435 protein-coding genes, 5 tRNA genes, 1 rRNA gene and 2 pseudogenes (2 of these 443 running past the window's edge) are annotated in these 461,373 nt (G+C 35.1%); 234 read left to right on the top strand and 209 right to left on the bottom strand.

Annotated elements, in window-relative coordinates:
• Both SIB89_RS05750 and aceB read right to left on the bottom strand, forming a co-directional pair.
• On the bottom strand, positions 1-260 hold the beginning of the coding sequence (locus SIB89_RS05750; protein WP_273289479.1) for an isocitrate lyase. It extends 1,372 nt beyond the left edge of the window; 260 of the gene's 1,632 nt are visible here — the first part of the coding sequence; it begins with the start codon at positions 258-260; its stop codon lies beyond the left edge, outside the window.
• Positions 261-328: 68 nt separating this feature from the next.
• Entirely contained in the window at positions 329-1,927 is a 1,599-nt protein-coding gene (gene aceB / locus SIB89_RS05745) for a malate synthase A (protein WP_273289477.1), read from the bottom strand.
• A gap of 123 nt (positions 1,928-2,050) precedes the next feature.
• Between aceB and SIB89_RS05740 the strand changes: the two genes are divergently transcribed.
• The gene (locus SIB89_RS05740; protein ID WP_155090043.1) at positions 2,051-3,529 is read left to right on the top strand and encodes a helix-turn-helix domain-containing protein; all 1,479 of its coding nucleotides are present in this window, start codon (positions 2,051-2,053) and stop codon (positions 3,527-3,529) included.
• Positions 3,530-3,584: 55 nt separating this feature from the next.
• Here the strand turns inward: SIB89_RS05740 and SIB89_RS05735 are convergent, their stop codons facing one another.
• Complete coding sequence (locus SIB89_RS05735; protein WP_273289475.1) at positions 3,585-5,336, bottom strand: M14 family metallopeptidase; 1,752 nt, start codon at positions 5,334-5,336, stop codon at positions 3,585-3,587.
• A gap of 112 nt (positions 5,337-5,448) precedes the next feature.
• Between SIB89_RS05735 and ctlX the strand changes: the two genes are divergently transcribed.
• On the top strand, positions 5,449-6,381 hold the full coding sequence (gene ctlX, locus SIB89_RS05730; protein WP_273289473.1) for a citrulline utilization hydrolase CtlX: 933 nt from the start codon (positions 5,449-5,451) through the stop codon (positions 6,379-6,381).
• Positions 6,382-6,434: 53 nt separating this feature from the next.
• On the opposite strand, the gene SIB89_RS05725 is transcribed toward ctlX, so the two are convergent.
• Positions 6,435-8,489 carry a tetratricopeptide repeat-containing sensor histidine kinase gene (locus SIB89_RS05725; protein WP_273289471.1) on the bottom strand — a complete coding sequence of 685 codons (2,055 nt, stop codon included), beginning with the start codon at positions 8,487-8,489 and terminating at the stop codon, positions 6,435-6,437.
• A gap of 416 nt (positions 8,490-8,905) precedes the next feature.
• Positions 8,906-9,271: a bleomycin resistance protein gene (locus tag SIB89_RS05720; protein ID WP_273289469.1), complete on the bottom strand. Its 366-nt coding sequence runs from the start codon at positions 9,269-9,271 to the stop codon at positions 8,906-8,908.
• Between the two features lie 121 nt (positions 9,272-9,392).
• Between SIB89_RS05720 and argS the strand changes: the two genes are divergently transcribed.
• The 3 genes from argS to SIB89_RS05705 all read left to right on the top strand — a co-directional run bounded on the left by argS (position 9,393) and on the right by SIB89_RS05705 (position 13,678).
• Entirely contained in the window at positions 9,393-11,174 is a 1,782-nt protein-coding gene (gene argS / locus SIB89_RS05715; protein ID WP_273289467.1) for an arginine--tRNA ligase, read from the top strand.
• A 54-nt stretch (positions 11,175-11,228) separates the two neighbouring features.
• Positions 11,229-12,284 (top strand): helix-turn-helix domain-containing protein, encoded by a 1,056-nt coding sequence (locus SIB89_RS05710; RefSeq protein ID WP_273289465.1) that lies wholly within the window; start codon positions 11,229-11,231, stop codon positions 12,282-12,284.
• Between the two features lie 95 nt (positions 12,285-12,379).
• The gene (locus SIB89_RS05705; protein WP_273289463.1) at positions 12,380-13,678 is read left to right on the top strand and encodes a carboxypeptidase-like regulatory domain-containing protein; all 1,299 of its coding nucleotides are present in this window, start codon (positions 12,380-12,382) and stop codon (positions 13,676-13,678) included.
• Between the two features lie 74 nt (positions 13,679-13,752).
• Here the strand turns inward: SIB89_RS05705 and SIB89_RS05700 are convergent, their stop codons facing one another.
• The 4 genes from SIB89_RS05700 to SIB89_RS05685 all read right to left on the bottom strand — a co-directional run bounded on the left by SIB89_RS05700 (position 13,753) and on the right by SIB89_RS05685 (position 18,149).
• A complete protein-coding gene (locus tag SIB89_RS05700) occupies positions 13,753-14,298 on the bottom strand; it encodes a YfiT family bacillithiol transferase (RefSeq protein WP_273289462.1) in 546 nt (181 codons plus the stop codon).
• A 43-nt stretch (positions 14,299-14,341) separates the two neighbouring features.
• Positions 14,342-16,639, bottom strand: a complete 2,298-nt coding sequence (locus SIB89_RS05695) for a TonB-dependent receptor domain-containing protein (RefSeq protein WP_412561516.1) — start codon at positions 16,637-16,639, stop codon at positions 14,342-14,344.
• A 7-nt stretch (positions 16,640-16,646) separates the two neighbouring features.
• Positions 16,647-17,531, bottom strand: coding sequence for a FecR family protein (locus SIB89_RS05690; RefSeq protein ID WP_273292354.1), 885 nt, complete (start codon positions 17,529-17,531; stop codon positions 16,647-16,649).
• Positions 17,532-17,633: 102 nt separating this feature from the next.
• Positions 17,634-18,149, bottom strand: coding sequence for an RNA polymerase sigma factor (locus tag SIB89_RS05685; protein WP_155089921.1), 516 nt, complete (start codon positions 18,147-18,149; stop codon positions 17,634-17,636).
• 97 nt (positions 18,150-18,246) lie between these two features.
• On the opposite strand from SIB89_RS05685, the gene SIB89_RS05680 reads away from it, so the two are divergent.
• The 4 genes from SIB89_RS05680 (at position 18,247) to SIB89_RS05665 (ending at position 23,730) form a co-directional block, all read left to right on the top strand.
• Complete coding sequence (locus SIB89_RS05680) at positions 18,247-20,508, top strand: hypothetical protein (protein WP_273292356.1); 2,262 nt, start codon at positions 18,247-18,249, stop codon at positions 20,506-20,508.
• Between the two features lie 186 nt (positions 20,509-20,694).
• On the top strand, positions 20,695-22,026 hold the full coding sequence (gene ffh / locus SIB89_RS05675) for a signal recognition particle protein (RefSeq protein WP_273292358.1): 1,332 nt from the start codon (positions 20,695-20,697) through the stop codon (positions 22,024-22,026).
• Positions 22,027-22,117: 91 nt separating this feature from the next.
• Complete coding sequence (locus tag SIB89_RS05670; RefSeq protein WP_273292359.1) at positions 22,118-23,002, top strand: bifunctional 5,10-methylenetetrahydrofolate dehydrogenase/5,10-methenyltetrahydrofolate cyclohydrolase; 885 nt, start codon at positions 22,118-22,120, stop codon at positions 23,000-23,002.
• 8 nt (positions 23,003-23,010) lie between these two features.
• Positions 23,011-23,730 (top strand): TIGR02206 family membrane protein, encoded by a 720-nt coding sequence (locus SIB89_RS05665; RefSeq protein ID WP_273292361.1) that lies wholly within the window; start codon positions 23,011-23,013, stop codon positions 23,728-23,730.
• Here the strand turns inward: SIB89_RS05665 and SIB89_RS05660 are convergent.
• The 9 genes from SIB89_RS05660 to SIB89_RS05620 form a co-directional block, all read right to left on the bottom strand.
• Positions 23,723-24,145 (bottom strand): VOC family protein, encoded by a 423-nt coding sequence (locus tag SIB89_RS05660; RefSeq protein WP_273292363.1) that lies wholly within the window; start codon positions 24,143-24,145, stop codon positions 23,723-23,725. The genes SIB89_RS05665 and SIB89_RS05660 overlap by 8 nt on opposite strands.
• A gap of 25 nt (positions 24,146-24,170) precedes the next feature.
• A complete protein-coding gene (locus SIB89_RS05655; RefSeq protein WP_412561515.1) occupies positions 24,171-25,121 on the bottom strand; it encodes a YybH family protein in 951 nt (316 codons plus the stop codon).
• A 62-nt stretch (positions 25,122-25,183) separates the two neighbouring features.
• Positions 25,184-25,951: a 23S rRNA pseudouridine(2604) synthase RluF gene (gene rluF / locus SIB89_RS05650; protein ID WP_412561514.1), complete on the bottom strand. Its 768-nt coding sequence runs from the start codon at positions 25,949-25,951 to the stop codon at positions 25,184-25,186.
• Positions 25,952-25,987: 36 nt separating this feature from the next.
• Positions 25,988-26,713 (bottom strand): acetolactate decarboxylase, encoded by a 726-nt coding sequence (locus tag SIB89_RS05645; RefSeq protein WP_412561513.1) that lies wholly within the window; start codon positions 26,711-26,713, stop codon positions 25,988-25,990.
• 7 nt (positions 26,714-26,720) lie between these two features.
• Complete coding sequence (locus SIB89_RS05640) at positions 26,721-27,548, bottom strand: alpha/beta fold hydrolase (protein WP_412561512.1); 828 nt, start codon at positions 27,546-27,548, stop codon at positions 26,721-26,723.
• A gap of 1 nt (position 27,549) precedes the next feature.
• Positions 27,550-27,915, bottom strand: coding sequence for a cupin domain-containing protein (locus tag SIB89_RS05635; RefSeq protein WP_412561511.1), 366 nt, complete (start codon positions 27,913-27,915; stop codon positions 27,550-27,552).
• A 5-nt stretch (positions 27,916-27,920) separates the two neighbouring features.
• The gene (locus SIB89_RS05630) at positions 27,921-28,892 is read right to left on the bottom strand and encodes a YitT family protein (RefSeq protein WP_273292373.1); all 972 of its coding nucleotides are present in this window, start codon (positions 28,890-28,892) and stop codon (positions 27,921-27,923) included.
• A 21-nt stretch (positions 28,893-28,913) separates the two neighbouring features.
• A complete protein-coding gene (locus tag SIB89_RS05625; RefSeq protein ID WP_412561510.1) occupies positions 28,914-29,471 on the bottom strand; it encodes a hypothetical protein in 558 nt (185 codons plus the stop codon).
• Positions 29,472-29,587: 116 nt separating this feature from the next.
• Positions 29,588-31,126, bottom strand: a complete 1,539-nt coding sequence (locus SIB89_RS05620; protein ID WP_412561509.1) for a helicase HerA-like domain-containing protein — start codon at positions 31,124-31,126, stop codon at positions 29,588-29,590.
• Between the two features lie 59 nt (positions 31,127-31,185).
• Here SIB89_RS05620 and SIB89_RS05615 point away from each other — a divergent pair, with 59 nt between their 5' ends.
• Together SIB89_RS05615 and SIB89_RS05610 are read left to right on the top strand one after the other, a co-directional pair.
• Positions 31,186-31,632: a RidA family protein gene (locus SIB89_RS05615; protein WP_412561508.1), complete on the top strand. Its 447-nt coding sequence runs from the start codon at positions 31,186-31,188 to the stop codon at positions 31,630-31,632.
• Between the two features lie 95 nt (positions 31,633-31,727).
• A complete protein-coding gene (locus SIB89_RS05610) occupies positions 31,728-32,360 on the top strand; it encodes a 7-carboxy-7-deazaguanine synthase QueE (protein WP_412561507.1) in 633 nt (210 codons plus the stop codon).
• Positions 32,361-32,454: 94 nt separating this feature from the next.
• On the opposite strand, the gene SIB89_RS05605 is transcribed toward SIB89_RS05610, so the two are convergent.
• Positions 32,455-33,003, bottom strand: a complete 549-nt coding sequence (locus SIB89_RS05605) for a DUF2911 domain-containing protein (RefSeq protein ID WP_412561506.1) — start codon at positions 33,001-33,003, stop codon at positions 32,455-32,457.
• Between the two features lie 235 nt (positions 33,004-33,238).
• Here SIB89_RS05605 and asnB point away from each other — a divergent pair, with 235 nt between their 5' ends.
• Together asnB and SIB89_RS05595 are read left to right on the top strand one after the other, a co-directional pair.
• Positions 33,239-34,900 (top strand): asparagine synthase B, encoded by a 1,662-nt coding sequence (asnB, locus tag SIB89_RS05600; protein WP_412561505.1) that lies wholly within the window; start codon positions 33,239-33,241, stop codon positions 34,898-34,900.
• 61 nt (positions 34,901-34,961) lie between these two features.
• On the top strand, positions 34,962-35,594 hold the full coding sequence (locus tag SIB89_RS05595; protein ID WP_412561504.1) for a hypothetical protein: 633 nt from the start codon (positions 34,962-34,964) through the stop codon (positions 35,592-35,594).
• A gap of 8 nt (positions 35,595-35,602) precedes the next feature.
• Here SIB89_RS05595 and SIB89_RS05590 read toward each other — a convergent pair whose 3' ends face one another.
• The 3 genes from SIB89_RS05590 to SIB89_RS05580 all read right to left on the bottom strand — a co-directional run bounded on the left by SIB89_RS05590 (position 35,603) and on the right by SIB89_RS05580 (position 39,390).
• Positions 35,603-36,229, bottom strand: a complete 627-nt coding sequence (locus tag SIB89_RS05590; protein ID WP_412561503.1) for a response regulator — start codon at positions 36,227-36,229, stop codon at positions 35,603-35,605.
• 121 nt (positions 36,230-36,350) lie between these two features.
• Positions 36,351-37,997: a two-component regulator propeller domain-containing protein gene (locus tag SIB89_RS05585; RefSeq protein ID WP_412561502.1), complete on the bottom strand. Its 1,647-nt coding sequence runs from the start codon at positions 37,995-37,997 to the stop codon at positions 36,351-36,353.
• A gap of 94 nt (positions 37,998-38,091) precedes the next feature.
• A complete protein-coding gene (locus SIB89_RS05580; protein WP_412561501.1) occupies positions 38,092-39,390 on the bottom strand; it encodes a two-component regulator propeller domain-containing protein in 1,299 nt (432 codons plus the stop codon).
• Positions 39,391-39,528: 138 nt separating this feature from the next.
• On the opposite strand from SIB89_RS05580, the gene SIB89_RS05575 reads away from it, so the two are divergent.
• From SIB89_RS05575 to gyrB, 39 genes are all read left to right on the top strand, one after another.
• Positions 39,529-40,335, top strand: a complete 807-nt coding sequence (locus tag SIB89_RS05575; protein WP_412561500.1) for an alpha/beta hydrolase — start codon at positions 39,529-39,531, stop codon at positions 40,333-40,335.
• Between the two features lie 44 nt (positions 40,336-40,379).
• A complete protein-coding gene (locus tag SIB89_RS05570) occupies positions 40,380-41,216 on the top strand; it encodes a nuclear transport factor 2 family protein (protein WP_412561499.1) in 837 nt (278 codons plus the stop codon).
• 122 nt (positions 41,217-41,338) lie between these two features.
• Complete coding sequence (locus SIB89_RS05565; protein ID WP_412561498.1) at positions 41,339-42,376, top strand: hypothetical protein; 1,038 nt, start codon at positions 41,339-41,341, stop codon at positions 42,374-42,376.
• A 2-nt stretch (positions 42,377-42,378) separates the two neighbouring features.
• Positions 42,379-43,791, top strand: coding sequence for an MBOAT family O-acyltransferase (locus tag SIB89_RS05560; RefSeq protein WP_412561497.1), 1,413 nt, complete (start codon positions 42,379-42,381; stop codon positions 43,789-43,791).
• 24 nt (positions 43,792-43,815) lie between these two features.
• On the top strand, positions 43,816-44,607 hold the full coding sequence (locus SIB89_RS05555) for a DUF6090 family protein (protein WP_412561496.1): 792 nt from the start codon (positions 43,816-43,818) through the stop codon (positions 44,605-44,607).
• Positions 44,600-45,391: a DUF6090 family protein gene (locus tag SIB89_RS05550; RefSeq protein ID WP_412561495.1), complete on the top strand. Its 792-nt coding sequence runs from the start codon at positions 44,600-44,602 to the stop codon at positions 45,389-45,391. The genes SIB89_RS05555 and SIB89_RS05550 overlap by 8 nt, the downstream gene beginning before the upstream one ends.
• Positions 45,384-46,112 (top strand): DUF6090 family protein, encoded by a 729-nt coding sequence (locus tag SIB89_RS05545; RefSeq protein WP_412561494.1) that lies wholly within the window; start codon positions 45,384-45,386, stop codon positions 46,110-46,112. Before SIB89_RS05550 ends, SIB89_RS05545 begins: the two co-directional genes overlap by 8 nt.
• A 12-nt stretch (positions 46,113-46,124) precedes the next feature.
• Positions 46,125-46,880 (top strand): DUF6090 family protein, encoded by a 756-nt coding sequence (locus tag SIB89_RS05540; protein WP_412561493.1) that lies wholly within the window; start codon positions 46,125-46,127, stop codon positions 46,878-46,880.
• 3 nt (positions 46,881-46,883) lie between these two features.
• Positions 46,884-47,018, top strand: coding sequence for a hypothetical protein (locus SIB89_RS05535; RefSeq protein WP_412561492.1), 135 nt, complete (start codon positions 46,884-46,886; stop codon positions 47,016-47,018).
• Between the two features lie 208 nt (positions 47,019-47,226).
• Complete coding sequence (locus SIB89_RS05530) at positions 47,227-47,745, top strand: RidA family protein (protein ID WP_155089892.1); 519 nt, start codon at positions 47,227-47,229, stop codon at positions 47,743-47,745.
• 38 nt (positions 47,746-47,783) lie between these two features.
• Positions 47,784-47,960 (top strand): hypothetical protein, encoded by a 177-nt coding sequence (locus SIB89_RS05525; protein ID WP_412561491.1) that lies wholly within the window; start codon positions 47,784-47,786, stop codon positions 47,958-47,960.
• Positions 47,961-48,112: 152 nt separating this feature from the next.
• Positions 48,113-48,859 carry a DUF6090 family protein gene (locus SIB89_RS05520; protein ID WP_412561490.1) on the top strand — a complete coding sequence of 249 codons (747 nt, stop codon included), beginning with the start codon at positions 48,113-48,115 and terminating at the stop codon, positions 48,857-48,859.
• Between the two features lie 163 nt (positions 48,860-49,022).
• Positions 49,023-50,420: a short-chain fatty acid transporter gene (locus tag SIB89_RS05515; RefSeq protein WP_412561489.1), complete on the top strand. Its 1,398-nt coding sequence runs from the start codon at positions 49,023-49,025 to the stop codon at positions 50,418-50,420.
• A gap of 88 nt (positions 50,421-50,508) precedes the next feature.
• A complete protein-coding gene (locus tag SIB89_RS05510; protein ID WP_412561488.1) occupies positions 50,509-51,234 on the top strand; it encodes a DUF6090 family protein in 726 nt (241 codons plus the stop codon).
• Between the two features lie 50 nt (positions 51,235-51,284).
• Positions 51,285-52,055, top strand: a complete 771-nt coding sequence (locus SIB89_RS05505) for a DUF6090 family protein (protein ID WP_412561487.1) — start codon at positions 51,285-51,287, stop codon at positions 52,053-52,055.
• Positions 52,048-52,824, top strand: coding sequence for a DUF6090 family protein (locus SIB89_RS05500; RefSeq protein WP_412561486.1), 777 nt, complete (start codon positions 52,048-52,050; stop codon positions 52,822-52,824). Before SIB89_RS05505 ends, SIB89_RS05500 begins: the two co-directional genes overlap by 8 nt.
• Positions 52,825-53,619 (top strand): DUF6090 family protein, encoded by a 795-nt coding sequence (locus tag SIB89_RS05495; protein WP_155089885.1) that lies wholly within the window; start codon positions 52,825-52,827, stop codon positions 53,617-53,619. It abuts the gene before it with no gap.
• Complete coding sequence (locus SIB89_RS05490; protein ID WP_412561485.1) at positions 53,612-54,361, top strand: DUF6090 family protein; 750 nt, start codon at positions 53,612-53,614, stop codon at positions 54,359-54,361. Before SIB89_RS05495 ends, SIB89_RS05490 begins: the two co-directional genes overlap by 8 nt.
• Positions 54,358-55,110 carry a DUF6090 family protein gene (locus tag SIB89_RS05485; RefSeq protein ID WP_412561484.1) on the top strand — a complete coding sequence of 251 codons (753 nt, stop codon included), beginning with the start codon at positions 54,358-54,360 and terminating at the stop codon, positions 55,108-55,110. Before SIB89_RS05490 ends, SIB89_RS05485 begins: the two co-directional genes overlap by 4 nt.
• A gap of 28 nt (positions 55,111-55,138) precedes the next feature.
• Positions 55,139-55,831, top strand: coding sequence for a DUF6090 family protein (locus SIB89_RS05480; RefSeq protein WP_412561888.1), 693 nt, complete (start codon positions 55,139-55,141; stop codon positions 55,829-55,831).
• A gap of 63 nt (positions 55,832-55,894) precedes the next feature.
• Positions 55,895-56,086: a hypothetical protein gene (locus SIB89_RS05475; RefSeq protein WP_412561483.1), complete on the top strand. Its 192-nt coding sequence runs from the start codon at positions 55,895-55,897 to the stop codon at positions 56,084-56,086.
• Between the two features lie 135 nt (positions 56,087-56,221).
• Positions 56,222-56,986 (top strand): hypothetical protein, encoded by a 765-nt coding sequence (locus tag SIB89_RS05470; RefSeq protein WP_412561482.1) that lies wholly within the window; start codon positions 56,222-56,224, stop codon positions 56,984-56,986.
• A gap of 43 nt (positions 56,987-57,029) precedes the next feature.
• Positions 57,030-57,767, top strand: coding sequence for a DUF6090 family protein (locus tag SIB89_RS05465; RefSeq protein ID WP_412561481.1), 738 nt, complete (start codon positions 57,030-57,032; stop codon positions 57,765-57,767).
• Entirely contained in the window at positions 57,764-58,498 is a 735-nt protein-coding gene (locus SIB89_RS05460) for a hypothetical protein (RefSeq protein WP_412561480.1), read from the top strand. Before SIB89_RS05465 ends, SIB89_RS05460 begins: the two co-directional genes overlap by 4 nt.
• Positions 58,499-58,527: 29 nt before the next feature.
• The gene (locus SIB89_RS05455; RefSeq protein WP_412561479.1) at positions 58,528-59,292 is read left to right on the top strand and encodes a hypothetical protein; all 765 of its coding nucleotides are present in this window, start codon (positions 58,528-58,530) and stop codon (positions 59,290-59,292) included.
• Entirely contained in the window at positions 59,285-60,025 is a 741-nt protein-coding gene (locus tag SIB89_RS05450; RefSeq protein ID WP_412561478.1) for a DUF6090 family protein, read from the top strand. Before SIB89_RS05455 ends, SIB89_RS05450 begins: the two co-directional genes overlap by 8 nt.
• Entirely contained in the window at positions 60,022-60,762 is a 741-nt protein-coding gene (locus SIB89_RS05445; RefSeq protein ID WP_412561477.1) for a DUF6090 family protein, read from the top strand. The genes SIB89_RS05450 and SIB89_RS05445 overlap by 4 nt, the downstream gene beginning before the upstream one ends.
• Positions 60,755-61,522 carry a DUF6090 family protein gene (locus SIB89_RS05440; protein ID WP_412561476.1) on the top strand — a complete coding sequence of 256 codons (768 nt, stop codon included), beginning with the start codon at positions 60,755-60,757 and terminating at the stop codon, positions 61,520-61,522. Before SIB89_RS05445 ends, SIB89_RS05440 begins: the two co-directional genes overlap by 8 nt.
• 1 nt (position 61,523) lies before the next feature.
• Complete coding sequence (locus tag SIB89_RS05435; RefSeq protein WP_412561475.1) at positions 61,524-62,255, top strand: DUF6090 family protein; 732 nt, start codon at positions 61,524-61,526, stop codon at positions 62,253-62,255.
• Positions 62,248-63,057, top strand: coding sequence for a DUF6090 family protein (locus tag SIB89_RS05430; protein WP_412561474.1), 810 nt, complete (start codon positions 62,248-62,250; stop codon positions 63,055-63,057). Before SIB89_RS05435 ends, SIB89_RS05430 begins: the two co-directional genes overlap by 8 nt.
• 37 nt (positions 63,058-63,094) lie before the next feature.
• Positions 63,095-63,808, top strand: a complete 714-nt coding sequence (locus SIB89_RS05425) for a DUF6090 family protein (RefSeq protein ID WP_412561473.1) — start codon at positions 63,095-63,097, stop codon at positions 63,806-63,808.
• 5 nt (positions 63,809-63,813) lie between these two features.
• Positions 63,814-64,581 carry a DUF6090 family protein gene (locus tag SIB89_RS05420; protein ID WP_412561472.1) on the top strand — a complete coding sequence of 256 codons (768 nt, stop codon included), beginning with the start codon at positions 63,814-63,816 and terminating at the stop codon, positions 64,579-64,581.
• A 107-nt stretch (positions 64,582-64,688) separates the two neighbouring features.
• The gene (locus SIB89_RS05415) at positions 64,689-65,024 is read left to right on the top strand and encodes a hypothetical protein (RefSeq protein ID WP_273292305.1); all 336 of its coding nucleotides are present in this window, start codon (positions 64,689-64,691) and stop codon (positions 65,022-65,024) included.
• Positions 65,025-65,135: 111 nt separating this feature from the next.
• Positions 65,136-65,888, top strand: coding sequence for a DUF6090 family protein (locus SIB89_RS05410; protein ID WP_412561471.1), 753 nt, complete (start codon positions 65,136-65,138; stop codon positions 65,886-65,888).
• On the top strand, positions 65,881-66,633 hold the full coding sequence (locus SIB89_RS05405) for a hypothetical protein (protein WP_412561470.1): 753 nt from the start codon (positions 65,881-65,883) through the stop codon (positions 66,631-66,633). Before SIB89_RS05410 ends, SIB89_RS05405 begins: the two co-directional genes overlap by 8 nt.
• Entirely contained in the window at positions 66,626-67,381 is a 756-nt protein-coding gene (locus SIB89_RS05400; protein ID WP_412561469.1) for a DUF6090 family protein, read from the top strand. Before SIB89_RS05405 ends, SIB89_RS05400 begins: the two co-directional genes overlap by 8 nt.
• A gap of 2 nt (positions 67,382-67,383) precedes the next feature.
• The gene (locus SIB89_RS05395) at positions 67,384-68,094 is read left to right on the top strand and encodes a DUF6090 family protein (protein WP_412561468.1); all 711 of its coding nucleotides are present in this window, start codon (positions 67,384-67,386) and stop codon (positions 68,092-68,094) included.
• A gap of 156 nt (positions 68,095-68,250) precedes the next feature.
• On the top strand, positions 68,251-69,039 hold the full coding sequence (locus tag SIB89_RS05390) for a DUF6090 family protein (protein WP_412561467.1): 789 nt from the start codon (positions 68,251-68,253) through the stop codon (positions 69,037-69,039).
• Positions 69,040-69,346: 307 nt separating this feature from the next.
• A complete protein-coding gene (gene gyrB / locus SIB89_RS05385; RefSeq protein ID WP_155089866.1) occupies positions 69,347-71,296 on the top strand; it encodes a DNA topoisomerase (ATP-hydrolyzing) subunit B in 1,950 nt (649 codons plus the stop codon).
• Between the two features lie 109 nt (positions 71,297-71,405).
• Here the strand turns inward: gyrB and SIB89_RS05380 are convergent, their stop codons facing one another.
• The 3 genes from SIB89_RS05380 to SIB89_RS05370 form a co-directional block, all read right to left on the bottom strand.
• Positions 71,406-71,999 carry a porin family protein gene (locus SIB89_RS05380; protein ID WP_412561466.1) on the bottom strand — a complete coding sequence of 198 codons (594 nt, stop codon included), beginning with the start codon at positions 71,997-71,999 and terminating at the stop codon, positions 71,406-71,408.
• A gap of 28 nt (positions 72,000-72,027) precedes the next feature.
• Complete coding sequence (locus tag SIB89_RS05375) at positions 72,028-72,810, bottom strand: membrane metalloprotease (RefSeq protein WP_412561465.1); 783 nt, start codon at positions 72,808-72,810, stop codon at positions 72,028-72,030.
• Positions 72,811-73,002: 192 nt separating this feature from the next.
• Entirely contained in the window at positions 73,003-74,055 is a 1,053-nt protein-coding gene (locus SIB89_RS05370) for a hypothetical protein (protein ID WP_412561464.1), read from the bottom strand.
• Between the two features lie 201 nt (positions 74,056-74,256).
• On the opposite strand from SIB89_RS05370, the gene SIB89_RS05365 reads away from it, so the two are divergent.
• From SIB89_RS05365 to SIB89_RS05325, 9 genes are all read left to right on the top strand, one after another.
• A complete protein-coding gene (locus SIB89_RS05365) occupies positions 74,257-74,778 on the top strand; it encodes an RNA polymerase sigma factor (protein ID WP_412561463.1) in 522 nt (173 codons plus the stop codon).
• A gap of 55 nt (positions 74,779-74,833) precedes the next feature.
• Positions 74,834-75,751 carry a FecR family protein gene (locus tag SIB89_RS05360; protein WP_412561462.1) on the top strand — a complete coding sequence of 306 codons (918 nt, stop codon included), beginning with the start codon at positions 74,834-74,836 and terminating at the stop codon, positions 75,749-75,751.
• Positions 75,738-78,272 carry a TonB-dependent receptor domain-containing protein gene (locus SIB89_RS05355; RefSeq protein WP_412561461.1) on the top strand — a complete coding sequence of 845 codons (2,535 nt, stop codon included), beginning with the start codon at positions 75,738-75,740 and terminating at the stop codon, positions 78,270-78,272. The genes SIB89_RS05360 and SIB89_RS05355 overlap by 14 nt, the downstream gene beginning before the upstream one ends.
• 86 nt (positions 78,273-78,358) lie before the next feature.
• Positions 78,359-79,375 carry a DUF6588 family protein gene (locus tag SIB89_RS05350; protein WP_412561460.1) on the top strand — a complete coding sequence of 339 codons (1,017 nt, stop codon included), beginning with the start codon at positions 78,359-78,361 and terminating at the stop codon, positions 79,373-79,375.
• Positions 79,376-79,504: 129 nt separating this feature from the next.
• Complete coding sequence (gene mdh / locus SIB89_RS05345) at positions 79,505-80,431, top strand: malate dehydrogenase (protein ID WP_155089858.1); 927 nt, start codon at positions 79,505-79,507, stop codon at positions 80,429-80,431.
• Between the two features lie 66 nt (positions 80,432-80,497).
• Positions 80,498-81,112: a hypothetical protein gene (locus SIB89_RS05340; protein ID WP_412561459.1), complete on the top strand. Its 615-nt coding sequence runs from the start codon at positions 80,498-80,500 to the stop codon at positions 81,110-81,112.
• Positions 81,113-81,260: 148 nt separating this feature from the next.
• Positions 81,261-84,305 carry a protein translocase subunit SecDF gene (gene secDF, locus SIB89_RS05335; protein ID WP_412561458.1) on the top strand — a complete coding sequence of 1,015 codons (3,045 nt, stop codon included), beginning with the start codon at positions 81,261-81,263 and terminating at the stop codon, positions 84,303-84,305.
• 264 nt (positions 84,306-84,569) lie between these two features.
• Positions 84,570-84,875, top strand: coding sequence for a hypothetical protein (locus tag SIB89_RS05330; RefSeq protein ID WP_412561457.1), 306 nt, complete (start codon positions 84,570-84,572; stop codon positions 84,873-84,875).
• A complete protein-coding gene (locus SIB89_RS05325; RefSeq protein WP_412561456.1) occupies positions 84,872-85,729 on the top strand; it encodes a hypothetical protein in 858 nt (285 codons plus the stop codon). The genes SIB89_RS05330 and SIB89_RS05325 overlap by 4 nt, the downstream gene beginning before the upstream one ends.
• Before the next feature lie 20 nt (positions 85,730-85,749).
• Here SIB89_RS05325 and SIB89_RS05320 read toward each other — a convergent pair whose 3' ends face one another.
• From SIB89_RS05320 to folE, 6 genes are all read right to left on the bottom strand, one after another.
• Entirely contained in the window at positions 85,750-86,241 is a 492-nt protein-coding gene (locus SIB89_RS05320) for a DUF192 domain-containing protein (RefSeq protein WP_412561455.1), read from the bottom strand.
• Complete coding sequence (gene lgt, locus SIB89_RS05315; RefSeq protein WP_412561454.1) at positions 86,241-87,077, bottom strand: prolipoprotein diacylglyceryl transferase; 837 nt, start codon at positions 87,075-87,077, stop codon at positions 86,241-86,243. Before lgt ends, SIB89_RS05320 begins: the two co-directional genes overlap by 1 nt.
• Before the next feature lie 66 nt (positions 87,078-87,143).
• Complete coding sequence (gene yidD / locus SIB89_RS05310) at positions 87,144-87,377, bottom strand: membrane protein insertion efficiency factor YidD (protein WP_412561887.1); 234 nt, start codon at positions 87,375-87,377, stop codon at positions 87,144-87,146.
• A 17-nt stretch (positions 87,378-87,394) separates the two neighbouring features.
• A complete protein-coding gene (locus SIB89_RS05305; protein WP_412561453.1) occupies positions 87,395-87,757 on the bottom strand; it encodes a four helix bundle protein in 363 nt (120 codons plus the stop codon).
• 111 nt (positions 87,758-87,868) lie between these two features.
• Positions 87,869-89,353 (bottom strand): cysteine--tRNA ligase, encoded by a 1,485-nt coding sequence (gene cysS, locus SIB89_RS05300; protein WP_412561452.1) that lies wholly within the window; start codon positions 89,351-89,353, stop codon positions 87,869-87,871.
• A 60-nt stretch (positions 89,354-89,413) separates the two neighbouring features.
• Positions 89,414-90,091: a GTP cyclohydrolase I FolE gene (gene folE, locus SIB89_RS05295; protein ID WP_273292343.1), complete on the bottom strand. Its 678-nt coding sequence runs from the start codon at positions 90,089-90,091 to the stop codon at positions 89,414-89,416.
• 197 nt (positions 90,092-90,288) lie between these two features.
• Between folE and SIB89_RS05290 the strand changes: the two genes are divergently transcribed.
• Positions 90,289-90,750: a hypothetical protein gene (locus SIB89_RS05290; RefSeq protein WP_273292345.1), complete on the top strand. Its 462-nt coding sequence runs from the start codon at positions 90,289-90,291 to the stop codon at positions 90,748-90,750.
• Positions 90,751-90,760: 10 nt separating this feature from the next.
• The gene (locus SIB89_RS05285) at positions 90,761-98,065 is read left to right on the top strand and encodes a T9SS type B sorting domain-containing protein (RefSeq protein ID WP_412561451.1); all 7,305 of its coding nucleotides are present in this window, start codon (positions 90,761-90,763) and stop codon (positions 98,063-98,065) included.
• A gap of 78 nt (positions 98,066-98,143) precedes the next feature.
• Here SIB89_RS05285 and SIB89_RS05280 read toward each other — a convergent pair whose 3' ends face one another.
• Entirely contained in the window at positions 98,144-99,664 is a 1,521-nt protein-coding gene (locus SIB89_RS05280; RefSeq protein ID WP_412561450.1) for an OmpP1/FadL family transporter, read from the bottom strand.
• Between the two features lie 38 nt (positions 99,665-99,702).
• On the bottom strand, positions 99,703-100,779 hold the full coding sequence (locus SIB89_RS05275; RefSeq protein WP_412561449.1) for a hypothetical protein: 1,077 nt from the start codon (positions 100,777-100,779) through the stop codon (positions 99,703-99,705).
• Positions 100,780-100,879: 100 nt separating this feature from the next.
• On the opposite strand from SIB89_RS05275, the gene proS reads away from it, so the two are divergent.
• The 3 genes from proS (at position 100,880) to rpsT (ending at position 102,815) form a co-directional block, all read left to right on the top strand.
• The gene (proS, locus tag SIB89_RS05270) at positions 100,880-102,358 is read left to right on the top strand and encodes a proline--tRNA ligase (RefSeq protein ID WP_412561448.1); all 1,479 of its coding nucleotides are present in this window, start codon (positions 100,880-100,882) and stop codon (positions 102,356-102,358) included.
• Positions 102,359-102,467: 109 nt separating this feature from the next.
• Positions 102,468-102,539: transfer RNA gene (locus SIB89_RS05265), tRNA-Glu, on the top strand.
• A gap of 24 nt (positions 102,540-102,563) precedes the next feature.
• Positions 102,564-102,815 (top strand): 30S ribosomal protein S20, encoded by a 252-nt coding sequence (gene rpsT, locus SIB89_RS05260; RefSeq protein WP_273290991.1) that lies wholly within the window; start codon positions 102,564-102,566, stop codon positions 102,813-102,815.
• A 140-nt stretch (positions 102,816-102,955) separates the two neighbouring features.
• Here the strand turns inward: rpsT and rho are convergent, their stop codons facing one another.
• The gene (rho, locus tag SIB89_RS05255; protein WP_155090232.1) at positions 102,956-104,569 is read right to left on the bottom strand and encodes a transcription termination factor Rho; all 1,614 of its coding nucleotides are present in this window, start codon (positions 104,567-104,569) and stop codon (positions 102,956-102,958) included.
• 206 nt (positions 104,570-104,775) lie between these two features.
• Between rho and SIB89_RS05250 the strand changes: the two genes are divergently transcribed.
• Positions 104,776-105,186 carry a DUF4293 domain-containing protein gene (locus tag SIB89_RS05250; RefSeq protein WP_412561447.1) on the top strand — a complete coding sequence of 137 codons (411 nt, stop codon included), beginning with the start codon at positions 104,776-104,778 and terminating at the stop codon, positions 105,184-105,186.
• Positions 105,187-105,247: 61 nt separating this feature from the next.
• Here the strand turns inward: SIB89_RS05250 and SIB89_RS05245 are convergent, their stop codons facing one another.
• Positions 105,248-105,742, bottom strand: a complete 495-nt coding sequence (locus SIB89_RS05245) for a metallophosphoesterase family protein (RefSeq protein ID WP_412561446.1) — start codon at positions 105,740-105,742, stop codon at positions 105,248-105,250.
• 117 nt (positions 105,743-105,859) lie between these two features.
• On the opposite strand from SIB89_RS05245, the gene truA reads away from it, so the two are divergent.
• Positions 105,860-106,606 (top strand): tRNA pseudouridine(38-40) synthase TruA, encoded by a 747-nt coding sequence (gene truA / locus SIB89_RS05240; protein WP_273290989.1) that lies wholly within the window; start codon positions 105,860-105,862, stop codon positions 106,604-106,606.
• 29 nt (positions 106,607-106,635) lie between these two features.
• Positions 106,636-108,405 carry an ABC transporter ATP-binding protein gene (locus tag SIB89_RS05235; RefSeq protein WP_412561445.1) on the top strand — a complete coding sequence of 590 codons (1,770 nt, stop codon included), beginning with the start codon at positions 106,636-106,638 and terminating at the stop codon, positions 108,403-108,405.
• Between the two features lie 7 nt (positions 108,406-108,412).
• Here SIB89_RS05235 and SIB89_RS05230 read toward each other — a convergent pair whose 3' ends face one another.
• The 4 genes from SIB89_RS05230 to folP are packed head-to-tail and all read right to left on the bottom strand — an operon-like array spanning position 108,413 to position 111,612.
• The gene (locus SIB89_RS05230) at positions 108,413-109,198 is read right to left on the bottom strand and encodes a DUF3667 domain-containing protein (protein ID WP_412561444.1); all 786 of its coding nucleotides are present in this window, start codon (positions 109,196-109,198) and stop codon (positions 108,413-108,415) included.
• Complete coding sequence (locus SIB89_RS05225; RefSeq protein ID WP_412561443.1) at positions 109,195-109,983, bottom strand: DUF3667 domain-containing protein; 789 nt, start codon at positions 109,981-109,983, stop codon at positions 109,195-109,197. Before SIB89_RS05225 ends, SIB89_RS05230 begins: the two co-directional genes overlap by 4 nt.
• Positions 109,983-110,765 carry a diadenylate cyclase CdaA gene (cdaA, locus tag SIB89_RS05220; RefSeq protein WP_155090238.1) on the bottom strand — a complete coding sequence of 261 codons (783 nt, stop codon included), beginning with the start codon at positions 110,763-110,765 and terminating at the stop codon, positions 109,983-109,985. The genes SIB89_RS05225 and cdaA overlap by 1 nt, the downstream gene beginning before the upstream one ends.
• A 16-nt stretch (positions 110,766-110,781) precedes the next feature.
• Entirely contained in the window at positions 110,782-111,612 is an 831-nt protein-coding gene (gene folP, locus SIB89_RS05215) for a dihydropteroate synthase (RefSeq protein WP_412561886.1), read from the bottom strand.
• 144 nt (positions 111,613-111,756) lie between these two features.
• Between folP and SIB89_RS05210 the strand changes: the two genes are divergently transcribed.
• From SIB89_RS05210 to SIB89_RS05175, 8 genes are all read left to right on the top strand, one after another.
• Positions 111,757-112,299 carry a DUF1599 domain-containing protein gene (locus tag SIB89_RS05210; protein ID WP_412561442.1) on the top strand — a complete coding sequence of 181 codons (543 nt, stop codon included), beginning with the start codon at positions 111,757-111,759 and terminating at the stop codon, positions 112,297-112,299.
• Positions 112,300-112,383: 84 nt separating this feature from the next.
• Positions 112,384-113,478, top strand: coding sequence for a BT_3928 family protein (locus tag SIB89_RS05205; RefSeq protein ID WP_412561441.1), 1,095 nt, complete (start codon positions 112,384-112,386; stop codon positions 113,476-113,478).
• 1 nt (position 113,479) lies between these two features.
• A complete protein-coding gene (locus SIB89_RS05200) occupies positions 113,480-114,556 on the top strand; it encodes an ABC transporter permease (protein WP_412561440.1) in 1,077 nt (358 codons plus the stop codon).
• A gap of 31 nt (positions 114,557-114,587) precedes the next feature.
• Entirely contained in the window at positions 114,588-115,082 is a 495-nt protein-coding gene (locus tag SIB89_RS05195) for a TlpA family protein disulfide reductase (protein WP_412561439.1), read from the top strand.
• Between the two features lie 62 nt (positions 115,083-115,144).
• Positions 115,145-115,894, top strand: a complete 750-nt coding sequence (tpiA, locus tag SIB89_RS05190) for a triose-phosphate isomerase (RefSeq protein ID WP_412561438.1) — start codon at positions 115,145-115,147, stop codon at positions 115,892-115,894.
• Positions 115,895-116,734: a 50S ribosomal protein L11 methyltransferase gene (gene prmA, locus SIB89_RS05185; protein WP_412561437.1), complete on the top strand. Its 840-nt coding sequence runs from the start codon at positions 115,895-115,897 to the stop codon at positions 116,732-116,734.
• A gap of 247 nt (positions 116,735-116,981) precedes the next feature.
• Positions 116,982-118,010: a M57 family metalloprotease gene (locus SIB89_RS05180; RefSeq protein WP_412561436.1), complete on the top strand. Its 1,029-nt coding sequence runs from the start codon at positions 116,982-116,984 to the stop codon at positions 118,008-118,010.
• A 225-nt stretch (positions 118,011-118,235) separates the two neighbouring features.
• A complete protein-coding gene (locus SIB89_RS05175) occupies positions 118,236-118,511 on the top strand; it encodes an ATP-dependent Clp protease adaptor ClpS (protein WP_412561435.1) in 276 nt (91 codons plus the stop codon).
• A 46-nt stretch (positions 118,512-118,557) separates the two neighbouring features.
• Here the strand turns inward: SIB89_RS05175 and SIB89_RS05170 are convergent, their stop codons facing one another.
• The 5 genes from SIB89_RS05170 to SIB89_RS05150 all read right to left on the bottom strand — a co-directional run bounded on the left by SIB89_RS05170 (position 118,558) and on the right by SIB89_RS05150 (position 122,510).
• Complete coding sequence (locus tag SIB89_RS05170; protein ID WP_412561434.1) at positions 118,558-119,964, bottom strand: MBL fold metallo-hydrolase; 1,407 nt, start codon at positions 119,962-119,964, stop codon at positions 118,558-118,560.
• Positions 119,965-120,036: 72 nt separating this feature from the next.
• The gene (locus SIB89_RS05165) at positions 120,037-120,840 is read right to left on the bottom strand and encodes a sulfite exporter TauE/SafE family protein (protein WP_412561433.1); all 804 of its coding nucleotides are present in this window, start codon (positions 120,838-120,840) and stop codon (positions 120,037-120,039) included.
• A complete protein-coding gene (locus SIB89_RS05160; protein WP_412561885.1) occupies positions 120,841-121,224 on the bottom strand; it encodes a DUF6691 family protein in 384 nt (127 codons plus the stop codon). It lies immediately after the preceding gene.
• A gap of 35 nt (positions 121,225-121,259) precedes the next feature.
• Positions 121,260-121,817, bottom strand: coding sequence for a YeeE/YedE family protein (locus tag SIB89_RS05155; RefSeq protein WP_412561432.1), 558 nt, complete (start codon positions 121,815-121,817; stop codon positions 121,260-121,262).
• A 57-nt stretch (positions 121,818-121,874) separates the two neighbouring features.
• The gene (locus SIB89_RS05150; RefSeq protein WP_412561431.1) at positions 121,875-122,510 is read right to left on the bottom strand and encodes a Crp/Fnr family transcriptional regulator; all 636 of its coding nucleotides are present in this window, start codon (positions 122,508-122,510) and stop codon (positions 121,875-121,877) included.
• Positions 122,511-122,595: 85 nt separating this feature from the next.
• On the opposite strand from SIB89_RS05150, the gene SIB89_RS05145 reads away from it, so the two are divergent.
• Both SIB89_RS05145 and SIB89_RS05140 read left to right on the top strand, forming a co-directional pair.
• Positions 122,596-122,669 (top strand) — tRNA-Arg (locus SIB89_RS05145).
• Between the two features lie 225 nt (positions 122,670-122,894).
• On the top strand, positions 122,895-124,133 hold the full coding sequence (locus tag SIB89_RS05140; protein ID WP_412561430.1) for a site-specific integrase: 1,239 nt from the start codon (positions 122,895-122,897) through the stop codon (positions 124,131-124,133).
• 48 nt (positions 124,134-124,181) lie between these two features.
• Here the strand turns inward: SIB89_RS05140 and SIB89_RS05135 are convergent, their stop codons facing one another.
• Complete coding sequence (locus SIB89_RS05135) at positions 124,182-126,830, bottom strand: substrate-binding domain-containing protein (RefSeq protein ID WP_412561429.1); 2,649 nt, start codon at positions 126,828-126,830, stop codon at positions 124,182-124,184.
• Positions 126,831-127,022: 192 nt separating this feature from the next.
• On the opposite strand from SIB89_RS05135, the gene SIB89_RS05130 reads away from it, so the two are divergent.
• The 19 genes from SIB89_RS05130 to SIB89_RS05040 all read left to right on the top strand — a co-directional run bounded on the left by SIB89_RS05130 (position 127,023) and on the right by SIB89_RS05040 (position 153,476).
• Entirely contained in the window at positions 127,023-128,579 is a 1,557-nt protein-coding gene (locus SIB89_RS05130; RefSeq protein WP_412561428.1) for a glycoside hydrolase family 32 protein, read from the top strand.
• Between the two features lies 1 nt (position 128,580).
• Positions 128,581-130,776 (top strand): GH32 C-terminal domain-containing protein, encoded by a 2,196-nt coding sequence (locus SIB89_RS05125; RefSeq protein WP_412561427.1) that lies wholly within the window; start codon positions 128,581-128,583, stop codon positions 130,774-130,776.
• Between the two features lie 4 nt (positions 130,777-130,780).
• Positions 130,781-132,148, top strand: coding sequence for a sugar porter family MFS transporter (locus SIB89_RS05120; RefSeq protein WP_412561426.1), 1,368 nt, complete (start codon positions 130,781-130,783; stop codon positions 132,146-132,148).
• A gap of 25 nt (positions 132,149-132,173) precedes the next feature.
• Entirely contained in the window at positions 132,174-135,221 is a 3,048-nt protein-coding gene (locus SIB89_RS05115) for a SusC/RagA family TonB-linked outer membrane protein (RefSeq protein WP_412561425.1), read from the top strand.
• A gap of 11 nt (positions 135,222-135,232) precedes the next feature.
• Positions 135,233-136,939 carry a RagB/SusD family nutrient uptake outer membrane protein gene (locus SIB89_RS05110; RefSeq protein WP_412561424.1) on the top strand — a complete coding sequence of 569 codons (1,707 nt, stop codon included), beginning with the start codon at positions 135,233-135,235 and terminating at the stop codon, positions 136,937-136,939.
• A 32-nt stretch (positions 136,940-136,971) separates the two neighbouring features.
• The gene (locus tag SIB89_RS05105) at positions 136,972-138,798 is read left to right on the top strand and encodes a DUF5018 domain-containing protein (RefSeq protein WP_412561423.1); all 1,827 of its coding nucleotides are present in this window, start codon (positions 136,972-136,974) and stop codon (positions 138,796-138,798) included.
• A 10-nt stretch (positions 138,799-138,808) separates the two neighbouring features.
• Positions 138,809-139,960, top strand: a complete 1,152-nt coding sequence (locus tag SIB89_RS05100; protein ID WP_412561422.1) for a DUF4960 domain-containing protein — start codon at positions 138,809-138,811, stop codon at positions 139,958-139,960.
• A 116-nt stretch (positions 139,961-140,076) separates the two neighbouring features.
• Complete coding sequence (locus SIB89_RS05095) at positions 140,077-140,967, top strand: carbohydrate kinase family protein (RefSeq protein ID WP_412561421.1); 891 nt, start codon at positions 140,077-140,079, stop codon at positions 140,965-140,967.
• Positions 140,968-140,969: 2 nt separating this feature from the next.
• On the top strand, positions 140,970-141,992 hold the full coding sequence (locus tag SIB89_RS05090) for a LacI family DNA-binding transcriptional regulator (RefSeq protein WP_412561420.1): 1,023 nt from the start codon (positions 140,970-140,972) through the stop codon (positions 141,990-141,992).
• Between the two features lie 258 nt (positions 141,993-142,250).
• Positions 142,251-143,105 (top strand): RteC domain-containing protein, encoded by an 855-nt coding sequence (locus tag SIB89_RS05085; protein WP_412561419.1) that lies wholly within the window; start codon positions 142,251-142,253, stop codon positions 143,103-143,105.
• 258 nt (positions 143,106-143,363) lie between these two features.
• Positions 143,364-143,642, top strand: a complete 279-nt coding sequence (locus SIB89_RS05080; RefSeq protein WP_412561418.1) for a helix-turn-helix domain-containing protein — start codon at positions 143,364-143,366, stop codon at positions 143,640-143,642.
• Entirely contained in the window at positions 143,642-144,343 is a 702-nt protein-coding gene (locus SIB89_RS05075) for a hypothetical protein (RefSeq protein WP_412561417.1), read from the top strand. The genes SIB89_RS05080 and SIB89_RS05075 overlap by 1 nt, the downstream gene beginning before the upstream one ends.
• Positions 144,344-144,390: 47 nt before the next feature.
• Entirely contained in the window at positions 144,391-145,053 is a 663-nt protein-coding gene (locus SIB89_RS05070; RefSeq protein ID WP_412561416.1) for an ATPase, read from the top strand.
• A 253-nt stretch (positions 145,054-145,306) separates the two neighbouring features.
• Entirely contained in the window at positions 145,307-145,948 is a 642-nt protein-coding gene (locus SIB89_RS05065; protein ID WP_412561415.1) for a DUF6577 family protein, read from the top strand.
• A gap of 25 nt (positions 145,949-145,973) precedes the next feature.
• The gene (locus SIB89_RS05060; RefSeq protein WP_412561414.1) at positions 145,974-147,335 is read left to right on the top strand and encodes a nucleotidyl transferase AbiEii/AbiGii toxin family protein; all 1,362 of its coding nucleotides are present in this window, start codon (positions 145,974-145,976) and stop codon (positions 147,333-147,335) included.
• A gap of 31 nt (positions 147,336-147,366) precedes the next feature.
• Entirely contained in the window at positions 147,367-149,676 is a 2,310-nt protein-coding gene (locus tag SIB89_RS05055; RefSeq protein WP_412561413.1) for a sensor histidine kinase, read from the top strand.
• A 2-nt stretch (positions 149,677-149,678) separates the two neighbouring features.
• The gene (locus SIB89_RS05050; protein WP_412561412.1) at positions 149,679-150,797 is read left to right on the top strand and encodes a hypothetical protein; all 1,119 of its coding nucleotides are present in this window, start codon (positions 149,679-149,681) and stop codon (positions 150,795-150,797) included.
• Positions 150,790-151,569 (top strand): hypothetical protein, encoded by a 780-nt coding sequence (locus SIB89_RS05045; protein WP_412561411.1) that lies wholly within the window; start codon positions 150,790-150,792, stop codon positions 151,567-151,569. Before SIB89_RS05050 ends, SIB89_RS05045 begins: the two co-directional genes overlap by 8 nt.
• Positions 151,569-153,476: a class I SAM-dependent DNA methyltransferase gene (locus SIB89_RS05040; RefSeq protein ID WP_412561410.1), complete on the top strand. Its 1,908-nt coding sequence runs from the start codon at positions 151,569-151,571 to the stop codon at positions 153,474-153,476. Before SIB89_RS05045 ends, SIB89_RS05040 begins: the two co-directional genes overlap by 1 nt.
• A 914-nt stretch (positions 153,477-154,390) precedes the next feature.
• Here SIB89_RS05040 and SIB89_RS05035 read toward each other — a convergent pair.
• From SIB89_RS05035 to SIB89_RS05015, 5 genes are all read right to left on the bottom strand, one after another.
• Entirely contained in the window at positions 154,391-154,717 is a 327-nt protein-coding gene (locus tag SIB89_RS05035) for a YegP family protein (protein ID WP_412561409.1), read from the bottom strand.
• A gap of 311 nt (positions 154,718-155,028) precedes the next feature.
• A complete protein-coding gene (locus tag SIB89_RS05030; protein ID WP_412561408.1) occupies positions 155,029-155,217 on the bottom strand; it encodes a hypothetical protein in 189 nt (62 codons plus the stop codon).
• Positions 155,207-155,452: a hypothetical protein gene (locus tag SIB89_RS05025; protein ID WP_412561407.1), complete on the bottom strand. Its 246-nt coding sequence runs from the start codon at positions 155,450-155,452 to the stop codon at positions 155,207-155,209. The genes SIB89_RS05030 and SIB89_RS05025 overlap by 11 nt, the downstream gene beginning before the upstream one ends.
• A 4-nt stretch (positions 155,453-155,456) precedes the next feature.
• Positions 155,457-155,852 carry a DUF5675 family protein gene (locus SIB89_RS05020; protein WP_412561406.1) on the bottom strand — a complete coding sequence of 132 codons (396 nt, stop codon included), beginning with the start codon at positions 155,850-155,852 and terminating at the stop codon, positions 155,457-155,459.
• Positions 155,852-156,607, bottom strand: coding sequence for a hypothetical protein (locus SIB89_RS05015; protein ID WP_412561405.1), 756 nt, complete (start codon positions 156,605-156,607; stop codon positions 155,852-155,854). The genes SIB89_RS05020 and SIB89_RS05015 overlap by 1 nt, the downstream gene beginning before the upstream one ends.
• A 158-nt stretch (positions 156,608-156,765) precedes the next feature.
• On the opposite strand from SIB89_RS05015, the gene SIB89_RS05010 reads away from it, so the two are divergent.
• Positions 156,766-156,969 carry a hypothetical protein gene (locus SIB89_RS05010; protein WP_412561404.1) on the top strand — a complete coding sequence of 68 codons (204 nt, stop codon included), beginning with the start codon at positions 156,766-156,768 and terminating at the stop codon, positions 156,967-156,969.
• 407 nt (positions 156,970-157,376) lie between these two features.
• Here SIB89_RS05010 and SIB89_RS05005 read toward each other — a convergent pair whose 3' ends face one another.
• A complete protein-coding gene (locus SIB89_RS05005) occupies positions 157,377-157,550 on the bottom strand; it encodes an SsrA-binding protein (RefSeq protein ID WP_412561403.1) in 174 nt (57 codons plus the stop codon).
• A 600-nt stretch (positions 157,551-158,150) separates the two neighbouring features.
• Here SIB89_RS05005 and SIB89_RS05000 point away from each other — a divergent pair.
• Positions 158,151-160,109, top strand: a complete 1,959-nt coding sequence (locus SIB89_RS05000; RefSeq protein ID WP_412561402.1) for an endonuclease — start codon at positions 158,151-158,153, stop codon at positions 160,107-160,109.
• 84 nt (positions 160,110-160,193) lie between these two features.
• Here the strand turns inward: SIB89_RS05000 and SIB89_RS04995 are convergent, their stop codons facing one another.
• Both SIB89_RS04995 and SIB89_RS04990 read right to left on the bottom strand, forming a co-directional pair.
• Positions 160,194-162,143, bottom strand: a complete 1,950-nt coding sequence (locus SIB89_RS04995) for a M56 family metallopeptidase (RefSeq protein ID WP_412561401.1) — start codon at positions 162,141-162,143, stop codon at positions 160,194-160,196.
• A 5-nt stretch (positions 162,144-162,148) separates the two neighbouring features.
• Positions 162,149-162,508 (bottom strand): BlaI/MecI/CopY family transcriptional regulator, encoded by a 360-nt coding sequence (locus SIB89_RS04990; protein WP_155090271.1) that lies wholly within the window; start codon positions 162,506-162,508, stop codon positions 162,149-162,151.
• A gap of 165 nt (positions 162,509-162,673) precedes the next feature.
• On the opposite strand from SIB89_RS04990, the gene SIB89_RS04985 reads away from it, so the two are divergent.
• Complete coding sequence (locus SIB89_RS04985) at positions 162,674-163,624, top strand: calcium/sodium antiporter (protein ID WP_412561400.1); 951 nt, start codon at positions 162,674-162,676, stop codon at positions 163,622-163,624.
• A 53-nt stretch (positions 163,625-163,677) separates the two neighbouring features.
• Here SIB89_RS04985 and SIB89_RS04980 read toward each other — a convergent pair whose 3' ends face one another.
• On the bottom strand, positions 163,678-164,694 hold the full coding sequence (locus SIB89_RS04980) for a glutamine synthetase beta-grasp domain-containing protein (RefSeq protein WP_412561399.1): 1,017 nt from the start codon (positions 164,692-164,694) through the stop codon (positions 163,678-163,680).
• Between the two features lie 175 nt (positions 164,695-164,869).
• On the opposite strand from SIB89_RS04980, the gene SIB89_RS04975 reads away from it, so the two are divergent.
• From SIB89_RS04975 to SIB89_RS04935, 9 genes are all read left to right on the top strand, one after another.
• Complete coding sequence (locus tag SIB89_RS04975) at positions 164,870-167,056, top strand: glutamine synthetase III (RefSeq protein ID WP_412561398.1); 2,187 nt, start codon at positions 164,870-164,872, stop codon at positions 167,054-167,056.
• Positions 167,057-167,281: 225 nt separating this feature from the next.
• A complete protein-coding gene (locus SIB89_RS04970) occupies positions 167,282-167,419 on the top strand; it encodes a hypothetical protein (RefSeq protein WP_155090275.1) in 138 nt (45 codons plus the stop codon).
• Positions 167,420-167,605: 186 nt separating this feature from the next.
• Positions 167,606-168,280: a Curli production assembly/transport component CsgG gene (locus tag SIB89_RS04965; RefSeq protein WP_412561397.1), complete on the top strand. Its 675-nt coding sequence runs from the start codon at positions 167,606-167,608 to the stop codon at positions 168,278-168,280.
• A 46-nt stretch (positions 168,281-168,326) separates the two neighbouring features.
• The gene (locus tag SIB89_RS04960; RefSeq protein ID WP_273290947.1) at positions 168,327-169,505 is read left to right on the top strand and encodes an AIR synthase related protein; all 1,179 of its coding nucleotides are present in this window, start codon (positions 168,327-168,329) and stop codon (positions 169,503-169,505) included.
• Between the two features lie 14 nt (positions 169,506-169,519).
• On the top strand, positions 169,520-170,527 hold the full coding sequence (locus SIB89_RS04955) for a DUF3078 domain-containing protein (RefSeq protein WP_412561396.1): 1,008 nt from the start codon (positions 169,520-169,522) through the stop codon (positions 170,525-170,527).
• A gap of 399 nt (positions 170,528-170,926) precedes the next feature.
• Positions 170,927-172,003, top strand: coding sequence for a peptide chain release factor 1 (prfA, locus tag SIB89_RS04950; protein WP_155090279.1), 1,077 nt, complete (start codon positions 170,927-170,929; stop codon positions 172,001-172,003).
• A gap of 32 nt (positions 172,004-172,035) precedes the next feature.
• On the top strand, positions 172,036-172,860 hold the full coding sequence (gene pyrF / locus SIB89_RS04945; protein ID WP_412561395.1) for an orotidine-5'-phosphate decarboxylase: 825 nt from the start codon (positions 172,036-172,038) through the stop codon (positions 172,858-172,860).
• Positions 172,861-172,967: 107 nt separating this feature from the next.
• Positions 172,968-173,756 (top strand): ABC transporter substrate-binding protein, encoded by a 789-nt coding sequence (locus tag SIB89_RS04940; protein WP_412561394.1) that lies wholly within the window; start codon positions 172,968-172,970, stop codon positions 173,754-173,756.
• Positions 173,757-173,929: 173 nt separating this feature from the next.
• Positions 173,930-174,436 carry a hypothetical protein gene (locus SIB89_RS04935; RefSeq protein WP_412561393.1) on the top strand — a complete coding sequence of 169 codons (507 nt, stop codon included), beginning with the start codon at positions 173,930-173,932 and terminating at the stop codon, positions 174,434-174,436.
• On the opposite strand, the gene SIB89_RS04930 is transcribed toward SIB89_RS04935, so the two are convergent.
• Complete coding sequence (locus SIB89_RS04930; RefSeq protein WP_162306997.1) at positions 174,433-174,630, bottom strand: Lacal_2735 family protein; 198 nt, start codon at positions 174,628-174,630, stop codon at positions 174,433-174,435. The genes SIB89_RS04935 and SIB89_RS04930 overlap by 4 nt on opposite strands.
• Positions 174,631-174,711: 81 nt before the next feature.
• Positions 174,712-175,416, bottom strand: coding sequence for a DUF4197 domain-containing protein (locus tag SIB89_RS04925; protein ID WP_412561392.1), 705 nt, complete (start codon positions 175,414-175,416; stop codon positions 174,712-174,714).
• A 39-nt stretch (positions 175,417-175,455) separates the two neighbouring features.
• Between SIB89_RS04925 and SIB89_RS04920 the strand changes: the two genes are divergently transcribed.
• Positions 175,456-176,424 carry an MBL fold metallo-hydrolase gene (locus SIB89_RS04920; protein ID WP_412561391.1) on the top strand — a complete coding sequence of 323 codons (969 nt, stop codon included), beginning with the start codon at positions 175,456-175,458 and terminating at the stop codon, positions 176,422-176,424.
• A gap of 2 nt (positions 176,425-176,426) precedes the next feature.
• On the opposite strand, the gene purU is transcribed toward SIB89_RS04920, so the two are convergent.
• Entirely contained in the window at positions 176,427-177,281 is an 855-nt protein-coding gene (gene purU / locus SIB89_RS04915) for a formyltetrahydrofolate deformylase (protein WP_273290931.1), read from the bottom strand.
• A gap of 144 nt (positions 177,282-177,425) precedes the next feature.
• On the opposite strand from purU, the gene SIB89_RS04910 reads away from it, so the two are divergent.
• Both SIB89_RS04910 and SIB89_RS04905 read left to right on the top strand, forming a co-directional pair.
• Positions 177,426-180,887, top strand: a complete 3,462-nt coding sequence (locus SIB89_RS04910; RefSeq protein WP_412561390.1) for a methylmalonyl-CoA mutase family protein — start codon at positions 177,426-177,428, stop codon at positions 180,885-180,887.
• Between the two features lie 168 nt (positions 180,888-181,055).
• On the top strand, positions 181,056-181,667 hold the full coding sequence (locus SIB89_RS04905; protein ID WP_412561389.1) for a DEAD/DEAH box helicase: 612 nt from the start codon (positions 181,056-181,058) through the stop codon (positions 181,665-181,667).
• 2 nt (positions 181,668-181,669) lie between these two features.
• On the opposite strand, the gene SIB89_RS04900 is transcribed toward SIB89_RS04905, so the two are convergent.
• A complete protein-coding gene (locus tag SIB89_RS04900) occupies positions 181,670-182,065 on the bottom strand; it encodes a hypothetical protein (RefSeq protein WP_155090289.1) in 396 nt (131 codons plus the stop codon).
• A gap of 116 nt (positions 182,066-182,181) precedes the next feature.
• Here SIB89_RS04900 and SIB89_RS04895 point away from each other — a divergent pair, with 116 nt between their 5' ends.
• Entirely contained in the window at positions 182,182-182,625 is a 444-nt protein-coding gene (locus SIB89_RS04895) for an Lrp/AsnC family transcriptional regulator (protein WP_155090290.1), read from the top strand.
• A gap of 17 nt (positions 182,626-182,642) precedes the next feature.
• Here the strand turns inward: SIB89_RS04895 and SIB89_RS04890 are convergent, their stop codons facing one another.
• The 4 genes from SIB89_RS04890 to SIB89_RS04875 are packed head-to-tail and all read right to left on the bottom strand — an operon-like array spanning position 182,643 to position 185,608.
• Entirely contained in the window at positions 182,643-183,392 is a 750-nt protein-coding gene (locus SIB89_RS04890; protein ID WP_412561388.1) for a DJ-1/PfpI family protein, read from the bottom strand.
• Positions 183,389-184,366 (bottom strand): YpdA family putative bacillithiol disulfide reductase, encoded by a 978-nt coding sequence (locus SIB89_RS04885; RefSeq protein WP_412561387.1) that lies wholly within the window; start codon positions 184,364-184,366, stop codon positions 183,389-183,391. The genes SIB89_RS04890 and SIB89_RS04885 overlap by 4 nt, the downstream gene beginning before the upstream one ends.
• Positions 184,367-184,397: 31 nt before the next feature.
• On the bottom strand, positions 184,398-184,664 hold the full coding sequence (locus SIB89_RS04880; RefSeq protein ID WP_412561386.1) for a hypothetical protein: 267 nt from the start codon (positions 184,662-184,664) through the stop codon (positions 184,398-184,400).
• Positions 184,665-184,714: 50 nt separating this feature from the next.
• Complete coding sequence (locus tag SIB89_RS04875; protein ID WP_412561385.1) at positions 184,715-185,608, bottom strand: MFS transporter; 894 nt, start codon at positions 185,606-185,608, stop codon at positions 184,715-184,717.
• 234 nt (positions 185,609-185,842) lie between these two features.
• On the opposite strand from SIB89_RS04875, the gene SIB89_RS04870 reads away from it, so the two are divergent.
• A complete protein-coding gene (locus tag SIB89_RS04870; RefSeq protein WP_412561384.1) occupies positions 185,843-186,445 on the top strand; it encodes a DUF1684 domain-containing protein in 603 nt (200 codons plus the stop codon).
• Here SIB89_RS04870 and crcB read toward each other — a convergent pair.
• Together crcB and SIB89_RS04860 are read right to left on the bottom strand one after the other, a co-directional pair.
• Positions 186,442-186,810 carry a fluoride efflux transporter CrcB gene (gene crcB, locus SIB89_RS04865; RefSeq protein WP_155090296.1) on the bottom strand — a complete coding sequence of 123 codons (369 nt, stop codon included), beginning with the start codon at positions 186,808-186,810 and terminating at the stop codon, positions 186,442-186,444. The two genes, SIB89_RS04870 and crcB, sit on opposite strands and share 4 nt — an antisense overlap.
• A gap of 3 nt (positions 186,811-186,813) precedes the next feature.
• Positions 186,814-187,833 (bottom strand): SRPBCC family protein, encoded by a 1,020-nt coding sequence (locus tag SIB89_RS04860; protein ID WP_412561383.1) that lies wholly within the window; start codon positions 187,831-187,833, stop codon positions 186,814-186,816.
• Positions 187,834-187,919: 86 nt separating this feature from the next.
• Between SIB89_RS04860 and SIB89_RS04855 the strand changes: the two genes are divergently transcribed.
• Positions 187,920-189,959: a dipeptidyl-peptidase 3 family protein gene (locus SIB89_RS04855; RefSeq protein WP_412561382.1), complete on the top strand. Its 2,040-nt coding sequence runs from the start codon at positions 187,920-187,922 to the stop codon at positions 189,957-189,959.
• A 74-nt stretch (positions 189,960-190,033) separates the two neighbouring features.
• Here the strand turns inward: SIB89_RS04855 and SIB89_RS04850 are convergent, their stop codons facing one another.
• The 8 genes from SIB89_RS04850 to SIB89_RS04815 form a co-directional block, all read right to left on the bottom strand.
• Positions 190,034-190,828 (bottom strand): hypothetical protein, encoded by a 795-nt coding sequence (locus SIB89_RS04850; RefSeq protein WP_412561381.1) that lies wholly within the window; start codon positions 190,826-190,828, stop codon positions 190,034-190,036.
• Positions 190,829-190,888: 60 nt separating this feature from the next.
• Positions 190,889-191,677, bottom strand: coding sequence for a prolipoprotein diacylglyceryl transferase (locus SIB89_RS04845; protein ID WP_412561380.1), 789 nt, complete (start codon positions 191,675-191,677; stop codon positions 190,889-190,891).
• Between the two features lie 2 nt (positions 191,678-191,679).
• Positions 191,680-192,558 carry a hypothetical protein gene (locus tag SIB89_RS04840; RefSeq protein WP_412561379.1) on the bottom strand — a complete coding sequence of 293 codons (879 nt, stop codon included), beginning with the start codon at positions 192,556-192,558 and terminating at the stop codon, positions 191,680-191,682.
• Between the two features lie 4 nt (positions 192,559-192,562).
• The gene (locus SIB89_RS04835) at positions 192,563-194,215 is read right to left on the bottom strand and encodes a C1 family peptidase (protein ID WP_412561378.1); all 1,653 of its coding nucleotides are present in this window, start codon (positions 194,213-194,215) and stop codon (positions 192,563-192,565) included.
• Positions 194,216-194,320: 105 nt separating this feature from the next.
• Positions 194,321-194,941, bottom strand: coding sequence for a response regulator (locus SIB89_RS04830; protein ID WP_273291868.1), 621 nt, complete (start codon positions 194,939-194,941; stop codon positions 194,321-194,323).
• Positions 194,938-196,773, bottom strand: a complete 1,836-nt coding sequence (locus SIB89_RS04825; RefSeq protein WP_412561377.1) for a sensor histidine kinase — start codon at positions 196,771-196,773, stop codon at positions 194,938-194,940. The genes SIB89_RS04830 and SIB89_RS04825 overlap by 4 nt, the downstream gene beginning before the upstream one ends.
• A gap of 8 nt (positions 196,774-196,781) precedes the next feature.
• The gene (locus SIB89_RS04820; RefSeq protein WP_412561376.1) at positions 196,782-197,399 is read right to left on the bottom strand and encodes a hypothetical protein; all 618 of its coding nucleotides are present in this window, start codon (positions 197,397-197,399) and stop codon (positions 196,782-196,784) included.
• Between the two features lie 440 nt (positions 197,400-197,839).
• Positions 197,840-198,025, bottom strand: coding sequence for a hypothetical protein (locus SIB89_RS04815; RefSeq protein WP_155090299.1), 186 nt, complete (start codon positions 198,023-198,025; stop codon positions 197,840-197,842).
• 109 nt (positions 198,026-198,134) lie between these two features.
• On the opposite strand from SIB89_RS04815, the gene SIB89_RS04810 reads away from it, so the two are divergent.
• The gene (locus tag SIB89_RS04810; RefSeq protein WP_273291872.1) at positions 198,135-198,521 is read left to right on the top strand and encodes a nucleoside triphosphate pyrophosphohydrolase family protein; all 387 of its coding nucleotides are present in this window, start codon (positions 198,135-198,137) and stop codon (positions 198,519-198,521) included.
• A gap of 34 nt (positions 198,522-198,555) precedes the next feature.
• Here the strand turns inward: SIB89_RS04810 and SIB89_RS04805 are convergent, their stop codons facing one another.
• Positions 198,556-199,626: a branched-chain amino acid aminotransferase gene (locus tag SIB89_RS04805; protein ID WP_155090301.1), complete on the bottom strand. Its 1,071-nt coding sequence runs from the start codon at positions 199,624-199,626 to the stop codon at positions 198,556-198,558.
• A gap of 118 nt (positions 199,627-199,744) precedes the next feature.
• Here SIB89_RS04805 and SIB89_RS04800 point away from each other — a divergent pair, with 118 nt between their 5' ends.
• The 3 genes from SIB89_RS04800 (at position 199,745) to SIB89_RS04790 (ending at position 201,982) form a co-directional block, all read left to right on the top strand.
• On the top strand, positions 199,745-200,251 hold the full coding sequence (locus tag SIB89_RS04800; RefSeq protein WP_412561375.1) for a DUF4920 domain-containing protein: 507 nt from the start codon (positions 199,745-199,747) through the stop codon (positions 200,249-200,251).
• Positions 200,252-200,953, top strand: a complete 702-nt coding sequence (gene mnmD, locus SIB89_RS04795; protein ID WP_412561374.1) for a tRNA (5-methylaminomethyl-2-thiouridine)(34)-methyltransferase MnmD — start codon at positions 200,252-200,254, stop codon at positions 200,951-200,953.
• A 123-nt stretch (positions 200,954-201,076) separates the two neighbouring features.
• Positions 201,077-201,982 carry a TIGR01777 family oxidoreductase gene (locus SIB89_RS04790; RefSeq protein WP_412561373.1) on the top strand — a complete coding sequence of 302 codons (906 nt, stop codon included), beginning with the start codon at positions 201,077-201,079 and terminating at the stop codon, positions 201,980-201,982.
• A gap of 1 nt (position 201,983) precedes the next feature.
• Here the strand turns inward: SIB89_RS04790 and SIB89_RS04785 are convergent, their stop codons facing one another.
• Complete coding sequence (locus tag SIB89_RS04785; protein ID WP_412561372.1) at positions 201,984-202,769, bottom strand: anti-sigma factor domain-containing protein; 786 nt, start codon at positions 202,767-202,769, stop codon at positions 201,984-201,986.
• A complete protein-coding gene (locus tag SIB89_RS04780; RefSeq protein ID WP_412561371.1) occupies positions 202,769-203,323 on the bottom strand; it encodes an RNA polymerase sigma factor in 555 nt (184 codons plus the stop codon). Before SIB89_RS04780 ends, SIB89_RS04785 begins: the two co-directional genes overlap by 1 nt.
• A gap of 129 nt (positions 203,324-203,452) precedes the next feature.
• On the opposite strand from SIB89_RS04780, the gene SIB89_RS04775 reads away from it, so the two are divergent.
• On the top strand, positions 203,453-203,965 hold the full coding sequence (locus tag SIB89_RS04775; RefSeq protein WP_412561370.1) for a fasciclin domain-containing protein: 513 nt from the start codon (positions 203,453-203,455) through the stop codon (positions 203,963-203,965).
• 171 nt (positions 203,966-204,136) lie between these two features.
• Here the strand turns inward: SIB89_RS04775 and SIB89_RS04770 are convergent, their stop codons facing one another.
• Entirely contained in the window at positions 204,137-204,790 is a 654-nt protein-coding gene (locus SIB89_RS04770; protein WP_412561369.1) for a YceI family protein, read from the bottom strand.
• Between the two features lie 160 nt (positions 204,791-204,950).
• Between SIB89_RS04770 and SIB89_RS04765 the strand changes: the two genes are divergently transcribed.
• The 11 genes from SIB89_RS04765 to SIB89_RS04715 all read left to right on the top strand — a co-directional run bounded on the left by SIB89_RS04765 (position 204,951) and on the right by SIB89_RS04715 (position 215,552).
• The gene (locus SIB89_RS04765) at positions 204,951-205,502 is read left to right on the top strand and encodes a nucleotide exchange factor GrpE (protein ID WP_412561368.1); all 552 of its coding nucleotides are present in this window, start codon (positions 204,951-204,953) and stop codon (positions 205,500-205,502) included.
• 33 nt (positions 205,503-205,535) lie between these two features.
• Positions 205,536-206,651: a molecular chaperone DnaJ gene (gene dnaJ / locus SIB89_RS04760; protein ID WP_273291927.1), complete on the top strand. Its 1,116-nt coding sequence runs from the start codon at positions 205,536-205,538 to the stop codon at positions 206,649-206,651.
• A 271-nt stretch (positions 206,652-206,922) separates the two neighbouring features.
• Positions 206,923-207,849: an ABC transporter ATP-binding protein gene (locus tag SIB89_RS04755; RefSeq protein ID WP_155090310.1), complete on the top strand. Its 927-nt coding sequence runs from the start codon at positions 206,923-206,925 to the stop codon at positions 207,847-207,849.
• Positions 207,850-207,852: 3 nt separating this feature from the next.
• A complete protein-coding gene (locus tag SIB89_RS04750) occupies positions 207,853-209,166 on the top strand; it encodes an ABC transporter permease (RefSeq protein ID WP_412561367.1) in 1,314 nt (437 codons plus the stop codon).
• Between the two features lie 3 nt (positions 209,167-209,169).
• Complete coding sequence (locus tag SIB89_RS04745; RefSeq protein ID WP_412561366.1) at positions 209,170-210,045, top strand: mechanosensitive ion channel family protein; 876 nt, start codon at positions 209,170-209,172, stop codon at positions 210,043-210,045.
• A gap of 6 nt (positions 210,046-210,051) precedes the next feature.
• A complete protein-coding gene (locus SIB89_RS04740) occupies positions 210,052-210,939 on the top strand; it encodes a DUF6268 family outer membrane beta-barrel protein (protein ID WP_235898398.1) in 888 nt (295 codons plus the stop codon).
• A 2-nt stretch (positions 210,940-210,941) separates the two neighbouring features.
• Complete coding sequence (locus tag SIB89_RS04735; RefSeq protein WP_412561365.1) at positions 210,942-212,105, top strand: sigma-54-dependent transcriptional regulator; 1,164 nt, start codon at positions 210,942-210,944, stop codon at positions 212,103-212,105.
• 1 nt (position 212,106) lies between these two features.
• On the top strand, positions 212,107-212,661 hold the full coding sequence (locus SIB89_RS04730; RefSeq protein WP_155090314.1) for a hypothetical protein: 555 nt from the start codon (positions 212,107-212,109) through the stop codon (positions 212,659-212,661).
• 14 nt (positions 212,662-212,675) lie between these two features.
• Positions 212,676-213,554: a PPK2 family polyphosphate kinase gene (locus tag SIB89_RS04725; protein WP_412561364.1), complete on the top strand. Its 879-nt coding sequence runs from the start codon at positions 212,676-212,678 to the stop codon at positions 213,552-213,554.
• The gene (locus tag SIB89_RS04720; RefSeq protein ID WP_412561363.1) at positions 213,547-214,968 is read left to right on the top strand and encodes a M20/M25/M40 family metallo-hydrolase; all 1,422 of its coding nucleotides are present in this window, start codon (positions 213,547-213,549) and stop codon (positions 214,966-214,968) included. Before SIB89_RS04725 ends, SIB89_RS04720 begins: the two co-directional genes overlap by 8 nt.
• Positions 214,969-214,979: 11 nt before the next feature.
• Positions 214,980-215,552: a hypothetical protein gene (locus tag SIB89_RS04715; RefSeq protein ID WP_412561362.1), complete on the top strand. Its 573-nt coding sequence runs from the start codon at positions 214,980-214,982 to the stop codon at positions 215,550-215,552.
• A gap of 1 nt (position 215,553) precedes the next feature.
• Here the strand turns inward: SIB89_RS04715 and SIB89_RS04710 are convergent, their stop codons facing one another.
• Positions 215,554-216,363 carry a M23 family metallopeptidase gene (locus SIB89_RS04710; protein WP_412561361.1) on the bottom strand — a complete coding sequence of 270 codons (810 nt, stop codon included), beginning with the start codon at positions 216,361-216,363 and terminating at the stop codon, positions 215,554-215,556.
• A gap of 59 nt (positions 216,364-216,422) precedes the next feature.
• Here SIB89_RS04710 and SIB89_RS04705 point away from each other — a divergent pair, with 59 nt between their 5' ends.
• Both SIB89_RS04705 and SIB89_RS04700 read left to right on the top strand, forming a co-directional pair.
• Positions 216,423-216,800 carry a glyoxalase superfamily protein gene (locus tag SIB89_RS04705; RefSeq protein WP_273291906.1) on the top strand — a complete coding sequence of 126 codons (378 nt, stop codon included), beginning with the start codon at positions 216,423-216,425 and terminating at the stop codon, positions 216,798-216,800.
• A 29-nt stretch (positions 216,801-216,829) separates the two neighbouring features.
• Positions 216,830-218,440, top strand: coding sequence for a carboxypeptidase-like regulatory domain-containing protein (locus SIB89_RS04700; protein WP_412561360.1), 1,611 nt, complete (start codon positions 216,830-216,832; stop codon positions 218,438-218,440).
• Here SIB89_RS04700 and SIB89_RS04695 read toward each other — a convergent pair.
• The 5 genes from SIB89_RS04695 to lysA form a co-directional block, all read right to left on the bottom strand.
• The gene (locus tag SIB89_RS04695) at positions 218,437-219,162 is read right to left on the bottom strand and encodes a hypothetical protein (protein ID WP_412561359.1); all 726 of its coding nucleotides are present in this window, start codon (positions 219,160-219,162) and stop codon (positions 218,437-218,439) included. The two genes, SIB89_RS04700 and SIB89_RS04695, sit on opposite strands and share 4 nt — an antisense overlap.
• On the bottom strand, positions 219,159-219,284 hold the full coding sequence (locus SIB89_RS04690; RefSeq protein WP_412561358.1) for a hypothetical protein: 126 nt from the start codon (positions 219,282-219,284) through the stop codon (positions 219,159-219,161). Before SIB89_RS04690 ends, SIB89_RS04695 begins: the two co-directional genes overlap by 4 nt.
• 40 nt (positions 219,285-219,324) lie before the next feature.
• On the bottom strand, positions 219,325-220,515 hold the full coding sequence (locus SIB89_RS04685) for a DUF1624 domain-containing protein (RefSeq protein ID WP_412561357.1): 1,191 nt from the start codon (positions 220,513-220,515) through the stop codon (positions 219,325-219,327).
• A gap of 98 nt (positions 220,516-220,613) precedes the next feature.
• Positions 220,614-221,651 carry an AI-2E family transporter gene (locus SIB89_RS04680; RefSeq protein WP_155090323.1) on the bottom strand — a complete coding sequence of 346 codons (1,038 nt, stop codon included), beginning with the start codon at positions 221,649-221,651 and terminating at the stop codon, positions 220,614-220,616.
• Positions 221,652-221,751: 100 nt separating this feature from the next.
• On the bottom strand, positions 221,752-222,957 hold the full coding sequence (gene lysA / locus SIB89_RS04675; protein ID WP_412561356.1) for a diaminopimelate decarboxylase: 1,206 nt from the start codon (positions 222,955-222,957) through the stop codon (positions 221,752-221,754).
• A gap of 114 nt (positions 222,958-223,071) precedes the next feature.
• Here lysA and SIB89_RS04670 point away from each other — a divergent pair, with 114 nt between their 5' ends.
• Together SIB89_RS04670 and sucC are read left to right on the top strand one after the other, a co-directional pair.
• Complete coding sequence (locus SIB89_RS04670) at positions 223,072-223,734, top strand: hypothetical protein (RefSeq protein ID WP_155090325.1); 663 nt, start codon at positions 223,072-223,074, stop codon at positions 223,732-223,734.
• Between the two features lie 85 nt (positions 223,735-223,819).
• A complete protein-coding gene (sucC, locus tag SIB89_RS04665) occupies positions 223,820-225,010 on the top strand; it encodes an ADP-forming succinate--CoA ligase subunit beta (RefSeq protein ID WP_273291918.1) in 1,191 nt (396 codons plus the stop codon).
• Between the two features lie 87 nt (positions 225,011-225,097).
• Here sucC and SIB89_RS04660 read toward each other — a convergent pair whose 3' ends face one another.
• From SIB89_RS04660 to SIB89_RS04650, 3 genes are all read right to left on the bottom strand, one after another.
• Positions 225,098-225,685 (bottom strand): hypothetical protein, encoded by a 588-nt coding sequence (locus SIB89_RS04660; RefSeq protein WP_412561355.1) that lies wholly within the window; start codon positions 225,683-225,685, stop codon positions 225,098-225,100.
• Between the two features lie 109 nt (positions 225,686-225,794).
• Complete coding sequence (locus SIB89_RS04655) at positions 225,795-226,061, bottom strand: DUF1456 family protein (RefSeq protein ID WP_155090327.1); 267 nt, start codon at positions 226,059-226,061, stop codon at positions 225,795-225,797.
• 24 nt (positions 226,062-226,085) lie between these two features.
• A complete protein-coding gene (locus tag SIB89_RS04650; RefSeq protein WP_412561884.1) occupies positions 226,086-226,706 on the bottom strand; it encodes an alpha/beta hydrolase in 621 nt (206 codons plus the stop codon).
• A gap of 330 nt (positions 226,707-227,036) precedes the next feature.
• On the opposite strand from SIB89_RS04650, the gene SIB89_RS04645 reads away from it, so the two are divergent.
• Entirely contained in the window at positions 227,037-227,438 is a 402-nt protein-coding gene (locus SIB89_RS04645) for a TerB family tellurite resistance protein (protein WP_155090335.1), read from the top strand.
• A gap of 177 nt (positions 227,439-227,615) precedes the next feature.
• Here the strand turns inward: SIB89_RS04645 and uvrB are convergent, their stop codons facing one another.
• The 17 genes from uvrB to SIB89_RS04560 form a co-directional block, all read right to left on the bottom strand.
• Positions 227,616-229,622: an excinuclease ABC subunit UvrB gene (uvrB, locus tag SIB89_RS04640; protein ID WP_412561354.1), complete on the bottom strand. Its 2,007-nt coding sequence runs from the start codon at positions 229,620-229,622 to the stop codon at positions 227,616-227,618.
• A gap of 43 nt (positions 229,623-229,665) precedes the next feature.
• Positions 229,666-232,014, bottom strand: a complete 2,349-nt coding sequence (locus tag SIB89_RS04635; protein ID WP_412561353.1) for a choice-of-anchor L domain-containing protein — start codon at positions 232,012-232,014, stop codon at positions 229,666-229,668.
• An 86-nt stretch (positions 232,015-232,100) separates the two neighbouring features.
• Positions 232,101-236,933, bottom strand: coding sequence for a choice-of-anchor L domain-containing protein (locus SIB89_RS04630; RefSeq protein WP_412561352.1), 4,833 nt, complete (start codon positions 236,931-236,933; stop codon positions 232,101-232,103).
• Between the two features lie 124 nt (positions 236,934-237,057).
• The gene (locus SIB89_RS04625; protein ID WP_412561351.1) at positions 237,058-241,908 is read right to left on the bottom strand and encodes a choice-of-anchor L domain-containing protein; all 4,851 of its coding nucleotides are present in this window, start codon (positions 241,906-241,908) and stop codon (positions 237,058-237,060) included.
• Positions 241,909-242,029: 121 nt separating this feature from the next.
• The gene (locus SIB89_RS04620; RefSeq protein ID WP_412561350.1) at positions 242,030-246,856 is read right to left on the bottom strand and encodes a choice-of-anchor L domain-containing protein; all 4,827 of its coding nucleotides are present in this window, start codon (positions 246,854-246,856) and stop codon (positions 242,030-242,032) included.
• 434 nt (positions 246,857-247,290) lie between these two features.
• The gene (locus tag SIB89_RS04615; protein ID WP_412561349.1) at positions 247,291-249,072 is read right to left on the bottom strand and encodes a gliding motility-associated C-terminal domain-containing protein; all 1,782 of its coding nucleotides are present in this window, start codon (positions 249,070-249,072) and stop codon (positions 247,291-247,293) included.
• A 39-nt stretch (positions 249,073-249,111) separates the two neighbouring features.
• On the bottom strand, positions 249,112-251,574 hold the full coding sequence (locus tag SIB89_RS04610) for a T9SS type B sorting domain-containing protein (protein ID WP_412561348.1): 2,463 nt from the start codon (positions 251,572-251,574) through the stop codon (positions 249,112-249,114).
• A complete protein-coding gene (locus tag SIB89_RS04605; RefSeq protein ID WP_412561347.1) occupies positions 251,571-255,011 on the bottom strand; it encodes a T9SS type B sorting domain-containing protein in 3,441 nt (1,146 codons plus the stop codon). Before SIB89_RS04605 ends, SIB89_RS04610 begins: the two co-directional genes overlap by 4 nt.
• A 109-nt stretch (positions 255,012-255,120) precedes the next feature.
• Positions 255,121-255,948, bottom strand: coding sequence for an ABC transporter permease (locus tag SIB89_RS04600; protein WP_412561346.1), 828 nt, complete (start codon positions 255,946-255,948; stop codon positions 255,121-255,123).
• A gap of 84 nt (positions 255,949-256,032) precedes the next feature.
• Positions 256,033-256,932 carry an ABC transporter ATP-binding protein gene (locus SIB89_RS04595; RefSeq protein WP_412561883.1) on the bottom strand — a complete coding sequence of 300 codons (900 nt, stop codon included), beginning with the start codon at positions 256,930-256,932 and terminating at the stop codon, positions 256,033-256,035.
• A gap of 241 nt (positions 256,933-257,173) precedes the next feature.
• Entirely contained in the window at positions 257,174-257,692 is a 519-nt protein-coding gene (locus SIB89_RS04590) for an IS1096 element passenger TnpR family protein (RefSeq protein WP_412561345.1), read from the bottom strand.
• Positions 257,693-257,788: 96 nt separating this feature from the next.
• The gene (locus SIB89_RS04585) at positions 257,789-258,805 is read right to left on the bottom strand and encodes a COX15/CtaA family protein (protein ID WP_412561344.1); all 1,017 of its coding nucleotides are present in this window, start codon (positions 258,803-258,805) and stop codon (positions 257,789-257,791) included.
• The gene (locus SIB89_RS04580; RefSeq protein ID WP_412561343.1) at positions 258,792-259,256 is read right to left on the bottom strand and encodes a GNAT family N-acetyltransferase; all 465 of its coding nucleotides are present in this window, start codon (positions 259,254-259,256) and stop codon (positions 258,792-258,794) included. The genes SIB89_RS04585 and SIB89_RS04580 overlap by 14 nt, the downstream gene beginning before the upstream one ends.
• A 2-nt stretch (positions 259,257-259,258) precedes the next feature.
• Positions 259,259-260,671, bottom strand: a complete 1,413-nt coding sequence (locus SIB89_RS04575; protein ID WP_412561342.1) for a CCA tRNA nucleotidyltransferase — start codon at positions 260,669-260,671, stop codon at positions 259,259-259,261.
• A 60-nt stretch (positions 260,672-260,731) separates the two neighbouring features.
• Positions 260,732-261,922, bottom strand: a complete 1,191-nt coding sequence (locus SIB89_RS04570; RefSeq protein ID WP_412561341.1) for a glycosyltransferase family 4 protein — start codon at positions 261,920-261,922, stop codon at positions 260,732-260,734.
• Complete coding sequence (locus SIB89_RS04565) at positions 261,922-263,031, bottom strand: glycosyltransferase family 4 protein (RefSeq protein ID WP_412561340.1); 1,110 nt, start codon at positions 263,029-263,031, stop codon at positions 261,922-261,924. Before SIB89_RS04565 ends, SIB89_RS04570 begins: the two co-directional genes overlap by 1 nt.
• A 39-nt stretch (positions 263,032-263,070) precedes the next feature.
• Positions 263,071-263,922 (bottom strand): glycosyltransferase, encoded by an 852-nt coding sequence (locus SIB89_RS04560; RefSeq protein ID WP_412561339.1) that lies wholly within the window; start codon positions 263,920-263,922, stop codon positions 263,071-263,073.
• A 70-nt stretch (positions 263,923-263,992) separates the two neighbouring features.
• Here SIB89_RS04560 and SIB89_RS04555 point away from each other — a divergent pair, with 70 nt between their 5' ends.
• The gene (locus tag SIB89_RS04555; RefSeq protein WP_412561338.1) at positions 263,993-264,766 is read left to right on the top strand and encodes a Kdo domain containing protein; all 774 of its coding nucleotides are present in this window, start codon (positions 263,993-263,995) and stop codon (positions 264,764-264,766) included.
• Here the strand turns inward: SIB89_RS04555 and SIB89_RS04550 are convergent.
• On the bottom strand, positions 264,763-265,524 hold the full coding sequence (locus SIB89_RS04550; protein WP_412561337.1) for a glycosyltransferase family 2 protein: 762 nt from the start codon (positions 265,522-265,524) through the stop codon (positions 264,763-264,765). The genes SIB89_RS04555 and SIB89_RS04550 overlap by 4 nt on opposite strands.
• 41 nt (positions 265,525-265,565) lie before the next feature.
• Here SIB89_RS04550 and SIB89_RS04545 point away from each other — a divergent pair, with 41 nt between their 5' ends.
• Complete coding sequence (locus SIB89_RS04545; protein WP_412561336.1) at positions 265,566-266,387, top strand: glycosyltransferase family 2 protein; 822 nt, start codon at positions 265,566-265,568, stop codon at positions 266,385-266,387.
• Between the two features lie 6 nt (positions 266,388-266,393).
• Positions 266,394-267,215 carry a glycosyltransferase family 2 protein gene (locus tag SIB89_RS04540; protein WP_412561335.1) on the top strand — a complete coding sequence of 274 codons (822 nt, stop codon included), beginning with the start codon at positions 266,394-266,396 and terminating at the stop codon, positions 267,213-267,215.
• On the opposite strand, the gene SIB89_RS04535 is transcribed toward SIB89_RS04540, so the two are convergent.
• Entirely contained in the window at positions 267,212-268,279 is a 1,068-nt protein-coding gene (locus SIB89_RS04535) for a glycosyltransferase family 9 protein (protein ID WP_412561334.1), read from the bottom strand. The two genes, SIB89_RS04540 and SIB89_RS04535, sit on opposite strands and share 4 nt — an antisense overlap.
• A 95-nt stretch (positions 268,280-268,374) precedes the next feature.
• A complete protein-coding gene (locus tag SIB89_RS04530; RefSeq protein ID WP_412561333.1) occupies positions 268,375-269,190 on the bottom strand; it encodes a 2,3,4,5-tetrahydropyridine-2,6-dicarboxylate N-succinyltransferase in 816 nt (271 codons plus the stop codon).
• A gap of 484 nt (positions 269,191-269,674) precedes the next feature.
• Between SIB89_RS04530 and ruvX the strand changes: the two genes are divergently transcribed.
• The 4 genes from ruvX to mazG are packed head-to-tail and all read left to right on the top strand — an operon-like array spanning position 269,675 to position 271,934.
• Positions 269,675-270,088, top strand: a complete 414-nt coding sequence (gene ruvX, locus SIB89_RS04525; RefSeq protein ID WP_412561332.1) for a Holliday junction resolvase RuvX — start codon at positions 269,675-269,677, stop codon at positions 270,086-270,088.
• Between the two features lie 38 nt (positions 270,089-270,126).
• Positions 270,127-270,717 carry a peptide deformylase gene (gene def, locus SIB89_RS04520; RefSeq protein ID WP_412561331.1) on the top strand — a complete coding sequence of 197 codons (591 nt, stop codon included), beginning with the start codon at positions 270,127-270,129 and terminating at the stop codon, positions 270,715-270,717.
• 12 nt (positions 270,718-270,729) lie between these two features.
• Positions 270,730-271,158 (top strand): DUF5606 domain-containing protein, encoded by a 429-nt coding sequence (locus SIB89_RS04515; RefSeq protein WP_412561330.1) that lies wholly within the window; start codon positions 270,730-270,732, stop codon positions 271,156-271,158.
• 2 nt (positions 271,159-271,160) lie between these two features.
• On the top strand, positions 271,161-271,934 hold the full coding sequence (gene mazG / locus SIB89_RS04510) for a nucleoside triphosphate pyrophosphohydrolase (RefSeq protein WP_412561329.1): 774 nt from the start codon (positions 271,161-271,163) through the stop codon (positions 271,932-271,934).
• 283 nt (positions 271,935-272,217) lie between these two features.
• On the opposite strand, the gene SIB89_RS04505 is transcribed toward mazG, so the two are convergent.
• The 10 genes from SIB89_RS04505 to SIB89_RS04460 all read right to left on the bottom strand — a co-directional run bounded on the left by SIB89_RS04505 (position 272,218) and on the right by SIB89_RS04460 (position 285,969).
• The gene (locus SIB89_RS04505; protein WP_412561328.1) at positions 272,218-274,269 is read right to left on the bottom strand and encodes a DUF349 domain-containing protein; all 2,052 of its coding nucleotides are present in this window, start codon (positions 274,267-274,269) and stop codon (positions 272,218-272,220) included.
• Positions 274,270-274,459: 190 nt separating this feature from the next.
• A complete protein-coding gene (locus SIB89_RS04500; protein WP_412561327.1) occupies positions 274,460-275,218 on the bottom strand; it encodes a shikimate dehydrogenase family protein in 759 nt (252 codons plus the stop codon).
• Positions 275,187-276,206: a DUF368 domain-containing protein gene (locus SIB89_RS04495; protein ID WP_412561326.1), complete on the bottom strand. Its 1,020-nt coding sequence runs from the start codon at positions 276,204-276,206 to the stop codon at positions 275,187-275,189. The genes SIB89_RS04500 and SIB89_RS04495 overlap by 32 nt, the downstream gene beginning before the upstream one ends.
• Positions 276,207-277,130, bottom strand: coding sequence for a DUF368 domain-containing protein (locus tag SIB89_RS04490; RefSeq protein WP_412561325.1), 924 nt, complete (start codon positions 277,128-277,130; stop codon positions 276,207-276,209).
• Positions 277,131-277,204: 74 nt separating this feature from the next.
• Positions 277,205-278,611 carry a tetratricopeptide repeat protein gene (locus SIB89_RS04485; RefSeq protein WP_412561324.1) on the bottom strand — a complete coding sequence of 469 codons (1,407 nt, stop codon included), beginning with the start codon at positions 278,609-278,611 and terminating at the stop codon, positions 277,205-277,207.
• Positions 278,612-278,773: 162 nt separating this feature from the next.
• On the bottom strand, positions 278,774-279,949 hold the full coding sequence (locus tag SIB89_RS04480; RefSeq protein ID WP_412561323.1) for an aspartate aminotransferase family protein: 1,176 nt from the start codon (positions 279,947-279,949) through the stop codon (positions 278,774-278,776).
• Positions 279,950-281,752 carry an OstA-like protein gene (locus tag SIB89_RS04475; RefSeq protein ID WP_412561322.1) on the bottom strand — a complete coding sequence of 601 codons (1,803 nt, stop codon included), beginning with the start codon at positions 281,750-281,752 and terminating at the stop codon, positions 279,950-279,952.
• 82 nt (positions 281,753-281,834) lie between these two features.
• The gene (locus SIB89_RS04470; protein WP_412561321.1) at positions 281,835-283,115 is read right to left on the bottom strand and encodes an adenylosuccinate synthase; all 1,281 of its coding nucleotides are present in this window, start codon (positions 283,113-283,115) and stop codon (positions 281,835-281,837) included.
• A gap of 13 nt (positions 283,116-283,128) precedes the next feature.
• Positions 283,129-283,581 carry a Fur family transcriptional regulator gene (locus SIB89_RS04465; RefSeq protein ID WP_155089666.1) on the bottom strand — a complete coding sequence of 151 codons (453 nt, stop codon included), beginning with the start codon at positions 283,579-283,581 and terminating at the stop codon, positions 283,129-283,131.
• 180 nt (positions 283,582-283,761) lie between these two features.
• Positions 283,762-285,969 carry a RelA/SpoT family protein gene (locus SIB89_RS04460; protein WP_412561320.1) on the bottom strand — a complete coding sequence of 736 codons (2,208 nt, stop codon included), beginning with the start codon at positions 285,967-285,969 and terminating at the stop codon, positions 283,762-283,764.
• A gap of 103 nt (positions 285,970-286,072) precedes the next feature.
• Here SIB89_RS04460 and SIB89_RS04455 point away from each other — a divergent pair, with 103 nt between their 5' ends.
• Entirely contained in the window at positions 286,073-287,011 is a 939-nt protein-coding gene (locus SIB89_RS04455) for a hypothetical protein (protein ID WP_412561319.1), read from the top strand.
• 133 nt (positions 287,012-287,144) lie between these two features.
• On the opposite strand, the gene SIB89_RS04450 is transcribed toward SIB89_RS04455, so the two are convergent.
• The 3 genes from SIB89_RS04450 to SIB89_RS04440 form a co-directional block, all read right to left on the bottom strand.
• Positions 287,145-288,359 (bottom strand): cation:proton antiporter, encoded by a 1,215-nt coding sequence (locus tag SIB89_RS04450; protein WP_412561318.1) that lies wholly within the window; start codon positions 288,357-288,359, stop codon positions 287,145-287,147.
• Position 288,360: 1 nt separating this feature from the next.
• Entirely contained in the window at positions 288,361-289,596 is a 1,236-nt protein-coding gene (locus tag SIB89_RS04445; RefSeq protein ID WP_273290671.1) for a M48 family metallopeptidase, read from the bottom strand.
• A gap of 139 nt (positions 289,597-289,735) precedes the next feature.
• On the bottom strand, positions 289,736-290,533 hold the full coding sequence (locus SIB89_RS04440; RefSeq protein WP_412561317.1) for a TrmH family RNA methyltransferase: 798 nt from the start codon (positions 290,531-290,533) through the stop codon (positions 289,736-289,738).
• A gap of 67 nt (positions 290,534-290,600) precedes the next feature.
• On the opposite strand from SIB89_RS04440, the gene SIB89_RS04435 reads away from it, so the two are divergent.
• A complete protein-coding gene (locus tag SIB89_RS04435; RefSeq protein ID WP_412561316.1) occupies positions 290,601-291,398 on the top strand; it encodes a hypothetical protein in 798 nt (265 codons plus the stop codon).
• Positions 291,399-291,526: 128 nt separating this feature from the next.
• On the opposite strand, the gene SIB89_RS04430 is transcribed toward SIB89_RS04435, so the two are convergent.
• The 4 genes and pseudogenes from SIB89_RS04430 to SIB89_RS04415 form a co-directional block, all read right to left on the bottom strand.
• Positions 291,527-292,831: an amidohydrolase family protein gene (locus tag SIB89_RS04430; protein WP_412561315.1), complete on the bottom strand. Its 1,305-nt coding sequence runs from the start codon at positions 292,829-292,831 to the stop codon at positions 291,527-291,529.
• Between the two features lie 11 nt (positions 292,832-292,842).
• Positions 292,843-295,833 (bottom strand): amidohydrolase family protein, encoded by a 2,991-nt coding sequence (locus tag SIB89_RS04425; RefSeq protein ID WP_412561314.1) that lies wholly within the window; start codon positions 295,831-295,833, stop codon positions 292,843-292,845.
• Positions 295,834-295,911: 78 nt separating this feature from the next.
• Positions 295,912-296,025 (bottom strand): annotated as a pseudogene (locus SIB89_RS04420) (DUF3810 family protein); the annotation flags it as partial.
• Positions 296,026-296,065: 40 nt separating this feature from the next.
• Positions 296,066-296,980 carry a DUF3810 domain-containing protein gene (locus tag SIB89_RS04415; RefSeq protein WP_412561313.1) on the bottom strand — a complete coding sequence of 305 codons (915 nt, stop codon included), beginning with the start codon at positions 296,978-296,980 and terminating at the stop codon, positions 296,066-296,068.
• 140 nt (positions 296,981-297,120) lie between these two features.
• Here SIB89_RS04415 and SIB89_RS04410 point away from each other — a divergent pair, with 140 nt between their 5' ends.
• Entirely contained in the window at positions 297,121-298,584 is a 1,464-nt protein-coding gene (locus tag SIB89_RS04410; protein WP_412561312.1) for an aminoacyl-histidine dipeptidase, read from the top strand.
• A 145-nt stretch (positions 298,585-298,729) separates the two neighbouring features.
• Here SIB89_RS04410 and SIB89_RS04405 read toward each other — a convergent pair whose 3' ends face one another.
• Genes SIB89_RS04405 through SIB89_RS04395 form a run of 3 tightly spaced genes read right to left on the bottom strand, consistent with a single transcriptional unit; the run spans position 298,730 to position 301,506 of the window.
• A complete protein-coding gene (locus SIB89_RS04405; RefSeq protein ID WP_412561311.1) occupies positions 298,730-299,938 on the bottom strand; it encodes a peptidylprolyl isomerase in 1,209 nt (402 codons plus the stop codon).
• Positions 299,931-300,464 (bottom strand): gliding motility-associated peptidyl-prolyl isomerase GldI, encoded by a 534-nt coding sequence (gldI, locus tag SIB89_RS04400; RefSeq protein ID WP_412561310.1) that lies wholly within the window; start codon positions 300,462-300,464, stop codon positions 299,931-299,933. The genes SIB89_RS04405 and gldI overlap by 8 nt, the downstream gene beginning before the upstream one ends.
• A 10-nt stretch (positions 300,465-300,474) precedes the next feature.
• On the bottom strand, positions 300,475-301,506 hold the full coding sequence (locus tag SIB89_RS04395; protein ID WP_412561309.1) for a DHH family phosphoesterase: 1,032 nt from the start codon (positions 301,504-301,506) through the stop codon (positions 300,475-300,477).
• 275 nt (positions 301,507-301,781) lie between these two features.
• On the opposite strand from SIB89_RS04395, the gene SIB89_RS04390 reads away from it, so the two are divergent.
• Entirely contained in the window at positions 301,782-302,201 is a 420-nt protein-coding gene (locus tag SIB89_RS04390) for a nucleoside-diphosphate kinase (RefSeq protein ID WP_273290689.1), read from the top strand.
• Positions 302,202-302,348: 147 nt separating this feature from the next.
• On the opposite strand, the gene SIB89_RS04385 is transcribed toward SIB89_RS04390, so the two are convergent.
• The 4 genes from SIB89_RS04385 to SIB89_RS04370 form a co-directional block, all read right to left on the bottom strand.
• The gene (locus SIB89_RS04385; protein WP_412561308.1) at positions 302,349-302,645 is read right to left on the bottom strand and encodes a CPCC family cysteine-rich protein; all 297 of its coding nucleotides are present in this window, start codon (positions 302,643-302,645) and stop codon (positions 302,349-302,351) included.
• A 4-nt stretch (positions 302,646-302,649) separates the two neighbouring features.
• Positions 302,650-303,093 (bottom strand): DUF4262 domain-containing protein, encoded by a 444-nt coding sequence (locus tag SIB89_RS04380; protein WP_412561307.1) that lies wholly within the window; start codon positions 303,091-303,093, stop codon positions 302,650-302,652.
• A gap of 162 nt (positions 303,094-303,255) precedes the next feature.
• Positions 303,256-303,753: a hypothetical protein gene (locus SIB89_RS04375; protein ID WP_412561306.1), complete on the bottom strand. Its 498-nt coding sequence runs from the start codon at positions 303,751-303,753 to the stop codon at positions 303,256-303,258.
• Positions 303,754-303,933: 180 nt separating this feature from the next.
• A complete protein-coding gene (locus SIB89_RS04370; protein ID WP_412561305.1) occupies positions 303,934-305,742 on the bottom strand; it encodes a serine hydrolase in 1,809 nt (602 codons plus the stop codon).
• Between the two features lie 184 nt (positions 305,743-305,926).
• Between SIB89_RS04370 and SIB89_RS04365 the strand changes: the two genes are divergently transcribed.
• From SIB89_RS04365 to SIB89_RS04330, 8 genes are all read left to right on the top strand, one after another.
• Positions 305,927-306,232, top strand: coding sequence for a hypothetical protein (locus tag SIB89_RS04365; RefSeq protein WP_412561304.1), 306 nt, complete (start codon positions 305,927-305,929; stop codon positions 306,230-306,232).
• Positions 306,213-306,563, top strand: coding sequence for a hypothetical protein (locus SIB89_RS04360; protein ID WP_412561303.1), 351 nt, complete (start codon positions 306,213-306,215; stop codon positions 306,561-306,563). Before SIB89_RS04365 ends, SIB89_RS04360 begins: the two co-directional genes overlap by 20 nt.
• 9 nt (positions 306,564-306,572) lie before the next feature.
• Positions 306,573-307,925 carry a histidine kinase gene (locus tag SIB89_RS04355; RefSeq protein ID WP_273293039.1) on the top strand — a complete coding sequence of 451 codons (1,353 nt, stop codon included), beginning with the start codon at positions 306,573-306,575 and terminating at the stop codon, positions 307,923-307,925.
• A 60-nt stretch (positions 307,926-307,985) separates the two neighbouring features.
• Positions 307,986-308,312: a 2TM domain-containing protein gene (locus SIB89_RS04350; protein ID WP_412561302.1), complete on the top strand. Its 327-nt coding sequence runs from the start codon at positions 307,986-307,988 to the stop codon at positions 308,310-308,312.
• A 12-nt stretch (positions 308,313-308,324) separates the two neighbouring features.
• Positions 308,325-308,669 carry a 2TM domain-containing protein gene (locus SIB89_RS04345; protein WP_273293035.1) on the top strand — a complete coding sequence of 115 codons (345 nt, stop codon included), beginning with the start codon at positions 308,325-308,327 and terminating at the stop codon, positions 308,667-308,669.
• Between the two features lie 81 nt (positions 308,670-308,750).
• Entirely contained in the window at positions 308,751-309,887 is a 1,137-nt protein-coding gene (locus SIB89_RS04340) for an amidohydrolase family protein (protein WP_412561301.1), read from the top strand.
• A gap of 4 nt (positions 309,888-309,891) precedes the next feature.
• Positions 309,892-310,215 (top strand): 2TM domain-containing protein, encoded by a 324-nt coding sequence (locus SIB89_RS04335; protein ID WP_412561300.1) that lies wholly within the window; start codon positions 309,892-309,894, stop codon positions 310,213-310,215.
• Between the two features lie 18 nt (positions 310,216-310,233).
• Positions 310,234-310,989, top strand: a complete 756-nt coding sequence (locus SIB89_RS04330; protein ID WP_412561299.1) for a LytR/AlgR family response regulator transcription factor — start codon at positions 310,234-310,236, stop codon at positions 310,987-310,989.
• 7 nt (positions 310,990-310,996) lie between these two features.
• Here the strand turns inward: SIB89_RS04330 and SIB89_RS04325 are convergent, their stop codons facing one another.
• Complete coding sequence (locus tag SIB89_RS04325) at positions 310,997-312,187, bottom strand: LETM1-related biofilm-associated protein (protein ID WP_412561298.1); 1,191 nt, start codon at positions 312,185-312,187, stop codon at positions 310,997-310,999.
• A 170-nt stretch (positions 312,188-312,357) separates the two neighbouring features.
• Between SIB89_RS04325 and SIB89_RS04320 the strand changes: the two genes are divergently transcribed.
• The 4 genes from SIB89_RS04320 (at position 312,358) to SIB89_RS04305 (ending at position 317,191) form a co-directional block, all read left to right on the top strand.
• Positions 312,358-313,011, top strand: a complete 654-nt coding sequence (locus SIB89_RS04320) for a DUF4331 family protein (protein WP_155089689.1) — start codon at positions 312,358-312,360, stop codon at positions 313,009-313,011.
• Positions 313,012-313,037: 26 nt separating this feature from the next.
• Positions 313,038-313,601, top strand: coding sequence for a DUF4331 family protein (locus SIB89_RS04315; RefSeq protein ID WP_155089690.1), 564 nt, complete (start codon positions 313,038-313,040; stop codon positions 313,599-313,601).
• A gap of 87 nt (positions 313,602-313,688) precedes the next feature.
• Positions 313,689-314,966 (top strand): tetratricopeptide repeat protein, encoded by a 1,278-nt coding sequence (locus tag SIB89_RS04310; protein ID WP_412561297.1) that lies wholly within the window; start codon positions 313,689-313,691, stop codon positions 314,964-314,966.
• A gap of 2 nt (positions 314,967-314,968) precedes the next feature.
• Positions 314,969-317,191 (top strand): TonB-dependent receptor domain-containing protein, encoded by a 2,223-nt coding sequence (locus SIB89_RS04305; RefSeq protein ID WP_412561296.1) that lies wholly within the window; start codon positions 314,969-314,971, stop codon positions 317,189-317,191.
• A gap of 289 nt (positions 317,192-317,480) precedes the next feature.
• Here SIB89_RS04305 and SIB89_RS04300 read toward each other — a convergent pair whose 3' ends face one another.
• The 8 genes from SIB89_RS04300 to recF form a co-directional block, all read right to left on the bottom strand.
• Positions 317,481-318,578: a hypothetical protein gene (locus SIB89_RS04300; protein WP_412561295.1), complete on the bottom strand. Its 1,098-nt coding sequence runs from the start codon at positions 318,576-318,578 to the stop codon at positions 317,481-317,483.
• 252 nt (positions 318,579-318,830) lie between these two features.
• Positions 318,831-319,166 carry a hypothetical protein gene (locus tag SIB89_RS04295; RefSeq protein ID WP_412561294.1) on the bottom strand — a complete coding sequence of 112 codons (336 nt, stop codon included), beginning with the start codon at positions 319,164-319,166 and terminating at the stop codon, positions 318,831-318,833.
• 331 nt (positions 319,167-319,497) lie between these two features.
• Positions 319,498-319,854 (bottom strand): hypothetical protein, encoded by a 357-nt coding sequence (locus SIB89_RS04290; RefSeq protein WP_412561293.1) that lies wholly within the window; start codon positions 319,852-319,854, stop codon positions 319,498-319,500.
• Positions 319,847-322,267, bottom strand: a complete 2,421-nt coding sequence (locus tag SIB89_RS04285) for a penicillin acylase family protein (RefSeq protein WP_412561292.1) — start codon at positions 322,265-322,267, stop codon at positions 319,847-319,849. The genes SIB89_RS04290 and SIB89_RS04285 overlap by 8 nt, the downstream gene beginning before the upstream one ends.
• A gap of 39 nt (positions 322,268-322,306) precedes the next feature.
• Positions 322,307-322,834 (bottom strand): CIA30 family protein, encoded by a 528-nt coding sequence (locus tag SIB89_RS04280; RefSeq protein WP_412561291.1) that lies wholly within the window; start codon positions 322,832-322,834, stop codon positions 322,307-322,309.
• A 74-nt stretch (positions 322,835-322,908) separates the two neighbouring features.
• Positions 322,909-323,205, bottom strand: coding sequence for a DUF721 domain-containing protein (locus tag SIB89_RS04275; protein WP_155089702.1), 297 nt, complete (start codon positions 323,203-323,205; stop codon positions 322,909-322,911).
• A 34-nt stretch (positions 323,206-323,239) separates the two neighbouring features.
• Positions 323,240-323,659, bottom strand: a complete 420-nt coding sequence (locus SIB89_RS04270) for a lipocalin family protein (protein WP_412561290.1) — start codon at positions 323,657-323,659, stop codon at positions 323,240-323,242.
• Positions 323,656-324,735, bottom strand: coding sequence for a DNA replication/repair protein RecF (gene recF, locus SIB89_RS04265; RefSeq protein WP_412561289.1), 1,080 nt, complete (start codon positions 324,733-324,735; stop codon positions 323,656-323,658). Before recF ends, SIB89_RS04270 begins: the two co-directional genes overlap by 4 nt.
• A gap of 141 nt (positions 324,736-324,876) precedes the next feature.
• On the opposite strand from recF, the gene SIB89_RS04260 reads away from it, so the two are divergent.
• The 7 genes from SIB89_RS04260 (at position 324,877) to SIB89_RS04230 (ending at position 331,406) form a co-directional block, all read left to right on the top strand.
• A complete protein-coding gene (locus SIB89_RS04260) occupies positions 324,877-325,641 on the top strand; it encodes a tetratricopeptide repeat protein (RefSeq protein WP_412561288.1) in 765 nt (254 codons plus the stop codon).
• A 2-nt stretch (positions 325,642-325,643) separates the two neighbouring features.
• Entirely contained in the window at positions 325,644-326,150 is a 507-nt protein-coding gene (ribH, locus tag SIB89_RS04255; RefSeq protein ID WP_155089706.1) for a 6,7-dimethyl-8-ribityllumazine synthase, read from the top strand.
• A 397-nt stretch (positions 326,151-326,547) separates the two neighbouring features.
• A complete protein-coding gene (locus SIB89_RS04250; RefSeq protein WP_273290801.1) occupies positions 326,548-326,853 on the top strand; it encodes a hypothetical protein in 306 nt (101 codons plus the stop codon).
• Complete coding sequence (gene mutL / locus SIB89_RS04245; RefSeq protein ID WP_412561287.1) at positions 326,853-328,706, top strand: DNA mismatch repair endonuclease MutL; 1,854 nt, start codon at positions 326,853-326,855, stop codon at positions 328,704-328,706. The genes SIB89_RS04250 and mutL overlap by 1 nt, the downstream gene beginning before the upstream one ends.
• A gap of 100 nt (positions 328,707-328,806) precedes the next feature.
• Complete coding sequence (locus SIB89_RS04240; protein ID WP_412561286.1) at positions 328,807-329,463, top strand: rhomboid family intramembrane serine protease; 657 nt, start codon at positions 328,807-328,809, stop codon at positions 329,461-329,463.
• 2 nt (positions 329,464-329,465) lie between these two features.
• Positions 329,466-330,335 carry a rhomboid family intramembrane serine protease gene (locus SIB89_RS04235; RefSeq protein ID WP_412561285.1) on the top strand — a complete coding sequence of 290 codons (870 nt, stop codon included), beginning with the start codon at positions 329,466-329,468 and terminating at the stop codon, positions 330,333-330,335.
• Between the two features lie 48 nt (positions 330,336-330,383).
• Positions 330,384-331,406 (top strand): endonuclease/exonuclease/phosphatase family protein, encoded by a 1,023-nt coding sequence (locus SIB89_RS04230; RefSeq protein WP_412561284.1) that lies wholly within the window; start codon positions 330,384-330,386, stop codon positions 331,404-331,406.
• Here SIB89_RS04230 and SIB89_RS04225 read toward each other — a convergent pair.
• The 15 genes and pseudogenes from SIB89_RS04225 to SIB89_RS04155 all read right to left on the bottom strand — a co-directional run bounded on the left by SIB89_RS04225 (position 331,398) and on the right by SIB89_RS04155 (position 345,851).
• The gene (locus SIB89_RS04225) at positions 331,398-331,706 is read right to left on the bottom strand and encodes a DUF6122 family protein (RefSeq protein ID WP_412561283.1); all 309 of its coding nucleotides are present in this window, start codon (positions 331,704-331,706) and stop codon (positions 331,398-331,400) included. The genes SIB89_RS04230 and SIB89_RS04225 overlap by 9 nt on opposite strands.
• Before the next feature lie 3 nt (positions 331,707-331,709).
• Complete coding sequence (locus SIB89_RS04220) at positions 331,710-332,321, bottom strand: WbqC family protein (protein WP_412561282.1); 612 nt, start codon at positions 332,319-332,321, stop codon at positions 331,710-331,712.
• 18 nt (positions 332,322-332,339) lie between these two features.
• Positions 332,340-333,956: a signal peptidase I gene (lepB, locus tag SIB89_RS04215; RefSeq protein ID WP_412561281.1), complete on the bottom strand. Its 1,617-nt coding sequence runs from the start codon at positions 333,954-333,956 to the stop codon at positions 332,340-332,342.
• Positions 333,957-333,991: 35 nt separating this feature from the next.
• A complete protein-coding gene (locus tag SIB89_RS04210) occupies positions 333,992-334,348 on the bottom strand; it encodes a four helix bundle protein (RefSeq protein ID WP_412561280.1) in 357 nt (118 codons plus the stop codon).
• Positions 334,349-334,361: 13 nt separating this feature from the next.
• Complete coding sequence (gene dapB, locus SIB89_RS04205; RefSeq protein WP_412561279.1) at positions 334,362-335,066, bottom strand: 4-hydroxy-tetrahydrodipicolinate reductase; 705 nt, start codon at positions 335,064-335,066, stop codon at positions 334,362-334,364.
• Between the two features lie 4 nt (positions 335,067-335,070).
• Positions 335,071-335,680: pseudogene (locus tag SIB89_RS04200) on the bottom strand (DUF5683 domain-containing protein).
• Entirely contained in the window at positions 335,670-336,572 is a 903-nt protein-coding gene (locus SIB89_RS04195) for a ParB/RepB/Spo0J family partition protein (RefSeq protein WP_412561278.1), read from the bottom strand. The pseudogene SIB89_RS04200 and the gene SIB89_RS04195 overlap by 11 nt, the downstream one beginning before the upstream one ends.
• Positions 336,572-337,339, bottom strand: coding sequence for a ParA family protein (locus SIB89_RS04190; protein WP_155089718.1), 768 nt, complete (start codon positions 337,337-337,339; stop codon positions 336,572-336,574). Before SIB89_RS04190 ends, SIB89_RS04195 begins: the two co-directional genes overlap by 1 nt.
• Positions 337,340-337,435: 96 nt before the next feature.
• Positions 337,436-339,562 carry a methylmalonyl-CoA mutase gene (scpA, locus tag SIB89_RS04185; protein ID WP_412561277.1) on the bottom strand — a complete coding sequence of 709 codons (2,127 nt, stop codon included), beginning with the start codon at positions 339,560-339,562 and terminating at the stop codon, positions 337,436-337,438.
• Positions 339,563-339,614: 52 nt separating this feature from the next.
• A complete protein-coding gene (locus SIB89_RS04180) occupies positions 339,615-341,003 on the bottom strand; it encodes a methylmalonyl-CoA mutase subunit beta (protein WP_412561276.1) in 1,389 nt (462 codons plus the stop codon).
• A complete protein-coding gene (locus SIB89_RS04175) occupies positions 340,996-341,322 on the bottom strand; it encodes an FtsB family cell division protein (RefSeq protein WP_155089721.1) in 327 nt (108 codons plus the stop codon). Before SIB89_RS04175 ends, SIB89_RS04180 begins: the two co-directional genes overlap by 8 nt.
• Positions 341,322-341,927 carry a uridine kinase gene (gene udk, locus SIB89_RS04170; protein ID WP_155089722.1) on the bottom strand — a complete coding sequence of 202 codons (606 nt, stop codon included), beginning with the start codon at positions 341,925-341,927 and terminating at the stop codon, positions 341,322-341,324. Before udk ends, SIB89_RS04175 begins: the two co-directional genes overlap by 1 nt.
• Before the next feature lie 46 nt (positions 341,928-341,973).
• Positions 341,974-342,429: a c-type cytochrome gene (locus SIB89_RS04165; RefSeq protein WP_412561275.1), complete on the bottom strand. Its 456-nt coding sequence runs from the start codon at positions 342,427-342,429 to the stop codon at positions 341,974-341,976.
• Complete coding sequence (locus tag SIB89_RS04160; protein ID WP_412561274.1) at positions 342,426-343,535, bottom strand: PQQ-dependent sugar dehydrogenase; 1,110 nt, start codon at positions 343,533-343,535, stop codon at positions 342,426-342,428. The genes SIB89_RS04165 and SIB89_RS04160 overlap by 4 nt, the downstream gene beginning before the upstream one ends.
• A 24-nt stretch (positions 343,536-343,559) precedes the next feature.
• The gene (locus SIB89_RS04155; RefSeq protein WP_412561273.1) at positions 343,560-345,851 is read right to left on the bottom strand and encodes a TonB-dependent receptor domain-containing protein; all 2,292 of its coding nucleotides are present in this window, start codon (positions 345,849-345,851) and stop codon (positions 343,560-343,562) included.
• Positions 345,852-346,051: 200 nt separating this feature from the next.
• Between SIB89_RS04155 and SIB89_RS04150 the strand changes: the two genes are divergently transcribed.
• Positions 346,052-346,126, top strand: a tRNA-Pro gene (locus tag SIB89_RS04150).
• Positions 346,127-346,167: 41 nt separating this feature from the next.
• On the opposite strand, the gene SIB89_RS04145 is transcribed toward SIB89_RS04150, so the two are convergent.
• Together SIB89_RS04145 and SIB89_RS04140 are read right to left on the bottom strand one after the other, a co-directional pair.
• Positions 346,168-346,320, bottom strand: a complete 153-nt coding sequence (locus SIB89_RS04145; protein WP_202913894.1) for a hypothetical protein — start codon at positions 346,318-346,320, stop codon at positions 346,168-346,170.
• Positions 346,321-346,331: 11 nt separating this feature from the next.
• Positions 346,332-347,696, bottom strand: coding sequence for an NAD-dependent succinate-semialdehyde dehydrogenase (locus tag SIB89_RS04140; protein ID WP_412561272.1), 1,365 nt, complete (start codon positions 347,694-347,696; stop codon positions 346,332-346,334).
• A gap of 188 nt (positions 347,697-347,884) precedes the next feature.
• Here SIB89_RS04140 and SIB89_RS04135 point away from each other — a divergent pair, with 188 nt between their 5' ends.
• The 3 genes from SIB89_RS04135 to SIB89_RS04125 are packed head-to-tail and all read left to right on the top strand — an operon-like array spanning position 347,885 to position 348,800.
• A complete protein-coding gene (locus tag SIB89_RS04135) occupies positions 347,885-348,244 on the top strand; it encodes a YtxH domain-containing protein (protein WP_412561271.1) in 360 nt (119 codons plus the stop codon).
• Positions 348,245-348,247: 3 nt separating this feature from the next.
• Positions 348,248-348,595: a hypothetical protein gene (locus tag SIB89_RS04130; RefSeq protein ID WP_412561270.1), complete on the top strand. Its 348-nt coding sequence runs from the start codon at positions 348,248-348,250 to the stop codon at positions 348,593-348,595.
• 1 nt (position 348,596) lies between these two features.
• The gene (locus tag SIB89_RS04125) at positions 348,597-348,800 is read left to right on the top strand and encodes a DUF6327 family protein (RefSeq protein ID WP_155089728.1); all 204 of its coding nucleotides are present in this window, start codon (positions 348,597-348,599) and stop codon (positions 348,798-348,800) included.
• A 2-nt stretch (positions 348,801-348,802) separates the two neighbouring features.
• Here the strand turns inward: SIB89_RS04125 and SIB89_RS04120 are convergent, their stop codons facing one another.
• Complete coding sequence (locus SIB89_RS04120; protein ID WP_412561269.1) at positions 348,803-349,840, bottom strand: helix-turn-helix domain-containing protein; 1,038 nt, start codon at positions 349,838-349,840, stop codon at positions 348,803-348,805.
• A 13-nt stretch (positions 349,841-349,853) separates the two neighbouring features.
• Positions 349,854-350,396, bottom strand: a complete 543-nt coding sequence (locus SIB89_RS04115) for a DUF2652 domain-containing protein (protein ID WP_412561268.1) — start codon at positions 350,394-350,396, stop codon at positions 349,854-349,856.
• Positions 350,397-350,593: 197 nt separating this feature from the next.
• Here SIB89_RS04115 and SIB89_RS04110 point away from each other — a divergent pair, with 197 nt between their 5' ends.
• The 6 genes from SIB89_RS04110 to SIB89_RS04085 all read left to right on the top strand — a co-directional run bounded on the left by SIB89_RS04110 (position 350,594) and on the right by SIB89_RS04085 (position 353,069).
• A complete protein-coding gene (locus SIB89_RS04110) occupies positions 350,594-351,028 on the top strand; it encodes a hemerythrin domain-containing protein (RefSeq protein WP_412561267.1) in 435 nt (144 codons plus the stop codon).
• 126 nt (positions 351,029-351,154) lie between these two features.
• Positions 351,155-351,304: a hypothetical protein gene (locus SIB89_RS04105; protein ID WP_412561266.1), complete on the top strand. Its 150-nt coding sequence runs from the start codon at positions 351,155-351,157 to the stop codon at positions 351,302-351,304.
• Between the two features lie 87 nt (positions 351,305-351,391).
• Positions 351,392-351,694 (top strand): hypothetical protein, encoded by a 303-nt coding sequence (locus SIB89_RS04100; RefSeq protein ID WP_412561265.1) that lies wholly within the window; start codon positions 351,392-351,394, stop codon positions 351,692-351,694.
• Between the two features lie 76 nt (positions 351,695-351,770).
• Positions 351,771-352,040: a hypothetical protein gene (locus SIB89_RS04095; RefSeq protein ID WP_412561882.1), complete on the top strand. Its 270-nt coding sequence runs from the start codon at positions 351,771-351,773 to the stop codon at positions 352,038-352,040.
• A 237-nt stretch (positions 352,041-352,277) separates the two neighbouring features.
• On the top strand, positions 352,278-352,727 hold the full coding sequence (locus SIB89_RS04090) for a ferritin-like domain-containing protein (protein WP_412561264.1): 450 nt from the start codon (positions 352,278-352,280) through the stop codon (positions 352,725-352,727).
• A 180-nt stretch (positions 352,728-352,907) separates the two neighbouring features.
• Positions 352,908-353,069 carry a DUF1328 domain-containing protein gene (locus SIB89_RS04085; protein WP_155089733.1) on the top strand — a complete coding sequence of 54 codons (162 nt, stop codon included), beginning with the start codon at positions 352,908-352,910 and terminating at the stop codon, positions 353,067-353,069.
• A 259-nt stretch (positions 353,070-353,328) separates the two neighbouring features.
• On the opposite strand, the gene SIB89_RS04080 is transcribed toward SIB89_RS04085, so the two are convergent.
• Positions 353,329-353,805: a hypothetical protein gene (locus SIB89_RS04080; protein ID WP_155089734.1), complete on the bottom strand. Its 477-nt coding sequence runs from the start codon at positions 353,803-353,805 to the stop codon at positions 353,329-353,331.
• A 159-nt stretch (positions 353,806-353,964) separates the two neighbouring features.
• Here SIB89_RS04080 and trxB point away from each other — a divergent pair, with 159 nt between their 5' ends.
• Complete coding sequence (gene trxB / locus SIB89_RS04075) at positions 353,965-354,948, top strand: thioredoxin-disulfide reductase (protein WP_412561263.1); 984 nt, start codon at positions 353,965-353,967, stop codon at positions 354,946-354,948.
• A gap of 71 nt (positions 354,949-355,019) precedes the next feature.
• Here trxB and SIB89_RS04070 read toward each other — a convergent pair whose 3' ends face one another.
• The 5 genes from SIB89_RS04070 to SIB89_RS04050 form a co-directional block, all read right to left on the bottom strand.
• On the bottom strand, positions 355,020-355,850 hold the full coding sequence (locus SIB89_RS04070) for a GIN domain-containing protein (RefSeq protein ID WP_412561262.1): 831 nt from the start codon (positions 355,848-355,850) through the stop codon (positions 355,020-355,022).
• A gap of 185 nt (positions 355,851-356,035) precedes the next feature.
• Positions 356,036-356,764, bottom strand: coding sequence for a head GIN domain-containing protein (locus tag SIB89_RS04065; protein ID WP_412561261.1), 729 nt, complete (start codon positions 356,762-356,764; stop codon positions 356,036-356,038).
• Positions 356,765-356,963: 199 nt separating this feature from the next.
• Positions 356,964-358,757 (bottom strand): PspC domain-containing protein, encoded by a 1,794-nt coding sequence (locus SIB89_RS04060; RefSeq protein ID WP_412561260.1) that lies wholly within the window; start codon positions 358,755-358,757, stop codon positions 356,964-356,966.
• On the bottom strand, positions 358,754-359,095 hold the full coding sequence (locus SIB89_RS04055; protein ID WP_155089741.1) for a PadR family transcriptional regulator: 342 nt from the start codon (positions 359,093-359,095) through the stop codon (positions 358,754-358,756). Before SIB89_RS04055 ends, SIB89_RS04060 begins: the two co-directional genes overlap by 4 nt.
• A 195-nt stretch (positions 359,096-359,290) precedes the next feature.
• The gene (locus SIB89_RS04050) at positions 359,291-359,737 is read right to left on the bottom strand and encodes a DUF4870 domain-containing protein (protein ID WP_155089742.1); all 447 of its coding nucleotides are present in this window, start codon (positions 359,735-359,737) and stop codon (positions 359,291-359,293) included.
• Positions 359,738-359,884: 147 nt separating this feature from the next.
• Here SIB89_RS04050 and SIB89_RS04045 point away from each other — a divergent pair, with 147 nt between their 5' ends.
• The 3 genes from SIB89_RS04045 to SIB89_RS04035 all read left to right on the top strand — a co-directional run bounded on the left by SIB89_RS04045 (position 359,885) and on the right by SIB89_RS04035 (position 361,705).
• Positions 359,885-360,340, top strand: coding sequence for a DUF4442 domain-containing protein (locus SIB89_RS04045; protein ID WP_412561259.1), 456 nt, complete (start codon positions 359,885-359,887; stop codon positions 360,338-360,340).
• 133 nt (positions 360,341-360,473) lie between these two features.
• The gene (locus SIB89_RS04040) at positions 360,474-361,301 is read left to right on the top strand and encodes a TIGR00266 family protein (protein ID WP_412561258.1); all 828 of its coding nucleotides are present in this window, start codon (positions 360,474-360,476) and stop codon (positions 361,299-361,301) included.
• 206 nt (positions 361,302-361,507) lie between these two features.
• Positions 361,508-361,705 carry a hypothetical protein gene (locus tag SIB89_RS04035; protein ID WP_412561257.1) on the top strand — a complete coding sequence of 66 codons (198 nt, stop codon included), beginning with the start codon at positions 361,508-361,510 and terminating at the stop codon, positions 361,703-361,705.
• Positions 361,706-361,754: 49 nt separating this feature from the next.
• On the opposite strand, the gene SIB89_RS04030 is transcribed toward SIB89_RS04035, so the two are convergent.
• Positions 361,755-362,693, bottom strand: a complete 939-nt coding sequence (locus tag SIB89_RS04030; protein WP_412561256.1) for a LysR substrate-binding domain-containing protein — start codon at positions 362,691-362,693, stop codon at positions 361,755-361,757.
• 106 nt (positions 362,694-362,799) lie between these two features.
• Between SIB89_RS04030 and SIB89_RS04025 the strand changes: the two genes are divergently transcribed.
• Entirely contained in the window at positions 362,800-363,279 is a 480-nt protein-coding gene (locus SIB89_RS04025) for a Dps family protein (protein ID WP_155089747.1), read from the top strand.
• Between the two features lie 286 nt (positions 363,280-363,565).
• Here SIB89_RS04025 and SIB89_RS04020 read toward each other — a convergent pair whose 3' ends face one another.
• From SIB89_RS04020 to SIB89_RS03990, 7 genes are all read right to left on the bottom strand, one after another.
• Positions 363,566-363,988 (bottom strand): DUF2141 domain-containing protein, encoded by a 423-nt coding sequence (locus SIB89_RS04020; RefSeq protein ID WP_412561255.1) that lies wholly within the window; start codon positions 363,986-363,988, stop codon positions 363,566-363,568.
• A 133-nt stretch (positions 363,989-364,121) separates the two neighbouring features.
• Complete coding sequence (locus SIB89_RS04015; protein ID WP_412561881.1) at positions 364,122-365,399, bottom strand: DUF58 domain-containing protein; 1,278 nt, start codon at positions 365,397-365,399, stop codon at positions 364,122-364,124.
• A gap of 53 nt (positions 365,400-365,452) precedes the next feature.
• Positions 365,453-366,514, bottom strand: a complete 1,062-nt coding sequence (locus SIB89_RS04010) for an AAA family ATPase (protein WP_155089749.1) — start codon at positions 366,512-366,514, stop codon at positions 365,453-365,455.
• Positions 366,514-367,719 (bottom strand): DUF4350 domain-containing protein, encoded by a 1,206-nt coding sequence (locus tag SIB89_RS04005; protein ID WP_412561254.1) that lies wholly within the window; start codon positions 367,717-367,719, stop codon positions 366,514-366,516. Before SIB89_RS04005 ends, SIB89_RS04010 begins: the two co-directional genes overlap by 1 nt.
• The gene (locus SIB89_RS04000) at positions 367,712-368,440 is read right to left on the bottom strand and encodes a hypothetical protein (RefSeq protein ID WP_412561253.1); all 729 of its coding nucleotides are present in this window, start codon (positions 368,438-368,440) and stop codon (positions 367,712-367,714) included. Before SIB89_RS04000 ends, SIB89_RS04005 begins: the two co-directional genes overlap by 8 nt.
• Positions 368,433-369,353: a hypothetical protein gene (locus SIB89_RS03995; RefSeq protein WP_412561252.1), complete on the bottom strand. Its 921-nt coding sequence runs from the start codon at positions 369,351-369,353 to the stop codon at positions 368,433-368,435. Before SIB89_RS03995 ends, SIB89_RS04000 begins: the two co-directional genes overlap by 8 nt.
• Entirely contained in the window at positions 369,350-370,357 is a 1,008-nt protein-coding gene (locus SIB89_RS03990) for a stage II sporulation protein M (protein ID WP_412561251.1), read from the bottom strand. Before SIB89_RS03990 ends, SIB89_RS03995 begins: the two co-directional genes overlap by 4 nt.
• 198 nt (positions 370,358-370,555) lie before the next feature.
• Between SIB89_RS03990 and SIB89_RS03985 the strand changes: the two genes are divergently transcribed.
• On the top strand, positions 370,556-371,281 hold the full coding sequence (locus SIB89_RS03985; RefSeq protein WP_412561250.1) for an RDD family protein: 726 nt from the start codon (positions 370,556-370,558) through the stop codon (positions 371,279-371,281).
• Positions 371,282-371,471: 190 nt separating this feature from the next.
• Complete coding sequence (locus SIB89_RS03980; protein ID WP_412561249.1) at positions 371,472-372,083, top strand: trimeric intracellular cation channel family protein; 612 nt, start codon at positions 371,472-371,474, stop codon at positions 372,081-372,083.
• Here SIB89_RS03980 and SIB89_RS03975 read toward each other — a convergent pair.
• From SIB89_RS03975 to SIB89_RS03945, 7 genes are all read right to left on the bottom strand, one after another.
• Positions 372,080-372,457 carry a hypothetical protein gene (locus SIB89_RS03975; protein WP_412561248.1) on the bottom strand — a complete coding sequence of 126 codons (378 nt, stop codon included), beginning with the start codon at positions 372,455-372,457 and terminating at the stop codon, positions 372,080-372,082. The genes SIB89_RS03980 and SIB89_RS03975 overlap by 4 nt on opposite strands.
• 1 nt (position 372,458) lies before the next feature.
• Entirely contained in the window at positions 372,459-373,379 is a 921-nt protein-coding gene (locus SIB89_RS03970) for a M28 family metallopeptidase (protein ID WP_412561247.1), read from the bottom strand.
• A gap of 26 nt (positions 373,380-373,405) precedes the next feature.
• On the bottom strand, positions 373,406-374,032 hold the full coding sequence (locus tag SIB89_RS03965) for an intradiol ring-cleavage dioxygenase (protein WP_412561246.1): 627 nt from the start codon (positions 374,030-374,032) through the stop codon (positions 373,406-373,408).
• A complete protein-coding gene (locus SIB89_RS03960) occupies positions 374,016-374,603 on the bottom strand; it encodes an SRPBCC family protein (RefSeq protein WP_412561245.1) in 588 nt (195 codons plus the stop codon). Before SIB89_RS03960 ends, SIB89_RS03965 begins: the two co-directional genes overlap by 17 nt.
• 38 nt (positions 374,604-374,641) lie before the next feature.
• Positions 374,642-376,786, bottom strand: a complete 2,145-nt coding sequence (locus tag SIB89_RS03955) for a M3 family metallopeptidase (protein WP_412561244.1) — start codon at positions 376,784-376,786, stop codon at positions 374,642-374,644.
• 212 nt (positions 376,787-376,998) lie between these two features.
• A complete protein-coding gene (locus SIB89_RS03950; protein ID WP_412561243.1) occupies positions 376,999-377,658 on the bottom strand; it encodes a hypothetical protein in 660 nt (219 codons plus the stop codon).
• Entirely contained in the window at positions 377,658-378,320 is a 663-nt protein-coding gene (locus SIB89_RS03945) for a peptidylprolyl isomerase (protein ID WP_412561242.1), read from the bottom strand. The genes SIB89_RS03950 and SIB89_RS03945 overlap by 1 nt, the downstream gene beginning before the upstream one ends.
• Before the next feature lie 41 nt (positions 378,321-378,361).
• Between SIB89_RS03945 and SIB89_RS03940 the strand changes: the two genes are divergently transcribed.
• Together SIB89_RS03940 and SIB89_RS03935 are read left to right on the top strand one after the other, a co-directional pair.
• On the top strand, positions 378,362-379,003 hold the full coding sequence (locus SIB89_RS03940; RefSeq protein ID WP_412561241.1) for an NUDIX hydrolase: 642 nt from the start codon (positions 378,362-378,364) through the stop codon (positions 379,001-379,003).
• Positions 379,004-379,051: 48 nt separating this feature from the next.
• Positions 379,052-379,852 carry a lysophospholipid acyltransferase family protein gene (locus tag SIB89_RS03935; RefSeq protein WP_155089762.1) on the top strand — a complete coding sequence of 267 codons (801 nt, stop codon included), beginning with the start codon at positions 379,052-379,054 and terminating at the stop codon, positions 379,850-379,852.
• 83 nt (positions 379,853-379,935) lie between these two features.
• Here the strand turns inward: SIB89_RS03935 and SIB89_RS03930 are convergent, their stop codons facing one another.
• Positions 379,936-380,568, bottom strand: coding sequence for a hypothetical protein (locus tag SIB89_RS03930; RefSeq protein ID WP_412561240.1), 633 nt, complete (start codon positions 380,566-380,568; stop codon positions 379,936-379,938).
• Positions 380,569-380,572: 4 nt separating this feature from the next.
• The gene (locus tag SIB89_RS03925) at positions 380,573-381,067 is read right to left on the bottom strand and encodes an RNA polymerase sigma factor (protein ID WP_155089764.1); all 495 of its coding nucleotides are present in this window, start codon (positions 381,065-381,067) and stop codon (positions 380,573-380,575) included.
• 121 nt (positions 381,068-381,188) lie between these two features.
• On the opposite strand from SIB89_RS03925, the gene SIB89_RS03920 reads away from it, so the two are divergent.
• The gene (locus SIB89_RS03920; protein ID WP_412561239.1) at positions 381,189-382,460 is read left to right on the top strand and encodes an NAD(P)/FAD-dependent oxidoreductase; all 1,272 of its coding nucleotides are present in this window, start codon (positions 381,189-381,191) and stop codon (positions 382,458-382,460) included.
• Positions 382,461-382,463: 3 nt separating this feature from the next.
• On the opposite strand, the gene SIB89_RS03915 is transcribed toward SIB89_RS03920, so the two are convergent.
• Positions 382,464-383,168 (bottom strand): lysoplasmalogenase, encoded by a 705-nt coding sequence (locus SIB89_RS03915; protein ID WP_412561238.1) that lies wholly within the window; start codon positions 383,166-383,168, stop codon positions 382,464-382,466.
• A 156-nt stretch (positions 383,169-383,324) separates the two neighbouring features.
• On the opposite strand from SIB89_RS03915, the gene SIB89_RS03910 reads away from it, so the two are divergent.
• Complete coding sequence (locus SIB89_RS03910; protein WP_412561237.1) at positions 383,325-385,475, top strand: TonB-dependent receptor; 2,151 nt, start codon at positions 383,325-383,327, stop codon at positions 385,473-385,475.
• A gap of 22 nt (positions 385,476-385,497) precedes the next feature.
• Here SIB89_RS03910 and SIB89_RS03905 read toward each other — a convergent pair whose 3' ends face one another.
• From SIB89_RS03905 to SIB89_RS03895, 3 genes are read right to left on the bottom strand one after another with little or no spacing between them, the layout of a single operon-like run.
• A complete protein-coding gene (locus tag SIB89_RS03905) occupies positions 385,498-386,037 on the bottom strand; it encodes a GNAT family N-acetyltransferase (protein WP_412561236.1) in 540 nt (179 codons plus the stop codon).
• A gap of 28 nt (positions 386,038-386,065) precedes the next feature.
• Complete coding sequence (locus SIB89_RS03900) at positions 386,066-386,983, bottom strand: PhzF family phenazine biosynthesis protein (RefSeq protein WP_412561235.1); 918 nt, start codon at positions 386,981-386,983, stop codon at positions 386,066-386,068.
• A 6-nt stretch (positions 386,984-386,989) separates the two neighbouring features.
• The gene (locus SIB89_RS03895; protein ID WP_155089771.1) at positions 386,990-387,544 is read right to left on the bottom strand and encodes a thioredoxin family protein; all 555 of its coding nucleotides are present in this window, start codon (positions 387,542-387,544) and stop codon (positions 386,990-386,992) included.
• Between the two features lie 54 nt (positions 387,545-387,598).
• Between SIB89_RS03895 and SIB89_RS03890 the strand changes: the two genes are divergently transcribed.
• Positions 387,599-387,946 (top strand): tRNA-binding protein, encoded by a 348-nt coding sequence (locus SIB89_RS03890; protein ID WP_412561234.1) that lies wholly within the window; start codon positions 387,599-387,601, stop codon positions 387,944-387,946.
• Between the two features lie 104 nt (positions 387,947-388,050).
• Here the strand turns inward: SIB89_RS03890 and SIB89_RS03885 are convergent, their stop codons facing one another.
• From SIB89_RS03885 to SIB89_RS03875, 3 genes are all read right to left on the bottom strand, one after another.
• A complete protein-coding gene (locus SIB89_RS03885) occupies positions 388,051-390,561 on the bottom strand; it encodes a M14 family zinc carboxypeptidase (RefSeq protein ID WP_412561233.1) in 2,511 nt (836 codons plus the stop codon).
• Between the two features lie 82 nt (positions 390,562-390,643).
• The gene (locus tag SIB89_RS03880; RefSeq protein WP_273292829.1) at positions 390,644-391,033 is read right to left on the bottom strand and encodes a PUR family DNA/RNA-binding protein; all 390 of its coding nucleotides are present in this window, start codon (positions 391,031-391,033) and stop codon (positions 390,644-390,646) included.
• 64 nt (positions 391,034-391,097) lie between these two features.
• On the bottom strand, positions 391,098-392,855 hold the full coding sequence (locus SIB89_RS03875) for an ABC transporter ATP-binding protein (protein WP_412561232.1): 1,758 nt from the start codon (positions 392,853-392,855) through the stop codon (positions 391,098-391,100).
• Between the two features lie 132 nt (positions 392,856-392,987).
• On the opposite strand from SIB89_RS03875, the gene SIB89_RS03870 reads away from it, so the two are divergent.
• The 5 genes from SIB89_RS03870 to SIB89_RS03850 all read left to right on the top strand — a co-directional run bounded on the left by SIB89_RS03870 (position 392,988) and on the right by SIB89_RS03850 (position 396,718).
• Positions 392,988-394,091 carry a Glu/Leu/Phe/Val family dehydrogenase gene (locus tag SIB89_RS03870; protein ID WP_155089776.1) on the top strand — a complete coding sequence of 368 codons (1,104 nt, stop codon included), beginning with the start codon at positions 392,988-392,990 and terminating at the stop codon, positions 394,089-394,091.
• A gap of 92 nt (positions 394,092-394,183) precedes the next feature.
• On the top strand, positions 394,184-395,128 hold the full coding sequence (gene nusB / locus SIB89_RS03865) for a transcription antitermination factor NusB (RefSeq protein ID WP_273292825.1): 945 nt from the start codon (positions 394,184-394,186) through the stop codon (positions 395,126-395,128).
• A gap of 123 nt (positions 395,129-395,251) precedes the next feature.
• A complete protein-coding gene (locus SIB89_RS03860) occupies positions 395,252-395,800 on the top strand; it encodes a DUF1573 domain-containing protein (RefSeq protein ID WP_155089777.1) in 549 nt (182 codons plus the stop codon).
• A 10-nt stretch (positions 395,801-395,810) separates the two neighbouring features.
• Entirely contained in the window at positions 395,811-396,101 is a 291-nt protein-coding gene (gene yajC / locus SIB89_RS03855) for a preprotein translocase subunit YajC (RefSeq protein ID WP_155089778.1), read from the top strand.
• Between the two features lie 143 nt (positions 396,102-396,244).
• A complete protein-coding gene (locus SIB89_RS03850) occupies positions 396,245-396,718 on the top strand; it encodes a hypothetical protein (RefSeq protein WP_412561231.1) in 474 nt (157 codons plus the stop codon).
• An 84-nt stretch (positions 396,719-396,802) separates the two neighbouring features.
• Here SIB89_RS03850 and SIB89_RS03845 read toward each other — a convergent pair whose 3' ends face one another.
• Positions 396,803-397,402 carry a YdeI/OmpD-associated family protein gene (locus SIB89_RS03845; RefSeq protein ID WP_412561230.1) on the bottom strand — a complete coding sequence of 200 codons (600 nt, stop codon included), beginning with the start codon at positions 397,400-397,402 and terminating at the stop codon, positions 396,803-396,805.
• A gap of 336 nt (positions 397,403-397,738) precedes the next feature.
• Here SIB89_RS03845 and SIB89_RS03840 point away from each other — a divergent pair, with 336 nt between their 5' ends.
• Genes SIB89_RS03840 through SIB89_RS03825 form a run of 4 tightly spaced genes read left to right on the top strand, consistent with a single transcriptional unit; the run spans position 397,739 to position 404,870 of the window.
• Positions 397,739-403,657, top strand: a complete 5,919-nt coding sequence (locus SIB89_RS03840) for a T9SS type A sorting domain-containing protein (protein WP_412561229.1) — start codon at positions 397,739-397,741, stop codon at positions 403,655-403,657.
• A 13-nt stretch (positions 403,658-403,670) separates the two neighbouring features.
• Positions 403,671-403,880: a PID-CTERM protein-sorting domain-containing protein gene (locus tag SIB89_RS03835; protein WP_155089781.1), complete on the top strand. Its 210-nt coding sequence runs from the start codon at positions 403,671-403,673 to the stop codon at positions 403,878-403,880.
• Positions 403,877-404,473 (top strand): archaeosortase/exosortase family protein, encoded by a 597-nt coding sequence (locus SIB89_RS03830; protein WP_155089782.1) that lies wholly within the window; start codon positions 403,877-403,879, stop codon positions 404,471-404,473. Before SIB89_RS03835 ends, SIB89_RS03830 begins: the two co-directional genes overlap by 4 nt.
• Positions 404,451-404,870 carry a hypothetical protein gene (locus SIB89_RS03825; protein ID WP_412561228.1) on the top strand — a complete coding sequence of 140 codons (420 nt, stop codon included), beginning with the start codon at positions 404,451-404,453 and terminating at the stop codon, positions 404,868-404,870. The genes SIB89_RS03830 and SIB89_RS03825 overlap by 23 nt, the downstream gene beginning before the upstream one ends.
• Positions 404,871-404,956: 86 nt before the next feature.
• On the opposite strand, the gene pepT is transcribed toward SIB89_RS03825, so the two are convergent.
• Positions 404,957-406,198, bottom strand: a complete 1,242-nt coding sequence (gene pepT / locus SIB89_RS03820; RefSeq protein ID WP_412561227.1) for a peptidase T — start codon at positions 406,196-406,198, stop codon at positions 404,957-404,959.
• A 112-nt stretch (positions 406,199-406,310) separates the two neighbouring features.
• Here pepT and SIB89_RS03815 point away from each other — a divergent pair, with 112 nt between their 5' ends.
• Positions 406,311-407,333: a quinone-dependent dihydroorotate dehydrogenase gene (locus SIB89_RS03815; protein ID WP_412561226.1), complete on the top strand. Its 1,023-nt coding sequence runs from the start codon at positions 406,311-406,313 to the stop codon at positions 407,331-407,333.
• Positions 407,334-407,368: 35 nt separating this feature from the next.
• On the opposite strand, the gene SIB89_RS03810 is transcribed toward SIB89_RS03815, so the two are convergent.
• Positions 407,369-409,102, bottom strand: a complete 1,734-nt coding sequence (locus tag SIB89_RS03810; protein ID WP_412561225.1) for a T9SS type A sorting domain-containing protein — start codon at positions 409,100-409,102, stop codon at positions 407,369-407,371.
• A gap of 253 nt (positions 409,103-409,355) precedes the next feature.
• Here SIB89_RS03810 and SIB89_RS03805 point away from each other — a divergent pair, with 253 nt between their 5' ends.
• The 11 genes from SIB89_RS03805 to guaB all read left to right on the top strand — a co-directional run bounded on the left by SIB89_RS03805 (position 409,356) and on the right by guaB (position 423,370).
• Positions 409,356-409,973: a LysE family translocator gene (locus tag SIB89_RS03805; protein WP_412561224.1), complete on the top strand. Its 618-nt coding sequence runs from the start codon at positions 409,356-409,358 to the stop codon at positions 409,971-409,973.
• Positions 409,974-410,010: 37 nt separating this feature from the next.
• A complete protein-coding gene (locus SIB89_RS03800) occupies positions 410,011-410,874 on the top strand; it encodes a hydroxymethylglutaryl-CoA lyase (RefSeq protein ID WP_412561223.1) in 864 nt (287 codons plus the stop codon).
• Between the two features lie 193 nt (positions 410,875-411,067).
• Positions 411,068-411,409: a hypothetical protein gene (locus SIB89_RS03795; protein WP_155089789.1), complete on the top strand. Its 342-nt coding sequence runs from the start codon at positions 411,068-411,070 to the stop codon at positions 411,407-411,409.
• A gap of 257 nt (positions 411,410-411,666) precedes the next feature.
• A complete protein-coding gene (locus SIB89_RS03790) occupies positions 411,667-412,509 on the top strand; it encodes an HTTM domain-containing protein (RefSeq protein ID WP_412561222.1) in 843 nt (280 codons plus the stop codon).
• Positions 412,499-413,650 (top strand): ATP-grasp domain-containing protein, encoded by a 1,152-nt coding sequence (locus SIB89_RS03785; RefSeq protein ID WP_412561221.1) that lies wholly within the window; start codon positions 412,499-412,501, stop codon positions 413,648-413,650. Before SIB89_RS03790 ends, SIB89_RS03785 begins: the two co-directional genes overlap by 11 nt.
• A gap of 281 nt (positions 413,651-413,931) precedes the next feature.
• Complete coding sequence (locus SIB89_RS03780) at positions 413,932-415,122, top strand: DUF4856 domain-containing protein (protein WP_412561220.1); 1,191 nt, start codon at positions 413,932-413,934, stop codon at positions 415,120-415,122.
• A 342-nt stretch (positions 415,123-415,464) separates the two neighbouring features.
• On the top strand, positions 415,465-416,652 hold the full coding sequence (locus SIB89_RS03775; protein WP_412561219.1) for a DUF4856 domain-containing protein: 1,188 nt from the start codon (positions 415,465-415,467) through the stop codon (positions 416,650-416,652).
• Between the two features lie 153 nt (positions 416,653-416,805).
• A complete protein-coding gene (locus SIB89_RS03770; RefSeq protein WP_412561218.1) occupies positions 416,806-417,930 on the top strand; it encodes an imelysin family protein in 1,125 nt (374 codons plus the stop codon).
• A 54-nt stretch (positions 417,931-417,984) separates the two neighbouring features.
• Positions 417,985-419,349, top strand: coding sequence for an HTTM domain-containing protein (locus tag SIB89_RS03765; protein ID WP_412561217.1), 1,365 nt, complete (start codon positions 417,985-417,987; stop codon positions 419,347-419,349).
• Positions 419,330-421,753 (top strand): TonB-dependent receptor domain-containing protein, encoded by a 2,424-nt coding sequence (locus tag SIB89_RS03760; protein WP_412561216.1) that lies wholly within the window; start codon positions 419,330-419,332, stop codon positions 421,751-421,753. The genes SIB89_RS03765 and SIB89_RS03760 overlap by 20 nt, the downstream gene beginning before the upstream one ends.
• A gap of 147 nt (positions 421,754-421,900) precedes the next feature.
• Positions 421,901-423,370, top strand: a complete 1,470-nt coding sequence (guaB, locus tag SIB89_RS03755; protein WP_412561215.1) for an IMP dehydrogenase — start codon at positions 421,901-421,903, stop codon at positions 423,368-423,370.
• A 15-nt stretch (positions 423,371-423,385) separates the two neighbouring features.
• Here guaB and SIB89_RS03750 read toward each other — a convergent pair whose 3' ends face one another.
• The gene (locus SIB89_RS03750; RefSeq protein WP_412561214.1) at positions 423,386-423,841 is read right to left on the bottom strand and encodes a protease complex subunit PrcB family protein; all 456 of its coding nucleotides are present in this window, start codon (positions 423,839-423,841) and stop codon (positions 423,386-423,388) included.
• A gap of 156 nt (positions 423,842-423,997) precedes the next feature.
• Here SIB89_RS03750 and SIB89_RS03745 point away from each other — a divergent pair, with 156 nt between their 5' ends.
• Positions 423,998-425,137, top strand: coding sequence for a lycopene cyclase family protein (locus SIB89_RS03745; protein ID WP_412561213.1), 1,140 nt, complete (start codon positions 423,998-424,000; stop codon positions 425,135-425,137).
• Here SIB89_RS03745 and SIB89_RS03740 read toward each other — a convergent pair.
• Together SIB89_RS03740 and SIB89_RS03735 are read right to left on the bottom strand one after the other, a co-directional pair.
• Positions 425,134-425,373, bottom strand: coding sequence for a hypothetical protein (locus tag SIB89_RS03740; protein WP_155089800.1), 240 nt, complete (start codon positions 425,371-425,373; stop codon positions 425,134-425,136). The genes SIB89_RS03745 and SIB89_RS03740 overlap by 4 nt on opposite strands.
• Positions 425,366-425,821: an SRPBCC family protein gene (locus tag SIB89_RS03735; RefSeq protein ID WP_155089801.1), complete on the bottom strand. Its 456-nt coding sequence runs from the start codon at positions 425,819-425,821 to the stop codon at positions 425,366-425,368. The genes SIB89_RS03740 and SIB89_RS03735 overlap by 8 nt, the downstream gene beginning before the upstream one ends.
• Positions 425,822-426,049: 228 nt before the next feature.
• On the opposite strand from SIB89_RS03735, the gene SIB89_RS03730 reads away from it, so the two are divergent.
• From SIB89_RS03730 to SIB89_RS03690, 9 genes are all read left to right on the top strand, one after another.
• Entirely contained in the window at positions 426,050-427,996 is a 1,947-nt protein-coding gene (locus SIB89_RS03730) for a peptidylprolyl isomerase (RefSeq protein WP_412561212.1), read from the top strand.
• 5 nt (positions 427,997-428,001) lie between these two features.
• Positions 428,002-428,853 (top strand): peptidyl-prolyl cis-trans isomerase, encoded by an 852-nt coding sequence (locus SIB89_RS03725; protein ID WP_412561211.1) that lies wholly within the window; start codon positions 428,002-428,004, stop codon positions 428,851-428,853.
• Positions 428,801-430,261 (top strand): peptidylprolyl isomerase, encoded by a 1,461-nt coding sequence (locus SIB89_RS03720; RefSeq protein ID WP_412561210.1) that lies wholly within the window; start codon positions 428,801-428,803, stop codon positions 430,259-430,261. The genes SIB89_RS03725 and SIB89_RS03720 overlap by 53 nt, the downstream gene beginning before the upstream one ends.
• A 3-nt stretch (positions 430,262-430,264) precedes the next feature.
• The gene (locus SIB89_RS03715) at positions 430,265-431,218 is read left to right on the top strand and encodes an AAA family ATPase (protein WP_412561209.1); all 954 of its coding nucleotides are present in this window, start codon (positions 430,265-430,267) and stop codon (positions 431,216-431,218) included.
• A gap of 5 nt (positions 431,219-431,223) precedes the next feature.
• Positions 431,224-431,424 (top strand): GldL-related protein, encoded by a 201-nt coding sequence (locus SIB89_RS03710; RefSeq protein ID WP_412561208.1) that lies wholly within the window; start codon positions 431,224-431,226, stop codon positions 431,422-431,424.
• A gap of 211 nt (positions 431,425-431,635) precedes the next feature.
• Positions 431,636-433,903, top strand: coding sequence for an aconitate hydratase (locus SIB89_RS03705; protein ID WP_412561207.1), 2,268 nt, complete (start codon positions 431,636-431,638; stop codon positions 433,901-433,903).
• 116 nt (positions 433,904-434,019) lie between these two features.
• On the top strand, positions 434,020-434,691 hold the full coding sequence (locus SIB89_RS03700; RefSeq protein ID WP_412561206.1) for a Crp/Fnr family transcriptional regulator: 672 nt from the start codon (positions 434,020-434,022) through the stop codon (positions 434,689-434,691).
• Positions 434,692-434,764: 73 nt separating this feature from the next.
• Positions 434,765-435,631, top strand: a complete 867-nt coding sequence (locus tag SIB89_RS03695) for an anti-sigma factor (RefSeq protein ID WP_412561205.1) — start codon at positions 434,765-434,767, stop codon at positions 435,629-435,631.
• A gap of 77 nt (positions 435,632-435,708) precedes the next feature.
• Positions 435,709-436,278: a TlpA family protein disulfide reductase gene (locus tag SIB89_RS03690; protein ID WP_412561204.1), complete on the top strand. Its 570-nt coding sequence runs from the start codon at positions 435,709-435,711 to the stop codon at positions 436,276-436,278.
• A gap of 1 nt (position 436,279) precedes the next feature.
• Here the strand turns inward: SIB89_RS03690 and SIB89_RS03685 are convergent, their stop codons facing one another.
• The 6 genes from SIB89_RS03685 to SIB89_RS03660 all read right to left on the bottom strand — a co-directional run bounded on the left by SIB89_RS03685 (position 436,280) and on the right by SIB89_RS03660 (position 440,274).
• Complete coding sequence (locus tag SIB89_RS03685) at positions 436,280-436,726, bottom strand: sterol desaturase family protein (protein WP_155089810.1); 447 nt, start codon at positions 436,724-436,726, stop codon at positions 436,280-436,282.
• 20 nt (positions 436,727-436,746) lie between these two features.
• Complete coding sequence (locus tag SIB89_RS03680) at positions 436,747-437,586, bottom strand: phytoene/squalene synthase family protein (protein WP_412561203.1); 840 nt, start codon at positions 437,584-437,586, stop codon at positions 436,747-436,749.
• A 20-nt stretch (positions 437,587-437,606) separates the two neighbouring features.
• Entirely contained in the window at positions 437,607-439,067 is a 1,461-nt protein-coding gene (locus SIB89_RS03675; protein ID WP_412561202.1) for a phytoene desaturase family protein, read from the bottom strand.
• Between the two features lie 7 nt (positions 439,068-439,074).
• Complete coding sequence (locus SIB89_RS03670) at positions 439,075-439,974, bottom strand: MerR family transcriptional regulator (protein ID WP_162306976.1); 900 nt, start codon at positions 439,972-439,974, stop codon at positions 439,075-439,077.
• 88 nt (positions 439,975-440,062) lie between these two features.
• A tRNA-Leu gene (locus tag SIB89_RS03665) sits at positions 440,063-440,146 on the bottom strand.
• 55 nt (positions 440,147-440,201) lie between these two features.
• Positions 440,202-440,274 (bottom strand) — tRNA-Lys (locus SIB89_RS03660).
• A 130-nt stretch (positions 440,275-440,404) separates the two neighbouring features.
• Here SIB89_RS03660 and SIB89_RS03655 point away from each other — a divergent pair.
• Positions 440,405-440,926, top strand: a complete 522-nt coding sequence (locus SIB89_RS03655) for a shikimate kinase (protein WP_412561201.1) — start codon at positions 440,405-440,407, stop codon at positions 440,924-440,926.
• Here SIB89_RS03655 and SIB89_RS03650 read toward each other — a convergent pair.
• Positions 440,918-441,421 carry a phosphoribosyltransferase family protein gene (locus SIB89_RS03650; protein ID WP_412561200.1) on the bottom strand — a complete coding sequence of 168 codons (504 nt, stop codon included), beginning with the start codon at positions 441,419-441,421 and terminating at the stop codon, positions 440,918-440,920. The two genes, SIB89_RS03655 and SIB89_RS03650, sit on opposite strands and share 9 nt — an antisense overlap.
• Before the next feature lie 36 nt (positions 441,422-441,457).
• On the bottom strand, positions 441,458-441,826 hold the full coding sequence (locus SIB89_RS03645; protein ID WP_155089815.1) for an RNA-binding S4 domain-containing protein: 369 nt from the start codon (positions 441,824-441,826) through the stop codon (positions 441,458-441,460).
• 134 nt (positions 441,827-441,960) lie between these two features.
• Between SIB89_RS03645 and SIB89_RS03640 the strand changes: the two genes are divergently transcribed.
• Positions 441,961-442,902, top strand: a complete 942-nt coding sequence (locus SIB89_RS03640) for an FKBP-type peptidyl-prolyl cis-trans isomerase (protein WP_155089816.1) — start codon at positions 441,961-441,963, stop codon at positions 442,900-442,902.
• A gap of 68 nt (positions 442,903-442,970) precedes the next feature.
• Here the strand turns inward: SIB89_RS03640 and SIB89_RS03635 are convergent, their stop codons facing one another.
• Genes SIB89_RS03635 through SIB89_RS03620 form a run of 4 tightly spaced genes read right to left on the bottom strand, consistent with a single transcriptional unit; the run spans position 442,971 to position 446,117 of the window.
• Entirely contained in the window at positions 442,971-443,570 is a 600-nt protein-coding gene (locus SIB89_RS03635; protein ID WP_412561199.1) for an outer membrane beta-barrel protein, read from the bottom strand.
• 54 nt (positions 443,571-443,624) lie between these two features.
• Complete coding sequence (locus SIB89_RS03630; protein ID WP_412561198.1) at positions 443,625-444,578, bottom strand: transketolase family protein; 954 nt, start codon at positions 444,576-444,578, stop codon at positions 443,625-443,627.
• Entirely contained in the window at positions 444,575-445,270 is a 696-nt protein-coding gene (locus SIB89_RS03625) for a hypothetical protein (protein WP_412561197.1), read from the bottom strand. Before SIB89_RS03625 ends, SIB89_RS03630 begins: the two co-directional genes overlap by 4 nt.
• Position 445,271: 1 nt before the next feature.
• Positions 445,272-446,117: a transketolase gene (locus tag SIB89_RS03620; protein WP_412561196.1), complete on the bottom strand. Its 846-nt coding sequence runs from the start codon at positions 446,115-446,117 to the stop codon at positions 445,272-445,274.
• A gap of 166 nt (positions 446,118-446,283) precedes the next feature.
• Here SIB89_RS03620 and tgt point away from each other — a divergent pair, with 166 nt between their 5' ends.
• The 11 genes from tgt (at position 446,284) to SIB89_RS03565 (ending at position 456,989) form a co-directional block, all read left to right on the top strand.
• Positions 446,284-447,414 carry a tRNA guanosine(34) transglycosylase Tgt gene (gene tgt / locus SIB89_RS03615; protein WP_412561195.1) on the top strand — a complete coding sequence of 377 codons (1,131 nt, stop codon included), beginning with the start codon at positions 446,284-446,286 and terminating at the stop codon, positions 447,412-447,414.
• 57 nt (positions 447,415-447,471) lie between these two features.
• On the top strand, positions 447,472-448,494 hold the full coding sequence (locus tag SIB89_RS03610) for an LptF/LptG family permease (RefSeq protein ID WP_412561880.1): 1,023 nt from the start codon (positions 447,472-447,474) through the stop codon (positions 448,492-448,494).
• On the top strand, positions 448,481-449,389 hold the full coding sequence (locus SIB89_RS03605; protein ID WP_412561194.1) for a DMT family transporter: 909 nt from the start codon (positions 448,481-448,483) through the stop codon (positions 449,387-449,389). Before SIB89_RS03610 ends, SIB89_RS03605 begins: the two co-directional genes overlap by 14 nt.
• Positions 449,390-449,437: 48 nt before the next feature.
• Entirely contained in the window at positions 449,438-450,391 is a 954-nt protein-coding gene (locus SIB89_RS03600) for an acetyl-CoA carboxylase carboxyltransferase subunit alpha (protein WP_155089823.1), read from the top strand.
• 169 nt (positions 450,392-450,560) lie between these two features.
• On the top strand, positions 450,561-452,093 hold the full coding sequence (dnaB, locus tag SIB89_RS03595) for a replicative DNA helicase (RefSeq protein ID WP_155089824.1): 1,533 nt from the start codon (positions 450,561-450,563) through the stop codon (positions 452,091-452,093).
• A 71-nt stretch (positions 452,094-452,164) separates the two neighbouring features.
• The gene (locus SIB89_RS03590) at positions 452,165-453,199 is read left to right on the top strand and encodes an AI-2E family transporter (RefSeq protein WP_273291193.1); all 1,035 of its coding nucleotides are present in this window, start codon (positions 452,165-452,167) and stop codon (positions 453,197-453,199) included.
• A 64-nt stretch (positions 453,200-453,263) separates the two neighbouring features.
• The gene (locus SIB89_RS03585) at positions 453,264-454,181 is read left to right on the top strand and encodes an aminotransferase class IV (RefSeq protein ID WP_412561193.1); all 918 of its coding nucleotides are present in this window, start codon (positions 453,264-453,266) and stop codon (positions 454,179-454,181) included.
• On the top strand, positions 454,174-454,899 hold the full coding sequence (locus SIB89_RS03580) for a sulfotransferase family protein (RefSeq protein ID WP_412561192.1): 726 nt from the start codon (positions 454,174-454,176) through the stop codon (positions 454,897-454,899). The genes SIB89_RS03585 and SIB89_RS03580 overlap by 8 nt, the downstream gene beginning before the upstream one ends.
• A 146-nt stretch (positions 454,900-455,045) precedes the next feature.
• A complete protein-coding gene (locus SIB89_RS03575) occupies positions 455,046-456,230 on the top strand; it encodes an asparagine synthetase B (protein WP_412561879.1) in 1,185 nt (394 codons plus the stop codon).
• Positions 456,231-456,280: 50 nt separating this feature from the next.
• Complete coding sequence (locus tag SIB89_RS03570) at positions 456,281-456,559, top strand: EF-hand domain-containing protein (protein ID WP_412561191.1); 279 nt, start codon at positions 456,281-456,283, stop codon at positions 456,557-456,559.
• Positions 456,560-456,566: 7 nt separating this feature from the next.
• Positions 456,567-456,989: a secondary thiamine-phosphate synthase enzyme YjbQ gene (locus SIB89_RS03565; RefSeq protein WP_412561190.1), complete on the top strand. Its 423-nt coding sequence runs from the start codon at positions 456,567-456,569 to the stop codon at positions 456,987-456,989.
• Between the two features lie 79 nt (positions 456,990-457,068).
• On the opposite strand, the gene rplT is transcribed toward SIB89_RS03565, so the two are convergent.
• From rplT to thrS, 4 genes are all read right to left on the bottom strand, one after another.
• The gene (gene rplT / locus SIB89_RS03560) at positions 457,069-457,413 is read right to left on the bottom strand and encodes a 50S ribosomal protein L20 (protein ID WP_412561189.1); all 345 of its coding nucleotides are present in this window, start codon (positions 457,411-457,413) and stop codon (positions 457,069-457,071) included.
• A 102-nt stretch (positions 457,414-457,515) separates the two neighbouring features.
• Entirely contained in the window at positions 457,516-457,713 is a 198-nt protein-coding gene (gene rpmI, locus SIB89_RS03555; RefSeq protein WP_155089831.1) for a 50S ribosomal protein L35, read from the bottom strand.
• A gap of 64 nt (positions 457,714-457,777) precedes the next feature.
• Positions 457,778-458,329, bottom strand: a complete 552-nt coding sequence (gene infC, locus SIB89_RS03550) for a translation initiation factor IF-3 (RefSeq protein WP_162306979.1) — start codon at positions 458,327-458,329, stop codon at positions 457,778-457,780.
• 33 nt (positions 458,330-458,362) lie between these two features.
• On the bottom strand, positions 458,363-460,303 hold the full coding sequence (gene thrS, locus SIB89_RS03545; protein WP_412561188.1) for a threonine--tRNA ligase: 1,941 nt from the start codon (positions 460,301-460,303) through the stop codon (positions 458,363-458,365).
• Between the two features lie 663 nt (positions 460,304-460,966).
• Between thrS and SIB89_RS03540 the strand changes: the two genes are divergently transcribed.
• Positions 460,967-461,373, top strand: a 16S ribosomal RNA gene (locus tag SIB89_RS03540) (it continues 1,119 nt past the right edge of the window).

Raw genomic sequence — 461,373 nt, 5'->3', positions numbered from 1 at the left:
TTTTGTTGCGCTACAAACCCATGCCAGCAACCTAATGATTGTGTGTAGTTGGAAGAATCTGCATCGTAAGCTGCCATGTCTTCTCGCATAATTGCAGCTGTATATCTCGCAATGTCCAAACCGGTTTTAAAACGGTTTTGTGCAACCATTCTGGCAGCATTTTCAGATTTGATAGCGTTCCAAGTTTCGCCATATTTTGCTTTAAGATTTTGGATTGTTTCCAGAGCAGAGCTGTAATTGGATTGTGATAAATTTTTCATAATTTTGAAATGATTATTTAATTAATAATTAGATCCTGTTGATTGTGTCCGCAATCGCAGGATCGCTTTTATATATGTTTGTACGCAGGAAGCGTTAAAAATTCTACAAATTCTTCTGAAACTACCAGTTTATTAAAAATCTCAAATGCCAGTTTAAATTGTGTTTTGAGGCAATTGTCCTCGCCAACTTCCGTGATGATTTTTTCAATTTCATCATCAAACAATGTTTTGTAAAGCCCCATATTAAATGTTCTGCCATCTTCAAGCTTGGCTTCGTTTTTAAGCCATTGCCACACTTGCGTTCTGGAAATTTCTGCAGTTGCAGCATCTTCCATTAAATTGTAGAGTGCCACAGCTCCGTGGCCACGTAACCAAGCTTCTGTATAAAGAATTCCAACGTTTATGTTTTTTCTTATGCCAGCTTCGGTAATGGTCCCTTTTGGCAGTTCCACCAAATCTTTCTCGGTAACGGAAATATCATCACGAGTAACGTGCAGTTGGTTTGCAGTTGGCATGTGTTTGTTAAATTCATTCATAGCAACCTCTACCAAAGCAGGATGCGCCACCCAAGTGCCATCATGTCCGTTTTTTACCTCACGTTCTTTATCCTTTCTTACTTTTTCCAAAGCTTCAGCGTTTGCTGTTGGATTGTTTTTTATCGGGATTTGTGCTGCCATGCCACCAATTGCTAGAATTCCTCGTTTGTGGCAACGTTGAATCACAAGTTTAGAATAGGCATCCATAAAAGGTGTGGTCATCGTTACTTGGTCGCGATTTGGCACTAAAAAGCCATCGTGGTTTCTGAATTTTTTAATGTATGAAAAAATATAGTCCCAACGTCCGCAATTAAGACCAACGATATGGTCTTTCAATTCATAAATGATTTCGTCCAACTGAAAACTCGCTGTTATGGTTTCAACCAAAACGGTTGTTTTAAATGTACCGATTGGAACATTCAAATACTCTTGGGCAAAATTGAAAACGTCGTTCCACCAGCGCGCCTCTAAATAATGCTCTAATTTTGGGAGGTAGAAATACGGAGCTGTTCCGTTTTTCATTAGGGTTTTGGTATTATGAAACACATAAAGTCCAAAATCCACTAAACTACCAGAAGTAACTTCGTCATTTATTAAGATATGTTTTTCATCAAGGTGCAAACCTCTTGGCCTAACCAATAACACAGCCGGATTTTCGTTGAGCTCATAATGCTTGCTACGTTTAGAATCCGTTAATGAGATGGTTCTGTTATTGGCATCTTTTAGATTTTGCTGACCTTCAATAGTGTTTTTCCATGTTGGAGCGTTGCTGTCTTCCAAATCTGCCATAAAAGTTTTGGCGCCTGAATTTAAGGCGTTAATCACCATTTTTCTATCCACAGGTCCTGTGATTTCCACACGTCTATCTTGTAAATCTGCAGGAATTTTACCTGCTGTCCAGTCGTTTTCTCTTATGTTTTTTGTTTCGGCTGGAAATTTCGGAAATTCACCATTGTCAAAAACCTTCTGTTGCTCAATTCGGGATTTTAGAAGTCCCGATCTTTTTGAATTGAATTTCTCATGTAGTGCAATAAGAAAGTCTAAAGCTTCGTCGGTTAATATTTCAGGAAAATAATTGTTTACCTCATTTGAAAAAATGATTTTGGTTTGTTTGAGCAGCGTTTGTTCCATATCTAAATTATTTTGATACAATATTAGAATAAAGTTTTTTAAAAAACAAGCGAACGTTCGCTAAAATGATGAAATTCACAAAAATTAGTTTATTCGCAAATTATATTATCTTTGAAAACATATATGGAAGAAGATTATATAAAGCTCATTTTTGGGTTAAAATTAAAACAGATAAGAACTGAAAAGAATTTATCGTTGTTCGGCTTGTCTAAGATTTCTGGATTATCAAAATCATATCTCAACGAGATTGAAAATGGTAAAAAATACCCTAAACCAGATAAAATTGTTACGCTCTCAGAAAAACTTAATGTGCCTTACGATCAGATGGTGTCATTAAAATTGGACAAAAATTTGGCTCCTATTGGAGAATTATTGCGATCTAAAATTTTTAAGGAAATTCCTTTAGAGCTTTTTGGTATTAAAGAAAGCAATTTAATAGATATTGTTGCTAATGCTCCAGCAAAAGTAAATGCATTTATTAGTACGATTATAAAAATTGCACAGCATTATAATTTTACTCGCGAGAATTTCTTTTTGGCTTCTGTAAGATCTTTTCAAGAAGCGAATAACAATTATTTTGATGATTTAGAATCACAAGTTTCAAAATTTATTGAAGCTTATCAAATAGATGTAAATCATCGTATTTCTTCTAAGGATTTAGAAGATATTTTGGTAGAAGAATATGATTATAAAATCATACACGATGAATTGAGTAAGTACAAAGCTTTGGTTAATTTGCGTTCTGTATATGTGCCTAAAACAAAAACCTTATTACTCACTAACGAGATTGACGAGGGACAACGAGCTTTTATCTATGCAAAAGAATTAGCGTATAACTTTTTAGGAATTAAGGAGCGATTATTTACATTTCCATGGATAAAATTTGACACTTTTGATCAAGTGCTCAATAATTTCTACGCCTCCTATTTTGCAGGTGCTCTAACTATTCCTAAAGTAATGATTGTTGATCATTTAAAGAACATATTTGAAAAAGATGTATTTGATAGGGTGTCGTTCTTAATGGCTATAAAGGCGTTTAATGCTTCGCCTGAATCATTTTATCAAAGACTGACCAATATTTTACCAGAAGCCTTTAATATTCAGGATTTGTTTTTTTTACGATTCACACATAAAGTGAATAGTGGTAGATTTCATCTTAAGAAAGAATTGCATTTGTCACACCAACATTCTCCGCGAGCTAACGAGCGTAACGAGCATTACTGTAGGCGATGGGTGTCTTTGCAGGTATTGAACCAAATAAGCACAAATGATAATGATCATCAATTCGATATTCAGATTTCAAATTATACTAATGAAGGTAGAAAGTATTTGGTATTATCTTCAGCCACTAAAGATCCATTTAGTGAAGATTATTATCGTAGTATTAGTGTCGGCTTGCTAATTAACAAACAACTTCAGCGGAAAATCAACTTCCTCTCAGACTCAAATATTGTTAAGCAAGAAGTGGGTGTTACTTGTGAACGATGTACTATTGAGAATTGTGAAGTTAGGCAGGCACCTCCGTTGGTTCTAGAAGAGGACGAAAAGAATTTAGAAATAGAAATGATTGTTGAAGAGTTGAAGACAAAGTTCAATACTTAAAATAAAAGACCAATACGAAATAGGAAAATAGCTGTCCTGATATTAGGGTTTTGATTTAGTTTATCCTATAAACAGGATACTGCAAATGCGCCTTTTCATAATTACCACTCTGCTTATGTATCCAATCTAATTGCGCAAACCAGTTGTTGGCAAAATCCTCATTGTAGCTCACTTTAATATTGTATTCAATCTGAAGTTTTGGATTTGCTCTTAAAAGTTGCTTAGCCTTGTCTTCCCAAACATAAGGGGAAAAGCCTTCTTTTTGTTGTAAAATGGTATCGAAGAAATTCCAGTTAAAAAATGAATCTGGAGCCGTTGGTTCTAAAGTTTCGAGTAAGTAACGTATGGCCTTTTGGTCTGTACTTACCATATAATCCCCTTTTCTAAACCTTATTTTCTCTTCAGAGGATTTTACTTTGGTGTTGTAATGCGGATAATGGCCTTCGTAGGCATTACGTCGGGTATCGTACAGGTCTATTTTGTAGGATTCTACGGTTAATGTGGTGTCGGCTTCAATCTGTGTAAACGCTACGTTGTTCAATTCTAATAAATCCATTACATTATGCCAACCTTGCGGAATGATATAAGCTTTTGGAATGCTAACTTCTGTGGTTGGCACAAAATAGTTTTGATAAGGCACCTCTTTGGTAAAAGGTTTTGATCGGTCATATTTTAGACGTTGAGCACCTGTTAAATCACTAGGTATCATTTCACCTTCATAACCTTTAAAATTTAAGGTTGATGTTCGAGTGGTATCAACAGTCCAATCCAAAGGATAAATGTCACCAGCAGACCACGTGTTGAATTGCTCATCACGTAGTTGGGTGATTCTGTCACCTTGCTCTTCAGTGATTTCCAACATGCTTTTCATTAATTCATAAGTGCCTTCCACACGTTGCTTGTAAGGTTTTAGCATGTGGGTTTCTACCATCATGCCCAAGGTGTTGAACAATGTGGTGTAGCCTGTTGAGTAGCGTGGAGAATCCATAAACTGTGAGAAGCCAGATTCTGGTGTGCGGTTAAATACATTAACGTAAGGTGTGATGTCCCAATCCTTGGCTTCCAATTTTTGTTCTAATTGTGGCATCATTTCGGTGTGTAGGTAGTCTCCTAATTTCCCACCTAGTTTGTTATGCTGTGTAAACAAATGTGTTAAGATATATTGGTAATCTGCACCATTGCTCACATGATTGTCTATAAAAACATCGGGTTGTACCAAATGGAAAATCTGCGCAAAAGTACGTGCGTTTTTAGTGTCGGACTTTATAAAATCCCGATTGAGGTCATAGTTACGCGCGTTACCTCTAAAGCCATATTCTTGTGGTCCGTTTTGGTTGGTGCGTGTACCTGAATTTCGGTTGAGACTTCCACCGACATTATAGATTGGAATGGTCACTAAAATCGTACGTTTTGGTGCTTCAATTTTGCCTTGCACAATGTCTCTGTAGAGCATCATGGTAGCATCGATACCATCAGATTCGCCAGGATGAATACCATTATTAATAAGCAGAATTCGGTTGTCCTTTCTCAGGCTTTCAAAATCATCACCAGTGCCGTTCATATTTAAAGTAACAATATGAAGCGGCTTTCCGGAATCGGTTTCACCAATTTCCTGGATTGAAATTTCAGAATAACTATCCGCTAAATCCAAATAATATTGAATCGTTTCGTCATAGGTTGCCGTTTCCAAACCTTTGCTTTTTTCAAAAACAGTGGTAAAGTCAATATCCGTATGGTTATCCACTTTATTTTCCTTATTTTCTGAACAAGAAGTGATTAACAATAGTAGAATTAAAAGTTTTTTCATGATGAATAGGATTGTACTTCAAACTTACAGATTTTAAGTATAAAAATTGCCAACATCATAAAATTCAGATTAGAAAAATCACTAATTTTGCAAAACTTTCAAAATTTAATACATGCAACAAACCACAGATACCATATTAATGATTCGTCCTGTTAATTTTAGAATGAACGAGCAAACTGCCGTCAACAACTATTTTCAGGAAGATTTAGATATTAAAAATGCTGAAATCAATACGAAAACACAGGAGGAATTTGATGCTTTTGTTGAAAAATTGAGAGCTGTTGGTATTAATGTGATTGTTGAGGAAGATGACAAGTTAAGAGATACTCCAGACTCTATATTTCCGAATAACTGGGTGAGTTTCCATGGAAATGGTGATGTAGCTGTATATCCAATGTTTGCTGAGAATAGGAGACGTGAACGCAGAGATGAAGTCTTTATGAGACTCGAAAAAGAAGGGTTTAAAATTGAAAATATTATTGATTACACGTCTGCAGAAGATGAAGGTGTTTTTTTAGAAGGCACGGGAAGTATCTTAATGGATCGTGTGAACAGAAAAGCCTATTGTGCGTTGTCACCACGAGCAGATGAGGATTTGTTTATAGAATTCTGTGAAGATTTCGAATATACTCCAGTCATTTTTACCGCCAACCAAACTGTAGATGGTGATCGTTTGCCAATTTACCATACCAATGTAATGATGTGTTTGGCTGAGAATTTCGCTGTGATTTGTTTGGACAGTATTGATGATAAAAAAGAACGTAAAAATGTAGTGAAGCATTTAAAGCAAGATGGTAAAGAGATAATCTCAATTACAGAAGCACAGATGCATCAATTTGCTGGCAATATGTTACAACTACGTGGAAATGAAAGCCGCTATTTGGTAATGAGTGAAGCTGCTCACAAGAGTTTAACAAAAGACCAAATCAATCGTATAGAAAAACATTGTCCGATTTTGTCGAGTTCATTAGAGACTATTGAAACTTGTGGAGGTGGTAGTGCGCGTTGTATGATGGCTGAGGTGTTTCTTCCTAAGAAGGTCTAAACGTTTATGCGTAGGGATTTGCTTCTGGTTATTTAGAACTGTAGATAAATAAACTAAGCTATTGGAGCCGCCTTTGGAAGTTCTATAAAGAACTTACTACCGACATTTTCAGTACTTTCTACCCAGATTCTTCCATTGTTTAACTCTACTAAATCCTTGGCAATTGTAAGTCCGAGTCCAGTACCTTTTTCGTTTTTAGTACCAACAGTCGTAAAGTTTTTATTGGCATTAAAAAGCTTATCGATATTTTCTCTAGAAATACCTACACCTGTATCTTCAACACAAATAAGTGCTTTGCCATTAACATCTTGATTTGAAATTGTAATAACATCACCAGTTCTACTAAACTTAACGGCATTAGTGATTAAATTCTGAATCACGATTTCTACCATGCTTCTATCTGCATAAATAAAGTCACGTTGAGATTCATCAATAAGCACAATGCGTTTGTCTTCAACCTTTTGTTCTACCAATGCCATTTTGGTGTGGAAGACTTCCTGAATATTAAACAATTCTGGTTTTGGCTCTAAACTTTGCATTTGTGATTTAGACCAGTTTAATAAATTGAATAAGAGTGAAGACGCATTATTGGCATTTTCGCTCAACTCAGGTATTAGCTCTCTAAACTCTTCTTTAGATATACTGTCTTCTTTAAGTAAATCGAGAAAAGCCTTTATGGATGATATAGAATCCTTTAAATCATGGGACACTATTGAGAAGAGTTTGTCCTTCACTTGGTTGACTTCCTCAAGATGATGGGTTTGTTCTAAGATTGCTTCATTTCTAACTTTCTCTTGTTCTAATTTTTCTTTTTGTTCTGCTATGGTTGCTTTTTGTTTTCTGTTTTTAATAAAAATGAATAACAATAATACAAGTAATAGTGCCGTGGCAGCAAGAGCTCCATATAAAATCAAAGGGTTGTCTAGCCAAGTCTTTTTGCCATCAGTACTGTTTTCTTCAAAATTGTTGATGTCATCTTCAATTGGGTTAGAGTCATCTAAATCTAAAGGTTCAACATCTGTCGGGAAAAAAGGTTGGTCGGTTTCTGCTAACTCTTCTTTTAGGTCATAATACTTATTTTGCCAGAAGAAGGCATTCTGAAAATAACCACGAGTAGAGTCTAAAGCAATATGTAGCTTATAGTTTTCTAATAGCTCAGTTTTGTTATCAATTTTTTGAGCGATAGTGTAAGCCTCGTTAAGTTGAATTTCAGCAAGTCTTACTTTTTTCTTTTGAAGATTTAAATTACCAATGGCATTAAGTGCACGAAGAATGCCCTCTTGGTTGCCTTCCCTTCTGTTATACTTTAAACCTTCAACCAAATAGTCTGAAGCCTTATCGTATTCTTTAAATAGTAAGTACTCGCTACCAAGCTTCGGAAGTATTTCGCCACGAACGTCTTTATCATTTGTTGGGTTAAGCATATCCAAAACCTTTTCGTAATACTCAATGGCTTTGCGATGCTCTTTTCGCATAGAATAGAGATCTGCAATATTTTTAGTGGATGCTATAATGCCTTTTCGGTCATTGATTTGCTCCCTTACCTCAAGCGCTTTAATATTGAATTCAATTGCCTTATCAATTTGATTGGTCTTAAAATAAGCTTCAGCCAAATTGTTGTAGGCAGAGCTGAGTTCATCTTTTAGGTCTTGCTTTTCAAAAATGTCAATTGCAGAAAGCGAGTTTTTAAGTCCAACAGCATAGTTGCCGCGCCTTATTTCAATAAGTCCAATGCTGTTACTTACTTTAGCGATACCTAGAGTATCACTGATTTGCAGATAATATTTTCTTGATTTATCGTAATTATCAATGGCATTGTAGTAATCGTTACGCTGCGTATAGATTAAGGCTCTGTAGTATGTGCTTTCTGCTAAGCCTTTAGTGTAATTTAAGCTTTCAGAAAGTTTAGCAGTCTGATTAATGTAGAGTAACGCTTTTTTGTAGTCTTCAACGGAGTAGAGTTCATCAATGAGCATTAGCGATAGGTCAACCTTTGTAGAATCAGCTTTTTGATAAGCTAATTGTACGGTAAGGTCGTCTATTCTATCATTTTGTGAAAAAATGAAGAATGAAACAAGACACGCAGCTAATGTCAATAACTGCTTCATACTTGCCTGATTGAAAGACGAAGTGCAATGTTTTGGTGTATATAACTTTTATAGAGGGATGCTAAAAGTAAGTCAACACTAAACAATAACGACGTGGTTAATGTTCGATAATTAAGCCTCATTAATGTTTGGGACATTTGTTAATAGCCTACCAAAAATGCCATAATGTGCTCAAATACACTAATAATTGGGATTTAATACCAATAAATTAGATAAACTGACCGATGAAAATATTGAAAAAAATGTTGTATCGATTAACGGCAGAAATCATGGAAAAACGACCATTTTATCGATGAAATGCACGATTTTTGTAATATGCTGCTAATTAATTAGTTAAGATTAAATAAGTCGAAAGCTGGAAGCGCTTTATGCTCAAAATCAAAAAGACATTGATTCTCCCAAAACAGGTGATTTTATCACTCAAGCTCTTGCCCAAATTTAATTAAATTCCCATCTTCATCTAAAATGGCAAATTCGCGCATGCCATAAGGTTTATCTTCTAATGGTCCATTAGGATGAATTACACCAAAAGGTTTTAATTCCTCATAAAGCGTGTCAATGTCCTTAACATCCACGTAGCAGCTTGTGTTTTCAGGATGGATTTTGTCATTGCATTTCCAAAAGTGAACTACAAATTTATCTCTGGCTATAATGGCATAATTCTCATCCAAATAACCCACGCGATTGAAGCCAAGTTTGGTTTTATAGAATTCAACGGTTTTCTTAATATTTAAAGACGCTAAAACAGGAATACCCTTCAGTAAATGTTCTTTTCTTTCCATTTTTTGATTGATGTATTTTTTCTTCCTTAAAAATAGGGAATTAAGATGATTCAAAATCTTAATAAAACAATAAAACTCCTATCTTTGCAAGCGTTTTAAACACCAAAAGGCAAAGTAGAAAATGAACCTTCAAGACACTTTAGACGTATACGTAAAAGCCGCTGTAAAAGCACTTTTTCAATCGGAATTGGAATCTGTGGAATTTCAGGCAACTCGCAAGGAGTTTGCAGGTGATATTACGGTTGTTGTATTCCCAATGTTGCGTGTGGTGAAAGGTAATCCTGCATTCATTGGAGAGCAAGTTGGGCAATATTTGCAAGACCATGTGGACTTGATTAAAGGTTTTAATGTTGTAAAAGGCTTTTTGAATATAGAAATTGACGATGCTTATTATTTCAATTTCTTCAACGAGATTAAGGATAAGACCAACTTTGGTTTTGATGAGCTAAAGGATGATAAGGCTATAATGGTAGAGTATTCTTCGCCAAACACCAACAAGCCATTACACTTAGGCCATATTAGAAATGTACTTTTAGGATATTCGGTTGCCGAAATTTTAAAAGCGTCTGGTAAAAAAGTTTACAAAACCCAAATCATTAATGATAGAGGCATTCATATTTGTAAAAGTATGCTGGCTTGGCAACGTTTCGGGAATGGTGAAACACCACAATCTACGGGATTGAAAGGTGATAAGTTGGTTGGGAATTATTATGTAGAATTTGATAAGGCTTATAAAAAAGAAATTTCAGAATTAGTATCCCAAGGACAGTCTGAAGAAGATGCCAAAAAGAATGCACCAATTTTATTGGAAGCCCAAGATATGCTGCGCAAATGGGAAGCTGGTGATAAAGATGTTGTTGCCCTTTGGGAAAAAATGAACAACTGGGTTTATGATGGTTTTGAAGAGACCTACAAAGCTATTGGTGTTGATTTTGATAAATATTATTACGAAAGTCAGACGTATCTTTTAGGAAAAGAATTTGTTTCCGAAGGACTGAAAACAGGTGTGTTTTTTAAGAAAGACGATGGTTCCGTTTGGTGCGATTTAACCGATGAAGGGCTAGATGAAAAAATAGTGTTGCGTAGTGATGGTACTGCGGTTTATATGACCCAAGATATTGGTACGGCAATTCAACGTATTAAGGATTATCCAGATGTTGGTGGTATGGTCTATACCGTAGGTAACGAACAGGATTATCATTTCAAAGTCTTATTCTTAATCTTAAAGAAACTTGGTTTTGACTGGGCAAAAAATCTATACCATTTAAGTTACGGTATGGTAGATTTACCAAGTGGCAAAATGAAGAGTAGAGAAGGAACTGTTGTTGATGCCGATGATTTAATAGAGGAGATGGCAAATACGGCTGAAGAAATTTCCAAGGAACTTGGTAAACTCGATGAATACTCAGAAGAGGAAAAGAAAACACTTTATAAAACCATTGGCTTAGGAGCACTTAAATACTACATCCTAAAAGTAGATCCTAAAAAAAGAATATTGTTCGACCCGAAAGAATCTATAGATTTTCAAGGTAACACAGGACCTTTTATTCAATATACTTATGCTAGGATTCAGTCGATATTAAGAAAAGCTGACTCTGATGTCACTTCGACTTCGCTCAGAGACCAGGTTGTTTTACACGAAAAGGAAAAGCAGTTGTTAAAACAGCTAGAGCAATTCCCAGAGGTGATTCAAAATGCGGCTGAACAACACAGTCCTGCTCTAATCGCTAACTACACTTACGATTTAGTGAAGGATTTTAATTCGTTTTATCAAAATGTGTCCATTCTTGGAGCAGACACAGATGAAGAAAAAGGGTTTAGAGTAGCCTTGTCTAGATCGGTTGGGCAAACTATTAAAAATGCATTTCGTGTTTTAGGTATTGAAGTACCTGAGCGTATGTAGGGTTTCTTTAAGCAAAAAATAAATATTACATTGTATCCAATAAAATAATTGCCCTTGGATATCATTCGTTATATACTATTCGCTCAAGTTTTTATAGCCTTTTTTGTAGCTGGTGGTGTTTTTTTTAAGGAACGCAATCTCCGTAATACAACATTGTCTTTGCTTATAGCGCTGGTTGGTTTTCATATTTTATTGTTTTTATACGGTTCGAGTGAGATAGGCATGCTCTATCCACAATTTAGAAGTTGGTTTTATTATGAAATCGCCATGCTTTTTGGTCCTCTGCTCTTCGTCCATTTGCAGTGTGTTTTTCAAGACAAAAAGAAACTTCGTTTAGTAGATACATTGCATTTATTACCCATTGTTGTTTTTTGGATAGGCTATGGTGATGTGTTGTTAATGGAAAGCCAATTGCGCAATGAATATATCTTAGAGAACTTTGTAAATAGGACCATGCGGTGGAATTACTTTTTAGCCATCCAAATGGGTGTTTACGCTATTGGGTGTTCTGTATTTCTGTTTACTAAAAGATTGGTACTGTCAACAGAGCGGATTCAATATGCTTTATTTTTGGTTGTAGCTTATGTGTGTTCTACAATTCTTATTTCTTATCTAACACATTATGCAGATGGTTGGAGGGATTTTGCATCGTACTACCTTATTCTTACATTAATGATTTTTGGGATTGGCTATCTGTTATTCAAAAATCCAGATTTTCTCAAAAAGATTCGAAAAAAATACTTTAGCTCTAACCTTTCGCAAAAAGATATGGTTCGTATAAAATCTAAGATAGAAGACGCGTTTATAAATGATCAATTATTTTTAGATAATAATTTAAGCATTCTAACCCTGGGAAAAGCCTTAAACGAGAAGTCGCACCATGTATCACAAACATTTTCTGTATTGATAGATGAGAACTTTAACGACTATGTTAATAAACACAGAATAGAAACTGCCAAACAACACTTACACAATCCAAAATACGATCACTATAAAATTGAGGCGATTGCTTTAGAGAGTGGTTTTAATAATAAAGTGACTTTCTATAAGGCGTTTACAAAGTTTACCGACAAAACACCTTCAGCTTTTAGAAAGCAAAAAAGAAGTTAAGAATTATCATTATTTACTTTTTAACATTTTGGTTTATAGGCAACTCCATGCATTTTTCGTATCTTAGTAAGGGTTAATTGCTAAATAATTATGCTATGAAAACAATATATTTTTACAAAACTTGTATCAGTACATGCATTGCCATGTTTCTAATGACTTTTTCCATAAATGCGCAGACAGATTTTACTGAGTATAACGGAGTGGTTGTTGATGGAAAATCCAATAGAACTTTAGAGGCTGTTAGTCTTAATGTGAATGAAACCAACATTAGTACAATAACTAATTCTGAAGGTGAGTTTACACTAAAAGTTCCTACTAAGTATTTAGATTCTAAAGTGATTGTTAGCCTTTTAGGTTATAACACACGTGTACTCCCGCTTTCGGAGTTATCTAAAGACGGAAACAAAATTAAACTTTATGAAGCTGTAACAGAGTTAACGGCTGTTAGTATTTCTGCTTTTAAGGATGCTGAGAAACTGGTACGTAGAGTTTTTAAGGAAAAGAACAACAACGTTATGAACGAGTCGGTATACATGACTGCTTTTTACAGGGAAACCATAAAACGCCGTAATAGAAATGTATCCTTAACAGAAGCTGTTGTTAATATTCTAAAGCAACCTCACACATCTTCTCAGCGTGATGCTATAAAACTTGGTAAGGCAAGAAAAAGCACAGACTATAAGCGTTTGGATACAGTTTCCGTAAAATTGCAAGGTGGTCCATTCTCCACAATATATTTGGATATTATGAAATACCCTGAATATATTTTTACCGATGAGACCATTAGTAGTTATAGATTTTCTTTTGATGCGCCTTCAACAGTAAATAATAGAAATGTTTATGTGGTTAATTTTAGACCAAGAAATAATGGTTTAAATCTTAACTACAACGGTAAACTATACATAGATACACAGTCACTGGCATTGGTTAGTGCGAACTACTCTTTGGATGTGAGCAATAAAAGCAAGACCAAAAACCTTTTGGTTAAAAAGAAGCCTAGAGATGTTGTAGTGTACCCATTAGAGGCTAACTATAGAGTTGATTATAAAGCTAAAAATGGTAAATGGTACTACAGCTACTCTAACTTGAGTTTAAAATTTAAGGTGAATAAAAAACGAGAGATTTTCAATAAAGTCTATACGTTATCTAGCGAAATGGCTGTTACCGATTGGGAAATAAACACTTCAGATATTAAGATTAGAAATAAAGATAGGTTAAGACCAACGGTAATAATTACTGATGCTATTTCGGGCTTTTCAGATCCAAATTTTTGGGGACAGTACAATTTAATAGAGCCAGATAAATCTATAGAATCTGCCATAGAAAAAATTAGAAAGAGCATCGAGAAAGAAAAAGAGAGAGAAAGAGAACAGTCTGCCAATGGAACACCTTAAATTTTCATAGTTTGATTATAATTAATAGCAAAAAAGCCCAGGAATAATTCCTGGGCTTTTTTGCTAAAAACGCTTTAATTAAATTCACCTTTATAGCGAAGTGCTTGCTCTATATGTGCAAAATGATGATTACTGTGCCAAGCATACATACCAATGGTTTCTTCTATAGAGAAACGCTTCCTATGTTCTGGGTGAACGAACTCTCTTTTTAAATCATCTTTAGAAAAGCTTCTAAGTAATATACCAAGTTTATTGTGTACTCCCTTAAGAATAGATATGGCATCATCTAGCGGTTCGTTATAGTCAATGAGTTTGGCAAATCGATCTTCAAAATAGGGTTTTATGGTTGGCGAATCTTCCGTTAACGCTAATTTAAATCTTATAATACTATTTATATGGCTATCTGCACAATGATGAACAACTTGCCTAATTGTCCAACCGTCAGGTCTGTATTTGTAACTAAGTTCTTTGCCACTGAGATTATTGGTGACTGATATAATTCGCTGAGGTAAGGTCTCAATGGCATCAATCCATTCTTGTAAATGCTCTTCCGTAATAACAGGAGGCTTTTCAAACTCTCCTATAGGGAATCTCAATTCGTACAATTCTTGTTCGGTCATATAAAAAAGTTTTGAGCTTAAAATTAAGCATAAAACACAAAGGTTAGAAGTTAACTCTAAAACTTAGATTAGGAGTAAATTTTAATGAACGATTATCTATTTCAATGATAGCATCATCTGCATCAAAAGTGTAATAACGGTTAATGATATTGGTTTGGTTAAACATATTCCAAACAGAGGCACCAATCTCAGTTTTCACCCCTTTCATTAATTCAAATTTATATATGGCTGAAATATCAGCTCTAAAGTAATCCGGTAATCTCGAACCATTAGGATTACTATATTCAATAACGGAATTAGCATTATTCTGAACATCAGAAGGTTTAGAATATGCACGACCAGAATGCCAATTAAAACCAATACCAATTTTAAAATTATCTAAATTATAGGTTAATGAAGCATTGGCAACATGAGTTAAATCTACTGTGTTCGGAAAAGCATTGCCGTCATTGATATTATCGAACTTATAATCATTATTACTTAAAGTGTAGCTCAACCATGTACTAAAATTATTAAAACGTTTATTGACAAGAAAATCGAGACCAGTGATAGTGTAAGAACCAATATCATTGGCAAATTGAAACTGATTTTGAAACCCTTGACTTTGTGCCGTAATATCATCAACATTCTTATAATAGCCTTCTAAAGAAACCAAAAGATTGTTCTGGTTATAACTGACACCAAGTGATATTTGTTGGCTACGTATCAAAGGCACGTCGTCTAAGTTAGAAAGCTGCCAACGACGTTTTTCTATACCGAAAAAATCTTGCTGTAGATCAATAACTTGAGTTATCGACTGACTTTTCAGTTCACCTAATATTTCAACCCTAATATCATCAGAAATTTTTTGATTGAACGCAAAGCGAGGTTCAATAACCAGCTCTTTTAGCTTTTCAAAATAACTAATTCTGGCTCCTAATCTTATATAGGTGTTTCGAGATTTTGAGTAGCGTTCCGTTTCACCAAAAAAAGCATGTGTTCTTATAATTTCTTTTACTAAGCTTGTGAAATCAGGATTGGAAACATCTTCAAAATTTGTGACCGCGACCTCATTAAACTGATAACCTCCTCTAATTTCCGTGTTGTTGTCTACGTTTTGTGATATGTCTATACGCAAGCCGTAATCTTCAACCTTATTTTCTTGTGTCAAAAGCTGGTCATTGGTAATATCATTATTTTGAGCATCTAAATCGTAGTTGGAATAATATAACTGAGCCGAAGCGGAAATATCGTCGTTAAATTCTTTTGAATAACTCGTGCTAAAACCATAACTCACCTGGTTTAAGGTGCTTCTTACTTCTTGAAATTCATTATTGGAATTTGTGAATATTTGATTGTAGTCAAGGTTATTATAAATATTAAGCAGGTTAATACGAAGTTTAGAGGTCTCATCAATATCATATAAAAACTTAGTGTTGAGGTCATAAAATAAAAAACGCTCATCTAAAGCAAGTACGGTGTTTATGTTGTTGGAGGCATTAAGTTCAGAATCCCTGAAAATTCTATCGAAATAGGCATCGTAGGTGGTAGAGGCTAGAACATCTGTAAAAGAACGTCTCGCAGACACTTGTAATTCCATTTTTTTATTCAGCGGAATTTTTGCAAATCCATCAACGCTCAAAAGATTTGCGCCCAATCCACCATTAAATTTATTATCAACTATATTGCTGTTTTTAATGGAAATAGTACTTGAGACACCGTTGCCAAATAGTGCACTTGTACCATTTTTCGCAACCCGTATTTCATCAGATAAATAAGGATTGAACGCAGAAATCAATCCAAAAAAATGACCAGATTGGTACATTCTCATGCCTTCGTAGAGAATTAGGTTTTGGTCATTTGTTCCACCTCTTACATTAATGTTAGAAATACGCTCATCGACACTAATAATTCCCGGAAGATTTTGAACAATTTGAAGAACATCAGGCTCAATAAGACCTGGAAGTATATCAAAGGCTTTGGCATCTACGGCAATCGCACCATTATTGGTTTTAGAAATACCCTTGGTTAAATAATTAGTCACAACAACTTCCTCTAGATACTGTATGGTTTTATGCTTTGCACTAATGGCAATAAATCGACTGCTAAGTACTTTAAAATTGAGCTGTGTAATGGATTTTAGTTTGTCCAATGCTTCATCCAATGATAATTCTGCAGACAATGGAGAAACCGCAACACCTTCAATAGTTTTGGTTTCATAAGAGAACTTAACGTCGTATCGTTTTTCTAATTGTTCAAGAATGTAGGCAAGAGGTTGTTCTTCTTTATTTTGGCTTTGAGCCAGGTGACAAGAAGTGATGAAAAATAGATATAAAACTACACGCCGTAATAGTTTATTCACATTGAACTCATTTAAACACAATAGAATTTCCAGACTTACTGTAGCTTAAATTTAATGGTATTGTTACGGATTGCAAGGCTAAATCTAAATTATTGTGCGCAAAACTTCCGGTAAATGAGCGATAAGTATCTACCTTTTCAACAGTTACCTTTATATTGTACTGGTTTTCAAGTTCTGAAATAACGTGTTGTAAAGATGCATTTTTAAAACTGCTTTCACCACGCAACCAAGTTGGTTGCGTAGCGATTTCTTTTTCATTAAAAAGTAGTTTCCCATCTATTATTCTTAAACTAAATCCAGGCTTTAATTTCACAAATTCTTCGTTGTTTTTCACGGCTACCAATCCTTCATAACATGTCACTTCAAAGTAGTTTTTACGTTGTTTAACATTAAACTGAGTACCCAAAACACTCACAGTACCATCATTGGTTATAACATCAAACTGTTGTCCTTTGGCCACTTTAAAAAACGCTTCTCCATCTAATGTTACTTCACGGTTTTTACTCCAATGACTTTCATTAAAACTTAAGTAAGAATTCGCATTAAGCGCAACTGTTGAAGCATCTGGTAAAACAATTTGGGTTTTCTCTGCAATATCAGTATTGACCTTTGTATCTAAAGTCGTTGTGTAATAATAAACACTAAAACAGATGGCCAGTACTGTAGCAATTTTAAGAAGAGGTTTATACCAATCTATAGACTTATTACTGTCTATTTTTGTTTTTAAATCTTTGTAATTATTCTCCATAGAGAACTCTGGAGCCTTAAAATTATTTAAAGCACTATTCATACGGATTAAATCTTTATAATCCTCTAGTTGCTCAAAAGCCTTTTGCTCTTCAGTAGTAAGGTTGTTGTCCAACCATTTTTTTATGAGTTCTTCTCTTTTCATAATGGTAATTCATCTATATAACAGCTAAGCACTAAAAATTCCTACCTTCTAATATTTCCAAATTCCAAAAACTGAATACTGCGACTAAGACTGGTAACTAAGCTAAAGTCCATCAATATCCTTACGCAGCTTTTTCAACGCTCCATAAATTCGTTTTTCTACAGCCTTAGTGGAAATATCTAATAGTTCTGCTATCTCTTTAAATCGCTTACCTTCAACTCTGTTCATTAAAAAAGCCACGCGTTGTGCTTCAGTTAAATTAGCGAGTGCATTCTGTAATTTTTGATGATACTCTTTTTCTTGCATTACAAACTCGGGTGATTCGTTTGTAGAGTGCTTTTGAGGTAGCTTTTGATATTTTAAAACCACTTTTTTGTGCGCAACTGCATTAAGCATTAGGTTATTGGCTGTTGTAAACAAAAAGCTCTTTGCTTTGTCTGGTGAAACTTTACTGCAATTCTGCCACAATTTTATAAATGCTTCTTGTACTTTATCTTGTGGATTTAGATTTTCACCAAACTTGTAATACAAGAAGTCATGAAGGTTTTTTGAATGTTTTTTGTACAAACGTTCAAACAGTTGTTCTTCGCAAATATGATTTTGTATGGGTTGGCTCATAACTTTCGCTTCACAAATTATAAATAAATTTTCTAAAGCAAGGGTAGGAAAATCAAAACTAAGATTGTTTTATAATAAATTGATAAAGCTCCCAAAAATGAAAACAACGATCAATCACGCAATCCTACTAGCCTTTTTTGCCCTTTTAACTTTTTCTTCTTGCCAAGATGAGGCAACAGAAGTAAATAGTCCTGATGAACAAGAAGTAATCACACCAAGTTCTCCATTGGCATCATTCATGAGTAATGTTACAGCCAATTACGGAGCGTATGACGATATATTAGATGATGCCAGCTGTTTTTCAATTGAGTTGCCAGTAACCATTATAGTTAGTGATATCACTATAACTATTGAAACTGAAGCTGATTTAGAACAACTCGAAGATTTATTTGAAGAGTTAGTAGATGATGAGGATTTTCTTGATTTCGTATTCCCGATTACCATAATTTTTAATGACTATACTGAAATTGTAATTGAAAATGAAGACCAACTAGAAAACTTTATTAATGAATGTGATGACGATGATGATGTTATAGAATGTATTGATTTTGTATATCCAATTTCATTTTCTGTGTTCAATTCAGATTTCAACATTGTTGATACCGTTACAATAGAAAATGATGAAGCCTTGTATAACTTTCTTGAAGCGTTAGAGGAAGATGACAATGCTCTAATTGTAAGCTTAAACTATCCAGTGACGTTAGAATATGCCAATGGCGAAACCATAGAAGTTAATTCTAACCAAGAACTTTCTGATGCCATAGAAGCAGCAGAGGACGATTGTGATGATGATGACTATGATTGTAATGAGGAAGATATTACGGAACTGTTGATAGAGTGCCCTTGGGATATCAACGATGCCAATAATGATTTTGAAATCCATCAAATGATATTCTATGAAGACGGCACTTTGCAAATAACTGAAGGAGATGCCACAGTTTTCATTGGAGGAAATTGGGAGGTTTATTCAACCGATAATGGTTTAATCTTAAATATAACAGAGCTAACGGCTTATCAAGATGATTTAGGTGGTGAATGGCTAATAGTAGAATGTGATGATGATGAACTAGATATAGTACGTGGAGATTATTCTATTGAATTAGAGCAAGACTGTGAAGGAGATTTAGGATGCTCCATAGCCGAAATAAATGCAAACCTTGGAGAATGTGCCTGGTTGCTAGAAACAAACCTCATCAATACCATAGCAGCGGTTTATGTGTACTTTACACCAAACGGACAGATTTTATTAGATGATGGAGATGGAACAGAATCTCAAATAGGCACTTGGGAACTGTTAGTAGTGGCTAGTAATGTATATATGGACCTTACATTTGAGGATGATTTTGAACTATTAAATGGAGAATGGCAAATCGTTGAATGTGAGGATGACTATTTCTACCTAGTAAATGGTGATGATTATATAGAACTGCAACAAGAATGTGATATCAATCAAGGTAATGAAGTTTTTGACTGTTTCTCTGATTTTGAATTAGTAGAATGCTTGGGTCCAAATAATGAGGCAGAGTTTAACCTCAGTGCTGATACCATTGGATTAATACTTTGTGAATTTAGCTTTATACCTTCATTCCATGAAAGCATAGCTGATACTGAGAATAATGTTAACGCCATTGTAGAAACAGAGTCCTATTGGTCAGAAACCGGACAGGTTTATCTCAGAATAGAAGCTGAAAATGGCAATTTTGAAGTATTTACAGTGTATTTAATTACTGAAGAATGTAACCTGTTTGAATGTTATCAAAGTTTTGATGCTGTATTAGAACAATGTGATAATGGAACAGATGGACCATACACGTTTGATCTTACAACCGCCTTTCACAATTGTAACCCAAGTGCAGATATAGTCACCTATCATGAAAGCCAAGCTGATGCTGAAGCAAACGTAAACGCTATTTCCAATCCAGAGAATTACGCTATGATTGGTGTAGAAGCCGTGGTTTACACCAGAGTTGTAATTGACGACCAGTTTGAAATATTCCCTATAATATTAGTCGTAGAGGATTGTAATGAAGGTAACTGCACAGAGCAGGAGGTAGATGCCTTTTTAATTAGCTGTATGTGGAATGCAGTGAACTACAATGGCAGTGATAATTTAATGGAATGGAATTTTGATTTTGAAGCTTCAAACAATATCGTTGTCATATATACAGATAACCAAACCATTGATGCATTTTGGTCAACATCACAATCAAATGACGGTGTTATTGTCACATTCTCTAATGTTTCAGGACCAAATATTCAGGCTATAACTGGTGATTGGTTAGTTGTGGAATGTGAAGAAAACCGATTAGAAATGCATAGAGGAGACGATGTCTTGGTATTAGAAAGAACTTGTGAATAAGAAGAAGAACCGCTAAATAAGTTAGTAATTTTAGTAAGTTTAAGTTGATTGAAGAGAGTTGCCAACCGCTGGGCAGCTCTTTTCTTTTGTAGAATTCTCAAATATAGCATAGTAGAATTATAGATATCCCATTCGTTTATCTCTTGTAAATTCTTAAATTTGCAACTTCAAAAAGAGATAAAGATTATGTTTAATAATTTAAGTGATAAGTTAGATAAAGCGTTACACGTTTTAAAGGGTCATGGTAGCATTACAGAAGTTAATGTTGCTGAAACTTTAAAAGAAGTAAGACGTGCGCTTTTAGATGCCGATGTTAACTTTAAAATTGCTAAAGATTTTACTAATAGAGTAAAGGAAAAAGCACTTGGTCAAAATGTATTGACTACACTTCAGCCAGGTCAGTTAATGGTTAAAATCGTTAAGGACGAATTAACTGAACTTATGGGAGGCGATGCAGAAGGAATCGATCTTTCAGGTAACCCAAGCGTTATTTTAATGTCTGGTCTGCAAGGATCTGGTAAAACGACATTCTCTGGTAAACTTGCCAATTATCTTAAGAACAAAAAGACAAAGAAACCATTATTAGTAGCTTGTGATGTTTATCGTCCTGCGGCAATTGATCAGTTGCACGTGGTTGGCGATCAAATCAATGTTGAGGTTTATAGCGATAAGGGAAATAGCGATCCGGTTGCTATCGCCCAAGCTGGTATTGCACATGCAAAAGCAAACGGTTATAATGTGGTGATTATAGATACTGCTGGTCGTTTGGCTGTAGATGAAGCTATGATGACCGAAATTTCGAACATTCATAAAGCTATTGAACCACAAGAAACTTTGTTTGTGGTGGATTCCATGACAGGTCAGGATGCTGTAAACACAGCAAAAGCCTTCAATGATATTTTAAATTTTGATGGTGTTATCCTTACCAAATTAGATGGTGATACCAGAGGTGGTGCCGCGATTTCGATTAAATCGGTAGTTAACAAACCAATTAAGTTTATTGGTACAGGTGAGAAAATGGAGGCGATTGATGTCTTCTATCCGTCACGTATGGCAGATCGTATCTTGGGAATGGGTGATGTGGTTTCTCTTGTTGAGCGTGCTCAAGAACAATTTGATGAAGAAGAAGCACGAAAACTTCAAAAGAAGATTGCCAAAAACCAATTTGGATTTGATGATTTCTTAAAGCAGATTCAGCAAATCAAGAAAATGGGTAACATGAAGGATCTTATCGGAATGATACCAGGTGCTGGAAAAATGATGAAAGATATCGACATTGATGATGATGCCTTTAAAGGAATTGAAGCCATTATACATTCTATGACTCCTGAAGAACGTGCAAATCCTTCAGTAATCAACTCGAGTCGTAAAAAGCGTATTGGTAAAGGTTCTGGTACATCTGTACAAGAAGTAAATCAATTACTGAAACAGTTTACACAGATGAGCAAGATGATGAAGATGATGCAAGGCGGAGGCGGAAAGCGTATGATGCAGATGATGAAGAATATGCCGCGTTAATAGTTGGCAGTTTGGCAGTCCTCAGTTGGCAGCCAAATAAATATAAAACATAACTACTGCAGACTGAATACTGCAGACTGAATACTGAGAAATGACCATACTAGACGGAAGAAAAACAAGCAAGGACATTAAGGAGGAAATCAAGGCCGAAGTTGACAAGATGAAAGCCAATGGCGAAAAGGTGCCACACCTTGCAGCTGTCATAGTCGGTAATGATGGAGCAAGTTTAACTTACGTCGGTAGCAAGGTAAGAGCATGTGAGCGTGTAGGTTTTGAATCTACAATGGTGCGTATGCCAAATACAACCAGTGAGATAGAGTTATTGGATAAAATCGAAGATCTAAATAATGATGACGACATCGATGGGTTTATTATTCAATTACCGTTACCACCTCAAATCAATACGCAGAAAGTTTTAATGGCTGTGCATCCTGATAAGGATGTAGATGGTTTTCACCCAATGAACTTTGGAAAAATGGCATTGGATATGTCCACGTTTATTCCGGCAACGCCATTCGGAATTTTAGAACTTCTAGACCGCTATGGAGTTGAGACCAAAGGCAAGCATACGGTTGTTATTGGTCGCTCGCACATTGTAGGCCGTCCTATGAGTATTTTAATGGGACGTAAAGGTTTTCCTGGAAATTCTACAGTAACATTAACACACAGTCACACCAAGAACATTACTCAAATTACCTCACAAGCTGATATCATAATTTCGGCATTGGGAATTCCAAAATTCTTAAAAGCTGAAATGGTAAAAGATGATGTTGTTATTATCGATGTTGGTATTACACGAGTACCAGACGATTCTGAAAAAGGGTACTATATTACAGGTGATGTAGATTTTGAAAACTGCAGTAAAAAAGCAAGTTATATTACACCAGTTCCTGGTGGAGTAGGGCCAATGACTATCGCAATGCTTCTAAAGAATACACTATTAGCTAGAGAGCAGCATAGAAAGCATAAACTATAAGCTATCCTATGTTTATAAAGTTACTTTCTATCGCTTCGACTTCTGTAACGATAGGAAGTTTGCAACATATACTACCCATATTGGTGGCTATTGGTTTTACAATTTTCCTTATTAAATATTCTAATCGAAAGCTCAATGATAATCAGAAATTCAGAGTAATTCATTTTGTTGCTTGTTTTGTATCCTTGTTTATTATCAGTTTTCATTTATACCGAATCGGTTTTGATAATTACAATTTTAGAACTGATTTGCCGCTGTATTTATGTAGTTTAATGGCATTGATTATTCCTGTATTTACTTACTATCGTAAATATTGGATGTTCGAAATTCTAGTATTTTGGATTATAGGTGGAACCATACAGGGAGTGATTACACCAGATATTGCAGTTGGTTTCCCAAGTTTCGATTATTTTAGATATTGGGTAGTACACTTAGGTTTGCTGTCCGTAATTTTCTATTTTATTTTCGTTTTTAAGATGAAACCGACGTTGAAAAGTGTATTTAAATCATTTTTGGCACTTCAGATCTATGTAGTTTTAATGATTATTTTAAACTATCTCTTAGACGCCAATTATTTTTATTTAAATAAAAAACCGAAGTCAGCTTCACTATTGGATTATTTTGGAGAGTGGCCTTATTATATTGTGGTTGGGCAGTTAATAATAATTCCGCTGTTTTTGTTGATTTATTTGCCGTTTTCTGTTTCAGAAAGAAGGAAAATCACTTAGCAAAGAGCTGGCTCATATCTTTAAAAGCCTTAAACTCCAAAGCATTTCCGGATGGGTCTTTAAAGAACATAGTGGCTTGTTCGCCAACTTCACCTTCAAAACGTATATAAGGTTCAATGATGAATTCTATATTTTTTAACCTGAGATTATCTGCAAAAGAATGAAAGTCACTCCAGTTTAAAACTACACCAAAATGCGGAATAGGAACGTTTTTACCATCAACGGCATTGGTGTGCAAATTTTTACTGGAATTTGGTTTGTAGTGGATAACCAATTGATGGCCGAAAAAGTTATAATCTACCCAATGGTCGCTACTCCTGCCTTCTTCAAGATTTAAAGTATGGGTGTAGAAATCTCTACATTTTTCTAAATTATGAACGGGAATCGCGAGATGAAAAGGAGATAGTTTAGTCATGTTTTTTATATAATGAAAATATTAATCACTCCGTTACGTTGTTCCAAATGTCTAAAAATATTTTCCAATTACTATCAATTTTTTTCCAAACAATGAGGTACTTTCCTTTCCAGGGAACTTCTTTTTTATCTTTGGTCAACGTTTTGCCTTCATAATAGCCATAATCGTAAGCGGTATCGTTTACAATAGTAATTTCAGTTGGAGTCACTTTATGATGAAGAATGGTTACGCCCTCAGGGATTTCCCAATAAGATTTTAAATCCGTTTTCCCAGACATAATCTTTCTGTTGTTTGGGAATATCTTGCCATCTTCAGTGTACATATTTACCAAAGCATCAATATCACCATCCATATAAGCTTTAGAAAAAGCAATCGTGTTTTTCTTTATCATATCAACACCTGAAACGGTATTGCGTTCTCTTTTGCAATCAATTTTCCAAGTAGGAAACGTCACTTTTTCAGTTTTGTCTGTCCATTCGCCAACCCATTTATAACCAGTGTCATCAATATCGTAAAAAGTTAATCGAAACCAACCTTCTGCTCCATTAGGTGCTTTTTGGTCGCGATAGAGCACAATGTTTCCATTCTCTTTTTTGCCTCCTTCCCAAGTTGGTAGAGTGGTAGAAGGTGCGCCAGAAGAATAGTAATGTACATACCATTTACTGCTATCTGCTATAAACTGACGAATGCTTCCAGAATGTTTACCATCGGCTTTTATAGTTTCATCTTGTACGGCCATACCATTCATTATATATTTCCATTCCCAGGTCATATCCACAGGGTCTGCCCAGGTTTGATCTTGATTTCTCGACACGGACTTACAGTTGCATTTGCCAATTAAGCCTTCAAAATCCTTGATTTGTTCTGGTGCTTCTGGGTTGGGTAAACCATAGGGATTGGTGTCTGAAACAGTATATTGGCTTTGTGAAAAACTTAAAAATGAGACTAATAGTAGAAGAGATAGTATTGGTTTCATGGTTGCTAGTTTCCTTAAATTTAAGAAGGAAGCAACCATAGTGTTTATTAATTAAGATTTAATTAACGTCTGTTTTTTCTTCTGGAATGTTGTTTTGGGTCGAAGGTTTTTTTGGAATCACTGATGAGTTCACTTAGTTCCTTAAACTCGTCTGCAGTTAATTCACGATACTTGCCAACAGGCATATCGAGCTTTATGTTCATTATTCTAATACGCTTCAATGTCTGAACTTCATAATTCAGATACTCACACATGCGTCGGATTTGTCGGTTTAAGCCTTGGGTTAAAATAATGCTGAACGTGTACTTGTCAATTTTCTTGACTTCACATTTTTTGGTGCGTTTGCCCAGTTCTTCAATATATATGCCACCAGCCATTCGTTGTATAAATGTCTGGGAAATGGGTTTATCAACTGTAACCACGTATTCTTTTTCGTGATTGTTGCTGGCACGCAGAATTTTGTTAACGATATCTCCATCATCCGTTAAGAGAATTAAACCTTCACTGGGTTTGTCTAAACGACCAATTGGAAAAATACGTTTAGGGTAATTGATGTAGTCGATGATGTTATCTTTTTCAACACGTGTGTCTGTAGTACAAACGATACCCACGGGTTTATTAAATGCCAAATAGACAAAGTCTTGCTTACGTTCGCCAATAATTTCGCCATCCACCTTTACGACATCTCCTGAGGCGACTTTGGTTCCCATTTCTGGTACAACATCGTTTATGGTTACACGACCAGCATCAATCAAGCGGTCGGCTTCACGACGCGAGCAGTAACCGGCTTCACTTAGGTATTTGTTGAGTCTTGTAAGGTTGTCTGACATAAAGCAAAAATACGACAAAGTTATTAAGTCCTCTAGTTAAGATTTTGGCAAAAACAGGGTCATCTTGCTGAAAGACACTTTGTCTAAATGTCCCATTTTATCTAGACTTTTAGTAATCAAGTGCATATGTAAAAATGAATCATGATGAGTAAATATACCCTGATGCTCTGTTGAAAAGAAACCAACAATCTCCACCTCTTCATTTTCTAAACTGTAGTTGACCTGCCCTTGATGTGCCTCTTTTGGAGATGATACTTTTACACCTTTTGGTAAATTTTGAATATGAATGATTCCATTTTCTATTTTGCCAACTAACTTAAAAGCAAAAGGTCGTTTCTTATCTTTGGTTTTAGAATCTAAATACTTCTCAAGACTTTTTATGCTCTTAACACTATCTGGTAGTTGAATTTGTTCCCATTCGTTAACATTGGCATAAACAAAAAATGGCGCTTCAACCGAGTTTATTTGTTCTACAGCCATTGTCGAATCAGTTTTTACCTTAGATAAGTACGTTTTTCCATTATTTATAAGAATTTCTCCATCTAAAAATGCTTTTGGGCCAAGACCATAAAGGCCTTTTCTGTTTTTAATTGTGTCTATATTAATTTTCCCATATAATTCACCTTGCCACATAACATCTTTCATTGCGGCTATATTGCGGACGTTAGAATATGTTTTAGATGTATTTGGTTCAGTAACTGCAAAATTGCAACTCTGAAGCAGTATTAACATTAGCAATAAGACAGTTTTATTATCAGTCATTTTTAAATTAATCATTTATAAACCCAATAATCTTCGGAGTCAACGAGGTATCCTTTAAACTATGCCCAAATCCTGTAGTTTCAATAAGTTCTGCATTTTTATAACGGTTGGCAAACAAAAGAGCGTCTTCAAACGGAATGATTCTATCCATTTTATCATGAATGATAAGACCTTTTGCTTCAATGGATTCTGTAAAATTGGCAGCAGAAAAATAATCCACCGGTTTACCAAATCGCTCTAATACTACATTGTCCAAACCTTTTGAAATACGCCTATTATAACCCATCATGGATTTATATCTAGCGAAGACTCCAGTAAAATGTGCAGGAGCACCAAGTAGAACCAATTTTTTAACTGAAGTCTCGGGATGTTTATGCATAAAAAACACACTTGCCATACCACCTACGGAATGCCCTATAATGACTTCGGGTTTAAACTTTTTGGCAACTGTATTAATACATTCTGAATATAGTACAGCGTTGAATTGCTTTCCTCCAGACCGTCCATGTGCTGGTGCATCTAATGCAATGATGTTATAATCTTGGCGCTTTAAATCTTCGAGAAGATAATCCCAGCGCGAAACGTTACTTTCCCAACCATGTGCCAATAAAATCGTTTTTCCTTTGCCATGCCAACGATAGGTAGCAATATCTAGACCATCATAAGAAAGCTCTTCAAATAAAGCTGAACTTACAACTTTTCGTTGATCTTCGGTATAACGTCCTTTTCTAGGTGAAGCAAATAAACGCAATGCTTTTTTTGTGGCGTACTTGGATGAAATTAGGCTCGTTGCATTTAAGGCGTTGCCTATGGATTTTATAACAAAACTACTCATGTTATTGGTCTTCTCTATTTACGGAGTCTATTGAAAATGCTGGTAAGCAGATAGCTAAATATTCACAAGGTTCTGTAAATGGGTTAGAGTATTGCAGCCTTGTGTTTTTATTGACCTTAATGGATTGTCCTGCTTCAAGGACTATGGTTTCGTCTTCTATGATAAATTGTTTTTTTCCTTTTATGATAAAGGTGTATTCATCAAATTCAGGAGTTTGAAACGGTTCAGACCAACCAGGAGGCGCAACCATATGCGCAATGCTTATTTGTGAATTTCCATCAGTTGCCAAACCAAAATGTTCTTTTATGGTTTTACCATCATCTGTTGGTACTACGAAAGGCGAATCTTGAATTGTATAATTTTTCATTACTGCTATTTTAGAGGCTTCCTTTTAATCATACCTCCTTTTAAATCTTTAACTAAGCCCATAATAATGAACGCTTTCTTATCTATTTTGTCTATTTCAGTGTGAAGTTTTGCAAGCTCTAATCGTGTCACTACGGTATAGATAATGTCCTTATCGTAACTATCGCCACTAGACCCATAACCACCTTTACCTGCATAAATTGTGCAGGCTCTCCTCAGTTTTTCAACAATCATTACTCGCAACTCTTCATGTTTTTCGGAGATAATGGTAACACCAACATATTCTTCTACACCGTCCACTACAAAGTCTACTGTTTTTGCTGCTGCCAAATAGGTTAGAATAGCGTAAAGTGCAATTTCCACAGAAAGTATATAAGCGCCAAAAGAAAAAATAACAATGTTTATAAGCAACAATACGTCACCAATAGTGATGGACAATTTTCTACTTAAAAAAACTGCTAAAACTTCGGTACCATCTATAACGCTACCGCCTCTCATCGCCATACCTATTCCTAAGCCCAAAAAGAAACCTCCAAAAACTGCAATTAACAATTTGTCGTCCGTTATCGTTGGATAGTCTACAAAATGAACTACAAAAGCTAATAATGTTATTGCTACGATACTTTTTATGGCGAATTTGACACCTATTGTACGAGCACCTAATATTAAAAACGGAATATTAACAAGAACCAAGAGAATACCTAAAGAAATATCTGAAACATTGTTTAACAACAGTGAAATACCAGTTGCGCCACCATCAATAAATTTATTCGGTAATAAAAATCCTTTTAAGCCAAATCCTGCTGAAAAAACGCCAGCAATAGTAAAAATTGCTTCTTTTATAGCGTGACTCAATTCCACTTGTAAGCTCCTTACAATTGGTACGATTTGTCTTTTAGTTATTGGCTTTTTTGAATGCTTACGTTTAAGGCGTTTGCGAGCAATATCAACCAGTATTTTTGAAAGAAAGGGATTCATAAATTTATTGTATCATGATTACTACCAATGAATAAAAAAATATTTGATCTTTGCTTTTTCTGGTACTTGTATCGGATCAATATTAGCATCCATATCAAACCTTAAACTACTTGTTAATTCTTTTTTATCAATGGTAAACGATGCATTGATTTCATTTACGGATACCACGATAGAATTAATTAGATTATCAATTTTTGAAATTTTATATTTTTCTTTTATGTCTTTAAATGTGCTAAGTGCAGAGATGTTCTTTTCAGTTTTATAGCGCTCATCTATAATACGAACACTTGAAATTACAGAGGTAGAATCTAGTGCCTCTTCTGGAGAAAGGTCTAAAAGTTTATTGCCATTTTTTTCAAAAATCTCAATAGTGTTAACAGCTCCTGCAAACTCATCTCCGGCAATATATCTTACTACCGAATCATTCTTGAATATAGAATCCAACTCCTTTACCTGAGTTGAGTCAGTTAGCAAACCAATGTTGTGCTTTTGGATTAAAAATGGATCTGGTGGTGTGTCTTTGGCACAACTAACTATTAGTAATGTGCAAATAAGAAAAGTGAAAATTATTTTTTTCATGTTTTGAGTTGTAGGTGTTATTCTGTCATTTTTTGCATAGCCGATAAATTAGCAGTTACGTAGCTGAGCATTTCGACTGCGCTCTATGTGACAGTTTAGGTTAATTTATGGATTTGTTATTTCAGCATTTTGGTTAAAATTCCTAAAACACTTCTAATAACTGTTGGGCTCGATAATACTTTTACAATAGGATTTTGTCGAGTTCTACGACTGCTTCGAGATGAGGTTCTTCGTTTAGATTCCGCTCTTTTAAGCTTCTCTTTTTCCTCTTCAGCTTTACGTTTGGCTTCTTCGGCTTCGGCAACTTCTATCTTTTTGTTCAACATTTCGTAGGCACTTTCCCTGTCAATTTCTTCGTTGTACTTTTTAGCGAGTTTAGACTGTGATAAGAGATTTGCTAATTCAGATTCCGTTAGTATATCCATGCGGCTCATTGGTGCGCGCATCATGGTTGCAGCAAGTGGCGTAGGTTTTCCTTTTTCGTTTAGAGCCGATACGAGAGCCTCTCCAATTCCCAAGGATGTTAAAACATCTGCCGTATCGTAATAATCTGTATCTGGATAATTCTGTGCTGTCAATTTAATGGCTTTTCTATCTTTTGCCGTAAACGCTCGTAAGGCATGTTGAACTTTTAAACCGAGTTGTCCCAAAACTGCTTCAGGAACATCCGTTGGGTTTTGGGTTACAAAATATAGTCCAACACCTTTACTACGAATGAGTTTTACAATGCTTTCTATTTGATTTAATAAAGCATCAGAAGCTTCATTAAAAATTAAATGCGCTTCATCTATAAACATAATGAGTTCTGGTCGTCCGCTATCTCCTTGCTCTGGAAAAGTCGAATAAATCTCTGCCAGTAAACTCAACATAAATGTTGAAAATAATTTTGGTCTATCTTGAATATCCGTAAGACGAATGATATTAATGTAGCCTCTTCCGTTTTCGTCAACTCTTAATAAATCGTCTGTCTCAAAAGAAGTTTCTCCAAAGAATAAATCACCACCTTGCTGTTCTATTTCTATAATTTTTCTGAGGATTGCTCCCGTGGAAGCGGTTGAGATTCTACCGTAAGCATCCTGAAATTCTTTTTTGCCTTCATTAGTGGCATATTGTAGAATTTTTTTGAAATCCTTTAAATCCAACAACGGTAATTTGTTGTCATCACAATATTTAAAAATAACCGAAATGATTCCGGCTTGTGTTTCCGTTACATCTAAAATTCGAGAAATTAAAACAGGTCCGAACTCGCTAACTGTAGCTCTAAGTCTAACTCCATCTTGTTCAGAAAGCGTTAAAACCTCTACAGGAAAGGCTTTAGGTTCAAACGGTAACCCTATTTTCTCATGACGTTCATCAATTTTTGGATGACCAGGACTTGGTTTTGCCAATCCACTTAAATCCCCTTTTATATCCATTAATAAAACAGGAACACCCTTTTCTGAAAGATTTTCAGCCAGAACTTGCAATGTTTTTGTTTTTCCTGTTCCTGTGGCACCAGCGATTAAGCCATGACGATTCATAGTTTTTAGTGGTACGTTAACGTAGGAGTTGGTCATCGTTTCACCTTCTAGCATCGCTGCTCCGAGCGTAATGTAGTCGCCTTTAAATGTGTTGCCATCGGCAATATCTTTTATGAATTTGTCGGAATTCGTCATCAGTCAAAATAATTTGCATAAAAATAATGTAATTTTAATCAAGATTAAAACGCATTCCCATGAAGTGTACACTTTCAATTTTTTGCCTTTCAGTTTTGTTGAGTTTTCAGTCTTGTGAGAATTCGAAATCAGAAATTATATTTCATAAATCGCATGAACCAAGCAGAGCCAACGTGCCTTTTAGTGATGCCGTAGAAACCGAGGATTTATTATTTCTAACAGGCCAAATTGGCAAGGACCATAAAAAAGGAGAACTCGTTTCTGGAGGCATTAAAGCCGAAACCAAACAAGTCATTGAAAATATCGAAACCGTTTTAAAGCATCATGACTTATCATTGGACAACGTGGTAAAGTGTACTGTGATTTTGAAAGACATTGATGATTTTTCAGATTTTAACTCGGTTTATACCACTTACTTTACCAAAAAACCAGCAAGAACGACTTTTGCCGCCTCAGGTTTGGCAGGTGGAGCTAGTATTGAGATTGATGTTATTGTGGCTAAATAGTATGCGGTCTCAGTGGCAGTTTACAGTTGAATTGAAACAATAATTTACTGAAAACTGCCACTGAGACTGTGAACTAATCAATATATTTGCAAACTATGACAAGAAGAGAAAAACAAGCATTAATAGACCAAGGTCACTTACTACCATTGATGGAGGAGTTTTACACCATTCAAGGTGAAGGCTACCACAAAGGTACTGCAGCTTATTTTGTAAGAATTGGTGGTTGTGATGTAGGTTGCCATTGGTGCGATGTTAAAGAGAGTTGGTTACCAGAATTACACCCAGCAACCGAAACCACTAAAATAGTAGATAATGCTGTAAAATACAGTGATATCATTGTGGTCACTGGAGGTGAACCTCTAACTTGGGATATGGGACCTTTAACAGAACAGTTGAAAGCAAAAGGAGTACAAACTCACATTGAAACTTCTGGTGCTTATAAATTAACTGGTGAATGGGACTGGATTTGCTTATCTCCAAAAAAGATAAAACTACCGACTGAAGAAATTTACGACAAAGCACACGAGCTGAAGTGTATCATTTATAATAAAGACGACTTTAAATTTGCCGAAGAGCAAGCTGCTAAAGTCAACGATGACTGTATTCTATATCTTCAACCCGAATGGAGCAAACGCGATAAAATGATGCCGCAAATAGTGGATTACGTCATGGCTAACCCTAAATGGAAAGTGTCCTTGCAAACGCATAAGTATTTGAACATACCGTAATCAGTCTTAAGTAGACGGTTTAATGTAATTCAACAAAAAAGTTCCAATAGAGTTTACTCCATCGGAACTTTTTAATTTTCTATTATTTTTTTACTTAATCCTTAGTAAAAGGTACAGCAACTCTAGTGTTTCCCCAGCCCATATGCATGTGTACTCCATCATCAGATGCTTCAAAAGCAATTGAAAATGCTTCCAATGATTCGTCTCCTTTTGTTACGGGAACCGTGATTCTTGCCACATCGTTTTCTTCATTATAAAAATAACTTCCCCAAACATTTAGGTCATTACTTATAATAATAGTCCATTCTTTCTCTCCAGGAATGGCATATATGGTATATGTGCCTTCATCAACATCAGTTCCGTTAAGTTGCATGTCTGTATAAACATGTAACTCTGCTGCCTCATTGGCACCCAGTCTCCAAACCTTTCCAGGCTTAGCTAATTCATTTATATCTCTTCCTTTTAATTGTGGTCTACTGTAAACGACCTTGATAAGTTTATTGGCATCTTTGTAGTCGCTTGGAAAAGATGCTGCGTCCATAGGACTTTTGTCAAGTCCAGAAAATTTTTGTGCTTCTGCATCAAATGACAATAACATTGTAAATGCAAAGGCGATGGTGGTAATTAGTCGTGTTGTTTTCATAATTTTTTAAAATTTGTTTGGATAAAGTTAAAGGTTATAATATCGTGTTTGTCGTAATGAAATATTAAAATTTACAGATTGATAGGAGAATGCTCAATTTTATATTTTACAAGTATCAAATTTAACTAAATTAACTACTATAAATTATAATATGTAATCATATTATTATTTAATGTTTAATAAATGAAAGTTTAGTATCATATTTGCTTCATAATTAATAATAAAACAGAAAGTTATGTGCGGAATAGTATGTGCGTTTGATATAAAACAAAAAAGTGAAACCTTAAGACCTCAGGTTTTGGAGATGGCAAAAACCATTCGTCATCGTGGACCAGACTGGAGTGGAATTTATAATGATGATAAGGCAATTTTAGCTCATGAGCGTTTGGCGATTGTTGATCCAGCGTCTGGTAAACAACCATTGTTCAGTGAAGATAAAAAGTTAATCCTAGCAGCAAATGGTGAAATCTATAACCATAGAGAACTGAGACAACAATTCCCTGATTACAAGTTTCAAACTGAAAGTGATTGCGAGGTTATTTTGGCACTTTATAAAGAAAAGGGCCATGACTTTGTAGATGAAATGAACGGCATTTTCGGATTCGCGATTTATGATGTTGAGAAAGATGAATATTTTATCGCCAGAGACCATATGGGAATTATTCCATTATACATGGGTTGGGATAAAAATGGTACCTTTTATGTAGCCTCAGAATTAAAAGCACTTGAAGGAGTTTGCACCAAAATTGAATTATTTCCTCCTGGACATTATATGAGCAGTAAGGATGGTGAATTGGTACGATGGTACAAACGCGATTGGACAGATTATGATGCAGTGAAGGAAAATGAAACGAGTATTGAAGAAGTTAAACAAGCTTTAGAGGATGCTGTGCACAGACAATTAATGAGTGATGTGCCTTATGGTGTTTTATTATCAGGTGGTTTGGATTCCTCGGTAACTTCTGCTATTGCAAAAAAATATTCCGAAAGACGTATTGAAGCCGATGACAAAGAAAAAGCGTGGTGGCCACAATTGCACAGTTTTTCTGTTGGATTGGAAGGTTCACCAGATTTAGCGGCTGCACAAAAAGTAGCAGATCATATTGGTACGGTTCATCACGAAATAAAATTCACCATTCAAGAAGGTTTGGATGCTATTAAGGATGTGATTTATAATATTGAAACGTATGATATCACTACCATTCGTTCCTCAACACCAATGTATTTAATGGCGAGGGTTATTAAATCCATGGGAATAAAAATGGTGTTGTCTGGTGAAGGAGCAGATGAGATCTTTGGAGGCTATCTCTATTTTCATAAGGCGCCAAACGCAAGAGAGTTTCATGAAGAAACGGTTCGTAAACTAGATAAGTTACACATGTACGATTGCCTAAGAGCAAACAAAAGTTTAGCAGCTTGGGGAATTGAAGGGCGAGTACCATTTTTGGATAAGGAGTTTATGGATGTGGCCATGCGCATCAACCCAAAAGACAAAATGATAAACGGAGAACGTATGGAAAAATGGGTCATTCGTAAAGCGTTTGAAGATTATATTCCAGAAAGCGTAGCTTGGAGACAGAAAGAACAGTTTAGTGATGGAGTTGGTTATAGTTGGATTGATACGTTAAAAGAACTTGTAGAACAAGAAGTGACTGACGAGCAATTAGCTAATGCGAAGTTTAGATTCCCAATTAACACACCATTAAACAAAGAAGAGTATTATTATAGAACTATTTTTGAAGGGCATTTTCCAAGTGATGCGGCTGCACAGAGTGTGCCTCAAGAAGCAAGTGTAGCATGTAGTACAGCAACGGCTTTAGAATGGGATGAAGCCTTTAAAAACATGAACGATCCATCTGGTAGAGCTGTGGCTAAAGTGCATGATAAGGCTTATTAATTAATAGTTAAAACTAATATAGAAAACCATTCTTAACGAATGGTTTTCTTATTTTCATGGCATGAAGATATTCACCACTTTTCTTGCCTTTTTTTACTGCTTTATAAATTATTCTCAAAGTACAAGTGAGTGGAACAGACTTCTTGAGTCTTCACATGAGATAGGATACTGCTTGTATAACATCAATCAAAAATTCTGTAGCAAACATATTGAGGCGTATAATCATTTAGTCAAAGAAACAGAAGATGTTGAACCAGAAGTCCATCATTTTGTTATGAGAGAGGAATGGGCAAAAAATAGAGTAACTACTTGGGCTGAAAGAGTGACTGGATGGGAAGACAGAACTAAGTTGGATGTCAAAAACCTAGTCCTGTTTTTTAGCATCCCTCAAGATCTTGTTGGTGATATTCCAATAGCAACTGTTGAAACAGTATCTTCGTTTTTCGTGGTCAACTTAGAAGATGATCTTAAATTTTCAGTAGAAAAAAGCTATAAAAAGATTGCGATGAATTGTTCCATTTCACATAAAGGAAAGCCCAACATGCTTTACAATATCTTTTGGCGCGAATTTATGTCTGGTAGGCTAGGACTTGTAAAGAATGAAGTTGAATTTACTGTATCCTCAGGTTCTAAAGTAAAAAAGAAATTCAGGGTTTTTAGAAGACGGTTTAAGCGTTTAATGAGAGTGGTGTAAAAACTAAATTATATCTCATTGTCATAAGCCTTTTTTATCAATTCAGCTTTACTGTTAATCTTAAGGGCTTTATAGGTGTTTTTGATATGACTTCTTACTGTGTCTAGTGAAACAAACAAATCATCAGCTATCATTTTGTAACTTTTTCCTGCAACGATACCATCAACGATTTCTTTTTGACGTGGCGTTAAAACCTCAATTTTGTTTCGTTTTGGTGCAAACCGGTTAACTATTTTTCGGGCAATGGAAGGAGACATATAAGAACCACCAGTATGCACAACTTCAATGGCTTCCTTTATTTTTTTTAATGGTGTTTTTTTAGATAAATATGAACAGGCGCCAGCACATAATGCTTTAAAAATACTGTCATTGTCTTCAAAAGTCGTTAGCATAATAATATCGGTGTCTGGCAATTTTTCCAATAGTAACGGAATACCTTCAATACCAGATATGCCCAATAGATTTATATCCAAAAGGATAATTTCCGGTTGATGTTCTAATTCTGAAATGGATTCTAAAAAGTACTCAACGGAAGCAGAGGTCTGTATGCAATTGATATTATCTTGGGCATTAAAAAAGTCGTTCAAGCTATCTTGAATCAGTAAATCATCTTCTATAAGTGCCAATCTTATCATATTTATTCTCTACGGAATGGAAATCTTATCGGGTTCTAGCTTTCGGCATGTAAGCATTGAGCTTGTAAAGGCATAAAGTTAGTACATTATACGATACTTAAAATCACATTAAGATGTGATATTACATATTAAAAGGTAAATCCAAGCAGACTTCAAAACCATTACCGTTTTTTAAATTAAGTGTTCCTTTTAATTTTTCAGCACGCATGGCCATATTAGATAAGCCTAATCCAGAGGATTTATAAGTCGTTTTTTCGCTACCATTATCCTTAATAATAAGTTGACAGCCTTTTGAGCGATTGGTTAAGTAAATTTCAACAAAATCAGCATCAGAATGTCTAACGATGTTATTGATGGCTTCTTTAAAAATTAAAAAAATATGCTGTTTGGTTTGTGCTGGTAGTTTCTTGTCTAAATTTTTGATGCTAGATGCGTCTATCTCAAAGGCAATGTCTTTGGGCAACAATAATTCCTCGGCCAATTCTCTCATACGCTCAATTAAATCAGCAATAGTTTCGCGTCTGCTGTCAATACTCCAGACCAGATCGCGCATTTGTGACACGGCATTTCGGCTTATCGTAGCTATTTTATGGAGTCTGGTTCTATCAGCCTCGCTTGCTGTAGCTTCCATAAGTTCAGTTTGCATCGCTAGACCTGAAAGTAACGAACCGACATCATCATGTAAATCGCTAGAGATTTTTGTGCGTAGACGTTCCATAGCCAATGCTTGCTGTAAACGGTATCTAAATATGGCATAAACAAATGCGGAGACAACCAGCAGCACTAAAACAATGAACCACCAACGTTTATAAAAAATTTGTTTTACGGTTATAGGAATGGACAAAATATTTGCACTTTCACTTCCTCTAGAATCTGCGCCTTTCACTTTTAATACATAATCACCAGCGGGTAACTTATTATATCTGACTGAGGTTGCATTGCCTTGATAAAACCAACGATCTTCAAAGCCTTCTAATTTGGTACTAAAGGTGTTTTTATTATTCTGAAAATAACTTGGTAAAGACCAACTAACCTCAAAATATTGATCGTATGGTGATGCTGTAAACTCTTGTAATTCCGTTTGGGCATAATCCTTTTCATAACTTTCTTTGGTTCTGCTGTTATAACCTGAAATGCCCAAGAATTGAATCGCTGGTGGTCTTACCGATTCTTCCAATGTTTTAGGGTTAAAAACGTTGATGCCATTCATCCCACCAAAATAGTAGAGGCCTTCACTATCTTTAAAAAAGGACGAATAGTTGAACTCATTATGCGATAACCCATCTTCGGTATAAAAATTCTTAAATTCTTTGGCGGTTTTATCAAATAAGGCTAATCCGTTGTACGTGCTAATCCACAATTTATTATTTCCATCTGGAATGATACCAACAACGTTGTCATCTGGCAAACCATTAATTTTGGTGAAGTTGGTTAACGTTTTTCCATCGGCAGAAATATGACTAAGTCCACCACCATAAGTCCCAACCCAAATACTACCATCGTTATCTTCTTTTAGGCAAAGTACATGATGTTTGCCGAGTTTTGGAGTCGTATTGGAATTGTAGGATTTTAAGATGGTTCCGTTGAGGTTTATTTTTAAAATACCGTCGTTCTTGGTGCCAATCCAGATGCAATTCTCGTCCCTACTTTCTTCAAAAAATTGAAGATCTGCGATATTGTTTTGTTCATTGAGATTCTTAAAAACGGAGTAACTTTCTTCAGTTTTTGGATTAAATACTGTGAGAAATTCTAAAGTATATCCAAACAACAAACGTCCATCATTCAGTTTTATTAAAGCATTGGGTCCGTAGACTTTATTATGGTTGCTAAATTGACTGTATACTTTAGTTTGACCTGTTTTTTTAATTTATCTTATAAATACCTCTGCCAGCTGCATAAGCATAGGTTTTTGTATTATCCGTAAATAAAAAACTGGAGTCGTACATTAGTGACAACGGCTTCCCGTTTTCAGTTTTTAAGGGTAAGGAATCTATTTCACCATTTTTTGTTTGATACCAAAGTTGGTGCTTGCTTTCACAAAGGCTAAAAATACGTCCATCTGCACCCTCAAAAATACCTCGCATGGAATTTCCCCAGCCTTCCTTTTCTGATTTAAAAAGATTGGAAAACAACTGTTTTTCGGTTTTTACCTTAAACAAACCATTGTCGGTTGCCACCCATAACAATCCGTTTTTGTCTATAAACAGATTGTTAATTGTTGAATAGTCTAGTTTTGATTTGAGCAATTCGGTATAATCGCCAAAATGTCCTTTGGTATCCATACGATACAAGGTCTTGTTGCCAGCAAACCAGATATTATGGTCTTGATCCTCAATAGCACGCCTAATGATATCGTCCGTATTGAAAATAAATTTTGAGGTTTTTAAAGTCGAATCAAAAATAGCGATACCACCTCGTGAGGATGGAAAATAATAATGGGTATTATTACTACTAACAAACTGTGGAACGTAATGTATGAGGTCACCATTCCAGTTGTAGGTGTCCAGTACATGACTTTCAAGCAATTCGCCTTCTAGTGTATATTTATTGGTGCCTCTTGTGGTTGTCCACCAGATAGAACCTTCAGCATCAGAAATTAATTGATTAAAGCCACGCTTATATCTATCCACTGAAACCACAATTTTAAATTTGCCATCTTCAAACTTTTGAAGATATTGCTTAGCCTTTCCTTTTTCAACATTCCAGTAATCATCGGTAATCGCCCAAATGGAATCATCTGGAGCTTTAAAAATATCCAATACCTGCCCTTTTAGGTTATGATTCCCATTGTAGGAATGTATGGAATCTGTGGCTATATCAAGTTGAAATAATTTGTCGTTGGCCAAAAACCATACAGAATTGTCCAATTCGTTGTAGAGCATATTGGACTTTATAAAATCTTCTTCAATAAAAAACGGATTCTGTATATCGCTGGTGTAGGCTTTAAAATATTGACCGTCATAGCGATTCAGGCCTTGTGCTGTGCCAATCCAGAGCAGTCCCTTATTGTCTTGTACTACATCAGAAACGTCTCTAAATAACAACCCATCTTCTGTTGTGAGCACATCGATTTGGGATGGATTTTGAGCATCAATCTGCAAATGTATTAAGCACAGAAAAAGACTCAAGAGTCCAAATAAAGAATTTAAAAATGACCTCAAGGTATTAATGTTGGTTAATAGCTAATACCCAAATATACAAAATGATAGCGTTGGATTTCACATTAAGATGTGATTGACTACTATGATGATAGACGATATCTTGCTGATGCTAAAAAAATAATAAGAATCAAATTGGTTATGAAAATCATTGGTGTATTGCTTGTAAGTCTTCTCATGCTGGTTTCTAACGTTGGGTATTCGCAAGATGTAACCGTAAAGATTGGTCACAAAGACAGTTTGTATTCAAACATCTTAGATGAGACTAGAAATCTTGTTGTTACACTTCCAGATGACTATGAAGCAACAGGCAAAAGTTATCCTGTTCTATACCTTTTGGATGGCAGTGAGAATAATCTTATCGATGCACGACTGGTAACGTATAATTTAAAGCTAGAATTGATTATTGTGGCCGTCTCTAATACCAATCGGGATAGAGATATGATGCCATTGAGCAGACCATCCTATAAAGTTGAAAACCCACAAGCACATAACTTTTTGTCGTTTTTGGGTGAAGAATTGATTCCATATATCGAAACTAATTATAGAACTTCCGAAGAACGCACCATACGTGGTAGATCCCTTAGTGGCCTATTTGTGATGTACGCTTTTTTGACAAAGCCAGAATTGTTCAACAGTTACATTGGTACATGTGCTGGTTGGTTTGCAGATATGGATGATTATTTTACCGAACTGAGAGAAAGTGCATTCAACAACAAAGAAACCTATAATGGCAAAACGTTGTTTGTCGCTAATTCTTTGTCCGATCCATTGGACCCGAAACAAGAAATCCATCAGTCTATGGTAGATTTTTCAAAAAAAATAAAATCTGCTTTGGGAGATCAGGTGAAATTTAAATATAAAACTTATGAGAATGCAGGACATGTACCATATGCAGCTTTTTATGATGGCATGAAATTTATTTCTGAATCTGAAAAAGATGAGTAAAACAATAATCTGAAAATTCTATTAACCAATTAAATATAAATATTATGAAACCATTAAAAACCATTATTGTAATGCTATTACTGTTGAGTATATCAACATATAATTGCAATGCCCAAGATGTAAAAGCTGATGTAGAAAAGATGCATCAACTGTACATAGAAATGATTAACAATTCTAATCTTGAAAACATAGATAAATTGTACACGGAGAATGCTTCTATTAGAAATTCTGATGCGACTATGATTAATGGATTGGAGAATATTAAGAATCAATATAAAGCGACTTTTGATTCCGGAACCTTCACTATTTCGTTAGAAACAACTGATGTATCACAGTTAGATGATGATCATATGTTTGTCAGCGGAACATTTGTTTACAGTAAAACAAATGAGCCTAAAGGCGTGTTAAAAGGGGAATTTGTAAATACACTAAAAAATGTAAATGGGAATTGGAAAATCTTAAAAAGCTATCGCTACCTCGAAACAACAGATAATGCTAGTATTATTAATTCTGTTTATGAGCTGTTTTCAAAAGGAGATATTCCGGCAGTTCTGGCCTTAATGGATGATGAGATTGTGTGGAACGAAGCTGAAAGTAATTCACTGGCAGATGGTAACCCTTACATTGGCCCTGATGCTGTATTGAACGGTGTTTTTGCTCGAATTGGGGAACGCTACAAATCCTTCACTTTAAAAGATGTGAAACTTCACGAAATGAGTAACAATCAAGTGTTGGCAACTTTACACTATGTACTTGAAATGAAAAATGGTAAGACTTATACCATACAGGCAGCCCACCATTGGACGCTTAAAGATGGAAAGATTGTTGGATTTCAACAATATGCTGATACAAAGAAATTGGCAGATTCTGAGAAAATGTAAATGAACTAATTATTACTGTGCGTCATTCAATTATTTGGCTATCAGTAAAATATAATGACTATATTTATAACAGTTAGTAGTTTGAAAACCTACTAACAAGCTATAACCAATAACCAACCATTATGCAATTAAAAACTTCATTCCTGGTTGCACTTGTTCTAAGTGCAATTGGGTTAGTTTCTTGGGAACTCTACTGGCGTTCCCAAGGCTATGAACCAACATTAGATGACAATAAACATCTATGGGCAGTAGAACGTGACAAGGTCAATTCACTGACAGAAAACGACGTCGTTTTAACCGGATCTTCACGTGTGCTTTTTGATATTCAATTAGATGAATTTGAAAAAGTTACAGGTATTAGACCAATTCAATTGGCTTCGGCAGGAAGTTCGCCATTACCAATTTTTCATGACATTGTGGAGAATACGGATTTTAATGGAACAGTCATCGTAGGTGTGACTCCACCTTTGTTTTTTTCAACTACGTTTCCTCAGGCAGGCCCATGGAGACGACCACAACTTCGAGTGGACCACTACCATAAGCGAACTTATGCCAATCGCGTTAATCATTGGTTGTCCATTCCGCTTCAAGAAAATTTAGTCATGATGTCTGGTCATGAAGAAGAAGCGGATGAAAACATTGACCTCAAAGGTCTATTAAGACGCGTGAAACTTGCAGAACGCACTGGGAAACCACAGTACCCACCTTTTTTTGAGTTCGGCACGATTGATATTGATAGAAACACGAGAATGACTGAGCGTACAGCAACAGATACGGCATTTGCCAATGTGATTACAAACGCATGGAAATTCATAATAACCAGCGAAGGGCCTCCACCAGATGTAGAAGGAACCACCAAATTCTTTGCTGCAGATGCCAAAAAGTTTATGGAACGTGGTGGCAATCTTATTTTGGTGAGACCACCATCTAGTGGCATGTTTAAAGGTGGCGAAAGTAAATTTTTTCCCAGAGACAAACTCTACGATGAACTTGTGAAAATCACGGGAGCAAAAAGCTATCATTACGAGGACTACGATGAGCTTAAGGATATGGTATGTCCGGAATGGTCACATTTAAGTGCGGAAGATGCGGATATATACACGCGTGTTTTGGCACGAGAGATGGTAAAAGATAATGCACTAACTAAACCAACCAACTAATTATGTTATTCAATTCTTTAAGTTTTATCGTCTTTTTAGCGATAGTACTCGTGTTGTACTATACTAAATTATTCAATTGGACCAATAAAAAACGAATGCTGCTTTTAGCGAGTTATTTGTTTTATGCCATGTGGAATCCACCTTTGGTCATTCTACTTTGGATTTCAACAATTGTAGATTACACAGCAGGTAAAAAATTAGCGGTTTTAGAGAATCAACGACAGCGTAAAATGTGGTTGCTGTTGAGTATGTTTGTCAACTTAGGCTTTCTTGCCTTTTTTAAGTATGGTGATTTTCTTTTGGAAAACTTTGTAACGGCGTTAAATGCCGTTGGATTGGATTTTCAGGCACAACCCATGGATATTATTTTACCAATGGGTATTTCATTCTACACCTTTCAAACCATGTCTTATACTATAGACATGTACAAAAGGAAAATAGAACCAGCACGCACATTTTTGGATTTCGCCTTATATGTAACGTTCTTTCCACAATTGGTTGCTGGTCCTATTGTAAGAGCAAAAGAACTTATCACTCAGTTTTACGAGGAAAAAAAGGCAACGACACAGCAGTTTCTTTGGGGAACCTTTTTATTGACCATAGGGTTGTTCCAAAAAATTGTATTGGCAGACACGCTATTGGCTGGCACATCTGATGACGTTTTCGGGTCACGAACCATTTTACATGGTTTGGATGCCTGGACGGGAACCTTGGCATTTTCAGGACAAATTTTCTTTGATTTTGCTGGGTACTCTACCTGTGCTATCGGTATCGCTTTAATGTTAGGCATCATTCTGCCAGATAACTTTAGGTATCCATATGCAGCCATAGGTTTTTCAGATTTATGGAGGCGTTGGCACATTTCGCTTTCTACTTGGCTTAGGGACTACCTCTATATTCCATTAGGTGGAAACAGACATGGCATCACCAGAATGTATGCCGCATTAATGATAACGATGTTGTTGGGTGGACTTTGGCACGGAGCCGCTTGGACCTTTGTGATTTGGGGAGCACTTCATGGTATTTATCTGGTTATAGAACGCTTGCTGCGTAACAAAATTCATATAAAAATAAATACCTGGAATGGTGTTCTACTCGCATTACTCACTTACACCTGTGTTAACATTACTTGGGTGTTTTTTAGGGCACGAGAATTCGAAACCGCGAAGAATATGTTGGCGTCGATGTTTGGGTTGAATGATGGTGCAAAAATTCTGCAGTCTTTTGATATTATTAAAGTGTTCACGGTGATTACCATTTTATTTATCTGTCATTGGGTAATGCGAAACACCTCTATGAAAGCGGTATCCCTAAAAACACCACCAGTTGTATTGGGTATTGTTTGGGCCATATTGTTTGTACTGATATGTATAGCACAAGGCAGTGGAGAGCAGTTTATTTATTTCCAGTTTTAAATAGAACAAATTATATAGAGTAATGTGATAAAGTTTTTTAGACATATTCGTCAGCGTTTAATAAGGGAAAACAGTTTCAGCAAATATCTGCTCTACGCCATTGGAGAAATATTTCTCGTAGTGATTGGTATCTTGATTGCATTGCAAATCAACAATTGGAATGACAATCGCAAAACTGAACGCGATGAAAAAAACTTTCACAGTAATGTTTTAGTGGATTTACAAAAGGATGAAGAAAAGTTAAAGTATTATGAACATTTTCACTTAAAACGGATTGAATATTTAGATACACTGCTTACTTACGTCCGTAACCCACAAAAGACCATGGGTATAGAGAAATTCGGGAAATATGTAGAACCTATTTTTTATACTTCTAATCCAACATCGTATTCCACCACGTTTGATTCGGCTAAATCCTCAGGTGCTTTTAATGAATTTAACGAGAAAGACCTTTTGAAGGAACTTGCACAGTATTATGCCGATTTTGTTTTGATTGAAAACACATTTGAGTCTTTAACCCGATTTGTAGAAAACCAGTATGAACCTTTTATGTACCAATTACCAGAAAATTATATGACAGCAGAAACTGGCGCTTTAGTGATAAACGAAGAAGATGTCGATGGTTTTTATCAGAAAATCGCATCAGTTGAAGATACACGGAACATTTCTGCCGATTACAATTCGTTGCTCAGAGCACCTAAAATGGAAAATTATATCATAGGAGATTTAGGTCGGAGCTATAATATTTTAGGGAAAATTAAATCGAGACAACAGGTTGCTAAAAAACTCATGCATAAAATTAAAAACAATGATTAAGTTTTTTAGGCATATTCGCCAACGCTTCATTTCCGAAGGGAAAACTAAAAAGTATCTTCTCTATGCCATTGGCGAAATCATCCTTGTGGTCATTGGGATTCTCATAGCGCTTCAGATTAATAATTGGAATGAAAGCAGAAAAGAGCGTTTAGCCGAACAAAAAATACTAAAGCAGCTACATAAAGAATACACACAAAATCTAAAACAACTAGATGAGAAGATTTCGATGCGCCATAAAATGACTCACGCCAGTAATGTATTGCTGAACTATATAGATAATCCCACAGAAATAGAAGATGATTCTCTGTTATACTGTCTTTTCAGATTGTCCCAAGATCCTACCTTCGATCCACTTGAGAACGATATCATAGTTAACGGGAAGCTAAGGCTAATTACCAACGACAGTATTTCTGAAATGCTTTCCAACTGGACGTCCGATGTTTACCAAGTTCAAGAAATTGAAGACAATTGGCAATTGTTCCGTAATCAAAATTACTACCCAGTATTAATTAAAGAGAGATTAATCCGAAATGTAGGCGCTTATATATTAAATAGCGGTTATTCGCCTGAGCATGCATTAGATAAAAATGATACTATATCTTTTGCTATTCATAAAAACAACATTGATTTACCTTCGATTATTATAGAAAATGCAACTGAAATCGAAGGAGTTGCAAGCACATGTATTATTTACAACAGTGTAATTAATGTACAGGCGTATGCGCTGAGGAAACGTATTGTAAGATTACTTAAGTTAATAAATAAAGACTTAAATCATGATTAAATTCTTCCGTCATATACGTCAATCTATGATAAATCAAAACAGAACCAAAAAATATCTGCTCTACGCCATTGGCGAAATCATCCTCGTGGTCATTGGTATTCTCATTGCGCTTCAGATTAACAATTGGAATGAAGACCAAAAATCCCGGAAAGATGAACGCTATGTATTAACTGAAGTATTAAAAAATCTTGAAGAAGATGCAATTCTAGTCAAGGAAATTATCGAACAGCGGCAAAAGGCAAAAACAGCCATAATCGAACTACAAAAATTTGTTAGCTCTGAATCTAGAGATACTGATTCCTTGAAATTTTATTTGGTAGACATACTCACCTTTGAAAGGTATTTTCCAATTAACAATGCATATGAAATACTTAAATCTAAAGGATTACAGCTCTCCAATAATGAGCTGACTACCGAAATCTCGAGATATTACGATTATGAACAGCCAAAAATGAGCAATAGTATTCTGGACATTGAAGTAACAATCCTCAAAGTTTTTAATGACAGAAACGGTTTAGTTCGATTTTTATCGCTTATAGAAAAAGATGAGCAAATGGTTGTAAAGAACCCTAATGATCCAAACTTCATAGAAGAATTATCTTTTTTCTTAATAGCCTTTCAAGATAATAATGGTGGCACTTTAAATAAATTATTAGTCTTTGAGGATATTAATAATAAGCTACGCGAGCAAATAATGAATGGATTAAAAAAGCTAAGCTAAATAGTGCATAATATGATAAAATTCTACCGCCAAATAAGACAATCTATGATTAACCAAAATAGAACCAAAAAATATCTGCTCTACGCCATTGGTGAAATCATCCTTGTGGTCATTGGGATTCTCATTGCACTTCAAATCAACAATTGGAATGAAAATCGAAAATCAGCAAAACAAGAGAACCTTTACCTAAAAAGACTTCTATCAGAAAACAAAGAAGATGTCAACACCTTTAAAAGCAATATTGCTGACTTAGAAAAAGGAATTGAAACGATAGAGAACCTTTCTTTAGCTTTAAACTCTGTAAATTCTAGTGATGAAAAGCTTGTATTAGCAGCTAACGATTTTTTTGGTTACGGAAGCATATATCCCATTTTTACGTCTTCAACCTCAACGTTTGATGATCTATCCAGTACTGGTAATTTAAAGGATATACGTAATTCTAACTTGCGTGATGAATTGGTAAAACATTATGCCAAGCACAAGCAAGTTGCAGAATGGATAAGAATCGGCACGGAATGGGCACTCCCTAACGATGCGCCTTTTACTTACAACAATAGTATTATGCGGTTTGAGCCTGCATCAGCTTTTTTATTTGGAGATCAAAACCAATCAGAACTCGCTGATCATTTGAAGGAAAAAAAAGAAGAATATATAAACAACGCAGCAGTTCATTATTGGATTAATAAAGATGCTATTGGCAAACTAGAAAATTTGATAGCAGATACAAATAGAATTATAGACTTAATACAACAAGAATTGAAAAACTAACACATGATTAAATTCTTTAGATTATCGAAACATCATTTTGCTGTCACATTGAGCGCAGTCGAAATGAAGCAAAATCAAAGGTCTGGTAGACCTTTGGTTGAGATAGCCGCTTGCGGAAAAATCAGAAACTATGATTAAGTTTTTTAGAAAAATTAGATTCAAACTTATGAGTGAAAACAAAACAGGTAAGTACCATAAATACGCTATTGGCGAAATAATCCTTGTAGTGACAAGGTAGATTCGACTATTGTGTTAATTGAACGAGAGATTAAAAATTAACGAAAGTAAAACCATAAAAAAAAGGAAAGCCAAAAACCGAACAACCCAGGCACTAAAAACAATTATTATGAAAACACTTAGCAAACAAATCAGTTTAATTACACTGTTTATCGCTTTAGCTTTTACAACTCAAAGTTGTGAGCAAAAAGAAAAAGAAACAACCAAAGAAGTTGAAAAGGAGGTCATTATCGAAGCAGAAAACCCTGAGTATTTTTTACTGCGCCCAGAGGTAGAAAAAGCCTATGGTTATTCGCACGCTGTTAAAATAGGCAATAGCATTAAAGTTTCTGGAGCTGTAAGTATGGACGATGAAGGCAACCCAACTGCCATTGGTGATTTAGAACAACAGATGAAAAATTGCTATGCAGATTTAGAAAAAATCCTAAAGCATTACGGTTGCACATTTAACGATGTGGTAAAAGAAGACATTTTTACAACCAATATGCCAAAGATGTTAGAGGTTGCAGGCTACAGAGCAGAAATTTACAAAAATCATTTTCCAACGGGTTCTTGGCTTGGTGTAAAAGAATTAGCGCTTCCGGAATTTATGATTGAAATAGAGTTAGAAGTGCATAAATCTAACTAAATGCATTTTTAAACAATTATTATAAAAAACATATAACCATGGGAATCTTCTGGGATTTATTACAACAAGACGAATTAGAGAAACAACAAGAACAAGCCGATAGTGTTGAAGAAGGCGTAGATCAGTTAGAAACAGAATTAGCCAACACAAAGGCCTTACTTAAAAAAAACACTAATTGCCTTAGAAACGCATTTATCACAAGATATAGATGGTGATGGTAAGGCAGGATAAATATAAAATTCAATTATAACAAAGCATATGGAAACTAATACAATAATCTATTTGGTGGCTTTCGCGCTCATATTAAGAATCATTGTGCGCTTGTTTGTTAAGTACAAACGAGAGCAAAAAAGTGATATAGATACCAATGATTAAATTCTTCCGCCAAATACGTCAATCCATGATCAACCAGAACAGAACAAAAAAGTATCTGCTCTATGCCATAGGCGAAATTATACTTGTGGTTATTGGTATTCTCATTGCGCTTCAGATTAATAATTGGAATACGAATAAAAAAGATATAGATAAGGAATATCGTTATCTAATAGAAATAAGGGAAAATCTAAATGAGGACCTGCAGAAGATACAAGATGTATTGGATAAAAATAGATCTAAATTACGGAGTATCGATTCATCATTTTATTATTTATCTCAAATGGATAAATACCCCAAATTAGGTAAGGAATTTTCTCAATTTCTTCCCATCGTTACCAATTATTCATTATTTGAGCCTACAAACGTGGCTTTCAGCAATATCACATCAACAGGAAATATCGATATTATCAGATCTGATAATTTGAGAAAAGAAATTTCTCGATATTACTCAGATAATATGCTAGATGGTGTTCAAAATCAGCTAATAATAACTTCTCAAAGTTTTCTCGATAACGTCGCTCCAAAAATGATAAATAAGTCTATGCTTAGGTATGTAACAAAAAAAGAATTTGATGTTATCGCATTGGAAGAAATGGAGGTACATAAAGATCCCAAAGTATTATCTGGACTTTTTGTGATGTTAAATAAAACAAAGGAGCACAATCAGTTGGTAAATAAAATGAAAACTAAAATTGAGTTGTTAATTGAAATCATTGATAAATATATCGACGAATCATGATTAAATTCTTCTGCCATATACGTCAATCTATGATCAATCAGAACAGAACAAAAAAATGTAAAGATATTATAAACACGAATGACAAAGAGTTAGCATCAGATGATTAAATTCTTTATACATACCGTTTAAAACATATTAATGTAATAATAAAAACCAACCTATTATGCTCACAAAATTCGGAGAAGTATCAACAAAACTATTTGAGAAATATATGCCAAATGCATTTGTATTCGCTATGTTACTTACCATTTTTACAGGATTTATTGCTTTTATCTGGCTAGATGCTTCACCCATGGAAATCATTAAAGGTTGGTACGATGGTTTTTATTCGTTGTTAGAGTTTGGGATGCAAATTGTATTGATTATAATCACAGGGTTTGCCATAGCACTTTCTCCATTTATAAATAAAGGCATAGACAAATTGACCATTCGCCTCAAAACACCAAGGCAAGTTTACCTCATGGTGGTATTAGTAGGGACACTGTTGTCACTTATAAGTTTTGGGTGGATTGTTATTACATGTGTGTTAGCGAGAGAATTAGCAATCCGAGTTAAAGGTGTAAACTACCCTTTTTTAGTAGCCTGTGTTTACTTTAGTGGTGGAAGCTGGGTAACAGGTCTTTCTAGCTCTATTCCATTACTGTTGGGAACAGAAAATAATTATCTAATTGAAGCAGGAATCTTAACAGATATGATTCCAACCACTTTTACACTGGGCTCTGCTTTAAACTTTGCTATGATGGCATTATATGTAATATTTGCGCCTTTAATGATTATTCTTCTTATTCCGAAAACGAAAAACATCAAACAACTCGAGGATATGTTAGAGGATAAAACGGCCCAAAAAGAACTTTCCATAAAGGATGAAGCAATTGGTTTAAACTTATCATATAAATCCGTTTCCGATAAATTAAATAATGGTGTTTTGCTCCTGTCTTGTATTGTTTTAATGGGATTAAGCTATATCATATATCACTTTTACACCAATGGTTTTCAATTGAATTTTAATATCATGATTTTCATTTTCTTGATGATTGGCCTGGCATTGCATAAAACACCGATGCGATATGTCATTGCTATGAAACGATCTAGTAGTAATGTATCAGGTATTTTATATCAATATCCTTTTTATGCAGGTATTATGGGTATTATGCTATACACGGGTTTAGGGGAGAAGTTGGCAGAAATTATGGCCTCTGTTGCAACCATTGATACCTATCCCTTTTTCGCTTACCTCACTGGTGGAGTAATCAACTTTGCTATACCATCTGCAGGTGGCGAATTCGCTGTAGTTGGTCCAAGTATTATTGAAGCCGTTAAAGTAATTGGTGAAGGTTTGCCAACTAACGAAGTTACAGCAATGGTATCTAGAGCGTCTTTGTCCATCGCCTATGGAGAGAGTCTATCTAATGTGTTGCAACCCTTTTATTTATTGCTTGTATTTCCCATCATGGGAAAAGGCATTAAAATTCAAGCACGCGATGTCATGGGCTATTTGGTCCTTCCATTTATAGTTTTTTTTATCATCCAATCTATTTTAGTTATTTGGATGCCATTATAAAATTTACCAACAAAACAGATATAACTGAAGCTAAAATCAATCGCAAGGGAATTGTTTTTGGTAACTCAAAAAAAATAAAGACCTATTAATGATAAAATTCTTCCGCCATATACGTCAATCCATGATTAAACAGAACAAAACCAAAAAGTATTTACTCTACGCTATAGGCGAAATTATCCTTGTAGTTATTGGGATTTTGATTGCGTTACAGATTAATAACTGGAATGAGGATAGAAAATTAGCCAGTTTAGAGAAAGCTATTCTCATAGATTTAAAGCAGGATCTTGTGATTACTAGAAATATAATGGATGATGATTTAAATCAAAACAAATTAAAAGTAGAACAATTGGAATCTATGATCTACAACATTGACAATAAGATAGCATACACTAAGGATATGGACACGCTTTTTAGAGCTCTTAACGCCTGGGCTAGTCCTTACATGGTTATGACAACTTATGAAATCTTTAAGGCCAAAGGAGTGGAGACCATACAAAATAAAGAGATCAAAGAAAAAACAATTACACTCTATGAGTCTACCTTCCCTTTGCTTAAAGACGATTATGATCGTGCCGAATGGGCTTTGATGGAAAGTGTCACCAATCCTTTTATAGTCAAGTATTTTGCATACAACACATCCTCTGATAAATCTGTGTTAACACCTAATAGCTACGACGAGTTATTAGAAAATAAAGAATTTAGAAATTTAACGACTTTCGTTAAGCACCTTAGAATGGTAGGTTTAAAGACGTACTCTAATACAATTGATGATATAGAAGAGCTTATAAACTTAATTAATTCTGAAATAAAATGATGACACTTGTAAAAACAAATTATGTAAACTTTAGATATTAAAAATAAAAGATGATTAAATTCTTTAGACATATTCGTCAACGATTAATTAAAGAAAACCGCTTCAGCAAATATCTGCTCTACGCCATTGGTGAAATTATCCTTGTGGTTATAGGAATCCTCATTGCGCTTCAGATTAATAATTGGAACGAAATACAAAAAGATAGAAACAGAGAACAAGCCATTTTAAAAAGCCTTAAAATTGACTTCAATACTAATATTAATAATGTTAATGATGCTTCTTCTAGTTTTATGGAAGCCTATGAAGCTTCAGTAAATTTACTCGAAATTATTAGGAATGATGATAGTATTGACGGTTCAGAAATTGAACAATTAGTAGATGATATTATTAATAAAACAAAATCACTTGATATCATAACCGGATCAATTGATGAAATGCTAAATACTGGATCCATTAACTTGATAAGAGATAAGAATTTAAAGAATAAATTATCTAATTGGTCTTATTTTCAGACTGATACAGAGGATGATATTGTAATTTATAGAGACTATTTATTTGACTTCTTTATTCCATCATTAACTAATAAAGCCCTTTTGAGAAATATGGCAGTTCCAGATTTTTTTGAAGACGATTTGAACTTAAAAAAAATTGCCAAATCAAATTTCAAAATTGATTATAATAAAACTATTCGGAGCGTTGAATTTGAAAATGAAGTTTACAACAATGCCTTAAATTATATGTATGCAATTAATTCTTACAAGGTGTTTAATGATTATTTAACCGATACTTTAAAACTAATTGAATCAAACATTAATGATTAAATTCTTCCGCCATATTAGACAACGACTCGTAAAGGAAAACAGGACTTCAAAATATCTGCTCTACGCCATTGGCGAAATCGTTCTTGTGGTTATTGGAATTCTCATTGCCCTTCAGATTAATAATTGGAATGAACAATCTAAAACAGAACAATCTGCGAAAGAACAATTAAAATTGTTGACACAAAATGTATCTGATGATATTCAAAAACTAAAAGAGCTTAATCAATCCATTACAGCTAAAATATCGGCAGGCGAACTATTATCTCATCAATTTCAGGAAATAAAACCTTACGATAGACTCACCACTAATTATTTGGTCGAAATATTATTTGAACAAAATTTTTATAATGATAGAACAGCCTATGATAAGTTAATTTTAAGTGGAGAATATTCGGTTTTTCCCACTGAACTTCAAAATCAAATTTCTGAATATTATAGCTTATTAGACCGAGTAAAAGAGCGTGAAGAAATATCGAATACCTTTATAAAAAATGAAATAGAACCACACTATTTTAATACTTACAGTAAATATATTAGAAAAGGAAGCAATTTACATCCTTTAGTGGTTGACTATTATAAGAATGATAAGAGACAGCCCATCTTATTAGATGTTGAGCAGATTAAAAATGATAGTAAAATGGAGGGATTGAATTTTGGTAGTCTATACCAATCGCGAACCCAGCAGGAGTTTTATGAAAAAGCAATTGAAAAAGGAAATCTCATCAAGAAATTAATAGATAATTATTTAAAAACTAATGTGAAAATATAGATGATAAAATTCTTCCGCCATATCCGTCAATCTATGATCAACCAGAATAGAACCAAAAAATACCTGCTCTACGCCATTGGTGAAATTATCCTTTTGGTGATTGGGATCTTGATTGCCCTTTCTTTAAATGGGTGGAAAGAAAAAAACGAGCTAAAGACCCAGGAATTAAATACATTAAAGCAACTTAAGGAAGAATTTAAAGCAAATCTAGAACAGCTGGATGAAAAAATATCGATGCGTACAGCAATGATCCACTCAGGAACAACCCTCTTAAAATACCACGACAACCCCAATCTTAGCAACCTCGATTCTGTGGCTATATATTTAGCACGTTCCTCGGTATCACCAACGTTCGATCCAATTACAAATGATCTTATAAGCGGGGGAAGATTATACCTTATCCAAAATTTAGAATTAAGAAGTAAACTTTCAAAATGGCCTAGTGATCTTGTACAGGTTACTGAAGAAGAGGTGGCATGGATTTTCATATTACGAAACACTTACATGCCCTTTTTATATGAGAATTATCCCGTTAGGGATTTAAATGCCGCAAAATGGAACAAACTTGATGTGGTACAAACACTGTTATTGGACAAAAATAATACCACTACCAAAGATTTTGGCCAATCGAAACATCCTTTTGATGTAAAGGCATTTCTTGCCAATCCTAAACTCGCAGATCAATTATCGACAGTTATTTCCAGTTCCATGTTTGCAAAAATACAGAGTGAAGCACTTCGTAAAGATATCGTTTCCATCATTAAACTTATTGATAAAGAATTGCAGGATGATTAAACTCTTTAGAAATATACGAAAACGCTTAGTTGCTGAAAGTAAGTTCAGCAAGTATCTACTCTACGCCATTGGCGAAATTATCCTCGTGGTTATTGGGATTCTGATTGCGTTACAGTTTAACAACTGGAATACCGACATGCAAACCAAGGAGGTACAAATAAAGTATCTCCATGAAATTGCCAATAATTTAAAAGCAGATTTAGAAGATGTAAGATTTAATATAGGTTTTAATGAAACAAGGCTTAATGCAAGTCGAATTGTTTTAAATAGTCTTAATCACAATGTTACATATTCAGATTCATTAGATGTCTATTATGGGAGCTTACTTTATACAACAAGATCTGTGGTTAACTATAGTGCCTATGAAACGTTAAAATCTAAGGGGTTAGAAATAGTTACTAATGACAGTTTAAGAAAAGCAATTACAAAACTTTATTCTTTCTATTATCAAAATGTAATTGACTTTGAAATCCAAGATGACCATGCTATGCAATATCAGATTGTAATGCCAACTGTTTTAAGCAGAATTGAGGTCAGAAAAAAAGATAATAATGCCAAAGCTGGCGAACAGTTAGGAAAACCAATCAATTTTGAGACACTTAAAAATGATGTGGAATTCAAAAATGCCATTGTAATGAATGAAGACCTGAGAGTGTATATGCTTAATAACTATAGACAATTAGAGCAAAATATACTAGAATGTACTGCGCTAATCAATGATGAATTAGAAAATTTAAAATGATTAAATTCTTCAGACATATCCGTCAATCTATGATTAAAGAAAATAGGACTTCAAAATATTTGCTCTATGCCATAGGCGAAATCATCCTCGTAGTTATTGGTATTCTTATTGCACTTCAGATTAATAACTGGAACGAAGAAAGAAAAACAACTGCTAATTTAAGTAAAGCACTGAAAGCTTTAAAAACCGATTTGGTTCAAGATTCACTTTTAATTGCCAATCATCTACCAGATGTAAATTATCAATATCAGCTCAACGAATCGTTAAGAGCGCGCATGGCAATGCCAAAAGCAACGGTTGATACACTATTGAAAATTACTCGAAACGAATTCAACCCAAACTGGAACAATCCTATCTTTTACAATACCAACGCCTATAAAAGTTTAAATGATACAGGACTCATTGATGTAATGAATGATTCCCTTAAAGCCCATATAAAAGATTATTACAATGGTAAATTTTACCGAGAAGGTATGGTTGAGAGTATTACTAAAGATTACAGGGAAAAGTTGGCGCAGTATGTAGATACATACACTTTTGGCTCTACCGACTTGCACGACCAAGGTAAGCTTATTGATTCCTTAGTCTGGAAAACTATAGATCTCGCACACTTGGCAGCCTCATTTCAAGGGATAAGTAATTTTAAACGTATTCTTTTTAGACTAACCAAAGAAGAAATGGAGTATTCCTTAAGTCATTCAAAAGGGCTAATTCAACATATTGATCAAAATTTAGATGCTAATGATTAAATTCTTCCGCCAAATAAGATATAACCTCATGGAACAAAACAAAGCAGGCAAGTACCTTAAATACGCCATTGGCGAAATTATCCTTGTAGTCATTGGGATTCTCATTGCATTACAGATCAATAACTGGAATGAGAATAGAAAGGACAATAATATGAGTATTCAGTTTCTCATGGGAATTAGAGCGGATTTGAAAAATGATATAGAGCTCGCTGATAGCGTATTACGGTTAAACAAAAAATCGTTCAGTATTATTAGTAGTATTGATTCTGTTTTTCATAAAAAGTCTGTGTATATGGCAAAAAATCACGATGACTTTTTTGGCCAACTAGACACGCTAGATTTTGAACAATTATTTTTTAGACCACAATCATTTAGACCAATAAATGGTACTTATAATTCACTTATTGCAGACGGTAAAACCTCATTAATAAAAAATAAAATGTTGCTAGATAAAATTCAATTGATACATAGTGAAAATCATAAACGTGTTGCAAGTAATTATGAGGTTATAAAAGATTTAGAAGTAAAATTAGGATTTGCATATTCCAAGGAAAAACAAACATGGTCCTATACTGATTTAAATGCAGCTAAAAGTGAAAAGATATTTTATGACTTGGTAAATTTTACTAGTGAAAAATACTGGTATTCCCTTAATCTACTGAGAATAAAAGAAAATAGCATAGAAGTAATCAGATTAATCGATAAAGAATTAAGTGATTAATAATGAAGACTATACTTACTTAACTTTATAAATAAATAAACGTTAATTAAAAAACATATAACAATGGGAATCTTCTGGGATTTATTACAACAAGACGAATTAGAAAAACAACAAAAGCAAGCTGATAGCGTAGAAGACCGCGTTGAGCATTTAGAAACAGAATTAGCCAACACCAAGGCACTACTCAAAAAAACCCTAATTGCCCTAGAAACGCATTTATCACAAGATATTGATGGTGACGGAAAAGCAGGATAAATAAAATATTTAATGGAAAAACACATATGGAAACTAATACTATAATCTATCTGGTAGCTTTTGCGCTCGTATTAAGAATAATTGTAAGGTTGGTTGTTAAGTATAGAAGAGAGCAAAAATCTAATAGCGACACTAATGATTAAGTTTTTTAGAAATGTTAGATACAAACTCATGAATCAGAACAAAACAGGCAAATACTTTAAATATGCCATTGGTGAAATACTTCTAGTGGTGATTGGGATTTTAATTGCACTTTGGATTAATAATTTAAATCAAGAACATCAGCAATCTAAAGAACGGTCTATTTTAATTGACAATATAAAACAAGAACTCAACGAAAATTTAAATTTATTTACGGAAAGAACTGAACGTTTAAATGAGATGAATAAGAATATCATTGAAGTCATGAATTTTTCCGCTACTTCAAAAACGAATAAATCCACAGATAGCTTAAGACAGTATATTTCGGAAATACTTACTGTTGAAGTAGCGGTACTAAATAACTCAATACTGAGTAGCGCTAAGTCTTCTGGTAAATTTAGTTTACTATCACAAGAGATTACAACTGCACTTGCCGATTATGAGACCACTACTACAAATTATCTTAAATTCTTAGATAAAACTACTTTAGAGTTTAAGGAGGACTGGACTAACTCAATAATTAAATTTAATTCTTTAACTGACTTCCATAATCGTTTTTATGCAGATACACCTTTGATAAATCATCCGGAATTAGCTTTAGATAAAGAGACATTTATTGCGTATATAAAAGATCCGAAAACCTATAAGTTACTTCATAGGTACTACACAAAATATATGGTAGAAACAGGATGGCTTAGAGGATTACAAAACAGTATTGAATCTACAATTGAAATAATAGATGCAGAAATCAATGATTAAATTCTTCCGTCATATTCGTCGATCACTAATCCAAAAAAATCAAATGGGTAAATACTTTAAATATGCTGTTGGTGAAATACTACTTGTAGTCATTGGGATCCTTATCGCTTTGCAGATCAATAATTGGAATCAACAACGTTTAGAGCGTATTGAAGAGAAATTGATATTGACTAATCTCAAAGAGGATTTTGAGGAAGCTATCACAGAGTTCGAATTTTTAAACGATATCCGAAATAATATAATTTCGGCTGCTACAATTATATATAACAAACAGCCAGAAGAGGTTACAAACTACAGTTCAAAATATTTAGACAGTTTATTCTTCAGAACAATGAGTGCGCCAACTTATAATAACCAAGCTGGTTCATTAAATCTGCTTTTAACCTCTGGTAAAATTAATCTAATTGCTAAAGAAAATCTTAAAAAGAAATTAATTCAATGGCCAGGAGATGTGGCTGATATGATAGAAGATGAAGTTGCTCATTTTGATTTGCATCTGCAATATGCAGCAATTTTAGATAACTACATTTGTTGGGACGACGTATTTAAGACGAAATTAGCTAATGATGTCGGACTTCGTTTTGGGGCAGAAACAATTAAAAGCTTAAGCGAGGGAGATAGACTCACAAGCGATTATAAGGCTATACTAGAATACAAAGTTTTTTTAAACATGTTAAACAGAAGAGCTGTTTTTTGCCAATTAACTAAAAATGAAACTATAGAACTTATAAAAAAGGCTCAAGACATAATTTCTATAATAGACAAAGAACTTTCTAAATGATTAAATTATTCCGTCATATTCGTCGCTCACTAATTAACCAAAACAAAATGGGTAAATACTTTAAATATGCTATTGGCGAAATTATCCTTGTAGTAATAGGAATTCTCATTGCTTTGCAGGTTAATAATTGGAATGAGGAAAGAAAAGCAAATAACGAATTGCGGAATATTAAAGAAAACCTTTTACAAGAATTTGAAGCTAACCGTAATGAGTTGCAGAACGTATTAAAGTCTGTAGATTATACAAAAAATGGTGGATTAGACATATTGGCTGTCATAGGTGAAGAAAAAATTAATGTTTCGGAAGAAGAATTTAATAAGATGATTGAGAAGTCTCTTTTTTTTCCTACTTGGAAGCCAAAAAATTTCACGCTTAATGAACTAAAAAACACAGGTAAATTAATATTGATTAAAAATGATACACTTAAAAGACTACTATTTAATTGGGAAAAGCATATAAGTATCATAGAAGAATGGAATCGAAGGGTAGAAAAAAGTTCTCAAGACATTATAGATTATATAAAAGCGCATGGCTCTATACGTAACATAAACCACAAGCGTATAGAAACCGAAGCATCCTCATTGAATGTGAGTAATATGGCACTGTTTGATGACGTGAGGTTTGAGAATCAAATAGACGAAAAAGTTTTATATGCACAATTTATGAAACAATATTTAGAGGAAGCTGACGACATTATTTCAGAAATTTTAGAAAAAGTGACACAACAATGATAAAGTTTTTTAGACATATCCGGCATTCTATGATAAACCAAAACAGAACCAAAAAATATCTGCTCTACGCCATAGGCGAAATCGTCCTCGTGGTCATTGGGATTTTGATAGCATTGCAAATCAACAATCAAAATGACGAAAGAAAAGCAGAAGATGCTATCAAAAAATTTTACAAAGCCACAATTCTCGATTTAAATGAAGCTTCCAATGCCACAACCGCTCAGTTAGATTGGTTTAAGAATTATCAAGATTTAAACTTCAGTATTTATAAACAGGCTAAAGGAGAAATACCGAAAGACAGGTTAAAAAATTACAATCCATTAATTTGGAGTCATTCGTTTAGACCATTGATTACTGAAAACTACAAGTCAAAATTTGAGCAAATTAATAATGAAAAAATCCAAGAGCTTTTTCGAGATATCCTATGGAGAGAGCAATTGACTGTTGAAGCGGTCAATGAGTGGAACGACATGAAATTTCAAACTTTAAGACCCTATTTTTTTAAAAACCACATATACAATGCTGAGACGTCATTTAATCAACCACCCTATGAGTTTATTACATCGAGTTCAGTAGATTTATTGAAAGTTGACAAACTTATTGAACAATATGACACCTCAGAATTTGAACAGATTTTATTTGAACTAAGACATAAAACGTCTTGGGTTATTATATCCTTAGAAAGCCTCGAAGAGGCTAACAAAAACTTAAAATCTGCACTTGGGTTTTACCTCGAGGACGATTTAGAGAGTCTAAAGGCTATAGAACCCTTAAAGTATTATATGAATGATTAAATTCTTCCGCCAAATAAGATATAACCTCATGGAACAAAACAAAACAGGAAAGTACCTTAAATACGCCATTGGTGAAATCATCCTTGTGGTTATTGGGATTCTGATTGCATTGCAGATTAATAATTGGAATGAAAATAGGAAAAATCAAATTATAGAAACAAGCTATCTACAGAACTTATTAAAAGATCTAAAAAGAGATAGTGTTAGTTATGTTAACGGATGGGTATTGCGGTATGATTCTAAGCTCAATGGACTCCGTTTGGCAAAAGACTATTTTTATGGCGATTATAAGCCTAAGGACACTATTGAATTTGTTGGTTCGATAGGTAAGGGCGGTATTGGTAGCATAGGCGGAATACCCATGAATGACAACACATTCAGGGATCTTATAAGTACTGGTAATCTAAGCCTCATCAAAAATGAGGCTATTCGCAATAGCATTTCTGGTTATTATAGTTACATCGAATTTTCAAGATCATATCTTGATAATCTCAAAACAGATTATGCAGGCAGAATAAATTCTTTAATTCCATACGTTCCCTCTGATCCTAAAAACATGGATCCAAGAGATTTGAAATTAGTTTTTAAATCATTAAAACAACCAGACTTTATTGGACTTATAAATCAAGAAATTACCTATGGCCATGCACTAAACAGAAGATACGTCGTTCAATACAAAGAATCATTATCAATAAGAGACTCAATTGTAAACTATTTAAATAAAAATCGATGATTAAATTCTTCCGAAACATACGTCAAAGTCTCCTGTCTGAAAATAAATTCAACAAGTATTTAATTTACGCCATCGGCGAAATTATTCTGGTGGTTATTGGGATTTTAATTGCATTGCAGATTAATAATTGGAAAGAACAGCGTAATAATAGTGAGTTAGAAAATGAGATGCGAGCAAATTTTAACTCAGAGTTTAGCAATAACTTAATAAAAATTAAGAAAAGCATTCGCCAATATGAGGAGACAGAAGAGGCTATTCGGTATCTAATGTCAAAAATGAAGGCAGATGAAAAGGAACTTCAAAAAGAAAATATAGACAGCTTACTGGCAGCTGCAGTAGACGTTTTTGAATATCACCCAACACAGAATACCTTGACAGAAATCTTATCCACAGGCAACCTAAACCTTATTACAAATGATTCCCTTAGATACGAGCTTCTTAATTGGTCTGCTGAGTTTGACGAATTAGATGAGGCCTGGAAAACTTTAGATGACTTTAACCAGCATATGGTAATACCATATCTAACGGAAAATGCATCCATGAAAAATATTGACAAGTATTCTCTAATGGCTTGGGAAGAATCATCCAAATTTAATGTGGATTACCAAAAACTATTTAATGACATTGAATTTGAAAACCAATTAGATAACTTAGGATGGGCCGTAGTAAATTATAGATTGGTGTTGAGCCGATTAGAGAAGTTGATAAATAAAATAATTCTATTAACTAATGATTAAATTCTTCCGCCAAATAAGATATAACCTCATGAAGGACAACAAAAAAGGAAAATACCTTAAATACGCCATTGGCGAAATTATACTAGTGGTCATTGGTATTCTTCTAGCACTCCAAATCAATAATTGGAATACCAACAGGCTAGAAAGAAATGAAGAACTGCAAATCCTTAAATCTCTTAAAGATGATTTTGAAAAGACCAGTGCCAATTTAGATGAAACCATAAAGAAACAAACAAGAGTGGTTGAATATTGCCGACAACTTATTAGTGAGATGCGAAAGGGTAATACAGAAATTGACTTAAATACACTGGGTGAGTATATCTATAGAGGTGCTTTTTCCTATTGGCGGATAGAACCCGTTAACGGCACTTATGATGCTATGATAGGTTCTGGTAAAACGGGAATCATACAAAATCAAAACCTCGTACAATTGTTGGCAAAATTTTCTGCAGAAGTAAAATTTGGGTTTGAGGACGAAACCATGGCTGTAGCTCTTGCCACCGCATTGGTAGATAAATCCAGTCATTATGCAACAAAACTGTTTCCAGAAGTTTTGCATGGTTATCTTAAGTGGGAAGAACAATCAATTAGTGAAAGTGAAAAGCTAATGGTAATTGAGCAGCATATGAACAACGAAACATTTTTGGGTAATTTAATAATGAAGTTTGGTTTAGAGCAAAACAGGCTAGATTACCAAAATGCTATAAAGGAATTAACTAACAATATTCTCGCGGAATTGAATGAAGAATTAGCAAAATAACATGATTAAGTTTTTTAGACACATAAGGTATAAGCTATTGAGTGAAAATAAACCATCAAAATATATCAAATATGCCATAGGCGAAATCATCCTTGTGGTTATAGGGATATTAATAGCGCTTCAAATTAATAATTGGAATAATAATCGCTTAAACAAAAACCTTGAAAAAAGAACCTTAATTAGTTTAAAAAGCGACCTTAATCTTCAAGAGAAAATAATTCAAAGACAAATAGATAAGGAAAACTTTTTTATGGCCTATGCAGACTCTTGTCTTAATATGCTTAATTCTAATATTGAGGTTAAGAGACTTGCAGTTTTACTAGACACCCTTTCTGTGCGTTTAACGTTTGTAGCCAATAAGGCCACTTTTAATAATATGGGTACTGGAGGAAAGACAGCCGTAATAAGCAATCCGCAGTTACATAAAGATATAGTGGAGTACTATCAGTTTTTGGATTATACCGAGTCGGTTGTAAATCATAACAACCTATATAGAGTGAATAGTCAGTTTGGGACCTATGTGCTAAATAATAAATTGGGAATTAATCTTAGGGATAACGGTACGCTTTATCTTAAAAACGATTTAATGCCAGATCAAAAATATGAATTGTTTAAACAGTTAGAGGGTAGGAGCTATAGTGCTGAAAATAGTAGAAATAAATGCGAACTTTTATTAGAGCGCACCAAATATTTAATTGATTTAATAGATAAAGAATTAGAAAACCGTGATTAAATTTTTTAGACATATCCGTCAATCCATGATAAATCAGAACAGAACCAAAAAATATCTGCTCTATGCCATTGGCGAAATCATTCTCGTGGTCATTGGTATTCTCATTGCGCTTCAAATTAATAATTGGAATGAAAATCAAAAATTACGCAATCAGGAAATTACATATCTACACAATTTAAAGGGCGATTTAAAAACTCAGATAAGTATGTTAGATGTCTATATTGATTATGAAACTATTATAATCGACCATTCAAATGATATTATAGAACATTACGAATTGAATGGAGGTTTTGATAATATGGATAGTATTTTTCCAAAATTGAATGACCTAACAACACGATGGACATTTTCTAATGCCAATACAACGCTTTTACAGATGTTGAATTCCAATCAAATTAATATCATTCAAAATACAGAGTTAAAAGAGGAGCTCATAGCCTTTAATCAACAAATAGACTTATTTGCCAAAAACACAAATATCAACAACACCAATCTCGTAGATAACTTAACAACTGACACTTTTGTTAAAGTCGGTGGGTTTGCTTCTTATGGGAATTCTGAGAGAATGGTTAAAAAATTCAATGACTTTTATCCTTTCAAAAATAAAATAGTCAATGATAATGAGCTTAAAGCGCTAGCAATTCAAATCATAAACCAACCCAAAAACAAACTAGAGATTATGAACAAAGTGTCGTATAGGAACACGATATCTAGTTTGCAAAAATCAGGCAACGAAGCTTTAAGAGTGAGAACAGAACAAATCTTAAAAATGATTAATAATGAAATTGATATGAGTAACTAAGATGATAAAATTTTTTAGACATATTAGATATAAACTTATGGAAGAAAACAGAACCAAAAAATATCTGCTCTATGCCATTGGCGAAATTATACTCGTCGTAATAGGTATTCTCATTGCGCTACAAATCAATAATTGGAATGAAAATAGAAAAATTAATTTAGAAGAAGATAAAATTCTTTTAAATCTCACAACAGATTTAAAGCAGGCCTTACAGGAATCTAACAGTCAAATTATCAGAGAGCAAACCATATCAAAAAGCCTTCAAATTATTTTAACCGATTCACCAGAAAGAGAACGATATTTTGACCATTCTAAGGCAGATTCTCTTTTTTATGAGTCTTTTTTAAGTTTACAAACTACTTCACCAATTATTCAAACCTATAGTGATATTAAATCTTCGGGCAAGGTATCGCTAATAACAAATCAACAAATTAAGGATAGACTAACTAAACTGGAAAACTCAATGACTGATCTTCGTTTTCAAGTCGATGATAACATGACCGTCCAACAACTTAATGTCGATAAGGTTACTATAAAATACCTTGATATCGTAAAAATGCTAAATGAAAGAAACCCCAAATTTAAGCTTACTGAAATTGGCCAAAATGATTATCGGACATTATTGCAAAACAAAGAAATAACGAGTACGCTTGCACTGAAACTATTAGTTGTTGACAATTTGATTGGTGAACGTATAGTATTGCATAATGATATTAAAAGCTTAATAAGCTTAATTGAGAATGAACTTTAAAACCAATGATTAAATTTTTCCGTCACATACGAAAATCTATGATAAACCAAAACAGAACCAAAAAGTACTTGTTGTATGCTATAGGCGAAATCGTCCTTGTGGTTATTGGAATTTTAATTGCGTTACAAATCAATAATTGGAATGAATCAAGGAAAAACAGTATAACAGAAGATGAATATTACTGTAGATTGCTCGAGGATTTTGAATTGGACCGCCAGAATATAAAGCGATTGTCTGAAGAATCAGACTATAAAATCAGAACCAGCAAAGCACTTCTTTTAGAATTGCCAAAAAAGGAAAAATCCAAAGAATACCTTATCGATAATTATATACAAGGCTTAAGAACCAACGCTTTTGTGCCTAGTAAGGTAACGATATTGGATATTACCTCTTCGGGTAAATTAAATCTCATAAAAAACGAATCGTTAAAAAAGACACTAATTAGGTATTATGCAGAACTAGACAATCTCATATACCAATTAGATTTAAATAGAAACCATAGTATAGAACGCGCTTTTGCTTATGAAGATGATAACCAGGTAGGGTTTCAATATGCAGATTATGCCAAAGCATCCTTAGGAGATGAAATTATGGCTACTTTACCGATAGATAATTGGCACTTAGATGAAAATTCTAAGGTTTATAAACAATTTCAGAACGATCTTGTGTTTTTTGTGCTGATGAGCAATAGGGAAAAACAACATTTTCAAAAAATCCTTAACGAAATGCAACCAGTATATGAACAATTACAGAAGCTGTGTCATCATAATTGATTAAATTTAGTATTCATATAATCAATCCAATAGAATAGTGTATCTAATAATGTACTATTAGAAGTAATGAGTAACATCAAATAAAAACCAATTAAAAATTTATAGTCATGAGCGAAGAACAAAATAAGTGGAGCAAAGAAGAATTGCAGACCTATATCCTTTTACTCTGCGCCAATGCAGATAATAATGAGTCTGAAGAAGAAATTAATATGATACAATCTAAAGTACCGACCAAAACATTTTTAAAAATATATGCTGAGTTTAAAAATGATTCAGAAGAAGAGCAATTGGAGAAAATAGAAAATGCAGTAAATAAAAACACCTACACTGAGATGGAGTTGGCAGCTTTTAGAAGAGAAATCTATCATGTGTTCTTTTCAGATTGTAATTTCACTATGATGGAGAAAAGACTAGATTGGACTTTAGATAATATTTTGTATTAACATGTTGATTTTTATAGAGGTTATGGATACTCAATTTAGCAATGCGAAATAAAAAAAACGTAAGGTTTTTGATAACGGCAGCCAACATTAGACTAAAAAATAGTTCAATATATGATTAAGTTCTTTCGTCATATCCGCCACTCATTGATAAATGAGAATAGAACCAAAAAATACCTTCTTTATGCCGTTGGAGAAATCATCCTAGTCGTTATCGGTATTCTTATTGCACTTCAAATAAATAATTGGAATGAGTTGAATAAAAACCAAAAGGAAGAACTAAAGTTATTAGAGGAAATGCATAGAAATCTCACTACCGATTTTGAAGACTGTTTATGGAATATTAATCAACAGAAACAGCTAAAAGCTTCAAACCAGGAAGTGCTTTTTCATTTAGAACAAAAAACATCGCTTACAGATTCATTAAAACATCATTACGGCAACTTAATTTATTCAACCACCCAAAGAAGAAACATGGCAACGTATGATCATTTAAAATCTAGGGGAATAAATCTGATTAGCGATGATAGTCTGCGAACACACATAACCCAGGTATATTCTGAACGCTATTATTTTATTGAGAAAATGGAATTAGAGTACGACAATCCATACCAGTTACAAACACTTATTCCGCTTATAAATAAAAATATTGTTATAAACACAAACACATCTACGGCAGAGCCCTTTGATGTGCAAAGGCTGTATGTAGATCACGAATTTAAAGGAGCTTTACGCATGAACATTAAGATAAGGGAGAAAATGATGCGACACTATATCAGTCTAAAAAATGATTTGGAAGATCTGATTATACATATCCATTCAGAAATTGAGCAACCAAATCAATCAAATCAATCAAAAGATGATTAAGTTCTTCCGCCACATACGTCAATCCATGATCAACCAAAATAGAACCAAAAAATACCTTCTTTATGCCGTTGGAGAAATCATCCTTGTCGTTATCGGTATTCTTATTGCACTTCAAATAAATAATTGGAATCAAAACAGAATAAATAGAAATGCCGAAAAAGATATTATAAGAAAGTTAAACAAGGATTTTAAGATTAACAAAAAAGCTATAGAAGAAAATTTATTACGTCTCGAAAATCAAATGGATGCCAATAAGATATTGATGACTTTAATTGGCGCTTCTGATGAAGAACTTTCGGTTCATAATTTAGATAGTCTATTTAGCGTCAGCATGGGAGATAGTGATATTGCATTTGCTGATAATACTTTAAACAACTTAATACAAACTGACCGACTTACTTTAATACAGAATGAAGCATTATCCGATTTATTGTATCAATGGGGAGTTATAAAGGAGATAAGAGCCAAAAGGGTAGATAGAATAGATAATTGGGTCAATGAACAGTATTTACCCTATTTGCTTTCTAAAATTTCGTTTAAGGAAATGGATGCATACAGTGGTTTTGAATGGGCCGGAAAGTCTAAGGTAAAGCCTAGTTACTACTCGTTATTTCAAGAAATAAAGTTTGAGAATTTTTTAGATAATGTTCTGTGGTATAACCAAAAATTATTAGAGAGAAACTTGGAGACTAAAACTTTGATTAATGAAATTATAGTGCAAACAAAATCGTCTATTAATGATTAAATTCTTCCGCCAAATAAGGCATTCAATGATCAACCAGAACAGAACCAAAAAATATTTGCTCTACGCCATTGGCGAAATCATCCTCGTAGTCATCGGTATTTTAATTGCGTTACAGATTAACAATTGGAATGAGCAAAGAAAAATATTAAAATCAGAGAAGGAAATTTTAACCAATCTAAAAAGTGAATTGATTATCAACAGAGATCAATTAAGCACCATTCTCAATATTCATAAAAATGAATATCGGATAGGCCTAAAATTAATAAGTATGTTTAATACCGATATTTCTAATAGTACCGAATTGGAATTAGACTCACTTATCGGCAAAATAGAATCTGTTTATACTTTTGAAGCCAATGATGGCTATATCAAATCCCTTATCGCTTCAGGTAAAATAGACCATATTCAAAACAAAAAAATAAAAGGTTTTATAACGGCATTCGATGGCTTGGTCATTGATGCCACGCAAGAAACAGGAATGCTAGAAAGGTTGCTTAATGAACGTTTTTGGCCTGCCGTTGACGGAAAAATAAATTCTTCCAACAGAATTAGACGTTACGAAGACTACACTGATTTCCCTAAAGGCTCTTACACATCGGATTATAATTGGTTTTTTAGTAATCGCGAATTAGAGGATATAGTCAGTAATATGACAGGTTGGAAGAACGCAATTATATTAGATGAACAAATCTTAAAAGAAAGCATAAACCATATGATACGGTTAATTACTAACGAATTGAACAATTAACGATGATTAAATTCTTTCGTCATATCCGACAATCTATGATCAACCAGAACAGAACTAAAAAATATTTGCTTTACGCCATTGGCGAAATCATCCTAGTGGTTATAGGTATTCTAATTGCGCTTCAGATTAATAATTGGAATGAAAACAGAAAGACTGATAACGACTTTAGAGATAAATTAGTTTTAATCAAATCAGAATTAAACCAAGATATAGCCTTTTATCAGGAGTTAAAATTATTGTCAGAGGAGCGGATTATTTTTTTTACTTCCTTATACAATAAAGAATACCCAGATTTGGACCTAACAACAACTGCAACCAAAATAAGTAAGAATTTCAACCCCAGAAAATTTGGAACAGGCTACAGTTCCATCAAGAGTGAGAGTCATCTAAAAAAAATTAATAATCAGGAACTTAAAAATAGCCTGATTAAATATTATGAAGAAACCGCTTTAAATTACAATGACCTAAGTGAGTGGCACAAAGAGTTTGTTAAAGATAATATTGACATTTACATACTTAAAAATCTGCAGATGGATATTCAGGGAAAAGTTAAACCAGAATTGATAATTTATGAAATGGAAGATAAAATACTACCCAGTATTCTTAGTTTTCAAGTCCTTATTATGAAACGGTTCAAAGAAATGGCCACTGTGAATATTACAAATGCCAAAAAATTAAATGACCTCATAGATCAAGAGCTCAAAGAATCATAAACTCAGAAAAGAAGAGAATAAAATCTTGCAAACAGATGATGAAATTTTTCCGCCATATCCGCCATTATCGCAACAAAATTTTGCTTTTGCAAAATCAAAGGTCTGGTAGACCTTTGGTGAAGATAGCCGCTAGCGGTAAAAATTGAAACTAAAAATATGATCAAATTCTTCCGTAAAATACGATACAATCTCATGGAAACTGGAAAAACAGGTAAATACCTCAAATATGCCATTGGCGAAATCATACTAGTGGTCATAGGGATACTAATTGCGTTACAGATAAATAACGCCAATGAAGCCAGAAAGGAACGCGCGACAGAAGTGAATTATCTCAAAAATTTAAAGTCAGATTTAATTAGTGAAATAGATAACAATTCAGCGTTTGCAACGTATAGGTATGAAAAAGCCAAAGCCTGCACAGTATTGCTCAGCGCAAAAGAACCCACTACCATAGAGGATGTAGAGAAATATACAGATAGGTACGAACAAGTTTTCATTTGGAGCGTCTTTGTGCCCAACAACAATACCTTTAAAGAACTCCTAAGTTCTGGTAACCTCAGTCTCATAAAAAATGATTCCATAAAAAATGCTTTGTTAGAATTGGATAAGCACTATGCGGCCATAGCCACAGGAGAAGAACATATGAGACGAGAACACCAAGACTATCTTTACGATCAAAACATAGAAAATATTGAGGCTTTGGGATTCTTTGATATGACGACACCTGCTTACGGTTTTCCTGAGCGATTAACTGCAGCAGAAATCCCTGAATCCAAACACCAAAAACTGATTGAAGATGCCCAGTGGCAACATAATGACGAAATGTTTAAAAACGGTCTTCGACTCGCAATGATGAACAATAGTTTTTTAGCAGGAATTCATAAAGATATGGTAGATAATATTAATCAGTTAATCCAGATGATTAATAACGACATTTCTAATTAATTGTGTATGAGAATACGCTGAAAAGAACGCTACATTTACCGAATCCATAATTGAAAATTTGGCTTCTTAGACATTTTATTATTTTTACATTTCTTGGTGGTTTAGAAAAATCCCAAAATCCATTTTAAAGTACTTTTTAGCCGTTTTAAGACACTTTTGGGTTTTTAACAATTGTTAATAATTAATGCTTTCAATCGATAAAAAGCTTTTAAAAAGGCTCATTATTTTGTATCTTTGATAGTACTCAAAAGAGACGCGCAGGCGTCTTTTTTTGTGACGTTATTTAGAACTAAATTTATTAAAAATAATGAGCGAAAAGAAAGAAGAATTTAACAAGCACAATTATTCTGCAGATAGTATTCAGGCACTAGAAGGTATGGAGCACGTGCGTATGCGTCCTTCCATGTATATTGGAGACGTTGGTACAAGAGGTTTACACCACTTAGTATATGAGGTTGTAGATAATTCTATTGATGAAGCTTTAGCTGGTCATTGCGATAATATTACGGTAACCATAAACGAAGATAATTCTATTACAACAGAAGATGATGGTCGTGGTATTCCGGTTGATTTACACAAAAAAGAGGGCGTTTCTGCACTAGAAGTTGTAATGACTAAAATTGGTGCAGGTGGTAAGTTTGATAAAGATTCTTATAAGGTTTCTGGTGGTCTTCACGGTGTTGGTGTAAGTTGTGTAAACGCTTTATCAGAACACTTAAAGGCAACTGTACACAGAAATGGTAAAATATGGGAGCAAGAGTATGAAAGAGGAAAAACCATGTACCCTGTAAAGCAAGTTGGTGAAACGGACAAAAGAGGAACTATAGTTACTTTTAAGCCAGACCCAACAATATTTACACAAACCTTAGAGTATAGCTACGATACGTTAGCGAGTCGTTTACGTGAATTGGCGTATTTAAATAAGGGTATCACTATTCATTTAATAGACAAACGTCACAAAAAAGAAGATGGAACATTTGAAGGCGAAACATTTCATTCTGAAGAAGGTCTCAAAGAATTTATCAAATTTTTGGATGGCAACCGTGAGCCATTGATGAAAGATGTCATTTCATTTGAGGGTGAAAAGAATGGTGTGCCAGTTGAGGTGGCTATGGTGTATAATACGAGCTATGCTGAGAATTTACACTCGTACGTAAACAATATTAACACACATGAAGGTGGAACGCATTTAACAGGTTTCAGACGTGGATTGACCCATACATTGAAAAAGTATGCGGACGAATCTGGAATGTTGGATAAATTGAAGTTTGATATTGCAGGTGATGATTTTCGTGAAGGTCTAACAGCCATTGTATCTGTAAAAGTACAGGAGCCTCAATTTGAAGGGCAGACCAAAACCAAATTAGGAAACCGTGAGGTATCGGCTTCTGTAAGTCAGGCCGTTTCGGAGATGTTATCTGATTATTTAGAGGAGCATCCAGACGATGCAAAAATCATTGTTCAGAAAGTAATCTTGGCTGCACAGGCAAGACACGCTGCACAGAAAGCGCGCGAGATGGTACAGCGTAAAACTGTAATGAGCATTGGTGGTTTGCCAGGGAAATTATCTGACTGTTCTGAGCAAGACCCAGCAAAATGCGAAGTATTCTTGGTCGAGGGAGATTCTGCAGGTGGAACGGCAAAACAAGGTCGTGATCGAAAATTTCAAGCCATTTTACCGTTAAGAGGTAAAATTCTTAATGTTGAAAAAGCCATGACGCATAAGGTGTTTGAAAACGAAGAAATTAAAAATATCTTTACAGCACTTGGTGTTACTATTGGTACGGAAGAAGATAGTAAAGCGCTAAACCTTTCAAAATTAAGATACCATAAAGTAGTGATTATGTGTGATGCCGATATTGATGGTAGCCACATTGCAACATTAATTTTAACCTTCTTCTTTAGATATATGAAAGAGTTGGTTGAAAACGGTCATATTTACATTGCAACACCACCTTTATATTTAATAAAGAAAGGTGCAAAAAAACAATACGCTTGGAGTGATAAAGAACGCGATGCTATTATGAAGGAATTCGGCGATAATGCAAAAATTCAGCGTTATAAAGGTCTTGGTGAGATGAATGCTGAGCAACTTTGGGACACAACAATGAACCCAGAGTTTAGAACTATGCGTTTAGTACAAATAGACAATGGAGTAGAGGCAGATAGAATTTTTTCTATGCTTATGGGTGATGAAGTACCTCCACGTAGAGAGTTTATTGAGAAGAATGCTATTTATGCAAATATTGATGCCTAATAGTCTTTAATATTAAAAAGTAAAAACCGCACATTTCTGTGCGGTTTTTTGGTTAATAGCACATTCCTCTTTCACTAAAAAGGAATATTTTAAATAGGGTTTATATTATTTAGAAATCAAAACCAATTGAGAATTGCCACATTCTATTTTTAGGGCTTCCCTCATCATAAATATCTCCTAAGCCTAAATGGTATCTTACACCTAAACTTACACCAGAGTCGGTTTTGAAGCCTCCACCAAAGTTTACTCCCCAATCAAAACTGCTTGGGTCAAATTCTTGTGAGGTATCAAATAGATTAAAGTTACTGTCAAATTCTTCCTCATGGGAAATTGCCAAGCCAACTTGTGGACCAACTTCTAAGAAAAAGTTGTCGTCTGGATACATTTTAAACATCAATGGCATGTTAATATAGTCTAGCTTTTGCGTAAAAGTGCCACCATTATCCTCTATTTCGTAACCTTGTTGAGAATACATTAGTTCTACTTGTAGCGCAATGCTTTCCGTTAGAAATGATTCGCCATAAAAACCAATATGGAAACCATGACGTTGTCCTGTTTCACTGTCCTCATCAAAACCTACAGCTGCCAGGTTATAACCACCTTTAATACCAAAGTTTGATGCGTTAGTGTTTGTATCGTCTTGTGCATTAATACTTAAAAATGCACAAAAAATCATTGAGATTGTTAAAATTCTTGTTTTCATCGTTTTTATATGTTTGGGTTAATTTTAGTTATTTTCCTCCATTAGCTCTCAAATCTGCAATGCATTGGCTGTCGAGTTCTGGAGCAGAGGTCATGTTTAGCATGTCATCTAAGCCAGCTGATGATTCTGTTGCCCAGAACATTAAACAGTCTTCTACATCGCAATGTTTTGGGTGCTCGTCATCTTCATGATCTTCAACCATATCAGAACCTAAATTTGTTAAGCCGAAAATATGACCAAATTCATGATGGATAACTGTAGTTTCCAATAGCGTTCTGTTAGGTTCAAAAGTACTATTACTAAAGTTTTGTACGGTTTCTTCAAATATCACAAAAGATGTATTCCAATAGGCAGATCCTAAGGTTACATTATTGTTGGTATTGTTTTCTGATTCACCATCAATAAACAGTGCCCAAACAGCAATGGTATCTTCAGTATTATAGTTTTGTCTTTCCGCAATTTCTATATTAGCAATATCTTGTATAGAATATATCGTCTCACCAGGTGATGGAATCGATCGTTTTTCAACTGTAATTCCATTTGGTTTATGAACTCTATTTTGAAGAAAGTTCACAAAATTACTTACCGTAGTTTCGTTGGGTTCAAATCCTTCAACATAGACAAGTTCAACTATCATTTTACTATACGTGTTGCCAGATAGTAAATCATTGGCAGAACTACCAACGGCTTGTCTATTAAGGTTGACATCAATAGGATTATTTCCTTCGTCGTTGCCTGAAACGGAATCGTCTTTAGAACAACCAACAATAACTAATAGCAATAAAACTGTATATAAGATTCTGAACTTCATTTTTAAATTTTTGCAATAATATTAATGTTCTACGATTTAATTATATTGGTTGGTAATATTTTTTCAAACCAAATGCCCATACACTTGTCTATTGACAGATTATGGGCTTTTAGTAAGTGTAATTTTTTAAAAAACAGCCGCTGTTAACAACGGCTGTTTACCCTAACATACGTAACTAATGGCTATTTGGATTTAGATTTGGTCTAAAACCAAAGTCACGGCAGCATTAGTTGTACTTTGTAGTGCAATTGAGCTTTCAGAATAGCTTGTTACTTCCCACGTACCATTAAGCAATTCGAAAGTTGCATTTCCAGAAAATGTAAGGGAGAAAAATACATCCATCTCTGATGTGACTTCGTATGTTCCTTGAACATCTTCTACAGTTGCATCAACTGTGTTTTCTGCAGTACAGGTTAAGTCATTTGCAAAGTCAATAGTGAATTCAGCATAGTCACTGGCAGTATCTACACCAGCAGTTACAAAAGCTTCTACTGTAAATAAGCCATCTACTAAAATATCTGTTAAGTTATCAGCTTCTTCTTCGGCTTCGTCCATCTCATCTTCAGTTGCTAAGCACTCATTAATTTGAGATTGCAAATCAGCATCACTAGAGATTTCTACTGTACCACTACCATTTAATGTAGCAGTAATAGGATAATTTACAGAGAAGAAAGCATCGTCTCCAAAATTATTTATATAACCGTATAACTGTTGTTCAGATTCAATAACAACACTACCTGTTTGCTCTAAATTAGCATCATAGGTTAAAATTGTTATCGGAAAATCAATATCTAAACAATTGATAGCATCTTCTGCTTGTTGCTCAGCATCTTCACATGCGTCCATTAACTGATCAAACTCGGTTTGATTTGCAATAACCACTTCCGTGTAGTTGCTAAGTCTTACTGTTAATGGAAATTGAAATTGTACAGAATCGTCATCGTTAGTAAACTCACCTAAAATGTCTAATACCAATTGATAATCAGATTGACTCACAATAGTTACTTGTTGGTCATTTACAGTTGCTGTTACAGGTAACAATACTGAAGAACAAGATATACCATCTAAAAAGTCGTCAAAGCTACCATCGTACATAGACGTACGTTCTAAATTTTGAGCTGTTGGCGAATCGGCCGAATTAGTATTTGGGTTATCACCATTTTCGTTATCTATTTCGTCTTGACAAGATGTAAATGCTAAAACTGAAACAAATAAAAGTGCGGTTAAGAATTTTAAATTTTTCATAATATTAAATTTTTGGGTTAAGATTTTTTCTTTATTCATGATTGCGATTATTCGCTTTCTATACTTAAGACGTTCATAACGCAATTTACCCTACCGAAATTTTAATTTTTTTTTAGAATTTCTCTAATGTATTGAATTACAAATGGATAAATTTGAATTTTTTTATTTCTATTTTTGCAGTGAATATTTGATGAATAGCAAATGGCAAGCCCAAAATCTAAACTTTGCAAGGAAGAACATTTTAACGCGTTTTATTTAGAGCATATACAAGCAGTAAATAATTTCGCTTATTATAAATGTGGTGATAAGGCGACTTCATTGGACCTGGTTCAGGATGCGTTTTCGAAAATTTGGGAGAATTGCTCAAAAATAGATTTTAGTAAAGCAAAAACCTATCTATTTACCACAGTAAATAATTTGTTCCTAAATATAGTAAGGCATCAAAAAGTAGTTTTAACATATGCTAAAAAGTCTCCTTATTTAGATAGAACAAATCAGAACCCTGAATATTTATTGGAAGAAGAAGAGTTTAAGAATAAGCTTCAGGCTGTTATTTCAGATTTAAGCGAAGAACAACGCGAAGTTTTTTTATTAAATAGAATTGAGGATAAAAAATACAGAGAAATTGCGGAAATGTTAGACATATCACAAAAAACGGTAGAAAAACGTATGTCTGGTGCACTTAAAATATTAAGAGAAAAATTAGATAATCAAAATATTTAAGAAAACCGTAGGGTAAAAACAAAACCGAGTGTCTTAAAGTTGAATAGCATAAAAAATGAACAAGGACAATGACATATTAAAATGGTTTAATGGTGAGATTTCTACTGAAGAGATCAAAGCCATGTACCCAAATGAGGACTTTTCTACATTAGATAAGGCGGCATTTTATGCCAAACAGTTTGAAGTGCCTCAAATTGATGCAGAAAAGGCTTTGGCTGACTTTAAAACGAGATCGTTTAAGAAGGACGAGCCAAAAGTTATTCCATTAAACTATAAGACATTGTTAAGAGTAGCTGCTGTTTTAGTGTTGATGCTAACGTCTTCTTATTTTTTGTTTTTTAACGCTACAAAATCTTATTCCACAGACATTGCTGAGACAACCACATTTAATTTGCCTGACGAATCGGAAGTGATATTAAATGCAAAATCTCAATTATCCTACAATAAAAAAGACTGGAAAGCAGAGCGTACGCTTACATTAGATGGTGAAGCCTTTTTTAAAGTTACTAAGGGGGAAAAATTCACTGTAAATACTGATGTTGGTTCAATACAAGTATTAGGTACACAATTTAACGTAAAAGAAAGAGCCAATTATTTTGAAGTAAAATGCTACGAAGGATCGGTAAGTGTGAGTTATAATGGTACATCTTCAGTTTTAAAACCTGGTAAAAGTGTAAGGGTAGTAAATGGTGAAATCAGTTCGGTTGAAGACTTTACAGCACAAAATCCGGCTTGGCTGAATAAAGAATCCAGCTTTGCTAATGTGCCTCTTTGGCAAGTTATTGATGAGCTACAACTGCAATACGATATGAAAATTACAGTTGCAAAAGGTGTTAATACATCAGAATTATTCTCAGGAAGTTTTACGCACAATGATAAAAACGTAGCTTTACAGGCGGTAACAATCCCATTAAAACTCAGTTACAAAATAAATGGTAGTGAAGTAGAGTTTTATAACTATGAAGCTAACTAGAATTCTTCATTTAATCATAATTCTGTTTTTCCCTCTGTTCATTTCAGCTCAGGAGAAAGCATCGCTTTTAGACCTAATCCCAGAAATAGAAACGAAGTTTGATGTTAAATTCTCATACTCTACAAATGAGGTGAAACCTGTTTTTGTAGAACGACCATCTGACAGTGAAACGCTTTCTGCTATTATCGATAGGTTTAATACAACGACCCTATTAAACTTTAAATTCTTAACTGAACGTTACATCACTATTTCGTCAATAGATAAAACGATTTCTGTTTGTGGAACCATAGTAACAGAGGTAAATGAACCGCTATTTGGAGCATCGGTTGTGGTTTTTAATACTACCAATGGCGCAGTTTCAAGTGAAAATGGTCAATTTTCGTTAAATGAGGTTCCTGTTAATGCTAAAATTGTGATTTCGTTTATAGGTTTTGAAGCTAAAGAGTTCAATGCAGTTGACCTATGGAGCCATAAAGAATGTAAAACTGTACAACTAAAGGAGCAATCCGAGTTACTCAATCAAGTGCTAATCACTAAATTTTTAACTACAGGCTTACAAAAAAGCATTGATGGGAGTACAGTCCTAAATACAGAGAAATTTGGTACGTTACCAGGTTTAATAGAGCCAGATATTTTACAGACCATTCAAGTTTTGCCAGGTGTTGAAAGCGTTAACGAAAGTATCGCCAATATAAATGTTAGAGGTGGTACAAACGATCAAAACCTTATGCTCTGGGATGGTATTAAGATGTACCACTCAGGCCATTTTTTTGGTTTAATATCTGCGTATAATCCATATTTGACCGAAAAAGTTGTAGTTTCTAAAAACGGAACGTCCAGTGAGTTTAGCGATGGAGTATCTAGTACTGTTGATATGAAAACCAAAAACGAAGTCAATGATAGTTTTTCTGGTGGATTTGGTGCCAATTTACTACATGCTGATGCATTTTTAGAAGTGCCTATAGGAGATAAGTTGGCATTTCATTTTTCAGGAAGACGTTCTTTTACAGATGTATTTACATCACCTACTTACGAGAACTATTTTGAGCGTAGCTTTCAGGATAGTGAAATTGAAACCAATAGTGAAAACATTAGCGAAAGCAACCGATCTTCCGATTTTTCGTTTTATGATTTTACAGCAAAACTATTGTTCGATCTTAATGATAATCATCAATTCAGGGCCAATCTAATAGGTATAAACAATGATCTTGATTATTCCGAAGTCAATACGAATAATTCCAATGAAACTGAATCGAAAACCAGTAACCTAAAACAAGAGAACCTTGGTTTTGGTGGTAGTTGGAAAGCCTCTTGGAGTGATAGATTTACAACACAATTAAGTGGCTATTACTCTAAATATAATGTGGATGCCACAGATTTAAGGGTAGAAACCAATCAGCTACTAACACAATCTAACGAAGTCCTTGAGACGGGTTTAAAATTTAAATCTGATTTTAGAATAAGCAAAACCTTTAATCTGCTAAGTGGTTATCAGTTTACAGAGGTTGGTATTCTTAACGAGACAACGGTGGAAAATCCGGATTACGAACGTACTAAAAAGGATGTATTACTTAATCATGCTGGATTTTTAGAAGTAGAATTCAACAATGGTAAAACCTATGTAAGGGCAGGTGTGAGAGGTAACTATTTTCAAAAATTCGGTAAACTAATAGTAGAGCCACGATTAAATGTCAGACAGAAACTCTCTAATAGCTTTGCCGTAAAGCTTCAAGGTGAGTTTAAGAATCAATCCGCAACCCAGATTATAGATTTTCAAGATGATTTTTTAGGAGTTGAAAACCGTCGTTGGATTTTGGCAAATGAAGAAAATATCCCGATTTCAGAAAGCAAACAAGGTTCATTCGGTATAGAATATAATAGAAACAATTTCCTTTTTGATGCAGAAGGATTTTACAAACACGTTGACGGAATTACGGTTTCTAATCAAGGGTTTTATAATAATTTTCAATTCATAAATGGCATAGGAAGCTATGATGTTAAGGGGGTTGAAGCTATGATTAGCAAAACTGCACAACAATTTAGTACTTGGTTGAGTTATACTTATAGTATTAACGATTACGAATTTAAAACACTGACACCTTCGGTTTTTCCTAACAATGTAGATATAAGGCACTCATTGACTTTGGGCTTTAATTATAATGTGTTGCAAAATCTTGAACTGTCTGTTGGTGGTATTTGGAGGTCTGGACAACCCTTTACTAAACCCGTTGAAGGCAATGAAACAGTGCAGAATGGTAATAATACGTTTGTGAATTACGATACACCAAATAGTAATAACCTAGATGACTTTATGCGATTGGATGCTTCGTTGAATTATAGTTTTAAGCTCACAAACAAAGTTAATACATCAATAAGAGTTGGTGTTATCAACCTGTTAGATAGAAAAAACAGTATTAACACCTATTACGAAGTAGATCCAGAAGATTCTAATAGAGCCGTTAAAATAGAAAATAAGTCTCTAGGACTAACTCCTAATGTAAGCCTAAGGTGTTCTTTTTAATCCGATTAAAAGCATAAAATAACGATAAAATACATTTTTTAATGTTATTTTAATATATTTGTTCCACGATAATAAACTTAACCACAATGAAAAAAATAGTATTATTTATAGCCTTTTGTATTTCGGTATCAGCCGCTAAGGCACAAAACGATATTGATGTATTACTTGCAGCAGGTGTTGAAGATGCAGAACGATTTGCAAACGATTATTTAGCACCTGGAACCAATGGTATGCTGTACAGTCTCAATGCCAATTGGTTTAATTCAGCAAAAGTAAAACCCTTAGGAGGTTTTGAAATTTCTGTTATTGCCAATGCTTCTTTGGTCAAGGATGAGGATAAAATGTTTAGTATGGATACTGCAGATTATAATAATGTGCAGTTTGTAGAAGGGCCAAGTGTGCAAAATGTTGCATCTGTTCTAGGAGAAAATAATCCAGATATATATGTTGAGGTAGAATATGAAGATCCAATTTTTGGTTCACAAACCGTAGAATTGGAGTTGCCACAAGGAATAGGTGATCAAAGTAAAAATTTATTGCCAACGGCTTTTGTCCAAGGTGCTATTGGTTTGGGAAGTGGTATAGAGGTGAAAGCACGTTACTTTCCAAAGGTTGATACCGACGAAGTAACATTTAACCTATATGGAGCAGGTTTGCAATTAGAATTCACGGAATGGCTTCCTGCTGATAAACTTTGGCCAGTGGCATTATCTGCTTTAGTCGCTTATAACCATTTGGATGGTTCTTATGATATTACTGACTCTTCAGGTATTGAAGGTGAAAACCAAAGATTGGAAAACGATACCAATACGTGGTTATTTCAATTAGCGGTTTCTACAAAGCTTCCGGTATTTAATCTTTATGGAGGTTTAGGTTATATCACAGGTAAATCAGATTCTGATTTATTGGGGAATTACAGAGTTACCAACGGCCCTTTGACATCAGAAACCATAACAGATCCATTTTCAGTTTCAAGCGAAGTGTCTTCTGTAAGAGGAACATTAGGAGCAAAACTTAAACTAGGGTTTTTCAGAATAAACGCAGAATATCATCTCTCTGAGTTTGATGCCTTTTCTGTAGGTGTTAACTTTGGGTTTAGGTAAATAAGATATCACATCTTTAAAATATTGGAAAGCACAAGAGTAAATCTTGTGCTTTCTTCGTTTACCATTATTTTATTCGTAATTTTGCAATCGTTTTTAACACTAAGTTTCACATAAAAAATTATAAAAATGAAAGTTACAGTAGTTGGTGCAGGTGCAGTAGGTGCAAGTTGTGCAGAGTATATTGCTATTAAAAATTTTGCTTCAGAAGTGGTATTGTTAGACATTAAGGAAGGTTATGCAGAAGGTAAGGCAATGGACTTAATGCAAACCGCATCTTTAAATGGGTTTGATACCAAAATTACAGGAAGCACTAGCGATTATTCTAAAACTGCAAATAGTGATATTTGTGTTATTACTTCAGGTATTCCTCGTAAACCAGGTATGACGCGTGAAGAGCTGATTGGTATCAATGCTGGTATTGTAAAATCTGTATCTTCTAGCTTAGTGGAACACTCACCTAATACAATTTTAATTGTGGTGAGTAATCCAATGGATACAATGACCTATTTAGTACATAAAACTACAGACTTGCCAAAGCATAGAATTATTGGTATGGGTGGAGCCTTGGATTCAGCACGATTTAAATATAGATTGGCAGAAGCACTTGAAGCTCCAATTAGTGATGTAGATGGTATGGTAATTGGTGGACATAGTGACAAAGGTATGGTGCCATTAACATCCCATGCCACTAGAAACAGTATTAAAGTTTCTGAGTTTTTATCAGAAGAACGTCTTAACCAAGTAAAAGAAGATACTAAGGTTGGTGGTGCTACACTAACGAAGTTGTTAGGAACATCTGCTTGGTATGCACCAGGTGCTGCAGTAAGCGGATTGGTACAAGCCATTGCTTGCGACCAAAAGAAAATGTTCCCATGTTCTACATTATTAGATGGTGAATACGGATTAAACGACCTATGTATCGGTGTGCCAGTTATTTTAGGTAGAAACGGTATTGAAAAAATAGTTGACGTACCTTTAAGTGATGCCGAAAAACAACACATGGCAGAAAGTGCAGAAGGTGTTAAAAAGACAAATGGACTATTAGAGTTATAAACTCTAACATTTTATAAATGAATAAAGACTGTAGAAATGCGGTCTTTTATTTTTTATATTTGCGGCATGAGATCCAAGTTGCATTTTGGTATTCTAATTATTTTATTGGCCTTTTTAGGAAGGTACATAGAAACTTCCGTTGCTCCTAATCAGCAGATTGTTGTTCAGTTTTCCGATGCTGAGATTACCGAAAATGATGCTCATAAAACTATTGAGGCCATTCAGCTAAAGCTTCAGGCTATTGGAGTAGAGCGGATACAAATTGGACAAGATCAAAATGGACAACTCAAGATTACGTATTACAGTAATGCAGATGTTGAACAAATTCAAAGTATTCTCTCTGATGATACAAGCTTTAATATTGCACATAACAGCAATAAAGATCATTCCAACAATCTTCCTAAGCACAATAATCTAAAAGATTACCAACTCAATATTTCAGAAATTCAAGAAAGTGGTCAACCTACTCATTGGGACTTTGAAGGTGTTGAGGTTGTAGAGCTTAATCAAAAAAGCGATCGCTTTAATAACCTTAAAGTTGATACCTCTTTTCCAAATATAGAAATGGAATTGACCAATTTATGGGTTAAGGTTGCACTTAGAACAAACATTACTACCACATTATTAGTAGATAACCACTCTTACAAAATTCCTGAAGTAAGGGCAGGACCTATAGCTTAAGGGAATAAAATCTGAAACATTCCCACTCTGTTCAAAATCGCTTTTATCAATTGAAAAGCAAAAAACTATTTATATAAAAATCAATTGTCTGATTAGGGTGTAAATTCTATATTTGCGCGTTAAAAATTAGACATAAAACAATAATAAAATGCAAAACAAAGGAATAATTAAATTGTTTGCACTCTTGTTTGGTTTGGTAAGTATTTACCAATTGTCCTTCACGTTTAAGGCCAACCAAATAGAAGATGAAGCCCAAATGGCTGCTGTAGCAAAATATGATGAATCGGTAGAGAATTATCAAGACTTAAGAGCACAAGCTGAGATTGATTACTTAGATTCATTAAAGACATCAAAAATTCAAGTAGGTGAAGAGTTTGAGCCTATTGAAGTATATAACTTAGGCTTGTCGCAATACACGTATAGCGAAGTTGAAAACAATGCCATGAAATTGGGTCTAGACCTTAAAGGTGGTATTAATGCCATTATCCAAATTTCTGTTAAGGATATTTTAAAAGGATTAGCTAATAACAGTAAAGATCCTGTTTTTAATAAAGCTTTAGCTGATGCTGAAGAACTACAGAAAGATGCACAAGAGTCGTATTTAGAATCATTTTTTAGAGCATTTGAAGCCATAAAAGGAGATACCAAATTAGCATCGCCAGATATATTTGCGAACCGAGATTTAAGTGAGGACATAAAATTTGATATGTCTGATGATGAGGTGAAAACTGTATTAGAGCGTAAAATAGATGAGTCTATCGTTTCTGCTTTTGAAGTATTGCGTAATCGTATTGATGGTTTTGGTGTATCGTCTCCAAACATTCAACGTTTAGGTAACTCTGGTCGTATTTTAATTGAATTACCAGGTGCTAGAGATAAAAAGCGTGTTGTAGATATCATCACCAAAACAGCACAATTACAGTTTTGGGAAACGTATAAGGCAGAAGAAATGTTCCCATACGTTTTACAGGTTAACCAAGCCTTAGTAGAGGCTGCTCAAGAAGATTCAAAGGAAACTACTGAAACCGCTGAGGTTGAGCAAGATTCTGTAACTAATACTATTGATGAATTAACGGGTCAAATAGAAACAGATTCAACTGACGTTGCCGATGTTAACCCACTAGGTATTCAATCTCCAGGTAATGGACCTGTGATTGCAAGATTCTTGGCAAAAGACAAAGAGGAAGTTATCGCAGCTCTTAACGCGCCACAGAATAGAGCTCAGTTACCTGCAGAAATGCGTTATGCTAAGTTTGTATGGGGAATACAAGAAAAGGATTCTGAGTTTGCAGAGTTATATGCCATTAAAGGTAATAGAGATGGTGTGCCTCAATTGAGTGGTGCGGTGATTACGGATGCAAGACAAGATTACGACCAAATCAGTAGACCAGCTGTAAGTATGCAAATGAATGCTAAAGGTGCTAAGATTTGGGAAGAGATGACCAAAAAAGCAAACGAAGAAGATGGTAATATCGCTATTGTTTTAGATGATATTGTGTATTCTGCACCTGGTGTGTCTCAAGTTGGAGGTATTGCTGGTGGAAACTCTCAAATTTCTGGAGCGTTTTCACTAACAGAAGCAGTGGATTTAGCCAATGTATTAAGAGCTGGTAAATTACCTGCGTCTGCTGAGATCATTCAGGCAGATGAGGTAGGGCCTTCGCTTGGACAAGAAGCTATTGATAGTGGGATGAAATCATTCCTTATCGCCTTGGCTTTCGTATTACTATGGATGATATTCTATTATGGTAAGGCTGGTATATTTGCCGACGTTGCTTTATTGCTTAATATCCTATTGATTTTTGGTGTACTAGCAAGTTTAGGAGCCGTGTTAACATTACCTGGTATTGCTGGTATTGTTTTAACCATTGGTATCTCGGTAGATGCGAACGTACTTATATTTGAGCGAATACGTGAAGAGATTGCTAAAGGTAAATCGCAAAAAGAGTCTATTAAAGACGGTTTTGCTAATGCTTTATCTTCAATATTAGATGCAAACATTACTACAGGTTTAACCGCCTTAATTTTATTTGTATTTGGTACAGGACCAATTAAAGGTTTCGCAACAACCTTAATCATTGGTATTTTAACATCGTTGTTCACTGCAATATTTATTACACGTCTATTAATTGACTGGTGGGTAAACAGAGGAGGGAAATTAGATTTCTCTACGGCAATGACCAAGAACCTTTTCAAAAATGTAAACATCAACTTCTTAAAGAAGCGTAAGATTGCTTATGTTATTTCTGGTGTTTTAATTTTAGCAAGTTTAGGTTCACTATTCACAACAGGATTAGACCAAGGTATTGATTTTGTTGGTGGTAGAACGTATCAAGTGCGCTTTGAGCAGCCAGTAAGTACTGAAGAAATTTCATCGGTATTGAATGATCCAGCGGTATTCGGAAGTGCAGAGATAAAGACTATTGGTACAGCGAATCAGTTAAAGATTTCTACAAAATATAAGGTTGAAGATAATTCTGTAGAAGCCGATGAGGAAGTACAGACTAAATTGTTTGAAGCTTTAAAACCTTATTTACCAGATGGTATGAGCTATGCTGAATTCCAAGATGGTTCTGGTGATGAAAAAATCGGTAAAATGCTTTCGAGTAAAGTAAGTCCAACAATTGCAGATGATATTAAGAAGTCATCACTATGGGCAGTTTTAGGATCGTTGGTAGTTGTATTCCTTTATATCTTATTCAGGTTTAAGAAATGGCAATTCTCATTAGGTGCGGTAGCTGCTGTTTTCCATGATGTATTAATCGTATTGGGAATCTTCTCATTAACATGGAAGTTTATGCCATTCAGTATGGAAATTGACCAAGCCTTTATTGCGGCAATCTTAACTGTAATTGGTTACTCGCTGAATGATACGGTTGTTGTGTTCGATAGAATTAGAGAATTCTTAAATGAGCACACATCTTGGGAATTTGGTAAAACCATTAATGCCTCATTAAACAGTACATTAAGTAGAACATTAAACACGTCTGTAACGACCTTAGTGGTATTATTGGCAATGTTTATGTTTGGCGCAGACTCATTAAGAGGTTTATTATTTGCATTAATCATTGGTGTGTTGGTAGGTACATATTCATCTATGTTTATCGCTACACCATTAATGTACGATACGGCTAAAAAAGGTGATGCTGCAGAATCTTTAAAGAAGAAAGTAAAAGAAGAAGACGAGGAATAAGTCTGATAGATAAAGTTAACGTTACACCAAGCGCTGTCGAAGTGTAATTATAAAATAAAAATGCCTTTCAGAAATGAGAGGCATTTTTTTGTTTACGTACCGTTTTGTAGCTCATTTTATAAAAAGGAATACTATTTCCTTATTTTAGTGATTCAATTAAGTTAAATGGCAAGTACTTCAAAAACACTCTTATTGAAATATGGTATTCCCTGCCTTGCAGTTGTTGTTATAATGGTTCAGCTTTATAATGTTCACATAAATAATTTGAGTAGATGGAAAGGTGGCGGTTATGGCATGTACACAGAAATACATTATCAGGGTAATCAAATCTATATAACAGGTATGTCTGTAGATTCTTTAATTTCTAACAACAGCATAAATGAATCATTTCGGTATCTGAAACTAATGCCCAATGAGAAAAACTTAGAGGAAGCTGCTAAGCAGGTCTTAAATTCAACTAATAAAGATAGTATACACATTCAAGTTTGGAAACCAACTATTAATTCAAAAGATGGTAAGTACACCAGAGTTTTATTAGAAGAACTTTATTATAAAAAATCAGAGCATTGAAAAAGTATTGGTCATATATAGGAGATAAATTGAGCAACCACATTACGTTGGCTATTCAGCTATTACTTTTAGTGCTTGGTATTTATGTTTTTATTATGGCTCAGAGACATGTTTTATGGAAGGTGCCATTGCTTTTTGTAGGACTATTGAGTTGGTTTTTGTTCCGTGATAAAATAAAATTTCCAATTGTTTGGATAGTGCCATTGATGTTTCTCTTGATTGACCTTATATTTTCATATATATGGATGGCTAACCACCATTTTATGTTAGTTTTTATGGTGCTAGCGGTCATATTTTACACGTATCACAAGAGTCCTGATATTCTTCAAAAAAACATTCAGATTCTTTTAGTTGTTGTAATATTAGCTTCTGTTGTTCAAAAACTAATGTCTAGCCAGTTTATGAGTGGCGAATTTTATTACTATATGATAAATAGAGGCACTCTATTTACCTTTTTTATTAATTTATTTCCAGAAAGTTTAGAGGTAACAAAAAGCAATTATGAACTCTTAAAGACGCTACACAATACAGACTCAAATATGGGCAAAAGTGTCGTTGTGAAAGATGTAATTCCAAACTTAGGTAAGATTAGTATAGTCTATGCATGGCTTACTGTTATCATGGAGTTTTCTGTAGCAATATTGTTATTACTTAAACCCAAAAGTGCATTTACGCATATCCTTTTTTCTATAATGATTCTAGGTATTTTGTGTGCTAGATTTGAGACAGCGTTTATGGCTTTACTTGCTATATGTGGAATAATATTATGTAAAAATCAGAAGTTAAGGTTATTATTCACCATGATTGTTATAGGATGTGTAACCTTAATAGTTACTAAAATAGGATATCATTAAGGTGATAAATTTTAAAATCGTTACAACGCTTTAAAATCTATCACATCACCAACATTAAGCATCCACTTATCTGAAAGTCCGCCATTGATTTCCAAGACATATTTAGCAGTTGCATTAGAAGGAAGAGAAGTTTCATCAAATGGCTTTGCGTTTTTTTGAAAACTTACAATGGTCTTATCTTCGTTTATATAAATAATGTCAAGTGGAATCTTGGTGTTCTTCATATAAAAACTTCGCAATTGAGAATCCGGAAATATAAATAACATCCCTTGATTGGTACCAAGTTCAGTTCTATACATTAAACCGGTTTGGGTTTCGTAGTCGTTATCTGCAATTTCAATATCCAAGGTTTTTACAATGGAATCAGAATTTGCTTTTATGATGTCTAAAGTGCCTTCCTTTTTAAAATTAAGAACAACCTTGTCTTTGGTCTTGGTTGTTTTCTCTTCTTTACAGCCAAACACCATTATAAATGAGATAATCAAGAACGTATATATGATTCTCTTATTCATTATTTCAATTCTCTTTTCGGTTTATAAGCAAACATAAAATACAAACCAATCAGTATGAATGGAATACTTAATAGTTGACCATTGTTAAGGATATCGCCAAAAAACGCGGCTAAATCTTCATCACCTTGCGGTTCCTTTAAAAATTCAACGAAGAATCTAACTGTCCAAAGTAGAACTAAGAATAAACCAAAAAGGAATCCTTGTTGTTTGGATTTGTTAGTTTTCCAATAGAAATATAAAAGGATTAAAAACACAAAAATGTAACAGAATGCTTCGTACAATTGTGCAGGATGACGTGCAAAATTTTCACTGTTTTGTAGAAATATAACTCCAAAAGCACTATCCGTTTTTATACCTACAATTTCAGAATTAATAAAGTTTCCTAGTCGCACAAATACCGCGCCTAATGCTACGGGAATAACCACGCGATCTAAAATCCACATCACAGACTTCTTCAATACCTTTTTGTTGTAGAGATACATGGAAATAATCATACCTATAGCTGCTCCATGACTCGCTAATCCCTGAAATCCTGTAAACCGTATACCATCCTTAAAACTAAAAGGCAAAAAGATGCTAAAGAAATCTTCAGAAATTAATTCAGATTGATAAAAGATAACATGGCCCAATCTGGCACCAATCATAATACCCAATACGGAATAAATGAACAGAGAATCGAGTGAGTCACTAGATTCGTTTTCGTTTTTCCAAATACGCTTGGTAACGTAAAACCCTAAAACAAAGGCAATAATCCACATTACACTATAAAAATGCAGTTCAAAAAAGCCTAAATCAATAGATTTTATAGGGTCCCAAGGAGTTTGTAGTGAGTACATATGAGTTTGTCTTTATGCTGTAAATATACTATTTTGAATACGATTGAAAATGAGATTAACGTAATATTAATCCTCTTTTGGTGGTACTGGGTCGTAACCTTTTCCTCCCCATGGATGACAACTAAAAATACGTTTCAGTGCTAACTTCCCACCTTTAAAAAAACCATGAACCTCTAGTGCTTCTTTTGCATAATGAGAGCATGTTGGTTGATACCTGCATGTAGCAGGAGTAATTGGTGAGATTAGAGTTTGATAAACTTTGATGAGAAAAAGGAATGGATATGTGAGAATCTTCTTGATGTTTAGTTGTTTAGATGTTAAGTTGTTAAGAAGCTATTGCGAAGTGCATTAATTTTATTAGTGACAGATTCTATATCTTTTCTGATCTCTAAAAAGGAGGTTTCAGAAATAAAACTCAGTTCTTTGGAAATTATAGCTTGATTCAATAATTCTATCGCGGAACTATAGGCAATTGTCATAAAATGCGCTTTATCTTTTTTCGTCAGTCTTGAAGTTCCTTCTGCTAAATTCGATGAAACTGAAACCGAGCACCTTCGCATTTGTGAGGTTAAACCAAATCTTTCTTCATTAGGAAACAAATCAGTGGTTTTGTAAGTCTTAATGGCAAGTTGAATGGACTCTTGCCATACCGTCAATTTTTCAAATGAGTAAACATGCATGATTAATGGTTTTTGTGATAATTATGCCAATTTACAATTAAAAAAAGTACTTATATAAATCGGAACAAACAACTCAACAACAAACAAATCAACAGCTTAACATCTAAACAATTAGCTTCCAACTGTAAACGTAGTGCCTTCCCGACTATCATTGAGCTGAATACCAACTTCAGCAAGTTCATCCCTGATTTTATCAGATAATGCAAAATCTTTATTTAATCGAGCCTCTTTTCTAAGCTTTATCAAAATCTCAACAGCCGCAGAAAGCTTGTCTGAACTAGAACTGTCTTTATTAGCCGTCGTTAAACCTAAAATATCAAAGGTGAATGTATTGAGGGTGTTTTTTAGTAACTCCAAGTCATCCGAAGTAACAGTAGCGTTTCCACCTTTTATCTGATTTATAAACTTAGCGGCGTCAAACAAATGGGCTATTAAAATAGGAGTATTAAAATCGTCATTCATAGCATCATAACATTTCTGTTGCCATGAAGACACATCAAATGAAGATGAGCTACTAGTTGTTAATTTATCAATGAGGTTAATGGCATCCATCAATCTATGGAATCCTTTTTCGGCAGCTTTTAGGCCAGCATCAGTCAAGTCCAACACACTTTTATATGACGCCTGCATCATAAAGAAACGAACAACCATAGGGCTGTAGCCTTTAGACATTATATCATTGTCGCCAGATAATAGCTCAGCCGGATTTATATAGTTACCTGTCGATTTGCTCATTCGAGATCCATTAAGCTCTAACATATTGGCATGCATCCAATATTTAACAGGATCTTGCCCTTTGGCAGCTTGATTTTGTGCAATTTCACATTCGTGATGCGGAAATTTTAGATCCATTCCTCCACCATGAATATCAAATCGTTCTCCAAGATATTTGGTGCTCATAACAGTACATTCTAAATGCCAACCAGGAAATCCGTCGCTCCAAGGGGATGGCCAACGCATAATATGAGCTGGTTCGGCTTTCTTCCAAAGTGCGAAATCTTGAGGGTTCTTTTTATCACTCTGCCCATCAAGCGTTCTTGTATTATGAATTAAATCTTCTAATTTGCGCTTGCTTAAAATGCCGTACGTATTAGATTCATTGTATTTGTGAACATCAAAATAAACTGAGCCATTAACAACGTAAGCAAAACCATTATCGATAATGGTCTCTATTAATTCTATTTGTTCAATGATATGGCCAGTTGCCGTGGGCTCTATACTTGGTGGTAAAAAATTAAACGTATTAAGTACATTATGAAAATCTACAGTATAGCGCTGTACAATTTCCATAGGTTCAATAGCTTCTAACCTGGCTTTTTTTGTAATCTTATCTTCACCAACGTCATCATCATTCTCTAAGTGCCCAGCATCAGTAATATTTCGTACATAGCGCACTTTGTAGCCTAAATGCTTAAAGTAACGAAAAATCATGTCAAAAGACATAAAGGTTCTTACATTACCTAAATGTACATTGCTATAAACCGTTGGTCCACATACGTACATGCCTACATGACCAGCTGTTATTGGAACAAAAAGTTCTTTTTCACCAGAAAGAGAATTGTAAATTTTTATGTGTTGATTTTCGTATAGAGGCATGTTGTGCAAATTCAAAAAAGTGAATAAACAAATCTAAAGAACTACCCTAGATAAAACAAACTAAAATTGGGTATCTAAGTTTATATAGTCTAAAAATTCGCGCCGTGTTTCTTTCTCTTTAAATTGACCACCAAACTCTGAAGTTACAGTACTACAGTCAACATCTCTAATGCCACGAGAGTTAACACAAAGATGCTTGGCGTCTATAACACAGGCTACATCCTCAGTGTTTAAAACCCTTTGAAGTTCTCTAACGATTTGAATCGTTAAACGCTCTTGTACTTGAGGTCTCTTGGCAAAATAATCGACTATTCTATTCATCTTAGATAGTCCAACAACGCTACCATTAGAAATGTATGCGACATGTGCCTTACCTACAATAGGCAATAAATGATGCTCGCAAGTAGAATACACCGTAATGTTTTTTTCTACAAGCATTTCACCATATTTATACTTGTTGCTGAACGTTGAAGCACTTGGCTTTTTTTTAGGATTTAAGCCACCAAAAATTTCATTTACAAACATTTTTGCAACTCTTGAAGGTGTGCCTTTAAGACTATCATCATTTAGATCCAATCCTAAGGTTTCCATAATGTGTCTTACGTCATCTTTAATGATATCAACCTTTTCTTCATTAGAAAGCTTAAAAGCATCTGATCGCATAGGTGTATCACTAGACGAACCAACGTGGTTGTCTCCCAAAGCGTCTATATCATTAAAATCGTTATCGATTTTCATAGTTAAATAATTATTAATCAATCTCTAAAATGAAGTTGCAAAGATACGTAATAAATATAGTACTAAAAGGGTAGGAGTTTTATAATTACACTTGTTATATAAGTAAAACCGTTAAAATGCCAATAACATTGACGAATTAACAACGGTTTTCCTAAAATTTTCTTAATTTTCGAAACTCTAAAAATTACGGTTAAGCTATGAAGAAATTACTAACTATTCTTGTTGTAATACTTTTGCCTATGTCCATACTTGGGCAGCAAACAAAACAAAAAAATCCTCTACCTCTAGCAAAGTTTGAAGACAATGTTAAACTACCACTAACAGCTAAAGAACGCGCTCAAATAATTGAGGTGTATGGCGAGTATGCCGACAAATATATTTTTAGTAAGCCTCATAGACTAAAAAGTATGAAGCAGCTTCTTAGGAATAGAATTGTCATTAAGCTTATTACTGATGAAGGCAGTATAAAACAATGCACAAAACTTTCTGAAGTCTCATTGTGTGATGGTTTTGTTTCGGATTTAAAAAGAGACGAAACATTTAACCCTAGCACCTTTAATCCATTGAAATATAATTTCGAATTTTATTCTCGGGCATCGGCAATGTATCACGTAGATAATACCAACTATTACATTATTATAAAGTCCCAATATCAATAAAAAAATAAATATGAAGTATATAATTACTATAATCTCCTTAATGTTTTCATCGCTAGTGATAGCTCAAGATGTAAATATGCAGACGGGAACAGTTAATCAATGTAGTGGCGTTTTTTATGATTCGGGTGGTGAATTCGGCAATTATGGAAATGATGAGGATTTTACCTTAACCATTTGTCCAGAAAACCCAGGTCAAAAGGTTCAACTAGATTTTACGGAATTCAATACGCAGTTAAATCAGGATGAAATGACCATCTTTAATGGTGATTCAACTGCGGAACCACAGTTCGGGATTTTTTCAGGCGGTACAGGACCAGGAATGGTTGAAGCAACCCAAGATAACACTTCTGGGTGTATAACCATTCAATATACCTCTAACGGAAGTGGTAATGCAAGTGGGTGGGCAGCTACTATTTCTTGTTTAACCCCTTGCCAAACTATTAATTCTCAAATAGATACCGCGTCACCAGCACCAAATGGTGATGGTTATATTAGAGTATGCCCAAATGAGGATATTACATTAACAGGTAGCGGTACGTTTTCTGTCGATGGTACAGGTGCAACATACGAGTGGGATTTAGGTGATGGTAATACAATTGCAGGTCAGACAGCTACATTTTCTTACCCAACACCAGGAGTTTATATTGTAAATTTAAATATTAATGATGCTAATACTTCACAAGATCCAGAAGGATGTTCTAATAATAATTTAATTAATCAGGTGATTCAAGTGGCAACTGAACCTGACTTTACAGGTACAGCTGCAGCGCAATCGACGTTATGTTTTGGCGAAACTGCAACAATTGATGGTGTGGTTACTCCTACAGAATTTATAAACGATTGTACACCTCCCGTAAGTGGTGTAACCTTTCTACCTGATGGCAACGGAGTGACTTATGAAACTTCTGTCACTGTCGATTGTTATGATTCTGCTCAAACACTAACTGATGTAAATCAATTAGTAAGTATATGTCTAAATATGGAACATTCATATTTAGGAGATTTAGATATTGAAATAATTTCACCGAATGGTCAAACCGTTAGAATGCATGATCAAGGTGGAGGTAGTGCAAACTTGGGAGAACCTTGGGCTACTGGAGGTGTTGATGGGAATAGTGCCAATACCACACCTGGTATAGGGTATGACTATTGTTTTGTGCCTAATGGTGGTTTTCCAACCTTAGTAGGTGGAGTGCAAACAGGTGGGACTTTTACTAATGGGGATGGACCAGGTACGTATACAGATTCTTTTGTGCCTGCTGGTAGTTACAGTTCAGTTAATCCGTTAAATGGCTTACTTGGATCACCACTAAATGGCGATTGGACTATTCGCGTTGTGGATAATATTGGGTTGGATAATGGTCACATATTTTCGTGGAGTATTGAATTTGATCCAAATTTACAGCCGCCAGAATTATCCTTTACACCAGTAATTACATCTGAAGCTTGGGATCCCGATCCAACAATTACTAATACTACCGGAAATGTTATTACCGTTGAGCCTCTAACAGCCGGTCAATTTTGCTATACGTATCGAGTTACTGATGACTTTGGATGTGAATACACAGAACAAGTATGTATCGATGTGTTACCAGAAATAGTAACCGAAGCACCAAATAATTTGTTTGTTTGTGATACAGGTTCACCACCTTATATTTTTGATTTAGAAACCAATACTGCTGTTGTAACAGCTAGTGCAACCAATGCAACCGATTTAGTTGTAACATATCATAATTCTCAACCAGATGCTGATGCTGATACAGGTGCAATAACAGGATTAAATAATTACTCCGGAACTGATGGAGAAATCATTTACATCAGAGTAGAGTATTTAAATTCAGGATGTTATGAGGTTTTACCTTTTACGTTAAATGTAGCAGGTCAACCAGATATTAATCCGGTTCCAGATTTAGTGCTTTGTGATGATGCTTCTAATGATGGTTTTGAAGAGTTTGATTTAAGTACACAAACAGCAGGAATCTTAGGTCCACAAGCAGCTTCAGATTTTAACGTGACCTATCATTTAAGCTTTGCAGATGCGGACGCTAACACTGGATCCTTAGCATTAAATTATACTAATACAGTTAACCCTCAACCAATTTATGTGAGGGTCGAAAGTGTAGGAGATTCTAATTGCTATAATGCCTCAGCTAATCCCGTTTTTAATTTAATTGTTGACCCAAGGGATGATGCGTCTTTTAACGTTACTCCAACATGTGATGGCGCAACCGCAACTATAACAGGAGCAACAGGTGGAACATTTACATTTAATCCTGCGCCAACAGATTCAGCCGTGATTGATCCTAACACGGGACTTGTAACTGGCGGAACTTCTGGTGCAACCTATACAATAGAATATACTACTAACGGAACATGCCCAGCTACAAGTGCTCAAACTTTCAGTGTTGTTACTGAAGATGATCCTTCATTTACGGTAACACCAAATTGTGATGGTGGTACAGTGACGATTACTGGTGATATGGGAGGAACATTTAGTTTTAATCCTCCTCCAACAGATGCTGCAATTATTGACCCAAATACGGGTGAGGTCACTAATGCAACTCCTGGTGATAGCTACACTATAGAGTACGTAACCTCAGGAATATGTCCTTCATCTAGTACTCAAGTACTAAATGTATTAACATTAGACGATCCGAGTTTTAATTTAACGGCAACATGCGATGGTGCAACAGCTAATATTACTGGCGATGTTGGTGGTACTTTTGCTTTTAATCCTATACCTGCGGATACTGCTATAATAGATGCTAACACAGGTACAGTAACAAATGGAGTTTCTGGCAGTACCTATACAGTTGAATATACCACAGCTGGTAACTGTCCACAATCTTCAACTCAAAATGTAACGGTAATTACTGCAGATGATGCCTCTTTTACGGTAACTCCAACTTGTGATGGTGGTACTGTGACAATAACTGGAACAACTGGTGGAACATTTAGTTTTGATGTAGTACCTACAGATGCAGCTGTAATTGATCCAAATACTGGTGATGTAACCAATGGTACTCCTGGTGCTCAATATTCTATTTCATACACAACTGGTGGAACTTGTTCTGATACAGAAGTAGTTTTTTTTAACGCTTTACCAATTGATGATGCAAGTTTTACGGTAGATCCTACCTGTGATGGAGGTATCGTGACGATTACGGGCACAACAGGAGGAACTTTTAATTTTAATCCTGCACCTACAGATGCAGCAGTTATAGATACCAATACAGGAAACGTAACTAATGGTACACCAGGTGAGACATATTCAATAGAGTATGTCACTTCTGGAGCATGTCCTAATAGTAACATTGTACAATTTACAGCTCATCCCCTCCCAACCTTGGTGTCACCAAGCGCCTTGGAGGTCTGCGACGACGGTGTCCCAGACGGTTTGACGGAGATAGACCTGGGCATCAAGAACGCAGAGATCAGCGGCGGCAACCCGGGCTATACGGTGAGCTATTACCTAGACCAGGCTGATGCCGACACGGCAACGGACCCACTGCCGATCCCCTACACCAATATCAGCAACCCACAGACGGTCTTCGTAAGGGTAGAGGACAACGGCACGGGCTGCTACGACACTGTGACCTTGGACCTTGTTGTGGAACAGGCACCGATAGCCAACACGCCGGAGCCTTTAAGGTATTGCGATCCCGACAACGACGGTTTCGGGACCTTCACCCTCACCGATGCGGACGACGGGATCACAGGGGGAGCGCCGGGCCTTACGGTAAGCTACCACGAGACGCTTGCCAATGCGCAGAACGACGCCGACGCGATAGACACGGGAGTTGACTACAACAACATCGTGGTGAACATGCAGACGCTCTACGCGAGGGTGGAGAGCGGAACGATAGCGACGGACTGTGCCACGATAGTGGAGCTGCTCTTGGTCGTCGAGCCGAGCCCACAGATAGAGGACCCAACGCCACTTGAGGAATGCGACGATATCTCGGCCGACGGCTATGCGACGTTCGACCTCACGTCGAAGGACGCTGAGATACTGGACGGCCTTGACGCGATGCAGTACACGGTCACGTACTACGAGACCGAGGCGGATGCCAACGCACCGAACAATGCGATAGCCAACCCGAACGCCTACACCAACACCTTAGAGGACAACCAGTTCATCTGGGTGCGCGTAGAGGACACCAATACGGTAGAGGGCTGCTATAAGGTAACGACCCTAGAGCTGATCGTCAACCCGCTGCCCGAGCTGTTGCCGCCATTGCCGTTGGAGCTGTGCGACGTGGACAACCCAGGTGACGAGCAGGAGCCGTTCACCCTAGAGGACGCCAATGCAGGGATTCTCAATGGGCAAAACGGCATTACCCTGAGCTATTACGAGACCTTGGTTGATGCCGAGGCAGGCACAAGCCCGATAACGAGCCCTTACATAAACACGAGCAACGCACAGACGGTTTACGTAAGGGGAGAGAACGACATCACGGGCTGCTACAGTACCGTAACGCTGACCCTTAGGGTGGATCCCGTACCATCACCAGAACCGGACCCGGACCCGATAGAGGTCTGTGACGACGACAATGACGGCTTTGCGGAGTTCGATCTGGAGATCCGTACCATAGAGATCACCAACGGTGAGCCCGACGTGGTGATCACCTACCACGAGACCGAGGAAGAGGCCAACCAGGGGGATAATGCCATAACGGGCCTGTACACGAACATAGTGGCGAACAGCCAGATGATCTATGTACGTTCGGAGAACACGATAACGGGTTGCTATAGCCTTACACTGAATACCCTAGAGCTGATCGTGGTACCGTCACCGGAAGTACCGACGGACATAGCGCCATTGGTGGTATGTGACGACGACGACGATGGGACGGCACAGTTCGACCTCACGGAGAGGGATGCCGATATCCTTGGGGCGCAGAACCCAGCCGATGTTGTCCTGACCTACCACGTTACGGCCGCGGATGCACAGGTGGGCAACAACCCGATCATCAATGTGGGCAACTATACCAATACGGCGAACCCACAGACGATCTACGTGCGCCTTTTCAACCCGACAACGGGCTGCCAGGACACGGGCGAGTTTGAGCTTCAGGTGCAACTGCCACCAGAGCCGGTACAGCCGACACCATTGGAGGAATGCGATGACCTTGGGGAATCGCCAGGGGACGAGATGACGGAATTTGACCTTACGGTCAAGGACGCAGAGATCACGGACGGCAACGGGAGCTGGTCGGTAACCTATTATGAGACCAATGCAGATGCCCAGGCAGAGATGAATGCCATACCAGACCCGACGCAGTACACCAATACCTCGGTAAACGGATTGCCGGCCAATCCGCAGACCCTTTACGTAGTGGTGACCGATACCGATACGGGATGTGTGGCCTATACGACGATGACGATAAGAGTACTACCCAACCCAACACCGACACCGAGCGACCAGTTGCCGGATCTGGAGCTGTGCGATGACATCAACACGGGAGATGGAGTAGAGGAGTTCGATTTGACAGCGAATGAAATATTGATACTCAATGGAGAGGCAGGGGTGACACCGACCTACCATGAGACGGCAGAAGATGCCGATACAGGGGGCAACCCAATAGTAGATCCAACAGCATATACCAACATAGAAACGCCAGAGCAGGAGATCTATGTAAGGGTGACCAATGACGCCACGGGCTGTTACACGGTTGTGGACTTTACCATAAGGGTCAACCCATTACCGGAAGTGGTGGCGGTAACGGACTTTATCCAGTGCGAGCTCAACACGGACGGATTTGACAGCTTTGACCTGACGACCAAGGATACGGAAGTGTTAAATGGTCAGAACCCAACACAGTATACAGTGACCTACCATGATAACGTGGCGGATGCGGAAGCAGGGATGAACGCCCTTGTGAGCCCATATACCAATACGAGCAACCCACAGCAGATATTCGTGGCGATAACGGACACGACAACGGGCTGTTCGATAAGCACGCAGAGCTTTAACCTTCAGGTGGACGAGGCGGCCCAGGCCAACCCTGACATGGGCAATATCGTTTATGAAGAGTGCGACGACAACATGGAAACGGACAGTGACCCGAGCAACGACAGCGTACAGTTCGATCTATCGACACAGGACGCACAGGTGCTCGACGGTCAGGATCCAGCTGACTATATTGTGAGCTACTATGCGACGGAAGCGGACGCGAACCTTAACGTGAACCCGTTGCCGAACCTTTACGAAAACATTACCAACCCACAGGTGGTCTATGCCAGGGTGGACAACAATACCTTAACGGTCGTTCCCATCGCCTTGGATTTGACGGCCCTGACCACGGGACTGGACCTGGATGCGGACGGTACGGTGGATACTTACGACACGGACGCGGACGGCACCTTTGACCTTATCGATGTGGACGGTGACGGACTGTCGGACGGGATAGACAACAATGCGGACGGACTGTTCGAGTTCGTGGACGTTGACGGAGACGGAGTGGGAGACCCGGTGGATTTGAACAACGACGGCACGTTCGACAACCAGCAGGACGGCTCGATCTGTTTTGCGGTGGCACCGTTGACCCTTCAGGTGAACCCTTTGCCAGAGTTCGATCTAGATGACAGTTATGTACTATGTATCAATACCAATGGTACGGAGATACTGGATATACCAGTACTGGACACAGGCCTATCGGACATGGACTATAGCTTTGAGTGGAGCTACAACGGCACGGTATTGCCAGGGGAGACAGGATCGACGCTGACGCCGACCCAGGGAGGGACCTATAGCGTAACGGTGACCGATACGAGCACATCAACGGCAACGAGCTGTACCAATACCGATAGCGCAGAGGTAATAGAGAGCGAGCCACCGATGCTGACCGCCGAAGTGGTAACACAAGCTTTTGGGAATAATAACGTTATAGAGGCAGTGGCAACCGGAATCGGCGACTATGAGTACAGCCTTGACGGAGGCCCATGGCAGGACAGCGGCATCTTTGACAACGTCTCCCAGGGAGACCATGTGATAACGGCAAGGGACAGGATAGGTTGTGGATTGACCACGGTAACGGTATTTGTACTGGACTATCCGAAGTACTTTACGCCGAACGGAGACGGCAACAACGACACATGGAACATCGAGGGCATTGGAAATGGTGCCAAAATTTATATATTTGACCGCTATGGGAAACTGCTGAAGCAGTTGAGCCCGAGTGGGTCCGGATGGGACGGGACGTTCAACGGCAACATGATGCCGACCAGCGACTACTGGTTCACCATTGAGTACGACGAACCGACCAACGGACAGAGAAAGGAGTTCAGAGCCCATTTTACCTTGAAACGATAATTATTAATAATACATAACAAGTAAAAGCCTGAACATATTTGTTCAGGCTTTTTATTTCTTCTTAATCTGTAAAGTATTTTAAATTCTAAACCCTAAGGTTAAAATTACGTCTGTAAACTTTGATTGTATTAGTGCAGAATCTGTTAAGCCTACATTGTATAACTGATAATTTGTATCGCGTTCAGATTGACTGAAGGCAACATCTAAATTAAAGTCTCCAAAGCTATATCCTAGACCAAGAGAATATCCTGTTAAATCACCAAATAAAGTATCATCCTTATAAGGACTTTCTTCAAAACGATATCCACCTCTAAAACTTAATTGTTTGTACCTGTATTCACCGCCTAACCTATAGGATACAGAAGTGTCTAATACATCACTAATAGCATTATTCAAACCGGAGAAATAAATGTCAGAGGTAGGTCTAAACTTAGTAGAGCTATAATCTTTTACTGAATAGTCAAAACTTAATAAACCCTGTTTACCAAAGACGTAAGCTAAACTACCTGTAAGTTTTCCTGGAGTTTGTAATCTATATTCTGGAAAAATGTTTATCACATTTGGGTTAATGATTTGATTTATACTAGAGCCATCTTCAATTCTCGTTGTGGCAAGATATTGAGAAGTTTCTTCAGATATTCTATACCATGTAGGGGAATTATAAGATAAACCAACTCTAAATTCTTCTGTTAGTTTTGCAATACCACCAAGTTGAAACGAAAATCCACTACCAGTTGTAAGAAGGTTGTTTTCAAAATCTACATTGGTAACTGAAGATGATGCATTATTGTTAGATTCACTAAAAAACGTAGTACGCTCATAATTGATAAAATGTGAATTAAGATTTAAACCAAAATAGAATTTATCATCATAATTTGTTGCAAAATTAAAAGCTAATTTTCCATTGTAACCTCTACTGGCATAGGCATATTGTTGATTAAAATCTGTACCGTTTATGTTTCTTATGTAATCAGTGTTTTCATCTGTGTCTTCAACAGGATCAATTAAAAAGCCTTCAAATCCTAAAAAAGCCTGCTGATGATCAAATCCGTAGAATGAACCAATTTCAGAGTAGGCTTCGGATAAAGTTTCGCCTAGAAAAGCAGAAATTTCGTCTAACCTCTTTCCTGTCGCATTTTGATAAAAATACTCAACAATACTTGTGTTTGGGTTGACTCCACTAGCCACCCAATCATCGTCAAAGTCTGCAGACCTGTCATAGGCTGCACTAAGAGTAAAATTTTTCCAAGGGGAGCTTATATTGGTATTGTTAAATACTAAAGTTGCACCAAGTTGATTAATGTCGAAATTAGAATTTGAAGATGAATTTGTTCCGTTAAAATAAGTTATATCATCTTCCTTATTGAATAAACCAAAAGAAAGCGAAGCGTGGCTATTGTTAAATATAGCAGATCCAGCGGGATTGATATTGACGCTGGACATATCTCCACCTAGTGCCCCAAAAGCACCGCTCATAGCTCTAAAGCGAGCAGTTCCTTGAATTTCATCCATTGAATAGCGCACAGCATCAGTAATGTCCTGAGCTAAAATATAAGATGTGCTCGCCAAGCCTATGCAAAGCATAAGTAATTTTTTCATAAGTAATTTTTTTAAATTTTTGGAATTAAAACTATGATTTACCCTCTACCACGTCTTCCTCCTCCAGACGACCTAGACCCGCTTGATGATCTAGAACTGCTAGAAGAACGTACACTACCGGAAGATCTAGAAGAAGAACTTCTTGTTGACCTAACAGAACCTGAAGACCTAGTACTCCTACTTGATCTAACAGAACCAGATGATCTGGTACTCCTAGACGGTCTAGTAATTCTCGTATTGCTTCTTGTGTTAGAAGAACTTCTGACACTCCTAGAAGGTCTAGTAACTCTTGTACCTACGCTTCTAGTTGAAGAATTGCCTCTCCTTACAGTATTACCTCTATTCGTTCTTGTAGTATTTGCTGCCCTAGACAGTCTTCGTGTAGAATAATCTCTACTCGAGATTGCAGCATTACTTCTGTTTCTACGAGTTAAATTATTGTTGTTTAACAATGAACCTCTTCTGCCACCATTATAAGCTAGACTATTATTCCCATAGTATCCATTCCAAGCCCAATTGTTGTATCCTGGTGGACACCAAGCATTCCAGCCCCAATTGTTCCAACCCCAGCCCCAACCAGCGTTCCAACCCCAGTTATTCCAGCCGTAAGCCCAACCAGCATTCCAGCCCCAGTTGTTCCAGCCCCATCGATTCCAACCCCAAGGTCGTCCCCAACCCCAGTTATAGCCATAGCCGTAGAACCATGGGTCATTGATACCAAATCCGTACCAACCATTGTCTATAATATTTATTGTAACTGAACTGTTTTGTCCCCAACCACCATAAACAGGTCGTTGCTCTAAAGTATCTTGAGCTCTTTCTACATAATTGCCTTCGTAGGAATCTATATCGGTAAAAATTTCACTTTCTTCTGTAGCTGCATCGAGTTGTGCAGAATTTTCAGCAAAGTAATTTTTATAATAATTTGAGTCCTCAGTAGAAGTCGTAGCTACTATTGGTCGTTCAACATAGGTGTCATCATAATCATCAGTAGCATAGATACCATCATTATCGTACCCTGCATATTGAAATGAACCACATGAAGTTAACACGGCCATTAAGCCGAGTGCAACAAAAAATGGCAATTTTTGTTTAGTAAATGTCTTAAATTGCATATCTCTTATATTTTATTGTTGAACATAGCAAAAATAGTTAGTTTTGCTGAACTATTTCTTTATTTAACATAGTCACAATATTTGTGCCAAAACACTAAAAATGAGCAAAAATCTTACGAGTAGAGCTGAAGATTATTCAAAATGGTATAATGAATTGGTTGTAAAAGCCGATTTAGCTGAAAATTCAGCCGTTAGAGGTTGCATGGTAATAAAGCCTTATGGTTATGCAATTTGGGAAAAAATGCAAGCGGAATTGGATAGAATGTTCAAGGAAACTGGCCATCAAAATGCTTATTTTCCATTGTTTGTACCTAAAAGTTTGTTTGAGGCTGAAGAGAAAAATGCAGAAGGTTTTGCCAAGGAATGTGCTGTGGTAACACATTATAGATTACAGAATGATCCAGATAATGAGGGAAAACTTAGAGTTGATCCAGAAGCCAAATTAGAGGAAGAGCTTGTGGTAAGACCAACAAGTGAAGCCATTATTTGGAGTACCTATAAAGGTTGGATACAGAGTTATAGAGATTTGCCAATCTTAGTGAATCAATGGGCAAACGTAGTTCGTTGGGAAATGAGAACTAGATTATTTCTTCGAACTGCTGAGTTTTTATGGCAAGAAGGTCATACGGCACACGCTACAAAAGATGAAGCTTGGGAGGAGACTAGGTTAATTAATGGTATATACGCAAAATTTGCTGAGAATTTTATGGCTATTCCTGTAATACAAGGTTTAAAAACTGAAAGTGAACGTTTTGCGGGTGCAGAAGAAACCATGTGTATAGAAGCATTGATGCAAGATGGTAAGGCGCTTCAGGCTGGGACATCACACTTCTTAGGGCAAAATTTTGCTAAAGCCTTTGATGTTAAGTTTACAAATAAAGAGGGTAAGCAGGATTATGTTTGGGCTACATCTTGGGGAGTTTCAACAAGGTTGATGGGAGCTTTAATAATGACACATAGTGATGATAAAGGTTTAGTTTTACCACCAAACTTAGCACCATATCAAGTTGTTATTGTACCTATATATAAGAATGAGGAACAATTTAATGCGATCAGCGAAGTGGCAGATGAAATTATAAGTGATTTAAAAGAACGTAACATCAGTGTCAAGTTTGATAAAAGAGATACACTAAGACCGGGTGCCAAATTTGCACAACATGAATTGCAAGGAGTACCATTAAGAATTGCTATAGGACCAAAAGATCTTGAAGATGAAACGGTAGAAGTTGCAAGGCGTGATACATTTACAAAGGAAACGGTAATCTTAGATAGAATAAATGTAGTTGTAGAAGATTTACTTGAGGAAATTCAGGAAAGCTTATTTACTAAAGCATTAAACTATAGAGATACTCATATAACAGAGGTCGATGATTTTGAAGAATTTAAAAAAGTTTTGAAAAACAAATCAGGATTCATTTCAGCACATTGGGATGGTACAGCTGAAACTGAACAAAAAATAAAAGAATTGACCAAGGCAACTATAAGATGCATTCCAATAGACAATAAAAAAGAGTCTGGTGAATGTGTGCTTACGGGAAACCCGTCTAGTCAACGTGTACTTTTTGCTAAGGCATATTAATTTTTTTTCAAAAAATATATACTAGTAGTTGCAACATTTAAAAATAGTTGTATTTTTGCATCCGCAATGGAAACATTGTTGGTTCATTTAAATAAGTAAATAACCAAATGGCCCGTTCGTCTATCGGCTAGGACGCCAGGTTTTCATCCTGGTAAGAGGGGTTCGATTCCCCTACGGGCTACAATTTTTAATAAGAAAAAATAAAATGGCAAATCATAAGTCAGCTTTAAAAAGAATTAGAAGTAACGAAAGAAGAAGAGTGCTTAACAGATATCAGCACAAAACTACTCGTAGTGCTATAAAAAAATTACGAGAAGTAACTGATGCTAAAGAAGCACAAAAAATGTTACCTTCTGTACATAGTATGATTGATAAGTTAGCAAAGAAGAATGTTATTCATTCTAATAAAGCTGCTAATTTAAAGTCTCAATTAACTAAACATGTTGCTGCATTATAATTGCAGAAACCACTAAGATATTTAAAGCCTTCTCATTTTGAGGAGGCTTTTTTGTTACCTTGTTTGTATAATAAATCCAATAAAAAAACCTTAAACAATTAAGTTTAAGGTTTTTCTATTACATATAATAAAGAAAAGTTCTATCCATTCATAGAAATAAGGAACTCTTCATTGTTTCTTGTCTGTTTAAATCTATCATTAATAAATTCCATAGCTTCTACAGGATTCATATCAGCAAGATACTTACGCATTACCCACATTCTTTGAATCGTATTTTCGTCTAGTAATAAATCATCTCGTCTAGTACTCGATGATGTTAGATCAATAGCAGGGAAAATTCTTCTGTTAGATATCTTGCGATCTAGTTGAAGTTCCATATTACCAGTTCCTTTAAATTCTTCAAAGATAACTTCATCCATTTTAGAACCTGTTTCCGTCAATGCTGTAGCAATGATAGTTAATGATCCACCATTTTCAATATTACGTGCCGCACCAAAGAATCGTTTTGGTCTGTGAAGTGCATTAGCATCAACACCACCTGATAAGATTTTTCCAGAAGCCGGCTGTACTGTGTTGTAAGCTCTTGCTAAACGAGTAATAGAATCTAAAAGAATCACTACATCGTGACCACATTCTACCAAGCGTTTTGCTTTTTCAAGAACGATATCTGCAATCTTCACATGTTCGTGCGCTTCTTTATCAAAAGTTGAGGCGATTACCTCACCACGTACATTACGTTGCATGTCGGTAACCTCTTCAGGACGCTCATCTATTAGCAATATCATTTGATATACTTCAGGATGATTGGCTGCTATTGCATTTGCAACATCCTTAAGCAACATGGTTTTACCAGTTTTTGGCTGTGATACAATCATACCACGCTGTCCTTTACCTATTGGTGCAAACAAGTCCATAATTCTGGTAGAAATAGTACTTTGTCTATCGGCCAGATTAAATTTTTCCTTAGGAAATAAAGGTGTTAAATGCTCAAAAGCCACGCGATCTCTGACCACATTAGGGTCTTGACCATTTATTTTACTCACTTTTATTAAGGGGAAATATTTCTCACCTTCTTTTGGTGGTCTTACATGACCAAGAACTGTATCCCCTTTTTTAAGTCCAAATAATCTAATTTGAGACTGAGACACATAGATGTCATCAGGAGATGTTAAATAGTTATAATCAGATGATCTTAAAAAACCATAACCATCTTGCATAATGTCTAAGACACCTTCACTTTCAATAATAGCATCAAATTCAAAATCTGGCTCACGATAACGGTTTCTGTTATCCTTGTTACCATTGTTCTTTGAATTATTATTTCTGTTGTCCTTATTACGATTTTGTCTGTTATCGTTTTTTTGGTTGCTGTTAGAACGTCTATTGTCGTCATTACGATCGTTAGACTTGTTGTCCTGCCTCTTATTGTTAGACCTATCGTTACTAGGTTTATTGTCCTTAGGTTTGGTTTCCTCTTTTTTATCAGAAGAATCTGAAGGTTTTTGATCTTTAGTGTCTTGAGGCTTATCCTGAACTCTTGCTCGCTTTTGCTGAGGCTTGGTTTGTTTTTTAGGTTGTGAGTTGTCAGGTTCTGCCTTAGCTTTTACTGCTTCAGGATTTGCTGCTTGGTAATCAAGAATTTGATAAACCAGGTCTAATTTTTTTAAACTGCGGTATTTTGGTACGCTTAGTTGTTTAGCTATATCCTGTAACTCAGGAAGCTTCTTAGCTTTTAACTGTGAAATTTCAAACATTCGTATGTATTATAATTTTGATATTATTAATTCAAGATTTTCTAAATGAAATAAAAAGAAAAAAAGTGAAATTAATTTGGAAGATTAGATAGATGCAACCCAGAGTGTTACTTCTTTCTATTGCAATTATACAACTTTATTTTCAATAATATTTATCTTTTTAAAAAATAAACTGCTAATTTTGCGTTGCTTTTTTAATAAAGATAATGATACAACGCATACAGACACTCTATTTATTTTTAGCTGCTGGCATCTCTGCTGGACTCATCTATGTGTTTCATTTATGGACAAATATGGAAGGTGATAAGGTGTTTGCCGATGACATAAACTATGTATTTGGATTGTTTTTAGCATCAGCTTTCTTTTCAATAGTGTCTATTTTTAGATTTAAAAACAGAAAATCTCAATTTATGTTGGGACGACTTAATATAATATTAAACTTTATTTTACTAGGAATCTTTGTTTATCAATCTCTAAATTTATCTGGAGAAACTAACGTTTCTGAGAAAGGTATTGGGATTCTTCTTCCTATTTTTTCTATTGTGTGTTTAGTCTTGGCTAACAAGGCTATAAAAAAGGACGAAGATCTCGTAAAATCTGTAGATCGATTACGATGAACCTAAAATCTTAGTATATTAGTGTGAAGAACCCAGACGCTGCCGTCTGGGTTTTTTAATTTTATCGCCTATCAAACTCAATAACTTCCAAGTCCCTTATATCCTTTCCGTCAATCTTAAACCGTAACATGGTTCTGGCTTTGTGAAACCCATGTTTACCAACTGCTCCGGGATTGATGTGCAGAAGGTTTAGTTTTTTATCTGGCATAACCTTTAGAATATGTGAGTGTCCGCAAATAAATAAGTCTGGTGGATTATTTTTGAGTTCCTCTCTAACGTTATTGTTGTATTTTGGAGGATAACCACCAATATGAGTTACCCAAACATCTACCTCCTCGCATTTAAACCTGTTATGTAATGGGAACTCTCTTCTTGCTTTAGCATCATCAATATTACCATAAACGGCACGAAGCGGTTTCAGTTTTTTAATATTATCGGTTACTGATAAATCACCGATGTCGCCAGCGTGCCATACTTCATCAGCTTGTTTTACATGATTAAGAATTGCGTCATCTATGTAGCTATGTGTGTCTGATAAAAGGAGTATTTTTTTCACCTGGCTGAATTTATTTCAGTATTTATTATTCCCACGACTTTGGGAATCTCTTTTAATTTAAGATTTCTTTAGCAACTAAAACTTTATCTTTGTCTTTTCACAAAAGTAAGATTTCTATTGCGATTTTTCATCGAACTTTCATACAACGGCAAAGCTTATCATGGGTGGCAAAATCAGCCCAACGCAATTAGTGTGCAAGAGGTTTTGGAAAAAGCATTGAGTACTATTTTAAAAAACAACATCAGTATCACAGGAGCAGGCAGAACCGATACGGGTGTGCATGCTTCACAGATGTTTGCTCATTTTGATTTTGATGGCAATTTTGAACCTAATGATTTAGTTTATAAATTGAATTCGTTTTTACCAAAGGATGTGGCAATTCATTCTGTTTTTAAGGTAGCGCAAGAGGCTCATGCGCGTTTTGATGCTATAAGTAGAACTTATAATTATAAGGTTTCTACATCAAAAAACGTATTTGATTATGATTTTACTTATCAAATGCATTTGCCATTAAATGTTGATGCTATGAATGAAGCTTGCAAAATCTTATTTGAGTATAAAGATTTTCAATGCTTTTCTAAGAGTAATACAGATGTAAAAACGTATAATTGTGATATAAAGGAAGCCTATTGGACTAAAAATTCTGATCAGCTTGTATTTACGATTTCAGCAAATCGTTTTTTGCGCAATATGGTTAGGGCAATTGTTGGCACAATGGTAAATATTGGTTTAGGAAAATTACAACCAGACGATTTACATAAAATTATAGCTTCTAAAGATAGAGGCAAAGCGGGTTTTTCGGTTCCTGCTCATGGATTATATTTGGTTGAGATTGTTTATCCGGATAGTATAAAAATTAATTAAAGGGATTTCCGCCTTTGCGGAAACTAAAGATGGCAGAAGCAAGTAAGAAAAAAATATTTGATGTATCGCTCTTCAAGCGATTGCTACAGTACATAAAACCATACAGAAATGTTTTTATTATTTCATTGGTTTGTGTCATCGGGCTTGCAGCTTTTGGTGCTTTAAGGCCTTATGTGCTGCAACAAGCCATAGATACTCAAATAGCGGAAAGAAAATACGATGGTTTTGTGCTCTATGTGGCTGCAATGCTGGTGCTTCTGATTCTTGAAGTCATTTCGCAATTGCTGTTTATCTATTATGCGAGTTGGTTAGGGCAATCTGTTGTTAAGGATATTCGTGTAAAATTATTTAAGCATATCCTAAAATTTAAAATGACCTATTTTGATAAATCCTCTGTTGGAGTTCTCATTACAAGAGCGGTAACTGATATGGAGCGTATTGCTGATATTTTTGGACAAGGTCTCTTCATGATATTTAGTGATATTCTAAAGATGGTTGTTGTTGCTGGTGTGATGTTTTATATGAATTGGAAATTGGCACTCATAGTATTTACCACACTTCCAATTATTGTCATTGCTACAAAAATATTTCAGAAGTATATGAAACGCGCTTTTGAAGATGTACGCACTGAAGTTTCTAATTTGAACTCCTTCGTTCAAGAGCGTGTTACCGGAATGAAAATTTTGCAATTGTTTACGCGTGAAACTACTGAATATAGAAAGTTTAAACAGATCAACGAGCGACATAAAAAAGGATGGTTAAAAACGGTTTGGTACAATTCTATTTTTTTTCCTATAGCTGAATTTGTATCATCATTAACTATGGGAGCCGTGATTTGGATCGGTGGATTAAATACGGTAGTTGGGCAAACGGCTTCAATGGGTGATTTAATCGCTTTTACCATGTTTATTCCATTATTGTTTAGACCATTGAACCAAATCGCGAATAAATTCAATACGTTACAAATGGGTATGGTTGCAGCGGATCGCGTCTTTAGAGTGTTGGATACCAAATCCAATATCGATGATGCTGGTACGTTAGAGGCCAATCATTTTAAAGGAGATATAGAATTTGATAATGTTATATTCTCGTATATAAAAGACGAAGAGGTTCTAAAAGGTGTGTCATTTAATGTTGAAGCAGGTGAAACGGTCGCCATTGTTGGAGCAACAGGTGCAGGTAAATCTACGATTATTAATTTGTTGAATCGTTTTTATGAAATTAATTCTGGTACCATAAAGATTGATAATACAGATATTAAGGAGATGACCCTAAGCTCATTGCGAAACCAAATTGCTGTGGTGCTTCAAGATGTGTTTTTATTTGCAGACACGATTCTAAACAATATCACCTTAAACAATGAGTACATAACTGAAGAAGATGTTGTAACGGCAGCAAAAGCTATAGGTATTCATGAATTTATTACATCACTTCCAGGTGGTTATCATTATAATGTTAAGGAACGTGGTGTGATGCTGTCGTCTGGTCAACGTCAATTGATTTCATTCTTAAGAGCTTACGTTACCAATCCAAGTATTTTAATCTTGGATGAAGCGACATCTTCTGTCGATTCCTATTCTGAGCAATTGATACAAGATGCAACAGACACCATAACTAAAGGAAGGACTTCTATTGTAATTGCACATCGTTTGGCAACCATTCAACAAGCCGATAAAATTATTGTTATGGATGCTGGGCAAATTGTTGAAATAGGTACGCACAAATCATTACTTAAAAAGAAAGATGGCTACTATAAAAACCTTTATGAAGTACAATTTTTAAAGGCAGAGGCCGTTTAATCTTTTGTTATTTAGGTCTAAAATCTTCTAGATTTATTGCTCCAGTCCCTAACATAATAAAGAATACTGCGAATGAAATAATGATGTAGGCGACAAAGAACAAGGCAAAGAAAATTATAGACCTTAAAATTAAGTCCCAGAAAGAAAGTTTAAAAATACGCGTTAATATATAGCAATTATATATAAACATTAATGGCCATGACAGAAAGCTAAAGGACATATAGCTCTCTGGTGCGACAATCAATACCACTTGTGCTATTAATACAAAAAGTATGCTCAAAAAGGAAATGGAGTAGAGATAGATTATAATATGTTCGGTGAAATTATATTTCTTATTGAGAAAAACTACCCAAGAAATTAATGCGAAGAGCGGAATAAGAAAAGCATAAAACAGTGAATTGTACTCTAAAACACCTTCAAAAGTGTTATTTGCCATTATATCTTGATTCACTGTTATTTCTTCAAACATTTTTGAAAAATCAAAGTGTTCTAAGTAGAATTTTTTAATTATAAAAATAGATAGCCCAGATAATGTTAGCGATAGCCCAAAAAAGCTTATTGGGTTAATATATTTCTTTCTAACACCATTGATGTAACCGACGATAACATCTTCAGGATTTTTAATGAGCTGAACAAATGTTCTAAGTAGCTTGTTATCATAATTGAAAAATGTTTCGCTTAAATGCTCAAACAGATTCTTAAAGGATAATCGTTTTCTAATGACTTTTCCGCCACAATTTTTGCAGTAATCATCATTTTCCTGTAAGTCGGTATGGCAGTTTTTGCAATTCACTTATTTAATGCGATTACGATTCCTATTATTAATCCAATTATAAGCATAAGGAGTATAAATGCAAGTAAATAGACTAACATTACCAATATGAATTTTGCTGTAGTTTCCCAAAAACTTTCTTTAAATACTCGTTTTAGAACGAACCCAAAATATATAAACGTTGGTAGAGTTATAAGTGCAGAAACGATCAAATAGTTTAATCCAAAAACTAGGAATAAAATACTGAAAACAGCAGTAATAATGATTATTTGAGCAGAATAATACAAATTAATGACCATGTGCTCGGTAAAATTATAGCGCTTATCTTCAAAAAAATAATAAACAGTCCAAGACCCTAAAGCTGAAAAAGGAACCATTATTATATATATGAGACCTTGGTAATTAGTCATGCTATCAAAACCTGAATTTAAAAAAGGATTATGTTCATTACCAGGTGCGTTGGCAATGGTGTTTAGAAATTCGGAATCGAACTCTAAGGCCTCCCTAAAAAAAGTGGTCATTAAAAAAACCTGAATACCAGCAAGAGTCAAGGAAATTGCAAAATACTGAAGTACATCAATATATTTCTTCCGTGTACCATTAATGTATCCCTCAATAACTGTTTCAGGTTTCTTGAATAAATCAATAAACGTTCTAAAAAACTTGTTGTCAATTGAGATAAACTGTTCATTAACCTGAGCTGCAAGCACCTTTGGAGTCAAACGATTCTGAATCACTTTAGCACCACACTCATCGCAGAATTTTTGAGTTTCACGTAGGTATTTATTGCAATTTTTACAATTCACTAAACTAGATCTTGTTTAATTTTTTTAATAAGGTCATCAGTGTCCTTAAACATGACGAACTCTCCATTCTTTATATATGAGATTTGCCCGGTTTCTTCGCTAACTGCAATAGCCAGAGCATCAGTTTTTTCGGTGATACCAACTGCAGCTCTGTGTCGCAATCCAAAACGTTCTGGAATATTCTTTTCATTATTTACAGGCAGAATAACTCGAGTTGCTTTTACAACATTATTGTCAATGATAATTGCACCATCGTGTAATGGGCTGTTTTTAAAAAAGATGCTTTCTATAATGGGTTGTGAAACCAGAATATTCATGGAATCACCAGTGTTGGTCAAAAAATCGAGATTATTATTACGTTCTATCACTATGAGCGCTCCAGTATTTGTAGTTCCCATTCTATTGCATGCATTAATAATAGCATCTACATCCGTTGTTGTTTGGTCATCGTTTTTCAGGAATTTAAAGTTTTTAAAAATTCCCTTTTTACCACCAATATTGGTAGAACCTACGAGTAGCAAAAACTTTCTGATTTCTGGCTGAAAGACCACAATAAGTGCAATAATACCCACTTTCATAAAGCCATCAAAAATGCTGTACAGCATTTGCATTTGCAGATAATCAGTTAAGCGCCAGGCAAAATAGATGATAAGAATACCAATAAAAATATTGATGGCAACCGTACCTTTAACTAGTTTATAGATGTAATAGAGTAGTATGGCAACAAGGAAGACATCTACAAAATCTATAAATCTAAAATCCCAAAGTTGTAAGTTTTCCAAAGGTTAACGGTTTTTGCTAATTTATAAAATTAAGTTGATTAAAAAGTGTTACACATTCCACAGCTTCTTTAACATCATGTACACGAAGAATTTTCGTCCCTTTTTCTAAAGCTATCATATGTAAAGCAGTTGTACCGTTAAGTGCATTGTCTGCAGTTGTGCCTAGTGTTTTATAAATCATGGATTTTCTTGAGACACCAGCTAAGATCGGTTGGTCCGTAATTTGAAGCAATTCCATATGGTTGAGCAGCTCGTAGTTTTGTTCTAAGGTTTTAGCGAATCCAAATCCAGGATCTATGATGATGTCGTTGATTTTTGCTTTATGTGCCGCGGTAATCCGTTCAGCAAAATAGAAGTTGATGTCCTTTAGCAAGTCATCATAATCCGTTTGCTGTTGCATGGTTTGTGGATTCCCTTTCATGTGCATCATAATGTAGGGTACACCCAATTTACCAATGGTTGACATCATGTTGTCATCAAGTTTTCCCGCTGAAATATCATTCACCATGGCAGCACCTGCTTCAATGCTTTGCTTGGCGACTTCACTTCTAAAAGTGTCCACAGAGATTAAGGTATCCGGAAAATATTTCAATATTAATTCCACAACAGGCACCACACGCTTTAGTTCTTCCTGTTCACTGACTTCATCTGCGCCAGGTCGAGAACTGTAACCACCAACATCAATAAAAGTCGCACCTTCACTGAGCATAGTCTCTACTTGTTTCAGAATCTCAGATTCATCTTTGTACGTGCCGCCATCGTAGAACGAATCTGGCGTTACATTGAGAATACCCATCACTTTTGGTGTGGATAGGTCAATTAATTTTCCTTTGCAGTTTATGGTTATTGGATGGTTCAAGATTTTAAAATTTAAGACTCAAAGTTATTAACATATTTCCAAATTCGTAAATGCTTATAAAAACATTGAACGCGTAACTTTGAACTTTGGACTAAATAAGCGAAATTTACGCAAAATAATAATAGTTTTTAGATGCAAGATACATCAAAGCAGTACGATGCTGTTATCGCCAAATGCAGAGCGCTTTTTGTAAATAAAATGAGTGATTATGGTAGTGCCTGGAGAATTTTGAGATTACCATCACTTACGGATCAAATTTTTATAAAGGCACAACGTATTCGTAGTTTGCAACAAAATGCAGTTAGAAAGGTTGATGAAGGTGAAGTAAGCGAGTTTATTGGCATTATTAATTATTGTATAATGGCTTTAATTCAATTGGAAAAAGGTGTTGTAGAACAACCTGATATGAACACTGATGAAGCCGCTCAACTTTATGATGAGAAAATTGCGTTGACCAAAAAATTGATGATGAACAAAAACCATGATTATGGTGAAGCTTGGCGAGACATGCGTGTAAGTTCCCTAACGGATTTAATCCTTCAAAAATTATTGCGCGTAAAGCAGATTGAAGATAACGCGGGCAAAACTATTGTAAGCGAAGGTATTGATGCTAATTATCAAGACATGATTAATTATGCGGTTTTCGCCATGATTCATTTGGGGGAAGGTGAATAATTGTCATTCCTGCGAAGACAGGAATCCACTATAAATATTAAAAAAACAATTAGATTCCTGCCTACGCAGGAATGACAAAAAAATATGAAGTATTTAGTTCAAATAAGCAGAATATTAGTCGGAGCCCTATTTATCATTTCAGGATTTATAAAACTGAATGACCCTCTTGGCTTTTCATACAAACTTCAAGAATACTTTGGCGAAGATGTTTTAAACATGGAATTCTTAATTCCGTATGCATTATTGATTTCTGTATTTGTTGTAGTCTTTGAAGTGGTTTTGGGAGTGTTTCTTCTAATTGGTTACAAGCCAAAATTCACAGTCTATAGTTTATTGGCAATGATTGTGTTTTTTACATTTCTAACGTTTTATTCGGCATATTTTGATAAAGTAAAAGATTGTGGTTGCTTTGGTGACGCTTTAAAACTGACACCTTGGGAGAGTTTTACTAAAGACGTCATTCTTTTGGTGTTGATTTTAATATTGGTGTACGGATTAAAACACATTAAACCTATATTCACTAAACTGCCAACTACAGTAATAGCTTTACTCAGTTTTATAGCATCACTTTGGTTTGGGTACCATGTATTGATGCACTTACCTGCAATAGATTTTAGGGCATATGCTATTGGGAAGAATATTAAAGAACAAATGACCATTCCAGAGGATGCACAGAAACCTATATTAGAATACACCTGGACATTTAAAGTGAACGGTGAAGAGCAAGAGTTTGTTACAAATGGTAGTTATCCCCAAGTTGATGGAGAGTATATTGGTGTAGAAACCGAAACCATTGACGAAGGCTATATTCCACCAATACAGGATTTTTCAATTGAGTCTGTAAATGAAGATTTAACGTCGCATTTTTTGGACATGGAAAACCTTTTAATTGTAGCGATGTATAACATTTCAAAAGCCGAAGAGGACGGAGTAGTTAAGCTAAAAGCATTTACGGACAAAGGTATGGCCAAAGGTTATACCGTTATCGGTTTAACATCATCTGGTGAAACTGAAAAACAACAAGTAAAGCAAGACCATAATCTTAATTTTGATTTTTACTTGTGCGACGAAAAAGTGATTAAGACGATAGTACGATCTAACCCTGGAATTGTAATTCTTAACAAAGGTACTGTGGTTGACAAGGCACATTGGAATGATATAGAAGACATAGAACTTTAATTTGATAAAATATCTCGTAAATAAATTATTCTACGCATTCATCACCTTAATTGGTGTGGTTACGGTTATTTTCTTTTTGTTTACCATATTACCTGGCGATCCTGCCAAAATGATGCTAGGACAAAACCAAACTGCTGAGCAGGTTGAAGCTGTAAAGAAAAAGTATGGTTTTGATAAACCATTGGGAACACAGTTTTTATATTACCTTAATGATTTATCGCCAATATCTTTTCATTCTAATAGCTCGAACGATTATACGCATTTAAGTCCAAATAAATACAATGCTTCAAAACTTTTCAGTTTAGGGAATACCACTACGGTTATTAAAACGCCATATCTAAGGGAGTCTTTTACCAAACAAGGTAAAAAAGTAACCGAAGTCATTGGAGAAACCATTCCCAACACTTTTGTTTTAGCTGTTTCAGCAATCATAATTGCTATTATTATAGGAATTATGTTCGGAATCATTTCAGCATTATATAAAGATACTTGGATAGATAAATCCATTCAGGTTTTAAGTACGTTTGGTATGAGTGTACCGTCTTTTTTTAGTGCCATTTTATTTGCGTGGTTCTTTGGGTTTGTGCTGCATAAATACACCAATCTTGAAATGACAGGGAGTTTATATGAGCTCGATGACTTTGGTGAAAAAATGACCATTCAATGGAAAAACTTAATACTTCCGGCCTTAGTTTTAGGTATTCGTCCATTGGCAGTTGTAATTCAGCTGATGCGAAATTCATTATTAGAAGTTATGGGTCAGGAATATATTAGGACAGCAAGAGCCAAGGGTTTAAGTGAATATCAAGTCATAAAAAAACATGCTGTAAAAAATGCATTGAATCCTGTTGTAACGGCAATTTCTGGTTGGTTTGCTTCGATGTTGGCTGGTGCGGTTTTTGTGGAGTACATCTTCGGTTGGAACGGTTTAGGAAAAGAAATCGTAAATGCACTGAATACTCTAGATTTGCCTGTAATTATGGGTGCTGTTTTGGTTATCGCTATAGTATTTATCACCATCAATATTTTAGTTGATGTTATGTATGCATGGCTCGACCCAAGGGTTAAGTTGTCTTAAATCTATCAATTAGAATTAGAATTTGAACTCAATGAAACACATACATGTGAATATTATCTTAATCGTTTTGGTTATGCTATTGGGCTGCCATACAGAAACGCCAACAACATTTTCGGAAGCTGCGATGAATGACACCTTTATTTCTCTAGAAGGTGAATCTGTTCAGTTTAAAGACATAATTAAGCAGTATGAAGGCAAACAAATAGTCATTGATGTTTGGGCAACATGGTGTCGCGATTGTATAGAAGGGATGCCTAAAGTCAAAAAATTACAGAAAAAATTCCCAGATGCAACCTTTCTGTTTCTATCATTGGATAGAAAACAAGAACTATGGAAAAAAGGAATCGATAGGTTTAAAGTTGAAGGAGAACATTACTATATGCAATCGGGTTGGGATGGTCCATTTGGTGATTTTTTAGACCTCGATTGGATTCCGAGATATATGGTTGTGGATGCTGAAGGAAAAATCAAACTATTCAAAGCCATAGAAGCAGACGACAAAAACATCATAGAAGCATTAAAATAATTACTTTTGTTTATTCCAAGGAGTAGCTTAGAACCGCATTTAAATTAACAACTTTCATTATTATGAGAAAACATATTGTAGCCGGAAACTGGAAAATGAATAATCAACTATCAGAAACCAAAGCTCTGATCACCGATTTAAAGCAACAAACTCAGACCTCTGATGCCGAGGTGATGATAGCGCCAACATTTACAAACTTATGGCACGCTTTTGAAGCTTTGAGACAAGAGGATATAGAGGTGATTGCTCAGAATATGCATTTTGCGGAAAATGGTGCCTATACAGGTGAAGTGAGTGCAAGTATGCTGAAAAGTGTAGGCATTCAAACCGTTATTTTAGGACATAGTGAACGTCGAGCTTACTTTAATGAAACGGATGAGTCTTTGGCAAAGAAAGTTGATGCCGCACTAAATAATGAAATGCGAGTGATTTTTTGTTTCGGTGAAGAATTAGCAGATCGTAAAGCAGGAAAAGAGGAGGCAGTCGTTGAGAGCCAAATAAAAAATGTATTGTTTCATTTGGGAGCCGATGCTTTTAAGAACATTGTTCTAGCTTATGAACCTGTTTGGGCTATTGGAACAGGAGAAACTGCAACTCCAGAGCAAGCACAAGACATGCATGCCTTTATTAGAAAAACGTTATCAAATAAATATGGTAATGATGTCGCTAACTCAGTATCTATTCTTTATGGAGGTAGTGTTAAACCAAACAATGCAAAGGAGATTTTTTCTAAGCCAGATGTAGATGGTGGTTTAATCGGAGGAGCTTCACTCAAAGCGGAGGATTTTTACGCAATTGTAAATGCGTTTTAAATGTCTAACACCATTTACATAGGCTACGATTTTAAAGTCGAACCACTACAACCAGCAACAGAAATCCTGATTGCAGAATTAGGTTATGCAGGTTTTGAAAGTTTTGTTGAAAACAATTCTGGTGTAACGGCCTACATTCAAAAAGAGGATTGGAATAAGAATATTCTCGATGATATCCATATTTTAAATTCTAATGAGTTTAAGATCACATACGAGTTCAATGAAATAGAACAAACCAACTGGAACGCAGAATGGGAAAAGAATTTTAAACCCATCGTTGTTGATGATTTGGTAACGGTAAGAGCGCCTTTTCATGACAAGCCAAACACCAAATATGATTTAATAATCGAACCAAAAATGAGTTTTGGCACTGGACATCATGAAACCACGCACATGATGATTCAGCATATCTTGAAAAATGATTTTAAAGACAAATCGGTTTTAGATATGGGTTGCGGAACTGGTGTTTTGGCAATTTTGGCTGAAAAAGTTGGAGCCACCAAATTAGATGCTGTTGATATTGATAATTGGTGTTATGTTAATAGCTTAGAAAATGTAGAGCGCAACCAATGTGAAAATATTTCAGTACATGAAGGAGATGTTTCCTTTCTACAGAACCAAAAATATGACTGTATTATTGCAAACATCAATAGAAATATCTTACTCCAAGATATACCTGCTTATGCAAAAAGTTTGAATAAAAGCGGGAAACTTTTCTTAAGTGGTTTTTACGAGGATGATTTAGCATTTATTACCCAAAAATGCCTTGAAAATAATTTAATTTTCGAAGATAAAACTCTTAAAAACAGATGGATAGCTGCTCAGTTTGAAATTGAATAATTCTTAATTTATTACATTATTTTTTAAGTAATCCTCAATATTTTGTGTTAATTTAACATAAAAATATAAAAAAGTGTGGTTTTTCCGTAATCTAAGTTTCTCTTTTCTACGTATATTTATGCAAATAATATTATTTTAATTGTAGCAGATTTTCTGTTGATACATCAATACGTATCGACCCAGATTTACCTATGCAATTGTTTACGTAAACGTATAAAACAATTCAACTAATTTAAACATTTTAAAAATGAAAAAACCATTAAAATATTTAGCAATTGCCTTTTCAGTTTTTACACTGGTATTTACAGCTTGTGAAAAGGACGAAAATATCGATGACACTTCTAATTTTCAAGAAGATATGATTATTAACATGAATAATTTAGATAACAGAACCTTAGTTACAGATGCCGACCTGCTCGAAGCCATATCGGCTTTGGATATTGATGCTGGTATTGTGTCTAGAGGCGATTTTCATTTGCCTGATGGTACAATAGAAGAACGCATTTATATAGGCAGTGATATCACTTTTACATTTGAAGACCTTAATGATTTAATTGGTGGTGGTGCTGAAGGGCGCCAATATAGTACCTATAATCTTGTAGAGGGAGCTTATCTTACCATTGATATTTTAGGATATACAGGTGGTAGTCAAGCTTTAAGTAGTAAGGCTCGCACAGCTTTGCAGTATGCGGTAGACAACTACAACAATCTTAATACAACTCTGCAATTTAACCTAACCTTTGGTACCAATCATCAAGCAGCGGATATGGTAGTTTATGACAACACGGTTAATAATCCTAACGGTACTGGAGGTGTAGCAGGGTTTCCTAATTCAAGTGGGCAGCCACATAAGTATATTCAGATTTATGGTATAGAGCAGTTTTCAACTAACGTGAACGAGCATGTGATTACACATGAAATTGGTCACTCGGTTGGTTTCCGTCATTCAGATTGGTTTGACCGTGCAAGTTGTGGTTCTTATAATAACGAAGGACAAGGTTCTAATGGGGCAGTGCACATACCAGGTACTCCAACAGGTACGGATATTACATCGATTATGCAGGCATGTTTTTCCACTAGTGCAGATGGTGAATTTAATGGAAATGATATCACAGCATTAGAATATCTATATTCACAATCAACCTCTGGTCCATGTGATGGAGTGCCAGCGTGGAATAGTGGTACAAGTTACAGTCCTGGTGATCGTGTAACTTATAATGGAAGTTTGTACGAACGAACTTCTAGTGGATGGAATTATCTCGGTCCTTGTAACTAAATAGTTAGAACAATACTTTTTTGTCACCAAATTATTAATGGGTTGCTTACTAGTAAGTAGCCCATTTTTTATTGGTAGAATTTCAAATTAAAACAAAGTCCTGTCATGGAGTTCTTACAAGTTATGTTTAAAATTGAAGTTTTAACATTTCAATTATGTCTATATAGTATTCTTTTTCGTTTTTAAATTGAATTTTTTTTAAATTAGCTTAAATACCTAATCCCAATGGGCATAAAAGAAAAACAATCCGAAGAACTACTTCTCGAAGAAGGCGTATTAAAACAAAATGAAATCGTTTTATTCAATGATGATGTCAATACCTTTGATCATGTCATTGATACCCTAATTTATGCTTGCGACCATGTGCCAGAACAAGCAGAGCAATGTGCCATTATTGTACATTATAAAGGAAAGTGTACGGTAAAAACAGGCTCTTATGATGATTTAAAACCACGTTGTTCTAAACTTCTTCAAGCTGGATTAAGTGCTGAAATTGTATAAAAAAAGGTTGCAAATGCAACCTTTTTATTTTTGTGTTGTTATCAAATTACAAAGTAGAAGGGCAAACAAAATCTGTTGTTGGTAAATCCGTTTTCTTGATGGCGCCAAAACCACCAGCGATATCAACAAGTTTATCAAATCCTCTTGCTTTTAAAATCGATGCTGCAATTACAGAACGATATCCGCCAGCACAGTGAATATAATACGTTTTGTCCTTAGAGACTTCATTCATTTTTTCATTGATAAAATCTAGAGAAAGATGTTGTGCATTTTCTAAATGCATGGATTGGTATTCCCCATCTTTTCGTACATCTAGGATGTTGATGTCATTTTCTTTTGCTCTATCTGCAAATTCGTCGGCTGTTATAGACTCTAGAGTTTCAATGTCTTTTCCGGCAGCTTTCCATGCTTCAATACCACCTTCTAGATAACCTAAAGTATTGTCATAACCCACACGAGATAATCGTGTTACGGCTTCTGCTGATTTGCCCTCTGGTACAACCAACACTATTGGTTGTTTTATGTCTGTAATCAGTGCACCAACCCAAGGAGCAAAAGAACCGTTGAGGCCAATAAAAATTGAATTTGGGATATGGCCTTTTACAAATTCGCCCTGTGGTCTTACGTCTAAAACCAAAGCAGATTCATGATTTGCCATAGCTTCAAATTCTTCTGGGTTTAAAGGAATATCACCTGTTTTTAAAACAGTGTCAAAAGCATCATAGCCTACCTTGTTCATCATGGCATTTTTTGCAAAATACTGAGGTGGAGGTGCAATACCATCAAGCACTTCTTTTATGAATTCTTCCTTGCTCATGTCCTCTCTTAAAGCGTAGTTGGTTTTCTTTTGCTCTCCTAAAACACCAACTGTTTCTTTGCTTAGGTTTTTACCACACGCAGAACCAGCTCCATGCGCTGGGTAAACAATGACGTCATCAGCCAAAGGCATAATTTTATGTCGCAGCGAATCATAAAGCATTCCTGCCAAATCTTCTTTTGTAACATCAGATTTTATGGCTAAATCTGGTCTCCCTACATCTCCTAAAAACAAAGTATCACCAGAAAATATAGCGTGGTCTTTACCGTTTTCGTCTTTCAATAAATAGGTGGTTGACTCTAAAGTGTGTCCGGGCGTGTGTAATACTTTTATGGTAAGTTTCCCTATTTTTAATTCTTCACCATCTTTAGCCGAGTGAATATCGTACTCAGTAGAGGCTCCTGGTCCAAAAACTATGGTTGCACCAGTCTTATTAGCTAAATCGACGTGGCCAGACACAAAATCAGCGTGGAAATGGGTTTCTAGTATGTATTTTATTTTTGCATTATTCGCTTTTGCTTTGTCTATATATTGTTGCGTTTCTCGTAATGGATCAATTATAGCAACTTCACCATCAGATTCAATATAGTATGCACCTTGTGCAAGACACCCTGTATATAATTGTTCTATTTTCATATCTGTTATTTTTTTGAATAGTACAAAGTTACAAAACTTCACACCTCTGTTTGTCACATTTATTACACAGCTTTAAAATAACTCTTTGTATATAATATAGATAGCCATTATAAGTGTGAAATAACCAAATCCTTTTTTGAGTTTTTTACCACTAATAAATTTTGAAAGGTAAACTCCTAAAACTATTCCTATAATAGATATCGCGGTAAAGAGTAGAAGGAAATTCCAATCGATGTCTATGTTTGGAATATCGCCAAGGAATCCAATTAAGGATTTTACAGCAATAATTAAAAGTGAAGTGCCCACTGCTTTTTTCATGGGCAACTTAGCTAAAAGTACTAATGCAGGAATTATTAAAAAACCACCACCAGCACCAACCAAGCCTGTAAGTATACCTACTACAAGTCCTTCTGCGGCAATGAGTGGATAATTAAATGATTGTATATCGTTATCAGTATTGGTTAATTCTTTACGCTTGTTTCTTATCATGGAGTAGCTTGCAAGTAACATTATCACTGCAAACAAAACCATAATAAATATAGAATTGGTAACAACAAAATCTCCGATACTAAGTACTTCCTCTGGAATCATTTGTACTAAATAGCGTCTGGTAAGATATACAGCTATAAAAGCTGGTACGGCAAAAATGACCGCCGTTTTTACATCCACCAATCCCTTTTTAAAATTTTGAAATGCCCCAATTATAGACGTTACTCCTACCACAAAAAGGGAATAAGCTGTAGCTACAATAGGGTTCAGCCCAATAAGGTATACTAAAATAGGTACAGTCAAAATAGATCCTCCACCACCAATTAAGCCCAATACAAGCCCAACCACCAATGCACCAAAATATCCTAATATTTCAATAAGTTCCATTTAGTGCGGTAGTTTGTCTTTTAGTAAGCCGTAAACATAGGTACCTAATATTGCAGCGGCTATGACGATTAATATTGAAAATACACCTGTGCCAATTAGGATATACATTGGTCCTGGGCATGCACCAGCTAAAGCCCATCCTAACCCAAAAATGGTGCCTCCTATAATATATCTTGAAAACCCTTTCTGTTTTAAGGGGACTTTTAAAGTTGAACCTTCTATTGTTTTTATCCTTTTATATTTTGAAACCAATAGTAATATAACACCAGTTGCAACCGCAGTGCCAATGATGCCGTACATATGAAATGACTGAAACTTAAACATTTCAAAAATGCGGTACCATGAAACGGCTTCAGACTTTACCAATACAATTCCGAATAGAATGCCGACTAAAAAAAAACTTTATATACTTTCCCATTTTAAAATAATATTGGATAGATCAAATGAATCATAATTAAACCTCCTATGAAAAAGCCAACCACAGCAATAAGCGAGGGTAACTGTAAACTGCTAAGACCTGTAATGGCATGGCCAGAGGTGCAGCCACCAGCATAACGCGTGCCAAACCCAACTAGAAAACCGCCAATGACAAGAATCAAAAAGCCTTTAATGGTAAAGACCGCATCCCAACTGAATAATTCTGGCGGTAGCAGACTTTTTCCTGCATTTTCAAAACCAAGTGTTTTCAAATCTTGAATTGTATTTTGGCTCAAATCAATGTTGGTGGGGTTAGACAATAAAAAATGCGCAATAAAACCACCAAGAATAGCTCCAAGGACCACGACTAAATTCCAACGTTGGCTTTTCCAATCAAACTTAAAAAACTCAACTTTTTTACCAGCTCCACCAATGGCACAGAGCGTTCTGAGGTTAGATGACATGCCGAATGTTCTTCCGAAGTAGAGGAGAAGAAACATTACAATGGCTATTAATGGCCCAGATACGTACCAAGGCCAAGGTTGTAATATATATTCCATAGTATTATTTTGAAGCAAAAATAGAGTTCTGTAGCTTAGTCAATGTTACAAAAGTTACTAAAAGTCTAAAACCGTAATCCTGTTTCTGCCGAGTTCAATTTTATTTTCGTTTTCCAATTGTTTCAAAAGCCTAGAAATTACTACTCTAGAAGTATGCAAATCTTCAGCAATTTCTTGATGTGTTACTTTTAAAGTTTTGGAAGCCGTCAACTTAACTTGATCTTTGAGGTATTTATGAACGCGTTTATCCATTTTCATGAAAGCTAAAGTATCAATGGTCTCAAGCATTTCATCAAATCGAATCTGATAGCTCATCAAAATAAAGTTACGCCAGCTTTCATTGGTGTTAAACCACAATTTCATATTATCAATAGGTATCATTAATACCGAGACATCTTCATCTGCAACGGCTCTAATCTTACTTTTGGCTTTAGCCATGCAGCAAGTCAATGACATAGCGCATGTGTCACCGCTTTCGAGAACGTAGAGTAGCAATTCGTTTCCATCTCTATCTTCGCGTAGTACCTTTATGTTGCCATCTATTAAAAGTGGTATATAGTTGAGGTCTTGGCCAATATCTATAATGATATCATGTTTCTTAAAAGTTTTGAGCACTGCAACACTTGTAATTTGCTCGAGAATATGTGCATCGAATAAGTAATGAAAGGGTTGGAGTAATTCTTTGGTAACCATGATTCAAAAATAAGGATTACAATTTTGAAATAAATAGTTTGGTTGTTTTTTAATAAATGTCTTATATTTGCACCCACTTAAAAACGGCCTCGTGGCGCAACTGAATAGCGCATCTGATTACGGCTCAGAAGGTTACAGGTTTGAATCCTGTCGAGGTCACTAAAAAACTCGTAATGAGTATAAAAAGCTTGTAAAATCTATGATTTTGCAAGCTTTTGTAGTTTTTAGGTAATCATAGAAAATCAATCAATTTGATATAATATGACACCTATTCGGTTAACACATTTATACTGCGGTCAACATTGTTGACCGCGACCGAAAGCATAAAGCATAGTTGATTTGACTTTCGTCTAAAGCAAGTTTAATCTTTAAAGACGTCCAACTATGAAGACATCAAAAACATTCTCTATCCTATTCTGGATAAATGCTTCACGTGCAAAAAACAATGAAGCTGAAATCTATGCCAGAGTAACCGTTGACCGAAAGCGTGTCAATATTAGCTTAAAATGTAAGGTTAATGTTAACCTTTGGGATGTGAAAAAAAAGCGTGTAAAAGGTCATACTACCTCAGCAAAGCAGATTAATAACTATTTAGATCAAACCTATACTAAGCTTTTTCAAGTATATCAGGATTTAAAATATAAAGGGGAGCTCATTACTGCTCAATTGATTAAAGCCAATTATAATGGAGAAGATGAAAACACCAAATCACTACAAGATCTCATTAAGTACCATAGTAAGAAAATAGAAAACACACTCGCATCTGGTTCAATAAGAAATTTTGGAATTACCGAGAACTATATAAATCGATTCTTAAAACAAAAAAGAAAGACAACCGATATATATTTAAAACAGCTAGATTATAAATTCCTATGCGATTTTGAAAGTTTCCTAGGCAATTATTGGCCAGCTGGCCATCCGAGAGGAATGAGTAATAATACCATAATGAAACACATTCAGCGATTAAGAAAAATTGTTACTCTTGGGTATCATTTGGAATGGGTAGATAAAGATCCGTTCGTAAGATGGAAACCAGTTTATGAGAAAAAAGAAAGAGAATTTCTATCTGAAAACGAACTATCAAATATGGAGTTGCAAGAGTTTCAACAAAAGCGATTAGAGCGCGTTAGAGATTTATTCGTTTTTAGTTGTTACACTGGAATCAGTTATATAGATATTATGAATTTAACTGAGGACAATATTCTATTGGGAATTGATGGGGTTAATTGGATATTTACTCACAGACAGAAAACCAAAAGCAAGGTTAAAATCCCTTTGTTAGGTAAGGCGCAAGAGATAATCAATAAATACAAAGATCATCCTATGACGATAGTTTCTGGAACCCTATTTCCTAAAATAACAAATGAGAAGCTGAATGCTTATTTAAAAGATGTTGCTTTTGTATGTGGTATTAAAAAGAACCTTACATTCCATATGGCGCGTCATACTTTCGCAACTACAATTACTTTGAGTAATGGAGTTCCAATTGAGACAGTCTCAAAACTATTAGGGCATAGTAAAATAGCAACTACCCAAATTTATGCAAGAGTGCTAGAGAAAAAAATTAGTGATGACATGCATATTTTGAGAAAAAGATTGACTAAAAAAGCTAAAAGTTCTTAACGGAGGCAAATGAACTATTTATTGGCAGTAAATTAAAAAATAGTATTATCAATTTGTATACTTCTCTCTATATTCTGTAGGTGTAACACCAAACTCTTTTTTAAATATTTTAGAGAAGTATTTAACATCAGAAAACCCAACCTTATAAGCTACCTCAGCAACAGAGAAGTCTGCTTTAATTATTATTTGCGAAGCATAATCTAATCGTAACTTTCTAATGTAATCGTTAGGCGATAATTTTGTCAAACCTTTTAGCTTTCTATAAAATTTCGATCGAGACATACCTATCTCTTTAAGTAAATCTTCAATTTTAAAATTATAATCCGAAATGTGAGTGTATAAGTAATCAGATATGTCAGTTAAAAACTTTTGATCTTCTTCTGATTTTGAAGTAACGGAAACAGCAAATTTTGAACTTGTTTTCGTTTTGGCAGACTTTTTAATTAAATTCTCAACTCTTGCCAATAATGTATCAGATGAAAATGGCTTGCTTAAAAAGGAATCTGCGCCTGTTTGATATCCTTGTGTGCGAATGTCATCCCCCTGAACGGCACTTAGTAAGAGCACTGGAATGTTAATGGTAGCAGGGTTTTCGAATAATTTCTGACATAACTGAATGCCATCCATTCCTGGCATTAAAATATCACTTATCACCATATCAGGATGATGGTAATTAATCAGTTTATAGGCATCAGTCCCATTGTTAGCGTAAATAACGTTATAATCCGCTTCTAATATTTGTACCACCCTTGCCAAAATATGTGGGTTGTCTTCGGCAATGAAAACTGTAGATTTGTCTTCATCTATTTCAGTAAATGTAGTTTTTTGAGGGATTTCATTTTTATTCTTCTTTGGTAATGAAATCGTAAACTTTGAGCCTTTATTAAGCTCACTCTCTACTGTTATTTTGCCATTCATTAAATTAATTAAACTTTTACAAAAATGAAGACCAATACCGAAAGAATCCTTGTCTTCACCTGACAAACTTGAGCGTTTATGACGATCAAATATTTTGCTTTGCTCATTTTTTGGTATTCCAATTCCAGTGTCAGAAATAGTTATAAAGATTGATTCATTTTCTTCGAATAATTTAATAGTAACGTTTCCTTTAACAGTGTATTTTATTGCATTCGAGATTAGGTTTGAAAGTACTTTTTGAATAGCATCAGCATCATAATCCGTAAAAATAGATGACGTTTCAACTTTAAACTTAAGTTTTTTGGCTTCAACCGATAGTTTAAAATTTTCGGCCACTTCATTGACAGTCTCACTTATATTACCATATTTTAACTCAACAGGATAAGCATCGCTATCTAAATTCTTATATGTTAATAGTCTATTTAAATTAGAATTAATCATAGATAAGTAGCGAGATAGTCTTGATTTTGTACTGCTATCTGCAATAACTTTATCAATATCCAAAGACATTAAAGCCAATAAGTTTTTAAACTCGTGAGAAATATTAGAGAAAAATTGAGTTTTCATCTCGCTCATTTCTTCCATTTGTTTTAACGCACTTACCAATTGATCTCTATTCTGACTTATTTCAGTATTTTGATGGTTGATGACCTCTTGCTTTGTCCGTAATAGTTTGTTTGCTCTATTCTTTTGATAAATAAAATAGACGCTCAACCAAGCACTAATGAAAAGCAGACCAGATAAAATCGAAATCCATAATATGACTTCATTTTTTTCTTCAATATCTATACTTAACGTGTCATAGTTTCCAATAAGGGATTTTAGTTTTTCTTGTTGATCTCTCACCCTTAAAGCTTCATTGTATAAAGTATTTGCATTACGATTATCAACCCTAAAAGTATTTTCATAATTATACTTATTGACTGATTTTCCTAACGCTAAATCAAAAGCCAATCGTAATGCTTTTGCACCTGATGGAGGATAGGAAATAGTTCCGTTAATTTTGTTGTTGATTACCATTTCCAAACCACCGCCTTTAGTTGATAAACCATCTACACCAATAATTATTGGCTTTTTAGTGCTACTATAAAAAACATCACTTGCAGAGCTAGCCATTTCATCATTATGCGCAAAAATTAAGTCGTAAAAACCGTAATTGGTTCTGCTTATACTATCTAATAATTTTCGAGCTGTACCTTTTTTCCAATCCGATTTTACAACTTGAGTGGTTAGATTGTTTTCTTTTAAGGCATCTTCAAAACCTCTTTGTCTTTCTTGTGCTGGTGAAGAACCTTCGAGTCCAGTAATTGATAATATATTAGGTGACTCAATGTTTCTATCGTATAATAAATCTGCGCTCATTTCGCCAGCTAACCTGCCAACAGATAAGTTGTTTCCGCCAACAAAAGCGTCAAACTTATCACTTGATATTCTTCTATCAATTACAACGACTGGAATACCCTTAGCTTTTACACTTTCTACTATTGATGTTAATGGTTCAGATTCATTTGGAGATATCATCAACACATCTATACCTTCACTTACTAATTCCTCTACTTGTGTTATTTGAAGTGAATTATCTGCTTTAGCATCTTTATACAAAATATTGACATCATGAGATACAATTAAATCTGCTTCGGTAAATATTTCATTATTCATTTCTTTTCGCCACTCATCATCAGAAACACATTGTGAAAAACCAATCTTTATTTCAGGTTTTTTGTTTTTAGAACTACAGCCTAAAATGAGAAAAAACAATATGAATAATCTTAATTGCATTGATTTGGTAATTAATTAAGGTAAAAATTAGATTTTTATTAATAATAAGCAATCAAAACTGCCTATTTTACAATAAATGAACAAAATACCCACTAAGGTAGAACAAAATACCAACCTTATTATGCCAACCTAATTTATAGATTTGTTAACATAAAATTAATATACCATATAAATAGGTTAAAAATGTTCACATTGAATCCATCGTTAAAAAAACAAATTACAAGTTATGTTCTGGTCTTGATTTGTGGTTTATTACTATTTGGTTGTAAAGATGTAAATCAAACTTCAGAAAAAATAGTATTAGAGGAGTCAATTAAAATAGAAAAGTACAGACCGCAATTCCACTTTACACCAAAAGAAAAATGGATGAACGACCCAAATGGGCTAGTATACAATAATGGGACTTATCATTTGTTCTATCAATATTATCCAGATAGCACAGTTTGGGGCCCAATGCATTGGGGCCATGCTAAAAGCAAAGACTTACTAACATGGAAACACAGACCAATAGCATTATACCCTGATAGTTTAGGATACATTTTTTCTGGTAGTGCTGTCATAGATAATGAGAATACCGCTGGTTTTGGTAAAGATGCTATGGTAGCTATTTACACCTACCATGACCCAGTAAAGGAAAAGGCTGGTCAAATTGATTATCAAACCCAAGGTATAGCTTATAGTTTAGACGATGGCGAGACTTGGACAAAGTATAAGGGCAATCCCGTAATTTCTAATCCTGGCATTAGAGATTTTAGAGACCCTAAAGTATCATGGTACGAGGAGAAAGAAGCTTGGCAGATGGTATTAGTTGCTAAGGACGAAGTGCAATTTTACGAATCTAAAGATTTAAAGGCTTGGGAAAAGATAAGCACATTTAGATTTGATGATAAGCCACCATTAGGAGTTTGGGAATGTCCAGATTTATTTCAACTTAAAGTAGAAGGAACAGAAGAAGAAAAATGGGTTTTAATAGTAAGCCATGGTGGCAATAGCTTGCCGAATGGTGGTTCTGGTACACGTTATTTTGTTGGTGATTACGATGGTACAACATTTACAACAGACCAAAAAGAAAGCCAATGGATTGATTATGGAACGGATAACTATGCAGGAGTAACATATAATAATGAACCAAATGGCAAGCGCATTTTTATAGGTTGGATGAGTAACTGGAACTACGCTACAACAACACCTACCGAAAAATGGCGAAGCGCCATGACTCTACCGCGAGAACTTCAACTCATTAAAATAGACAATAAATACTTGGTAAAAAGCAAGCTCGTTGATGGTTTTGAAGCTATTACAGAAGACATCTCTAAAGAAGATTTAGAAGGCAATTTCCCAACCCAGTTCCAGTACACAGATTTACAGCAAAGCATTATTGCTTTTAACGCTAAAATAAATAACAAGCTACAAATTCAATTCTCTAATTCAGAAGGAGATACCTATAGTCTTGGGTACGAAAAAGCCATTGGCAAATTCTATACAAACAGAACAAATTCGGGCAACGTAAACTTCAATGAAAATTTTGCAAAAAGTTCTTATCAAACAATGCCCATTGGAATTTATAATAACATGAAAGTTACAATTATTCTTGATGCGTCATCTATCGAAATTTTTATTAATGATGGTGAGTATGTAATGACCAATCAAATATTTCCAAATAGCAATTTCACAAAGTTTGAAGTTTTAAAAGAGAATGATTCTAAAATTGATAACCTGAATATTAGAAAAGTAGCAACAATATTATAGGATGAAAAAAATAATTATGTTTTTCAAAATATTGACTTTGGTTTTTTTACAACTTTCCTGCAGTGATGATGATGTTCGAGTTGTTAATCCACCAGATGAAGATACTTCCTTGACAAAAGTATTGGAATTTAAATTAGACGAATCTTCTGGAAATACCACTAGTGAAACATTCACAGGTACAAACTTTGAAATAGTTGGGAATGGTATTAATAGAATGACTGGTGTTTCTAACAATGCCTTGTTTTTTGATGGGTTGTCAAATGAAATAGATGGTAGCTTACCTTCAAATCTATTGCCAAATGAACGTTTTGTTTTATCATTATGGGCGTCACCAAAATCCTATCCTATAGGTACAGGTTCCATGTTGGCATTAACCTCTCAAGGTTCTAGCACAGGTCTTATGGTTGGGTTAAATGAGCAAGGACAAATCGTAGTACAATATTTTATAAATGGAGCTTTTGCACAACAAGTCACTAATCAAAGTCTGGAACGAGATCAGTGGAATCATGTTGTTGTAGGTTTAAATCCCGCAAACCAAAGCATTGTGATTTATGTAAATCAACAACAAATTAGAAACGCAAATATTCCCTCTGGTTCAATATCATTTCCTGCTTCCAATACACCATTTAGCATAGGAAAAAATACAATGGGAGAGATGATGGGTATTTATGACATTGATTATTTCTCTGGTGCTCTAGACGAGATTAAAATATACTCTGGAGAAGCAACGCAAGAAAATGTAGATGCTTTAAATGCAGAATATAATCCACCAAGCACAGTAAATTATCAATGGGATATTGATTATTCTGATGATACTAATAGACCAACATATCACCCCATTCCAGATTTTGGTTGGGCAAATGAAGCTAACGGATTAGTGGAGTTAGATGGAACATATCATATGTTCTACCAGAAAAACGAAGTGTTTTTAGGTATTGCTCAACAAAATTGGGGACACTTTACAAGTACGGATTTAGTAAATTGGGATGAACAAAATGCAGTCCTATGGCCAACAGAAAGTTGGGACAGCTTTGGCTGTTGGGCTGGAGATTCGCAAATACTTCAAGACGGAACCCCTGCTGTTATTTACACTGGTGTAGATGGAATCGATGCCGTTATTGCTACTGCTACTTCAAGCGACGGTTATCAAACCTTAGACAAAAATCCTAACCCTATAATTAATGGTGCGCCAAGTGATACCAATTTAGATTTTAGAGATCCTTATGTCTGGGAAAGTGGTGGTCAATACCATATGATTATTGGTGCTGGTGTTTCAGGGACAGGAGGTAATGTACTGTATTATAGTAGTACAGATTTTGAAAATTGGACTTACGGTGGTGTGGCTTATCAGGGTCAAGCCGGACAAGGACAAGGTCAGTTTTGGGAAGTTCCTATTTTATTTGAATTTCCAAATGGTAAGGAAATGTTATTGGTACAGAAAACACCGGACGCGACACCTGCAAGAACATTCTACTGGATAGGTCAGTTTGAAAATGGAACATTCACACCAGACTTTACTGAGCCTAAAAATTTAGAAGTTGTTAATGGCTTCTTATCACCTACAGTAACTACAGATACTTCTGGCTTAATAACGGCAATTGGTATTATTCCAGATGAAGTTCAAGCCGAATTTCAGATGCAGCAAGGCTGGGCAAATTTATTTAGTGTTCCTCAAGTATGGTCTTTAGATGCTAATGATGATATTTTGATAACACCTCATCCTAACTTAAATGATTTAAGAGGCACCACTACATCCTTTACAGGTATAGCTGTTACTGATGGTGGGTCTAACTATTTGAATGATTATAACAATCGTCATTTTGAAATGGAAGCTACTATAAATACAGGTACTGCAGACCAAGTTGGTTTCATTCTTGGAAAAACACCAGGTAATGAAGAGTATTATAGGGTTTATTACGATATGTCTGCTCAAGAATGGGTTGTAGATGCTTCAAACTCATCATTAAGTACCCAAGTTAGAAATGATATTAGAACAGGAAGCTATGCTATAACACCTGGTAGCACTATAGATGTAAGAGTCTTTGTTGACGGATCAGTTTTAGAAGTCTTTGTTGATAACAAATCCCATTTCACAGGGCGTTTTTTCCCAACATTTGCTAATGCAACTGGAGTTGATGTATTCGCCAATGGAGGAAATGCAACAATAGACGCCACTATTTACGAAATAAATAATTAAGAAAATGAATAAAACAAAACTATATTATTGGAGCATAACAGTAGCACTCGCTGGATTTCTTTTTGGATTTGATACAGTAGTAATTTCTGGTGCAGATAAAGCATTAGCCGAAATGTGGTCTGGCAATACATTATTCGGTGATTCAGACGCTTTTCATGGTATAGTTGTTATGTCATCTGCACTCTGGGGCACAGTTCTAGGAGCTATTTTTGGAGCTTATCCAACAAATAAATGGGGACGAAAAAATACCTTAATCTTAATAGGAGTTTTATATAGTGTATCTGCCATTGGCTCTGCTATGGTAAGCGATCCTTATTTATTTGCCTTTTTCAGGTTTATAGGAGGTATTGGTGTTGGTGCATCAACTATTGCTGCACCTGCTTATGTTTCAGAAATTGCACCTGCTAAAAATCGAGGGCAATTAGTTGCATTATATCAATTCAATATTGTTTTTGGAATTTTAGTAGCCTTTGCTTCCAATTATTTAATAAATCAAAATGTAACAGAAAATGCTTGGAGATGGATGATAGGAGTAGAAGCTATTCCTGCCATAATATACACACTTATGGTATTTGGTATTCCAAAAAGTCCGCGTTGGCAAATTTTTAAGGGAAAAGTTGAAGAAGCTAAAAAAACTTTAACATTATTAAACCCTAATGAGAATGCCCAAGCTCAAGTAGATCACATTTTAAGTGTTGAAAATACTTCTGTTAAGAAAGAATCTGTCTTCTCTAAAAAATATAAAACACCTATGCTATTAGTATTAGTGTTAGCAGTATTTAATCAATTCTCAGGTATTAATGCTTTTCTCTATTACTCACCTAGAATATTTGAATTAGCTGGCCTAGAAGAGAGTTCTGCTTTGATGAGCAGTATTGGTGTTGGCATTGTTAATCTATTGTTTACCCTTTTAGGAATGGCGCTTATTGATAGACTTGGTAGAAAGCAATTAATGTATCTAGGGTCTTTAGGATATATAATTTCTCTAGGTTTAGTTGCTTACGCCTTTGCTACCGACTGGTTGGGTATGCATGTTCCAGTATTTTTCTTTTTGTTTATAGCCTCTCATGCCATTGGGCAAGGTGCAGTAATATGGGTATTTATTTCAGAAATATTTCCTAATCATTTAAGAGCACAAGGACAATCTGTTGGTAGTTCTACACATTGGGTATTAGCAGCTATTATTCCTGCATTAGTACCTCTATTGTTCTCTAAAATTGGACCAGCTACCGTATTTGGCATTTTTGCTTTTATGATGGTGCTACAATTAATATGGGTGCACTTTGTAATGCCAGAAACCAAAGGAGTGCCATTGGAAGAATTAAGTAAACAATTAGCAAATGAAAAAGATAAAAATCTCGAAATCGTATAAATAATAATTAACTAAATAATCAAATATGAAAAACTTTTGTTTTACAATAATGTTCTTCTGCTTTATATCAGGAAGCTATTCTCAACAAAAGACCATTAGTGGGACAATAACCACAGAAGATGGGTCACCCTTGCCTGGAGCAAGTGTCATTGTTAAGAATACGGCTAAAGGAGCACAAACCGATTTTGACGGCAAGTACAGCTTGGAAGTCAACGTTGGTGATGTTTTAGAAGCATCTTATATTGGGTTTAGGACATCCAAAATTACTGTCGATGAGAAAGATACTTATGATTTCATTCTTATAGAAGATGCCGCCCAATTAGACGAAGTAGTTATAACAGGATATTCTAAGGAGAAGAAATCTGATATAGCTGGAGCAATTACTGTCGTTAAAGTTAGTGAGTTTGCTCAAGAATCTAGTCCTAATGTGATAACAACCTTACAAGGTCGTGTTCCAGGTATTCAGGTTAATTCCGGTGGAACACCTGGTGGTAATGATTCACAGATTGTTATTAGAGGACTAACTAGTGTAAATGCAGGTTCAAATCCGCTATGGGTTATTGATGGCGTACAAACATTTAACCCATCATCTTTAAATCCAGACGAAATTGAAAGCATGCAAGTGCTAAAAGATGGAGCTTCTGCGGCACTGTATGGTACATCGGCTGCCAATGGTGTCATAGTTGTAACCACAAAAAAAGGAAAAAACGGTATCTCAGAGTTTAACTTTAAGAGTGAGCTTATTTTATCATCTATGCGTGATAATGTTAGCTTATTAAATGCTCAACAATGGACAGACGTATATTACCAGGCAAGACTTAACGATGGTGTTTCAGGAGACTTTGGTCCACTGGTAGATAATGGAGCTGGATTTACAATCCCAGAATTTTTAGATCCAGCACAATTGATGAGATCTTCAGACACAAACTGGGTAGATGTTATTACAGAGAATGCCGTACCCTATAATACAGATTTAAACTATCGTTACGGTAATGAAAAACTTCAGGTTTTTGCTGGTGTTAACTACGCAAAAGATAATGGTGTGCAAAAGCATACATTTTACGAACGTTTTAATGCACGTTTAAACGCTTCATATAAATTATGGGATAATAGAATTACCATAGGTGAGAACTTTTTATATTCCAATTTCAATGAAGTAAAGGCAAATGAATTTGAAAATGCAATACTTCAAAATCCTTTATTACCAGTATTTACGGAAACAGGTACATATTCCGCGCCTGTTATACAAGATAAACCAAACTCATTGGCTAATCTATGGTCCAATAGAAAAAATGAACAGCGTAACAGCAGGTTTTTGGGTAATGTTTACGCTGACGTAAAAATCATAGAGGGCTTAACCTTTAACACAAAACTTAATTTTGATTACTTAGAATATAAGTTTGATACACGCACGCAACCATTCGTACAGTTAGATGCTATACCTAGTGTATTTCAAAATATAGATGTAGACGATGTGAATAATGAATCGTTAACTACAGTTTTTACTAATCTGTTGTCTTATGATAAGGAAATTGAAAAACACAGATTTAATGTTTTATTAGGTATTGAGTTTACAAGAAAAGATGATGATTTTCTTACCAACAGAACTAGAGGGGTTGATATTACAAATTACCCAGAATATGATGTGAGACCAGATGCCGAGTTTCAAACTATTGAAAATAAAATAGATTATAGAAAACAATCACAATTCGGTTCTGTAAAGTACATTTACGATGATAGGTACATCTTATCAGGAAGTATAAGACGTGATGGGTCATCTCGTTTTGGACCTAATAATAAATTTGCAATTTTCCCAGCTGCTTCTTTTGCTTGGAATGTTAGTAATGAGTCTTTTTTAGAAAATATAAACTCAGTATCTAACCTTAAGCTTAGAGCATCTTGGGGTATTAATGGTAATGACCTTATAGGTGATTATTTGTATCTAAGTTCATTCATCAACAATTCTGTTGGGAACGCTATAGAATTTACAGACTATGATATAGATGGTGACGGTCAAGGCGCATTAGAAGGTATCTTACAGCAAAGACAAGCAAATCCAGATATTCAATGGGAAGAAACAGAACAAGTAAATTTTGGATTTGATATCGGGTTTTTAAACAATAGACTATCCCTAACAGGGGATGTATTTGATAAAAGAACCAAAAACTTACTATTGCAACCTATAGCATTAGCTATTAATGGAGAATCTACAGCACCATTAATTAATGCAGGTGAAGTTTCTAACAAAGGGTTTGAGTTTGTTTTAAGCTACAGAAGTAAAACACGAGAAGATTTTAATTTTGGTGTAGATTTTAACTTCTCTCAATACGAGAATAATGTTGAATCTTTAGATACCGACAATAATTTTCTTTTAAATAATTCTATTTCAATAACTAGAGCTGGTGATCCAATAGCGTCATTCTTTGGCTTAGTGGCAGATGGCATATTTAGAACACCAGAAGAAGTTGCGGTTCATGCAGATCAACCAGGAAAAGATTTAGGTAGAATTCGTTACAGAGATTTAAATAGTGATGGAGTTATAGATGCAGATGATAGGACCATTATCGGAAATCCGCATCCAGATTTTATTTATGGTATTAACTTAACTGCTTCTTATAAAGGATTTGATTTCAATGCCTATTTTGATGGTAAACATGGTCATGATTTATACAATACACAACGAAGTTTAGGGGATTTTGCATATTTCAGTTTCAATTTCACCGAAAATACTTTGGACGCTTGGTCACCTAGTAATGCTAACTCTAATGTGCCAGCATTGAGTACAATAAATTCAAATAACGAATTACAACCATCTAGTTATTTCGTTGAGGATGGTTCTTATTTTAGACTAAAAACTGTAACACTTGGTTATACATTTCCAAACGAGATGACTAAAAAATTCAAACTCAATAATTTGAGACTTTATGTGGTTGGTCAAAATCTATTTGACATCACTTCTTTTACTGGATTAGATTATGAGGTTTCTGGTTTAAATGCTAATGGAATAGGTATAGCAGGTTATGGAATACCACATACAAGATCAGTAACATTTGGTTTATCAGCAAATTTTTAAAATTAATTACTATGAAAAAAACTTTCAAATATTCATTTTTATCATTGATAGCATTATTGTTATGTAATTACAGTTGTGTTACCGAAAGTGATTTAGATGTTTCAGAATTTAATGTTATCTCAGAAGATAATTTAGACCCAGAAGCCTTGGTAATTGCAGCATACAGTGCGTTAGATTATCGGTTCAACACAGGAGATTTTAGAGATTTATGGCCTTTTGACCATGCACCATCCAATTGGGCAACATCAGATATAAGATCTGGCGATGCTTACAAAGGAGGCGGTGGTACAGGTGATAATCCTGGTGGAGGTATGCACCAGTTAGAAACACATGATGTGTTTCCGTCAAGTGAAAATGCCTATAACCTATGGCGTTCCATTCATTTTGGGTTAAAGCGTGTAGATGCTGCCATTAGATTGGTTAAGAGCTTAGATAGTGGCTCATTCTCAAATAGAGATGTACGATTAGGTGAATTATATACACTACGTGCTCATTTCTATTTTGAAGCCATGAAAAACTTTGGATCCATTGTATGGTATGATGAAGATACGCCGCTAGCAGATTTAGCTACAATATCAAATACATTCGACACTGAATTTATATGGGATAAAATAGAAACAGATTTAAGAACAGCCATTGATTTATTGCCAGATACACAAACTGACCTAGGGCGAGTAAATGGTATAGTGGCTAAGTCATTTTTAGCAAAAGCACATTTATTTCAAGAAGAGTGGAGTGATGTAATTACCTATACCAATGATGTTATATCAAGCCAATATGGATTGGTAGATGACATAGAACGCCTCTACTCAGAACCTGGTTATGGCAATATGGAAAACATTTTTGCTATACAGTTTTCTATTAATGATGGTTCTCAATTTGGGAATCTCAATTTTGGAGACTTATTAAACTCACCTGATAGTCCTGGTGATGATGTTAATCATCCTTATTTAAACGGAGATGATTTTCATAAACCCTCTCAGAACTTGGCAAACGCTTATAAAGTAGATGCTAATGGTTTACCATTGTTTACGTCTTTTAATAGTGCGAATCTAACGGATTCAGATTTAGTAGATCCAAGGTTAGATCACGTAATTGGACGTCCCGGAATTACTTGGAAAGATTGGACACCACAGCCCCAACAAGAAAACTGGAGTAGAGATATAGGAACTTATGGGTTGTTTGTAAGAAAGAAAAACATGATTTATCCAACTTCAGACGGATTGGCTTCTAATCCCAATGGGTTTCCTTGGGCACAGGGCAATTTAGACTTCCCAATTATAAAATATAGCGACGCTTTATTATGGAGGGCAGAAGCTCTTATAGAACTTGGTCAAGTTGGTGAAGGAGTTGGTTTAATAAATCAAATAAGAACAAGAGCAAAAAACTCATCTTATGTTCAAGATTTTAATACACCAAGCCAAGATGCTGCAAACTATTTAATAAATCCATATCCATTAACCCTATCTCAAGACCTAGCAAGAGAGGCTTTACGTTTTGAAAGACGTCTTGAGTTAGCTAACGAAGGGCATCGTTTCTTCGACTTAGTACGTTGGGGAATCGCCATGCAATATACCAGCGAGTATATATCCGCAGAGCAAAATCTAAGAAGCTACTTAGGAGGAGCATCTCTTCAGGAGCACGAACAATATCTGCCAATACCACAAATAGAAATTGATGCTAGTGGTGGCGTGTATACCCAAAGACAAGGCTATTAATAAACTAAAAAATAAATTAAAAATTATAAAAAATGAAACAGTATAAAAAATTATTATTTTTTGTGATGCTAATATCTGCGAGTATATTATCATTCACAATTGTATCGTGTAATAGCGATGACGACAACTTTACTGATGTAGTGCCAGACATTGCAGAGGCTATTATCAGGTCTTTTGAAACGAGTGATCAATTTGCTACTATAAATCATACTTCCGCAACTATTACAGCTACATTACCTTCTGGAACAAATCTTAACAGTCTTACAGTTAATATGACATTACCTGAAGGTACAACCGTAGACCCAGCTTCAGGAAGTACATTAGATTTTTCAAGCGGACCAATAATTTTCACAACAAATGCTGCAAATGGTGCAAGTAGACAATATACAGCAACATTAGCCGCTTTTGGTGATCCTAAAATTTTAAGCTTTTCTGTTGGTGATAATGCTGGAGTCATAGATGACGCTGCAGGAACTATAACTGTAGATATTGGTAGCCAAGATGGAGATATTACAAGTTTAGCACCTAATTTTGTCATAGCAGACGGTACTACAGTTGATGTAGCATCGGGTGTGTCAAGAAATTTTAGTAATCCTGTTGTTTATACTGTACAGTCCAATGATGGCTTTACAGCTAAAGAATATACTGTTACGGTTAATCAAGTACCTGCGCCACAGATTACTTCATTTGTTATAGACGGTACTACCGGTGTTGTAAACGATACAGACGAAACTATTTACGTATTAATGCCACCTGGAACAGACGTTACAAACCTTTCACCAGTGGTGGAAGTACCAACAGGGCAAACAGTAAATCCAGCCTCTGGAACTGCTCAAGATTTTACAAATACTGTAGATTATACAGTAACGAATACAGAAAACCTAAACAAAACTTATACAGTTACAGTAGAGGTACAAACAGTAATACCAACGTTCTATGCATTTTTAGGTGAGCAAGCCGATATTGCGTCTTTAATAGATGATGACGCTAAAGCAGCAGCGTTATGGATGCAAAGTACTTATGGTGCAGATTTTAAATATATTCAATTTAGTAATATAACAGGCGCAGAAATGGCAGATGTTAAAGTAGCAATGGCTTATTATTTAACACCACTTGAAAATGTAGGGTACTCAGCAACATCTACAGATGTTTCTACACTCTTACCAGCAGAACTTCAAACTGGTGCACCTCAAGCAGAGGCGTTAAAAACTTGGGTAAAACTTGGTGGAGATATGTTGATTGCAGGTGAGGCCACACCATTGATCTTTTCTTTAGGACGAGTTCCAGCAGATTTTTCTGCACCAAGAGCACCAGGTAATTATGTGTATTCAGAATTTGGATGCGCAGGGACTGGAGGATGTGTTGATATGAACAAACCACCAGATGATAGATGGGGACTTGGAATGAGACCTGAAAACAACTCAGAGGATAGAAGAAACCATCCAATTTTTAATGGTTTAACCTTTTTTAACGATGAATTTTTGGCCTTACAAAATTCTGCAACAAGAGAAGTAAGACTCATATGGTGGCAACATTTCGACAACATTTTAAGCCCAAGTTGTTGTGGACAGGATGCAGCGTTGCTTTTTGAACAAAATTTCTCAGCAACTAAATTTGGTACATTAAGTTTTATTGGTGACGCCTTTGGATATGGCGCAGTTATGTGGAACAGAACAGACCAAGCTAATGACCCTAATTTTGATTCTCAAATTCCAACAGATTTTCAAGGTACTATTATGAGTATAGAAAATACAATTGTTGGTTACGAATGGGATTCAAATGGAACAGTAAATGACTTTCAATCTAACATTGAAACATTTACAGGAAATATTTTAGATTACCTATATAATTTAAATTAAAACAATTAAAATGAAACAGATAAATATAGCATTATTGATGGCGATTATTTTATGTTTTTCTAGTTGTGAGGAAAGAGATAATTTTGATGACAGCCTTGATTCTAGTTTAAATATAATAACAGAGCTTAAAGGTAATGAAACGCAAGCAACAATAGATGATCTTCAGGGTATCATAAATTTAGTATTACCACCAAATTCTGATGCATCTAATGTCATGTTAGAAATAGAAGCGCCGCAAGGAATTGATATAAGCCCTGCTTCTGGGTCAGTTTTGGATCTTACACAAAGTGTTGAGGTCATTGCAAGTTCAGCAAATGGAAATAGAGTATATCAGTTATTTACTAAAGTATTGCCTAACGAGATTGCTTTTTTAGGCGAAGCAGCAACATTTAATGACTTAATTGCAACAGCTGATGATGATGTTGTAGCAGCAGCTGAATGGTTACAAATGACGTATCCAGATGATTTTGTATATCTAAATGCCGCTGCTGTGACTATTGATGATCTAGAATCAGTTAATGTGGTTATGTTCTTTTACGATCAAGTCGGAACATCTGATCTTCCTACGCTATTTACAGAAGGTACGGCAAAATCTACTTTTATTGAATATTTAGTTGGTGGAGGTAAACTACTGCTTGGAGGTATGGCGACAAGTTATGCCGAGACAATTGGACGTGATCAAAGTGGGCTGCTTCTTATTAAAGGTAGTGGTGCTGGTTTTGATAGTCCTGATACTTGGACAGTAGATGGTGGAGTTAACTTTGTAACCTCACAACTTAACCATCCTATATATACGTTTAATGAAGGTCAAATTTCATTTGATGGAAATGGTTTCATGCCAATTATCAATGCAGGTTTTAGAGAAGACCATAACAATCTATGGGATATCGCTCCATTATTAAACCCAGGTCATGAATTAGGGCAATTCAATGAGTTTGAGAGATTATATGGAGGTAAAGTCCTTGGTGTTTGGGGTGGTGTTGGTGATGAATGTTGCCCAGGAATTATTGAATTTATGCCGCAATCACCTTATAATGGTACAATCATAGCTATTGGTATTGGTGGAATGGAATGGAATATGAATGATGGCAGAGACAATCCTTTTTTAGAAAATGTAAAAGCAGTATATAAAAACTCGATAGATTATTTGTCTACATTATAGATGAGATTAGGTTAAATAAAATGATTAAAATTTGAGATTAGTTTAATTTTTAAATGAAACCCGTCATTAAAACATTAATTGTTCTTAATGACGGTTTTTCGATTAACTGATAAGATATGGGTTCAAAAATTGTTTGTTATGGTGAAGTATTGTGGGATGTGTTTCCTACACATGAAAAGATTGGTGGAGCTCCTTTAAATGTAGCTATCCGTTTAAAGTCTTTAAAAAATGAGATCAATATTATTAGCAAAATAGGTAATGACTCTAAAGGTGAAAATTTAGTTGCTTTCATTGAAGAAAAAGGTGTTGGGATTGAAGGAATACAGGTAGATAAACACCACAAGACAGGTAAAGTAACAGTAAAGTTGAATCAAAAGGGCTCAGCATCTTATGACATTAATTTTCCAAGAGCATGGGATAATATTGAGCCAACAGAAGAAGCTATAAAAATGGTTGAATCTTCAGATGCTTTTGTTTATGGGAGTTTGGTTGCCAGAAATAATACTTCAAAAGAAACTCTAATAGAGCTTTTAAATTATGCAAGCTATAAGATATTTGACGTTAATTTAAGACCACCATATTACACCCAAGAACTTTTAATTGAACTCATGAATAAAGCTGACTTCATAAAGTTTAATGACGATGAACTCTTTGAAATAAGTAAATATATTGGTTCAAAATACAACTCTATTGAGCAGAATATAAAATATGTTGCAGAGCAAACCAATACAAAGCACATCTGTGTTACCAAAGGAAGGCATGGTGCAGTTTTACTATATGATGATCAACTATATTATAATAGCGGTTACCTTATAAAAGTAGTTGATACTGTTGGCGCAGGCGACTCTTTTTTAGCCACTTTGATTAATTATCTTCTAAAAAAAGAAAATCCTCAAAAAGCAATAGATACAGCTTGTGCAGTTGGAGCATTAGTAGCCCAAAGTGAAGGAGCTAACCCAATTATTTCTCAAAGTGATATTGATAACTTTGTCAATCCTTATTTATAGTTATGCCAAGGAATATAACACTTAAAAATCTTGCAGAATTATTAAGTGTATCTATATCTACAGTATCTAAGGCATTAAATGATAGCCCGGAAATAAGTGAAAGGACTAAACAAAAAGTTTTAGAAGCTGCTAAAAGGTACAACTACAAACCTAACTATATTGCTCAAAGTCTAAAGAATAATACCACTAAGACAATAGGTGTTGTAATCCCTGATATACTTAATTATTTTTTTGTAAAAGCTTTGGTTGGTATAGAACAAGAAGCGCGTAAACATGGTTATAAGGTAGTGACATGCATATCTAATGAGTCATATAATACAGAGGTGGAAAACGTTAATACGCTCGCAAATGGTTCAGTTGATGGATTTTTAATTTCATTAAGTAATGAAACCCAACAAAAAAAAGATTATAGCCATATTAATGACATTATAATAAACAATAAAATTCCTCTAGTTTTATTTGACCGAGTAACAGATAAAGTTCAATGCGACCAAATTGTTTCTGATAATTATGATAGTGCTTTTTCAGCAACTGAATGTCTTATAAGATTAGGTTGTAAGAATATAGCACTATTTATTACAAAACTAAATTTGAGTGTAATTAACGAACGTATGGGAGGGTGTTTGGCTGCCCTAAAAAAGCATAATTTGTACAGAAAGGATTTAGTTGTTAATATTTGTAATACAGCAGAAAGTGAATTAGAAATAAAAGAATTTCTGAAAGAAAAAAAAGTAGATGCTATCTTCTCTCTTGATGAAGTGCTTGCTGTAAAGGTTACTAAGGTTGCAAAGCAAATGTGTATTAATATTCCTAAATCACTTAAAATTATAGGTTTTGCAGATGGTGAATTGTCAAAAGAATATTACCCATCCATTTCTGCGATTGATTTGCATGCTAAGGAAATCGGAAGTGCAGCAGTAAAACAATTAATAAGCAGACTAACTAAACCCTATGTGCCTAGTAATATAACAATTACTATTCCTTCAAAATTAGTCCATAGAAATTCGACAACTTCTGTAAAATAAAATATAAAGGAACTCAGGATTTAATTAATATCTGTTTTTAACTAGTTTATGCATATAAAAAATCTACGACAACAATACAGTTAATTTGAGTTTGTTGAAAATTAAACTGAAGACATTTTACTAATCAAGAATATTAATATTAAAAAATAAAAATGTCAAAATCAGTTAGTTATAATTTTATAACATCGCTTTACTCATTTGTATTTTGAAATAAATACCGTGTTATATAGTTTGATTGCTAAGTTCAAAAACCATCCTATGAAACACATAACCATAATCATAGATAAGTACAAAAAACAAGTAGAGCAAATAGAGCAGTCTAACCTAAGAAATCTCACAGTTTTAAATGATGGTCTAATCCTTTCGATTGACACATTAAACCAATTGCGAAAACAACTCAGATCAACGGACTGCTTTAAAAACCAGGAAGAAGAAATTCATTTCTTTAAGGTTGGTAAACCATTTATAAATAGTCGGATTAAATTCTTTTCAAAGGTGAGAAGATTTATTTCTGAGAAACCTACTGCTGGTATTTCAAAACAAATTGATTATGTAAGTGATATGATAGACAAACTCGAGAAGCATAAAATGCGAAATTTAGAATTCTTCCAATATACAAGGCATTGCAATACATCTTTAGATCATATTTATTTTGTTCGCGGAAACGATAAATTAGATTTTCCGGTAGATACATCACATTATTTTACTGATCCCGAATTTTCAACCAGTCATGATAATTTAGCTGCTCAAGTAATTAGCTATGATCTATTATCCAATTATTACCAATTAGAATTAAAGTCGTTAAGGAAACAAAACGAGAATATTATTATCGAAGAAATTAGCCCTGCAATTCTAAATGGATTATCCTGGACAGCATCAAAAACTGACTTAGTAGAATTAATTTATGCATTGCATAGTTCTCGAGCCATAAGAAACGGACAAGCTGAAATTAGTAAAATAGCAGAGGTATGTGCTACGTTGTTTGATATTAATCTCAACAATTTCTATAAAACCTATGCTGAAATCAAGAATAGAGAGAAGGACACTACAAAATTTTTAGACCTATTAAAAATTAGCCTTGAGAAACGTATAGACCTTGATAATGCTAAATAAAGGTATTAACTATGCTCATAAAATTACATTGTATAACTGTTAAATTATTTCGGTACTACCGAACCCATACCGAAGAAAACTAAGTAAATAATATCAGCTTTGTAGAACGAAAGTCAAATCAAGATTTAGCGCAGCAAATCGCAGATTCACGAACAACAATTTAATAAAATATAAAAGTTTGTGAGCTAAATCATATTAATAGCTGCCATTGATAACGAAAGTTTGATGTGGTAGCTATTTAACAAAACTCGTTTTACTATGGCAACAGAAATTATTACCACAGATGACCTTTACGAATTCAAAACACAATTATTTGGTGAGCTCAAAAAACTATTTACAGAAAACTCACAAGCAACACCTAAAAAATACCTCAAATCTGCTGAGGTTATGGAGATGCTTCAAGTAAGCCCAGGTACATTACAAAACTTAAGGATTAACGGAACGCTTCCTTATACTAAAATTGGAGGTATCATACTCTACGAGTATGAAGAAATCTTGCGAGTTCTTAAAGAAAATCGTGTAGAAAATAGTTGCTAATGAAAACTAATGTCACCTCGAGCGCAGTCGAGAGGTCTCAAGAGAAGCAAAAGGTAAACTACATATACCATCTCAATGCAGTATTTGCCTTGTTTTCTAAAGACAATAGACTCAATCCAACACACATCAGTTTATATCTAGCATTTTTTCAAATATGGAATTATAACCGCTTTCGAGATAGCTTCCACGTAAACCGTGAGGATGTAATGAAGCTATCTAAAATAGGCTCAAAGTCCACCTATCATAGATGCACGAAGGAGTTGCATAATTACAGTTATCTTATTTACAAACCATCTCATAATCCATTTAAAGGGTCTACGATAAAGATGCTCATATTCGAGACAACCTCTGGACAAGCTTTAGACTTAGCTATCCCAAATCAAGGACAAGCACTGGTACCTTCTAATAAACATATACAAACATTAGAAAACAGTTATAAACTACCAAAGCCTAAAAGTGAAAGGCAAGTTTTAGATTTTTTCAAAAAAGAAAACTGGCCAGAAATAGAAGCACAAAAATTCTACAACCATTATCAATCCATTGGATGGAAAATAGGCGGTAAAATAAAAATTGAAAATTGGCAAGCCTCCGCGAAAAATTGGATTCTAAAATCTGAAGAATTAAAAACAGAAAAGCAAGTGTCCCAGAATCAAGACAACCTTAAGACAAGTAAAAACAAAAACTATAATCAACCATTATAACTGTCATTGCGCAAAGTTCATGACATGGCAATCTTTTAAATAAATTTATGAACAACCCAAAACCGCATATTATAATCGAAAAAGGAGTCAAGTACAAACTAGGTGAACTAAAAGACAACAACATTTCATACGATTTCAAGAAGATATTAATTTATCTAGATGCAAAAGGGAAGCTATTATTTGGTAAAAATTTCAAGATTTATGAAGAAGATGAGGTAATCCTCTATAAGCTGTGCGTTTATTTTATAAGGGATTTTGAAGCTTGCGCAAAATTAAAAATAGATCCAAATAAGGGCATTTTATTGTCTGGTCCAGTTGGATGTGGTAAAACCAGCTTGATGAAATTATTAAGGCATATTGTACCTCATTATAAACCTTATGATGTGATTCCTGCCAGGAACATTACATTTTCATTCAATAACATAGGATACAAAACCATAGAAGAATATGGTAATATCGGGTTTTATTGTTTTGATGATTTGGGAGTAGAAACTACAGGTCGTCATTTCGGAAAAGATTGTAATGTAATGGGCGAAATTCTATTGTCTCGACATGATTTATTCTTAAAACGACAAATTAAAACTCATGCTACTACAAACTTAAACGCTCAAGAACTAGAAGAAAGATATGGCAATCGTGTGCGTTCACGTATGAGGGAAATGTTTAACCTTATAAGTTTTGATGCTAGTAGTAAAGATAAAAGAGGTTAAACATTCACGAGTTCCTTATTTTGTAGTATAAACAAGACGAGTAACTATTTAATTTGATTGCTTTTGGGGAAAATTCACGAGATAAGAGAAAATAATAACTGCAATTTCAATTAAACTTCGGCAAAAAATATGTAATTTGCCAAAGTTTAATTAATGCAAAAATACTCTGGATAGTTTATTCATAAATAAAATACAGTCTTATTTTAAAGATAAGCCAACAATTGCAAAAGACAAGCTAGTTAAGCGGATTCTTATGGATTTTCCTGATTTTAAAATCAGTACTATTAATGTGTACTTGTCACGTTTAAAAAAGTATGGAATAATTAGTAACCCGTCAAGAGGAATTTATGCTATAAAAGACAAAAAGTCTCACAAGCCAATTATCGACATTAAACTAAAACGCCTGTTCAATAAAATAAAAAAGGATTATCCATTTGCTGAGTTTTGTATTTGGGATACAAAATGGCTTAATGAGTTTATGAGACATCAACCGTTTAAATTCTATATAATTATAGAAATTGATAAAGATGTTACTGAATCTGTTTTCTACACACTCAAAGAGAGTGGAAAACAAGTTTTTATTGAGCCAGATTCAGAGACTTTCGACTTATACATAAGCAATAGCAATGATGTAATCATATTAAAGCATTTAGTCTCAGAAGCGCCACTTCATCAAATGGACAAAATTACTATCCCAACGTTAGAGAAGCTATTGGTAGATATGACAATTGATACAAAAGTATATGCCGCACAACAGGGAGAAATAGAATTGATTTATGCTAATGCATTTAAAAAATATGAGATAAATAAAAATAAAATGAAGCGTTATGCATATAGACGTAATAGAGAAAATGAAGTGAAGAATTTAACCGATTTAACTTTGGCAAAAAATTAAATAATTTGCCAATACTTAATTAATAATGATAGAATCAATAACATATCATCCAGATTGGATTCATGAAGTCAGAGGAACTTTAGGTAAAAAGAAATTTGACCCTAAATTAATTGAGAAGGTTGTATATGCATTAATATTTCTGGAACAATTAAAGTTAAATGACTTAGAATTTATCTTTAAAGGTGGTACGGCATTATTATTAGCAACTAAAGTTCCTAAACGGTTTTCAATTGATATAGACATTATAACAGAGCAATCCCAAAAGGAAATTGAAACCATTTTAGAAAAAATAAAAGAAGAAAGCGTATTTACACATTGGGAAGATGACAATGACAGAAAGCATACGCCTGATGCGCCAATAGGCCATTTTAAAATGTATTACACAAGTAGTATAGATGATAGTGTAGAACCTATTCTATTAGACTTGCTTTATACACCAAATCCGTATCCAGAACTAATGGAAATTCCAATTGCTCACGATTGGATTAAAACATCGGGTAAAGTAGTAACGGTGCAAATGCCAACATTTGATGCTGTATTGGGAGATAAACTTACTGCCTTTGCGCCTAAAACTACAGGAATACTTTATAGTAAGAACAGGCCAGTTGAGATAATTAAACAGTTATTTGATGTAGCATTTTTGTCGGATAATATCACAGATCTGAATGTGGTAAAGAACAGCTTCAATAAAGTAGTTAATGAAGAAATTAAGTTCAGAAAATTAGAGGAATCACCTATTCATGTTTTACAAGACACACAAGAAGCTTGTTATATATTATCTTCCAGGGATGTGAAATCTGAAGAGTTTCAGCATTTGCAATTGGGTATTAGCAATTTTGTAAACTTTACAATTTCAAGATTTAATATTGAAGAAGCAATTACTGCAGCGTCAAAAGTCGCCTATCTAGCTGAAGTTTTAAAGTATGACAGTATATCAATCTTAGAAAAATTTGAAGACCCATTACAGGTTAAAGATTGGGTAATTGAAAACCAAAAGTTCAATAAATTAAATAAACTCAAGAAAAGTAATCCAGAGGCATTTTTCTACTGGTTCAAAGCGATTTCAATATTTTTAAAAAATAATGTTGTGTTTACAGACGCTGAGGCCAAAGCATATTTAACAGCAATCGATTTTTACAGGAGCAGAGAAGGAAGTTATTCTGGCGAAGATCCATTGCTAGTTGTAAAGGACAAGCTAAAAAGTAGTGACAATTTTATAAACTACGATGCTGAAGAAACAGCATTAATGTTGGAGGTAGTTAATGAGAATATAACTTATCTGGACGATTATATATATGAAGGGCTACCGCAAGAGCAGGCTATAAGTAATAAGCAAGCTATACTGGAGCCTTTATTTACTATTAGGAAAAAGATAAAAAGTCTATAGAATCATGGATGAAAAAAGCATAAGAAATCAGTTGGCACTCGTATTGGCTAATGAACCTAGTAACTATGATAAGATACTAGAGCTTTCATCAAAGTTAGCGAGTTTCGATAAGGATTATGTTCGCTTTAGTGTTGACGCCGGTGTTATCAATAGATTGGGTACGGAGTTAGTCGGAAAAAAAGAAACCGCGGTATCGGAGCTAGTTAAAAATGCATACGATGCCGATGCTGTAACAGTTAAATTAATTTTTGAAAACTCAGATAACGAAGGTGGTACTCTTAGGATAGAAGATGATGGTACTGGTATGTCAAGAGATGAACTCGTTAATGGGTTTATGAAAATATCCTCAACAGATAAAGTACATAATCCTATTTCGCCAAAATATAAAAGAAACAGGGCAGGTAGAAAAGGTATAGGTCGTTTTGCTGTTCAACGATTAGGAAAAAGACTTACCATAATTACAAAAAAAGAAAATTCTAATCAAACAATTCAATTGTCCATTGATTGGGATAAGTACCAAGGCGATAAAGATCTTCAAACAATTTCTAATAAGGTCGAGTTAATTGATAAAAAAGATTTTCATGGTACTACTTTGATCATTGATGAATTAAAAGATAGTTGGACTAAAGCAAGTATAGAAAGAATTTATAGATATGTTTCAGCATTGATCCAACCATTTCCACTATCCAAAGAACGCATTAAACAAGAGGAGGAAAGAAATGAGACAACATTAGACCCTGGTTTTAAAGCAGAGTTATTTAAAAAAGAAGGTGACGAGATAACAACTATTGCAGACGAACAATCTATGATTTTTAGGTATGCGGCTGCAGTAATTGAAGGATATGTAGATAATGAAGGTAATAGCGTTATATCAGTTGAAAGCAAAAAATTGAATATTTCTGAAGTTATACAGTTAGGGGCAATAAAAGATAAACCTGAATTAAAATATAAAAAGTTACGTAATGTAAATTTTAAAGCATATTACTTCTTGTATTTGAAGGAGTATATACCATCACAACAGATAAAGAAAATTAGTGATTTAGCACAACACTCAGGAGGAATTAGATTGTATCGCAATGGATTTAGGGTATTACCTTATGGTGAGTTTGGTGATGATTGGTTGGAATTAGATGAGTCTGTAAAAAAGAGAGGACTTCTACCGGTACATAGTAATACCAATTTTTTTGGATTCGTAGAGGTATATGATAGAGCTGGAATTGAATTTGAAGAGACGTCTAGTAGAGAAGGATTACTTGAGACACAGAGCTTTGAGGAATTACGAGATTTTGTTTATAGAGGAATTACTACGGGAGTTGTAAAAGTTTCTCAAAAACGAAATGTAAAGATTACTACTAATCAAAAAAATTGGGAACGAAAGTATGAGAGACCTGTAGAGAGGTTAAAAGATTTAAAAGATGATTTAGAAAAAGAATCTGAAAGAACTCAAATAGAAAATTATAGTGGTAAAACAAAAGATGATATAAAAGCAGAGTTAGACGAAAAATCAAATAAAATTAAAGATGCTGTTAAATCCATTGATGAAGTAATTACACTTCAAGAAGAAAAAGACGAGAGCCAGCTTAAAGAGATAAGTGTATTGAGGATTTTAGGTAGTTTGGGTCTCAGTATAGGTATATATACACATGAGATTAGGCAGTATATAGCAACCATATTGGCAACAGTAAAAATCCTAGCTAAAAAGTTTCCAGATGATAAGACTTATCAAGATAGAATAACAAGACTAAAAGACAATGTCAAAACATTACATACATATACGTCTTATTTTGATAAAACAGTTTCAGAAAATGTCACAAGAGAGCTTGCGCCCCAAGAACTTCCTGTAGTAGTTGGTCAGTTTTTCAACGTAATATCATTAGACAATACTAAAAAGAAAACAAAAATATTGCCAATAGTAACCAAAGGGGATGATTTATACACAATTCCGATGCATTCATCTGAATGGGCTACTATCCTTTATAATTTATATACAAACGCCCTGAAAGCAATAAAAAGAGCAGAACCTGAACAAGGTCAAATATTAATGGAAATAGGAAGAGATGACGGTTTGATATATTTAGAATTCAATGATAATGGAGATGGGATTCCTGAAGATAAGCGTGAAGAAATTTTTGATGCTTTCTATACAACATCAACATCGTCGGGTCATTTTGCGGATGAAGATGATGAATTGTTGGGTACAGGTTTAGGATTAAAAATAGTCAAGGATATGATTGACGCATATAATGGTAATATTGAAGTTGTAGACCCAGAAAAAGGTTTTAAAACTTGCATTAGAATAGAAATACCAGAAGCAACAGAAGAAGATTTAGAAAATATATAATTATGAAGTATTTATATCTTGATGATGAGGATGTACAACAAACGAAGGATATCATAGAACTTTTGATGTCAGAATGTGAAGATTTGGAAGTGAAGTGGGCAGAACCAAAATCTTTTGGTGATGAAATAAAAAGACTTAAATCTGAAGAATATGATGGTTTAATATTCGATTTGCGTCTAGATCAAAAATCTGATGCAGAATACAGAGCATTTACTTTAGCTCAAGAAATAAGAACACGAGCTACTGAAGGTAGTATGAAAGATATTCCAATAGTAGTTTGTTCTACTGATAGAAAACTTAAGGAATCTTATAATAAGGATAGTTCTGGACAGGATTTATTTGATAGAAAGTATTTAAAAACGGATGATTTAGTTGAAAACTCAGAAGTCGTAGCTAAAGAGCTTTTTTCATTAGCCAAAGGATATATTGCAATTAGAAATACAAGGTCTGGATTTAAAGGTAATAGTGCTCAGAAATTAGACGAATTTTTATCTCTAAAAGCTTCAGAGGTTGAATTTTTGGATAGTAGGTTTTTAGATTATTTCGGCAATCAAAGAGGGCATTTACCAATCCATGAGTATGCTCGATTCTTTCTCAAGGAATTGATTTTGAAACCTGGAATTTTAATCGATGAGAAAATTTTATGTGCTCGCTTAGGAGTATCAGAGGACTCTGAAGATTATGCGTCATTAATCGACAAATTTAAAACATATAAATACAAAGGACCTTTTTCCGATTGTTGGGAAAGATGGTGGTGGCCTTTATTGAATAATTGGTTCAAGGAGAAAACAAAAGAAAATTTGTCTTTTTTAAATGCTGCTGAGAGAGTAGAATTCATAAAGAAAATGACAAAATTAGATAAGTTAATTCCAGCAAAACCTTTAGAAAGAAGTTATAGTACCAAGTATTGGACAATATGTCAATTATACAAAAAACCACTAGACCCTTATTTAGACGGTGTCATTCTTGAAGACAATGATGATCCTTTGCCGTGGCAGGAAAAAAAATATATGTCACTCAAAGCTTCAATTGATCTTAATAGTAAAGTTTTAGGATTAAATCCTGACCCTGTTGAAAAGGAAAGAATTAAGACTTATAAAAAACTAAAGTCGAATGGGTAAAATAGCAGTTAGACAAACTAGGTCAAAAATCTCAAAAAAATTAAAAGAGTTTGGTAGAGTCCTATTAGAATCCCAAATAATTACTAGCGCTAATAAAATCAACGAGGCAGCCAATAATTGTTTAGATTTTGTTCCCGAAATTAAAGGCATTAAATATGACAGAAAAAATTCATGGGGATATGAGGTTTCGGATTTACAAATTCGGTTTTCTTCCTCTGATATTGAAGCTGATATTTTTCCTGTAGAATCTACAATCAGTTCAATTACTGTATCTTCAAAAGTAATAGGAAGAATTTGTAGAGATGATTATGCAGAAGATCCGCTATATCATATAGAGTTTAATTTGGTGGTGAAAGGATTAACAAAGAAAGGTGAACCATTAGTAGCTAGTTGGCATTTAGATAGACATCCTGATGATAGCCCTACTGAAGCTGTACACCCAGTTTATCATTTTCAATATGGTGGTAGAAAACTGACAATACCTAATGATAATTATGGTAATCATTTAGTATTGGATATGCCCAGAATTATGCACCCACCACTTGATTTAATTCTTGGTGTTGATTTTGTACTTTCAAACTTTTTAGGTAGTACTAGAATTTCTTTGTGTGCTGAAAGACCTTATGTTAATTCTGTTGCAGAGCTTCAATACCTCATATGGAGACCTTATGTGTGTTCGCTTGCTAGATACTGGCCAACATATGGTACCGATAGTTCACGGTATGAGTGGAAAAGTGATTCAATTTATCCCCAATTATTGAAATCAATCTAATGCTAAAGAATAAGATCTTAAATTTTTTAAAGGATTTTTCAACTGAGCCTTTTGATATAAATAGTTTATTGGTTTCTAGTTATATCGTTGTGAACAATATTGATGTCACAAAAAATATATTAATAAAAAAATATTTGATTTCTAGTAGCAACCCTAACTACCCAAAGCTTTTTGAATTTATAGAACTAGTTAAATTAGAAAATCAAAATTTATCACTTGAAGATTTAATTCTATTATTTGAATTTGTAATCTCACCAAGTGATAAAATGGTAAATGGTGCAGTCTATACACCCAAGTATATTAGAGAATTTATCATATTAAACTCAATTAATGATAGAGCTAATATTGATGATGCAACAGCCTGTGATGTTGCATGTGGCTGCGGAGGTTTCTTGTATGAGTTTGCTTTGAAACTGAATGATAAATCGAATAAACCCTTTATTCAGATTATAGAAGAAAATTTATACGGTATAGATATTCAGGCTTATAGTATAGAAAGAACAAAAATTCTATTATCGCTTCTTGCACTATCAAATGGAGAAGATGTAAAAAAAATAAATTTCAATCTGTTTATTGGGGATTCTCTTGAGTTTGATTGGTTTGAAAAATCACTTAAAATAAGTGAGTGTAACGGATTTGATTATGTATTTAGTAACCCACCATATGTAAGCTCTTCCAATTTAGATGAAAACACAAAAAGTTTAATGAAAAATTGGTCTGTTGCATCAACAGGAAAATTAGATTTATATATTCCTTTTTTTGAAATTGGTCTAAAGTGGTTAAATGAAGGTGGTATTTTGGGTTATATTACAGTAAACAATTTTTATAGAAGTTTAAATGGGAGAGCTTTGAGAAAGTATTTTTCTGAAAGCAGTTTCAAATTCTCATTAATAGATTTTGGTAATGAGCAAGTTTTTAAATCCAGACTAACTTACACTTGTATCTGTCAGATAGAAAAGTCAGAAGGACTATTGTCATATACTTACTCATCGCCAAATAAAATTAATTCTTTAAAAGAATCAGATTTTGTTGATTTCAAGTATTCTGATTTAAATGATTTTGATGGGTGGCATCTTGATAATATTAAAGTCCAGCTTAATTTAAAAAGATTAGAAGGTTCTGGTAAAAGCCTTGGTGAATTATTTGATATCAGAAATGGTTTTGCTACTCTAAGAAATAAAATTTATGTTTTTAAACCGATAGATGAAGATGATGAATATTACTACTTCGAAAAAGATTCTAAATCTTACAGAGTTGAGAGGACTATCTGTAGAGATACGATAAAAGCTAACATCCTGAAAACAGAAACTGATCTAGTTGAATTTAATGAAAAACTCATTTTTCCTTATACCTTAACAGATGAGCAGAGCAATGATTTATTTATCGAGCAATTAAATCGTTCAGTCAATATTATTCCAGAGAAAATCTTTGAAGAAGATTACCCAATGGCTTGTAATTATCTTAATGATTACAGGGAAGAATTAGGTAAGCGAGATAAAGGTCAAAGAAATTACGAAACTTGGTATGCGTTCGGTAGAAGTCAAGCATTAAATGTCATTGGTTTAAAATTGCTTTTTCCATATATGTCTGATAACCCTTATTTTGTGTACACAGAGAACAGGGATTTATTGTTTTACAATGGATATGCTTTGGTTTCTAATTCAGAAGAGGCTTTAAAATTTGTTCAAAAAATATTAATGTCTGATGTGTTCTGGTATTATATTAAGCACACAAGTAAGCCTTATTCTAGTAACTATTATGCGTTAGCAAAAAATTACATTAAGAACTTTAGTATTCCGGCATTTACCGTTTCAGAGAAGAATTATTTTATGAGGTTAAAAAGAAAAAGTTCTATTAATAAATATTTACTTAACAAGTATAACATTACTGATATTGATTTAAAGTAATAGCCCTCACTTCCAGCACATACTCATTCTTTCGTTATGCGAAAAGCTACACTCACTCAATCGTAAGAGCTTTCAGTTCCGCACAATACTCATTATGTCCATTTCGCACCTGCCTATCAGTCAGACGCTACATTACCATAACCAGTATGTCGCCGCCAACGCGCAATTTATCTTTTGTTTAATCTGTAGTACTAACTTCAAAATTTAGGAAGGCAGGTAATAAGGTGTTCGGCAGTCATTCCATTTAGTTCCATAGTGCATAATCAAAAACGCTTCTATCGGCGCGTTTGTGCTTACCATAAATAGCGCTACTGCGGCGTAACGTCCTCGTAGGTTCTATTTATTTGCACTATTGCACACATTACATTCCTTTCTCACCCATAGCTACTCTTGTACCTTAAAATCCAATTTTGTGTGTGCTATGCACACGCGTAGTTTATTAAGGTACAACCGCTATTTAATGTTTTGCGAGCCTGCGGGTCGCTTCGGGCTACGACCTAAAACCTATGGCAGAATTACGTTATGAGAAAACAAAACACTAAGAAATTGATTTTTAAATGACAAAAGCATAGCAGAGCTACGGTTGCAGTCATTTAAGAAAGCGCAGCGGTCAAAGTCGACGTGTTTTGTTTTAGGAATAGGAAGACAGCCATAGGCTTTAGGTCTACCGGTGTCACATTTTTTGAGATTTTCAAATGACATTTTTAAAGGTATAAAGTTCTACAATACCCTAAGTTAATTATTGTTTTCAAATAATGAAGTATCAAAAAACTGCGCCACCTAGTGTTAAACATTACCGTGAGAGTGCTCGTACCTCACACTATCACTCACAGTACCCTTGCTCATCTCGCAGGCGGCTCGCGCCTTTTGGATTACCTGCTTAAAAAAAGCAACAAAAACATATGGGCATTAAGTTATACTTCCTCAACGGGTGCTTTAGGAGCATTAGTTTTAACGGAATCAATACCATTTTCCATTCCAGATGAGCTTTCATACATTTCACTTGTTCCAATGACTTGGCCATTTGATGCTTTTAAGTTGAAATAATGTTTACCATTACTTGATTTTTTTCTATCAAATTTGCTATCATCTTGTGAATTAGTCCTAACGGATTCAATACCATTCATACAACCCGCTTTAGCAGTATAGCCTTCACTAGCTAATATTTTCTGTCCATTGCTTGCTTTCAAACGAAATCTATATTCCTTCTTAGAATCTTGATATACTTCAAATTTTGCCATAATATTTGTTATTGTTTATATCTAAATATAATAAAAAAAGGTCACAAATATAGTTGGCTTCCATCACCCACCGCCATAATGCTATAAAGCTCAAGCCACAGGTTTTGAAAAAAATAATACGCCAAAAAAGCGTACCATTTTTTTAAACCTTATTCCAAGCGCATTATTTTCCCCAAAAAGCTTGACAGCATTGCCACGCCATCAATGATATAGTTGTCTTTTTTGTTTTCAAAAAAAATATTGGAAGGGTTTGTACTAAGCTTGAAAAGTATCGCAAAAAGAAAAGAGCCTCTTTTGAAGCTCTCTCATTTCTATTTCTTTCGCATCATAAACTTTTGGTGGATTCGCTTTATTAGTATTGAAACAATATAACTTACAACAGCACCTATAATGGCCATTAAAATAGTTTTTATAATATCTTCAGAAGTGATATGAATCCAGGTTGAAGATATTGTGCCACCAATAATTGAAAATTTAAGATGCGATAAGTTATTGCTCATCCTTTTGATTAGCTTTAGGGATTTTAGCCTCGTCATCTGCAGTCACAGCTTGACTTACTGCGGTTGCAACTGTTCCGGCAACAGTCATATATGTGGCAACTGTTACGACTAAGGCAGGCAATGACACAGGAGCTGCAATTATAGCACCACCAGCGGTAGCCAATGCGATGCCAATATTTCTTAAAGTTCTGAAGAACTTTGGGGTTGGTTTTTTATAACGATCTACAATATTCATAATTTTAAGATTTAATAGTTATTAATACGTTTTCATTTCTATCGAATGCTTGGTAGCATAGCGATACCACTTTTTGAAGTAATGCTTTTGAATTATTGCCTTTTCCTATACCAGTTAACTGCGTAACAGGTGCAATACAACCACGAAGTTCCCGCTTCGCGTTATTTGCTGGGTGCAGAAGAATAAGACTTCGGTGTTTTACATTTATGATATGTAAATGATGACCGAATTTTGGCGAATACCTTGCTTTCAGCTCGTATTCGCCTTCAGGAATACAAGACACATTTCGTTGGTTGTTTAACCAGGGTAATTCAATAGCAAAACCTAAAAATTGACTATTAATGAAGAGAGCACTATTCGTGCCCTCTTCAAAATAGGTCCTATGGAGCAATACATTCATTATACAGTATCCACTCTTGCAATGGATAAGGCGTTAAATGCACCGTTTTTCAATGGGTACATTTGTCCGTTAACCTCTTGGTAGAACTCAACGCCAACAACTTGTAGTACTGGAAGTACTGAGTTGGCAGTTAGAGCTACTGAAAGATCAATAGCGGCAGTATCTGCACCATCATAAGGGAGAATGCCAGTTTCTGCACTTTCAAAAACAGAAGCTTCATTTGCGAAATCAAGTTCTGCTGCACCCATAACAATTTTAAAATGTGTTGTGCCACTTGGTGCAGCTATTCGTACCGTTGGTGCAAATGGCGCAATGTCCAAATCTACATTTCCAGCTGCACGATCATATGCAGTCACAAATGGAGCAAAAAGTGTAGCACCTAACTTACCATTGATATTGAATTCAAAGCCCAATAAAGTGTTCATATCACCATCTTCGATGGTTCTAAGTCCACGCTCGTTAACCGTATCTGTTTTAGTAACAGCAACTAGAATTTTTGTTAAACGACTTACTACTCGTTTATCTTTTGCATTCTGCAAAAGCACACGAATAGCATTTCTAATCACTTTGCCACCTTTTCCAGCACGTCCAAATTCAGAACCGTTTTCACGAGTTCTCTGAAACGCAGGATCATTTGCAATACGATTCTTATCGACACCACCTTTGTAACGTGCTAGGTGTCCGTCAGCACTTTTGTAGAAGGAAATATCACCGATAGTTCCTTTCAATTTAATAATACCAGTTTGTTTAGCCATAATGCTCTAAAATTTTGATTATGAAGCAAAAGACAGTAGTTTTATAAAAGAATTCAAAAACACCTACACATCCATTCCGATTGATTCGTTTTATGCCATTAGAATCCATATAGACGATGCTATGATGAGGTATGGACTAAGTATGGATAAAGTATCAAATGAGAATAGTAAGAGCTTGCATATACCCAAAAGATATCCAACGCATCACAGGAAGAAGTGAGCGCTACGGACGCAAGCTTTTAAATGAGATTAAAGCCCACTTTGGCAAAGAGTCATATCAATTTATTACTACGGACGAGTTCGCTGAATACAGCGGTATTAAAGAGGAAATTATTAATCAATATTTGGAGAAAGTTTCATAGTATTTAGTGTGATTTATATAGGTTTGAATCCTTGTATTTTGTATCTTTACTTTAAGATTGAAATGCAAATTAAACCATTGCAAATCAACCGATATTATAACAAATCGGTCAACACGATTTTACATAGCTTAATATAAACCGTATAAAACCTCGGTTGTTACAGTTATACTGTAATCCTGCCGTGGTCACAAAATGACAGGTTTGAATCCTGTCGAGGTCACGAATAAATACTACAAACAAAAAAACGCCAAGCTTGCTTGAGCGTTTTTTTGTTTGTTCAAGGTTTTCAATTCGGAAGTATCGGTAGATACTATTGCTGGATACAAGGTAGTCAGTTGAGAGATTATCAATTCAATAAATCAACGATTTGAATTAACTAAAGAAGTTGTCAAAAATATATTTTAAGGCTACCAATTGGTAGTCTTTTTTTCATCTAGCGCATTCATAGTAACATAAGCGCGCCAGCCTATAATAGCAAGTTGTAGTTTAGTTGCTTTGCTAAGGTCTAATTGCTTTTTGGTGTAACTTGGAAGAATCGCCTTATTGGCTTTTGCGATAAGCTTAAAGAAAGATTTTCTCATGTTGTCGATTGGATTGTAAAAGCCGCTTGATGCTTTTGCGAGTTGTCAATTACTGACAAAAATAGTAAAACTTATTCTAGAACTAAGTTCTACTTTTTAATTGGTTGTTGGTTTTAATTTAGAATACTGAAAAAATAATGTCAATAATCAATTTTGCTAATGTCATCATAATTTTTGGGTTTAGAGGTTAATAATTGTTTTCATTTTTTTGATTGAGTTTTCAATATATATAGGCAACAAATAATTCTCCAAATGTTTTCATAAAAATCGATGAAATTGCATTTATATTTATAAGTTAAATGATTGTATTTATTATAATTAATTGTGACTTACCTTCAATTAAGTTATAATTTATAATTAAAAAATGTTATTTGTATTATAAAATATAATATTTGAAGGGTGTTTTTTGAATGAATTTTTAAAACGTAGAGGCATTTCATCTTAAAAACACTCTTTTTTTAACTTTTCATGTTTTGTTGGTTTAATTGAACTGACAGATGTCATAGTATTTCTGAGCATAATTTTGTATTTACTTTTTACTATTTTGGGTTTTAACATTTAGGCAACATATAACTGCTATCTTTGTCAAAAATTTGAAATATGAAAAGGTTTTTTCTTTTGTCTTTATTGTTGTTGTCTCTTATGGGTTGGTCTCAAGTTTTAGTCATTAATGAACTTGATCCAGATTCACCGAGCACAGATGATAAAGAGTTTATTGAGTTAAAGTCGCAAACACCAAATTTTTCTACTGATGGTTATATTCTAGTATTTTTTAACGGATCAAGTAGTGGAGGTGATTCTAGTTATATGGTCATAGATTTAAATGGTTATACAACAGACAATAATGGGTTGTTGGTCATAGGAAGTGAAGGTGTGTCACCTTTTCCACAAGTTCTGATTGCTGAAAACGTAATTCAAAATGGCGCGGATGCTGTAGGTATTTACCAGGCTTCTGTTAATGATTTTCCTGAAGGTACATTGGCGACACAAACAAACCTAATTGATGCTTTGGTTTATGATACTAACGATGCTGATGATAATGACTTAATGATGCTTTTGGGTGAAACTATGCAGTATAATGACAATGGTACAAATGCTAACCCAAGATCTATTCAGCGTTTTGTTGATGGTATGGGAATGGAAACCTATTCTACGGCGACACCAACACCAAGGCGCGAAAATGATGGTTCAGGGATTCCTATTAATCCAGTTGCAATCTCTGTGGAACAGACCCAGTATGATGAAGGTGCAAGTTTTGATATCACGTTCACTTCAGAGACCAATGTCACTTCAGATTTAGATTTTACCATAAGCTTAAACAATTTTGGTTTTAATACTTCTGATTATACAGGAAATATAAATCTTACCATTCCTAATGGAGGAAATTCGACAAGCACCACAATTAATTTAATCGATGATGCAGATGATGAAGGTGACGAAGTTATCCAAATTCAATTTGTGGATTTGGTAGAGCCGATTGTGGCGTCGAATAATTTTGTTGAGGTTAGGGTAGTGGATAACGATTTTACCATGGCTGCTTGGGGAACTCCTGTGAACCCTACAACAGGAATTGTACAAAGTACACAACCAGAAGGTTATTACGATAGTTTGGACGGATTGGCTGATGCAGCTCTAAGACAAGCCTTGCAAGATATTATTGCAGACCCTACTACAGTAAGGGCGCAGACCTATGCAGATGTTATAGATATATTATTGGAGGCTGATCAGAATCCAGAAAACAGTAATCAGGTTTGGTTGCTTTATACGGAAGAAGGCAGAGCCAAATTGGATTTGCAAACCAGTAGTAGCAACGCAGGTAAATGGAATAGGGAACATACTTTTCCAAGATCGAGAGGCGGTTTTTTTGATATTGAAGAAGATGAAATAGCTGATGGTATTGATGTTTTTTGGACAACTGAAGCCGACTCGCTTCGTCATGGTAATTCGGATGCTCATGCATTGAGAGCGGCAGATGCTGCGGAGAATAGTGCACGTGGTAATCAGCACTATGGAGAATATGTTGGGCCATCGGGAACTTTGGGTAGTTTTAGAGGAGATGTGGCAAGAAGTGTATTGTATATGGAAATTCGATATAATGGATTGGAAGTGGTGAATGGCTTCCCAAATACGACAGGGCAATTGGGTGACTTGGCAACACTATTGGACTGGCACAGAAATGATCCTCCAGACGATTTTGAAATGAACAGAAATAACATTGTTTTTAATTGGCAAAAAAATAGAAATCCGTTTATAGATCAACCGCTTTTGGTGGAATATATTTGGGGAACTAATGTCGGTGATACGTGGGATCAGTCATTAAGTATTGATGATAACGAACGCTCTAAAATATCTTTATACCCTAACCCTACAAATGGAAGGCTTTATATATCGGGATTGCATAATGTTGATAGAGTAGAAGTATTTTCTGTTGAAGGAAAACGTTTAATGTATTTCAACACAGTAACTAATTATATAGACATAGACATAGCATCTGGTTTATATCTAGTAAAACTGATTAGCAATAACCACTCTGTAATTAAGAAAGTAATTAAAGAATAAAACGAAACATTGTTTTAATAGAAAAAGCCAAACTGTATATAACAGTTTGGCTTTTTCAGTTTTGATTGATTGATGAAATTATGTTTAGTTCTTTTTGGTTTTTACTATTATCACGCCGTCTTTTCCTTTATCGCCATATTTTTCTATAGCATTTTTATCCTTTAAGACTGTAACCGATTCAATTTCCTTAGCATTTAAGTCTTTAAACTTTTCTCTTGAAACCTCTTTGCCATCGACAATAAATAAAGGGCTCTTGCCGTTATCGCCAGAAATAAAAACATTGTCATCGCTGTCATCTAATTCGATAACAAAAGTATCTTCTGTGCCATCGGTCTTGGTAACCCAAACATTTTTCTTTTTTCCATTGGCAGTACTTATTTTTTCACCATTAACAATAATAGTTTCCTTTTTATCGTCTCCATCTTCATCTACAATAATTTCAATGATTTCGCCATCTTCGTCACCAGATATTACTCGTACATCTTTAGACTGCTTTATTTTCTTTAGCTTACCTTTTTTACCACGTTTTTTAACAATGACTTTTGCTTCGTGCTCATGATCTTCATCATGTTCATGGTCTTCGTGTACGTGCTCTTCGTGTTCGTCGTCAGATATTACAAAAACATTGTTTCCACTTCCGGTTTTGTGGATTTTATGCTTCCAACCGGCTTTTGTTTCATAAACATAAGTGTTGTGACCATGTTTAGCGTGGCCATTACCTATTGAAATGCTATTATTCTCTTCGTCAAATACAATCTTAATAGGTTCAATAGCTTCATCATCTGAGCTAATCTGATAATTAGTACTTGATTTTTTAGACTTGGCATCAATCTTTATGGCTGTAATCTCTCCATTATTATTGCGCTTTACACCTTTGAATTTAATAGTTAAGCCTTCTTTTTTTAGAGTCTCTTTTATTTTATCTAATTCAGAATCCGTTGTGTTTTTGTCAATAATAGTAATAGATACATCACCTAGCGTTTTCGATTTGTTTTTAACAGCTTTCGTTGTAGTTGGTGCTGTTAATCTATTTTGATTCTTCTTTGGTACATTAGCTTTATTGGAAGCAATAGCTTTGTTGCTATTGTCAAAGTTGATGTTGTTGTAGAAATCATTTAACTGAGAAGAGGCTTCATTCTGTGCAGTATTGCTCAGATTTGCTGGGTCTTCAACTTCTATTAAAATTTCCTTAGTATTAAAACTCATTAGGAAAAGTGCTAATGCTGGAAGTATCAATGCATATTTCCAGGCATTTAATCTGTTTGATTTTGATTTGTGTAACATAATTATTCTTTTTTTGATTTGTGAATTATAAAAAGTATTGGTAATCAAGAGTTTGTTTTTTGGAACACTTGATTTTAATAATACGAGTTGATAGCTTTTTTCACATTCCGAAAAATTTTGTGCTTTGTCATCTGCGATAAATTCTAAGTTTTGCTCTATTTCTTTTTTGTAAAGCCAAATAAATGGGTTGAACCAAAACACTACACAAGCCAATTGCGTTATCATAATATCAATAGAGTGCAGTTCTTTGGCGTGGGCTTTTTCATGATTTAATATGTGCTCTAACTCTTCATTAGAGTATTTGTTTGGGTTATAAACTATCCAATTAAAAAATGAAAAAGGCGGAATGTCGTTATCAGTTTCTATCAATATATATGAGCCATTTTTAAAATAGCTATGCCTGTTAAACAGTAATTTAAGCGAGGCCAGTTCTATCAAAAGTTTGCTGAAAAAGAATGCAACGCCTATACCATAGATCATAAATGAAAATTGTAACCAATCAAATTTCGTTGCGTTTTTGGATATGCCTTGTCCTTCAGTCCCAATATCAAAAGTTGCTGAAGCTTCGACAAGCACAGGAGTATATTCTATATAAATAGGTATGATAACGAGCGGAAGGGCAATAGCAGTAACTAAACCTGTTATAAGATAGAGACGATTGGTTTGAAAGAAGGTCTCTCGCTGTAGCATTAATTTATAAAAAAGGTAAAATATGAAAACTACGGCCGATGCTTTTAATAAATATTCCATAGTCATTATTTTTTATTTTCAATTAATTCAATAATTTCCTTAAGCTCGTCAACACTTATTTTCTCTTCTTTAGCAAAGAAAGAAACCACATTTTTATATGAGCTATTAAAATAATGGTCAATCGCAGTGTTCATAAATCTTTTTTTGTAATCTTCCTTAGATACAATTGGGTAGTACTGATGTGTTTTTCCAAATGCATTGTAGCTCACATATCCTTTGTCCTCTAGATTTCTAATAATCGTGGATAGGGTGTTGTAGTGAGGTTTATCGTCTTTAATTTCTGAAAGTACATCCTTTACAAAGGCTTTTTCTAACCTCCACAGAATGTGCATAATCTCCTCTTCCTTATTTGTTAGTTTTTGCATTGACTAATTAAATTTCATTGTGATGAATTCAAATATAACTATTTTTGTAGTTATATAACTAAAATAGTAGTTATTTAACGAAATTTTTAGTTTTTTCTTGCTTTAATAATGAAATGTTATCTTCGCGACTCTAATAAAAGAGGTGATTAAATAATTAATTGATACATGAGCGTATTCCTTGTTATAGCTGGTTTAGCATTGTTGGTAATTGGTGGTGATTTTTTGGTAAGGGCTTCGGTTGGCTTGTCTTTTAAGCTAAAGATTTCAAAACTCGTTATTGGTATGACAGTTGTGTCTTTTGCCACGTCTGCACCAGAACTTTTGGTGAGTTTACAAGCGGCCTTTGATGGTATTTCTGATATTGCCTTAGGTAATGTTATCGGTTCTAATATTGCTAATATTGGTTTGGTTTTAGGGATTACAGCAATCATTTCACCGTTGACAGTGGATAGGGATTTTTACAAGTACAATTGGCCTATGATGATGCTGGCTTCCTTTGTGCTGTATTACTTTTTGAAGAATGACCAAGTTTTAACGGCAATTGAAGGTGCTATAATGTTTGCTTCGTTGATTATGTTTCTTTTTCTTTTAATTAGAAGCTCGAGAAAATTAACTAAAGCCAAATTAGATGAAATCGATGATGGGCTTGCCGTTGTATCAAATTTTAAAATCGTAATGTGGCTTATAATTGGTGCAGCTGGCTTGTACTATGGCTCTGAATGGCTGGTAGAAGGCGCTAAGCGATTAGCGGCAGCTGTAGGAATTAGTGATTATGCTATATCTGTTACGGTAATAGCAATTGGTACAAGCGTACCGGAATTAGCAGCATCTGTTATTGCGGCTTTAAAGAAAGAAAAAGCTATTTCGTTAGGGAATTTAATCGGATCTAATATTTTCAATATCGCTTCGGTCTTAGGTTTAACGGCTATTGTAAAACCTATCGTTGTTAATCCTCAAACACCAGAAATATTATCAACAAACATATTTTGGATGATTGCTTTTGCGGCTGTCCTAGTGCCTTTGATGCTGATTCCAAAGCAATTTATAATTAGCCGATATAAAGGGATGTTGTTGTTTGGGGCTTATCTTGTTTTTATATATATAACACTACAATAAAAAAAAGCCTGCTAAAAAGCAGGCTTCTTAATTATATATTGAATTGACAAGACTTAAACATCAGCACTTTTTACAGTTTTGATAATTCTACCTGCAATTTTATACGGATCGCCATTAGAAGCAGGCCTTCTGTCTTCTAACCAACCTTTCCAGCCTTTTTCAACTGTAATAATTGGAATACGGATAGAAGCTCCTCTGTCTGAGATGCCATAACTAAAATCGTGAATAGATGCCGTTTCATGTAAACCGGTTAAACGTTGGTCGTTAAACTCACCGTAAACTTCAATATGCTCTTTTACGACAGGTCTAAAAGCTTCACAGATTTTTTCATATATCTCTTGACTTCCGCAAGTTCTTAGCGTTGTATTAGAGAAATTAGCGTGCATACCTGAGCCATTCCAGTCCATATCCTTACCTAAAGGTTTAGGGTGGTATTCTATATAGTAGCCATATTGTTCAGTTAGTCTGTCTAACAAATATCTGGCAACCCAGATTTCGTCACCTGCTTTTTTGGCACCTTTTGCAAATAATTGAAATTCCCATTGACCAGAAGCAACCTCTTGATTGATACCTTCAAAGTTTAGTCCTGCAGCAATACAAAGATCTGCATGCTCCTCAACTAAATCTCTTCCGTGAGTGTTTTTCCCACCAACAGAGCAATAGTACATTCCTTGAGGTGCAGGATAGCCTCCAATAGGAAATCCTAAAGGTAATTGTGTCTGTGTGTCCATAATAAAGTACTCTTGCTCAAAACCAAACCAGAAATCATTATCATTATCATCAATGGTTGCTCTACCATTAGACTCATGCGGTGTTCCGTCTGCATTTAAAACTTCAGTCATTACTAGGTAACCATTTTTTCTAGCAGGATCAGGATAAATAGCAACAGGCTTTAATAAGCAATCTGAAGATCCACCTTCAGCTTGTCTCGTTGAACTCCCATCAAAAGACCAGATTTCGCAATCTTCTAGTTTTCCACTAAAGTCTTCTACTACTTTAGTTTTACTTCTCATGTTTTGAGTAGGCTTATAACCATCAAGCCAGATATACTCTAATTTAGATTTACTCATCGTAATAATATTTAACAAATTGACACTGCAAATATTGTGTTTTTTTTCAATAGGTCAAAAAAAATAGGGGTTTTTAGATGAAATGTTATTAATAATTGTTGACAACCCTATTTTTAGTAGGGTATATTTCTTAAATATTTAATAATTCTTATTTTTGCATCAAATAAATAAGAATATGTCAACACTAAGATTTAATGCAGTAAAAGAATCCTTAAAAAGAAAACCTCTTAAGGTAAAGGAATACAAACGTCGTTCAGAGGTCTTCGGCTCTAATGTTTTTAATGAGACAGCAATGCGTCAATATTTGACCAAAGATGCTTTATCTGGAATTCTAGAGGCTGTTGAGAAAGGTAAAAAGATAGATCGTGTAGTAGCTGATCATATTTCCACAGGAATGAAAGAATGGGCAATCTCAAAAGGTGCAACACACTACACACATTGGTTTCAACCTTTAACGGGAGCAACGGCAGAAAAACACGATGCTTTCTTTGAAACTATCGGAGATGGTATGGCGATTGAAAAATTTGGAGGAGGGCAATTGGTACAACAAGAACCTGACGCATCCAGTTTTCCACATGGTGGCATAAGAAATACGTTTGAAGCTAGAGGATATACAGCTTGGGACCCAACATCACCTGCTTTTATATATGGTACAACATTATGTATCCCAACAGTTTTTGTGGCCTATACAGGTGAAGCCTTGGATTATAAAACACCATTGTTACGAGCACTTCAGGCCGTGGATAATGCAGCGGTTGATGTTTGTAAGTACTTTGATAAGAATGTAAAAAAGGTAAATGCGTCTCTAGGTTGGGAACAAGAATACTTCTTAATAGATAATGCACTTGCAGCATCACGACCAGATATTGTACTGACAGGTAGAACGCTTTTGGGCCATTCACCAGCGAAAGGTCAACAGCTCGATGACCATTATTTTGGTACCATACCAAATAGAGCCATGTCGTATATGCGCGATTTGGAAAACGAATGTATGCTTTTGGGTATTCCTGTTAAGACAAGACATAATGAAGTGGCTCCAAATCAATTTGAACTCGCTCCTATATATGAGGAAGCGAATTTAGCGGTAGACCATAACTCGTTGTTAATGGATGTAATGCACAAAGTTGCCGAACGTCATAGTCTAAAAGTATTGATGCACGAAAAACCTTTTGCAGGTGTCAACGGGTCTGGCAAACATAATAACTGGAGTCTGAGTACAGATACTGGAGTAAACCTGTTATCACCAGGGAAAACACCAATGAGTAATCTTCAGTTTTTAACTTTTTTCATTAATACCATTAAGGCAGTTCAAACTCATGAAGAATTGTTGAGGGCAGCAATTGCGTCTGCAAGTAATGACCATAGGTTGGGTGCAAATGAAGCTCCACCTGCTATTATATCTGTATTCATAGGCGCACAATTGACAAAAGTTCTCGAGGAACTGAAAACCGTTACCAAAGGAAAATTATCTCCACAGGAGAAAACGGATTTAAAACTGAACGTGGTTGGTAAAATACCTGAGATATTGTTAGATAATACTGATAGAAATAGAACCTCGCCTTTTGCCTTTACTGGTAATAAATTCGAATTTAGAGCTGTTGGCTCAACGGCTAACTGTGCTAATCCTATGACAGTTTTAAATACAATTGTTGCAAAACAATTGATAGATTTTAAAGCTGAAGTAGATGCCTTGATTGATAAAAAGACCATGAAAAAGGATGACGCTATTTTTAACGTGCTGAGAGAGTATATTAAAACATCAAAGAGCATTCTTTTTGAAGGTAATGGGTATAGCGAAGAATGGGAAAAGGAAGCTAAAAAGCGTGGATTGAGTAATAATAAAACCACTCCTGAAGCTCTAAAAGTAAAGGTGGCTAAACCATCTCTTGAACTTTTTGAGAGCATGGGAGTTATGAATAAGGTTGAGGCGCAGGCACGTTACGAGATTGAAATGGAAGAATATATTCTTCACATTCAAATTGAAAGTAGGGTTCTTGGTGATATTGCCAGAAATCATGTGGTACCGACTGCCGTGAGATATCAAAACATATTGATTGAAAACGTCACAGGGCTTAAGACCATTTATGGCTCTAAATTTAAGGACTTTGCAAAGGAGCAACTCGCATTGATTGAACAAATTTCGCAACACATTGAAGCTATAAATTCATTAGTAACCAAAATGACAGATGAAAGAAGGTCATTGAATAAGCAAACCAATATTGAAAAGAAAGCCAATGGCTATAGTTTAAAGGTGAAATCCTTATTTGATGAAATTAGATATCATAGTGATAAATTAGAACTTATGATTGATGATGAGCTGTGGCCATTGACAAAATATAGAGAGCTGTTGTTTACCAAATAGCATATTATTGCTATAAAGTGTTAATGAAGTCATAATTATATCTTAACATATACGTAATAATACGTAGTTGACTAAGTTTTAAATTATAGGTTTTGTGCAGTTCGTCGATTGCATCTGCCTAATTGTCGAAAAGCCTATGTATTGTTGTTAAAAAACAGTGATTCTGCATCTTTACAATGAGTAAATTTAGTATGTTTGTAGTGCTATTAATCAATATTTGTAAAAATGAAGAAGTTACTACTCAGTGTAGCTATTCTTGTGGGCGCGACATTAATTCTTTCTCAGGATAATTCTGAAAATATAAAAGATGTTGTCAAAGATGAGGTTGTAAATGTTCAGCCAGAGCTACAGACGGAATCTTAAAACCTAAGATAATACTAAAAGGCAAAATTGTCAATTTAGAATAAAATAGGATAAAACCAGCTTGTTTGGTTTTATCCTATTTTATTAGCTAAATATTAGATTTTTTTACGTTTTGAATAATATTTTTCTATATTGCGCAGCTCCATAATCTTAAATGACGTAGGCTTATTTACTAACTAAGGTTATATGATTACAAAATATAAATACGTTTTTCTGATAGCAGTTTTGGCTGTTTTTGGACTTGATTTTGCGAACGCCCAAGAACAAAAGGAGGAAGGTAAGAAAGACAATGAGAAATTATATAGGCAACTAGAGTTTTTTAACTTAAGGGGCACTAATGCGGTTGATATGGCTATTGGCGCATCCCTTATCACTGGTGATTTCCCTCAACCAGAAGCTGATATTTACTTCAAAATAGGCTACAAACGCTTCATCACTGAGCAAATAGGAATTAGCTTTACTTACAATAAATACAATCTGGCATTTAACGATGCTTTCCATCAAGGGTTTATGTCTTTTGATTTAAATCTCGAATATTTAATAAGCCCATATACTAGTATCAGTCCTTTTATTTATGGTGGCTATGGCTACAATGCCGACAACGATTTTGAGACTACTGGTGCTAAAGTACAAGGTGGTTTGGGTATTGAGTTTGTACCATTAGATAAAGTTGGCATAAAATTATTTGGGGAATACAACTACGTAACGTCCAATGAGGCCAATCCTATTATAATGGAAGAAAGTAACATTAGTTTTTTTAGAGTTGGAATAGGAGTAAACCTCTATTTTGGTGGTGGAAAGAAGAAAGAAAAGCTGCTCGAAGAAGTGGATACAGTTATTAAATCAAATTATATCAAATAATAAATATCAATTCTTACTTTTGCAGTACCAAGTATAAAATTCTTCAATGGGTAATTCGGTAAGCAAAAGATATGCACAGAGAGGCGTTTCAGCCTCTAAAGAAGATGTGCACAATGCCATAAAAAATATAGACAAGGGCTTATTTCCTAAAGCCTTTTGTAAAATAGTTCCTGATTATTTAACCAATGACGACGAGTATTGTCTTATAATGCATGCTGATGGTGCTGGTACAAAATCATCGTTGGCGTATATGTATTGGAAAGAAACCGGAGATATTACCGTATGGAAAGGTATTGCCCAAGACGCCTTGATTATGAATATTGATGATTTACTTTGTGTTGGTGCAGTTGATAATATTATGTTGTCATCGACTATAGGAAGAAATAAAAATTTAATTCCAGGAGAGATTATTTCTGCGATTATAAACGGTACTGAGGAATTAATTGAAGATTTAAAAAACTTCGGAGTTACAATTCATTCTACTGGTGGTGAAACTGCAGATGTTGGTGACTTGGTAAGAACAATAATTGTAGATTCTACTGTAACTGCGCGTATGAAGCGTAGTGATGTTATTGATAATGCTAATATTTCTGAAGATGATGTTATCGTAGGATTAGAATCTTTCGGACAAGCCACATACGAAACCGAATATAACGGAGGTATGGGGAGCAATGGCTTAACGTCTGCAAGACATGATGTGTTTTCAAAATACTTGGCCAAAAAATATCCTGAAAGCTTTGATGCAGCCGTACCAGAAGACTTAGTGTATTCAGGAAATACAAAACTTACAGACTCAGTTGAGGATTCCCCAATTGATGCAGGCAAATTGGTATTATCACCAACAAGGACTTATGCGCCTATCATAAAGGCTATATTAAATAAATACAAGAGTGATTCCATTCACGGAATGATTCACTGTAGTGGTGGTGCTCAGACAAAGATTCTTCACTTCATAGACAATCTTCATATTGTAAAAGATAATATGTTTAGTATTCCTCCGTTGTTCAAACTTATACAAGAACAATCAAAAACCGACTGGAAAGAAATGTATCAAGTATTTAATTGTGGTCATCGTATGGAGCTCTATGTAAAACCAGATGTAGCTGAGGACATCATCGCTATTTCAAAATCCTTTAATGTCAATGCAAAGGTCATTGGTAGAGTAGAGGCTTCAAAAACAAAACAACTTACTATTAAAAGCGAATACGGTACGTTTTCCTATTAAAATAAATTTTTGGCATGCATAGTTATTTTAGATACCTACTGACGGTATGCATCATCTTTGTTTCAACTATAGTATCGGCACAACCAGATTCCTTATTCTTTAAAAAGAAAACGAATGCTGATATACAATTGGGTTGGCGTACTAAAAAAGAAGCCGGACTTTACCTTAACCAAGTTTCTTTTACCAACTGGAATGCTGGAGGTACCAATTCCATTTCCGGAATCATAAGCGGAAAGGCATCAGCAAAATACAAACAAGAGAAATATTTTTGGAATTCGTCCATAAATATGCGCTACGGTTTAAACAAGCAAGAAGGCGAATCCGTTTTTAAAACTGAGGATGTCATAGAGGTCATTTCCAACTTCGGACTCGAAAAAGACCCTCAAAGCAATTGGTTTTATTCAGCTAGGTTTAGTTTTAATACACAATTCTCAAATGGATTTAACTACCCGAATAGAGATGAGCCAATTTCAAGATTTATGGCACCAGGCTATATGTTTCTTGGTTTAGGTATGGAATATGGAAGGCATATTGAGCGTATGTCCTTTTACGCCTCGCCATTTACTTTAAAAACGACATTTGTGTTAGATGAAGATTTGGCTAATAGAGGAGCATTTGGTGTAGATCCTGCAATCTATGATATGGAGGGTAATATTCTTCAAAATGGACAAAAGATAAGAAGGGAGTTGGGCATATTACTGACCAATCAGTTTGAGGAAGAATTGTTCGAAAATATAAAAGTGAATAGCTTATTACGTCTCTATACGGATTACCTCAATAGTTTTGGTAATATTGATATTGATTGGGAACTGAACATAGATATGAAAGTAAATCAATATGTTAAAGCTACATTTGGGTCCCATTTACGATATGACAATGACATTAAAAATAAAGTTGAAATCAACGAAATGACCAATGAGGAAATTTTAATTGAAGGGCCAAGGCTACAATGGAAACAAATTCTAGGTGTAGGTGTTGTTGTGGATTTAGATAACATTATTGGAGTAGTCAGTAAGTCTTAGATAAATCCTTTTATAAGAAGTAAAAAAGTACAGGTGATGACACTATCCAAAATAAAAATAGTGCCAAAAAACTTCAGATTAGAAACGCCTCTTATTCTATAGAATTTTAAACGTTGCCTTAGCTTTCTGTCACTGATCATTATCCACAATAAAAAAACCAAAAACAATTTAGTGCAGAGCGCTAATATTAATTCAGGATTAATAATAGTAATAGCCAAGGTCACTAAAAATGACCATAAAGCAAGCGGCTTGTAATAGTTTAGTATGGACCTTAACTGCCTAAGCATATAATATACAACGCTAAAACAATTAAAAATATTTTCTTAATTCTGTACAAAATACAGTTCCAATAAAATCCATAAAAAATCGTACTTTTGAAATTCAATTTTTTGAAGATAGATGTTAGAGAAAATACAGATTGTAAAACAGCGATTCGATGAGGTTAATGACCTTATTATTCAACCCGATATTATATCAGATCAACAGCGTTATACTAAGCTGATGAAAGAATATAAAGATCTTAAGCTCATTGTAGATAAAGGAGAAGCTTATAAAGAAGCTTTGGAAAATCTTTCAGAAGCTGAAGAAATTATTGCTGATGGTTCTGATGATGAAATGGTAGAAATGGCAAAAATGCAACTCGAAGAAGCCAAGGAGTCTATAGAGAAATTAGAAGAAGAGATTCGTTTTATGCTAATACCAAAAGACCCAGATGATGCTAAAAATGTGGTGGTAGAAGTACGTGCCGGAACAGGTGGAGACGAAGCCAGTATTTTTGCAGGTGATTTGTTTAGAATGTATTCAAAATACTGTAGTGATAAAGGCTGGAAGGTCGATGTAGTATCTCAAAGTGATGGTACCTCTGGCGGATTTAAAGAAATTATATTTGAAGTTTCTGGTGAAGATGTGTATGGAACTTTAAAGTTTGAAGCAGGTGTTCATCGCGTACAACGTGTACCGCAAACAGAAACTCAAGGTCGTGTGCATACCAGTGCAGCAACCGTTATGGTATTACCAGAAGCAGAAGAAATTGATTTTGAACTCGATATGACAGAAGTACGTATAGAGCGTACAACATCAACAGGTCCAGGAGGTCAGTCGGTAAATACTACATATTCAGCAATTAAGTTGCACCATGAGCCAACAGGTATGATTGTGAGCTGCCAAGATCAAAAATCATCACATAAAAATTTAGAGAAAGCTTTAAAGGTTTTACGATCGCGTTTGTACGAAAGAGAGCTCGAAAAGCAACGAGAAGAAGATTCTGCTAAACGAAAAAGTATGGTGAGTTCTGGAGATAGAAGTGCTAAAATTAGAACTTATAATTATGCTCAAGGACGTGTTACGGACCATAGAATCGGATTAACCCTTTATGATTTATCAAATATCATTGATGGCGATATTCAGAAAATAATAGACGAATTAATGCTGGCTGAAAACACAGAGTTGTTAAAAGCTAGTGATGATGTAATTTAAATACAAGCCTCTTTATGAGGCTTTTTTTATAAATGACCACACAACAACTAACAAACCAAATCCAAAAAAAGCAATCCTTCCTCTGTATAGGATTGGATGTCGACTTAAATAAAATCCCTAAATACTTACTAAAAGAAGAAGATCCAATCTTTGCTTTTAATAAAGCCATTATTGATGCAACACATCACCTCTGTGTGGCTTACAAACCCAACACAGCGTTTTATGAGGCTTATGGACTTAAAGGCTGGAAAGCTTTAGAAAAGACGATTAACTATCTTAATGAGAATCATCCAGAAATACACACCATTGCAGATGCAAAACGAGGAGATATTGGTAATACTAGCACTATGTACGCCAAAGCCTTTTTTGAGGATTTAGGATTTGATAGCGTAACCGTAGCACCATATATGGGTAAAGATTCAGTAGAACCTTTTTTAGCTTTTGAAGATAAACATACTATACTTTTAGCATTGACTTCTAATCAAGGAGCTTTTGATTTTCAGACCAAGGAAGTTGAAGGAGTAGAGTTATACAAACAAGTTTTGGAAACCTCAAAATCTTGGAAGAACTCAGAAAATTTAATGTATGTTGTTGGTGCGACCAAGGCAGAGTATTTGGCTGATATTCGTAAAATTGTTCCAGATAGTTTTTTATTGGTGCCAGGTGTTGGGGCACAAGGAGGAAATCTTCAAGACGTCTGTAAATATGGAATGAACGATTCCATTGGGTTATTGATAAACTCTTCACGCGGTATTATTTACGCCTCCCATGAAGAAGACTTTGCATTAGCGGCTGCGAAAAAAGCTAAAGAATTACAATTACAGATGGAAGCCGAATTGAAACACCATTCCAAATGATAATTAGACTGTTATTGCGAGAAGCGAAGCGACGTGGTAATCTCGTAAAATACAATTATAATTAAAAGGTCTGTCTACTAATAGACAGATTGCTTCATTTTTTTGAAATGCCATATATCGACCAACTCAATAGAAAACTTCAAATAACTGAAACACCAAAACGAATCATCTCGTTAGTGCCTTCCCAAACAGAATTGTTGGTCGATTTAGGTTTAGAAGCTTCAATCGTCGGTATTACCAAGTTTTGTGTTCACCCAGAACACCTCAAAAAAACCAAAACAGTTGTAGGTGGTACAAAGCAAATCAATATCGAAAAAATAAAAGCGCTCAAGCCAGATATTATTCTTTGTAATAAAGAAGAGAATACTAAAAAAATAATTGATGAGTTTGCGTCTACAGCTCCAGTTCATATTAGTGATATTTATAATCTTGAGGACTGTTTTGAGCTTATTGAAATGTATGGTAGTATATTTAAAGTAGAGGCTAAAACATCTGAAATTATTACCAAGATTAAAAACCACCGTAAGCAATTTCAAGAAAAAATAACGGGTAAACAGCGACCCAAAGTCGCATACTTTATCTGGAAGAACCCATGGATGGTTTCCGCTTCAAATACCTTTATTGACAATATGCTTTATGAAGCGGGTTTTAAGAATGTTTTTGAAAATGATCAGCGCTATCCAGAAATAGAACTGAGCAGCTCAAAATTAAAAGAAGCCGATATTATTTTTCTTTCGAGTGAGCCTTTTCCTTTTAAGGATAAGCATATTCTAGAGTTACAATCTCGTTTTCCTCAACAGACAATAAAAATTGTGGATGGTGAGATGTTTTCCTGGTACGGAAGTCGGCTGCAACAAGCTTTTAAATATTTTGAATCCCTACATAGTATAAAATAAAAAGTCGGTACCTAACTAAAATACCGACCTTTACCTAACTAACTTTTGTAATCTCTTTTAAGACTTACTCTCTTTTGCGTTACAAAGATGCTGACATTCTTTGTAATCAATGTTATGTTAATATTAGCTTATAATTAAATGTAGTTTAATAACTTAGTTGAAATAATATTAACATGAAAAAACTTATAACCCTAATTGCTGCACTAGTATTTTCACTAGTAATGGTTGCTCAAAATACGCCTTGTGTTTGTTGTACTGACAAACATTCAGAATTCGATTTTTGGATTGGCACTTGGGAGGTAACAAATCCAGATGGAACTAAAGCTGGTGAAAATGTAATTGAGAAAGTTCAAGATAAATGTGTGTTACAAGAAAACTGGACGAGTGCATCACCTGGTTATACAGGCACAAGTAACAACTTCTATAATTACAAAGCTAAGCAGTGGGAACAAATTTGGGTGGACAATAAAGGGCAAAGTTTACACCTTAAAGGCAATAAGGTCGGAAATCAAATGATAATGAGGACTGATGATGAGACCAATTCTGAAGGAAAAACTTTTTTTCACCGTGTGACTTGGACAGATAATAAAGATGGAACCGTAAGGCAACTATGGGAAACCATTACCGAAGGATCTGAAACCGTAATTGCATTTGACGGCTTGTATAAAAGAAAAGACTAATTGGCTTTTAGTTTAGAATCTCTAAGCATAAATTTAAGCTTATTGATTTTGTTGAGGACTTTAGTGGCTTGGTATTCAGAAAAATCACTTAAAGCGTGGTCGGTTTGCCTAAGATTATAGGCATCTTCAATTAGCTGCTTGTATTGCTGCTTTAGTTTTGTCTTTTTTTGGAGCAATCGATCTAAATTGGCCACTTCGATTGATTTATTAATTAAGTATTTAAATTAATAAATAAAATAACACGAAACCATATTTTTAATCAAAAGAGCAACAAATTAATCTTGTAGAGCAAAAACTTTCTTCAACAAATCCGTCGTTCTCGAAGACACTTTGTTTCTAATTTCTTTCTCTTCAACCGCAATCATAGTATATACACCTTCTAGGGCTTCTGACGTTACGTAATCGGTAAGATCTGGATTAACATCATTGGTTAACGGAAGGTTATTGTACTTAGTAATGAGATTTGTCCAGATTTGATCAGCACCAACTTTGCTGAACGAATTATTGATTACTGGTTTAAATTTGTTGTAAAGTTGAGTTTGTGTTTTTAATGTTAAGTATTCTGTTGCGGCATCATCTTCTCCTAAAAGAATATTTTTTGCATCATTGAATGTAATGTCCTTTACTGCATTTACAAATATAGGAGTTGCTTCCATAACGGCATCTTCAGCAGCTCTGTTAAGTGCTTTTATACCGCTATCTGCTAAACTGCTCAGCCCAACTGCGCGTAATGCATCATCAACTTTCTGCAATTCTTCAGGCAATAAAATCTTAACGAGTTCATTTTTGTAGAAACCATCTTTTTGAGTCAATTTTGTAACTTGTTTATCGATTCCAAAATCCAGTGCTTGTCGTAATCCTGCAGCCATATCGGCATTGCTAATTTCATCACTTTCTGGTAGTTTATTTATAACATCCTGTAGTTCTGCACAAGCAGTCAAGCTAAAAATTATAAGAAGAGCAAAAATCCTTTTTATCATGGCTTTAAGTTTTATCTTTAACAAAGATATATGTTACACATGAAAACGTTTCAATATTCAAGCCTAATATTATTTCTTTTGGTATTTGCGTGCCACCAAAAACCAGAAGAAAGCATTGAGGTTGCGAGTAAAGCTATAAAGATAAAATCACAACAGTATATTACTGTTTTGGGTGTAGCCCAAGATGCAGGTTTTCCTCAGATTAATTGTGAAAAAAAATGCTGTATGGCCTTTTATAGTGGTAAAGAATCAAAGAAACTTGTATCGTGTTTGGGTCTAGTGGATATAGAGTTCAATAAAAAATGGCTATTTGATGCAACTCCAGATATTACAGAACAAACCCAGATTTTAAAAGAAAAGCATTTAGATAATGGCAAAGTAATTGACGGCATTTTTCTAACCCATGCACATATTGGCCATTATACAGGGCTAATGCAGTTGGGCCGTGAAGCTATGGGAGCTAAAAATATCCCTGTCTATACCATGACTAAAATGAAAACCTATTTAGAAACCAATGGACCTTGGAACCAGTTGGTAGAACTAAATAATATTGAGTTGAAGTCCTTAAAAGCTGACTCGACTGTAAACCTGAACAGCAAATTAAAAGTTTTGCCTATACAAGTGCCGCATCGAGATGAATACTCCGAAACGGTAGGTTATAAAATAGAGGGTAAAAACAAATCCGCATTGTTCATTCCAGATATTGACAAATGGCATAAGTGGAATAGAAACATTGTAGAAGAAGTTAAGAAAGTGGATTACGCTTTTTTAGACGCTTCATTTTTTAACAGTGGTGAATTAGAAAGAGATATGAGCGAAATTCCCCATCCATTTATCACCGAAACAACGACATTGTTTGAGGACGAGACAATGGAAACTAAGCAGAAAGTACATTTCATCCACTTTAATCATACTAATCCAGCATTAAAAGACCAAAATAGATTAAAAGATAGTATTCGCAATTTGGGCTTTAGATTCGCAAAACGCGGAGATAATTTTGATTTATAGACTCAAGAAAAAATAACAGTTTTGTTATTAAACACCATTACTTTTCTGTTGGCATGAAGCTTTATCGCATTAGAAAGCACAATCTTTTCCAAATCACGCCCTTTTGCAATTAAATCTTTTATGGAGTACGAATGAGATACGTGAGCAACATCTTGTTCTATAATTGGGCCAGCGTCTAATTCTTCAGTGATGTAATGACTTGTAGCTCCGATAATTTTCACACCTCTTTTATATGCAGAATGATAGGGTTTGGCACCCACAAAAGCGGGTAAAAACGAATGATGAATATTGATTATCTTATTTGGAAATTTATCAATTAAAAGATTTGAAACTATTTGCATATATCGGGCCAAAACGATAAAATCCACCTTATGGGATTCTAGCAATTCTAGTTGCTTAAATTCAGCCTTTTGTTTGGTGGCTTTTGTAACTGGGACATGGAAAAAAGGAATTTTGAAACTTTTAGCAATAGGCTCTAAGTCATTATGATTACTTAAAATAAAGGGAATCTCCAGATTAAGCTCACCAGAATTGTATCTGCCTAAGATATCATACAAGCAATGGTCATACTTGGATACAAACAATGCCATTCTTGGCTTTCTGTCGGCTAAATACATGCGCCATTTTAAGTTGAATTTATCTACGAGGGCATTCTTAAATAATTCTTTAAAACTTTCAATAGAAAAAGAACTGGAATTAAACTCACATTCAAGACGCATAAAAAATATATTCTGCTCCCTATCTACGTGTTGATCTATATATACAATGTTGCCATTGTTCAATGCCATGAAATTAGTGACAGAAGCAATGATGCCTGGTTGATCCTTACAGTGAATTAATAAAGTGATTTTATGCATATCCTATAACTTAATATGTTTGTAAATTAGGGTAAAATACTAAGTTTTGTTGATGCTTTTTATGATTTAGATAATTACCAATTAATGCTTAGATTTTTTGAATATTCCGTAAATTTGCTGCTCAATTAAGCGATATTTTTACGAATGGAACAAGTCACACCATATAAACCAAAACATAAAGTTAGAATTGTAACAGCAGCATCACTTTTTGATGGACATGACGCAGCTATAAACATAATGCGTCGAATTATACAATCTACAGGAGTTGAGGTGATTCATTTAGGACATGATAGAAGTGTTGAGGAAGTAGTAAATACAGCCATACAGGAAGATGCAAATGCGATTGCTATGACATCCTACCAAGGAGGACATAATGAGTATTTTAAATACATGTATGATTTGCTTCAGGAAAAAGGAGCAGGCCATATAAAAATCTTCGGTGGTGGAGGTGGAGTTATTCTTCCTGAAGAAATCAAAGAGTTAATGGATTATGGAATCACCAGAATCTATTCTCCAGATGATGGAAGAGAAATGGGCTTACAAGGCATGATTAATGATTTGGTAAAACAATCTGATTTCGCCATAGGTGATCAGCTCAATGGAGAAGTGAAAGTTTTGCATAAGAAAAATTCAAAAGACATTGCACGTGTTATTTCTTCTGCTGAAAATTTCCCTGATGTTGCAAAAGACGCTCTTGAAACTATTCATGCTAAAAACAAGAATTCCAAAACACCGGTTCTAGGAATCACGGGAACAGGAGGAGCAGGGAAGTCGTCATTAGTTGACGAATTAGTAAGACGTTTTCTTATAGATTTTCCAGAGAAAACTGTTGGATTGGTGTCTGTGGATCCTTCAAAACGAAAAACAGGTGGAGCATTATTGGGAGATAGAATCCGTATGAATGCGATTAATTCTCCTCGTGTTTATATGCGTAGTTTGGCAACACGTCAATCTAATTTAGCATTATCTAAGTATGTCAACGAAGCTGTTGAAGTACTGAAGGCTGCAGAATACGATTTAATAATTCTAGAAACTTCTGGTATTGGGCAATCCGATACCGAAATATTAGAACACAGTGACGTATCGCTTTATGTCATGACTCCAGAATTTGGTGCGGCTACGCAACTTGAAAAAATTGACATGCTCGATTTTGCTGATTTGGTAGCCATTAACAAATTCGACAAACGTGGTGCTTTGGATGCGCTTCGTGATGTGAAGAAACAATATATGCGTAACCATAATATGTGGCACGCTGACCCAGATACCATGCCAGTTTTTGGAACCATTGCTTCTCAGTTTAATGATCCAGGAATGAACACGCTTTATAAAGCGATAATGGATAAGCTGGTAGAAAAAACTGAAGCCGATCTAAAATCGACTTTCGAGATTTCTAAGGAAATGAGCGAAAAGATTTTTGTAATTCCACCAGCACGTACACGTTACTTATCTGAAATAGCTGAGAATAATCGTGCTTACGATAAAACTGCAGACGCTCAGGTTGAGGTTGCACAAAAATTGTATGGTATTTATAAGACTATAGAGTCTGTATTAGACGTCATTGCGAGTGAAGCGAAGCAATCTCATATGGATAAGCACGGACTAAATTCGGACGAAATCCTGAAACATACTTCGACTACGCTCAGCACAGGAGTTCAGGATGACAAAAAAGATTTTATTAAAATGTTGATTGCCGAATTCGACCGTGTAAAACTAAATCTAGACCCATACAATTGGGAAATTATAACAGGCTGGGACGAAAAAGTCAATCGTTACAAAGACCCTGTCTATACCTTTAAAGTAAGAGATAAAGAAATAAAAATTGAAACACATACCAAATCACTTTCGCATTCCGATATTCCTAAAGTGGCATTACCAAAGTATGAAGCTTGGGGAGATGTTTTAAGATGGTGTTTACAGGAAAATGTTCCTGGTGAATTCCCTTATACAGCAGGATTATATCCATTTAAAAGAACAGGTGAAGATCCAACCAGAATGTTTGCAGGTGAAGGTGGGCCAGAACGTACCAATCGACGTTTTCATTACGTGAGTATGGGATTGCCAGCAAAACGATTATCTACGGCGTTTGATAGTGTAACACTTTACGGAAACGATCCAGATTACAGACCAGACATCTATGGAAAGATTGGTAATGCAGGTGTAAGTATTTGCTGTTTAGATGATGCTAAGAAACTATATTCCGGTTTTAATTTAGCAGATGCTATGACTTCTGTGAGTATGACGATTAATGGACCTGCACCTATGTTATTAGGTTTCTTTATGAATGCCGCTATTGACCAGCAATGCGAGATTTATATCAAGGATAATGGTCTGGAAAATGAGGTAGAACAAAAGATTGAAAAACTCTATAAAGGTAAAACAAGACCAAGTTATAATGGTGAAATTCCTGAAGGTAACGATGGATTAGGGTTAATGCTTCTAGGTGTTACAGGTGACCAAGTGTTACCAAAGGATGTCTATGAAGATATTAAAGCGAAAACCATTGCTCAAGTAAGAGGAACGGTTCAAGCAGATATTTTAAAAGAAGATCAGGCACAAAATACCTGTATTTTCTCTACGGAATTTGCATTAAGATTGATGGGTGACGTTCAGGAGTATTTTATTGAGAATGGGGTCCGTAACTTTTATTCGGTATCCATTTCTGGTTATCATATTGCCGAAGCTGGCGCCAATCCGATTTCGCAATTGGCATTTACACTCGCGAATGGCTTTACTTATGTGGAATATTACTTAAGTCGAGGGATGGACATTAATAAGTTTGGCCCAAACTTATCCTTCTTCTTCTCAAATGGTATCGATCCAGAATATGCAGTGATTGGTCGTGTAGCACGAAAGATTTGGGCAAAAGCCTTAAAACATAAATACGGTGCAAATCCTAGAGCGCAGATGTTGAAATATCACATTCAGACTTCCGGACGTAGTTTACATGCCCAAGAAATTGATTTTAATGATATAAGAACTACGCTTCAGGCACTATATGCGATATACGATAACTGTAATTCACTGCATACTAATGCTTACGACGAAGCCATTACTACACCAACTGAGGAATCGGTTCGCAGAGCAATGGCCATTCAGTTAATCATTAATAAAGAATTAGGCTTAGCTAAGAACGAAAATCCAATACAAGGCTCGTTTATTATTGAAGAATTAACGGATTTGGTTGAAGAAGCCGTATTAACAGAGTTTGACAGAATTACAGAACGTGGTGGTGTATTAGGAGCCATGGAAACCATGTATCAACGTTCTAAAATACAAGAAGAGAGTTTGTATTACGAAACCTTGAAGCATAATGGTGAATTTCCGATTATTGGCGTAAATACTTTCTTGAGTAGTAAAGGTTCACCAACAGTTCAACCAGCTGAAGTGATTAGAGCAACTGAGGAAGAAAAAGAATTTCAGATTAAGACTTTAGAGCATTTGCACAAGGCTCATGACACAGATGAGTTACTAAAAGAATTACAGCATAAAGCCATCAATAACAAAAATATTTTTGAAGCCTTAATGGAAGTTTGTAAAGTCTGTTCTCTTGGACAAATTACATCAGCCTTATTTGAAGTTGGTGGACAATATAGGAGAAATATGTAAGCAGAGAACCACTTTTTCTTTTTCAGAAAAAGTGAGTGAATCGCTTATGCTGAGCGCAGTCGAAGTATCTCAAATCGCCTAATTTTTAAGGGTAGAGAAAAAAATGTGTGAATATCGCTTATCCCAAATTTATTTCGGGATCTAGTAATTTTAATTCAAATTAATTTAATGTCTTTCAAGAAACTCCACCCATTATTAAAAGAGGCATTGCAAAATGCTGGTTTAGAAACTTCAAATCCGTTTCAGAAGAAAGTGTTGCCTACACTAAAAGGTGGTACTGACGCATACATCATTGCGCCAAAAGGAAGTGGAAAGACTACAGCACTTATAATTGCTACAATCCATAAATTGAAAGCAGCAGCTTTTGAAGATTCACCACGTGCCATAATCGTTGTAAAAGATAAAGCTGATGCAATAATTTTAAAAGAGGACTACGAAAAATTCACCAATAATACAGATCTTAGAGTCTATGCACTTTACGATGAATACGATATTGAAAAGCAAAAAGAAGAAGTCTATTACGGACAAGATATCGTTATTGCTACACCTTCACGCTTAAGTAAATTGTATTTTTTAAATGGTATTCATCTTGGCGAAATTCAGTTATTTGCTATTGAAGATGCAGATTATTTGGGCGCTAATAATGCTTACAATCATATTTTGCGACTATCTGAAAGTCTTAGAAAATGTCAGTACGTAATTATTGCAGATGAAATGAATTCTCGTATTAAGAATTACCAGAATGCGTTTATGCATAACGCACAACTAATTAAGCAATAGTCTTAGAGTGTCAACATCCAACTGCGCTGTAGTTTTCTAAACGTTTTAAGTTCTCCTTTAAGAATAGGTAAATAATCTTTCCCGTTACTTTTAGAACGTTCTAATCGTCTGCAATTACTGTATAATTTTGAAGTCAATCGATCTAAGCTTTCTAAATGTTTGTGTTTTTTATCAGAATAGCGTTCGCGCTCCGCATTGATAATTTCCGGAGCGAGATTAGTCGATTGTTGAACAATATCACCAGAGAAATAAATATCATTATCCTCAGTACCATCTTCATTTAAATAGCATAAATCCTGATTTAAATAGGTAGAAATACTTCGAGACAACATAATAATGTCCATTGCCTTTTTATATATAGGCAAATCCGAAAGATGTGATGGTAGGTTATAATTCATTTTTCAATAGCAATTGTTACGAATTTACGGAGTAGAATTGATATTTTAATTTAGTATTTAAAGTAAAATAGTATATTTACTTTAAAATTTAGTTAATTATTGGTTAATTTCTTTAAATGAGTATAGATAGCTTAAATTGGAAGATATTAAAGTGTCTTCAGCAGAATGCGCGTATGTCTAATGCAGAGATTGGAAGACGTGTTGGGATAAGCTCACCAGCTGTAAGTGAGCGTATTAAAAAGATGGAGGATGCCGAAATTATACAAGGATACACCACCTTTGTTTCGCCTTTTGAAGCTGGTTATCAATTAAAGGCGCTTATTACTCTTCGTGCGTTTATGGGAATGCTAAAACCGTTTCTGGAAAAAGTAAAAACCTATGATGAAGTCGTCAATTGCTATCGGATTACAGGTAATGAAAACATAGTCATGGAAGTGGTCCTAAAAAACCAAAAGCATCTCGAGTCTTTCATTGACCAATTGATTTCTTATGGTGAAACCAAAACACAAATCGTGCTATCACACGTTGTTAAACACAGTGAAGTGAAACCGTTAAAATAGAAAATTAGACTGTTAGATCACTCGATTTTTAGATGTGGTACGTTCTTTAAATCCCAATCAATAACCAATCCTTTTGCTAATGACTCAGCAATATCCTTTCCGTAAAGGTGTTCGCTTAAATACAATGCAGCTTCAAACGATTTTGCTCCTCCTGCTGAGGTGATATACTTACCGTCATGAACAAATAGTACATCCTTTCTAATATCCAATTTAGGAAACATGTCTCGCATTTGGTCAATATCACTAGGGAATGTCGTAGAAACAACATCATCCAACAATCCAGCTTTGGCGAGTACAAAAGCTCCGTCACAATGCGAAGTTATATATTGTGCTTCTTTGTCAACTTTCCTAACAAAATCTAGCATCACTTCATCTTCCAAATCGGTATCTAAATGATGCTGAGCACTTGGTACAACCAGAATATCGATTTTTGGAAGTGAATCTTTTACATAATTAAAATCTGGAAGTATTCTCATACCTTCAAATGATGTAATTGGCTCCTCTGTATTGGCAACGGTAAAGACATTCATGGCTTTAATGCTGTCTCTAAATACAGTATGTTGAAAGATGTCAAAAGGTGCCGTGAGTTCTGTGTTATAAACGCCATCCATTATAAGGAATGCAACATTGTAACGGTTGGGTTCTAACTTTGGAAATTCCTTGGTTTTACTATCATCTCTACCGTTGTCGAGAGGCTTTTCTTTAGTGGAATCATTACAGCCCAAAAGCAAAAACAAGATAGTTAAAGGTAATATTGCATGTTTCATATGTTCAGGTTGTTTTTTATATGGTTAGCAATAATTTTTGCATGGATTCTCGAATTTTCAATAAACCATTTGTGCGTCTCCATGCCTCCGCAAATGACTCCAGCGAGGTATAGCCCTTCAACGTTAGATTCCATTGTTTCAGAATTATAGTTTGGAATATGTTTTTCGTCCTTTGAAAATTCAATTCCAGCGTCTGCCAAAAACTTAAAATTTGGTCGGTAACCTGTTAAAGCGATGACATAGTCATTAGGAAGAATCTTTTCACCTTCGGGAGTTTCAATTATAATTTCATTGAGCTTAATTTCTTTGATTTCGGAATTAAAATAAGCCGTTATGCTCCCTTCTTCTATACGGTTAAGAATATCTGGTCGCACCCAATATTTTACACGTTCACCAATAGCTTCTTTTCTCACGATCATTGTGACGTTTCCACCTTTTCTGTAAATTTCCAATGCGGCATCGACGGCAGAATTACTCGCACCTACCACTGTAATATTTTGCAAAGTGAAAGGATGCGCCTCTTTATAATAATGAAAGACTTTTGGTAAATCCTCGCCAGGTACATTTAAATAATTTGGGATGTCGTAAAATCCGGTTGCGATAATCACTTTATTGGCGCTGTATTGCTGTTGGTCTGAAACTACTTGAAAATCATCGTTGTGCTTTTCTATAGAAACCACCTTTTCGTACAGGTTTATGTTGAGCTGATTAGAGGTGGTAACCCTTCGGTAATACTCTAAAGCTTCATTTCTATTGGGCTTAGGATTATTGCTTATAAACGGAATATTATCAATTTCCAACTTCTCGGAAGTTGAAAAAAACGTCATATTCAATGGGTAATTAAAAAGCGAATTGGTTAGTGCTCCTTTTTCAATGACCAGATAGTTCAAGTTTTGTTTTTTACATTCTAAGGCGCAGGCAATTCCGATGGGTCCTGCGCCTATTATGATGATGTCTAAATCTGTTGATTTCATAGATTTTATAAATTTAGAGCAATTAATAGTTTTAGGATAATTTGTGCTCTGATATTAACAGTCTATTTAAATAATAGAGTAGTATAACACCGAAAACTCCTAAGATGCACATAACATACCATGTGTTGTCATATCCAATTTTATCAATAAGCTGTATACCTCCGTTATGTCCAAAAACACTTGCTAACGAAAACGCCATGACGTACATGGCTAAGTATTGCCCTTTTTTACCTTTCTTGGATCGATCCATAGCAAATGCATTAGAGAAAGGAAAACCTATCATTTCTCCAACAGTCATCAATAACATACCTATGACCAATATACCAATCCAATTAGAAAGGTTTAATACTAAAAACTAAAAACAGTAAGCACAAGCCCTAGCAGTGTAAGTTTTATTTTATTGAATTTGCACTTTTCGAGCCAGTGTATAAAAGGCATTTCTAATGCAAATATTAAGAATCCATTCATTCCTAAAAGTACACCAATTTCAATTTCAGAAAGCTTATGAATATTCCTGTAATACAAAGGCATAGTAGAGAAATACTGCATAAAAATAACAGCAAATAGAAGCATAGCTAGAAAAAATACCCAGTAAGGCCTATCTTTATAAGCCGATTCAGGATTAAGAGTTAGTTCATTGTCTAATGGCTTTGCAACTCTAGGATTTAAAACTTGAATTAAAACTATTGTAGCCAAAATGCACGTAATGCCATCCACCCAAAATAAACCACTATAGCCTAGTGTTGCAATGATTATTCCACCAATTGCAGGTCCAGCAGAAAAGCCTAAATTGATAGCTAGTCTTATAAGCGTTACTGATCTTGTTTTGTTTTCAGGTTTACTGTAAACGCTCATTGCAACATACATTGCTGGTCTAAATGTGTCGGCAACAACCATTACCAAAAATATACCAACACAAACTTGAGTGAATGTTGTTAAAAACTGAAGCGCAATAAATACGATACCAGTGCTCAACAAACTTCTCACCATCACTTTATAATAACCAATTGTGTCTGTTAACTTTCCTCCAATCCATGTACCAACCACAGATCCTAAACCAAAACAACTCATTATCCACGCGACTTGAGGAAATGAGAAAGACAAGTCTTCTGTGAGGTATAAGGTTAAAAACGGAATAACCATGGTACCAGCTCTATTTATAAACGTTATGAGAGCAAGCCACCAAACTTCATTAGAGAGTCCTCTAAATGTGTTGAAGTAATTTCTAAATAATGTTTTCATGTTGGTTGTTGTTATAAATGTAAAAAGTCCGACGGTATCGTCGGACTTTTAAATATTGTTTAATAGTATATAAGTATAGCTACAATAGATAATGCATCCGAATGTTTTCTGAAGAAATCATGATTCTCTGCTTGGTATATCTATTGACGCGTAACATTGTTTTACTTTGATTAGTTACTCAAAGCTACAATAAAATTCTATAAGTTGTATTTTTGAATTTTAAAATAATTAGAGATGAAGAGTTTTCTTTTACTTTTTTTAATGGTGTTTACTCTTGGTTGTGCACAAGACAAACAGATGCTGAGTGGCGAAACTGAATGGCAAAGGGAAATGAATGCTGATTTTAAGGATGCTTCAAAATCACCTTTAAAGGATAAAGACAGAAAGAATTTCACTGGTCTGGATTTTTATAAATATGACTCTACTTATGTAGTAAAAGCGAGTTTAAAACGTACACCGGATACCCAATGGTTTAAAATGAAAACTACTACAGACCGCGAATCTGAAGAACGCGTTTTTGGTATTCTGTCGTTTGAATTAAAAGGTAAAATGTATCAACTCAATGTGTATCAAGGAAAAGAATCAATGACCACCGAAGGATATGAGGATTATTTGTTTTTGCCATTTTTAGATGATACTAACGGCAGTGGTAGTTATGCAGGTGGAAGATATATCGATTTACGGATCCCAGATGGAGATATACTTTTCATTGATTTCAATACCGCTTATAATCCTTACTGTGCTTACGATGAGAAATACTCTTGCCCAATTGTGCCGAGAGAAAATTATTTAGCCACAGAAGTTAAAGCTGGTGTAAAAGCATTTAAAAAGCATTAAGCTTTAACAAAGTATAACCCTAAAAATACTGCTAAGAATCCAACAACAAAACTAGCAATAGTATAAATCGCAAAACTTGTAAAGTCTCCAGATTTTAAAAACGCTTGATTTTCGTAAGCAAAAGTTGAGAATGTCGTGAAACCACCACAAAAACCTGTGGCTAACAATAAGGTTTGGCTTTCGGTAAGGCTATTGTTTTTAGCCGCTAGGCCTAAAATAATTCCAATTAATAGACTACCTACAATGTTTGCTGTGAAAGTGCCATAAGGGAAGCCACCATCAGAAGTATTCAGCCATTTGCCAATAACATACCGAAGCACGCTACCAAAGCCACCTCCTACAAAAACTAAAAGAAGTTGTTTCAAAATCTATTTTACTTCAATGTATATTTCGGTTTTCCAATCCGCAGGATTAGGAACTGACGAAGGGTCTGTTGGGTAAATTTCTAACATAGATCCACCATCAACCGTTTCTAAATTGTTGTCTTCGATGTATGTCATTGTTTTTTCCCATGCTTCCTCTAGGTTATCGTAATTACCCATAAGCACAGTTTTTACTGCTTTAAAGGATTCTAACTGACCAGTTAATATTTCTGGGTCATTGGATATAATTCTTGAGTTGGTAGGAATACATACTGAGAAAATAACCGCATTATTCTCTTCATCCCACTTTTCATAAAGTACAAATGGTGCACCAGCAAAAGTAATATTGTTGGCTATAGCATAAGCACCAACTTTCGGGAATTCTTTCTGCATTTCAGACTGAAAATCACTCATTTTGCAAGACGTGGTTTTATATAGATAATAGCCTCCGCTATGTTGGGTGACTCCTTCTACATCAATACTGTAAACGTTCATTTTATCCTGTAGAACACTGTCTAACATTGTTAAACTACGCTCATATTTTGGACCTATTTGGCTTTCCATACCTCCCATCAGTGTGGAGAACATTTTAAACACAAATGGTAGATCTTCACCAGAGATATTCCATGTTACATCCGTGGTGCCTTTATCATTAGATTCAAACTGCCAAACGACTTTAGATTTAGGAAAGTCCTCAAATTGCATCTCTTGGGTTATAGAGCTAAATGGGTCAGCATCTACGGTCTTCATTCTACCGATACCATCCTCATCTTCCCACATATAATTTCCACCAACACCATCAGTTTGTTCACCTAAAGTAATTTTGGTTTCTGGTCTTTCTTCTACCCAAGCAGACCAGGCCTCCCAATTTTCAAAATCAATAACTTCATTATAAACCACCGGTTGAGGAGCATTAATGGTTTTTGTCCTTGTAACCTCAAAAGAATTTGGTTGTACTGCGATGTAAATGGCGAATCCAATTATTGCTATGAGTAAGAATAATAAGATGAATTTTAGAGCTTTCATGCTGTGGTTAATTATAGTTAGTATTCAAAGATACTAATTTGTGATATAAATATTACATTTGTGTAAAATCAAAAAAAACTAACAACATGAAACTAAAATCGATATTTATAATCTGCCTTTTTATGGCTTTTGCATGGTCATGTAAAGACGATTCAAAAGAGCCTGTGGATAAGAATTCCATGGAAAAAACCGAAAAGGATTTTGACTATAATGTAGAGCAATTTGCTGATATTAAAATTTTACGTTATCAAATTCCAGGATGGGAAAACCTAAGCTTAAACGAACAAAAATTAGTGTACTACCTCGTTGAAGCTGGTTTGGCTGGTCGTGATATTATGTGGGACCAAAACTACAGACACAATCTTAAGATTAGAAAAGCTTTAGAGAATGTTTATACAAACTACAAAGGGGATAAAACTACTAATGATTGGAAGGCTTTTGAAACTTACCTAAAACGTGTGTGGTTTAGCAACGGTATCCATCATCACTATTCTAACGATAAGCTAAAGCCAGACTTTGATAAGGATTATCTTAATGAGTTGTTTTTAGCGACCAACACAAAATTAGATGGTGAAGCTTTTGATGTTATCTTTAATGATAAGGACATGAAAAAAGTAAATCAAGCTAAAGATGTGGACAATGTAGCACTATCTGCAGTCAATTTTTACGGACCAAACGTTACCAATGCTGATGTAGAAAAATTTTATAAGAATAAGAAGTCTCCAGACCCAGATAGACCTTTGGCTTATGGTATCAATACCAAATTGGTTAAGGAAAACGGAGAAGTAAAAGAACTGGTTTATAAATCAGGAGGCTTATACGGCTCCGCGATTGATGAAATTGTAAAATGGTTAGAGAAAGCACAAGGTGTTGCCGAAAACAAAGCGCAAGGTGATGCTATTGGTCTGTTGATACAATATTACAAAACAGGTGATTTACAGACTTGGGACGATTATAATGTAGCTTGGACTAAAGCTACTGCAGGAAATGTAGATTACATCAATAGTTTTATTGAGGTTTACAATGACCCATTGGGTTATACAGGTTCTTACGAAACCATCGTTCAGATCAATGATTTTGATATGTCTCAAAAAATGAAGGTGTTATCAGACAATGCACAATGGTTTGAAGACAATTCACCGCTTATGGATGAGCATAAAAAGGATAGTGTTGTAGGTGTAACTTATAAAGTTGTGACTGTAGCTGGTGAAGCTGGTGATGCGTCCCCAAGCACTCCAATTGGTGTTAACTTACCAAACTCTAACTGGATTAGAAAAGAAGTAGGAAGTAAGTCTGTTTCGCTTGGAAATATTATTAATGCTTATAATAATGCTGGTAGCGGAGGACGATTAAAAGAATTCGTTCACGACGATGAAGAGTTAAAACTAGAAGAAGAACATGGTCAACTTGCTGATAAGTTGCATACGGCTTTACATGAGGTTATTGGTCATGCATCTGGGCAATTAAATCCAGGAGTTGGTGAAACCAAGGAAACCTTAAAGAATTATGCTTCTACTTTAGAAGAAGGTAGAGCTGATTTAGTTGGATTATACTATTTATACAGTCCAAAATTACAGGAACTTGGTTTAGTTGAAGATTGGAAAGCTGTCGGAAAAGCTGCTTTTGATGGTTACATTAGAAATGGTTTGATGACACAATTGATTCGTTTAAATCTTGGTGACGATGTTGAAGAAGCACACATGAGAAACCGTCAGTGGGTAAGTGCTTGGGCTTACGAAAGAGGAAAAGCCGATAATGTGATTGAAAAAGTAACCAGAGATGGCAAGACCTATTTCAACATCAACGATTACGAAAAGTTAAGAGAAATTTTTGGTGAGTTGTTGAGAGAAACGCAGCGTATTAAGTCTGAAGGAGACTATGCTGCCGTTGAAGCTTTGGTAGAAGGTTATGGTGTAAAGGTAGATCAGGCAATACATGCTGAGGTTTTAGAGCGTAATAAGCAATTTACATCTGCTCCTTATAGCGGATTTGTAAATCCGGTGATTATGCCAGCTAAGGATGCTGATGGTAACATTACAGCATTTAAAATTGAACAACCTACTGGTTTTCCTGAGCAAATGTTAGAGTACAGTAAAAAGTACAGTCATTTGCCTGAAGTGAATTAATAAGAAGAAAGCAATTAAAAAAAGAGCAGTTAATTAACTGCTCTTTTTTTTTGTCTATTAAATTTCGAAATATTCTAACGCTTATATTTATTGAGAATCCATTCTGTATAAGCTTCAGAATGCACAAACTTATAAATGTCCATAGCTTTTACGTCTTCAATAGTTTGTGGAGCCAAACTTTCAACTTTAAATCCGCTAAATGTGCTACTGTTTCTGTTTTCAGTATTTTCTTCAACAAAAAATATAAATGAACCTCTACTATAATTGCCTTGATCTCCAGCATAAAAGTTATTGTTATAGCTATGCTCTGGGATTGTTCTTCCTTTGTTAGCATTCATATTAACTGAATAATAACCTGGAGTAGCAAGCTGAAAGATTGTAGCTGTAAAACCATTAGAGTTCATAGGTATAGTTGGTGTGGGCATACTATTGAGTTGAAATGTCCCATTAAGTTCAGGATATGGAGAACCAGAAACATTTAATTTTGCATCAGTAGCAGTTGGTGGCGCACTCGCGCCAAGATCGCATTCGGTTTCAGCAAATTGATTGTAAACCTTGGTAGCCATCTGTATAACATCACCTACTAAGAGTCCTTGACTCGGAGGATTTTCATAATTAAAATATTCTCCGGTGCGTTGATTGAAAAATAATTCGTTTACAGCTTGTATGGCTTGTCCTGTACTTGCATCAATAATCGGGCTTCCGTTTTGGTCAAATGCCTCAGCTATGCGTGGTATGGTTAGATCTGCAAGTTCTAATAAATGACAAGGATCCGGATGACAAGAAAGACTTGTTGTTGTGCCAAAAACTGATAAGATTGAGATAATGATAATTAGGGCGGTCTTCTTTAAAGTTGCTAGAGTTTTCATAATATATTTATTTACATTTAATGCTAAACTATTGGAAATCTCAAGGTGATACTATACCCATTAACGGGTAAATTTTAGACGTTTTGAATTAATCAAAAGTAAAGTAGCTGACAGAAAAATTAGTGACAACGCTATGAGTTGAGAATGAGAAAGAAAACCATTGAAAACATAACCACGCTGATCTCCCCTAAGATATTCTAGTAAAAAGCGCCAGACAGCATAGGACAATACGTAAAATGTAAAGACTGTTCCATCATTTTTACTTTTTAACAGCTTTAAGAGTAAAACAAGTAATAAGACGATAAAAATGGATTCATAGAGTTGTGTTGGATGAACCGTTGCGATAGAATTTTCAGGAAATTGAACCCCAAAGATAGAATCCGTAGGTTTTCCATAACAACAGCCTGCCAAAAAACAGCCAAGTCTTCCGGCCGAATGCACAATTGCTGTTACAATAGCTATTAAATCTAAATACTTCAATACTGGTAGTTTTTTCTTCTTAAGCACCAATACTACTGTGAACAGGCAGAATAAAAACGATCCATAGAATACAAAACCACTAGAACTATAGAACTCTATAGATAAAACCTTATCCAAGTAACTAGAAGCATCATCTAAAACTAAAAATGTTTTCCCTCCCAAATATGCCATTACGATGATAAGCAATACAAAATTCAGCTTTAAATTAATAGAACCAATATATTTGCTTTGAGCATAAATAAAATAGTGATACGCTACTATACTTCCAATTAATATGCAGAACGGATAACTATAAATTGTTATAGTATTAATAGAAAATAAACTATTAATAAACTCTGGTAAATTTAGCTGAAACAATTCTGGGTACATATCTAATTTTCTTGAGCTATACTATTAGTTTTAGGTCTTTTTAATAGAAAAAAACTACCGTCAAAGTTTAAATCTTTACTGAAGTCCAATTCAATAAAACTTGTTTTTCCCATAAACTTTGTATTGTTAAACAAGATGTTTTTATGCTTGTTATTGTTGATGGAAAAAGAATTGCTGAAAAATGAATGACTGAGGTCTAGAGTGCCGAAAAATTCTGAGAAATCATAAAATGAATTTCCACGATGTTGAGTCAAGGAAAAATCAGCATACTTATAAAATTTACTGGAGCTAAACTGGGCATCAGAGTTAAAAATACTACTTTGAAAACTTACATTTTCAGAGAACGTAGTATCCATAAAATTGGCTTTCTGATTGAAGAAGCTATTTTGAAAGCGCACTTGTTTTTCAAAAGAACACCAATTAAAAAATGCGTTTAAATTAAATGATGATTCTTCAAAATTAACTGTACTGAAGAATTCGGATTTAGTAAAATTACATTGCCCTAAAAATTTACTTGCCCTAAAGCTTACGGTATCCATAAACTTACATTCAATAAAGCTGACATGACCCCAAAAACTTGTAATGTTATGTGCATTATCAACAGAGTTTTTATATGCTAATACAGGTTTTTTGAAAACACAGTTGATAAAGGTGATATCATATTTTATACTTGTGTTGTAAAGTGCTTTGCCAATTAGTATTTTATCTGCGAAGCTTGTAAAATCCAGCTCATTGTCAAAGGTTTTACCTTCAATAAATATCGAGGTTTTGTTTTCTGATAAGGTTTCAAAATTGCCAGTCTTGTTAGAACTTGAGGGATTGGATTTACAAGATGCAGTCATGGCAATAAGTAGTATTAAAGAATATTTACTGAGTTTCATAGCACTAATTTTTATTACCAAATAGCTTCGTGTTATTTTCAGACAAGTAGCTGTTTAATTTATTCTGAAATGCTCCACTATTAAACTCTACTTTCAATAAATTTGAAATTTCATCTTGTGTATAAGCATTGTTAAAATCTTTGGTAGCAATCCTACTTCTATAGCCTTCTTTTAGTTTAGATTCTGACACAGTTTCAGAATTCTGAAATGAAAAGCTAGAAGTGTCGTTTTCTGAGTCTCTAGATACTTGCCCATTTATAAAAAGTACTGGTGTTAGTGATGGGTAAAAGAAATTGTTAGACTCATCTATCTCCTGAAACATGTCATTAGCATCTGTGATTAATAGCAAATAATAATATCCATTTAAATTTGGTATTATGTACTGTCTATTAATATCAGGTTGACCAAATACGGTTTGTGTAAAGTTGCCACCTGGTGGTATGGAATAGTTGAAAATACAGTTGTCTGTAGTTGGGCAATTAAAACTATTGGAACCTACACTGGTATTAAACTCGTCATAGAATAAAATACCATAGTCATTTGCGTTATACGCATTAAAATATATGTAAGCATTAGACCAATTTGTTGATGGATTAGCAGTAGAATTTCCGATATTATATATATTGAAATAGAGTTCTCTATAATTACCTGAAACATAATTGTCTTGAAACACCCATGAGGCCAAATCCACACCAGTATCACCAGTATTACTATCATCTGGTGGGCTGGTATTGTCATCTTCATTGACTGCTATAAATAGTGGTTTTTGATCACCTGGTGTTGTGACAAATTCTGAAATAAAGAAATTATAGTCTATCCAAATATAGCCACCGTTCCCCCAGCCATTTCCCCAAGAATTAATGACTTTAAACGCGCCATTTGCACCTTTTGAGTTATCATAACCAGAGACTACCATGGCATGGTATGCGTGCTGACCAACATTATTATAAGATGTATTGGACGATAGTACAGCACTGCTGTTCCAGGTTATAAAATTATCGGAAAGTTTAGCCCCAAAGACCACAGGTATATTATTTGCGATATTTTGTTTTATAGCGGTGATACTTGGATCTATTTTTCTCCAATATTTAATTCTATTGTTGTTGGCTTCATTGGTCCAACTCGATTGAAGATTAGATTGAGAACAACCGTTTAAAGCATAGTAAGGAACGGTTTGTGCAGTTGCGACACCTCGCTGTTGCAAAACATCAAAAGCAGAATCGAAATTTGTGCCATTACAATTAGAACCTTTTTGAGAATTAGGAATAGCAGTGAATAAATCCTTGGCGCTAAATTGATTGAAATCCTGATTTAAGTCAGAGAAAGAGAGGTTATTATCAATGGCATTTAAAGCTGTTTTTAAATTGTAGCCAACTGCCCATGCCACACAAGTACCGTAGTTACCTTGATTTCCTATAGGTGGAAATTTATCAGTAATATCTGCAGCATTAGGTAAATTACCGTTTCCAAAACCATAATTTGGAGTTGTTGGTGTTGTGCTGAGGTTATCCTCACCGTTGTATCCCAAAAAGTATTCGGAGTCCGTATTTTCATTATTTACTTCATCATCTGGGCAATCAGTGCAACAACTGGTAAATAAAACTAAACTGAATAATGTAATTACTAGAGGTTTGGTAAAGTGTTTTGCAGTTCTCATAATTATTGATATTAAATATTATGATCAAATGTATTTTATAGGTAGACATAAAAAAATCCCCAGTACTGGGGATTTTTCAAGAAAATTTATCAAATAGTAGGTGAATTAGAACTTATACTTCTTTTCCAAGGCATAACGCATCAACTCACCTTTGCCATGCAATCCTAGAATTCGAATCATATTCTTACGATGTGTATCTACTGTATGGACTCCAATAAAAAGTTCGTCAGCAATTTCACGCGATGTTTTACCTTGGGCTATAAGGCCTAAAATTTCAATTTGTCTTTTGGTAAGAACGCCTTTCCCCTTTTTGTTGCTGTTGTTTTCTGCTTCTACTTTAATATTCGAATCAAAATAGGTATTGCCTTTATAAACTGAGCGTACTGCTTTTAATACTTCTTCCAAAGGCGAATTTTTTAAGAGGTAACCAGAGGCACCTGCATCTAACATTTGCTGTATTGCGTCTGTTTGGTCAAACATAGTGAAGCCTAGGACTTTTGTATGTGGAAATTCATTTTTAATCTGCCTTGTGGCCGAAATACCGTCAACTTTGGGCATTCTTATATCCGTAATAACAACATTGGGTTGCTTTAACCTCACCAAATCTATCAGTGCCTCACCATCATTTGCAGTACCGATGATTTCAATATCTTCTTCATATTCCAATAATAATTTAATACCATCGATAAGGGATTGGTGATCTTCTGCTATGGCTAATCGTATCATAATGGTATGTCTATTATTACGGTTGTTCCTTTATTTTTCTCTGACTCAATGGTCAGTTTACCATCTAAATGTTCAATACGCTTGTCAATACTACTAATGCCCATGCCTTTATTGGTTTTGGTAATTTGGCTTGGATTAAAGCCTTTACCATTATCCTCTACCATAATGTTGATACTGTCTTCGTGATTGGTCAAATGTACAGTTGCTTCTGTAGCATCTGCATGTTTTATAACATTGGTAATCAATTCTTGTATAACCCTGAATATGGTGAGCTCTAAACTGTTTTCTAAGCGATTATCGAGACCATGATCAAGGACCTCAATTTGTATTTTATTGGAGGAAGAAATTTTATCAGCCATATTCTGTACAGCTTTTAAAAGGCCTTGTTTAGCAATGACTCCTGAGTTTTTTGCATGTGCCACAGAACGCACTTTTTGATACGCTTCTTCAATTAGTGAATTGGTTTTATCAAATAGTTCTGGTGAATCTTTATCTTTTAGTGCATTAAAATGCAATTTTACGGTAGCCATAAGCCCACCCAAATCGTCATGCAAATCATTGGCAATGCGTTGGCGTTCTTTTTCCTGGCCTTCTATCATGGCATCAATAGCTGTTAACTCTTGCTCTTTTAAAACAGTGGCTAACTTTTGGGATTCTATTTCTTTTTGTTGCTCGGCGAGTTTTTGTTTGCGTTTGGTGTTTTTGAATAATAGGAAGGCGATAATACTTCCTAAGGCTAGGCTACCTCCTAGACCTATGGCTATGTTTTGGTTTTTTGTTTTCTGTTTTTCTAAAACTAGGTTTTGCTTTTCTTTTTCAGCAGTTTGATATTTGACATTAATTTCATTGATTTTTTCAGCTTTATTATATTCATTTAAAGTGTCTGAATATTTATTGCTTAAGGCTAAATAATGTAATGCTTCTTCCCAATTATTTCTGAATTTTGCATTATCCGATAAAACTTCATTAATTTTTACTTTTTCTACGTATCGATATTTGGGAATATCCAGAGAATCTGCTTTTAAAAAGTAATATTTTGCAGTATTATAATCCTTGTCTACTTGGTAAATCAAGCCGAGATTTCCATAAATTCCAAAAAGTTCATTCTGAAATTTTTTGTAAGGCTTACTTTCTAACCAAGTTTTGGCTTCGTTATAATATTTTAGAGATGAGTCTCTTTCTTTTCTAAAAAAATCATATTGAACACCAATCATCTGGTTAATCTTGCCTTTTAAAAAATTATTTGAGGTCTGATTTGCGATTTTCAATGCAATTTTTAATGAATCAATTTGTTCTAATCTATGCGCACTCCCTTGGTAATTATATTTATGAAATCTATAAGTTGCTAATTCGTTATTATCATAAAGATAGTCTTTATATATAGCCAGATAATTAGGATAAGCTTCTAAGGATTGTCGACTTTTGAATAGTTGAAACAATATTTTCTTAGAGGATTCTGTTACCAGAATTGTATCTGATTTGTTAAGTGCTTTTGTTAACGCTTTGGAATAATAATCGAAGGCAAGAGAATCATCGGGAGTCTGCTTAAAAAGATTGAAGTCTCCTTTTAGGATATCATATAAAATTGTATCTCTAAAGGTTAGATTTGTTGTTGGATACTTGAATACTGTATTGTCAACTACATTATTCTTTATGAGTTCTATTTGTTTCTTGAGATAGTAAATTTCAACATCAGTTATTTTACCATTGCTAGTTTCAACTCCGTCTAGCTGATCATACTTTATTTTTTGAATTTGTTTAACAAAGTTCTGAGCACCAATAGTATTGATGCCCAGAAATAAGATTGTATTTAATAGTAAATAATGTTTCAACGTCCAATTTAAGGTGCAGTAACTATACTTTTGCAAAATTGTTGACCATAATCCGTCCAAAAGTTTAAATTTTTAAATTTCTCCCCTGCGTGGATATCAATAATTTCACCCTTTTTTGGTTTGAAGTTGGTTATATTTTCAACAATTACATAAGTTTCATCTTCATCCGATTCAGATTCGATTATATCTAAATAAATGTGATGTAAAGTTTTTCCATCCTTCAGTAATTCTTCCTTATATCTTGCACCTGTTAAATCATAGGTATTTCTTTGATCATCATTTTCTCCATTTATTTCCCTAAGTATAACTTTCATTTCATAGGTGCCGTCAGATTTTATTTTCGAGTGTGCAATTATTCCAAATTGCTTTACAAGATCGATGTGAATATGCTGTTTAATTTCTTTAGAGAAATCTGCATTTAAATAAATCTCTGGAAATTTTTCTTCGCCATCAGACATGATTAAATCTTTTATTATTTCTTGTCTAGCCTCAGTAACTCGCGTTAGAGAATTTTCTATGTTATCAACACTCTCTGAAATCTGATCTAGTTTTTCAGATTGGTCACAAGATGCAAATAAAGAAAGGCATAAGATAATAGCATAAACCTGGATTGATTTACTTTTCATTTGTATAGGGTTTTAATGGTTAGTTACAAAAACAAAGATGCAAAGTTGGAATACATCAAAACATACCCAATAAAGGGTATATTTCCGTGAATAAGTTATAAAATAAATGTGAATTAATAGGAAAATTAAGACAAATGACCTGAAAAAAAAGTTAATTAAGCCAGTTTAGATCTAATTAGAAATCTTTTTTTAACCTATTCAGTTTTATTTATGCTAAAACTTAATAAGAGAAAGTTAATAGCTAAAAGAACAAATAAAAGTATCATCGTTTGTTGGTTTTTTTATAGCATCGTGCATTTTTCAAAGTGTCATCCATGTTAAAAATGCAGATGCATGTCATTTTCCAATAATAAGAATTAAAGGCATAAAATTTATAGGTAATAATACCTGTTTTTTAACAAGTCACTTTTAAAAATAAGAACTGTAACTAGGGAAGTGAATTATATAAAAATAAACTTAATAGCGGCAATCATACCAATAAAACCGATAAAGGCAATTAATATCCAGATGGTACCTTTGTAATGCGTCCTATGGGTTTTTATATCCTTACGGTATTGATAGGCAATCGCAATAACGAATGCTATAAAGAATAATATTCCGAAAATCCATTGACCAGTAGAAAACATTAGTTTAATTTTATGCAAAAATAAGCAAAACGAGACTAAAAACTTAATATTAACAGCCTCTACATTTATATATACGAAAAAATAATAACCTTAGATTTAAACTATAAATATGCAAGATAAAATCAATGCTGTAAAAGCATTTCACACCGCTTTTAAAATAGGCCATAGAGAAACACCAAAAGCCGATTTAGGCATAGAAAAGAATATGCTCCGCTACAAACTTATGCGCGAGGAAAACGAAGAATATCTAGAGGCTGCAAACGATAATGACTTGGTTGAAGTAGCAGATGCTCTTGGTGATATGCTTTATATATTATGCGGAACCATTATTGAGCATGGTTTACAATATAAAATCGAGGAGGTTTTTGAAGAAATTCAACGTAGCAACATGAGCAAGCTCGGTGAAGATGGAGAACCAATTTATAGAGAAGATGGCAAAGTACTCAAAGGACCAAGTTACTTTAAACCAAAAATTAAAGAAATTTTAGAAAAATAATGAAGTTGTTGTTTTGCTTGGTTTATCAGCTCAACTAACACACCTTAACTCGCCATCCATAAGGATCATCCGATTTATTGGTCTGTATATCCGTAATACGTTTTTTAAGTAAAGCTCCGTAAGTGTTTTCAAGTTCTGGCAATTCGTAATCCTTGCCTTTAAAGCCAAATCCAGATATTGGCGAGACCACAGCTGCCGTACCTGCGCCAAAAAGTTCTTTTAGGCTTCCGTTTTCTGAGGCTTCAATAAGTTCAGCAACCTTTATCTTACGAACTTCAACATCAATCCCTTCAGCTTCAGCTATGGTTAAAATACTTTTTCTTGTGATGCCATCCAATATTCTATCACTTGTGGGTACTGTAAGCAACGTGTCATTTATTCTAACAAAGATATTCATGGCTCCAGCTTCTTCAATATACTCGTGTGTATTGTCATCTGTCCAAATAACTTGCTGGTAGCCTCTGTTATTGGCAAGTTGAGTAGGATAAAATTGACCAGCATAATTACCACCAGCTTTCGCAAAACCTACACCACCATTAGCAGAACGTGAATACTTTTCTTCAATAAGTACTTTTACTTTTCCAGAAAAATAAGATCCTGATGGAGCACATGCGATGATGAATTTATAGGCATTTGCTGGCGACGCATGAAAACCTTGTCCTGTAGCAAACATAAAAGGTCGGATATATAACGAACTACCTTCAGAGGTAGGAATCCAGTCTTTTTCAAGCTTTATAAGTTCTTTAAGACCATTCATAAAACAGGCTTCGGGCAGTTCTGGCATTGCCAAACGCTTGGCGGAAATGTTCAAGCGATTAAAATTGTCAACTGGCCTAAATAAAAACACATTATTATCTGAGTCCTTGTAAGCTTTCATACCTTCAAAAATAGACTGTCCATAGTGAAAAATCTTTGCAGAAGGCTCGAGTGTCACAGGTTGATAAGGCACAATACTCGGATTTTGCCATTCTCCATTCTTAAAATCGCATACAAGCATGTGATCTGAGAATACACGACCAAAAGCTAAATTGTTAAAATCAACATTAGCAATTTTTGAAGTTTTAGATTTTTCAATTTGAATGTCCTCTGTGTAGTTAATAGCCATAAGCACGTGTCATTTATTCCGCAAAAGTACACAATCAATGCCGTTAATAAAAGGCTATGTTAGCTTAAATTTTGTAAATTCGCAATTCAATAAACAAATAATATTAAAGATATTAATAATGAAAAAAATACTCTTATTTCTTGCAATTGGCTTATTTGCAGTATCATGCAAAAATGAAAAAGAAACTACCGAAGAGAAAGTTGAAGACGTAAAAAAGGAAATGGCATACACGTCAATTGGGATGGAAATTAACGATGCAGATGCCTTATCATCTGAGCGTATGATGGAACATTACAAAGGCATGAAAGCTGGTGATACAGTTCCTGCAAAAATGAAAGCAAAGATCGTTGAGGTCTGCTCTAAAAAAGGCTGTTGGATGACTTTGGATATGGACGGAGAAAATGAAGTGATGGTAAAGTTTAAGGATTACGGATTCTTTATGCCATTGGATGCGGAAGGAGAGGTAGTGGTAAACGGAAAAGCTTTTGTTACGGAAACTCCAGTGGATGAATTAAGACATTACGCTGAAGATGCAGGAAAATCTAAAGAAGAAATCGAAGCGATTACCGAACCTAAGTTAGAGTACCGTTTTGAAGCTGATGGAGTATTGCTAAAAACAGAGTAATTGAAGAGAAAAATCATCACCACGTCTGATGGCTCCAAGACCATTCAGATAGAAGATTGGAATGAACAATACCATTCCATTCATGGTGCCATACAAGAAGCAAATCATGTATTCATTAAGCATGGTTTGCTTTTCTTTTTTGAATCGAATTGTCACAATGAACGCAGTCGAAGTGTAAGTGGGTATGGTGCTCTTAACATTCTAGAAATCGGTTTCGGTACAGGCCTTAACGCTTTCCTAACGTTATTAGAAGCGGAAAAGTTAAAACAGCACATCAACTACGTAGGAGTAGAGGCATACCCTGTGAAGCAAGATGAAATTGACCAGTTGAATTATGTTGAGTTAGTTTCTGAAAATCATAAAACGCAATTCGAGAAAATGCATCATGTTCCTTGGGAAGAACAACATGGCATCACACCAAATTTCAGATTAGAAAAACAGGAAAAATTCTTTAAGTCTATCGATGCTCACAACGAATTTGATATCATATATTTTGATGCTTTCGGAGCTCGTGTACAACCAGAACTTTGGACAGAAGACATCTTCACCATCATGTATAAAGCGTTAAAAGAAGAAGGCGTTTTAGTTACATATTCAGCTAAAGGTAGTGTAAGACGTGCCATGCAAGGTGTTGGCTTCACCGTTGAGCGCCTTCCTGGTCCACCTGGAAAGAGAGAGATGTTACGTGCAATCAAACTGTGATCATAACTATCTATAGAATGCAGAATTTTTAATGTTAAATTCTTTGTTTACTGGAAACGTTAAATCCAAACTAAAGTCCTTCACAAGGCATTTTACCTTTAGTATCTTTGTATAAAAAGAATAATGACAGTTTTAATAACAGGAGCGACAGGATTAATAGGGCAAAAGATTGTAAAACTTTGTCATGCAGAAGGGATTAGTGTTCATTATTTAACTACCTCAAAATCTAAACTGACTACAGAAGATAATTACAAAGGCTTCTATTGGAACCCAAATAAAAATGAAATCGACCATAAATGCTTTGAAGGAGTATCTTCAATAATAAACCTGGTCGGCGCAACAATATCAAAACGTTGGACAGAAGATTACAAAAAAATTATTCTTGAGAGCCGTACCAAAACTGCAGAACTCTTACAAGATACTATTAAGAAGCACAACTATAAAATAGATTATGTGGTGTCTGCAAGTGCTATTGGTATTTATCCATCTAGTTTTGTTAACTTTTATGATGAAGAGAATACTGAAATTTCTGAGACATTTTTAGGTGAAGTCGTAGCCGCTTGGGAGAATGCTGTGGATAATTTTAAACCTCTTGGTTGTAAAGTGGCAAAGGTTAGAATTGGTTTGGTCTTGGCAGAAAATGATGGCGCACTTCCTAAAATGGCAAAACCGATAAATTATGGTGTTGGTTCTCCTTTTGGTAGTGGTAAACAATGGCAAAGTTGGATACATGTAGAAGATTTAGCCAGGCTTTTTATATACGCTTTGCAATATCAATTAATAGGTCTTTACAATGGTGTGGCACCAAATCCTGTAACTAACAATGACCTAACAAAGGTGATAGCTAACGTTCTTAACCGACCATTGATTTTACCTAATATTCCAAAGTTTGCAATGAATTTAGCTTTAGGCGAAATGCATATCTTACTATTTGAAAGTCAGCGCGTCAGCTCTCAAAAAATTGAAAACAAAGGTTTTTATTTCAAATATGCCAATTTAAGGCCAGCTTTAGAGGATTTGTTAGAATAAATCACTTCAAATACACGTTAGTCACTAATCGTTCAACAGTCGGATGGTCATTGCCACCAGCAGGTTCTATTGTTATATTTAATGATTCGGAATGATCTATGTAGTTCATGGCCATTAATTTTTTATCCTTAGAAATAACACCCATATTAATCATTTCTCCTTCAACGTCGGCCCACATTTGGTAGTCGTGATCAGCATCTAAATCTGGTAATCGCTCAGTATTTATCACAACAGATTTTGTACTGTGATTAACATAACTAATTACCTTAGTTTCCGGCGATATGTCATTTCCGGTTAAAACATACTTTTCTGTTTCCGGATGTGCTATAGCCGCGTATAGTGAGTTCTTGTTTTTAAGTTCCTTATTAAGGCTTTCAATGGTGGTATTCAATTCGGTTTTTTCGTTTTCAACTGTTTCTAATTGCTGTTTCACTGTATTTAGCTGATTATACATCCAAAAACTTCCAATCATAAATAACGCAGCAATGCTTGCGGCAATTCCCAAATAAAATTTTGAGTTACTATTAGGTTTCAATTCAACAATCTTAGTGTCATTTGAGGCTGAATTTATAGCATTTAGAAGATTAGATTTTACCAAGGCAGGTGGCGTAATAGTATTTTCGAAACCGAGGGTTTCAAAGTCTTCCTCGAGTTGATCAAAATATGCTTTTAATTCAGTATCTGAAGATAGGATACGCTCAATCTGTTCGCTTTCTTTAACATCGAGTTCTCCGAGCAAATATTGCTCTAGTAATCCATTTTCTAATATCGTTTTCTTATCCATCATCACAACACATTTAGTATTAGTAAAAGAACACTTATTGCCTTGGAATAAGTGGTTCTCAGCTCTTTTAAGGCTTGCCTAACATAAGATTTAAAAGTACCCAAAGGCACATTCATTTCTTTGTGAGCCTCTCTATGTGTCAGTCCTTTAAAGTAGACTAATTCTATTGCCTCCTTATGATGAGCTTCGAGACTGGTAATCGCACCCTTGAGTTCTAAATACTCATTATCTATACTAATAGCTTCTTCTTTATTTTTATATACACTAAAATCATCAGTTTGGATGAGCGGATCATTCTTTCTTAAAACATTTAACGTTTTGTTTTTGGCAATACGATATACCCAAGTGTAAAAACGACCCTTGGTAGCGTCATAGTTTTCGGCCTTGTCCCAAACCGTCATAAAAGTGTCTTGTAATAAATTTTGAGCTTTACCCTCATCTCGTATCATTTTTAGAATAATACTGTAAATAGCACCAGAATATTTATCGTAGAGTAATGATAACGCACCTTCATCCTTATTTTTTAATTGTTGAATAAGTCTAGTGTCGTTTTGCATTTAATGTTAAAGATTTCACAAAAGTGAGGTCTTGCTCATCTATGACCAAGAAGCCTGTGTAAATATAAATGAAAGCACTTCAAAAATAAAATAAGTGCATTAAATAGTTTAACCAAAAAATTAAAAAACATGAAAAAATTAGTATTTGTATTGACAACAGTAGTGGCATTAGCATTCTCACAAACGGCTACAGCCCAAAAAACAATTGTAGATGCAGCAGTGGGTAATGAAAATTTCTCAACCTTAGTAACAGCATTAAAAGCGGCAGATTTAGTAGAAGCATTACAAGGTGATGGTCCTTTTACAGTATTCGCACCAACAAATGATGCTTTCGCTAAAATAGACGAAGCAACATTAAAAAGTTTACTTAAGTCAGAGAACAAGGAAATGTTATCTAAGATTTTAACGTACCATGTTGTATCAGGAAAATTAATGGCTAGTGATGTAGTTGCTGCATTAAAAAAAGGAAACGGGAAAGTTGAAATAGAAACTTTGGCTGGGCAAAAATTAACCGTAATGCAAAAAGACGGTAAGATCTGGTTAAAAGATCAAAACGGAAATTACAGTGAAATCACAGCGACAGATGTAGAGGGAAGTAATGGCGTGATTCACGTAATTGATACTGTAGTAATGCCAGAATAATGGTTTAGTGTTAATGTTAGTTAGGCATTATTACTTAAAAGGTTATTAATCACTATTTGGTTGGTTATAATTGATTAATAGCGACGCAATTTTAGAGATAAAATTGCTATGAAAAGGAAAAGCACTTACAGTTTTGTAAGTGCTTTTTTTTATTCTAATTTTTTCTTTTACTTAAGCCTTCTTAGCTACTAAGCTCACTTTTAACTCAATATCATCGTTGATGAAGCTATCGCCTAGATCATCAAAAAAAGATTTTGATCCATATTTTACATTCCACTTAGAACGATCAATTGTAAAAGTTTCACTAGTTAACTTCATCGTGTCACCATCCATAGAAGTGGTAACTGGGATGCTAATATTGTTCGTAGTTTCTTTCATAGTTAAATTACCAGAAAGCATTGTTTTACCGTCCACAGTTTCTAAACCTGTAACTTCAAATTTTGCTTTCGGATAGGCTTCTACGTCAAAGAAATCGGCACTCTTAAGATGACCTGTCAATTTTGCATTACCTTCTTTCTCTACTGGGATATCTGTAACTGTAATGCTATTCATATCAATAGCAAAACTACCGCTTTCAATATTACCATCATTTACGCTTACAGAACCTTCAGCAATTGAGATTGTTCCTGTATGTGTGCCAGTTGGCTTAAACCCTTTCCATTCTATGGTCGATTCATCAGCAATAGCTTTATAAGTTACAGCAGATGCTTCGGCTACAGCTGCGTCTTCTGCTTCTGTAGTTTCTGCTTCTTTCGCTTTGTCTTTACAGCTTGAAAATGCTACTAATGCTATTACGGTAAAAATTTTTAAAAAGTTTGTTTTCATGTTAGTGTTTTTTTTGTTTTAAGATTGTAAAATTACAAAATAGATAGGCTACGTACTAATAAAAAAATGTTAATGACATTTTGACATTATCATAATAATGGCAGTACTTTTGCAGACCTAAATCGAAGATTTAATTCAGATTAAAAAATTTAAACTCAAAATGAGTAAAAAAGATAAAAATAAAAAGGCTGAGGAGCCTCAAGTAGAGGATGCAGCAACAGCAACCGCTGAAGCCATAAAAGAGGAAAAAGAAAAAGTCTCTGTAGAGGAACAACTTCAAGATCAATTAGCAACCGAGAAAGACAAGTTTATGCGTCTCTTTGCTGAGTTCGAAAATTATAAAAAACGCACAAACAAGGAACGAATTGAGCTATTTAAAACAGCGAGTGAAAGCGTAATGCTGTCTATGCTTCCTATATTAGATGATTTTGAACGTGCTTTATTGCATATTGAGGAAGATAAGGAAGCTGAGGAATTGCGCAAGGGCGTGTTGTTAATCTACAATAAGCTTTTAACAACATTAGAGCAAAAAGGCTTATCTAAAATCGAAGTGAATAAAGGCGACGTCTTCAATGCCGATGACCACGAGGCAGTAACACAAATACCTGCACCAAGTGATGATTTAAAAGGTAAAATCATTGATGTAGTAGAACGAGGATATAAACTGGGAGATAAGGTTATTCGTTTTCCAAAAGTGGTTATTGGACAATAATAAAAAAAATTCCCGATGTCTCGGGCAATACACATGAAAGAAGATTATTACGACGTTTTAGGAATAAGTAAAAATGCATCTGACGCTGAAATTAAAAAAGCCTATCGTAAGATGGCTTTAAAGTATCATCCAGATAAAAATCCAGGGGATACTGAAGCGGAAGATAAATTTAAAAAAGCAGCTGAAGCTTATGAGGTTTTGAGCAATGCTGATAAAAGAGCACGTTATGACCAATTCGGTCACCAAGCATTTGATAATAATGGTGGCTTTGGTGGAGGTGGTATGAATATGGATGACATCTTCAGCCAATTTGGTGATATTTTTGGTGGTGCTTTTGGTGGAGGCGGATTTAGTGGCTTCGGTGGAGGCGGAAGGCAGCGTGTTGTTAAAGGAAGCAACCTAAGAATTAGAGTAAAGTTGTCTTTAGAAGAAGTGGCTAATGGCGTTGAGAAAAAAATAAAAGTAAAGCGTAAAGTACAAGCTGAAGGAACCACATATAAAACTTGTGGAACTTGTAATGGTTCTGGCCAAGTAACACGTGTAACGAATACTATTTTAGGTAGAATGCAAACCGCTTCAACATGTCAAACATGTGGTGGTGCAGGGCAAACTATTGATAAAAAACCATCTGATGCTGATGCCCAAGGATTAAAAGTTGCAGAAGAAACCGTTTCGGTAAAAATACCTGCAGGTGTTGTGGATGGTATGCAATTAAAAGTAACAGGAAAGGGAAATGATGCGCCAGGAAATGGAATTGCTGGTGATATGTTGGTGGTAATACAAGAAGAGGAACATCCTACCTTAAAGCGTGAAGGAGACAATTTGCATTATGATATGTATGTAAGTTTGCCAGATGCAGTATTAGGAACTTCAAAAGAAATAGATACCGTAACAGGTAAAGTAAGAATTAAGATAGAAGCAGGAGTGCAGTCTGGAAAAATTCTAAGATTGAGAGGGAAAGGGATTCCAAGTATAAATGGTTACGGTAAAGGAGATTTGTTGGTACATGTAAATGTTTGGACACCAAAGACTTTGAGCAAAACCCAAAAGGAATTTTTTGAAAGCATGCGAGAAGATGAACATTTTGAACCTAAGCCAGAGAGCTCTGATAAATCTTTTTTTGAGAAGGTTAAAGATATGTTTTCATAAATAAGTGTATAATTCATAAAAAATACTATCTTTGATATATCGCTAATGCTAATTAGCGGTAATTTTTCTTTTTCATAGCAATTTTTTCCCATCCTTATCTAACCATAAGGGTGGGTTTTGTTTTTTATAGTATTTCTTCCTTGTTTTATTTTTCTTTAGAGTTAAGGAAATATTTATTTGTAATATAAATAGTCTTACTTAATTACTGTAAAAATTCATACATTTAATATCTTTACGAGCCTTAAACCCTATCTAAAAAATTAAGTTCTATATGAATGATTTATTAGTTGCTGATTCCGTGTCAAAAAACTTTGGGAATTTTAAAGCACTAAATCAGGTATCCATTGCTGTGCCAAAGGGAAGCATCTTTGGATTACTTGGCCCAAACGGAGCAGGTAAAACCACTCTTATACGTATCATTAATCAAATCACCATGCCAGATGAAGGCTCTGTTCTATTAGACGGACAACCTTTAAAACCAGAACACATTAAGGATATTGGCTATTTGCCAGAAGAACGCGGGCTGTACAAATCCATGAAGGTTGGTGAGCAAGCGTTGTATTTGGCTCAACTAAAAGGCATGTCAAAAGCTGAAGCTAAAAGTAGATTGAAATATTGGTTTGAAAAATTGGAAATTGGAGATTGGTGGAATAAAAAGATTCAAGAATTAAGTAAAGGTCAAGCCCAAAAAATACAGTTTATTGTTACTGTTTTGCATAAACCAAAACTGTTGATTTTTGATGAACCATTTTCAGGTTTTGATCCTATAAATGCCAACCTGATTAAAGATGAAATCTTACAATTGCGTGATGAAGGTGCTACGGTGATTTTCTCTACACATCGAATGGAATCCGTTGAAGAACTGTGTGACCACATTGCGCTGCTTCATAAATCAAATAAAATATTGGATGGTAAGTTAAATGACATCAAAGGCCAATATAAAACCAACACTTTTGAAGTCGGTTTACAATCCAACAACAGCACTGCTGTTTTAAACGAAATTAAAGATAGGTTTGAGGTGCTACCAGCAACTTTTAAAAATCTGCATGACGATATTAAGTTGAATATAAAAATAAATGAGTCGGCATCGTCCAACGATTTGTTGTCATTTTTAACCTCAAAGGCAGAAGTGCATCATTTTGTTGAGGTAATTCCATCTGCCAATGACATTTTTATTCAAACTGTAAAAAACAACTAAATAATGAACCACTTACCACTCATTATAAAGCGCGAATATTTAACCAAGGTTAAGAACAGATCATTTATTGTAATGACGTTTTTAAGCCCATTGATAATGATTGCCCTGATTGCAGTTGTGGCATATTTATCTCAATTAAACAATGATAAACAACGTACCATTTCGGTATTGGATGAAACAGGGTTTTTTAACGATGTGTTTCAAAATACTGAAAACACAACCTATACGAACTTAAATGAATTAAATCTAGACGATGCTATTGCTTTAGTAAAGAAAAAAGAGGACTATGGCTTATTACATATTGCTAAAATAGATTCAATAGATGCTATTTCTAATAACGTAAAATTTTACTCTGAAGATTCCCCTTCTTTATCAATTATGTCTAGTTTGGAGCGTAAAATAGAGAAACGCGTTCAAGAAATGAAACTTAAGAAAGAAGGAGTGAGCCTTTCCCAAATTGAAGCTTCAACAATTAACTTAGATATATCTCAAGAAAGTTTTGATGGAGAAAAAACGTCTAAAGAAGGTAACGTAGTAAAGTTGATTTTTGGTGGTGTTGCAGGTTATTTATTGTTTATGTTCATCATTATCTATGGTAATATGATCATGCGAAGCGTTATTGAAGAAAAAACCAGTAGGATTATAGAGGTTATCATATCTTCAGTAAAACCTGTACAACTGATGTTGGGTAAAATAATAGGTACCTCACTGGCAGGTATTACACAATTCGCCATTTGGGTTGTTTTAGGAGGTGTGTTAATGGTAGTGGTATCAGCAATTTTAGGAATAGATTTAAGCCAATTACAGACACCACAGCAAGAAATGGTAACCCAAGCTATGGAAGCTGAGGGAGCACAAGCAATAGCAGAGAACATTTTTATTGAAATTACCAATTTGCCAATTTTAAATTTGGTTTTTGCTTTTATATTTTTCTTCGTAGGAGGTTACTTATTATATAGTTCCTTGTATGCAGCCATAGGTGCAGCAGTAGATAATGAAACAGATACCCAGCAGTTTATGTTGCCAATTCTTATGCCGTTGATTTTGGCGGTTTATGTTGGCGTGTTTACGGTTATAGAAGATCCACATGGAACGGTTTCTACCGTATTTTCATTTATTCCATTAACATCACCAGTTGTTATGTTAATGCGTATTCCGTTTGGTGTGCCCTTATGGCAACAGGGATTATCATTAATACTTTTAATAGGGACGTTTATGTTTGCGGTATGGTTTGCAGCTAAAATTTATCGCGTAGGTATTCTAATGTATGGTAAAAAACCGACCTATAAAGAACTATTTAAATGGCTTAAATATTAACCAATGGTACAAGATTTAAGTAAAATAGAAGAAACAATCACAGAGAGTTCTGCCTGGGAATCTACTAAGGAATTCTTAGGAAGGCATATAGATATAGGGAAAGATATAAGTATTTCAATTTTAGATGTCTTAATTGTCATTACGGCAATATTCATTACAACAATCATATTAAGAATCATTTTAAGAGTAATTACAAGAAACCTTCCTGAAGACGATAAAAGTAAATTCAATGTCGTCTATGGTTATTTTAGATGGTTGATTTACGTTATTATTCTGCTCATCACTTTACATTCCGTTGGAATAAATGTTACAGCAGTATTTGCAGCTTCCGCAGCTTTACTAATCGGTGTGGGTTTGGCACTTCAAACGTTGTTTCAGGACATAATTTCAGGTGTTTTTATATTAGTTGATCAGTCGGTACACGTGGGAGACATTATAGAAATTGAAGGCAAAGTAGGGAGGGTTGAGGAAATTAAGTTGAGAACAACAAGAGCGGTTACTATAGACAATAAAGTTTTGGTAATTCCCAATCATTTATACTTAACCAACTCGCTGTATAATTGGACACAAAACGGAACTACAACAAGAGAAAGTGTTGAGGTAGGTGTTGCTTATGGTAGTGATGTTCAATTAGTTAAAAAGTTGTTGTTGCAAGCAGCAAGTACACACGAAGATGTCATTAGCGAACCAGAACCTTCAGTATTGTTCACTAATTTTGGTGATAGTTCTTTAAATTTCAAGCTTATATTTACCCTAGCAGATAGTTTTAAAGCTCAGTTTCCTAAAAGTGATATTCGTTTTGAAATTGATAGATTGTTTAGAGAAAACAACGTTACGATTCCTTTCCCACAACGCGATATTCATATTATTGAAAAATAGAAAAAAATGACTTTACGCTTTTCAAAATGTTGCATAATACTTATTATAACTTTGTTTTATGCTCAGTTTGTTCAAGCCCAACTCGATGATTTAGCGCGTTTAGAGTATTCTTTTATACCAAAAAGCGGCTCAGATGATCAATATACAAGGTTAAGGCTGTCGCTCAACTATCCTATAGAATTAAAAGAAGATACTTATTTCATAGTTGGAGGTGAGTATAATAGGGTAATACTTAACTTACAAGATAACTATCCTTTTGATAGATCGCTTTTAAAAACTATAAATATTATTGACCTTAATTTAGGGTATACATTCAAGACCAGTGAAACATGGAGACTTGGTTTTCGTTTAAATCCGAGAATAGCTTCAACCTTAACCCAAAAAATTAGTGGTGACGACTTTTTTTTAAATGGAGGCGCTTTTGCTATTATAGATCGATCAAAGGATGAAAGTCTAAAACGACCTTACAGATTAATTTTAGGCCTTACCTATAATACCACAACAGGTTTACCGTTTCCTTTGCCATTTGTAAGTTACTACAGAAAACCAAGCGAAAAATGGTCATTTTCTATTGGTGTACCAAAATCCAATATCAAATGGTTTTTAGACCAAAAAAACACCTTGCAGTCATTTGTAAGCTTAGATGGTTATTTTGCACACTTGCAAGAGCCCTCTGTTGTAAATGGCAAGCAAGTTGATAATGTATCGTTATCCGTAATTGTTGGTGGTGCTGGTTATGAGTATTTATTTACAAAGCATTTGGTAGCTTATGCTTATGCTGGTTATACCTTTAGGTTAAATAACGTATTGCGCGATGGTGATAGAAATGAGGTTTTTAAATTAAATGATTTAAACGCCTTTTACTTAAGAACTGGAATAAAATTCAAAATATAGATATGTCAAAAATATTGATAATAGAAGATGAAGCAGCCATTAGAAGAGTATTGGTAAAAATTCTTTCTGAAGAGAGTGATACCTATCAAGTTGAAGAGGCCGAAGATGGTCTAGCTGGAATTGAAAAAATCAAAAAAGACGATTACGACTTAGTGCTCTGTGATATTAAAATGCCAAAAATGGATGGGGTTGAGGTTTTAGAAGCTGTAAAAAAAATAAAACCAGAAATACCTATGGTAATGATATCTGGTCACGGAGATTTGGATACAGCTGTCAACACAATGCGTTTAGGTGCGTTTGATTATATTTCTAAGCCACCAGATTTAAATAGACTTTTAAATACGGTTCGTATCGCTTTAGACAGAAAAGAGCTCGTGGTTGAAAACAAAATGCTAAAAAAGAAAGTTAGCAAAAACTACGAAATGGTAGGTGAGAGTGATGCTATTGAGAATATCAAGGATATGATTGATAAAGTGGCTCCAACTGATGCTCGTGTCCTCATTACAGGTCCAAACGGAACAGGTAAAGAATTGGTGGCACACTGGTTGCACCAAAAAAGTGAGCGCTCCAAAGGGCCAATGATAGAGGTGAATTGTGCTGCAATTCCTAGCGAATTAATCGAAAGTGAATTGTTTGGCCATGTAAAAGGGGCATTTACATCAGCAAATAAAGACCGAGCTGGTAAGTTTGAAGCGGCAAACGGAGGTACTATTTTTCTTGACGAGATAGGCGATATGAGCCTGTCTGCTCAGGCTAAGGTATTGAGAGCCTTGCAGGAAAGTCGTATTCAACGTGTTGGTAGCGATAAGGACATCAAAGTAAATGTAAGAGTTGTAGCTGCAACAAATAAAAACTTAAAGAAGGAGATTGAAGACGGTAAGTTTAGGGAAGATTTGTACCATAGATTGGCTGTTATTTTAATAAAAGTGCCAGCACTGAATGATAGGCGAGAAGACATTCCTCTATTGGTGGATTATTTTGCGGAAAAAATTTCCAGTGAACAAGGAACAGCCAAAAAATCATTTTCTTCTAAAGCTATAAAACTGCTTCAAGATTATGATTGGACAGGCAACATCCGTGAATTAAGAAATGTTGTAGAAAGATTGATTATCTTAGGAGGAAAAGAAGTAAGTGAAGCAGATGTAAAGGCGTTTGCTTCGAAATAACATGAAATTAAAATTAACTGCATATAACAAAAGAGCACTATTAGGAGGTATTATATCTGCTATAATTATTGGTTTGGGTGCTTACGGATTGGGTAATATAAGTGGTTATGAAGCAAAATCACTGATTGCCTCCTCTTTACCAGGTATCAATGCCCTTTGTAATACCATTGTTCTTGCGTCTGCAACAATTCTTGCACTTTTATTAACACTTCTAAGTATAAGCTCTAGCACTAAATCCAGATTAAAGGACGAACATTATAAACATGTTTTGCTCATTGCCAAAATAGACACAATAGTGTTTGTTGCTGCCATGATAGTTTTTCAGTTAATGAACATTCCTGTGACTGAAGCGGAAAATGTACCTAGCTCTTGGTACACAATAATTTATTATATCAGTTTGGGATTGTCCGCAATTTTAAGTGGAGGATTAATAAGTGTTGTCTTAATGCTATACAATACGGTTGTTAGTATTATAAAAATTGTTGGCTTAGGTGTTGAGGATCACCCATTGACTTATCAAGAAGAGGAAGCTAGCGACGAATCGATGAAAAATTAAACAAACAACATTACATGAAAGAAGTCAAAATTGAGGATTTTAAGATCACATCTGAGATTAATATTTCAGATTTACCAACACGTGTAGATTTAGATGCTGATAAAAAAGAACTTAAAGAAGCCTTAAGGGATGTCAGTAAAGATTTAGCGGATATCCAAAACGCGATGTATGCACATGGTAAATACTCGGTTTTGTTTTGCATTCAAGGTATGGATACAGCAGGTAAGGATAGCTTAATCCGTGAAGTTTTTAAGGAATTTAACGTAAGGGGTATTGTAGCACATAGTTTTAAAAAACCAACGGATTTAGAGTTAAAACACGATTATCTTTGGAGACATTATATAGCATTACCAGCAAGAGGTAAATTTGGGATTTTTAATAGAACGCATTATGAAAATGTTTTGGTAACACGTGTGCATCCCAATTATTTGATATATGAGAATATGCCTGATATTGATTCGGTAGAAGATGTTACGGATGCCTTTTGGGACAGACGTTTTAAGGAAATCAATAATTTTGAAAAGCACATTGCAGATAATGGTACCATCATCTTTAAGTTCTTTTTAAATCTATCTAAAGAAGAACAGAAAAACAGATTGTTAAGACGTCTCAACAGACCAGATAAACATTGGAAATTTTCAGCAGATGATTTAAAAGAACGTAAATTGTGGGATAAGTATCAAGCCTGTTATGAAGATGTATTAAACAGAAGTTCTAAACCTCATGCACCTTGGTTTAATATTCCTGCAGATGATAAGCCAACGGCAAGATACATTGTGGCTAAGATTCTATATGAGATATTGACAACTTATAAAGATATAAGAGAGCCGGAGTTGCCAGCTAAGGAAAAAGCGAATATTGATGTATATAAACAAGAACTAAACGATGAATAACTACCTTAAGACTATATCCAGAATTGCATTACTCATTTGTTTCTGTCTTTCCTTTTCCTTGAAAGCACAGTCGGATGAAGACATTCTAAAAAGCATTTATAAACAATCGCTAACCAATGGTAAAAGTTACGAATGGTTAGATTACTTATCCAACAAAATAGGTGGACGCTTATCTGGTTCAACAAATGCTGAACTCGCTGTACAATATACTAAAGCAGAACTTGAGAAATTAGGACTAGACAAAGTGTGGTTGCAACCTGTAATGGTGCCAAAATGGGTGAGAGGTGAACAAGAAATGGCTTATTTTAAAACTTCGAACGACTTAAATAAAGTCAATATTTGTGCTTTAGGCGGATCAGTTGCTACACCAGAAGGTGGTCTAAAGGCAAAAGTTATAGAAGTCAACTCGTATCAAGATTTAGAAAAACTGGGTGAGGAAAACATAAAAGGTAAAATTGTATTCATTAACAGATCTTGGGAACAGGAACTTGTAAATACATTTCAAGCCTATGGAGGTTGTGCTGCAGAGCGTTATGCAGGTGCTGCTGAAGCGGCCAAATATGGCGCAGTTGGTACAATTGTACGTTCATTGAGTTCTCGCCTAGATGATTATCCACATACTGGTAGTATGGGTTACGGAGATTTACCTGTAGAGCAACGTATTCCTTCTGCAGCAATCAGTACCAATGATGCCGTAAAACTAAGCGAAGCTTTAAAAAAGGATAAAGACCTTGAATTTCACTTTGAGATGAGTTGTCAGCAGTTTGACGACGTGATGTCTTATAACGTCATTGGTGAAATTACTGGTAGCGAATTCCCAAATGAATATATCATAGTCGGAGGTCACTTGGATTCATGGGACTTAGGAGATGGAGCACATGATGACGGAGCAGGTGTGGTACAATCCATGGACGTTTTACGATTGATGAAAGAAAGTGGTATTACACCAAAACGTAGTATTCGTGTAGTGTTATTTATGAACGAGGAAAACGGATTACGTGGCGGAAGAAAATATGCCGAAGTTGCCAAAGAAAAGAACGAAAAGCACATTTTTGCCTTAGAAAGCGATGCTGGCGGATTTACACCAAGAGGCTTTAGTTTTGATTGCAGTGACCTTATGTTTTCAAAAATTGAAGCGTGGAGACCACTATTCAAACCGTATTTAATCCATTATTTTGAAAAAGGTGGAAGTGGTGCCGATATCGGCCCATTGAAAAATGATGATATCGTCTTAGCAGGATTACGACCAGACTCACAGCGCTATTTCGATCATCACCATGCAGCAAATGACACCTTTGAACACGTCAACAAACGTGAGCTTGAATTAGGAGCAGCAACTATGACCGCTTTGGTGTATTTAGTGGATAAGTATGGTACTGAAACCATAACCAATACTAAAGAAATAAAAGATTAAAGGTTTGCCTTATGAAGAAAGTACTTCTAATTGTCTTTTCATTGTTTGTGCTAATTGGTTTCGCACAAGAAAATTCTGAAAGCGAATTACCATACTATGAAATCCCAGAGTACTCTGATGAATTTACCGCTGGTACTATGGCAGCGCGAATGGTTGATGCACTAGGCTTCCGTTATTATTGGGCTACAGATAGCTTAACGGAAAAAGATTTAGCCTATAAAGCTAATGAGGACGGTAGATCGACCGAGGAAACCATCAAACATATTTATGATTTATCAAAAATTATTGTCAATTCAACCTTAAAAGAACCAAACTCTAGAATTGATGAAGATTTGTCTTATGAAGAAATGCGAGCAAAAACACTAACAAACCTTAAAACCGCAGCCGATATTTTAAGAACCAGTGATGATATTTCGCAATACAAAATTATTTTCGGTGAACAGGAAATTCCGTTTTGGAATCAAGTTAATGGCCCAATTGCAGATGCCATTTGGCACTGTGGGCAGATAGTAATTTACAGACGAACAACAGGAAACCCTATTAATCCTAAGGTTAATCATTTTTCAGGAAAAGTGAGAAACTAGGTTATAGTTTCCGTTTGTAGAACCTGCCTTGTTTTAATTTTTTTCGTTTTTGTCCTTTAAAATAAAAAGGTATTGATAATCCTCCAGATTTGTAGAGTACTAAATGCAAGTGTGGTATCGTGGTAAAACCAGTCATACCAGAAATAGCAATGGGTTGACCAGCTTTAACCATATCTCCGACATCAACCAAAGCTCCTTCAAAATCTAAATGCACATAGTGCGCCATTGAGCCATCGTCGTGTAAAATATAAAGTTTATTGGCCGTATTTATACACTTTCGGGTTCTGCAATGTTCCTTAGAGTCTTCTTTTACAAAAAACACTTTTCCAGATCTTACCGCAGTTATAGTATCTCCAACTTTGGTTCCAAAATCGATGGCATATTTAGAATGTGGATCATTATGGGAGAATTTTCCACCAAAGGATTGTATTACTTTATAGCGTTTTCCTTTTGGGTAAGGTAACAGATAAGCGTGGTTATTATCAGCATCCCTGTTGGAATCACCAAAATTTGCTTTAAATTTCAGGTAAGACTTAATATGGATTTTAGAGGTATCCGCAAGGCGTGCAATCGGAATCGCTACTGCCTTTTTTAAAGTGTCCTTGTACTTTATAAAACTATAGGGATTTACTTTTATAAACCCCTTTGTAGAATCCAAAGGTGATAATTTTACTTCCATAGGAGCGTAAAACGGGTTTATAAAATCTAGATAAACCGTATCGTTTTCAATATGCTTATAGCTTTTTAAACGCTGGCCATAAAACTGCTGAATAGAAGTAAACGTTATAAGAAGAAGTAGCAACTTTTTCATATAGTAGAGATACAGGTTTAATTAAATTGTTACATTTATAAAGATAAATATTTTAAAAAATGAATACTGGTTACCTCAAAGAAATTCATCCTGTGTTACCTGTTAAGAGCGTAGTTAAAGCTGTTGATTTTTATGTTGAAAAATTAGGTTTTAAGCTTGCTTTTACTGACACAACGAGCGATAACGGTTATGCTGGTGTGTCTAGAGATAATATTGAGATTCATCTACAATGGCACGATGAAAAAGAATGGGTAGAGGGTTTAGACAGACCAATGCTTCGCATATATGTTGAAAATATTACAAAATTGTACGAAGAGTATAAAACCAAAGATGTTTTTCATGAGCGCACAGCTCTGAAGGAAAAGATTTGGGGAACAAAAGAGTTTGCTTTTTATGATTTGTACGGAAATGGTTTAACTTTTTATAGAGATCTGTAATTGTATTTTTTTTATATTTTGGCTATAGCATGAAATTAAGACTTCTATTTATTTCCGTTTTTATTATAGGTTTTTCTGAAATGACCTTTGCTCAGAATGCTAACGAATTACTCTGTAAAGTTTTAGATTTTGAAACGAAATACCCTGTATCCTTTGCAACAATTAAGTTTGATGATTTGCAAAATGGTGTGATTGCAGATGAAGATGGTGAATTTAGGCTGCCTATTGATTATAAATCGTCTGGTAAAACAATCATTATATCCTCCATTGGTTTTGAAACCTTAAGAATCAATGCAGGTTCGTTTAATTTAAATACCATAAACAAGATATACTTAAGACCTAAAGTTGAAGAATTGTCTGCTGTTTTGGTTGTGGCCCAAGCAAAGTCTATTACTTATGCACCCGAAACGATAATTAAGGAGGCTATAAAGAGAATACCTTTCAATTATCCCAGAACACCTCATTCATACATGGCATATTACCGAGATTACCAATTGGTTAACAATAATTATTATAACCTTAATGAGTTTATTTTAGAGACCTTTGATGCAGGTTTTCAAACCAATAAATTTAGGAATTCAGAAAACCGTACGGCCTTATATTCTTATGATTTAAATGAGGACTATTATTTGGATTCTTTGCTTTTAAAGAGCGTGTATGGTCAAGCCAAAGTTATAAATAAGGATGAGAGCGCACAGTTTAATACAGCATTAGAAAACGAATTGGAGATATTAAACGGACATAATGCCATACGTAATTTTGACATACCGAGCTTTTCTTTTGTCGACACTTTTAGGGACGACTTTGTGAATAACCACGATTTTAAGCTTGAAGGCATTAAATACATAGAAGATACTCCGCTATTTGAGATATCTTTTGCATCAAAAAATACTGAAGTAGCAAAATTTAGGGCAAAGGGGACAATTTATATAGCCAAAGGTAATTACGCCATATACAAGATTGAATATAAAATGATTGAGAATGAAAATTTTGCTCAGTACAAAATACAAAGTGGTAATAGCACAAAATTTGAGTTAAGGGAACGCTTAAATACCTTATACGAAGTTAATGTAGAGTACAAGCCATATAATGACAAAATGTACCTCAATTACATCACCTTTAATAATAGGTTTATTATTAAAGAGCCCAATCCATTTAAGGTTAGCGATTTTGAGTTCGATCCTAATGATCAGGCATTTTACATTAGCTTTAATAAAGCAGTTGATGAGTCTTCAATTACAAGAAAGAGTAGGTTTAGAGTATTGTATAAAGACAAGAAATTAATAATTAAAGATATAGAACTTGTTAAGCCCAAAATGGTTAAGATTCAGGTGTTGGATTGGGCTGCTGGTACAGGTGCGAGTTTAGAAGAAGTAAGATCAGAGGACTTCTCTTATCGCGTTAAAAAAATTAAAGATGCCACAGGTGCAAAATTAAATAAGGATTCAAAATTATTGGGTTATCAGTTTAGAGAGTTCTTTACACAAGAGATTTTTGAAGATAAAAAACCAAATAATAATCTCATATTCGTTACCAAAACACTACCCATTTTAGATACAAGGGTAAATCCTCCAACTTTTGATATAGATAAATATTGGGTCAATTCTCCTTTAAAGAAAACAAAGGGAGGTGACCTTTAACCTTTTTGTTCTAATCGTTTATTAATTCTGTCTAAGAGCATTACAGCATTCTCTTTATACGCCTTAGTTATTCCAGAATGGTTTCCAACGGCAAGCATGGCGTGGGATGCAACTTTTACTCTGTAATCTTCACTCTGCACAAAATATTCAATGAGTTCATTTGTCATCTTGCCTTGAGCTAAATCAACAAACCAAGGAAATTTTTCAAAATCTGTGAAGTTTCTCATAACAATGGTTTCCATCCTATCGTTATTTTTAGCTATTAAGGGTTTAAAGATGGTGTAGAACTTTGTAATGTCAATTATAAGGCTGTCTTTTTCGGTAGCGCGTTCATCTATCAGGTTTTTAAGCTGTTCAAAACCTTTGGTTTGTATATTAAACGGTTTGTAGATGGTCACAAGGCTCATACATTCTGGGCATTCCTTGTAGTTCTCCATGGTAATTTCGCGATCAATAATTTTCTTACTGTTTTTAGAATTGGCATCATAGTATTCTATGATTGACCTAGCGGATAATGTGTCTACTTCTAAATCGTAAGAAATAGTTCTTAACGTATTATTGATATTGTTTTTTAACTTTCGTTCTTCATTTAAATTGTTGACATAGAGTGCCAGTAAAATACCAATCATTACCAAGACAATTTCACCAATGGCATAGAGTAAATAACTGCTCATTTTATTAGAGAAGAACTTTTTTCTAATTTTTCTAAAGATATTAATCATAACTTATCTTTTTTGTCTTCTTTATTTTCTTGTTTCATTTTTATATATCTAGACACCAAGCGCATACCTAATCGAGCAAAAAGGATTACGGCAATTACTAAAACAATATCAAATCCATTCATAAGTCTTGGTTTTCTATATGTAGATAAGATACTATAAAAGTTACAGATAGCTTAGCCACCATTTGTCTTTATTGTTTGCTTTATATTGCATATATCGTTTACAGATAGGGAATAAAAGAGCAATAACTAAAACCCAAATTAGATAGGTTACCCAAAGATCAAAGCCTTTGTCAAATAGATAGCCACTCATAAAACGAGCGGGTGTTAAAATAAGTTCTCTCCAGTCGTATCCTTGTATGGATAATCCTATCATTCCGATAATATGAATAAGATAAAGATGGAGTATGTAATAGAAAAAAGGTACACGTCCAAAAACGATTAAAAAATCAGTAACCTTATTCTTAACGGATTCAATGGCATATAAAAACAATAGAGATGGTCCCAATGTCATTAGCGTATAGAGCAATGATGGTGGATATTTAGTGGTGTTGAAAAAAGACAATATAGTTTTAGTAGTTGTATCTTGATAACTCCATGGAGCCAAATCGCCATACACGTTTAAAAAACGTAAGCTCACAAATAATATGATGGCGCCAAAACCTAAACGAAGCAACCATTTTTTGCGTAAACTAGCATTAAAGCCTTTGGTGTAAAAATAACCAAAACAATAGCCCAATATCATAATACCTAACCATGGTAGAAAAGGATAGGCAATCGCCAACATACCTTGACCATCGTTGATCACCTGAAAGTTAAACTGATGAACGTAATACCATAATAATGATAATGGTTCTGTGCCTTCTTGTGTAATACCATCCAATAAATTGTGTCCAAATACTATAACAAGCCCAAGAGCCAAAAGTATTTTCTTAGACAAGTAAATTAAAGCAGCTAAAAACATCATGCAAATGCCTATTGCCCATATAACCTGAAATATATGGACACCAAAACCAATATCAAATGTCCATGCGAAATTAACGACGGTCAATTCAATAACAACCAACCAAAGCCCTCTGGTAAACAAAAATTTAGCAAGCTGATTTTTAGAGGCTTTTTTACTTCCATATAAAAAGGCAGAAGTGCCAGCCAAAAACACAAATACAGGAGCACAAAAATGTGTAATCCATCTGGTGAAAAAAAGTATGGGAGTGGTGGTTTCTAAATTTGTGGGATCTGCAAACATGTAACCCGTATTGGAGTAGTCTCTTACATGATCTAGAGCCATGATGACCATTACAAGGCCTCTCAGAATATCTATAGATTCAATTCTGGTTGATTTGATTAATTTCATCAGTCTTTAGTGTTAGGATTATAAAGACTTCGGGCATGGTTAAAGGTAATGAAAAAGAATAGTACTATGACGTTGGTTATGATATATAATCATCCGATTTATAGACGATCTTCTTCTTGCCCTGTGATGTTCTTACCATATTCATTTTTATAGATTTTAACCAATGCCATAAAAATACTAACTAAAAGAGGTCCAAAAATAAGTCCAATAAAACCAAACAAAGGAACACCGACAATAACACCTATAAGCGTAATTAGTGGATGAACGTTATCAAGTTTTTTAAGCACGTACAGCCTAATAAGGTTATCGGTAGATCCGACAACAACAAGTCCGTAGATTAAAATTCCCCAAGCTTGAAAAGTATTGCCGGTCGATAAGGTTAAGATAAAAACGGGTATTATGCCAATTAAAGTGCCTATAAACGGAATCATAGAACCAATAGTCACAATTACGAACCAAAAAAATGGGTCTTCAATACCAAAAATAACAAATCCTATCAATGCTATAATTCCTTGAGCTAATGCAACAAGGGGAATACCGATAGCGTTAGATTTCACCATAGCTTGTACTTCATTGCCTATGGAGTTTAGACTATCATTGCCCATTGGGATGTAGTCTCGCAACGATTTCCGTAATTCCTTACGATTAGTTAGCATAAAATAAAGCATAAAATACATCAGTCCTACAGCAATAAAAAGGTTAAATGTATTGCCAGCCAAATTCTGTAAATTTTCTGATAGCCAAGTGGTAATGGACTGCGTGTCTATTTGCGAATTGATATTGATACCAGTTGTTTTTTCTAATGAGCCTGTCTGTTGTTTAAAAGCCTTAATCACCTTTTCGCTGTTCTGTGCAGCATCAGAAATTTTATTGCCAAGCATAATGCCAAATCCACTAAGTGGTATAAGAATTATAACAAATGAACCAACCATAAGGGTGATTGCTGCCAATGCTGGTTTCCAATTATATGTTCTCACCAGTTTTTTCATTAACTTTCTTAGAAGAATATAAAAAGTGATGGCACCTAGAACTCCGCTTAAATAAGGGAGCATTTCTCTAAAAATCAGACTACCTGTAAGAATGATTAAAAGTAAAACGAAAATTTGGCGTATTATTTTTGGTGCGATCTGATTCATAATGGTATAAGCAAAGGCTTCTCACAAAGATAAATCTTATCGTATTCCAAAAATTATCTTAACCCCTAAAATATTAACGCATTTGAATTTTGCACCTAACCTAAAAATTAATCTCCACTTGATTATTCAGAATATCATCAAAAGTTTCCCGTTTTCTGATAAGTTGAGGTTTCCCTTGGTAAATCAGTACTTCTGCTGGTCTGTAACGCGAATTATAATTACTCGCCATTGTAAAACAATAGGCTCCTGCATTTTTAAAACAAAGAATGTCACCCTCATTGATTTGATTAATGCGCCTGTTATTTGCAAACGTATCCGTTTCACAGATATAACCTACAACAGAATAAAAACGTTCTCGTCCCTTAGGATTCGAAATATTAATAATCTCGTGTTGAGAACCGTAAAGCATAGGACGTATTAAATGATTGAATCCAGAATCTACTTGGGCGAAAACAGTAGAAGTGGTTTGTTTTACCACATTGACTTTGGCTAAAAACACACCTGCTTCACTCACCAAGAATTTACCAGGCTCAAAAGCCAAGGTTAACTCTTTACCGTAGTTTTTACAGAATGTATTAAAACGTTTGGATAGTTTTTTTCCGAGTTCCTCAATATTGGTTTCAATATCACCAGCTTTATAAGGCACTTTAAAACCAGAACCAAAGTCGATAAATTCAAGATCTTTGAAGTTTTTGGCCGTTTCAAATAAAACTTCACTCGCATATAAAAAGACATCAATATCTAAAATATCACTTCCGGTATGCATGTGGATACCGTTGATCTTCATTTTGGTATTTTCAACAATACGCAACAGCAAAGGAATCTGATGAATTGAAATTCCGAATTTACTATCAATATGTCCCACGGAGATATTAGTGTTGCCACCAGCCATCACATGCGGATTAATTCTTATACAAACAGGAACTTTAGGATGTTTAGTGCCAAATTGTTCTAAAATAGATAGGTTGTCTATATTAATCTGTACACCTAACTTAGCGACGTTTTCAATTTCTTCAAGGGAAACACCGTTTGGAGTAAATATAATATCCTCTGGCTTAAACCCAGCTTTTAAACCCAGTTGCACTTCCTGTATAGAAACAGTATCCAATCCAGAGCCCAATGAATCAAATAATTTTAAAACTGAAATGTTAGAAAGCGCCTTAACCGCATAGTTCAATTTTAAATTTTTAACGGTGCTAAATGCTTTGGTTAAGCGGTTATATTGCGATGTAATGGTGTCTGCATCATACACATACACTGGACTTCCAAAATCCTCGGCAATTTGTAAAAGGGTTTTATTATTCATAAGTGGATAGTACTTCTAAAATTTAGACAGCAAACATAGTCTATCAATATATAATATCGAATTATTTGTAATTAATTTACTAATTTTACACAAATTGTTAAATAATTAACAAACATGAAAACCGTATCATCTTGTGTTGAAGCTATTGTACTAGAGCAGCCCTTTTTAGAAGAAGGTATATCTAAAGAAATTATCAATTACTCCGCTTTGGCAAACGTATTGCAAGAGGACGTATCAAAACAATTAGGTCGTCCGGTAAAAACAGGTGCGATAATGATGGCGCTAAGACGCTACAAGGATAAATTAACCGTTAGCAAACCCTATCATGGTTTAAAAACCTTACTCGAGCAACTCGGTGATATCACTTTACGTTCTAATTTGAGTGATTTTACATTCAAAAATTCAAATACATTAATAAATAGTCAGGCTGATATCTTGAATAAGATTAAAGACAAAAGCCATATCTTTTATACGTTTACAAGAGGTATTTTAGAGAGTAATATTATTATTTCAAGCTCAGAAAAACAGGATGTTCTGGAAAGCTTTAAGGATGAGGTTTGTTTAGAGTTAAAAGAAAATTTATCAGCCATAAGTTTAATATTGCCAAAGAATAACTCAAAGGTGTCAGGTTTATACTATCTCATCCTCAAACGTCTGGCATGGCAAAACGTACCACTTTACGAAGTCATATCCACAACTAACGAGTTCACCATTGTCGTAGAAGACACTGTGGTTGATAGTGCGTTTTCAATTATAAAAAATCTGAATAAAGTTTAAGGACACAACTAAAATCAGCCAAAAAAAATATTGGTATAAAGTATAGTATGTGTATTTTTGTGCAGCAATAAATTTCTGATAACAAATGAATTTACACGAATATCAAGGGAAAGAATTATTAAGCAGTTTTGGAGTACGTATCCAACGCGGTATTGTAGCAAAAAACGCTAAAGAAGCTGTTGATGCAGCAAAGCAATTAACGGCAGAAACCGGTACAGGTTGGCACGTTATTAAAGCTCAGGTTCATGCAGGTGGACGTGGAAAAGGCGGAGGCGTAAAATTAGCTAAGAATCTACAAGAGGTTGAAACCATTGCAGGTGAAATCATTGGGATGAACTTAGTGACACCTCAAACATCTGCTGAAGGTAAAAAAGTACACCAAGTATTAATTGCTGAAGATGTGTATTATCCTGGTGAAAATGAACCAGATGAGTACTACATGTCTGTATTATTGAATCGTGGTACGGGTAGAAACATGATTATGTATTCTACTGAAGGTGGAATGGATATTGAAACCGTTGCAGAAGAAACACCACATTTAATCTTTACTGAAGAGGTAGATCCAGCATTGGGACTGTTACCTTTTCAAGCGCGACGTGTAGCATTTAATTTAGGATTATCAGGCACTGCGTTTAAGGAAATGACAAAATTCGTTTCGGCATTATACACGGCTTATGTAAAGTCTGATGCGTCTTTATTTGAAATCAATCCGGTTTTAAAAACCAGCGATAATAAAATCATGGCCGTTGACTCTAAAGTAACTTTAGATGATAATGCTTTATACAGACATAGAGATTTAGCAGAAATGCGCGATTTACGTGAAGAAAATCCTATTGAAGTAGAAGCAGGTGCTTTAGGTCTTAACTATGTTGACCTTGACGGAAATGTAGGTTGTATGGTAAACGGAGCTGGTTTGGCAATGGCAACTATGGATTTAATTAAGCAAGCAGGTGGTGAGCCAGCTAACTTTTTAGATGTTGGTGGTACGGCTGATGCGGCTAGAGTAGAGGCAGCTTTTAAAATCATTTTAAAAGACCCTAACGTAAAAGCTATCTTAATCAATATTTTTGGTGGTATTGTACGTTGCGACAGAGTAGCGCAAGGTGTTATTGATGCGTATAAGAATATGGGTAACATTAACGTACCGATTATTGTACGTTTACAAGGGACCAATGCAGATATCGCTAAAGACCTAATTGACAACTCTGGTTTAGATGTACTGAGTGCAACTGAATTCCAAGAAGCTGCGGATAAGGTGCAGAAGGTATTAGGATAAAAATCTTGACTTGTCATGCTGAATTTATTTCAGCATCTAACAAATTATTTATAAACAGATAAAAAGCTCTCGAATTCGAGAGCTTTTTTATTGCGTAAATTGTGTATCAAAGCGACCCTCGGTTATTTCGTAAATATCACCCGTGTTTGGGTTAATGACTGTGAACTCAAATGCACCAGAAATTATATTATTTGATTCATCAAGTTTGGTTATGGTAAGGTTGCCTGGTAAATTAGAATTTGTCTTTCCTTGAGGACAAATACAATCGAAACTTAACCAAGCATAAAAATTACCATCTTCACGTTCTTTGAGTTCGAGACTAGTATTTATTTGGATTTCTGATTTTAACGAACCAATATCTATTTGAACGTAATTGTCTCCATTTATCTGAGCAGTAAGCCCAAAATAGTATTCACCATCCACCAATTGGTAAAAGCAGTTAAAAAAACTAGAGTTATCTACAAAGGGCTCACCATTAACGAGGCAGCCAAAAGTACCCTCACCAGTCTGCGTAGCAGGAGGTAGTTGGCTTATTGGGTCGGTTGAGCCGTTATCGTCGTCATTATTGCAAGAGCTAAAGAGTGTTGCGAACACTAAAAATGAGATTCCGAAACATACTTCGACTATGCTCAGCACAGGAGTACGGAATGAAAAATAGTTATTTCTTTTTTTCATAGCTATAAGATTTGGTCATTCACTTGTTTAAAGTTAGTTATTCTGTAGCATGATTTTAAACGTTAGCTTACGTAATTACAAAATTTTAACATATTAAAAAAGCAACGTGTTAATCGTTGCTCTTTTTTTGTTTGGGTTTATTAGAATCCTGTTTTTTGGGCATTGGACCTCTTAGGTGAATAATCAATCCATTAAGGAAATTTCTAAGAATTTGGTCACCACATTCCATATATTTTGGATGGTCCTCTTTTCTGAAGAATGCATTGAGCTCACTTTTAGAAATTCTGAAATCTACAAGAGCCAGTATTTTTACAATATCATCATCTCTTAGTTTGTGTGCTACTCTTAGTTTTTTGAATATGTCGTTGTTTGTCATGGGTTAGTTGTTCGTTGTTAGTGATTAGTTGTTGGTCGATAACCATTGATACGCATTACCAAAATGCGCTTTCCAAAAGGCTTCATTGTGTTTGCCTCCTTTAATAATATGATTTTCTATTTGTTCTTCTTTTATACCCTTAGATTTTAATAACTTTACCATTCGCTCTTGGTCAGGTACCATATTTTCACCTTCTTCATCACCAACCAAAAAATAAAATTTAGAGCTTTCAGGAATTTCAGTTGAGGTCACTAAATCATAGATTTTTTCACTAAACCAAAATGAAGGAGAAAACACACCAGCTTTTCCAAAGGTTTCAGGATATGTTATCGCTCCGTAAAAAGAGATCAATCCGCCCAATGACGACCCAAATAGAGTTGTATGTTTTGCATCAGACTTGGTTCTGTACATAACATCTATATGAGGTTTTAAGGTGTTTTTTATAAACGAGAGGTAAGCCTCTCCGTTTCCACCTCCGTATTTTTCGTGCTTATAAGGTGTTAATTCCTCTATACGTTTTTCATTGCCGTGTTCTATACCTATAACAATACTTTCATTATTTGTTAAGCCATCCAAATATTCATCAACCTCCCATTCGCCGACATAAGAGGTTTCAGCATCAAATAAATTCTGTGCATCATGCATATATACCACAGGATAGCGTTTTTTCAGAATTTTGATAATTTGTAGGTAAATACACCCAAATAGTTTTTAACGTATCGAGTTGTGGAGCTGCAATCACAAATTTTGTAACCTGTTTAGACGCAGTACTTTGCGCAGTAATTTGACTAATAAAAAAAACAAAAAACAATATGCAAATAGGCTTCAATCTCATGCTATAATTGGTGTTTCGGATTGATAAACGTTTAAAAAAACCGACCAAGTACGTTCAATTTTTCGACAAGATACATTATATCAACGACAATAAAATAATGTACCTCGTTAACTTTACATTGTTAAATAATTCCCTCTATGATGATTAACCGCGCTGAAAAATTGAGCTTGCTATCTGAGATGATAGCCTTTGCACAGACAGATGAAAACATAAAGTCCATTGAGTATAACTTCTTGTTTAGTATTGCCAAACAATTAGATATATCTAAGGAAGATTTTGAGTATCTTTTTGAGCATCCTGTAACCTATGTACATTTAAAATCGCATAGCGAGCGTATTGTGCAATTCCATAGATTAGTACTACTTATGAATCTAGACCACAAGGTTGCACCAAAGCAATTGGTTAAAATCCATAACTTCGGATTACGAATGGGGTTAAGCCATGAGTCTATAAACCGCGTATTGGATTTAATGGATAGTTTTCCGAATAAAATTGTGCCACCTGATTTTCTGATTGATATTTTTAAGGTGCAGTATAATTAGGTGAAACTCAAAATTGAAATGCCTTTTGAGGCGCATTCAATTTTGTAAGTTGAACTTATGCCGCTGCAAAGCGGTATCTCATCTATTACTGAAAACACCCCTAAAGTCCCCTCAAGGGGACAATAATTATGATTGTATTTTGTAACTCTAAGTCTTAGTGCCTTTGCGAGATTTAAATCATTTCACTTTCAACTTCTCTAACTTACTCTGATAAGCCGTAATCTCATCCCTAAAACGCGCTGCTTCCATAAAGTCAAGTGCTTTTGCAGCTTGTTCCATTTGTTTACGTTTTTCGCGTATTTTCTTTTCGAGTTGCGACTTTGTTAGGTATTCGCTTTCAGGTTCAGCAGCTAATTTTGCTTCCAATTCTGTACGGTATGTGCTCACCGAATTCTTTGCCAAAGCACTATCCAAACTTTTATTTAGAGCTGTTGGTGTAATATTATGTTCGGTATTATAGGCAATTTGTTTTTCGCGACGGTAATTGGTTTCGTCTATCGTTTTTTGCATGCTGTTGGTAATTTTATCTGCATACATAATGGCTTTACCGTTTAGGTTTCTTGCGGCTCTTCCAACCGTTTGAGTTAAAGATCGATTAGAACGAAGAAAACCTTCTTTGTCAGCATCAAGTATTGCTACTAAAGAGACTTCTGGTAAGTCCAAACCTTCACGAAGTAAGTTAACACCAACCAAAACATCAAATATACCTTTTCGCAAATCTTGCATAATTTCAACACGTTCTAAGGTATCAACATCACTGTGGATATAACGACACCGGATGGAAATTCGAGTTAAATATTTTACCAACTCCTCAGCCATACGTTTGGTCAAGGTCGTGACCAGAGTGCGTTCATCTTTTTCAACACGATCTTGGATTTCTTCAATTAAATCATCAATCTGATTGAGGCTTGGTCGTACCTCGATTATTGGGTCTAAAAGTCCGGTCGGACGAATAACCTGCTCAACATACACACCACCAGATTTTTGCATCTCATAATCTGCTGGAGTAGCAGATACATATATCACTTGATTCTGAAGCGCTTCAAATTCTTCGAACTTTAACGGTCGGTTATCCATGGCTGCAGGCAATCTAAAGCCATATTCTACCAAATTTTCCTTTCGGCTTCTGTCACCACCATACATAGCATGAACTTGCGAAATGGTAACATGACTCTCATCTACAACCATTAAAAAATCATCTGGGAAATAATCCAATAAACAGAAAGGTCTTGTGCCTGGTGCTCTGCCATCCAGATATCTCGAATAGTTCTCAATACCAGAACAGTAGCCCAATTCTCGTATCATTTCCAAATCGAATTCTGTGCGCTCTTTTAGGCGTTTGGCCTCAAGGTGTTTGCCAATATCTTTAAAATAATCATGCTGTTTTACTAAATCATCTTGAATCTCTTTAATAGCTCCATTCAATACATCTGGTGAGGTTACAAACATATTTGCAGGGTAGATATTCAAGCGGTCATAACGTTCTAAAACTTCATTGGTATGCGCGTCAAAGGCTTCGATTTCTTCAATTTCATCACCAAAAAAGTGAATTCTAAAGGCATTATCAGAGTAACCAGGGAAAACATCAACCGTATCTCCTTTAATTCTGAAATTTCCATTTTTAAAATCGGCTTCAGTACGTGAATACAATCCTTGAACTAATTGATGCAATAATTTGGTACGCGAAATGACTTGGTCGCGTTCAATGGTAATCACATTCTTTTGAAATTCCACAGGATTACCAATACCATATAAACAAGATACAGAAGCCACTACCAAAACATCACGACGACCTGAGAGTAGAGAGGAAGTGGTGCTCAATCGCATTTTTTCAATCTCTTCGTTGATAGAAAGATCTTTTTCTATGTAAACTCCAGAAACAGGAATATAAGCCTCAGGCTGATAGTAATCGTAATAGGATACAAAATACTCAACAGCATTATCAGGAAAAAACTGTTTAAACTCAGAGTATAGCTGGGCTGCCAAGGTTTTGTTATGCGCCAAAACTAATGTTGGACGTTGCACTTCTTGTATGACATTGGCAACTGTAAAAGTTTTTCCAGAGCCGGTAACACCTAGTAAGGTTTGATATCGCTCATTTTGGTTGATACCATCTGCTAGCTGTTTAATGGCTTCTGGCTGATCACCAGTAGGCTTAAAGTCTGACTCAATCTTAAATCGCATAGCGCAAATTTACGATAAAGATTATCGGGAATAAAATGTTTGATTAACGTCGCAACGCAAAATGACCATTATAGATTTTACCATCAGAAAATTTGGCGACAAACCAATAATCATCACTTGGTAGTTCTTGTCCATTGAGATTTCCATCCCACGCTCGATTTTGGGTGTTTATTTCAGAAATAAATTTGCCGTAACGGTTAAAAATTCGGATATATTCTATGGGATTTGTGAGCGTATCAAAACCTAAAACTTGCCAAACGTCATTAGTGGTATCGCCATTTGGTGTGAAAAATTTAGGAAACCCAAGCACTGTAATAATTTCTTCGATAATACCGCAACCATTTCTGTCTCTTATATAAACTGTATGCATACCGTAAGTAACATTGTTAAAAACATTGCTTTCTTGGTAAAACCCATCGATGTCATCTATAGCATAGTCATAAAACCCTTGTCCTGAAAGGTTAATGGCCACTGAGTTGTTTGGTGCAATACCATCAACAATAATACTCTCAATCGTTGCTGTTTCAGATGGATTTACTGTTTTCGTTCTGCTAGACGAACAGCCATTTGGGTCTGTTACTATGACGGTATACGTACCTGTTTCATTAATGTCATAAAAAGACGTATCAACATCAGTTAATGCTCCATTAAAGTACCACTCGTAGTAATAATTATTAGGAGAATCATTAAGTACTCCACCATACAGTGTAATGGTTTCAGGAAAAGTATCTATACAATAAAACAATGATTCGTCTGGTTCTAAAACTGGCGTGTAAAGTACGTTCAGCCTAGCTTGGGATGTGCTAAAACATTGATTGTTACTCTTAATTTTTACATAAATTATTTGCGAATTTGCCACTTCATTTTGATAAGTGTTGGGTAGGGCATTGGTTTCGCTGAATGCATCAGCTTCGTTTTCATAGAATGTCACATCTGCACCAGTCGGAATCTGATTAACGATTGAAGCTTCTATATCGCCTAAAGTGAAATTTGCAAAACCATCAATGACTTCACCATCGCAAACCTCTAAATCTGGAATTGCAATTATATTATTTGAAGTTTGCAGTTCGAGTTCTACAATGTCATAACAGTTGGCAGGATTTATAATTCTCGCAAAAACAGTTTGAAAAGGAGTGGCATTCTGAAAACTTGTTGGATTGGTTATCGGATTAGTATTGTCTCTGGCATCACTTTCTAAAATAAAAAAATCAGAAATGACTAGCGTATCATCATTGTTGGTTAAATCTGATGAAGCATCAAATAGGTTATAGGTGGTTAACCCATCTTGATTGATATCACATTCCGTTAAAACCGCATTTTGTCCAACAGGCAAAGGAGCGTATTCAATAACCACTTCACCATAAGATGTGCAGTTATTGGCTAAACCAACTTCAACGGTATATGTACCTGGCTCGGTGACTGTATAACTTCCGCAAGTGCCACAACCTAATGCCGCTCCTTGAACTAAAACACCATCTCTAAACCACTCATAGGTGTTTTGTCCATCTTGATAAGCGATTAGTTCTAAGTCTTCACCATCACACAGCGAATTACCAGTTGCAATAAGTCTGTTAGGACCTAAATCTGATGAGAGCTGAAAACTACCTGCTTCTAAAAAAACGGCAGAATCAAACCTATAGTTTTGTTCGTCGGCAATAACAAGCTTTACGTGGTAGGATTGATTGGGTACAACATTGGCCGTTGCAGTTAATACAGCTGTCTGTCCGTTAAAATTGATCGGAGCATTTACACCATTGAAAGTTCCGAAATAGGTTTCATTTTGTGGAGGACACGATCCAGGAACTCCCGGTGTAACCGTTGTTGCTTTTACAGGAATATTAGTGTCTGGTACCAAAGCAATATTTTCGTACTGATTTTGACCATCAGTGGGTCTAATCAAAAACCCAAATAAATCTGAAAACTGACAACTATTAGGATTGTTTTCCTGATATTCTTCAGAAGCAAATAAATATCTAAAACTCACTTGCGATGCTACAGATGTAAAATCAAATTCTAAAATGGTTGCATTAAAGGTATTGGACTCATTTAGGGCAAATTCTAGGTCGGCATCTCCTTCCCAGTTTGTGGCATCATCATCACTTAAGTTGTTGTTTGGTCCAGGTACATTTGCTAATCGACCAGTACTCATTACTATACCATTTTGAAAGGGAAATGAGGTTCCTGTGGCATCAAAGTAGCCATAGCTTTGGTCTGCGCCTCCAAAATTACCACCTACAACATTTGTGACAACAACATTAGTAATACAATCACTATCGATGAGTATATCTTCAATAAGTTGTTGTGGAGTATAGGTTTGGCTATCTACTGTTATATTCTGTGAATAATTCAGTAGGGATATAAACATGATAAAAAATGAGAAGACTTGTTTCATTTTTATTTAAAAATGGACAGCAAAGATAAGCATACTACTTACACTAAATTTTGAATAAGATGTTAAAAGAAAATTTTGATTTAAAATTAACGTTTCAAAGCAAAATGCCCTTTAACCTGAAAGCTTTCGCCATCCTTGATGACATAGGCGATGTACCAATAGTCACCAGAAGGCATTTCGTTACCGTTGAAGGTGCCGTCCCAGCCAGAAGTATTGTGCCCGATTTCCTTGAGCAACTTGCCGTAACGGTCAAAGATATGAACCCTAGTGCCAGGTAATTCCTGTACACCGGCAATGTGCCAAGTATCAAAATCGCCATCATCATTAGGTGTTAAATGCTTTGGTGCATCAAAGACCAAGATCTCTCTGGTTATTCTTGCACAGCCATTTTGGTCTATTATGGTAATGGTGTTGTATCCAATGGGTACGTTCACAAAAACATTTGAGGTCTGAAACGGCAGATCGTTAAGCTGGTAGAGGTAATCACCAATGCCATTAACGGTAACCGTTATGTTGTTCTGGTCCGAGAAATCAATCGTCTCAACGACATCGATAACGGCAGACTCAGATTCCGTAACATTGAACGTACTTATGCTTTGGCAACCATACTGATTGGTTATGGTCACGGCATACGAACCAACCTCTGCAATCTCAATTTCAGAGGATGTTTCATTTGTTGACCATAGGTAGGTATCCAAAGGATTCCCAGTATCAGCAGAAACAGTCAGTGGTAAATCATTTAGGCAGAGCACCTGGTCTTCAACAACGGTATCTGGCAATGGATTGACAACAACAGAAAACTGGGTAATGTCAAAACAGCCAGTGGCCAAGTTTTCTACCCTTACAAAGATTACCTCACCATCAAAAGCAGTATGCTCAACGTCCAACTCGTTTATGTTTTCAGTGGCCTCGTTCTCTGAACTAAAATAACTTACAGCATACTCATTAGGATTTTGATTGCCCAAAACCGCTGAATCCTGAGAGGATAAATCAAATTCTAAAAGTCCATCATAGTCATCATCACAGGCCACGAGGTCATTGGGCTGATTTGCAATAGGAAGCGGGTTGACTACCAACTGAAAAGGATGTACGGCATAACAGCCAGTTGTGGAATATTCGACCCTTGCAAAGAGCATTTCAACAGTGTTGGTATAAGTATGATCCGTGTTTAACGGGTCGATATTCGCTTGGGCATCAGCCTCTGAGGTATGATAGCTTACCAATACATTAAAGGTGTCTTCAAGAAGTGCTAAATCTATATCTGTTAGATCTACGTAATTTTCAGTGTTAGCACAAACCTCATAAGTATCAATAGGGTCAATCTCTGGTGGACTATTGATAATTAGATCAAAAGGCACTGAAGCAAAACAAGTTGTACTTACATTAAGAACTTTTACGTAAAGTGTCTGAGGATTTGATGTATTTACATAAGCTTCAGGATTGGTAATACTATTCAGATTATTTTGTAAATCGGCTTCAGTTTCAAAATAAGTAAACTCAATACCGTATTGTCGTCCTTCTAGGATTAGAAGTTCTATTTCCGTTAGGTTCCATTGTTGTTCAAACTCGTAATTGTTACCACAAACAGTTAGCGATTGCCCTTCGTTAACTTCAGGTAGGTCTAACGTAGTAATATTGAATGTGGAAACTTCGTGACATCCAGTATCAGTATTTAAGATACGTGCATGTATCAGTTGCGGATTAACCGTAGTAGTGTAGTTTAAAGGTAGAGCGTTAGTTCCTAGTTCTGCATTTAAAGGTGTTAAATGAAAAGAAACATCTAAATTTTGAGTGGCTCCATTGGTGATTTCATCTACTTTTTCGGATAAATTTACAGTATTGAGACCATTACCGTTATAGTCACAGCGATGCATATCTGTGGGCTCAACATATATTGGTGCTTGTCGCACTTCTATCTGCATTGGTGCAACAGCAAAACAACTATTCTCAACTTCATTTTCTAGGCGAACATAAACGGTCTGAGGATTTGATGTGTTTTGATATGCTAAGTTTTTATCAATAATATTCGCTCTATTAATTGCGTCATTTTCTGTTTCAAAATAGAGCACCTGCATACCTTCTTGACCGTTGATGACTTCAAAATCCTTAGTTACAAAAAAGAAGCCTGTTGTTACATTGGTATCTATTTCACAATTGATATAATCTGAAATTGAAGTCAATTGAGGATTGTCATAAATTAGGACTTCTAAGGCGACTACGGCAAAACAATCTAAATCTTCTACTGAAACTCTGATAAATACTTCTGTAGTTTCTGTAGTATAGCTTTCAGGGTTTTCTATGGCAAACCTATTGGCTACTGCATTGCCATAGGTTTGATGAAATGAAATGGTTGTACCACTCAGATCACTGGATAATTGCGGTAAGACAGACTCTAAATTTACAGTTGAGCTTCCGTCTTGGTCATCATCACAAACAACTATGGGCTCAGGTGTTGCTATTTCCAACCCATCAGAGATATTAATTTGTAAAGTTGAAAAATTATAGCACTGGGATCTGTTATCCGTAATTCTGATGTATAATAACGGTGAATTGCTTGCAGAGTCATAACTGAAGCCTAGTACATTCTCATCAGCAATAGCATCTGCTTCAGTTGCATAAAACTCAATAGTAGTAAACTCGGCTTGGTCATTGTCAATTAAATCTATCAATGGATTTAATTGAATGGTTGTTAAACCCGTTTGAGCATTAGTGTTACCACAATACTCAATAGTTTGTGGTTCTAACTCTGGTAAAGGGAGTACATCCAATTCAATATCTGCATCATAATCGCAACCATTACTTGATATGTTTGCATAAACTATGTTATTGTTATTTGTTACAGTGTATGGTGCGTTTACGTTTATTGGATTTTCACCATTGATTCTATCTTGTGGCGTTTCATAATAGGTGATTTCAATATCATAACCATCATTAAGCTCTTCGCTTACTTCATTTAAATCGAAATCCAATATGCCATCGTTTGATGGATCATCACAACCAGAAATAACGGGTTGGTCACCATATAAATTGTGAGTAAGATTTGTGTGCAGTTCTATAGGAACTACGGACGGACAATCTTGGCTTCCGTCTAAAATTGCCATATATACAGTTTGCTGATACGGTACTTCGTTTTGGTAGGTTACTCCTGGAAAAATAGGGAAAGCTTGATCCTGAGCATTTTGAAAATCTGTATAAAATGTGATACCAGCATCTGGATAAGCAACTAAGACTTGATCTCTTATAATACCCAAATCAAAAACAGCAAATGATTGACTCGTAGGCAAACACAAATCGATATAAAACCTTTGGTCAAAGTCTAAACGCTCTTGAATAACAAGTGGAATTGGAACAACACTGATGCAGCTCGTAAAATCATTTTCAATTCTTACATATGTGAAATTAGAGCCAAAAGGCATATCAGAAGCAAAAGTTATAGGGTCTAAATCATTATATGCGTCTGCTTCAGTAACATGAAAGGTAACAGTTCTATTAAACTCGTAGTTGGCAATTTCAAAGGCATAATATGACAATTCTAAATAGCCGACACCATCAATTAAAAAATCCGCACAGAGAATTATCGGTGGAATTATATTGTAATTTGGTTGCGCTCCTATTTGAACATTAAAGGAACCAATCTGAAGACAACTCCCGTCCATACTTTCTATCCTAGCATAAAGTGTTTCAGAAAGTTCTGTATTTTCATAATCACCTACAATAGGATTGAGGTTATCTAAAGCCTCTTCTTCAGAATGATGATAACTGATATTAAAATCGTCTGAAGGGAGATTGCTAAGAATTTCTTCTGTTTTTATTGTTAAATCAAATATGGCGAAGCCGTCAAATGGTACTTCGTCACAAATAATGAGGTCAGTTATTGGCTCTGCTTGTTGAAAAGGTATAGTGTCTACAGTAACAGAATCCGTTATGGTACACGACCCATTTGGCAACGGAATGGTAACTACCACTTCATAAAAACCAGATTGCAATGCTTGAAGCGTAGGGTTGGTTTCTCCTGCAATTTCTGCACCATCTATAAACCAGGCATAGGTGGCATCATCATTGTCAATTTCACCATTCAATTCTATCGTAGAACCACAAGCCGTAATATCTGGGCCTAAATCCACAGACGTACCAAACCCTTCTGATTCAATAAATACAGCAGAATCAAAACGCTGGTCGATATGATCAGCGATAACGAACTTAACGCGATATGTGACGCCAGGTGTTATATCTGCAGTCGCATTTAGTACTATGGTTTGCCCATCATAATTAGTTGCACCAAGATTATAGCCTTCAAAAAAATTGACATTTTCTGCATCACATCCTTCGGGTATTTGAGGGTGTATAGAACTTGTGTTAATGGATGAAGCACTATCGGGAACAAGCGCAATGTTAATATAAGGGTCTGATGTACCAGCTTCTTTTATGAGAATTGCAAAAACATCTTGAAAATTACAAGGGTATTGTTGTTGATATTCATCTGAAGCAAATACATATTTAAATCCAACGCTATTGTTTATCGAGGTGAAATCAAATTCTAACGATGTTGCATTGAGTGTTTGAGAGATTCCCAATATGGCTTCTATATCAGGATCGGTATCCCAATCTAAGTTACCGTCACTTAAACTTTCAGCAATAATATTATTCCCGGAAGAATTAACATTACCTGTAGATAATATAATACCGCTCTCTAAAGGAAAATCAGAAGTGCCTCTATCAAATAAGGCATAACTTGGAATGCCATTAACACTACCATTTATTGCAGAATTAGCATTAGATGCAATAACGCAACTCCCATCGGTTAAGTTGTCTATAAGCTGCTGAGGCTGCAAAGAAGAGTCCGTAACAATTTGCTGTGCATATGAAAAACACATATGCATGAAAAGCAATAGAAACGTAAACGTACTTTTCTTTTTCACGTGATATATTTAGGAATTTACAGCAATAGAGAAAACGTAAAGCTTTCTTTTTTATATAAATATACTAAAAAGCCACTAAAACTATGCCAGTAAGTGTTTTGTAAAGCGTAAAGAATTATAAAAATTAACGTTTCAAAGCAAAATGCCCTTTAACCTGAAAGCTTTCGCCATCCTTGATGACATAGGCGATGTACCAATAGTCACCAGAAGGCATTTGGTTACCGTTGAAGGTGCCGTCCCAACCAGAAGTATTGTGCCCGATTTCTTTGAGCAATTTGCCATAACGGTCAAAGATATGGACTCTGGTACCAGGCAATTCCTGGACACCAGCAATGTGCCACGTGTCAAAATCACCATCATCATTTGGTGTCATGTGCTTTGGTGCATCAAAGATCAAGACCTCTCGAGTTATTCTTGCACAGCCATTTTGGTCTATAATGGTAATGGTATTGTATCCAATGGGTACGTTCACAAAAACATTTGAGGACTGAAACGGCAGATCGTTAAGCTGGTAGAGGTAATCACCAATGCCGTTAACGGTAACCGTTATATTGTTCGGATCCGAGAAATCAATCGTCTCAACGACATCGATAACGGCAGACTCAGATTCCGTAACATTGAACGTACTTGTGCTTTGGCAACCATACTGATTGGTTATGGTCACGGCATACGAACCAACCTCTGTAATCTCAATTTCAGAGGATGTTTCATTTGTTGACCAGAGGTACGTGTACAAAGGATTCCCAGTATCGGCAGAAACAGTCAGTGGTAAATCATTTAGGCAGAGCACTTGGTCTTCAACGACTGTATCTGGCAATGAATTGATGACAACAGAAAACTGGGTAACGTCAAAACAGCCAGTGTCCAAGTTTTCTACCCTTACAAAGATTACCTCACCATCAAAAGCAGTATGTTCAACGTTCAATTCGTTTATGTTTTCAGTGGCCTCGTTCTCTGAACTAAAATAACTTACAGCATACTCATTAGGATTTTGATTACCTAAAACCGCTGTATCCTGAGAGGATAAATCAAATTCCAAAAGTCCATCATAGTCATCGTCACAGGCCACGAGGTCATTGGGCTGATTTGCAATAGGAAGTGGGTTGACCACCAACTGAAAAGGATGTACGGCATAACAGCCAGTTGTGGAATATTCGACCCTTGCAAAGAGCATTTCAACAGTGTTGGTATAAGTATGATCCGTGTTTAACGGGTCGATATTCGCTTGGGCATCAGCCTCTGAGGTATGATAGCTTACCAATACATTAAAGGTATCTTCTAGAAGCGCTAAATCAATATCCGATAGATCCACATAGCTTTCAGCATTAGCACAAACCTCATAAGTATCGATAGGGTCAATCTCTGGCGGACTGTTGATAATTAATTCAAAAGGCACTGAAGCAAAACAGGTCGTAACGCTATTTCTAACTCTAACGTACAGGGTTTGTTGACCTAAAGAATTAGTATAAGTTTCAGGATTATTTATTGAGTTTATATCAGCGAACAAATCGGCTTCAGTTTCAAAATAGGTAAAATCAATACCGTATTGTCGTCCTTCTAAAATTAGAAGTTCTATTTCGGTTAAATCCCATTGTTGTTCAAACTCGTAATTGTTAGCACAAGTCGTTAGTGATTGTCCATAGTTGACTTCTGGAAGCGAAAGTGTATTGATGTAAAATGTATCTACATTATAACAGCCAGAGTCTATATTCTCAACACGCGAGTAGATGAGTTGTGGATTGTTGCTTGGCATATAGTCCAAAGGGATTTCATTGGTTCCGAGCTCTGCGTTTAAAGGGGTTAAATGAAATGTAATATCTAAGTTCGATGGACTGCCCAAACTTATTTCGACTATTTTATCGTTTAGATCCGTAGCGGCCAAGCCGTTATTGTTGATGTCACATTCAAAAACGTCTGATGGTACATTATAAATTGGTGCTTCCTTCACCTCAATTTGCATAGGAGCAACTCTATAACAACTGTTCTCTGTTTCATTTTCCAATCTAACGTAAACCGTCTGTGGATTAGACGTATTTTGATAAGCAGAGGTTTTATCTATCTCATCAACTCTATTTATCGCATCGTCCTCTGTTTCGTAATACGACACTTGCATACCTTCTTGCCCGTTAATTATCTCTGAGTCTTTGTCTTCAAAATAAAAATCGGCAAAATTGGCTCCGTTTGTCGTACAATTGACAAAGTCTGCTATTGAGTTTAGGATTGGGTTATCATAAATGAGCACTTCAAAATCGACCACCGTAAAACAATCCAAACCTACACGTTGCAATCTAATATATACGCTTTGTGTTTGGGCATTATAGCTTTCTGGATTTTCTATGGCAAACCTGTCGCTAAGTGCGTTTTCAAAGGTTTCGTAAAAGGAAATATCAAAATCATTTTCATCGATTGATAAATCAGGTATTACGCTTTCTAAATTAACTATTGAAAACCCATCTTGATCGTCATCACAAACAACAATAGGTGAGGGAGAGTCAATATCCAAACTTTCAAGAATATTGATATCTAATGTGGTTATGTTAAAACACCCTGTAGAAATAGTGGTAATTCTAGAGAATACTTGAGTGGAGTTTCCGGCCACATCAATACTTTCTATACTGTTTTCGTTGTTTTCTGCGTCTTGTTGCGTGGCGTAAAAAGTGACGGAAACACCGTTTAAACCTTGAGCCATTAGATTATTAAAAGGGCTTAGTTGAACAGTGGTAGTATTTGCTGTATCATTAAACTCTCCACAAGCTTCAACAGTTTGTGATGAAACAACAGGAGCTTCATTGATTTCTAAAACAACCTTTGAATCATAAACACAATCATTGTAGGTGGAGGTAAAGAATAATTCTTTAGAAGGAGTATTTACTGTGTAAGTTGAAAATTGACTTATTGGGTTTTCTTCATTATCTCTGTCGTCTTCTGTTTCGTAAAATGTAAATTGAATATCGTCTTGCCCTTGGGACAGTTCATTTGATACATCAATAAAATCAAAATCATATACTCCATCATTTGAGAAATCATCACATCTGCTAACTGTGCTTTCTTCACCAAATATATTATATAGAACATTTTTATGAAGCTCTAGAGTTAAGGGTGTTGGACAGTTTTCCCCTTCAAATCTTAATAAAAGCGGTATGGTAGCAATAGGTGAGGTGGTATTATAAATTCTTGGGTCGCTAGTTATACCTAAAAGGACGGCTACTTGGACAGTAATGCCAGGATAGGTGCTTTCAATTTCATCAAAAATATCATCTAAATTGAAGCCAACAGAAACATTGTCATAAGTGATAGTGTTTGATCCACTGGTTTCAAAATATTCAGGATCAGTACATTGGCTAACTATATATGTATCAATACCGATATCTGGTTGAGCCTGATAATCAAGATTTAATCTTTCTATTGAAGAACAATCACTAGAGGCATCTGCTACACGAGCATAAATAAAGTTTGGTGAGCCAATTATTTCATCCGTTTCAGTTATAGGGTTTTGATTGTTTAGTGCATCATTTTCTGTAAGATAATAGCTTACCGTTCTGTTGAACTCGTAATTTGAGAGTTCAAAATCAAAGTGTGATAAAGATGAGATGAGAAATCCACCATCATTTATTTGTCCATTACAGACCGCTGCTATTGTTTCCAAAGTATTGGGCGAACTATTCACCGCAATATTAAAATTTCCTATTTGCAGGCAATCACCACTTAAACTCTCAATTCGCACAAAAATCTGTTCTGTTTGTTCTGTGTTTTGGTAAATTCCTTGTATCGGGTTGGTGTTGTTTAGTGCATCGTCTTCAGTATGGTAATAACTTATGGTGTAATTTGTTGAAGGCAATTCAGCATAGATTTCATCATCTTTCAACAATGGAAAATCAAAGTCATAGAAGCCATCGCTAGGTGCGGGATCGCAGATTGGAAGGTCATCAATCGGAGCTGTTGGTTGAAAGGGAATGATCTCTATTTCTATAGTATCTTCCATTGTACAATTACCACCTGATATTGGTATTGAGACTTCGACTGTGTATGTTCCAGATTGAGCAACCGCTAGTGTTGGATTGGTTTGACCAGCAATTTGAGCGCCATTTAAATACCAAGCATAGTTGGCTGAAGGATTGTTAATATCAGCGTCTAACGTGAGATCGATTCCGCAGATGGATTGATCAGGGCCAAGATCTATAGCACCACCAAAACCTTCTGCCTCAATGAAAACCGCAGAATCGAAGCGTTCATCAATATGGTCTGCAATAATAAACTTTATATGATAGGTCTCACCCGGAATAACAGCACTGTTTACGCTTAAAACGTTAGTATGTCCATTAAAGTTGGTGCTACCTACATTGTAGCCTTTAAAATAGTCCTCATTTATAGCATCACAAAATCCACTAATGTCAGGATGGATGGTATTGGTACTCACATAGGTATTGTCATCCGAAACGGTAGCAATATTAACATAAGGGTCTGCAGTGCCAGCCCTTTTGATAAGGATTGCAAAAACATCCGAAAAATTACAAGGGTATTCCTGTTGGTATTCATCTGAAGCAAACAGATAATTGAAGACCACAAAATTATTGACCGTTACAAAATCGAATTCAATTGATGTAGCATTCAGTGTTTGGTCTATACCTAAAACATTTAATATGTCAGTATCCGTTTCCCAATCTATTTCGCCATCACTTAGATCTTCACCAATAAATGCATTGCCAGCTCTGGCTACATTACCTGTTGATAAAACCAATCCGCTTTGCAATGGGAAGTTTGATGTTCCGTTATCAAAGCTGCCATAACTGATTATGCTGTTGACATTACCATTAATTTGGGAAGAAATATTTGAAACTGATGCACAGTTGTTGCCAACTAAATTTTGAATGAGTTGCTCTGGTTGTTGAGAATTATCCGTAGTAATTTGCTGTGCATATAGGAAACATATATGCATACCCAAGGAGAGAAGAGTAAGTAAACTTTTCTTTATCATTGCTTTTTTTGTCGTAGAAAGCTATAGGAATCAGGTAACTATAAAAATCTAGACCGTAAAAATAGATAAAAGCAATTAAAAGAATCAACTAAATAGAATTTTAACTCTAATTGGCTTGTTTTTAACGACGAATGGCAAAATGTCCTTTGACTTCAAAAGATTCATTGCCACGCATTACCTGTGCAACAAACCAATAGTCATTGGCAGGCATTTTCTTGCCGTTAAAAGTGCCATCCCAACCTGGTGTGTTGTGTTTAAGTGTTGTTAAATGTTTACCATAGCGATCAAAGATATGGATAACCGTTCCAGGTAGTGTTTCCACACCAACAATGTGCCAAGTATCAAATTGTCCATCATTATTAGGAGACATGTGTTTTGGGATGTCAATTACCAAAACTTCGTGCGTAACTTCAGAACAACCGTTAAGATCTATAATTGTTACTGTATGATAGCCCATACCAACATTTTCGAATACATTAGATTCTTGTGGTTCTCCATCATCCAATTGATAGAGATAGTCTCCAATACCACTTATTGTAATGGTAATATTATTTGGGTTTGAAAAGTCCACAACCTCAGTGGCTTCAATTGTTGCCGCCTCAGATACTGAAACTCCAAAAACCCTTATGTTTTCACAGCCAAATTCTGTTGTAACCGTTACCCAATAGGTGCCTATTTCTGTAATTTCAATTTCTGGAGTGGTTTCGCCAGTTGACCATAAATAGGTGTCTGTTGAAATATTGGTATTTGCTGAGACCACTAACGGTAAATTGTCTAAACAAATGACCTGATCTTCAATATTGATAATTGGTAAAGGATTTATAATTACTGAAAACTGAGTGACATCGTAACAACCTGTGCTATTATTTTCTACTCTAGCAAAAATGATTTCAGAATCAAAAGCTATATAGTTAGTGTCTAAAGCGGAGTTGTTTTCGTTTGCCTCTAGTTCTGTATTGTGATAAGTTACTGTATAATTGGACGGATTTTGACCACCAAGGATACTGGCATTCTGCTGAGTGAGATCAAACTCTAGAAGACCATCAAAATCATCATCACAATCTTCTAAATCACTAGGTTGATTTGCAATCGGATTAGGGTTAACATTTAAGTTAAACTCATAAACTATATAACAATGCGTGGTACTATATTCTGCTCTAGCAAAAATAGTATCATTATTGGTTTGGTAGGTGTAATTGGTGTCTAGAGCATTTTCATTTGCTATAGCATCAGTTTCGTTTGAAAAATAATTGATAATCACATTAAAGCTCTCGTCCATTATAATTTCATCGATTTCAGTTAAGTCAAAGCTACTGTTTTCATTCTCACAAATATCATAGGACACAAAATCATTAATTACAGGTGGAGTATTTACAATTAAATCTATGGGAACCAGAACATAACAGTTAGAAATGGTATTGGTGATTTTTATATATACGGTTTGTGGATTACTTGTATTGGTATAGGCTTCAGGATCTGGAATGACGTTAGAATTTGTTTCTGCATCCTCATAATTCTCAAAATAAGTGATTTCTATATCGTCTTGTCTTACATCCAGAATTTCAAACTCAGCTTCTGTTAAATCAAACTCTGTAAAGCCATCGTAATCTGCATCACAATATGTAAGTGGAATAGACTCGTTAACATCTGGAACTTGAATAACATTCAACTCAAAAGATGTTACGGAATTACAAATGGTTCCATTATCTATTTGCACAAATATAGTTTGTGGGTTTGTGGTATTGGTGTATTCAAGTGGAAGAGGGTCAACACTATTTTCAGCATTAGATTGAGACAGATAGAATGTAATGTCTAAATTTTCTGTAATGCCTTCGGAAATTTCAGTAATCTTTGTCGATAAATCGAAGGTTTCAAAACCATCATTGGCTATATCATCACAAACAAACCAGTCTACTGGTTGATTATAAACTGGGTTTGTACCCACTTCTATTGTAAAGCTAGATGTACCATAACAATCTTGATCTGTTAAGTTTTCAACCCTAACAAAAATGGTTTGTGGATTGCTTGTATTCTGAAAATTAGAATCTTTATCAATGGCATTGACTCTGTTATCTGCATCATTTTGACTCAAATAATACAAAGCTTGTTTGCCAGTTTGTCCATTTAAAATTTCTGCATCCTTAGTATTAAAAATAAAATCGCCAAAACCATCACTGCTATCTTCGCAAATTCTATAATTGTCAATTACCGTAAACACCGGAAGCGTATTTACGATGATATTTAATGTTTCGGTTGAATAACATCCTGTCGATGAATTTTCTACACGAATAAATAAGGATTCCGTCTGGGCATTATAATTACTTTCGTTTATTATTGCATTTGTCGCATTATCAGCATCTTCTTGGCTAACATGAAAACTTATCTGCCTGTTGTTAGTACTAGAAACTACTTGTGGAATAACATCTTGCAAATTAATTGTAGAAATGCCATCTTGGTCATTATCACAAATAACTATATCAGATGGAGTAGAAGTTATTGGTGCTTCTAGAACCGTTATTTCAAATGAGGTAATATCTGAGCATCCTGTTTCATCGGATGTAATTCTTGGATATAATGAAAAAGGGTTAGACGTATTGGTGTACAAGTTTGGTAATGCATTGGTGTTATTGGTAGCATCTTCTTCAGTTAAAAAATAAGTAACACTAAAGCCATCTTGTGCATCAGAGACTAAAACATCAAACTGAGATAAATCTGTTGTCGTAAAACCATCTTGGTCTTCATCACAAACGGACTGACTTACAATGTTTTCAAACTCATAAACTGGAACTAAAATTAAGTCAATTTGAGAAATATCGTAACACGTAGGACTTGATAAACCTAAGTAGATAGTCTGTGGATTGCTACTAGGTGTAAATGGAACAGATTGATCTAAAGGGTTCATCTGATTGTCCCTGTCATTTTCCGTTAAGTAAAATTCAACAGTAATATCTGGAATGTCATTTATGATACCACCTGCAATAGATAAAAAATCGAATTCCTCAACACCGTCATTATCAATATCACAAAGTATCGCATCATTGATTTCGGTTGCTGTTAGTAAAAGATTGGTATGAATTTCTATTGGAGTTACGGAAGCACAGCCTGTATTATTGTCTTCAACTCTAATAAACACAATTTGCTCTTCTGCATTTATGTTGGCGTAATTAGTATCATCAGCTATAGGATTAGCACCCGAAAGGGCATCCTCATTGGTTTCGTGGAAGGTAACTGTTACACCAGTTGTTCCTTGTAACACATCTGGAATTATAGTAGTTAGATCAAAATTTGCAAATCCGTCATGGTCAGCGTCACAAGCATCAATGTAATGATCGTCTGTGTTTATTACTGGGTTATCCAATACTGTTATATCTAAAGTTGTCGTGCTGATACAACCCGATTGTGGATGTTGTACACTGACAAAAACCTGTTCGTTTACATTGGTATTTACATAAGGCATTGGCAACGGGTTGCTCCCTGTTGCTGCATCTGTAGCAGTGCTATGGTAACTTACAACAAGATTGGTCTGTCCATTCGTAATTTCATCATCCTTTATGCTTAAATCTATAGTTGTAAAACCATCTGCCGTTTGATCGTCACAAACCTCAAGTGGTGTTGGATCCGTAATCGTAGGTAAAGGGTGAACTATTAAATTTATAGTAGAAAAAGCCAAGCAGCCGTTGTCAGTATCTTCAATTCTAACATGAATTACCTGTGGATTGGTTGTGTTTTGTATTGGTGTGGTAATGGCATTAATACCCATTTGAGCCTGAGTAGTTGTATAATGATAAGAAATATTATAGTTAGATGCAGGTACAGAAGCTAATACTTCGGCATCTTTAGTTGATAAATCAAAGGTTTCTATACCATCATTACTTAGATCATCACAAAGTTCGTAATCCGAAATTGGATCTGAAGATTGTGTAGAGCTTAGGGTAATATTAATATCGTCCTCTATCGTACACGTACTGCCAGATAATGGAATTTCAATTTCAACACGGTAGTTTCCGGTTTGTAAAACATTATAAGTTGGTTGTGTTGCCGTAGGGATAAGCAAATCATTAAAATACCAAGCGTATGTAGCTTGTGGGTTTCCGATATCTCCATCTAAGGTTACATCACTTGCACAGGTTGAAAAATCCTCACCTAAATCTACCGCAGCGTTAAAGCTGTTGCCTTCAATAAATACTGCCGAATCGTAATTTTCATCTGTTTGATCAGCAATGATAAGTTTAATTTGGTATTGTACATTAGGTTGAATTGCGGCCGTGGCAGATAGAACAGTAGTTCTACCATTATAGTTAGTGTCACCTACACTATAACCTTCAAAATATTGTTCGTTTGAAGCATCACAAAAACCAACAATTTCATCATGTACAGTGTTGGTATTTACAGGTGTGGTTGTACCTGGTACCAATGCAATATTAACATAGGGATTGCTTGTGCCTGCTTCACGAATTAAAAACGCAAAACCATCAGAATAGTCGCAAGGGAAATTACCAAAGTATTCTTCGGATGCTAAGATGTAATTAAATTGAATCTGATTTGAAATAGATATAAAATCGAATTCTATAGAAGTAGCATTTAAAGTATTTGTGATACCAAGTGCTGCTTCTAAATCTGGGTCTGTAGTCCAGCTGTCATTACCTTCATTTAAAATATTGTCATTTTGCCCATTTCCGGCTGAATTTGCACTACCTGTAGTTAAAACAATACCGTTTTGAAAGGGAAAATTAGATGAACCACGTTCAAAATAACCAAAACTCCCTAAACCTACTGAACTACCATTTGAAGGTGAACTTATATTTGAGACCTCAACACAACCCTGTATTAAGGTATTTTCAACTAAACTTTGAGGTGTGGCTGTATCATCCACCGTTATCTGCTGTGCATAAGTTTTGCTACATATAAAACATAGAATTATATAGAGGGAACGATGAACAGTATTCATGAGCTTAGATTAAGTTTTATGACACAAATAAGTTTAGACTTTGGGGCTACTGATTATTTGTATTGTTTTTGTGTGTGGGGAAAGTAAGCTGTATAAAGATTAAATACAAAAAAACACGACAAAATACATAAAACGTTAACATTTTAATGTAAATATATAAAAAAAGACCTCAAAAAAGAGGTCTTTTCCCCAAATTGAAATTTCTAAAACATTACAGCCTCAACAGGTAATGTTCCTTAACCTGAAACTCAATATTGTTATATTTCAAATCTCAAATCATAATTATGAGACTTTTTGTAACTTATTTATATGAGGGAAAATGTGCAAGAATTGTGAAGCTTAAACGAAATTCTTTTCACAGGTGATTCTAAAATTAAAGTAATTTTCCTACAGTTCCAAAAGAATAAGACGAACGGATAAAAATCTTAACTTTTTCAATAATTTACGTACACCCAACCTACCATTGGTCGATAGTTGGGGTCATTAAGATTTATAACATAATAATAAGTGCCCACAGGTACAATTTTTCCATGATTGTTCAACCCTCTATTTATTTTGCCGTACCAAGGTTTTTCATTATCACCTTCAAAAATTATATCACCATAACGGTTATATATTTTAAGCTCATGTTCTGTGAATATATCGTATAAACCTTGAATGTTAAACCAATCGTTATAAGTATCGTCATTTGGGGAAAAGCCATCAGGAATGTATGGTGGGCAATTTTCTATGATTAAATTGAATTGAAATATTTCATAGCAAGGTGGACTCTCAAGCCTTACGTAAATGGTTTGAGGATTGAAGATATTATTATAATCACTCGGAATTAAAATAGCATTCGATGAGGTTTCTAAATCTTCAAGAGAAAGGTAAAATGAAATTTGATCATCTTCGTAATCTAAATTCATTAAAGCATCGAACAAATTATAAGTTGAGATTTCAAAACCTTCGTTACAACCAATAAGGCTTGGAAGCGTAACAATATCTGGTATAACAAGTAATTCAATATTAGAAGAAGTGGTGTTGTTGTTTTCGTTGGTTTCTGTAATGGTGCCTGTCATTGTGCCATCATCATCTACGATGGCAGTAATGGTTAGATTAAGGTTGGTATTTTCTGGAATCGTTACGGTTATTGATCCACTTTCAGATGCTCCAATAGCAATAGGGTTCGTTGTTTGTGATTGACCAATTAAAATTTCATCTAAATAAAAAGCAATGGGTGTATTAGCTGGTAGTATATCAGTACTGTTAAAATTATTTACCGTATAAAAAAGATCGATGTTGTAATCTCCACAACGGACTGTATAATCATCGATAGTAATAGTGGCATCAGGTAATTGGCTATTTAGTACAGTAATGATATTGTTTATCATTACAAAATCCTGACCAGATGTTAGGGAAATTGTGGCAGAAGTATCTCCAATACTAATATTATTCTGAATGTTGTAAACATCAATATCCATATTGTACATGTCAGATGCTCCCGTAAATGAGTTGGTACCATTAAAAGCATTATTGGCAGGATTTAAAGGTGGATTGCTAATCACATTTCCATTGATGGTCAATTGCTCGTTAACGGCCAAAGCACTGTCGCCTTCCCAAGCAATAAAACCGATTTTAGCATCTTCATTATCCAGTACATTTAAGTTATCTAAGGTGATACTCAAAAATGTGGGTACACTCTGTAATCCATCATAAACATTAAGCTGGTTCAAGGGTAAACTATCATCTTCGTAGATTATGGATATCGCCCAACCTCCAAAGTTGGTACCAGTACTGCAATAAGGTCCTATGACATTAGTAAGGTCAAAATCTGAAATCGTATAAGTACCATTACCTTCATTAGAAATAATAGAGGTGACATCAGCAAAAGCAGCAAAGAATATACGCTCAGCATCCAAGCTATCGCTAAAAGTGCGTTCGGCACTTACAGAAGACCCATTTAATGTTATGTCAAAATCTCCAGAGCCAGAACCTGCCCAGTATAAATACGCAGCAACTACATTTTGATTAGCATTAAGATTTAAATCTGCTGATGAGCTCGTTTCTATAATACACGGAACAAAAGATCCATTTTCCTGAATATTTAAGGTATTACCAATAGCCACATAATCATATCTGCCATTAAATTGCTGAAATAACGAAATGTCTTGTGCAAATAGAGGGATAGTTACACCAAACAGGAGAAAGCATAATATGTAATGTGCTCTTTTCAAATTTGTGGTTTGGTAAAACTAAGTTACGTTTTTTAAAACTTATCGCTTCAAACTAAAATGACTAGTAAAAGTTCTTCCGTCCTGGAGCTTGACCCTGAACCAATAATCGCTGGTCGGCATCTTGGCACCATTGTAGGTTCCGTCCCAACCAACACCAAGAGGGTCTAGTTCTTTTAAAAGTTTTCCATAACGGTCAAATATAAGAATAGAGGAATTAGCCTGAAACAAATTGTTGATGCCCTTTACCTGCCAAAAGTCGTTTTTGTCATCATCGTTGGGTGTAAAGAACTTAGGGAAGCCGATCACGGAGACCAGTTCTTCGGTAATACCACAATTGTTTCTATCGCGAATATAGACCGTATACAATCCAGGTTGTACATCCTCAAACACATTGGAATCTTGATACGGACCGTTGATATCATCAAGGGCATATTCATAATCACCTTCACCACTGACAATAACAGTAATGGTATTGTTCTGTGAGGCATCCACAATCTCTACATCGGTTACGGTTGCAATATTGGAAGGCAATACCGTAATCGTTCTGTCCTTAAAACAGCCATCGGTATTGGTGACCCTTACGGTGTATGTTCCTGGACTGTTGACCTCTATGGTTGCGGTATCCTCACCAGTGGACCAATCGAAGAAATAGTTACTTGGTGAATCGTTGATGACACCAGCATCCAAGACAATGGTATCTGGGAAAAAGTTGAGACAGTATCGGGTTTCAAAAGTTGTTTCTATATCAGGAAGCTCAAACACAGTAAGTTCAATCTCACTAATACCATAACAGGCATTAGAGTTTTCAACGCGTGCGTATATGGTCTGGTTATATGCGATAGTATTTGTAAAGGTATTGCCAAGAGGGTTATTTTCCACCAGAGCATCAATATAGGTTTCGTAGTATTGAAGGTCGAGACCAGCAGGCGCACCAGCCAGTATAATGGCGTTGCTGTCACTGAGGTTAAAAGAGGCAAAGCCATCCTCATTACCATCGTCGTCACAGACGGAAAGACTAGCGTTGTTGGACGAAGTGGTGCTGACCTCTAATGAAACTTCACTGAAACTCACACAACCAGTATTGTTATTGGTCACCCTTGCATAGATGATCTGTGGGTTAAAGAAATTCTCAAAGGCATCGGCATTGATTTCATCCTCTTGGTTTTCTGCATCTGTCTGAGAGAGGTAGAACATAATGGAAGCATTTGGGTCACCACCAGTAATAGTATCAAAAGCTTCATTAATATTAAAAGTTGTAAACCCTTCGGGAATACCATCTTCGTCACATTGAATTAATGAAACATCATTCGCAATTGGTTTTGCTGCCACAATAATTTCAAAAGACGTAAAACCAACACAACTAGTATCCAAATCCTCTACACGAACAAATATATCGGTTGGAGTAGGAACTGTATTTGTATAATTTGTAGGAAGTGGAGCAGTATCTGTTTCAGCATCTGCTAGACTTGAATAATAACTGATGTTATAATTTGCTCCAGCAATTCCGTTTATAATTTCCTGCGTCTTAACATCAAAATCGAATGTGGTCATACCATTCTGGTCATCTCCATCCGTATCATCATCACAAACTTCATAAGTGGTCGGCTGATTGAAATTTGAAAATATGGTGACATTAATTTCAAAATCATTGATAATGAAACAACCCGTCGTAGTATTTTCAATTCTTATGAAAACAGTTTGATTCCCTCCAGACGTATTGAAAACATCACCCAAAGCACTAGCGTTGATGTTGGCATCACTTTCGGATGCGTGGTACGTTACAGTAACATCACTTTCGCCATTTATAATATCTTGTGTCAAAGTTGTAAGATCCAATTCTGTTATAGCATCATCAAAAGGTGCTAATGCATCACAAATATTCAAATTGGGTAAACTTGTAGAATTTGGATTAGTCAATACAGGGTTTGATGGATTATCAGGAAAAGTTGCAGTACCAGTCCAATCTAGAGAAAATGGGCTATTACCAATGGGTCTGTCTATGACTAAAAAATACGTTTCTCCGGCCAAAACATCCAGATCACCAACAAAACTGTCACCATTAGCTCCTGGACCTTCAGAAGTTTCTGCTGAGGTAGCATTCATGCCAGTTAAATTATTTCCTTGGTTAGCAGCAGCTGGATTTGTAGTAGAACAACGAATAGCCTGTCCAATATTTCCACAACTTACATCAGGACCAAAAAGGAAAAAATCATAATCTTCATTGATGTCCGTACTTCCAGGTGTTAGTGTAAAAGCCAAAGTCCCTGAATTGGCAATCGTCACTTCGAGCCAAATACTATTATTTTCTTGGCTTGAACAAGTATTGGAACCCGTTAATTCTTGCATACCTATACCGCTAACATCTAAACTAAAACTAGAATTGCCGCAAACGGTAACTGCATTAACACAATCGTTAGGCTGTTGACCATAGCTAATGATGCTGAAACATAAAAAGTAAAGTAATACTATAGATTTTATAAATAGATTTGGTTTTAAACTCATCGTTTTAGTGTAAAATGACTGGTAAAAGTTCTTCCATCCTGAAGCTGCACCTTGAACCAATAATCGCTGGTAGGCATCTTGGCACCATCGTAGGTTCCGTCCCAACCAACACCAAGAGGGTCTAGTTCTTTTAACAGTTTTCCATAACGGTCAAATATAAGAATTGAGGAATTAGCCTGAAAGCGGTTGTTGATGCCCTTTACCTGCCAAAAGTCATTTTGGTCATCATCGTTGGGTGTAAAGAACTTAGGGAAGCCGATCACTGAGACCAGTTCTTCTGTAATGCCACAATTGTTTCTATCGCGAATATAGACCGTATACAATCCAGGTTGCACATCCTCAAACACATTGGAATCTTGATACGGACCGTTGATGTCGTCGAGCGCATATTCATAATCACCTTTACCACTGACAATAACGGTAATAGTATTATTCTGTGAGGCATCCACAATCTCTACATCGGTTACCGTTGCAATATTGGAGGGCAAGACTGTAATCGTTCTGTCCTTAAAACAGCCATCGGTATTGGTGACCCTTACCGTGTATGTTCCTGGGCTATTAACTTCGATAGTTGCCGTATCCTCACCAGTGGACCAATCGAAGAAATAGTTACTTGGTGAATCGTTGATGACACCAGCATCCAAGACAATGGTATCTGGGAAAAAGTTGAGACAGTATCGGGTTTCAAAAGAGGTTTCAATGTTGGGCAGTTCAAAAACCGTAAGTTCAATCTCACTAATACCATAACAGGCATTGGAATTTTCCACACGAGCATAAATTGTCTGGTTGTAGGGAACGGTATTGGTAAATGTCGTACCAAGAGGGTTATTTTCCACCAGAGCATCAATATAGGTCTCGTAATATTGAAGGTCGAGACCAGCAGGCGCACCAGCCAGTACGATGGCGTTGCTGTCACTGAGGTTAAAGGAAGCGAAACCATCCTCATCACCATCGTCGTCACAGACAGAAAGGCTTGCGTTGTTGGACGAAGTGGTGCTGACCTCTAATGAAACTTCACTGAAACTCACACAACCAGTATTGGTATTGGTCACCCTTGCATAGATGATCTGTGGGTTAAAGAAATTCTCAAAGGCATCGGCATTTATTTCGTCCTCTTGGTTTTCTGCATCTGTCTGAGAGAGGTAGTAATCCACAGTTCGGTCTGCACTATTATTAATGACATCATCATTAAATAAGCTGATATTAAATGTTGTAAAACCTTCGGGAATACCATCTTCGTCACATTGTATAATCGTTATATCATTGGCTACAGGTGCATCATTGATAATCAATTCAAAATTACCAGTACTAAAACAAGTGGTGTTGGTTGTATTCTCTATTCTAACAAAAATGGTTTCGTTGAAGGCTGTTGAATTTGTATACGTAAGTGGTAGCGAAGAGGTATTGTTATCTGCATCAGTTTGAGTTGGATGAAACGTAATGCTTGTTTCAGTTTCATCTTGCTCTCCTCTAATAGTTGGAATTAGATCACCAAGTTCAATACTGGCGAAGCCATCCATTGGGTCACCTTCATTATCACAAAATTCTATATTATTAAGCTGAACGATTTGCGGTGTATTATAGACTTGAAGTTCAAAAGAATTAATGTCAAAACAATTGGTATTGTCCATATTGTCAACTCTTACATATATAGTCTGAGGATTACTAATATTGGTGTAGGGAAATACAATTTGGTTTTCTAAATTGTTGGCATCATCCATGGTTTCAAAATACCGAACATTATACCGCGATGGATTTTGACTTAAGAGCGCTTCTCCATTTTTATTGGTAAAATCAAATGTTTCAAAAATCCCGTCGTTACCAGAATTATCACAAACACTAATATCTATTAGTGGGTTTGCAACTGGAATATCAAACACACCAACAACTGCACTTCCTTCAATTGGGCAGTCTCCATTGTTGGGTTCTATATATACTTCATAAAAACCAGGTGTATCTACAAATAATTGTGAGGATGTTTCTGCTAAAGGCGAACCATTAAAAGACCATGCATAGTCTGCACCAACAATTTCATCTGCTTGTAAGGTATAATCATCACCGGTACACAATCTCAGTTCTGTAGTACTGATGCCATTTCTAATAATATCCGTTTGCGAGTTAAATAACGATTGAATAAATGGTGGTAAGCCAATTCTGCTAGTGTTTTGATTAAAACCATCAACGTCTAACAGTACTCCTTGTTCATCATAATTTGTGGCAAGACCATTAGCTTCAGGGTTATTAATAACACCAATATATCTATGTACGTTTGAAGGAGCTCCAAAAGAAAATTGAGCCCTGTAAATCCTCCTATCAATGCCGAGTTGCAAAGCACCAGCACTTATGGTGTTGGAAGAATGTATGACTTGTATGGAATTAGGGATGTCAGCACTTTCCAAATCCCATTGCAAAACTTGACTTGCTCCGTTGCCAGAAGCACCAATACCAATAGTAGCATAGGCTTTGCGATTTTCTGCAGAAAACTCCACTCCGTATGGACTATCATTGTTTTGCGCACTGTACAATTCAACATTATTAGAAACAACTCCTGTTTCATTATCAAAATCGTACAAATAAACACCTCCACCAGCATCACCTGCTGTAATTGTAGCTTCCCCAAAATGGGCCACTATTAATTTAGAAGCGTCTGGTGATGCTTTTAAATAACCCAAAGCATTTCTTCGATAACCTTCAATAGGTACATAAGGTCCCACGGTTGAGATAATAGGTGTAGTGCTTACTCCATTAACGTCTACATAAAACGCATAGAACTTATCTCCAAAATGAGTAATAACCCAAAACGAGGAACAATCTTCAGCTCTAACAGCCGTTATTTTTTCAGCACATTTGTAACGTATTTCTAAATCGTCAGTTGGATCATAAGTAACAAGGTGAACATTTTTTTCGGTGTCAACAACATCTCCTAAACCACCATTTAAGGTCATATCTACTAGAGAGTAATTAAATCCGTTATTGAAACCATCGTCTGCTGATGGCACGTTTCCGCCACTATCATAATTTCCGGTAAATTGATTTGGATATACGGCAGCATTTTCATGGTGCGGTTCATCAACAGTGAAGATATAATATTGTGTTGGGTCTTCTGGTTTTGGTACAATTAGCCCAGAGGATGTACTTGAAGGATCACCCAATAATCCTGTACCGCCAAAGTAATCACCATTAGCCATGATTTGATGGTTTCTATTCCATACGGTCTGACCGTCTGTATAGAATTGAAGATTTCCGTTTTCATCAGAGATGGATGTGCAACCTTCTAAAGTGTTAATTTGTCCATCTGTAATCCCTGTGACCGTGCCTGTAGCAGCATCGAAGCGAAGACCAGCATTTTGCCCAAAGTACCAATAGGATGCTTCGTTCTGCCCAAAAATTTGGGTACAAAACATTAGTAAGAGCATAGCAAAACCTAACTTTTTCATAACATCTTTGATGTGCATTATGCTTGCACCACAATACTATATAACAACTAGAACTCTTGTTTTCCTAGTTTTAGTATTAAAAAATCTATAGCAATTGCTACCAAATATATTATAAATCTCTCTTTTTCAGTAATCGATAAGACAAAAAGATAAAAAGTGCAGACCAACCCATAACTATGGCGATTTCGTACCAATGTACTGCATAGTCATAAGCGATATCTGTTTTTTCCGGGAATTTGGTCATTACTATTCGTTGTATAGGCTGGTCAATGAGCTTATACATGGACTCTAATGGCAAAAAGTTTTTGAGTTTAAAAGCACTATCCGCATTACCAAAAGCTTCATAAGCTCCCCAAAATATTAACCATTCAAAAATGTATAAAACAAAAAGGAAACCTAACGCAAAAGCTGAACGTTTTAATAACATTCCAAAGAATAAACATAAACTGAAGAACCCTACAAGTTTTACAAAATAAGCTAGCAAGAACTCTACTTCTCTGAAAATAATTGAAGCTTCCGTATAGCTAGAATAATAAAGCCCTATTAGAAATGAAGCTACACCTATTAAAACCGTAGCACATATTGAAAAGAAAACAATGGTATAGAATTTAGAAAGTATAAATTCCTTTTTACTGAGTCCATCGATAAGGTTCTGTTTTAAGGTTTTGTTGCTGTATTCGTTTCCTATCATACTTACCACCACAATGGCAAAGAAGAATTTAAAGTAGGAAGCAAAGAACGTAGTGATATGCCAAATTATAGGAAAATTAAAAATTCCAAGCTCACCAAGTTCTAACGTAAAAAAGCCAAAGAAATTAATTTTTATTGAAGACAGTACCAGTACTGTAAAGGGTAAAATAAAAGATATAAATATGAGAACTCTACTGGTTTTATTTAACCAAAGTTTTTGTAATTCTAATTTTATGAGACGTAACATATAATGATTGGTTGTGCTTAATTCTAAAAATAGATTATGCTGTTTTTTGACCCTTCGACTGCGCTCAGGACAAGTTGGTTTTTATTAATTTAATTTATCTGTAAGTTGAAGGAATTGCTCCTCCAGACTTTCTTTTCGTTTTACTAAATGCGAGAGTAATATGCCTTTTTCAAACATTAGCTTGTTAAAATCTGGTGCAGACATAGGTTCGTTTAAGAAAGCCGTTATGAGATCTCCTTCAACTTTTAATTTGCCAAAATCTGAATTGTTTTCAAGTATATTGATGAGTTCGCTGTGCTTTTCAGCTTTTAGCTCAAAAAAGCCATGACTGCTTATCATTTCATCTACACGACCTGAATATAATTTTTCTCCTTTGCGTAAAACTACAACATGAGAACATACTTTTTCAACTTCATCTAAAAGGTGTGAGGCCAAAAGAATAGTCGTGCCATCCGCAGCAATGTCTTTTATAATCTGACGTATCTGATGAATACCTTGCGGATCGAGACCATTGGTTGGCTCATCTAAAATTAGGATTTCTGGGTCGTTGAGTAGGGCAGAAGCAATGGCCAAACGTTGTTTCATACCCAAAGAATAGGTTCTGAACTTATGGTCTTTTCTATCTAGTAAACCTACGATTTCCAGTTTTTCGGCAATCTTACTATGGTCAACTCCTTTTATTCTGCAAACCAATTTTAGATTTTGTTCAGCAGTCATGTAAGGATAAAAGTTGGGACGTTCTATAATTGCTCCGACTTGTTTTAAAGCATCGTGGGTTGTGGTATTACCATCAAACCAATGAAAGTCTCCGTTGGTTTTGTTTACAACATTAAGTACAATGCCCAATGTTGTGGATTTACCACTTCCGTTAGGACCTAAAATACCATAGACATTACCTTTGTTGATGGTAAAGCTTAAATCTTTTACGGCTGTTAAATAGCCAAATTTCTTTGTGAGATTGTTGATTGTTAGGATTGGCTCCAAAATATGATTGGTTTTTATGTTTCTCAAAAAGCACACTGTCTTGTCAGTTTGAGCGCAGTCGATAACTTTAATGCTCTCGGTTTCTTGTATTTCGACTGCGCTCAATATGACACTATGACTAATAGTGTTTTTTGATTAACATTGTTTGGTTATGTAGGTAAGACGATTCTCGTCGATATTTGTTACAGTAAAATAAAAAAAGCATCGTAAAGATGCTTAATTTTTGTTAGTTGGGTTGGATTTAATTCCAATTTTCATCAAAATCTAAATCGCTATAATCATCGACATCTATTTCATCTTCAAATTCATTATAATCGTCCTCGTCTTCTTCTGATTCAAATATTTTTTCTGGGGCTTCATCTGGTATTTGTCCATGCACAAACATTAAATTAGGGTAGTCAGTACCTTGAGCTTCTTCAACAATTTCCCCAAGTTCTACATAAAATGTCCACATGTTGAGGAAATCGTAAACATAAATCAACTTTGGTGAGGCTTCGTGCACTATATCCTTAATGATGGTTGTGCTCATCATTTTTACTTCGTTACCAGTTTCGCTCATATCGAACATAGCGATTTCTTCACCTTGGTTCCACTCATCATCGCTAATGTAAAAAGACGCCATTTCCATACCATCGAACCCAAAGGATTGAGTAATGATGTTATGTAGGTCTTCCATAGTATCCGTCTCTCGGATTTCTAAATCCCGAAAAACATCATCTTCCGTATCATTGTCTAATATGACTCTAAATCTGTATATCATAATGCAAAGATAATAGTTCTGAATTCAAAGTTAATTAATATGTATAACATGTTTAACAGTTTATTTGTTGAAGCGTTTATGGTTAATCACTAATCACTATTTGCTAAAACGGTGAAGCGTAAACACCATACAGCTCAATAAGATAAATGCACCAACTTGATGTAATACGCCCAACCAAACAGGTACAGCGTAGATTAATGTTAAAACACCAAGTAAAAACTGTACACCAACCATAATTAAAAGACTATTCACTCCTTTTGTTTGCCAATGGGTTATCTCATTTCGTGTGGCTTTATACCAAATAGCGAGAATGAAAATAACAACGATGTATGCTAATGTTCTGTGGACAAATTGCACACCGCTTTTACCCTCAATAAAGTTGAGGTATGTTGGGTTTTGCTCAATGTAAACCGTTTCGTGGATGAACTTACCTTCACTCATAAAAGGCCAATGATTATGAATCCAACCTGCATCCAATCCTGCCACAAATGCACCATAAATAATTTGAATAATGAGTACAATCAGTCCAATTCTTATCAGGTTTCGCAGTTTTTTATCAATCTGTTTCTTATTGGGAAACATTAAATCTAGAGCAACCCAAAACGTGTAGGCAAACGTTAAAAATGCGGTTGTAAGATGGGCAGCCAATCTGTAATGACTAACATCGGGTCTGTCCACCAAGCCGCTCTTTACCATATACCAACCTAAAAAGCCTTGAAAACCACCCATAATGAGTAGAATAATGGATTTTTTTATGGTTGATTTTGAAAGTCGCTTTTTGATTAAGAAATAAACGAAGGGTATAATAAATACCAAGCCAATAAAGCGCCCAATAACTCTGTGAATCCATTCCCAAAAGTAAATATCCTTAAATTCTTCTAAGGACATACCGTAGTTTAACTTTTGGTATTCTGGGTATTGTTTATAAAGGTCGAAGGCTTCATTCCATTCTACTTCATTCATTGGCGGAATGGTACCCGATATCAGTTTGTAATTTGAAATTGATAAGCCCGAATGTGTGAGTCTTGTGATCCCACCAACGATGACCATTACAAAAATTAAAGCACAGCCTATAAGAAGCCAATAAATAACAGCTTTATTATCCTTTTTCATATCTCAATAATTTTTCAAAGCAAAGACTATTTTCAACACCAATGTATTGCCCATAGTTGGGTATAATTAAGTAATTATTCTTTTTGTAAAATTCTACAGCCTCAGTTTGCCGTATTCCCGTTTCTAAAATGGTGTAAGAATACCCTAACTCTAGTGCCCAATGTTCTAATTCATTCAGAATTTTTGTTGCGATACCTTTTCCCCTTTCTTCTGTCAATGTGAACATACGTTTTATTTCCACCTTAGAAGATCCAAAAGGCTTAAAAGCACCACAGCCAATAGGTTTGTTGTTTTCGTAGGCTATTATAACATGTTTAAGACTGTCTATGGAATTAAATTGATTGTAAAAATCGTGCTCATCTCCATCTGTGATTTTTAGATAGGCATCGAGTTGTTTTACCAATTCAATGAAATCGATGTTACTAGAATCTGTTCTAACCAACTTTATCATAGCTATGCTGTAGTTAAGCCTAATTCTTTCCCTTTTTCTATCATGAGTTGAAAAGCCGCTTCATGTTCATTAGGAATTTCTCCTTCTAAAATCGCTTCTTTTATAGCTTCCTTAATAATTCCTATTTCTTTTGACGGCTTAAGGTTAAAGGCTTTCATAATTTCCTCACCAGAAACTGGCGGTTGAAAATTTCTAACTCTGTCACGTTCTTCAACTTCTTCAATTTTATCCCTTACCAATTTAAAGTTGTTATGGTACCTCTTAAACTTTTTAGGGTTTTTAGTGGTAATGTCAGCTTCGCACAGTGTCATTAAATCATCTACATGTTCACCAGCATCAAAAATTAAACGCCTTACGGCAGAATCCGTAACTTCGGAGGCCAATACAATTGGTCTTGAGCTCATTAACACCATCTTTTGTACAAATTTCATTTTATCATTTAATGGCATCTTAAGACGCTTAAATAGTTTGTACACCATTTTTGCCCCAACAAACTCATGCGCATGAAAGGTCCATCCGATTTTTTTATGAAACTTCTTTGTTGGTGCTTTACCGATATCGTGTAATAAAGCAGCCCATCTTAACCACAGATTATCGGTAGTCTTGGCGATATTATCTACCACTTCTAAAGTGTGGTAAAAGTTGTCCTTATGGCGTTGACCTTCAATTTCGTCAATACCCTTTAAGGCTGTTAATTCTGGTAAAATGTAATCTAGAAGACCTGTTTTTTCTAAAAGCATAAAACCAATGGAAGGTGTATCGCTTTCAAGAATTTTATTCAACTCTACAACGATACGCTCTTTAGTTATGATTTTTATGCGGTCTTTATTTTTCTTAATAGCGTTGAGTGATTTTTCCTCAATTGTAAAATTCAACTGCGTAGCAAAACGTATCGCTCGCATCATCCTCAGAGGGTCATCACTATAAGTAATATTTGGGTCTAAGGGTGTGCGGATAATACCTTTGTCTAAATCTTCAATGCCGTTAAAAGGGTCTAGAAGTTCTCCAAAATTGTCTTGGTTTAGACTTAAAGCCAAAGCATTAATTGTAAAATCACGCCTGTTTTGATCGTCTACTAAAGTGCCGTCTTCCACAACAGGGTTTCTACTATCTTCAGTATAACTTTCCTTGCGCGCACCTACAAATTCAATCTCTATGTCGTCATAACGCAACATTGCCGTGCCATAAGTTTTAAATATCTGGACTTTTGGTTGATGCGGTAAATTTTTAGATACCTGCTGTGCCAATTCAATACCGCTACCAATGGCAACAATATCAATATCCTTAGCGTTGCCACGTTCTAAAAAATAATCTCTGACAAAACCACCAATGACGAAACAGTCTAGCTGTAATTCTTCAGCAGATTGAGAGATGATTTCAAAAATATTGTGTTTTAGAGCTTGTTTGTGGTTCATAACTGCAACCCATTCTTGGGATTTGCAAAGTTACGGTATAGAACAATTCTTTTCAAAGGATTAATCTAGAGATTGAGAATTGTTTTCAATTATTTTCTTATAATAATTTACGGAGTCAGTGATCATTTTTTCTAAAGTAAAATTGTGAAGTACTTTTTCTCGAGCTCTTTTCTTTAGGGCATCATAATCATTAGAGTCATCTAATATTTTTAAGATTATTTTTATAAAGTCCTCACTGTCTTTAGCTATAAATCCATCAATACCATCAGATATAATTTCTTTAGCAACAGGAATATTAGAAACAACAGTCACTTTTTCAAGCGCCATAGCTTCTACTATGGTAAATCCAAAAGTTTCACCTTTTGATGGTACTACAATAATTGATGCTTCCATCAATTTTTTAGGAATCTCCGATAGTTGATAGTGATTATAATACTGAGTTTTATATTGTGCTTTTTCTGAAAGCACTTCGGTATTTATATAATTCCAATAGCTCTCACCTCTTCCGATGAGGTGTAAACTAGCTTCAGGTTGTGCTTCTATAATACTGTTAAATATGTTAGCTAAGTCTTTAACTCCCTTAGCCTCGGACATGGTTCCTACATAGAATATAGATTTTGGCAACTCCTTTATTGTATTATCAGGCGCAAATAGCTTAGTATCTATTCCATTGTGGATGACTGTATCTACATCTACATTATAATAATCTTCTATAAAATCTTTTGAAAAGTTTGAATTGGCTATAACAAAGGGAGTGGCATTGAGCGCTTTTTTTTCAATTTCTATTTTTGCTTTTTCAGGTGCTTTATCAAGATAGCGATGCCAAAACCCTCTCGATCCATGAAACCTAAGTACAAGAGGTGTGGAATTATCAAAATGTGCCGTAAAACCATTAAATACAAAGGACTCTATAATGTCTATTTGGTGCTTTTGAGAATAAGACCTAAGTTTTTTTGCATAATACTTTCGTTCTCCTTCTAAGAATTTTATATCTGCCTTGCCGAGACCTAATTTTGTAGATATTGATCGTTTAAACTCTTTAAAACGAAATTGCTTAGAATATTTTTTAAAAAACTTAAAATGGATTCCATTATCCGAAAATTCCAGTGGTTTTTTAGAAAATCCATAGACAAATACTTCATGTCCTTTATCTGTTAATGCTTCGCTCATTATTTTTAAAAATGAGCCTACACCACCAGAGTTTGGTAATCTGGGATGAGAATATTCATTTGTAAAGAAGAGTATACGCATTAATCTTGTAACTGATGTTTTTTAAGCTCATCATGCATTTTCTGTGCAATCACTGTTTTTGTAAAATTATCTAAAAGATATTGATAACCATTTTCGGTAAATGTCTTTTGAAGCTTTTGGTCATTAATTAATAACGTCACTTTTTTAGCAAAATCCTTTGCATTGCCAACTTCAGCTAATATACCTGTTTCGCCATCAACAATAACTTCAGAAATCCCTCCAGCATCTGCAGCTACAATAGGTACTTTGCACGCATAAGCTTCTAAAAGTACTCCACCTGTGGGTTCGTTGTTGGATGTAAATAGGAACAAATCAAACTCGGGTAATATTTCAGGCACATCACGCCTAAACCCTGTAAAAATGATATGTTCGTTTAAGCCTTTTTCTTCGACATAATTTCTAATGTCTTGTTCCATACTTCCTTTGCCAACAAGAATGTACTTCGCTTTTATTTTGTTCTCCTTTACGAGAATTTCAACAGTATCCACCCAGGTGTAATGATCCTTAAACCCTGTGAACTCGGCAATATTTCCAATTAGTTTATAGTCCTTCGGTATGTTGAATTCTTCATGTAAAACACCAGTTGCTTCTTGTTTTTTAAATTTATTGACATCGGTTACACTACCAATCACAGTAAATCTGCTATGATCGTTTACTGCAAATTTTAAAGATTCAACAACAGGCTGCGATACACAGATGATTTTTTTAATGCCTTTGTAATTGTATTTCCACTTTCTAAAAAAGTTGGTGTCTACACGCTTTATCAATGTTCTGCATAATACCAAAGGCACTTTCATACCATAAATAAAATGCGATAAAACGGCAAGAGTATGCGCTTTACTGCTATGTATAAAAACAACTGAAGCATTCTTCTCTTTCGCTAATTTTTTAAATGTTTTGGCATATGATAAGCTGTATTCTGATTTAAATTCAAAAGGAATAACCTGCATACCTTTATCGGTTGCAATGCGATAGATTTCAGAATCTATTGGACAAACAATCCATTGATCCTCTACATGGCCTTCGGCTTTAAAAGCTTCGTATAAATAAATGATTTTCTGCTCGTGGCCACGCCAACCATTGGATGCCGTAAACTGTATTAATCGCATGTATTGAGTTTTAGAGCCACAAAAGTAGGGATTTCAATATTACTTAATTTTATATAGACCAAGTGCTTTTTTAAACTTCTTGCTCGCCAGCACATAATTGACGTAGAGTTTGTTCTTAAAACTTAAATAGCGCCATTGGCTGTGTGGAATTATTTCTGAGGTGACTTTTTTATCGACACTTTCAGATACTATAAAATCTGATTTTATGCTATTCCAATTCACATTATCATAACCATCAAATTCATTGACTTTATTTTTCTCATGGATAATGGACATCCACAAGCGTTTGTTGGCTATTTCGATACGTCTAGACTCTTTTTTCCACATATTGTGGTCACTAAACCAAACGGTTTTGGGTTCGACATTTTTTTCAATCAAACTGATAAATGGATTAAAAATATGCTCTTTTTTACCCAACATAATCTCAGGCGAAATTTGAAGCGAATAGCCTTTTAAAACGTCAATAGCCATAAAGTCTTGTGATGTAAATTGTTGCTGAATGGTATCTATATACTCTTTATGAATGCAATCGTCATTATCTATTCGAGACGTGATGATATAAGAACTCTCTTTACTATCTTCTGAAACATACGCTTTTATGGATGGATGAAAGGCATCCATACCATCCACATAGAATGATTTAAAATGTGGATAGGGTTTTAAAAGGGTTTCAAGTTCTTGTTTAAAATCATCACCGGTAGTTTGGTCAAAAAACAATAGCCACTGAAAGTCGGTATTCGTTTGATTAGCAACTGAAGGCAAACAAAAGTTGCTGAATAAACCAATGCGGTGCGTCATCCATTCGCGCGTTAACAAGGTTTCATTGTTCTTGGTGACGTCCCAGTTTTTATTTCTGAGATTAAAACGCGTAATGAGATAATGTTTAAACATACATGCCAATTAATAGTCGGTAAATTTAAAGAATTAAATAGCTACTTTTGCATGCAAAGTCATAACTATAATGTCTGTAAAGATTAAAATCCACAAAAACTCAGCCTTAACCAAAGCATCTATTGAAAGGACGCTAGAAAAATTTAACCACGAAGGTGAGTTGATTGGTACAGGCTATAGAAATGTGATTAAAATTTTAGACATTGAAGGCGAACGCTACAATATTAAGGGTTTTAAAGTCCCTAATGTAGTTAACAAAATTGTCTATCGTTTTTTTAGAAAGAGTAAGGCAGAACGTTCGTTTTTATATGCAGAACGATTGTTGGATTCAGGTATTTTAACTCCGAGTCCAGAAGCCTATATCGAATATACCTCACTTTTCGTTTTTGGAAAAAGCTACTACATCAGTAAGCAACTTAATTACGATTTTACAATCCGTAAACTTATTGATGAGCCACAATGCGAGGATTATGAGAACATCTTAAGGCAGTTTACACAGTTCACGTTTCGGCTGCATGAAAAAGGGATTCATTTTTTAGATCATTCACCAGGAAATACGCTGATAAAGAAAGATGGTAACGACTATAAATTCTATTTGGTAGATTTAAACCGTATGGAATTTAAAACGCTAAGCTATGATGAGCGACTTGCCAATTTTGCACGTTTATCTCCAAAAGATTATATGCTGGATATTATCAGTGATGAATATGCTAATTTGATTAACAAACCTCATGCAGAGGTGCGAGAGCGCATGTATTATTTCTCGCAAAAATTCTCTTCAAGTTTCAAAAAGAAAGAAGCCTTTAAAAAGAAATATTATTTCTGGAGAAAGAAAAAGAACTAAGCCTTAGTTCTATACAGTTCTCGGAGTTTAGAATATTTAAAATAGGTGATTTTCCAAGTTTGGTAGCAGATTCTAAAACCGTTTAGACCATCTAAAAACCCTAGCCGTAAAACAAAGGCTTTAAAAAATGCCCAGGATGGATTCCAGATCAATTTCCAAAATGGAGCCGTTTTACCTTTATCATAGTAGGCTTTAGCTGCAATAGTTGAAAAGTAATCCGTTTTTTTGTCCATTTCCTCATAGGTCTGATACGTCCAATGTAAGATGTCACCTTTTAAATGTCCGGTTTTAGCGTTTTCATCATGTAATTGAACATTGTCATGAGGATTAATGCCTTTCCATTCTGCTTTGGTTTTATCGAAAACCCTTAATTTTTTATTAGGATACCAATCGGAATATTTTATCCATTGTCCGCAAAAGTTGTTAAAGCGATTGGCATAATACCCATCGAATTTCCAGTTGGATTTTAAATCAATAATAGATTTTTGAAGTGTTTCAGACAACGCCTCATCACCATCAAGAGACACCACATGATTGTAACTGGCTTGTGTTAAGGTAAAGTTTTTTTGTTCAATATAACCTAAGAATTCTTGCTCAATAAATTTTACATTGAATCGCTCACAAATCGCTTTAGTGTTATCTGTAGAGTACGAATCTACAACCACAATTTCATCAACAACATTTACTAGAGATTGTAAACATCTCTCAATATTCCGCTCTTCATTAAACGTTATTATAACACCAGATAGTTTTAGCATAGTTGCATTTTCGCTGGTGTAAAAATAGTATTTTTGTGGTTATGCAATCAGACTTAAAAGCATCTGTGATTATCAGCACCTACAATCAACCAGAATGGTTAGAGTTGGTATTGCATAGTTATGGTATTCAAACTGAAATGGACTTTGAGATTATCATTGCAGATGATGGTTCTGATGAACGAACAAAACGAGTTATTGACAAATTTTCTGCGGAAAGCAAGCTCAATGTAACTCATGTTTGGCAGGAGGATAAAGGCTTTCAAAAAACCAAAATTCTCAATAAAGCGATTTTAGCTTCAAACGCTGACTACTTGATTTTTACGGATGGAGATTGTATTGCCAGAGAAGATTTTGTGGAAACGCATTTAAGTTTGAAACGAGAAAATTACGCCTTGTCTGGCGGCTATTTTAAATTGACTGAAAAGATTTCCAATAGTACCACGAAGGATATTATAAGTGAGCAAAAATGTTTTGATAGAGATTGGCTTTTAGCAAAAGGACAACCCAAAACATTTAAACTCAACAAGCTCACTACATCAGATTTTAAGTCTAGATTCCTAAATGCCATTACACCTACCAAGGCTACGTTTGATGGTATGAATGTGTCTTGCTATAAATCAGATATTTTAGCTGTGAATGGTTTTGATGAACGTATGCAGTACGGAGGTGAGGATAGAGAAGTGGGCGAGCGAATGATGAATAATGGCATCAAATTTTTACAAGTTAGATATAGTGCTATTTGTGTACATTTGCATCACGATAGACCTTATAAAAATACTGAAGCTGAGGTTTTAAATCAGCAAATAAGAGCTACTACAAAACGAGAAAAGGCCAAATGGACAGTATTTGGTATAAAGACATAATTAACCATGCAACAACCAGAAATCTCTGTTATAATAAGCACCTATAATTCTGAAGAATGGCTAGAAAAAGTCATGTGGAGTTATGAGGCACAGACCTACAAGGATTTTGAAATGGTTATTGCAGACGATGGCTCTAAACAACCCACATTTGATCTTATTGAAAGAATGAAGTCCGAAGTAAGTTATCCCATTGTACATGTCTGGCATGAGGATAATGGATTTCAGAAATCCCAAATTTTGAATAAAGCCATAGTGGCCTGTAATGCAGATTATATTTTAATGAGCGACGGAGATTGCATGGCAAGAGAGGATTATGTGGAAGTTCATATTAATGAGCGTGAAGGAGGGTATTTTTTGTCAGGTGGATATTTTATGTTGCCTATGTCCATCTCCAAACTTATAACCAAAGAGGATATTCTTAGCCAACGTTGTTTTAATGTAAAATGGTTGAAATCCCATGGTTTAAAATCATCATTTAAAAACAATAAACTTACTGCGAAGGGTGTTACTAGTCAATTTTTAAATACGGTGACTCCAACCAACGCAAGTTGGAACGGCCATAATGCTTCTGGCTGGAAAAAAGATATAGTGGCAATCAATGGTTTTGATGAACGCATGCAATATGGAGGCCAAGACAGAGAGTTAGGTGAGCGCCTGTTTAACTATGGTTTAAAGTCTAAACAGATTAGATACAGTGCGGTTTGTTTGCATTTAGATCATCCTAGAGGCTATAAAACCCAAGATTCGATTGATAAAAATTTAGCCATCAGAGCAACGACTAAAAAAGAGAATAAAAAGTGGACTGACTTCGGCATTAAAAAAAATTAGTCTAGTCGCTTTAAAAATTCTTTCAATTCTTCCTCAAAATAAGAAGGTTTAAAATCCTCATACAACTCAAATGTTTTTGATTTCAATTCCTTTGGATGAGAAATGCCTTTATAGTTTTGTTCGTCATAATCTTTGAGGTGAACAGAAACATGTTTTTTACCATCATCAAACATATTCCAAGCCTCTTTTTTTATCCATGGGGAAAAGATGGTAAATGTAGGAATATATAATGCTTTTGCCATATTTATAGCGCCTCCTTCGTTTCCAATTAATGCCTCGCAGTGTGATGTGATGGCAAGAAAATCTCGTAAACTTTTTCCAAAGACCTCAAAATGAATCTGCTCTTGAGTTTCGGCAGAACATAATTCTAAAATAGCCTTAGCATCTGCTTCTTGTTTCGGGATGTAATTGAATAAAATCTGACTATCAGGTTGTTCAGCTACAATGTTGTTAATCACTTTAGCCATATAGGCAAACGGATAGGTTTTATCTTTTCCGCTACCCAAAACACCAATCATAAAAAGCGGTTTTTCTAAATCAATTCCGTTTGATTCCAAAAATTGCTTCGCATTGTTTTTTTCAGAATCTGTTAGGTAGATTTTTGGCCTAACAATTGTAGTCGTGTCAATTTCTAGAGGCTCTAGTAATTGCAACCTGTTTTCAATAGCTAGGCCAGCATTGGTATTAGTCTTTGATTTATTTTTAAACCTATGGTTGTAGATTAAAGCGTTATGACCTTTGTCTAGTGATATTTTAGTTTTTGCCTTAGAGCGTAAAGCAATGATGTTGCTAGAAATTTGGGAGTAAATATCAATAACAACATCAAAGTTTTCTTTCCGTAATTGATTAGCAAATTGCCAGAGTTTACGTTTGCTTTTTTCGTGCTCAGGAGTGAAAAATTGAAACTGGTCTATAAACGGATTTTCGGCTACAACAGGATATGTATGTGAATTGATGACGTAATGTAATTCAGCATCAGGATATTTGTGTTTTATAGCCTCAAACAAAATGCTTGTGGCTAAAACATCACCTATCATTTTCTGTTGTATAATTAGAATTTTCATGCTGAAAATTAATAGTCAATTTATCAAACATTAAATTCCAATTAATTTTATTTTGGAATTTGATATTTAGTTATTGAAATTTTGAGCAGCGCGAACTAAACCGCAACATCATACTCTCGTAACGCATCATTCAAAGATGTTTTCTTGTCTGTACTTTCTTTACGTTTACCAATGATTAAAGCGCAAGGCACTTGAAATTCACCAGCTTTGAATTTCTTAGTATAACTCCCAGGAATAACAACAGAACGCGCAGGTACTCTACCTTTCATTTCAACCGGTTCGTCACCAGTGACATCGATTATTTTTGTACTCATGGTTAGTACCACATTCGCACCGAGTACGGCCTCTTTTTCAACATGCACACCTTCAACAACAATACAACGGCTACCAATAAAAGCTCCGTCTTCAATAATTACTGGAGCAGCTTGTAATGGTTCGAGAACCCCTCCAATACCAACACCACCAGACAGATGAACGTTCTTACCAATTTGCGCACAACTACCAACGGTTGCCCAAGTATCTACCATAGTACCTTCATCAACATAAGCACCTATATTAACATAGCTTGGCATCAAAATAACACCACTGGAAATGTAAGCTCCGTGCCTTGCTACAGCATGAGGAACAACCCTTATACCTTTTTCCATATAATCCCTTTTTAAAGGAATCTTGTCATGGTATTCAAAAATACCGACTTCATGGGTTTCCATTTTTTGAATCGGGAAATAAAGCACTACGGCTTTTTTTACCCATTCGTTGACTTGCCATCCATCTTTTGTGGGTTCAGCAACTCTAAGTGTGCCTTCGTCAATAAGATTAACAACACTTCTAATGGCATCGATTGTAACGCGATTGGTTAATAGGGAACGGTCTTCCCAAGCGTTTTCTATAACGGATTGTAGTTGTTTCATGCGATAAAAATTTTATCAAAGATAACTCGATATTAAGGCTTCAGAAAATATTTTTAATAAATTGTGACCCACTCAAAGAACGAGTGTCTTATTACTGTTAAATGCGATGATAATTTATTTTATGATAAGTTGATCTGAGAATTTAATTAATAGCTAATTTTGAAAACTCCTCTCCCCATAACTTGAGGAGTTTTCTTTTTAATGAAACTCTAACTTGAATAGTTGCGAAGCAAAAAATTCAATATAGTTAGTTGAATTAATCCCGCTTTTACAGAGGGATATCATGATTAGAAGCTTGAGAGTTTCTTGTTTTTTTAGAACAAGGAATTTCTTTGAATGTGACCTAGCTTAAAATATTGTGTCTTATAAATAATTAACGTGATTTGACTGTAGAGGGTAATAAAATCAACGACTTAATTAATAGCTAATTAAAAACGTTTCTTTTTGTTAAGAGGCGTTTTTTTATATATTATCTTTGCAAACCATGGGAAGAATTTTAGCCATAGATTACGGAACCAAACGAACGGGTTTGGCTGTTACGGACGATATGCAGATTATTGCATCTGGTCTCACAACTGTTGATACCAAAGATTTACTTACGTTCTTGAAAGATTATATAGCAACAGAAAACGTGGAAAAATTTGTTGTTGGTGAGCCAAAACAAATGGATAATACTGCTTCTGAGAGCGAAGTATATATTCAGAAATTTTTGGAAAAACTGGTTAAGGCAATTCCAGATATTCCTGTGGAACGCGTTGATGAACGTTTTACTTCTAAAATGGCATTCCAAACTATGATTGATAGTGGGTTGAAGAAAAAACAGCGACGTAATAAAGCATTAATTGACGAAATTAGCGCAACATTGATTCTACAAAGTTATTTGGCTTCAAATTCTTAAATAAGAATTGTACTTTTGCACCCGAAAACAAACAGAATATGATTTTACCAATTGTAGCCTACGGAGATCCTGTGCTTAAGAAGAAGGCAAAAGAAATCGATAAGGATTACCCAAAACTAACTGAGCTAATAGAGAATATGTACGAGACTATGTACGGAGCTTACGGAGTAGGATTGGCTGCACCACAGGTTGGTTTGCCTATTCGTTTGTTTTTAGTGGACACAGAACCTTTTTCGGAAGATGAAGATCTTACTGATGAGGAAAGAGCACAAATGAAAGTCTTCAAAAAAACATTTATTAATGCTCAAATTATAGAAGAAGAAGGTGATGAATGGGCTTTTAATGAAGGCTGTTTGAGTATCCCAGATGTAAGGGAAGATGTCTTTAGACAACCAAAAATCAAAATTCAATACCAAGATGAAAATTTTGAAACCCATGTTGAAGAGTACGATGGGTTAATAGCCAGGGTTATTCAGCATGAGTATGACCATATTGAAGGTGTTTTATTCACTGACAAATTATCATCCTTTAAAAAACGTTTGATAAAAGGGAAATTGACCAATATTTCAAAAGGAAAAATTAAGATAGATTACAAAATGCGTTTTCCTGCAATGAGCAGAAAGCGTTAATAAAAGATATATATGAGTTTAGATAAAATTTTATCAATTTCTGGGAAGCCAGGACTTTTCGAAATTGTAACACAAACCAGAACAGGTGCCGTTGTTCAATCGTTAATAGACAAAAAACGAATTACTGTTGGAGCTCATAGCAATATCAGTATTTTAAGTGAAATAGCTATTTATACCCTAACTGAAGAAGTACCTTTAAGAGAAGTTCTCAAGAAAATAAAGGACAAGGAAAATGGTGGGCCAACATCAATTAGTCATAAAGATGGTAAGCTGGTTTTAGAAGAATATTTCTTTGATGTATTGCCAGATTATGATGAAGACCGTGTCTATGCTTCAGATATCAAAAAAGTGATTCAGTGGTATAACTTACTACAAAAGAACAATCTTCTTGGTACACTTGATGCTGAAGATGATGTAAACTCTTCTGACGAAGAAGAATAAATATGTCCGATAAAACCACCCAACTCAAAGCCTTTGAGCGTTTGTTGATTATTATGGACGAGTTGCGAGAGCAATGTCCATGGGATAAAAAGCAAACGATGGAATCGCTTCGTCATCTTACCATTGAAGAAGTTTACGAACTTGGTGATGCCATTCTCGATAAGGATTTGGATGAGGTAAAAGGGGAATTAGGTGATGTGTTATTGCATATTGTTTTCTATTCTAAAATAGGAAGTGAAACCAATGCTTTTGATATTGCAGATGTTTGCCATAGCATTTGTGATAAGTTGGTGGAACGTCACCCTCACATTTACGGAGACGTGAAAGTTGATAATGAAGACGACGTAAAACGCAACTGGGAGCAACTAAAACTCAAAGAAGGCAAAAAAAGTGTTTTAGAAGGTGTGCCAAAAAGTTTACCAGCTATGGTAAAAGCCAATCGCATACAAGATAAAGTCGCTGGAGTAGGATTTGACTGGGAACAACCAGAACAAGTTTTTGAAAAAGTAGAGGAGGAGTTAGCAGAGCTAAAATCTGAAATCACTAAAGGCAACCAAGACGCCATTGAAAGTGAATTTGGAGATGTGTTGTTCTCTATGATTAATTACGCACGTTTCCTTAAGGTAAATCCCGAAAATGCCCTTGAGCGTACCAATAAAAAATTCATAAAACGCTTTCAATATCTTGAAAGTAAATCCAAGGAACTCAACAAACCACTTAAAGATATGACGCTTTCTGAGATGGATGTCTTTTGGGAAGAAGCGAAGTCTATTTAAGCTATAGGTCACACAGAGTGCAGTCGAAGTGCTAAAGAAGAATTGACAATATTGTGGCTTCAACAGCGCTCAGCCTAACAGTATGTGTAAATGTTAAAATTTTCTAAAAATCAAAAACCAAACATCCAAACAGAATTTTCTCACGTAAATAGAATATATAAAAGCAAAACGTTTTTATAATCTTAGTAGGAGATCTTAATTATTATTTAAGCGGTTGTAATTAAGGTTAATTTAGTTTAGTTAGGGCAAAATCCATCTGTGAATAACAGATGGATTTTGATTTTTAAGAATACATTCCTTTTAATTTAGACAATTTAGCCTTCCAAGTATCCAGTTCTTTTTTGTGTCTATCTATATTTTTATGTACATCCTTTACTAGAGGATTATCAGATTCTACATTAGAGAAAAACTGTAAATTGTTTTCTAATTGATTGATTTCAGACTTTACCTCGCTGATTTTTTTACGGATAAAGTTTTGCTCATTGTCCAATAGCCTTGTGTCGTTATCATTGCTGGCCAAGTTTTCGAGCTTACTCTCAAACTTTACCATTTCTAGTTTAGACTTGTCCATTTTTAACTTATCAAAGGCTTCATCTATGGCTTTATAAAACTTACCGTCGATATAGCGTTTGTTTTGTGGTACATGGCCAATGGCTTTCCAATCTGCAATTTTGGTTTTTAAAGTTTCGACATCTGCTTTATTGTCGCCACTAAGTTCCATAGCTTTTAACTCATCCAACAGCTTTACTTTCTTATCAAAGGCATCATAAAGATGTTGGTTTTCCGCTTTACGTTCAGCATGCATCCTATCAAAATAGTGATTACAAGCGGCTTTAAACTGTTTCCATATTTTATCACTATCGCGTCTTGGTACATGACCTATTTTTTTCCAATCGGCTTGAATTTTCTTCATCAAAGGAGTGACGGTCTTAAAATCCTCACTGTCCTTATTGTCTTCAGCAATTTTTATAAGGTCTTTCTTCTTTTTTAGATTCTCGTATTGGTCTTTCTTTAGCTCTTTATAGAATTTGTTCTTTCCGCGATTGAAAGTCCTTACTGCATCCTTAAATTTTGCCCAAGTGGCTTCATTGACTTTAAGCGGCACTTTACCTGCATTAAAAAAGGCTTCACGTAGTGCTTCAATTTCTTTTATCTTCTTTTGCCATGCACCATGGGAACTCGCTTTATCTTCTGCTATTGCTTGTATTTGAGAAATGATGTTTTCTTTCTTTTCAAGATTTTTCTCGTATGCTTTATCTAAATCTGCATAGTAAGCCTGACGCTTGTCGTGTATGGTTTTGGTCGCCTTACTAAAGCGCTCCCAAATTTCTTCTCTATGTTCTTTGGCTACTGGTCCTAATTCTTCTTTCCAGAGTTTATGAAGCACTTGTAACTCTCTAAACGAACGATTAACGTTATCATCTTTAGCCAATTCTTCTGCTTGCTCAATAATCTTTAGCTTTTGCTCGTAGTTATGCTTAAAGTCCATATCTCGCAAATCGTTATTGAGATGCAAGAAATCATAAAAACGCTCTACATGATGATGGTAAGTATTCCAAGCATTATTGTACTTATCTCTTGGAATTGGGCCAGCATTTCGCCATTTTTCCTGTAATTCCTTAAAGGTTTTATAGGTCGTGCCCATATTTTCCTCAACGGAAAGTAAACCTTTTATCTCTTCGATAATTGCTAATCTGTTTTCGAGATTTTGCTTAAGGTTTTGCTCACGCTCCTTGTAATATGAACTTATGGATTGCTTATAATCTTTATATAGCTGATTGAACAGTTTTTTGGTATCGTTGGTGTAATAGAAGTCTATTTCATTGCCGCCCTCTTCAATAAATTCTTCTTTTTTCTGATCAAGAAGTTCACTGAATTTGGCATTGAATTCTGCCTTAATTTGATTGACCTGTTTAGATATGGTCTGAATCTTATGATGCTTTAAAAGGCGGTTCAACTCCGTAGCCAAATCTTGCATAGACATGGCGTGGTAGTCTTTTTCTTCTACCTCATGGCGTTCTACGTTAGATTCGTCTTCAGCATCCTCGGCATTTTCAGCTTCGATCTCATCGACATGTTGATCGTCTTTAGAAGTTTCAGTCTCAGATTCAGTTTCAGAATCAGATTCAACTTCTGTCTCGGCTTCAGCTGTTTTTTCTGAAGTTGTTTCTTTAGTAGATTTACTCTCAGTTTCGGCTTTGGTTTCAGCCTCACTTTCAGGAGTGACTTCTGTTTTGTTTTCAACCTCGGGAGTGGTTTCTTCTTTTGGAGTAGATACTTCTTTTTCTACTTCGTTTTTTCCATCTGCTTTTAGCAGGTTATCATTCTCAGACATGTGTCAATATTTTATAGGAGGTTAAAGATACTAACAACTCCTTGAACTACAAAGGAAATGCGTGGTGAGGTTGAATCGTTGAATCGTTTAGATGTTTCTTTATGAAAAGTTTATTTGTTTAGAAGTGGGTACGTTAACGCAGTTACTTCTAGAATTGATAAAAAGCTTTTATTTCCACAAACACTAAACACTATTTATTCCAGATATCCCAAGATTTTTCGGCTTGTAGTTTTAGCATTTCCAATCCATTAATTGTTGTTGCCCCTTTGATGTCTCCACAACTCAAAAATTTAGTTTGCTCAGGATTATAGATAAGATCGTAGAGAATATGCTTTTCTGTTATGGCTTCGTATGGAATATCCGGACATTCATTAACGTTAGGAAACGTGCCAATAGGTGTACAATTGATAATTATAGTATATGAAGAAATAATGCCATCAGTTAAATCTGAATATAAAAATTTTACGCCTTCTTTTTCTGAACGCGATACGTAATCATATTGAATTTTGAGTTTTTTAAGCGCGTGGGCAATTGCTTTTGATGCTCCACCTGTACCGAGAATTAAAGCGCGTTTATGATGTTTTTTTAAATGTGGTTTTAGTGAATTTTTAAACCCGTAATAATCTGTGTTATAGCCGATTAATTTTTGATAGCGTGTGATTCTAATCGTATTCACTGCTCCGATTTTGCTAGCACGTTTGTTGAGATCATCCAACATTGGGATCACTTCTTCTTTATATGGAATAGTGACATTAATGCCTTTTAAATTGGGAGTGTTTTTGATGATGTCATCAAGTTCTTCAATGGACTGTAAATCGAAATTAACGTAGGTATGTGGTAAATTTTCATTTTCAAATTTATCGGCAAAATAACCTCTTGAAAATGAATAGGAAATATCACGACCTACGAGTCCGAATTTATATTTTGATTTTTCTTGTGCGTTGTCCATACCATTCTAATCCCAAAACAATGAGGATTCCTAGGGCAATATAAGCAATTGCGATATAAGTTTCCGTGGAGGCTTCAGGGAAAAAACGCTGGTAATTTTTAACGACTTGTTTTCCAGTGGAATCCAAAATATAACTACCATTTTCATAGGTTTTGTAAATGGTTTCTTTCCATGGCCAAACCACGCCTAGTGAACCTACAATAAACCCAACTATAGTCGCTAAGGTTATGTTTTTATAATGTTTTAAAATATAATTTAGGAGGTGCGAAAAGGTAACCAGCCCAGTAACCGAACCCAATGTAAACACACCAAGTACCTTTAGCATTCGCATTCTAACTTCATTTTTTAGAAACTCAAAATTTCCCGTAAAAACATCAGTAACGGTATCGTAAAGCGCATTAACGGAATCCACAAGAAGCAAAACATAGTTACCTAATAAAATGAGAATGAAAGAACCGGAAAATCCAGGAAGCGTCATACCAGAAACACTTATAATGCCGCAGAAAAACACAAACCAAAGGTTATCATTTTCCTTAGCAGGACTTAAAAAACTGATACCAATTCCTACTACGGCTCCAAGAATCAATGCTGTAATTGTTGTTCTGTTCCAAGCTTTGAAATCCTTACTGATATAGTAAATGGAACCTAATATCATTCCGAAGAACGTACTCCAAACATAGAGTTCATAATTGTCAATGAAGTAATCGAGAATTTTAGATACACTAAAATAACTGACCACCATTCCTAGGAAAAGTAAACCTAGAAATTTACCGTTGATGTAACGGAAAAAGCTTTTAAACCTACCATTAAAGAATAATTTGAAAGCGGTTTTGTTAACACGTTGAAGCGAATAGATAAACTCTTCATAAAACCCTGCAACAAATGCAACCACACCACCAGAAACACCAGGAACTTTGTTGGCAGCACCCATAGCCAACCCTTTAATGACCAAAAAAACTTTATCGGGAAATGTTCTGGTACTCTGCATTTAGATTTGGTTTTTTGAACCGAGACGCTCTAAGATCAAAATGGTAAAAAACCCAGCAAACATTAGGATAATGGCATATAAAACCTGTGGTTCTCCGCTAAAATCCGTTGGCCACACACTTTCTTCCTTAAAAGGAACTTTAAGACCTTCTGAATCCGTTCTCCAAGAGAGCACACGCTTCCATGGCCATACTTTGTTCAGCGACCCAACAATAAAACCCGATAACAAGGCCAATGTTGCATTGTGGTAATTCTTAAAAAGCCATTTCAAAATCCTACTGAATGATAATAGGCCAACAACAGCTCCTAAGGCAAAAATGGCTATACGTTTAAAATCAAAGTCGTGAATAGCATCACTTAGAGTCTTGTAAGCACCAAGAATCACCAAGATAAAAGATCCGGAAATCCCTGGAAGTATCATTGCACAAATGGCAATAGCTCCTGCAAAAAACAGAAAGAAGCCATTGTCTGAAGCTCCCATTGAAGGCAAGGTAGTGATATAGAAAGCTGTTAATGCACCAATTAAAATGGCAACTAATGTCAATATTCCCCATCTTGTAATCTGTTTGGCGACATAATAAATACTGGCAAGGATAAGCCCAAAAAAGAATGACCAAATCAGTACAGGATGATGCTCTAAAAGGTACTTGGCAAGGCGCATAAAACTCACGAAGCTGACAACAATTCCTGTTAATAAAGCTAAAAGGAAACTGCCGTTGGCTGCTCTCCAAAATGCTTTAAAACCTTCGTTTTTCCAAACCGTTATCAAGGACGGTTTTATGTTGCTAATGGTTGTAATTAACTCTTCGTAAATCCCTGAAATAAAAGCGATGGTACCACCAGAAACTCCAGGGACTGCGTCTGCGGCTCCCATAGCAATGCCCTTAAATGATACTATTAAATAGTCTATAAAACGTCTTTGCATTTATTTAAACATAAGAAATGCTAAGGTATGGATTTTTTATACGAATTCTGATTTAAATTTAAGGCAGAAATGTATTAGTTAGAAGCCTTTTTAGATTCTGAAATTATAGCCTTTACCATAGGTCTGTCATTCAACTTTGGAAAAAGCTCAGAAATGATAAAGTTATATTCAGCATTTAGGGTTACGGCGTTTTTTAAATGAAAACGTCCTTCTTCGGTTTGGTGTACGGTAAAATACAAACCTCCAAGCCTATATTCAATCTCAGCATTTTCTGGATAGAATTCTGCTCCTTGTATTAAATTGTAGATTGCCGCTTCGTATTCGCCTAATGCAATAAGAATATCTGATCGTTCGAGCCAGGTTTCCAGTTCGTAATTGCCAAGCTCTAAAGTACGTTTGTAACCGAGTTCAGCTTCTTCAAGAAAGTTCAGTCGCTTGTTTATGGTTGCAAAGAGTTTCCAGTACAGCACATTTTCTCCATCAATATTTACAGCTTTGTTGATATAATGCAAAGCTTTTTGATAGTTTAAGCGCTTCATATAAAACTTTGTAATCGCTATCCACCCTTTGTCTAATAAAGCATCTTCTTCAACAGTTTTTTTAAAGAACTGTAATGCCATATCTTCTTGTCCTAGTTTCTCATAGCAATAACCAATTCTCAACAAGGCAAACGAGGTTGGCTCGTCTAATGCTAATGTAATTTTGTAGTTTTCAATAGCGTCTTCGTAATGCTTTAGTTTTTCTAAAACCTTACCTTTTTCCAGATAAGCGCCTACAAATGTGTCATCAGAAATAATGGCAAAATCAAAAGCAGCATTAGCTTTTGCGTAGTCTTTTATAGTGAAGTATTGGCGTCCCAATTGATGCCAGGCCACTTCACAATATGGATGACTATCCAAGAACTTATTGAGATATGTTATGGCTTCTTCGTTTTGGTCTAAAAAATCATAGCAATACACTACATTATGAAGTGCAGAATAATCGGAAGTGTCAGTTTCTAAGCACTTTTTAAAGTAAATGATGGCATTTTCAAACTGGTCTAAGAATAAATATTCCATTCCAACTAAAGCATACAAATCTGCATCATCAGATGGAGTGGTGGACATATCTATAGCGATAAGCAATGTGTCTATAGCTTTTTTGTGCTCATCTTGTTTAGAAAGTACATTAGCTTTTTGAATAAATATCTCTTCGTTTGTGGGCTCTAATACATGAAGCATATCTAAAATATCATCAGCTTCAGAGAATTTATTTTCAATCACTAAAATTTCAACCTGAAATAATCTTAAGTTGATTGAAGTTGGGTGCTGTTCTAGACCAAGCTTAATAGCGCGTTTAGCCAAAGCAATTTTACCATTTTCGAGATAGTGGTGAATGATGTTTTCAAATTCACTTGAATCAAAAAACAAAATGTCATTTGTTTTTAACATGGATTCAAATCTGGTAAGCGGAAAGTTTTCGTCGTCGTGACTGTAATTCATAAGCGGTTTAATGATTCACTGAAATAAAATTACAGTTATCGTTTGCACTTCATCGATTTTTGAAGTAATGTTTTTAACAAATTAATTAACATTGAAATAATACTTTATGTAAAGTGCTCTTTGGTATTTGTAAATCAGTCTGTTGAATTAGTGTAAATAAAATTAAAGCGAATCCAAAATAGAAGTTATCACCTTACAACCTTTAATGATTTCTTCATTAGAAATTGTTAGAGGAGGTGTAATTCTGATGGCTTTGGGTTCAAAAAGTAGCCAAAATAAAATCAATCCTTGGTCTTGAGCACGTAAAATAACTTCATTAGTTATCTCTGAATTTTCTAAAATCGCTGCCAGCATTAATCCTTTGCCTCTTATTTCTTTTATGTGTTTGTGTTGAAGGTGTTTTCTGATTAATTGCTCTTTTTTAACAGTCTCTTCCAGAAGGTTTGAGTCCGTAATTTCTTTTAAAGTTGCCAATGCTGCAGCTGCGATAACAGGATTGCCTCCGAAAGTAGTAATATGACCCAACTTTGGATTATCACTTAAGGTTAACATCATTTCTTTTGAAGTTGTAAAAGCTCCAATTGGCAAACCACCTCCCAAACCTTTACCTGTGACAACGACATCTGGTTGGCAGTTGTAATGCTCAAAACCAAAGAGTTTACCTGTCCTGCCAATTCCTGGTTGAATTTCATCGAGGATAAAAACAGCTCCAACTTTATTGCAACGGTCTTGTACTTTCTTTAAGTAATCGTTCCTAGGTTCAATAAAACCAGCTCCGCCTTGTATGGTTTCCAGAATAACTGCTGCTGTATGTTCTGTGATATGCTGTAGGTCGCTTTCGGAATTAAATTCTATGTGTTTTACGTCTGGAATAAGTGGAAGAAAAGGTGTTTTACGTTCTTCAAAATCCATGAGACTCAATGAACCCATAGTGTTGCCGTGGTAGGCATTTTTTGCTGCGATGATTTCGCTTCTACCAGTATAGCGTCTTGCTAATTTTATACTGCCTTCAATTGCTTCTGTACCAGAATTGACCAAATAGGTGGTTTCAAGAGGTTCTGGTAAATGCTTTGCTAAAAGCTTTGCTAATTCTATTGCCGGTTTTTGGATGTATTCTCCATAAACCATTACATGCAGATATTTGTCTAATTGTTCTTTTACAGCATTTAAGATTTTTGGGTGCGAATGCCCTAAAGCGCATGCCGAAACTCCAGCCACAAAATCGAGATAGGCTTTTCCGTTTTTGTCATAAATATAGGAACCCTTTGCATGGCTAACTTCCATAGCCAAAGGATGTGGTGTGGTCTGTGCTTGATATTTAAAAAAATCGTCTTGCAATTATTGACCTTCTTTTTCTTTCTCTTCTTTCGATTCTTCTACCTGTTTTACCTTTGGTTTTAAAGGCATAACGGTTGTTTTCTTAGGTAAGTTCCTCGCTGCTTTGTTGGGTTTGTTAGGTGTGTCTTTACCTGCTTCCTCTATACGTTCTGCTGCACTATCATCAATAAAATCCTCTGGTGGCATATAATCCTCTAAACCTTGAATTTTTGGCAATACCAATGGTGGATCATCCTTGAATAAATCTTCGACTGACATTGGCCGTTCTTCACCTCGCCAATCAAAACCTCTGAGCCGCCTCCCGCTTCTTGGGAAGTCAGCTTCAGGGAAAATATTCCCATCTATTTGATTTTTAAAAATAACTTCTTCAATGGCTTGGTCTATGATCTGAATATTTATACTTCCGGATTTAGATTTTTGAATACCAATTAACTCATTGGTTTCATTACGCATATAACGAATGGTTTCGGCATTTTTAATAATGTCTACGTTGTAGAGTTCGTTGTCCCTAAACAAACCGATAAGCCGTTGACCTTTAATCTGGTTGTAACCATCTTCACTAATAGTGTCCTTGCTCACTAAAAACGCGTTGTTGAATACTTTAAGGGAATCTAGTTTTTCGGTTTCGACATTAGAAATTAAGTGAATAGTATCACCTGTCATTTGGTTGCCTAAATTCCAAAGTGCAGGTTTACGTTTTGTGGCAAAAGCATCAGTTGAACTGAAACGACTGAGATTAATCAATTGTGTTAACCCTGTTTTATGGTTAACATGAATAGAATCCGCTTTACCAGCCAAATCACTTTTATAAAGCCTAGCATTATAATAGGCTCTTGTAATACGATTTTCTTCTTTGCCAGTAACCATTAAGGTATCAGCATGGAGGTACACTGAATCTCGTTCTTGTACGGTTATTGCCAAAGCACGTTTTGTGATGAAAATGGAATCTTTATCACGCCAAACTTCAGCATAATGACCTTTAACGACACTGTTATTTATGGTGTCGGTGATCTTTATGTTGTTGGTGGCAGAAGCAAAACTTTTATTTCTATCAAAATATAGGCTGTCACCGATTACGGTTCTGTTTTCGTAATCAATTTTGGCATTGCGTTGAAAGTGTCCAATATTGGTTTTGGTGTCATAGAAACCACGTTCAGAATATATTTTACTATTTTCACCAACGATGGTTGAAGGTCCAAACAAATAAGCATGACCATTATCTGGAAAAAAATCGAGACGTTCTGTATTCAACGTATAATCTGGATTAACCAAAACCACATCTTGTGTAAATTGATACTTCTTGGCATTCATATAGTAACGACCAATTTGGCTTGTAATCGTTCCTGAGGAATCTCTAACAACTTTGCCTTTAGTATCGTAATAGGCGAGTTGACGTGTTCTATCGTAGTGGAGTTTATCTGTTGTTAATACAGATTGCGGTTCGGTTAATACCACATCGCCTTGTGCAAAAGCTAATTGTGTTTTACCACTGTATTCTAAATATTTAGCGACCATATTGATGGAGTCACCTTGTTTCATTTGAACATTGCTAAAGGCTTCAATATAATCTTGGTCTTCGTAATATATGGCCTTATCGCACCACATATTCACACCTTTATGAACGAAATGCACCTGTTGCGATTCGTCACGTAGAAAAACAAGAGCACCATCCTCAATTTCGGGATCTGAAACTGCAATACCAGCATATTCTATGGTAATCGTTTGTTTTTCTTGAGCAAAACTAAACACCGAAACAAAAAAAAGAATTGCAAAAAGTAGATTCTTAAAACTATTCAAAGCCATATGTTTTTTACAATGTAACACTTATTGGAATTGCTTTAGTATGGGTTAACAGTTTTTTTAACAGAATCTAAAAATTCAAAAACTATACCGTTTTCCTGATGATAGTCTGCTTACGATCAGGGCCAACTGACACAATGGTGATTGGAATATTCAGTTCATTTTCCAAAAACTCCACATAGTCGTTGAATTCTTTAGGTAATTGCGACGCTTCGGTCATACCAGTTAAATCCTCTGACCAGCCTTTGACTTCAGTATAGATTGGCGTTACATTTTCAGCTTCAATATTATAAGGCAAATGATGAATAGTTTCTCCTTTGTATTTGTATGCCGTACAAACCTTTAAGTTTTTAAATCCAGAAAGTACATCACCTTTCATCATGATTAATTGAGTGACTCCATTGACTTGACAAGCATAACGTAATGCTACCAAATCTAACCAGCCACAACGTCTCGGACGACCTGTGGTTGCACCAAACTCATGACCAACACGTGCCATGGTTTCTCCATCTTCATCGAACAATTCCGTTGGGAATGGTCCTGAACCAACACGTGTCGTATAGGCTTTAAAAATTCCGAAGACATCACCAATTTGGTTTGGTGCTACACCTAAACCAGTACATGCACCTGCTGCGGTAGTATTTGAGGAAGTCACAAAAGGATAAGTACCAAAATCAATATCCAAAAGCGAACCTTGAGCACCTTCTGCCAATATAGATTTACCAGAAGACTGTGCCTGATGAATAAACTCTTCTGAATCAATGAATTTTAAAGATTTCAATGTTTCAATGGCTTCAAAGAAATCAGTTTCCAATTCTTTTAAATCGTACTGAATATCCACATTGTAGAAATCAATCATCGCTTCGTGCTTATTAGCCAAAGCTCTGTACTTGTCCTTCCAATTGGCTAATTCAATATCACCAACTCTAATACCGTTTCTACCGGTTTTGTCCATGTATGTTGGACCAATACCTTTTAGTGTAGAACCTATTTTTGCTTTCCCTTTTGAAGCTTCACTCGCGGCATCCAATAAGCGATGCGTAGGTAAAATGATATGAGCTTTACGCGAGATGCATAGAGATTTTTTATAATCGACATTTTGTTCATCGAGTTTATCTAATTCCTTTTTAAAAATCACAGGATCTATAACCACTCCGTTACCCACCAGGTTTACCGTGTCGTCATGAAAAATTCCCGAAGGAATAGTATGCAAAACATGCTTTCTACCGTTAAAAACCAAGGTGTGTCCTGCGTTTGGCCCACCTTGAAAGCGTGCAATAATATCGTATTTTGAGGTAAATACATCGACAATTTTTCCTTTGCCTTCATCTCCCCATTGTAATCCAAGTAGTAAATCTACTGCCATTATAAAAAATTAGTTAGTCGTCTTTTTTACGGTTACCGTAAAAGTATAGTGAATGATTAGTTATGTTGATGTCAAAAACCTCTTCAATGGTTTTTTTAATGGATTGAATGCGTGGGTCACAGAATTCTATAACCTCACCAGTATCTGTTAGTATGACATGGTCGTGCTGCTTATCGAAATACGACTTTTCGTAATGCGCTTGATTTTGTCCAAACTGATGTTTGCGTACCAGGGCACATTCCAATAGCAATTCTATAGTATTGTAAAGTGTAGCTCTACTGACACGATAGTTTTTGTTTTTCATTTTAATGTAGAGCGACTCTATATCAAAATGTTCTTCACTGTCGTATATTTCTTGAAGGATAGCGTAACGCTCTGGCGTTTTTCTATGACCTTTGTCTTCAAGGAATTGTGTAAAGACGCGCTTTACAATTTCCTGATTACTTTCTTCTGTTGTTGCATTCATAATAAAGAGCAAATTTACACAAAAATTATAGGATAAGAATGATTTAATTAGGCATTAAAAACGAAAGAAATGAACAAGTTTTCAAGAAAATTCTCAATAGTTCTATTGAGCTTGTCGAAGTGCAAAATTTCACTTCTTTTAATTTCACTCGAAGTGACGAATTTTTTCGGATTCTAGATTTTAAACTCTAGTCACCTTGTCAATCCCGTTGATTTTTTTGAGCTTGTCAATAAGGTTTTTTAACATGGTCTGGTTTTTTACTTCAACGGTTATATCACCGTTAAAAATACCATCATCACTAGAGAAACTGATGCTTTTCATGTTCACATGAAGATTTTCTGAGATTAGCTTCGTAATATCGTTAACCAAACCAAGATTGTCTATTCCCGAAAGTTTTATGTGCGATGTATAGGTGCGCTGTGTAGAATCTATCCATTTTGCAGGCATTATTCTATAGGCATAATTAGATTGTAAACTCACCGCATTTGGGCAGTTCTTCTTGTGTACTTTTATACCATCATTTATAGTTACAAAACCAAATACTTTATCGCCAGGAATAGGATTGCAACAGTTGGCCAACGTATAATTAAGACGCTCTTCTTCTTTGCCAAAAACCAGCATGTCGTATTTAGAAGTAATCTCGTCTTTATCAATATCTTTTGGGACATCTGGCTTTCGAATTTTATTTTTAATGTAGCTCATAAAAGCATTGCTACGAGAGGAAGCAAAGGCTTTTAGCTTTGTATTATCTATTGTGCCGATACCAACACGATAAAATAAATCTAAAGAGGTCTTTAATTTAAAATAGTTGACAAGCTCGTTTATCGATTTTTCATTCAAGGTGATTTTGAGCTGTTTCAACTTACGTCTAAGAATCTCTTTGCCTTCTTCTGCAATCTCTTTGGTATGCGCATTTAATGCCGATTTTATTTTGCTTCGTGCTCTAGCTGTGGTGGCATAATCTAACCAGTTGGCATTTGGTTTAGCGTTTTCAGAGGTGAGGATTTCAACACGGTCACCACTTTGCAATTCTTGGCTAAGTGGTACTAGTTTACCATTGACTTTTGCGCCACGTGTCTTCATGCCAACTTCAGTGTGAATGCTAAAAGCAAAGTCGAGTGGAGTAGCACCTTTTGGGAGAGATTTTAAATCTCCTTTTGGTGAGAAAACAAAAATCTCTTTAGAGTACAGATTGAGCTTAAACTGCTCTACAAAATCTACAGCGTCAGCCTCATTGTTCTCTAAGGCTTCTTGTAGTCTGTTAATCCATAAGTCTAGATTATCTTCTTTATCATTATTATTTTTGTATTTGTAATGTGCTGCATAGCCTTTTTCGGCAATTTCATTCATACGCTCACTACGAATCTGAACTTCTACCCAACGACTTTTAGGGCCAACAACAGTAATGTGTAAAGCTTCATAACCTGTAGATTTGGGAGATGAAATCCAATCGCGAAGTCGAATAGGGTTTGGTGTAAAGTGATCTGTGACCACTGAATATATCTTCCAAGCGAGAAATTTTTCGTTTTCTAAATCTGACTTATAAATGATTCTAACCGCAAACTTATCATAGACTTCATCAAAAGATACGCCTTGTTTTACCATCTTTCTTCTAATACTGAAGATGGATTTTGGACGTCCTTTAATTTCGTAGTTGAGTCCTTCTTTATTTAGGGACTTTTCAATGACCTCAGAGAATGATTTAATGTAAGCATCTTGTTCTTCTTTGCTCTCTTGCATTTTTTCAGCAATATCATTGTACACTTCTGGTTCAGTGTATTTAAGACCAAGATCTTCGAGTTCGGTTTTTATATTATAAAGTCCGATTCTGTGAGCAAGAGGCGCATATATGTACAAAGTTTCTGAAGCAATTTTTACTTGCTTATCAGCGCGCATAGAATCCATGGTTTGCATATTGTGCAAACGGTCAGCGATTTTAATAATAATAACCCTTACATCATCATTAAGGGTGAGCAGCATTTTACGGAAGTTCTCGGCTTGCAATGAAACGTCCATTTCTGTATCGAGCGATGAAATTTTGGTAAGACCATCTACAATTCTCGCTACTGTTTCGCCAAACAATTGTTCTATATCTGCGAGTGTATAGTCAGGATTGTCCTCAACAACATCATGAAGCAAAGCCGCAGCAATAGATGTGGCATCTAAACCAATCTCTTGGGCTACGATTTTGGCTACAGCTATAGGATGAAAAATATAAGCTTCACCAGATTTGCGTCGCTGATCTTTATGCGCATCAACAGCCACCTCAAAGGCATGACGAATCATTTTTTTGTCCTTTGGAGTCAAGGTCTGGTAGCTTACTTTGAGCAACTCTTTGTAAGCTTTGGCAATGGCTTTATTTTCTTTCTCTATGGCTGCTTCAGTCATAGAACTAAAGTAGTGAATTGGTTTTTAATGAGCAATGGTTTTTGTAAAGTATAATTTTGAATCTAATTTATAATTAATGTATTTTTAGTTTAAATACCATAGTATGAAAAAAATTATTACTTCTTTGATGATATTCTCATCAGTATGTGTGTTTTCGCAAAATGCACAGGTTGACTCCCAAGTTCCGCCACCACCATGTTACGCCAACGGAAATAATGGGTTTGGCGGTGCTGTTGGTGAAGGGCATTTTTTGACCAGTGACCCAAATAGTATTGTGGAATTCCATATGTCAACTTCCGGCAATGAAATGAATGATATTTTGGTTTTTTATATTGATACTGGAGCACCAGGGCGTAATAGTATTGACCTAAGTGTTGATGACAGTGCAGATGCGCACAGAACTGCAATAACGAACAGTAATGTTTCGGGCTTTGGAAGTGTTATTACTTTTCCATCAGGTTTTGAAGCATCCTATGCTGTGGCTGTTAATGTTGATTTTGCCGGTTTATGGTCTATACCATCTTCTGGAGCTGTGGGTGACAATGGGTTAAACTTTGTCACAGCAGTTAATTCTACTTTAAACTCTAATTCACAAATCTCTTACCTGATTAGTTTTGATTGGGCAGATATTGGATTAACGTCAACCGATACGTTTAACTTTGTTGGTGTATATATTAGTGGTTCTGGTTATTCTTCTGATGAAGGTTATGGCAGCGGCATTGTAAGCGGCACAGAAGGTTCTGACAATATTACATTTAATGGTTACCTCTCTTTTCCTGAATGTAATGCAACTTTGGGTGATAGTACAGTTAGATCTGCTTCTATTGCTGCCAATTACTTTGATGGCCAATTATATGTAAAGGGTATGAATGAAATTGTGACTATTAAAGTTTATGATATTCTTGGAAGGGAAACTTACTCTGAACAGCATAATTTACAGGAATCTGAGTCTATTCCGATTGAGCTTACTAAAAACGAATTGCAATTTATCGTTATAGAAAGTTCTGATAAAAAGAAGGTACTAAAGGTGATACCTGATTAAGCATTTAACTAACTTTAAGCATCCGTCTGAGGATGATGATATTCTTCATCTAGAATGCTATTTATTAGTGCCACCTATTGTTACTTCTAAATGAATCTAATTGGTTTAGATTGGAACAAATTGATCAAGTAGATTAAAGCAATTTTTTTTTAATTAAGACCCCAACCAACCGATGTACTATAATGGATACAAGTACTAAAAAGGCAACAGTACTCCAAAGAGTTTCTTCATGCAAAAAATCAGCTTTACTCAATGCAAATGCGAGATAGAAAAAAGATCCGATACCCTTTATTCCTAGAAACGACACAGCCCAACGCTCTTTCCAAGACATTTTCGATTTTAAGGTGGGTAATATTCCAAAAACGGGCCTGATTACAAATATGAAACCTAAGCAAATCAAAATTAAAGGTAATGTGAGCTCTTTAAACCAATAGGTTGCAATATAACCACCTAAAAAAACTAAAATTATCGTTATTAAAAATAACTCTACTTGAGCAACTACATCATGCATTTCCTTATGGAATTGATGCTGTTTTTCAAATTGTCTAATAGTAACGGCAGAAACGAAAACCGCAATAAAACCGTATGCGTGTGCGGCTTCAGTTACACCGTAAATAAAAAACGTAATGGCTACGGCTAAAAATCCAAGTCGCTTGGGTGCGATTTTTACTCTGTCTGGTAATTCAAAGAACAACCATGCAATTACACGACCAGTAACATATCCGATAATAATACCTACAATGATTCTATATAGTACATCGACGATAAACCAATCACTGACCCAATCCATAGAGGTCATTCCATTTAGTGCCAATAAAATAGCGAGCCAAGTAAACGGAAAGGCCATACCATCGTTAATACCTGCTTCTACTGTGAGATAATACTGCACAGGATGTTCTTCTTCTGTAGTTTCTTCAATTTCAACTTGTATATCACTAGCTAAAACCGGGTCGGTGGGTGCAAATACAGCTGCCAAAAGTAATGCAGAAGCAGGTACAAGCCCAATCCACCAACCTAGGAGTGCAACTGAAGCAATACAACCAATCATCGTAATACATACTAATAATAAAGGGATTCGGTAGTTTTTAAGTGAAAATTTATGATTCAATTTTAGGCCAGCACCCATTATACTGATAATTACCGTAATTTCAGTTAGTTTTAATATTTCGTCATTATATTTTATGGGATTTGGTATGGGTAGGTTTATCGGTAGTAGATAACAGGTTACGCCTACAAGAATGGCTACAATTGGAACATTTATTAGCTGAAATTGTTCGATTTTTTTTAGCCAAGGTAAAAGCAATCCCATCAAGCCTACTATTAAATAGAACCAAATGTCTGTATCCATATTATTCTTTTTTAAGATTTTTAATACGATCCAATAATTTTGGATGAGAATAGTGCATAAACACGTAAGCTTTATGCGGAGTTAAATTACTAAGACTATTCTTTGATAATTTCTTTAAAGACGTAATCAATGGTTCAGCTTTATAGGTGGTTTTGGCATAATCATCGGCTTGGTATTCAAACACACGTGAGACGTAATTCATTATTAAACCTGTAACTTCTGAAATAGGTGAGTAGAGCAATCCAAAAGCAATCAAACCTACATGAAAGCTTGGAGTGTCAACACCAATGGCATTGGATAATAACGGATTGGAAATAAAAATCGATAAAATATAGAGTGTCAATCCTGTAAGTAGAATTGAGGTGATTAAATTAATAATGATATGGTTGCGTTTATAATGCCCAACTTCGTGCGCCAATACAGCAACGATTTCTTCGTCCTCTAAATCGTTGACTAAGGTGTCGTATAGCGTAATACGTTTTTCACTTCCAAAACCAGAAAAATAGGCATTGGCCTTAGTGCTACGTTTAGAGCCGTCAATGATGAATATTTTTTCGAGATTGTAACCTACGGACTTCGCGTACTCAGAAATTTTATTGCGTAAATCTCCGTCTTCCAATGGTGTTTGTTTATTAAACAAAGGCACTATCAATCGCGAATAAAACATATTCATAAATACCGTAAAGGCTGTTACAATTCCCCAAGCATACAACCAGAATGAATCACCGGTCGCCTGATAAAACCAAACGATTAAGGCGATAATACCTCCGCCTAAAATAACCATCATCAATAAACCTTTAAGTTTATCTAAGATAAAAGTTTTTTTAGTGGTCTTATTAAATCCAAATTTTTCTTCAATCACAAAGGTTTTGTAATAGGCAAAAGGTGTGGTGATGATGTCACTGGCTATCATAATGATTCCAAAGAATATCAAGGCAATTACAATTGGGTTGTCAGAATAACTTCTGGCAATATTATCCACATATTCAAAACCATCTAAAAAAAGAAATGCTAAAGTTAATACCAATGAAAATAGGGAAGACCATATCCCAAATTGGTAATTGGTGGCTTTGTACGCTTGCGATTTTCTGTATTCCTCTTCATCGTAAACATCGCTTAATTCTTCGGGAATTGGGTCGTTATAGTGTTTGGCGTTTATGGCATCGAGGATTTTGTCCTTGATGAAGTTAACTATTATTATTCCTATGATTATATAAAAGAGGGTGTTTGCTGTCATATTATAATTTTCTGTCATTGCGAGCAAAGCGCGGCAATCTGTTTGTTGCTTTTGGGTTATTTTATGAGACTGCTTCGTGCCTCGCAGTGACGTTTCTTATTAGAATTTGTTTTTTTGTTTTTTGTGATTTACGAAATTTTCAGAGAAAATCTCGCTGTCTTTTAGCCTCAAAAATAAGAATTCCTGCAGCAACAGATACATTCATAGAGTCAATTACTCCTTGCATAGGTATGCTAATATTCTGTTTGGCAGCATCACGCCATTCTTGTGTTAGTCCCGTTGCTTCTGTACCTACGACTATAGCTGTGGGTAACGTGTAATCTTGGGTATGATAGGGTTCGGATTCCTGCAAAATTGCCGAAAAAATATTGAAATTATACTTCTGTAAAAAGGCTATTGTCTCTTCTGTGCTTGCCATAGCTATTTCAGTAGTAAACACACAACCAACACTAGAGCGAATAATATTAGGATTATATAAATCGGATTTTGGATTGGCGATAATCACAGCATCCACATTGGCTGCATCTGCAGTTCTTAGCAACGCACCAATGTTACCAGGTTTTTCTGGTGCTTCGGCTACAAGAATTAAGGGTTTTTTTGACGAAAACTCTAAATTTTCAAGCTGATGCGATTTTGAATTAACGACTGCAATGACACCTTCAGTTGTATCGCGATGGGCTAATTTTTGAAACACTTCTTTTGATATTTCAATAATCTCTATGTCATAGGCTGACATTGATTTCGCTTCACTTTCTGAAAATAAATCCGGGAAAAACAACAAGGTTTTAATTTTGTAGCCACCTTTAATGGCTAGGGAAAGTTCGCGTTTTCCTTCTATTAAGAATTGGTTGGTTTTTTTGCGCTCTCTAGACTTGTCCTTTAGCTGTACAAGCTGTTTTATAAATGGATTTTGTGGACTTGTTATTGCTTTTATCATATTAAAACAAAAGTAATGTAATTTTACAGGATGTGTAACGTCAAACATGAAAACCAAAAACCAAAACATGAAAAAACTATCATTCATATTGCTTTTAGCAATTTTAATTTCAGCTTGTAAAAACGAAACAAAACCTGAATCTACAGTTGTCGATGAGGTTTCTAAAGAAGACATTACCACAAGTATCTATCCTGAAGCGATAACCAAAGTTTTTGAAGCGCATGGTGGCATAGACCAATGGAACAAAATGCAAACTTTGTCCTTTACTATGGAAAAGCCAAACGGAAACGAAGTGACGACTACACATTTAAAAACAAGAGCAGAATTGATTGATACTCCAACTTATAGTATGGGTTACGATGGTGAGAATCTTTGGGTCAATGAAAAAGATGACAATGAGTATAAGGGTAACGCAAGATTTTATAAGGGATTAATGATGTATTTCTATGCCATGCCTTTTATCGTTGGCGATGATGGTATCATTTATGAGGAAGCCGAGCCATTAACATTTGAAGGCAAAACCTATCCTGGAATTTTAATTTCTTATGAAGCCGGAATTGGAGTCTCGCCAGATGACCAATACATTATCTACTATGATGATGAAACAGGAAAAATGCAATGGTTAGCCTATACGGTTACTTATGGGAAAGACGGAAAGAGCAAAGAATTTAAATTTATCCGATACAACAATTGGCAAACCGTTAATGGATTAATAGTACCGAAAAGTATAGATTGGTATAAATACGAAAACAATCAACCAACAGAAAAACGAAATACAGTTGAATTTAAAGATGTTGTATTGTCTAAAGATGCACCAAAGGATTCTATGTTTATGATGCCTGAAGGTGCTAATATTGTTGAATAATATGAGCTCGTATCAGATTCTCAATTTTAGTTATAGATTCTGAAACAAGTTCAGAATGACAAGAAAATAAAAAGCGAGCCTACTTCGACTACGCTCAGTAACCGAAGGCTCGCTTCTTTAATTTAAAATTAATTACCATATTTTTCGGAATACCGTTTATAAAGTTCGGTTTGGTGTGTTTCTAAACTAACATTTCTGCCATCAATAAAAGCATGTGTCAGTTTGTTTGTTCGCATATCCAAGGCATCACCTTCACTGATAAATAATGTCGCGCTTTTATTAACTTCTAAGGTGCCATACATATCATCGATACCCATAATCTTTGCAGGATTTTGGGTGATTAACTGTAAAGCCTGTTCTTTTGTTAATCCATAAGCGACAGTAGTGCCAGCATAGAAAGGTAGGTTTCTTGAATTCATACGTTCCATTTGTCCGCTTGTTTCCAAAGCCACTAAAACACCAGCATCAACTAATTCCTTTGCTTGTTTAAAGGTGTAATCATAATCATCATCTTCAAGCTGTGGTCTTGTATGTACACGTTGTAACATTACTGAAACATTATTTTGCTTTAAGAAGTCTGCTACATTCGCAGCTTGATAACCACCAATAATTGTGATATTGGAAACACCTTGTGATTTTGCAAAATTTACAGCGTCTGTAATACCTTTTTCATCATCAGCATTTATGTACAAGTGCTTTGAGCCATCAAATAGACCAGCCATTGCTTCGTAAGGTAAATGGCGTTCGTTTTTAGAACCCTTGTCATAACTTTTAGACTCGTTAAAGTAGTCGTTAAGCTCCTTCACTTGTTTTGCGTAATCTTTGTTTGGTTTTAAACCTGGGTCTTCTCCTAACCACCAACGGCCACGACTAAAACTACTTGGCCAATTCATATGAATACCATCATCCATTTTTATAGCAGCATCCTCCCAATTCCAGGCATCATATTGTACTATTGACGACGTACCTGCAATTCTACCTCCTCTTGGAACAACCTGTCCCAAAAGCACACCATTTGGTCGCATGGATTCCACTACTTTAGACTCGGCATTGTAAGCTATAATACTTCTTACGTGTGGATTGTAAGTTCCCATTTCAGAAAGATCGTTAGAGGCTTTTACAGCATCAACTTCAACCAATCCTAAAGTTCCGTTAGAAACTATAAAACCTGGATATACATGTTTGCCTTTGGCATCAATGACTTCCATTGCAGTCATATCAATTTTAGAAGTAGTTGCATCTGCAACGGTTTTTAGTTTTCCGTCTTCCATGATAATGATGCTATTATCAATGACCTCACCATTGCCTATATGTGCAGTCGCACCAACAATAGCGATTGTGTTTGATTGCTTTGGTGCTGGTGTCTGTTGTGAAAAACCTAATGTAATGCACAACAAAAACAATATGACGTTTATTTGATTTAATCTTTTCATGTTTATTATTTTTAGTTGTGATTATGTGCTATGTGTTCGTTATCCATTGAGTCGCAATGCAACAATTCCTTTTCTTTCTTCTTTACAGGCTGAGTTTTTAAGCCTTTATTTTTATCTTGAAGCATAAGATTGATCAGTTCATTTTTTTCTTTCTTAACTGCTTCACGCATTTGCTTATCTTTTTCTATATCAAAATAAGTCACACCTTCAATAATGGTTTTCTCAGCTTTGGCGTAAACTGATAAAGGGTGGTCAGACCACAGAACGACATCTGCATCTTTTCCAACTTTTAAGCTTCCTACGCGATCATCTAAATGTAAAAGTTTAGCAGGATTCAGCGTTACAAACTTTAACGCGTCCTCTTCACTAATATCACCATATTTAACTGACTTCGCCGCTTCTTGGTTTAGTCGTCTAGACATTTCAGCATCATCACTATTAATAGCCACAGTCACTCCTGCATTGTGCATTATAGCAGCATTGTATGGAATGGCATCATTAACTTCGTATTTATAAGCCCACCAATCACTGAAGGTAGAACCACCAACTCCGTGATCTTTCATTTTGTCGGCAACTTTATAACCTTCAAGAATATGTGTGAATGTATTGATGTTAAAGTCGAACTTTTCAGCAACTTTCATCAACATATTGATTTCACTCTGTACATAAGAGTGACACGAGATAAATCGCTCTTTGTTTAAGATTTCTGCCAAAACTTCCATTTCGGCATCCTTGCGATATGGTTTTCCGCTTTTCTTTGCCTCATCATAAGCTTTTGCTCTAGAGAAATAATCCATAAACACTTGCTCAACTCCCATTCGAGATTGAGGAAAACGCTCATTTCTACTAGAACGCGACTGCTTTACATTTTCGCCTAATGCGAATTTGATAAACTTAGGTGAGTTGTCATATACTAAATCGTCAGCAGCTTCTCCCCATTTTAGTTTAATGATGGCAGAACGTCCTCCGATAGGGTTTGCTGAACCATGTAAAATCTGAATAGAGGTAACACCACCAGCAAGATTTCTGTAAATGTCAATGTCTTCATCATCCAGAACATCTTCTATAGTTACTTCGGCAGAAGAATTTTGACCGCCTTCATTAATTGAAGCCGCAGCGATGTGTGAATGCTCGTCTATAATACCAGCAGTGATATGCTTACCAGTTGCGTCTATAACTGTGGCGCCACTATCTGAAAGATTTTTTCCGATTTTTGAAATTTTACCATTCTTTATTAAGATGTCAGTATTCTCTAAGATACCATCTTCTTCATTGGTCCAAACCGTTGCATTTTTGAAGAGTAAGGTTTCTGATTTAGGTTTTTCGGTAAATCCAAAAGCAAGATTTGGATATGTGATTGGACTCATAAAAGCATCTTCAGACTTAGAGTCCATTTCTTTTTTATCCTTGCTTTTTTCTTCAGCTTCTTTATCCGCTTTATTGGCGTAAAACGATAACTCATTGCCATTAGGCATTATAGCTTTACCGTTTAAACTATTTCCGCTTGAAGCATTTGCCACAACTCTGACGAATTCCTTTTTTGTGCTATCAGCTGTTTTAAAGGTTAAGTTAACCCAATCATCAGTATAGCTCATTTTAGTTCCAAGTCTTTTATCTCCGCTTTCTAATTTGGCTTTAGGTTTACTTGTGCTTCCTGAAATGGATAGCTTATAATCATCACCAGCCAATTTAAAATTATAATCACCATCGATATCCTTTACATTCATGTTTTCAATAACATGTACATTACCTTGAACCCAGTTTTCAAAAAGTTTAGTCTTTTTATCAAAAATATCACCAGACGTGATTAAGAAGTTGGCATAGCTTCCTTCTTTTAACGTTCCAAGTACATCAGATTTTCCTAATAAATTAGCAGGAACTGTTGTTAGAGCTTCTAATGCTTTTTGCTTTGAAAGTCCACTTTCAATGACTTTCATAAGATTAGCCTTAAATGCATTTTTCTTTTTAAGACCGTGTGTTGTTAAAGCGAACGGAATTCCATTTTCCGCTAATAACCTCGGATTGTGAGGCTCTTGGTTCCAAGCGCGCATATCACTCAATGATAATGTGGATGCTAAAAAAGCATTCTCCACATCGTAAGCTGCTCTAAAATCAATTGGAAGAATTAACGTGGCATTTGTACCTTTTACCTCGTCTAGACGTTCATACTCATCACCACCTCCAAGAATGGTGTATTGAATGTTGAACGCATCTCCAACCTTATCAGCACGCAATAAGTTAGCTCTACTACCAGCTTCAAAAATTTGCAATAAGTTTTTGTTGCCGTTAAGTGCTTCTAAAGATAAATCTTTAGTGTCAATATTTCCATCGGCATACCATTTAGCATCATTGTACATTTGACGTAATAATGCCATACTTCCCATTATAGAAGAAGGATAAGCCTGACGTGATGTTACACTTTTACTAAATGAAAAATGTTGCGAGGTTTCGCCATCAACGACACGTACAGAGTTGTCTGCATCGTTATTTAATGCAATGAGAGCTCCTGACCCTCTAACAATACCATCTGGCATATGTGTATTTACAGCACCAAAACCAAGTTTGTGCAGTTCTGATGCCTCTTTTGCATTATACTTAAAACTGGCCATCACATCTTGCTCTGGCATCACGTGGTCGTTCCAGTAAAAACCGCTTCGACTTGCAGCATATCTTGGTCCATTACCACCACGTTCTGGTTTTTTAGCACCAAACGAGGTGTAAATATCAATAAACGAAGGGTAAATAGTTTTTCCTGTGAGATCGATTTGAGTTGTGTTCTTAGGAAGGTTAACCGATTTACCAACACTAACCACCTTGCCATCTTTTATTAATAGCGTGCCGTTTTCAATGACTTCTGTTGGTGAAACATGAATAGTTGCATTGGTTAATGCAGTGTAGTTAGAATTAGTTGCTTTTACTCCACTGTTGGTAGGGAAGTAGTCTTGTGCAAATAATGAGAAACTGCACATAAAAATGAGCAGCCGTAAGTGTACTTTTATCATAAAGTTGATGAGTTAAATTAGAGGACTAAATATAGGAATATTCGTAAAAATAAGGGTTGAAATAGAATAATTTAACGTTTACAATGCTTTATCACCATAATAATTAACCAGCAGGGCAACAACATAACTATAACTCTTCATGCCAGCAGATTGATTGTTAGCTTTGAGAAAACTATCGTAGGTATCTGCAAATAAAGGCTCAAGAGGGTTTTCGTAAGACTTCCAGAAGCTTTCAACCTCTTGATAGTTTTTTTAAAACACCCTTATTTACAGTAGATAAAATTTCATAATATAGGTCTTTGTCTCTTCTAAAAATTTCAACAAGACAATAGCGTAAAGCAAAAGTATATCCTGAATATTTAAAATGAATATCATCATTGTGTATGGCTGCCAAACTTCCAATAAAATTGGCTTCATTTTCGGCAGCAAAACCCAACTGATGCGCTGCTTCATGACAAGAGGTTGTTGGGAATTTGTAAGTTGGCACTAAGCCATTGACCTGAGCTTCATTGGTAAAAGGGTTGAGATAACCCGAAAAACCCATATATGTCAACGCGGTACTGTAAATGGATTTTTTAATGCTTTTAGGTTCATAATATAAATGAGGATATTCTTCTGAAAGTTTTTCATAACCATTTCGGACTTTGTTGAAAGCTTCACGTTTAGAAAATGGCATTTCCACTTTTGTAGAATCATTTATGGCTAATTGATTATGGATTGTATTGGATTTGTCAATAAGACGTTTGGTAAAGGAGACTAACTGCTCGGTGGTATAGTCTGCTTCAAGATTTAAGAATTTATATAAAGGCTGTCTGTAATAGTTGAAAGCCCAAAGTATATGAAAAGCAAAATATGCAATTGATAAAACGGCACCAATATCCAACAACAAGTTTTTGGTGTCTTTCACTACTCGCTTTCTGTTTAACACCAACCATCTAATGGCATAGATGCCTGCCAAGGTATAGGAAATATCGCCTACGGAAAACGGAATCCAACCAAAGACATAACGCATCAACTTGGAGATATATACGTAAAGCCCATTGCTATAAAACCGTTCTACAAACTCTGGATAGTTTTTTAAGATTGAAATCAATATAATTTGAATTCCAAGAAAAATAACGAGTCCTAGTTTTTTGTTTTTCAGCATGAATCAAAAATAGGGAAAAGTTATAATTAAAAAAGGGCAAGTCAAGTACACTTTTAGAAACCAGAGCCAAGACTAAATCAATAGGACTAAAGAAATGAACTTCTATTTCGTAATTTTGCTATCCTAAACAAAAAATAGATATGAATAACGAAATAAGAAACCTAGAACCCAAAGCACTTTGGAATAAATTCGCAGATTTAAACGCTGTTCCACGACCTTCAAAAAAAGAGGAACGTGTTATACAGTTTATGAAAGACTTTGGTGCAAACCTAGGATTGGAGACCATAGAAGACGAAGTAGGTAATGTCATCATTAGAAAGCCTGCAACCAAAGGAATGGAGGGTAGAAAGCCCATCGTAATGCAGTCGCATTTAGACATGGTACATCAAAAAAACAACGATACTGAGTTCGATTTTGATAACCAAGGTATTGAGATGTTTGTGGAAGGAGATTGGGTAAAAGCTAAAGGTACGACGCTGGGTGCGGACAACGGTCTTGGAGTGGCAACGATTATGGCGATTTTGGAGAGTGATGATATTGAGCATCCGGACTTAGAAGCTTTATTTACCATTGATGAAGAAACAGGTATGACAGGTGCAATGGGATTAAAAGGTGGCATATTGAAAGGAGATATTCTTTTAAATTTAGATACCGAAGAAGATGATGAGATTGGAGTAGGTTGTGCTGGTGGAATAGATATTACGGCAACAGGTACATATAATGAAGAGCCTGTGGCGAAGGAAGGCATGATGGCCTATAAGATTGAGGTAAAAGGTCTCCAAGGTGGTCACTCAGGTATGCAAATCCATGAAGGTTTGGGTAATGCCAACAAAATTATGAACCGTTTGTTATATGCTGTTATCGAAGATGTGAAAATATCTGAAATAGATGGTGGAAGTTTGCGTAATGCCATACCGAGAGAAAGTGTGGCCACTGTGGTTTTTGAAGCAGATAAGGAAGCTATACTCACAAGCTTGCTAACAGCGTTAGCTGAAACCATTAAAAAAGAGCTTAAAACTATGGAGCCAGACTTAGAAGTTGTCCTTTCAGAAACAGAGCTACCAGAAAAAACAATGCCATTTGAAGCACAAGCGCAAATTGTCTACGCTATATATGCTGCGCACAATGGTGTGTATCGTATGAGTGCTGATATTACAGATTTGGTTGAAACCTCTAATAATATAGCAAGAGTGATTGTAAAGGATGGCGAAATTAAAGTAGGCTGTTTAACCCGTAGTTCTGTGGAATCCTCAAAAATGGATTTAGCAAATACGCTACGTGCTACGTTTGAATTAGCTGGCTGCGATGTTGAATTCTCAGGTGAGTATCCTGGTTGGCAACCTAATATGGATTCAGATATCCTAAAAGTAATGGTACCAATCTACGAACGACTAAACAATGGTGAAAAACCTCATGTGGCCGCTTGCCACGCAGGATTGGAATGCGGTATTCTTGGTCAGAATTACCCGAATATGGATATGATTAGTTTTGGCCCGAATATTAAAGGTGCGCATTCACCAGATGAACGTGCACAGATATCATCGGCTCAGAAGTATTGGGAGTTTGTGTTGGAGATTTTGAAGAATATTCCGCAGAAGGACTAAAGTGTGATCATTTTGTCATTCTGAATTTATTTGTGAAAACATATTAATACTTTAGATGCTGAAACAAATTTAGCATGACAGTAGATAACAAACAAAAAAGGCAGCTGATTCAGCTGCCTTTTTTGTTTGTTCATTTATAGAATTTTTACTCAGCTATACTGACTAATTCAATATCAAAAACTAAATTGGTTTTTGGTGGGATCACTCTATAACCAGCTTCACCATAACCTAAATAATAAGGTATAAATACTCTGGCTCTATCACCAATCTTCATATTTAACATAGCTTCTCTAAAACCAGCTACTAAACTTGCTGTTTCGTTGTAAGGCATCGTAAATGGAGCATAACCACCTTGTTCTTCTTGTCTTTCATCGTACTTTCCGTTTTTCTCTGCAACGGCTTTCCACGTGGTCCAGAATAAAGTGCCATCTTCAAAATAACCAGCGCAATTTATTTTTACCTGTTGAGATGGATTTGGTTTAACGCCATCACCTTCATGTGTGAAAATCATGGCCATTCCTGTTGGAGAATCTATACGACGACCATCTAAGGCTTCATTTTTCTTTAGCCAATCAGCTTTGGCTTGTTTGGCTAGTTCTTCAGCTTTCTTTTCTGCTTCATTTCTAATTGTAGCGAATTCCTCTTCAACTTTAGGCATTTTTTCTTCAAAGACCTTTGGAGCATCAAAGAACTTTGCATCTTTACCTTTTCTTATAATATTAACCTCTTCAATTATCACATCCTCAACAGGTTTGTGATTACGTGCTCTAGGATTTACAACTTCTACATTAGAAATGGAATCTTGTACTTCTAACCCTTTAACCAATTCACCAAAAACCGAATGACAGCTTACACCTCTTTGGTCACAAGGCTTAAGGTTCCCATTGTCGTCATAGAAGTTTCCTCTTGGATATGGTGCTTCAGTAATAAAAAATTGACTTCCGTTAGTGTTAATACCGCCAGCGTTTGCCATTGATAAAATACCTGGCTTATCATGTTTCAGATCTTTATGAAAATCAGCAGCAAATCTATATCCTGGTGTTCCACTACCGGTAGCTGTTGGATCGCCACCTTGAATCATAAATTTATCCATAACCCTATGAAACGTAAGGCTGTCATAAAAAGGTTTCCCTTTGTACTTTTCCTCTGCCATAGGATGGTTGCCCTCAGCAAGCGCTACAAAATTAGCAACAGTAACAGGTACCTTGTCATAGTGCAATTTTGCCACCATAGTCCCTTTTGAGGTTATAATTTCGGCATAAAGTCCGTCTTCTAAATCTGGGTATTTTTCTTGGCAAGAGATATTTGCCAATACCACTAATACAACTAGTGCTGTAAGTGCTTTTTTAATCATTTTCTTGGGTTATTGTATTTAAAGTTACTTCACAAATTAAAGGAATATTGGTTCCTATTTTTTTATCATCTCCATAGTAACCATAGGCTTTTTGAGATGGAAAAATAAAGGTTACGCTTTCTTCTGGTTTCATAAGTTTTAAACCTTCGCGCAGACCAGTAAACAATTCTTGCTTGTCCATCACATAGGTTCTGTTTTCTACATCGTAGATTTCATTACCGTTGATGTCTGAAATATTATAGTCGAAATCTACAATGTCACCAAACTCAGGTTGAATAGTATCACTTTCTACTTTGGTATTGTAGTAATACCAAAATCCACTTTCGGAAGCGATATAATTTTTATCTGGATTGTTTTTTATAATGGACTGAATAAGGTTTTTCTCCTTATCGTTCAGTTTTTTGTTGCGTTCAGCGGATTCTTTAAGAAAAGAACCAGACTGTACCGATTCTGGCATTCTGGCTTCGGGAGATTTACAACCGAAACACAGTAACATTACTATGATTATGATATGTAGGTTTTTCATACTGAAAAGTTTAATGCGCCTTGAGCGCTTGGGACAATTCATCTTTATACTGCGGTAATATACTAATAAATTTATCAATTGTTTCTTGTAGGCTTAAATCGCTACGTCCACCAGCAGCATTATCGTGGCCTCCACCGTTAAAATGGGCTCTTGAAAATTGATTCACAGAAAACGACCCTTTACTGCGTAAGGATATTTTAATAATATCATCTTGATGGTTTTCTATAAAAATGGCAGCAAACACAATACCTTTTAAAGAAAGTCCATAATTAACAAAACCTTCAGTATCACCTTTTTTAAAGTTGAATTCATCCAATTCAGCTTGTGACAGCGTAATGTATGCGGTGTTAAATTCAGGAATCACCTTTAAATTCTGCATGGCTCTACCCAGCAACTGTAAACGACTGTAACTGTTGGTGTCGAACACATTATTATGTATCTGGGCATTGTTAGCACCTTTTTCTATTAAGCATCCAACCACCTCATGAGTTCTGCTCGTTGTTGACGGAAAACGAAATGAACCTGTATCCGTCATAATACCAACATATAAACACGTGGCAATAGAGGCATTAATTTTATCTGCATCGTCAAGCATTTCAATAAAATTATAAACCATCTCACAAGTAGAAGACATGCTCACATCAGAATAGGTGTATGCGGCATAATCATCGGGTTGCTGATGATGGTCTATTATAATTTTTGTTGCGCTGGAATTTTCCAAAGCTTCTGACATGGCGCCAACTCTACTCAAAGAATTAAAATCTAGTGTAAAAATAAGATCGGCATTGTCAATTAAAGCTTGGCATTCCTCTGTTTGGTTTTCAAAAATCATAACAGCATCGTCTCCTGGCAACCATTTTAAAAACTCCGGATAATCATTAGGTGCAATCACCGTTGCTGTGTGATTATATAGTTTTAAATAATGGTATAAGCCTAGGGTAGAGCCCATGGCATCTCCATCTGGATTTTTATGTGGCACAATAACGATGTGCCTTGGTGTGCTCAATAGCGCCTTTATTTCTGGAATCTGGGTGTTTATCATAAGTTGCGAATTTACGATTTTTAGAGGTTTGGTTAAATGTTTTAATATGAAATTAAGAATCCTGTCATTACAATTATGTCACACTGAGCGCAGTCGAAGTGTCAATGAAATAGAATACTTAATGTTGAAGGGCTTCGACAAGCTTCACTTGGGTACTTTCGAAGCAAAATTTATTTGCCCCTCAGTAATGCTCAGCCTGACATTAATTTAATATTTGAACCTCTTGATAAATTAAAGAAATACATTACTTTTGCACCTCAATAAAAAAATAATACATGGCAACTAACAGAACATTTACAATGTTAAAGCCAGATGCTGTTGAAAAAGGACACATTGGCGCAATATTAGAAAAAATTACAGCTTCAGGATTTAGAATCGTAGCAATGAAGTTAACCCAAATGACTACAGCTGATGCTGAGGAATTTTATGGCATTCACAAAGAACGTCCATTCTTTGGCGAATTGGTAGAATATATGACTCGTGGACCTATCGTTGCAGCGATTTTGGAAAAAGACAACGCTGTTGAAGACTTTAGAACCTTAATTGGTGCTACTAATCCTGCTGATGCAGCAGAAGGGACTATCCGTAAATTATATGCGGCTTCTATTGGCGAAAACGCTGTACATGGTAGTGATAGTGATGAAAATGCAGCTATTGAAGGTGCTTTTCACTTTGCTGGCAGAGAGATGTTTTAAGAACACACATTTATATTATATTGAAAAGACCATCTGTGAGGATGGTCTTTTTTTTGTTTTTAACGTTTTTGACTTTGGTTTCATAATGGAATAGTACATGAGTATCATTCAACCGTAATGAACTATAGCCGTTGTTATATGCGGTTTCTATTCTAGATTCCTTTTTATTAGCTCAAAATTCTTTCGTCTCTCTTTAGATATTACATTTTTAACCATCTTTAAATCGCAAGCTCCATATTTCTCAAAGTTTTCTCTTGCCTCTCTTAAGGTTATATGGTTTGATCCTGAATGAATGTCAAGTTCATTAACGTCAATTCCGTCATCTTCCCAAAAACATATTGGACAGATTAAATAATTTCCTCTTTCTGGTAGGCTAACATAATCACAGCAAGGACATTGGAATTTCGCTTTCGAACTCTTTGGTTTATACCATTTCCATTTCATATCTCTATTCGCCTAATATTTCTTGGTCATAGTCATATTCCGTTTCGCTTGGAAAAAATCCATTCAAGTCAGGAAAAATTAATTGTAAATATTTGAATTCCGAATTCTCATAAAATTTAAACGAGCTTAATGTGTATTCAGTCAGTTTATCATTTTCCACTTCAATAAAGTAAACAGGAAAAAGGTCAATTAAATCGTCAATTTTTTCATTCAGCGGTACTTCTTTGAATTTAAATCTTTCCGCATAATTATCAATCAAAGTGTTTGTCAGTCCATTTGGAAGTCCAGAAATGAAAAGTTCAGGAATTCCAAAGCTTTTATAAATTCCAGTTGAGTATCCGAAAGGTGTAAATCCAGTTTCTTCCAATACAAATGTCATATGGAATCCAAATTTCGCAATATTATCATTTACTTTTTTGAAATATTTTTCCTTTTGTTCCTTATCCATTTTTATATTTTCTCAAATTGCGTAGAACGTGTTGGTATAAGATTAGTTGCGTGTTTCAAGCACCTAATTTAGCAAATACAAACCGAATAGAAAATCCGCGAGGATTTTCGTAAGTAGGCTTGTACTAGCAATTAATTTTATACGGTGTTGTGCATAGTGTTTTTATTCATACCGTTTGTAATTCCGTCCAGTTTTAAATCCGCAATATGCTAAAAAAATCAGCAATAATATTTGGAAGTAAAAAAGAGCACTTGACAAAATTCCTAGATTATTTTCTTTTGGTTCCATTTCAGGTTCAATTTCTCCAGCGCTTAAAGGCGGATAAATCGTCCAACTCGTGGTTTGTCTAATAAATGCGTCTAAAATTGAATCAATTCCGATTAATACTAAAATCAAAAGTATTGTCGAAATCATTAAAATCAGATTTGCGGTCAAGTTTTTAAAATTCCTGCGTAATGTTCTAACCAAATAAATTCCGAAAAATACCAGAACTCCAAGTAATAGAATGAAATGTAAATTCGCAATCACGAAATAAGTGTCGTGAATATTTATATCAAGAGTAGAGTCAGATTTTAATCCGTCGATTCCGAAAATCAGCGTGTTCAAAATCAGAACGAGAATTGTCGTTCCAATCAGCCAAAATATTTCTTTTTTTCTCAAGGTTTTAATTCAGATTACGGTTTTTGGACATTATGCACAACTCGTTATAACCAAACAAAAAGTTGCCATATCCCAATACATTTTCGGGATATGAGTACTTTTTATTTGTGTTTATCAGTCAATAAAACTAAAAAAAAGTTTCTACATTTATATACGTAGAACTACGTAATCTTATAGAAATCACTCCTCAATCTTCCTTTTTGCTACAAAAGTACCATTGGGTTGTATAAACTTTACCTGGTCTATTTTGCCATCGGTTTCTATAAACTCTACTTTAAAGCCTTCTAAAGTTTTAAAATTAAATTTATGTACTGCTGTTGGGATGAGTGCGTATTCGGGTTGGTTGGGTACAAATACGTAAAGTACATTTTCGTCTTTAATGTAGGCTTTTATTTCCGTGCCCATTAGGTCGTACTTACCAACATATTGCTCTAAGGTTTCGGTATCTACATCTATAGAGTTTGGTGTGCGCTTAAAAGCTATAGCATCTGTCATTGGCTCTATAGCTATTTTACCATAATCTATGTCACCAGCGTCATTAGCGCTAAATGTCATTTTTACAGATTTGCCAATACCTGTGGTATCTACTTTTCCGTCTTTAACGTCTAACAGCTCAAAGGTGTCGTAATGGAAATGGTTTAAGTATATGCGTTCTCCGTTTAGCTCAGAAAAGAGCGAGTCATTTTCTACAATAATATCAAACTTACCGTAGCCTTTATGCTCGTATGCACCTGTATAATCTAATAAAGTATGCGATGGTCTGGTGTTTTTTACGTTAGATACTTCGGTGTCTTCCTCTGCTTCCTCCATGGCTTTAAGGGCTTTTTCGGTGTCTTCTTTGTGCTTTTTTGCCCATTCGGTTTTATCTACTTTTAGCATGTGGTCTGCTACTATATTTCTTATTAAATTTGGCACTGCAGAACCGTTTTGGTTGGCTAAAACCACAATCCCTAATTTGTCGGATGGGTAAAATGCAACATTGGCAGAAAAGCCATCAATATTGCCACCATGTTCTACCACATAATGGCCTTTGTAAGAGTGTAAAAACCAGCCATAACCGTAATTTGCAAACTGTACATTTGGCAAGTCTTTGGATGGTGTGCCACCAGAAACCACCATCTGGGAGCTCATAGCTTCTTTGATATAATTTTCTGGGATGATTTGTGCTTCTCCGTATTTGCCGTCGTTAATCCATGTGATTAACCATTTGCTCATATCATTAACACTACTGTTTATGCTTCCTGCTGGAGACATACCAGCAATGTCGTAGTAGTCCGTTTTTTCAATGTTTCTGTCCGCATCCAAGGTGTAACCAAAAGCTACATTGGTATTGGTTTTCATGCCATCAATCATGGTGTTAGAGCGATCCATACCTAATGGTTTAAAAAAGTGTTCTTCAATATTTTCTTCCCACGACTTTCCTGTAATTTTTTCGGTAATAATACCTTGCGCTAAAAACCCAAAGTTATTGTAATACCATTGTTGGCGTAAACCTGTAAAGGGTTCTTGGTACTTTATTCTGGCTAATAAACTATCCTTGTTGTGTGTTGGGAAAAAATACCATGAGCCATCGTGTCGAGGTAAACCAGTACTGTGGCGCATTAAATCCTTTATGATAATGTTGTTATTCATATCATTATTATAAAACTCTAATTCAGGGATATGTTTTCTTGGGTTGTCATCAAAAGACAGCTTTTTATCTTCGCGTAGCAATCCTAATAATGCAGAGGTAAATGCTTTGGTAGAAGATCCAATGGCAAATAAAGTATTTGCGTTTACCGGTACTTTGTTTTCGTAATCACTATAACCAAAACCTTTGGCATAAATGATTTTATCTCCTTCTACAATGGCAACTGCAAAGCCTGCAGCTTTGGTGCTTTCTAAAACAGAATTAAATTGTTTTTCGATGCCTTTAAGTCGTTTATCGGTTTGCGAAAACGATACTACTGTAAAAAGGGCAAGGGCAATGGTAAGAATACGGCTATTCATTTTTGGTTGGTTTTAAATATTGTGGTTACAGTAATATGTATAGAAAGGCCTCAGTAAGTTACTGATTTTTTGGAATAATTTTGAAAAATTACAATTCGTCATTAATTTTTTACAATTCGGTAAGTCTTGTTTTATAAATGTTTAGATACTGTAGATATTTGTATCAAATTAAAAACATAACCTTATGAACGTAATAGTAAAAGTCGCGGTAATATTAATAGTTAGTCTTGTGAGTTCTCATACAGAAGCACAAACCAATTTTGAAAAAGGGATGACCAAGGCCTTTGAACTTTGGGAAGCCGATAAATGGGACGAGGCCGAGAATATGTTTGAGCGTATAGCCAAAGCAGAAGATAAAGAATGGTTGCCCAACTATTACATCGCACAGATCAATAGTCTAAAAAGCTGGAACGAAAAAGACGAAGCGGTTTTTAAAAGCACAATTAGACAAGGCACAAGAACATTTGGATTTGGCCATGACCAAAAGTGAGGACAATGCAGAACTATTGATAATGCAAGCACAGGTTTTAACCAATTGGGTAGCCTTTGATGGCATGACCTACGGTATGAAATATGGCCAAAAAATAGGAGAACTGTATGCTAAAGCCCTGAAACTAGAACCTGAAAATCCGAGAGCAGCTTTTTGTAAAGCGGAATGGGATATGGGAAGTGCCAAATATTTTGGCAAGGATACAGCACCATATTGCAAGGATATTGAAGCATCAATTGAACTTTTTGATACCTTTAAGCCTGAGACGGAGTTTCATCCAAATTGGGGAAAGGAGCGTGCGGATCAGGTAGCGGAATCTTGTAAAGAATAAAAAGTAATTATGTCAAAGTCAATTAAATTTCTAACAGTTACATTCTTCATTGGATGTGGTATTTTTGTAATTGGAAACCTATTGTCCAGAGGTTTCAACTACAATACGATCAATGATTTTTTGATTGATTTTTTCTTCTATCAGCTCTATACGTATGTTATAAGTTATACCAATACCCAGTATTTTGATTATATGAAGAAACGTGAGTTTCGAGATTATGAGGTTGCTAAACGCATAATCTATGGTATTGCTGGTGCTACAGTTATTACGCTCATCTGTATTTTCTTTCTTAGAATTTTAATAGAGGTATTGATTTATAAAATGCCGTTTCAAGTCTTTATAGAAAATGAATCTTGGAAAGGGTATTCTTTCGGTCTGTGGATTACATTGAGTATCATTTCCACCTTTTATGTGGTTTATTTTTACAACCGTTATCAAAAAAATAAGATAAAAGAGCAGAAAGTTATTGCTGGTGCTGCAAGTGCCAAGTTTGATGCTCTTAAAAACCAATTAGATCCGCATTTTCTATTTAATAGCTTAAATGTACTGACCAGTTTAATTGAAGAAAACCCAGATAATGCTCAGCGTTTTACAACATCACTTTCTAAAGTCTATCGCTATGTGCTAGAACAAAAGAACAAAGAACTAGTAACGGTAGATGAAGAATTGGATTTTGCCAAAACCTATATGTCGCTTATAAAAATGCGCTTTGAGGATAGCATCATTTTTGAAATTCCGGAGAAGGCGTCAAATCCTGAAAGTAAAGTTGTTCCCTTATCGTTGCAGCTACTTTTAGAAAATGCTGTAAAGCACAATATGGTGACCACGAGCAAGCCATTACACATAAAAATATATGAAGATGGTAATCACTTGGTGGTGATGAACAACCTTCAGCCCAAACAAATTGTAAAGAAGAGTAGTGGAGTAGGATTGGACAATATAAAACAACGTTACAAACTACTTTCTGAACGAAAAGTTTACATCAATCAAAGAGAAAAGGATTTTGCGGTTGCAATTCCTATGCTCACAAAACAAGTATCAATCATGAGAACAACACAAAAATCACAAGAACGTCTTAACGACGATTATGTTAGAGCACGCAAGCGTGTGGAAGAGCTAAAGGCATTTTACTATAGCTTAATTTCCTATTGCTTAGTGATTCCGTTTTTAGTATTTATTTGGTATCAATTTTCCAGACATACCATTCAATGGTTTTGGTTTCCGATGATAGGTTGGGGTATTAGTTTATTGTTTCAAGCGTATAGGGTTTATGTAGATGATGGTGCTTTGGGTGCCAGATGGGAAGAACGCAAAATTGAAGAGTATATGCGTAAGGAAGATGAAAGAAGCCGATGGAGTTAGGATTATCCCAGCCTTTCCGAAGGGAAGGAGTAAAAACATAGATCAACAGGAATATTAAAAATGAAAGATAAGATGGACTCAAAAAATTCAGATTTGAAATATATAAAGGCCAAGAATAAGGTCGAAAAGGAAAAGGCATTTTATACGCACTTGGGAATTTACATTGTAATAAACTTAATGATTACGGGTTTTAAGGTTTCTGATAACCTTGATACATGGGAATCTTTTATTGGTGAGCTGTTAAGTTTGGATGTGTTTATAACCTGGTTTATATGGGGAATTGTTCTGATTATGCATTTTATATCCCTGAAATTTGGATTAAAATGGGAAGAACGAAAAATAGAAGAATTAATGAACAAGGAATTATCTAATAATTCTAAAGAATAAAAAATCAAAGTGATGGAAAAGTACAGTTTAGAACCATATGAGGAAAAAGAAAAGGTTTCGGATTTTAGAAAAGAAGAAGCGTATCTGCGTGCCAAGAAGAAAGTAGATGCTTTAGTTGGATTTTACTGGCATTTTGCGGTTTATCTTGTGGTCAATATCTTCTTGATATTGTTAATTGGCCTCAACTCAGATCAAGGATTTAGAGGCTTTGGACCTTATGCCACAGCTGTATTTTGGGGTATTGGATTGTTCTTTCATTTTATTGGTGTTTTTGGTCCCGATTTCTTTTTCGGCAAGGACTGGGAAAAACGAAAAATGAAAGAGTTTATGGATAAGGAAGAACGAAATTGGGAGTAGGTTCAGTTCTCAGTTCTCAGTCCTCAGTATTCAGTTGACAGTCTGCAGTCAAGAGAGTAATTAATACAAAAAAATGAATTCATGTTTAAAATCAAATTAGTTTTAGTCTTTTTAGTCTTTGTTTTTATTGGCAATGCTCAAAACAGTTTTATTGTCGAAAACGTGAAGGTTTTTGATGGTGAAATCGTTATCGAATCCACTTCGGTTAAAGTTGAAGACGGTATCATTACAGAGATTTCAAAATCCATTAAAGCATCTGATGGATATGAAGTCATTGACGGAAATGGTAAAACCTTGATGCCAGCATTATCTAATGCGCACGTACATGCTTGGGGACCACAATCTTTGGAAGAAGCAGCAAAAGCAGGTGTGTTGAATGTTATGGATATGCATGGTGTAGAAACCTATCAATCTGCAATGCGCCAGCTCAAAGATTCTACCAATTATGCCAGATATTATGTTGCTGGTTATGCAGCAACTGCGCCAGAAGGTCATGGTACGCAATTCGGGTTTCCAGTTCCGACGTTAACAAAACCCGAAGAGGCTAAAAAATTTATTGAAGATAGGGTAAAGACTAATGTTGATTATATCAAAATTATTGTTGAGCCATGGAAAGCCACTTTAGATTCCGAAACCGTTGCTGAGCTTATCAAACAAGCGCATAAAGCTGAAAGAATTGCTGTGGTTCATGTAAGTCGATTAGATAATGCAGTTGATGCTATATCAAATGATGCCAATGGATTGGTGCATGTTTGGTGGGATAAGGAATTGGAATCTGAAAAAATGAAAGAACTTTCAGAAGAAAAATCGTTTTTTGTCATTCCGACTTTACTGACTACCATAGAAGTATTTAAAGTTATTGGAAGTAGTGCAGCGCAATTTTTAACCAAGGAGCAATTATTTTCAGAGGTTAAAAAAATGCATGAAGCCGGAATACCAATCTTAGCAGGAACTGATCCGCCAAATGCAAATATCAATTACGGTACGGATTTGTACAAAGAGTTACAGCTATTAAGTGAATCTGGACTTTCTAACGTTGAAGTTCTAAAAGCAGGAACCAGTAATGTCACCAAAGCCTTTGGTTTAGACAACGTTGGATATATAAGAGTAGGTTACAAGGCTGATTTGGTATTGGTTAATGGAGATGTAACGAAAGATATTTCGTTATTGAATAATAAAAAAACAGTTTGGAAAGAAGGTAAACTCGTAAAACAGTAATGTGATGCAAATGAAGAATGACGAAAAACAGCGCATACTGCTGGCCAAGAAAAAAGTAAGACGGTTAAAACTCTTTTACATTCATCTGGCTGGCTATATTGTTATGCTGATTCTTTTGTCCTATAACTTATATATCGTAGAAGGTCCGTATAAGAACAATATTATAAGTCTCAATCTATCCATTATGGTAGCATGGACGGTTTTTATTATCATTCATGGATTAAGAGTTTTTAATGGTAGATCGATTTTTAAAAGAAGTTGGGAGGACAAAAAAATAAAAGAATACCTAAACGAAGACGAGGTTGAAGAAACAAAAACCTGGGAGTAAAGTAAACAGATATATTATATGAACGTAATCATAATAGAAGACGAAAAACCATCAGCAAGACGTTTACAGCGTATGCTAAAATCTTTGGATGTTGAAGCGGAAACCATGCTACATTCCGTAGAGGAATCTATAGACTGGTTTCAGAACAATGAACACCCAGATTTAATTTTTTTGGATATTCAGCTTAGTGATGGATTGTCTTTTGAGATTTTTGAAGCTATAGATATTAATTCGGCAGTAATATTCACCACAGCTTATGATGAATATGCGCTTCAGGCTTTTAAGTTAAATAGCATTGACTATTTATTAAAACCAATAGATGAAGACGATTTAAAAAAAGCAGTTGAAAAATTTAAGAGAAGGACTCCGCAAAAGCAATCCGTGACTTTAGATTTTAATGATATTAAAAAACTATTGGTCAATCCTATTGAGCGTGAATATAAAAAGCGTTTTTCTGTTAAAGTTGGGCAGCACCTAAAGCTTATCAATATTGATGATATAGAATGTATTTACAGCGAAAATAAAGGTACTTATGTATTCACCAATGAAGGCAGAAATTACCTTTTGGATTTGACCTTAGATCAACTGGAAGACGAGCTAGAGCCACATGTGTTTTATAGGGTAAGCCGAAAGTTTTATGTAAATATTAATGCCATCAAAGATATTATTAGTTACACCAACTCAAGACTTCAGATTAAATTGAACCATTACAATGAACAAGACGTCATAGTAGCCAGAGAGCGTGTAAAGGATTTTAAAAGCTGGCTAGAATAACTTAGCTTTAATCCTCTTCAATCCTATTATCATCAAAAGCCGAAGGCAACATATTTGGAATAAGCTTAGCAAATAAAGGCAATAGAATGGCACCTCCTGGTAGCATAAAGATGGCCAAACTAGGAATAGTTTTTAGGAGATCCAATAATTGGGACTGCATTTGTTTTTGTTCCTCTTTGGTAAGGTCGGTATGGGTGGATTTAGTAATAAGTGCCAATAAATCTTTACTTTGATTCAATTCCTTTACCAATCGTTTGCTATTTCTTTTCAGTAGTTTGGTAACTAATTGTGATGAGTTTTCATAAAAATTTGAAATTGGGTTTGTTTGCTGAAATAACAGAATTTCTTTTTTATGCTTTTTATGAAAGTCATCTACATCGATAAGGGATTTTTGTATTTCATTACTTTCTAGACCCAATCGTTTTGCCAAACTCTGAAGAAACCTAAATTCCGATTTTTCGAGTATCTCATCATCCCATATGGATAAGCACATAAGGTCTATGAGATATTTTTTTTCGTGAAGGTTAATGTTGTATTCAATATCATAGATGAGGTCTTCAATATCCATTTCATCATCATCAACATAAGAGGTTGAGGTTTCAATGATTTCTATAACTTCTTTGTCGTGATCCGTTATCTTGCTCTTAGAATTCAATGACTGATAAAGTGTTCCGACGATTTTACTTTCTAAGTTTGCCGCATAGTTTTTTATGTTGATGTCATTTTTAAGGTGTGTTTCAAAAGTTAGGACATCTACATATAATAGAGCGTTGGTTATAGATTTGTTGAAATTTCGAGTCAATAGGTTGTCATCAATTTGAATACGGTCGTGTATCAATCGCTCTAATAGTGAGCTTTCACTTTTCCCAATGACCAGTTTATCCCATATGGATAGATCTGAAACTTCAAGTTCCTTATAAAAATTAAGAAGCACAGTGATAAATTCATTGCTGCTAAATTTTGCCTTGTGAAAATGATATATATGATAGAGGGCAGTTAAAAGATTTATTTTGGCAAGTTCATCTTCAGAATAGGTATGGGTTTTTTCTATGGTATTGACTATTTCAACATTAACACCGTAAATGAACCCGTTTTCTTTTAGGCCATTGTACAGCCTTTCATAATTCTTAAAGGGAATATTGCCTTTTGAAATTTGGGAATAAAATTTTTCAATCCAACCACTAGTTGATGGGTTCATAATCAAAATTAAAAAAGTGTATCTCCAAATATAATCTAAGTTAATCTTATATCCACAAGATTGTGTAAAACACACCTCATTTTCACGTTAACAAAATATTAACAAAACCGCACCTTTCATTTTTTCGTAAGTAGAGCAGAGACACAAATAATTAACAAAATCTCAAAATTATGAAAAAAACAAAAATTTTAATCGCAACGGCAATATTAGGTATTGCTACATTCGTTGCAATCGCAGCCGATCACATTGATGCTCCCGCTGTTTCAGGTGGTACAAGTGATATCACAGACTTTTATGCCTTTCAAGGCTCAAATTCTTCAAACATAGCGTTTGTTGCTAATGTACAAGGACTTTTAGCTCCAGGTAGTACAGCAGCTGCTTCGTTTGATGAAAATGTAATGATTGAGTTTAACATAGACACTTCTGGTGATAATGTTGAAGACTTAGTAATACAAGCTATTCCACGAGATGGTAAGATGTATATATTCGGTCCGGTTTCACCTACTCAAGCAGGATTAAGTAGTACTATTATGACTAACTCTAGTAATACAGCAGTAGTTGATATTACACCTTATGGACAATCAGCTATCGTAGCAAGTTCTGGTGGAATCATGGCTTTTGCTGGCCCAAGAGATGATCCTTTCTTTATGGATTTTGCTCAATATGGTGAAATTATTGCTGGTAACGCAACTAGTTTCAACGATCCAGGTTCAGACACATTTGCTGGTACAAATGTTCTCTCTGTAGTTGTTGAAGTTCCTAAAACTTTAATTGGTGGATCTGGGACAATCAACACATGGGTAGAAACTAAAAGAAAACAATAAACTCAAAAATTTAAAATTTAAAAATTATGAAATTCAATAAAATAAAATTATTCGCTATTGCAATTTTAGTGTCAATGACAGCTTACAATTGTAATAATGATGACGATAGTAACATGAATCCTCCATCAGAACCTGATTTCTCAGGGACTTATGTTCAACAAGATCAAATGGCAAGACCAGCTGTTAATACAGTATTCGTATCGAGTGGTATGAAAGATGCTTTTAACACTACTGTGCCATCACAACAAAATGCTTCATTTCAAGCAATGTTTGAAGCTAATTTAACCGGATTAAGTCCAGCTTACGCAAATCCAGGTGACCAAAATGCATTAGGATTAGATGCAGCTGCATTTACAGGTTTATTAGCCACTGATGTTTTAAATGTTTCTTTAGACGGTACAACAACGTTTTTTGATGGAACTAATGTTTTAACGGGTAGAGCTTTAGCTGATGACGTTATAACAGTAGAGCTATTGTTAATCTTTGGTGGTGAAGATTTCACTGAAAACCCAGGATTATCAGACGATAATGTTGACGCTAATGATAAAGCATTTTTATCATCGTTCCCTTACCTAGCATCTCCTTGGTAAGATACTAAATAGAAATTCTGAAGTAGGACAAAATTTCTACTTCAGAATTTTTTTAATATTAAATCAAAACTCAAAAATTCAATAATCATGATACTAAAAAGAATACTTCCCTTTATTTTAATAGTAATGACGTTCAGTTGTAATTCTAATAAAGTTACTGAGTCTGAAGAATACAAAGCATACCTGTCAACTACTATAGATAATGAAAAATTAATGTCCAATGCACAATTCTGGACAGATAAGTTAAAATCAAATCCGGATGAGTTTCCATACTTAGTGAAGCGTGCCGGAGAATACACACAGATATTTAATGCTACAGGTAATATAGATTATCTGATTAAAGCAGAAAAAGACCTTATTAAAAGTATAGAGCAAACAAACGGCATATATGCATCGCAATATAGAGCCTTAGCTTCAAATTACATTTCTCAGCACCGTTTTAAAGAAGCTTTAGAACTGCTAGAAAAGGCAAAAGAGAATGGCGAAAAATTAAATAGTACCAAGAAAATGCTATTTGATGTGCATTTAGAACTTGGTAACTATATGCATGCGGAATCTTATCTCGAAGAGATAAAGAACAAATCTGATTTCGACTACCTCATTAGATTGGCCAAATGGGAAGACCATAAAGGCAATTTAGATGGTGCCATAGAACAAATGGAAAAAGCTGCTGCTATTGCAGAAGCTTCAAACCTTAAAGATATTAAACAATGGTCTTATACTAATCTTGCTGATTTTTATGGTCATGCAGGTGAGATTAAAAAATCGTATTACCATTACCTAAAAGCACTAGAGTTAGATCCTAACGATGCTTACGCCAAAAAAGGAATTGCATGGATTTTATATTCACATGAAAATAATCCGGATGAAGCGTTAAAAATATTAGATCATATTTCAACGTACTATCACGCACCAGATTATGATTTGCTGAAAGCGGAAATAGCTGACTTTATGAATGACAGTGAGTTAAAATCTGAAGCTATCAATAATTATAAAGAAGCTGTAAGAAATGAAATGTACGGTGATATGTACAATAAATATAATGTTACGCTATACGCTGAAGATATGCTATTGCCAGAGGATGCCTTAGCTATTGCTAAAAAAGAAGTGGAAAATAGACCAACACCACAATCTTATGATTTACTGGCTTGGAGCTATTTCAAAAAAGGTGATGTAGAAAAAGCCAACGCCATTGTTGAAGAATATGTCGAAGGCCAAACTTATGAGCCTGGTGTGTTATACCACATTGCCGAAATCTATAAAGCTGTAGGCAAAACAGAAAAAGTAAAGGAATTAAAAAGTGAGTTGGTTGCCAGTCTCTATGAACTTGGACCTACAATGGCACCAAAAATCAAACAACTATAATTATGAAGAAACAAATTTTAGCGCTGCTATTATTTGGTTGTTTTTCAGTTATAGTACAAGCCCAAAATGTTAAGGGCTTGGTTTTAAATGAGCTCAATCAGCCATTAGAGGCGGCTTACGTATATAATCAAAATTCTCAAAGTCACGCACATACCTCAGAAAATGGTGTGTTTGTGATAGCGGAAACTAAAGTAGGTGATTCCTTAAGGATAGGACTTTTAGGCTATAAAACTAAAGTCGTTAAAGTTGAATCCACGGAAGAGGTAAAGATTATACTAGAGGAAAAAATATTTCAATTAGATGAAATGGTAATACGAGAAGAATTAAATACGGTGAGTACAATTTCAAGGTTAGACTTGAATATTACTCCTGTTAATTCATCTCAAGAAGTGCTTAGAAAAGTACCAGGTTTATTCATCGGTCAGCATGCTGGTGGAGGTAAGGCCGAACAGATTTTTCTTCGTGGTTTTGATGTAGATCATGGTACAGATGTTTCCATCTCAGTAGACGGAATGCCTGTGAATATGGTTTCTCATGCACATGGACAAGGCTATAGTGATTTGCACTTCGTTATCCCAGAAACAGTTAATAAAATTGATTTCGGTAAAGGGGCTTACTATGCTTCAGAAGGCGATTTTAATACTGCTGGTTATGTTAACTTTAAAACTAAGGATTACTTAAAGGAAAGTAGTATTTCATTTTCAGCCGGTCAGTTTAATACGTTGCGTACTGTTGGATTGTTCGACCTTATGGAAAATGTAAAGAACAAAAATGCCTACGTAGCTATGGAATACATTGCTACGGACGGACCATTTGAATCTCCACAGAATTTTAATCGTTTAAATCTCTTCGGTAAATATGTGATGTATTCGCCAGAGAACGATAAGTTGACCTTAACGGCATCGCATTTTACAAGCCGTTGGGATGCTTCTGGTCAGATTCCACAGCGCGAAGTCGATAATGGAAACATTACACGTTTTGGAGCTATTGATGATACCGAAGGTGGTGAAACACAGCGAACAAATTTAAATGTAACTTTTGATAAGTACATTTCTGAAAGCACAAAGTTGAGTGCCAACGCCTTTTACTCGCACTATGCATTTGAACTGTATTCTAACTTTACCTTTTTCTTGGAAGATCCAGTGAATGGTGATCAAATTAGACAAAAGGAAGACCGAAACATTTTTGGTGCAAACTCCGCTTTAAATTACACAACGTTTTTAGGCAGTACTGAATTTAATTTAACTACTGGTTTAGGTGTGAGACACGATATTGTTGATGATGTAGAATTGTCGAGAACCTTAAACAGAACTGAAACATTAGAAAACATACAACTTGGAGACATCAACCAAACCAATATAGATGCTTTTGTAAATGCTGAATTTGATTTCGGGAAGTTTAAAATAGCACCAGCCTTACGCTTGGATTATTTTAAGTTTCTATACAACGATCAATTGCAGACCAACTACGAGACACAATCGGAAAATAAAACGATTTTAAGTCCAAAATTGAATTTCTACTACGATGCTAAAGACAACTTACAGTTGTACTTAAAATCTGGTTTAGGATTTCACTCCAACGATGCTAGAGTAGTGGTAGCCAATGAAGGTGAAGATATCTTACCACGTTCTTATGGTACGGATTTAGGCTTTGTTTGGAAACCATTTTCAAAATTGGTGGTGAACTCTGCTTTATGGTACTTGTTTTTAGAACAAGAGTTTGTCTATGTAGGTGATGCAGGTATTGTAGAACCAAGTGGAAAAACAAGGCGTTACGGAATCGATTTAGGTTTACGTTATCAAATTAATGATTGGTTATTTTTAGATACTGATGCAACACTGACCAATGCCAGAAGTATAGACGCACCAGATGGTGAAGACTATATTCCATTGGCACCAGATTTTACTTTAGCTGGTGGACTATCGGTTAACGATTTAGATGGCTTTTCTGGTGGATTACGATTTAGATATTTAGATGACAGACCAGCCAATGAAGACAATTCTATTGTAGCTGAAGGTTACTTTGTCACGGACATTAATATTAATTACCAATTAAACAATGTCACATTAGGATTAGCTGTAGAAAATCTATTTGATGTGGATTGGAACGAAACTCAATTTGCTACAGAGTCACGCTTACAAAACGAAGCGCAATCTGTGGAAGAAATACATTTTACACCTGGCACACCTTTCTTTATTAAGGGAACGGTAAGCTATAGGTTTTAGGATAGTCAACACTTAGTTTGTGGGGAAGCAAATTAAGTTAGGTTGATTGGTTGCTAGCAAAGAAGATTAACTGCTGATTACAGTTAATCGGTATCATGAGAAATCATGATGTTTTTTGAGTTTTTTTGTTAGTTGAACACCCACGTGAAAGCGTGGGTGTTCTTTATTTGGTGAAAGTTTGATTAGAGGATTTAAGCGAAATGAGCTATTAGGCTTAAGTTTGTCTATTGTTAAAGTTTTACTTGTTTTTTATCACAGGATTTTATGATCTTTTCTATCAAACAAAGTGCTAGTCAATTTCTGTTATAATAAAATCTGCAAATAGTACTTCTTCATCTCTAAGGTCTTCAGTATGTTCTAGGCTTCTGTAAATGCCCCACTTTGGTCTTACAAAATCTGCATTGGGTCTCCAGTTTATAATTGAAGCATTTGAATATGTTAACAAAACCTCACCATTACTTACTTTCTTTATTTCAATTGCATAAGTCCCATTAGTACCATATTCTATCGTTTCTGAAACTTCGAGCCAATTATCTATAAAAGGTGCTAATTCGGTTTGCATTAAAATAACTGAAGAGTCTGTTTCGCCATAGCGTAATTCTAACCTATCTGGACTTCCTTTTCTTGTGGTTAAGGTGTACATTGGGTGACTTGCCAATTCTCCTCCTACCGATTTTAGTTGATGCAGATGTGTAAACTTGGGTGAAGACTGAAATCCAGCATTCAATTTAAATTTCCATTGGTAATTTACTTTTTCGTTTTCTACGCCTAATAAATTATCTGGGGATTGATCATAACTCTTTATTTCATTACGTTGCCTGTCAAAATTTATACAGCGATCATCGTCTGGTGTTGTATGAATGTAAAATCGAAAAACATTTGTATTTAAGTCGTTGTCAAATAGTTCATCAATATGTTCGCCAAATGCATTATGACTGCAGTCTGGTGCTTCAATAGGATTATAACCAGGTGCCAATACTGAAGTAATTAATGCATAAGTATTTCCTGGTCCATCTGCTCTAAGCTCAACACTTTCATTTTTCTCAAGATCAATTGTTACTGAGTTGTTCGCTGGGTTAGTGTCATTGTAAATATTCTGAAATGCTGACTTAAAATTTAATGTCGCAATGACCTGAGTGGTGTCCGTATTAAAATTTTGTTGTTTTTCGGTCTCATTCTCAAGGGCATTCCCATAATTATAACTTATTGCATTTTCTAATTTTTGCATTAAATCACTATAGTTTAACCAAGAAATTAAACTTTCAGATGATGATACGGAAATATCTGTCTGTATAGGTTCTACAGTATCATCGGTTTCATCAGTTTTATTACAACTACTTAAACCAACTTGCAAAATGATTAGTAATAGAAATAAAGGCTTTTTCATATTTAAAAGAATAAAGACAATTTTAGGCTTGTTTCAACAACTAATTTAGTAAATACCGTCCGAATAGAAAATCCGTGAGGATTTTCAGAGGTATGCGAGAACTAGCAATTACTTATAGCCTATGTTAGCAGCAGTTTTTATTTATCTTCTTTTATAAATACATCTAAATCCTCCAACTTTCCAGAAAATGGATTTCGATTGGTCAATTTTTTCCAAATTTCAGATTCCAGTAAATTATCCGAAACACCTTTTTTAAAAAACATAATATGGATTAAGGCTATTGCCAGATTTTTTTATTTTGTCGTAATAGATTCCAGTTTTTTCAGAGTCCATTATTTCAATATATTCAATCTTGTTTTTAAGTTTTCTAACTCCGAGAAATTCCTGCCCACCAATCAATGTCAGCTTACCATCATATTCTACAATAAAGTGATTGTCCTCATCTTCAACGTTGTCGATTTTGATATATCTATCAATGTTAATTTCATTGACACGTACAATGCCACTCTCAATAACCATTTCAGTTCTTTTTAGAGCCTTTGGTAGCCTTATTAAATCAGGTATCTCATAAGATAGGAACCAAACCATAAAAAACGATAGGAGTGATAATATGATTATCAACCAAATCTTTGGAAAGAAGTATAAAAGCACAGCAAAAAATTGTCAGAAATATAACTTTCAAAATAATCAAACCAATGTCTTTCGGAATACTTGATTTAGTTTCCTCAATTTGCTTCCTCAAAATTCTTTTTTCGGATTCGGTTAATGCTCTTTCGTATTCTCTTGTCAATTATTAAGTTTGGTTTAAAATTCTGCCAACTCGCTATATCCAAACAAATATATAAATTTATCGGGCTATTTATCTGGTTAATAGGTGTTTGGTTTTGATTTATTAATGTTATTATAAAACCTTTTCTTTTTAGTTTTTACTTAAAACCAAACTCAACTGCTTCCCTAAAATCGCAGCAATACCAGCAGCCAATCCACCTATAATACCTGTAACTAACATCAACGCGTAAGGGTTGCCTCCTAAAGACAAAAGAACAGCTATGCGCTTGGCTAAAGTAAAGTCATTGCCACTGCTCAACATAAAACTATAAACGGCCCAAAACAAAAGAATAGCTAAAAACGGTACAAAAAACACAGCCGCTTTTTTTAATGGTATAAACAATGCGGTTGCTAATGCAGCTGTCATTATAGACCACCAAGGCAAAAACAGAGATAATAATAATGCTAATATGAGTGTGGCTATAAAGTTGATTATGTTCTTATTCATTGTGAGCTGGTGTTAAGGTTTGAGTGCCAATGATGGCTTCTGTGGCTTCGTTGGATTGTAAAAAGTTAAGACTATGGTATTTTCCCTCAGCCCAATCATCAATAAAATTATCGTAGTATTTACTACCAGGATTTCCGGATTGCCCACCAGGATAAATACCAATGGCAGTTGGTGGTGTGGTCATCTCAACAATCATACGCCAAGATGGTCCATGATTTTCTGAGGTGGCATTTACAATGTTTCGGTCGCCACCAATTGGAATATCAAAACGTGAAAAGGCAGGCAAGCCTCGCAATAAATGGCCTGCATAAGTGCCTTTATAATTGGCCCAAGTATAGTCTCCTTCTTCATTTTTTATTTCCAATAAACGTTCTGCCGCTTTTTTAAAGGCCAATAGAAATAAGTCCTTAGCAGTTTCTTTTTCGTCAGTTTCAACGATGTCCATAAATTCATGCTCGCCATGATTTTTTAAAAGATAAATGGTTTGGTAAGCAAATGGTTTTTCGAGCGCTGTGTCTTCTACTTCAAATTCGTCCCACACCATGTTGTAAAGTTTACCATACCATTGTCTCCAGATACTTGGGCCAACTTCGTCAATATCATTATTAAAGTCCCAAGCTTTTATTTCGTCGTAGATGGTTTTTTCTTCTGCCGTAAGTGAAGATGTATCCATGTGCTCTAGCATGTATGGCACTAATTCTGCGGCTTTAAGATTATAGTTATTGTTGTGCAAATCCTTAAAGTCCTGTACGCTAAACTTTTCCTTGGACTTAAAAAAATCATTGATCACACGGTTCCGATAGGTTTCGTAACCATCGTTATAGACAAAAAATGGATAGTTGTCGTCCACAGGATGTTGGTTGGCAGAACTGACAAAACCGCGTTCAGGGTTTTTAACCTTGGCATTAAATTCTTGTGGAATGTAACCTTGCCAGTCGTTATCTGGATTGCTACCATCCATCAAAAACTTTCCCTGGCCTTCCCATTTATTTGGGAATTTCCCTTGAATCCATAAGGCAATATCACCTTCAGTCGATGCGAAAACAAAATTCTGTGCTGGTGCATTCCAATATTTTAATGCACTCACATAGTCATCATAATTTTTGGCCTTGTTAAGTTCTAAAAATGTCTTTTGGTTATTGCCTCCTTCATGTCCAATCCATTTCATGGCATAGCCGACTAACTCTTCATCAGACATGAAATTTTGATCATAGACCACAGGACCATGATGTGTGTAAAGCACCGAATCTTTATAATTTTCCTTACCCTTTATTTTAATGTCTTCAACTCTTATGGTGAAGTCTTTCCACTGCCCATCGTATTTGTATTGGGTTCGGTCTTTGTTGAATTCAATTTTATACCAATCAATCACATCTCGTGTGGCATTGGTTTCTCCCCAAGCGATATGCTGGTTAAAACCAGAAATGACACCTAGAGCACCAGGAATAGTCGCTCCCATAGCATTATGGTTTGGTGTACTCAATTGCATTACAAACCAAATAGCAGGCAGATTAAGACCTAAGTGAGGGTCGTTGGCAAGAATTGGATTGCCAGTAGCGGACTTTTCGCCAGACACAGCCCAATTGTTACTTCCGTTATCTGGATTGGGTTTCTCAATGGTTTCTGAAATAGAATCTAAAACCACATCTGCATTCGGATGTGGTGTTTGTGGCACATCGATAAAACTCCAGTCGGTTTCTGTTGGGATTATAGGATCATTGACATCAAAGAAATCTGGAAACAGCAAATCAAAATTCTCTTTCCCAAAAAGACGTAAGGCATTGGTGTATTCCAAATCTTCATCTCCACCAGCCAGCATTTTGGTCATGTACATTAAAAGCAGTGCTGTTTTTTTTGGAGTCCATTTTTCGGGTGCGTAATCGAGTAATTTATATTCAACAGGATAGTTCTCAGGGCTTAATTGATCGATATAAGCATTCACGCCATCAGCATAATCTTGGATAAACCCTAAGGTTTCTGTATCGTGCTGCTCCATATAGGCAAAGGCTTGGTCTGCTCCGTAACCCATGCCGCGTCTGCGTTCCATACGGTCGTAATTTAGAGCGCTTTCGCCAATGATTTCAGATAAGCGTCCTGCAGCAGCAAAGGTCTGAAATTCTAACTGCCACAACCGATGCTTTGCCGTTAAATAGCCTTGGGCTTTGTATAAGTCCGATTCATTTTGTGCAAATACATGTGGAATTAATTGTTCATCATAATGCACTGTAACATTATCTTTCAAACCAGGAATGGAAACTTCACCAGAAATGGCTTCATCAATTTCATTTTGCCAAATCCCTGATTGTGGATTTAAAAATTTCCCTAAAGGAGGGATATCACCCAATTTTGTGTTTAAAACGAAAAAAATTCCAATGGTTAAAAGGAAAGAGAGTAGGAGTTTGGTGTATTTCATTAAGACCTATTATTAATTAGGACTTAAAAATACCAAATATTATTCTAAGATTATGGAGTCGATAAGCAGTTTAAATTGCTCCTCTTTTTTATTGCCAATTAAAAATGCGATTTCTTCCATTTGCACACCATCATAATTAGGAATATCTAAGCGATTCCCGCGAAAAGAGGCATACATTTTTGAAAACGGAATCGTTACAGTCTGCCAGTCGGTAGTAGTATTGAATTCATATATATATGAGTAACGATCTGATTGCTTACTCTTTACTCTGAACTGATAGGTTTTGCCATCACCTTTTAGTTTAATTTTAAACTGTGAATAATCCTCAGTTTTAGTATTAGGGAAATAGTATCTCAAGGAAGAAAATCCGCCATTGTTTTCAAGAGAAATTGTACCGTAAAATTCACCGTGACCGTCCTTGTTTAATTTAAAATTTCCGTTGGAACGTCCACCCATAACCACATCATCAAGAATTTTCCAGTTGCTGATATCGCTATCGGATTTAAAATTGAATAAAACCATAGATTGAAGAAAAATAATAGAGAATAAAAGTACTAGGAATCTCATTAGCGTCCTTTTTGTAAAGATACAATGAGCGCCTTATATTCGTTTTTAATTTTTGAAAACTTTAGCGTTTTAGTCTAACGAAGCACTAATTTTTTTATGACATCTTTTCCAATGGCTTCATTGAGCATTTTAACAATTTTCTCATTGCCATAGCTCAATTCTTCGCGTAATACACTAGAACTTAATTGCACATAAAGCGTTTCATGTTTTAACTCAATGGCAGTTGTGTAGTTGTTAACTCCATTTCCCATGAGATTGACCCAAGCTTCGCGCACGTTGACTTTGTCCAATCCAGATTGTAAATTGTTAGTCTTTACAAACTCTTTTAGAATATCTTCAATAGGTTGATTATCGTTGTTGCGCTTTGCCATCTTTTAGTTGCCGTGAAAACGGTAAACTTTTTAATTATTCAACATCTAATTTTATAGGAGTATAGCGTTTGTATAAATATACATTATTATCCGCATTTTTAATCTTAAGACGCTCAGGTGAAGCCTCTAAAACCGTCTCCGCCCATTCAGCATAGGGTGTACTGTAATACAAATTCAAGTCACCGTTTTCAATCTTAATTTTAAGGGACTCGGCATCATCCGAAGTAAAATACGTATCATTAATACCTGGTTTTAGTTTTTTTCTGAATCCAGATAAACTGTCATTCAAACTAATATAATCAATGGTTTCATTAAATGTATATTCCCTTGTAGTGCCATCAGCTAAAGTCACTTCCTCTATTTCCCAATAGCCTTCAAGATGTTGTATATAGGTTTCAGGATTTTCTGAACACCCTAATAAAACAATACTAAGTAGCCATATTAATTTCTTCATAGCTTAAATAATTTATAAGATTGGTGTATCTGCTTTACCACAGCTTCTGTTCTATCCGCATGCGTATCACTTATAAAAATCTGACCAAAGTGGTCGTCATCTACCAAACTTATGATTTGTGCCACTCGGTTTTCATCTAATTTATCAAAAATATCATCCAATAACAAGATAGGTGATACTCCACTTTGCTGTTTAATAAAATCGAATTGCGCCAACTTTAAGGCAATTAAAAATGATTTCTGCTGTCCTTGACTACCGAATTTCTTAATCGGGAAATCATCAATCAAAAAGACCAAATCATCTTTATGTGTTCCAACACTGGTATATTGCAAGGCTTTGTCCTTGTTGAGGTTGGATTCTAATAAATTTATCAATTCACCATCAAACAAATCGCTTTTGTACTTTAAGTCTATAGCTTCTTTACTATGACTTATGGCCTCGTAACGCTCCTTAAAAATTGGGATGAAGACGTTCAAAAATTCATCTCGCTTTTTGAAAATTTCTTTACTATAAGTGTTAAGCTGCTCATTGTAAATGGCAAGCGTATCTGCGTTAAACGTATTATTCAACGCAAAGTATTTTAACAGCGCATTACGTTGAGACAACACTTTGTTATAGGCAATAACTGCAGTTAAGTAGTTTTTATCACTTTGTGAAATGACACTATCTATGAATTTTCTTCGTGTGTCACTACCTTCAATAATTAAATCACGATCGGCAGGTGAAATAATAACCAATGGAATAAACCCAATGTGGTCACTGAATTTATCATAAGCTTTACCATTTCGTTTTATAATTTTCTTTTGTCCGCGTTTAAGGGATACGATGATTTTTTCGGTACGTTGGTTCTTGGTAAAACTACCATCCACAACAAAAAATTCGGTACCATGTTTTATATTCTGAAGCGCAATAGGATTAAAATAACTTTTCCCGAAAGCTAAGTGATAAATAGCGTCCAAGGCATTTGTTTTTCCTATACCATTGGCACCTACAAAACAATTGATTTTGGCATCGAAATTGAAAACTTGACTTTCAAAATTTTTGTAATTGACTAAGGATAGTGAGTTTAGAATCATAAAAGTAGGCGTACTTCCTTGCGTTTATTGAGGTTTTGAAGAATGAAATAATCGTAATTATTATTCAAAAATAACAAATAAATAGGCTTTTAAATCCCAATAAAAATTTTATTTTTGCGCACGCATTAATAGAGAAGATATATGGCTACGTATAAGAAAAGAGGTTACAAACCAAAAACCAAAAAGGAGAAGGAAGAAATTGCAGAGGAAAACTCGGCAACGGCTGAGGTATTTAATACTTTAGATGAAGGTGCTTCTAAAACCGAAGAGTGGTTTGTAAAAAATCAAAATTATATTATTGGAGTTATTGCAGCCATAGCTTTGGTTGTTTTGGGTTACTTGGGTTATAACAAGTTTATTGCCGAGCCACAACAAAAAGAAGCTATGAACGACATGTACCAAGCTAAGAAGTATTTTGAAGAAGCGACTAACGGTGTAGCTTCAGATTCACTTTATACAATGGCCTTAAACGGTGGTGAAGGTAAGTATGGTATGTTGGATATTATTGACCAATACGGTGGAACACCTGCGGCAAACTTAGCAAATTACTATGCTGGTATGGCGTATTTAAACCTTAAGGATTATCAAAACGCAGTAACTTACCTAGGTAACTTTTCTAGCGATGATAAAATGTTAGGTCCAATTGCTAAAGGAGGCATTGGTGATGCTTTTGTTCAGTTAGAGCAATTACCAGAAGCTTTAGAATATTACGAAAAAGCTTTTAAAGCTAACATTAATGAATTTACAACACCTATGTATCTATTGAAAGCTGCTCGTGTGGCAATAGATTTAGGTGAGAACTCTAAAGCTTTAGATTACCTTAACAGAATTAAGTCAGAATTTAGCAGTTCTACAGAAGCGACTCAGGTCGATGTCTTAATAGGAAAAGTAGAAGCAAGCTTATAGACATGGCTACTGCAAATCATAATTTATCGAACTACGATAAAGCCACAATCCCAAACGCGAAAGACTTTCGGTTTGGGATTGTTGTTTCAGAATGGAATGAAAAAATCACTGAAGGCTTATGGCAAGGTGCCTTCGATGCATTATTAGACTGTGGTGCCGTAAAAGAAAATATAGTGCGTTGGAACGTGCCTGGCACTTTTGAGTTGACCTATGGTGCTGCCAGAATGTCTAAAAGTTTCTATGCGGATTCTGGTATGTTAGATGCCATCATTGTGATTGGTTGCGTTATACAAGGTGAAACCAAACATTTCGATTTTGTTTGCGAAGGCGTTACCCAAGGCATTAAGGACTTGAATCTTACAGGTGATATTCCCGTGATTTTTTGCGTATTGACAGATAACAATATGCAGCAATCCATTGATCGTTCTGGTGGAAAACACGGTAATAAAGGTACCGAAGCGGCAATTGCAGCGATTAAAATGGCCTACTTAAGAAAAAATACTAAGTAGTTAATTATGGTAAAAGTGTAAGGATTTAGTCTGAAATACTTTTACTACATACTTTATACTTCCCAACTTCATCATGGCATCCTTTTTGTTGATAATTTTAAGGAATCCTTAGGCTATTTTTCCTAGTATTTTAAGTACTTTTGAGGTAATCAAAGTATTAATTTACAAGGCAATTTGTTTAATCAAAGAAAAAATAAACGCTTTAATTATAAGCCTCGTTTTCAGGATTCTAAAGAAAAAGAGTCGAAAAACGACTTGGAAGCGAAGTGGGATGAAATAAGAGGTAACACAAGAAGACGTGGTAACCGCTTTACCTCATTACCAGCCTTAATTCTTATTTTGGCAGCGCTTTTTATTTTAATTTATGTCCTAAATGGATATATTAAATAACAGTATTATGGGTCCAATTAAATTCACGTTAATAAAGAAGCTACCAAGAAATAAAAGGTTTAATTATACACCTCGATATTATAAAGGTAAAGAAGATGCAGATTCTTCTAAGTATTCAACAAAGTTTGATGCCTATGCAGACACCTATAATAAAAATGACTTTTCTGGTCAATGGCACGAGTCGAGAATAAGTAACCGAACTAGAAATAATTCAGGATTTAATAAAACCATTTTAGTGCTTATAGCCATATTCGTTTTAATTTTTCTTTTCATTATAGATTTTGACCTTTCTATTTTCTCTCTAAATCGCTAATGACAGATATCATTCAACTTTTACCAGACCATGTTGCCAACCAAATTGCAGCTGGTGAGGTGGTGCAACGACCAGCTTCTGTAGTTAAAGAACTTCTGGAAAATGCTATTGATGCTGATGCTACAGAAATAAAGCTCATTATAAAAGATGCGGGCAAAACACTCGTTCAGGTTATTGATAACGGTAAAGGTATGAGTGTTACAGATGCGCGTTTGAGTTTTGAGCGCCATGCCACATCTAAAATAAAATCAGCAGAAGATTTATTTCAATTAAATACCAAAGGCTTTAGAGGTGAAGCCTTGGCAAGTATTGCAGCTATTGCACATGTAGAACTTAAGACTAAACGCGCTGAGGACGAATTGGGTACAGCCATAGAAATAGAAGGGAGCCAAGTGAAATCCCAAGAGGTGTCCGTAACTCCAACCGGAACTTCGGTTGCTGTTAAAAATCTGTTTTTCAATATTCCGGCAAGACGAAATTTTTTAAAGTCCGATACTGTAGAATTACGACACATCACTGATGAGTTTCATCGTGTGGCTTTGGCACATCCTAGCATTGCTTTTGCATTTTATCATAATGGAAGTGAATTGTTTCACCTTCCCAGTGAAAATTACAGACAACGTGTAGTTCATATTTTTGGCAACAAAACCAACGAGAAATTAGTGCCAGTTGAAGAGGAAACGGAAGTTTTGAAAATCTCAGGATTTGTCGGTAAACCTGAATATTCCAAAAAGACCAGGTCAGAGCAGTTCTTTTTTGTCAATCAACGGTTTATTAAGAGTCCTTATCTTAATCATGCTATTGGTGCAGCCTTTGAAGGTTTGCTTAAAGACGGCTATCATCCGAGTTATTTTTTGAATTTAACGGTAGATCCCAAGACGATTGATATAAACATCCACCCGACAAAAACGGAGATAAAGTTTGATGATGAACATACATTGTACGCCATTTTGCGTTCAGCGGTAAAGCATAGTTTAGGGCAATTCAATATTGCTCCGGTTTTGGATTTTGAACATCAGAGCAATTTAACAACGCCATACAATTATAAAGACAAGAAAGCATCTGCACCAACGATTGAGGTGGATAGAAGTTTTAATCCCTTTGCGGATGAAGCCAATACTAAATCACCTTCACAGCACAGGCAATTTAAGAAAGCACCTGCAGCATCTTGGGAGAGTCTCTATGTTGGTTTAGAATCCAAAGGAAACAATAAACAGGAAGATTTTGCCGAAGTTGCTTTTGAAAGCGATTCTAAAACCGAATCAATCTTTAGTGATGCTTCTGTTGAAACTGCTAAGACTACATTTCAACTACAGCAAAAATATATAGTAACGACTTTAAAGTCGGGAATGTTAATTATTGACCAGAACAGAGCACACCAGCGCGTATTGTACGAAAATTTTCTAAGGCATATAACCATTAAAGAAGCCACAAGCCAGCAATTATTATTTCCATTGCAATTACATTTCACACCAGGTGAAAGCAAGATTATAAAGGATTTAAAAACGGATTTAGAACATACAGGTTTTGTGTTTTCTGGTTTGTCTGAGGAAGAAATTACCATTACAGGAGTGCCTGTAGGAGTACCAGAGAGTGAATTGTCCATCATTTTAGAACAATTGATAAGTGATGTACAAAATGATGTGCCAGACGCTAATTTTAGTGCTACGGATCTATTGGCAAAATCCATGGCAAAGAGTTTGGCGATTAAAAACGGTCAGTCCTTAAATGGTACAGAACAAGAGCATTTGGTCAATAGTCTATTTGCCTGTAAGGAACCGAACGTGTCACCAACCAATAGACCAACATTTATTACTATGAAAGTAGATGATATTGAAAAAAAATTTATGTAGTATATGAGAGCCCAAATAACCGATGCTGTTAAGCATTTACTAATTATTAATATCATAATGTTTCTTGGAACCTATCTTGTAGGTAATAGGGAAATGTTCTATGAATGGTTTGCTTTATTTTTTTCCAAAAAATCCGCTTTTTGAACCTTGGCAAATTATTACGCACATGTTTATGCATGGTAATTTTATGCATATTTTGTTTAATATGTTTGCCTTATGGATGTTTGGCACAGCAGTAGAACAGGTATTTGGTATGAAAAAATTCTTGATTTTCTATCTCCTGTCTGGTTTAGGAGCAGCGGTGATTCAACTTGCATTTTTATATTTTCAGTATAATACTGGCTTATCAACCTTAATGGAAGCAGGTATTTCCCAAGCTGAGGTTGGAAACCTCATAGCAGAAGGAAAGTACGACCAGCGTTGGGCGTCTATCTTGGGTGAGGGTTTTGATAGCTTTAGACAAGCAATAGTTACCACAATGGTCGGAGCCTCAGGAGCAATAATGGGTGTGTTGGTAGCGTTCGGTATGTTATATCCTGAATCTAAATTGATGTTGATATTTTTGCCAATTCCTATAAAAGCGAAGTACTTTATACCAGGTATTATAATATTAGATTTATTTTCTGCAATCACTGGTCATTCTATATTTAGTCCAAGCAATACGGCTTATGTTGCCCACTTGGGTGGAGCATTGACAGGGTTTTTATTGATGTATTTTTGGAAGAAGAATGAAAGAGATAAATACCGCTGGAATTAACCATGAGCACAATTCAAGATTTAAAATATAAGTTCAATAGATTCAATGCTTTTGAAAAGATTATTGCAATTAATATAGTCGTTTTCATCATTGGGCAATTGATTAAAGTATTTGCTAGGACAGGCAATCCCTTATCCTATTTAAGTTTGCCATCAAGCTTTTCTAACTTTTTGTATAAGCCATGGTCTATTATTACCTATGGTTTTGCTCACTATGATTTTTTTCATATTCTTTTGAACCTTTTGGTGCTGTATTTTATATCAAGAATGTTACTGAATCTGTTTTGTCCTAAAATGGCATTGAACATCTACCTATTGGGAGTCATTGTTGGTGGATTGGCGTTTCTTTTTGTTTATAATGTTTTACCTAAAGGATTTATTATAAATGCTACACCATTGGTAGGTGCTTCGGCTGGTATAAGTGCTTTACTGATATTTTTGGGAGCTTATATGCCAGAGACTGAAGTTAGACTTATCTTTTTTAATATAAAGCTTAAATATATTGCTATAGTCTTAGTTGTTATAGACGTTTTGGGACTATTTGGCACGAACCAAGGCGGAAACGTAGCACATCTTGGTGGCGCATTGCTAGGCTATTTTTATGCAATAAAATTAAAGGAAGGTAAAGACATAGGTTCTGGTTTTGAACGTGCCATGGATACTTTAGCAGGTTGGTTTAAACCCAAATCTAATTTAAAGACCGTACACAGAAATAAACCAAAAGGGACTTATGCTGGTAAGACTAAAGAAGAGTTTCAAACGTTTAATGATCAGAAGAAGGTAGATTTGATTCTCGATAAAATCAGCAAGAGTGGTTATGAGAGTCTTACAGCCGAGGAGAAGGAATTTCTCTTTAAGGCTGGAAAAAAATAAGCACCTTCTAATCTCAAAATTCCGAAAATGGGATAGTTGAAAATTGGTATGAAAAAATTAAAATTCTTTAATAAGATTATGTTTCTTGTCAATTCGTTGGCAGCCTTCTTATTATTGATATCTTACCTATTGCCTTATCTGCCTCCTAAAAGTTTTGCAACACTATCCGTATTGAGTCTTGGTGTACCTTTGTTGATATTATTGAACATTCTGTTTTTTATCTATTGGGTACTTCAGGTAAAAAAGCAGATGCTATTATCATTGGTGGTGTTGATTTTGGGTTGGAGTTATCTCAGCTCTATGTATAAGTTCTCGTCCTCAAAAAAAGTTGAAAACGAGAACAATATTTCTGTGATGTCTTATAACGTAAGGCTTTTTAATATTTTCGAATGGTTACCAAATAAGACCGTAAAAGCTGATATTACGGAACTCATCAAAAAAGAACAGCCAGACATACTTTGTTTACAAGAATATAGAACCAAAGATCCTATTGAGCTCAATGGTTATTATGGCTATAACACAACGTTCAATAATGCTGTAAAACGTGGTCAGGCTTTGTTTTCTAAATTCCCTATTATTAACTCGGGTTCTTTGGAATTTTCCAACACGAGTAATAATGTGATTTTTGCTGATATTGTCAAGGCTAAGGATACTATAAGGATTTATAATGTCCATTTACAGTCCTCTGGTGTAAATACTGATGTTGAAATTTTGAAAAAGGAAACTTCAGGTCAACTTTTTAAGCAAGTAAGTAAAACATTTAAGGCACAGCAAACCCAAGTAGAACTGTTCTTGAAACATAAATCTAAATGCCCTTACAAAACTATTGTAACGGGTGATTTCAACAATACGGCCTACTCTTACATCTTCAAAGAGATTAAAGGAGATGATTTAGTGGATACGTTTGAAGAAGCTGGTAATGGCTTTGGAAAGACCTACGACTTTAAATTCTTTCCGCTCAGAATTGATTTTATTTTAGTGGATGAAAGTTTTACGGTCAATGGGTTTAAGACTTTTGACAACAAGCTTTCGGATCATTATCCCATTAAAGCGACTATTGCTTTAGATTAAAAAACAATCCACACTATCTGAAATTATATGTGCCAATAAACCTATGGCAAAAATACGTGTTGGCTTAGGGATTAAGAATATGAAGTAAACCGCAATAGCATAGTAGGAGTGGAGTGGGTGAAAATTGATGCTGCAACGGCTGGAATCGAATATAGGACTTGCCAACAAATGATCTAAATCGATGATAAAAGCGGCAAGCATAATAATATAAGCCTTGAGCCAGTTTTTCTTGAAGAAAACCAAGGCAATGACCAATGGCAATCCAAAATGTAAGCCGTAATGGATTATGAATCTAAACATGGGCTAAAGTTTCTGTCGTTTTAAGTATAACTCTGTATTTGGCCCTTCGTTGAAAAGTAAATCCAAAATACTGAGATTTGGAATAAAGCCATGCTTTTCAGTAAATACTTGTGTGTAAGTTTCCAACGTGTTTACCTTGTGATTTCGCATTACAAGTGGTCTAAAATCCATTTTTCTATCTGGCTCTTTTTCAAAAGACTTTGTCTTGGAAGTTACCAAATTCATTTGCAAACACTCTAAAAGCATTTCAAAACAGTATAGGTTGAGGTCCAAAATATAATCGAACCGTTTTTTAAACAATGGCATAAGGTCATCAATATAAAATTCGTAAAAAGGCGACATGCTATAGGCCGACTGTAAAGATTTTAGATGCAGTAGTTGCCAGTTGTCATCGTTTGCAATTTTTACATCCTTATAAAGTTGCCTATTCTTTTGTGTATATCTTACTGGGACGGTTAGAGCTAGTTTGCCGTTAGCACTATAGACTTCTGTCCGGTTTCTAAAGGATTGTTTTTGGTAATTATCACAAACTTCAAAACATACCGAGCCTGCTTTTATCATGGCGACAAAATGTGCTATGTTAGGAAAATATGTTGGATGTAACAGACAATCCATAATTGTTCTACAAAATCCCTAAGATTTAGCGTTTCTTTTCTTTTTCCATTTAGTGAAGCCATATATACCAAATACAATTATTAAAAACGGAATAAGGTAAGAGGTACGCTCACCAGAACCACTAACGGTTGTGAAAATACGGTCCCAACGGAATTTCCAGTTTTTAAGACCGTCATTTATGCCGTCTATACTCATCCATATGAATACAGGTTTACCAAAAATATGGTCGTACGGAACAAATCCCCAGAACCTACTATCTATGGAATTATGACGGTTGTCTCCCATCATCCAATAATAATCTTGCTTAAACGTATACGATGTCGCAAGCTCACCATTAATAAAAATTTGATTATCCCTTGTAACCACTTTATTACCTTCGTACTCACCAATAGCACGCTTATAAAGTGAAATGTTGTCTGTATTTAGCTCTACGGTAGCGCCTGCCTTTGGAATCCATAGTGGACCAAAATGATCAATATTCCATTTGTAATTAGGATCTCTTGGGAAAATATCTTCTATAGCACCTTCATCTCTGGTAATGCGCTCTACACTGGCAACATTAGGTTGTACTCTGAGCTTGTTTACGGCTTCATCTGATACAGCAGCTAAATAAAACGTGCCATCATTTGGATTAAATCTAAAACCATCATCAATATCTGCTTTGTCTAGCATATTATAAAATAACCGTTCCTCACCTTGTGTACTGATTGGTTTTTTTAAGGTGAGACGATAAGAAAACTGTAAATGTGATCGTGGTGGCAGTTTATTTTGTTTTCCATTGATAAAAACATAGCCATTCCTCAATTCTAAAGTGTCACCAGGCAACCCAACACAGCGTTTTACTAAATTGGTTTTTTTGTCAATAGGCTTGTAGTAATTACGGTCTGGATTAAAATCGTTCATATTCAGCAATGTGTCTGCTGGTTGATTAAAAACGACAATATCATTGTGTTCTACATCTTCAAAACCTGGTAACCTAAAATAAGGTAGCTGCAGTTTGTTTTTCCAAGACGAATTACGCTCTTCAAAATTATCATTGTATAGGTACGATTTTACACCTAGGACAGGAATAGTATCATGTACCATAGGAGCACCTACAGTGGTCATTGGTACTCTGGGTCCATAATGAATTTTACTTACTATTAAAAAATCACCTACTAACAAAGACTTTTCTAAGGACGACGACGGAATAACAAAAGGCTGAAAGAAATACGTATGAACAATCGTAGCTGCAACAATAGCAAATAGGATAGAGGTAATCCACTCACCAGTTGTGGTCTTGGGTTTAAGCTCCCTATTTTCAATATAGGTAACATCTTCCATATAATTGAGGTAGTACAGATAGAACCCAAGTGTAACAATACAGATTAAAGCATCTAGTTTGGTGGTCTTTCCGAAAGCTCTTGCGGTTTCTACCCAAGCAGCAGGAATCATTATAAGATTTACAATAGGTAAAAACATTAAAATCACCCACCACCAAGGGCGAGAAATAATTTTCATCAGCACTACTGCGTTGTAAACCGGCACAAAGGCTTCCCAAGCTTGTCGCCCAGCTTTAATATAAAGTTTCCATGTGCCTAAGCCATGTATAATTTGTAATATCAGTAAAAAGATAAACCACTGTGTCCAGCTCATAATTTTTTAAATGATAATTGTCTAATGACAATTGATTAATTTCTTAGATTCAAATTTGCAGTTTTTCTTGATGATATAAAAATCCTTGTAAGTTCATCTGCTTCATTTAACAAAGATTTACAACTCTCTGAAGGTAACAGATTTTCATCAATAATAAACTCTAACCAAAAATGACTTTCATCTATCTCTTCGATGACAATACTAATTTTGGAAATAAAACTTCGCTTCGATTGTGCAATGCATGTCGCTCTGTAATTAGCAGCTACTGATGTTGCACATCTGATTAATTGTTTTTTAATATGATTTGATAAATAATCGTTTGGTAATCGGGATACCAGCTTTATAATTTGGTGCGCGAATGTCTTTGTGCGATCTTTTAGGTCATTCTTCATTATTCAATCTACATTAGACATTAATTTGCAACACATCCTTCATACTAAAGACACCTTTTTTATCCTTAATCCATTCTGCCGCAACAACAGCTCCCAATGCAAAACCTTGCCTGCTGTGTGCTGTATGCTTAATGCTTATGGAATCGATTTCAGAATTATAAGTCACCTCATGTGTGCCAGGTACTTCAGGAATACGTTTGGCATCAATATGGATTTCATCAGAATTTGGTGGGTCTAATGTCCATTTTTTATAATCAGTATTCTCAATAATTTGCTCTGCTAACGTGATGGCCGTTCCGCTTGGTGCGTCTAATTTTTTGGTATGGTGAATTTCTTCCATCTTAACCGAATAACCATCTACCGTTGCCATGAGTTCACTCAGCTTTTTATTGATTTCAAAAAAGATATTGACACCCAAGCTAAAGTTTGAAGCATATAAAAATGTTCCATTTTTAGCATTGCAATAATCTATCACCTCATCATATTGCTCCAACCATCCTGTAGTGCCTGAAATTACTGGAACTCCAGCATCCAAAGCTTTCTTTATATTGGAAACCGCAGCAGTCGGAATACTAAAATCTATGGCAACATCGGTGTTGGTAAAATCATACTCATCGTTAGCATCGGAAATTTTTAGTGAAATAGTATGCTTACGCTCCAAAGCAATTGCCTCAATGCTTTTTCCCATTCTGCCATAACCGAGTAAAGCTATATTCATGCGTTTAGAATTTGAAATTGAGTGTCAGTCCTAAATCTGAAGAATTCTCCAATTGATTGTATTGATAATGCGGACTTAAACTCAGATTTTCATCAACATTAAACTGTAGTAGATGCGCATCAACATTGGCATCAATAATATTTAAGGCGTATAGTCCTATGGTTACCAAAAGCGACACTTCTTTGTTTCTTCTAAATTGTTGCTGAGCACGAATTAAACCGTCGTTAGAAATCAATGGATTTCCATCGGCATCAGAAAAACTCATCGTCCGTAAAGCCAGCCAATCGTCTTTTGTAGGCATCTCGGTAACGGTCAAACTGTTTGTCGTTTCTGATGTAGAAATAAACACCTGTGCCAATCGCTCCCCAAACAATAGGGATTTTCCAATATTTTTTGTTGTAAAATTGACCAGCACCAGGCAATATAGCAGAGTAAAATGCCGCTTTAGATGGTCTTAAGGGATCAATCTCTGACTTTTCAAAAGATTGTTCTTCGATAACGACTAAGTCCTTATCTACCACAATGCTCGTGCTGTCCTTGTCTTTTTCCTGGGCAAAAGAGATCAGTGCCGAAAACAAACAGAGAACCAGAAAATATGGTGACTTATTTATCACGCTTAACTAATTTTTGAATTCTGTTGAAATCTTCTTCAGAATGAAATGGAATCACAATCTTTCCACCACCATTTTTAGAGACTTTCACATCGATTTTATGGCCAAAATATTCTGAAAAATCCTTAGCTCCTTTTTTGATGTACTTCGGAGTCTCGGTAGTTTCAACAGTTGGTTTTTTATCGTCTTCAGAGTTTAGGTTTTTAACCAATTGTTCTGTAGCTCTAACGGAAAGTTTATTGGAAATGACCTTTTCGTATACCTCGAGTTGGTCTATTTGACTTTCAATATTTACCATGGCTCTACCGTGTCCCATGGAGATAAAACCATCTCGCATTCCGGTTTGTATGATTGGGTCTAGCTTGAGTAAACGCAGATAATTTGCAATGGTAGAACGCTTTTTACCAACGCGCTCGCTCATTTGCTCTTGAGTCAAATTGATTTCGTCAATTAAACGTTGATACGACAACGCGATCTCTATTGGGTCTAAATCTTGACGTTGAATGTTCTCCACCAAAGCCATCTCCAAAGACTCTTGGTCATTGGCGATTCTTATGTATGCAGGTATCGTCTCGAGTCCAATTAATTTTGACGCTCTAAAACGACGCTCACCAGAAACCAACTGGTACTTGTTAAACGCTAGCTTTCTAACCGTTATAGGTTGAATAACACCAAGCTCTCTAATGGACGATGCCAACTCACGTAACGACTCCTCATTAAAGTTGGTTCTTGGTTGAAACGGATTCACCTCAATACTTTCAATATCGAGCTCAACAATATTACCAACCACTTTGTCGGCATTTTTGTCTTCCGCAGATTTTATGTCATTTTCAGGATCTTTCAACAAAGCTGAAAGTCCTCTTCCTAATGCCTGTTTTTTCGTTGCCTTCGCCATTATAATTCATTTTTCTTTATAAGCTCTTTAGCTAAGCTTAAATAATTTGCCGCTCCTTTACTGCTTACGTCATAATTAATGATACTCTCACCATAACTTGGAGCTTCACCTAAACGTACGTTGCGCTGAATAATGGTATCGAATACCATATCACTAAAGTGCTTCTGTACTTCTTCAACCACTTGGTTAGATAGGCGCAAACGCGAATCGAACATCGTAAGCAAGAGGCCTTCTATGTCTAACGCTTCATTATGTATTTTCTGTACACTTTTAATAGTATTTAACAGTTTACCTAAGCCTTCGAGCGCAAAATACTCGCACTGAATAGGAATAATCACTGCATCTGAAGCCGTTAAGGCATTCAAGGTTAACAGTCCCAATGAAGGAGCACAGTCAATTAATATATAATCGTATTCAGATTTTAATTCTGAAATGGCTTTCTTCAGCATGTATTCACGGTCGTCCTTATCAACAAGCTCAATCTCAATCGCGACAAGGTCTATATGTGCCGGAATCACATCCACATTTGGTGCATTAGAAGCCACAATAGCTTCCTTTGCTGATTTGGTATGCTCTAATACCTGATAAGAGCCAATTTCTACGGCATCAACGTCAATACCTAAGCCAGAACTGGCGTTGGCTTGAGGGTCTGCATCTATAAGTAGGACTTTCTTCTCTAGTGCGCCTAGAGAAGCCGCTAAATTTACAGAGGTTGTTGTTTTACCAACACCGCCTTTTTGATTAGCAATTGCAATGATTTTACCCATTAAATGATTTGGTTTATTAAGGGTTTAAAAATACGATTATTTACGAGTTTAGGAAATTGAAGTTGTTAACAGTTTGTTACCGCTCATTTAGGGTTACTAGTCAATCAAAATCTCTAAAATCTGAATCGCTGCATCACTGATTTTAGTGCCAGGTCCAAAAACAGCTACTGCACCAGCATCAAACAAATATTGATAATCTTGCTTTGGAATCACACCACCAACAATCACCATAATATCGTCGCGTCCATAAGCTTTAAGTTCTTCGATAACTTGTGGCACTAAGGTTTTGTGACCAGCAGCCAAAGACGATACACCAAGAATATGCACATCATTTTCAACGGCTTGTTTGGCCGCTTCCTTTGGTGTTTGAAATAAAGGTCCAATGTCAACATCAAAACCAACATCCGCATAGCCTGTAGCGACGACTTTTGCGCCTCTATCATGGCCATCTTGTCCCATTTTTGCAATCATAATACGAGGTCTACGCCCATCTTGTTCTGCGAACTGATCCGCTAACTCCCTTGCGCGTTTAAAACTGCTATCGTCTTTTATTTCTTTGCTGTACACTCCGCTAAATGATTTTATTTGTGCCTTGTAACGTCCAAATTCGGCTTCCAAAGCATCACTGATTTCACCTAAAGTTGCTCTTTTTCTGGCCGCATCTACTGCTAAAGCTAGTAAATTATCTTGACCTGTCTTAGCGGCTTCGGTCAATTTTGCCAAAGCTTTCTCGACGTCTTCGTTGTTTCGAGTGGATTTGATACGGTTTAAGCGTTCTATCTGTTGGTTGCGAACGGTTTGGTTGTCCACTTCTAAAGTTTGTATTGGGTCTTCTTGGTCTAAACGATATTTGTTCACTCCAACTATAATATCTTGACCCGAATCGATACGTGCTTGTTTTCTTGCAGCAGCTTCTTCAATTCGTAATTTCGGAATGCCAGCTTCAATGGCTTTGGTCATACCACCTAATTCTTCAACTTCCTGAATTAAATCCCAGGCTTTATGTGCAATATCATGGGTTAATTTTTCGACATAATAACTGCCAGCCCAAGGATCAACCGTTTTGGTGATATGTGTTTCTTGTTGTAAATAGATTTGCGTGTTTCGTGCTATTCGTGCTGAAAAGTCTGTAGGTAACGCAATCGCCTCATCCAAGGCATTAGTATGTAAACTCTGCGTACCACCAAAAGCAGCAGCGGCAGCTTCAATACAAGTTCTGGCCACATTATTAAAAGGATCTTGCTCAGTTAAACTCCAACCAGAGGTTTGGCAATGGGTTCTTAAGGCTAAAGATTTTGGGTTTTTAGGATTGAACTGTTTTACCAATTTCGCCCATAGCATACGAGCTGCCCTCATTTTGGCGATTTCCATAAAGTGATTCATCCCAATGGCCCAAAAGAAAGATAGGCGAGGAGCAAAGGTGTCTATGTCCATTCCGGCTTCCAGTCCTTTTCTAATGTATTCCAAGCCATCGGCCAAAGTGTATGCCAATTCTATATCGCATGTGGCACCAGCCTCTTGCATGTGATAGCCTGAAATACTGATACTGTTGAATTTTGGCATATTCTGACTCGTGTACTCAAAGATGTCAGAAATAATTTTCATGGACGGAGTAGGTGGGTAGATATACGTATTCCGCACCATAAACTCTTTTAGAATATCATTCTGAATAGTGCCAGCTAATTGCTCAGGTTTTACGCCTTGTTCTTCTGCAGCCACGATATAAAACGCCATAATGGGCAGAACCGCTCCATTCATGGTCATAGATACCGACATTTTATCCAAAGGAATTTGATCGAAAAGAATTTTCATATCCTCAACCGAATCTATAGCAACTCCTGCTTTACCTACATCACCAACGACACGTTCGTGGTCGGAATCGTAACCTCTATGCGTTGCAAGATCAAAGGCTACGGAAAGTCCTTTTTGTCCAGCAGCTAAATTACGTCTGTAAAAAGCATTGCTATCCTCTGCAGTTGAAAAACCAGCATACTGCCTAATCGTCCATGGTCTGCGTACATACATTGTCGAATAAGGACCGCGAAGATTAGGTGCAATACCTGCCACAAAATCCAAATGTTCTAAATTTTTTAAATCTTCTTTTGAGTACGTTGATTTAACATTGATGCCTTCAGCTGTTAGATATTCTTTTTTGTCACAGTTTGGTTTATAAACCGAAGGTTTTGAATTAAGTTTTATATGTTGAAGATTTTTTCTTGACATTTTATGCGTTTTTGAATGAAAAACAAACTATAGATTTTGTCTATACTTAGTTTTAGTCCTCTTTTAATCTATTGGTTTCCAATTTTTCAGAAAATCTTTTCTCAATAATTGGTTCAATTAATGTTTTGCGCTTTTCAATATTTAAAAAAGGATTGATTTCTAGCTCATTTTTCATTTTATCAGCAGGATTTGGATGTTTATTTGTGCCTAAAAGCACTAATTTTTCTGCATCAAAATCAGCCTGTTCTTTAGCTGCACTTTCTTTAATTTTTCGTTGAATCGTTCCTTCTTTTAATTGACTTAATAAGCCTCCGTTAGATTCAATATCCTTAAAAAGGTCTAAGGCTTTTTCTGCTAGTTGTTCGGTTAAACTTTCAATATAATAAGCTCCGTCTGCTGGATTATTTACTTTATCGAAATAGCTTTCGTTTTTTAAAACCAAGAGTTGATTTCGAGATATGCGCTCACCAAATTCGTTGGGTCTATGGTACAAGGCGTCATAAGGTAAATTACAAATAGTATCTGCTCCTCCCAAAACGGCACTCATACATTCGGTTGTGGTGCGAAGCATATTCACGTTGTAATCATAAATGGTTTTGTTACGTTTGCTTGGTGTTGCTATGATTTTGCAATTCGTATTTACATCATATTCTGAAGCTAGAGTTGCCCATAGTTGTCGTAAGGCTCTGAGTTTGGCGATTTCGAAGAAATAGTTTGAGCCGACTGAGACGATGAACGTCACTTTAAGAGATTGCTTCGCTTCGCTCGCAATGACGTTATCTAGATGGTTAAGATACTCATTGGCATGTGCCAAACCATAAGCTAATTGCTGTACAATTGTTGCGCCTGCGTTTTGGTAAAGGCTTAAGTCAATGCTAAATTCATTGGTTTGCTTTACTATGCCTTCAAATTTTGAATGGTCCTCTTTGAGATTGCTGTACCAATTACCTGTTTTAGCTAAGTTACCAATAATGTCTGTGTGTATTGTTGTTATATTATTTGGTGCTTCAGCTTCGCTCAGCGTGACATTATTGATTTTATTAACGAACTCTTTTGATAGGAAATTACATTTTAGATGAACATCAATAGTTATTAAATCGATGTTTGAAAGTAAATCGGTAACTGAAATGTTTTCAGAATGCACAATAAACAAGATGCTTTCTGCACCACGTTCAATAGCGTCTCTTGCAGCGATATTGGCATCGTTTTCATTTTGTACCTCAATAGCTTGACAAATTTTCCATGCTGTGGCTTTACTGGCTGATATTTCTGGCCAGGTTTCAAACTCATCGGAATGGTAAAACGGTTTTACATCAATACCTTCACTGGTGTTCCAAATCAGGGTATCGTTATAATCCGCACCTTTCAAATCGACCTGAATTTTTTGTTTCCAAGCTTTTGAAGATACTCCTTCAAACTCATCAAATAAAGGTTTACTCATCTTGTTTTTCTTTGGCTATACTATCTTCGTATTCAATAATGAAAATATCCTCATTGGGTTTCTTCATATAATAATTCTCACGTGCAGCACGTTCTATGCCTTCTTCAGTACTAAGCTCTTTAATGGCTTTGTTGTCTTTCTTCATTTCATTTTTATAATGCTCTTTTTGGTATTCCAATTCTTTCATATCTGAGTTGAGCTCGTAATGAAATAATAAGGAATGTGCATCAAAAAATAACATCCAGATAGCAAATACTATAAAAACTAACAGGTAAATGTTTTTAAAAGGTTTTAAATATTTGTTATCAAAGATTCCCATTATAAACGCTCGTTAATTATGGTTCTAACGATATCTACAGCTACTGTGTTGTATTTGTTGTTAGGAATAATAATATCGGCATATTCCTTCATAGGTTCAATAAACTGCTGGTGCATAGGTTTTAAGGTGTTTTGATACCTTGTAAGAACCTCGTCTATATCACGTCCACGTTCCGTAATATCTCTTTTTAATCTTCGGATTAAGCGCTCGTCTGAATCTGCGTGGACAAATATTTTTATATCAAACAATTCTCTGATTTCTGGATTGGTAAGAATTAAAATCCCTTCTACAATCATTACCTTTCTAGGCTTTGTAGAAATAGTATCTCCTGTACGATTATGCTTGACAAAAGAATATACAGGTTGGTCTATGGATTTGCCTTCCTTTAACTCTTTTAGGTGCTGCGCCAACAGATCGAAATCGATAGAACGTGGATGGTCAAAATTGATCTTTACACGTTCCTCATAACTGAGGTGAGAAGTGTCTTTATAGTAAGAATCTTGTGAAATAACACCTACCTGACCTTCAGGGAGTTCGTTAAGAAGTGTGTTAACAACGGTTGTTTTGCCACATCCTGTTCCTCCTGCAATTCCGATTATAAGCATTGTGATTTGTAGATTATATTAGTTGTGCAAATTTAACCAAATAGTGTTATTTATTGATGGTTTTTGCAACATCTTCGGCAGTAATGAATTTGCCATAATCATTTCCCCAACTATTGTTAATATAATTCATAACATCTGCCACTTCCTCGTTGGAAAGTCCTAAAGGCGCCATGGCACTGTTATACGTAATGCCATTAACAACCATTTCTCCGGACATGCCATTTTTAATACCTTTAATGCTCTCCTGTTGGTTGTCCCTTAAAAAATCGGCATTGGCCAATGGTGGAAATGCTTTAGGTACTCCTTTACCATTTGCCATGTGGCAAGTGATGCACATATCGTTATAAACTGATTTTCCGCGTTCCATACTGGCTGTTAATTTTGAATCTTTTTGAGCCAAGGATGTCTTTTCCGGATAGTCTACTTTGGTTGTTTTCTTCTTTTCTGAATTACATGAAGTTACCAGTAATACAAGTATTAAAAGCTTAAATATTTTCATCATTTTCTAATCAGTTTTACAATTCCTAAATTTTCTACTCCAACGTAGATATAACCATCTGGTCCTTGTTCAACAGAACGAACCCTTCCGATATCATTGAGCAAACGTTCTTCCTTTACAACCTTACCGTTTTTTATGGTACACATATCCAAATAATTAAATTTTAACGAGCCTACCAATAGATTGCCTTCCCAATCTCCGTATTTGTCACTATCTATAAATGCCATACCACTCGGTGCTATTGAAGGCACCCAATAGTGAAGCGGTTGTTCCATGCCTTCTTTTTCTGTAAGGTCAGTGAATTTTGTTCCGCTGTAATTAACTCCGTAGCTAATAACTGGCCATCCATAGTTTTTGCCAGGTTCAACAATATTTATTTCATCACCACCTCTCGGACCATGTTCATGCGTCCAAATTTCTTTGGTATCAGGGTGAAGCGTCATGCCTTGCTGGTTTCTATGACCGTAAGAATAGATGGCTTTTTTGGCATCAGCATCGTTTACAAAAGGGTTGTCTTCAGGAATACTTCCGTCATCGTTAATGCGATATGTTTTGCCGCCATCTCGCGTAATGTCCTGAGGGTTGGTGTCTCTATCTCCACGCTCTCCGATGGTGAAAAATAAATAACCGTCTTTATCGAATACCAATCGAGAGCCAAAGTGTTGACCTCTTCTTGTATTTGGAGTCGCTTTGTACAACACTTCTAGATCCGTAAGCGTATTACCGTTTAGTTTCGCTCTGGCTATTGCTGTATTGCCGCCATCTCCTTCTCCTTTAGACGACGCATAGGAAATATAAATGTATTTATTGTTCTCAAAATCTGGATGAAGAATAACATCCATAAGTCCACCTTGTCCACGAACATATATTTCTGGTAAGCCAGAAATAGTAGTCTTTTCACCATCTTTAAAGTGAATGAGTTCACCACTTTTTTCAGTGATTAATATAGCTCCATCTGGTAAAAAAGTGAATCCCCAAGGAATATTTAATTCTGGGACTACGACTTCATGGGTATTTTGATTATTGACAGGATTTTTGTCTTGTGCACATGCCGTAAAGCTTAATGTCATTAGTAAGATTACTGCAAATTTTGAATAAAGGGTTTTCATGGTTTTTCTTTTAGGACAAGATACTTAAAAAACATAATTTAATCGAATTGCAGCATAATAATTTATGGGATTTCCTGGGTAATAATAGCGTGGTGCAGCACCATTGAATCCTGTGGCGTTGACCAATATTTGTGATGCATATGTTGTATCAAATAGGTTATTAACTCCAAAGGAAAAGTTTAAGCTGAAATGGTCTCCAAAAGCTTTCTCATAACCGATTTTAGCATAAGTAATACTGTAAGCATCGCTATATAAACTATTACTGTCAGTTATAGGAATTTCGCCAACATGTCTGTAATGAAAATTGCCATATAGCCCAAAGTTGAAACTGTAATCGATACCAAGGTTAAATACTTGACTTGGTACTCCTGTAAGATCATTGCCAGAAAAGTTAGAATCTCCATCTACAAATTCATCAAACTTAAAATTGTTAAGGGTATAATTGATATAGGTATTGATTTTAAGCTTGTCTGAACTCAATCCACTGTAATCTAATTTTAGCTCTAAACCATCATGTCTTGTTTTGCCAGCATTGATGCCTATAAACTCGTCTTGTGCAGTTCTTCTCGATACAACTAAATTGCTAATGTTTAGCCTATAAAAAGAAATACCGTATTGCAATTTTCCTTTTGCTAGGAGTCCTCTACTACCTATTTCGTAGTTCCAGCCGGTTTCGGGTTTTAGGTTTTGGTTGATTTGTCCGTTCGGTAAAAGAGTTTCACTTAATGAAATCGGTGAAAACCCTTGACTTATACTTGAAAACAGATGGATATAATCGGTCAAAGCATGTGAAAGACTAAATTTTGGTGAAACAATAGATTTAAATTTAAATTCGCCTGATTGATCGGGATTATTGTTTGAAACTTCAAACCGATCTTCTAAATCATAAGACGTTGTGTTGAGGTTGATGCCAAATGTGAATGTTGTGCGTGAAGAAAGTTCATAATCACTTTCAAAAAACAAATTGTAATAGCTTCTTTTTTCTTTGAAATCTGAAAGCTCGTTTCCTTGTATGCTTCCAGTTCCCTCTTCAAAATCCTCATATAAATTTTCAAAAGTTTTATACTTGTAATTATCCTTAAAATATTCTCCACCTATAGTGAAGTTCAGTCTCTTTTTAAAAAGCGCAGTACTGCCCAACAACCTAGACCTTAACCCTAAGGCAAAACTATTTTCACTTAAAATATTGAAAGGTCTTGGCTCATAATTGCTTCTGAAGGAAGTAAAAATGCTAGTCACTTGTTGGAAATCTTCGTTGAGTTGATTGGTCCACGTTATGCCGATAATCCCTCGGTCTGAATCTTCAAAACCTTTTGACCTTCCCCAAGTAAAAGCAGCTGAACTGGGACTGTTTTTAAAATCCGACTCATTCAAAGAACTAGGAATAAAAGCCTTGAGATTAACAAAACTTGCTAGAACTGAAATGCCGTTTTTAGCATTGAGTATATGTTTTGATGATAATGTGAACGTATTTCGATAGTAGTCATTGTTTTCGCGATAACCTTCACTCGCTGTAATACTATGCGTGAAATTAATGGCATTCTTATTTAGACCAATATTGAGGTTTGTTAGTTCCTTAATCAGCCCGAATGAACCAACGGTAAACTCGGATGATACCTTTGTTGAATTACCAAAATTATATTTGGGTTTGAGTAGAATGGTTCCTCCCAATCCGGCACCATAACTGCTGGATGTCGCTCCTTTTATAATTTCAATTTCAGATAATGAGCCCAATTCAAAATCCTCAATAGTTGTTTCGCCACTTCCGTTTGTTAAGGGAATGTCCTTAAAATAAGCTCTAATTTTTGATGTACCAAACAGATTTCTTGCTCCAATTCCTCTAATGGTGATGCGATTAGTGTTGAGCGCTCCACTTTGCATAAAAATACCTGGTGTAGAATTTAATATTGGAGAAAAATCGGCATTATTGTATCGTTGTATTTGAGATTGATTAATCACTTCAATGGATGCGGTGGATTTTTTTAAAGATTTAGGTAAATGATTTGCTGTTATAATAACTTCATTTAATTGCGAAGGGTCAGAAGTCAATTCAATGATTTTGAAAGTTGAAAGCTCTATGTCAACAATTTCCTCAATGTAACCAATGCGTTTTACTTGAAACCTACCACTTTCTTTAATTTTGAAATTCCCATTACCATCAGAAAATGCAGTATCTAAAGTCTTTAGGTTAATTATTAAGGTGTTTTCTAACGCAATGCCGTTAGTCTTATCTAAAATTTTCCCATTGAAGTTTTGCGCAAAAGAACTAAATGTAAATAATAAAGAGAAGATTAGAATTTGAAAGACTTTTGCCATAAAGGATAAGGAATAATATAAAGGGCCTAAAGCGAAATTACTCTTTTTTATTTCCAATTTAAAGATTTAAATAAATGTATTTTTTAAGATAAAAAGGTCTTTTACATTTAAGAAATAAATTATATTTGCACCCGTTTTCTATTGTAGTTGTGATTTTGCAATTACTATGGATGCGTTTTGAAAATATAAGATAACCATTTCGGGGTGTAGCGTAGCCCGGTTATCGCGCCGCGTTTGGGACGCGGAGGTCGCAGGTTCGAATCCTGCCACCCCGACTTTAAGTAAAAAAAGCTCAGCATTTGCTGAGCTTTTTTTGTTAGTACCATTCAAAAAATATACCTGAAATTGCTACGGCTATTATCAGTATAATTAATGTTATGATGATGAAAGTTGCTCCAAATTTGGTTTTCGCATCTTTCTGCAGAATATAATCATCTCTTTCTTCGTCTTCTTCTTTTACAAATTTCATAATTTATATTTTTACTTATTAATAAATATCGTCTTTTTATTTACAAATTCCAAAATACCTTCTTTAGATAATTCCCTCCCGTATCCAGAAGCTTTTGTTCCACCAAAAGGTAACCTTGGATCTGATTTTACCATTTCGTTGATAAAGTATGCTCCATCTTCAATAGCTAAAACCTTTTTAGAAGCCTTTTTATAATCCTTGGTAAATATCATAGTCCCTAGACCAAATCTAGAATTAGATGCCATTGCAATGGCCTCATCTAAATTCTTAACTTTAATAATAGGTGCAACTGGCCCGAAGGTCTCTTCTTTAAACACTGGCATATCTTCAGTAACATTTGTCAATATGGTTGGTTGATAATAGGCATCATCTCTTGTGTTACCATAATGTACTTTAGCTCCCTTTTCAACAGATTTAGAAACTTGCTCTTCTAAAATATCAGCTAAATCTGGTCTTGCCAGGCAGGACATATTGGTATCTTCCTTAAGAGGGTCATCATAATTTAGCGCTTTCACTTTTTTGGTGAACTGCTCAAGGAATTCATCATAGATTTCTTCTTCTACCAAAAAACGTTTTGCAGCAATGCAACTTTGACCTGAATTCTGCATTCTAGCTTTAACAATGGTATCTAGATGCTTATCTAAATCGGCATCCTTTAAAATTATACAAGCATTGTTGCCACCTAGCTCTAATACAGTTTTTTTAAGATTTTTGCCGGCAGTTTGGGCAATACTTTTCCCGGCCTTTTCACTTCCTGTTAAGGTTACTGCTTTTACAATGTCATTACCGATAATCTCTTCTATGGTATCGTGATCGGCCAATAAAGTTTGAAAGCAACCCTCTGGAAAACCAGACTTATTGAATAGCTTTTCAATCGCTATAGCGCACCCAGTGACATTAGAGGCGTGTTTTAATAAAGCCACATTACCAGCTATGAGTGTTGGGATGGCAAATCTAAACACTTGCCAAAAAGGGTAATTCCAAGGCATAACCGCCAAAATACAACCTAGCGGATCGTAACTGATATAACTTTCATGTGCGTCTGTTTCTATGATGGCATCAGCTAAAAATTGGTCTGCGTTATGTGCATAGAATTGAATCAAAAAAGCACATTTCTCAATCTCGGCCTTGCTTTCTGTTATGGGTTTGCCCATTTCTAAAGTTATGAGCTTGCTCAGCGAGTCTTTATCTGCCAGCAACTCATCAGCAAGTTTTTGTAACAGTTTAGCACGCTCACTTATTTCGAGAAATTTCCAAGATTTAAAGGTGGCATTTGCCAACTCTAATTTTTTATTCAAAACAACTTTCGAATCTAGCTTGTAGGTTTTAATGTGTTCCCCGTTGTAAGGATTATTTGTATTTATGGTGTCGCTCATAGTTTTGTTTGTTAGTTCAAATTTAAATTTATTGGAGATTTTATCTTAATTCTAATACAAAAATGTTTAACGCTAAAAGTATTTGGCATAATAGCAAAAATCCATATCAAAAGAGTTAAGGTTGGCCGTATATTGATTATATATTAGCGTCAACGACAAATAACAATAACAATTAAACACAAAATAATATGAGTAATAACGGAAATACAGTTTTAGGAATTTTAGTAGGTGCAGCAGCAGGTGCAGCATTAGGAATCTTGTTTGCGCCAGATAAAGGAAGTGAAACAAGACGACGAATCGCTGAAGAGGCTGAGGCGAGAAGAAACCAACTTGCAGAAAAGGCCACAGAATTAAAAGATTCTATTGGAAATTCTATTTCAACACAAAAGGGTAATTTAGATAGTCAAGTTGAATCTATAGTGTCTAACGCAAGTTACAAGGCGGAAGATGTCATTACTACCTTAGAAGCAAAGTTGAAAGACTTAAAGGAAAGAAATAAAAATCTTCAGAAAAACAGTAAATCAACAAAGACAGCAAAAACAGCCTAGTCAATGAGTGTATTTAATGATATTAATAATACAACCGATAAAGCGTCAGAAATTGGTGAGCGTTACTTAAAAACGTCTCACCAATATTTTAAGTTAAAGGTATTCCAACAACTTACACTGACAATGAGTTTGCTCGCCAAGATATTGTTAATTGGTGGCATAGCTTTTATAGGTATTATTTTCTTGGCCGTGGCATTGGCTATTGAGTTGGGTAATGTTTTTGAGAGTTTGGTATTGGGTTACCTATCTGTTGGGATCATATTTTTGGCGGTGGCACTTATAATCTATAGTCTCCGGGCAAAGATCAACAGGTTTATTATTAAAACATTTAGTTTAAAATTTTTCGATTGATATGAAAGTATATTCATCATTTAAAGATATTGAGAACAACCTTAAACGCTTAAGGTTAGAGCGCGATATTGCTTGGGAAGAACTTAAACTTATGAAAAATGAGTATAAAGAAGACCTAAAGCCATTAAACTGGGTAAGTTCAGCTTTGAAACTTACCGGAAAATATGGACTTATAGCTTTAATACGCAAGTGGATATTTAAGTAATTTTATACAGCGCCTACTGTAATCTTACTCACCATTTGTTTCCTAAATTGGTTGGGTGTTACTCCGTATTTTTCTTTAAATATTTTAGAAAAATAGCTTCTACTGGTGAAGCCTATGGTGTACACAATTTGTGATATATTTAAATCTGTTGTTCTCATTAATTCTCTTGCAGATTCTAACCTTACATGTCTTATATATTCGGTAACAGTTCTGGAGAAAAGAAATTTAAAACCATCTTGAAGTTTTGCTTGTGATAACCCACATTCTGCCGAGAGGTCGTCTAGATTATAGTCTAGTGAAGGCTCTTTAAGAATTTTGTTGCCAAGCTTTCTTATTTTCTTTAACTCACTTTTTACCAGAGACGTCGGCAAAGGTACGCCTTGTGACTGTCTATTGTAATGTTGAATATGTAACGATAATATTTGGTAAATTTGAGCTTCCATTTTTAAGATTTTCACCATGCCTTTTTGCTTCACGTTATGCAGTTTTTTGACATGGTCTGCCATTTTAAGATTCAAAGCTCCGTAATGCGAAAATCTATTTTCGTGGTCGGTGTCAACAAAAACATTTTGCAGTTTACTATTTAGAGAAGATACTTTTGTAGTTCTTTTTTTAAGAAAATCTTTTCTTATGATCTGAATGAAATTTATATCTAGTTCGGTATTTTTCTTAAACTTAAAGTAATCAAATCCATCTGTTTTATTGGTAGTTATCAATGTTTGGAATTGTTCTACTAATTCTTCACGGCTATTAATGCCAAACCTATGGTAAAATTCACCGTTTAAATTGTAGATGAAACGAACCGGATTAAACTCGGTGGCTTCTATCTTTAATGTAATATCTTCATGAAATATAATGTTGAATATTATAACATTAACTCCCCAATCAAAAGTAACTACTCTTATGTTTCCTTTTGCGGTATTATTATTAACATCTAACCTAGACTTTCCCCAAGAATCAATAATTTCTCCACCTATACTTTGTTGGAGTTGCTCAATAATCTCTCGAGTGTCTTTAGCACTGATTAATACTTCTTTCATAAATAAGTTAGCTCTATATTAAAGGTTTAAAATCAATGTAGGAATACTCGATTTCTCCTATATGTTCATAATAATCTTTACCTTTTTTCAGCTGATCCAAATATGTGTTTGTATCGGCTTCATTAAAGGTGTATTGTTTTAATAGTTCGTTAGAAAGCAATATATATTCTTCACAATCAATTTTATTTTTTAGCAAGCGGTGAGCTACAATTACATCTTCTCCCACAAGTTTAATGTGTTTTCCTATCTGTACTGAATCTACACCTTTTGCAAAATGGAGTACTATTTTAAGGCCTAAGGTTTGAGATATTTTTTTGCCATCTTTAACATCTTTAAAATCATCATGTAATGCCCTTAACTGTCTGTAAAATTGGGTATAAAAGAATTCACATTGGGCTATTAAATCTTTTAATGGAGGCAACTCACCTCTTTTAAAAAAAAGCACAGCATCACCTTCAATTTCGGACACCTTTAGTCCGATCTCATTAGAATAGATAATTTCGTTTAATAACGACGGTACGACCTTAGAATTTAGCTCATAGTCTGTCTCACTCATAAATTTTGTAAAACCACTAATATCAGGGATGCAAATAAGCATAATTGTATGATTAAAAAATTTATGACAAAGTTCGGCTAATATAACTAATTTACTACTATTTGCATCTAAAAGGGATACATTTTAATTTAAATGAGCACATCTTCGGTTTAGAGTCCTATTAATTTTATAAGCAACAAAATATAACGATACAAACTATGACAATTTACGAAGCGATAAGAAGAGATCATGATATTCAAAGAAATCTATTGGATAAATTGGTGGACACTTCTGGAGACACTGCTAAAAGAAAAGAACTTTTTAAAGCACTTAGAAAAGAATTAACAATACATGCAAATGCTGAAGAACGACATTTCTACAAACCTCTTATCCCAACAGAGATGATGCAAGAGCATGCTAGACACGGTATTGCAGAGCATCATGAAATAGACGAGTTGATTGAACAGCTAGAAGATACCGAAATGGATTCTTCTGCATGGTTAAAAATCGCCAAAAATTTGAAAGAAAAAGTTGAGCACCATTTAGACGATGAGGAACACGCGTTCTTTCAATTATCAGGTAAAGTTCTTAGTGAAAAGCAAAAGAAAGACTTAGCCAATAAGTATAATAACTACATGAAGGATCATAGATAGTTCTATGAAGAAATGCTTTGAAAAACAAAACTGTTGATTTAGATTTCGCTAAGCGGTTATACCCAGCCCGAAAAATTCATCGACAGTTTTGATTTAAAATATGCAACTGACAAAAAGTTGAATATAGTGAGGGAATCTAGAAAGGGTAAAATAACCTATTCTAAAAATGGTAAATCAGTTACTCAAAAAGCCACTCTCAAACGCATAAAAGAATTAACTATACCACCCGCTTGGGAAAACGTAAATATAGCTTCTAATAAAAAAGCTTATATATAGGCTATTGGGAGGGATGAAAAAGGGAGAAAACAATACATTTGCCACTCCAATTGGAACCGGTTAAGAAACCAAACCAAATTTTAAAAAATGTATGCCTTTGGTCAAGGCTTACCTGAATTAAGAAAGAGAGTTGAGACCGACCTTGAGTCGCCTAAATGGACTAAGCAAAAAGTTCTAGCTTTGACTATAAGCCTACTCGAAGAAACACATAATAGAATTGGTAACTCTTATTATACTTCTACAAAAAACACCTATGGTTTATCTACTCTTAGAAGTGGGCATGTGGATATATATAAAAATAAGTTAAAATTTGAATTTAAAGGAAAGCGAGGTAAAACACACCGCGTAACGATTAAGAATAAAAAACTTATAAAATTAATACAGCAATGAGAGGAAATTCCTGGATGGGAATTATTTTAAGTATTACGATGAAGATAGTGCAAAACATTGCGTGGATAGCTCGTCGATGGTCAATGAATATTTACAAGACATTTCCGGTGAGCTCTTTACGGCTAAGGGTTTTAGGAATTGGGGTGCAAGTAAAATATGTTTTGAAATCTTAATGAAGCTAGGAATCGAACTAGACAAAGACCAAGCAAATAAGAAAGTCTTAACAGCTGTAGATAACGCAGTAAAAGCTTTGGGAAATAAAAGAAATGTTGTTAGAAAATATTATGTGCACCCAAAAATTACCGAAAGTTATCTCGATGGAACAATTAAGCCTTATTTCTCCTAAAAAAATGTAAAAGTATCGATGGATTAACAGAAACAGAGACTTCAATGCTTAAGCTTATAAACAATTACAAACCAACATTATGAATTAAATCATTAGTGTCAATTTCTGTAGCATTTGCATTAATATTAACTAAAGCTGTTGTTTATTTTTATGGTAGAAAAGAAAGAGGGATACACCTAGACTAATAAATGGTAGACATCCCAAAAGTAAATTATCTATAATCAAATAAAAAAAGTTATGAGCACATACACAGAAGAAGTCGGAAATAAACTAAACGCGTTGTTGGAAAAAACCTATGACGCAGAGAAAGGATTTAAAAAGGCCGCCGAGAATGTTGATAACCCTTCTTTAAAAGCTTACTTTGAAAACAAAGCACAAGAACGTTATAACTTTGGTCATGAACTAAAGAAAGAGATTAGAAGTTTTAACCAAGATGTGGATAAAGGGGGAAGTCTAACAGGGACAGTACATAGAGCATGGATGGATTTAAAAAGTCTATTTTCTAGTGATGATGAAGAATCCATGTTAGAAGAAGCAATAAGAGGTGAAAAAGCAGCAGTAAATGAATATGAAGAGATATTAAAGGAAACAAGTCTGCCTCTGAGCACTAAATCCATATTGCAATCACAAAAAAATATTATTAATGAAGGTCTAACAAAAATTAATGCGTTAGAAGATATCCATTAATAATTTAGTTAGTAGGTTAGATCGAAGGAGGGCATTTGTCATAAGTGCCCTTCTTTTTTTATATGATTTACGATAGTTTTTAATTTGAATCAGTTAATCATAAGCTGTTGATTAAGTTAACTTTATAGTAAGAAATTTGATAGTCAAGTTTTGAATTTTAAACATTAAAATCATAAAATTATGTTACGTTGGACAATCACATTTGTAGTAATTGCATTAATTGCAGCGATATTAGGATTTGGAGGAATAGCAGGTGCAGCAGCAGGAATAGCTAAGGTAATCTTCTTTATATTCTTGGTACTTTTTATAGCCTCATTATTTAGAGGCCTAGTTAAAAAGTAATTAATTATATTTAAAAGAATAAAATTCCACTTTAACACTAAAAACCATTCATTATGAAAAAATTAATTTTAGCATTTGTATTATTATTTACAATGTCAACAGCGTTAACAAGTTGTAGAGAAACGAAAAACGATGTAGCAGATGATGTAGAAGATGTCGTTGACGATGTAGAAGACACGGTAGATTAAAAAAGAAAACAATCTAGTTTATTGACAAAAAAAAAGACCTCGGCTTAAAACCTGAGGTCTTTTCATTGTAGTCATTCCACCCTCACATAATTTTCAGAGTATATCCTATTGCCATCTTCGTCCAGTTCGATTTGTTGAAATTTATTCGTCTGTAAATCCAATTCAAAAATAAATTCCTTTTTCTCTGCAATTACCTGATCCATAACCGCTGAACCAAAATCCAGGACTTCTGTCAGTCGTTCACCATCGTAATCGTAAGTGCCATAACCAAACCATTCCGAAGAATCTGCAGGTCTGTGTTTGCACCACATTACCTTAGTGTCAGAATACATTTTTAGTTGCCTAAATTCTGGATTCATCTCAAAAGAATCTACAACCACATTGTCTTTGTAGTTATAAAAGCCTGTAAGTTCCCATGTGCCCTTAAGGCTATTAAGTTTGTCTTGTTGTTCTGTTTCTACTTCCGTAGAGTTGTCATTTTCTGGAGCTTCCTTGCAAGAGAATGCAAGAGCCAGAGCGAGGCTAAAGATTAGGAATTTAGATGTCATGATTTGTTAGATTTTGCTATTTAACACCTAAAAATTACGAAATTTAAAGGACAAAGTGAAGCGATTTATAATATTTATAACACCATTGTTAGTGTTGATAACTTCTATGTAAGGATTTAATCAAAAATCCTACTTTTGTCCTGTAATAAAATACAAGATATGTCTGATACAATTGAAAAAATAAAATGTTTGATAATAGGTTCTGGACCTGCAGGCTATACAGCAGCCATTTATGCGTCTAGAGCGAATATGGCTCCTGTGTTATACCAAGGTGAGCAACCTGGTGGTCAGTTAACGACGACTAATGATGTTGAGAACTTTCCAGGATACCCAGATGGTATTACTGGGCCAGAAATGATGATTGAACTGCAAAAACAAGCCGAGCGCTTTGGTACTGATGTGCGACATGGTTGGGTAACAAAGGTGGATTTTTCTGGAGATATTCATAAAGTTTGGGTAAATGATGAAAAGGAAATTCATGCCTCAACTGTTATTATCTCTACAGGTGCTTCTGCGAAATATTTGGGATTACCATCTGAGCAGAAATATTTACAACTTGGTGGAGGGGTTTCAGCATGTGCTGTCTGTGACGGTTTCTTTTATAAAGATCAAGAAGTTGTTATTGTTGGAGCAGGAGATAGCGCTTGTGAAGAAGCTCATTATTTGTCTAAACTTTGTAAAAAAGTGACGATGTTGGTAAGACGCGATGAGTTTAGAGCCTCAAAAATTATGGCTAACCGTGTTAAGAACACAGAAAACATTGAGATATTATACAATACTGAAACTGAAGAGGTTTTAGGTGACGGCCAAGTTGTTACTGGAGTTAGGGTTTTCAATAACCAAACAAATGAAAAGTTTGATATACCTGCAACCGGATTTTTTGTTGCAATAGGTCATAAGCCAAACACTGATATCTTCAAGGATTATTTAGATTTAGATGAAACAGGTTATATTATTAATGCAGTACCTGGTACAAGTAAGACTAATGTTGAAGGTGTTTTTGTAAGTGGTGATGCTGCGGACCATGTTTATAGACAAGCTGTTACAGCTGCTGGTACTGGATGTATGGCGGCTCTAGATGCAGAACGTTATTTAGCAGCTAAAGAATCTGATTTTGAGGTATCTACCTCTACCTATAATTAAGAATTCGTTATAGAACATAAAAAAAGCCGAAGTGATAAACTTCGGCTTTCTTATTTGTAATTAGTTATGGTCTATAATTTCTTCTTTTGAAGCTTAGAGGTATCTTCAAACTTGCTGATTGTAATGGTTGGACTACCATACAAATAAATTTCGCTATCACCAGAAGATGCTATTGTAATACTATCCGAAGCTGAAATGGTTAAGTCACTATTATCTTCTAAAGTAGCATCTACGGTTTTAACATCAAATTTTGGGCTATTGAAGTTTGTTGAGTTATCCAGTCTTATCACAGAGCTGTTTGCTGAGCCTTCAATAACAGCATCAGAACGCAGATATAAATCAAAATCAGCTACTTTACTATTAATAAGTGCATCTAATTTGCTATTATCGCTAAGTTCTACTTTGGTTGAATCTGCCGTTAAATTTAATCGCGTTTTGGATTTACCAGAACTTTTGTAAACAAAATTCTTGGCTCTAATGTTTAAGTAGGCTCTAGAATTATCTGATGTAATTAAAGAGGCATCACCTAGTTCCATAGATGTTAATGATCTAATTTCGCCATCACCTCTTGTTTCAATATGCTGTAGGGCATCACCATAATTAACGGTTATAAGGAGTTTCTTTTTTGAAGTAATTCGCATGGTTTCTACAAAAGTGAGTACACCATCTGCAACATCAAATTGTATGACATCATGTAGGTTGTCATCTGCTTCTACATTTACGGAAGGCTTACTGTTATATACAATTTCAATAGAAAAATCACCATTGACAACAATCGTATGAAAATCATCTATGTACGTTTGTTTAATGGTAACATTTCTGTCTCCTTTAATCTTTTCTTGTGCAAATATGGTTGGAGCTGTCACCATTGTTGCAATCAGAATAAGCAATAATTTTTTCATGTATAATGTTTATTAAACTATAAATATGACACAAATCAAGGATAATGTCACTTTTAAAGCTATTAAACAAATATATACAAAAACCGCCCCAAACTCTATATAGAATTTAAAACGGTTTTTAATTGATTGATTTTTAAGTAATTACAAAAATATTAAAATTCTATTTTTGTGTTTTTTTTTAGCGTTTAGTTTCCTCGTACACTGCCAGAAGAACTATCGGATTTATCTACTTTTTCTGGGCTGCCAGAATATCTGATATCAGCACCACTTGTTGCTCTTGCCGTTAGCTCTTTTGAAGTATTAACTGAAATATCTGCACCACTGGTGGCTTTTACTTTTGAGGTTTCAGCTTTTAAGCCCGAAGCTTCAATATCGCTACCACTTGTAGCTTCGGCAATTAACATTTTTGTTGTTCCGGTAAGCTTTATGTCACTACCGCTGGTAGAATGGCAATTTAAGGTTGTTGTATTAACATCTAACCTTATGTCCGCACCGCTTGTACAGTTAAGTTCTAACTCATCAACATCTATGGTGTTGGTTGAATAGACGTCACTTCCGCTAGTTGCCTTTATGGCTGAAATGTCAACTATATTAAGATTAATTCTTCTAGAAGCCGCTCTTCTTATGTTTTCTGTAGTGTAGATTCTCAATACACCATTTTCTGTCTCGGTCATAATAAGATCGTGAAGATTTTCATCTGCTTCTACATTTAGTGATACATCATTACTTTGTGTAATGTAAAGATCTAAACCTTGGCTCACTTTTATGGACTCAAAGTCATTTGAAATGGTTCTTTCTTGGGTGATAACATTTCGATTGCCATCTACGCCTTCTCCAAAATTCATGGAAAAGTCACAGGACAGCATCAATATGCTTAAAATACTCGTTACTACTACTCTTACTAATGTACTCATGATTTCTATTTTTTTCTGATTGATAATGATGATTGTTTCACCTAAACTGTTGCAATATCGGAAGCCATTAGGAATCCGATACTGCACAGCAAAAGTGATTTGATTGATTGGTTCATTTTTTGATTGATTGATGATACAAATTTGTATGATTTAATTATGGTTTTCAATTTAAAACTGACGAACTGTTGAATCTTTATCCTCAATTGTCATTAACTATAATATCAACACCATCTTCATTGATTTGAACGTTAACTTCAGACCTTTCTTCGTTGGACGAAGATGGTTCAGGAGTGTTTTCGTAAAATGGTGAATCACCTTTTATTTCTATAACGTCGTCCTCCTCACAATTAAGACACTCTACATCATCCTTTATAACTTTAAAGTATTTGCCACTTTTAGCATCTCTAAGAATATTATTGTTATACCCAATAGAGTAGCGTTGATATCGTCTTACATTTTTATCCGTATAAAGTATGGTTCCCTCTGGTATATAAAGAATTAACCTTACTTCTTGTTCACTGAACTTATTGTTAACATCTGTAGTTAAATAAGCATCAAGTTTCAACGTATTACCAGATAATGCATAATTGTAATTAATATTTTCTGCGCGTTTTTTTGCTGTGTTATAATTGCTTCCAGTGGCTTCTTTTTCTACGATTATTGAGGCTACAGAATCTACTGTTGATCTTACAATAAACCGAACATCGGAAGAGACAAGGTTTCGACCATTATCATCTTCAATAATTTTAAATCCGCTGCTATGGTCATAGTAATAACTGTTGTAATTATCCAAGCCAGTCATACTTAAGTTTATAGTGTCTCCGGCTTTTATGTTCAACTCGGTTTTGGCCGTTACTTTAGCATCAAACGCATGTTCTGAAGCTTGCTTTATTCCAATTATCACGAGACCTATAATGGACATTAACCACAATCCTAATAAAGTGAATTTAGCCACATTACCAATAGATTTTAGGTTATTGACCAATATCTTTAATCCTAAATAGAATATAAAGAAGAATGGTATACCTATAGCAAAGAACAAAAGCATTGAGACTAACCAAATTGGAATATTAGCGGCATTGGCCACATCTATAAAGTCCATTCCTGGAAAGTGAACGGCATCCGTAATTCCGATAGAAAATAGAGCAACAATTAGAGCTATCAAGGTGCTAATACCAACTATAATTAAGATGACACCTATAAACTTTGCAATAACTTTAAGGAAGAACATTAAGATGTTTCCTATAGTGTCAAAAAACGTTTGGGAACTAGACTTTATACGATTACCTTGTTTTTTGTAATCCACATTTTTTACTGTATCCGAAATGCTTTCAGTAACATTGTCGAGTTCTTCTAATATCGTATTCCCTTTCTCTTTTAAATTAGCATTCTTTACAGTTTCTGCAACCGAATCGATGCCGTCCTTAATTTTTTTTTCAATGTTACTGATGTTCACAGGATCACCAGTCATGGTCAGTTTTTCGGCTGTGGTCTTTGCTTCTGGTACTAAAGCCCAGAAGATAAGATAAATAAAGATAAACGTACCACCAGAACCTAAGGCTAACAATAACCAGATCAATCGCATCCACATAGAATCGATTGCAAAATAATGACCTAAACCTGCGGCAACACCACCAATATATGAGTTGTCCGTGTCTCTAAAAAGCTTTTTTGTTGGTCTTCGGTCGTATGATTGTTTTGCGCGCGGTTCGTCTTCAAAGATTTCGTCATCAACCAAATAATCTTCTGGTTGTCCCATAATAGCAATGACTTCATCTACTAATTTAATACCAACAACTTGCTTGTCGTTTTCTATACGCTCCGAGAACAGTTCTGCGATGCGTGCTTCAATGTCCGAAATGATTTCCGAACGTCCTTGAGAGTCTGTAAATGAACGTTTTATAGCCTCAAGATAGCGTTGTAATTTAAGATATGCATCTTCGTCTATATGGAAGAATATACCTGCTAAATTTATATTGACTGTTTTATTCATTTTTTCGTTGTTTTTGTACTGGTTACTAGGTTAACTGCATTTTGTAAATCGCTCCATGTGGAGTTTAATTCGTTTAGAAACAGTTTTCCTGTTTCCGTAAGACCATAATATTTTCTAGGCGGTCCAGATGTGGATTCTTCCCAGCGGTAACTGAGTAGTCCAGCATTCTTTAATCTTGTTAATAGTGGATAAATAGTTCCTTCTACAACAAGCATTTTTGCGTCTTTTAATGTGCCCAGAATCTCTGCAACATAGGCATCTTCATCTTTTAAGATGGATAAGATGCAATACTCCAGAACACCTTTACGCATTTGTGCTTTTGTGTTTTCTATTTTCATGTGTGTTTTCTATTTTTTATTAAAGTCACATGCAGTTCGCGCACGCAGCATATTGTTTCATTTAAAATTATTGATTGCGCTCGTGTCATGTGATATGGTTCTTTAATTCAATTAAACTGTTCATTTTTTGATTGATTATTGATGAAATACTGAAATAACACTTTGATTAATTTTAGCGTGATAAATCAGTTTAAATTATTTTAAAAAATTAATGGTCAGCGGATATTTATAGTTGTTTCCATCCCTTGCTGCTAAGCTTGCTCTTACGATCAGTGCTAATTCTATGATAAATGCTATTATAGCTAAGGCGCCTAATCCACCTCCTATATATAATAGAGGGGAGGGTTCACCTACGTTGATATGAAAATCATGAAATCCATGAAAATCGATAAAATCTAAGCCTCTAAAAAGTTTAAAGATGAAAAACGGAACACTTATGGTACCTATAATAATGGCATACAACAAAACACTAATCTGAAAATTAATGGCCTGCTTACCATGTTGATCTATAAATTCTGACTTTTCCTTATTCGCTGCCCATAACACTATTGGACCTATAAAATTTCCAAACGGAATAATAAACCTCGAAAAGGTGGACAAATGTATGAATGTCGCTAAATTTTTATGGTGGTTGTCTATCATTTTTTAAAAGTATATAATAGTTTCTTATACAAATATATGTCTTTAAAAAGGTATTATGTTACGCATAGTACTAAAAATTAACATTTTTTTAACATTAGTAGTGTTGGGATATTTCAATTATTTTAGTGGAAATTTTAAACCCTCAACATGAATATGTCACCGTCTAAACTCAATAAGTTCCTTTTGTTTAAACTACCTGCAGCCTACTTTACGGGAGTAAGAACTAAGCATATAGATGATACAACCTGCGTGGTCTCTGTAAAACACCGCTGGATTAATCAAAATCCATTCAACTCTATGTTTTGGGCTGTACAAGGTATGGCGGCTGAGTTAACGACTGGTGCTTTGGTGATGAAAAAAATAAGGGAAAGCGGTAAAAAGATTTCTATGTTGGTGGCCAATAATAATACTTCGTTTACTAAAAAAGCAACAGGAAGAATCACCTTTAAATGCAAAGAAGGCTATAAAATAGATGAGGCTATTGCAAAAGCAATTGAAACCGGAGAAGGGCAAACCGTATGGCTAAATTCAAATGGTGTTAATAAAGATGGAGTGGAGGTGTCTTCTTTTAATTTTGAATGGACTTTGAAAGTGAAAAGTTAGAAGTAAAAAGTTAAAAGTTAATGTCATTGCGAGCAAAGCGTGGCAATCTCATTAATTCTAGCAATAATTTTATATGTAACAAAAACCAATTTTCCACAACATATAATTGAATCAACTAAAAACAAAAAATATCATGGAAAAATTACCAGACTTTACAGACAGAAATGCCCACGAAATAGATTACCGAATTTACGGTGAAGAAATGCAATATGTAGAGATAGAACTCGATCCACAAGAAGCAGTCATCGCAGAATCGGGAAGTTTTATGATGATGGACGATGGTATTAAGATGGACACCATCTTTGGCGATGGATCTCAAAATGATAAAGGCTTTTTAGGTAAAATTCTAGGAGCGGGTAAGCGTATCCTTACAGGCGAAAGTTTGTTTATGACAGCATTTTATAATGACCTTACGGGAAAACGCAATGTATCGTTTGCATCTCCATATCCTGGAAAAATTATTCCGATAGACTTAAATGTATTTGGAGGAAAGTTTATCTGCCAAAAAGACGCTTTTCTTTGTGCAGCAAAAGGTGTAAGTGTTGGTATAGAGTTTTCAAAAAAATTAGGAAGAGGTCTTTTCGGCGGTGAAGGTTTTATTATGCAAAAGTTAGAAGGTGATGGTATGGCGTTTGTCCATGCAGGTGGTACGATGGCAGAAAAGACTTTGCAAGCAGGTGAAACCTTACGTGTAGATACTGGTTGTCTTGTTGGTTTCACGCAAGGTGTGGACTACGATGTTGAATTTGTAGGAGGCATTAAAAACTCCATCTTTGGAGGTGAAGGTTTATTTTTTGCTAGACTACGCGGACCAGGAAAAGTATATATACAATCCTTACCATTTAGTAGATTGGCAGGACGTGTTTTAGCGTCTGCAGCAAAAGGCGGAGGAAAGTCTAAAGGTGAAGGTAGTATTCTTGGCGGTTTAGGCGATTTGTTAGATGGTGATAATAGGTTTTAGTATTAAGCTTTTGTAAATCAATGACTTAAAATGTAAGAATTCTCTTTTATAATTATTTGTACTCAACGTAGTAATTATACTTTTAACATAATAAGCTGTTAAACTTATTAGATTCTTTCAAATTTTTTATAACTTGAAGTCGTTAATTGAAACAATAGCCTATAGAGAAAAATTACTTTTGTAGAACCTAAAACTTTAAATTACCTATGGCGAGAGCAATGTACGAGTACACTAAAACCGTACTCAGCAAGGTTAGTTTTGATGTGACATTATTCTGTAAGGAAGTGCAAAAAGCAGTAAAACGTTTACTGCCTCACGAACTCGAGGAATTAAGAATTTTTATTCAGTCCCTAATCAATCAAAACCCAGAATTAAATCAATGTCTAATATATTTAAAAACATAAAAAAGAAGCGACTTACGAGTCGCTTCTTTTTTATTTGATGTTTTGCTAGTTATTTTGCTAGTGGACTAACAATCTCAACATTACTAAAAGCTATAGCTCCACGAATAATACCAGAAATTGAACTGTGTAATGCATCAATAATTTGCATCTTAAGTTCACTTTTATGATATATTAAACTTACTTCTCTTGCTGGAGAAGGCTCGGCAAAGTGCCTTAGGTTAGGATTCAACTTTTCTTTAATATCTAAAGTGTGTAGATAGGGGAGAAGCGTCATGCCCATACCTTCGTTAGACAGTTTTATAAGTGTTTCAATACTGCCGCTTTCTAACTGAAAATGATCATCTATCTGATTTTTAAAGGCTTTACATAAGTTAATGACACCATCTCTAAAACAGTGTCCATCCTCTAATAGCAACATATCGTCAATTTCAAGATCAGAAACTTCGAGGGTTTTCTTGTCACGTAGTCTATGGTTGGTAGGTACATAAGCAACAAAGGGCTCGTAATACAAAGGACGCTCTTTTATATTGTCGCTCTCTAAAGGTGTAGCGGCAATAGCAGCGTCTAAGTGACCATCGCTGATACGGGTTATAATTTCTTCAGTGGTAAGCTCTTCTATTTTTAATTTTACTTTCGGGTATTTTTTAATGAAATTATTTAAGAACATTGGTAAAAGGGTTGGCATTACAGTTGGGATGATACCCAATCTAAACTCACCACCAATAAACCCTTTTTGTTGATCTACAATATCTTGTATACGTTCCGCTTCATTAACAATGTTCCGAGCCTGAAATACAATTTTCCTACCAACATCTGTGAGCTCAATGGGTTTTTTACCTCTGTCAAAAATGGTTACATCTAATTCATCTTCAAGTTTTTGGATTTGAGTACTGAGAGTAGGTTGTGTAACAAAGCATTTCTCTGCAGCCTTTGTAAAGTTCTTGTGCTCCGCTATGGCTAAGGCGTATTTAAGTTGTGTGATTGTCATGAGTATTCATTTAGGCTATAAAAATATAAAAACTATTTATAAAAACTATAGTTTAAAAGCTTTAGTTGTGAACTAAATTTGTTTTACACAAAAAATAGAAAAGATTATGACATTAAATAGTATAGGTTTAGATACCGAAAAAACAAAAGAATTAGCAGATGAGTTAAATCAATTGTTGGCAAATTTTCAGTTGTATTACCAAAACTTAAGAGGCATACATTGGAATATTAAAGGAAGAGCTTTCTTCGATCTTCATGTTAAGTTTGAAGAGCTTTATACAGATGCAAATCTAAAGGTAGATGAAATTGCAGAACGTATTTTAACTTTAGGAGCAACACCGTTGCATACGTTTGATGATTACACCAAAGCAGCAAAAGTACCAGTCGGGAAAAACATTTCTCAAGATAATAAGGCAGTTGAGCTTATTGTGGATTCTCTCACTGAACTACTTAAAATTGAACGCTCTATTTTAGAGTCTTCTGATGAGGCCAATGACGAAGGTACTAACGCCATGATGAGTGATTTTATCACCGAGCAAGAAAAAACAGTATGGATGATGAAGGCTTGGTTGGGTGAAACTGTTTGATTAAAAGAGAAAAACCCTTAGAAATTAATCCAAAGGTTTTTACGATTTTTCCTCAATTTTATTATCTTGTATCCAAGAACTTTTTCTTTAAAAAATTCAGGGCTTATCTCACTAATCCTGACACAAGAATTTTAATTTTAGCGAAAGTTCAAAGGTGCGAAAAATCTCATTTTTCAGATATTAAATATATCATAAAGTACTGTTAAAAATGATTAATCGCAGATCATAAAAAAGGTCGTTAGCAACATTGCTAACGACCTTAATTTTTTACTTGGAATATGTCATATTAAAATCTAATATTTAACTCTAAATCTTTGTCTTCAACTTTAAATTTAGCATCATCATATTGTGGCGGTCCCATTAGCATAACGTTGTTAGACATACCGAAGGATTCTTTTGGCATACCATTGTCTTGAAAATCCATTCTTCCATTGCTATTTTCATCGTGCAAAGCTAAAATGGCATAATCACCTGGTAGAACATTCTCAAATGTAATTGTAATTTTCCCATCCTTAATTGCAGATTCTGCATCTTGGATTCCTTTCCCTTTCATAAAGGTTTCAGATGTGTGTAGAGACATTAATACTTTTCCGTTGTCATTAGTTACATTGTCTATTGTAACTGTGATTGTAATACCATTGTCTTCTTCCTGTGAAAATCCAATAGCTGTGGCTAATACTAGTGCGATTGATAAAATAAAATTTTTCATAATAATTGTGTTTAATGGTTATTTGTTTTTGATTGATGATTCAAATATCCGACAAACATTCTCTTTGCTATAATTGTAATTACTCAATTGTAGTTTTAAGGTGATGAGTTGTTAATTTAGCCATTAGCTATTTCTAAATTAATCCTCTGGCTTTTATTTCTAAATACTTGTTAATCGTGTTAATGGTTAGATGCTCTGGCGCTGTTAAAATAGATTGAATACCATGCTTCTGGAGTTCATTAACAATCAGTTTCTTCTCATACATAAATTTTTCTGCAATGGTCTTTTGAAAAATGTCAAAGGTGTTATGAGCTTCAAGATTTGTGAGTTTATGTAACTCTGTATTTTCAAAAAAGATAACTACCAAAAGATGATTTTTAGCAATGGCTTGCAGATAAGGTAACTGACGATGTAATGCATCTAAAGTTTCAAAATTGGTATAGAGTAGAAGTAGGCCGCGTTGGGTAAGGCTTCGTTTTATGTCTATATATAATCTCGAAAAATCTGATTCCGAAAAATCTGTGTTGACGTTGTATAGGGTTTCCAGAATTTTATTCATCTGAGACGGTCTGCGCTCAGCGACTACCTTGTTTTCAACCTTGCGCGAAAACGTAAACATACCTGCTTTATCTTGCTTTTTTAATGCTACATTGCTAATTACCAAAGTGGCATTTATAGCATAATCCAATAAGCTCAAACCTTCAAAAGGCATTTTCATGGCTCTGCCTTTGTCAATAACGCTATATATAGGTTGCGACCGTTCATCCTGAAACTGATTTACCATTAACTGATTACGCTTGGCTGTCGCTTTCCAGTTAATGTTTCTTATATCATCACCAGTAACATAATCCTTTATCTGCTCAAACTCCATGGTGTGTCCAATACGCCTTATTTTCTTTAGGCCATACTCAAATAACTTATTGGAAAATGCCAAAAGCATGTATTTGCGCAACTGTAAAAAGGATGGGTAGTTTGGTACCATGGCATCTTTGGCGAACTGAAAACGTCTGGTCACTAAACCTATGGGTGAATTTACATACACATTTAGGTTACCAAAGTAATATTCACCGCGTTCTAACGGTCTTAATGTATAGGTGATTTTCTTTTTATCGTGTTTGCTAAGTTGTGTATTAATTTCAAAATCGCGTTTCTGATATTGAAACGGCATTTCGTCGATTAATAACAGATCAGTTTTAAAGTTATAGTTATTCTGAAGTGTTATTTCAATAGGATTATCGTCTCCATTACTCAATTTTTCCGGAAGAATTCTAGAGGCCGAAATGCCTTTTTGTTTGAATAATAAGATAATATCAATAAGAACTAACCCAACAGCCACAAAGAATAAAAGTGATGCAATTTCTAATAATCCTGGATATAGATATGCCAGAATAAAAAGTATCACAAAAGCGATAGCGATTATAAAAAACCGAAAGGTTAAATAGGTATGTTTAAATAAGCGCTTCACTATCTCGGAATCTCAATAGTTTCTAATATTTGATCCACAACTTTATCAACCGTAAAGGCTTCCATTTCGCGCTCTGGTGTTAACACCAATCGATGCTTTAGAACAGCTTTGGTACAACGCTTAATATCATCTGGAGTTACAAAATCCCTACCGTTAATGGCAGCATTAGCCTTAGCAGCATTTAAAATGGCAATGGACGCTCTTGGTGAAGCACCTAAATACAAATTGGCATTATTACGTGTATTGTTTACGATAGAAGCGATGTAGTTAAGAAGGTTGTCTTCTACTACGATATGCTTAATTAAATCTTGATAGTTTTTAATGGAATCAGCAGATAACACAGCAGTTATGGTATTAAAATCCATAGTGTCTTGTCTTTTGTGATTATCTACCAAAATTTGAACTTCGTCCTCAAGCGACGGATAATCTACTTCTATCTTAAACAGAAAACGGTCTAATTGTGCTTCTGGTAAGCGATAGGTACCTTCTTGCTCAATTGGGTTTTGAGTAGCGAATACTAAAAACGGTGGTGCCATATCATAACGAATGCCATCCATAGTGATTTGGCGTTCTGCCATAACCTCAAATAAGGCCGCTTGTGTTTTTGCGGGAGCTCTGTTAATTTCGTCAATTAAAACAATGTTAGAAAAAATAGGGCCTTTTTTATACTCGAACTCACTATTTTTTACATTGAAAATTGAAGTTCCCAGAATATCACTCGGCATTAAATCTGGTGTAAATTGAATTCTACTAAAATCCACATCCATGGTTTTTGCCAATAGTTTTGCCGTTACAGTTTTAGCTACACCAGGAACACCTTCGATTAGCGAATGGCCATTAGTGAGTATAGAAATAATCAACAGTTCAATCATTTCATTTTGCCCAACTATGAATTTTGCAATCTCTTGCTTTATCTGCTCAACACTATCTTGCAGAGGCTTGAGGTCAATTCGACTTTTAAAGTCTTCTGAAGCCTGTTCAACAGGTTCATTACTGGTATTTGCCTCATTGAGGTTGGTATCATCTAAATGTTCTGATGATGGCGTGTTCTGATCTTCCATTATAACTTATGTTTTGTAAAGTGTTCTATTTTTTTATTCAGTTCTATGAGCTCTTGCTCACTGTGATTTTTTTTCGATTTTAAAAAGACTAAGTAATCCACTAAAGCTTTAGCGTCTTCTTTTGTGTTGCTAGATTTAACGGCTAATTTTTCAATAAAATTTTGATTGAGCTGATTGGTGTCCAAATAATAATGCGATCTAACAAACTCTAGAAAATAATTAATCTTCTTTTCAATGATATTGGAAAAATCTCCATGTTGGTAGTATAACTCTCCAATGGTTCTGGTAAAATCCACTGTGGCATTTTCCAGTTTATTGATTACAGGTATAATACGTTGGGTGCGTTTTCCTCTAAAAATCACAAACAATATTAGGCCAAACAAGCTGATATAAAACGCCCATTTTAGAGCTGGGTTGTTCAGTATAAAACGCAGAGGGCTGGTGATTACCTTACGCCCACTTTTGTAATTGTTGTCCCAGATAATTTGCTGTTTTGGTAAATAAGATAAAACGGTTGCAGCATAATCTGCTTTATCTGCCATAAGGTGATAATTGGTAAAAGCAAAAGGGTTGGTGTGCAATATAAACTGCCCACCATTTTCACCAACATTTACTTTAATAAAATTTGGATTGGTTTCATCAAAATCATCCTCGTCTTTAGTGGTTACAGTGCCTAAAATTGTAGTGTTTAATGTATCTATAGAGCTAAAATGACTATTTTCTATAACATCCTTAAACAAGCGATTGTTCTTTTGTAAGCTTGGGCTAGTAAATTTATGGTCAGATTCTTTTTTGTAAAGATTATTGTATTGTCTTACTACAGCTATGTTTAATGAGTCTATGGCATTACCGTAAAAGTAATTTCCACTCATAAAAACCGTGTTGCCTTTCTCTGCAAAATCCATTAATGCCAATGATTCCTCTTTATCAAAACTGAGGTAGTTGTTGATAAACACCAATGATTTTGGAGTTGTAGTGTCAACACGTTTTAGGTATTCATAAATTGTCCGTTCTGAGGTCAATATCTCACCGTCAGAAAATGTTTCCAATTCATTAAAAAGAATGTAACAACCCAACGGAATTTTATCGGAAGCAGAGTAAGAGTCTCTCCAATTAAGAGGTTTGGGTTTGGTGACTTCTGCAATCATCATAAAAACGATGACAGCACCAATAATATAGAGCGCTATTTTAGAACGCTTATCCATGCTTAGTCGTTTTTATAAGTTGATTGAAATCGTCTTTATTTTTATTGAAGCTTACTTCATCTATAGGGAACTCGCCATACCAAACGTAGTCGTATATGTAAGACACACGTTTAAATAAGCTTTTTAATTTAGAATCTTTTATCTCGTTAAGATAATCTGAATTGGTTTTGTCATAGTGCCATTCAATAGTTTGTTTACTAGCCAAAACTTTAAGCGTTTTTAGATACATGTATCGTGTAGCTAATCTAAAGTTGTTTTGCTTTATTGCTTTTTTAATAAGCTTGTCAAAATCAACTTGTTCTATGTTTTCTTCAACATAAGTAAAACCTTCTATAGCCTTGTCTTCATTTTTAAAGACAGAAGCTATTGGACTTTGCAACAGAAATTTAATGAGCAGATAAAGTACTATTACTCCTAATAAACCATACACAATATATTCTAAGGTTTGGTAATCCAACCAATCAATATCAAATCCAAAAGTATCTCCCAGCCAAGTGAAAAAGGACCTGAGGATACGTTGTATTAAATTGATGCCACCAGTATCGTTTATGGAATAATTAAAATCGTTTCCTGAGTAATTATCTTTAAAATTGTCTTTAAAGTACGTCACATCTAGATTTGATGAATCGCGTTTCACCACATTATCTTGAGCCCATAACTTGGAAGCGTAAAATGATGCCACAATAGATGTGCTTATATGTTTGAGCTTTGATTTACTCATTAGCACCTATTTGATCTATTTTCTTTTGAAGAAAGACATTGTGCTTCACTTCGTAGAGGTTGTAGTACAGAATACCATAGGATATTTGCGACAAGGCTTGAGTATAAATAAAAGACAATAAAAATGCAGCGAAACCAAAAGTAAATAATAGGGTTGCAAAAGTACTTGAGGTAATATCAACATTACTATCCACAGAAAAATAGGAATAAATACCAATAATAAAACTAGGTACAGAAATAATTAAAGCTGTAATCATAAGATTTAATATCCCAATAACCAACCCGAACAAAATTACACGCCAAAAATTAGAAAAGGTTAAATCAAAACCTTCTGAAATAGCTTCACCAAACCCTTTTTTTGTTGAAAAGATAGACATAAAGGTTAGCCCAAAAATAGCAGTCATCGTAAAACTTAAACCATACTGAATAATCATTCCCAATAATGGAATAAAAGATACTACCATAGAAATAATTATATATACGATGTACAAAAGTCCTCCAATGAGAATAAAAAGTATGATAGTACCTATATTTCTTAAAATGCTTTTCCAAATATTTTTTGAAACAATCTCACCATCATTTTTTACGTATTCAGCGAGATAAGCACTAGAAAAACTATAGTTGATCAAGGATGTGATAAAGACAACTAAAAAGAGAATGATGGCACCAGCAATAAAATAATTGTCGGTAGCTACATTATTGCCCATTCCGAATCTAAAATCACGACTTACCAGTCCCATAAAGCCAGTCACCAGTAGATAAGAACAAATCAATGTTAGGATAATACTGATAGCGTTATACCTTAAATACAAATTGGTATAGGCTTTAAAATTATGTTTTAGAAATAAAAAGTAAGTATTGATAATATCTCCAAACGTACTTCGGGTTCTTAATTCGATATATTTCTCGTTCACGTTAATTCTGGTTTGGGGATTAAATTAGATTGAGCTTCAGAGCGCCCAATAGTCGAAGCTTTATGTAATAAAATAGGATATATGATGTAATAATATATAATGACAAAAAGCGAAATAAAAATAATTCCATAAGCCAAAAACCAAGGCATCTGTTCACCATAGCGTGTTATAAAGCCTTCAATAAAGCCAGCAATTATAAAAAACGGAATGGTACTTACTACAATTTTAAGTCCATCCTTGGCTCCTTTCATAAATGCAATTCGTCTGGAAAATGTTTTTGGAAATAAAAAACTATTGCCCATTACCAGACCAGCACAACCTGCAATTACAATAACAGAAATCTCAATGGTGCCATGTAGCCAAACTGTGGAGGTTTTTTCGAGAATACCATAGTTGTAGAAGAAAGTGATGAAAGACCCTAACATAATCCCATTACTAAAAAGAACCCAAACCGTTCCAACACTAAAAAATACTCCGAGTGCAAAGGCAAATATGGCTACTCTTATATTGTTAATCGTGATTCCTAAGAACGTTCCAATATTGCTGCCGCTTTTGTAAACTGCCATAGGTTCACCTTTTTCAATATTCTCTAAGGTCATGTTTACGTAAGCATCACCCAAGATAAGTCTAATAAAGGTGTCATCGTTTAATGTTGAAATGACGCCTATTATCACAGCCGACATGAATATTAAAAACGAATACAACAAGGTTTTGTGGTACTGGTAAAAAAACAATGGAAACTCATCGCGCCAAAACGAAATAATCTTGTTTTTTGATTCTTTTTTGGTGATATAAATTTTCTGATGCGCTTGCGAAGCCAACGAATTTAAATACAATAACGTCTTGCTGCCAGGATAGTAGGTTTGGGCATAAGATAAATCGTTTGTAAGTTGAATATAGTATGAAGCTAAGTCGTCTGGATTTATTTTAGCATTATTATCCAATGCGTTTTCAAAACCAATCCATTTTTCCTTATTTTGCTTCACGAAAGACGCCTCGCGCATAAATCATTTCAATTATGAATTCATTTAAACTTTTTGAGTTTAAGCGAAAATTAGAAGTTTTTTAGTTCTATTGAGAGCTTTTTTGAGTTGCATAGCAGAGCTACGGAACGATAAAAAGGTAAAAATAGGGCAAAAACAGCAATTTTTTAGCAAACTAAAAAAGATTAAAAGAGTTCTTTAAAACGAATATACATTTCCATGGGCAAATTAGCAATTAACACCGCACAAAATGTCAACCTAGATTACAAGTTAATTGGTTTGGGTGAGCGCATGGTGGCTTTCTTAATTGATGGTATTATTTTAATCACCTATATCACCATTATGGAGAACTTGGTAAACTTATCTGAAATTTTTGATGCAGACGGTTGGACCAAGCGTGGTTTTTTGGGTCTGTTTACCTTGCCTGCATTTTTTTATTCTGTGTTGTGCCATATCATTTTCGGAGGACAGACAGTCGGGAAAATGATTATGAAAATAAAAGTGGTTCGTTTTGATGGTACACCAACGCAATGGTACAATTTTATGGTACGTTGGATGTTGAGAATCATAGACATTTGGTTGTTCTTTTCATCTATAGGAATTTTAAGTATTCTTCTCTCTGATAAAAAACAACGTGTTGGTGATGCAGCGGCTGGCACTGTTGTAATTAGTGTAAAGAAAAAGCATAGAATAACAAGCACAATTCTTGAAGATATCAATGACGACTACGTACCTGTGTTTAGTAATGTTACACAACTGTCAGATAAGGATGTAAGAATTATAAAAGAAGCCTTTACAATCTCTAAAAAGAACAATGATTTTAAGACTTTGACTTTATTAAAAAATAAAATCTGTGATACGCTTGGTATAGAGACGAAGTTATATGACGTTAAGTTTATTGACACTATTCTTAAAGACTATAACTACTATACTCAAAACATGTAAGCAGGATTCCAATTTTGAAAAGCTTGCGCATTCAAAATTGAGAATATCGCTTATCCCGAACGCAGTTTCGGGATCTTAGCAGAATTAAGAATATCGCTTATCCCAAAATAGCTTTGGGATAAATAAGTATAGTATTTCATTAGCACTTCGACTGCGCTCAGTGTGACAGTTGTAGTTTAAAATAATAATCATGTTTTTCCAAATAATAGACATACTAGGAACCATAGCTTTTGCCATTTCTGGAGCACTTGTAGCCATGAATAAGCGCATGGATGCCTTTGGTGTTCTTATTATTGCATTTGTTACTGCTGTTGGTGGCGGAACCTTACGCGACGTAATGATAGGTCTAGAGCCAGTATCGTGGATGCGGAATATGACCTTTGTCTATGTGATAACAGCTTCGGCAGTATTTGCTGTAATCTTTAGAAAGCGGATTTCATATTTGCGAACCTCTTTATTTTTATTTGATACCATTGGTATTGCACTCTACACTGTAGTGGGTATCGAAACGGGATTGGTCGCAGGTTTACATCCCATTATATGTATTGCTTTAGGAACTATGACGGCTTGCTTTGGTGGAGTCATTCGAGATATGTTGTGCAATGAGATTCCTGTAATATTTAGAAAGGAAATTTATGCAACAGCTTGTATATTGGGTGGATTGACGTATTTTCTACTCTTACAATTTTTAGAAGAAAGAAACTATTTGTTTATTATAGCTGGCTTGGTGGTAATTACTGTTAGGCTTCTTGCGGTTAAATTTAAAATTAGCCTGCCAAGTTTGTATAGAAAGGAAGATTAATTGAGCCATTGTTGTCTTCTTTTCTTATTGAAAAGATAAAAACCAACAACTAAAAATAATAGACTTATCAGTGAGCCTGTAACTCCAAGGTTTTCCTGTAGATGATTCTCCATTAATTCTTTACCAAATTGATCTGCAGTGCCGATTAATAACCTTAATAATGACCAAATAATTATTAGAAGGGCCCAAATCTTAATAAGTATATCCAAAGATTTTTTGTTTTTTCGGTTGAGATAAAAGAGCATACATATTACCAAAGCTAAAACAAGAGGTATATAACTGCCCAATACAGCATATTGAATACCTTTTATCAAAAATAGAAATAGTGACAATACGAGAATTACAGTATAAAGAGTTCTAGGTTTATTAGTCATGTCAATTTTGGGTTATGATGTGGTTTATGACTTCAAAAACCAAATTTGTGGTCGATTCTAAATACTCAAAATCAACAGTATCAAATGTATCTTTTGGAGTGTCCTTAAACGGTGTTGTATCACCATTAGCAAACTCTTCGGTAATTCCCAAAGCGTTAAACCCCAATTCTCTAAATGATTGATGATCTGTGGAGTTCACTTTGGTCGTGTGGATAGGAATTTGAAGCTCTGAGGCTTTCTCTCTATAAATTTCTTCAAGTTTCTTAGTTGCCAATTCAATTTCTACGGCCTTATCTAAATCCTTATCCCATCCAATTTGGTCAAAAGTATGAACAGAGTGAATCTTATAATCTTTCTTCTTAAGGTATTTGGCAAAAGCTCTACTACCAACTAAATCTTCTTCTTCCTGATCAAAAAACACAATCATCACATTTTTTTGCCTTACAGGAACATTTGATAATTTTTTTGCGACTCCATAGAGAAGTGCCATAGCGGTTGCATTATCGTTTGCACCAGGACAATTTCTGGCAGTATCGTAATGTGCTCCTAATAGAACATATTCATCAGATTCTATGGTTGAAGGAATGATTGTATATAAGTTAGTCCCTTTAAACGGATTGACTAATAAGTCAATAAAAACATTTGAGTTTGGTTCTCTATAATCGTGTTCTAATGCTTTTAAATTCAACTGATTTAAAACATCAGATAAATATCGTCTGGTCATTAAGCGCTCCTTTGGAGTTGTTCTGCTGTTTATGGTATAATCTGTACTTAAGCTTTTGTTTCCGGTATGTACAGAAACCAATTGGCGCTGTGCGTCAATGGTTTTTGATGGTAAATTCTCAATACATAAATTGATGTCTTCTTGATTTTTGCAACCAAATAAAAGTAAAAGAAGAATAAACGTGAGATTTAGTTTCATGTATTTAAAAAGTTGCTCTAATTTACTTAGTCATAATCAGGAATATTACGACCTAAAACTAAATCTCGTTTAACGTGCAAAATCCCATTCTCCATTTTTGGAAGTACTACACCAGAACCTGCACGTTGTCCCAAACGCTCCTTAAATTCATTCGTTAGGAATTTATCATCCTCAAACATGATATCATCAACATAATAGGCATTGGTATTCGGTTCTTTTACCGTCATGTGTATATGTTGAGGTGCTGAAGTATTAGGGTAGGAGCTTGGTCTAAAGGTGTAAAACGTGTAACTGCCATCAGAACTGGTTTTTACCCAACCACGAATATAGCCATGGCGCTTTGCCCAACCTTTTTCATCACCTTTGGTTTCATATATCCCATTTTCATTAGTGTGGTATATGTAAAGTATAATATTTGAAGCTGGTGTTTTACCATCTTTTTGATATACTGTTCCCGTAATTTTTAGCTTTGGCTCAGAGACTTCGAATTTTGGTAAGGTATCAATGTTAGACAATTTTTTGTCACCATATTCAAATAGAGCTTCGCAACCTTCGCATCGTCCTCCAACAATTTTAGTGGTTTTGTCTTTGGTTTGGGATTGACACGAATAGATGGTCAATGCTATAATTGCTATGTTAATTAATTTCTTCATTTTCAGTGGTCATTTTATCTTCTTTCATCGTTTGTTCAACAGGGAAATAATCCTTAGTGTTCTGTTCAATCGCTTTTTTAAGATTCTCAAGATTGGTTTCTTCTTGTGCCTTAATGGAACTTCCTGCCAATGCCATCATGGATTTAGCTAATATGCCATTTCCTACAGTGGTGGTTTTGGATGTGATTTTTGTTTTACCATCCATTGGAGCCATACTCAGTTTATAGTCCATATCCATAAAATCTGAGGTGAAGGTCATTTCAATGGTCTCGTTAGGTACAATTTTGGTAATGGTTTCTCTAATCACCATCTCTTCTCCATCGGTAATAAAATAGACATCAGATACCGCTCCTACAGTACCAGGTGTACCACTGACACGTTCAACCTTTTGGAATCCTGGTAACCATTCAGCCATTTTGGCTTCATCTTGAGCGACAGCCCAAGCTTCTGGCAAGGGTTTGTCTGCTACAATTTCACTGTCGTAGGATACTTCTGGTTTTAATAAACCCAACAATAAAAAGCCAATGATTAAAACGGCTATGATAATGGCGATGTACTTTAAAATTTTCATGATTATATTGTTTTGATTAGTTAGTATTCAAATTATTATTACCTCTGCGGAACAGGAAACCCACGATCTCGCATCAAGGCTTCAATCTTAGCATCACGTCCTCTAAATTTCCTATAGGCTTCCGCAGGATCCATAGCATTACGTGGTGCAAATAAATATTTCACCAAACGGTCTGCAACTTCACTATCATAAAAGCCACCTTCAGCTTCTCTAAAAGCTTCCGAAGCATCGCTAGTTAATACATCTGCCCACATATAACCATAATAAGCTGTGGCATAACCTTCACCAGAAAACACATGACCAAAGTGTGGTGTTCTATGACGCATTGGCAATTCCTTTGGCATACCGAGTTCGTCCAAGGTTTCGCGTTCAAACTTATCAATGTCGATGTTAGTTGGGTCTGCTAAATGCAACTTCATGTCTATTAATGCTGAGGCTAAATATTCCGTGGTGCCAAACCCTTGATTAAAAGTTGATGCTTTCTTAATTTTTTCTACCAATTCAGCAGGAATTGACTCACCTGTTTCATGATGCACTAAAAATTGATTGATGACTTTGTCGGTAGACAACCAGCGTTCTAATAATTGCGATTGAAACTCGGTATAATCCCTTACCCCTCCTTGTAAAGTTGGGTATTTTACATCTGCAGCAAAAAAGTGCAGAGCATGTCCAAATTCATGAAAAAATGTCGTGGCATCATCCCAAGACACTAAAACAGCTTCGCCTGGCGCAGGCTTTACAAAATTAGAATTGTTAGAAGCCAATACGTTGGTCTCACCTTCAAAGGTGGTAGAACTTCTGTACGTAGTTGCCCATGCGCCAGAACGTTTTCCTTCGCGAGCATAAGGATCTAAATACCAAAGCCCGATGTGTTTACCAGAATCCTTATCCGTCACTTCCCAAACATTGACATCCTCATGAAATACAGGAACAGAACCTTCTTCAACAGGTGTGAATTTATAATTGAACAATTCTCCTGCTACAAAAAACATAGCATCTGTCAGCTTATCTAATTGTAAATATTGTTTGACTTCGTCACTATCTAAATCGTATTTCTTTTGTCTAACTTTTTCGGCATAATAGCGATAGTCCCATGGCTCTATGGTAATGTTGTCACCAAGTTCATTGGCGACCGCTTGCATGTCGGCAACTTCTTCTTTTACTCGAGCTGTGGCTGCTGGCCAGACCTTTAACATTAAATCCATAGCATTTTCTGGATTTTTTGCCATACGGTCTTGTAAACGCCATTCGGCATAATTATCGTAACCCATTAGTCCAACACGTTCTTTACGTAGTCTTAAAATCTCTGCAATGATTTCATTATTATCATATTCATCTGCATTGTCTCCTCTGGAATAATAATTCTCCCATACCTGCTTACGTAACTCACGTTCTGTAGAGTAGGTGAGAAACGGATCCATGGATGAGCGCGTGTTGGTAATGGCATACATGCCTTCTTTACCCTTATCGGCTGCAATTTTTGCGGCTGATTTTATAAAGCTTTCTGACAAACCACCTAATTGGTCTTTGGTTAGATAGGTGACATAGTTTTCTTCATCGTGCAATACGTTATTTGCAAATTTGGTATAGAGTTTTGACAGCGCCTTGTTAATTTCGGCATAGCGCTTTTTCTTTTCAGCATTGAGATTTGCGCCATTCATTTCAAACCTTTTATAGATTAAATCCACAACACGTTGCTCTTGAGGTTCCAACGGATTTTTTTGAGATGCCTCATAAACCGCTTTAATGCGTTGGAAAAGCTTTTCGTTTTGGGAAATCTTAGATTGAAACTCGGATAATTTTGGTGCCAATTCCGCCTGTACTTCCCTAAACTCAGGAGAAGACATGTTACTGCTCATTATACCGTAATAAGCAAAGACCCTTTGCAATTCCTTGCCAGCACTTTCCATAGCGACGATGGTGTTTTCAAAAGTTGGTTCTTCTTTGTTATTGGCAATGGCCTCAACTTCTTTTAGTTGCATTTCCATACCTTTTTCAACAGCTTCCTTTACATCTGCTACGTTCATTTTATCAAAAGCAGGAACACCTTGGTAAGGGCCTTCCCATTCTTGTAGAAGTATATTGTCAGTCATTAATTTGTCTTCGGTTTTTGGTTCGTCTTTACAGCTTGCAAAGAGAATAATACTGCCTAGTGCGGCAATTTTGATTGATTTAGTGATCATTGTAGTTAGTTTATGGTTGTTATTCAAAAGCTAATATTGTCATTCTAAATTACCCGCCTGTCGGTAGACAGGAATTCAGAGTCTTATTCAGTTCGAAAATTTAGATGCTGAAACGAGTTCAGCATGACAAACAATTAAATTTTGCTGATTCAAACAATTAGGTAAACAAGTTACTAAAATCTAAAAAAAGGGAGTCCTAATTATTTTATAAATTAAGGACTGATGATTTGTAATTTCATGTCCATTGATTTTATGAGTTTATCAATTTTGTTGTAATCTTCTGCTGTAATCAATACAACCTGATAGCTATCACTATTTATGTCAATGTTTCTAAGTTTAATTCCTAACTTATTGAGTGCGTTCTCATATTTTGGAAATGCTTCATGAATAAATTTATGTTCTGATAAGTCAATAGTGTCTTGGAATGACATGTCAAGATCAAAATTTGTCTTTAGATTCTTCCTTATATATAAATCTAATTCTGAGGATTCAGAACTTACATCAAAATAGCCATATAAATAAATATTATTTTTGAATTGATAATTTAAAACTTCTTGACAAACAAGCTCATTAGATATATTCCAGTTGTATTTACTGTCAAACTCGGTACTTCTAGTTTTAATTACATTTAAAAGTTTGTTTGCTTCGTCTTGATCAATCAGTGTGTAAATTAGTTGTTCTAGATATTCAAATTGTTGCAACTTTTCCTCTTCAGTTGGTTGATATAATTTCTGTTGAATACTTTTCTGTTTATATTGATTAATTATTGACCGCGTAACATTTTCCTCTTTAAATTTTTGCTTTCTAAAATAAATATAAACCAAAATCGCAGCTATAATTACTCCCAGTTTTATAAAGTACCTCAAATCCATTATTTTATAATTTCCACTTTCCTTATATATACATTATGCAGTGGCCAATCCCCTACGTCTGTTTCCACGGCATTGATTTCATCAACGACATCCATGCCATCAATCACTTCTCCAAAAACTGTATATTCCTTATCTAAATAAGCTGCTCCCGTAGGGCGCTGAATGATAAAAAACTGAAAAGGCGACGCTAGTTTATATGCGTTTTCCATTTCACTACTTGGCATGGAAACAGCACCGCGCTTATGTGTATAGCCACGTTTGGTATCTGGTGGAAGCAAATAATGTCCAATTTTTCTGCGTCGTTTGGCAATGTTATAATCATCACTACTACCACCTTGTATCACAAAATTTGGTACCACTCTGTAGAATTGCGTACCGTCAAAATAATTACGCTTAGTGAGGTAAATGAAATTTGCTCTGTGGAATTTGGTTTTATCATAGAGTAAAATATCGATATTGCCAAAGTCTGTGTAAATACGCACTTTGTTTTCTTTGTGTTCTTTTTCATATTCTAAAAAGAACTCCATGGCATTGTTGTCTGTAAGTACAGGGAATTCTGGTTTGGTTTTCTTTTTAGGGATTTCTTTGGGTTTTTCGACTATAGTATCTTTTTGTTTAGAGGTGTTTGTTTGTTTTGAAGTTTGTTTATCTTCACAATTCAAAAAAAATAAAGCTATAATTATAACCAATCGAAATCTCATAAATGCGCTTTGATACGTTTTTAAAATCCGTAGTAAAAATAAAACATCTTCAACTTTTGGGCGAACAATCGCACGCAAAAATGTCTCCACCATACCGACTGGAATTAGCTGAAAAAATGAAAGCCAAGCATAAAAATGCTAAAACAGCTGGTGTTATGGCATTGTTTTATCCTAATACAGAGTACGAGACTTATTTGGTGCTCATTTTACGTAAAACGTATAAAGGTGTACATTCTGCACAAGTTGGGTTTCCTGGTGGAAAGTATGAAGAAGTCGATAGGGACATAATGGATACTGCGTTACGCGAAACGGAAGAAGAAGTAGGTGTGCCTGTTTCTGCTGTACAGGTTCTTAAACCCATGTCTCCCTTATATATTCCTCCTAGTAATTTTATGGTTTACCCTCATGTGGCTGTATCTGAAGTAAAATTAGATTTTATAAAACAAGACGAGGAGGTAGAGGATATTATCGAAGTGAATATCGATAGTTTTTTAGATGATGCCAATGTTATAACTACAAGAGTGCCAACTTCTTTTAATGTTGAAGTGGATGTTCCGGCGTTTAAATTAAACGGTCATATTGTTTGGGGAGCAACTGCCATGATGCTTGGTGAAATAAAAGACTTGTTAAAACAAGTTCTATAGCTTGTCTTATTTGTTATTTTTGTAGTCGACTAAAACTGAAACTAATTTATGGGATTATTCAAAAAAAATCCTTTCGGACATATACTTTGGGTAAAAAAATGGCTCATTAGAATCCTTGGTCTTTTAACGCACAGGCGCTTTAGAGGTTTTAATGAACTACAGATTGAAGGCTCGGAAATTATAAAGAACCTACCTGATACCAACGTATTGTTCATATCTAATCACCAGACCTATTTTGCGGATGTTATTGCCATGTTTCATGTGTTTAATGCGAGCTTAAGCGGCCGATTAGATAGCATTAAAAATGTAGGCTATCTCTGGAACCCAAAGCTAAATATGTATTACGTTGCAGCTAAAGAAACCATGAAATCGGGATTGATTCCAAAGATATTTGCTTATACAGGCTCTATTAGTATTGAACGTACGTGGCGTTCTAAGGGCCAGAATGTCAATCGACAGGTAAAGATGAGTGATATCAGTAACATTAAAAAAGCCTTGGATGATGGCTGGGTTGTGACGTTTCCACAAGGAACTACAACACCTTTTAAGCCCATAAGAAAAGGAACTGCACATATCATAAAGCATTACAAACCTATTGTTGTACCCATTGTAATTGACGGTTTTAGACGATCGTTTGATAAAAAAGGACTAAGAATTAAAAAGAAGAATATATTTCAGACTTTTGAAATTAAAGAGCCTTTGGAAATTGATTACGAAAATGAATCCATAGCCGATATTGTTGAAAAGATTGAATATGCCATTGAGCAACATCCTTCATTCTTAAAAGTAATTCCGCAAGAAGAACTAGAGGAAAAAGAAAGATTGAACAAAGAGTTGAGGGATTGGTAAGCCCCTTGATTTTCTTTGTTCTTGCCAATAGTTTTATTTTGTTCTGAATAATTGTCGAATTTGACTCAACAACTCAACCAAAATTACACTTCAAGCTTCTTAAGCTCATCATAATTTCTGTTGAGGCGTTTTAATAGGATACCATAAAGTAACTTATAGAATAGCCAAAACACCAATAAGAATACACCAGTAATTAAAATAGTAACAGCGTAAAGCACCATGGTTTGTGTAGAGTTCATGGATTCAACTTGGTCGTGAAATTCTATATTTTCATTAAATTCAAAATAAAGAGATAGAGGTATAGAGATAAAAATCATCACCAGATTAAAAATCACATAGTACTTAATCACCTTTCTGGTTCTAAGAATACTCTCCATTAATTTTTTTGCACTATCGGTAATGGAAATGGCTTTGTATGATTTGAAAAGTAAATAAATAAACAGTACAATAACAACCAAACTAAGAATAGACAGACCGACAAACAATGGGTTTTCATAACTTGTTTCTAAACGTTCTCTGTATTTTTCAGACAGTAGATAAGGAAGTATATTTACCAATATCCAAAATGCAAATTCTGCAATGCTGATATAAAACAAGGTCTTTACAATAGAAGACGATTTTTTATGCAGCATAGGATAGATGTCCGTATCCGAATAGTTTTTGTAATCGGATTTATCCTTGTTCCAATCCTTCTTTAATAATTCTAACTCATCCATAGTATTACGGATTTAAAATTGTTCTTAATTTCTTTTTTACACGATTCATTTTTACTCGTGCGTTAACTTCAGTTATACCTAAAGTCTGACTTATTTCTCTATAGTCCTTATCTTCTAAATACAGAAAAACAAGGGCCTTTTCAATATCGTTTAATTGATGTACTGCATTATACAAAAGCTTCAATTGCTGTTCTTCAGTATCATCATATTCTTCTGCTTTTATTTTAAACTGTACACTATCAAACTCTTGGGTGTTAATCCTTCGTTTCGATTTTCTATACAGGGTAATAGCTGTGTTCAATCCTACACGATACATCCAGGTACTAAATTTAGAATCTCCTCTAAACTTAGGATATGCTCTCCATAACTGAATGGTTATCTCCTGAAACAAATCGTTATGGGCATCCTTATTGTTGGTGTATAAACGACACACCTTATGTACAATGTTTTGATGCTTTTGCAACTGTTCAACAAAACTATGTTCGAGTTCTTTGTTCAATTGATGAAATTGGTTAGTTATCTATTTGTAGTCGTAACTAAAGTATTGTTACAATATTGTTCAAAAATAAAATTTTGGATTTGCTAATCCTTATCTTTGTAAGAGAAATTAATTGCTTCTCATGAATATTCCTAAGTCAAACCTGCCAAGAATAGTTATCATTGGTGGTGGTTTTGCTGGTGTTAATTTATCTAAAAAACTGGCAAACAAAAATGTACAAGTTGTATTAATAGATAAACATAACTATCATACATTTCAGCCTTTGTTATATCAGGTATCGAGTTCGGGATTGGAACCAGATTCCATTGCATATCCTCTGAGAAAAATCATTAAAAAACATAAAACTTCTTTTTTTAGACTTGCTGAAGTTAAAGAGATAGTGCCAGAGCGAAATGAAATTGTTACGGACATAGGAAACCTAAGTTATGACTATCTCGTCCTCGCAACAGGAACAAAAACCAATTTTTTTGGCAATAAAACTATTGAATCCAATAGTATGCCAATGAAAACTGTCTCCCAGGCCTTGGATATAAGAAGTTTGATTTTGCAAAATTTTGAAAAAGCAGCTATTGCAGATTCTAAGGAAGAACGCCAAGCTTATCTTAATTTCGTTATTGTGGGTGGTGGTCCAACAGGTGTAGAGTTATCAGGTGCCATAGCAGAATTGAAAAATCATATTCTACCTAGGGATTATCACGATCTTAACGCTAACGATATGAGCATTCATCTCATGGAAGGTAATGAGCGTGTACTAAGTGCCATGAGCGAACACGCTTCTAAGAAAGCGGAAGAATTCTTAAGCGCATTGGGTGTAAAAGTACATTGCAAAACTTTCGTTGAAGACTATGATGGCGTAAACGTTACCACAAATTCTGATTTAAAAATGCAGTCCGAAACTCTAATTTGGGCAGCTGGAGTTACGGGAGCGCCCGTAAAAGGTCTAAAGGCAGATGCTCTAATGGAAAAGACCAATCGCTACCATGTTAACCGTTTTAATTTGGTTGAAGGCTATGACAACATTTTTGCCATTGGAGATATTGCCCTAATGGAAACTGAAGCTTTTCCCAATGGTCATCCTCAGGTAGCGCAACCTGCAATTCAACAAGGGACATTATTAGGTAAAAACCTTTTGAATCTCATAAATGGTAAGGAGATGAAACCATTTGTTTATAAGGATAAAGGGTCTATGGCCACAATTGGAAGGAATAAAGCCGTGGTGGATTTAAAGCATTATAAGTTCGGTGGATTTTTTGCTTGGTTTATATGGATGTTTATTCATTTAATGTCTTTAGTCGGGTTTAGAAATCGCGTTATTGTACTGTTCAATTGGTCGTATAACTATATCAATTTTGATAAAGCAGCACGACTAATCATCAGACCTTTTAAGAAATAGATTTTACTTGCTTGGATTGTCCCCTTGAGGAGACTTTAGGGGTGTTTTTAATATTCCCAAGACAATTAAATACTGTGCCAAGGCATAGGTGACCATTATATTAATATTGGAAAGTGGAATGGGCTGATAAAATTTATTTAAAGCCAAAATACTGTCAGAAATCATAAAGAATACAGCACCTATAAATACGAGCTTAAAACTCAAGGTGTTAACCTTACCTTGCCTCAAAAATGCAGATGTTGCCATACCTAGAATAATAAGCATGTAAATGGTAACTGGCAAAAGCATCTCTCCCAAACCGTCCTTCAGCAAATAGAACAATCCTGACGCATATATTAAAAGCATAATAATAAACCCGACGGCAGATTGCTTTTGGTTTCTGTGCTTCAAAAACACTAGGATGTACATAATATGGGCTAACAAAAATGCAATTAAGCCAACAGTAAAAAAATGAGATGATTGATCTACCAACATCAACAACACATCTCCTAACAATGAGAATACTAGTGCGAAGAGCGTTAAACTCTTTATGTTTTTTGAAAGATGTACTGAAGTTTTTACAAAAAGGAAAACCAAACTTATAACAATGGCTGGTTTGGCTATGTAATGAGCTGTTTTCAAGTTTTCTGCATTTCCGGTAATCAATTCAAAAAGAACGATGATAAAAAATAGGATGGAGAATTGTTTTTCTATGTTGGTTAGCTTCATGAGTGGAATTTAGGATAAAAAATTCAATTCATCATTAAAATTTTACAGTTCGGTAAAATGGAATTTTTAGCCTTGTAAAAATGATTGAAGTTTGTTTCATCAATTTATACTGAATTTGTTTCAGTATCAAAAAACGAACTTTTAATCAATCAAAAAATGAATAAATTAATCACCATCATTTGCTTATGTCTCATCAACCTAAGCTATTCTCAAACTACAATTTCAGGAAAGGTAGTGGATCATAAAAACCAACCCATAGTTGGTGCCAATATATATTTAGATGGCACTTACGATGGTGACACATCTAACGACGAAGGCAAATTTGTTTTTACTACAGAAGAAAAAGGAACTCAAACTTTGGTTATTTCCTTTCTATCTTATGAAACCAAAACGATTATTGATGATGTTTCAAAACTATCCAACTTACAAATAATACTAAGGGAAGATGTAGAATCTTTGGATGCTGTTGTTTTAAGTGCTGGTACGTTTGAAGCCAACGATAACAGCAAAGTGTCAGTGTTAAACTCTTTAGATGTGGTGACCACGGCTAGCGCTTTGGGTGACTTTGTAGGCGCCTTACAAACACTGCCAGGAACCACGAATGTAGCGGAAGATGGTCGACTGTTTGTAAGAGGAGGAAATGCGGATGAAACGCAAATATTCATTGATGGTATTAGAGTATTCACGCCATATTCACCAACAACCAATAATATTCCAACACGTGGACGTTATTCGCCGTTTTTGTTTGATGGTATTACGTTTTCTACAGGTGGTTATTCTTCCGAATTTGGTCAGGCTTTATCTAGTGTGTTATTATTAAATACTATTGATGAACCCGATCAGGAAAAAACGGATATTGGTATTATGACCGTTGGTGCAGCTTTGGGTAATACCCAGAAATGGGAAAAATCATCCTTAAGTTTCAATGCAACATATATTAATTTAGCACCTTATTTAGCCGTTTTTAAAGACAGAAATGATTGGGAAACACCATACCAAGGAGCGCAAGGAGAAACCGTGTTTAGACAACGTTTAGAAAACGGGATGCTAAAGTTTTATGCAGCTTTTGATACTTCAAAATTTGAATTGACCCAAGAAGATATCAATCTTGAAAATGGATTGGATTTTAAGTTGAATAACAATAATTTTTATCTCAATACTTCCTATAAAGGTGTTCTTGGAAATGGGTGGACCTTAAGTACAGGTTTGAGCTATACCTATGCCAAAAATGATATAGGAGTAATGACAAGTGATATAGAGGATAGAGAAAACTCAGCTCACATAAAACTAAAGCTAAAGAAACGATTCAGTAGTAGGTTTAAATTGAGTTTTGGTGCTGAGCAGTTTGTGACTGATTTTAATGAAAACTTTAAGGACGGATCCATAGATGAAACTTATGGTTTTAAAAATAACATCACAGCAGGTTTTGCTGAGGCAGATTTAATATTTTCAAGGGATTTGGCTCTTAAAGTCGGTGTGAGAGCAGATCACAGTTCAATATTTAATACTACAGATTTTGCTCCTAGAACAGCTTTAGCATATAAGACATCTAAAAACGGACAGGTTTCATTAGCCTATGGCAACTTTTTTCAAAACCCAAATAGTTCTATTTTAAAGTTTGAAAACGATTTAAATTCGGAAAAAACAACACATTACATTCTTAACTATCAGCACGTTAATGACGGTAAAATATTTAGGGCAGAAGCTTACAGAAAAGATTACGATAATTTAATAAAGTATGATACAGAGTTTACAACTTTTGAAAGTAATTACACCACAAATGGTGATGGCTTTGCTCAAGGTGTCGATATTTTTTGGCGAGACAATACAAGTGTTAAGAATTTAGATTATTGGGTAAGCTATTCTTATTTGGACACAAAACGTAACTATAGGAATTTTGAAACATCTGCCCAGCCTAATTTTGCAACTAATCATAATGTATCTGTTGTTGGAAAGTATTGGATAGATAGCTGGAAAAGCCAAGTAGGATTAGCCTATAGTTATTCATCAGGAAGACCTTATACTAACCCAAATACTGATGAATTTCTCAGGGAGCGCACTAAAGCATTTAATAGTCTAAGTTTTAATTGGGCATATCTTTTAGATCAACAGAAAATTCTATACTTCTCGGTTAATAATGTGTTGGGCTTTAAGAATGTAAACGGTTATCAGTATGCTAATTCACCAGATATGAATGGACAATTTAATAGAAGAGCCTTAAAACCTGCTGCGGATCAGTTTTTCTTTGTCGGTTTCTTCTGGACGATCAGTGAAGACGGGAGCGATAATCAGTTGGATAATTTGTAGAATAGCCATTAGCCATTAGCCATTAGCCATTAGCCATTAGTCGGTCATTATTCGTTAGTTTGTACCAATTACATAGATCACCTTCATACTCAAAAGTGCCAGAAGGTTGCATGCCTATTTTTTTAAGAATGGTATTAGATGCGATATGATTTACATCTGCTGCGGCGCAAATTTCTTTTAGTTTTAAATCATTGAAGCCATAGTCTAGTGATGCTATGGCAGCTTCGGTGGCGTAGCCGTTTCCCCAAAATTCTTCTTTTAATCTATAACCTAAGTCATAATAATCAAACTCTTTGCGCAATTCGCGTTCAAATTTTAATCCAGACCAACCTATAAACTCACCTGTGTCTTTCCTTTCCATGGCCAACCGACCAACTCCAAAATCCTTATACTGTTGTAAAACCCCTTCAATTTTAGATTTGCACTGCTCTATTGAAGTCACAGGATTATTGCCTAGATAGATATGAACTCTTGGGTTTGAGTCCATCTCGTAAAAATTATGCGCATCATTTTTGTTGATGGGTCTTAGGATAAGACGTTTGGTTTCGAGTTTTATATTCAATTTATTATGCTTAGTTAAGGTTTCTAGATTATATATTCCATTTTCCAGAGCCTATGTCTACAACGTGACCGCCAACTTTGATTTGATATTCACTATCAGACTTTGTGCCGTTTAAATATAGCAATGATTTTCTGTTCATTTGAAAGCCTTGTTCAACTATAGCTGAAATATGAGGCGATTCATATTTTAATAAATAAGCCAAAAAACACCCGTTGGCACTGCCAGTTGCGGCATCTTCTATTACTTTTTTTCCTTCTAGACAAAACATCCGTGCATTAAAATTATGGGTCTTATCAAAAGTTTCACTGGTGACGAAAAATAATGAGGTTGACAATTTACTAGGGCTGTTAGTTTTGTGTTTTTGGTGAGTTTTTAGAAAATTTTCAAGATCGTAATCCTTAATATTTAATTGGTTCATAGCCTCTAAATTAATCACAGGAATTATGATGTAAGGTAAGCCAGTGCTTATTTCTACGATGGGTTTTGAGGCATCGATGACATTCTTGTCTATATTTAGTCCTTCAGCAATCGTATTAATTTCATAAGTTTCTATGAATTTTGGCTGTGCTTGGGTCATAGTAAAAAGAGCCTCGTCTATAGAGCCAGTGGTTTCAAGGTCAACATTGATAGTAGCATGTTTTAGTTGAATATTGAGTTTAGGTGTTGGTTGTTTAGTGATGTGTTTTGAAATGACAAAAGCAGTGCCCAAAGTGGGATGTCCTGCAAAAGGCACTTCGTATTCTGGAGTAAAAATCCTAACATCAAAAGTATTTCTATTAAGTTGTTTCTTTATAAAACTAACCTCTGAAAAATTCAACTCTTTAGCAATATTCTGCATGGTATCAGCATTTGCCAAATCATCAAAATCTAGAAATACGGCAAGTTGGTTACCACCATATTTAGTTTTGGTAAATACGTCAACGAGATGATAATCTATAGTAGACATTAATCTTTACTTCCATTTAATATTACAACCCATACTTGGTTTTTGGTCCTTGCTTACAGGTTTGTTGTCCACCAGCGCATCCATTGCTGCTCGTATGTCTTCTCCTGTAACTGGTATACCGTTTCCTGGTCTTGAGTCGTCTAGTTGACCTGCATAGACCAATTCTAATTTATCATCGAACAGAAAGAAATCTGGTGTACATGCTGCATCGTAAGCTTTAGCGACCTCTTGGGTTTGATCATACAGATATGGAAAGATATATTCATTTTCTATGGCATTTTGCTTCATTAAGTGCGGTGCATCCTGTGGGTAATTTTCCACATCGTTACTGCTGATAGCAATACACTTTATGCCTTTTGAGATGTAATCTTTTGCTAATTGTGAAAGCTCAGAGCTCACATGAACCACAAAAGGGCAGTGGTTGCAAATAAACATAACCAATGTACCTGTGGTTCCTTTGAGTTTATCTAATGATTTTACTTGGTCGTCTTTTGTATCAACTAAACTAAAGTCTGGTGCTTTTGTGCCTAGTGGTAACATATTTGATTCTGTCCGTGCCATGGTTTTATATCGATTTAATTCCTTAGTTTTATTGCTTTAAAATTACAAAATTTAATGGGCGATTCTCTTAACAAAATGATAACTTTCGATGACTTTACAAAGGTAGATTTACGTATAGGCACTATAATTGAAGTCAATGATTTCCCTAATGCCAGAAAGCCTGCATATCAGTTGACTATAGACTTTGGTGATTTAGGAGTGAAAAAATCTTCAGCCCAAATTACAACCCAGTACCAAAAAGAGGATTTAGTAAACAGACAAATAGTAGCTGTGATCAACTTTCCCAAAAAACAGATTGCCAATTTTATGAGTGAATGCTTAGTAATGGGAGCTGTAAAAGTGGATGATGTGTTTCTATTGCATCCTGAAACTAGGGTTAAAAATGGTTCGCAAGTGTCTTAATTGAACCGTCATTGCGAAGCCTTTAGGGCTGTGGCAATCTCATTGTAAATAACTAAAATTGAAAAGATTGCCACGTCAATCGTTCATCATTCCTCGCAATAACGTTAAAATTCATCCCTAAAAAAGATAGCATTCATCAACAACTTATTGGTACCATACCAGAAAGCTCTAAAGTTAGTATTATCCGTAAATGCTATGATATTTCCTCTACCAATACCACCTATTTTTAAAGGTACCGACAAGCTAAGGCTGTCTAGGTTTTCTTCAGAAATGTAGCCACTTAATAATGGGTTTTTAGTGTACTGAATTGGGTTGTTATAGCTGTTTTTGTCTGGATTGATAAATATCGTTGTGTTTCTAAACATGGCTAATTTATCATTCTTATAACCAAAGTTGATAGGGTGGGAGCGATCTAACTTGGTTTCAAAAATGGCACCACCAATAACCTGTGCTCCTCTAAAATCACCACGCTGCTCGTAGCTTATATTCTTTGCTGTAACATTGTTGTTTTTCTTAAAATCAATTTTCATTAATTCTTTAGAGTTTAACCAACGCAACGCACTTCTGTAAGCTACTAAAGTACCACCATCTTGAATCCAGCTTTTTAATTTTTTGGTATTGTTGTCATTTAGACCTGAGCGAGAATTTACCATAATGATGGTGTTATATCGACTTAGATCAGCACGTCCAAAACTTTTAGTGTCTAGTTTGGTAGCGACGATGTCGTAGCGTGTATCCAATAGATGCCAAATTTCACCAGCATCGTAAGATGTCATGCCATCACCGACCAATAGTGCAACTTTAGGCAATTCTAAATTTCTAAAATTACGACTTCCAAGGTCTATGCCGTCGTTTAAACCTGTTGAAACCGCGTCAATATTGATATGACTTTCCTTTGCTGCATCATCCAAGAATGTATAAATTTCTGAGCTTGATAAATCCTGATTTTTAGCAGGAATCATTATGGTGCCATAGTCATACGATTTGCCATTAGCCTTAAAAGTTTTAAGGCTCACCTTTGCTCTTAGGCCCTTTTTAAGGATTTCGTTCAGAAGTTTTGGAGCATAGTATTCGTGCCACTCAAACAAATAAGCGTAGTTGCTTTTAGAATTTACCCCACCATTTTTATGAGTTAAATTATTAACTTCAGCTCCTGCATTTGCAGTAGTAGTTTCTGTATAGTCTAAATTAAAAGCCAATGGAAATGTCCAAGCAGAAACATCATAAAACAAACTGTCTTGAAATGTTGTACGCTTTTCAAACATGGCATTGATAAGCCTTGTGTTCTTTTGATTTTTTGGAACCACGTAACTGTAACCTTTTTTGTATGATTTTCCATCTGCTGAAAAATCAGATTTAACGTCGTGGAATTTTATGTTGTGACGCTTCAATATTTCTGCAAGATGATACGTTTTTGCGGCATCCTTTTCATCACCAAATACGATGGCTTTATTGCCTTCTTTTGAAGCTTCGTTCCGTGCATTTTTGAAAAAGTTATGCTGGTACTCTAAAATTTCTTCACGCATATTATTCGCAGCTTCAAGCGTTGATAAGGCTGCGGTAAATTGATTTCTTATGGTAAAGGGAAACGTTAATAAGCCATTCTCACTTTCTTGAATATGACCTCTAGAACTCGCTTGTTCAAATAAGATTCCAATACTACCATTAATATCCGGAAAAGTTGAACCCTTGCCATAATAGAAATCATCAAAGCTTTCTTCAGAATAATACAGCGAACCTATTTTATCGAAAGCTTTTGCATGGTATTCTGCAATGCCTTTGGTTAATTCTTGGTTCATTTTTGGTGTTAATGGATGTGTTCGAGACGGAATACCAGGTTGAAAAAAGAAACTGGAATTGGTACCCATTTCATGATGGTCTGTAAGTATGTTTGGCATCCAATTGTGAAAGGTTTCTATTCTTGCTCTAGATTCTGGTAATTGTACAGGCAACCAATCCCTATTCATATCAAACCAATAGTGATTGGTACGTCCACCAGGCCAAACTTCGCTATATTCTCTATCGTTGGGATCTGGATTTAAATTCATGCTACGATTGGTATTTGCCCAATAGGCAAAACGTTGCAGCCCATCTGGATTAAAAGACGGATCGAACAGAATTACGGTGTTATTGAGTAAGTCATCAATCTTCGGACCTTGTGCAGCGGCTAAATAATAAGCGGCAACCAATGCCGCATTAGAACCGCTCGGTTCATTACCGTGAATGGAAAACCCTTGATAAACTACAATTGGTCTGCTCTCTATATTGGCACTATTATTTTCGGTCGCTTCTAAATGTGCGGTTTGAATAGCGTTGAGATTTTGATGATTTTCTGGAGATGTAATCGTTAATAACAAAAGCGGTCTATCCTCAAAGGTTTTACCTCGGTCTTCAATGGTAATTCTATCAGAAGTATTGGCTAAAGCATACATGTATTGTACTAACTTGTCGTGAGTGATGTGCCATTCGCCCACCTCATGACCAATGATACTTTTTGGTGTTGGAATATTAGAATTGTAACTAACATCTTGTGGCAAATAATATGATAAATCCGTTTGGGATTGAGAAAATAGGGTAGTGGTTGCTAAAAAAAGTAAAAGCGCAATATGTCGCATGTAATATAATGTTGGTTAAAGTCTAAAAATAAAAAAACCCTGACGATAATATCAGGGTTTTTCTATAATTTAACAAAGTAGTTTAAATATCATCGAAGCTAATATCTGTAAAGCTATCTGTGCTTTGAGTATCTTCTGGTGTTTTTGCTTCTTGAGCTACAAAGTCATCTTCGCGTTTAAAGTCTTTTTGATGACGTTCGCTTATAACTTCTTCACCTTTTTCGTTAATAATGTAATCGGTCATTTCTGCCAAAATCTCTCTAAATTCAGAGAAGTCCTCTTTATATAGGTAGATTTTGTGTTTTTTATAATGATAAGATCCATCATCATTTGTAAACTTTTTACTTTCCGTGATAGTTAAGTAGTAATCTCCTGCTTTAGTTGCTCTAACATCAAAGAAATACGTTCGTCTTCCTGCGCGCAATACTTTAGAATATATCTCTTCCTTGTCCATCATTCCATAATCGCTCATAGCTAATCTTTAATTTTTAAATTCAAAATCAAAAATCTAAAAAAAAACCTAACTAACAAACAAATTATTGCATTTCTTTTTCAGAGAGTTGCTTAGTGTAAAGCTCTTTGTAGTAACCATCTGTATTGATAAGTGTTTCGTGGGTTCCGGTCTGTATAACCTTACCATCCTCTAATACGATAATCTTATCCGCATTTTTTGCTGAGGAGACACGATGACTAACAATGATTGTTGTTTTATCTTTAGTCAGTTTTACTAAATTTTTGAGGATTTTCTCTTCAGTTTCTGTATCAACGGCAGATAAACAATCATCAAATAAAAGGATATCTGGCTTTTTAATAATGGCTCGCGCAATAGAAACACGTTGTTTTTGACCACCGGATAATGTAATGCCACGTTCGCCTAAAATAGTCTCATAGCCTTTATTAAACCCAATAATATTTTTGTGTACCCTTGCGTTTTGTGCAGCTTCTATAACTTCTTCATCGGTAGCGTCTTCCTTTCCAAACTTTATATTGTTCTTAATAGTATCTGAAAATAAAAATGCATCTTGTGGTACATAACCAATACTTTCTCTTAAACTGTGAAGGTTAAGTTCTGAAATAATTTTATCATCAACTAAAACTTGCCCTTGGTCGATATCGTAAAGACGACCAATTAAATCTAGAATTGTTGATTTACCAGATCCAGTCTTCCCTAAAATCGCTAAGGTTTCTCCTGAATTTAATTTAAAGCTTACATTTTTCAAAGCTTCAATATTCGTATCAGGATATACAAATGACACATTTTTAAATTCTATATCTCCTTTAATAGGAGTAAGTTCGTTTGCTTTATTTCTAATTTCAGGTTCGGTATTTAAAAACTCATTGATTCGCTCTTGCGAAGCTTCGGCCTGTTGTACCAATGAGGTCACCCAACCGACAATGGCAACTGGCCAGGTTAGCATATTAACATAGATTAAAAATGCTGCTATAGTACCAATGTTCTCAATTTCGCCATTCATGTATTGTGTACCTCCAATATAAACTACGATGAGGTTACTAATTCCTATGAGAAGAATCATCATCGGAAAAAACAAAGCTTGTACCTTAGTTAAATTGATTTGTTTCTGACGATTTTGTGCAGAAAGGTCATCGAATTCTGTATTGGTTTGTGGCTCAATACCGTAGGATTTAATAACTGATATACCACTAAATGTTTCTTGAGTGTACGTTGATAGCGTTGATAATGATTGCTGTACAATCGTACTGCGTTTATTAATCAATTTACTTAATTTATATATAGCAACAGAAAGAATCGGAAGCGGCAGTAAGGTATACATTGTTAATTTGGGCGCCGTATTTACCATATATATAATCGCAACGGTAAATAATGTAATGGTGTTCATGGTGTACATTATGGCTGGGCCGACATACATACGGACTTTACCTACGTCTTCACTAATACGATTCATTAAATCACCTGTTCTATTAGACTTATAAAAGTTTAGTGATAGGATTTGATAATGTTGATAAATCTCATTCTTAAGGTCATATTCAATATGGCGAGAGACGTTTATAATAGTTTGTCGCATCAAAAACGTGAAAATACCAGCAATAACAGCAGCACCAATTAAGTATAAAATGTTGGTCATGAGTTCTGCTCTAAAAACTTCTTCTGTTATTTTTCCTTCCAAACGGTCAGAAACCACATTGATGGAAGCGCCAACTAGCCTTGGTGTAAAAAGCGCAAAAACCTTTGCCACAATGGTAATGATAATGCCGACTATTAATCGGTATCGATACTTAAAAAAGTACTTATTAAGATGCTTTAATGCTTTCATGTTGTATATGGTCAGTCAAAAGTATTACGATAATCTTATTTTGACGTTAATATTTTGCTAATCCTCCAATATTCATTTATTTTTGCTCACTGTTTTTAGATAATCTTCAAATAGCCTTAAATCTTAATTTAAATGACTTCAGATATAATACGCGCTAAAGAGCTTTCAAAGATAGATCCTGTTTTTGGTCAAAACTCTTTTGACGATCACGAGCAAATCGTTTTTTGCAACGACAAAGATACTGGTTTAAAAGCAATTATTGGTATCCATAATACAGTATTGGGACCAGCTCTGGGAGGTACAAGAATGTGGAATTATGCTAATGAGTGGGAAGCCTTAAATGATGTTCTGCGATTATCACGTGGTATGACGTTTAAATCTGCAATTACAGGTTTAAACCTGGGTGGCGGTAAAGCGGTAATTATAGGTGATGCCAAAACACAAAAGACACCAGAATTAATGAGGCGTTTTGGTGAATTTGTACACTCATTGAGCGGTAAATATATCACAGCTGAAGATGTTGGTATGACTACAGATGATATGGATACGGTAAGAGATGTGACACCTTACGTTACAGGTATTTCTGAAAGTAAAGGCGGCGCAGGTAATCCATCACCAATAACAGCGTATGGTGTATTTATGGGAATGAAAGCCGCGGCTAAATTTCAATATGGCTCAGATGTGCTTGAAGATAAGAACGTTTATGTACAAGGTATAGGTCATGTGGGTGAGGCTTTAGTTGAGCATTTAGTTAATGAAGGTGCCAATGTTACCATTGCAGATATTAATCAAGAACGATTGGAAGAAGTGCGTTCTAAATATGGTGCTACGATTTATGGAGGGAGTGATATTTATAGCGAGCCTATGGATATTTATGCACCGTGTGCTCTAGGAGCAACTATAAATGACGAGACCATTAACAAAATACAAGCTAAGATAATTGCAGGAGCAGCAAATAATCAGCTTGCAGAAGAAAATAAGCACGGTAAAATATTGCAAGAACGTGGTATCGTATATGCACCAGATTTTTTAATTAACGCTGGTGGCATAATTAATGTTTATGCAGAATTGGAAGATTACGATAAGCAGGAGATAATGCGTAAGACTGAAAATATTTTTAATACAACCTTAGAGATTTTAGATAATGCCAAAGTGAATAATATAACTACACATACGGCAGCTTTGAATATCGCACGAGAGCGTATTGAAACCCGTAAAAGAGAAAACTCTAAATAATTTTTTTCAGAGTTAAATAATAGTATTTTTGCAAGGTGAATCTCAATAGGTTCACCTTTTTTAATAATCCAACAAAAAGTAGTTCTTTACATATGCTAAACAGAAGACACATCAGAATAAAAGTAATGCAATCCTTGTACGCTTTTAAAGGCACTGAAAGTGATGATCTTGCAAAAGACGAAAAATTTTTACTGCATAGTTTAGATAGTATGTATGATTTGTACCTTTCTATTTTAGCCTTGCTTACAGAGCTGAATAAAAAAAGTAAGGATTACAACGAAAAACTTCAAAAGAAACTTTTAGGTTCAGATACTGATAGAAATCCAAACACCAAATTACAAGACAATCAGTTATTGCAATTTATAAGCAGTAATGCTATGCTGCAAGATGTTTTAAAAAAGAGAAAACTTAATTATTGGGACTTGGATTTTGAATATGTAGATATTCTGTTCAAAGAGATTATTAAGAGTGATCTTTATAAAAATTATATCAACGATACAGAGGAATCCTTTAAAAACGATAAACAATTTATTTTGGATGTTTATTCTGAAGTCATTGCACCAAACGATAAGCTCTATGATTACTTTGAAGATAAAAAACTGACTTGGGTAGATGATCTTCCTGTAGTAAACACAGTCATCTTAAAAATATTGAGAAAAGTAAAACTGACATCGCCAGAAACCATATTAATGCCCAACCTCTATAAGGATGACGATGATAAGGAATTTGCAAAAGACTTACTCAAAAAAACAATCTTAAACGATTCAAAATTTGCAGAAGAAATTGCAGCTAAAACCACCAATTGGGATAGTGAGCGTTTGGCAAGTGTAGATGGTGTATTGCTTAAAATGGCGCTTTGCGAATTTCAAAAATTCCCTTCCATTCCGTACAAAGTAACCATCAATGAGTATCTAGAGATTGCCAAAGAATATTCTACACCAAAAAGTAGTTTATTCATCAATGGCATTTTGGATAAAATTGTAAAAGAATATCAGGCAGACAAGCTTCATCTTAAAGCAGGTAGAGGGTTAATGTAGTATATATTGTGCAATAAATTTTTTCAGCCAGATGTTAAGGTCAGCCTAAAAATTTTAATTCGTTGAAATAATTACTACCTTTGCCAGCTGTAAATTAGAATATAATTAATTAAAATATAAATAATGAAAAAGGTAATCTTAGGACTTAGTGCATTATGTATGGTGGCTTTTACTTCTTGTAAAGATGATGCTGCTAGTAAAATTAAATCTGAAAATGTAGCTGTTGCTGCAGAAAGAGATGCAAATGCTGGTGATTTTCCAGTATTGAAAATGGACAAAATGGAGCATGATTTTGGAACGATCATGAACGGAACTCCTGTTGAAACTATTTTTAAATACACCAACACAGGTAATTCAATGTTAGTAGTAAGTAACATTAAGAGTACTTGTGGTTGTACAGTACCATCTAATTACACTAAAGAAGTTGCACCAGGTGAGACGGGTCAGTTTACTGTAAAGTTTAATGGTAAAGGTAACGGAAAGGTTTCTAAATCTTTAACAATGACTACAAATACCGAAAAAGGTACAGAAGTTGTTAAGATTACAGCGATGGTAGAGCAAGATCCAAATGCTCCACAGAAAACTCCTAGTAAGACAGCAGTTAACCCATTGTCTACAACTCCTCAAAAGACGTCTACGCAACCAGGTCACGAAGGTCATAACCACAATTAATAACTAGTTAATGGAAGGATTAGGATCTTTTTTACCATTTATAGCCATCTTCGCCGTGATGTATTTCTTTATGATTGCACCACAAATGAAGCGCGCCAAGCAAGAAAAGAAATTTGCTAGCGAATTAAAGCGAGGTGATCGTGTGATTACCAAAAGCGGAATGCACGGTAAGGTTGTAGAGTTAAACGATAAAGATAGCAGCTGTGTTATAGAAACCATGGCAGGTAAAATAAAGTTTGACCGTTCTGCAATCTCAATGGAAATGAGTAAAAAACTAAACGCACCAGCTACTGTAAAGTAAGCTGATAGCATATAAAATATAAGAAGCCACTTGAAAGAGTGGCTTTTTTTGTGCCTTAAAAAAAAGTATAGGGTAAACTGAGTTCGAGGTGTCTTAAGTATATAAGCCAATTACGGTTACGATTAAATCTAAAACCTTGAATTATGAAATTGATAAAGAAAATAGTATTTGTATTTATTTGCCTTATGCCACTTATAGGTTGGCCTCAAAACTCAGATGAAAAAAGTAATGATGTAGAAAAAGAAGAGGAGGAAACAAAAACTGATAAAAAATCTTATTACACAAAAAGAGGAGAAGAAGATGCAAAGTTTGAACAGCAGTTTAATGCTGAAAGCGATAAGAAAGAAAAGGAATTTTGGAAAGAACAAAAAGCCTACGAAAAGGATTTAAAAAAGAGAGATAAAAAAGCTTATAAAGCATATAAAAGAGGAAAACAGGATGCTTACAAGGAGCATTACCGCCATTGTGACCATCATTGCCATCATAGTGAGTATTACTATAATCATGCGTCGTATTATTATCATGGGTACCATAATCATTATTATTATGAAAGGCAACCTCGCTATAGGCGAACAGGAATTAGAGTAAAAACCCCAAGTGTTAGGATAGGTTTTTAGTTTAAGGTTGATTAATTGAGGAACATGCCGTTCAAATTTTTGAGCGGCTTGTTTATTTATTGGTTGCTGAGCGAAGTCGAAGCACTAGCAGTTTTTATACTTATCATTCAAACCAACACCTTCTATTATCATAGGCGTGATTTTTTCGATGCGATTTATTTTAGTTGCATCTCTTTTGGCTTCAGAAATATACTCGCAATACTCTCTTTGTTTGCCAGGAGTTAAAGTTTTAAAAGCAGTATTCAATTCTGAATTGGACCTAAACACAGTATCTAGCTCATCAGGAATTACAACAGTCTTAGTAACTCTTTTGGGTTTTATTTCCTTACCGGCACGTTGATTTGCTATAGACTCTTTAACATAAGCCAAAACCACAGCGTCATTAATATCATCTATTGACATAAAACGCATTTGTCTTAAGGCTTTAGTTTTGTTTTCTTGTGCATTGATAAGTAAGTTATGCTCATCCTTTAGAAATACTCCATTATGAAACCACAGGCAGAAATGATTTTTAAATGCACCTAGGCCTAACACGTTTTTACCATTAAGGCAATAGGTTGGCATACTCCATTTAACCGTTTCGGTTAATTCTGTTTTGAGTATAATATTTCGCAATCGTGTTAAGGCTTCTGCCCAAGTAGGATTGAGCTCTACATATTCTTCAACGGAGAGGACTTTTTTCATAAATCTAACTTATATATAGTTATGGAGCAACTAAATTAAAAAACAAAACACAAAATTTTAAATTGAAAAATAATATTCATTCAGTAAACAGTTTAAATTGATAAACAACCTAGTTTTTTTGTATTTCATCGAAAAACCTTACAGAAAAAACTTTAACATAATTTTTTGATTAATTTTAAAGGTCTTTATAATCAGGCGATTGGTTAATAGCAAAACAATTAAGCGCCAACTTTACTATAAAAGCAGTTACCACTGGTATACTGCAATTTATTATTTATTTAATTAATTCTAGTCCTATGATGTTGTGGTTAGCTATAACCAATAACATTTTATTCAATGACTGAAAAAATTACCTTCGAGGCCCCACCCAAAAAGAATTATTTTTCAATTTTTAAAAAGTTCGATGACCATCCAATTCCCAAAGGTGTGAAGCATTTAATGCTTGTATTTTTGTTTTCTTTTAGTATGCTAGGGTTTGCACAAACAACTCCTCCTTTAGATGATGTATTATTTGCTGATAACTGTGATGAGATGACAGATACTACAATTTCATATGATGGAGCTAGTCAGAGTGTGTTATGGATAGCACTAGACTATTCAGCAGACTGTAACGATATAACTATAGATACGGAAGGCAGTACCATTGATACAGAAATTGGTCTATTTGATGAATTCGGAGGCCTTATTGCTAATGATGACGATGGTGGAACTGGGTTATTGAGTTCTTTAACAATAAACGAATTGCCTTCAGGGACTTATTATATTGCTACTGGTGGTTTTAATATGGTTTTTGAGCTTTCTGATTTTACAGTAACCTCTTCGTCTACATCTGTAGGACAGATCACTGTAAATGTTACGACAGGTTCAGAACCAGGCTCAGGCTCAGGTTCTGCACCAGCTAACGACCTTTTTGCAGATGCTATTGCAGTTTCTTGTGGTGATACAGTATTAGGTACAACTATTGATGCTACTTTAGATGAAGCTGATGCTCCAGATGGTGCTGACACATTTGCTGATCCAGATAGTCCATGGGTATGGTACTCATTTACAGGAACTACAGCTGGAGAAACAGTAACACTTTCTACGTGTAATGCTGGTTCTGATTTTGATACGGAGATTTTTGTATACACTGGTACTTCTGGTGCTTTAACAAGTGTAGATGAAGGATACGATGAGTGTGGTTCACCAGATTTCTTTGCTGAGACTTCGTTTGAATCCGATGGATCTACGACATATTATATCGCTATAGGCGGATGGAATGTTGGAGATGTTGGTAACTTTGAGTTAAGTGTAACTTGTGAGGCACCACCAGCGTGTGTACCACCAACCATAGACAGTGCAGTCGTCTCAGAAGACTTTTGTGACCCAGATGACGGTAGTGGAACGTTTAACGTAATTGTTGAGGTTTCAGATCTTGGTGATTCATCACCAATGTTCGATGATGGTACTTTACAAACCGCAGTTGCACTAGGAACTAATGTTTTAGGTCCTTATGACAGTGGTACAAACGTTACAATAAATATTGATACAGCTGATGATGCTTGCGATTCTAGCTTAGGTGACTTTACATATACCTGTCCTCCACCAGTACCAGATAACGATGGTTGTGCAGGAGCCCTAACATTAGAATGTGGTGTAACTATAACCGGTAACAATGAAAATGCGACAGCTTCGGGTCTCGATGCTGAGTGTAACGGATTCGCGTCCTCAAGTGCATTGGATTTGTTCTACACATTTGAAGCAGATGGGCTGAGCAGTTATACGGTTGGTCTAGACGATGTAGATGGAGGTTCATCTTTTGATGGAGTACTATTTGTTTACTCTGGTCCATGCGACGACCTTACAAGTATAGGCTGTAGTGACAGTGGTAGCCCGGAGGAAGTGACTTTAGATACGCCAGCAGCGGGAACTTATACGGTAAGAATTTTCGATTACTTCGGTACCGGTGACTTTACGTTAGATTTAACATGTGTGGCACCACCAGCCTGTGTTGGACCAACTATAGATAGTGCAGTTGTCTCAGAAGACTTTTGCGACCCAGATGACGGTAGCGGATCGTTCAACGTAATTGTTGAGGTTTCAGATCTTGGAAATTCATCACCAATGTTCGATGATGGCACTTTACAAACCGCAGTAGCACTAGGAACTAATGTTTTAGGACCTTATGACAGTGGTACAAGTGTTACCATTAGTATAGACGCAGCAGACGACGATTGCGATTCTAGCTTAGGCGAATTCACATTCACATGTCCTCAACCAGCACCAGCTAACGATCTTTTCGCAGACGCTATAGCAGTTGCTTGTGATGATACGGTATTGGGTACAACTATTAATGCTACTTTAGATGAAGCTGATGCTCCAGATGGTGCTGACACATTTGCTGATCCAGATAGTCCATGGGTATGGTACTCATTTACAGGAACTACAGCTGGAGAAACAGTAACACTTTCTACGTGTAATGCTGGTTCTGATTTTGATACGGAGATTTTTGTATACACTGGTACTTCAGGTGCTTTAACTAGCGTAGATGAAGGTTACGATGAGTGTGGTTCACCAGATTTCTTTGCTGAAACGTCGTTTGAATCCGATGGATCCACTACGTATTATATCGCTATAGGTGGATGGAATGTTGGAGATGTTGGTAACTTTGAGTTAAGTATTACTTGTGAGGCACCAGTTAATACACCACCTACAATTTTAGGTGATCAAACTATAACAGTTTCTGTAGAAGAAAATACAACTGACGTCACAGATGTTGATGCTGTAGATGCAGAAGATGATTTGGCTGGTATAGATTTAACATATTCTATATCAACAACAGATGGTGTAGATGGAGCTTTATTCAACATAGACGCTACAACAGGAGAGGTTTCCTTTATAAATCCACCAGATTTTGAAAACCCTATGGATTTTGGAGGTAATAACGGTTATAACCTTAGAGTTATAGTAACAGATTCCGGAGGTTTAGAAGATTTTCAGAATATAACAGTATTGGTAACCGATGTTGATGAAACACCAACACCAGATAATGATTTATTCGCAGATGCTATAGCAGTTGCTTGTGATGATACAGTATTTGGTACAACAATAGGAGCTACTTTAGATGAAGCTGACGCTCCAGATGGTGCTGACACATTTGCTGATCCAGATAGTCCATGGGTATGGTACTCATTTACAGGAACTACAGCCGGAGAAACAGTAACACTATCTACGTGTAATGCTGGTTCTGATTTTGATACAGAGATTTTTGTATACACTGGTACTTCAGGTGCTTTAACAAGCGTAGATGAAGGATACGATGAGTGTGGTTCACCAGATTTCTTTGCTGAGACTTCGTTTGAATCCGATGGATCTACGACATATTACATCGCTATAGGCGGATGGAATGCTGGAGACGTTGGTAACTTTGAGTTAAGTATTACTTGTGAGGCACCGCCAGCGTGTGTAGGTCCAACAATTACTAGTGCTGATGTAGATGAGACATGTAACTCAGAGGGTTCTGGTACCTTCGACGTTGTTATTGAGGTATCCGATCTTGGAAATTCCTCACCAATGTTCGACGATGGTACAACACAGACAGCTGTAACTCTTGGTACAAATGTTCTAGGTCCTTATGATAGTGGACAAAATGTTACCATAAACATAGATACAACAGACGATGCATGTGATGCTTCTTTAGGAGACTTTACATTTACATGTCCTGTAGAAGGTCCAGAAAATGATAACTGCGAAGATGCAGAACCAATAGACTGTGGAGATACAGTATCTGGTTCTACAGAAAATGCTACCAATTCAGGCGGTAATGGTTCACCAGACGTTTACTACGAACTTGCAGGTACTGAAGCAGGTACAGAAGTAACGGTTAGTCTTTGCGGCTCGTCTTTCGATACGTATATTGGTATCCTGGATGCTTGTGATGGATCACAATTATTTGACAATGATGATTCTTGTGGACTTCAGTCTGAGGTGACGTTTACATCAGATGGTGCAACAACGTATTTAATAAGAGTTGAAGGGTTTGCTTCGGCTTCTGGTGCTTACAATTTAGCGATAAGCTGTGAGGAACCACAGCCAGCACCAGACAATGATTTATTCGAAGACGCTATAGCAATTGCTTGTGATGATACAGTATTAGGTACAACAATAGGAGCTACTTTAGATGAAGCTGATGCTCCAGATAGTCCTGACACATTTGCTGATCCAGATAGTCCATGGGTATGGTACTCATTTACAGGAACTACAGCTGGAGAAATAGTAACACTTTCTACGTGTAATGCTGGTTCTGATTTTGATACAGAGATTTTTGTATACACTGGTACTTCAGGTGCTTTAACTAGCGTAGCTGAAGGATACGATGAGTGTGGTTCACCAGATTTCTTTGCTGAGACTTCGTTTGAATCCGATGGATCTACGACATATTATATCGCTATAGGTGGATGGAATGTTGGAGATGTTGGTAACTTTGAGTTAAGTGTTACTTGTGAGACACCAGATCCATGTGATTTACCACTTGAAGATTATTTCTGGACCGGAGCTGTCAGTACCGATTGGACAGAACCAGGAAACTGGGCTGGTGGTATTGCGCCAGGCTTATCAGTATACGGAAACGTGTATATTATAGGAGGTGCACCAAACTATCCTGTTTTAACTCAAAATCTCTATGTAGCTGAATGTTCAAATGTGATTTGTGACCCAGGTACTTCAATAACTGTAAAACCAAACGTTGAACTGACTAACGATGGTATTGTTGATAATTTTAATAACGGAGCTGTTGTATTTGAATCTGATGAAACAGGTTCTGCCTACATAGGTATGGGAATGGGTACCTTCAACGGTGATTATACCGTCGAGCGTTATATACCAGCGAAAAGAGCATACCGTCAATTGGCATCGCCAGTATTTACATCTGAGCCAATTTCAGAAAACTGGCAACAGGATACGCATATTACAGGTCCTGCAGGTAATACGGATGGCTTTGATGTGACGCAGACAGGTAACCCATCAGCGTATATATTCAATAATGATTCTTATTTATATGAAGAATTGGCAAATACCAATGCTACAGGTCTTATGCCAGGTACCATGTATCATATTTTAATAAGAGGTGACAGAAATACTGATTTAACAAATAATGATGCACCGCCTTCAGTGACCACGTTGCGTGCAACAGGGGCATTAGATACTGAAAACGTCGGAGGTTACACCGTATCGGTAAATGTACCAGAGCAACGCTTTGTGGCCTTTGGTAATCCATTCCAGTCACAGGTAGATATGAGTGATGTAGTCAGCTTGTCTACTAATATTGACAATGTATTCTATTGGGTATGGGATCCTACATTAGGAACTAGAGGTGCCTATACCGCAGTATTTACAGACGGTAGTGGTGCGTCATCACCAGATACGGATGCGAATCAATTTTTACAGGCAGGACAAGCCGCTTGGGTATATACCTCTGGAGCTGGTCTTTCTGAAGTGGAAATTGATCAATCTGCTAAAGATAACTCTCAGGTTGAAACTGATATTTTCAGAAATGGAAGTACGGCAGATCAAGGACAATTGCGCTTATCACTATACGAGAGCGGTACATTGGCCAACGGTGGGACCGCTACAGATGCTGTGTTAGTGTTATTTGATAGTAATGGCAATAATGGCGTTGATGCTTATGATGCCGTTAACATTACAAATCTCGATGAGAATTTTGCAACCAATAATGATGGTGTCTTATTGAGTATTGAGAATAGAGCAACACCAGTAGATGAGGATGAGATTCCGTTAGAAATCAATACCTATAGAAGTACCAACTACACTATAGTAGCACAAGGTACAGCTATACAGGGAGCTACGGCGTTCTTATACGATGCTTACTTAAATGTACATACGGAGATACCGGCAACAGGTATAGTAAACTACGATTACACAGTTGATTCTAGTTTACCAGGTACTGTTGCAAATAATCGATTTAAAATAGTATTTTCAAATTCTGTTTTATCAATTGATGATTTAAATATCGCTAATGTACTCATGTATCCTAACCCAACTAATCTTGGTAAGTTCTACTTAAATGTTCCTTTAGGAATGGATGATCTAGAAGTTACTATCTATGATGTGTTAGGTGTAGAATTATACAACAATACAGGATTTAACAGTGGTATGGAAATCACTATAGACCTTGGAGCAGAATTTAGCATGGGTACGTATTTTGTACACTTAAATTCTCAAGGTAAAACAGTAACCAAGAAGTTAATTATTAATTAATAAAACAAACACAATGAAGAATTCAAAAAGCACCTTTATTAAGGTAATTAGTACCGTAGCTATTGTTTTTGCAATGGTAAGTACAACAGATCTAAACGCTCAAGGCCCTCCAGGAGGTGCTACTGACACAGTAGATGCAATCCCATTAGATGGTGGCTTAATCGCCCTAGTTATTGGCGCAGCAGCATTTGGTGTTAAAAAATTGCGCGATAATAAAAAGTGATAAATATTAAAAATTTATTACAAGACATACCAAAACCAATAAGGCTTTTTCTCGGAAAGGCCTTATTGCTTTTTGTTGTATGGAAGATTTTGTATGTTGGGTTTTTATTAGACTCTAAGATTTTAGATTACCCACTAACTACACATGTTGGAGAAGCATCTGCAGAACTACTGAATCGATTTAGTTCAATGTCTGGTTTTGAATCGGTCAGAGAGGTAAAGACAAGTATTTATGAAGGTGAGCGCATTACTGAAGAAACCTCAATGATCTATCACAACAATAAACCTGTATTATATATTGCAGATGTCTGTAACGGTTTAGAACTCATTGTTCTTTATATAGGATTTATAGTATGCATGCCATCTAGCTTTTTTAGAAAATTGCTTTATATTGTATTGGGAGCCATACTGCTAGATGTTGTCAATATTGGTAGATGTATAGGCTTAATTTATTTACGCGAATATTTTGAATATTATTTCGATTTTGCGCATAAATATTTATTTAAAATAACGATTTACGCATTCACCTTTTTATTATGGATGTTATATGCTAGAAAAATAAATTTAAATAATGAATCTGTACAAGTCGAATAAGGCGCGTTTTATTATAGGGCTGTTAATTATTTTTATGCTGTATTCTGTGTACCACATCTTTTTTGCAGAAAACACATTTACGGCATCAATTCCAAGAAAACTTAGACATGTTATTGCACTGTTGTTTACTGTAGCTGTTTATTTTGTAGGTACGTATCATCTCGGTAAGTTGAAGGTTAAATGGATGTCTACCTTATGGCATATCGTACATATTGCCGGCTTATGCATCATAACAGCAATTGGTGTATTTGATTGGTTATTCTTAACAGGAGAACCAATTGTAGCATTAAGCAGGTTCGCCAGAACAATTCAAGAACTATTGCTATCACCAATATTATATGTTGCTATGGGCTTACTCAATAAAACCCTAAAAAACACTTCCACTGTTGCGTCTTGATGTGGAATGTAGTCTAGCTAATTTCTATCTTGTAAAATTGAAAATCGAATAAAAAAATCACTTAATCGAATGATTAATACAAAGTACTATTGATTTTTTAAAGCCGTTAGCTCAGCAATCTTACAAATAACTTCAACTGCCTTTTGCATACTCTCTACTGGTACATACTCATAACGTCCATGAAAATTATGGCCACCAGCAAAAATATTAGGACAAGGTAAACCCATATAAGACAACTGCGAACCATCTGTTCCTCCACGTATAGGTTTAATAAGTGGTGTAATGCCTAAGGATTTCATGGCTTCTTCGGCAATATCTACGATATGTTTTACAGGTTCAACCTTTTCTTTCATATTGTAATATTGATCTTTGATTTCTATCTCAAAGATTTCAGCTTCAAACTTTGTATTAAGATCTAAAACAATTTTATCCATCAGCGCTTTACGAGCTTCAAATTTATCTTTATCGTGATCTCTTATAATGTATTTTAGATGAGTTTTTTCAACTTTACCTTCTATACTATATAAGTGGAAAAAGCCTTCATAGCCTTCGGTATGTTCTGGAGTTTCTAGTCTTGGGAGTGTATTGATAAATTCAGTAGCATAGTACATTGAATTCACCATCTTACCCTTGGCATAACCAGGGTGTACAATTTTACCCTTTACTTTTATGTTTGCCTCAGCGGCATTAAAGTTTTCATATTCCAACTCACCAACTTGGCTGCCATCCATGGTATAAGCCCAATCGGCTCCAAATTTTTCTACATCAAACTTATGTGCACCTCTACCAATTTCTTCATCTGGTGTAAAACCCACTTTTATGTCTCCGTGTTTAATGTCAGGATTGTTAATGAGATATTCCATCGCTGAAACGATTTCTGCGATTCCGGCTTTATCATCTGCACCTAAAAGTGTTGTACCATCTGTAACGATTAATGTTTGCCCAACATAGAGTAATAAGTCCTCAAAATAACTAGGTGATAGAATGATGTTTTTTTCAGCATTAAGTGCAATATCATTGCCATCGTAATTTTCAATAACTCTAGGTTTTATATTTTTTCCTGTAAAATCAGGAGAGGTGTCAAAATGAGATATAAAACCAATAGTTGGTACATCATAATCTACATTACTAGGTAAAGTAGCCATGATGTAAGCGTTATTGTCTATGGAAACATCTTTCATGCCTATGGCAATCAGTTCTTTAGTCAGTTTATGAGCTAAATCCCATTGTTTTTCGGTACTTGGGGTAGTATTTGAATTTGGGTCGGATTCAGTATCTATGGTGACATAGCTTATAAAACGATCTATAATATGCTGTTTCTCTATCATAATGTTGGATTGTTCTCAAAAATAATCAACGGTAGGTTAAGGCACAAGTCTGGGATATGTTTCTTTTAATTTGATGGGAATTGCCTTATTTTTGCACAGCAAATTTTCTTTCATGTATAAAGCAATAATCCGACCAATTCTCTTCTGTTTCGACCCAGAAAAAGTTCACCATTTCACATTTGCCTTAATACGAAATATCTCAAAAATACCAGGAGCAAAAGGTCTTTTTAAAAAGATGTATTTACTCAACGATAAAGCCTTGGAGCGTGAGTTGTTTGGATTAAAATTTAAAAACCCAGTGGGTTTAGCTGCTGGTTTTGATAAGGATGCTAAACTTTATAACGAACTCGCCAATTTTGGATTTGGATTTATAGAAATAGGAACCTTAACACCAAAACCACAAAGTGGTAATCCCAAAAAGCGATTATTTAGGTTAAAGGAAGATTCGGCTATAATTAATAGAATGGGATTTAACAATGGTGGAGTACAAGAAGCTGTTGAACGTTTAAAGAAGAACAAAGGCGTGTTGATTGGTGGTAATATTGGGAAAAACAAAGTAACACCAAACGAAAATGCAGTTGACGATTATGAGATTTGTTTTAATGCTCTTTTTGATTATGTAGATTACTTTGTCGTAAATGTAAGCTCACCAAATACACCAAACTTAAGGGAGTTACAAGATAAAGAACCTTTAACTCAACTTTTAAAAGCTTTACAGGTTCTAAACTTTAAGAAGCCTAATTCAAAACCTATCCTATTAAAAATTGCTCCAGATTTAACTGACGACCAACTTTTAGATATCATAGACATTGTAAAAACTACTAAGATTGATGGAGTCATTTCTACAAATACTACAATTTCTAGAACAGGTTTAAAAAGCAATAATAAAACTGAGGTTGGTGGATTAAGTGGTAAGCCGTTAACTCAACGTTCTACTGAAGTCATTAGGTTTTTAGCTGAAAAAAGTAATAAGGCATTCCCAATCATTGGAGTAGGAGGTATTCACTCAGCAGAAGACGCTTTAGAAAAACTTGAAGCTGGTGCCGATTTAGTTCAATTATACACAGGCTTTATCTATGAAGGCCCTCGACTTGTAAAAGAAATTAATAAGGCAATACTAAAAAAGGCACAGTAAAAACTGCGCCTTTTTAATATTTAGATTCTTCAACATTAGTTTTTTATAAACGATAATGTTTGGCTAGAGTTATCTTTTTTCAATTTTATAAAATACATTCCGTTAGTTAGACTCTCAACGTTAATATTAAGGTCTCTTTCGGATGCAATAAATGATTGCTTTATAACTTGTCCTAAAGTATTATAGATACCGTAAGCATCGGGTAAAATATTGGTTTTAATTGTTATACTGCTTGATGAAGGATTTGGAAAAATAGAAATACTTTCAGTACTAAACTCATCAACGCTTAGTGTTCCGTTGAAAAAATTATCTGCTTTACCAAAGCTAAAGTCACCACCAGTTGCTAATACGATATTATTTTCGTCTAACAGCTCATAAAATCCATTGCCAGAGAAACAGCAAATACCATCTCCGTAACTATCACTTATAATAAAACTGTAGCACTCATTGGTATTAATAGAAAACACTTCAGACTTGGTTGTGAAATCGTCAACACCTTCTTCGTAAGGACCACCAGAATATAATACATTATCGCTACTATCTAAAAATTGCCAAGAGGTCTCTGCAGGCCAATCATCTAATGTAAGATTCATAGTAATTGTAGATGTACTAATTGAAGGTGCACCAACTTCAATATATTGAGGTTTTACTTTATTAAGGATGTTTGTTCCATTTGAGACCGTTAACGCTACATCATAATCTCCAAAATTGGTGTAGGTGTGAGTTACGTTTTGAGTTGTATAATCAATGATGTTATCTCCATCAACATCCCAAGACCAAGAGGTTGCACCAACACTGCTATCTGTGAAATTAACCGTAAAATTGTCTAAACAGCTTTCAGTTTCGTCTGCTATAAAATCTGCACTAAAGCTAGGACAGGCAAGGTTATTTCTAGAGATTTGGTATATAGCATTTATTCTAGCATATTGTTGCGCTGAAAATTGAGTTCTACAAACCTTACGAGAGTAAGACATTACATTCAATGGATCAGCTTGGTAATATTCTCCATTGCCATCTTGCGCGAAATCGAAAAATTCGCAAGCCGCATTCACATTATTGTTGCCTAGTTTAGGATCTGCAGGTGTGTCACAAATGAAATCTCCTGTGGTCTCACAGTTAGAGCCATCAACTAATTCTTCTGTAGAATTATATACATTGCTATTACCATGGGTGTGTGCTAGTCCGAAGAAGTGTCCCATTTCATGTGATAATGTGCTGCCATTAGTGGTACAACTATTTGCCATTAAGATAGTCTCTGGTCCTCCTGGATAATACGCATAACCACATAGACCACTACCAGAACTACTACTTACAATAGAGTTTGCAAAATAAATATTTATAACACCATTAACATTGTTGCCACTAGTTAAAGCATCTTCTTCAAATGTTTCAAAGTCGTAATAAGTATCATTATTTATATAATTAATCCCTTCACATAGAAAAAATTCTAAACCTGCATTAGCATAGAATGTATTCATTATAGCCATAGCATCATCTAATTCAGTAGGTGTTAAGCCACCAAATCCTGCAGTAGTTCTGATGATATGGGCTTTTACAGGAACAGAGGTCATAACTGTAGATGACCTGGAGTTGAGTTGCTCTTGCATAAATTGCTCCTCTAGCACTTTAACTTGTTCCTTAATGGAATTATAATAATTTTCAGCTTCTTGGGAAAATTGGAATCCACATTCATCTGACTGTGCTGAGGCAGATGTGGTAAAACAAAAAACAAGAGTAAATGCGAGTAGCATTTGCGTAAATTTAATCATAGCGTTATTTAGGTTAATAGGTAAAAAGTGCACTAAAATATAAATTTTAGTCAACTTTTGTATGATTTAATCGATGAATGGGGAATAAAACTTTTAATTGAGAATCAGCATTTTACTTTCGGTAATATCTAGAGGTACTAACAAACCTTACCCTATAAATACCATTATTTATGAGTCTAATAACTTAGTCATTTTAAATTTTAAGCTTTACGGCATGTATCAATTTTACTTATTTTAGTGCAAATTTTAATCCTTGGACTACAACATACTTTTTTCCTTTGCTTTGGCGACCTCGGCATTAGCGATTTCACCAGGACCAGACAATATCTATGTTTTGGTGCAAAGTATTACCAACGGAAAGTCTTATGGACTTGCTACTGTAAGTGGTCTAATTACAGGTTGTATAGTGCATACTACACTTTTGGCTTTTGGTGTTTCGGCGATTATTAAAGCAAATGAAGATTTGTTTTTCGCAATTAAGGTATTGGGAGCTATATATCTTCTCTACTTAGCCTATAAAGTATATAAGTCTAGCCCACAACTGGATTTGGATGCCAATACCGTGCCTAAGAAAAGCCTAAAAGGCTTATTTGTTCAGGGTTTTTTTATGAATGTACTTAACCCAAAAGTCACTATTTTTTTTCTAGCGTTTTTCCCAGGATTTCTATTCTCTGAAAGTATGAGTACTGTGATTCAGTTCTATATTTTGGGAGGTATTTTTATGTTGGTGTCTTTTATTATTTTTTCCTCAATTGCTTTACTTGCAGGACAGATAAAAAAGTATATAACAAAACATAGAAACTCAGGTTTGGTTTTAAAATGGCTTCAGATTGTTGTGTTTATTGGGATTGCAATTTTCATTTTATTGTAGGATTTAAAAACGTATTTTATCCCTTATATTTGAACCAATGAATAAAGCGGTAAAACTCATAGAATGTCCAAGAGATGCTATGCAAGGCATTAAGGAATTTATTCCAACGGAAAAGAAAATACAGTACATTCAATCGTTGCTTCGTGTTGGCTTTGACACCATAGACTTTGGTAGTTTTGTTTCACCTAAAGCAATTCCGCAAATGGTCGATACCGCTGAGGTGTTATCTCAGTTAGATTTAAGCACTACTAAAAGTAAGTTACTTGCCATCATTGCTAATGTTAGAGGTGCTAACGACGCGTCTCAACATTCTGAAATTGACTATCTAGGGTTTCCGTTTTCTATTTCAGAGAACTTTCAAATGCGTAATACGCATAAAACTATTGCCCAATCCGTAGTTACACTTTCAGAGATTTTAGAGATTGCAGACAAAGCTGATAAGCAAGTTGTGGTGTATATTTCTATGGGTTTTGGTAATCCTTATGGAGATCCTTGGAATGTTGATATAGTAGGTGAGTGGACTGAGCGTTTGGCAAAAATGGGTGTGAACATTCTATCATTGAGTGATACTATAGGTAGTTCTGATCCAGAGATTATTGATTATCTCTTTTCTAATTTAATTCCTAAATATCCAAAAATTGAATTTGGTGCCCATCTCCATACCACACCAACCACCTGGTTCGAAAAAATTGATGCAGCCTACAAAGCAGGTTGCAGACGTTTTGATGGTGCCATACAAGGATTTGGTGGTTGCCCTATGGCAAAAGACGACCTAACTGGTAACATGCCAACTGAGAAAATGTTGTCTTACTTTACCCAAAAAAAGGCTCATGATTTAAATGCCATGAGTTTTGAAAGTGCTTATAACGAGGCTACTAAGATTTTTACTCAGTACCACTGATTTTTAACCTATTTTACTGCAATCTAGAGTTGTTTCAACACGCAAACAATCACCTTAAACGATTATGTTTTTCTATGTCAATGGTTTGCGCTAAGATTGATATGTAAATTCATGCTGTTTTTATTTTGTAACTCTTGGATTGAATTGAGTAAACAAAAGAATTACGGCAGAATTTTATATCTAAATCCAATCAATGAAACTGAGAAAAACAATAGGGATTCTTTTTATCATTTCGCAAATTGTGTTGATTATATACGCCAAGTTTGTCCCAGAGCGGTTTTTCTGTTGGGCACCTTTTGATGAACATACCTATTTAGATATTGATGTAGAGGTAAATGGTGAATTTCTGACCAAAAAGGAAATAGCAAAAAGGTATCGCTATAAATCCAAAGGCTGGGAACCTAGAAGCATCAACAATGTCTTTAGCATAATTAGGCAATACGAATCTACATACGGAAAAGAGGATAATGCCTCTGTAAAAGTTAAATACGCAACCAATGGCAACGAGGAACGAATATGGTATTTCAATCAATGAAACATATAAAACATAGCCCATATTTTCCACTAAATTTTAATGTAGAAAATATGCAGCCCAATATATTGCTAATGTGCAAGCTATTGTTTCTGTTGCTTGTTGTTCATGGATTTTTAGGCTATATAAGCGATCCTTTTTTGCCTTTTTTGAGGCCTTTGGATACTGTGTTAAATTATCCGGATATTTTCAAGATTTCAATAAAAAGCCTTTTTCTAATTTCGGGTTTGTTGTTACTTTTTAACCTACAGCCACGAACAATGTCCATTATCTTAGGCAGCACATTAATTGTTATGCTAATGGCTTCTAAACCAATGTTTAGAAATCATCTTTTTATATGTGGCTGTGCATTTTTATTGGCAGGTCTAACCCAAAAGAAAGAATTGCCATGGCTATTATATTTACAATTGAGTTTAGTGTATTTTGGAGCTGCAACAAATAAGATTTTTGAACCTGACTGGTGGAGTGGACAGTTTATGCATAATTGGTTGGTAAACTCCCAAGAAAATCAGTTTTACTTATCAGTATCAGCATTAATGCCAGAGATGTTGTTTGCCAAAATTTTATCGTGGAGTTCCATGCTCATAGAGTTTAGCATCGCGATTCTTTTATTGTTTAGGAAAAAACATTTGTTAGCGGTTTGGATGATTATTTTGTTCCATGCAGTATTGTACACGATGACACTTTTTAGGTTCGGTCATTTTTTTGAGGATATTGTCATCATACTCCTCATATTCCTAATCTGGCCTAAATTTAAATCTGAGGTTTATATCAACAGAAATGTACGCCCATTCTTCAGACCTCTTGTAGGATTATATTTTTTGAATAGCGATATTGAATATGAGCAGAATCAAGTAAATACTGACCCTTATTGGCTAAAAGTAAAATCAGGCAACAGAGTTTTATTTGATAGAGGCGCGTTGATTTTCTTGCTAAAATTCACACCAAACTTTTATCTGTCACTGTTTCTTTTTGATCAATTGATAAGATTTGTATTCAACGGCACAATAATGCATGGTATCCAAATTTCTTTGATGCTAATCTTTCTACCCATAAACTTTGGTCATAAAAACACTAAAAAAATAGTTTTAGATGCGAGTTAGCTCAAAGAAAAAAAACATATCGGTTTTAATTCCAGATGGTGAAAGTCATCTCTTACTCTACGTTGTTAACTGTTTATCTCAAGAAAAGGATCTCGATATATATGTGATGTCTAGCAATAAACATAACCCAATGCGATATTCTCGTTACATAAAGGGATTTTCATATTATGTACAAACCCATTCTGATTTAGATTGGATAGAGCACATAAATACTGAAGTAGAAAAGCATAATATTGATCTGATTATGCCAATTTTTGAAACGCGAATAAAAACACTTATTCAACTACAATCAAAAATTAAAGAGCAAGATAAAATAGGGCTCTTGCCTTCTCTGACTGATTACAAGACTGCGTTTAACAAAAACCAACTGACTAAACATTTAGAAGGCAACAAATTACCTTTTGCAAAAAGTGTTACTGTTACAGCGATTGAAGATTTGGAGAAAATAGAAAATCTAGATTTTCCTGTGATAATAAAACCAATTGAAGGTTTTGGTGGAGGTCAAGGCATTTTTAAATTTGATACTATAAGAGACTTAAAAAAACATTTTAATAAGGCAGAATTTAAATATGAAAATATAATACAGGAGTATATTGAAGGTTACGATATAGATTGTAGTGTGTTGTGCAGAAATGGTGAGATTTTAGCACATACAATCCAAAAAGGAAATATGATGGGCGCCAACCAATTTTCCCCTCAGTTTGGTTTAGACTTTATATATGAGGAAGAACTTTATAAGGTCATTAAAAAATTAATGAAATCACTTAATTGGAGTGGAGTAGCCCATATAGATATGCGATATGATAATCATACCAATCAGTTTAAAGCTATAGAGGTCAATACACGATTTTGGGTGTCAGTTGAAGCATCGTTGCTTGCAGGTGTCAACTTCCCTTATTTATATTGCCTATCAAGTTTAGGACAAGAGTTCAATAAACCAGAATATGAGTGTGTGAAATATCTAAGTTTAAAGGGGTTAATAAAGAAAATCAAGCAAGAAAAATTATTTGTTTTCAATATAAAATTTATGAGAAATAACACAGCATTGAAATTTATTTTTACGGATCCTATACCTACTGCATATAAGTTTATCTGGAGAACCAAAAATATACTTATCTCTCGCTTTAGAAAATTATTTTAATCTATTTATTTACCTTCATGTAATGAAATACTAATGTTAAATTGCTCATTTCAAAAGAGATAGTTTATACTAGAATTTACTGTTGTTAGATTAACTATCTGATAACTAGTTATTAATACAATTTTGTATTATTTAAGCTTTTATCTGTGTTAATGAAATATTTAAAAGAGTTAAATATTTAATTTCCATATTGTATATTTGTTTCAAGTGTCATAAGTTGAAAACCTAACTTTTCAGTCTTAGACATCACCCTATAGTAAGTAATTTTAATCCCTATAAAAATGAAATGTTTAGCCCCAATGATGGTGTTAATAGTGGTACTATTTACATCATGTTCTAGCAGTGATGACGGCAATTCTGACGACAATCAATTCCCAGTTCCATCCATGTACCAATTTAGTAGAAATGGCAGTAGTTCGGTAAGCTATAGCCAACAAGCAAATGGCATTGCCATGGCAGATGAGTTTATTTCTGCACTAAGTGATAATGGATCAACTGAAGCGGAATTAATTGGAATGTTTACCAATACTGGTAATTATTTTTCAACGACTACATTAAATCAAAGCCCTTTTAAATTAAGAAGTAATACAGCGGCATCTTTCGATTATTATGCAAACAATCAGACTGTAGCAAATACCATAAAAGCAGATTTTGATGCATGGATTTCTGGTCAGGCAAATGAGGTATATCCTAATTGGAATTCAGCGGCATCAGTAGGTGTTGCAGGTATGCTGGTTGAAGCAGATGGCATTACTACTAGACGGGTTAATGCTAAAGGTATGCAATACAATCAGGCCTTAGGTAAAATGTTACTTGGCGGTTTAATGGTAGACCAGATGTTAAACAATTATTTAAGTATTTCGGTATTAGATGCCTCCACTAATAGAATTGACAATGATAATGAGGTATTAGTAAGTGGAAGTAATTACACCGCTATGGAGCATAGTTGGGATGCAGCATTTGGATTGGCTTTTGGATCTGATAATGCCCAAAACCCTCAGTTTAATCAAGATTTATTTATGAATAAATATATATCTAGAGTAGATGTAGACCCAGATTTTAATGGAATAGCAGATGATATATATGATGCGTTTAAATTGGGTAGAGCTGCCATTGTAGCTAAGGACTATGAACTTAGAGACCAACAAATAGATATTCTTAGAGAAAAATTTTCTGAGATTATGGGTGTTAGATGTATTTATTATTTACGCCAAAGCAGATCTAACTTAGACTCTGACAAGGCAAACGCATTCCATGATTTATCTGAAGGATATGGATTTATTTATGCATTGCAATTTACCCGTAAACCAGGATCATCAGCGCCATACTTTACTAAATCTGAAGTAGATGTGTATCTAGCTCAACTTTTGGAAGGCAATGGTTTTTGGGATGTTTCAGAAGATACGTTGAACCAAATAGCTTTTGCAATAGCTGCTCGTTTTAATTTTACCGTAGAACAGGCAGAAAATTAAAGACAGATTAAAATTATAAAAGTTAAGGCTTTCATTTTTGATGAAAGCCTTTTTTTGTATGTGTTATTTTCTTCTGAATTTAAACTTATTATGTAAAGTAGCTTCCAGCTATAGGTGCAAATTAGAAAGATTTTTCTGAATTCTTCGTTAAATCATTAAGCCTTAATAATCACTTGGTTAGCGTATTTATGAAGCTAAATGTCTGTAAATCAAATTTTTATATTTTTATTTAAAATTAATCTAAATAAACTTTGTAGAATTCCCCTTGAGTATTATTTTTGCACTCGGAATGCAATAAATTATTTATAATAAGTCTTAATAAGAATAATAAACGATTAAAAAATGAAGAAAATTGCCTTGAGTTTATTTGTAGTAGGAGCTTTGTTTACATCATGCTCTAGTGATGATGATAATGGTTCAGCTGGTAACCAAGTCGTCGCACCTGCAACTTTTCAATTTGAAAGAAACGGGAGTACAACCGTAGATTACAACGGACAAACTACACGTATCGAAATGGGTGGTGAATTTGTATCTGCCTTAATTGACAATACCAAGACTGAAACTGAATTAGATGGTATGTTTACCAATACCGGAAATTATTTTTCAACTACAGCATTAAACGAATCTACCAAAAATATAAGAAGTAAAACCGCTGCTTCAATGGATTATTTTTCTGCAAATACAACTGAAGCTAATGTCATAAAAGCAGATTTTGATAGCTGGATAGCAAATCAGGTATCAGAAGTTTTTCCAAATTGGGATAATACAGCTACTGCTGGTAATGCAGGTCAGATACAAGAAGCTGGTGGTGCTATACGCTATGTAAACGGAAAAGGTCTTGAGTATAACCAAGCCATCAACAAAGCATTAATTGGTGCGCTTATGGTAGATCAAATGCTAAACAACTACCTAAGTACTTCGGTTTTAGATGCTGGCACTAACAGAGCAGATAACGATGCTGAAATTTTAGCAGAAGGGAAAAACTACACCAATATGGAGCACAAATGGGATGAAGCGTTTGGTTACTTATATGGTACAGATGATCCTTTAGCGCCACAACTTGGAACGGATAATTTCTTAAATAAATATCTAGCTCGTGTTGATAGTGATGAAGATTTTACTGGTATAGCTCAAGATATTTACGATGCCTTTAAATTGGGTAGAGCAGCAATCGTTGCTAAGAATTATGAAGTAAGAGATGAGCAAGCCGAAATTATAAGAGAAAAAATTTCTGAAATTATTGGCATAAGAGCAGTTTACTATTTACAGTCTAGCAAAGCTACTTTAGGAACGGATTACGCAAGTGCTTTCCATGATTTATCTGAAGGGTTTGGTTTTGTTTATAGCTTACAATTTACAAGACAACCAGGAACTGATTCACCATACTTTACAAAAGCAGAAGTTGATGCCTATATAGCGGAATTAATGGAAGGCAACGGATTTTGGGATGTAACATCAGCAACCTTGGATAACATGGCCAGTGAAATAGCTGCACGTTTCAACTTTACGTTAGAGCAAGCAAGCAATTAGTTAAAAAAAAAGAATAATCAATGTCATATTGAGCTCAGTCGAAAAGCAATATCATAACAAGTTCATTTGTTCCTCGACTGGTCTCAAAATGATCATTATGGTTTGTTGAAAACAATGTATTTTTGCAAACCAAAAAATGAAAAAAATATAACTATGTTAAAGAAAATAGTTTTCATTCTAAGTATTGTTAGTGTAATCGTTGCCTGTTCATCTTCAGATGACAGCAATGGAGGCAGTAATGATAACTTTGATAGAACAGCTCTGTTAACTAATTATGCGGATAATATTATCGTTCCCGCATTGGTTAATTTTCAGTCTAAAATGGCAGATATGGACACCGCGAAAAGCGACTTTATCAATGACATTAACCAAACCAATTTGAATATATTGAGTGATTCTTGGCTAGAGGCCTACAAAGCATGGCAGCATGTGGAGATATTTAATATTGGTATTGCAGAAACACTTTCTGCAGATGAGAATAGCGGATTTGTTGTATTCTTCAATAGGTATCCTGTTACTGTCTCAGATATTGAAGCAGGTGCAGCATCGGGTAATTACGATTTAAATGCTATTTCCTATTATGATGCACAAGGGTTTCCGGCATTGGATTTTTTAATTCATGGCGTGGCAGATTCAGACACAACCCCTTTAGATAAGTTTACAACCAACCCTAATTTTGAAGGTTACGCAAATTATATCACGGATGTGATCGCTCAAATGAGAACAATCATTAATACTGTGGTAAGTGATTGGCAAGGGTCATACAGAGACAGTTTTATAAACAATACATCTTCTAGCGCTACAGGATCTTTCAATAAAATGGTCAATGATTTTATTTACTATTATGAAAAAGGATTGAGAGCTAACAAAATAGGAATTCCTGCAGGTAATTTTTCTGTAGATCCATTGCCAGAAAAAGTAGAAGCATATTACAAAAACGATGTATCTAAAGAATTGGCATTACTTGGGTTGGAAACAATTGAGAAAGTATTTAATGGGCAAGCAATAGTTGGCTCAGGAGCATCTTCCCAAAGTTTTGCATCTTACTTGGATTATTTAGAGAATTCACAGTTAAAGGACGATATCAATGCCCAATTTTTAGCTGCAAGACAACAAATACAATCTTTAAACAATAGCTTTAGTCAACAGGTTATGGAAGATAATACCCAAATGACCCAAGCGTATGATTTGCTTCAAGGTGCGGTCGTATTGCTAAAGGTTGATATGGCTTCTGCGTTTAACGTAAGTATCGATTTTACGGATAGTGACGGAGATTAATTAAAAATAATATGAAACTAAGGGTTCTCTTAATTGGGAATCCTTTTTTTATTTATGCCAAAGACCATAAGCACATATTTAAACACAAAAACCAATGCAGCGCCTTTAGCTGTTTTTAGGATTGGTTTTGGTCTTATGATGCTGTTAAGTATCGTTAGATTTTGGTCTTATGGCTGGATTGAGACATTATATATAAACCCAAAATTTCACTTCAGTTATTATGGCTTAGATTGGGTAAAAACATTGGGCAACTATACCTATCTTATTTTTGTGGTTTGCGGTTTATCAGCACTATGTGTTGCTTTAGGTTTAAAATACCGTATTGCTATAATTACCTTCTTTCTAAGCTTTACTTACATTGAGTTAATGGATAAGACCACGTATCTCAACCACTACTATTTTATAAGCCTTTTAAGTTTTTTAATGTGTTTTTTGCCTGCCAATGCTTACTATTCATTAGATAATTTAATCAAGAAAAAACAATACAACCAAATCCCTAAATGGACAATTGATAGTATAAAATTATTGTTAGGAATTGTATATGTATATGCTGGCTTGGCCAAGATTAATAGCGACTGGTTGTTTAAAGCACAGCCGTTAAAAATATGGTTACCATCTAAATATGATTTACCCTTTATTGGAGAAACCCTCATGCAGCAACATTGGTTTCATGTCGCTATGAGTTGGTCTGGTATGCTGTATGATTTGTGCATTCCATTTTTATTGTTGTACCGAAAAACGCGTTGGGTGGCATTTGCTTTAGTCGTGTTCTTTCATGTATTTACCAGAGTATTATTCCCAATAGGGATGTTTCCGTACATTATGATTGTATCGGCATTGATATTTTTCGATGCTAATATTCACGAGCGAATTATTAGTGTATTCAGAACATTATTCAAAAATATTAAGGCTAGTAAAACCAAACTCAAACCCCAAACCTACCATTACAAAAGACAAAACTTAATACTTCCGGTCTTAACTGTTTTCTTTACCATTCAGTTACTCTTGCCGTTTCGTTATGTACTGTATCCAGGCGAACTGTTTTGGAAAGAAGAAGGTTATCGGTTTTCATGGCGCGTAATGTTAATAGAAAAAACAGGCTATGCCGAATTTAAAGTGGTTAACGGAAAGACCAAAACATCGTTCTTGGTGAATAATTCAGACTTCCTAACACCGTTGCAGCAAAAAGAAATGAGTACCCAACCCGATTTCATTTTAGAGTATGCACATTATTTAGGACAACATTTTGAATCGCAAGGACACGAAAATTTAGAAATCTATGTGGATAGCTATGTGGCTTTAAACGGAAGACGAAGCCAACGTTTTATTAATCCAGATGTTGATTTGCTAAAACAAAAAGAATCATTTAAACCCAAAAACTGGATTTTACCATTAAAGGATGAAATTAAAGGATTATAACTTACTGTTCATATTTGTAATTGTTGGTTACATGGCATTTGCTCAACAAAAAGTATCTGGTACAATTACTAACACTACTGGTCAACCTATCAATAAGGTTGAGGTTTATGATAAAGTTTCAGGTCGATTGGCAACAACCAATACACAAGGGTATTACGAGTTCTCAACTGAGAAAACGGATATAACTTTGGTGTTCTTTTCCTATGAGTTTCAAATTAAGGAAGTGCAGATTACCATTGATGCTGATGTGGTTTTAAACCAAACTCTAGAACCATTGGGTGAGGAATTAACTGCTGTTGAAATTACAGCAAGAAAAACTAAAGTCTTTGAGCTAAGCAGATTAAGGGATGTCGAAGAAACTGCAATCTATGCTGGTAAAAAAACCGAAGTGGTTTTGGTGGAGCAGTCCATGGCAAATTTAGCAACGAATAATGCAAGGCAAATTTACAGTCAAGTCGCTGGATTGAACATTTACCAAAATGATGATGCAGGTTTACAATTGAATATTGGTGGACGAGGCCTAGACCCAAATAGAACGGCAAACTTTAATACCAGACAAAACGGTTATGACATCAGCGCAGATGTGTTGGGCTATCCAGAAAGTTACTATTCGCCAGCAGCTGAAGGTTTAAAGGAAATTCAGGTGATTAGAGGTGCTGCATCCTTGCAGTACGGTACACAGTTTGGAGGACTTATCAATTTTGTAATGAAAGAACCAAATCCTAACAAGCCTTTTGAGTTAGTTACAAGAAACACCTTGGGAAGTTTTGGATTATATACCAATTTCACTAGTGTAAGTGGCACAAAAGACAAGTGGAGTTACTACACATTTTTCAATTATAAAAAGGGAGATGGCTTTAGACCAAATTCAGAATTTGAATCTAAAAACATCTTTGCACACATTGGCTATCAACTTTCGGAACGTACCAAGCTTTCTGCTGAGTTAACCTATCTCGATTATTTAGCACAGCAAGCGGGAGGTTTAACGGACAATATGTTCAAAGAAGATCCCTATCAGAGTAATAGAGCGCGTAACTGGTTTGAAGTAGATTGGTTGTTGTACAACTTTAAATTAGCACATCAGTTTTCAGAAAAAACAAACTTTACATTCAACTTTTTTGGGTTGAATGCGACCAGAAATGCATTGGGATTTAGAACCAATCGTGTAGATCAGGTAGATCCAGGACAAGAACGTGATTTAATAAAAGGGGATTTTAATAATTATGGTTTTGAAGCACGTTTATTGAGTGAATACAAACTTTTCAATAAAGACGCTACGTTTTTAATTGGTTCAAAATTCTATAACGCTAATAACAGCCAGCAACAAGGACCAGGTTCGGCTGGTATTGGGCCAAATTTCAATTTACAGACAGAAGACTATCCAAATTATCCAGATCAGTCCGATTTTGATTTCCCAAATCTGAATATAGCCGTTTTTGGTGAAAACATTTTGTATTTAAATGATAAGTTTTCAATAACACCAGGCTTTAGATTTGAGTATATAAAAACAGAAAGCGAAGGTTTTTATCAACGGATTAATACAGATGCTGCTGGTAATGTTATTTTTGAAGAAACCGTTGAAGACAATCGCGATTTTGAGCGTAATTTCATTTTACTAGGCTTAGGTTTGAGTTATAAACCCAATTCAAACGTAGAGGTCTATGGAAATATTTCCCAAAATTACCGTTCGGTAACCTTCTCGGATATTAATATAAATAATCCGGCATTTACTATAAACCCAGAAATCACAGATGAGGATGGTTTTACAGTAGATTTAGGGTTTAGAGGTAACTACAAACGTTTTGTCTCTTACGATTTAGGTGCTTTTGCATTGGTTTACAACGACAGGATTGGCTTTGTTCAAAAAGGTTTGGATGATGGTCGTGTGGTAAGCGAACGTGGAAATATTGGTAATGCTGTAATGTACGGAGTAGAATCCTTATTCGATTTCAACTTGAAGAAAATCCTTAAAATGAACAACGATTACAGTTTTAACTACTTTATCAATACCTCAATAATTAAATCAGAATATACAAGTTCAGAACAATCAGGTATTGAAGGCAATGAGGTAGAATTTGTGCCAGACCTTAATTTAAAAACCGGTTTAAGATTTGGCTATAAAAACCTTATGGCTAATGCGCAATACACATATTTGGGGAGACAGTTTACAGATGCCACCAATTCTTTGGAGTCAAACTTAAGTGGAGTCATAGGCGAAATCCCAGAATACGATATTTTAGATATTTCGTTATCCTACACTTACAAAATCTTTAAGCTAGAAACTGGTGTCAATAACGTTTTTGATAATGCATATTTCACAAGAAGAGCAACCGGTTATCCTGGACCAGGAATTATTCCTTCTGCTCCGCGAAATTGGTTTACGACGTTAGAGGTAACATTTTAGTAACATTAAAGCAAATATTAGTTGAGTCCTTATTCAGGTAAAGCTTATTGACTAATAAGGTCTTCATGAATTTATACTTAAATATTTTTCAGGCGAGTTAAGTGAAATAAAAAGCGTAAATTTGCACGCAATTAAATCTTAATTGCCATGACAGCACACGAAAACAAAATCCTAGGTGAAGGTCTTACCTACGATGACGTCCTTTTAGTTCCAGCCTTTTCTGAAGTATTGCCTCGCGAGGTTAATATTCAAACAAAATTCACTAGAAACATTACGATTAACATTCCTGTGGTTTCAGCAGCTATGGATACAGTTACAGAAAGTAAAATGGCCATTGCCATGGCGCAAGAAGGTGGTATTGGTGTGCTTCATAAAAATATGACCATAGAACAGCAAGCCAGTAAAGTCCGTAAAGTAAAACGTGCGGAAAGCGGTATGATTATCGATCCAGTAACTTTGCCTATGGACGCTATTGTTGCTGACGCAAAAAATGCCATGCGAGAGCATAGTATTGGAGGAATTCCTATTGTGGATGAGAAAGGTGTACTAAAAGGTATTGTTACCAATCGTGATTTACGTTTTGAGCATGCCAATGACAAACCCATCGTTGACGTTATGACTTCTGAGAATCTGGTGACAGCACCAGTTGGAACCTCACTGAAAGATGCTGAGGCAATTTTACAAGCCAACAAGATTGAAAAACTACTTATAGTTGAAGGTGATAAGCTTGCAGGTTTAATCACCTTTAGAGATATCACTAAGGTGACTCAAAAACCTATAGCAAATAAAGATACTTACGGAAGATTACGCGTAGCAGCTGCTATAGGCGTAACAGGTGATGCTGTAGAGAGGGCAGAAGCATTGGTTAATGCAGGAGTAGATGCTGTAGTTATAGATACAGCTCATGGTCATACAAAAGGCGTAGTAACGATACTTAAGGAAATAAAAAATAAATTTCCAAGTCTTGAAGTCATTGTTGGTAACATAGCAACAGGTGAAGCTGCTAAATATTTGGTGGAAGCAGGTGCAGATGCAGTAAAAGTTGGTATTGGTCCTGGTTCAATTTGTACCACACGCGTTGTGGCTGGTGTTGGGTTTCCACAATTTTCAGCTGTGTTAGAAGTTGCTGCAGCGATTAAAGGCTCTGGTGTTCCTGTGATTGCTGATGGTGGAATACGCTATACAGGTGATATTCCAAAAGCCATTGCTGCTGGTGCAGATACGGTTATGTTGGGTTCACTTTTAGCAGGGACAAAGGAAAGTCCAGGGGAAACTATTATCTACGAAGGTCGTAAGTTTAAATCGTATAGAGGGATGGGTTCTGTGGAAGCCATGAAGCAAGGTAGTAAAGATCGTTATTTCCAAGATGTAGAAGACGATATTAAAAAATTAGTACCAGAAGGTATTGTTGGTCGTGTACCATACAAAGGAGAACTGTATGAAAGTATTCATCAGTTTGTAGGTGGACTAAGAGCTGGTATGGGCTATTGTGGTGCAAAAGATATAGCCACTTTAAAAGAAACTGGTCGATTTGTAAAGATTACCGCAAGTGGTATTCATGAAAGTCATCCGCATGATGTGACTATTACTAAGGAAGCGCCTAATTATTCTAGGTAATAGGTTAATAGTAGTTTACTGAAATACTATAGGTAAATCAGAATTAGGTATTTTCACGATAATGTAAGGTTGGGTGATTACGGTTGTTGCGACTCCTTCAGGACTTAATTCAGAGATGTTCACTACAATATGTTCAGAATCAATAGAAATATTTAAATCTAAACTGTGTCCTCCAGTTGATTTAATATCATCAATTATTGCTATAACTGTGAATTCAGAGAAGTCTATATCCGTCTCTGTAAAACCGTCTGATACATTATTTACAGTGTTCATTTGATTTAATAACGAATCCCAGGAATTCTGGTCTGTAATAACGAGGTTCTGTTGATCTATATTTTCTTCTCCGGCTCCATGAAGATTTCCTTTGGCAATAAGTGTCGCTTCAACCTCAGAAGATTCGGTCTTATTTTCGCTTTCGTCACAACTAAATGAAAGGATTGAGAGTAGTATAATCAGTAGACTTTTTTTCATGACTTATGTTATTTGATTTATAATTTGCCTTACCTATTAATGAGTTGCGTCAAATCTATAGCAACTTTTTAAGCAGTATTCCCTCTAAGTTAGCTCAAAAAAATTAGAATCCCAAGTTACAATAAACCGTATCTTTACGGTCGTTTTAAACAACAAATGAGGAAACACGATTATATCATTTTAGGGGCAGGAGCCTCTGGCTTAATGCTGGCTTATCGCATGGCACAAGACACCTATTTTGATGATAAATCGATTTTAATCATTGATAAAGCAAAGGTTAAAGGTAACGACAGAACCTGGTGCTTTTGGGAAGAGGGTAAAGGTGAGTGGGACGATTTACTCACTAAAACTTGGCCTAATGTTTTCTTCGGAAGCAAAACCTATTCAGAACAGATTGATATTTCTCCATATCATTATAAAATGATCCGTAGTGAAGATTTTTATAAATCACTATGGGAAACTATACTTAAAAAACCAAACATCACCTTTATAAATGATACTGTAGATAGCTTTACTGAACTTAAAGATGGAGTACAGGTTATTACCAAAAAAGGGAGTTATGTTGGCTCAAAACTATTTAATAGTTGGCATAATCCTTCAGTGTATGAGTCTCAAAAAAAGTATCCTGTACTGCAACAGCACTTTGTTGGTTGGTTCGTAATAACTAAAGAGGAAACTTTTGATGATTCAATGGCAACCTTCATGGATTTTACTGTGCCGCAGAACGGTAATACACGCTTTATGTATGTCTTGCCAATGGATAAAAATACAGCTCTGTTTGAATACACCTTGTTTTCAAAAGATCTACTAGAAAAATCAGAATATGAGGGTGCCATTAAAAATTATTTGGAAGAACGAGGAATTGGAGATTATGAAGTTATAGAGAAAGAAAAAGGCTCTATACCAATGACGGCTTTTAAGTTTTCAGAATTGAACTCTAAACATATTTTAAACATAGGCACAGCAGGCGGATGGACAAAAGCCAGTACAGGCTATACCTTTAGGAATACAACAAAAAAAACAAAGGCTTTAATTGGGTTCTTAAAACAGGAAAGTGACTTGTCTAAATTTCATAGAAATTCAAAATTTCACTTTTACGATGCTATCTTCTTAGATGTATTGGCGAATCATAATAATGAGGGAGCGGCATTATTTTCTTCCATGTTTAAAAAGGCTGATGTTAAAACCATATTCAAGTTTTTAGATGAAGAGTCGAGTTTACTTGAAGATTCAAAGATCATTCTTTCAGTACCACCAAAACGATTTATACAGGCTTTTCTAAAGCGATTGTTTTAAGCCTCGGTGTAAACTTGTCCTCGATGAGGTTTTAACGCATCTCTAACAGGTATCATTTCAGACTCATCAACAACTAAGAAAGCAATACTGTGCATTTCACTTAAGGTTTCAACACCTGTTATAGTAATATTCAAATCGTTTATAGCAATATATTCTTTTAGATGAACCAAATGGTGCTCAGCTGTTTTCTGACTGACAGGACCTCTAAAGTCCCATATTAATTTTAGCCTACGCATTGGCAACTGAGTTGCCGTTTTCGACAAAATTTTTAAAGTTGGTCATGTATTTTTTGGTTTGTTTTTTAAAGGCCCTCGGCATTAAAAACAACATGGTATTCATTACAAAGTTTGTAGGTTCAAATTCATTTTTGCAAATCCATTTGGTGTGACCTTGTGGAGTACTTTCAAAGTAGTTCTGTTGTATGTTTCTAACACCTTTTGTGTTGTATGTAGCATGAAATTCATTTGGGAAATTTTGTTTAGTAATGGTTTCGATCAGTTCCATTTTGCGTTTGCCGAAATCGTAGTTTAGCTTCATTTTGGCTCCAAATTCACCAGGTGTACCAGAAATGTGTTCCGCACCAACCAAACCCTCTTGCCAATGCTTCATGTTTTCGGTAGAGTTCATTTTGTTTATGACCTCTTTCAGTGGTTTTTTTATTATAATTTCAGTCGTATATTTCATGTTATAACGATAAAGATTTAAAGATAAATAAAAGCACTAATACTAACTTTAATTTATCGACGTTTCTACCATTTTAGAAGTTGTAATAACCATATTGTTGATCTTCACATATCAATTAAATTATGCGTGCTCTTCAACTTGTAGAATAGGTGATTTATGTTATTTTTGCTGAACCTCTAAATTAAGAGCGTTAGGTTAAATATTGTTAAGATTTAAAGAAGAACAGATATGAAAGTGAAATTTAAATTAATGCTTTTAGCGTTGCTTGCACTGAACGTTTCTTTTTCTCAAGAGAAAGATGAAGTACTGTTGAAAGTAGATGGCGAACCTATAATGACTTCAGAATTTTTAAGGGTTTACAACAAAAATTTAGATTTAGTAAAAGACGAAAGTCAAAAGGATGTCGATGGCTACTTAAAATTGTTTACAGAATATCAGTTAAAATTAAAAGAAGCCAAACGATTAAAATTGCACGAGGATGCAAATTACCAGCGCGAATTTCTAAGATATAAAAATCAACTGACCAAGAATTACCTCTCAGAAAACAAAGTTACTGAAGCTTTGGTTAAGGAGGCTTATGACCGAAGTAATATGGACATTAATGCGTCGCATGTATTAGTAAGGTTGGACGAAAATGCTAAGGACACATTAAATGCATATAATGAAGTTTTACAGTTAAGGGAGCGTGTTTTAAATGAAGGATTTGATGCGGTAAAGAAAGACATGCACAATGGGCAAACCATTTTTTTAGAAGACTTAGGTTATTTTTCTGCATTTAAGATGGTATATAATTTTGAAACGGCAGCCTTCAACACACCAAAGGGTGAAATTTCCATGCCGTTTAGAACCCAGTTTGGTTATCATGTTGTAAAAGTTAATGACAAGCGACCATCAAGAGGTACGATTACAGCTGCGCATATCATGATTGCTTTAGAGCAAAAGGACTCACTCTTAAACCCTGAACAACGCATCAATGATATCTATAAAAAAATACAACAAGGCGAAAATTTCGAGTCTTTAGCAAAGCAATTCTCTGATGATAAAAGCTCTGCTAAAAACGGTGGAAAATTAACGTCTTTCAAAAGTGGTCAACTGAGCTCTACCGAGTTTGAAGACCAGGCTTTTGCATTAAAGAATGATGGAGATATAAGCCAACCTTTTAAAACAGAATACGGTTGGCATATTGTTAAGCGAATAGAACTTAAGCCCATTCAAACTTTTGAAGAGTTAAAACCAACACTTGAGGCAAGAGTTAAAAGAGACTCTAGGTCTAAGTTGATAAATACAGCGATGGTAAATGAGTTGAAAAAGCGTTACGAAATCTCATATAATCCTGAAGCTAAAGCCTATTTTGAGTCTATACTATCCAAAGACTTTTTTTCACGTTCATGGAGACTGCCAGAAGACTTCGATAAGGACAAGACGGTTTTCACAATCAACGATAGACCATTTACTTACAATGAATTTGGCCGTCATCTCATGTCTGCTCAGCGTGCTTATGGAAATAAAAGCGTGCCATTTTCTGTGGTCGTAGATAAAGAATTAGATAAGTTTTTTGAAAGATCGATTCTACAATATAGAGAGGATAACCTAGAGTCAGAAAATCAAGATTTTGCTAATATCCTAAAGGAATATAGAGATGGATTATTGTTGTTTGATTTAATGGAAAAAGAAGTCTGGAATAAAGCCTCAAAGGACTCAGTGGGATTAGAAGCATATTACAACAAAAATAAGTCTAAATATCAATGGAATGAAAGAGTAGAAGTGGTGATGGCTTCTTCTGCTAATGAAGCTAATGCCCAAAAGGTTTTAAAAATGATGAAAAAGGGTAAATCTCAGGAGGACATTAATGCCGAGTTGAATACGGACTCTAAAAAGAACATCATTTTCACCAAAGGCACCTACGATATAAATGATAGTAAGTTACCAACGAGCTTTGAAGTAAAGGAAGGCGTGTCTAAAATTTATGAGCACAATGATGCATTCCATGTCTTTGATGTAAAAGCTGTTTTACCAGCAGGAAACAAAAGCTTGGAAGAAGCAAAAGGTAATGTGATCAATGATTATCAAGAACAACTAGAGTCCAACTGGATAGATGGTCTTTACAAACGTTTTAGTGTTGAGGTCAATGAAGACGTGTTACAGAACGTGAAATCTAAAATTAGAAACCAATAATTTTTTTGAAAAAATCCCTCTATATATTAACCACGTGTATTTTGCTTCACGGTTGTGATTTCTTTAAAACAACTGATGATCGCGAACCCATAGCACGAGTAAACGACTCTTATTTATACAAAGAGGATGTTGCGGACGTAGTACCCGAAGGTGCAAGCAAAGAGGACAGTCTCCTTATGGTCAACGCCTACATTAATCGTTGGGCAAGACAATTGTTGCTTATGGATGGCGCTTTATTAAACCTTTCTGAAGACAAGCAAGAAGACTTTTCTAAACTGGTTGATCAATATAAGAACGACCTCTACACAAAAGCTTATTTAGAAGCTTTGGTGAAGAAAAATATAGATACGGCTGTTAACAAAAATGAAGCTGAAGTATTTTATGAGGCCAATAAAGAGTCTTTTAAACTCAATGATGATCTATTACAGTTTAGATATATAAGTTTACCCTTAAACCCAATTAATTTAGATACCATAAAGAATAGGTTTAGACGCTTCAAATTAAAGGATAAACGCTATTTAGATTCCTTGTCTGTGCAGTTTAAGAGCTATTCACTTAATGATTCATTATGGGTAAAATATAATCAGGTAGCAGAAAAAGTTCCTGTTGTAAATCAAGAAAATAAAAACCAACTGTTAAAAAAAACTAATTTCTTACAACTCAAAGATTCATTAAACCTATATTTGATGCAAGTTAATGACGTACGTTTGCAGAATGATTATGCACCTCTGGATTACGTCATGCCTTCAATAAAACAAATTGTTATAAATAAACGGAAGTTAGAGCTTATTAAGCAACTAGAAAATGATATTACAAAAGATGCAATTAAAAACAATAAATTTCAGATATATAACTAGTACAGCGGCTTTTTGCTGTATGTTCTTTTTTGGTTTTATTCATTCACAAGAAATTATTCCTGATGAAGAAACACCTAAAATAAAAGCTAAGGATAGTATTGTAAACCAAACACGGATTAAAGCCGATGGTGTGGCAGCCGTAGTTGGTGACTACATTGTTTTAGAGTCTGATTTAGATCGTGAAATTGCTCAGTTAGAAGCCCAAGGTGCGGATTTATCTGGTATAACACGCTGCGAACTTTTTGGTAGCCTTTTGGAGAAAAAATTATATGCACATCAAGCTGTTCAAGATAGTGTAATAGTTAACGAACTGTACATTCAGTCTTTAGTAGAGCAGCAAATACAAGGTATCATGGCGCAGACAAATGGCGACATGCAAGGAATGTTAGAATTTTATAAGAAGGATTCTGAAGAAGCGCTTAGGGAAGAAATGTACGAGATAAATAAGAATAATTATCTGGCTCAAGAAATGCAAACTAAGGTCATTAAAGATGTTGAAATAACTCCTGAGGAAGTAAGAACGTTTTTTAATGACATCCCAGAAGATGAAAGACCAACGTTTGGTACAGAATTAAAGGTTGCTCAGATTGTTGTTATTCCAGAGGTTACCGAAGAGGCAAAACAAGAAGTTATTGAAAAGCTTAAAGGTTATAAAAAGGATGTGGAAGAAAATGGAGCCAGCTTTACAACTAAGGCGTTATTTTATTCTGAAGATACAGGCTCTAAAAACAATGGCGGCTTATTGCCAACTATGAATAGAAAGCAACCAAGAATGGTGAAAGAGTTTAGAGATGTGGCTTTCAATTTGCAAGAAGGTGAAATTTCAGAACCGTTCGAAACAGATTTTGGATACCATATTATATATCTCGAAAAAATTAGAGGGCAAGAGTACGACGTAAGACATATTTTATTGAGACCAAAGTTGACGGCAGAAGCAATTCAGAAGGCAAAAGATGAAATAGACATGGTTAGGGAAAAAATAGTCGACGGGAGTATTTCTTTTGCAGAAGCCGCTAGAGAGTTTAGTGATGAAAAAGAGACCAAGTATGAAGGAGGTCAATTAACCAATCCTACAACACAAGACTTTAATTTTGAACTTACAAAAATGGACACTGAGATGTACACTCAGATTCAAGATTTAAAAGATGGTGAGGTTAGTCCAGTAATACAAGATGAAGATAGAATCAATAGAATTAAGTTTAAGATTATGACGGTTACGGACAGAATTAATGACCATAAGGCCGATTACTCTAGAGACTATCTAAAGATTAAGGAATTGGCATTACAGGATAAACAAATAAAAGCCATAGAGAAATGGCAGAAAGAAACCATTGCAGAGACTTACATAAAAATCAATGGTGAATACAGAGATTGTGATTACCAAAGTAACTGGCTAAAAACACAATAGAATATGTCTGATGTTACCACAATCGAAAACTTTGTAAAAAAATATAAGGCACTAAAGCAAGAAATCGCTAAAGTCATTATTGGTCAAGATGATGTAGTAGATCAAATTTTAATCTCTATATTCTCTGGTGGGCACTCGCTTTTAATAGGTGTGCCAGGCTTAGCAAAAACCTTGATGGTAAATACTATTGCCCAAGCTTTAGGTTTAGACTTTAAGCGTATACAATTTACACCAGACTTAATGCCTAGTGATATTTTAGGAAGCGAAATTCTTGATGAAAATCGTCATTTTAAGTTCATTAAAGGGCCAATTTTTGCTAATATTATTTTGGCAGACGAGATTAACAGAACACCACCAAAAACTCAGGCAGCGTTGTTGGAGGCAATGCAAGAGCGCGCTGTAACCGTTGCAGGTCACAATTATAAACTTAACTTGCCTTATTTTGTATTGGCAACCCAAAATCCAATTGAGCAAGAAGGAACATATCCATTGCCTGAAGCACAGTTGGACCGTTTCATGTTTGCGATCAATTTAGAGTATCCTTCTTTTAAGGAAGAAGTGGATGTGGTAAAAACCACAACTACAGATGTTCAGGCATCTGTAAACCCTTTGTTTACTGCACAAGAGATCATTGATTTTCAGAACGTGATTAGACGCATTCCGGTAGCAGATAATGTTATTGAATATGCAGTCTCTTTGGTGAGTAAAACAAGACCAAAAGCAGATTCTGCTGCAGATATTGTAAGGGAGTTTGTAGATTGGGGAGCAGGACCACGTGCATCGCAAAATTTAATCCTTGCGGCAAAAACACATGCTGCTACACATGGGAAGTTTTCACCTGATATAGAAAATATTCAAGCTGTTGCAACAGGAATTCTAAGACATAGAATTATTAAAAACTACAAAGCAGATGCTGAAGGTATAAGTGATGAAAAGATTATTGAAAGCCTATTTTAAATCTTATGAAAACTAGTAAAAGAAGACTTATTCCTGCAATAATCATTTTTTTGATTGGTCTTGCTTTTACCATTATTGGTACACTTTTTAAAATTCAGCATTGGACTTTTGCGAGTGAACTTTTCACAATTGGCAATCTATTTATGGTCATTGGAATTGTTGTAGCCATCCTCATATTATTGAGAATTTATAGGACAAAGCCTTAAATTCATAATTATTCTAAATAATAGAATTTATTAAATTAATATATAAATCCCTGTTTTACTGTTAATTATTCATATAATTATCAGAGATATAAATAGTTTGTGATTTATTTTTAATAAAAATGCGATTTCGTTACATATTTTTAAAAACGCTAAGGAATTCGTAATTTTGTACTGCTAAAAAATTGAATTATCAACCTCATAAAAATACTATATGGCATTTGACATTGATATGATTAAAAAGGTTTACGCTAACATGACGGAGCGAGTTGATGCTGCGAGAGAGATTGTTGGAAAACCATTAACCCTTTCAGAAAAAATTTTATACTCTCACCTGTGGGATGGCAAACCTACTAAAGCTTTTCAAAGAGGAAAAGATTATGTAGATTTTGCACCAGACCGTGTAGCGTGCCAAGATGCAACAGCGCAGATGGCACTCTTACAGTTTATGCAAGCTGGTAAACCTAAAGTTGCGGTACCAACAACGGTACATTGTGATCACTTAATCCAGGCAAAGGATGGTGCAGCTACAGATTTAAAACACGCAAACAGTACTAGTAGTGAGGTATTTAATTTCTTAGAATCAGTATCAAATAAATATGGTATAGGATTTTGGAAACCAGGAGCTGGTATTATTCATCAGGTAGTGTTAGAGAATTACGCTTTTCCTGGAGGAATGATGATTGGTACAGATTCACATACTGTAAACGCAGGAGGTTTAGGTATGGTAGCCATTGGAGTAGGTGGTGCAGATGCTGTGGATGTCATGGCAGGTATGGCTTGGGAGCTGAAATTTCCAAAATTAATTGGTGTTAGATTAACAGGTAAATTGTCTGGCTGGACAGCACCAAAAGATGTCATCCTTAAAGTAGCAGAAATTCTGACTGTAAAAGGTGGAACAGGTGCTATTGTGGAATACTTTGGACCTGGTGCACTTTCAATGTCTTGTACAGGAAAAGGAACTATCTGTAATATGGGAGCTGAAATTGGCGCGACAACATCTACATTTGGATATGACGATTCTATGGAGCGTTACCTTAAAGCAACAGACAGAGAAGATGTTGCAGCAGAAGCAAACAAAATAAGAGAATATCTTACTGCAGATGATGAGGTTTATGCAAACCCTGAGCAGTATTTCGATCAGGTTATAGATATCAACCTTTCAGAATTAGGCCCTTTATTAAACGGACCTTTTACACCAGATTTATCTACAGAAGTAGGTAAGGACATGACTGAAAAAGCACAGGCTAATGATTGGCCAATGCAGGTAGAATGGGGATTGATAGGTTCTTGTACCAATTCGTCTTACGAAGATTTGTCGAGAGCATCATCAATCGCACAACAGGCCTTAGACAAAGGACTTAAAACCAAAGCAGAGTTTGGTATAAATCCAGGATCTGAGCAGGTACGCTACACAGCAGAGCGGGACGGAATCCTTCAGGTGTTTGAAAAATTAGATGCTAAGATTTTCACTAACGCTTGTGGACCTTGTATAGGGCAATGGGCAAGATATAATGACCCTAAAAACGCCCCTAAAAACAGTATTGTACATTCATTTAACAGAAACTTTGCTAAGCGTGCAGATGGTAACCCAAATACGCACGCCTTTGTCGCTTCACCGGAGATTACAGCTGCGATTGCTATTGCTGGTAGATTGGACTTTAATCCAATGAAGGACACGTTAATCAACGAAAATGGCGAAGAAGTGATGTTAGACGAGCCAACAGGATGGGAATTACCTCCAAAAGGTTTCGACGTTAAAGAGAATGGCTATTTAGAACCTGTTGCAGATGGGAGTAAGGTAAATATTGATGTAAATCCTACATCAGAGCGTTTACAGTTATTGACGCCTTTTGAGCCTATTGGAGACTCTATCACAGGAGCAAGACTATTGATTAAAGCGTTTGGTAAATGTACAACCGACCATATTTCTATGGCAGGTCCTTGGTTACGTTTTAGAGGACATTTAGATAACATTGCTAATAATACGTTGATTGGTGCTGTAAATGCCTTTAACCAAAAGACTAATTTTGTTAAAAACCAATTAACTGGAGAATATGGAGGTGTACCAGATGTGCAGCGTCAATATAAAAAGAATGGAATCTGGTCAGTAGTTGTCGGAGACCATAATTATGGTGAAGGATCATCTAGAGAACATGCTGCCATGCAACCAAGACATTTGGGAGTAGCTGCTGTAATTGTAAAATCATTTGCGCGTATTCATGAGACTAACCTTAAGAAACAAGGTATGTTAGGACTTACGTTTGTTAATGAGTCTGATTACGATTTAATACAAGAAGATGATATGTTCAACTTTTTGGATTTAAATGAATTTGCACCAGATAAGCCATTACATGTTGAGGTGGTTCATGCAGATGGTTCTAAAGATACCATAGCATTAAATCATACTTATAATACGGCGCAAATTGCATGGTACAATAAAGGTTCTGCATTAAATTTAATTAAAGAGCAGAATAGATAATAAAGTACTTTATATATAGATTGTGAAAGGCCCTTAAAATTTAAGGGCTTTTTTTATTGTAAGGATTTGTAAAATCTTACGACATAAGCCTTAATCTAACAAAACCTTCCCTAAAAATGCAGTCAATATGGTTCTTTGACGATGTTAACCTTTTTAAGGTGCTCTGTCCACACAAGTTCAAAAAATATAAGGATTGCCACGACTTTAATTCTTACAGAAAGAGTGATTATATTTATTTTGAAGAAGACAATGCCAATAAGATTTACCTCATAGAAAGAGGGAAAGTCAAAATAGGCTATTACAAAGAAGATGGCTCTGAGATTATTAAAGCCATTCTAAGTAAAGGAGAGCTTTTTGGTGAAAAAGCCATACTGGGAGAGCAAAAAAGAGATGAATTTGCACAATCTATAGACAATAAAACGTCAATTTGTCCAGTAGGAGTAAATACAATGCACCAATTGATGAGAGACAACCAAACCTTTAGTTTTAAAGTCTATAAGTTTATTGGCTTTAAGTTTAAAAAATTAGAACGTAGGCTTCAATTATTGATGTTTAAGGATACTAAAACCCGTCTTGTAGAATTTATTAATGAGCTTTGTGCAGATTACGGTTACGATTGTGAAAAAACAGGAAATAAGATCATAAAGCATCCTTATACACAAAAAGATATAGCCTCTTTAATCGGTACTTCACGACCAACTCTCAACATCTTAATGAACGAGTTGAAGAACGATAACCATATAGATTTCAATAGAAAAGAAATAAAATTACTCAAAAATATAGCTTAGTGTTAGCTAGCTAACATTTTATCACAACTTCACACTTTAATTTTGGAATACAAATTTTAAAATAAAAAAAGTGATGATTAAAAAAATGTTTTTTGCAGCCTTGGCATTTGGTTTTTTTGCCACGTCTTGCAGTAGTGACGACGACAACAGTCCAACAAATTCTGAGTTGACTTTAAACCTGAGTGGTTTAGAAGCCTTAGGAACAGATTATGTTTATGAAGGTTGGATTATTGTAGATGGAAACCCGGTTTCTACCGGTACATTTAGTAGCGTAGTTTTTCCACAGAGTTTTTCGGTAAATACTATGCAACTAAATGAGGCCTCGGCTTTTGTGCTTTCAATTGAGCCAGCTGTTGATAATGACCCAGCACCAGCAGCCACTAAGATATTACGTGGTGAGTTTTCAGGCAGTACAGCTTCAGTTAATACGGATCTCATAGGAGATTTTAGTAATGCTTCGGGAGCCTTCTTTTTAAGAACTCCAACGGATGAGACTTCTGGTAATAATATGAATGATCAATATGGTGTTTGGTTCGGTACACCAGGTATGCCACCATCTCCAAACTTTAATTTACCGACTTTGCCAGTTGGATGGGCTTATGAAGGATGGGTTGTGGGTGACTCAGGGCCTTTATCGACAGGGACTTTTACACAATTCAATGCTGTAGATAGTGCCGCACCTTTTAGTGGCACCGCACAGGCAGGACCACCAGTGCCTGGAGAAGATTTCTTTATGAATGCACCAACAGGCGAAACGTTTCCATTGGATATTAGAGGAAGAACAGTAGTGATTTCGGTAGAGCCTGTACCAGACGATTCGCCTGCTCCTTTTGCTATAAAACCTTTAGTTGGAACTGCTGGAAATGATATCGCACCAGCAACCCATGCTTTTGGTCTAAATCTAGCGTCTTTACCTACGGGATTAGTGACCAGAAATTAAAAAGCTACATTTATTTTGTTAGATTTGAAGCGTATGTATTCTTTATTGAATAGTACGCTTCATTGATATTAATTTTTATGGTTAAACGCAAACGGGTAAATATTTCAAGTATCATATTTGTAGTAGCAATTGTTCTTCTGATAATTCCTGCAACACGTACCCACATTCAAGTGGTTTTGCATAAAGGATTGAGCTATATCAATCAATCATCACTCATTGAAGAAGGTGATAGGGTAACGGTATCATATCCCAATTGGAGTTTAAAATCAGACAATGGTGCAGTTTTAAATTTCAATGACACAAAAAATAAAGTGGTGTTGATTAATTTCTGGGCTACTTGGTGTGCACCGTGTATAGCGGAAATGCCAAGTTTGCAAAAGCTATATGAAAAATATGGTGATGAGGTTGAGTTTTTATTTGTAACTAACGAGTCTGCTAAGACCATACAGGCTTTCAAAAACAAAAAGAATTATACATTTCCTGTTTACATCAGAAGGTCTGACGTTCCAAAAGAATTAATTACAAGATCAATTCCTCGAACTTTTATCATCAATAAAAAAGGAGAGATAGTCATTGATGAATCTGGTGCTGTGGATTGGTATAGTGAAACTGTGAGAAACCAGTTAGACCAATTGCTGGCAGAGTAACCTATTTAAAATACTTAAACGGTACGATTAACATTCCAAAATTTTCACCTTTTTCCTTTCCTAAATGCTTGTGATGGATTTTATGCGCACGTCTAACACCACGTGCATACTTATTATCGATATTACGCAACCACTTAAAACGCTGATGTATAAATATATCGTGAACAATAAAATAGGCAATACCATACATTAAAATCCCCAAGCCTATAGGCAATGTGTACCATAAGCCTTCATAATTCCAGAGATAGAAGCATATTATGCTTACTGCAGCATAGAAGATGAAGAAGGCGTCATTTCGCTCAAACCAGCTATCGTGGTCTTTGTGGTGGTGGTCTTTATGGAGACTCCATAAAAACCCATGCATTATGTATTTGTGTGTAAACCATGCATTAAATTCCATAATAAAAAATGTTCCTAAGAAAATCAATATCCAAAAAACAGTTTGCATAATAGTCGTCTTTTAAAAATTTAGAGTAAGTTCAATTGATATTTTACATAACTCCGAGTAAGTAACTCTACTTTTTTATAGTTGGGTACGCGTATTCTCGCAGATTTAATTTCTAAAGCAGGTGTCTTTTTGAGTTTTTGTAATAATTTATTGTAATAACGGTAAGCCATAAACACACCAAATTTAGCGTCTAAAGGTAACTGTTTTATACCATTTAAGCCCTTTGCAAAGTCTGCTTCAATGTCTGAAATGATATTTTGTTTAGAAATTTCATCTAAATTGTTTAAATCCGTATTAGGAAAATATGTTCTATTTAAACCTTCAAAATCTGCTTTTAAATCGCGTAGAAAATTTACTTTTTGAAAAGCCGAGCCCAAACTCATTGCAGAGTCTTTTAAGTCTTCATATTTTTCATTATCTCCTTTAACAAAAACCTTTAAACACATAAGCCCAACAACGTCCGCAGAACCATAAATATAGCTTTTATATTCTTCCTCAGTCAAATAATCCTTTTTACTAAGGTCTAATCTCATACTGTCCATAAATGCATCGACAAGATGTTTGTCTATGCCGTAGTTATGATAGGTTTCTTGAAATGAATTTAAAATGGGGTTTAAACTAATTTTATCCGTTAAGGCATTTTCCAAATCCTTTTCAAAATTTTTGAATAGCTTTTCCTTATCGTAATCGTGAAAAGTATCTACGATCTCATCAGCAAATCTTACAAACCCATAAATATTGTAGATATCCTGCCTTATGCTATCGGATAACATTTTTGTAGCCATTGAGAACGATGTGCTGTAAGCATTTGTTACTGCTTTGCTACACTCTTTAGATACGTTGTCAAAAATTGATTTCATAGGCTTAATGTAAATAACTTTTAATGTTCATTCTTTTCAATCAATTCAGCTACAAGCTTTCCTGATATTAACGATGGTGGTACTCCGGGTCCAGGGACTGTAAGCTGCCCAGTAAAGTAAAGCCCATCTACTTTTTTACTTTTTAATTTTGGTCTTAAAAAGGCGGTTTGTCTTAAGGTATTTGCCATACCATAGGCGTTGCCTTTGTAAGAGTTATATTCACTTATAAAATCATTAACACAAAATGATTCTCTAAAAAGAATATGTTCTTTAATATCTTGATTTGTTCGTTTTTCAAAACGATTAATTATAATATCAAAATATTGTTGTCTAAGCTCTGGAGTGTCTTCTAATCCTGGTGCGATTGGGATGAGGAAGAATCCCGTTTCGCAACCCTCTGGAGCCATGCTAATGTCCGTAACAGACGGAAAGTTAACATAAAATAATGGATTTTCAGGCCATTTCGGATCATCATATATTTCCTCAGCATGATTTTCAAAGTTAGTATCAAAAAACAGATTATGGTGCTCTATCCGTTTAAGTTTTTTACTAAAACCAACATAAAAGAGTAATGATGAAGGAGCAAATGTTCTTTTCTCCCAATAAGTTTCTGAGTATTGTCTATTTTTTTTATCTAATAAAGTTTCCGTGTGGTGATAATCTGCACCACTTAAAACGATATCTGATCTAACAGTATTCCCGTTGATTATTATACCTATAGCTCTATTGTTTTCTGTAACAATTTTTTCAACATTGCTGTTAGTATTAATCGTTACTCCTAGTTCCTCAGCCAATTTCCTCATGGCTTTGACAATTTCGTACATTCCTCCTTTTGGATGCCATGTTCCCAATCCAAAATCTGCGTAGTTCATAAAACTATAAAATGACGGTGTTTGACTTGGTTTTGCACCTAGAAATAACACGGGAAATTCTAAGGTTGAAATTAATTTTGGATTTTTAAATTTCTTTCTAATTTCAGAACTGATCGTCTTAAAAAACCGATCTACTTTTGTAACTGTTTCCTTAGTAACCAGTTCAAAAGGGGAGACGCCAGGTTTTAAAACTATTTTGTTTATGGCAATATCATAGTGATCTTGAGCTTGAGAGATAAATTTGCGTAGAGGTTTTGAGCTGCCTTTTTCTATGCGTTCAAATTCTTCACAAATCTGGTCCATGTGGTCGCCAATAGTAATAACTTCATCAGAAAAGAAAATTTTGTAGGCAGGACTCAATTTGTCTAATTGATAGTAATCACTTGTGCTTTTCCCAAAATCATTGAAAAACTTCTCAAAAATATCTGGCATCCAATACCAGCTTGGACCAATATCAAAAGTGAACCCATCTTTAATGAGCTGCCTAGCTCTTCCTCCAACGGTATCATTTTTTTCATAAATTGATACGTTGTATCCAGCTTTAGCTAAATAACAGGATGCAGACAATGCTGAAAAACCCGAACCTATTATAGAAATTATTCTACTCATTTATATATTAGACATTATCTAATAATGCTTGTATACTTTTGTATGCCTCAATACCTTCTGGAAGATTATCTAAATCTAATGAGTTTAGCATTTGTCCTAAAATCCAAAGTTTGGTATTGGTTTTACCTACAAGTAAATTATTAAAATCATTTATGTACTTTTCAATGTTATCCTTCTCTGGTTTAACGGTAAAGTAGGATATATAAATGATTTCATCATAGTAATTTTTGAGATCTACCAAGCTTTCTAATGGCACACTAAATCCAAGAAAAATAGATTGATATCCTTTACTGACCAATTGGTGATTAATAAACATCAGGCCCAATTCATGTATTTCATTTTCAGGAAGGTACAGTACAAATGTTTTTTTAGACTTGTTAACCTGTTTAGATTGAATTTTTTCAGTATTGATTAATATTTTTTGTCGTATTAGTGATGATAAAAAATGCTCATGGGCAGGAGTAATAGTATCAGTTTGCCATAAAAGACCTATTTCCGTTAAAAGCGGAATAAATATATCGTAGAAAATTGCATCGAAGGGTTTTTCTTTTAATAGGCCATTGTAAGTATTGTAAAAAAGAGTTTGATCAAAATTTAGCATTGACAGCTTAAAGGCATTTATTGCATGACTTTCAAAATTGTTTTCTGATGCTATTTCTCTAACTAGAAGGGGTATTTTGTGCTCTTCAATAGTTGCTATTTTAGAAATTTTATACCCGTTATTATTAAGATAACTAACGTTTAATAATTTCTGAAAATTGGCGAGATCGTAATATCTAATATTGGTGTCAGTACGCTTAGGTTGAAGCAAATTATAGCGCTTTTCCCATATTCTTATGGTATGGGCTTTAATACCTGTAAGATTTTCTAAATCTTTAATACTAAATTGATTCTTAATATTGTTCACTTTTTTTTACGAATAGTTAAACAAAAATAAGATTAATATTCGTAAGATTAGTTTAATTAACAAAAAATAAGGAAAATAAATGAGAAAGTGCGCACGAGAAGACTCGAACTTCCACGGACTAATGTCCACCAACCCCTCAAGCTGGCGCGTATACCAATTCCGCCACGTGCGCAAAGTAATGAAGTAAAGATAAAAAAAAAGTTAAGCTTTTTTTGCTTAACTTTTTGTGACCGGGCTGGGGCTCGAACCCAGGACCCTCTCCTTAAAAGGGAGATGCTCTACCAACTGAGCTACCCGGTCAATAATTGTTCTCTTTAACGAGGGTGCAAATATAAAATGTTTAATTAATAAAACAATACTTTTTTTGCTTAAATTTTTGTTTTTTTGTGGTGTGCTTCTCTAGTCAATTAATAATCAAAACATAGCGCCAATGATAGTAGTTTTAATGGGATATATGGGATCAGGAAAATCTACTATAGGTAAGGAATTGGCTACTCTTTTGAAATACAATTTCTTAGACCTTGACGACTATATTTCTGAAAAAGAAAACGCAACGATTTCAGATATATTTAAGGATAAAGGAGAAATCTATTTTAGAAAGAAAGAAACTGAATATCTAAAAGAAATCATCAACTCTTATAATGATATTGTGTTGGCTCTCGGTGGAGGTACTCCATGTTATGGAAATAATTTAAAGATTCTAAATGATGATAAAAAGGTTGTGACTATTTATTTAAAGTTATCGATACCGCTTTTAGCTACAAGGCTTTATGCAGAACGTGATAATCGACCATTGATTAGCCATTTAAGTTCAGAAGAAGAATTGTTGGAATTTATCGGGAAACATATTTTTGAACGTACGCAATATTACAATCAAGCACAGCATATAATCACTACAGACAATCAATCAAAGAAAGACATTTTAGAAACTATTCTATTGGAGTTAATCTAAATAAGCTTCATAAGGTTGTTTAGATAGATTTACATGCACATGTTCAAAAAGTGAAGTAGATAAAGAGATACCTTTAAAATCAGCCTTAACAGGGAATTTTTTATGATTGCGGTTTACCAAAACAGCCGTTTTAAATTGTTTTAAAGGCACATCTAAAAAGTGTTTTATACCATATATAAGTGTACTGCCAGAATTTAAGACATCATCAATGAGTACAATAGATTTATTGGTGTAATCTTCTTTATCAATTGATGTTTTTATAGGGCTAGTCGGTTCTTTTTTGTCTATAGTAACCTTACATAGATTAGACTCAATATCAGAAATCTTATCTAGCTGTTGTTTTATTTTTCGAGCTAAAATGTAACCGTTACTTTCAATACCAGCTATTACAATTTCAGTTTCATCAACATTACAGTCATAAATCTGATAAGCTATACGTTTTATCTTATGCTCAATTTCCTTGTGACTTAAAATTGTATTTTTTGTTAGTGTCATTTGCTATTTTTTACAAAGATAAAGAATGGTTATTTATTATTCTTCCTCATAGAAGTCATCAATATCTCGTCTGTCTTTTTTTGTAGGTCGCCCAGTTCCTTTTTTCCTGTAATAATCTTTGCTATACTTTAAGAGTTCTTTAGCAGCAAATGCATCTTTAGGAGTTGTATCCGTTCTATAAATATCTACAAGCTTGGCACCGACACGATTTGGAGGTATGTCATTAACCGTTAATTGGTAAATGACTTGATCCTTTCTTAACTCAATTTTATCCGTTGGATACACCTCTCGCGATGGTTTTGCTACAACACCATTAACTTTAATGTGCCCTTTTTTACAAGCTTTTGTTGCAACACTGCGAGTTTTGTAATACCGCACACACCATAAATATTTATCAATACGCATATATTTTTTAACTAAAATCTACGTTAATCTTATTGTACAAAAATATTATTTTAATGTATCTTGCGGCCAATAATTAAGCAATAATGAACCTTGTAATGGATTTGTGGTAACCTATTACATGAAATACTAAAAATATGAAACTAAAATCTCTAAAATTAACACTTTGTTTAATGGCACTTGTAGTCGTCTTTAATTCTTGTAAAGAAGATGATGGACCTACTGTAACATTTGAAGAAAGAGATAGAACCGAACAGCAAATGGCAGATAAGGATTCTATCATGGATTATTTAAATACACATTACTACAATTCTAGCTTGTTTGAAAGTGGTACCAACCACAGAATAGATGATATCCTTATTACTGAATTGTTAGAGGGCGAAACTGTACCAGACGGTAATACTCTGCTTATTAATGCTGTAGAAACACATTCTACAACCTATCTAGAAACTGATTACGAATATTATATTTTACGACTTAATCAAGGTGGAGGGGAAGCTCCTAAATTTACGGATGAAGTACGTGTAAGATATGAAGGGTTCTTAGTTGAGACTGAAGATATATTTGATGGAGTAGCTACACCAATTGATCTGCCTATGCAAGGTATAGGATTTGCTGGTGGAGTAATTAGAGGCTGGCAACTTATTTTACCAGAATTTAATACCGCGAGTAGTTTTATGACTAATAATGGTATTGTAGAATATGACGATTATGGTTTGGGAGTAATGTTTATCCCATCAGGATTGGCTTATTTTTCTGGGAGTCAACCAGATATTCCTGCATATTCTAGTTTAGTTTTTAAGTTTGAATTGTTACAATATCAAGAAGATGATCATGATAGTGATGGTGTGCCTTCACACCTAGAAGATCTTAATGGTAACCTTGATGTATTAGATGATGATACTGATGAAGATGGAGCGCCAGATTATATAGATTTGGATGATGATGGAGACGGTGTGTTAACCATTCATGAAGATTTAAATGAAGATGGTGATCCAACCAATGACGATTCAGATAATGATGGTATTCCTAATTACTTAGATGCAGATTCTACTCAATCTAATCAGGAAGATTCATAGATTCTATGTTATAAAAATAAAAAGCCGCTCATGAGCGGCTTTTTTTATTTGATATTTATCGATACTTTTTATAAAGCAATAGATAAACTTAAGATTAATTGATCTGGTCTTGTATCAATTCTACTTGCTGTGCCAGAACCTAAATTGTTGTTTATAAAAGTAGCTTCGTTATCATTAAAGCCTCTTTCATATCTCAGATCGATTCCAACTTTATTGAAGCTTAATCCGATTCCGAAATTTAGACCTACTGTAAAATCGTCTTCTACATAATCTATTTCAATCCCATCAAATTCTGTATCAAGGATATATTGTAGTGAAGGACCTCCAAAAACACTTATTGGCCCTAGAACTTTTAGACCTACCAAAAGAGGTGCATCAAGTTTCTTTACATTAAAGTCATTATTCTCGTAATCACTCTTAGTTGCTGTGTAGATTAATTCTGGTCTAAAATAGAGTCTGTCTCCAATTTTCCCGAAGATACCCACATGGTAACCGATATTACGATCAGGGTTTTTTGCATTCTCACCGATGGATTCAAAGTAATCTCCGTTGGCACTATAGTTTAAACCGCCTTTAAACCCAAAAGCGCTTCCTTCCTGAGCACTTATACTAAAACTAAATAATGCTAAAATTGCAGCTAAGAAAGCTGACTTTTTTAAATTTTTCATATTGTTCGTTTTTAAGATTAGGTATCTAATATCAAAAACGTTGCCAAGATGAAGTTATTTTCTTTTTAAAACTTTTTTTACCGCTTTCTCTATAGCAGAACTATTCAAACCATATTTATCCATGAGTTGAGCTGGCGTACCAGATTCACCAAATGTATCGTTTGTAGCAACAAACTCTTGAGGTGTTGGTTGTTGCAATGCCAAAACCCTGGCAACACTCTCTCCTAGACCACCTAGATAGTTGTGTTCCTCCGCAGTTACTATGCAGCCTGTTTTAGAAACAGAATCTAAAATGGCTTTGTCGTCTAAAGGCTTAATAGTGTGGATATTGATAACTTCAGCACCAATACCTTCTTCGTGTAATGCTTTTGCTGCTTCTAGAGCTTCCCAAACTAAATGACCTGTTGCCACTATGGTAACATCGTTTCCGTCGGTAAGTTTTACAGCCTTTCCTATTTCAAAATCACCATTCTCTGGAGTGAAGTTAGCCACTTTAGGTCTTCCAAATCTCAAGTAAACAGGACCATGATGTTTTGCTATGGCTAAAGTTGCTGCTTTAGTTTGGTTGTAATCACAGGTGTTAATTACCGTCATTCCTGGTAGCATTTTCATTAAGCCAATATCTTCAAGAATTTGGTGAGTTGCTCCATCCTCACCAAGAGTTACACCAGCATGAGAAGCACATATCTTAACATTTTTATCTGAGTAGGCAACACTTTGTCTTATTTGGTCATAAACTCTACCAGTAGAAAAATTAGCGAAAGTTCCAGTAAACGGAATTTTACCTCCAATGGTCATACCTGCCGCAATACCAATCATATTGGCTTCAGCAATTCCAACCTGAAAAAAACGTTCTGGGTGGTTGGCTTTAAACTCATCCATTTTTAACGAACCCGTTAAATCAGCACAGAGTGCAACAACATTTTCATTGGTTTTACCCAACTCTGTTAAACCAGCTCCAAAGCCAGATCGTGTATCTTTATTTCCTGTGTTTGTGTATGTTTTCATTCTGTGATTTTCAAACTGTAATTAATTTTTATTGTCTTTTTTTTATCTGAAATCTTAATGGCTTCAAGTAAAGTATTTTCTGTCTCAATAATTTTTAAAATTAAACCATCAGGAAACTGAGGGAAGTTATTATCTTCCATACCAGATTTTCTAAAAGCAATTTCAAAGAACTTTTTAAAGATTGCACTATTATTGACTTTATAATCTATATCTGTAGCAATTGTTAATATCTCTTCTGGCTTATCATCAGGAAAAATATTATAGATATTAACTTCTCTATCTAAAACTTTCATCGTCTCACCAATATCTTCAGTTATAAGATTAAAACTTTCATCACTTTCCGAAAAAGGTAAGAAAGAGTCTAAATTTAAATTGAAAAAAATAAAATTTTTATTAAACTCAAATGTAAGAAGTAATGATCCTTCTTCAGTATCATAAATAATATTACTTTTTGCTTTAGAGTAATCTTCTGATGAGTTTTTAATCAAGGACTTTGCTAAATCTAGAGCCAACTTATTGTAGTTGGTCCAAAGGTATTCCCCATCTTTATTAAAACCAATAGATATAGTGTCGGTAGTTGTTTGTCGTTTACTGGGTATAACGTAGTCAACAAAATAATCTATTTCAATCGTTTTTTCTTGAGAGAAGGATAGCGAAGTTATTAAGAGAAAAAGTATAAATAATTTTTCCATATTAGTAGTCTCCTAAAGTTTCAGGATTTTGCGCTAAGCCTGTTTCTAGCTGTTCGTCATTTGGTGCTTTACCATGCCAAGCATGTGTATGCATCATAAAATCCACACCATTACCCATTACGGTTTGTAACAGAACACAAACTGGCTTTCCTTTTCCGGTCATTGCTTTAGCTTCAGCCATACCTTTTAGAATGGCTTCAATATCGTTACCGTTTTTTATTTCTAATACAGTCCAGCCAAAAGCTTCAAACTTTGCGCTTAAATTTCCTAAAGGCAAAACGTTATGAGTGGCTCCGTCAATTTGTTGACCATTAACATCTATGGTAGAAATTAAGTTGTCTATTTTGTTCCCAGCGGCATACATTATAGCTTCCCAATTCTGTCCTTCTTGTAACTCACCATCACCATGCAAACTGTAAACTAAATGCTTATCGTTATTTAGTTTTTTAGTTTCAGCAGCACCAATAGCCACAGACATTCCTTGTCCTAGAGAACCAGAGGCTACACGGACACCTGGTAAGCCTTCGTGAGTGGTTGGGTGACCTTGTAAACGAGAATCTATTAACCTAAACGTATTGAGTTCATCGACAGGAAAATATCCAGCTCTTGCTAAAACACTATAAAAAACAGGTGAGATATGACCGTTGGAAAGGAAAAATAAATCTTCTCCAACACCGTCCATTTCAAAACCATCCTTGGTTTCCATAATTTCGTTATAAAGCGAAACAAAAAATTCGGCACAACCAAGTGAACCTCCTGGATGACCAGAATTTACTTTATGTACCATACGTAAAATATCTCTACGAACTTGAGTAGTTAAATCTTCTAATTGCTGAATGTTTGGCATATTACGTTGCTTAAATTGATGGTGCAAAAATAGTTTTTTATAAGCCCCTTACAAAAACGGATTGTAGTCACTTATTAACGATTTTGAGGATTTGCTAACAATTTTAAATTTTATTAAGACATGAATGCAATTGAGTTATTTATATTTGCCAGCAGACATACTTTTAATGAATTTTAAACGCTTAGCAACAGATAAAGACACAAAGGCCAGAGCTGGAGTTATAACTACGGATCATGGTACAATTGAAACTCCGATTTTTATGCCTGTTGGTACGGTGGCTTCTGTTAAAGGAGTGCATCAACGCGAGTTAAAGAACGATATCAATCCAGATATTATTCTTGGTAATACTTATCATTTATATCTAAGACCACAAACACCAATTTTAGAACAAGCTGGTGGGCTACACAAGTTCATGAACTGGGATCGAAATATTTTGACGGATTCTGGTGGTTATCAAGTGTATTCATTATCTGCAAACCGAAAAATTAAGGAAGAGGGAGTAAAGTTCAGGTCTCACATCGATGGGAGTTATCATTTTTTCACTCCAGAAAATGTAATGGAAGTACAACGCAGTATTGGAGCAGATATAATAATGGCATTTGATGAGTGTACACCATACCCTTGTGATTATAACTATGCAAAACGCTCTATGCACATGACGCATCGTTGGCTAGAACGCTGTTTAACACACTTAAAAAAGATACCTTTTAAGTACGATTATGAACAAACGTTTTTTCCAATAGTTCAAGGAAGTACCTACAAAGATTTAAGAGTACAATCTGCTGAGTATATTGCTAACGCAGGTGCAGAAGGAAACGCAATAGGAGGCTTATCCGTTGGCGAACCTGCAGAAGAAATGTATGCCATGACCGAAGTTGTATGCGATATCTTACCAGAAGATAAACCAAGATATCTTATGGGAGTCGGTACACCAATCAATATATTAGAGAATATAGCGTTAGGTGTAGATATGTTTGATTGTGTGATGCCAACAAGAAATGCCAGAAACGGTATGTTGTTTACAGCTCATGGAACCATTAACATTAAAAACAAAAAGTGGGCAGATGATTTCTCACCAATAGATGAAATGGGAATCACTTTTGTAGATACCGAGTATAGTAAAGCCTATTTAAAGCATTTATTTACGGTTAGAGAGTTGCTAGGTATGCAAATAGCTACTATTCATAATCTTGGTTTTTATCTGTGGTTGGTAAGAGAAGCGAGAAAACATATTATAGAAGGTGATTTTGGAGTTTGGAAAGACAAGATGGTAAAACAAATGGATAAAAGATTATAAGGCTTGAAAATCTTAGATTGGTACATATTAAAACGTTACTTGTTCACATTTCTCATAATGTTGCTGCTGTTTATTCCTATAGGAATTACGGTAGATCTCGCTGAAAAAGTGGGTAAGATATTAGAAAACAAAGCTCCTTTTGGCGAAGTAACCGCTTATTATATGGACTTTACGGTTTACTTTGCTAACCTGTTATTTCCACTGTTCTTATTTCTATCCGTGATTTGGTTTACGTCTAAGTTGGCCAATAATACAGAGATTGTTGCTTTTTTAAGTTCAGGAGTGTCATTTTCTAGATTTTTAAGACCCTATTTAATAGGTGCGACTATTGTAGCTGGGTTTGCTTTGGTATTGGGTATGTATCTGGCACCGATTGCAAGTCAAGGGTTTAATGAATTTAAATTTAAATATTTAAAAAAGAACAAACGAGTACAAAAAACAAGTGACGTTTATCAGCAAATCAATGATAACGATTATATCTATGTAAGTAATTTTGTTCCTGAACGAAAAGTGGGCATGAATTTTACTTACGAACATTTTGAGGGCAATGAATTGAAGTATAAAATTTTTGCAGATAGAATTGTTTATATAGAAGAGGACAGCACATACAGACTTAACTCTTTTCTAAAAAGATCGTTCGAAAACGGAATAGAAACTGTAGAAAAGGAAAGAAGAAAAGATATAAAATTGCCTTTTGAACTTGAAGACTTAACACCTGTTGAATATGCAGCTGAAACCAAATCCTATGGAGAGCTGTTAAAATTTATTGAAGCAGAGAAAAGACGAGGTTCACCCAATATAGGTCGTTATGAGGTTGTTCTGCTCAAAAAATGGAGCTTACCGGTTTCCATATTTATTCTTACCATTATAGCTGTGGCGGTTTCATCCGTTAAACGTCGTGGAGGTATGGGAGTCAATTTGGCATTTGGTATTGCCATAGCCATGATCTACGTTTTCTTCGATAAGATTTTTGGTGTTATGGCAGAACAGTCTAATTTCCCTGCAATCATCGCGGTATGGTTTCCTAATGTATTATTTGGTATTTTAGCAGTATACCTTCTGCAAAATGCCAAACGCTAAACTAAAGCATTACCTTCATTTACACTTGCTGGTTTTCATTGCTGGTTTTACAGCTATTTTAGGTGAATTGATCACTATTGGCGCTTTAGCTTTGGTCTGGTATAGAATGGCTATTGCAGGAATTTTGATGTTCTTATACATTAAAATGATCAGATTAAACATTAAAATCACCAAACGTACCTTTTTGCAATTTTCTGCTGCTGGTATCATTATAGCGTTACATTGGATCACTTTTTTTGAAGCCATTAATCAAGCTAATGTATCCATTGCATTGGCTATGTTTTCTTCGGGCGCATTTTTTGCTTCGTTTATAGAGCCTATATTTTTCAAAAGACGAATTTTAGGTTACGAAATCTTATTTGGTCTAATAGTGATTTTGGGTGTATTCTTAATAACTAGTAGTGAAATGGGCTACATCAATGGTATTGTTTTAGGTCTGCTTTCAGCATTGTTTTCAACCTTGTTTGCGGTCATTAATGGACGGTTTATTGAACGTTATAATGCTACGGTGATTTCGTTTTACGAGTTTATAAGTGGTGTACTTTTTTTAACGGTATTTATCCTTTTGTCAGGTATGGAATTCAATGTTGAATTTTTTACGCTTTCGCAAATGGATTGGATCTATATTTTCATTTTAGCATCAGTCTGTACTGCATATGCTTTTATAGGAGCGGTTGAAGTAATGAGATATATTAGTCCGTACACTGTAATCTTAAGCTATAATTTAGAACCAGTTTATGGTATAGCTATGGCATTGATATTATTTCCCGAAACGGAGAAAATGTCTCCACAATTTTATATAGGTGCTACTCTGGTGATTGCAACTGTACTTATGGATGCGGTATTGAAAAACTACAAAAAGCGAAAAACCAAAACCAATACAATTATCAATTAACTTATTATATTTGCATACTAACTAAAACAAAAAACAATTTCAAATTGTATGGAATACTTAGAGTTTGAATTACCCATAAAAGAACTAGAAGAACAGCTATCTAAATGTCAAATCATTGGTGAGGAAAGTGATGTAGATGTCACCGAAACCTGTAAGCAGATTGAGAAAAAACTAGCTGAGACCAAAAAAGAAATTTATAAGAATCTCACAGCTTGGCAACGTGTTCAGTTGTCTCGTCATCCAGACAGACCTTATACTTTAGACCATATTAAAGCGCTTTGCGGAGAGACATTTTTAGAACTTCATGGAGATAGAAATGTTAAGGACGACAAAGCCATGATTGGTGGTCTTGGAAAAATTGGAGATCAATCGTACATGTTCATTGGACAACAAAAAGGTTATAACACAAAAACAAGACAGTACCGTAATTTCGGAATGTCGAATCCAGAGGGTTATCGTAAAGCCTTGCGCTTAATGAAATCTGCCGAAAAATTTGGAATTCCTGTGGTGACTTTAATAGATACTCCTGGTGCTTATCCAGGACTGGAAGCTGAAGAGCGAGGGCAAGGAGAAGCAATAGCAAGAAATATTCTAGAAATGTCACGTCTTAAAGTGCCAATCATTACTGTCATCATTGGAGAGGGAGCTTCAGGTGGTGCATTGGGTATTGGAGTAGGAGATAAAGTGATGATGTTAGAGAATACATGGTACTCGGTTATCTCACCAGAGTCTTGTTCTTCTATTTTATGGAGAAGTTGGGAATATAAAGAACAAGCTGCTGAGGCATTAAAACTAACTGCTAAGGATATGAAGCGCATGAAGCTTGTGGACCAAATTATTAAAGAACCACTTGGTGGAGCTCATACTAATAGAGAAAAAACATTTTCAGCTGTTAAAGATGCGATAGTTAAATCTTATGAAGAGCTCAAAAACTTATCACCAAAAGAACTGGTGAAACAACGCATGGAAAAATATGATGAAATGGGAGTCTATAAAGACTAAATCCACTAAACATAGGCAACTAAAAAAAACTGAGGTTTAGCTTCGGTTTTTTTTTATCGCTATTAACAATATATTTAAGTTATTAACAGTTAGATTGTTGAAGACCTGTTGAGATTGAAAATTGATTAGTATGCAGTTCGTCGATACTATTTAACTACTTTTGTTCCTTATGAAACAACCAAAACCAATACCTGGCTATAAAGTCGATAAAAGTACTATTATTAGTTTAGAGAAGGGTAAAATACCACCTCAAGCCATTGATTTAGAAGAAGTTGTACTTGGGGCAATGATGATTGACAAAAAAGGGGTTGACGAAGTAATTGACATTTTAAGTCCGGAGTCTTTCTACAAAGATGCCCATAAACACATCTTTGAAGCAATTTTCAAATTATTTGAAAATAGTGAACCAGTCGACTTATTAACCGTTTCGAGCCAATTAAAGAAAGATGAAAAACTAGATTTAATTGGAGGTGATTTTTACCTCATTTCTTTAACACAACGTGTGTCATCTTCAGCTCATATTGAGTTTCATGCTCGTATTATCCTTCAAAAGTATATTCAAAGAAGCTTAATTAAGATTTCGAACGAAATTATTGAAGAGGCTTACGACGAAACCAAAGATGTTTTTGATTTGTTGGACAATGCTGAAGCCAAGCTTTACGAAGTTACTCAAGGTAACGTTAAAAAATCAACAGAGACAGCTCAGAGTTTGGTTATCCAGGCAAAAAAGAAGATAGAAGATATTTCGAATAAAGAAGGTCTTAGTGGAATTCCGACAGGTTTTGATAAAGTAGATAAGTTAACATCTGGCTGGCAACCTTCAGATTTAATTATTATCGCTGCTCGTCCTGGTATGGGTAAAACCGCTTTAACATTAACTATGGCGAGGAATATTGCTGTAGATTTTAATCAGGCTGTAGCATTTTTCTCTTTAGAGATGTCATCTGTTCAATTAATTACTAGGCTAATATCTAGTGAAACAGGCTTATCTTCTGAAAAACTAAGAACAGGAAAATTAGAAAAGCATGAATGGGAACAGCTTAACGTAAAAGTTAAGACCCTAGAAAAGGCACCACTGTTTATTGATGACACACCATCATTGTCTATTTTCGACTTACGTGCTAAAGCGAGAAGGCTAAAATCACAATACGATATTAAAGTCATTATGGTTGACTACTTGCAATTAATGACTGCTGGTGGAAGTCAAAAAGGGGGAAATCGTGAGCAAGAGATTTCAACTATCTCACGTAACCTTAAGGCTTTGGCTAAGGAATTAAGCGTCCCGGTTATTGCGTTGTCACAGTTATCTCGTGCTGTAGAAACACGTGGTGGTAGTAAACGACCATTGTTATCAGATTTACGTGAATCTGGTGCGATTGAACAAGATGCGGATATTGTGTCCTTCATTTATAGACCAGAATATTATAAAATTGATGAGTGGGATGATGAAGAACGCTCACCAACCGAAGGACAAGGAGAATTTATAGTGGCAAAGCACAGAAATGGTGGATTGGACAATATAAGACTGAAGTTTGTTGGCCATTTAGGTAAGTTTGATAATCTCGATGATTTTGATACGCCTTTTGGTGAATTCCATTCAAAAATGAATGCCGCAGCCAATGATGATACTTTTAGACCAGATAATTTACCAAACCCATCTGATGCTTTTGATGGGCCTGAAGATGACGGAGTACCTTTTTAACAGCATTTTATAAGTTTCACAATTCTTTTTTGACGTATCTTTACATTTCGCTATTTTAAGAAAATTGCCTCATGTTAGAACAGAGACGCACAACAAATATTCTGTTGTTGATTATAGTAATTCCACTAGTATTTTATCTACTTAAAATACTCTCATTTATATTTATTCCATTAATATTCTCAATGTTTATTGCGTTATTGTTTTTACCATTAATGCGGTGGTTAGGCAGACGTAACGTACCTAAATTTATTAGTATAATTATTGTTTTGCTTTTGGTTGCAGGTGGTTTAAAATTGGGAGTTGAATTGGTGAGATTATCTAGTAAGGAAATATTAGCAACAAAATCTGAGTTCATTCCTAAGGCAGAGGAGAAATTAAGTGATTTAAAAGTTTATGCTTTTGAAAATTTTGGGATTGAATTTGAAGACAATAAAAACCCTCTGGCTCAATTTTTTCAAAAAGAAAATTTAGGCTCTACAATTGGGTTTTTAAATTCATTTTTAACGATGCTTTTAATGACCGTGTTTTTTGTGGTACTATGGTTGGCTGAATCAATAAATGTTCATAAACTTCTAAACAACACATTGCTGAGGCAAAAATATACTTCTGTAAAAACATTTATGAAGATTGAAAAAGATCTTATAAAATTTATTAAGGTAAAAGTATTAGTAAGTGCCCTAACTGGCTTATTTACGGGTTTAATGTGTGTGTTTTTTGATGTGAGTTTCCCTATTTTTTGGGGTCTATTTGCATTTGCCATAAACTTTGTGCAGATGGTTGGTTCGTTTATATCTGTGATTTTCCTTTCAATCTTTGCCTTTGTAGAGTTAGACCCAACAAGTACGTTGTTCTTTTTTGTACTGGCAATAACTTTAGTACAAGTAACTTTTGGAGCCATTTTAGAACCTATATTTATGGGTAAATCTTTTTCAATTAATGTTATTGCTGTTTTAGTTATGCTTATGTTTTGGGGTTTTCTGTGGGGAATTCCTGGACTAATAATGGCGATACCAATAACTGTATTTATCAAAATTATTCTAGACCAATTTCCAAGTACTAAAATTATTGCTAGTTTGCTTTCTGGTAAGCAAACTACATTAGAATAGGATCATAGTTTTTTTGCTGTAAAAATGTAATTTTAAGTATCTTTCTACTTTAAAAATTACTGGTATGGTACACGGCACTCACAATGCTCAAGATGATTCTAGAAACGATTCTATTCTTATATCTATTAATGATGAACTTTTTAAGCGTAATGAAGCTAAGATATCTGTGTTTGATAGTGGTTATTTAGTAGGTGATGGTGTTTGGGAAGCCTTGCGGTTACATAATGGTGTTTTGGTTTTCTTGGAAGATCATTTTAAACGTTTGTGGCAATCAGCAAATACTGTTGGGATGTCGTTACCGTTTACAAAAGAAGAGCTGACAAATAGAGTTTGGAAAACCTTAAATGCCAATAACATGACGGATGGTATTCATGTTAGAATAATGATTACAAGAGGCATAAAAAAAACACCATCACAAGATCCAAGGTTAACAATTTCAGGACCTAATGTGGTCATAATTCCTGAGTTTAAAAAAGCATCCAAAGATTCAAAAGAAAAAGGAATTAGCTTATTTACAAGTACAATCAGAAGAGGTTCGCCAGATTATTTAGACCCAAGATTAAATTGCCATAGTAAACTGCATGAAGTGCAAGCGTTGATTCAGGCCATAGAAGCTGGTGCAGACGAAGCATTGATGTTAGATGTTAACGGTTTCGTTTCTACTTGTAATGCCACAAATTTTTTTATTGTGAAAGATGGTGAGGTTTGGACGTCAACCGGTAAATATTGTATGAATGGTATTACCAGAGCCAAAGTTATTGAGGTCTGTAGCTCAAATAATATTCCTTGTAAAGAAAAAGACTTTTCATTATTTGATGTGTACGGAGCTGATGAGGCGTTTGTAACCGGAACTTTTGGAGGTTTAACTCCAGTGACAAAAATTGATGGTAGGCCAATAGGTGAGGGGAGTTATGGGGAAATGACAAGAAGACTTAGCGGACTCTACGAGTCGTTAATTGAAAATACAGTAAAGAATGGCTAAAACAAAACGTATATGTTTGTGGTCTGGGCCGCGCAATATTTCAACAGCTTTAATGTATTCTTTCGCGCAACGATCAGATACTAAGGTATTTGATGAACCACTTTATGCTTTTTATTTAAGACATCATCCTGAAGCACATAGTTATCATCCAGGCGCAGAAGATATTCTAGAAACCATGGAGAATGATGGAGATAAAGTTGTGAATATGATGTTGACCAATACTGAAAAGCCAGTGCTGTTCTTTAAGCATATGACGCATCATTTATTGGATTTGGATAGGGATTTTATGAAACAAACCGTTAATGTTATTTTAACTAGAGATCCAAAAGACATGTTGCCCTCTTTTGATAAGGTTATTAAAAATCCATCACTTCATGATGTAGGTTATGAACTGCATATAGAATTACTGGACTATTTCAAAAAACATGATATTCCTTTCACGGTGTTAGATTCTAGAAAAGTATTAGAAAACCCTAGAAAAACACTTCAAAAGTTATGTGATTTTGCTAAAATACCTTTCGATGAAAACATGTTGTCTTGGCAGCCACAACAACGAGAAGAAGATGGATTATGGGCTAAATTCTGGTATCATAATGTGCACAAATCAAGTGGATTTCAAAAGTATAAAACAAAAGAGAAACCATTCCCAGAGCATCTTAATGAACTTCTAAACCAGAGTCAGCCACACTATAATAAGTTACTAAGATATGCTTTATAGGTCTTAAAAGAATTATAAATCACATAGCGATAGACTAAAATTTGACTATATTTCGTTCTAAATCTATGAACTTGAAAAAAATAACCTTTTTACTACTAGCACTTTTCTTGAGCTTTAATTCGTATGCCTCTTATATTCTTATTCCTATGGATGCAGAATCACAAGAGAATCATTTAAAGGCTTATGGTGTTACGTATTGGACGCTTGAGCGAGAGCTTAAGGTGAAATGGTTACTCAATTACAGAGGCGGTTCATTTTTGTTGCCAGATGCAGATATCATTCAACGCGAATGCCAAATAAGAGGAGTATCATTTGAAGTTATTTCAGATTCTAAAGCTGCCGAAATTTTAGACGAAATAAGCAGTCCTGCCGTAAACCAAGAAGCTGTAGTTCTAGAAAAAGCTCCGAAGATTGCAGTATATACTCCTTATGGGAAACAACCTTGGGATGATGCTGTGACTATGGTTTTGACTTATGCTGAAATTCCTTATGAAACGATTTATGATGAGGAGGTCTTAAAGGATGAATTATTGCTCTATGATTGGTTACACTTGCACCACGAAGATTTTACTGGCCAATACGGAAAGTTCTACAGAACATATCGCTCCGCTGCTTGGTATATAGAAGAAAAGAAAGCCGCCGAATCCTTGGCAACAAAATTAGGATATGATAAAGTATCTGATGCCAAATTAGATGTAGCATTGAAGATAAGGGATTATGTTGTCGGTGGTGGATTTATGTTTGCCATGTGTTCTGCAACAGATAGTTTTGATATTGCACTATCTGCAGAAGGAGTTGATATCTGTGAACCTATGTTTGATGGAGATGGCAGCGATCCTGGTTATCAGAATAAAATAGACTATTCAAAAACATTTGCCTTTAAGGATTATATTTTAGAAAGAAGTCCAAATGTGTATGAGTTTTCATCCATAGATATGACACAGAAGCGTCAAATCCCATTCAAAACAGACTATTTTTCTCTAATGGAATATTCTGCAAAATGGGACCCTATTCCAACCATGTTGACGCAAAACCATACATCTTTGGTAAAGGGTTTTATGGGACAGACAACATCATTTACAAGAGATCAAATAAAATCTAATGTTTTGGTTATGGGTGAAAATAGAACCAATGGTGAAGCCAAATATATTCATGGTATTAAAGGAAAAGGTTTCTTTACGTTTTACGGAGGTCACGACCCAGAAGATTACACCCATAGAGTAGGAGATCCAAAAACAGAACTAGATCTACACCCAACTTCGCCGGGTTATCGATTAATACTCAACAATGTTTTGTTTCCAGCTGCTAAAAAGAAGAAGCAGAAAACATGATATCATATAAGTTTTTTTGTATTTTAAACTGGTAATTAATCCAAGTTAAAATGGGAAGAAAAGAAGATATACTAAATAAAATTCAAATTTTAATCACTAATCATTTTGACACTCCAGAACAAGCATTTGCTTTTTTTGACAAGGATGGAGATGGAAAACTATCAAAAGACGAAATTAAACGATTATTGAAGCAAGCTGAAATTAGTGGTTTTATTCGTGGTATTGTATCTTCAAAACTTATAGAAGGCTATGATACGGATGGTGATGAACTTATTGATTGGGAAGAATTTAAGCTTGCCATTGATGAAATTTCAGATGAATCTAAATAGATTTTAGATGAAATATTTTCAAAAAGAGATTAGATTAAGAGCTCATCCCAGAGGATTTCATTTGATAACCTCTGAAATCTTAAACGCTATTCCTGAAATTAAGGAGATTTCTATTGGTCAATTACAAGTCTTTATAAAGCACACTTCGGCAAGTTTAACTATAAATGAAAATGCTGATTCAACAGTTAGGCAAGATTTCGAAAGTCACATAAATAAAATGGTGCCTGAAAATCAACCCTACTACAAGCACACCCTTGAGGGCTCTGATGATATGCCTGCTCACATAAAAGCATCTTTAATGGGCTCATCAGTTCAAATTCCGATAACAGATGGGAAGCTTAACTTAGGTATATGGCAAGGAGTTTATCTATGTGAGCACAGAAATATTGCTTCTGGAAGACATTTAGTGATTACAGCTTATGGTAAGTAAGATTAAAAACAAAAAATCCGATTCGTGAGAATCGGATTTTTTAATAAGCGAAATGTTGTTATTAATTTGGCTAAAAGCCTTATTTAATTTTTTTAACTATAGCTTCAAAAGCTTCTGGGTGATTCATTGCTAAATCGGCTAAAACCTTACGGTTTAAATCGATATTGTTAGCTTTTAATCCTCCCATAAATTTTGAATAGCTCATTCCATGTTGTCTTGCACCAGCGTTAATACGCATTATCCATAACGAACGGAATGTTCTTTTTTTGTTTCTACGGTCTCTATACGAGTATTGCATCGCTTTGTCAACCGCATTTTTTGCTACTGTCCAGACATTTTTACGTCTTCCCCAGTATCCTTTTGCTTGCTTAAGAACCTTTTTTCTTCTAGCTCTCTTCGCCACTGAATTTACTGATCTTGGCATTTCTTTAATTGTTTTTTGTAGTAGGCGACCAAAATTGGTACTTGCTAAATAATTTTGCCTAACTCCAGGGTTTATAAATTGTTTTAACCGATTAAAACAGGGTTACTTTAAACGTAACATTGTTTTAATATTGTCCTCATCTGCTTTGTGTACCAAAGTATCATGAGTCAATCTTAGCTTACGCTTTTTAGATTTTTTTGTCAATATATGACTCTTAAAAGCGTGCTTTCTTTTAATCTTACCAGTGCCAGTTAGTTTGAAACGTTTCTTAGCACTCGATTTTGTTTTCATTTTAGGCATTTTGTCCTAGTTTTAATTTACGTTTCGCTTATTTTCATCCACCGAAGCCTAGGCGTAGGTGGTTTTACTTATTCTTTTTAGGAGCAATGAACATAATCATTCGCTTACCTTCAAGCTTTGGCATTTGTTCTACTTTACCATACTCTTCAAGATCTTGTGCCAATCTTAATAATAAGATTTGTCCTTGCTCTTTAAATACTATAGATCGTCCTTTAAAGAAAACGAATGCCTTTAATTTGGCACCATCTTTTAAAAACTTAATAGCATGTTTCTTTTTAAATTCGTAATCGTGGTCATCTGTATTAGGACCAAAACGAATTTCTTTAACAACAACTTTTGTTGCTTTAGATTTTAACGCTTTTTCTCGTTTCTTTTGTTCGTAAAGAAACTTTTTATAATCCATGACCTTACAAACAGGTGGCTTCGCATTTGGCGAAATCTCAACCAGATCCAAACCTTGCTCGTCAGCCATGGAAAGCGCTTTCTTAATAGGATATACTCCTACCTCTACGTTGTCTCCAACAACTCTTACTTCTTCGGATCTAATTTTAGAATTTATACGGTGTTTATCCTCTTGGGATTCACGTCTGTTATAACTTCTTCTGTTTCTACGTATTGCTATGACTTATATATTTAAATTAAACGTTAATTATTTAAAAGTTTTTAAACTTTTATTTACTCTTTCTTTTATAATTCTCGAAAAGTCTTCTACACTTATTGTGCCAAGGTCTTCACCACCATGTTCACGCACAGTAATTGTATTATCCTTTTCTTCTTGTTCGCCTACGATAATCATAAACGGAAACTTTTGCATTTCAGCTTCACGAATTTTCTTACCTACAGTTTCATTTCTGTTGTCTGCGAGGGCGCGAATTTCGTCATTTTCTAGCAAATTTAAAACTTTTTCGGCGTATTTTTCATATTTCTCACTTACAGAGAGTACAATAGCTTGTTCTGGCATTAGCCAAAGAGGGAAATTTCCGCCAGTGTGTTCTAGTAAAATAGCAATAAATCTTTCCATACTTCCAAAAGGCGCACGGTGAATCATAATTGGTCTGTGCATCTCATTGTCACTGCCTTTGTAGGTAAGGTCAAAACGTTCTGGTAAAGTATAATCTACTTGAATTGTACCTAATTGCCATTGTCTTCCAAGGGCATCCTTAACCATGAAATCCAATTTCGGTCCATAAAAAGCCGCTTCACCAGTCTCTACAATATAATTTAAACCTTTGTCAATTGCAGCATTCAAAATAGCATCTTCGGCTTTTTTCCAGTTTTCATCACTACCTATATACTTTTCAGGATTGTCGGGATCTCTAAGCGATACTTGTGCTGTAAAATTTTCAAACCCTAATGAACCAAAGACATATAATACTAAATCAATGACTTCCTTAAACTCGCTATCTAATTGATCAGGCGTACAGAAAATATGGGCATCATCTTGCGTAAAACCTCTAACACGTGTTAGGCCATGTAACTCACCACTCTGTTCATATCTATATACCGTACCGAATTCGGCAAAACGCTTAGGAAGTTCTTTATAGGAATAAGGTCTGTTGCTGTATATTTCACAGTGATGTGGACAATTCATTGGCTTTAAAAGAAACTCCTCATCTTCTTTAGGTGTTTTTATAGGTTGAAAACTATCCTCTCCATATTTAGCATAATGCCCAGAAGTAACATACAGCTCCTTTTGACCAATATGTGGGCTGACCACCATTTCATAACCTGCTTTCTTTTGAGCGGCTTTAAGAAAGTTTTCTAAGCGTTCTCTTAAAGCAGCACCTTTCGGTAACCATAATGGTAAACCCTGTCCAACCTTTTGTGAAAAGGTGAAAAGTTCTAACTCTTTTCCAAGTTTTCTGTGATCACGTTTTTTGGCTTCTTCCAGTAACTCTAAATATTCTGTCAACTCTTTTTGTTTCGGAAACGATATTCCATAAACTCTAGTAAGTTGTTTTTCGTTTTCATCACCTTTATAATAAGCCCCAGCAACACTCAGTATTTTTACAGCTTTGATAATACCTGTATTAGGAATGTGGCCACCACGGCATAAGTCGGTAAAAGTTGAATGGTCGCAAAAGCTAATAGTACCATCATCAAGGTTTTCAATTAGGTCAACTTTATATTCATTCTTACCTTTATAATAAGATAAGGCATCAGCTTTAGAAACTTCTCGCATTTCAAAATTGTGTTTCCCGCGAGCAATCTCTATCATTTTATTTTCAATGGCCTTAAAGTCCTTCTCAGAAATGACATCCTCTCCGAGGTCTACATCATAGTAAAACCCATTTTCAATAGCAGGACCAACCCAAAGCTTTACATTAGGGTATAGTTCTTCCAATGCCTGAGCTAAGACATGGGCAGATGAATGCCAAAAAGCTTTTTTACCTTCATCATCTCTCCATGTATATAATGTAAGACTGCCATCTGTGGTCAATGGAGTGGAGGTTTCAACAACTTCGTCATTGAATTTTGCTGAGATAACATTTCTTGCGAATCCTTCGCTAATATCTACAGCCACTTCATAAGGAGTTACATCTTTATCAAAAGATCTAACAGAACCGTCAGGCAGAGTAATTTTTATCATTATATTTTAGTGTAAATTTTAGCCCACAAAGATATACCTATATATATAAAGGACAAAGTGAAGTTTCTAATAAATATTTATGGTATTCCGCTTTTACTTTTAAGGAGCAAAAGCGGCGGGCTATCCGCTATATCTTTTGTTTTATACAAAAGGATGCCGCTACTATCCCTAATACACCAAATTAATAGCCTTATGATAAACAACTAAAATAAGTGAAGTATAGTTAGGTTGCTATTAGTTTGTAAAAATTTACTATTGTAATCGACTATAAACAAGATCATTAAAAGGGTTATAAAAAACAAATAAAAATAAAATTAAAAAAGTCCTTGCTATAAAGAAAAGGTGTTCTATATTTGCGCCCCGTTAGCGACGCGTTTGTGTTGTGGGCGGCAGTTCATTTCCATAAAAAGTGCGGCATTGAAAAAAAATAAAAATATTTTTCGGATAGATGTTGCGGGAAAGGAAAAAGGGTTTTATATTTGCACCCGCTTAAGCGATAAAGTGCTTAGGAAAGCGATTAAAAAGTTCATAGACATATTGAATTGACAGCGTAAAGTTTTGGTTGGAAACGGCCTAAACAGAACAAGAGAATAGATCATTTAGAGTACAGATTTTAAGAATTCCTATCAGAAGTTAAGAGATAGCCGCAAGGCTTAAAATTTAACGATGAAGAGTTTGATCCTGGCTCAGGATGAACGCTAGCGGCAGGCCTAACACATGCAAGTCGAACGGTAACAGGGAGAAGCTTGCTTTTTCGCTGACGAGTGGCGCACGGGTGCGTAACGCGTATACAACCTACCTTTTACAGGGGGATAGCCTTTGGAAACGAAGAATAATACCCCATAGCAAGTGATTTTCGCATGGAAGACACTTTAAAGATTCGTCGGTAAAAGATGGGTATGCGTCCTATTAGCTAGATGGTGTGGTAACGGCACACCATGGCAACGATAGGTAGGGGCCCTGAGAGGGGGATCCCCCACACTGGTACTGAGACACGGACCAGACTCCTACGGGAGGCAGCAGTGAGGAATATTGGACAATGGGCGAGAGCCTGATCCAGCCATGCCGCG

It is taken from the genome of Winogradskyella sp. MIT101101 (assembly GCF_047126865.1).
Classification (GTDB): Bacteria; Bacteroidota; Bacteroidia; order Flavobacteriales; family Flavobacteriaceae; genus Winogradskyella; species Winogradskyella ouciana.
This window is presented reverse-complemented; position numbering and strand designations above follow the sequence as displayed.

Excerpts from the sequence above, each read along its gene's own strand:
- aceB (WP_273289477.1), bottom strand. The coding sequence starts at position 1,927 with ATGGAACAAACGCTGCTCAAACAAACCAAAATCATTTTTTCAAATGAG.
- SIB89_RS05740 (WP_155090043.1), top strand. The coding sequence starts at position 2,051 with ATGGAAGAAGATTATATAAAGCTCATTTTTGGGTTAAAATTAAAACAG.
- SIB89_RS05735 (WP_273289475.1), bottom strand. The coding sequence starts at position 5,336 with ATGAAAAAACTTTTAATTCTACTATTGTTAATCACTTCTTGTTCAGAA.
- ctlX (WP_273289473.1), top strand. The coding sequence starts at position 5,449 with ATGCAACAAACCACAGATACCATATTAATGATTCGTCCTGTTAATTTT.
- SIB89_RS05725 (WP_273289471.1), bottom strand. The coding sequence starts at position 8,489 with ATGAAGCAGTTATTGACATTAGCTGCGTGTCTTGTTTCATTCTTCATT.
- SIB89_RS05720 (WP_273289469.1), bottom strand. The coding sequence starts at position 9,271 with ATGGAAAGAAAAGAACATTTACTGAAGGGTATTCCTGTTTTAGCGTCT.
- argS (WP_273289467.1), top strand. The coding sequence starts at position 9,393 with ATGAACCTTCAAGACACTTTAGACGTATACGTAAAAGCCGCTGTAAAA.
- SIB89_RS05705 (WP_273289463.1), top strand. The coding sequence starts at position 12,380 with ATGAAAACAATATATTTTTACAAAACTTGTATCAGTACATGCATTGCC.
- SIB89_RS05700 (WP_273289462.1), bottom strand. The coding sequence starts at position 14,298 with ATGACCGAACAAGAATTGTACGAATTGAGATTCCCTATAGGAGAGTTT.
- SIB89_RS05690 (WP_273292354.1), bottom strand. The coding sequence starts at position 17,531 with ATGAAAAGAGAAGAACTCATAAAAAAATGGTTGGACAACAACCTTACT.
- SIB89_RS05685 (WP_155089921.1), bottom strand. The coding sequence starts at position 18,149 with ATGAGCCAACCCATACAAAATCATATTTGCGAAGAACAACTGTTTGAA.
- SIB89_RS05680 (WP_273292356.1), top strand. The coding sequence starts at position 18,247 with ATGAAAACAACGATCAATCACGCAATCCTACTAGCCTTTTTTGCCCTT.
- ffh (WP_273292358.1), top strand. The coding sequence starts at position 20,695 with ATGTTTAATAATTTAAGTGATAAGTTAGATAAAGCGTTACACGTTTTA.
- SIB89_RS05670 (WP_273292359.1), top strand. The coding sequence starts at position 22,118 with ATGACCATACTAGACGGAAGAAAAACAAGCAAGGACATTAAGGAGGAA.
- SIB89_RS05665 (WP_273292361.1), top strand. The coding sequence starts at position 23,011 with ATGTTTATAAAGTTACTTTCTATCGCTTCGACTTCTGTAACGATAGGA.
- SIB89_RS05660 (WP_273292363.1), bottom strand. The coding sequence starts at position 24,145 with ATGACTAAACTATCTCCTTTTCATCTCGCGATTCCCGTTCATAATTTA.
- SIB89_RS05655 (WP_412561515.1), bottom strand. The coding sequence starts at position 25,121 with ATGAAACCAATACTATCTCTTCTACTATTAGTCTCATTTTTAAGTTTT.
- rluF (WP_412561514.1), bottom strand. The coding sequence starts at position 25,951 with ATGTCAGACAACCTTACAAGACTCAACAAATACCTAAGTGAAGCCGGT.
- SIB89_RS05645 (WP_412561513.1), bottom strand. The coding sequence starts at position 26,713 with ATGACTGATAATAAAACTGTCTTATTGCTAATGTTAATACTGCTTCAG.
- SIB89_RS05640 (WP_412561512.1), bottom strand. The coding sequence starts at position 27,548 with ATGAGTAGTTTTGTTATAAAATCCATAGGCAACGCCTTAAATGCAACG.
- SIB89_RS05635 (WP_412561511.1), bottom strand. The coding sequence starts at position 27,915 with ATGAAAAATTATACAATTCAAGATTCGCCTTTCGTAGTACCAACAGAT.
- SIB89_RS05630 (WP_273292373.1), bottom strand. The coding sequence starts at position 28,892 with ATGAATCCCTTTCTTTCAAAAATACTGGTTGATATTGCTCGCAAACGC.
- SIB89_RS05625 (WP_412561510.1), bottom strand. The coding sequence starts at position 29,471 with ATGAAAAAAATAATTTTCACTTTTCTTATTTGCACATTACTAATAGTT.
- SIB89_RS05620 (WP_412561509.1), bottom strand. The coding sequence starts at position 31,126 with ATGACGAATTCCGACAAATTCATAAAAGATATTGCCGATGGCAACACA.
- SIB89_RS05615 (WP_412561508.1), top strand. The coding sequence starts at position 31,186 with ATGAAGTGTACACTTTCAATTTTTTGCCTTTCAGTTTTGTTGAGTTTT.
- SIB89_RS05610 (WP_412561507.1), top strand. The coding sequence starts at position 31,728 with ATGACAAGAAGAGAAAAACAAGCATTAATAGACCAAGGTCACTTACTA.
- SIB89_RS05605 (WP_412561506.1), bottom strand. The coding sequence starts at position 33,003 with ATGAAAACAACACGACTAATTACCACCATCGCCTTTGCATTTACAATG.
- asnB (WP_412561505.1), top strand. The coding sequence starts at position 33,239 with ATGTGCGGAATAGTATGTGCGTTTGATATAAAACAAAAAAGTGAAACC.
- SIB89_RS05595 (WP_412561504.1), top strand. The coding sequence starts at position 34,962 with ATGAAGATATTCACCACTTTTCTTGCCTTTTTTTACTGCTTTATAAAT.
- SIB89_RS05590 (WP_412561503.1), bottom strand. The coding sequence starts at position 36,229 with ATGATAAGATTGGCACTTATAGAAGATGATTTACTGATTCAAGATAGC.
- SIB89_RS05575 (WP_412561500.1), top strand. The coding sequence starts at position 39,529 with ATGAAAATCATTGGTGTATTGCTTGTAAGTCTTCTCATGCTGGTTTCT.
- SIB89_RS05570 (WP_412561499.1), top strand. The coding sequence starts at position 40,380 with ATGAAACCATTAAAAACCATTATTGTAATGCTATTACTGTTGAGTATA.
- SIB89_RS05565 (WP_412561498.1), top strand. The coding sequence starts at position 41,339 with ATGCAATTAAAAACTTCATTCCTGGTTGCACTTGTTCTAAGTGCAATT.
- SIB89_RS05560 (WP_412561497.1), top strand. The coding sequence starts at position 42,379 with ATGTTATTCAATTCTTTAAGTTTTATCGTCTTTTTAGCGATAGTACTC.
- SIB89_RS05550 (WP_412561495.1), top strand. The coding sequence starts at position 44,600 with ATGATTAAGTTTTTTAGGCATATTCGCCAACGCTTCATTTCCGAAGGG.
- SIB89_RS05545 (WP_412561494.1), top strand. The coding sequence starts at position 45,384 with ATGATTAAATTCTTCCGTCATATACGTCAATCTATGATAAATCAAAAC.
- SIB89_RS05540 (WP_412561493.1), top strand. The coding sequence starts at position 46,125 with ATGATAAAATTCTACCGCCAAATAAGACAATCTATGATTAACCAAAAT.
- SIB89_RS05535 (WP_412561492.1), top strand. The coding sequence starts at position 46,884 with ATGATTAAATTCTTTAGATTATCGAAACATCATTTTGCTGTCACATTG.
- SIB89_RS05530 (WP_155089892.1), top strand. The coding sequence starts at position 47,227 with ATGAAAACACTTAGCAAACAAATCAGTTTAATTACACTGTTTATCGCT.
- SIB89_RS05525 (WP_412561491.1), top strand. The coding sequence starts at position 47,784 with ATGGGAATCTTCTGGGATTTATTACAACAAGACGAATTAGAGAAACAA.
- SIB89_RS05520 (WP_412561490.1), top strand. The coding sequence starts at position 48,113 with ATGATTAAATTCTTCCGCCAAATACGTCAATCCATGATCAACCAGAAC.
- SIB89_RS05515 (WP_412561489.1), top strand. The coding sequence starts at position 49,023 with ATGCTCACAAAATTCGGAGAAGTATCAACAAAACTATTTGAGAAATAT.
- SIB89_RS05510 (WP_412561488.1), top strand. The coding sequence starts at position 50,509 with ATGATAAAATTCTTCCGCCATATACGTCAATCCATGATTAAACAGAAC.
- SIB89_RS05505 (WP_412561487.1), top strand. The coding sequence starts at position 51,285 with ATGATTAAATTCTTTAGACATATTCGTCAACGATTAATTAAAGAAAAC.
- SIB89_RS05500 (WP_412561486.1), top strand. The coding sequence starts at position 52,048 with ATGATTAAATTCTTCCGCCATATTAGACAACGACTCGTAAAGGAAAAC.
- SIB89_RS05495 (WP_155089885.1), top strand. The coding sequence starts at position 52,825 with ATGATAAAATTCTTCCGCCATATCCGTCAATCTATGATCAACCAGAAT.
- SIB89_RS05490 (WP_412561485.1), top strand. The coding sequence starts at position 53,612 with ATGATTAAACTCTTTAGAAATATACGAAAACGCTTAGTTGCTGAAAGT.
- SIB89_RS05485 (WP_412561484.1), top strand. The coding sequence starts at position 54,358 with ATGATTAAATTCTTCAGACATATCCGTCAATCTATGATTAAAGAAAAT.
- SIB89_RS05480 (WP_412561888.1), top strand. The coding sequence starts at position 55,139 with ATGGAACAAAACAAAGCAGGCAAGTACCTTAAATACGCCATTGGCGAA.
- SIB89_RS05475 (WP_412561483.1), top strand. The coding sequence starts at position 55,895 with ATGGGAATCTTCTGGGATTTATTACAACAAGACGAATTAGAAAAACAA.
- SIB89_RS05470 (WP_412561482.1), top strand. The coding sequence starts at position 56,222 with ATGATTAAGTTTTTTAGAAATGTTAGATACAAACTCATGAATCAGAAC.
- SIB89_RS05465 (WP_412561481.1), top strand. The coding sequence starts at position 57,030 with ATGGGTAAATACTTTAAATATGCTGTTGGTGAAATACTACTTGTAGTC.
- SIB89_RS05460 (WP_412561480.1), top strand. The coding sequence starts at position 57,764 with ATGATTAAATTATTCCGTCATATTCGTCGCTCACTAATTAACCAAAAC.
- SIB89_RS05455 (WP_412561479.1), top strand. The coding sequence starts at position 58,528 with ATGATAAACCAAAACAGAACCAAAAAATATCTGCTCTACGCCATAGGC.
- SIB89_RS05450 (WP_412561478.1), top strand. The coding sequence starts at position 59,285 with ATGATTAAATTCTTCCGCCAAATAAGATATAACCTCATGGAACAAAAC.
- SIB89_RS05445 (WP_412561477.1), top strand. The coding sequence starts at position 60,022 with ATGATTAAATTCTTCCGAAACATACGTCAAAGTCTCCTGTCTGAAAAT.
- SIB89_RS05440 (WP_412561476.1), top strand. The coding sequence starts at position 60,755 with ATGATTAAATTCTTCCGCCAAATAAGATATAACCTCATGAAGGACAAC.
- SIB89_RS05435 (WP_412561475.1), top strand. The coding sequence starts at position 61,524 with ATGATTAAGTTTTTTAGACACATAAGGTATAAGCTATTGAGTGAAAAT.
- SIB89_RS05425 (WP_412561473.1), top strand. The coding sequence starts at position 63,095 with ATGGAAGAAAACAGAACCAAAAAATATCTGCTCTATGCCATTGGCGAA.
- SIB89_RS05420 (WP_412561472.1), top strand. The coding sequence starts at position 63,814 with ATGATTAAATTTTTCCGTCACATACGAAAATCTATGATAAACCAAAAC.
- SIB89_RS05415 (WP_273292305.1), top strand. The coding sequence starts at position 64,689 with ATGAGCGAAGAACAAAATAAGTGGAGCAAAGAAGAATTGCAGACCTAT.
- SIB89_RS05410 (WP_412561471.1), top strand. The coding sequence starts at position 65,136 with ATGATTAAGTTCTTTCGTCATATCCGCCACTCATTGATAAATGAGAAT.
- SIB89_RS05405 (WP_412561470.1), top strand. The coding sequence starts at position 65,881 with ATGATTAAGTTCTTCCGCCACATACGTCAATCCATGATCAACCAAAAT.
- SIB89_RS05400 (WP_412561469.1), top strand. The coding sequence starts at position 66,626 with ATGATTAAATTCTTCCGCCAAATAAGGCATTCAATGATCAACCAGAAC.
- SIB89_RS05395 (WP_412561468.1), top strand. The coding sequence starts at position 67,384 with ATGATTAAATTCTTTCGTCATATCCGACAATCTATGATCAACCAGAAC.
- SIB89_RS05390 (WP_412561467.1), top strand. The coding sequence starts at position 68,251 with ATGATCAAATTCTTCCGTAAAATACGATACAATCTCATGGAAACTGGA.
- gyrB (WP_155089866.1), top strand. The coding sequence starts at position 69,347 with ATGAGCGAAAAGAAAGAAGAATTTAACAAGCACAATTATTCTGCAGAT.
- SIB89_RS05380 (WP_412561466.1), bottom strand. The coding sequence starts at position 71,999 with ATGAAAACAAGAATTTTAACAATCTCAATGATTTTTTGTGCATTTTTA.
- SIB89_RS05375 (WP_412561465.1), bottom strand. The coding sequence starts at position 72,810 with ATGAAGTTCAGAATCTTATATACAGTTTTATTGCTATTAGTTATTGTT.
- SIB89_RS05370 (WP_412561464.1), bottom strand. The coding sequence starts at position 74,055 with ATGAAAAATTTAAAATTCTTAACCGCACTTTTATTTGTTTCAGTTTTA.
- SIB89_RS05365 (WP_412561463.1), top strand. The coding sequence starts at position 74,257 with ATGGCAAGCCCAAAATCTAAACTTTGCAAGGAAGAACATTTTAACGCG.
- SIB89_RS05360 (WP_412561462.1), top strand. The coding sequence starts at position 74,834 with ATGAACAAGGACAATGACATATTAAAATGGTTTAATGGTGAGATTTCT.
- SIB89_RS05355 (WP_412561461.1), top strand. The coding sequence starts at position 75,738 with ATGAAGCTAACTAGAATTCTTCATTTAATCATAATTCTGTTTTTCCCT.
- SIB89_RS05350 (WP_412561460.1), top strand. The coding sequence starts at position 78,359 with ATGAAAAAAATAGTATTATTTATAGCCTTTTGTATTTCGGTATCAGCC.
- mdh (WP_155089858.1), top strand. The coding sequence starts at position 79,505 with ATGAAAGTTACAGTAGTTGGTGCAGGTGCAGTAGGTGCAAGTTGTGCA.
- SIB89_RS05340 (WP_412561459.1), top strand. The coding sequence starts at position 80,498 with ATGAGATCCAAGTTGCATTTTGGTATTCTAATTATTTTATTGGCCTTT.
- secDF (WP_412561458.1), top strand. The coding sequence starts at position 81,261 with ATGCAAAACAAAGGAATAATTAAATTGTTTGCACTCTTGTTTGGTTTG.
- SIB89_RS05320 (WP_412561455.1), bottom strand. The coding sequence starts at position 86,241 with ATGAATAAGAGAATCATATATACGTTCTTGATTATCTCATTTATAATG.
- lgt (WP_412561454.1), bottom strand. The coding sequence starts at position 87,077 with ATGTACTCACTACAAACTCCTTGGGACCCTATAAAATCTATTGATTTA.
- SIB89_RS05305 (WP_412561453.1), bottom strand. The coding sequence starts at position 87,757 with ATGCATGTTTACTCATTTGAAAAATTGACGGTATGGCAAGAGTCCATT.
- cysS (WP_412561452.1), bottom strand. The coding sequence starts at position 89,353 with ATGCCTCTATACGAAAATCAACACATAAAAATTTACAATTCTCTTTCT.
- folE (WP_273292343.1), bottom strand. The coding sequence starts at position 90,091 with ATGAAAATCGATAACGATTTTAATGATATAGACGCTTTGGGAGACAAC.
- SIB89_RS05290 (WP_273292345.1), top strand. The coding sequence starts at position 90,289 with ATGAAGAAATTACTAACTATTCTTGTTGTAATACTTTTGCCTATGTCC.
- SIB89_RS05285 (WP_412561451.1), top strand. The coding sequence starts at position 90,761 with ATGAAGTATATAATTACTATAATCTCCTTAATGTTTTCATCGCTAGTG.
- SIB89_RS05280 (WP_412561450.1), bottom strand. The coding sequence starts at position 99,664 with ATGAAAAAATTACTTATGCTTTGCATAGGCTTGGCGAGCACATCTTAT.
- SIB89_RS05275 (WP_412561449.1), bottom strand. The coding sequence starts at position 100,779 with ATGCAATTTAAGACATTTACTAAACAAAAATTGCCATTTTTTGTTGCA.
- proS (WP_412561448.1), top strand. The coding sequence starts at position 100,880 with ATGAGCAAAAATCTTACGAGTAGAGCTGAAGATTATTCAAAATGGTAT.
- rpsT (WP_273290991.1), top strand. The coding sequence starts at position 102,564 with ATGGCAAATCATAAGTCAGCTTTAAAAAGAATTAGAAGTAACGAAAGA.
- rho (WP_155090232.1), bottom strand. The coding sequence starts at position 104,569 with ATGTTTGAAATTTCACAGTTAAAAGCTAAGAAGCTTCCTGAGTTACAG.
- SIB89_RS05250 (WP_412561447.1), top strand. The coding sequence starts at position 104,776 with ATGATACAACGCATACAGACACTCTATTTATTTTTAGCTGCTGGCATC.
- SIB89_RS05235 (WP_412561445.1), top strand. The coding sequence starts at position 106,636 with ATGGCAGAAGCAAGTAAGAAAAAAATATTTGATGTATCGCTCTTCAAG.
- SIB89_RS05210 (WP_412561442.1), top strand. The coding sequence starts at position 111,757 with ATGCAAGATACATCAAAGCAGTACGATGCTGTTATCGCCAAATGCAGA.
- SIB89_RS05205 (WP_412561441.1), top strand. The coding sequence starts at position 112,384 with ATGAAGTATTTAGTTCAAATAAGCAGAATATTAGTCGGAGCCCTATTT.
- SIB89_RS05195 (WP_412561439.1), top strand. The coding sequence starts at position 114,588 with ATGAAACACATACATGTGAATATTATCTTAATCGTTTTGGTTATGCTA.
- tpiA (WP_412561438.1), top strand. The coding sequence starts at position 115,145 with ATGAGAAAACATATTGTAGCCGGAAACTGGAAAATGAATAATCAACTA.
- prmA (WP_412561437.1), top strand. The coding sequence starts at position 115,895 with ATGTCTAACACCATTTACATAGGCTACGATTTTAAAGTCGAACCACTA.
- SIB89_RS05180 (WP_412561436.1), top strand. The coding sequence starts at position 116,982 with ATGAAAAAACCATTAAAATATTTAGCAATTGCCTTTTCAGTTTTTACA.
- SIB89_RS05175 (WP_412561435.1), top strand. The coding sequence starts at position 118,236 with ATGGGCATAAAAGAAAAACAATCCGAAGAACTACTTCTCGAAGAAGGC.
- SIB89_RS05170 (WP_412561434.1), bottom strand. The coding sequence starts at position 119,964 with ATGAAAATAGAACAATTATATACAGGGTGTCTTGCACAAGGTGCATAC.
- SIB89_RS05165 (WP_412561433.1), bottom strand. The coding sequence starts at position 120,840 with ATGGAACTTATTGAAATATTAGGATATTTTGGTGCATTGGTGGTTGGG.
- SIB89_RS05155 (WP_412561432.1), bottom strand. The coding sequence starts at position 121,817 with ATGGAATATATATTACAACCTTGGCCTTGGTACGTATCTGGGCCATTA.
- SIB89_RS05150 (WP_412561431.1), bottom strand. The coding sequence starts at position 122,510 with ATGGTTACCAAAGAATTACTCCAACCCTTTCATTACTTATTCGATGCA.
- SIB89_RS05140 (WP_412561430.1), top strand. The coding sequence starts at position 122,895 with ATGAAGACATCAAAAACATTCTCTATCCTATTCTGGATAAATGCTTCA.
- SIB89_RS05135 (WP_412561429.1), bottom strand. The coding sequence starts at position 126,830 with ATGCAATTAAGATTATTCATATTGTTTTTTCTCATTTTAGGCTGTAGT.
- SIB89_RS05125 (WP_412561427.1), top strand. The coding sequence starts at position 128,581 with ATGAAAAAAATAATTATGTTTTTCAAAATATTGACTTTGGTTTTTTTA.
- SIB89_RS05120 (WP_412561426.1), top strand. The coding sequence starts at position 130,781 with ATGAATAAAACAAAACTATATTATTGGAGCATAACAGTAGCACTCGCT.
- SIB89_RS05115 (WP_412561425.1), top strand. The coding sequence starts at position 132,174 with ATGAAAAACTTTTGTTTTACAATAATGTTCTTCTGCTTTATATCAGGA.
- SIB89_RS05110 (WP_412561424.1), top strand. The coding sequence starts at position 135,233 with ATGAAAAAAACTTTCAAATATTCATTTTTATCATTGATAGCATTATTG.
- SIB89_RS05105 (WP_412561423.1), top strand. The coding sequence starts at position 136,972 with ATGAAACAGTATAAAAAATTATTATTTTTTGTGATGCTAATATCTGCG.
- SIB89_RS05100 (WP_412561422.1), top strand. The coding sequence starts at position 138,809 with ATGAAACAGATAAATATAGCATTATTGATGGCGATTATTTTATGTTTT.
- SIB89_RS05095 (WP_412561421.1), top strand. The coding sequence starts at position 140,077 with ATGGGTTCAAAAATTGTTTGTTATGGTGAAGTATTGTGGGATGTGTTT.
- SIB89_RS05090 (WP_412561420.1), top strand. The coding sequence starts at position 140,970 with ATGCCAAGGAATATAACACTTAAAAATCTTGCAGAATTATTAAGTGTA.
- SIB89_RS05085 (WP_412561419.1), top strand. The coding sequence starts at position 142,251 with ATGAAACACATAACCATAATCATAGATAAGTACAAAAAACAAGTAGAG.
- SIB89_RS05080 (WP_412561418.1), top strand. The coding sequence starts at position 143,364 with ATGGCAACAGAAATTATTACCACAGATGACCTTTACGAATTCAAAACA.
- SIB89_RS05075 (WP_412561417.1), top strand. The coding sequence starts at position 143,642 with ATGAAAACTAATGTCACCTCGAGCGCAGTCGAGAGGTCTCAAGAGAAG.
- SIB89_RS05070 (WP_412561416.1), top strand. The coding sequence starts at position 144,391 with ATGAACAACCCAAAACCGCATATTATAATCGAAAAAGGAGTCAAGTAC.
- SIB89_RS05065 (WP_412561415.1), top strand. The coding sequence starts at position 145,307 with ATGGATTTTCCTGATTTTAAAATCAGTACTATTAATGTGTACTTGTCA.
- SIB89_RS05060 (WP_412561414.1), top strand. The coding sequence starts at position 145,974 with ATGATAGAATCAATAACATATCATCCAGATTGGATTCATGAAGTCAGA.
- SIB89_RS05050 (WP_412561412.1), top strand. The coding sequence starts at position 149,679 with ATGAAGTATTTATATCTTGATGATGAGGATGTACAACAAACGAAGGAT.
- SIB89_RS05045 (WP_412561411.1), top strand. The coding sequence starts at position 150,790 with ATGGGTAAAATAGCAGTTAGACAAACTAGGTCAAAAATCTCAAAAAAA.
- SIB89_RS05040 (WP_412561410.1), top strand. The coding sequence starts at position 151,569 with ATGCTAAAGAATAAGATCTTAAATTTTTTAAAGGATTTTTCAACTGAG.
- SIB89_RS05035 (WP_412561409.1), bottom strand. The coding sequence starts at position 154,717 with ATGGCAAAATTTGAAGTATATCAAGATTCTAAGAAGGAATATAGATTT.
- SIB89_RS05030 (WP_412561408.1), bottom strand. The coding sequence starts at position 155,217 with ATGAGCAATAACTTATCGCATCTTAAATTTTCAATTATTGGTGGCACA.
- SIB89_RS05025 (WP_412561407.1), bottom strand. The coding sequence starts at position 155,452 with ATGAATATTGTAGATCGTTATAAAAAACCAACCCCAAAGTTCTTCAGA.
- SIB89_RS05020 (WP_412561406.1), bottom strand. The coding sequence starts at position 155,852 with ATGAATGTATTGCTCCATAGGACCTATTTTGAAGAGGGCACGAATAGT.
- SIB89_RS05015 (WP_412561405.1), bottom strand. The coding sequence starts at position 156,607 with ATGGCTAAACAAACTGGTATTATTAAATTGAAAGGAACTATCGGTGAT.
- SIB89_RS05010 (WP_412561404.1), top strand. The coding sequence starts at position 156,766 with ATGAGAATAGTAAGAGCTTGCATATACCCAAAAGATATCCAACGCATC.
- SIB89_RS05005 (WP_412561403.1), bottom strand. The coding sequence starts at position 157,550 with ATGAGAAAATCTTTCTTTAAGCTTATCGCAAAAGCCAATAAGGCGATT.
- SIB89_RS05000 (WP_412561402.1), top strand. The coding sequence starts at position 158,151 with ATGAAAAGGTTTTTTCTTTTGTCTTTATTGTTGTTGTCTCTTATGGGT.
- SIB89_RS04995 (WP_412561401.1), bottom strand. The coding sequence starts at position 162,143 with ATGGAATATTTATTAAAAGCATCGGCCGTAGTTTTCATATTTTACCTT.
- SIB89_RS04990 (WP_155090271.1), bottom strand. The coding sequence starts at position 162,508 with ATGCAAAAACTAACAAATAAGGAAGAGGAGATTATGCACATTCTGTGG.
- SIB89_RS04985 (WP_412561400.1), top strand. The coding sequence starts at position 162,674 with ATGAGCGTATTCCTTGTTATAGCTGGTTTAGCATTGTTGGTAATTGGT.
- SIB89_RS04980 (WP_412561399.1), bottom strand. The coding sequence starts at position 164,694 with ATGAGTAAATCTAAATTAGAGTATATCTGGCTTGATGGTTATAAGCCT.
- SIB89_RS04975 (WP_412561398.1), top strand. The coding sequence starts at position 164,870 with ATGTCAACACTAAGATTTAATGCAGTAAAAGAATCCTTAAAAAGAAAA.
- SIB89_RS04970 (WP_155090275.1), top strand. The coding sequence starts at position 167,282 with ATGAAGAAGTTACTACTCAGTGTAGCTATTCTTGTGGGCGCGACATTA.
- SIB89_RS04965 (WP_412561397.1), top strand. The coding sequence starts at position 167,606 with ATGATTACAAAATATAAATACGTTTTTCTGATAGCAGTTTTGGCTGTT.
- SIB89_RS04960 (WP_273290947.1), top strand. The coding sequence starts at position 168,327 with ATGGGTAATTCGGTAAGCAAAAGATATGCACAGAGAGGCGTTTCAGCC.
- SIB89_RS04955 (WP_412561396.1), top strand. The coding sequence starts at position 169,520 with ATGCATAGTTATTTTAGATACCTACTGACGGTATGCATCATCTTTGTT.
- prfA (WP_155090279.1), top strand. The coding sequence starts at position 170,927 with ATGTTAGAGAAAATACAGATTGTAAAACAGCGATTCGATGAGGTTAAT.
- pyrF (WP_412561395.1), top strand. The coding sequence starts at position 172,036 with ATGACCACACAACAACTAACAAACCAAATCCAAAAAAAGCAATCCTTC.
- SIB89_RS04940 (WP_412561394.1), top strand. The coding sequence starts at position 172,968 with ATGCCATATATCGACCAACTCAATAGAAAACTTCAAATAACTGAAACA.
- SIB89_RS04935 (WP_412561393.1), top strand. The coding sequence starts at position 173,930 with ATGAAAAAACTTATAACCCTAATTGCTGCACTAGTATTTTCACTAGTA.
- SIB89_RS04925 (WP_412561392.1), bottom strand. The coding sequence starts at position 175,416 with ATGATAAAAAGGATTTTTGCTCTTCTTATAATTTTTAGCTTGACTGCT.
- SIB89_RS04920 (WP_412561391.1), top strand. The coding sequence starts at position 175,456 with ATGAAAACGTTTCAATATTCAAGCCTAATATTATTTCTTTTGGTATTT.
- purU (WP_273290931.1), bottom strand. The coding sequence starts at position 177,281 with ATGCATAAAATCACTTTATTAATTCACTGTAAGGATCAACCAGGCATC.
- SIB89_RS04910 (WP_412561390.1), top strand. The coding sequence starts at position 177,426 with ATGGAACAAGTCACACCATATAAACCAAAACATAAAGTTAGAATTGTA.
- SIB89_RS04905 (WP_412561389.1), top strand. The coding sequence starts at position 181,056 with ATGTCTTTCAAGAAACTCCACCCATTATTAAAAGAGGCATTGCAAAAT.
- SIB89_RS04900 (WP_155090289.1), bottom strand. The coding sequence starts at position 182,065 with ATGAATTATAACCTACCATCACATCTTTCGGATTTGCCTATATATAAA.
- SIB89_RS04895 (WP_155090290.1), top strand. The coding sequence starts at position 182,182 with ATGAGTATAGATAGCTTAAATTGGAAGATATTAAAGTGTCTTCAGCAG.
- SIB89_RS04890 (WP_412561388.1), bottom strand. The coding sequence starts at position 183,392 with ATGAAACATGCAATATTACCTTTAACTATCTTGTTTTTGCTTTTGGGC.
- SIB89_RS04885 (WP_412561387.1), bottom strand. The coding sequence starts at position 184,366 with ATGAAATCAACAGATTTAGACATCATCATAATAGGCGCAGGACCCATC.
- SIB89_RS04880 (WP_412561386.1), bottom strand. The coding sequence starts at position 184,664 with ATGACTGTTGGAGAAATGATAGGTTTTCCTTTCTCTAATGCATTTGCT.
- SIB89_RS04875 (WP_412561385.1), bottom strand. The coding sequence starts at position 185,608 with ATGAAAACATTATTTAGAAATTACTTCAACACATTTAGAGGACTCTCT.
- SIB89_RS04870 (WP_412561384.1), top strand. The coding sequence starts at position 185,843 with ATGAAGAGTTTTCTTTTACTTTTTTTAATGGTGTTTACTCTTGGTTGT.
- SIB89_RS04860 (WP_412561383.1), bottom strand. The coding sequence starts at position 187,833 with ATGAAAGCTCTAAAATTCATCTTATTATTCTTACTCATAGCAATAATT.
- SIB89_RS04855 (WP_412561382.1), top strand. The coding sequence starts at position 187,920 with ATGAAACTAAAATCGATATTTATAATCTGCCTTTTTATGGCTTTTGCA.
- SIB89_RS04850 (WP_412561381.1), bottom strand. The coding sequence starts at position 190,828 with ATGAAAACTCTAGCAACTTTAAAGAAGACCGCCCTAATTATCATTATC.
- SIB89_RS04845 (WP_412561380.1), bottom strand. The coding sequence starts at position 191,677 with ATGTACCCAGAATTGTTTCAGCTAAATTTACCAGAGTTTATTAATAGT.
- SIB89_RS04840 (WP_412561379.1), bottom strand. The coding sequence starts at position 192,558 with ATGAAACTCAGTAAATATTCTTTAATACTACTTATTGCCATGACTGCA.
- SIB89_RS04835 (WP_412561378.1), bottom strand. The coding sequence starts at position 194,215 with ATGAGAACTGCAAAACACTTTACCAAACCTCTAGTAATTACATTATTC.
- SIB89_RS04830 (WP_273291868.1), bottom strand. The coding sequence starts at position 194,941 with ATGATACGATTAGCCATAGCAGAAGATCACCAATCCCTTATCGATGGT.
- SIB89_RS04820 (WP_412561376.1), bottom strand. The coding sequence starts at position 197,399 with ATGAAAAGTAAATCAATCCAGGTTTATGCTATTATCTTATGCCTTTCT.
- SIB89_RS04815 (WP_155090299.1), bottom strand. The coding sequence starts at position 198,025 with ATGTTTTCTACTGGTCAATGGATTTTCGGAATATTATTCTTTATAGCA.
- SIB89_RS04810 (WP_273291872.1), top strand. The coding sequence starts at position 198,135 with ATGCAAGATAAAATCAATGCTGTAAAAGCATTTCACACCGCTTTTAAA.
- SIB89_RS04805 (WP_155090301.1), bottom strand. The coding sequence starts at position 199,626 with ATGGCTATTAACTACACAGAGGACATTCAAATTGAAAAATCTAAAACT.
- SIB89_RS04800 (WP_412561375.1), top strand. The coding sequence starts at position 199,745 with ATGAAAAAAATACTCTTATTTCTTGCAATTGGCTTATTTGCAGTATCA.
- SIB89_RS04790 (WP_412561373.1), top strand. The coding sequence starts at position 201,077 with ATGACAGTTTTAATAACAGGAGCGACAGGATTAATAGGGCAAAAGATT.
- SIB89_RS04785 (WP_412561372.1), bottom strand. The coding sequence starts at position 202,769 with ATGATGGATAAGAAAACGATATTAGAAAATGGATTACTAGAGCAATAT.
- SIB89_RS04780 (WP_412561371.1), bottom strand. The coding sequence starts at position 203,323 with ATGCAAAACGACACTAGACTTATTCAACAATTAAAAAATAAGGATGAA.
- SIB89_RS04775 (WP_412561370.1), top strand. The coding sequence starts at position 203,453 with ATGAAAAAATTAGTATTTGTATTGACAACAGTAGTGGCATTAGCATTC.
- SIB89_RS04770 (WP_412561369.1), bottom strand. The coding sequence starts at position 204,790 with ATGAAAACAAACTTTTTAAAAATTTTTACCGTAATAGCATTAGTAGCA.
- SIB89_RS04765 (WP_412561368.1), top strand. The coding sequence starts at position 204,951 with ATGAGTAAAAAAGATAAAAATAAAAAGGCTGAGGAGCCTCAAGTAGAG.
- dnaJ (WP_273291927.1), top strand. The coding sequence starts at position 205,536 with ATGAAAGAAGATTATTACGACGTTTTAGGAATAAGTAAAAATGCATCT.
- SIB89_RS04755 (WP_155090310.1), top strand. The coding sequence starts at position 206,923 with ATGAATGATTTATTAGTTGCTGATTCCGTGTCAAAAAACTTTGGGAAT.
- SIB89_RS04750 (WP_412561367.1), top strand. The coding sequence starts at position 207,853 with ATGAACCACTTACCACTCATTATAAAGCGCGAATATTTAACCAAGGTT.
- SIB89_RS04745 (WP_412561366.1), top strand. The coding sequence starts at position 209,170 with ATGGTACAAGATTTAAGTAAAATAGAAGAAACAATCACAGAGAGTTCT.
- SIB89_RS04740 (WP_235898398.1), top strand. The coding sequence starts at position 210,052 with ATGACTTTACGCTTTTCAAAATGTTGCATAATACTTATTATAACTTTG.
- SIB89_RS04735 (WP_412561365.1), top strand. The coding sequence starts at position 210,942 with ATGTCAAAAATATTGATAATAGAAGATGAAGCAGCCATTAGAAGAGTA.
- SIB89_RS04730 (WP_155090314.1), top strand. The coding sequence starts at position 212,107 with ATGAAATTAAAATTAACTGCATATAACAAAAGAGCACTATTAGGAGGT.
- SIB89_RS04725 (WP_412561364.1), top strand. The coding sequence starts at position 212,676 with ATGAAAGAAGTCAAAATTGAGGATTTTAAGATCACATCTGAGATTAAT.
- SIB89_RS04720 (WP_412561363.1), top strand. The coding sequence starts at position 213,547 with ATGAATAACTACCTTAAGACTATATCCAGAATTGCATTACTCATTTGT.
- SIB89_RS04715 (WP_412561362.1), top strand. The coding sequence starts at position 214,980 with ATGAAGAAAGTACTTCTAATTGTCTTTTCATTGTTTGTGCTAATTGGT.
- SIB89_RS04710 (WP_412561361.1), bottom strand. The coding sequence starts at position 216,363 with ATGAAAAAGTTGCTACTTCTTCTTATAACGTTTACTTCTATTCAGCAG.
- SIB89_RS04705 (WP_273291906.1), top strand. The coding sequence starts at position 216,423 with ATGAATACTGGTTACCTCAAAGAAATTCATCCTGTGTTACCTGTTAAG.
- SIB89_RS04700 (WP_412561360.1), top strand. The coding sequence starts at position 216,830 with ATGAAATTAAGACTTCTATTTATTTCCGTTTTTATTATAGGTTTTTCT.
- SIB89_RS04695 (WP_412561359.1), bottom strand. The coding sequence starts at position 219,162 with ATGATTAATATCTTTAGAAAAATTAGAAAAAAGTTCTTCTCTAATAAA.
- SIB89_RS04690 (WP_412561358.1), bottom strand. The coding sequence starts at position 219,284 with ATGAATGGATTTGATATTGTTTTAGTAATTGCCGTAATCCTTTTTGCT.
- SIB89_RS04685 (WP_412561357.1), bottom strand. The coding sequence starts at position 220,515 with ATGAAATTAATCAAATCAACCAGAATTGAATCTATAGATATTCTGAGA.
- SIB89_RS04680 (WP_155090323.1), bottom strand. The coding sequence starts at position 221,651 with ATGAATCAGATCGCACCAAAAATAATACGCCAAATTTTCGTTTTACTT.
- lysA (WP_412561356.1), bottom strand. The coding sequence starts at position 222,957 with ATGAATAATAAAACCCTTTTACAAATTGCCGAGGATTTTGGAAGTCCA.
- SIB89_RS04670 (WP_155090325.1), top strand. The coding sequence starts at position 223,072 with ATGAAAACCGTATCATCTTGTGTTGAAGCTATTGTACTAGAGCAGCCC.
- sucC (WP_273291918.1), top strand. The coding sequence starts at position 223,820 with ATGAATTTACACGAATATCAAGGGAAAGAATTATTAAGCAGTTTTGGA.
- SIB89_RS04660 (WP_412561355.1), bottom strand. The coding sequence starts at position 225,685 with ATGAAAAAAAGAAATAACTATTTTTCATTCCGTACTCCTGTGCTGAGC.
- SIB89_RS04655 (WP_155090327.1), bottom strand. The coding sequence starts at position 226,061 with ATGACAAACAACGACATATTCAAAAAACTAAGAGTAGCACACAAACTA.
- SIB89_RS04650 (WP_412561884.1), bottom strand. The coding sequence starts at position 226,706 with ATGCATGATGCACAGAATTTATTTGATGCTGAAACCTCTTATGTCGGC.
- SIB89_RS04645 (WP_155090335.1), top strand. The coding sequence starts at position 227,037 with ATGATTAACCGCGCTGAAAAATTGAGCTTGCTATCTGAGATGATAGCC.
- uvrB (WP_412561354.1), bottom strand. The coding sequence starts at position 229,622 with ATGCGATTTAAGATTGAGTCAGACTTTAAGCCTACTGGTGATCAGCCA.
- SIB89_RS04635 (WP_412561353.1), bottom strand. The coding sequence starts at position 232,014 with ATGAAACAAGTCTTCTCATTTTTTATCATGTTTATATCCCTACTGAAT.
- SIB89_RS04625 (WP_412561351.1), bottom strand. The coding sequence starts at position 241,908 with ATGATAAAGAAAAGTTTACTTACTCTTCTCTCCTTGGGTATGCATATA.
- SIB89_RS04620 (WP_412561350.1), bottom strand. The coding sequence starts at position 246,856 with ATGAATACTGTTCATCGTTCCCTCTATATAATTCTATGTTTTATATGT.
- SIB89_RS04610 (WP_412561348.1), bottom strand. The coding sequence starts at position 251,574 with ATGAGTTTAAAACCAAATCTATTTATAAAATCTATAGTATTACTTTAC.
- SIB89_RS04605 (WP_412561347.1), bottom strand. The coding sequence starts at position 255,011 with ATGAAAAAGTTAGGTTTTGCTATGCTCTTACTAATGTTTTGTACCCAA.
- SIB89_RS04600 (WP_412561346.1), bottom strand. The coding sequence starts at position 255,948 with ATGTTACGTCTCATAAAATTAGAATTACAAAAACTTTGGTTAAATAAA.
- SIB89_RS04590 (WP_412561345.1), bottom strand. The coding sequence starts at position 257,692 with ATGATATACAGATTTAGAGTCATATTAGACAATGATACGGAAGATGAT.
- SIB89_RS04585 (WP_412561344.1), bottom strand. The coding sequence starts at position 258,805 with ATGAAAAAGGATAATAAAGCTGTTATTTATTGGCTTCTTATAGGCTGT.
- SIB89_RS04580 (WP_412561343.1), bottom strand. The coding sequence starts at position 259,256 with ATGATAAAGTTGGTTAGAACAGATTCTAGTAACATCGATTTCATTGAA.
- SIB89_RS04575 (WP_412561342.1), bottom strand. The coding sequence starts at position 260,671 with ATGAACCACAAACAAGCTCTAAAACACAATATTTTTGAAATCATCTCT.
- SIB89_RS04570 (WP_412561341.1), bottom strand. The coding sequence starts at position 261,922 with ATGCGTATACTCTTCTTTACAAATGAATATTCTCATCCCAGATTACCA.
- SIB89_RS04565 (WP_412561340.1), bottom strand. The coding sequence starts at position 263,031 with ATGCGATTAATACAGTTTACGGCATCCAATGGTTGGCGTGGCCACGAG.
- SIB89_RS04560 (WP_412561339.1), bottom strand. The coding sequence starts at position 263,922 with ATGTTTAAACATTATCTCATTACGCGTTTTAATCTCAGAAATAAAAAC.
- SIB89_RS04555 (WP_412561338.1), top strand. The coding sequence starts at position 263,993 with ATGTCTGTAAAGATTAAAATCCACAAAAACTCAGCCTTAACCAAAGCA.
- SIB89_RS04550 (WP_412561337.1), bottom strand. The coding sequence starts at position 265,524 with ATGCTAAAACTATCTGGTGTTATAATAACGTTTAATGAAGAGCGGAAT.
- SIB89_RS04545 (WP_412561336.1), top strand. The coding sequence starts at position 265,566 with ATGCAATCAGACTTAAAAGCATCTGTGATTATCAGCACCTACAATCAA.
- SIB89_RS04540 (WP_412561335.1), top strand. The coding sequence starts at position 266,394 with ATGCAACAACCAGAAATCTCTGTTATAATAAGCACCTATAATTCTGAA.
- SIB89_RS04535 (WP_412561334.1), bottom strand. The coding sequence starts at position 268,279 with ATGAAAATTCTAATTATACAACAGAAAATGATAGGTGATGTTTTAGCC.
- SIB89_RS04530 (WP_412561333.1), bottom strand. The coding sequence starts at position 269,190 with ATGAAACAACTACAATCCGTTATAGAAAACGCTTGGGAAGACCGTTCC.
- ruvX (WP_412561332.1), top strand. The coding sequence starts at position 269,675 with ATGGGAAGAATTTTAGCCATAGATTACGGAACCAAACGAACGGGTTTG.
- def (WP_412561331.1), top strand. The coding sequence starts at position 270,127 with ATGATTTTACCAATTGTAGCCTACGGAGATCCTGTGCTTAAGAAGAAG.
- SIB89_RS04515 (WP_412561330.1), top strand. The coding sequence starts at position 270,730 with ATGAGTTTAGATAAAATTTTATCAATTTCTGGGAAGCCAGGACTTTTC.
- mazG (WP_412561329.1), top strand. The coding sequence starts at position 271,161 with ATGTCCGATAAAACCACCCAACTCAAAGCCTTTGAGCGTTTGTTGATT.
- SIB89_RS04505 (WP_412561328.1), bottom strand. The coding sequence starts at position 274,269 with ATGTCTGAGAATGATAACCTGCTAAAAGCAGATGGAAAAAACGAAGTA.
- SIB89_RS04500 (WP_412561327.1), bottom strand. The coding sequence starts at position 275,218 with ATGGACAACGCACAAGAAAAATCAAAATATAAATTCGGACTCGTAGGT.
- SIB89_RS04495 (WP_412561326.1), bottom strand. The coding sequence starts at position 276,206 with ATGCAGAGTACCAGAACATTTCCCGATAAAGTTTTTTTGGTCATTAAA.
- SIB89_RS04490 (WP_412561325.1), bottom strand. The coding sequence starts at position 277,130 with ATGCAAAGACGTTTTATAGACTATTTAATAGTATCATTTAAGGGCATT.
- SIB89_RS04485 (WP_412561324.1), bottom strand. The coding sequence starts at position 278,611 with ATGAATTACAGTCACGACGACGAAAACTTTCCGCTTACCAGATTTGAA.
- SIB89_RS04475 (WP_412561322.1), bottom strand. The coding sequence starts at position 281,752 with ATGGCTTTGAATAGTTTTAAGAATCTACTTTTTGCAATTCTTTTTTTT.
- SIB89_RS04470 (WP_412561321.1), bottom strand. The coding sequence starts at position 283,115 with ATGGCAGTAGATTTACTACTTGGATTACAATGGGGAGATGAAGGCAAA.
- SIB89_RS04465 (WP_155089666.1), bottom strand. The coding sequence starts at position 283,581 with ATGAATGCAACAACAGAAGAAAGTAATCAGGAAATTGTAAAGCGCGTC.
- SIB89_RS04460 (WP_412561320.1), bottom strand. The coding sequence starts at position 285,969 with ATGACTGAAGCAGCCATAGAGAAAGAAAATAAAGCCATTGCCAAAGCT.
- SIB89_RS04455 (WP_412561319.1), top strand. The coding sequence starts at position 286,073 with ATGAAAAAAATTATTACTTCTTTGATGATATTCTCATCAGTATGTGTG.
- SIB89_RS04450 (WP_412561318.1), bottom strand. The coding sequence starts at position 288,359 with ATGGATACAGACATTTGGTTCTATTTAATAGTAGGCTTGATGGGATTG.
- SIB89_RS04445 (WP_273290671.1), bottom strand. The coding sequence starts at position 289,596 with ATGACAGCAAACACCCTCTTTTATATAATCATAGGAATAATAATAGTT.
- SIB89_RS04440 (WP_412561317.1), bottom strand. The coding sequence starts at position 290,533 with ATGATAAAAGCAATAACAAGTCCACAAAATCCATTTATAAAACAGCTT.
- SIB89_RS04435 (WP_412561316.1), top strand. The coding sequence starts at position 290,601 with ATGAAAAAACTATCATTCATATTGCTTTTAGCAATTTTAATTTCAGCT.
- SIB89_RS04430 (WP_412561315.1), bottom strand. The coding sequence starts at position 292,831 with ATGAAAAGATTAAATCAAATAAACGTCATATTGTTTTTGTTGTGCATT.
- SIB89_RS04425 (WP_412561314.1), bottom strand. The coding sequence starts at position 295,833 with ATGATAAAAGTACACTTACGGCTGCTCATTTTTATGTGCAGTTTCTCA.
- SIB89_RS04415 (WP_412561313.1), bottom strand. The coding sequence starts at position 296,980 with ATGCTGAAAAACAAAAAACTAGGACTCGTTATTTTTCTTGGAATTCAA.
- SIB89_RS04410 (WP_412561312.1), top strand. The coding sequence starts at position 297,121 with ATGAATAACGAAATAAGAAACCTAGAACCCAAAGCACTTTGGAATAAA.
- SIB89_RS04405 (WP_412561311.1), bottom strand. The coding sequence starts at position 299,938 with ATGATTAAAAAAGCACTTACAGCACTAGTTGTATTAGTGGTATTGGCA.
- gldI (WP_412561310.1), bottom strand. The coding sequence starts at position 300,464 with ATGAAAAACCTACATATCATAATCATAGTAATGTTACTGTGTTTCGGT.
- SIB89_RS04395 (WP_412561309.1), bottom strand. The coding sequence starts at position 301,506 with ATGATAAACACCCAGATTCCAGAAATAAAGGCGCTATTGAGCACACCA.
- SIB89_RS04390 (WP_273290689.1), top strand. The coding sequence starts at position 301,782 with ATGGCAACTAACAGAACATTTACAATGTTAAAGCCAGATGCTGTTGAA.
- SIB89_RS04385 (WP_412561308.1), bottom strand. The coding sequence starts at position 302,645 with ATGAAATGGAAATGGTATAAACCAAAGAGTTCGAAAGCGAAATTCCAA.
- SIB89_RS04380 (WP_412561307.1), bottom strand. The coding sequence starts at position 303,093 with ATGGATAAGGAACAAAAGGAAAAATATTTCAAAAAAGTAAATGATAAT.
- SIB89_RS04370 (WP_412561305.1), bottom strand. The coding sequence starts at position 305,742 with ATGAATAGCCGTATTCTTACCATTGCCCTTGCCCTTTTTACAGTAGTA.
- SIB89_RS04365 (WP_412561304.1), top strand. The coding sequence starts at position 305,927 with ATGAACGTAATAGTAAAAGTCGCGGTAATATTAATAGTTAGTCTTGTG.
- SIB89_RS04355 (WP_273293039.1), top strand. The coding sequence starts at position 306,573 with ATGTCAAAGTCAATTAAATTTCTAACAGTTACATTCTTCATTGGATGT.
- SIB89_RS04350 (WP_412561302.1), top strand. The coding sequence starts at position 307,986 with ATGAAAGATAAGATGGACTCAAAAAATTCAGATTTGAAATATATAAAG.
- SIB89_RS04345 (WP_273293035.1), top strand. The coding sequence starts at position 308,325 with ATGGAAAAGTACAGTTTAGAACCATATGAGGAAAAAGAAAAGGTTTCG.
- SIB89_RS04340 (WP_412561301.1), top strand. The coding sequence starts at position 308,751 with ATGTTTAAAATCAAATTAGTTTTAGTCTTTTTAGTCTTTGTTTTTATT.
- SIB89_RS04335 (WP_412561300.1), top strand. The coding sequence starts at position 309,892 with ATGCAAATGAAGAATGACGAAAAACAGCGCATACTGCTGGCCAAGAAA.
- SIB89_RS04330 (WP_412561299.1), top strand. The coding sequence starts at position 310,234 with ATGAACGTAATCATAATAGAAGACGAAAAACCATCAGCAAGACGTTTA.
- SIB89_RS04325 (WP_412561298.1), bottom strand. The coding sequence starts at position 312,187 with ATGAACCCATCAACTAGTGGTTGGATTGAAAAATTTTATTCCCAAATT.
- SIB89_RS04320 (WP_155089689.1), top strand. The coding sequence starts at position 312,358 with ATGAAAAAAACAAAAATTTTAATCGCAACGGCAATATTAGGTATTGCT.
- SIB89_RS04315 (WP_155089690.1), top strand. The coding sequence starts at position 313,038 with ATGAAATTCAATAAAATAAAATTATTCGCTATTGCAATTTTAGTGTCA.
- SIB89_RS04310 (WP_412561297.1), top strand. The coding sequence starts at position 313,689 with ATGATACTAAAAAGAATACTTCCCTTTATTTTAATAGTAATGACGTTC.
- SIB89_RS04305 (WP_412561296.1), top strand. The coding sequence starts at position 314,969 with ATGAAGAAACAAATTTTAGCGCTGCTATTATTTGGTTGTTTTTCAGTT.
- SIB89_RS04300 (WP_412561295.1), bottom strand. The coding sequence starts at position 318,578 with ATGAAAAAGCCTTTATTTCTATTACTAATCATTTTGCAAGTTGGTTTA.
- SIB89_RS04295 (WP_412561294.1), bottom strand. The coding sequence starts at position 319,166 with ATGGTTTGGTTCCTATCTTATGAGATACCTGATTTAATAAGGCTACCA.
- SIB89_RS04290 (WP_412561293.1), bottom strand. The coding sequence starts at position 319,854 with ATGAATAAGAACATAATCAACTTTATAGCCACACTCATATTAGCATTA.
- SIB89_RS04285 (WP_412561292.1), bottom strand. The coding sequence starts at position 322,267 with ATGAAATACACCAAACTCCTACTCTCTTTCCTTTTAACCATTGGAATT.
- SIB89_RS04280 (WP_412561291.1), bottom strand. The coding sequence starts at position 322,834 with ATGAGATTCCTAGTACTTTTATTCTCTATTATTTTTCTTCAATCTATG.
- SIB89_RS04275 (WP_155089702.1), bottom strand. The coding sequence starts at position 323,205 with ATGGCAAAGCGCAACAACGATAATCAACCTATTGAAGATATTCTAAAA.
- SIB89_RS04270 (WP_412561290.1), bottom strand. The coding sequence starts at position 323,659 with ATGAAGAAATTAATATGGCTACTTAGTATTGTTTTATTAGGGTGTTCA.
- recF (WP_412561289.1), bottom strand. The coding sequence starts at position 324,735 with ATGATTCTAAACTCACTATCCTTAGTCAATTACAAAAATTTTGAAAGT.
- SIB89_RS04260 (WP_412561288.1), top strand. The coding sequence starts at position 324,877 with ATGGCTACGTATAAGAAAAGAGGTTACAAACCAAAAACCAAAAAGGAG.
- ribH (WP_155089706.1), top strand. The coding sequence starts at position 325,644 with ATGGCTACTGCAAATCATAATTTATCGAACTACGATAAAGCCACAATC.
- SIB89_RS04250 (WP_273290801.1), top strand. The coding sequence starts at position 326,548 with ATGGGTCCAATTAAATTCACGTTAATAAAGAAGCTACCAAGAAATAAA.
- mutL (WP_412561287.1), top strand. The coding sequence starts at position 326,853 with ATGACAGATATCATTCAACTTTTACCAGACCATGTTGCCAACCAAATT.
- SIB89_RS04240 (WP_412561286.1), top strand. The coding sequence starts at position 328,807 with ATGAATGGTTTGCTTTATTTTTTTCCAAAAAATCCGCTTTTTGAACCT.
- SIB89_RS04235 (WP_412561285.1), top strand. The coding sequence starts at position 329,466 with ATGAGCACAATTCAAGATTTAAAATATAAGTTCAATAGATTCAATGCT.
- SIB89_RS04230 (WP_412561284.1), top strand. The coding sequence starts at position 330,384 with ATGAAAAAATTAAAATTCTTTAATAAGATTATGTTTCTTGTCAATTCG.
- SIB89_RS04225 (WP_412561283.1), bottom strand. The coding sequence starts at position 331,706 with ATGTTTAGATTCATAATCCATTACGGCTTACATTTTGGATTGCCATTG.
- SIB89_RS04220 (WP_412561282.1), bottom strand. The coding sequence starts at position 332,321 with ATGGATTGTCTGTTACATCCAACATATTTTCCTAACATAGCACATTTT.
- lepB (WP_412561281.1), bottom strand. The coding sequence starts at position 333,956 with ATGAGCTGGACACAGTGGTTTATCTTTTTACTGATATTACAAATTATA.
- SIB89_RS04210 (WP_412561280.1), bottom strand. The coding sequence starts at position 334,348 with ATGAAGAATGACCTAAAAGATCGCACAAAGACATTCGCGCACCAAATT.
- dapB (WP_412561279.1), bottom strand. The coding sequence starts at position 335,066 with ATGAATATAGCTTTACTCGGTTATGGCAGAATGGGAAAAAGCATTGAG.
- SIB89_RS04195 (WP_412561278.1), bottom strand. The coding sequence starts at position 336,572 with ATGGCGAAGGCAACGAAAAAACAGGCATTAGGAAGAGGACTTTCAGCT.
- SIB89_RS04190 (WP_155089718.1), bottom strand. The coding sequence starts at position 337,339 with ATGGGTAAAATCATTGCAATTGCTAATCAAAAAGGCGGTGTTGGTAAA.
- scpA (WP_412561277.1), bottom strand. The coding sequence starts at position 339,562 with ATGTCAAGAAAAAATCTTCAACATATAAAACTTAATTCAAAACCTTCG.
- SIB89_RS04180 (WP_412561276.1), bottom strand. The coding sequence starts at position 341,003 with ATGAGTAAACCTTTATTTGATGAGTTTGAAGGAGTATCTTCAAAAGCT.
- SIB89_RS04175 (WP_155089721.1), bottom strand. The coding sequence starts at position 341,322 with ATGGGAATCTTTGATAACAAATATTTAAAACCTTTTAAAAACATTTAC.
- udk (WP_155089722.1), bottom strand. The coding sequence starts at position 341,927 with ATGCTTATAATCGGAATTGCAGGAGGAACAGGATGTGGCAAAACAACC.
- SIB89_RS04165 (WP_412561275.1), bottom strand. The coding sequence starts at position 342,429 with ATGATGAAAATATTTAAGCTTTTAATACTTGTATTACTGGTAACTTCA.
- SIB89_RS04160 (WP_412561274.1), bottom strand. The coding sequence starts at position 343,535 with ATGAAAACCCTTTATTCAAAATTTGCAGTAATCTTACTAATGACATTA.
- SIB89_RS04155 (WP_412561273.1), bottom strand. The coding sequence starts at position 345,851 with ATGGCAAAAGTCTTTCAAATTCTAATCTTCTCTTTATTATTTACATTT.
- SIB89_RS04145 (WP_202913894.1), bottom strand. The coding sequence starts at position 346,320 with ATGAAATTTGTAAAAGAAGAAGACGAAGAAAGAGATGATTATATTCTG.
- SIB89_RS04140 (WP_412561272.1), bottom strand. The coding sequence starts at position 347,696 with ATGAGCGACACCATAAATACAAATAATCCTTACAACGGGGAACACATT.
- SIB89_RS04135 (WP_412561271.1), top strand. The coding sequence starts at position 347,885 with ATGAGTAATAACGGAAATACAGTTTTAGGAATTTTAGTAGGTGCAGCA.
- SIB89_RS04130 (WP_412561270.1), top strand. The coding sequence starts at position 348,248 with ATGAGTGTATTTAATGATATTAATAATACAACCGATAAAGCGTCAGAA.
- SIB89_RS04125 (WP_155089728.1), top strand. The coding sequence starts at position 348,597 with ATGAAAGTATATTCATCATTTAAAGATATTGAGAACAACCTTAAACGC.
- SIB89_RS04120 (WP_412561269.1), bottom strand. The coding sequence starts at position 349,840 with ATGAAAGAAGTATTAATCAGTGCTAAAGACACTCGAGAGATTATTGAG.
- SIB89_RS04115 (WP_412561268.1), bottom strand. The coding sequence starts at position 350,396 with ATGAGTGAGACAGACTATGAGCTAAATTCTAAGGTCGTACCGTCGTTA.
- SIB89_RS04110 (WP_412561267.1), top strand. The coding sequence starts at position 350,594 with ATGACAATTTACGAAGCGATAAGAAGAGATCATGATATTCAAAGAAAT.
- SIB89_RS04100 (WP_412561265.1), top strand. The coding sequence starts at position 351,392 with ATGTATGCCTTTGGTCAAGGCTTACCTGAATTAAGAAAGAGAGTTGAG.
- SIB89_RS04095 (WP_412561882.1), top strand. The coding sequence starts at position 351,771 with ATGGTCAATGAATATTTACAAGACATTTCCGGTGAGCTCTTTACGGCT.
- SIB89_RS04090 (WP_412561264.1), top strand. The coding sequence starts at position 352,278 with ATGAGCACATACACAGAAGAAGTCGGAAATAAACTAAACGCGTTGTTG.
- SIB89_RS04085 (WP_155089733.1), top strand. The coding sequence starts at position 352,908 with ATGTTACGTTGGACAATCACATTTGTAGTAATTGCATTAATTGCAGCG.
- SIB89_RS04080 (WP_155089734.1), bottom strand. The coding sequence starts at position 353,805 with ATGACATCTAAATTCCTAATCTTTAGCCTCGCTCTGGCTCTTGCATTC.
- trxB (WP_412561263.1), top strand. The coding sequence starts at position 353,965 with ATGTCTGATACAATTGAAAAAATAAAATGTTTGATAATAGGTTCTGGA.
- SIB89_RS04070 (WP_412561262.1), bottom strand. The coding sequence starts at position 355,850 with ATGAAAAAATTATTGCTTATTCTGATTGCAACAATGGTGACAGCTCCA.
- SIB89_RS04065 (WP_412561261.1), bottom strand. The coding sequence starts at position 356,764 with ATGAGTACATTAGTAAGAGTAGTAGTAACGAGTATTTTAAGCATATTG.
- SIB89_RS04060 (WP_412561260.1), bottom strand. The coding sequence starts at position 358,757 with ATGAATAAAACAGTCAATATAAATTTAGCAGGTATATTCTTCCATATA.
- SIB89_RS04055 (WP_155089741.1), bottom strand. The coding sequence starts at position 359,095 with ATGAAAATAGAAAACACAAAAGCACAAATGCGTAAAGGTGTTCTGGAG.
- SIB89_RS04050 (WP_155089742.1), bottom strand. The coding sequence starts at position 359,737 with ATGATAGACAACCACCATAAAAATTTAGCGACATTCATACATTTGTCC.
- SIB89_RS04045 (WP_412561259.1), top strand. The coding sequence starts at position 359,885 with ATGAATATGTCACCGTCTAAACTCAATAAGTTCCTTTTGTTTAAACTA.
- SIB89_RS04040 (WP_412561258.1), top strand. The coding sequence starts at position 360,474 with ATGGAAAAATTACCAGACTTTACAGACAGAAATGCCCACGAAATAGAT.
- SIB89_RS04035 (WP_412561257.1), top strand. The coding sequence starts at position 361,508 with ATGGCGAGAGCAATGTACGAGTACACTAAAACCGTACTCAGCAAGGTT.
- SIB89_RS04030 (WP_412561256.1), bottom strand. The coding sequence starts at position 362,693 with ATGACAATCACACAACTTAAATACGCCTTAGCCATAGCGGAGCACAAG.
- SIB89_RS04025 (WP_155089747.1), top strand. The coding sequence starts at position 362,800 with ATGACATTAAATAGTATAGGTTTAGATACCGAAAAAACAAAAGAATTA.
- SIB89_RS04020 (WP_412561255.1), bottom strand. The coding sequence starts at position 363,988 with ATGAAAAATTTTATTTTATCAATCGCACTAGTATTAGCCACAGCTATT.
- SIB89_RS04010 (WP_155089749.1), bottom strand. The coding sequence starts at position 366,514 with ATGGAAGATCAGAACACGCCATCATCAGAACATTTAGATGATACCAAC.
- SIB89_RS04005 (WP_412561254.1), bottom strand. The coding sequence starts at position 367,719 with ATGGATAAGCGTTCTAAAATAGCGCTCTATATTATTGGTGCTGTCATC.
- SIB89_RS04000 (WP_412561253.1), bottom strand. The coding sequence starts at position 368,440 with ATGAGTAAATCAAAGCTCAAACATATAAGCACATCTATTGTGGCATCA.
- SIB89_RS03990 (WP_412561251.1), bottom strand. The coding sequence starts at position 370,357 with ATGCGCGAGGCGTCTTTCGTGAAGCAAAATAAGGAAAAATGGATTGGT.
- SIB89_RS03985 (WP_412561250.1), top strand. The coding sequence starts at position 370,556 with ATGGGCAAATTAGCAATTAACACCGCACAAAATGTCAACCTAGATTAC.
- SIB89_RS03980 (WP_412561249.1), top strand. The coding sequence starts at position 371,472 with ATGTTTTTCCAAATAATAGACATACTAGGAACCATAGCTTTTGCCATT.
- SIB89_RS03975 (WP_412561248.1), bottom strand. The coding sequence starts at position 372,457 with ATGACTAATAAACCTAGAACTCTTTATACTGTAATTCTCGTATTGTCA.
- SIB89_RS03970 (WP_412561247.1), bottom strand. The coding sequence starts at position 373,379 with ATGAAACTAAATCTCACGTTTATTCTTCTTTTACTTTTATTTGGTTGC.
- SIB89_RS03965 (WP_412561246.1), bottom strand. The coding sequence starts at position 374,032 with ATGAAGAAATTAATTAACATAGCAATTATAGCATTGACCATCTATTCG.
- SIB89_RS03960 (WP_412561245.1), bottom strand. The coding sequence starts at position 374,603 with ATGAAAATTTTAAAGTACATCGCCATTATCATAGCCGTTTTAATCATT.
- SIB89_RS03955 (WP_412561244.1), bottom strand. The coding sequence starts at position 376,786 with ATGATCACTAAATCAATCAAAATTGCCGCACTAGGCAGTATTATTCTC.
- SIB89_RS03950 (WP_412561243.1), bottom strand. The coding sequence starts at position 377,658 with ATGGATTTGAGGTACTTTATAAAACTGGGAGTAATTATAGCTGCGATT.
- SIB89_RS03940 (WP_412561241.1), top strand. The coding sequence starts at position 378,362 with ATGCGCTTTGATACGTTTTTAAAATCCGTAGTAAAAATAAAACATCTT.
- SIB89_RS03935 (WP_155089762.1), top strand. The coding sequence starts at position 379,052 with ATGGGATTATTCAAAAAAAATCCTTTCGGACATATACTTTGGGTAAAA.
- SIB89_RS03930 (WP_412561240.1), bottom strand. The coding sequence starts at position 380,568 with ATGGATGAGTTAGAATTATTAAAGAAGGATTGGAACAAGGATAAATCC.
- SIB89_RS03920 (WP_412561239.1), top strand. The coding sequence starts at position 381,189 with ATGAATATTCCTAAGTCAAACCTGCCAAGAATAGTTATCATTGGTGGT.
- SIB89_RS03915 (WP_412561238.1), bottom strand. The coding sequence starts at position 383,168 with ATGAAGCTAACCAACATAGAAAAACAATTCTCCATCCTATTTTTTATC.
- SIB89_RS03910 (WP_412561237.1), top strand. The coding sequence starts at position 383,325 with ATGAATAAATTAATCACCATCATTTGCTTATGTCTCATCAACCTAAGC.
- SIB89_RS03900 (WP_412561235.1), bottom strand. The coding sequence starts at position 386,983 with ATGTCTACTATAGATTATCATCTCGTTGACGTATTTACCAAAACTAAA.
- SIB89_RS03895 (WP_155089771.1), bottom strand. The coding sequence starts at position 387,544 with ATGGCACGGACAGAATCAAATATGTTACCACTAGGCACAAAAGCACCA.
- SIB89_RS03890 (WP_412561234.1), top strand. The coding sequence starts at position 387,599 with ATGGGCGATTCTCTTAACAAAATGATAACTTTCGATGACTTTACAAAG.
- SIB89_RS03885 (WP_412561233.1), bottom strand. The coding sequence starts at position 390,561 with ATGCGACATATTGCGCTTTTACTTTTTTTAGCAACCACTACCCTATTT.
- SIB89_RS03880 (WP_273292829.1), bottom strand. The coding sequence starts at position 391,033 with ATGAGCGATTATGGAATGATGGACAAGGAAGAGATATATTCTAAAGTA.
- SIB89_RS03875 (WP_412561232.1), bottom strand. The coding sequence starts at position 392,855 with ATGAAAGCATTAAAGCATCTTAATAAGTACTTTTTTAAGTATCGATAC.
- SIB89_RS03870 (WP_155089776.1), top strand. The coding sequence starts at position 392,988 with ATGACTTCAGATATAATACGCGCTAAAGAGCTTTCAAAGATAGATCCT.
- nusB (WP_273292825.1), top strand. The coding sequence starts at position 394,184 with ATGCTAAACAGAAGACACATCAGAATAAAAGTAATGCAATCCTTGTAC.
- SIB89_RS03860 (WP_155089777.1), top strand. The coding sequence starts at position 395,252 with ATGAAAAAGGTAATCTTAGGACTTAGTGCATTATGTATGGTGGCTTTT.
- yajC (WP_155089778.1), top strand. The coding sequence starts at position 395,811 with ATGGAAGGATTAGGATCTTTTTTACCATTTATAGCCATCTTCGCCGTG.
- SIB89_RS03850 (WP_412561231.1), top strand. The coding sequence starts at position 396,245 with ATGAAATTGATAAAGAAAATAGTATTTGTATTTATTTGCCTTATGCCA.
- SIB89_RS03845 (WP_412561230.1), bottom strand. The coding sequence starts at position 397,402 with ATGAAAAAAGTCCTCTCCGTTGAAGAATATGTAGAGCTCAATCCTACT.
- SIB89_RS03840 (WP_412561229.1), top strand. The coding sequence starts at position 397,739 with ATGACTGAAAAAATTACCTTCGAGGCCCCACCCAAAAAGAATTATTTT.
- SIB89_RS03835 (WP_155089781.1), top strand. The coding sequence starts at position 403,671 with ATGAAGAATTCAAAAAGCACCTTTATTAAGGTAATTAGTACCGTAGCT.
- SIB89_RS03825 (WP_412561228.1), top strand. The coding sequence starts at position 404,451 with ATGAATCTGTACAAGTCGAATAAGGCGCGTTTTATTATAGGGCTGTTA.
- pepT (WP_412561227.1), bottom strand. The coding sequence starts at position 406,198 with ATGATAGAGAAACAGCATATTATAGATCGTTTTATAAGCTATGTCACC.
- SIB89_RS03815 (WP_412561226.1), top strand. The coding sequence starts at position 406,311 with ATGTATAAAGCAATAATCCGACCAATTCTCTTCTGTTTCGACCCAGAA.
- SIB89_RS03810 (WP_412561225.1), bottom strand. The coding sequence starts at position 409,102 with ATGATTAAATTTACGCAAATGCTACTCGCATTTACTCTTGTTTTTTGT.
- SIB89_RS03800 (WP_412561223.1), top strand. The coding sequence starts at position 410,011 with ATGAATAAAGCGGTAAAACTCATAGAATGTCCAAGAGATGCTATGCAA.
- SIB89_RS03795 (WP_155089789.1), top strand. The coding sequence starts at position 411,068 with ATGAAACTGAGAAAAACAATAGGGATTCTTTTTATCATTTCGCAAATT.
- SIB89_RS03790 (WP_412561222.1), top strand. The coding sequence starts at position 411,667 with ATGTCCATTATCTTAGGCAGCACATTAATTGTTATGCTAATGGCTTCT.
- SIB89_RS03785 (WP_412561221.1), top strand. The coding sequence starts at position 412,499 with ATGCGAGTTAGCTCAAAGAAAAAAAACATATCGGTTTTAATTCCAGAT.
- SIB89_RS03780 (WP_412561220.1), top strand. The coding sequence starts at position 413,932 with ATGAAATGTTTAGCCCCAATGATGGTGTTAATAGTGGTACTATTTACA.
- SIB89_RS03775 (WP_412561219.1), top strand. The coding sequence starts at position 415,465 with ATGAAGAAAATTGCCTTGAGTTTATTTGTAGTAGGAGCTTTGTTTACA.
- SIB89_RS03770 (WP_412561218.1), top strand. The coding sequence starts at position 416,806 with ATGTTAAAGAAAATAGTTTTCATTCTAAGTATTGTTAGTGTAATCGTT.
- SIB89_RS03765 (WP_412561217.1), top strand. The coding sequence starts at position 417,985 with ATGCCAAAGACCATAAGCACATATTTAAACACAAAAACCAATGCAGCG.
- SIB89_RS03760 (WP_412561216.1), top strand. The coding sequence starts at position 419,330 with ATGAAATTAAAGGATTATAACTTACTGTTCATATTTGTAATTGTTGGT.
- guaB (WP_412561215.1), top strand. The coding sequence starts at position 421,901 with ATGACAGCACACGAAAACAAAATCCTAGGTGAAGGTCTTACCTACGAT.
- SIB89_RS03750 (WP_412561214.1), bottom strand. The coding sequence starts at position 423,841 with ATGAAAAAAAGTCTACTGATTATACTACTCTCAATCCTTTCATTTAGT.
- SIB89_RS03745 (WP_412561213.1), top strand. The coding sequence starts at position 423,998 with ATGAGGAAACACGATTATATCATTTTAGGGGCAGGAGCCTCTGGCTTA.
- SIB89_RS03740 (WP_155089800.1), bottom strand. The coding sequence starts at position 425,373 with ATGCGTAGGCTAAAATTAATATGGGACTTTAGAGGTCCTGTCAGTCAG.
- SIB89_RS03735 (WP_155089801.1), bottom strand. The coding sequence starts at position 425,821 with ATGAAATATACGACTGAAATTATAATAAAAAAACCACTGAAAGAGGTC.
- SIB89_RS03730 (WP_412561212.1), top strand. The coding sequence starts at position 426,050 with ATGAAAGTGAAATTTAAATTAATGCTTTTAGCGTTGCTTGCACTGAAC.
- SIB89_RS03720 (WP_412561210.1), top strand. The coding sequence starts at position 428,801 with ATGATATTACAAAAGATGCAATTAAAAACAATAAATTTCAGATATATA.
- SIB89_RS03715 (WP_412561209.1), top strand. The coding sequence starts at position 430,265 with ATGTCTGATGTTACCACAATCGAAAACTTTGTAAAAAAATATAAGGCA.
- SIB89_RS03710 (WP_412561208.1), top strand. The coding sequence starts at position 431,224 with ATGAAAACTAGTAAAAGAAGACTTATTCCTGCAATAATCATTTTTTTG.
- SIB89_RS03705 (WP_412561207.1), top strand. The coding sequence starts at position 431,636 with ATGGCATTTGACATTGATATGATTAAAAAGGTTTACGCTAACATGACG.
- SIB89_RS03700 (WP_412561206.1), top strand. The coding sequence starts at position 434,020 with ATGCAGTCAATATGGTTCTTTGACGATGTTAACCTTTTTAAGGTGCTC.
- SIB89_RS03695 (WP_412561205.1), top strand. The coding sequence starts at position 434,765 with ATGATTAAAAAAATGTTTTTTGCAGCCTTGGCATTTGGTTTTTTTGCC.
- SIB89_RS03690 (WP_412561204.1), top strand. The coding sequence starts at position 435,709 with ATGGTTAAACGCAAACGGGTAAATATTTCAAGTATCATATTTGTAGTA.
- SIB89_RS03685 (WP_155089810.1), bottom strand. The coding sequence starts at position 436,726 with ATGCAAACTGTTTTTTGGATATTGATTTTCTTAGGAACATTTTTTATT.
- SIB89_RS03680 (WP_412561203.1), bottom strand. The coding sequence starts at position 437,586 with ATGAAATCAATTTTTGACAACGTATCTAAAGAGTGTAGCAAAGCAGTA.
- SIB89_RS03675 (WP_412561202.1), bottom strand. The coding sequence starts at position 439,067 with ATGAGTAGAATAATTTCTATAATAGGTTCGGGTTTTTCAGCATTGTCT.
- SIB89_RS03655 (WP_412561201.1), top strand. The coding sequence starts at position 440,405 with ATGATAGTAGTTTTAATGGGATATATGGGATCAGGAAAATCTACTATA.
- SIB89_RS03650 (WP_412561200.1), bottom strand. The coding sequence starts at position 441,421 with ATGACACTAACAAAAAATACAATTTTAAGTCACAAGGAAATTGAGCAT.
- SIB89_RS03645 (WP_155089815.1), bottom strand. The coding sequence starts at position 441,826 with ATGCGTATTGATAAATATTTATGGTGTGTGCGGTATTACAAAACTCGC.
- SIB89_RS03640 (WP_155089816.1), top strand. The coding sequence starts at position 441,961 with ATGAAACTAAAATCTCTAAAATTAACACTTTGTTTAATGGCACTTGTA.
- SIB89_RS03635 (WP_412561199.1), bottom strand. The coding sequence starts at position 443,570 with ATGAAAAATTTAAAAAAGTCAGCTTTCTTAGCTGCAATTTTAGCATTA.
- SIB89_RS03630 (WP_412561198.1), bottom strand. The coding sequence starts at position 444,578 with ATGAAAACATACACAAACACAGGAAATAAAGATACACGATCTGGCTTT.
- SIB89_RS03625 (WP_412561197.1), bottom strand. The coding sequence starts at position 445,270 with ATGGAAAAATTATTTATACTTTTTCTCTTAATAACTTCGCTATCCTTC.
- SIB89_RS03620 (WP_412561196.1), bottom strand. The coding sequence starts at position 446,117 with ATGCCAAACATTCAGCAATTAGAAGATTTAACTACTCAAGTTCGTAGA.
- tgt (WP_412561195.1), top strand. The coding sequence starts at position 446,284 with ATGAATTTTAAACGCTTAGCAACAGATAAAGACACAAAGGCCAGAGCT.
- SIB89_RS03610 (WP_412561880.1), top strand. The coding sequence starts at position 447,472 with ATGTTGCTGCTGTTTATTCCTATAGGAATTACGGTAGATCTCGCTGAA.
- SIB89_RS03605 (WP_412561194.1), top strand. The coding sequence starts at position 448,481 with ATGCCAAACGCTAAACTAAAGCATTACCTTCATTTACACTTGCTGGTT.
- SIB89_RS03600 (WP_155089823.1), top strand. The coding sequence starts at position 449,438 with ATGGAATACTTAGAGTTTGAATTACCCATAAAAGAACTAGAAGAACAG.
- dnaB (WP_155089824.1), top strand. The coding sequence starts at position 450,561 with ATGAAACAACCAAAACCAATACCTGGCTATAAAGTCGATAAAAGTACT.
- SIB89_RS03590 (WP_273291193.1), top strand. The coding sequence starts at position 452,165 with ATGTTAGAACAGAGACGCACAACAAATATTCTGTTGTTGATTATAGTA.
- SIB89_RS03585 (WP_412561193.1), top strand. The coding sequence starts at position 453,264 with ATGGTACACGGCACTCACAATGCTCAAGATGATTCTAGAAACGATTCT.
- SIB89_RS03580 (WP_412561192.1), top strand. The coding sequence starts at position 454,174 with ATGGCTAAAACAAAACGTATATGTTTGTGGTCTGGGCCGCGCAATATT.
- SIB89_RS03575 (WP_412561879.1), top strand. The coding sequence starts at position 455,046 with ATGGATGCAGAATCACAAGAGAATCATTTAAAGGCTTATGGTGTTACG.
- SIB89_RS03570 (WP_412561191.1), top strand. The coding sequence starts at position 456,281 with ATGGGAAGAAAAGAAGATATACTAAATAAAATTCAAATTTTAATCACT.
- SIB89_RS03565 (WP_412561190.1), top strand. The coding sequence starts at position 456,567 with ATGAAATATTTTCAAAAAGAGATTAGATTAAGAGCTCATCCCAGAGGA.
- rplT (WP_412561189.1), bottom strand. The coding sequence starts at position 457,413 with ATGCCAAGATCAGTAAATTCAGTGGCGAAGAGAGCTAGAAGAAAAAAG.
- rpmI (WP_155089831.1), bottom strand. The coding sequence starts at position 457,713 with ATGCCTAAAATGAAAACAAAATCGAGTGCTAAGAAACGTTTCAAACTA.
- thrS (WP_412561188.1), bottom strand. The coding sequence starts at position 460,303 with ATGATAAAAATTACTCTGCCTGACGGTTCTGTTAGATCTTTTGATAAA.